This is a genomic window from Paraburkholderia graminis C4D1M (assembly GCF_000172415.1).
Classification (GTDB): domain Bacteria; phylum Pseudomonadota; class Gammaproteobacteria; order Burkholderiales; family Burkholderiaceae; genus Paraburkholderia; species Paraburkholderia graminis.
Genome location: NZ_ABLD01000002.1, coordinates 1 through 453,566, shown reverse-complemented (window position 1 = coordinate 453,566; position 453,566 = coordinate 1). Strand labels below are relative to the sequence as shown.

Sequence of the window (453,566 nt, the reverse complement as noted above, 5' to 3'; positions counted from 1 at the left end):
CGGCGCGCAGACGGTCGATGGAGATCCGCGTCGTCACGGCGACAAGCCACGCTTCCGCGTTCTCGATGGTCTCCCGTGTGGTCGAATGCCAGCGCAACCAAACGTCCTGCACCACGTCTTCCGCTTCTGCGACCGAACTCAGCATCCGATATGCAATGCCCTGCAAACGCGGGCGTAGCTTGTCAAAAACGCTGGTGTCGTCCATGGAGCGGTCCTTGTGCACAGTACATGGGATCTATTGCGTTTCCGTGGCAGAAACGCATGACCAAACCGCGCACATACGCCCGCGCGATCATTCGCGCCGATCAGTATACCGTCATGAAATCCGACACCTCCGCCAATCTTTACTGCGCACGGCGCTCGCTGCCGGCTGCTGGTACAGGGGCAACGTTGAAACCCGCGTCGCGCCATGCGTCGATGCCTCCGGTCAGCGGCAATGCAAGGCTGATTCCGGCACGCCGCAAACGGCCAGCCATCCATGCAGCGGACACTTCTCCCGGGCACGAGCAGTAAATGACGAATGTCCGGTTCGCGTCGTACGCCCGTACTATCTCGCTGCATTCGCGTTCGTCGGCGAATACGGCGCCCGGAATGACGAACGGATCGAGCGTCCGCCTCTCGGGAGAACGAATGTCGAAGATAACCGGCCGCGGTTCGTCGGTTAGCAAACCGTGCAACTCCACTGCATCGATCCGCGACGTTTCGAGCGCTTTGGACAGCATGAGATGCCGGCAATAGCGATAGCAGCAATACAGCGCGAGTGCACTTGCGACGATACCCAATGCCCGCCAGCCGAGATGCGAAATCACCGCGAATAACAGGTCGATCTGCGCGGCGAACGCTCCGCCGATAGCGAGCGCGATGGAAGCCCACAAGGCCACTCCGGCGCAATCGCAGGCGATGAAGTACCGCAACCTGACCGCCATTGCCCCGCACAACGGCACTGCAACGAGCGACAGGCCGGGGACGAAACGGGCGACGATCAGAACTCGCACGCCCCAGCGCCCAAAGAACCGCTCGGTTTTTCTCACACAACTATCACGCGACGACGATAAGAGACAAACCGTTCGAAGCGTGCGTTCGCCGAATCGTCTTCCGCCTTCATACCAGACGAGATCGCCAAGCACTCCGCCCAACGCGGCAGCCCCTAACGTCGACGCGAAATGCGACACTGCCGATTGCTGAGCACCGGTTGCAATCGTGATGCTGGCGCCAACGGTAATCAACGTGGGCATAGCGGGCACAGGCAGGCCGAGTGACGCGCCAAGCACACTCAGGAATACGACGAGCGCGCCGTATTGCGCGATGAGTTCATGGGAAAACACGTTGCCTCCTGACCCGGGAACGGCCGGGTGCTATTGGACGTGCCAGGGAACAGCGGAATTGACCGCGATACCGGCGGTGCAACAACGGATGACCTCGCCGGTCGACCACAATGCGCTGCTGCTCCAGTACCTGAACAGCTCTGAGATTTGCGTCTCGTTGAAGTACTTCCGCATGCGCGACCAGATTTCATCGGACGCCGATTGTTCGCTGACACCCGAAAGATGTTCGGTCCAGGCCAACGCGGCCTTCTCCGCATGACAGAAAACATCGGCGCGCCGCCAGCTTCCGATATGCTCGATCTTCGATGTGGCGACGGCAGCTTGCAGCGCGAGGCGCAGGCCGTGCTGAACGCACAGCAAACAGCCGTTGATTTGCGATGCGCGCAACTCGAGAAGCGCGATCAGGCTCGCGTCGAGCGAGCCGCAGTGGATTGGCCCCGTCACGATTTCGCACCCGGCCTGTATCGATGCACGTCGTGACTGATAAAGCCGACTTCACGGCTGGGAATATCGAACCACTCGGGATGACAGAAGGAATTGCGAATGTCGTCTAATCCACTCGCCCAGTGCTCCTTCATTGTGTCCTTGCTGAACTCGTAGTCCTTATAGTGGCCTTCGAACGACTTGTTCTTGTAGATCAGATGCACCACATTCACCGCGCTGCCATCCGCCGTCTTCTGCGCTTCCTGAATGACCGCATGATCGCGACGCGCGGAATCGGGGATATGTTCGAGCAGTGCCTTGATCAATTGAGCGTGCTTCTGGTTCTGCGCCATGAAGGCGGTGACGGCCCGCGTACGGCTTGAATACTGAATGTCCTTGACGCGTTCGTTGACGTCGAGAAAATCACCTGGCAACTTGCCGCGCGAACTCCACAGATCGACCTGCAGAACGAGCGTGTCTCTGTGCTGACTCTCCCTGATAATTTCCGTCAGCGGCGTATTGGAGACGAGCCCTCCGTCCCAGTAAAACTCTCCATCGATCTCGACGGCGGGAAACCCTGGCGGCAGCGAGCCGGACGCGATGAAGTGCTCCGGCTTCAGTCGCATCGTCGAGTTGTCGAAGTACACGAGATTGCCATTCCGTACGTTGACAGCGCCGACCGAAACGCGGATGCCTCCATCGTTGATCCGGTCGAAGTCGGCGTACTTCATCAGCGTTTCACGCAACGCAGTGGTGTCGTAATAGCTGACTTCGTCGGGACGCCTCTTCACGAGATCGGCCGCAAGCGTGCGCATACGCGGCGAGAAAAATCCCTGCTGTCCCTCCACCAGCGTGCGCGTTGCCGCCCACGCGCTCGACCACTTGCGCGCGATGTCTTCACAGCCCGGATAGACGGGCAGCAGGGAACGGACATGCGAGAAAAGATCCGCGGGTTGACTTATCGTGTTCCAGAATCCGCGTAGCGCCTCGACCCGGTCTTCCGGCGCGTTCCCCGCAATCACTGCGGTGTTCAACGCGCCGATCGATATGCCGGAGATCCGGGTCGGCTCAATACCCACTTCGGCAATCCCTTCGTATACGCCGGCCTGATACGAACCCAGGGCTCCGCCACCCTGGAGCACAAGTCCGATTTCATCGTACCGGGGCAGCCTGAAAGGAGACGGCTGCTGCAACTCTTTGCGCTGACTCGATCTCACGGTTATCCCCTTACTGCATGAACCAGCCGTGGCTCACCACGACGGACTGGCCGGTCAGCGCATTCGATTCGAAGCCGGCGAGAAACGCGACCGTATTGGCGACATCGGCGAGCGACGTAAACTCGCCGTCTACCGTGTCCTTCAGCATCACGTTTTTCACGACCTCCGCCTCTGAAATTCCGAGCACTTTCGCCTGCTCCGGAATCTGCTTGTCCACCAGCGGCGTTCTGACGAAACCAGGGCACACGACATTCGCGCGCACGCCGTGCGGGCCGCCTTCTTTCGCGACAACACGTGCAAGCCCAAGCAGCCCATGCTTGGCCGTCACATAAGCCGACTTCAGTTGCGATGCCTCGTGCGAATGCACGGAACCCATGTAGATCACTGCGCCGCCTTTACCCGATGCGTACATATGCTTCACCGCTGCCTTCGTCGTGAGGAATGCGCCATCGAGATGAATAGCCATCATCTTTTTCCAGTCGGAGAACGAGTAGTCCTCGATCCGGTTGACGATCTGAATACCGGCGTTCGACACCAATACGTCGATGCCGCCGAATCGGCTTACCGTATCGGCAATGCCCGCATTGACCGCCTCTTCGTTCGTCACGTCCATGGAGAGAGCAACCGCGCGGCCACCGCTGCGGACGATGTCTTCCGCCACTTTCGTTGCGCTCGGGAGATTCAGATCCGCTACGACGACCGTCGCTCCGTCCGCGGCCAGCTTGCGTGCGCATTGCTCGCCAATTCCGCTCGCCGCGCCCGTGACGAGCGCCACTTTGTCTTTCAATGCCATATATCCTCCGGGAGAGTTATTGGTTCACTACGAGTTTCATCGGATCGACGGAGGCAAGGTAGTCGTGCGCCACCTCGCCCACATCGAGTGTGAGATTGGCGACGACGTGACGCGCGCCGATTACCTTGCGAACGGGCAGGTCCGCGACCGAAGCCAGCGCGTGGGGATGAAGCTCGAGCGCGGCCGGCCCTTCCCAGGCGCCGGTTACCTGAACGTCGCGCAAAAAGAAGCGGACGAGTTCGCATATTCGAACCGAGCCGTCGACGTGCGGTATTACCTTGAGCAGATAGTTAGGTGTGTCGGCGAGCTTGTGTTGCTCGGCAGCGGCGTCGAGCGGACGATACTTATAGCCCATCGTGCCGGTGGCAATTCGCTGCGTGCCGTAGTCGAGCGTTCCGAGCAAGGTGTCTTTTCCATCAATCGAAAGCCGCGGCGAAGCGAGCTTCTTGGGAAATCCCCAGATTTCCCGGCCGCCGGCGATCGGACCTTCGTCGTCCAGATACATCGAGTGCGTGTAGTTCGCCTTTCTGCCCTGCTCGTCCAGAACCGAGATGACCTGACCGCTCTCCGTATAGTCGCCAAACCCCGACGAATCCGGCATGCGGATGAACTCGTAATGAACGATCGCGTTGTCGACCTTCAACGGCTCGGGAACGACGGCTCTTAGCGCCTCGATATCCGTCTCGTAGGAAATAATGAAGTACTCCCGGTCGACGAACCGGAACGGCGGACGCGGGTATGCCGGATTGTGCAGCGGCATCGAAAAAGCATGGTTGCGGATATCGTCTTTTGTCACGACTCACTCCTTGGTTGCTTTGAATCACGCTTTCCGCAAACTAGCTTCGCAGGAAAGACAACAGGTCCTGATTGAGCTGGTCCTTGTGGGTATCGGTCAATCCATGCGGCGCACCGGGATAAATCTTCAGGATCGCGTGAGGCACGAGTTTCTTGCTCGAACGGGCTCCAACATCCACAGGAACGACCTGGTCGTCGTCGCCGTGAATGATCAGCGTCGGTCGGTCGAACTTCAGCAGATCCGCCGTGAAATCAGTTTCGGAATAGGCTTTGACCGATTCGTAGACGTTCTTGAAACCACCGCTCATTCCCTGACGCCACCATGCGTCGATCAGACCTTGCGACACCTTGGCGCCCGGCCGGTTAAAGCCATAGAACGGACCGGCGGGAATGTCCTTGAACAATTGCGAGCGGTTGGCGATCATTGCGGCGCGAACGCTATCGAACGATTCAATAGGTACACCTGTCGGATTGCCGGGCGTTTTGACCATCAACGGCGGCACGGCTGAAATCAATCCGATCTTCGATACGCGTGACGTACCGTGCCGGCCCACATAACGCGCGACCTCGCCCCCGCCGGTCGAGAACCCGATAACGGCTATCTCGCGCAGGCCGAGGGTGTCGATGACTGTCGCGAGATCGTCCGCGTAGTGGTCCATGTCATTGCCGTCCCACGGTTGGCTCGAGCGGCCGTGACCGCGGCGATCATGTGTGATGACTCGAAACCCGTGCGACGCCAGAAAGAAGGCCTGGTTTTCCCAGCTATCCGAGTTGAGCGGCCAACCGTGACTCAGCGTGACGACGGGAGCGTCTTTCGCGCCCCAATCCTTGAAGTACAGGCTCACTCCGTCCCGGGTGCGGATAACGTCACCGGTATGGTTTGCGGACGACATGTGCGCGACCGTCGTGCCGGGTCCTGACTGCTTGCCGGCGGCCGATGCCACCGTTGTCGTCAACGTTGCGGCAACTCCGCCAATCAGCAGGTTGCGGCGTTTTGCGTCGGGGGAAACGTGTCCCAAGTCTTTAGTCATGGCTCAAGTCCAGGAATTATTCGACCGGGAGATAAGGGAATTGGCTTGCTTACCGGTCGAGTATTCAGAGTAACGACGACGCGTTTATCGGCCCAGTTAAGCGCTGCAAAACTCCGTTTATCTTTCTACGTACACCCAACTAAAAATCGCCGTTTTCTTTAACGACGCTTAACAATCAGAACTTCAGCGCATGCAGCCGATGAATCTTATCCAGAAGCCAATGGAAGCTGGCGTGCTCATCGTCTGCATGAGCGGCGTTCTTCATCGCCATCTTGTGCAACATGTCTTGCCGTTGGGAAAGCAGCCGGCACATTCGATGAGTCACTTCCTGACTATCCCTCAATAGAGGCGTCACAGCGTCTTTACTCAATCTGTAAATGACACTCCGGGTAAGCGTCACGATCTTCACCTGAACCGGCAAACCCGCGAGTAGTCCGGTCTCGCCCATCGTATCGCCGGGCCCGAGACGCACCACTTCGACCGCCCCGGTAGATTGCTCCGTTGAAACACTGAGCACGCCCGAGTCGACGATTGCGAGACTGTCGGGCACCACTTCCGGCGTGAAGATCACCTGCCCCGCGTCGTATTCATGCCGCACCATGCAACTGGAAAGCATCTTCAACTCGTCGTCGCTGATGGCGGCGAATAGTTCGATGCGTCTAAGCAGGCGCTCCTCGGCGTTTGCCACAATGGCCGTGACAGATGGCACGCCTGGTGGCCGGAGAGCGACTCCTGCGGCGGTGAGGTGTCGATAGCAGAGGTCGTACAGTTCGTTCGTCAATGGCGTCTTTTTCGCCGTGTCGTCCACGAAAGCCGTTGCTTCGTACTGAATGGAATGTATCGTGGATTTTCTCGCCTGCACGAAGGGAGCCGGTGTCGGCAGAATGGAACGCGCTGCAGCCAGTGCGCATTCAAGCGCTGCAATCACCGTTGCCGGCCGCTCGTCCGGCGAAATTTCCAGAGACACCGTCACGCCATGCAAAGCGTGCGGCCGGTTCGTATTGGTGATATTTGCCTTTGCCGCCGCAGCATTGGGAACGATGGTTACATTGCCGTGCGAATTGAGAAGATGCGTTGCTCTCCAGTTCATCTCGATCACCTTGCCTTCGGCGCCGTCAATCGAGATCCAGTCACCCACGCGGTACGGTTCCGTGGAATTGAGTACGATGCCCGCAAAGACATCGTGCAAAGTACTTTGAATAGCCAAACCAAGAATAACGGCCAATGTGCCCGACGTCGCAATCAGGCCGCGAACGGGTATTTCCAGAACGAATCCCGTCGCGGCTACTGCCGCGGCAAGAAACACCACGGCGCCGAATACGTCCTGAAACAGTCTCTGCTTGCGCCAGGTCTGCGGCAGCAGAAGTGCGTCGAGAGCAAGCGTGAACAGGCGGGCACCGGTCAGCCACCAGAATATCTTCAGGGCCTGCGCCGCTTCGTGAAGCAGCGACGCTTCAAGATGCGTAGCCTGTCGGAAGGGGCTGAGGCCCGCGGTGAAAATGCTCGCCGTGAACACGGCAAAGATCGCGAGCCGAAGCAATAGACGCGAAACGTCTTGCTTCGGCACTTTGAAACGCCACAGTGCCACGTCGATCAGAACGACGGCATAACCGAACACCAGCGAATCGCTCACGGACGCTCCGACGGGAAAAACGCGCCTGACGAGTACTCATGCCGCCCCCGCCCGGAGCCATGGTGAACGACTAACCGCGATGCCCGAACGCACTAACGTACTAACGCATTAGCCAAATGACGCGAGCGGGTCGCCTGCCGCGAACGCATCGGCGCGATTCGGCGCCGGTGGGTAGATCCACTGCGTATTGATCATCTGCTTGCGTGCTTTTCCTTCTGCATGCGTCAGCTTGATCTGGCGGTCCCAGCCTTCTGAATAGACCGCGCCCCACTCGCCCAGATCGAGACAAGTTGCATAAAACGGCTGGGTATACGCAAACGTCGATTCGCCGATCAGATCGGCCGCGACATTGTGGCCGCCGAATTTGCCCATCACCATTGCGTGCTGACAGGACATCAACGCGTAGTGCCCTTGATCGTCGCTACGCACTCGCGCCACATCGCCGGCGACGAACACGCCGGGCGCCTCTTCCACACGAAGATCAGGTGCGACTTCGACACGGCCAAGCGGGTCGAGTCGCGACGAAACCTGCGCTGCAAGCGTGCTCGCTCGCATGCCGCCCGCCCATACAACCGTGTGCGCTTCGATATGTTTACCTGAGGCGGTTCGGACGCCACTCGCGTCGACCGATACGACACTCGAACCCAATACCGCTTCGATGCCCAGCGAAGCGAATGCCTCGGCGACGAAAGGCCGCGGGTTAGGTCCGAGATCGGGACCGATGTCGGCCTGCGAACCGACGACGATCACTTTGATCGCCGCATCCGGGCCGAATAGCGCGCGCATTCGTTTAGGCAATTCGGTTGCGATCTCGATGCCGGTAAAGCCGCATCCCACCACGGCAACGGTATTTCGAGCGCTTGAATCGGGCAGCTTCGCGAGTTCCTTCAGATGGCCTTCAAGTGCCGATGCGTCCTCCATGCAATCGACCGAGAATGCATACTCGGCGAGCCCTGGAATCGACGGCCGGCTCAGCTTGCTGCCGCTCGTGAGCAGCAACCGGTCGTAACCGAGCGTGCGGGTTGCGCCGCTCGCGGCTATCACACGCACGGTCTTCTCGCCGACAGCGATTTCGTCGACACTGCCCTCGACGTAGTTCACACCGACGGCGTCAAGGAGAGGCAAAAGCGGCGCGGACATCAGATGCGGCTCGCTTTCGTACATCCGTGGCCGGATCTCCAACTCGGGTTTCGGCGAGATAAGCGTAATGTCGATGTCGCCAGCCGTTGCGTCCGCACGGTCGCGCACGCGAGCCGCGCCAAGCGCGCCCCACACTCCGGCGAAGCCGGCACCCACAATCAAGATCTTCTGCGACATGATTCTTGCCCTAAGTTTTTAAATTGCCAAGTTGACGATGTGCACCGGAACTCACGACAAACCGAGCTCTGCTGCGCTGCGCGACGATCGCTAATGATCGCGGCGGCCGACTCATCCGCCGCCCGCCGTCACGACAAATCGTAGACTTGGTGCTCGAATGGCAGTAGGCACGCAAAGGAGATCACCGTGTTGTCTCGGGGACAACAATCGACGGCTTCAATGTCGTCAATTCGTTCTGGCGAGCTCGGCTTCGAGCGTCGCATGGGGATGTTCGCCATCCTCCTTGGCAAGATTCACGATGGTGCGAATGCTCCACGGCACTTCGGATCTGGACGCGTGTTGTTCAGCGGCAGTCGCGTGTTCCTGCATTGCCTGCTTTACGCCATTGGGAAAGGCAACCCTCGTGTCTCCCACCGCCGTCTGCAATACATGCAATACGGCCTGGCCAAACTTCACGCATTCTTCGCGCGTCGGCATTTTTCCTTTCTGCATGACCGAGTCTTTCCAGTCGTTCTGTTGGTGGCTGAGTAGAACGGGACGCCGCGCGCAGAAGTTCCGGTAGTTCAGCAAGTAGGCTTCCTGGCGATTCTGCGGGCTAATGCCCAGCAGCTTCCACGCGGCATCGAAACGCTCTTTCTTTATTCCGTTCTCGTACGCCATCGCGCGCAGAAAGAATTCGTGAAAGGCTTCGAGACTCGCGGTGCAGGACGATACCGATTGTCGATAGTGTCCATCGCGTATCGCGTAAGCGGCGAGTTCAAAAAGAATCTCGAACTTCTGCTGCCGCAATGCCACGATCTGCTGATGACCGCGCGAGCACTCGGATCTATACCTTCCGTCGCCGTCGGGTCGAAGATCCAGCAAAACAGAAGAAAGAACGGAATTCCCTACGGAGCTTCCGTCCGGGTTGCATTCGAGGCAAATAATGGGAACCGATATCTTTGTCATGGCATGTCTCACAGTTGGATGTTGTTTCTCGCTTCTCGCCGCATCAACTCTTCTCTAATCTTCTCTACTCGCTTCACCAGCAGACCACACGCGGAGGCGCAAACCTCGTTCGAGACCAGGTCTCGCTGGCACTCTATGCCCAATCAACCGCTTCTGCAGATGAGGTACGGTGAATGGGCTAGTACGCTAATCATTCGATGGTCCGATGTTGTCCTGGCGGCAACACTGTGATATCCCGCTGGCGTCTTCCATGTTCTGGGCGGCGCAACTAGGATTGCTTGTGACGCAATGTTTCGCCGCGGAGAGACCGTGGTATGGGTCTATTCCAATGCACCTGAATCGCGCAATCCGGAGTCTGCTGAGAAGATGAATGCCAAGGAAGATTTTTTGCGTTCCGGCGTGATGACAAATACCGACCGGCACGACTACGGCGAGGCCATATCGTTTGGTCCGTTCACACTGTTTCCGGCCGAGAGGCGTCTCGAACGGTCAGGTTCATTCGTGCAAATAGGCAGCCGCGCGCTGGATATTCTTATTGCGCTTATTCAGAACGCCGGACAGGTCGTGGAGCGGCGCATGTTGATGTCGCATGCGTGGCGGAATATCGTCGTGGACGAAAGCAACCTGCGCGTGAACATTGCTGGATTGCGCAAAGCACTGGGCGACGGCGAGGACGGTGCGCGCTACATTAAAAACGTTCAGGGCATCGGCTACTGCTTTGTTGGTCAGCTTACGCGTGAACGCATCGTTGCCGAATCCAGTTCGTTGTTTGCTGAACCGTCTCCCCGCGTACATTCCGGCGACTTCGCACCAGGATCCGCCTGCCCACAAGGTCGCGACGAGGTCTTGCGAACGCTTGCGTCCGACTTGAGCAGACATCGGCTCATATCTATTGTGGGACCGGGAGGCATCGGCAAAACGACAGTCGCCATTGCTCTCGCAAAGAGACTATCCGGAGTGTTTCCTTCGGAGATCCACGTCGCCGACTTAAGCGAGCTCGCTCATGGCGATACGGTAGCGCTCACGCTCGCTCGTCTGCTTGGGTTAGACGATCTTCATCACATACCCGTCGCATGCATCGCCAATTATCTTTGCACCCGGCGCGCGCTGATCATTCTGGATAACTGCGAGCATGTCATCGACGAAGTGACGTCGCTCACGACGCAAATCCTCTCGGTCTCATCCGCGACCTATTTCGTGCTGACAAGTCGCGAGGCGCTACGAGTGAAATACGAACACGTCTGCCGCCTGCCTGCGCTCGAAGTCCCGCCGGGACCCGAGGTGATTTCGATCGAACATGCGCATACTTATCCCGCCGTGCAGGTATTCATTCAACGCGCTCTGGAAGCGGGCGCGAGATTCCCGCAGACCAGCAAGAGCTATGCAGCCATTTCGGAGATGTGCCGCGAACTGGAAGGCGTTGCGCTTGCAATCGAACTTGCTGCGGCGCGCGTCGCGACGTTTGGACTGGCCGGCACCATGACACTGCTCGGAACCCGCTCACGTCTTCAATGGCAGGGATGCCGCAATGCTCCTGCGAGGCATCGGAGTCTCGCCGCATCGATTGGATGGAGTTACGCGCTGCTGTCGGACGAGGAGAGGTGCGCTTTCCGCCGGTTGTCGTCGTTTGAACAGCCCGCAACGCTCGATGCCGTTCTCGCGGCGGTGGCGAACGGAACGAACGGAACGGGCGATCTTTCGAATGCGATAGACGTAGTTGAAGGTCTGGTTGCAAAGCATATGCTGCACATCCAGCCCGGACCGGACGACTTGCCTCGCTATCGGCTCGCGGCTTCGGAAAGAATCTATGCACGAGAACAACTCAATCAGCCTGCGCTCGATAAGCGAAGCATCGTCCAATTGAACGGCGTGCAGAGGATTTGTATTTGAAATACTGCAACCGTTCACCGGCAGCCGATCTGCCAGGAACGGTTGCCGATATCCTGGTTCTTGCACCCGTCAATCGTTAATCGTTAATCGTTAGTCGACGCGCGATGATATCTCGCGACATACTTCGCCTGAGCAATGACTTTCCCATGCATCTGATAGGCGACGACTGCGGGACTCGCCGCCGGGGCGACATCGATTTGCGCCACGTCGAGAGCAGACGCCGTCACGACATATCGATGCGATTCCCCTTTAGGCGGACACGGTCCGCCGTATCTGGATTCGCCGAAGTCCGTCAACGTCTCAATGGCGCCTGCCGGCAAGAGCTTCGGATTGCCGGAAGCGCCTTTTTCGAGCGACGACTCGGAAGGTGGAATATTGGCGATCTCCCAATGCGTCCAGCCGAGCCCGCCAGTCGGCGCATCAGGATCGAAGATGGTCACGACAATGCTCTTCGTGCCGCGCGGAACGTGAGCCCATGAAATGCGCGGCGAAACGTTGTTACCGTGACAGCCAAAACCTCCGTACACCTGCTCGTTCGAAAAGTGCCCGTCACGCAGGTCGTCGACCCTGATCGTGAACGGCTCGGCGCCGGCTATCGCGGGGATGACCGCCAGCGCCATCGACGTGCATAAAATTGCGGGCAACAAACTCTTCACTCTCATGATGCGCTCCGTTGAAGGATGAAAGATGCGTGCAACCGGTATCAACGGCACCGCATTGATCTGCCGCGGTCACACCAGGGCAAGTGACCGTTTGCAAAAAACCGCCGTGAGCCTTGTGCGCTCGTGGCGGTTTTCTGACAAACGTCAGTGCAATCTATACGGCGATGGTTGATCGTCGGGCACCGATCAGTAGTCCCACACCACCGGCACAAAATGGAAGCCGTTGTCCGTCTTCGCAACGTGACCGATGGATGGGAACGCGACGTGCGCTGCGGCCAGCAGAGCGCCGGTTTCAGCGGCTTCGTTGAGTAGCGCGATACGCACGTCCGCAGCCAATTCAGGATCGTGCTCGAAGCCGTTTTGCCAGTCGGGATGGTCGAAGTTGACCTCGAAAATCGCGTCGCCCACGAACGTCAGTTTTTCGCCGTTCGATGCGACGTCCACGACGCAATGCCCCGGCGTGTGTCCACCCGTCACGCGCGCCGACACGCCCTTGGCAACTTCCACGGTCTGATCGAACTGCACGATGTTTTCGCGGTAGAGTTCCGCGAACGTCGCAGCAGCCTTGCGTAGCGCCGGAGGAACAGTTTCCGGCATCACCGTCCTGCTGAAGTCCGGATTTTTCCAGAACTCTACTTCCTTCGCCGACACGTGAATGCGCACGTCCGGGCGCAGCTTGGCCCTGACGCCGGCAACGTTCAGGCCGCCGACGTGGTCCATGTGCATGTGCGTAATCACGATATCGGTAATCGCAGCCAGGTCGATACCCGCCGACTCCAGGCGCATTACCGAGCGGCCGGCGCGCGTGAAGTATTCGAAACCGTCGCCCACGCCCGAGTCGATCAGGATCAGGCGGTCGCCGCTGCGCACGAGCGCAATATTCAGCGCCCAGTCGAACATGTCGCGCTGCAGGAAGCGACCATCGAACCATTCGTTGCGGTCAGCTTCGCTCACGTTAGTCGACATGGTGGAGGTGGGCAGCGGCAGAACGCCATCGCTGATCAGCACGACGTCAACGTCGCCCACGCGCACGCCGTAGCGGGAAGACACGAGTTCGCCTGACCCTTCTTTGCCGACGTTGGCGATAACCGGCCGCACATTGCGAGTTGTTTCGCTCATGTTCAATAGTCCAATTGATTAAGTGGGGTGAGCCGCACTGCACCGCGCGACGCGGCTTACGAGCACGACTACGAGTGTCACGCGCTCCGTATTGCCTGCATTTCGAAGGAGCGTGTGACAGATAGTAGTCAGCGAGGACGAGCGCCAGTAGCATCGCGAATGCGTACACCATGTTGCCTGGAGGGCAACAATTTCAGGCAGGCACGCAGTGAAATGTGGTGCGGGTGGCGCAGCAGATTTGCCGGATACGTGGTAATTTACGCACCGTTCTTCAAGAACACGTTCTCGGGGCGGGGTGCGATTCCCCACCGGCGGTAATCGTCTTTTGCAGACGTAGCCCGCGAGCGCTCTGTTTCGATATTGCTGCGATAACAGAGGTCAGCAGACCCGGTTGGATTCCGGGGCCGACGGTATAGTCCGGATGAAAGAGAACAGAACAGCCACAATGCCCGCACTGGCGGGAAACGGCTGTTCTTCGCCCTGTTCACACAAAACAGGCTGAACTCCATGAACACATCTCACTCGATCGAAGCACAAGCAGCATTCGTTTCCGGCGGCAACCGCGGTCGCATCGCTTTTGTCCAGGCGTGCTGGCACCGCGATATCGTCGATCAATGCAAAACCTCTTTCCTTAAGGTCATCGAGGACTTTGGTTATGCGAGCGGCGACATCGATCTTTATGAAGTACCCGGAGCGTTCGAATCCCGCTGCACGCAAACGGCTGGCACAGAGCGGTCGATACGCTGGCATCGTTGCAGCCGGACTTGTTGTCGACGGGGGCATCTATCGCCATGAATTCGTCGCTCAAGCGGTCATTTCAGGCTTGATGCAGGTTCAACTCGAAACAGGTGTTCCTGTGTTCTCTGCCGTGCTGACGCCGCACCACTTTCACCACGGGGAAGAGCATGTGAAGTTCTTCACTGAGCACTTCGTCGTGAAGGGCGCAGAAGTGGCGCGCGCTTGCGGCGAGACAGTGAATAAGCTTTCGCTATTGCAGACCGCCTGACGCTCACGGACCGATTCCGATAGAAAGTCGCGAGGCAACGTGTCTCGCGACCTGCGAACGCGGCCTCAGGACATGAACATTCCGCCATCGACGTTCACGGTCTGCCCCGTGATGTACGACGCGTCATCGGACGCCAGGAACGCGACCAGACCTGCTACATCCTTGTCGCTACCCGCACGCTTCATGGGAATGTTCTCGACCCACTCGGCCATGAGTTCGCCAGGCTTGTAGTTGCCCAGCAGCTTGCCCCACGCTTCGTCGTTATACGACCACATGTCAGTCGCGATGATGCCGGGGCAGAACGCGTTCACTGTGATGCCCGTTGGCGCCAGTTCTTTCGCGAGGCTCTGCGTGATGCCCAGAACGCCAAACTTGCTGGCTGCATAGTGCGGGGTATAGACGAAACCTTGTCTGGCCTGTCCCGATGCCGTATTGATCAGACGGCCCGCTTTCCCGGCACGCAGCATCCGTCTCGCCGCTTCCTGGCAACACAGAAAAACGCCTTTGGTGTTCACCGCAAGTACGTTGTCCCATTCCTTCTCGGTCAGATCTTCCAGCTTCGCGATCGTAATGACGCCCGCGTTCTGGACTGAAACATCAACCTCACCTAGCGCGGCCGCCACTTCTTCGTAAAGCGCGACAACCTGTTCCTTGCTCGTGACATCGGTTTGCACGGCGATGGCCTCGAAGCCGGAATCGCGTAGCTGCGCGGCAGCGTCGTGCACGGCTTTTTCATTCGCCGACACGCACACTTTCGCGCCCTCCTGCGCAAAGCGCCTGGCAATGCCCAATCCGATACCCCGGCTGCCGCCAGTGACAACCACCACCTTGTTTTCGAAACGCTGCTGGAATGCCATATGCCGATCTCCACTAATCGACGGAGCTCAAAGCCGTCGTATCCATTGCAACCATTGCTCGTGATTTCTTGCAGCCGCTTCGACGCCCGGCCCTGGTTCGACGCGTCGTGCCACCACGCGAGTCTCGCGATAGGCGTCGAGTGAGTTGATTAACCCGAGCTTCAACGCGGCAAGCGCTGCTGCGCCCGCGGCCGATATCTCGCTCAGCGTCAGCGTGCTCACCGGCCGGTTCAATGTGTCCGCCAGGTATTGAAGAAGGAATGGCCGCTGAACCAGTCCTCCGTCGAGAAAGAGTTCGCGCAACGGGACGTCGGCAGCCCGCTCCATGACTGCGATCACGTCCCTGATCTGATAGACGATCGATTCATAAGCTGCGCGCACGACGTTTTGCCAGGACGTCGAGAAATTCAGCCCGACGATTTGCGCGCCGCCTGGATATTTCCAGTGCGGGCAACCGATTCCCGAAAAAGCCGGAATAAGAAACACGCCGCCGTTATCGTATTCCGTGAACGCCTCTTCTGCTTCCGCGAAATCCTTGACGATGCGCAGTTTTTCCTTGAGGAACGAAGGCGTTGACCCGGCACTAATGACGATGCCTTCCAGCGCGTAATCCACCCGCTGTTCGGCGGCAAAGCAAAGCGTCGACACGAGACCGTGGTCCGCGGGCAAGGGCTTGCCGCCCACGTTCATCATGATCGAGGAGCCCGTCCCCATTGTTGCCTTGGCAAAGCCGGGACTGAGGCAGCCTTCGCCAACAGCCGCAGCGTGGGAATCGCCGATCATCGATACGATCGGGATGGGTCGATCGAAAATGCCGTTGAAATCGCTCGCGCCGAAATCGGATGCTGACGGACGCAGTTCAGGCAGCCGCAGTTTCTGCAAACCGAAATCGGCGAGCAGTTCGCGATCCCATTCAAGTCCTGCAAGATTGAACAGCATGGTTCGCGACGCGTTCGTGTAATCGGTGCGATACACGTCGCCGTTTGTCAAACGGTACAGAAGCCAGCTATCGACCGTGCCGAAGCGAGCGGTGCCGGCGGCGATATGCGCGCGCACCCGCTCATCGTTTTCGTTAAGCCAGATGAGCTTCGTTCCCGAAAAGTACGGGTCGATCAATAGTCCCGTCTTCTCTGCAATGACCTGTGCCCTGCCTTCCTGCTTCAGACGCTCGCATATCGCGAGAGAACGTTGGCACTGCCACGACACTGCCGGAACGATCGGGCGACCTTCGTCATCCCACAGCACGACCGTCTCACGCTGATTCGAGATGCCGACACCTGCTATCTGTTTCCGGTCGCCTTTGAATTCACCGAGGCAAATGGAGACCGCTTGCAGTACCGACTCATAAATCAGCTGCGGGTCCTGCTCGACGAATCCGTTGCGAGGATGCGTACACGGTACGGCCACGAAACCGCGAGCGTGCACCTGCCCTTCCGCATCGAACACGAGTGCTTTTGTACCGCTCGTGCCCTGATCGATTGCCAGAACATATTGCATGTTGCTTTCCAGAAGACGGCTCAACTCGCGACGCTCACGCGGTGAGCGAAACCATGCGGCTCTGCAGGCGCTGCTGCAACTGATCGATGACCACAGCGAAGATGATCACGAGGCCCTTGATCACCATCTGCCAGAAATCGCTGATACCGCACATCACCATGCCGTCGCCGAGAATGCTGATCACACAGGCGCCGACGACCGAACCGAAGACCGTACCGCGGCCACCCATCAACGCAGTTCCTCCCAATACGACCGCGGCAATCGCGTTCAGCTCGAACGTCTGGCCGGTCAATGGGTGAGCGGTCTGCAACTGCGCAGTGATGACCAGTCCGACGATCGCCGCACAGAATCCCGAGAACATGTACACGAACAGCTTCACGCGGTTGGTGCGAATTCCCGAGAAGCGCGCCGCCTGCTCGTTGCCGCCGATTGCATAGATGCGCCGGCCAAGCGGCGTACGCTTCGCAACAAAAATGGTGATGGCAGCAAGAATCACGAGAATCCACACGGGCATGGAAAGGCCGAGAATTGTGCCGTTGCCGAGGAATTCGAAGCCCGTATTGCCCAGAGCCGGATTGCCTCCGAGATCGGCGAACGTGCTGCCGTTATTCACGAGCAGTGCTGCGCCGCGTACGACATACAGCATGCCGAGGGTTGCAATGAAGGGTGCGACATTGAGCGCCGTTATCAGGTAACCATTCACCGCACCGATGATCGCGCCGAGCGCGCATGCAATCAGCGTCACGCCCCACGGGTTGAAGAACACGACGTGATGACCGATCTTCACGCCTTCGAGCAGAAGATAGCCCGCCGCCATCCCGCTTATTCCGACAATGGAACCCACGGACAGGTCGATGCCGCCCGTCAGAATCACGAGCGTCATGCCGATCGACAGAATCGCGACGATAGTCACGTGTTTCGCCATGATCAGCATGTTGCTTGTCGACAGGAAGTTCTCGGTTGCAAGCGAGAACACGATAATGATCGCAAAGAGCGCAATGAAGATTCGCAGCTTGAGCAGGTTCACCGCCATGCGCGAAGCCATGTAAGCGGATTGCCGGTTGTGCTTGCCGTGAACCGGTTGAATCGAAGGAGTGCTGCTGTTCTGAGTAGTCATGGTTTCCACCTCAAGGTGCTTCACACTACGGCTGTCGCGGGCGTTGACGCGCGCACGATGCGCTCGCTGTCAAACTGTGCACGTTCCATGATCGCCGTCAGCTTGCCGCTGGCCATCACGAAGACCCGATTGGAAACAGCCATTGCCTCGTCCAGTTCCGAGGTCGCATACACGACTGCAATGCCTGACTGCGCGAGCACGCTGATCGTCTTGTACACGTCCTCTTTTGCACCTACGTCGATTCCCCGCGTCGGCTCGTCCATCAGCAGTACTTTCGGCGACGTCAGCAATGCCTTGCCGATCACCACCTTCTGCATGTTTCCGCCCGACAGCGACGTGATCGGCGCATCGACCGACGACGCCTTGATTGCGAGGCGCTTGACGATATCGTTGGACGCAGAGAGCTGCCGGTCGCGTCGCAGTGCACCGAACGCGAGACGGCGAGTGAATCTGGACAGACTGGACAGCGTCATGTTTTCGAGGATCGACATGAGCTGCACCATCCCCTGCTTCTGTCTGTCTTCGGGTACGAGCGCAATGCCCGCCTCGATCCGTTTCGGAATTGGCAGATCTTCGATTGCCTTGCCGGCGAGTTCTATTTCGCCGAGAGCCAGCGGCTGCGCGCCGAGTAAAGACTCGAGCAGTTCAGTGCGGCCGGCGCCCATCAAGCCGTAAATTCCAATGACTTCTCCGGCCCTGACGGAAAACGAAACATGGTCAACCGCGTAGATGCCATTCGAGCGCTTCAGCGCAAGATCCTTGACCTTCAGGACTTCCTCGCCGATTGCATGCTGCTCGAATGCGAAACGCTTCTTCGACGATCCGACCATCGCCTCGATGATCCAGGGAATGTCGATATTCGCAATGTCGTCTTCTGCGACGAGGCGCCCATTACGCAATACCGTAATGCAATCCCCGATCGCCATGATTTCCTCGAGACGATGCGAGATGTAAATGACCGTGACGCCCTCTTCCTTGAGCTGCGCAATGATCTTGAAGAGAATCTCGACTTCCGTCTTCGAGAGCGCGGAAGTCGGCTCGTCCATGATGAGCACCTTGATGTGCTTGGAGAGCGCCTTTGCAATTTCGACCAGTTGCTGTTGCCCGACGTAGAGATCGCCGAGTCGCATGCGCGGGTCGATTGGAATCTGCAGACGGTTAAGCAGTACTTTCGCCTGATGGTTCTCGTCCTTCGTGCGGATTACGCCGGAACTGGTCAACTCATTCCCGGCGAAGATGTTCTCCGCCACGGTCATATCGGGAAAGAGGTTCAATTCCTGAAAGATGATGCCGATGCCGTGCTTTTCGGCGCTACGCACGTCCGTGATGTGGGCAATCTTTTCATCGACCCATATCTCTCCCGATGTCGGCGTCTCGGCACCGGCGAGCAGCTTCATCAGCGTCGATTTGCCGGCGCCGTTTTCGCCGATCAACACATTGACCTTGCCGCGTCGCACCTTGTAGTCGACTTCGACCAACGCAGCGGTGCCCGGATAGACCTTGGACAGTCCGCGCGTCTCGATCACGTTGGCGGGATTCATGGTGTGCGGTTGGTTCATTTCCATGTCACCGGAATTGCGCGGATTTCGCCCGTCGGTTCGCTCCAACTGCTGAATACCGCGGCTACGTCGACCGTGTCGCCCACTTTAGGTTTGAGCGACTTTTGCGCTCGCGCGACCACCAGCTTGTTCAGGTCCTGTCCGAATACGGCGAAACGCGTCTGATCGTCGAAGTCGCTGTACTTGACGCCGGGGAATCCGTCGCGCACGCCAGTACCGATCACGACCGGCCCCGTCTCGAGTGCGACATGGACGGGCTCGCCGCCCGAAGCGGGCGTGACATCGACGAATACCTTTCCAACGCGCGATGAAGTATCGACCTTGATAACCTTGCCCTGCACGCGTATCCAGAAGTTGCATGGGAAAGCCGCGCTTTGGCGAAAGCCGTACTCCTTGCAGGCGTTATCGAAGTTCTGCCCGGCAGCGCCGATCACCTGTGCTGCGGGCCTGGCATTCTTGTCCGCATACGGAATCAGTTGTTCATTCAGGATCTTTTCCGGGTCCGGGCCTTGATGCTGACCCTGACTGCGAATCTGGGCCAGCTCGGTATCCGTCACGACGTGACACCCGGCAACTGAAACGAGAGCGACGACCACCAGCGCGAACCTGGCTGCAGATGGGGAAAAAACCATGACAACATCTCCTGACGACACGTCAACAGGTGCAGCGCCGGCCGCACCCGCCTACTTGAAAAGCTGGCGCGCTTACTTGTTGTAGTAGAAGTCTTTGACGTGCGACGCGTTGTCCTTCGTAATCAGGATGCCGCGAGTGAGCTGGCGCTCCGGTTCGCCGGTCTTGCCCGTCGTGATGTACTTGTTGAGCAGGTCGACGCCGTGAATCGCGAGGCCTTGCGCCTGCAACATGACGCTTGCCTTCAACTTGCCCTGCATGAGCGAATCGCGCTCGTCATTACTGCCGTCGATACCCATCACGACAACGTCTTTCTTGCCGGCGGATTCGAGCGACGCAATCGCGCCGAGGGCCACGGGCCCGTTGCCGCAGATCACGCCCTTGATGTTCGGATGTTCCTGCAGGATCGAGTCCATTGCCTGCTTGCCGGGCAGCAGCGCGCCCTTGGCATCCTGACGCGCAACCATCTTGAGGTCCGGATACTGGTCAAGCACCTGGTGGAAAGCCTGTGAACGGGTCACACAATTCTTGTCTGCCTGATTGCAGGTGAGCTCCACATATTCGCCCTTTTCGCCGATCGCTTCCACGAACTTCTGCGCGACTTCAGTACCCGCCTGCAGATTGTTGTGGCTCAGTTGTGCGATGGCAATGCCATCCTTCGGGATCTCGCGGTTGATCAGCACGACCGGCACCTTCTTTTCCTGCGCGGTGCGAACCGTGGCGACGCTACTGTTCGAATCCGCATTGTCGAGAATGATCCCCTTCACGCCTTTGCCGATCACCAGATTGACCAGTTCATTCTGCTTGTTCACATCCTCGCCGTGCGACAGCACGATGGTGTCGTAGCCAAGCTTCTTCGCCTCGGTGTCGGCGCCCCTGGCTTCGGCGGCGTAATACGGATTGTCGAGCGCGTTCACCAGAATGGCGATGGTTCCTTTAGAAGCGGCGAGTGCATCGACGGAATGAACCGCTGCGAACGAAGCAGCGACGGCAGCAACAAGTGCGATCTTCTTCAGCATTTTTTGTCTCCAGATTGATCTCTTTCTTAACGTGTTGCAGCCTCGGACCGGCTGCGCTCGAACTGCATCAGCAGATGGTGTATCCCCCATCGATCATGATGTCAGCGCCGGTGATCATGTCCGCTCCATTCGAGAGCAGAAACAGAATGGCCGCGGCAATCTCATCCGTGTACGCAAAGCGTCCGACGGGTATTAGCTTCTTCATCGCTTCGCCCTTTTCGCCCTCCCAGGCGGCTGCGCCCATCGGCGTCAGCACAACGGTCGGCGAAACGGTATTCACCGTTATTCCGCGCAACGCCCATTCTTTGGCCAGCACTTTCGTCATACCGATCAACCCGGCTTTGGCCGACGTGTACGCACAATGCTTGTCGATCGCCACGGTTGCAGCCTGCGAAGCAATATTGACGATCTTGCCTCCGTGGCCGCTCGCGAGAACATGCCGCGCGAAATGCTTCGCGCACAGGAACGGACCCGTGAGGTTCACGCCGATCTGCTGTTGCCACTCGTCCACACCGATGTCTTCCGCTGCCGTCAGCGTGATGCAGCCGGCCGCATTGACGAGCAGATGAAGATCGCCGAAGTGGCTGAGCGCAGCCTTCATTGCCTTTTCGACGTCGGCCTCGTTAGCGACGTCGCATGGAAACGCGCGGGCGTTAGTGGCCCCGAGTTCTTCGATCGCCGCCTGCACGCGCGGCTCTTCGAAGCTCGGATAGAAGATCGCAACGCGGGCACCCTTCGCGATAAGCGCTGCGTTCGTCGCCATCGCGATACCGCCCAGACCACCCGTGACGACGGCGACCTTGCCGTCGAGCCGGAAGTCGAAGTCGACGCCATGACGCAGCGACATGTCGTACTGAATTGCCATTCCAGTGTCTCCTTGAGGTCTTTGCTATACGTTCAATGCGCGCACTGGGTGCGAATTGCGTCGGCGATACCTGCCGCGTCGATTCCGTAATGGCGCCGGATGCCTTTGCGCGTACCGTAGTTTGCGAATTCGCCTTCGGTGATGCCGAGCATGGTCAGCGGTTTCGAGAGCTGACGCCGAGCCATCAGCACAGCGGTAAGCGCGCCGATGCCGCCATGAAGCGAATGTTCCTCAACGGTGACAATCGAGTCATGAGCCGCAATGATTTTTGCGAGCGCATCGGCATCGAGCGGCCTGATCGAAGAAAGGTTGACGAGCGTCGGCGTAATGCCATGCTCTGCCTTCAGCGACTCGCACGCTTCGAGCGCCTCGCCGACCACGGAGCCCAACGCAATCACCGCGACGCGGCTGCCCTCGATCACCACGTCCGGGCGACCAGGCTCGAAACGGTAGCTCGCCTCGTGAACGATCGGAAACTTCGCGTTATCGAGCCGGATATATACGGGACCTTCGACGGCCGCAGCGTATTCGATCATCTGCACGACTTCGATCCCGTCGCACGGCGCAAGAATCTGCACGTTGCCGAATCCGCTCATGATCGAAATGTCGTCGATGGCATGGTGCGTCGACGCCAGCGGGCCGTAGGCGACACCGGCGTTCAGGCCCAGCATCTTCACGTTTGTCGCGCTATAGCAGACGTCGTTCTTCACCTGCTCGTTAGCGCGAGCCACGAGGAACGGCGCCGCGTTGGCCGTGAAGACGACATGGCCGCCCAGGGCCAGGCCCGCGGCCATACCGACCATGTTCTGTTCCGCGATGCCGACATTGATGACCCGTTCGGGGTACGTCTCGAGAAACGGGCTGATCTTCGACGTGGACGTCGAGTCCGCGACCATCACGACAATGTCGCGGCCTTCGGCCGTCAACCGTCCGAGCGCGCTGACCGCACCGTCCCGCAAATCGGCGTACTCACGCATGGTCCAGTTCCTCCAATGCCTGCTTCAGTTGCGTTTCGTCCGGGACCTTGTGATGCCATGCCGGCACGTTCTCCATGAACGACACGCCGCGGCCCTTGATCGTATGAGCGATGAGGACTTTCGGCTTCCCGTTTTCGTAGTCCAGACTTTCGATCAGTTTCCAGATGGCGTCGGCCTGATTACCGTTGACGTCGTGCACTTCGAAGCCGAAGGCCCGGAATTTTTCGTCGAGCGGGTCCATGTCCATGATGTTGTGGGTGAAGTCCGCCAGTTGCAGCCGGTTGCGGTCGACGATCACCACGAGATTGGCCAGTTCGAAATGCGCCGCCGCCATTGCGGCTTCCCAGTTCGAACCCTCTTCCAGTTCGCCGTCGCCTGTGAGAACGAAAACGCGGCCGACCGAGCCTTCCGTGTTAGCGGCATGACGCCGCTTAGCCATCGCGAGCCCTGCCGCGATCGGGAAGCCGTGTCCGAGCCCGCCCGTGTTGACTGTCACCAGCGACGGCAGCTTTTGCCTGACCGGATGTCCCGGCAGACGCGAACCGTCCTTGAGATACGTGAGAAGTTCTTCGTCAGCCAGCCAGCCGAGTTCGGCAAAACAGGAATAGAGGCCGCCTACGCCGTGTCCTTTGCTGAGGATGAATTCGTCGTGCCATTTGACGGTGCGGTCCGACTGAACCTCGTAGCGGAGCACATGGAAGTACAGCGCCGCGAGCACATCGGCCTCGGACATGTCGCCGCCCGTATGGCCGCTCTTCGCAGCGGAATTCATCACGCAGATTTTTTTACGGATTTCCTGCGCCCGCCGATGTAGGGCGTCGCCAGACTGCTTGTAGGGGTTTTCCATTCCCAACTCCCGAACTTCCCGTTTGCTTGAGATTCAGTTTCTGTTACTTTCTTTAGAAAGTCAAAGAGAAATAGATGGAAAGCGGGAAAACCCCTGGCCGGGCCATACTGCTGCCGTTTAGGGCACAATATCGACGGGTGTTGTGAAGCCGCACCGACGCTTCGCGGGATGAGCAAATGGACCAACGGACAAGAACAGAGAAGATCTTTGAGAAAGTGCAGGCCGCCAGGCTGGTAAAGCTTTCCGAGCTTTCCAGCGAGTTTGGCGTTTCGATGCCAACTATTCGAAAAGACATTGATGAGTTGCAGAAGCAGGGACGCGTTGAACGCGTGCACGGCAACGTCCGCCTGGTCACGTCGGAGGCGGGTCCGAAGCGGCATTTTGTCGATCGGGCCAACATCCTTCCGACAAGTCCGGAAAAAGCGCTGATCGGACGGATGGCGGCGAGCCTCGTCAAAAACGGCGACTCGATTATTCTGGATTGCGGTGCGACGACGACCGAACTTGCGAAAAATCTTCTTGATCGTCAGAACCTGCGGATCGTAACGAATGCGCTCAACATCGCGATCATTCTCGGCGCGGAGCCTACCAACCGGATCATGCTGACGGGCGGCGAATTCAAGCCGGAAACCATTGCGGTCTCAGGAGAAAAGGCGTCGGCCTTTTTCCAGGGCATGTTCGTCGACAAGCTGTTTCTGGCTGCCGGTGGTGTGTCGAAAGAATCCGGTATTTCGTACCCCGACTTCATCGACCTGCACGTTAAGCGGGCGATGATCGATGCGGCAAAGACCGTCTACCTTCTCGCCGATTCGGGCAAGTTCGGAAAACGCGAGTTCGCCGCGTTCGGGGCGATGGACAGGATCGACTATCTGGTCACCGACGGGGGCCTGACCGAGGACTTCGCAAAGTGGCTCGGCGATAACGGCACGCAGATCATTTACGCTGCGGACGAGACGGACGAGTTGGCGCGCTGAGGGACAGTAGCGCTAAGTGCTTCGTCCGACGTTGCGGCGGCGGCTCCTGGTTCCGCGATGATTTCCACGCCGTCGGGCTCGAACGCAATTCGCCTATTGCGCGGCGAGGTCGAGCCGAGAATCGATACCCGCATCACCGACAGTCCAATGCAGTGCTCAACGGCAAGTGCGGGACATTCCCGAACGTCCTAGTCGCGCCTGGACCTGGGCGCGATTGTTGCGACGGCGCACGCGATGCACAAACCAATGCGCCTTTTTTGGTCCTATCCCGCGTCTCGCGTATGCTCCGAAAAGCGTCGCCGGGAAAGCGGCAGCTCGTAGTAAAGAAGACTGAAGTACTCACACTCTTTGGGAGGTCAGCATGTTTTCCTTCATTGGTACAGTGATCGTAGGGCTGGTCGTCGGATTGATTGCGCGCGCGCTGAAGCCAGGCGACGACCGCATGGGTCTCATCATGACCATCATCCTCGGTGTTGCCGGCTCGCTGATTGCGGGCTACGTCGGACGTGCGCTGGGCTGGTATCAGCCGGGGCAGCCGGCAGGCTGGGTGGCGTCGGTGATTGGGGCGATCGTGCTGCTGGTCATTTATGGAATCGTGCGGCGCCGGGCATGAGCGCCTGGCGGTGACGCGACGCGCCCGCCCGGAGTCGGCTCTGGTCTGCAAGCGAATAAACCGAGTCGTCGCCGGCGGGCATCCGATGCTTTAGCGCGAAAGATCGAAGCCGAGTTGCGCGCGGCCAAGCGGCGTCAAATCGCTTTCCTGAGCGCGGCCGGCGAAGTCCGTTTCGAAGTGGTCGGCGGGAAAATCGGGCGGGCTTTCGCCGCGCAAAAAGCTCGGCAACTGACGCTTCAGGTAGGCCTCGTTTTTCGCGCACCACGGCGCCGAAGCGATGTACATCACGTTGCTGTAGCCGCTGCCGCGATGCGCGTCCTCGACGGAATGCACGACGTCGCTGTGCCAGAACACCGCGTCGCCCGGCTGCATGTGCGGAATCGGCGTGACTGCTTCGAGCAGCAGGCCGTGCCATTCAGGTTTGATCGACAGCGCGCGGGCGGGTTGAGCGCCGCACAGTTCGTCGTCGGGAACGTCGTCCTGCAATGCTCGCAGAATCACGTAAGCCATCGCGTTGGCGATCGGGATCAATTGCAATGTGCCGTCGCCGGGGCCTTGCGGCGTTAGCGCAGTCCAGCCCTGGAAAGTGCGAAACATCGAACACACGGCCGGCGACGGAATTTCCTGCACGTCCGGCCGATACGCGGCGTCGAACGGGTCATACGCGCGCCAGTTGCCCGACAGCACATGCCGATAAACCTGCTGAAAATTCGTGTCGAGCCAGCGCTCGACCGAGCCGCCATCCACATGCGGCGACAAACCGAGCGACTCTGAACCCGGCGGCCGGCGACGAATCCGGTCCGCGTACACCGGCACGCGCTCGGGATCGAAGTGCCGCCGGCCTTCGCTCTCCGACGTCCACAGGCGGTTGAGGAACACGCGCGTATTCGTTAGCTGTGGCGACTGGCGCGCGGCCGTTTGCGGCTTCGACCAGTAGACGCCGTAAATCTGCGGCTTGCTCGACGCGAGGTTGCCGAAATACTTGTCTTCCGCGCGATGCGCCAGCTTGGCGTCGAGGTCGTTACGCTGCACGTATTCGGCGATTTCGTCGTTCCATTCGCTTGCTTGCTGCCGGTCGAAAACGCCGCGCACGACGCACGCGCCGCGCGTTTTGATGCTGGCGATCGTCGCCTGATCGACAGCGCCGGACACAATCGACGAATAATCGAACACGGGAATCGCATCGCGCCCCTGCGCCCGGTCGCGGTGAATCGCGTCGATCTGCTGGCGGATCGCGCCTTCCACCTGCTCGAACACTTGCTTGTGGTTCGGCAGCGCGGCCCGCAACGTGCGCTTGGTGCTGCGAATAGCCTCGGGAAGATTGTCGATGACGAGCGGCATGGGTTGTCTCCTTGAGATGATCTGTGTGCTTCGGCCTTCCTGCAGATTAAGGATGTTCGGCCATCGCCAAGCATGCTTTACGGCCACATACCGATACAATCCAGACATTCGCCGCCGTTTCCGGCTCCCCAGTGCGGCCAGGCTGCCTATCGTGAAACCTCAATACGAACGCGTCACCATTCCGGACGGCTGCTCGATCCGCGTCTACCATCGGCAGCTCGCGCAGATACCGTTCGAGTGGCACCACCACCCGGAATACGAACTCACGCTGACGATGAATAGCCGCGGCCGCCGTTTTATCGGCGATCACATCGCGGACTACAGCGGCGACGATCTCGTGCTCGTGCCGCCCGACATGCCGCATACGTGGGCGTCGACGGCACCGATCGACGCAAGCGCGCCTCAGGTGGCGATCGTCGTGTGGTTCAGCGGCGACTGGGCGCGGCGAATCGCGGACTGCTGCCCGGAGTTCGCGTCGCTGCGCACGCTGCTGCGGCGCGCCGCGCCGGGGCTGCGCTTTCCGAGCGAGGCCGCTGCGTCGATGCACGAACGAATGGAGGCGTTGCTGGACCCGTCGCCGCGCGTGCGGCTTGGCGCTGTGCTCGACGTGCTGGCGCGGCTCGCGGAAGGCACTTCGGAGCCGTTGGCGTCGCCGGCAGCGTATCGAAGTGCAACGAAGCCAGGCGGTGCGTCAATGCATAGCGCCGTGCGATTTGCCGGGGCGGGCCGACCGGCCGATTCCGTCGAGGCGGGAGCGGGAGCTGAAGCAGAAGCAAGAACGCGTCGCCCCGTCGGAGGCGTTACCGTCACGCCGGGCGCAAGCGCGTCCGAAGCCGAGCGGCTGAACCGCGTCCTCGATCTGCTCGACCGGCGCTTTCACGAGCCGCTGCGGATCACCGAACTGTGCGAGGTAGCGAACCTGTCCGAGCGCTCGTTGCACCGCTACTTCGTGCGGCATCTCGGCGAAAGCGTCGGGCGTTATCTGAACCGTCTGCGGATCGGCTATGCCACGCGTCAACTGACGGACACGACATGGCCCATCGCGCTGATCGCAGCGAAGGCCGGCTTTGCGAATCTGGCCAATTTCAATCGACAGTTTCTGTCGGCGCGCGGCATGACGCCGAGCGCGTATCGACGCTTCTTCGAGACGCATGGCCGGGCCGCGGAAGACGCGGCCGCGACGCCGCATAATTTGCAAATGCGTCCGCCTTCGCTCGAAAGGTCGGGAAGGCGGCAGCGGCGCGAATGAGCTTCCACGACGAACGGCTCGCCGCACGCAACACGCGTCGCAATACGCGTCGAAAACGGAAACGCCCCAACGGTGTACCCGTTGGGGCGTTTTCTATCTCAAGCGTTGAAGCCCACTCAAGCCCGTAGCGAACCAGCCACTACAGGCCAGGCAGACTCAACCCGCTCAGCGTTGCCCGATCGGCTTCGCCTCACGCGGCGTATCGCCGATGAACAGTTGACGCGGACGGCCAATCTTCTGCTCAGGATCGGCGATCATTTCGTTCCACTGCGCAATCCAGCCAACCGTACGCGCCATCGCGAAGATACACGTGAACATCGACGTCGGGATGCCCAGCGCGCGCTGCACGATACCCGAGTAGAAGTCGACGTTCGGGTACAGCTTGCGCGACACGAAGTATTCGTCTTCCAGCGCGATCTTTTCCAGTGCCATGGCGAGCTTGAACAGCGGGTCGTCGTGCAGGCCCAGTTCGTTCAGCACTTCGTGGCAGGTTTCGCGCATCAGCTTCGCGCGCGGATCGTAGTTCTTGTAGACGCGGTGACCGAAGCCCATCAGCTTCACGCCCGAGTTCTTGTCCTTCACCTGCTTGATGAACTCAGGAATGTTGTCGACGGAGCCGATTTCTTCCAGCATGTTCAGCGCCGCTTCGTTCGCGCCGCCGTGCGCCGGGCCCCACAAGCAGGCGATGCCCGCTGCGATACACGCGAACGGATTCGCGCCCGACGAACCGGCGAGACGCACGGTCGACGTCGACGCATTCTGCTCGTGATCCGCGTGCAGAATCAGGATACGGTCGAGCGCGCGCACCAGCACGTCGTTGACCTCGTACTCCTCGCACGGGTTCGAGAACATCATGTGCATGAAGTTCGCGCTGTACGACAGGTTGTTGCGCGGATACGCGAACGGCTGGCCGATGCTGTACTTGTACGCCATCGCGACCAGCGTCGGCAACTTTGCGATCATGCGAATGGCCGACACTTCACGGTGACGCGGATTGTTGATGTCCAGCGAGTCGTGATAGAACGCCGACAGCGCGCCGACTGCGGCAACCAGAATCGCCATCGGGTGCGCGTCGCGGCGGAAACCACGGAAGAAGAAGTGCATTTGCTCATGCACCATCGTGTGATTCGTGACGGTCTTCACGAACTCGGCCTTCTGCTCCGTGTTGGGCAGTTCGCCCTTCAGCAGCAGATAGCACGTTTCGAGGAAGTCGGCGTTTTGCGCGAGGTTGTCGATCGCGTAGCCGCGGTACAGCAGTTCGCCCTTATCGCCGTCGATGTAGGTGATCGCCGAATTGCACGCCGCCGTCGACATGAAGCCCGGGTCGTACGTGAACTTGCCGGTCTGGCCGTACAGCTTGCGGATGTCGATCACGTCCGGGCCGAGAGTGCCCTTGTAAATCGGCATTTCAACGCTCGGCGAATTGTCGCTGAACGATAGCGTGGCTTTAACATCTGACGGGGTCATAGCACATCCTCAATCGAAGTATGTAAACAGGGTTTCGATAATTGCACGCCTGGAACAACGCACTCGCGGCGCTCAAGCGTTGCGCAGCAGCTCCAGGACCCGAATCACATCGGGGTCGGCAAGCTCGCCTTCAGGTTCCTTGCGCGCGAGAAGCAAGTCCATCAGGTCGTTATCGCTCAGCTCGAGCAGGCGCGTAAGTGCGCCCACATCGGCATCGCTGAGGTCATGCTCATATCGGCTGAAAAAACGTTCAAAGATCAGATCGTTTTCCAGCAGGCCCCGCCGCGCGCGCCAGCGAAGACGCGCGCGGCGGAGAGGATCGGACTGATGCGATGCATCGTTCATGTCAATACTTGCCGGGTCGCTCCGCGGCGGTCCGACCGCTCTTTCGGGCAGCCAACGACACGAAGCGTGGGTTATTCACTTCACTCTAGACAGTGCGGCGAACCATCAATTCCTTGATCTTGCCAATCGCCTTGGTCGGGTTGAGCCCCTTCGGGCAGACGTCGACGCAGTTCATGATCGTGTGGCAACGGAACAGACGGTACGGATCTTCAAGGTTATCCAGCCGCTCGCCCGTCGCCTCATCACGGCTATCCGCGATAAACCGATAAGCCTGCAACAGACCCGCCGGACCCACGAACTTGTCCGGATTCCACCAGAAGCTCGGGCACGACGTCGAGCAGCTCGCGCACAGAATGCACTCGTACAGACCGTCGAGCTCGTCGCGTTCTTCCGGCGACTGCAGACGCTCCTTCTCCGGCGGCGGCGTGTCGTTGATCAGGTACGGCTTGATCGAGTGATACTGGTTGAAGAACTGCGTGAAGTCGCAGATCAGGTCGCGCACCACCGGCAGCCCCGGCAGCGGACGCAGCACGATCTTCTGCGGCAGATCGTTCAGGTTCGTCAGACACGCCAGACCGTTCTTGCCGTTGATGTTCATCGCGTCCGAGCCGCACACGCCTTCGCGGCACGAACGGCGGAACGACAGCGTTTCGTCGAGCGCCTTGAGCTTCACCAGCGCGTCGAGCAGCATGCGCTCGTGCGAGTCGATCTCGATCTCGTACGTCTGCATGCGCGGCGCCGCGTCCCTGTCCGGATCGTAGCGGTAGATTTCAAATGTACGCTTGGCCATATTGTGGGTCCTTTGACTTGTGCGTGTGCCTTAGAAGGTCCGCGCCTTGGGCGGCACCGATTCAACCGTCAGCGGCTGCATGTGCACCGGCTTGTAGTCGAGGCGGTCGCCCTCGCTGAACCACAACGTATGGCGCAGCCAGTTTTCGTCGTCGCGATGCTCGAAGTCGTTCTGCGCATGCGCGCCGCGGCTTTCCTTGCGTGCCTCGGCCGAGACCATCGTCGCGCGCGCGACTTCGATCAGGTTCGCCACTTCCAGCGCCTCGACGCGCGCGGTGTTGAACACCTTCGACTTGTCCTTCAGGTGGATATTCTCCACACGCGCCGCCACTTCGCGGATCGCCTCGACGCCTTCGGACAGCAGCGCCGACGTGCGGAACACGCCCGCATGTTTCTGCATCGTGCCGCGGATGTCGTTCGCCACCGACTGCGCATACTCGCCCGACGACGAGCTCTCCAGCTTCGCCAGACGCGACAGCGCGAAGTCAGCAGCGTCCGCCGGCAGCGGCTTGTGGTCCTTGATTTCCTTCACATGCTTGACGATGTGATTGCCCGCCGCGCGGCCAAACACCACCAGGTCGAGCAGCGAGTTCGTGCCCAGGCGGTTCGCGCCGTGCACCGACACGCACGAGCATTCGCCGACCGCGTAGAAGCCGTTCACCGGCTCCTCGTGACCGCGCGCCGTGCCGACCACCTGACCGTGGATGTTCGTCGGAATGCCGCCCATCTGGTAGTGAATGGTCGGCACAACGGGGATCGGTTCCTTGATGCAGTCGACGTTGGCGAACTTCAGCGCGATTTCGCGGATCGACGGCAGACGCTTCATGATCGTCTCCGCGCCGATGTGCGACAGGTCCAGCAGCACGTGGTCCTTGTTCGGACCGACGCCGCGGCCTTCCTTGATTTCCTGGTCCATCGAGCGCGAAACGAAGTCGCGCGGCGCGAGATCCTTCAGCGTCGGCGCGTAACGCTCCATGAAGCGCTCGCCGTCCGAGTTACGCAGAATGCCGCCTTCGCCGCGCACGCCTTCGGTGATCAGCACGCCCGCGCCCGCCACACCCGTCGGGTGGAACTGCCAGAACTCCATGTCCTGCAGCGCGATGCCCGAGCGCGCGGCCATGCCGAGGCCGTCGCCGGTATTGATGAACGCATTCGTCGATGCCGCGAAGATGCGGCCCGCGCCGCCCGTGGCGAACAGCGTGGTCTTGCCTTCGAGGATGTAGACGTCGCCCGTTTCCATTTCGAGCGCGGTCACGCCGAGCACGTCGCCGTCGGCGTCGCGGATCAGATCGAGCGCCATCCATTCGACGAAGAACTGCGTCTTCGCCGCAACGTTCTGCTGATAGAGCGTATGCAGCAGCGCGTGACCGGTGCGGTCAGCCGCCGCGCACGCGCGCTGCACGGGCTTCTCGCCGTAGTTTGCGGTGTGGCCGCCGAACGGGCGCTGGTAGATCGTGCCGTCGGCGTTACGGTCGAACGGCATGCCGAAGTGTTCGAGTTCGTAGACGGCGTTCGGCGCTTCGCGGCACATGAACTCGATCGCGTCCTGGTCGCCGAGCCAGTCGGAGCCCTTGATCGTGTCGTAGAAGTGGTAGTGCCAGTTGTCCTCGCTCATGTTGCCGAGCGACGCGCCGATGCCGCCTTGCGCGGCGACCGTATGCGAGCGCGTGGGGAACACTTTCGAGAGCACGCACACCGACAGACCCGCGCGCGCCAGTTGCAGCGACGCGCGCATTCCCGAGCCGCCCGCGCCGACGATAACCACGTCGAACTTGCGACGCGGCAGGGCATTCTTGATTGCAGCCATGCTTTTACACTCTCCAGAGAATCTGCGCGGCGTAGCCCGCACACGCGAGCAGCCAGACGATCGTCAGCGCCTGCAGCAGCAGACGCACGCCCACGGGCTTCACATAGTCCATCCAGATGTCGCGGATGCCGACCCACGCGTGATAGAAGAGCGAGAGCAGCGTGACGAAGGTGGCGAGCTTCATCCATTGCGTCGCGAAGATCGACGCCCAGCCCTCGTAGGAGAAGTCGCGCGCGCCGAAGAACCACGCGAGCAGGATCACCGTGTAAAGCGCCATCACGCAGGCGGTGATGCGCTGCGCGAGCCAGTCGCGCAGACCGTAGTGGGCGCCGACGACCAGACGCTTCGAGCCGATTCGGTTATTGGCTGCCATGTTTAGAATGCTCCGAAGAGTTTGAGCGCGAACACGATGGTCAGCAGCGACGACACCACGAACACCACGATCGAGGTCTGCTTGCCTTTCTCTTTGGTGACGGCTTCATGGTTGGTGTCCATCAGCAGGTGGCGAACGCCGGCGCAGAAATGGAACAGGTAGGCCCACGCGAGCACCAGCGTGATGAGCTTGACGATGAGGTTGGAGAGAAAGCCCTTGAAGACTTCGAAGCTCAGCTCGGAAGTCAGGCTCTGGTCGAAGAGGTACAGCAGGAACGGCAACGCGACGAACAGCAGGCCGCCGCTCAGCCGATGCAGAATCGACACGCGCCCCGCAAGAGGCAGGCGATACGCCGTCAATATCTGCCCGATACCGATGTTCCGGAACTCCGGCCTCGGTTTTTTTACCGCTTCAGCCATGCTAGACCCCCTGCTATGTAGTTCACACCAATCCGCAATTTTAGCGCCTTTTCATTTCGCGCTGCAGCGAAAACCCCGACAGGTCCATTGCAGCGCGCGCAATAAAGGCGCCGTCAAACGGCGCGCGCGTGGGACGCCGCGCCTTCAATCCAGCTCAGTCCAGCCCGATTTAGCTGAGATCGTTCTGATAGTAGTACCCGGTTGTGACATACCAACCTCGCCGGACTTCCACCGGCCGATCCCCATAGGTGTAGGACACGCGTTCGACGGACAGCAGCGGAAAACCCGGCGGCACCTGCAGCAGATCGGCCACCGACGGCTCGGCGGCGACCGCGCGGATTTTCTCCGTGGCGCGGATCATGCGCGTGCCGAACTCCGTCTCGAACATCGCGTAAAGAGGACCCTTGTACTCCGACAGCCGCTCCAGCGTCAGCCCGCGAAACACGGCGCCTGGCAGCCAGATTTCATCGAGCACGGTCACTTCGCCGTCGAACTGCAACAGACGCTTGATCAGCACAACGGGATCGGCGGGCTTCAGGTCAAGTTGCCGCGCGATGTCCGCCGATGCACGCAAGCGCCGGCACTCGAGCAGGCGGCTAACGTGCGGATGTTCGGCGCCGTCATCGGCGAGTAACCGCAAAAAGCGAAACTGCGCGCGATCTTCGTTGTGCGTCGCAACGAACGTGCCCTTGCCCTGGCGGCGCACGAGCAGGTTCTCGGCGGCGAGTTCGTCGATCGCTTTACGCACCGTGCCCTGGCTGACCTTGTATCTGGCCGCTAATTCGACTTCACTAGGAATGATCTCGCCGGGCTTCCATTCACCGCTTTCGAGACTCTGCGTGATCAGCCCTTTGATCTGCTGGTACAGCGGGCTGAAAGTGGGTGACGCAGCGGGGACGGCCGCGGATGCACCTTCGCCCGCGGCCGCCTGGCCGCCGGGATTCGTGGTGTTGGCCGGGTTCGAATTCATGCGCGCATTTCATCATAAAGCGCTGGCTCGCGTCCAGCGTTTCCCCGGCAATAGATGTGTCTTATATAAGACATAAGATAATGTTGACTTTGCCTCTGCCGACTCCTACACTCCTTGTCGAGCAAGGGTTTGCGGGCGTTTTGACGGCTCTGCGCTGCATCCGGTTTGGCAGCGCCGCCACGCACTGGCAGCCACTCTGCACCATGCTGTTCCCACGCAGTCCAGGGTTTCGATTCGCCGCCGTTCGTTGGTCCGACGCTTGCCGAAACGCGCTGTTTGCAGGAGCCCGCACCGTGCAGCGGCTGCCCCGGCGCCTCAATGACCGCTCCCGCTCTGAAGAAACGGCCGCTTCCCCGTTTGATATGTCGGCGGAAGAAGGGCGAAGCGCCGGCTCAAGAGAGCTCAGCAGTACCGGTTTCCGGCATGGCGGTCTTGCCGCAGCGCCGCTTTCGGCCCGCAATTAACGGGCCGGCAGCGAGCCTCCCGCGAACAGCGAATTCCGCCGTGTTTAACAACGCTTCGCTGAACGCGCATATAGAATGGCGTTTTCCCTAGCGTCTAACGCATCGTCCTGGAGATTTCTCAATGGCTAAGCCCGCAAAGCGCGTTGCCGTCACCGGCGCCGCAGGTCAAATTGCTTACTCCCTGCTGTTCCGCATCGCCAATGGTGATCTGCTCGGCAAGGATCAGCCGGTGATCCTGCAACTGCTCGACCTGCCGCAAGCGCAAGGCGCCGTCAAAGGCGTCGTGATGGAACTGGATGATTGCGCATTCCCGCTGCTGTCGGGCGTCGTGATCACGGACGACCCGAAGGTCGCATTCAAAGACGCCGACGTCGCCCTGCTGGTCGGCGCGCGTCCGCGTTCGAAGGGCATGGAGCGTAAAGACCTGCTGTCGGCAAACGCCGAAATCTTCACGGTTCAAGGCAAGGCGCTGAACGAAGTCGCCAGCCGCGACGTGAAGGTGCTGGTGGTCGGCAACCCGGCCAACACGAACGCCTACATCGCGATGAAGTCGGCACCGGACCTGCCGAAGAAGAACTTCACCGCCATGCTGCGTCTGGACCACAACCGCGCGCTGTCGCAACTGGCCGCGAAGTCGGGCAAGCCGGTCGCTTCGATCGAAAAGCTGGCTGTGTGGGGCAACCACTCGCCGACCATGTACCCGGACTTCCGCTTCGCGACCGCAGAAGGTCAAAACCTGACCAAGCTGATCAACGACGACGAATGGAACCGCAACACGTTTATCCCGACCGTCGGCAAGCGCGGCGCGGCGATCATCGAGGCACGCGGTTTGTCGTCGGCGGCGTCGGCGGCTAACGCTGCAATCGACCACGTGCGTGACTGGGTGCTCGGCACGAACGGCAAGTGGGTCACCATGGGTATTCCGTCGGACGGCTCGTACGGCATTCCCGAAGACATCGTCTACGGCGTGCCGGTGATCTGCGAAAACGGCGAATACAAGCGCGTGGAAGGCCTGGAAATCGACGCGTTCTCGCGCGAAAAGATGGACGGCACGCTGCAGGAACTGCTGGAAGAACGCGAAGGCGTTCAGCATCTGCTCGGCTAAGCACCTGATGCAGACCAACCGGAACTCCGTAGCGTCACCGCGGCGGGTTCCGGTTTTTTTCGTGCGAATCGAGCAGACCAGTCGATTCGCACCTGATCCGAGCGCGTTTTGCCTGTCTGCCTGTACGACCGGACAGAGCGCGCCCGAATCGGTTTTCCTCAACAAAACCCACGCCCCTGACGCCGAAGATGCGCGCCCTCACACCCGCCGAAGTGCTGTTTGACGGCGAAGTGCCGCCCGCTGTGCTGCCTGCCTGCGATCACTACGCCGGCAGCGAAAAGCTGATGCTGAAATCGCTCGCGGTGCAGCAGCAACTGGGCCCCGTGTTCGACATCACGCTCGACTGCGAAGACGGCGCGCAAGTCGGCCGCGAAGCGGAGCATGCGGAGTTGGTCGCGTCGCTCATCGGCAGCGAGCATGACCGCTTCGGACGCGTCGGCGTGCGGATTCACGACTACGATCACCCGTACTGGCGTGACGACGTGCGCCTGATTCTGCGCGCGGCGAAGCGAGCGCCTGCTTTCATCACGCTGCCGAAAATCCGCAACGTGCTGGACGCGGCGGAAATGGTCGCGTTCATCGAAGCCACGCGGCGTGAGCTTGGCATCGCAAAAGCCATCCCGGTGCAACTGCTCGTCGAAACGCATGGCGCGCTCACGCGTGTGTTCGATCTCGCCGCGTTGCCCGGCGTCGAGGCATTGAGCTTCGGCCTGATGGATTTCGTCTCCGCGCACAACGGCGCGATTCCCGACACGGCCATGCGCTCGCCCGGCCAGTTCGATCATCCGCTCGTGCGGCGCGCGAAGCTGGAGATTTCAGCGGCTTGCCATGCGCACGGCAAGGTGCCGTCGCACAACGTCAGCACCGAAGTGCGCGACATGAGCGTGGTCGCGAGCGACGCCGCGCGGGCTCGCAACGAATTCGGCTACACGCGCATGTGGAGCATTCATCCCGCGCAGATTGAGGCCATCGTGGGCGCGTTCGCGCCGCGCGACGAGGAAATCGCCACCGCCGCCGAAATTCTGCTGGCCGCGCAGTCCGCTCAATGGGGACCCACGCGCCATCGCGACACCTTGCACGACCGCGCGAGCTACCGCTATTACTGGTCGGTGCTGCGTCGCGCGCGATCCACCGGCCGCGCGATCCCGCAAGATGCCGCGCCGCTTTTCGGGGACGTGGAGCAATGAGCACGCAAACAGGAGACAGCGGCAGATGAGCGAGACAACGCAAACCGCCGGCGTACAAGGCGGCTTCAAACCGAAAAAATCCGTCGCGCTGTCCGGCGTGACCGCGGGCAACACGGCGCTGTGCACGGTCGGCAAGACCGGCAACGATCTGCATTACCGCGGCTACGACATTCTCGACATCGCGGGCAATTGCGAATTCGAAGAGATCGCGTATCTGCTCGTGCATGAAAAGCTGCCGACGCAGGCTGAACTCACCGCCTACAAGACGAAGCTGAAGGCGTTGCGCGGCCTGCCCGCGAACGTCAAGGCCGCACTCGAATGGATTCCCGCCGCCGCGCATCCGATGGATGTGATGCGCACCGGCGTGTCCGTGCTCGGCACCGTGCTGCCGGAAAAGGACGATCACAACCTGCCGGGCGCGCGCGACATCGCCGACAAGCTGATGGCGTCGCTCGGCTCGATGCTGCTCTACTGGTATCACTATTCGCACAACGGCAAGCGCATCGAAGTCGAAACCGACGACGATTCGATCGGCGGCCACTTCCTGCATCTGCTGCATGGTGTCGAGCCGCCGAAGTCGTGGGTCGATGCGATGCATGTGTCGCTCAATCTGTATGCCGAACACGAGTTCAACGCGTCGACGTTCACCGGCCGCGTGATCGCGGGCACGGGTTCGGACATTTACTCGGCAATTACCGGCGCAATCGGCGCGCTGCGTGGCCCGAAACACGGTGGCGCCAATGAAGTGGCGTTCGAAATCCAGTCGCGCTATCAGACGCCCGACGAAGCGGAAGCCGACATTCGTAGACGCGTCGAGAACAAGGAAGTGGTGATCGGCTTCGGTCATCCGGTGTATACGATCTCGGACCCGCGCAACAAGGTCATCAAGGAAGTCGCGAAGAAGCTGTCGAAAGAAGCGGGCAACAACAAGCTGTTCAATATCGCCGAGCGTCTTGAAACAGTTATGGCTGAAGTGAAAAAGATGTTTCCGAATCTCGACTGGTTCAGCGCGGTTTCGTACCACATGATGGGCGTGCCGACGGCCATGTTCACACCGCTCTTCGTGATCGCACGCACTGCAGGCTGGAGTGCGCACATCATCGAGCAGCGGATCGACAACAAGATCATCCGTCCGAGCGCTAATTACACCGGACCTGAGAATTTGAAGTACGTGCCGCTAAATAAGCGAAAATAGCGGTCGCTGTGCGCTTCAAGGCGCTGCAGTTCAACCCCGCGGCCGCCAGGACCGGTAGACCGCGTACCGTTTAACTGAAATTAGATAGAAAGGTTCTCCATGAACAAGTTGATGATCGCCGCCGTGATTGGCGCCCTGTCCACGACGATGCTGACCGTCGCGACTGACGCCGCCGCGCAAACGGCGACCACCACGAAGCCCGCCGCCAAGGCCGTGGCCAAGAAGCCGCAGCCGCGCCGTCTGATCAAGCGCAAGGCAAACCCGGTGAAGGAAGCGAAGCTCGATCCGATCCCGGAAGGCGCGGAAAAATGGTCGTGCAACGAAGGCCTGTCGTTCGATCTGAAAGGCGACATGAAGCGTGACCAGATCGTCACGGTTCACTGGGCGAACAAGAACTACAATCTGCCGCGTCAGTCCACGACCACGGGCGCAGACCGTTTCCACGACGCCGCCACCGGCATGGACCTCGTCGTGATCCCGACGAAGGCCATGCTGTTCTCGGACAAGGACAGCTCGCGTCTCGCCGACGAGTGCAAGACGGCAGCCATGGTGCAAGGCGCGCCGGCTCCGACGCAATCGAACGCGATCAACAAGACGAACTAACTGTCGTCATCAGGAAGAGCTCTCGATGTCCGCTCCGATTTCCAACGTGCGACCCGACCCGGACAAAGTCCTGGTCGATATCGTCGACTACGTTCTGGACTATCCGATCGACAGCGCGCTCGCGCTGGAAACCGCGCGTCATTGCCTGATCGATACGCTCGGCTGCGGACTCGAGGCGCTCACCTACCCTGCCTGCACCAAGCTGTTGGGACCCATCGTGCCGGGCACGATCGTCCCCAACGGCGCCAAGGTGCCGGGCACGTCGTTCCAGCTCGACCCGGTTCAGGCCGCCTTCAACATCGGCGCGATGATCCGCTGGCTCGACTTCAACGACACCTGGCTTGCCGCCGAATGGGGTCATCCATCGGATAACCTCGGCGGAATTCTCGCGACAGCCGACTGGCTCTCGCGTACGGCCATCGCAGCGGGCAAAGCGCCGCTGACGATGAAAGACGTGTTGATCGCGATGATCAAGGCGCACGAAATTCAAGGCTGTATCGCGCTCGAAAACTCCTTTAACAAGGTCGGGCTCGATCATGTATTGCTGGTGAAGCTCGCGTCCACGGCGGTCGTCGGTCAGTTGATCGGCCTCACGCGCGACGAGCTCATCAACGCGGTCTCGCAGGCGCTCGTCGACGGGCAAGCGCTGCGCACGTACCGCCATGCGCCGAACACCGGCTCGCGCAAATCATGGGCCGCCGGCGACGCGACCTCGCGCGCCGTACGTCTCGCGCTCATTTCGAAAACTGGCGAGATGGGCTATCCGTCGGTGCTGACGGCGAAGACGTGGGGCTTTTACGATGTGCTCTTCAAGAGCAACGCGTTCAAATTCCAGCGCCCGTACGGCTCCTATGTGATGGAAAACGTGCTCTTCAAGATCTCGTTTCCGGCCGAGTTCCACGCGCAGACCGCCGTCGAAGCGGCCATGACGTTGCAGGCGCAGCTCGTCGCGCACGGCAAGCATGTGGACGACATCCGCAAGATCACGATCCGCACGCACGAAGCCGCGATTCGCATCATCGATAAAAAAGGTCCGCTCAATAATCCGGCCGACCGCGATCATTGCATTCAGTACATGATCGCGGTGCCGCTGATCTTCGGCCGCGTGACGGCTGCCGATTACGAAGATTCGGTCGCGCAAGACGCGCGTATCGATGTGCTGCGCGCCAAAATGCAATGCGTCGAAGACGCGCAGTTCACGAAGGATTACCACGATCCCGAGAAGCGTTCGATCGCCAATGCACTGACGATCGAATTCAACGACGGATCGCGGTTCGACGAAGTCGTAGTCGAATACCCGATCGGTCATAAGCGTCGTCGCGAAGACGGAATTCCGTTGCTGGTCGAGAAGTTCAGGACCAACCTCGCGCGCCGCTTCCCGGTCAAGCAACAACTGGCGATCCTCGACGTGTCGCTGGATCAGGCGCGGCTCGAAGCCATGCCGGTCAATGAGTACGTCGATTTGTACGTCATCTAGTCAAGTTAAGTACTGTAGTTCCGCGATCAAACCAAGGAAAACACCATGGCCCACAACCTCCACAAAACGCTCAAGGAATTCGACAGCGGTTCCGGCAAAGGCAAGTTCTACTCCCTGCCGCAACTCGGCAAGGCACTGAACATCAAGATCGACCGCCTGCCGGTTTCGATCCGAATCGTGCTGGAATCGGTGCTGCGTAACTACGACGGCAAGAAAATCGCCGAAGAACACATCACGCAACTGGCGAACTGGAAGCCGACGGCGGCACGCGTCGACGAAATCCCGTTCGTCGTGTCGCGCGTGGTGCTGCAGGACTTCACCGGCGTGCCGCTGCTCGCCGACATCGCTGCAATGCGCGGCGTCGCGAAGCGCGTGGGCAAGAATCCGAAGTCGATCGAGCCGCTGGTGCCGGTCGATCTGGTCGTCGATCACTCGGTGCAGATTGACCACTTCCGCGAAAAGAACGCGCTCGACCTGAACATGAAACTGGAATTCCAGCGCAATAACGAGCGCTACCAGTTCATGAAGTGGGGCATGCAGGCATTCGACACGTTCAAGGTCGTGCCGCCGGGCGTCGGCATCGTTCACCAGGTGAACCTCGAGTACCTCGCACGCGGCGTGCACAAGAAGGCCGACGGCACGGACACCGTGTACTACCCGGATTCGCTGGTCGGCACGGACAGCCACACGACGATGATCAACGGCATCGGCGTGGTCGGCTGGGGCGTGGGCGGTATCGAAGCTGAAGCCGGCATGCTCGGCCAGCCGGTGTACTTCCTGACGCCGGACGTGGTCGGCGTGCACCTGAAGGGCAAGCTGCGCGAAGGCGTGACGGCAACCGACCTGGTGCTGACCATCACCGAACTGCTGCGTAAAGAGAAGGTTGTCGGCAAGTTCGTCGAGTTCTTCGGCGAAGGCACGCGCTCGCTGTCGCTGCCGGACCGCGCGACGATCGGCAACATGGCGCCGGAATACGGCGCGACCATGGGCTTTTTCCCGGTCGACGAAAAAACCATCGACTACTTCAAGGGCACGGGCCGCACGGACGCAGAAATCTCGGCGTTCCAGAACTACTTCAAGGCTCAGAACCTGTTCGGCATTCCGAAGGACGGCGACATCGACTACACGAAGGTCGTCACGCTGGATCTCGGCACCGTCGCGCCGTCGCTGGCAGGCCCGAAGCGTCCGCAAGACCGCATCGAAATCGGTCATGTGAAGTCGACGTTCAGCGACCTGTTCTCGAAGCCGGTTGCCGAAAACGGCTTTGCGAAGAAGCCCGACGATCTGAACGCGCAATACACGACGACCAACGGCGTCAACGTGAAGAACGGCGACGTGCTGATCGCCGCGATCACGTCGTGCACGAACACGTCGAACCCGAGCGTGCTGCTGGCTGCCGGCCTGCTCGCGAAGAAGGCGGTCGAAGCTGGCCTGACGGTCGCTCCGCACATCAAGACGTCGCTGGCTCCGGGATCGCGTATCGTCACCGAGTATCTGACGAAGACCGGCCTGCTGCCGTACCTCGACAAGCTCGGCTTCACGCTGGCCGCTTACGGTTGCACGACCTGTATCGGCAACGCGGGCGACCTGACGCCGGAACTGAACGAAGCGATCACGAAGAACGACATCGTCGCGGCTGCCGTGCTGTCGGGCAACCGTAATTTCGAAGCGCGTATTCACCCGAACATCCGCGCGAACTTCCTGGCTTCGCCGCCGCTGGTCGTGGCTTACGCGATCGCCGGCAACATCACGCGCGACCTGATGACCGAACCGGTCGGCAAGGGCAAGGGCGGCAAGGACGTCTACCTCGGCGACATCTGGCCGACCAGCGACGAAGTCAACGACCTGCTCAAGTTCGCGCTCGACGCCGAAGCGTTCCGCAAGAACTACTCGTCGCTGACCAAGAAGGGCGACCTGTGGAGCAAGATCGAAGGCGAGGAAGGTCAGGTCTACGACTGGCCGAAGTCGACGTACATTGCAGAGCCGCCGTTCTTCGGCGACGACTTCTCGATGACGCCGGCCGACAGCATCGCCGCCGTGAAGAACGCGCGCGCGCTGGGCATTTTCGGTGACTCGGTCACGACCGACCACATCAGCCCGGCTGGCTCGATCAAGGAAGACTCGCCGGCAGGCAAGTGGCTGAAGGCAAACGGCGTGCAGAAGGCCGACTTCAACAGCTACGGCTCGCGCCGCGGCAACCACGACGTGATGATGCGCGGCACGTTCGCGAACGTCCGGATCAAGAACCTGATGATCCCGGCGAAGGCAGACGGTTCGCGCGTGGAAGGCGGCCTGACGATTCACCAGCCGAGCGGCGAACAACTGTCCATCTATGATGCAGCGATGAAGTACATCGACGCCGGCACGCCGACCATCGTGTTCGCGGGCGAAGAGTACGGCACGGGCTCGTCGCGCGACTGGGCGGCAAAGGGCACGCAACTGCTGGGCGTGAAGGCTGTGGTCGCACGCAGCTTCGAGCGGATTCACCGTTCGAACCTGGTCGGCATGGGCGTTCTGCCGCTGCAATTCAAGGGCTCGGACAGCGTGCAATCGCTCGGCATTACCGGCGAAGAAACGTACGACATCGAAGGCCTGGGCGCGGACTTCAAGCCGCAACAGGAAGTGACGCTGGTGATTCGCGGCAAGGACGGCCAGGAGAAGCGCGTGCCGGTGCTGCTGCGTATCGACACGCCGATCGAAGTCGACTACTACAAGCACGGCGGTATTCTGCCGTTCGTGCTGCGTTCGCTGCTGGCTGCTTAAGGCTCGCGACGACGCAAACAGCTTGCTGTTTTGCAGGGGCTGCGTCCTGTGGAGGGCGCAGCCGACTTTTGAAGCCCGACCTTGGTCGGGCTTTTTTTTCGTCGATGGTTTTAGCGCTTATGGTTGCGCGCGGTCGGCCTGGAAAGCGGCGGGATTGTCGGTAATCCGGCGCTGCGTCATGTGAGCATTCCAGTCGGAGTCGGCTTGCGAAGATGCCGGCGACGTTGCACGTGTGTTGGCGTTTGCGCGCCGCTGTTGAGCGGCCCAATCGAACAGTGCCGCGTTCTCGGTTGAGTCGTTTGCGAGAGTTCGCGGTGTGGGCCGCTTGGGTTGCGCCTGTCCCCTCGATATCGAAGAGCTCGCCAGCGAATCAATCGAGTGGTTCGATCCGCGACGCTGTCTTTCGATTTCCACGCGATTCGCCAGCGCCGCTGTCGCTGTCGCAGTGCGATACGCTTTTGCCAAGCGGTTGTCCGCGGCGATATGGCGTTGCGTACCGGCGTTACGCTGCGAGTCGGCACGTTGTTGCGGCGAACTCGCTGTGTCGACGCGATGTGCGGCTTGCGGTGACCGAGCCGTCACTGACGATGACGCCTGCGCCTGCGCCTGCGCAGTACGTTGAGGCGCTTCTGCCACGCGTGGCATCGGCTTGAGTGCGTCCGGCTGGACATCTGCTAATGGCTGAACTGTCACGCGGCCAGTACGTGTCGACGTTGCAGACGGCTTTGCCGCTGTTGCGAATTGATCGGCGACGTCATGCGTGGAACAGGTCGCCAGCAGCCACGCGAGCGCAATGCTGCAGCCCACGAAGATCGCGGCACCAAGCATCCGATCCGAACGCGACGAATGCGGACGCACGTAGTCCGCCTGGAGATAATGGCGCGCTTCTGCCAATTGCTCGTCGAAACGGCTGTCCGAATTGGGCCGCTGCGGCAACTTGTAGAAGAATCGGAACCTGTTGTTCGGTGGATTCCGTCGGCGAGGTTGCGACCTTGGCGTGTATTGCGGCACGCCCGGCATTGCCGGTTGCGGGACGCGCTCCTGCGTGTACGACGCCGACCGTCGCCACGAGCCGAAAGGCGGCGGCAAACCGGACAGCGGACGCGAGCTGGGAAGCGCAAGCGCGCCCTCGATCAAGGCCAACGGCCTGTTCATGGTCGTGCGCTCCGGTGTTCGTCACGCCCGCCTTCGAGTTGCTCGATCAGCGCTCGCATGCGTGCGGCAAGCGCATCAATTGATTTGCAAGTGGGCTCGGATCGCGTGGTGGGTACGCGCCGCAATGCGTCCATCAAACTATGCGCGCCGACAAGCCCTAGCGCCCCGCTGAGTCTGTGCAACAAAGGCGGTAAATCGTCGAAATCGCCTTCGCTTTGCAGATTGCCGAGACGGTCGAGATCGTTGCGCATCGCTACGCACCATCCTTCGAGAAATGCGCCGAGATCGATCCCTTCGTGGATCAGTGCATCAAGATAGCGGCGATCGAATGGCTCGAAAGAAGGACTCACGCGTTTGCCGGAATCACGAGCCTGCTCGCACGAGTCGGACGGCCGCGCGTTAGCGTCAGCCCGCGACGTGCTTCTCCCAACAGCGGGGAGGGTGACCTGCTGCGTTGCGCGCGCGCCTTCCAGCTCAACAGCGCGCTGCGCCGGCTGGTGACAATCGGCGCCTTCGCCGCAATGCAGACTGGTCTTGTTCATAGCGCGTGGAACTAGCTGATCAGCTTGTGCAACGAAGCAAACTCGATCAACGCTGCGAGCGACGACACCCCGAGCTTCTCCTGGATGCGGCTCTTGTAAGTGCTCACGGTCTTGTCGCTCATGAAGAGCGCGTCGCCGATCGCCTTGTTCGACATGCCCCGCGAGAGCATCTGCAAAATGACGAGTTCCTTGTCGGACAGCAGCATGATCCGGCCTTCCTCGCCGCTCGGCGCCATGCCCGGCGCAATGCTCGCGCCGTTGGGTCCGACCGGAAAAACCGTATAGCCCGCGAGCACCGCTTCGACGCCGCGCAAGATTTCCTTCATGTCCTGCGACTTGCCGACGAAGCCGTGAACGCCCGAACGCATTGCGCGCGGCGCGAAGGTCGCCGCGTCGTGGCCCGACAGCACCATCAGGCGAATCGACGGATGCACGAGCTTCAGACGCGGAATCACATCGAGTCCGCTGATGCGCGGAATGTCCAGGTCGAGTATCGCGAGGTCGGGCTTGTATTGGCGAGCCATCTCGACAGCGGTCTGGCCGTTGTCCGCCTCGACCACTTGTTCGACGCTAAGCAGTTGCATGAGCTGCAACCGGACAATCATCCGGAACGCTGGGTGGTCATCGATAATCAGAATAGTCGACATGTGTTGCATTTCTCCTGAAAAACTTCCATTTCCGGTTGGGGCGATCATGGACTCCTGACGGCCCTCTCGTGACCTCCCGGCAGCCATAAGCCGTTGGCGTCCGCGGGGTACGACGTTCGTGTGCGCAACCTGAGCAGATCAGGAAGGCGCGACGACGAACTCGATCTCCACCCGCCGGTTCGGTGCGAGACATCGCACCAGTTCATCGCGCCTGGTTTGTCGGCATTGCGCCACGGGTTTCGCACTGCCAAGCCCGCGAATAGCGATTGGCACGGTGACGCCGCGAGCGCGCAGATAGGCTGCTACCGTTTGCGCGCGTTGCAGCGACAGGCTCTGGTTATGGGCGTTGTCGCCGAGACGGTCGGTGTAGCCGGTGATTCTGAGTTCGCGAAGCGTGGCCGTTGTCTTCATGCTTCGCGCCACTTTGTCGAGCTCGCGTCTGCCGGCGCTCAGCATCGCGGCATCGTTGCCGCCGTCGAAACGGAACAGCGAGTCGGCGCGCAGCGTGACCGTTCGCGGCATTGCCGGACTCTGCGCCGCAGCGCTCGCGGGCGCGGCCTGCTTGCATTGCAGCGCACTCTCGGCCGATTTACGCAAGTTATCCTGAATGTCCGGCAGACGCTTTTCGGCATGAGCGAAGTTGCGTACCCATGCATCATGGCCGGCTTGCATGAGCTCGACTTCAGCGCATGCGAGCGGCTGCTGCGCTTCGCGACAGGAGGCCGTGACCGGGTCCGACTTGATGGTATTGACGATCTTCCACAAATCGGGACGCACCACGGAGACGGTGCGCAGCGCCGGATTGGCAGCCGATAACGACGTGCCATTTTCAAGGCCCAGGGTGATGACCGCCGCCTGACCGATGGCCTCCTCGACGAAACCCCAATGGTCGCCCGCTTGCCGCGCCTCCTGGCCCGCGCTGATCCAGCATTGCGCCTTCGCGCGGAAATAGCCGTTCTGTTCAGGCGGCAAGCGGTTCAGCCGCGCTTGCAATGACGCGAGCGCCGTGCCGCCGCTGGCAGCGGGCGCGTATGCGTTGATCCATTGCGGGTTGGCGGCGCCTGCCGCCTCGTCTTGCGAGGCGCCAATGCCGGATTGAAGCAGGGTGGGGTCTTGAATGCCGAGCCGTGCGCGCGCGGCGTGATCCGCGCAAGCTGTCAGTGTGAGCGCACACACAAGCACGGTTAGCGGGGTTTTCATTGGTTATCTGCGCCTCGCGCATCTTTTTATCAAGGGATAAAAGTATGACGAGACGCAGAAGCCCGCGGAATGGGATGAATCTTAGAACGGTGTCAAGAGTTGTCGATTCTCATGTTGCATCAACGAAGTTACCGGATATTTGCTCGCGCCGCATTTACGCCCGAACCGCTCGCGCCGCATTGCGGCCACGAAGCCATTCCAGCGCCAGCAATAAGCACGTCGAAAAAATAATCAGAATGGTGGCGAGCGCTGCAATCGTCGGGCTGATATTTTCGCGGATGCCGGTGAACATCTGGCGCGGCAGCGTCGTCTGGTCCGCGCCTGCCAGGAAGAGTGTGACGACGACTTCATCGAACGACGTCGCGAACGCAAACAAGGCGCCGGAAATCACGCCTGGTGCAATCACGGGCAATGTGATGCGAAAAAACGTCTTCACCGGATTTGCGCCAAGCGACAAGCTCGCGCGCACGAGGTTGTAGTTGAAGCCCTGCAAGGTCGCGGCCACCGTCGTCACGACAAACGGCACGCCGAGCGACGCATGCGCGAGAATCAGCCCGACATACGTATTGGCGAGTCCGAGCGGCGCAAAAAACAGATACATGCCGACGCCGACAACAACCACCGGCACGATCATCGGCGAAATCAGGATTGCCATCAGCAAGCCCTTGCCGCGGAAGTTGGCTTTCGTGAGGCCGATTGCCGCCAGCGTGCCAAGCACAGTCGCGACCACCGTCGCGGACGGCGCGACAATAAAGCTATTCTTAGCCGCCATACGCCACTCATCAGACGCAATGAGATTCTGATACCAGCGCAGAGACCAACCAGGAATCGGATAGACGAGGAACGTACTCGATGAGAACGACAGCGGCACGATCGCGAGCACGGGCAAAATCAGATACAGCAGCGTGAGCACGGCAAGCGCACGCAACGCGAAATACCACGCGCGCTCCACCCAGGACGTGTGCGGCGCGAACAGGGGCTTGGCAAGTTTCATGTCGGTAGGCTCCGTTCAGCCAAGGCTCAGCGATGAACGCGTGAAGCGTCCGTAGATCACGTACAGCACCAGCGTCGCGGCAAGCAGCAGCGCGCCGAGCGCACACGCCATGCCCCAGTTGATCGTCACGTTGGTGAAGTAGGCCACGTAGTAGCTGACCATCTGGTCGTTCGGGCCGCCGAGCAGCGCCGGCGTGATGTAGTAGCCGATCGCCAGAATGAAGACCAGCAACGCGCCCGCGCCGATGCCGGGATAGGTCTGCGGCACATACACGCGCCAGAATGCGGCGAACGGATGGCTGCCGAGCGAAATGGCCGCGCGCTGATACGTCGGCGGAATCGACTTCATCACGCTGTAGAGCGGCAGGATCATGAACGGCAGCAGAATGTGCGTCATCGAAATATAGACGCCGGTGCGGTTGAACAGCAGCGCGAGCGGATCGTGCAGCAGGCCGCTGCCCACCAGCGCCTTGTTCACGAGACCTTCGCTCTGCAAGATGACGATCCATGCCGCCACGCGCACGAGGATCGACGTCCAGAAAGGAATCAGCACGAGGATCATCACGAGATTCGCGCGACGCTCCGACAGCGTCGAAATCCAGTAAGCGAGCGGATAGCCAAGCAGCAGCGCGAACAACGTAACGGCAGCGCCGATCACGAAGGTGCGGGTGAACACGGCGAGATAGATCTGCTGGTCGGGATCGGTCGGAATGATGTGACCGAACGCGTCCTGCTTGTGATCGAGCGAAGCGAGCACGTAGAACGGCGAATACGGACTGCCGTTCTTCGCGATGGCTTGCCAGTACGCGATGTTGTTCCAGCGTTCGTCGAGCTCGGCGAACTTCGCGTGAAATTGCGCGGGCGTCAGTTGCAACGGCTTGCTGTTGTCGTCGACGAAAGGCATCGCGCGCGCCGACTTGGCGACCAGCGAGCGATAACCGGGAATCTCCACATTGAGCCGGCGCGCGAGCGCGCCCATGCCGTCGCTGTCGGCAATGGCGGTCAGATCGGTCGCCAGTGCGGCGTATGCGGCATCGGGCGGCGGCGTCTTGCGGTCCCATGCATGCAGTGCGCTGAGCGTATGCGGCAACGCGTTCACGACTTCGGGATTCTGCGCGGCGCGGGTCAGCAACGCGCCGATCGGCACGACGAAGATCAGCAGCAGAAAAATGGCGAGCGGCGCGATGAGCAGCAGCGCCATCGCACGCTTTTTCGCTTCCGCGGCCTTCAGTTCGCGCTTGAGCCGGCCGGTTGATTCCGGCGTGGAATCGGCGGCGATCGTCATCGTAGTCACACCTGGTCTCCCTGCAAAGCTGCGGACCGGAGCAGCGTTAGTCCGGCTCCAGTCCATCCACCCGCGCGCGCAGCGGATCGCTCCAACGCGCGCGCGTCATCGCATCACTTCACGGCTTACTTCGAAGCCCACGACGAGAAACGCTGCTCCAGCTCGTCGCCGTGATCGGTCCAGAACGACAGGTTCTGCAGCACCGCGTTCTTGCCGTTAGCCGGCGAGTTCGGCAGATTCGAGAGCGTCTTCGCGTCGAGCCCCTTGATCGCCGCCACGTTCACCGGACCATAAGCGATGTGGTGCGCGTAGTCCTGCTGCGGCTTCGACGAAAGCGTGTACGCGATGTACTTCTCGGCCAGCGCCTTGTTCGGCGAGCCCTTCGGAATCGCCCAGTAGTCGAGGTCGTAAATGCTGCCGTTCCACACGACCTTGAGGTTCTTGCCTTCCTTCTGCGCGGCGTCGATGCGGCCGTTATACGCCGTCGACATCACCACGTCGCCCGCCACGAGGAATTGCGGCGGCTGCGCGCCCGCTTCCCACCACTGGATGTTCGGCTTCAGCTCGTCGAGCTTCTTGAACGCGCGGTCCTGGCCTTCCTTCGTCGCCAGCACCTTGTAGACGTCTTTCGGTGCGACGCCGTCGGCCATCAGCGCGAATTCGAGGTTGTAGCGCGCGCCCTTGCGCATCGCACGCTTGCCCGGAATCTTTTTCACGTCCCAGAAATCGGCCCAGCCGGACGGCGCGCTCTTCAGCTTGTCGGCGTTATACGCGAGCGCCGTCGACCACACGAAAAAGCCCACGCCACAAGTTTGCGGCGCTTCAGGAATCAGATCCGACTTCTTGCCGATCTTCGACCAGTCGAGCTTTTCATACAGACCTTCGTCGCAACCGCGGCCGATGTCGCCCGACTCCACTTCCACCACGTCCCAGTTGACATGCTTGGCTTCGACCATCGCCTTGACCTTGGCCTGCTCGCCGTTGTATTCGACGGCGGTCACCTTGCTGCTGGTCTGCGATTCGAACGGCTGGTTGAACGCTGCCTTTTGCGCGTCCCCGTTGGCGCCGCCGAAGTTGACGACCGTCAGTTCGGCCGCATTCACCTGCGCCGCGCCCAGCGCGAGCGCCACAGCACCGACAGCGATGGCGCAGCGCGATTTCCCGATCTTGCTCATGGTGTGTTGCTCTCCTTTGGTGGTGGTTTCAAGCATGAGTCCATGCGACGTTCTTATGTGCTGCTGACTGCCCCGCTGATGCAATCATGCTCGCGTTTGCCGCGCTTACGCCCCCGCGAATACCCGCAGATGCTCGGGCGCGAACTCGAGCGCGACGGGCGCGCCGGGTGCGAACGCGTTGAGCGCGTCGGTGCCGAGCGGCACCTTGACGAAGCACTCGTCCTGCTGCGGCAAACCGCAGCGCATCCGCACGTGATCGCCGAAATAGATGAGTCCGCGCGCTTCGCCGGCAAGCGCGTTGGCGCCCGGCCGCGCAGCGCCGTTGGCATGTCCATTGCCGCCCGCCGAGAGCTTCATGCGTTCCGGCCGGATGCACGCGATGGCCGGCGTGCCCGCCCGCGCGCCGCCGATATTGCGGCCCGTCACTCGTGTGCCGTCAGCCAGATGAAGCTCGCAATATTCGCCGTTCACGTTCGCGATCGTGCCGCGCAGCTTGTTGCTGTCGCCGATGAAGTTCGCGACGAATTCGTTGCACGGCGATTCGTACAGACGGTCCACCGTATCGAGTTGCTGCACGATGCCTTTATCGAAGACGGCGACGCGATCGGACATGGTCAACGCCTCGCCCTGATCGTGCGTGACGTAGACAAAGGTCACGCCGAGCTTCTCGTGCAGCGACTTCAGTTCGTACTGCATGTGTTCGCGCAATTGCTTGTCGAGCGCGCCGAGCGGCTCGTCCATCAGCACGAGTTTCGGCTCGAACACCAGCGCGCGTGCAAGCGCAATGCGCTGCTGCTGTCCGCCCGAAAGCTGCGCGGGATAGCGCTTGGCGAAGCTCTCCATGCGCACCATCTTCAATGCGTTATTCGTGCGATGCGCGCGCTCTTCGGCGGAAACCTTGCGCACGGTCAGCGGATACGCGACGTTCTGCTCGACCGTGAGATGCGGGAACAGCGCGTAGTTCTGAAACACCATGCCGATGTTGCGCTTGTGCGGCGGCACGGTATTGAGCAATGTGCCGTCGAGCCAGATCTCGCCGCCGGTGGGAAATTCGAAACCGGCGAGCATCATCAGACAGGTGGTTTTGCCGGAACCCGACGGCCCGAGCAGCGTCAGGAATTCGCCCTGATAGATGTCCAGATCCAGTTGCTTGACGACCAGCGTTTCGCCGTCGTACGTCTTGCGCACGCCTCGAAAGCTGACGATCACTTCATCCGTTTTCATCGCCGTAGTCTCCTCTGCGGTCGAGCCGGCTGCTCTTGCGTAACAGCGGGCTTGCATCAATTGCGTGGCCCACTATAGACCGTTACGGTTCTACAATATGGAACCATTTCATTATTCCGGATAGAACCACTTGGATACGATCATCTTGTCGGATTGGCTCGCCGCCAGGCTTGATCGCGCGGCCTCGGAACCGCTCTACCGGCAGACGTTGCGGCTGATGCAGCAGGCCATTCTCACCGGTCAGTTGCCGCCTGGCACCAAGCTGCCGAGTTCGCGCACGCTCGCCGAAGACCTGGGCATCGCGCGCAATACGGTGCTGCATGTGTACGACCAGTTGACCGCCGAAGGCTACGTGATCTCGACCACGGGCAGCGGCACTTATGTCGCCGACACGCAGCCGGACAGCGCCGCCGTCAACGCGCGCCGAAAGCCGGCGGTGGCGGCGGTTGGCGCTACGGCCGGTGCGGCAGTCGGCACGCAAACCAAACCGCCGAAGCGCGATCTGAACGATCTGTCCAATCGCGGGCGGCGTCTGATCGGCCAGGCCGGCGTCTCGGCGAAACAATGGGGCGCCTTCATGCCGGGCGTGCCGGACGTCGCGGAATTTCCGGCCCGAACGTGGAGCCGCCTGCAAGCGCGTTTGTGGAAAGAAGCGAATCCGGATCTGCTGACGTATGCGCCCGGCGGCGGCTATCGTCCGCTGCGCCGCGCGTTGTCGGACTATCTGCGCGTCGCGCGCTCGGTGAATTGCACGCCGGATCAGATCATCATCACTACGGGTATTCACCAATCCATCGATCTCGCCGTGCGTCTCTTAACCGACGTCGGCGATCGGGCCTGGGTGGAGGAGCCGTGCTATTGGGGCGCGCGCAGCGTGTTGCAGTCGTCGGGAATCACGCTGGTGCCGGTGCCCGTGGACGATGAAGGTCTCAATCCGCGTGAAGAGGATTTGCGGGAGCCGCCGCGCCTCGCGCTCGTGACGCCGTCGCATCAATACCCTCTCGGCATGGTGATGAGCCTCGCGCGCCGCCGCACGTTGCTCGAATACGCGCGTCAGCACAACGTGTGGATCATCGAGGACGATTACGACAGCGAGTTTCGCTACGGCAGCCGGCCTCTTGCGTCGCTGCAAGGTCTCGACGAAGCCGGTCAGGTCATTTACGTGGGCAGCCTCGGCAAGATGCTGTTTCCGGGTCTGCGCATGGGCTACATGATCGCGCCGGAGCATCTCGTCGATACGTTTCGCATGGGCGTCGCGGAGCTTTATCGCGAAGGACAGTTGATGCAGCAAGCCGTCATGACCGACTTCATCATGGACGGCCACCTCACGTCGCACGTTCGGCGCATGCGCGCGCTGTACGGAGAGCGCAGGCAAATTCTGATCGATGCGATCACCGCGCGTTTCGGCAGCGAATTGCCGGTGATGGGCGACGAAGCGGGCTTGCATCTGGTGCTGGGTCTGCCGGATCACGCGGACGACCGCGCGGTGACGGCGGCCGCATTCGACGCCGGCGTGATCGTGCGGCCGCTCGCGACCTATTACAGCAGCGATCCGCCCGCGCGGCGCGGGCTGTTGCTCGGCTACGCGTGCGTGCCGAACGAGAAGATCGGGCCCGCGTTCGACACGCTCGCGCGCGTCATCGAGCAGACCGCGTTGAAGACGCCGACGCGCGCCGCCTGAGCGACGCGCCTACGACCTTACTCACTTCAGTCCGAAATCAACACGCGTAGTCGCGCCTTTGTCCTTGATACCGTCCGCGTCGAGCTTCGGCGCGACGACAAACACGCGGCTGCTGTCGATCTTGCCATCCAGATACTGCTGCACGCTTTGCGCCCGCTGCTGCGCAAGCTGCCGCAGGCTGGCCTCGTCGATGGGCGCGTTCGCTGCGAGCGCGCTCTTCATGTCGTCGTCGGGCAAGGACTTCGTCAGGCCGACGAAATTGCGCGGCTTCTTGAAGTCCGCGGACTTGTAGGCCTTCGTCAGATACTTGTCGTATTCCTTCGGATCGACGGTGACGCTCGACAGGTCCACGCTCTCGCCGTTGCCCACCACGTCCTTGATTTTCTGCTGCTTGACGAGGCGGTCCACGTAGCGCATGCGCAACGCGGGCTCGTCGATCTTCGGGTCGACGCGGCCGATCAGATCCATCTTGATCGACGGCTTCGCGCCGAGCGCCTTCACGATCGTCTCGAGCTTCTTCGTGTCGGCGTCGGTGAGCTGCGCGGAACCCGGTTCGAATTCCACGTAGCCGAGTTCCTCGCCGCTGCCGCCGAACGCGTTCGCGATCAGCGAGAACGGCGCGGTCACCGCCTTTTGCAGCAGATTCAGCACCGCATGCCAGATCAGGCCGCCAATGCTGAACTCGGGGTTCGACAACGAGCCGGACACCGGCAGATTGACGTCGATCTCGCCGCGCGAATTTTTCAGGAGCGAGATGGCGAGCCGCACCGGCAGTTTGGTCGCCGTGTCGTTTTCGATGTGATCGCCGAACGTCAATTGGTCAATGAACAAATGGTTGTCCGCGTTCAACTGGTCGTTCTCGAGCTTGTAGTGAAGATCGACGTTCAGCTTGCCCTTGGTGATCGGATAGCCCGCGTATTTCGCGGAATACGGCGTGAGATTGGTCAGCTCGATGTCGTGCGCGCTCGCGGTCAGATCGAGCGCCGGTTTCGCGATCAGCGGATTGACGGTGCCGCGAATCGACAGCGGGCCATTGGCGGCCAGCTTCGCCGCGATGTCGACGGGCGCGGACGTGGTCGACTGCGTGCCGAATGCGCCGACGGTGCCCTGAATGCCAACCAGGTTCGCCGTGAAGTTCGGCTTGATGAAGTTGTCGGTGTAGGTCACGCGGCCTTGCTGTAAGACCAGTTGGCCGAAATGCAGCTTGACCGGACTTTGCGGCGGTGTTGCGGCAGTGACGGTGGCAGGCGTGGCGGTCGTAGCCGTCGCAGTGGACGACGCCGGCGCGGACGCGGACGCCACGATCGGTGCCGACGCGGCAACCACGGCCGAGGCCGTCGGCGGCGTCAACGGCACGGGCTCCGCGCCGTCCTTGGCGTTCTTGTCGCGCGTAAGCGACTGCGCCGCGCCGCTCTGATGCGCGACCACGTCGTTAAGGTTGAGCTTGCCTTGCGCATCGAGCAGCACGCGTCCATAGAACTTCGTGAAGGTGACGCGCTCCGCGTCCACGGACGTCCCGCGCTCGTCGTAATCCGCCTTCAGCCCGGTCAGCGCGAGCGAGCGCCACCCGGCGAACGGATCGGAGGTGGCCTTGTCGAGCATGCGCACGTCCACAAGCGCCACGTCGCCGCGATAAGTCGCCTTCAACGACTTCGCCTGAGTCAACGCAAGATCGCCGCTGCCGTTGAGCAGCGCGCTCGCAATGGTCGCATTCAACTGGCTGCCGAAGTACGGTTCGAACGCCGCCGCGTCGAGCCGGTTCGCGTTCACCTTGACCGCAACCTTGAGCGGTGTCGCGGTGACGTCGCCCTTCAGGCCGAGCGTGCCCTTCTTGTTCAGCGTGGCTTGCAGTTCCACGGGCAGCGGACGGCTCAGGTCGTCGCTGATCTGCTGCACTTTCAGTTGCAGCGGCGCTATGCCGAGTTTGACCGGCTGCGGCGTGGTGTTGTCGGTGAAATTGGCGGTGCCGTCCTTCACGTTCAGCTCGCCGATCTTGTAGTGCCATGCCGGACCTTCCGCCTGCGCCTTCTTCACAGCATGAATGGCCGTGCGTTTCGGCTCCGCCTCATGCGGACCGGCGAGCGACGCAAGGTTGATGCTGCCGTCTTTCAGCCGTTGCACGTCGACGGCGAGGCCGGTCGTGTCGACGCTCGTCACATCGGCGGTGCGCGCGTTCAGGTCCACCTGCTTGACCTTGACGCTGCCCTGCGCGAGCGAGATCACAGGCGCCTTCGCGCCGCGCGTCGCCAATTTCAGCGATTGCAGATCGAACTGCGAGTCCGCGACCATCACCGCGGCCGGCGACTTCGACCAGTTCGCGCCGATATTCGCGGTCGTCGAAAGCGTGCCGTCGGTGACTTGCGCCACGGTTGCCGCATCGAGATAAGGTTGCAGCAGCGGCAGATTCAGCGACTTGATATCGAGTTTGGCGCTCGCGGTTTTGGCGGCCAGGCTCAATGCGCCTGCGACGCCCAGTGAACCGCCGCTGCGTTTGAGGTTCGTGTTGAGCGTGTAGTGCGCGGGCGCGGTGGCGAGCGTCGAAAAATCGGTCAGCGTGACCGCGAGCTTTTCCATACCGACGTCGACGGGACGCGACGTAGCTTCGTCGCGTGCGTTGACGGTGCCGTCGTTCAGTACGAAGCGTTTGATCGAGAGGTCGAGGGGCGGTGCGGGTTTGTCCGCGCTTTTTTGCGCTTCGTGCTGAGCGTTGTTCTGCGCGCCGCTTGCCGCAGATGCAGCCGACGGTGCCGCCGCTGCGGAGCCAGGCGCCGGCGAACTGGCGGCTTGCGCCGCATTCTTCGCAGGCGCGGGCGCCGGCGCGGGGGCGAACATCTTCTCGACGCTCAGCGCTCCGTTCCGGTCGCGCGCGAGATTCGCGATCGGCGCGTCGATACGAATGTCGTCGAAGTGATAGACGCTCTTCAGCGGCTCGAGTGTGCGCACCGCGACATGCACCGCGCGCGCGGCGAAAAACGGCGCCTTGCTTGCGTCCCGCACGTCGACATCGTTCAGATCGACGGTGCCGGCCACGCGCAGTGTCGGCGCGTCGTTCGACATCACGAAGTTGAGCTTCAGATCCGTCGAGAGCTTGCCCGCGTGCACGATCACCGGCAATTTGGTCGGCACATACGAAATGAGGCGCGGCACGTCGATCCCTTCGAAGCGCAGCGACACTTCCGACTCGCGCGACGCGGCGAACGGTTTCGTCTTGCCGTCGATGGCGAGCGGACTGCCGTCGATGCGCGCGCGCAGCAACGGCTCGACGAAGATATCGGTTTTCGACGGCAACGTGGCGATAAACGGAATGCCGAGCTTCCATTGATCGATCACATGCGTCGCGCCGAGCAGTTTGTCGTCGAACGTAATCTGGCCGTTCTCGAGACGAATGTTCGACACGGAGAAGAGCGTCGGCTTGCTGTCGGGCGTGCTTGGCTGCTTCGAGAACTTCTCGATCAGATCGGTGAAATTAAAGCGCTGCGCGTCGTAGCGAACAATATGAAAACGCGGCGAATCGAGCTGTATTTCATCGACAATCGGCGCCGCGCGAAACAGCGAACTCCACGACGGCTGAACGATAAGCCTTTCGATGTCCACGAAATCGCCCGCGCCGCCGCGCTCGCCGATATGCACGCGGTCCGCTTCGAGTTTCAGCGTGTAGGGATTGAGCGCAATGCGGCCAATCGTAGCGGGCCGGTCGAGTTGCTTGCTGAGCTGTTGTTCGGCGATATGGCGGATCAGCGGCGGCGCCGCGAAAAAGCCCAGCAGTCCGAACACTACGATGAAGATCAGCAGACCGGTGATGACGCGACGTGTGCGGCGCGACTGCGCGACATCGCGCATGGTCTGCATGGAAGAGGCGAGTGATGCTTTATTGATGCTTGCCATGCTCGGTTTTGGGTAATGCGGCGGCAAGCCGGCCGCGACACGAAAATCCCGCAAGCGGCAGTATAAGTCGTGAATCTTTCGTCGGATAGAAATGTAAGCCGTGCTTACACAATCGCCCGCGCTCTACAACCGCGCGTCCGTCATTGACCGCGAAGTCGTGACGGACGCGCGCTGCCGGCCTTCGAATCTTGCCGACTATGCGAAGCGCAAGTTACTGACGCACGACGGCGGGCGGCTGCCAGGTGCCGTCGGTGGCTTGAGGCTTCGGCGCATAAAGGCGCAGCACGAGTTGCAGATCGGCGCGCGGCGCCGGCAGCCAGTTGCCGCTCTTGCCGCGCGTGGACGACACCGTCACATCGAGCGATCCATCGCGATTGCGGCGCGCGCCGTTGCGATCGCCGACTGCGATACGCGCCGGCGCGCTTTCGCCGAGCGCGCCGTCCTTCGTATAAGCGGTGATCGACCAGAAGCCGCGCACCGGCGGCAACTGATTCGGCGCGAAGTGAATCACATAGCGATTCGCGCCGTTGAGCGCGTGACCGTCGCTGTCCTGAGTGACGACCGCGCGCACTTCATCGTCTTTCGTGCCGATGCCCGGCTGCGCAAAAGCGGCGTAAGCGCGCAGCGCGTAGTCGGGGCCGTAGCTGCCCACGCCGTCGCCGAACCAGCTCCAGCCGTTGCCCGTCAGCAGGTTGGACGGCGGCGTGACCACGCGCTCGTGGCCGTCGGCAAGACCCGCTGCAATGGCGTCCGATGCACCTGGCAGCTTCACCGGCTGGCCCGGCGTCACGCCAAGGTCGGAGAGAAACTTGAGCGCGTGCGGATCGGCTGGCGTCGGCGGGTTGTCGGGCAGCGCCTGCGCGAGCCGGTTGAAGAAGCCGTTTGCGTCGAGCGCGGCGACCTGTGCGGCGGGCGTGCCGGATGCACCCGCGGCGCCAATGGCGCCGGTGGGCGCATCGGCATTACTGCGCGGTGGCGCAATCGACGCCGAGCGTGCGTTGCCCGCGTACACCGAAAGCGGCGCCACGCGAATCGCGCGCTGAAGTTTGCGAACCGCCGTCAGATCGCGCGTGCCGTTCGACTGGACACGCACGCTCACCCATGCGTTGCGGGTCGGCACGTCGACGCGCTTGACGTTTTTCGGCAGATCGCCCTGCCAACCGGGTCCGACGAACGCGATGGCCTGCGCCTTGATGCCGTTCGCGCGCGTCGCGAACTGGTCGGCCGTCGACCACACCACGTTGGTCCACATATCGAGCACGCGGGCGTCCACATAGCGGCCGCGCGAGTCGGGCAGCGCGAGGATCACCGGTTCGCTGCCGACGTCGAGCCAGCCGGTGGAGTCCAGCGTGTCGAGGCTCGGCTGCATCGGATTCGCCGCGCCGATGGGCGGCAGCGCCTGCGCATGGCGCAGTGTATTGAGCGGCGCCTGGCCGGGCTCGGTGCCGACGGCCGCGTCGCGCGCCACCCCCATCAGCACCAGTGGATAGCCGAATACATAGGAATCGGCGACTTCGTCCTTGATCCAGCCGGTGGATTTTTGCGTCGTGGACGGCGTCGACGCGCAACCAGCCAAAAATGCGAGGCCTGCGAGCGATGCGCAGGTCCAGTAATTCGTAAACACTGCTCGGCGATTTTTTATCATTCGTTCAGAGGGCGGAACGTGCTGTCCAAAGGGAGACGCCGGCGTGAGGGCAACAGTGCTCGCGCGGTCTCCCAAAACCAGCGCAGCCAGTCCGCGTTGCATCGCCGACAACATCGCGTTGTATCGTATCCGCGCTCACCAGGCAAGCGCAAAGGCGTGAATCGCTGACTGCCGCAAAGCCCGGCGCGTGGCGAGACTGCGCTTGACCTTCCCATCATGGGAAGGTCAATACTAGGCTTCATCATGCGGCCGATGCCGCCACGAGCCTTCATCACCATGACCGAACTTGCCGCTGCTGCCCGTCCTGCCGACGCCGATCCGATCCACACCGCCGAGCTGGAAATCGGCGGAATGACCTGCGCGTCGTGCGCGATGCGCGTCGAAAAAGCGCTGGCGAAGGTGCCGGGCGTCGCCGGGGCGTCCGTCAATCTGGCGACCGAGACCGCGAGCGTCAATCTGATGAGCGATGCGGCGACCGGCGCGGCGGTCACTGCCGACGCGCTCATCGCCGCCGTCAAGAAAGCCGGCTACGAAGCCGCGCTGGTCGCGCCGCCGGACACCGCGCCGGAATCAGTCGATGCCGGCCCGTCCAGCGCTTCCGGCGCTTCCGGCGCCGCCGCACCGTCCGCCGCCGAGCGCAAACGCAGCGAGGCACGCCGCGAACTCGCGGCCGTGCTCGTCTGCGCTCTGCTGACGCTGCCGCTCATCGTCCCGATGATCGCCGCATGGTTCGGCACAGAGGCGATGCTGCCGGTCTGGCTGCAGTTCGGCCTCGCGTCGGTCGCGCAGTTCGTGTTCGGCGCGCGCTTCTATCGCGCGGCCTACCGCGCGGTGCGCGCCGGCGCGGGCAACATGGATCTACTGGTAGCGCTCGGCACGTCGGCGGCGTATGGCATCAGCGTTTATCAACTCGCGCGTCATCCAGACGACGCGATGCATCTGTACTTCGAAGCGTCGGCGGTCGTCATCACGCTCGTGCGCTTTGGCAAATGGCTCGAAGCGCGCGCGAAGCGCCAAACCACCGACGCGATCCGCGCGCTCCAGGCGCTGCGGCCCGAGCGCGCGCGCATTCGCGTCGGCGCGGGCGAGCGCGAAGTGCCGCTCGCGCAAGTGACGGTGGGCAGCGTCGTGATCGTGCGGCCGGGCGAACGGGTTCCGGTCGACGGGGCGGTGCTCGAAGGCCGCACGCACATCGACGAATCGCTGATTACCGGCGAAAGCCTGCCCGTCGCCAAACAGACTGGCGACGCGGTGACCGCCGGCTCGATCAACGGCGAAGGCGCGATTGCCGTGACCACCACCGCGACCGGCGCGGAAACGACGCTCGCGCGGATCATTCGGCTCGTGGAAAGCGCGCAGGCCGAGAAGGCGCCGATCCAGCGGCTCGTCGACCGCGTCAGCGAAATCTTCGTGCCGGCGATTCTGGCGATTGCGGCGCTCACGCTGATCGGCTGGCTGCTGGCGGGCGCCGGCGGCGAAACGGCGATCCTGAACGCGGTCGCGGTGCTGGTGATCGCCTGCCCGTGCGCGCTCGGCCTGGCGACGCCGGCCGCGATCATGGCCGGAACCGGCGTCGCGGCGCGGCACGGCGTGCTGATCAAGGACGCCGAGGCGCTCGAAACCGCGCATCGCGTGAATCTCGTCGCGTTCGACAAAACCGGCACGCTGACCATCGGGCAGCCTTCGGTGACGGCGTTCGAACCGGTCGGCGAGATCGCTCGCGATGAAGCGCTCGCGCTCGCGGCAGCCGTGCAGCGCCAAAGCGATCATCCGCTCGCGCGGGCCGTCGTCAGCGCGTATGAGGCGGCGAAATCCAGCGCGCACGCGCTGACTGCGAGCGACGCGCGCGCCGTGGCCGGCCGCGGTGTCGAAGCCGAAGTCGGCGGCCGCAAGCTGGCGCTCGGCAGCACCCGTTGGCTGGAAGAACTGGGCGTTGAACTTCCGCCGCCAGTCGCCGCGCGCGCCCGCGAACTAGAAGCGGCCGGCAATACCGTGTCCTGGCTCATGCAGCTCGATCCGTCGACGCCGGTCGCGCTCGCGTTGATGGCATTCGGCGACACCGTCAAACCGACCGCGCGCGCGGCCGTCGCGCGGCTCGCGGCAATGGGCGTGAAAAGCGTGCTCGTGACCGGCGACAATCGCGGCAGCGCGGCGAGCGTCGCGCAAGCGCTCGGCATCGAGGAATTTCACGCGCATGTGCTGCCGGACGACAAGGCGCGCGTGATCCGCGATCTGAAGATCCGCAGCGCGGGCATCGTCGCGATGGCCGGCGACGGCATCAACGATGCGCCCGCGCTCGCCGCCGCCGACATCGGCATCGCGATGGCGACCGGCACCGACGTCGCGATGCACGCGGCCGGCATCACGCTCATGCGCGGCGACCCGGCGCTCGTGGCCGATGCAATCGACATTTCGCGCAAGACGTGGCGCAAGATCCAGCAAAACCTGTTCTGGGCATTCGTGTACAACCTGATCGGCATTCCGCTCGCCGCCTTCGGCTTGCTGAATCCGATGCTGGCCGGCGCGGCCATGGCGTTCTCGAGCGTGAGCGTGGTCACGAACGCGCTGTTGCTGCGCACCTGGACGACGAAGCGCTGACAGGCTGACGGGGTGTTCAGGCGCTGTCAGACGGTGCGTTGAGACGTGCAAACAGGCGCTTTGAAGCGCCGCAGTATTACGAAATGCTTCCAGTTCGCTAAAGGAAGCGTTATCGGCGGCCGTAAACCAGACACGATGCCGGCGGGTGCCTGCGCGCCCGCCGTGCATCGTTTGTCCTTCTTACTCCGCACACGTCCATGAAATCATTCTCTTTGCGCGGCGCCAGCGTCGGCGCGCGGCTCGCCGTACTTTCGTGCGTGCTGGTCGCGTTGATTTTCGCCTCGTTCACGTGGGCGCTCACGCGCAGCGCCGGCAAGCAGGTCAGCGACCAGGTGCTTGAACGCATCGCCGAAAAAGATCGCTCGATCGCCGCGATGATCAGCTTGTTCGACAAGGCGCTGTCCGCCGAAGTGGACCGCTCGACGTCGCTGTTCGCGAGCTTCCTGCCCAGCACCTACACGCTCGACGAAACGCAGAAGATCGACGTGAACGGCGTTGCCACGCCCACGTTCAAAGCGGGCGACAAGGTACTGAACATGGACTTCAGTATCCCCGACCAGTTTCTCGAACGCAGCGGCGCGGTCGCCACGATCTTCGCGCGCACGGGCGACGACTTCGTGCGCGTGACGACCTCGCTGAAAAAACAGGACGGCTCGCGCGCAATCGGCACGCTGCTCGACCGCAACGGACCGGCGTATGCGCTCGTCGTCGCCAACAAGACCTATACCGGGCTCGCCGCGCTGTTCGGCAAGCGCTGGATCACGCAATACCGGCCGGTGACGGACGCGAGCGGTCGCGTGATCGGCGCGCTGTTTGTCGGCGTGAACGTCGATCCGGAAATCCAGCAGGTCCAGGACGGCATCCGCAAGCTGAAGATCGGCGACAGCGGCTATTACTTCGTGGTCAACGCGTCGAAGGGCGCGGACCGCGGCAAGCTGGTCGTGCATCCGGCCGCCGCCGGCCAGAACGCGGACAACGCGAACGCGCCGTATCAGCAAATGCTCGACATGAAGGAAGGCCGGCTGGAATACCGTTCCGCCGACGCCACGCTCGGCGAGCAAGGCGCGCGCGACAAGTTCGTTTCGTTCATCACCGTGCCGGAATGGCAATGGCTCGTGGGCGGCGTCGCGCCGCGCGACGAAGTGATGGCCGAAGTCAACGCGACGCGCAATCACTTCCTGGTCGCCGGCTTCGTGCTGGTCGGCGTGTTCGCGGTCGTGTTCCTGTTCGCGGTGCGCCGCCTCGTCAGCCGGCCGCTCGACGAAGCCGTCAAGGCATCCGAGCGCTTTGCATCGGGCGATCTGAGCGTGCGCGTCGCCCAGGGCGCAAGCGGACGCGCCGACGAAATCGGCCGCCTGATGCGCTCGATCGACGGCATCGGCGAAGGTCTCGCGCGCATCGTTTCGCAGGTGCGCAGTGCGTCGACGGATATGTCGGAAGGCACCGAGAAGATCGCCACGGGCAGCGGCAACATCGCCTCGCGCATCGCGACGCAGGCCAGCAGCCTGGAAGAAACCGCGGCGAGCATGGAGCAGATCACGTCGACGGTGCAGCAGAACGCCGATCACGCGTCGCAAGCGAACACGCTGGTCACGCGCGCGGCGGACGCGGCGCTCGAAGGCGGACGCGCGGTCGAACGCGTGGTGTCGACGATGGGCGACATCAGCCGCTCGTCGCAGAAGATCGCCGAGATCACGAGCGTGATCGAAGGCATCGCTTTCCAGACCAACATTCTTGCGCTTAACGCGGCCGTCGAGGCGGCGCGCGCTGGCGAGCACGGCAAGGGCTTCGCGGTCGTCGCCTCGGAAGTGCGCGCGCTCGCGCAGCGCAGCGCGGCTTCGGTGAAGGAGATCGAAGGTCTGATCGCCGAATCGACCGCGACCGTGCAAAGCGGTTTCCAGATTGCCGAGCAGGCCAGCTCGACGATGCAAGGCATCGTTCAGCAGGTCGGCCAGGTGCGCGCGATCATGGGCGAGATCAGCGTGGCGTCGCGCGAGCAGTCGGGCGGCATCGAGCAGGTCAATCTCGCCGTCACGCAGATCGGCGAAGCGACGCAGCAGAACGCGACCATTGTCGGGGAAGCGGAAGAGGCGGCTGCGGAATTGCGCGACCATGCGGCGCGTTTGGCGCAAGTGGTTAGCGTGTTTAAGCTTGAGAGTGGGCGGGATTGAGTGGGTTCGAGGCGCGACTCAGCCGCGCTCGAAGGCGCGGTCCAAGCGTGCTCCCGCTGTGCATTGCTCGGGCTGTACGTTGCTCGGGCTGTACGTTGCTCGGGCTGCGGGCGCGCCACCTCTGCAGAGGCCGGCTGTTACGCGGTCGGCCTGAACATCTCGAACATATTGCCAATCTCCGCGTAATCCGCGCGATAACCGGCGCGCATGATGGGTTGCGCGGCGTGCGTATCGAACAATCCATCCTTCAGATAAGCCTCGTTGATGTGCACGCCGACCACCTGCCCGAGCGACAGGTAGTTGTCCATCGGCTTGCCGTCGAGCGTATGCAGCCGCACGACCTGGAGCAGCTTGCATTCGAGCGCGGCCGGCGATTCCGCGACGTGCGGCACCTGCACGTTACGCCCCGGCGCAGGCGTGAGCCCCGCGAGCTCGAATTCATCGACATGCGGCGCAACCGGCGCGGACGAACGGTTCATCTGCTCGGCGAGCGGTTTCGTCGCGAGATTCCAGACGAATTCGCCGGTGGCCTCGATGTTGGAAACGCTGTCTTTGCGCCCCTCGCTGCAAAAACCGATGATCGGCGGAAAAGTCGCGAACGCGCCGAAAAAGCTGTACGGCGCGAGATTCAGCGTGCCGTCGGTGTCGCGAGAAGAAATCCATCCGATCAGACGCGGCGCGACGATCGCCTTGAACGGATCGTGCGGAAGGTTGTGGCCGGCGGCAGGGTCGTAGAAGTAGTGGGACATGGGTGTGGCGCGTGTTGGAAGGATGATGGGTAGTTATAGCGCAGAGTCGGGCGGGCGGTGCGGCGCACGTTTAACAGGTTTTAGCTTGTAATTTGCGAATACAGGCTTAAGCCTGTATTTGCGATTTATATGCCTTAAGTCAGCGGCATCGCCGTAACCCTACCCCCGCCCAATCACCCGCTTGCGCCCTTCCTTCACCTGCGCGAGATGCGCTTCGTCCCAGTCATAAAACCCGGCGCCGCTGCGCACGCCGACGCGCCCCGCGTCCACCTGCTGACGCAGCAGATCGAGCACGTCTTCGTCTTTCGCGAGCTCGGGCATCAGATGCGTGGATATATCGAGGAAGGTGTCCAGCCCGCCCATGTCTGCCGCTTCGAGCGGACCGACGATTCCCCAGCGGCGCCCAAGCGACGCCTTCATGACGCGGTCGACCACATCCGGCGTTGCCGCGCCCGAGCGCACGATGTTCAGCGCCTCGCGCAATACCGCGAACTGCAGACGGTTGCCGACGAATCCGGGAATCGCCTTCGCCAGAACCACCGGCTCCATGCCGATCGCGCTCATCAATTCCGCGGTCTTTGCGGTGACGTCCGGCGCAGTCGCGCTTCCCGGCACCACTTCGACGAGCGGAATCATGTGCGGCGGATTCCAGAAATGCGCGATGACAAAGCGCTCTTTTGCGCGCAACGGCGTGACCAATTGATCCGGCGGGAAGCCGCTTGTGTTGCTGGCGAGAATGGCGTCGTCGGCGAGAAGCGTCGACAGCTTTTCGTATAGGCGGTGCTTCAGTTCCAGCACTTCTGGAATCGCTTCGATCACGAAATCGGCGGAACGCATTACGTCCAGCGCGGCATGCGTCTCGATATGCGCGAGCGCCGCCTGCTTCGCCTCCGGCCCGATGCGGCCCGCGTCGATCAGTTCGTCCAGCACCGCTTCGGCTTTCGGCACGACGCTCGCGAGACGAGCCGCGTCGACGTCATGGACGACCGTCCGGTGTCCGTGCAATGCGCTTTGCGTCGCGATGCCGACGCCCATCAACCCGGTGCCCACTACGCCTATCACTGCTTTCGCTGCCTTGCTCACGCCGCTACCTCGCTGACAATCCATAAAGCGTTAAAGCATAGCGCAGGCCGAGCATGCGTCATGCCGAACGCGACAAAGCCGGCCTTCCTCGCGGAAGAGCCGGCTTTGTCAGCTTCGCGCCGTTTCAGGCGGCACGAAGGTTCATGCGCGAATTAGTAGCGCGCAGGCGGACGGTGCTCGTCGCGGCCGTGGTGACGCGGATCATAGTCGTGCGGGTGATGACGCATCCACTCGTCATGCTGCCAATAGCGATGGCCGTCGTAATAACGATCGCCGTGCCAGCCGATGTCGATCGACACGCCGACCGGCATCATATGCGGCTGACCATAAACGACCGGCGCCGGGCCGTGTTCGACGATGACGCGTTCCTGAGCGGACGCGCCGCCGGCTGCGAGCATGGCGCCGCCGGCCAGCAATGCCGCGACGATAGTCCGCGATGTCTTGTTGAAGGCTTTCATGGTTCTCTCCCGTAAAGTTCGGATCAAGCCGGCGCCGCGCTGCATTTGGCCGGGTTTTGGGCCTGCACACGACGCCGTGCGCTTGAAAACCACTTTAACGACGCAAACCGCATGAAGACGTGAGCACTTGTAAGCGCACATTTCAAAGATAGGGACGGATGGCGTTAGCGCCTTCTCGGCTGAGACCTGCGGGCAATAAGGCTCTCGGGGCCGAGCGCGCGCTTTACGCGGCGCAATCACGTCAGCCGCCGTTACATTCATTTCGGCGGGGAAATATAAGACGGCAGCGAACCCGCTGAAGCGGCGCGCCAGGCGCCGAATAAACAAAAGCCACGGCACGCTTTCGCGGGCAGTGGCTTGAAATGATGCGCGCGCACTCGAGGTGCGCACCCGGCGCTTTAACGCGCGGGCCGAACAGTTTGCTCTTAGTCGGTCAGCTTGATGCCGAACAGCGTGGCTTGCGCCTTGCGCTGACGCTCGGCTTCGCGGGCGCGTGCCGCGTACGAGTAGTCCGCGTCCAGCGGCAGGTGGGGCGACGTAAAGAGGTCGCTGACCTTTTGAAACAGTGCAAAGATGAAGCTCATGGCGACTCCCGGTTGATTGCTGCATTTGCTAGGGTTTTCCCTTAAGAAGAATTATAGGGTTTTCCCTAGGCAAAAGCTAGTGCAGCGCAGCAATAAATCGGAGGTGCGACGCCGGGCCGCATCTGCGGGCATATTGCGTTGCAACATTACAACGTCCCTGTTTTTGCCCGCCTTCCGTTTGTCGGCGTCAGCGCTTATTGCAGCGTCGTCGGCCCTCCTTTCAGGCTGGCCGCTCGCCGCTTCGCCGGCCCGCTTTTGCGCGGGTTGACGGCGGCGGCGTCGACGGAGCCTTCCGCCGACGGGTCAGCCGCCACCAGCGTCGCGCCGTTGACGGACACGATCAGCCCCGGCAGCGTGCGGGTCGGCTGGTCTTGCGGCTTGACGGCGGCGCCGGTGGCCGAGAACTCGATGTTCAAGGCCCAGTGTCCGTCGTGTATGCCCTGATCGCGCAGAAGCGCGGCGATCAGATCGTCGATGGAATATTTGTGTTCGCTCGTCGGCATGTGGCTCGGGTCGAATGAGGCGCTGGCGTGTCCGATTCGGCTTCGCGGCAGCATGCAGAGTGTAGAGCGCGCGATTGCGCTTGCGGCGGACAGCGGGCGGCGTCCGCCTTACGGCGTCTATCCGGGCGAGGCTGTGGAAATCGCGGCGCGGCCGGCATTGCGCCGGCGCGGCGGGGACTCGCGGACGATCAGCGCGTGGCGGTCTTCGGCTTGTGCGCGTGTTGAGTACGGACGGCGCGCTTGCCGTTCGCTGTCGGCGTCGTGGTGGCTTGCTGCGGTGCTGCGCCCGCTGCAGCGCCCGCCGTCGGCATCACGGCCGGGGAAGCGGCCTTGGCGGCGGCGGCATTGGCCATCGCCAATTGGGTGTCGAGCAGACTGGCCATCGCGGCCTGCTGGTTTTGCATCATCTCTTCGACGCGATGCTGCTGCGCCGTCGTCTCGCGCGTCAGGCGCATGAGGAGCAGCGTTTGCGTGATGCCGATCGCGACCGTCATCAGCAGCGCGCCGACCACGATCGACAGCATCCATTTCATGCGGCGCGAATGGTCGGTCGCCGCGCGGCGCTGGTCGGCGATCACGCCGTACAGCGCATCGACGGTGTCCGCGAAGGCGGTTGCCCGCGCGCGGTCGAGTTCGGGCGCGGTGGGCGCGGCGGGGGCGGGTTCGGCGCGTTGGGCTTCTGTCACCGCTGTCGCGGTTGACGTTGCGCCGCGCGCCGACGTCGGGGCAGTGGCGGTGCGTTTAGTCTCTGGCGCTTCGGTGGCCACGGTCGCAGTCGGTGTCGTATCGCGCGCCGAGGTGGGCGCGGTGACTGTGCGTTTAGTGTCGAGTGCTTCTTTCGCTGCAGTTGCGGTTGACGTTGTATCGTGCGCCGACGCGGCCCCGGTGCCGATGCGTTTGGTTTCCGGCGCTTCTATGCCTGCGGTTGCAGTTGCCGTTGCGTCGCGCGCTGATCCAATCGCCGATGGCTTCGTCTCGTCCGCAAATGAGCTCGCAAATCTGTCCGTCGACGCGGCCGTCCGACGCGCTTGCGCGTCCGCCGCCCTGGACGACGCCACGCCTGCGGCCAACCCAAGCCCAGACTCCAGCGCTACAGCCGCTCCGCCGCGCGGGCTCGCTGCAGTCGCATCCGCCAAGCCAGGCAGCGCCGCTTCCGTTCGCTCGGTCGAAGCCAACCGCTGCCCGGATTTGGCGTTCCCCTGTCTTGCGCCGTCACCAGCCGCCGAGTCCACACTCGCGCCGCCAGGCTCCACGGCCTGACGCAGCGCGGTCACGCTGCGCGCGACGGTCGCGGCCGCCATGGCCGGCGTAAGCGCCGAAGTGGCCAGCTTATCGCCGTCAGCCGAATCCACAGCCGACGATTCGCGCGCCGCATCCGACGCAACGGCCGCCGACGGCTCGATCTCCAGCCCAGTCAATTGCGCGCTCACCACCTCAGATTCGTCACTCTTCCCGCCGCGACCTGTTCGCCGCGCCGCCTTACCACCATCCATCGACGCACCCTCAGCCGACGCATCCAAAGCGCCCACCGCCGCGAGCACCACATCTGGCAGCTCGAAGCCATGCAGCGTGCCCTGGCGGATGTCGATATTCATCGCTTCCAGCGTCGCGCGGGTGGGGTCGTCGGGGAACAGGTCGAGCGTGCTGTCGTCGCGCGCGACGTCGCTCAGTTGCGCGAGACGTTGCGCCGAGCGCGCGGCGCGCGCCAGCTTCTTTTCGGTTTCGGTTGGGACGGTGGCCTGGCGCCGCTTCTTCGAAGCGGCGCGCTCAGGCCGGGACTGCTTGGTTACTGCGGAATCTGCCATAGAGAAGAAAGCGGCCGTCGCCGGGGAGCGGGCGCCGGCACCGCTCGTCAAATGCCATTGGAATTTTTCGAGACCGCATTGTCGCATGGCGCCCACCGCCGCCGAAGCCATTCGCCGACGATTTTCGCTTAACCCGACGCGTCGTCCTGACGGAACTCCCTCACGCCCTGCAACTGACGCAAGCGCGTGCAAATCGCCTCGTATTCGACACTCGACACGCGATGCAGCGTGATCATCACCTCGTCGCATTCGGGCGTTTCGTCGCTCTGCTGCATCACGAATTGCTTCACGCGCGGACTCGCCGCGCCCAGCTCGTCGTGCAGCGAGTGAAACGTGAGAGTGCCGCGCTCGACGAGCATCGTCACCTGGCGCCGCTGCTTCACGGTGATGAAGCGCCGCTCAAGCGGCTTGATGCCCGCGAGGATGATCAGAATGATGACGGTCGCCGCAATCGACGCCGTATAGAGCCCGCCGCCGACCGCAAGTCCGATCGCGGCGACCGACCAGAGGCTGGCCGCCGTCGTCAGCCCGCGCACGATTTCGCCGCGCAGCAGAATCGAACCCGCGCCGAGAAAGCCGATTCCGGAGACGACCTGGGCCGCCATCCGAGAAGGGTCGAGCACGACGTGTTCGCCGGTGAGCACCTCGGCGAAACCGTAGGCCGACACGATCATGATCAGCGCCGAGCCCACGCACACGAGCATGTGCGTGCGCAAGCCCGCGGCCCACGACAGACGCTCCCGCTCGAAGCCTATGACGCTGCCGAGCGCCGCGGCCAGCACCAGACGGGAGATGAGATCAAAGTTGCCGAGCATCGTCTTCTCTCCTTCTTGAAGTTATTAAGCCTTTTCGCTGCCGATTTTGGGTGCCGGCTCGCATCCGTTTGCATTATGCTAAGCCGCGTGCCGTTGCTGGTTCCGCCGCTCCTGCTGCACCTGCCGCTCCTGTCGTACCCGCGAGGCAGGCCGCACGCCGCAGCCGCGCTGCCGCCGAACCCGGCCCGCTCTCACGGGCGCCTTGAAACCCGCGCTTGAATTTGACTATGCCCAGCACCCACTCTGACGCCGCCTCGACGATCGCGCTCGCCGCCGGCCTGCGCGACCACTTCAACGGCGTCATCCTGCCCATGTGGCGCGGGCCCGGTTTCAACCCCGCGCTCAGGTTGCCGTACGAGGCGCTCGTCGCGGAAGACCACCGCCCGGCGCCCGTCGAGCGTTACCGGGCAATGGCGTGCGCGCGTCAACTGTTCGTGTTCTCGCAGGCCGGCGATGCGGCCCACGCGCAGGTCCTGTTCGATTCGCTCACGCGCACTTTTCAGGACACGGAACACGGCGGTTGGTTCTACAGCGTGGACGCGCAGGGCGCCCCGCTCGACACCGTCAAAGACCTGTACACGCATGCGTTCGTCGTCTTTGCGTGCGCGGAATATGGCCGCCGCTCGGGCAATCGCGACGCGCTCGAGATCGTGCATTCAACGTCGGCGCTGATCCGATCGCGCTTTACCGCCGACGACGATCTCTTCAACGCCGCGCTCACCGCCGACTTCGCGAACGTGACCGGCACGCCGATCCAGAATCCGTTGATGCATTTGACCGAAGCGTGGCTCGCCGCCCGCGAGGCCACGCGCGACAACGCTTTCGACGCCGCGCTGCGGCGCCTCGCCGGCGCCGTCGCTCGTCACTTCGTGCATGCGCCGTCGGGCTGCATCGCCGAATTGCCGGTCGGCGCGCCGGACAATCGCCTGGAGCCAGGCCATCAGTTCGAATGGTTGTGGCTGGTCACGCAGGCACGCGAACTGTTCGACGGCTCCGGGCTTGCGGAAGCGTTGCCGCGCGCGTTCGCCTTCGCGCAACGTCATGGCGTGGATCAGGAAACCGGCGGCGTGTATGCGTCGCTGAATGAAGACGGACAAGTCAAAGACCCAATCCAGCGCATCTGGGCGCAGACGGAATATCTGCGTGCACTCGCGAGCCACGACGATGCGGCCGTACGCGCCGCGCTGCCGCGGCAAATCGAACTGTTCCAGCAGCGCTTCCTGCGGCCGCAAGGCTGGTTCGAATGCAAAACCTCGGCCGGTGAAGTGGCGCGCGCCGACATGCCGTCGACCACCCCTTATCACCTCGCCACCGCTTTCGACGCGTTACCGGCCTGAAGCGCCAAAATTCCGGGGCAGGCCAGTCCGGGGCAACCCTTAATACCAAGGGTTTACCCTGGTTCGAGTAATGCGTTTTTTGCGCCGTTGACACCGGAAAAACCCCCAAACCTGGGAATACCCGAATACTGGTTGATTGGCGTCCGTCATAAAGACGTGATACAACTCGTACTTCGCGCTCGATCTCGGGTTGAGAAGTAGCGGTCGCGAATGCAATACACAACATTTACTGGATTAAAAATGGCAACAGGTACTGTGAAGTGGTTTAACGATGCAAAGGGCTTTGGTTTCATTACGCCGGACGACGGCGGCGAAGACCTGTTCGCGCACTTTTCGGAAGTTCAAGGCAGCGGCTTTAAGTCCCTGCAAGAAAACCAAAAGGTGTCGTTCGAAGTGAAGCAAGGCCCGAAGGGCAAGCAAGCTGCGAACATCACGCCGGCCTAAGTACCCACGGTACTTTGAGCTTTGCGTAGGCGCTTGCGCCTGACAAAAAAATGGCCCGCTTTTGCGGGCCATTTTCTTTTTGCGGCTGCCTGATTTTTATGCGCAGACGATTTAAATCGCGCGCATTCGCGACAACGCAAATTGCGCAGATTGGACCGGCATTGCGTCGAACTGTTGTGTCCGCAACACAGCTTCAGAAATTTCGAAGACGGAAACCGCCTCCTTCAATTGCTGCGTCTGTTGATGCAGCGAAGCCGCCGCTGCCGCCGCCTCTTCCACGAGCGCCGCGTTCTGCTGCGTCATCTCGTCCATCTGAACCACGGCCTGATTCACCTGCTCGATGCCCGTGCTCTGTTCGAGCGACGACGCGCTGATTTCCGCCATCATCTGCGTGACGCGGGAAATGGACGCCGACACGTTGCTCATCGCCTCGCCGGCGTGCTCGACCAGCGCGGAACCGCCCTGGATTTCGGCAACCGACTCGCTGATCAGCGTCTTGATCTCCTTCGCCGATTGCGCGCTGCGCTGCGCGAGCCCGCGCACTTCGCCGGCCACGACCGCGAAGCCGCGGCCCTGCTCGCCCGCGCGCGCCGCCTCGACGGCCGCATTGAGCGCGAGGATATTGGTCTGGAACGCAATGCCGTCGATCACCGAAATGATCTCGGCAATCTTGTCCGAGCTTTGCGCGATGCCGCGCATCTTGTCGACGACCTTGTCGACCACTTCGCTACCGCGCGAGGTCGCTTCCAAAGCGGTCTCGGCGAGCGCATTGGCCTGACGCGCGTGGTCGGCATTCTGACGCACGGTGGCGGTCAATTCCTCCATGCTCGACGCCGTTTCTTCCAGCGATGCCGCCTGGTTCTCCGTCCGTGCGGACAAATCGGCGTTGCCGGTCGCGATTTCATCGGCGCCAAGGTGAATCGAATCGGCGGATTCGCGCACGGTCTGCACAGTGCGAGCGACGCTTGCTTGCATCTTCGCCAGGCCCGAGAACAGCCGGCCGATTTCATTCGTGCCGCGCGCGGCGATCGGCTGATCGAGGCGCCCTTGAGCGATGCGCTCGAAGTGACGGCCGGCTTCCTCGAGCGGCGCGACCACGCCACGGCGCAACGCCAGATGCACGGCGAACGTTCCGCCGACCAGCGCCAGCAAAATCACAATGCTGACGACGCGGAAAGTCGCCATGCGCGTGTCGATCGAATCCAGCGACGCGCGGCTCGCGGCGTTACCGAACTGCGTGAAGTTATGGAGCTCGGTCAGATAGGCGTCCTGGAACGACTGCGTCGGCTGATCGAGAAAAGCCTGAATGTTGTTCGCGTCGAGAAACTGCGCGAGCTCGCTGAGCGCGCCATGCAGCTTCTTGTAGCGCTCGGCAAGCGCCGCCGCGCGCGCGCCGTTTTCGTCGCTGGTTTTCGGCGCGCTCGAGAACGCGTTGAACGACTGCTCGGCGGCCGTGAGCTGCTCGCGGGCATGCTGGACGATGTCCGTCGGCTCCGCGCCGCCGCGCACCATCCGCGTACCGGCGCGCGACAGGTTGATACGCGCGTCCATCAGATGCTGCGTCGTTTCGTTGACGGCATCGACCTGCTTCAACGCGATATTCGCGAGGTCGCCAACGTCGTGATGGGTACGCGTCAACGACCAGAAACCCAACCCCACCGTGACAAGCTGGAAAACGCAGAACGCGGCCAGGACACATAACAGGCCGGATGCGACCTTGATCTTGCTGAACATCGTGAACACCTGAAGGCAAAGAATAACGGGAGCTACGTCAGGGTTAACGGCAGCATCAAAGCTGGCTGAAGATCAAATTCGTCAAAGTTCGCCTTACGGTGCGTTTACGTCGGCCATCGTCTGAATTTCTGTCGACCGACACAAGCATGCCGCGCAGATATTTCCGATTCACCTTGACGGCGTGCGTCGGCGCTTCCTAGAGTGGGTAGGGACCGACGAGCGCACCCTCGTGCGCGATGCCACCGCGGGCCTTCCTCGAAGGAATCACAATGACTGACCTACTCGACCGGGCGCGCGGCGCATTGCACGCCCAGCCGTTCAGCATGCTGTTAGGCGCCGAGCTGATGTACACGGGCACCGGCGAACTCGCGCTGAGCCTGCCGATCCGCGACGAACTGCGGCAGCAGCACGGCTTCGTGCACGGCGGCGTGATCAGCTATCTCGCGGACAACGCGCTGACCTTTGCCGGTGCGCTCTCCCTGGGGCCGAAGGTCGTGACGGGGGAATATAAGATCAACTATCTGCGTCCGGCCGTGAACGGGACGCTGATTGCGAGGGCGCAAGTGGTGTATGCAGGCCGCCATCAGGCGACCTGCCAGTGCAACATCTTCGTGATGGACGGCAACCGCGAGAAACTCGTGGCGGTTGCACAAGGCACGGTCAACCGGATCGGTGAGAACGGCGACCACGAACCGGCGAATTGAAGTCGACGACGTGAAGTTGACGACGTGAAGTTGACGCGAAGTTCACGTTGAAAGCGCGAGGCTCATGCGCCCCGCGCCCCGCGTCGGCCGCGAGCGTTTTACTCCGCCGCGTAGGTCTTCTGCGTTTGCTCGCCAAGACCTTCGATGCCGAGGCGAATCGTCTGCCCCGGCTTCAGATACACCGGGTTCGGCTTCACGCCCATGCCCACTCCAGGCGGCGTGCCAGTGGAAATCACGTCGCCCGGTTGCAGGCTCATGCACTGCGACACATACGAAACCAGCTTGGCGACGCCGAACACCATCGTCTTCGTGTTGCCGTTCTGATAGCGGTGACCGTCCACTTCGAGCCACAGGCCCAGGTTCTGCGGATCGGCGACTTCGTCGCGCGTGACCATCCACGGGCCGATCGGGCCAAACGTGTCGAAGCCCTTGCCCTTGTCCCACGTGCCGCCGCGTTCGATCTGCCATTCGCGTTCCGACACGTCGTTGATCACGCAATAGCCGGCGACGTAGTCGAGCGCATTCGCTTCGTCCACGTACTTCGCGGGCTTGCCGATCACCACGCCGAGTTCCACTTCCCAATCGGTTTTCTTCGAGCCGCGCGGAATTTCCACGTCGTCGTTGGGACCGGAAATCGCGCTCGTCCACTTGTTGAAGATCACCGGTTCGGCGGGCACGGGCAGATTCGATTCAGCCGCGTGATCCGCGTAATTCAAGCCGATGCAGATGAATTTGCCGATCTTGCCGACGCACGGACCAATGCGCGGATTGCCTTCGACCAAGGGCAGCGAGGCCGCGTCGACTGCACGCAGTTTGGCGAGGTTTGCGTCGGTCAACGCCGCGCCGTCGATGTCGGCAACCACGCCGGACAGATCGCGAATCTTGCCTTGCGCGTCGAGCAAGCCCGGCTTTTCCTGGCCTTTCGGCCCGTAACGAAGCAGTTTCATCGTTGCACTTTCCTCTGGGTTTCAGTGGTGTTCAGTTGGTACGTCAACGCGCGCCGGCTCAGGCAGGCGCGCATGAATCAGTTCGACCAGCCGCCGTCGATCACATGCGCATGGCCGGTCGTGAACGCCGATTCGTCCGACGCGAGATACAGCGCCAGTGCGGCGATCTCTTCCGGCTTGCCGATGCGGCCCATCGGCTGACGCGCGACGAACGCGGCCTGCACGGCTTCGAGCGTCGCGCCTTGCGCCGCGGCCTGCGCGGCGATTCGCTGTTCGAGCGACGGCGACGACACCGTGCCCGGGCAAATCGCGTTACAGCGTACACCACGCGTGATGAAGTCCGCGGCGACCGATTTGGTCAGCCCGACCACCGCCGCCTTCGACGCGCTGTACGCGAAGCGATTCGGCACGCCCTTCACGCTCGACGCCGCCGACGACATATTGATGATCGAGCCGCCGCCGCGCTCGAGCATGCCTGGCAGGAATGCGCGGATCATCCGGTACATCGCCTTCGCGTTCAGGTCGAACGCGAAGTCCCAATCTTCCTCGCTGCATTCGAGGATCGAGCCCGCATGCACGAAGCCCGCGCAGTTGAACAGCACGTCGATCGGACCGATTTCGGCGGCCAATGCCTTGATCGCCTCGCCGTCGAGCACGTCGAGCTTGCGCGCCTCGACCGGCTTGCCGGCGAGGCCGTCGATGCGAATGTCCGTGGCGATCACACGCGCGCCTTCGCGTGCGAACATTTCCGCGGTCGCGAGCCCGATGCCCTGTCCCGCTGCGGTAATCAATGCTGTCTTGCCGGCCAGTCTTTGCGTCATCTACGACTCCAGTTGAATGGGCTTAACCTGTGTTGGTCCGTTTGCTTGGGTCACATCACAGTCGATAAAACGCTGCGGCGTTGCCGCCGAAAATCGCTTCGCGCTCGCTGTCGGCAAGCGACGCAAGCAGCGTGTTCGCCACCGAATGCCACAGCAGATAATCGCCGTTGAGTTCGAGCACCGGCCAGTCGCTGCCCCACATCAGCCGCGCGGGACCGAACGTGGCCAGCAGATGCTCGACGTAGGGCCGCAGCGTGTCTTCGGTCCAGCCTGGCGACGCCTCGGTCGCGAGTCCGGACAGCTTGCAGTGCACGCCGGGCAACGCGGCGAGCCGCGTAATTGCATCCGCCCAGGTCTGCCAGCCCGCCTGACCGTAGCGGATCGGCGGCTTCGCGCCGTGGTCGACCACGATGCGCAGCGCCGGAAAGCGTCGCGCGAAGGTTTCAACGTGTTCGACGTGCCGCGCGTAGATCAGCGCGTCGAAAGCGAGGTCGTGTGCGATCAGCGCGTCGATGGCCGGCGCGAGATCGGGATTCGCGATCCAGGTATCGTCGGGCAGATCTTGCAGCATCGGGCGCACGCCCTTGAACTTGGGCTCGTCCGTGAGCGCGTCGATCAAAGCCGGCGCGGTGGGCAGCAGCAGCGGCACCCAGCCGACCACGCCGGCAATCGACGGCTCGTTGCGCGCGATGTCCAGCAAATAACGCGTTTCGTCGATGGTCGGCGCCGCCTGCACGACCACCGTTTTCTCGATGCCGGTTTGCTCCCGCAACGGCGCGAGATCCGCCGGGCCGAACGGCCTGTACAGAATCTCGAGTTCCGGCGTGAGCCATTCGTAATCGCCGCGGGCGGGGTCCCAATAGTGCTGGTGGGCATCGATACGCATGTTCGGATCAGTCCTCTGGCGCGGGCGCGCGGGCGTCGAGCAGGCCCTCGTCGCGCAAGGCGGACCACAAGGCCGCCGGGATGGGCAACTCGAACGACGCCGCGTTCTCGCGCAGTTCTTCGGCACTGCGCGCGCCGGTCAGCACGGTGGCGACCGCCGGATGCGCATACGGAAACTGCAAGGCCGCGGCGGCGAGCGGCACGCCGTGCGCGCGGCACACCGCTTCAAGCCGCGCAACACGCTCGATCACTTCGCGCGGCGCCTCGCCGTAGTTGAATTTCAGATCGCCTTCGACACCGCGCGCCAGAATGCCCGAGTTGAAAGCGCCGCCCAACAGGATGCTGACGCCGCGCTGTTCACACGCCGGCAGGAGGTCGTCGAGCGTCGTCTGTTCGAGGAGCGTATAACGGCCCGCAAGCAACGCGCAATCGATATCGAACTCGGCCATCGCGTCGAGAATCACGGCGCTTTCGTTCACGCCGAGTCCCACGGCCTTCACCGCGCCGGCCGAGCGCAGTTCGTCGAGCGCCCGAAAGCCGCCGCCTTCGGTCAGTTGCCGCCAGTAATGCGGATTGTTGTCGCCGTGCGTGACGCGGCCAATGTCGTGCACCAGCAAAATGTCGATGTCGACGATGCCGAGCCGCTGCTGGCTGTCTTCGAACGAACGCAGAATGCCGTCGTGCGTGTAGTCGTAAATCGCCTCGAAGGGCAGCGGATTTTGCCAGCCTTCCTTGCCGTCGTAGGGCGTCGTGCGCGGCACGAAGCGGCGGCCTACCTTGGTCGACATCGCATACTCGCCACGCGGATAGCGGCGCAATGCGTCGCCCAGACGATGCTCCGCCTTGGTGTGCCCGTAATGCGGCGCGGTGTCGAAATAGCGCACGCCGGCGTCCCACGCGGCCGCGATGGTCGCGTGCGCTTCTTCATCCGACAGATCGCGATAGAGGCCGCCAAGCGGCGCACTGCCGAGGCTCAAGCCGGTTAATTCCAGCGCGCTACGCCCGACGCGGCGGCGCTGCCGAACCTTCGAACCGATCGTTGCGGTCATGTACCCGTCTCCATCCTGGTCACACTCTGTCGAATGAGCTTTTTATCACACCGCGAGCCGACGCTCAGTGCGGTTCTTCACTGCGGTTCTTGCGCTGCCTTATTGCGTTGCGTTACTGCGGCTCGACCGCAACAACACGACGCGGCGCCGCCACGCTCGACGGCAGGCACGCGGGCCCGACCGGCTCGAACGTCTTGTACGTCAGAATGAATTCCTGGTGGCCCAGCATTTCCGATTTCGACGCCGCGCCTTGCGACACCGCCACGGTCTGCTCGAACACCTCGCGGCCCACTTCGTCGAGCGTGCCGCGCCCCTCCAGAATGCGGCCTGCGTCGACGTCCATGTCGCCGGACAGATTGCGATACGTGGCGGGATTCGCGCACACCTTGATGACCGGCGAGATCGCCGAGCCCACCACCGAACCGCGTCCGGTCGTGAACAGAATCACATGCGCGCCGCACGCAATCAGTTCGCCGATTTCCGCATTGTCGCTGATGTTCGGAAAGCCGAAACGCGGCTCGCCGTCCGGCACCACGTCGAGCAGATACAGGCCGCCGGTCGGCGGAATATCGCCCGGCTTGACGATGCCCGCGATTGGCGACGCCCCGCTTTTCGCATACGCGCCGAGCGACTTTTCTTCCTGCGTGGTGAGGCCGCCGTCCGCGTTGCCGACCGCGAAACTGCCGTGGCCGAGAATCGAGTAATAGCGCGCCGCCTTGGCCACACACTCGACGATCGCATCGCCGAGTTCGGGCCGCGCCGCGCGCGTCTTCATATGAAACTCGCAGCCCACGAGTTCGCCGGTTTCCTCGAAGATGCAGGTCGCGCCCGCGTCGATCAGATGATCGAACGCACGGCCCACGGCCGGATTCGCGGTGATGCCGCTGGTGCCGTCGGAGCCGCCGCAAATCGTGCCGACCACGAGTTCGCTCAGCGCCATCGGCACCTTCTGCTGCGCGGCGAGCTGCTCGCGCGCGCCGCGAACCCAGTCCACGCCATACTGAATCGTGCTGCGCGTGCCGCCTTTCTCCTGAATGGTCAGCACTTCGACGGGACGGCCGCTCGCGCGCACGACATCGACGAGGTAGTGCTTGTTCATGCTCTCGCATCCCAGCGACACGAACAGCACCGCGCCGACGTTCGGATGCGTGGTCAGCCGCTCGAGCATTTTCTCCGCGTAGCCGTTTGGATAGCAGCCGGGAAAGCCGATCAGATGAACCGGCGCTTCATGCGCCGCGCCGGCCTCGCCGAACGCGTCGAGCGGCTCGCGAAACTGCGTGACGATCTCGCGCGCCACGTGATGCGCGCACTCGACCAGATACGCGACGGCAACCACGTTGCGGATGCCCTTGCGGCCGTCGCTGCGCAGGTAGCCTTGCAGCGTCGGCTGTTGCGCAGAGGCGCTTGCTACGGATGTCTCAGTCATGTTCATTCCAGCGCGGCGCAAGGCCGCCTCGTGATGCGCAAATCAGTGGTGGACGAATTGATGACCCGCGTCGTGCGTGTACGTCGGCAGGTAATCGCTTTCGAGGTTGTGCGTATGCAGATGCTCGCCGCGCGGCACCGCTTCGGTGACGTGGCCGATCACGGCGCCGTAGCGCAGCACCTTGTCGTCTTTCGCCAGATCGCGGCGCGCCACCTTGTGCCCGAGTTCGATGGTCCGCGACAGCGTGACGCTCTCGCCTTCGATCTGCACCTGCGTGCCGGCGTCGAGACGCGCCGCCGCGATCAGGCAGTTGTCGTCCGGACTGAGCAGGATCAGTCGCGGATCGGTTTCTTGTTGGCGGCTCGTCAAATGAGTTCTCCGTCAGGCCGTTGAATGAGCGTTGTGTTAGTTCTGGCCTTCGCCGCTCGCGAGGCGCGCCACCATCAGCGAGCCGAGGATGATCGCGCCGTAGATCGCCTGAATCCAGAACGACGGCACTTGCGCCAGCGTCAGCAGGTTTTGCACGACGCCGAGCAGCAGCACGCCGGAGAGCGCGCCGATCATCGTGCCCTTGCCGCCGTCGAGCGAAATGCCGCCGATCACCGCTGCCGCGAACACCGTAAAGATCATGCCGTTGCCCTGGTTCGCATTGATCGCGCCGACATAGCCGGTCACGATCAGGCCGCCAAGCGAAGCGAGCATGCTGCCGAGAATGAACACGCCCCACGTGATGCGCTCGACGCGAATGCCCGCCGCGCGCGCCGCTTCCGGATTGCCGCCGATCGCATACAGCGCGCGGCCGAGCCGGTGATAGCGCAGCATGAAGGCGGCGATCGCGAACGCCACCGCGGCGAGCCACACCGACAACGGCAAGCCCAGCACGATGGTGGTCGCGAGCGAGAAGAACGACGGCGGCATGTCGAACAGCGTGCCGCCCTTGGTCGCGCCGACGAGCATGCCGCGCAGCACGATCAGCATGGCCAGCGTGACGATGAAGGCGTTCAGCCGCAAACGCACCACCAGAAAACCGTTGATCGCGCCGACTACTGCGCCGACCGCGAGAATCGCCAGCAAGCCGGCCGCGGCGGGCCATTGCGTGCCGAATCCGGCGGAGGCGGCCGGCATCACGAGCATCGCGCCCACGGCCGGCGCAATGCCGACCGTCGATTCGAGCGACAAATCGAATTTGCCCGTCAGCACGATCAGCGATTCGGCGAGCACGACAAGCGCGAGCGCCGCCGACGCGCCGAGCACGCTGATCAGATTCGCACGCGTGAGAAAGCTCGGGCTCACGAACGCGCCGATCACGATCAGCAGCACGAGCGCCGGCAACAACGCGAGCTCACGCAAGCGTGCAAGTTGCGAGCGTCCGCGTTTGCCGCGCGAAGCCGACGCAGATGCAGATGCGGATGCGGACGCTTGCGCGTGGACATGGGCCTGCGCCGCGCCGAACGCGGGACTGGGCACACTATTCTTCATGGAGACTTACTCCTTCAACGGATGCAATCAGATCCTGGTCCTGCCATCCCGCGGGAAATTCCGCGGCGATACGGCCTCGGAACATGACGAGAACACGGTCACAGGTGCGCAGATCGTCGAGTTCGCCGGACACGACCAGCACGGCCTTGCCTTCTTCGCGCACGCGATCCACGACGGAGAGCAGCGCTTCTTTCGATTTCACGTCGACGCCCGCCGTGGGGTCGATCAGCACCAGCACGTTGGGATTGGTGGCGAGTGCGCGCGCCATCACGACCTTCTGCTGATTGCCGCCCGATAGGCCGGATACGACGTGCTCCGGTCCCTGAGCGACGATGCCGAGCGCGTCGATCATCTTCTGGCCGAACGCGTTTTTCTTTGCGGGCGTCGCGATGCCGAACTTGCCGAAGAGCCGCGCGATCGTCATCGACGCGTTTTCCGCGATCGATTGCGTCAACACGAGCCCCTCGTGATGGCGGTCTTTCGGCACGCAGCCGATGCCGTGCGCGAGCGCTGCGGGCACATCGCCGGGCGGCAGGCTCACGCCGTCCACGCTGATCGTGCCGCGCTTCGCCGCGCGCAAGCCGGCAATCGCTTCCGCCACGCTTGTGCGGCCGCTGCTCGTCGCGCCGGTCAAGCCGACGACTTCGCCGCGCTTGACGGCGAACGACACGTCTTCGTAATCCGCGCCGCTGAGCCGGTCGACTTGCAGCGCAATCGCGGTGTCGGCGCGCAACGGTTCGCGCGCCGCCGCATCCGCGACCAGAAGGCCGCCGCGTTCGCCCGTCATCGCTTCGATCAACTGTTCGCGCGGCAACGCGGAAACCGGCGCGCTGACGATATGCCGCGCGTCGCGCAATACTGTGACCGCCTGGCAAATCTCGTACACCTCCTGCAGATGGTGCGAGATGAACAGAAAGGTCACGCCTTCGCGCTGCAATTCCTCGATGCGCCGAAAGAGCCGCTTGATTTCGTCGCCGTCGAGCTGCGCGGTGGGTTCGTCGAGGATGATGAAGCGCGCGCCGTACGACAACGCCCGCGCGATCTCGACGAGTTGCCGCGCCTCGACGCTCAGGTCGCCGGCGCGCGCGTCTTCACGCACGTCGATCTTCCAGTGGTCGAGCAAGGCGCGCGCGTCGCGGCGCATGGTTCGCCAGTCGATCACGCCGCCTCGCGACGGCTGCCGGTTGATGAACAGATTTTCCGCGACGGACAGGTCGCGAATGATCGTCGAATGCTGATACACGCAGGCCACGCGCTCGCGCCATGCATCGCGGTCGGCGAGGGGCGGCGCGGGCTCGCCGTTAAAGCGCACGTCGCCGGTATCGGGTTTGCGCAAGCCGGTCAGGATCGACACGAGCGTCGACTTGCCCGCGCCGTTGCGCCCGACGAGCGCATGCGACTCGCCGGGCATCACGCGAATGCTCACGTCGTTCAGCGCCGCCGTCGAGCCGTAGCGTTTGGTGACCGACAATGCTTCGACCACCGAAGCAATTCGCATGGATGAAGCGCGCTCGCTGATGTCGCCACTGATGTCGCCGCTCATGTCGCCGCTCATTTGACGGTGTTGCCCCACAGCGCCTTGTCGTCGACATTCGACTTCGTGACGAGCGGCGCGGGCAACTGGTCTTCGAGGATGCCCGGCGCGAGCTGGATGATCGTGCTGCCGTGATCGGTCGGGCCGGGCTTGAAGGTCTGCCCGGCCAACGCCGCCTTGATGTAGTAGAGGCCGTACTTTGCGTACGAATCGGCGGGCTGCGACACGGTGGCGTCGATGTCGCCGCGGCGGATCGCGTCGAATTCCTGCGGAATGCCGTCGTTGCTGACGATCACGACGTGCTTTGCGTCGCCGGCCGGAAACAGCATCTGCTTGCGACGCAGCGTTTGCAGCGTCGGCGACAGATACACGCCGCCCGCCTGCATGTAGATCGCCTTCACGTCGGGATTCGCGGTAAGCAGGCTGTCGAGTCCGGTAGCCGCGACGTCGCCCTTCCAGCTCGCCGGAATTTCCAGCAGCTTCAAACCGGGAAAGCCCTTCAGGCATGAGCGGAATGCCTCGGAGCGGTCGCGTCCGTTCACCGAACCGAGGTCGCCCATGATCTGCACGACCTTGCCCGACTTCACGTGTTCGCCGATGTACTTGCACGCCTTTTCGCCGTACGCGTGATTGTCGGCGCGCACGACCATCGCGATCTTGCCTTGCGTCGGCGCGACGTCGACGGCGACGACCGGCACGTTGCGCGCCGTCGCGGCGTCGAGCGCGCGGCTGATCGCGGCGGAGTCGAGCGGGCCGACCACGATGCCCTTCGCACCCAGGTTCAACAGGTTGTTCATGTCGGTGATCTGCTGCACCGGATCGCCGTTCGAATTCACCGGCGCGAGGATGTCGATGCCCATCTCCTTCGCGTACTTCGGCAGATAGTTGTTATACGACTGCCAGAACGGCGACGTCAGCAGCGGCAGGCCGAGGCCGACCTTGCCCGCCTCGGCGGCCTGCGCAGCGCCGCCCAGACTCAAACCGGCGATGCACGCGGACGCGGCCACGGTGAAGAGCGACTGACGGAACGAACGGGAAAACGATTGGCGAGCCGGCTTCGGCTCTTTCGCGAACGACATGACTGTGTCTCCTGATATGCGTTGTTGAACTGCGTGAACCGGTCGTGGATGCCGGCACTTCGTCCTGCGCTTTCTTATGTGCATTGGCGAGTCGGTGCGAATCTTGGCGTGCGCTCATTCACCAATGAACGTATTATTCATATACGGACTTTTCGAAGTCAAGCGAAGTGCACTGCACCAACCGTCCGTGTTTTCCCTGGACGCATCGGCGCGCACGGAGCGCGCTGCGGCACTTACACTCAAGCGCCACTTACTGAGAACAGCTCACGGAACTTGCTCACGATGGACGCAGAAGACAAGGACGATGCCGACCGTTATCGCGCGCCCGCGCTCGACAAGGGCCTCGACATCCTCGAGTTGCTGGCCGAGCAGAAGGAAGGGCTCACGCGCGCCGAGATCACGAAGCTGCTCGGGCGCAACGCGAGCGAGATGTATCGGATGCTTGAGCGTCTGGTCGCGCGGCAATACGTGGTGCGCTCCACGGGCGGCGACCGCTATTCGCTTAGCCTGAAGCTGTATGCGCTGGCGCATCGTCATCCGCCGATGAACCGGCTCATCTCCGAGGCGTTGCCGCTGATGCAACGTTTCGCCGATGCCGCCGAACAATCGTGCCATCTGGCCGTGTACGACCGCGGCAATCTGCTCGTCATCGCGCAAGTGGATGGACCGGGCACGTGGGGTATGTCGGTGCGGCTCGGTTCGCGCGTCGGCTTGATCGACACCGGCTCGGGCCGCGTGATGCTCGCGTTCCAGACCGTCGAACAGCGCGCGCAGATGCTTGCCGAGCACACCAAGGTCAAGGGCGAAGTGACGATAGACCGCGAGGCGCTCGAAGCCGCGTGCGAACGGATTCGAGCGGCCGGTTTTTCGCAGAAGGACAGCCAGCAGACGTTCGGCGTGACCGACGTCACATTCCCGGTTCTCGGCCCGTCCGGCCAGGCGATTGCGGCGCTCACCTGCCCATATCTGAAGCGTATCGACGAATATGTCGCGCCCACGCTCGCGGCCGCAACGACGCTGCTGCGCGAAACGGTGCAGGCGCTTTCGATGTTTCGCGAGCAGACGGTTTGAGGTGTGGTGGAAGTGCAGTTGCGGTGTCTGCGGCGTGTGGTCGATGGAATTCGCCGCGGCAAGTTTGATTAGAAGCGGGCCGCTTGCGCATATGGTTTAGAATGGCGGCCCTCTCAAAAAACGACGCCGCGTGAAGTCATTCGTGCGCATCCATCGATAAGCAATGGCGAAACTTCTGACCGACTCCGAATTCCAGCGTTTTTCCGAACTCCAGCAAAAGCAATCGAGCTTCACGATCACACCGGAAGAAGCCGACGAACTGCGCGACATCGTCGCTCATGCGCAGAAGCGCCGCGACGATCGCGCGGCGGCAATGCAGAGCATCGAGACTTTCATCCAGCAATTCGACATCAGCCCGGACGAGCTGTTTTCGCCGGAACAGATCGGCGAAGCGGCGCGTACCTATGGCCTGATTCCGGCCGCCAAGAAGGAGCGCGTGCTGCCGCCGTCGTTCACGTTCAACGGCAAGCCGTACCAATGGACGACGCGCGCGCTGCCGGACGACATTCGCGTACCGCTGTTCGATGCGTTCAAGGCGGGGCAGTCGGTGAAGTCGTTTATCGCGACGCCGAAAGATGCGAACCGTTGCGCGGCGACGATCGCGCGTCTGGAGCGTGAAACCGGTGCGGTGTACGCGGATGCGTGGCTCGAAGAGCTGGCGGTGACGCGGGCGCAGGTTGATGAGGCGGCGGGGAAGTTGCCTGCCTAAATAATTGTTGGCCGGGCACCAGCGCGGTGGTGCCGGCTTGCTGATCTTGTCTTGTACAGATCATTGTCCTAGAGCGAGCACCTGCGCGGCTTGCTCTGCAATTGCCTTCTCATCTCCGCCTTTGGTGCGCTTTCCGCAACGCGAAAGCAACCGCCGCGCTGCGTCTCCTGCGCCAGCGCAATCGCGCGCTATTCCCTAAAACGTTGTGGAAACCGTGACCCACGTCTGCTGACGAGCTGTGTGCGCCGGAGCATGCCCGGCGCGCATCGCGTAGCTCAGTTGCGCGGCCACGCGTTTGCCGCTGAAATTTGCGCCGATCCCGTAGCCTTGCAGTCTGACGCTGCCACCGGGTATGGGGCCGTCGCCGCGCGTTCTCCCTCGTGCATCGTCGTAGAAGATTTGCAGGGATGTACCGGGAATACTGCTGAAGGACTTGCTCGCGGCGACGGAAAACACGAACCCATCGTCCACCGAGGCCGCGTTCTGATCATAGGCGCGTACCGCCGATGGACCACCAAGCCCGAGCCGCTCTGAGCTATCGAGACTGCGGCTCGCCCATTGCCCGCGCATCTGAACGGACGCGCGAATGGTCGGCGTAATCGCCTGCACGTAGGCGAGCGCCGGCTCGGCCTTATAGAAGTCGAATCGTCGCCCGCTCAACGCAGCAACACTGCCCGAGTAGTCGGATTCTCTCTGCTTCGCCGTACCGCGACTGACAATCGCGCTGTATTGAATCGCGTTCCGGCGCTCGTCGAGCTGCCCGAGCATGGTGCCGTCGACGCGCACCGAAGCAAGAACGCTGCGCTCGTCGGTGCGAAGAATGTCGCCGAACTTTTCGTCGCTGGATCGTTTGAAGTTGAGACTGGCGCCCACGTCGAGACTCACGGTGCCTGAGCGAATCACGGGGTTCGTCCCGTAGCGACTGATTACATTGGCGGAACCCGTTCCCAGGCCCGCGAACGCTTCCCCGAGTTTGTAGTCGACGCGCGAGTATGCGATACCGGCTCGACTCGCACCTAAACCTGTGAGCAGGTCGTAGGAAACACGGCCCAGGCGGGTATGGCCATCTTCGCCCGCTTTGGTCTGCATGAAGCGAGGCGTCAGATAGGCTGTCGCCTGGAACTGATCGCCGAGTCCCAGCGGATTGTTGATGCCACCAGTTACGCCGAATCTGCGCCAACCCGCCTGTCTGGAACCGGCGTTGTCGATCGCAGCGGCGCCGTAGAAGCGGTCGCCCGGCTCGACATCGACCGTGACGATTGTGCCGCCCGGTTCACTTCCGGCCGACAAGGTGGGCGTTGCAGACGCGACTCCCGGGACTTCTTCAGTCAGCCGCACGTTACGCTCGATTTCACGCAACGAAGGTTGTCCATCGCGCGACGTATGGAGAATCTCTCTCAGCCGTTCAGTGACCACGTTAGAGGTATTCTCAACATCGAGCGACTCAATGTGGCCGCGCACGATCTCGAAGTGGACGACACCGTCCGTCACTGTTTGCGGCGGAAGAATCACACGAACAAGTGAGTCACCGCCGTTGTAGAGCACGGCAGTGAGCGCGTCGCGCAACGCATGTAGCTGTGAGATGGTTACATTGCGTCCACGCCAGGGTGTGGTGAACGCGTCGGCGCGTTGTTGCTCCTCCGGGGACAGCGCACTGCCGAAATCGAACGCCGTGACGGGGAACGACAGTTCGCCGTCGTCCCGCGCGGTTGCGACCGGAGCCGATGGCTCCGCTGGGATAGCTCGGTCTAGTCCGGGCTCCGCTCCGGCTCCTCGTATGAGTTCGGGATTTTGCCGAAGCAGCGAACCCGTGCTAGTCGGTTCATAGGCATGGGCAGACGCATGCCAGGCGGTCACGCCGATTAATGGTAGCCATGCTGGCCTAAACGCGCGGCGCAGAGGCCGGGATTGAACGGCGATTTTCAAAAGGCAGTGAGGTCAGAACGTATTGCTAAAACTGCGCGAAGGACAGACGTGACGCATCCGCATCGTCACGTCAACCGACCGTTACAGGCTCGCCGATTCCGGCAGAATGCGGACGTTACCTTTAACGTTCTCCGTGTTGTCCGGCAGGTTGATCTCCGGCGCAGTCAGCTTCCCACCCAGGCGCGCAATATAAGCGTTGACGTTGATCTGCTTGCCGGCGTCGATCTTGCCCGTGTCGACAGCGAAGCTATCTAACGTGACAACCTTGCCCGCCGAGGTGCGCGACTTCGATTGCCGTGAAATGGAGCTGCTCGCATCCAATGTCACGTTCCCGTCGCGGCTGATGACGTTACCCGCCTGAGCGAGATGGCCGCCCGTCAGCACCGCGATACAGGACATGCCCGAAGGACACGACGGGCTGTACGTTTTGGACTTGACCGAGATGTCGTTATCCGCGTTGAGGTTGCCGGCGAGTTTGATATCGCCACCTCGAATATTGATCGTTTCAGCCGCGATATTCGCTGCTCGAATTTCGTTCGACCGCAACCTGTACGACCAGTAATTCGAATCGGTGTCTAACGTAACCGCGTGGGCCGCAGAGGTTTTGACGCCATCGGCCTGCTTTATGTTGCCTCCAGCCAGTAAGTATATGGAGCCGTTCGTCGACGTTACATTGGCTCGCTGATTGACGTCGCCGCTGTAACTTTCCACATACACATTTTTCACTGTTTTGATGGGCGCATTGATGTTGATAACGTTGCTCATCAATTGCGCGGTCTGAGCGTTGATCCGGCCGTTGGTGGTAATCACGCCATCAGCCGTTTCGGGACCCATGTCGCCGTATTTCATAACGGTGGAATCGATGTTGACATCGCTGCCAGCATTGATAACACCGTTCATATCGACTTTGCCGCCATAAGAGCTAATGTTCACCGATCCTTTTGACGCCAGCTTTGCGCCAGACTCAACCGTCACGTCGTGTGTCGAAGGCGCCGAATAAACGCGTGCGCGGGCAACGGACGGGTCGAGAAACGTGCCGGCCGGAGTGATTATTCCGCCCTGGGCTTCGGAACTGACTTCAATTCGATTGTCAGCCGACACACGGCCGCCTACGCTGATCTTGCCGCCGTCCATTGAAGACAGCCTGATAGTGCCGCCTTCTCTCGCAGATGCACTCGTTGCCTCAATGCGACCTGTGTTCTGAATAACGGTACCAATAACGGCACCCGTGGCGGACGTGGATAACAGGACGTCGCCGCCGTTCGCGGTAATAGAACCGTGATTCGCTGCGAGCGCATTTTGTGCCTGTTTCCCAAGCACCACCCGCAGGCTTGAATCGTTCATCACCATTGCGGCGCCATTCGCCGCACCCAACGTGACATCCTTCGCCACGATCACGCCGGAATTGGTTACCTGTGGGCCAACGAGAATGACCGCTCCCTGCGCAACGAGCTTGCCGTTGTTCGTCACATGTCCGTCTGCCTGGCCGGGATACAGATTGAGGCTCCGATAGTTGCCTCCGTATGGCTGCCCGCCGTCCATGAACTCCTGATCATGCATGTCCAGCGTCGACGCCACCAGACTTCCAACATCCACTTTCGCGCTCTTGCCGAACACAACCCCGGCCGGATTCACCACGAACACGCGCCCGTTAGCCTTCAGCGTGCCGTCGATTTGGGTCGGATTCGCGGTAGTCACACGGTTGAGCACAGCCGATGTAGCGCCCGGTTGATTGACAATCACCGACTGATCTTTGCCGATGTTGAAGTTCTTCCAGTTGACGATCATCTTGTCGCTCGACTGCGAAATCGTCGTCGTTTTGCCTTGCGTCTTGATCGCGCCGGCGCCCGCCGCTACGACACCGCCGTCCACGGCCCACGCAGTCCCCACGACTGCCATCAACATGGCTGGCAGCAGCGCCAGACGATAATTCGGCGCCACCCCGCGCCCGATTGGCTCGCGGATACATTTCTTATTCATTCGTTGACCTTTTAAGAGAGCTAACTAAATTTCTCACGCGAACGCTGAGCGCCGCACGGCATACATTTCAGCATCGATGGCAGAACGTAACCGCGTCGTAAGATTGTAGGGATACTCTCAGCCGAAGAACTTGAAGAAACGTCCGAACCTATGTGTGCTTTCGTCATCGGATAGACGGCGTTTCGCTCTCGCCAGAGTCATCCAGCGCCATCCGAAACCCCACCACGCCCGGATCTTCCGTCGGCGTCATCGTGAAGCCGCTCGCCCTTGCGAGCGCGATCATCGCGGTGTTCTCGCGCAGCGCCTCGCCCACCAGCCAATGCGTGCCGCGTGCCCGCGCATACCGGATGATCCGGTCCGTCAGCAACCGCCCGAGCCGTCGCCCCTTCTGATCCGAGCGGATCGCCACCGCAAACTCGGCCGTTTCGTTATCGGGATCGGCAACCGCGCGCACCACGCCGAGCGTGCGCGAAACGCCGGCTTCGTCCCGCACGGTCGCGATCAGCGCCATTTCGCGGTCGTAGTCGATCTGCGTCATGCGCGCGAGCTGCGAATGATCGAAGCTGCCGACCGCGCCGAAGAACCGCAAGCGCAGATCCTCAGGCGTCATCGCTTCGACGAAATCGTGATGCGCGGCCTCGTCTTCCGGGCGAATCGGCCGCACGGTCACACGCAGACCTTCCCAGTCGAGCGTCTCTTGGAAACGGCGCGGATACGGCACGATCGCAAGCCGGCTGCGTTTCGCCGCAATGCTGACGATCGGCTCAAGCACCGCGACGTGGTCGTCGTACACATTGAGCGTCAACGACAATCCGACGATCTCCTTCACATCGCACACCGCGTGCGACAGCGCCGTGAGCGCAGCGAGCGCCGGCTCGGGCGCGACGAGCCGCGCATAAGGCGACCGCGTGACGATGTCGCGCGCGAGAACCGGGTTCAACGGCGGCAGGCCGTACACGCGCAACGGCTCGGAGACACCATCGTCGGATGGCGCCGTGAAGCGGAACACCGGGCCAAAGTTATCGTCGTCGTGAAGCGCGACCGCAATGCCGACTATCGGCTTGGCCTCATGCGCGCCGCCCGCTTCGTTTTCGACCCGAAGCCCGAACCGCTCCAATAGGCCCGCCGCGGCTTCGCCGGTTAGTTGGTGCTCACCTGCCGCGAGCGCCGCGCAAACCTGCGCTTGCGCGGCGTCGATTGCGTCGGGGACTTCGGCAGGCAAACCCTCGGGCGTCTGCATCAGCAATTCGCGCCCCATCCGATAATCGACGAGACGTGCGAACGCGCGGGCGAGCCGTTGCGGCGTCGTGTGAACCGGAATGCCTTGCGCGTGCAACGCATCGCGCGTAGCCGCGTCCACGCCGCCAAAGAAACACGCGAGCAGACCGCGATAGGCGAACCGCTGATTCGCGATCAACGCCTGCGCCACCTCGTCGACCGGCGCGCTATGCGTCGATGCATGCACGACGAAAGCCGTGCCGGTGCCGCGATGTTGCGCCAGCAGCTTTAGCGCCGTGCCGAAATGCTCGGGACGCGCGTCGTCGCCGAGTTGCAGCGGATTGCCGCCGATCACGTTCGGCAACGCTTGCTGCAATGCCTGCGATGCTTCGTCCGGCCACGGCGCGAGCGTATCGCCGGCGGCGGCGAAGGCGTCGCAGGCCAATGTTGCGAGGCCGCGGTCGCTCGTAATCAGCGTCGCCGTCGCGCCCGCCGCGACGCGGCCCACGCCGAGCGTCTCGATTTCGTCGAGCAAATCGTCGAGCGCGTCCACGCGCACCATGCCCGCGCGGCGGAACGCAGCGGTGTAAAGCGCGTCCGCGGGATCGGCGCGGCCCGAACGCAGCGCGAGCACCGGCTTGTTGCGCGCCGCGGCGCGAGCCGCCGACATGAACTTGCGCGCCGCCCGCACGCTGTCGAGTTCGAGCAGAATCGCGCGCGTGCCGGGATCGCTCGCCAGATAGTCGAGGACGTCGCCCGCGTCGACGTCGGCCTCGCCGCCCAGCGCGACCGCGTGCGAAAAACCGAGGCCGCGCGCGTGCGCCCAGCCGAGCACGGCATTGGTCAGCGCGTTCGATTGCGACACCCACGCGACGCCGCCCGCCTTCACCGTGCACGACGGCGCGCCGAAATGCGCGCGCAGCGCCGGCGACACGACGCCGAGACTACCCGGCCCGACGATCCGCAGCAGATGCGGCCGCGCCGCCGAAAGCGCATGCCGCAACGCGAGCCGGTCGTCATCGCAGCGTGCTTCGCCGACGATGATCGCCGCGCGCGTGCCCAAGCCGCCGAGCTTGTGAATGATCGAAGGCCAGGTCGCGGGCGGCGTGCAGATCAGCGCGACGGTCGGCGCTTGAGGCAAGTCGCCGGCATCGGCGATCACCGCGTGGCCGTTGAGCGTGTGGTACTTCGGATTGACGGGCCACAGCGGGCCGTCGAAGCCGCCTTCCAGGAGCCGCGCCCACACCATCGCGCCGGTGCTGCCCGGCCGCTCGGAAGCGCCGATCACGGCGACGGATTTCGGTCGGAACAACGCGTCGAGATTGCGAACGGTCACAGGCGCTCCGCAGATGAAAGGGCGCGCCGCTCGGGCGTCGACGCGCGCGTCTTCGTCAGGATAGGCGAAGTGGAGCGATCGCGCGGCGCTTCTCGAACGCAAGCCTTGGCCGCCGTCAATCGACGCTTGATTAACGCGACCGCGCGCCCGGATTTTTTTAGCGTGCGCAGGCAAAATACCGCGCTTCAGTGCGACAATCGCAGACGATCCGCGCGCCTTCCCATCGGCCGCACTGCCCCGGATGTCAAAGAATCAGAAGGTGATGTATGCGACGCTTGCCATCGCTCATCGCGTTGCGCTTTTTCGAGGAAACCGCGCGCCACATGAGCTTTAATCGCGCGGCGAGCGCACTGTGCGTGACGCAAGGCGCCGTCAGCCGGCAGATCAAGCTGCTCGAGGAATCGCTCGGCGCGAAGCTGTTCGAGCGCGACCACAAGGGCATCCGTCTGACGCCGGTGGGCGTGCAGTTTCTGCCTTGCCTGTCCGACGCATTCGATACGATCGAGCGCGGCTTCCGTCAGATCACCGCGGCCAAGGGCCGGCGCCGTCTCGTGGTTGCCGTGCCGCCCACGTTCGCGACGCAGTGGTTCTCGCCGCGGCTCGGTTCGCTGGCCGACGAAATGCCCGACGTCGAATTGTCGATCCGCACCGAGCCCACCACGGACTGTCATTGCAACATCCGCTTTGGCCGGCACGCGCTGGCCGATACGCATTCCGAACTGCTGATGACCGAGCGCCATGTGCTCGTGGGTGCGCCGAGGTTGCTCGGCGAGCCGCTCGACAGGCTGCTTGAACACATGCCCGCGCTGCATGTGCTGCACAACGACGCAAGGCTCGACCTATGGCCGAACTGGCTGGCCACGGCGGGGCTGCCCGCGCGTTACGCGGAAAACGGCATTGAATTCTCGACGCTCGAACAGGCGATTCGCGCGGCGCGCAAGGGCGCGGGACTGGCTATCGTCGACAGGAACATGATCGTCGAGGAACTCACGGACGGCAGTCTTGCACGCTTCTCGGACGTTGAAGTGGCCGGCCCGTTCGGCTACTGGCTCGACGTCGCGCCGCAGCACGCCGCGCTTGAATATGTGCAGGCGTTCGCGGCCTGGCTGCGGGAAGAAGTATTGAAGATGGGCTGATGAAGCGGTGGTGCGGCGGCAGTGCCCATGCAGGCAATGAGCCCGCAATAGAATGGAAAAAGCCGCGTGGGCATGACTGCTCCACGCGGCTTTTTGTTGTTGCGTAAGTTTGTTACGTAAGCCGCTGTGAGCTCGCGGCCCGCCTGCGTTACATCGCCTTCTTGAACGGCGCGCCCGAATGCTCGCGCAACTCGTTGAACACGATCTTCGGCCACGCCTTTTGCGCGACTTCGATTTCCGAGACATGCGAAGCGAGATACGTCGGTGCGTCGGATGCGTCGAGCGCGATTCGCGCCGCGTATGAATCGGTGAAGCGGCGCAGCTCGGCCGGATCGTCGCAAGTGACCCAGCGCGACATGCGATAGCGCGCGGGCGCCATGCGCACATCGACCTTGTACTCAGTCGACAGCCGATGCGACACCACTTCGAACTGCAGTTGACCAACCGCGCCCAGGATCATCAAGCCGCCCACTTCCGGACGGAACACCTGAATCGCGCCTTCCTCGCCGAGTTGCTTCAACGCTTCGCCAAGCTGCTTGGCGCGCATCGGATCGACCACTTCGACGGTCTGAAAAATTTCCGGCGCGAAGAACGGCAGCCCGACGAATTGCAGCGCTTCGCCTTCGGTCAACGTATCGCCGAGACTCAGCGTGCCGTGATTCGGAATACCGATGATGTCGCCCGGATACGCCTCGCTCACCGTCTCGCGCCGCTGCGACAGGAACGTCACCACGTTATTCGCGCGGAATGTCTTGTTGGAACGCGTCACCTTCACGGCCATGCCGCGCTCGAAACGCCCCGAACACACGCGGATGAACGCCACGCGGTCGCGGTGCGCCAGGTCCATGTTCGCCTGCACCTTGAACACGACGCCGGTGAACTTCGGCTCGTCGGGCATCACCGGACGCTGCACGGTCATGCGCATCGACGGCGGCGGCGCCAGGTCGACCAGCGCGTCGAGAATTTCCTTCACGCCGAAGTTGTTGATCGCGGAGCCGAACAGCACCGGCGACTGCTGACCGGCAAGAAACTGCTCGCGGTCGAAATCGGGCGTGGCGCCGGTAATCAGGTCGATCTCTTCCTTCGCCTTCACCCAGCTTTGGCCGAAGCGGCGTTCGCCTTCCTCGCTGCTCAGCGCCTGCAGCGTTTCGACGTCGCCGCCCGCCTTATCTTGCCCGGCGCGGAACACGCGAACCTGATCGCGCTGAATATCGTAGACGCCCTGGAATTCCTTGCCCATGCCGATCGGCCACGTGAACGGCACCGCCGCCACGCCCAGATGCTGTTCGATTTCGTCGAGCAGGTCGAGCGGCTCGCGCACTTCACGGTCGAGCTTGTTGATGAACGTGACGATGGGCGTCTTGCGGCTGCGGCAGACTTCGAGCAGCTTGAGCGTTTGCGCTTCGACGCCGTTCGCGCCGTCGATCACCATCACCGCGGCATCGACCGCGGTCAGCACGCGGTACGTGTCTTCGGAGAAGTCTTCGTGGCCCGGCGTGTCGAGCAGGTTGATCACCGCGTCGCCGTACTCGAACTGCATCACCGAGCTGGCCACGGAAATGCCGCGCTGCTTCTCGATCTCCATCCAGTCGGATGTCGCGTAGCGATTGCTCTTGCGGCCCTTCACGGTGCCGGCGATCTGAATCGCGCCCGAGAACAGCAGCAGCTTTTCGGTCAGCGTGGTTTTACCCGCGTCCGGGTGGGAAATGACCGCGAAGGTGCGGCGGCGTTTGAGTTCGGAGACTGACATCGGGTCTGGCGGTCACGGATAGGGGTTCGGCGGTCTTCGGAAGCGGCTGGCTTCCGGGCTGCCGCGCGTGGCGCGGCGGCGTCGAGCTGCGGGAGTCGGGTCGGGAACCCGCATCACTATGGCAACCGGGCCGCGTCGGAAAACAGGTCGGGAACGAGCGTTCGACAATACGGATAATCGCCAGCGCAGAACAGCGCAGGGAACGAATGATACACGCCGGGACGCCGGACGTGGGAAAGCCGCCCGCGAGGGGCGGCTGTCTGGGGAGGGGGATTGGGGAGGCGGAGAGTGCGTTAGGTCGTTGCAGTGGTCCGCGGGCGGTCGTGCCTTCGTGCCGTAGTGGTCGCCGTGGCGAGCGGAACTTGGCGGCGGGCGCCGGGCAGTTCGCGCGCGGTTCGAGGTTCGAGGTTCGAGGTTCGCGGTTCGCGGTTCGCGGTTCGCGGTTCGCGGTTCGCGGTTCGCGGTTCGCGGTTCGCGGTTCGCGGTTCGCGGTTCGCGGTTCGAGGTTCGAGGTTCGAGGTTCGCGGTTCGAGGTTCGAGGTTCGAGGTTCGAGGTTCGCGGTTCGCGGCGCCCGGCTTCCGGCTCCCGGCTCGCCGCGAATACGCCCTACCCGCCGCTCGCCTGGTTCAACGTCAAATGCTTCGTTTCAGGCGCCCACGCGATCGACACAACCATGCCGACGAGCAGCACCGCCGCCAGCACGATCATCGTGACGTGAAACCCGAAGCCGGCAATGCCGAGCGGCAGCAGGAACGTGCCCACCGCCGAGCCGAGACGGCTGCACGCAATCGCGAGACCGACGCCGCACGCGCGCACTTCGGTCGGAAAGCACTCCGGCGGGAACACGCCGACAAGATTCGAGAACGCCGACATGGTCAGCGTGAAAATGCCGAACGCGACGATCATCGCGAGCGTCGCCGACTCCGGCAGCACGCTCAACGCGATCAGCGAAACGCACGTCACCGCGAACGAGCCGATCAGGAAAACACGCCGCGACAGCTTGATGGTCAGCCAGATCCCAATCAGTGCGCCAAGCACGAGAAAGCCGTTCAGCAGCAGATCCGCGCCGGAATCGTTGTTCAGGTGAATCGCTTTCAGGATGGTCGGCAGGAACGTGTAAATCGCGAAGTACGGAATGACGAGACACACGAAAAACGCGCAGTTGAAAATCGTCCGGCGAATCAGGTCTTTTTCGAAGAGACGCATGAACCCGCTAGCCGTTTGCGCGTGTTCGTCGTGCACGCCGTCGAGCGTCACGTTTTCGCCAAAGTGCTTCAGCACGACCGACTTCGCCTCCGCAACGCGGCCCTTGCCGAGCAGCCAGCGCGGCGACTCCGGCGTGCCCATGCGCGCGACCAGCACGATCACCGCAGGAATACCCGCTGAAGCAAGCAACCAGCGCCACGCATCGGGCGACGCATCGGCGTAATGCATGCCCAGCACGTTTGCGACCACATAGCCGACGGTCCATATCACGCTGAACGACCCAAGCAATGTTCCGCGATGCTTGCGCGGCGAGAATTCCGCGAGAATCGCATGTCCGACGGCGAAGTCGCCGCCCATGCCGAAGCCGATCAGCACGCGCAGCAAGCACAGTTCGAAAGGCGAGTGCACGTAGAACTGCGCAAAAGCTGCCACGGTGATGATGACAAAGCTCATCAGGAAAATTTTCTGCCGGCCGAGCCGGTCCGACAGCCAGCCGAACACGAGGCTGCCGAGAAAAATGCCCATCAGCGCGGAGCTGCCGATCATGCCCATCCAGAAGGCGTCGATCGGCATCTGACGATTCATCGCGGCGAGCGCGTAGCCGATGGTGCCGAGCGCGAATCCCTCGGTGAAGTGCGCGCCGAACGTGAGGCCCGCAATCTTGACGTGAAAGGCGTTCAGCGGCACGTCGTCGATGGAAACGGCGCGCGTCGCGGACGACGCCGCAGCGGGGAACGCAGGCGCGAGGCCGAGCGCACTTGCCTGGATATCCTGATTATTCATCTTGTCTCCTGTGATTGTTCTGAGCGGCGGATGCCGCGTAACGACATCCGCCAACGGTCTAACGATCAGCGCCCCAAGCCGCCCATCATCATGTACTTAAGCTCGGTGTATTCATCGAGTCCGTACTTCGACCCTTCGCGGCCAAGGCCCGATTGCTTCACGCCGCCAAACGGCGCGACTTCGGTGGACACAATCCCTTCGTTAATGCCGACCATGCCGCTTTCGAGCGCCTCGCCGACACGCCACGCGCGCGCCAGATCGCGCGTGTACAGATACGCGGAGAGTCCGAACGGCGTTGCGTTGGCAGCGGTAACGGCTTCGTCTTCGGCCTTGAAGCGAAAGCACGCGGCGACCGGCCCGAAGGTTTCTTCTTGCGCGATCAGCATCGAACTCGATGCATCGACGAGAACCGTCGGCTCATAAAAGGTGCCGCCCAGCGCGTGCCGCTTGCCGCCGGTCAACACCTTGGCGCCCTTCTGCAATGCGTCGGCGACGTGCGCTTCGACCTTGCTCAACGCAGCCTGATTGATCAGCGGACCCTGTTCGACGTCGCCTCGCAACGCGTCGCCCACGCGCATCTTGCGCGCGGCCTGTGCGAGTGCCTGCGTGAACGCATCGTAGACGCCGTCCTGCACATAGAAGCGATTGACGCACACGCAGGTTTGCCCGGTGTTGCGAAACTTTGAAGCCATCGCGCCTTGCACGGCGGCGTCGATGTCGGCATCGTCGAAAACGATGAACGGCGCATTGCCGCCAAGCTCGAGCGAGAGCTTTTTCAACGTATCCGCCGACTGCTTCGCGAGCAATTTGCCCACGCGCGTCGAGCCCGTGAACGACAGCTTGCGCACCACGTCCGATTCGGTCAGCGCGCCGCCTATCGCGGCGGCATCGCCGGAAACGATGTTGAACACGCCCGGCGGAATGCCCGCTTTCGCGGCCAGCACGGCCAGTGCAAGCGCGGACAACGGCGTTTCTTCCGATGGCTTGAGCACCATCGTGCAACCGGCCGCGAGCGCGGGACCGGCCTTGCGCGTGATCATCGCGAGCGGGAAATTCCACGGCGTGATGGCCGCGACGACGCCCACGGGTTCGCGCGTCACGATGATCTTCGCGTTCGGATTCGGGCTCGGAATCACGTCGCCATAGGCGCGCTTCGCTTCCTCCGCGAACCATTCTAAAAAGCTCGCCGCATAGCCGACTTCGCCGCGCGCTTCCGCAAGCGGCTTGCCTTGTTCGCGCGTCAACAGCTCGGCCAGCGCATCGCGATGCTCGAGCATCAACTCGCCCCAACGCCTGACGCGCGCGCCACGCTCTTTCGCGGTCAACAGGCGCCACGCGGAAAGCGCGCGCTCGGCAGCAGCAATGGCTTGCGCCGTCTCCGCCGCGCCGCCCTTCGCGACTTGCGCGATCACTTCGCCTGTCGCGGGATTGCGGACCGCATAGGTCTCCGCGCTTTCATACCACTCGCCGCCGATGTAATGTCCGGTTCGAAGAAGTTCGCTCATGCCGCTTTCTCCAGGTTTTCGACGAACGCGCCTTGAGCAAGCCGCGGCTCGCGCGCAATGCGCTTGCCCGCGGTGTAATCGTTGATCAGATCGCACGGTGTGTAATTGCGTTCGAGTTCGAAGAACTCGTCGTCGGAGAGCGTCGTGCCGAGCGCGGCGAGCGCGCTGTCGAACTGCGCCGGCGTATCGGCGCCGACCAGCATGCTCGCTACGCCTTCGTGGTTGAGCACCCATGCCTGCGCGATCTGCGCCGCGGACACGCCGCGCCGCGCGGCGACGCGCGCGACCGACGCCGCGATTTCGCGCGACACGTTATCGCCGTACATTTGCGCGGTGAAGAAGTCGGTCTGATTGCGCGTCGAGTTGGCGTCGCTCGTCAACAGGCCGCGCGCGAGCGGACTGAACACCGACACGCCGACGCCCTGATCCTGGCAATACGGGATCATCTCGCGCTCTTCTTCGCGATACGCCAGATTCAACTGCAACTGCATGTTGATCGGCTTATGCCAGCCGTTGCGCTCGCAGACCTGCATGATCTTCGCGAACTGCCACGTGTACATGGTCGATACGCCGATATAGCGCGCCTTGCCCGCGCGAACGATATCGTTCAGCGCACTCATGGTTTCCTCGACCGGCGTGTTCACGTCGAAGAAATGCAGCATGTAGATGTCCACGTAGTCCATGCCGAGGCGCGCGAGCGAGCCGTCGATGCCGTCCATGATGTGCTTGCGCGAATGGCCGCCGGCGTTCTGATAGACGCCCATGTCGTAGCCGACCTTCGTCGTCACGACGATTTCCTCGCGGCGCGCGAGGCGCTTCAGAATGCGGCCCACGACTTCTTCGCCGACGCCCGTCGAATAGAAATCGGCGAGGTCGATGAAATTGACGCCGGCTTCGAGCGCGTGTCGAACGATGGGCTCGCTGCGCGCTTCGTCGAAAATCCACGGCTTCCAGTGCGGCGTGCCCATGTTCATCGTGCCGAGGCACAAGCGCGAAACCTTCAGACCGGATTGGCCGAGGCGAATGTATTCCATGAAACCTGTCTCCTTGTAGTTCGGATGCGGCGCGTGCGGTCGGCGCCGCGCTCCGCGTGTGGTCAGCGTTGTTTCGGCGTGTAGAAGGGATTCGAGACGTCGCGCGCGGCCGCGAACACTTCGTCGCGATGCGGCAGCCCTTTCATCGCCGCGACAATGGCGTTCCTGCACGCGCGGTAGTTGTTTTCGAAGACGGCGTCGAGGTCGTCGGTGGCCGGATTGACCCAGTTCGCCGACACGACCACCCAGTCGTTCTCCGCTTCGGCCGGGAGCGTGCCGTTCTCGAGCGACTCGGCCACTGCCTTCGCGATGCCCGCCTGCGACGCGCCCCACGTCGCGTTGCCGTGAAACTCGCTGCCGATCTGCGCCTTGTTCACGTAGAGCGTCAACGGCTTGGTCGGCACGCCCGGCCGCGCGATGACGACGAACGGCGCGTGACCCGCCGAAGGCGTCGCCAGCGCCGTCGCGAAGGCTTGCCCCGCGGGACCGTTGCGCGGGCCGACCAGCACGTTGATATGCGCGAGGTTCACGCCCGGCCCTTCGAATCCTTCGCCGATAAAGAGTTGTTTGTCCGCCGATACGCTCATGGTCTTTCCGTCGAGTTAAGTGGATGACCGATTGTGGCGTTCGGCGTCCGCGACCATGTATCGATGAGTTTTGATCCGGGGTATGAGGCGAACTCAACTCCGGGTTTGTCCCGACGAGTGCGGACGAACGTTACGACGCATCGCGTTGCCCGTGACGACGCGCGCAAAGGTGAGGGTTTTCGGGACTAGCAGCGACGAGGCGCGCAGGACAGCGAAAGGTGAGCATCCGCGAACTGCATATTGCACCGACATACCGCGCGAGGCGCCCGCCGACGCCTATCCGCGAGAGACCGATGGACGCAACCGGAGCTTCGCGCGATTCTTCGCACAGCCTGGGAATGCCCGCCAGCAAAGGCTGGCGCGGGTTTGCGGCGCGTCGGTGAGACCCGACGCTTGCGCCGGGCTCACCTCGCGGCCGGTGCGCGCCGCGGAGAAACCAGGCTCACCGAAGCAATGCCGCCAGGTGCAAGCCGCCGTTTCCTATTCACCAGTCGAATTGGGAATTTGAAGCAAAGGTGAGCGTTTTCGGGACTTGCGCAGCGGTGCGAAAAAAGCCGCGGGCATCGTCACCTGAGAGTGATGGGTCACGCAATGCGCGCTACGCGTCGATCAGATAACGATCGCGATTCTTGCCCGCAAGCCAGCCCGGCGAACGGCCACGCCCGCTCCACGTCTCGCCGGTTTTCGGGTTGCGATACTTGGCGACCGCAGCGCCTTTGCTCGCCGCCGTACGAGTTTTCGCGAAGCCGAGTTCCTCGGCCGTCAGGTCGTACTCGGCAATCTTCTGCTTGATGTCGGCGATAGCTTGCGCGATCTCCTTTTCGCGAGCCGCCGCGACTTCCTTGTGAAGCTTTTCGAGCTGAGCGGTCAACTGCTTGTAAGAGGCCATGACGAAATGCTCCCATTGATTGTGGCGGACCGACTTGCGGACGCTATCAGACCAAAAAACGCTGGAAAGAGAAAGCCCGTCATCGTGCGGCGCTTGAACGAGCGGCGGACCATCGGCGAGGCGCGCGCTCAATCATCAATTGCATCGTACACGCGACGTTCGAAGGCGACTGCCATGGGAAACGGATCGATTGAACGGCGCTGAATCAGCATGACGCCGATAAGATCTTCCACCGGATCGGCGAACCAGCTCGTGCCAAAAGCGCCGGGCCAACCGAAAGAGCCGATCGAACGATAGCCTTGCGGCAACTGCTGCGCGGGATCGTCGACGATCGACAAGCCGAGGCCGAAACCCTGACCCGCCCACATCGCATGACCGAACGCCGGCAGGCGGCGCTGCTCGCGCGTCAGAAAGTTCGAACGCATCAGGTCGACCGAGCGATGCGACAGCAAGCGCGTGTCGCCGACGCGTCCGCGCCGCAACAGCAACTGCGCGAATTGCAGATAGTCCTGCGCGGTGGAAACGAGCCCGCCGCCGCCGCTTTGAAAACGCGCCGGATTCGCCCAACGGCTCGCCGACGCGTGATCCTCGACCACGCGCCGCCGCGTGCCGGCATCGACGCCATAGGCAGTGGCCAGGCGGGCGAGCTGCGGCTCGGGCACCCAGAAAGCGGTGTCACGCATGCCGAGCGGCTCGAAAATCCGCGTGCGGAAAAACTCGCCCAGCGGCATGCCGGTCACTCGTGTGATCAATGCGCCGAGCACGTCGGTGGCGACGCTGTAGTGCCAGCGCGAGCCGGGCTGAAACATCAATGGCAATTCGGCGACGCGCGCGAGCCACGCGCTCACATCGCCGCGCGCGTCGAGACCGTTGAAGGCGGCCGCATAGGCTTCGGCTAGCGGCCCGGTCGCCGTGAAGTGATAAGCGAAGCCCGCGCGATGAGTCAGCAAGTCGAGCACGGTCAGCGGCGCGCGCGCCGGGTCGGTTTGATCGAGCGGGCCGCCGGGGTCGCGCAGCACGCGCGGCGCGGCGAATTCAGGCAGCCACTGCGCGATCGGCGCGTCGAGCGTGAGCCGGTCTTCTTCCACCAGCATGAGGATGGCGGCACTCGTCACCGGCTTGGTCATCGACGCGATGCGAAACAGCGTATCGCGCTCCATCGGCAATGACGCGGCTTCGTCGCGCAGGCCGAGCGGCTCGAAGTAAGCGGTTGCGCCGCGCCGCCAGACGAGCGCGACGACGCCGGCCACATCGCCTCGTTCGACGTAGCCCTGCAACGTACCCGTCAGCACCGCGAGCCGAGGCGATGAAAATCCCACTGCTTGCATATCGATGTTGTCCGGCCTGGCTTCGTCGATGGATCGTAATGAGGCGAAAAACCGCTGCCGACAGCAGAGGCTATCGCCTCAGGCTTTTTGGCGCTCCTCGAGTGCGGCGAGCGCGGCATTCAGCCGTTTGATGCGATTGACTTGCGTTGGCACGCGAACCGCGCCGGAAACCGAATCGATGCGATTGCGCCAATAAGACAGCGGTATTCGGTCTTCAGCGGAAATGTGTGAAATGACGTGTTCTAGATGTCGGATGTCTTTTTCGAGTTGATGGTGATTCATTCGTTTCCCCGGAATGCTCGTTGACTTAATTCGAAACGCAACGTTAAGCACAGATTGTGCCGCTCTCAAAGCCTGTTTTTTCTTGGTCGGCAAGTTCTTCCCGCCTTTTGCCGATTGGCCTCCCTATCCGGCAAAAGCTGCTGATCGCATGCGTTAGCGAACCTGTGAAAATAGAATACTGCCGCTTAATTCAGGGTTCCGTTACCTTCCGCACCGACTTCACTCCAGTGCGAAAAAATACAGTGACTTTTTATTGCTGTCGATCCGTTCGGAATAAATCTTGTCAAATCGAAATTCATTATGCGGCGCGCATAGTGGAACTTCCTTCGTCTGACCGCATTAGAAGCATATATTTATGACGCGGATGCACGTATCGAGAAACGCGCACGTGGAGTAATGAGGAGAGCGCAGACAACGGCGCGCGGATTAAGCCGCTTTTTAAAGGAAGGCGAGCGCAGCCCGTCGACGGGTTGCGAATCGCAGAAGATAGTGCAAGTCCGGCCGCGCGCCGCATGACGCGGCGCGCATCGCGTTACTTCGCGCGGCAGGCGTAGATCAGGCTAAGCGTGCCGTTACTCGTGGATTGGCGCACGGTGTCGAACGCGCCGCCGCTGCAGCTTGCGGCCGCCTGCTGCGCGCAGGAGTCGGAACCCGCGGGGCATTCGACCAGCGTCGTCGGGCGGCCGTCCGACAGAAACAGCGGCGCGCTGCTGCCGCAGCCGCCCAGCGCGGCGCCGGCTGACACCGCCAGCATCAGGCCGAGATAGCGCGCAAGGAAAGAGAAGCTCCGGTTCATATGAAACCCCGATCACGTCTTGTTTTTCGATCACGCGATTGTGCCACGCAGCCATGACGCTGCGTGACAGGATGCAGGCCCGCTCCGCTCAAACCTGGATGCCGTGTGCCGCGATCTTCTTGTACAGCGTCGCGCGCCCCATGCCGATTTGCGCAGCGGTCTCGATCACGCGCCCGCCGTTCGCGCGCAACGCATCGCTCAGGAAGCGCTTTTCGAACGCCGCCATCGCGTCGCTCCATGACGATGGCTCGCGCGCCGCATCCGCGCCGCTCGCAGCCGTCTGTGATGAGCCGTCCGGCGTCTGCGCCGTCGCGCCTTGCGCGCCGCTCTGTCCCGAACCGATGAACGGCGCAAGCGCGCGCGCGTCGATCCGCTCGCTGTCCGACAGCATCACCGCGCGCTCCAGCGTATTGCGCAACTCGCGCACGTTGCCTGGCCACGCATACGAGCACAAGAGGCGCAATGCGTCGTCCTGCAATTCGTAGTGGCTGCCGCCGCGTGCCTGCGTCGACAGGTCCTCGAGCATTGCGTACGCGAGCGCTTCAATGTCCGACGTGCGCTCGCGCAGCGGCGGCGCATGAATCGTCAGCACGTTCAGCCGATAGAACAGATCGGCACGGAAACGGCCCGCCGCGACCAGCGCCGGCAAATCCGCGGAGGTGGCCGCGATGATCCGCACGTCGGCGCGCACGATCCGGTTGGAGCCGAGCGGCTCGAACTCCTTGTCCTGCAGCACGCGCAGCAGTTTGCCCTGCAAAGGCAGCGGCATGTCGCCGATCTCATCGAGAAAAAGCGTGCCGCCGTTCGCCAGTTCGAACTTGCCGACCCGTCCCTTGCGATCCGCGCCCGTGTAGGCGCCAGGCGCCGCGCCGAAGAATTCGACTTCGAGCAGGGTGTCCGGGATCGCCGCCACGTTGACGGTCACGAGCGGCTGATTCGCGCGAGCCGAGCCGCCGTGGATCGCATGCGCGAGCAATTCCTTGCCGGTGCCGGTCTCACCCAGTAAAAGCACCGGCGATTCGAGCTGCGCCGCGCGGCGCGCCTGGCGCTTCACTTCGAGACTGGCCGCGCTGGTGCCGACGAAGCTGCCGAACGTGTACTTGGCTCGGCGTGCCTGCGCGAGCGACTGACGCGTCGCGATCAATTCTTCCTGCACGCGAGAGTAGTGGGAGAAAAGCGGCGTGAGCGCCTTCAACTCGTCGAACAGCGCGAAGCCGACAGCACCGACCGTCGCGCCGGCGTCGTCCTTCAGCGGAAGACGCGTGACCACGAGCGGCTCGCGGTCCGTTTCGAGAATGTCGAGCAGAATCGGCTTGCCGGTTTTGACGACCTCGCGCATCAGGCTGTTTGGAATCACCGCTTCGCAATCGCGGCCAATCGCCTGCTCGGGGTCGGCAAAGCCGAAGCGCGCCGCATAGCGCTTGTTGATCCACACGACGCGCGCGTCGGCGTCGACGATAAACGTGCCTTCGCTGAAGTTCTCGAATGTGCGGAAGAGGGAATCCATCGCGCGGCGCAGCACGTCGCCGTAGATGGCGGGAAGTCCCGCCCAGTCGTTCATCATGTTGTCGATGTCTCCGGCTATCGTTCTATTTGTCGCTTGTCTCTTTTCGTGGACAAGCTTATCTCAAGGTGGAGATCGCCGGCAAGCCCATCGCCATGCGGATTTCGTGTCAATACCGGACACACTTCGCACGATTGACGTCCCCGTTTGGAGACGTTTGGGTACAATCGGCGGCGCCACGTCTCCCGGTTTTGCCGGCTTTTGGCCCGCCGCGTCAGCGCGCGAGCCGATGCCGGCCGCATGGCATGGAACCTGCGTTCGCGGGCGCCATGCCGTCGTCAGCGGGAGACGGCGTACACGTAGAACAAACCAAGCTTCTGGAGACTCAATGTCCTTTGTCATCGTCCTTGCCGCGCTGGCGTTTCTGATGTTCGCCGCGTATCGCGGCTACAGCGTTATCCTTTTCGCGCCGATCGCCGCGCTCGGCGCCGTCCTTCTGGTCGATCCCGCCGCCGTCGCGCCCGTGTTCACGGGCATCTTCATGGAGAAGATGGTCGGCTTCGTCAAACTGTATTTCCCGGTCTTTCTGCTCGGCGCCGTGTTCGGTAAGGTCATCGAACTGTCCGGCTTCTCGGAGTCGATCGTGGCGGCCGCGATTCGCTATATCGGCCGCTCCCGCGCCAATGCGGTGATCGTCGCGGTGTGCGCGCTGCTCACCTACGGCGGCGTCTCGCTGTTCGTCGTGGTGTTCGCGGTGTACCCGTTCGCCGCGGAGCTGTATCGCCAGAGCAATATTCCGAAGCGCCTGATGCCCGGCGCCATCGCACTCGGCGCATTCTCGTTCACGATGGATTCGCTGCCGGGCACGCCGCAAATTCAGAACATCATCCCGACGACGTTCTTCAAGACGACGTCGTGGGCCGCGCCCGCGCTGGGCGTGATCGGCTCGCTGTTCATCATCGTGGTGGGTCTCACCTATCTCGAGTGGCGCCGCCGCTCGGCGATGGCAACCGGCGAAGGCTACGGCACGGAACTCGTCAACGAGCCGGAGCGCGTCGAGTCGAAGCAACTGCCGCATCCGTTGCTGGCCATTGCGCCGCTGGTTCTGGTGGGCGTCGCCAACTTCTTCCTGACTCGCTGGATCCCCGACGCGTACGGCACGTCGTACACCGTCGCGCCGGATATTTTGCCGGGCGTTCACACGCCGCTCACCACGACGATCAAGACCGTGCTGGGAATCTGGGCTGTCGAAGGCGCGCTGCTTCTCGGCATCGTCATGGTTGTGGTCACGGCGTTCGGCCGCGTGCGCGAGCGTTTTGCGATCGGCACGAAGGCCGCGGTGGCGGGCGCGCTGCTGGCGTCGCTGAATACGGCGTCGGAATATGGTTTCGGCGGCGTGATCGCCGCGTTGCCCGGCTTCGTCCTGGTCAGCGACGCGCTGAAGAGCATTCCGAATCCGCTCGTCAATGCGGCCGTGTCGGTCAGTTCGCTGGCGGGCATCACCGGTTCGGCGTCGGGCGGCATGAGCATCGCGCTGGCGGCCATGTCGGACGTGTTCATCAAGGGTGCGGAGGCGGCGCATATTCCCATGGAAGTGCTGCACCGCGTGGTCGCAATGGCGAGCGGCGGCATGGACACGCTGCCGCATAACGGCGCGGTGATCACGCTGCTGGCGGTGACCGGGTTGACGCACCGTCAGTCGTATCGCGACATTTTCGCGGTGACGGTCATCAAGACGCTGGCGGTGTTCTTCGTGATCGCCGTTTATTACACGACGGGGCTGGTTTAAGAAGGGCTTGGGGCGGGTTCAGGGACTGCTGGTCCTGAACCCGCCTATCAGCATCTGGCGCGCTAACTTCTCCTGCAAAATCGCGATCCACGCGGTGGCGAATCCCGGTAGCGGATTCTCGCGAAGCGTGGTTATCCGGTTGACGGACCGGACTTGCGTCCGATCCATCACGGCACTTACCACTGATACGAAGCACCCACGCCAAACGTCGTGTCACCCGCGCTGGTGCCCGCGCCGGCCTTCATCTTCAGGTTGTCATTGATACGCGCCGAGATGCCGAGCGCCACAGCCTGCGCACCCTTGTACGAACCGCCGCCGATACCGACCGCGATCCTTTTGTCCTCATCGACGTCCGGGATCATCGTCAGCGCGGTGGCTGCCGCAATACCCGAGTAAGCGCTCCTGGCGACCTGGTTGACGCTTTTCTGCACCGAGTTGATCTGCTGATCGACGTAGGTCTTTGCCGTCATGCCGGCCGGCAGATTGCCGATCGCGTCGTTCAACTGACCAAAGTTGACTGCGTCGTGCGTCGCCGTACCGGCTGCGACGTTGGCGACCTGGCGCTGGTTCGTTGCCGAGCCCACCGACACCGTGTTGTCGCGGTCTGCCACCGAGTCGGAACCCAGCGCAACCGAACCCTTGCCGGTCGCCTGAGTATTGGCGCCGATCGCAGTTGCACCTTCACTGCTTGCGTTGGCATTGTTGCCGGCTGCAATCGACTGCTTGCCGCCGGCATTGGCGCTGGCACCCATCGCAGTCGAATACGAGCCGGTTGCGCTAGCCATCTGCGTGTCCCGGTTGCCGTCTGCTGCGAACATCGGGTTGCTGCCTGCTTTGGCAATGTCCGTCGCCGTCGAGATCGCTGCGTTCATCTGGTCGACGTTGACTGCGTGGTTACCGGACGTACCTGCCGCCACGTTGCGGATTGTCGTGCCGCCCGCAGCACCGTTACCCATCGTCACGCTGCTGTAGTTGGTCGTACCATCGGCGTTGTGGTCGTACGTGACTGCCGCGTTGGTCGTGCCGTTCGGGTTGATGATGCCCGAGGCCTTCAACTGAGCGAGGTTCACTGCGTCCGTGTCGGCCGTGCCGGCTGCGACGTTGGTGATCTGGCGTTCGTTGCCCGCCGAGCCGACCGACACCGTGTTGGCACGATCAGCCGCCGAGTTCGAACCCAGTGCAACCGAGTTCGTCGCGAGAGATTGCGCGTTGCCGCCGATCGCCACCGATTCCGCGCCCGTCGCCTGTGAATCCGGCAACGTCGTGTTGGCGTGGAAGTACCTGGTAGAGACGCCGCCATTGGTGATGTTGTTCAGCGTGTTGTTGATGTTGGTGATGTCCGACGTGTTCTGCGTCGTACGGCCATCCAGATTGGTGAGCGCGTCGCCCACGTTGTTGACGGTCGTGCCGCCCACGGAGTACGTCGGGTTCGTGATCGTGCCCGTCGTCGTGTCGTAGGTCGAACCGCCGCCCAGCGACGAGGCCGTACTCGTGCCGATCTGGTTCACCTTCGCGTCTTCCGACTGCAACTGGCTCACGTTCACCGCATCGGTCGCATTCTGACCTGCTGCGACGTTCGTGATGCGACGCTCTGCACCTGAAGCGCCCACCGACACTTCGCCGCCTGCCGCCGTGGCTGCCGAGATTGCGCTGCCGCCAGGGTTGAAGCCAGCCGTCGTTAGCGTCGTCGAGTTGGCAACCGAGTTGGAGCCCAGTGCTATCGAGTTCGCCGTCGTCGCCCGAGCATTTCCGCCGATCGAAACTGCATCTATACCCGTTGCCGACGAATCCGCCAGCGTCGAGTTAGCGTTGAAGTACTTGATGCCACCGCCGCTGCTGATGTTGTTGACGACGTTCGTCAGGTTCGAGACGTTCAGGTTCGTCGCGTACAACTGCGAACCGTTCACTGCATCCATGCTCGTGGCGTTCACCGCGCCTGCTGCTACACCCTTCAACGTACGCGAACCCGCCGTACCCGTGAAGTCGACAACCGTACCGCCGGTAGCCTTCGCCACCGTGACGTTGCGCGAGGTCGGGTCCTGCTGCACGAGACCGACCGTACCGTTGTTGATGTTCTGCGTCAGGCTGCCGATGTTCGTCGTGTTCTGCGTCGTACGGCCATCCAGATTGGTGAGCGCGTCACCCACGTTGTTGACGGTCGTGCCGCCCACGGAGTACGCCGGGTTCGTGATCGTGCCCGTCGTCGTGTCGTAGGTCGAACCGCCGCCCAGTGATGACGCCGTGCTCGTACCGATCTGGTTCACCTTCGCATCTTCCGACTGCAACTGGCTTACGTTCACGGCATCGGTCGCATTCTGACCTGCTGCCACGTTTGTGATGCGACGCTCTGCACCTGAAGCGCCTACCGACACTTCGCCGCCGACTGCCGTGGCTGCCGAGATTGTGCCGCCGCCCGGGTTGAAGCCGCCCGTCGTCAACGTGGTCGAACTGGCCACCGAGTTGGAACCCAGTGCCACCGAGTTCGCCGTCGTCGCCTGTGCGTTGCCGCCGATCGCCACCGCATCCGTGCCCGTTGCCGACGAATCCGCCAGCGTTGAGTTCGTGTGGAAATACTTGATGCCGCCACCGTTCACGATGTTGTTCACCGTGTTGTTGATGTTGGTGACATTGCCGCTCAGGTTTGCGACGTTGTTATTGGTGTTTGCCAGGTTGTTCGCGACGTTGTTGACCTTTGCGTCTTCCGACTGCAACTGGCTGACGTTCACTGCATCGGTCGCGTTCAGACCTGCTGCGACGTTCGTGATACGACGCTCTGCACCTGCTGCACCCACCGACACTTCACCGCCGGCTGCCGTCGCCGCCGAAATCGCCGGGCCGCCGATCGGCGTGAAGCCTGCCGTCGCCAGCGTCGCCGAGTTGGCCACGGAGTTGGAGCCCAGTGCCACCGAGTTCATCGTCGCCGCCTGAGCGTTGCCGCCGATCGAAACTGCATCCGTACCCGTTGCCGACGAATCGGCCAGCGTCGAGTTAGCGTTGAAGTACTTGATGCCGCCGCCGCTGCTGATGTTGTTGACGACGTTCGTCACGTTCGAGAGGTTCTGGTTCGTCGCGTACAGCTGCGAACCGTTCACCACATCCACGCTCGTGGCGTTGAGCGCGCCCGCTGCTACACCGGTCAACGTGCGCGAACCTGCCGTACCCGTGAAGTTCACCACCGTACCGCCGGTATCCTTCGCCACCGTGACGTTGCGCGACGCCGGGTCCTGCTGCACCAGGCCGATCGTACCGTTGTTGATGTTCTGCGTCAGGCTGCCGATGTTCGTGGTGTTCTGCGTGGTACGGCCGTCCAGGTTGGTAAGCGCGTCACCCACGTTGTTGACGGTCGTGCCGCCCACGGAGTACGTCGGGTTCGTGATCGTGCCCGTCGTGGTGTCGTAGGTCGAACCGCCACCCAGCGACGACGCCGTGCTCGTGCCGATCTGGTTGACCTTCGCGTCTTCCGACTGCAACTGGCTCAGGTTCACCGCGTCCGTGGCGTTCAGACCTGCTGCGACGTTCGTGATGCGACGCTCTGCACCTGAAGCGCCTACCGACACTTCGCCGCCTGCCGCCGTGGCTGCCGAGATCGCGCTGCCGCCCGGGTTGAAGCCTGCCGTCGTCAGCGTGCTCGAGCTGGCCACCGAGTTGGAACCCAGTGCCACCGAGTTCGCCGTCGTCGCCTGAGCGTTGCCGCCGATCGCCACGGCATCCGTACCCGTTGCCGACGAATCCGCCAGCGTCGAGTTAGTGTTGAAGTACTTGATGCCGCCGCCGTTCACGATGTTGTTCACGGTGTTGCTCAGGTTGTTCACGTTGTTGTTGATCGTGTTGACCTTCGCGTCTTCCGACATCAGCTGGCTCAGGTTCACCGCGTCCGTGGCGTTCAGGCCTGCCGCGACGTTCGTGATGCGACGCTCTGCACCTGCCGAGCCCACGGACACTTCGCCGCCGGCTGCCGTCCCTGCCGAAATCGCCGTGCCGCCCGTCGGCGTGAAGCCTGCCGTCGCCAGCGTCGCCGAGTTCGCCACCGAGTTCGAGCCGAGCGCTACCGAGTTCGCCGTCGCTGCCGACGCTCCGGCACCCAGCGCGGTGCCGGAGCTACCTGTCACCACGCTACTGTGACCGACAGCGACTGCGAATGTGCTTGCCGACGTGTCGGCACTATTACCCAGCGAACTTGACTGACCACCCGATTTTGAGTCTCCGCCAATTGCAATCGAATTGTTGAGAGTCGCCGCATTGGCGGCGCGTTGACCGATCGCGATGTTAGCAATGCCAGTGGCGGTTGCATTCTGGCCGATTGCAACAGCAGCCGTACCGTTGGACATACTTAGCTGGCCCATCGCAATCGCACCACCGGAGGATGCGGTCGCGGCCCCACCGATCGCGATCGCCTCAGAGCCAATCGCCGACGAATCCGCCAGCGCCGAGTTCGCGTGGAAGTACTCGATGCCTGCGCCGAGCTTGTCGCTTAACTTGCCGAGGGCTGTATCGACCGTAGTGAACGCCGAACTCACGTTGTTAGCCGGGCCCGACGTCCCATCGATTGCATTGGCTTGCGGCAGCGCGTAGGCAGGCGCAACGATCGTGCCGTTCGCCGCCATCGTCGTGCCTAGCGCGGCCGCCGTGGTGCCCGCCGTACCGTAAAGCTGAGAACCGCTAATAGCATTCAGGCTTGACGCTGTGACTGCTCCTGGCGCCAGGCCGTCCAGCAACACGTTGGTGCCGGATGCGGTCATGGTGAGGGCGTTCTGGGTCGTCGTGCCGCCCAGGTAGTACGTGATGTTGCCAGCCTGGAGCAGGATGCCGGCAGTTCCAGACGGCGAGCCGGAGTCGAGGAGGGCATAGTAGCCGCTGGAGGGCATGTACTGGCTTGAACAGCCAGCAATAATTTGCGAATTAGTGGTCACCTGGTTTCTTCCAATACTGTCATACATACACAGAACGCTTGCAGATGCTGGCAAAGAAAAAATCGCAAACGCAATGCCCGCCGATCCGCCTAACGAGCAAGAAATAACGCCCAGCCTGCTCTTACAAGCGGGCTTCGAATTTTTGCTTTTTCCTTTTGCATCTTCCTGCGCAGCCACCCAAGTGCCGGTTGACTCGTTCCAAACCGAGCGAAATGCTTTATTCATTTAAAACCCCTTATTGAACAAATATCGTCACGCGTTCTGTCGCTGCTCAACTCAGGCTTGGGAGTGGACGTGACGATTACTGCGCGCGGCTCGTCACGATTAAATCGCACAAAATCAACTGAATCGCACATCGATTCACGATTTTTGCGACGACTGCTCGTCCACTATGGATTGGAATTCAGCTCGATAGCTAAGTCACACCCCGTCTCAAAATTGCCCGCAACAACCGAACTTTATGAGACTTGAACGATGGCTCAATAGGACTATTCCTAAATTCCACAGAAAATTCAGAAATCAACTGTGACGGAGATCAAGAAAATGCAAGACGCAAGAATGTGGCGCGGACGCTTTTAGGAATTGTCCTAACGAAAAACACAACAAGGTGTGATAGCGCCGAAATGCCTGAATAATTACCTCGATTTCAACAAAGCGAAAATCTCAGCGCCGGACATGTGCATTGAATGTCGGAAAATATTGGTCGTATTAGATTTAATAGAAACGCCGCCTTTCCCGCTGCATGGAATTACTAATGGTCACAACGGGACTTTTTACATCGCCCGTTTTAATCCATGCACATTTGATTCGGATAATTAGTCCGCTCTGAATAACCTGAACCAGTAAGTGATTCCACGATGCTCAGGCGGCGGAGCGGACCCGTGCATCGGGTGGACGACGCAGCGCGACTTTTGATCGGTTATCGTGTCAACCCACATTCGCAGCCGTGAGGTGCAATCTCCATGAGTTCAACGCCCGCTTTCTGGATGGTCCCCGGCGCGCCCACGCCGGTCGGCCCGTTTTCCCACGCCGTGGAAACCGACGGCTGGGTGTTCCTCACCGGCCAGATGCCGACCTCGCCCACCGACGACGCCGCGCCGCTTCCCGAAGGCGTGGTCGCGCAGACGAAGCGCGTGATGGACAACCTTATGCTCGTGCTGCAAGGTCTCGATCTCGGCTTGCAACATGTGGTTGCCGTGCGCATTTTCCTCACCGAGTTCAAGCGCGACTATGCGGCGATGAACGAGACTTATCGCGCGTACTTTCCCGCCGACGCGCTGCCTGCCCGGACGTGCATCGGCGTGACGGCATTGGCGCGTGACGCGCTGGTGGAAATCGACTTCATCGCGCGACGGCCAGGCTGAGCGTCGACGCCGCAGCACTCAATGCGCCGACGCTTCGTCGACGCCATAGCGATCGCACAACGCTTCGTGCAGCGACACGGCGCGCTCGTCCATCTCCGTCGTCCAGCTCTCGCTCTCGTTGCATAGCCGCTGCAACTGCCTGCATTCCTCGACGAATCCCGGCTCCTGCACGATCACGAACGCGCCGCTCGCGCTATGCGCCCAGCCGGCCAGCGCCTCCCGGTCTTCTTCATCGACGATGGCGAGAAGCCGCGGCAAGTCGTTCTTCAAATGCTCCTTGAGCATCGCGGTGTAGCGCGCTCTCTCATCGACGGTGAGTGTGCTTGCAGCCGAGGCAGCGGACGCCGGCTCTGTCGTGCGCGCCGCGCTGTCCTTCGCGACGGGCGCCACCGCGACCAGCGCAGCCTCGAGTTCGCTCAACGAAGCGGGCTTCGACACATGACCGCTGAAGCCGCGCTCGCGCCAGCTATGCGCCTCCTGATTCTCCGCGACCGCGCTGAAGGCAAGCACCGGCACCTGCTGATCACGCTCGCGCAGCGCGGCAAGCAGTCGATAGCCGTCCATCGCCGGCATGTGGATGTCGGTGAGCACGGCGTCAAAACGGTTCGCCTGAAACGTGGCGAGCGCCTGTTCGCCGTCTGGCGCGATGGTCGGCACGCAGCCGAGCGTCGCAAGCTGTTCGGCGATCAGGCTCTGGATCAGCGGATTGTCTTCGGCAACGAGAACCCTGAGTCCTTGCAACGCCGGATGCGTCGCCACGGAAGGCGCGGGAGCAGGCGCCGCGTCCAATGCGTTCGATGCGTCCATCTCCGATGCCGCCGCTGCCGCCGATGCGGACACCGCAGCAACAGGCACGCCGTCGACGGCCTGCTCGATGGCCCTGCGAATCGCCGTGGCGCTGAATTCGGTCACTTCGAGCACGCCTTCATCACGCGCGCGCGGTCGCGCCGGGCCCTCGCGAGTGATCCACACGGCGCTCAGCGGCTGCAACGCGCGCAAGCTCGCGATCGCCTCGAGATCGTATGCGTCGGAGACAATCAGCGCCATTGCGCAGTTCGTCCGCAGCCAGTTCTGCGCGTCAGCCAGCGTCGAGACGACGTGTGCGCTCCAGCCAAAGTGTTCGAGCCAGCGGTCGAGCAGATTGACGATCTCGCGATCGGGAAACAGCGCGAGCAGCGGTCCACGCGTTGCCGCCTGAGGCGCAGGTTTTTCGTCAGGCGACGCAACCAGCGGAATCGATACATTGAATACGCTGCCGACGCCCACCACGCTTTCCGCCGACACCGCGCCGCCCATCAACTCGCACAGCCGCGCGCAGATCGCGAGTCCAAGGCCGGTGCTTTCCGCGCCGCGCGAGGCGCCCGCCTCGCCTTGCACGAACGGCTTGAAAAGCCGCCCGACGAGTTCCTCGCTCATGCCCGGCCCCGAATCGGAGACGCGGCACTTCAGGACCGGGTGGCCTGGCGTATCGTCGGCGAGTTCGGCTTGCAGCGTGATCTTGCCGCTCGACGTGAACTTGAATGCATTGCTCAACAGATTGTTGATGACCTGCGCGATCCGCATTCTGTCGCCGATCACGGTGCGATCGATCGCGGGCGAAAGCAGCGAATAGAAACGCACGCGCCGATCGCCCGCCATCGACGCATACGACAGCGCGATGTTCTCGAATGCGTCGAGCAGCGCAAAGGGCGCGCGCACCAGAAGCATTTCGCCCGCATCGATCTTGGAGAAATCGAGAATGTCGTTGACGACGCGGCGCAGCGCATCGCCCGCCACGTTCAGACTGGCGAGCCGCTGCGCATGCGCGTCGAGCCCAGGCGTACGCGCGAACAGTTCGAGATTGCCGAGCAGCGCATTCAACGGCGTACGGATTTCGTGACTCATCGCGGCAAAAAAATTCGTGCGCGCGCGCATCATCGCTTCCGACGTCTGCTGCGCTTGCCGCAGTTGCTGTTCCAGCTCGTGCTGCGCGGTCACGTCGAGGATCGCGCAGAACAACACGTCCTCGCCGGCATAACGAGCGGGCGCATAGGTGAACTGCAGGAAGCGGGCGGGCGTGTTGTCCGTCTGAACCGGCGCCGAGGACGCTTGCGAAGGCGCCGGCTGAACTTCCTGCACGGGCCTCGCCGGTGCGACGAAAGCGGCAATCCGCGCCAACGCGGCCGCCGACACCTGCTCCGGCACCTTCGTCAGAAACTCGGCGGCAATATGCGGCGGCAGGCGGCTCGTGCCCGGCTCGATGCCCAGGAGTTCGGTGGCGAGTGCATTCGCCGTCAATATCGAACAGTCGCTTCGCCGGACGATGCACAGTCCGACCGGCGTCGCGCTCACCAGAATGTGATTGAGCGTCTCGCTTTCGAGCGCGCGCGAGGTCTCGGCGAACGCACTGCGCAGAAGCCGTAGTCCGAAGAAGCGCGCGGTCAGCGCGATAGCCAGCAGCACCAGCAACGCGAGCCCGCCGATCACGCCGAGCTGCCAGCCGAGCGCCACGGCGAGCGCACCCCACGGCACGTAGCCGACCAGCGAGCCGAAGCCCGGCATCAACGGCTCGTGAAAAATCGCGCCTTCGCGGCCGAAGTGGAAGGCGTGAGACGGGGTCGCGGCTATCGTCCGTTGCAGCCTCGCGCCGGTTTGCGCGCTGAGCGCGGCGGAAGATACGAGAATGCGCCGGTCAGGGCCCATCAGCAAAGTCGCGCCCGCGCCGCCGGGCGGCGCAAGGCGCGCGGCGAGCACGTCGAGCGAAACGCTTGTGGTGATCAGCGTAACAGGCTTGTCGCCTTCGTAGTAGGCACTCACCACCGAGATGACCGGCGTGTTGCGCAGCGGATCGCGATACGGTCCGATCCACACGTGCTCGCCTTTGCCGGGCACGCGCTTGCCTGTTTGCGCTTGCAGCTCATGCTCGATCGTGTCGCGCAACGTGCCGATTACCGCCTCTTGCGGCGGCGGCGCCCGGGTGGCCCCGGCTCCAACGTCGGTTGCCGAATCCGCGAGCGAAGGCAAAATCACGGCGTAATTTTCATCGAGGCCGATCAGCGTCGCGTGCTGCGCGAGTTCGAACGCCTGCTGCGTGACCAGCGTCGATTGTGCGGATTCATACAGCCGCCAGACTTTGTCGCCGAACTGCGCACCCCACGCCGCGCGTGTTGCCTGGCCGATGACGATATCGAATTCCGCGTCGACCCGGTCGACCTTGCCGCGCGCCGCGCCCGTCTGCGCGATGGATCGCTCCACCGCTTCGGGCGCGCGCCGCACCTGGGTCGCGCTGTAGTAATAGTCGAGAGTGAATTCGGTGCGCCGCAAGAACGACTCTTTGCGATGCAGGAGCAACGACAGGTCGGTGGCGCTTTGCGTCGCGAACGTGCGGCGGTATTCCAGTTGCTTCAGCCCCGCGACCACAGCCAGCAGGAGCGAAAAGATCACCACCATCAGCATCAATGAGCCGATTGTCGCGAGATAAACCCGCCGCTGGCGCTTCGCGTTTTTTGCGAGCGAGGCAAACGCCTGAGCGAGTGACTCTTGAGTACGATCAAGGATTTTCTGCATCGGCCCAAGTACGTTGCGGTTCGCGCAGGCAGACCGCTGCGATCTTTGGCGAACCACGTCTGCTGACCTATACCGGCGCAGTGTAGTCTTTTTGAAGATGATGCGCGATGCATCCGGCACCTTTTACGCATTGACCTTTCACGCATTGACCTTACGCATTGACCTTGCGCATTGATCGGATAGATCAGCATTACTCCCACCTCGACAGCGATGAATTGGCGACCCACGATGCATGCGTCAGTGCCCGATGAATGCATGGGGCGGACTGACCCAAGTAACAACGGCGTTTAGCGGCCCGTCGCAAGACGGGCCGTTTTTTTTGTGCGCGGTCTATGCTGTTCAGGCGCAGCGGTCGATGTGCGCACACCATCCACGGAGGCAGACATGATTCGTTCCGACTCGCGAGGCGCTGCGCCGCGCGATGCGCTGTCTGAGCATTTCAGCGACATGGCGCGCAACAACGCGTGGTCCAACCTGCGCCTTTACCGCGCGTGTCTGAGCTTGAGCGACGAAGCGTTCGCCGCGCACCGGGTGAGCTTCTTTCCGTCGTTGCAGCTCACGTTGAATCACATTCTGCTGGTGGACCGCTACTACTTCGACGCGCTGATCGGCGGCGGCCAGGGCCTCACGATTTTCGACGACGAAGTGCCCTATCCGCACGCGGCGCAACTATGGCAGGCTCAGGCGGCCAGCGACCACGCGCTGCTGAGCTTCTGCGAATCGCTGACGGCCGACGACTTGCAGCGCGAAGTGCAAATCGACCGGGGCCCGTCGATCGGCGTGCAACGCGAACGCATCGGCAACGTGCTGCCGCATGTGTTCGTGCATCAGATCCATCATCGCGGACAGGTTCACGCGATGTTGAGCGGCACCGCCATCGCGCCGCCGCAACTCGACGAGTTCTTTCTCGATGCCGACGCGCCGCTGCGCGCCTCGGAGATGCGGGAGTTGGAGCGCATGCGTGAAGGACGTGCAGAGCGTAATCGGCCGCTCTAGCGTCGCGGCGCTCATGGCATTGGTTGCCCACGCTGCGACACGCGCCTCATGATCTCTTCAGGTGCGCTTTGCATCGGGCGTTTTTGCCGATCGGCGCGCACGCGGTTGCGCATCGCGTCTAACCGTACCGCGCGTCACGCGCATGACAACGTCGAAGAACGATTGCACCGCGACGGGGCAGGAAAAATGCAGCCGTCGCCGCGACGACTCCGTTAAACTCATTGTCACTGCGAACGTCATCGCCTGCATGGACTCGCGGCCCGCAAGGCCACGCGCACGGCGGCGCTCGGGCTTGCAGGCGGAGGCGCCGGCAATCGCCAAAAGCGTCAACATTGCGCGACAGACGGCGCGTCATGCTGCCCGTACAATGATTCGATCAACAACGGAACAAGGACAACTTCGATGCGCACTACCGGGTCCTCCGGGTCAATGGCCCTGCTCACCGAATACGACGACGCAACCGGGCGTGAACTGCGCACGCTGCGCCTGGAATCGACAGAAGACGGCAAAGGCATCCTTCTGGTCGAAGTCGACGAGCGCAAGCCAGGCATCCATCGGGAAGTCCGCTACGAAATCACGCCGGCGGAACTGATTGCCGCGATTCGCGCGCACGGCGCAGAGTTGCCCGGCGAGCAGCATAATCATCGTCAATAACGCAAACGCGCGGCGCCTTGTGGTGGGCGTCGCGTAGGCAGCGGTTTTCGCCGGCGTTGCAGTCGGCGTTTGTTGCTCGCGGTTCTGATGCTCGCCGCTCTGTTGCTCGCCCTTTCCCGCAGTCTTCGCGCGCCGATTTTATTCAGAGCGCGCGAGCTTTAATCGTTTTTGATTATTAGAATCCGGGCCGCGCGGCGGTAGCGCTTCCAACGCCGCTTCCAACCCCGAATAACCGGGGCATTTCAAGGGCTTTGCACGTCTTGAAAATGGTCCATAATCGCTCCATTCTCCTTTGCTTCCCTACTGCGCGCCGTGCCTGAAAAGGCCGCGGATGTAAGTCGATGCTACATGACCTCGTCGAGCAATATGGCCCGGCGCTCATCTTTGTGAACGTGCTGGCCGCCTCCATCGGCCTGCCGGTGCCGGCCATGCCGTCGCTCGTGTTGTTCGGCGCGATGGCCGCAATGCATCCGGGGTCCGTCGGCACGGAATTGCTGCCGGTGCTCGTGCTGTCGATCTTCGCGACGCTGATCGGCGACAGCGCCTGGTATCTGGCGGGCCGCCTGTACGGCGGCAATACGCTGAAAACCATCTGCCGTCTGTCGCTGTCGCGTGACACGTGCGTCAAGAAAACCGAGCGCTTTTTCGGGCGTTGGGGCGTGCGCGTGCTGGCCGTCGCCAAGTTCGTCCCCGGCCTGTCGATCGTGTCGATTCCGATGGCGGGCGCAATGGGCACGCGCTACCGCACGTTCCTCACCTACGACAGCATTGGCGCCGCGTTGTGGTCGGGCACGGGGCTCATCGTCGGCGCGTTGTTCGCGCGTCAGATCGACATGGTGTTCGCAGCCGCCGGGCGTCTCGGGCGCACTGCCGGCGCGGTCGCCATCGCGTTGCTGCTGTTGTATGCGGTGTACCGCTGGATTCGCCGTCGTCAGTTGATCAACAAGCTCGCGTCCGCCCGTATCGAAGTGGACGAGCTCGCCGAGCTGGTCGCCGCGGGCAACACGCCGGTGCTGTTCGACATCCGCTCGCACGAGAAGCGCAAGCTCGATCCGTTCGTGATTCCCGGCTCGCAATTCGCCGATGAACGGCAACTCGATCAGATCGTCGCCACTTATCCGCGCGATCAGAAACTGGTGATCTACTGTTCGTGCCCGAATGAAATTTCGGCCGCATGGATGGCCAAGCAGTTGAACGAAGCGGGCTTCGACGATGTGCTGCCGTTGCGCGGCGGCATGGAAGCCTGGCGCGACTCCGGCCGGCCCGTCGAGGGCTTGCCCGGCATGCCGCCACCGGAAGCCGCCGTCGAGCATATCGCGCCGAAAGCGGTCTGACGCCGCGCGCGGCACCTTCGCTAGCGCGCGCGCTGGCGGATGCGCGCCGTCGCGCCTTCGTTCAGTCAATCAACGAACATCGAGGGAGCGGTTCGATGCTTTCCACTGCAGAACCCGAAGTACAGCCCGATGCGGTAGTCGCGGACGCACCGTTTTCCAATCTGTCCACGCGCATGCACCAGATGTTTCCCGAGCTCACCGCGGCGGAGATCGATCGCGTGCGCAAGTTCGGCGAAGTCGGCCAATGGCAGGCTGGCGAGCTGCTGTTCGAGACGGGCCACACCGGTCCGGGCATGTTCGTGCTGCTCGAAGGGCGCGTGAAGATTTCCCAGCGCGACGGCATCGGCCGTGAAGTGGTGATCGGCGAACACGGGCCGGGGCATTTCCTCGCCGAGGTCGGTCAACTGTCCGGGCGTCACGCGCTCGTCAACGGCATGGCGCTCACTCACGTCAAGGCGTTGCTGATTCCGCCGGAGAGGCTGCGCGCGCTGCTGGTGGCGGAAGCCGAGCTTGGCGAGCGCATCATGCGCGCGCTGATTCTGCGGCGCGTATCGCTGATCGAGAAAGGCGCGGGCGGGCCGATCCTGATCGGCAGCAGTACCGACGCACGGCTCGTGATGCTGCAAGGCTTCCTGTCGCGCAACGGCCATCCGCACTCCACGATCGACGAATGCGATGAGGACGCGTTGCGCCTCGTCGAGCAGTTCGGCGCGCAGGACGGAGACATGCCGCTGGTGATTTGCCCCGACGGCTCGGTGCTGCGCCATCCGAGCATGCCGGAACTGGCAACGGCGCTCGGCCTGCTGCCCGATCTGAACGACTGCATGGTCTACGACGTCGCGATCGTCGGCGCGGGGCCGGCCGGACTCGCCACCGCGGTCTATGCGGCGTCGGAAGGTCTCTCGGTGATCGTGCTCGACAGCCGCGCGCCCGGCGGCCAGGCGGGCGCGAGCTCGCGAATCGAAAACTATCTCGGCTTCCCGACCGGCATCTCCGGTCAGGCGTTGGCGGGCCGCGCATTCGTGCAGGCGCAGAAGTTCGGCGCACACGTCGCGATTCCTGTGCATGTGAAGGCGCTGCATTGCGGGGAGGCCCCGTACCGCCTCGAGCTCAAATGCGGCGGCCATATCAGCGCGCGGACAATCGTGATCGCGAGCGGCGCGGTGTACCGGCGCCCCGCGCTGGAAGGACTCGACCGTTTCGAGGGACGCGGCGTGTACTACTGGGCGTCGCCCGTCGAAGCAAAGCTGTGCAAGCGCCAGCAGGTCGTGCTGGTGGGCGGCGGCAATTCGGCCGGCCAGGCGATCGTCTATCTGGCGACGCACGCGGCCAAGGTCCACGTACTGATCCGGCGCAGCGGCTTCGAGGCGACCATGTCGCGCTATCTGATCGACCGTATCCGTTCGTTGCCGAACGTCGTCGTTCATCCGAATTCGGAGATCGGCCAGCTCATCGCGGACGAAAGCGGACTCGCGGCGGTCGCCCTGAAAAAGCCCCTGCCCGACGGCACGGAGCAGATCGACACGCGGCATCTGTTCCTCTTCACCGGCGCGGACCCGAACACCGACTGGCTGCGCACCTGCGGCGTGGAACTCGACGAGAAGGGCTTCGTGTTGACGGGCACGGGCGCGGACGGCGCGTCGGCTTGCGACCTCGCGACCACCGTCAAAGGCGTGTACGCGATCGGCGACGCCCGCGCGGGCTCGACCAAACGCGTGGCGGCGGCGGTCGGCGAAGGCGCGGCCGTGGTCGCGCAAATTCACCAACTGCTGGCCGTTTCCGCGGACGAGGCGGTCGCCTCGGTGGCCTGAACTGGCGCTCATGCAAGGGCCGTTGCCGCCGCCACACGTGGCGGCGGCGCCCCTGAAGTAATGGCTTCCGAAGTAATCCCCTGTTACACACGCCTGCAACTCGTTGCACCTGCTTTTCTTTCTGCCTCGTAAGATAGACGTCAGCCATTCGACAGTGAATGCCGACCGTCGAAACAGCCATTGTCTTGCTGGGACACAGGAGAAAAGCATGAACACACGCGCGATCGTCTTCGCCGCCTTCGGACTTGCCGCCGCCTGCGCATCGACTGCCGCTTCCGCTCGCGTCGACGTCGGCGTGTTCGTCAACACGCCGGGCCCCGTCTATGCCGCGCCGCCGGTCATGTACGCGCCGCCGCCGGTCGTCTATGCGCCTCAGCCGGTCTACGGTTACGGCTATCGCGACGACTACTACCGGGAGCGCCGCTGGCATCACGATCACGGCCGTCATCGCGGCTGGGACAAGCATCACGGCCGCGGCTGGTAATCGTCGGAGCGAGCAACGCGGCCGCGCGCATTGCACGGCACTTCGCTCGTCACTGCGGCGCTTCGCTCGTCACGCCGTCAACCACGGCGCCGACGCATTCACGCTACAGTAGCGTCTGCTGATTCAGGCGGGCTTTCTGCCCGCTTCATCGCAGTCACTTACTGAACGACGTCCGCGTGAAGACTCTTTCGCTTTCCGCCGCTCGCACACTCCACCTGGCCGCGCAAGGTCTACTGTCGCCGCCGCGCCGCAAGGCCACCAGGGCCGACGTGCTCGAAGCAATCCGCCGCATGGCGCAATTGCAGATCGACACGATTCATGTGGTCGCGCGCAGTCCTTATCTCGTGCTCTTTAGCCGGCTCGGCGCCTATCCGCAGCAATGGCTCGACGAACATCTCGCCGCAGGCAAGCTGTTCGAATACTGGTCGCATGAAGCCTGTTTTCTGCCGATCGAAGACTACGGGCTGCTGCGCCATCGCATGCTGGACCCGAGCGGCATGGGCTGGAAATACGCGGCCGACTGGCACCACAAACATCGCAAGGACATCGACGCACTGCTCGAACACATTCGCGCAACGGGCCCCGTGCGCTCGGCGGATTTCGCTCGCGAGTCGGGCAAAGGCAACGGCTGGTGGGACTGGAAGCCGGAGAAGCGTCATCTGGAAGTGCTGTTCGCCATCGGGCAATTGATGGTGGCCGAGCGGCGCAATTTTCAGCGCGTCTACGACGTCACGGAACGCGTGTTGCCGCACTGGGACGACGCTCGCGATCTGCCGCCGCAACAGGCCGTCGCCGACGAACTGCTGCGCCGCACGTGCCGCGCGCTCGGCGTCGCGCGGGCCGACTGGGTGGCGGACTACTACCGGCTGCCGCGCCGTCCGTATCGCGACGAACTTCATGCGCTTGCCGATCAAGGGGAATTGATTCCTGTGCAGGTGCCTGGCTGGAAGCAGGACACGTTCGTGCATCGCGACTTCGCGCCCATGCTCGACGACGCCGCGAGCGGCAAGCTCGCATCGACGGTGACGACGGTGCTATCGCCATTCGACCCGGTCGTGTGGGATCGCAAACGCGTGGCCGCGCTGTTCGACTTCGACTACGCGATCGAGTGCTATACGCCGGCAGCGAAGCGCAAATACGGCTACTTCGTGCTGCCGCTGCTGAGCCGCGGGCGTCTGGTCGGCCGCGTCGATGCGAAAGCGCACCGCGCAGAAGGCGTTTTCGAATTGAAATCGGTGCACATGGAAGCGGGCGTGCGGCCGAGCGCGCGGCTCGCGGGCGATCTGCGGCGCGCGTTGCAACGGTGCGCGGATTGGCACGGCACGCCGCATCTGCAGATCACGTCGGCCGCGCCGGAATGGCGCGAAGCGCTCAGCGCGGGCGAGGACGAAGCGGAAGCCGAAGCCGAAGACGTGAAACCGAAAGCGAAGGCGAAAGCGAGCGCATAGGCACGCCTTCAGCGCGTGCCGTCAATGCAACGCCGACCATGCAAGCGTCAGCGAAAACACGCCGAGCACGACCGACGCGCCGCGCTGGATCTTCGCCGGATCGAGCCAGCCGAGCTTGCCGCGGCCGAGTGCCGCGCCGAACGCAATCCACGCGAGCGCGATCGGCGCGAGAAGGCACGCGAATATCAGCATCGACAGCAGATACGCCGGCCAAAGCACGAAAGCAGCAGCCGGAAAGATGGTGCCCGCGAACAGCAGCGCCTTGGGATTGAGCAGCGTCGCGATGAACAGGCGCAGTGTGCCGCTCGCTTTTTGCGTCGAGTCCGGCAACGCGACGGCCGCGCGCCACATATCGACGGCGAGCCACGCGATGTACGTCCCCGCCGCCACGCGCAGCAACGCGGGCAGCCAGGGCAGCGCGTGCGCGGCCTGTGCGAGAAAACGTCCCCAAACGGAAATGGCGACGAGATAGCCGGCGAGTTCGGCGGCTATGAGCGGCAGCGAGCGCCGCACGCCCTGGCGCAGACCGGCCGACGCGAGCAACGTATTGGTGGGGCCCGGCGTGATGAGCACGACGACAATGCCGACGGCTAATAACGCGATAGCGGACACAGAGAACATGGAAAAGGCGCAATGTTGGAAACAGTGCGCCTTTTTATCACAGAAGCGGATTCGGCCCGCAAACAGGCTCTATCGCGATAACCGGCCGCAATCGTCAAGGGTCAAGCGGCGAGCCGCGAGAGTCCGCTCAGTGCTCCAGCTTCGCGCGCAGTTCGCGGGCGGCTTCGAGCAAGCCTTCGTAACCGGAACGCGCATGCTCGGGCAAGTCGGGATCGCCGACGAACGTGCCTAGCGTTTCGATCAGGCTGTACAGAATGCCCTTCGCGGCACCCGACGCAATGCTGCCGGATGACACCTGCTGATTCACGTGACTGAGCGCCGCGTCGAGGTTGTCGAGATCGGGCCGGTCGCCGGTGGGCGGCTTGGGCGTGGGCGTTACGTCTTGCGTCATGATGATGCATCTCCCCGTTGAAGCTTCGGTAAACGAGCGATCCTTTCACGTTTGTTATATACCGATCGCGCGTTGCCGTCTATTCGTGATCCGCGCGACGAGCCCGCAGCGATTCGCCGCACGGGCCTGCGCGCTGAGGTTCGCAGCGCTCCCGAAAGAGCTCACCGATGGCCTTGATGAACGCGGCGTCCGTGCGTCGTCGTCTTTATGTCGTTATGTCTTTACGCCTTCATGTTCGTGCAATGGCCGCGTCGCCCGAAGATGCGCCGCGTCATGTCGAAGGCGACGAGGTTGCCGGCCACCACGAGCAGCAATCCGACCACGGCCAACGCGGACCACTGGTAGCCATCGAATACCGTCGACACCGCGAGCGCCACGATCGGAAAAAGCACCGTCGAATAGGCCGCGCGCTCCGGGCCGATGCGCCCCACCAGCATCAGATAGGCGGTAAAGCCAATCACCGAGCCGAAGATCGCGAGATAGGCGAGCGCGCCGACGTAACGCGCGGAGGGCTCGATCGCGAACGGGAAACCGGCCACGACGCTGCCCACTGTCAGCACGCTCGCGCCGATCAGCATGGCCCAGCTATTCGTGGCGAACGGATGCAAGCCCATCGATTGCATGCGGCTCGACAGCAGATTGCCCGCCGAAAAACACAAGGTGCCGAGAAACGCGATGCCAAGCCCGAGCCACGCCGCGTGATCGCCGAGATGCCCGCTCATCTGCTGGACGAACAGACACACGATGCCGACGAGGCCGAGCATCGCGCCCGCAATCGCCGAAGGCTGCAACGGGCGCCCCATGAAAAGCCGTCCGTTGATCGAATTGAGAAGCGGCGCCGTCGAGAATACGACGGCGACGAGCCCGCTCGGCACCACCTGTTCGGCGTAGTAAAAGCACAGAAAGTTGACGCAGAAGAGCGCGAGCCCCTGCGCGAACAGAAAGCGCCATGCGGCGCGCGGCGGCCACATCGGCCGGCGCATGATGCGCAACAGCGCGAACAGCACCAACGCCGCGATCCAGAAGCGCCACGCGATCGACACCGGCGGCGGCACCGAGCCCAGTTGCCATTTGATCGCGATCCACGTGGTGCCCCAGATCAGGACGGTAATGGCATAAAGAAAGAGATTCATGGTCAAGCCTGCAAGCGGCGGATACGGGAGTTCGACTATGCGTCGGCGCGGCTCGCGGCACTTGTCCAGGATTGCGCATTTTTTGGCGCGCGTCGCCGGGGCGTGTGTCGTCATGCGCGGCGGGTCGTATACTTGCACTATTCCTCGCAAGAAAGACACCCGCCCATTCCGTGAACACGAGCCCGCCCGTCCCTGTGATCGACGCGACTGAAACGCCGTTCGGCATTCAGTCGGTATGTCACACGCTGGGCACCTCGAATGCGAATCTGGACCGCTTCGCGTGGCTCGGCGACGGTCTCGCGATTGCCGTCTGGACGCGCGACACCGAAGTCGCGGAAACCGTCTACGAGCGCCCAGGCCATCACACGCTGTCGTGCTATCTGGACGGCGGCTATCGCACGGAGCGGCAGAAAATGCCGGGGCGTTATGGTGCGCCGTCCCGGCTGTGCGCATTGCCCGGCGATCACGAATCGCGCTGGTGGGTGCGCGGCCATATGCACTTCATGCACCTGTATTTTCTGCCCGAGCACTTCACGCAGCGCGCCGTGCAGGAACTCGACCGCGAACCGCGCGAGCTGACGCTTGCCGATCGCACGTATTTCGAGGATGCGCGCATTGCCGGGTTATGTCAGTCGCTCGCCAACGAGCATTGGGACGATGCCGACGGCTTGCTGCGCACCAACGAAACCGCGCATGAAGTGCTGAGTCTGCTGCTGCAGGCGCAAGGCGTGCGGCGCAGCGGCGTCGCGCTGAAGGGCGGCTTGTCGGTCGGGACGCGGCGGCGTCTGCGCGATTACATCGAAAGCCATCTCGCCGAGCCGCTCACGCTCGGCGAACTCGCGAGTGTCGCCGCATTGTCGGAGTTTCACCTCGCGCGGATGTTCCGCACGTCGTTCGGATTGCCGCCCGCTGCATGGATCGCGCAGCAGCGGCTCGAGCGCGCCCGGACGCTGCTGCGCACCACCGCGCTGCCGCTCGCGCAAGTCGCCGGACTATGCGGCTATGCGAACGCCAGCCACCTGAGCCATCGTTTCCGCGAAGGCGTCGGTGTGTCGCCGGGCGCGTACCGGCAGGCTATGTCGGCGGTCTGATAGCAGCGGGCTCCAGCGCAGCGCGCGCGTCATGTCATTGCAGCGCCATCGCCAGCACGCGCGCGACGTGGATCGCCTCGACGCCCGCGCCGTCATGAATCTGATGACGGCAGCTCGTGCCGTCGGCGACCATGATCGTGCCGGCGTCCATTTTGCGCACTGCCGGCAGTAGCGACAACTCGGCCATCGCCTGCGAAGTCGCGTAGTGCTCCGCTTCGTAGCCGAAGCTGCCGGCCATTCCGCAGCACGACGATTCCACCGTCGATACCGTCAGTTCAGGAATCCATTTCAACACCGTTTGGACGGGCGTGAAGGCGTCGAACGCCTTCTGATGGCAATGGCCATGCACGAGCGCCTGCTGCGTCGCCAAAGGCTTCAGCGCAAGCTGCAAGCGCCCGGCCTGTTGCTCGTGCACGAGGAATTCTTCGAAGAGAAACGCCTGTTTGGCGAGCCGCTTCGCTTCGTCGCCGAAACCGTAGTGCAGGAATTCGTCGCGCAACGACAGCAGGCACGAGGGCTCGAGTCCGACAATCGGCACGCCGCGCTCCACGTAGGGCTTGAACAGATCGAGCATGCGCCGCGCTTCGTGCTTCGCTTCATCGACAAGCCCTGCGGCCAGGAACGTGCGCCCGCAGCAGACCGGCCGCTCGCCTTGCCGCGTGTTGAAATGCACCGTGTAGCCCGCGGCTTCCAACACCTTCTGCGCGGCCCGCGCGTTGTCGGGCTCCATGTTGTTATTGAACGTATCGACGAACAGCAGCACTTCCTTCAACGCCGCGCCGCGCGCGTTCACAGTCGGCTTCGCGCTCGACAGAAACGGTTTTGCGAAACGCGGCAAGCTCCGTTCGCTTGCAAAGCCGACCGAACGCTTGAACCACGTCGACAGCAGCGGCACGTTGTCGGCAAATGCGATGAGGCCCGGCACGCGGCTCGCCGTTGCCGCGTAACGCGGCATGAAGGCAACCAGCTTGTCGCGCAGCGTCAGTCCGTGCCGCTTCACGCGCGCCGCGCGCGCCTCGATCTTGAACTTCGCCATATCGACGCCGGTCGGGCAATCGCGCTTGCAGCCCTTGCACGATACGCAGAGATCGAGCGTGTCCTTGACGTCGTCGCTTGCAAGGCCGGCTTCGCCGAGTTGTCCCGAGATCGCGAGGCGCAACGTGTTCGCGCGTCCGCGCGTCACATGCTGCTCGTCTTTCGTCACGCGATAACTCGGGCACATGGTGCCCGCGTCGAACTTGCGGCAGTGGCCGTTGTTGTTGCACATTTCGACGGCCTTCGCGAGACCGCCCGACAGATCGTTGCCGCTGCCCGGCGCGCTCTCGCGGCCCGTCAGCGGATCGCGTTCCACATTCCACGCGGACCAGTCGAGCGCGGTGTCGATGCGCCGTTCGCGATAGCCTGGAGCGAAGCGGAAGTAGCGCGCGTCGTCCATTTTCGGCGGACGCACCATCTTGTCGGGATTGAAGCGGTTATCCGGATCAAACAGCGTTTTGATCTCGCTGAACGCCTGGTTCAGTTTCGGGCCGTATTGCCACGCGACCCATTCACCGCGGCACAGGCCATCGCCGTGTTCGCCCGAATAGGCGCCCTTGTATTCGTGCACCAGCGCCGCGGCTTCCTCGGCGATCGCGCGCATTTTGACGGCGCCGTCGCGGCGCATGTCGAGAATCGGCCGCACATGCAGCGTGCCGACGCTGGCGTGCGCGTACCACGTGCCTTCCGTGCCATGCCGATGAAAAACTTCCGTCAGCTTGCTCGTGTATTCGGCGAGATGTTCGAGCGGCACGGCGCAGTCTTCGATAAAGGACACGGGTTTGCCGTCGCCCTTCATGCTCATCATGATGTTGAGCCCGGCCTTGCGTACTTCCCACAGCGCCTTTTGCGCATTCATGTCCGGCATTTCGACGACAGAGCCAGGCAAGCCGAGATCGGCCATCAATTCGGTGAGCTGCCTGAGTGACTCGAGTTGTGCGTCGCGCGATTCGCCGGCGAACTCGACCAGCAACACCGCTTGCGGTTCGCCGACCAGCGCCTTCGCGACCACCGGACGAAACGCGGGGTTGCTCATCGCGAGATCGATCATCGTGCGATCGACCAGTTCAACCGCGACCGGCTTCAGCTTGACGATGTGCTGCGTGAAATCCATCGCCTGCCAGAAGGTCGGAAAGTTGACGACGCCGAGCGTTTTGTGCGCGGGCAGCGGCGCGAGCTTCAACGTCAACTGACGGCTGAACGCGAGCGTGCCCTCGGAACCGACCAGCAGATGCGCGAGGTTGGCGACGCCGTCGTCGGTATAAGCGCGCGGGTTCTGACAATCGAACAGGTCGATGTTGTAGCCGGCCACGCGGCGCAACACTTTCGGCACGCGCGCCGCGATTTCGTCGCGCTCGCGCTCCGCGATCCGCTTCACGCCTTCGAGTATCTGCTGCAGGCGCGCGCCTTGCGGCACTTGTCGCAACGATGCGAAACGCGCTTCGCTGCCGTCGGCGAGAATCGCGTCGATGGCCTCGACGTTGTGCACCATGTTGCCGTATTCGATCGAACGCGAGCCGCACGAATTGTTGCCCGCCATGCCGCCGATCGTGCATTGCGCTGCCGTCGACACATCCACGGGAAACCACAAGCCATGCGGCTTGAGCCACGCGTTCAGATGATCGAGCACGACGCCTGGCTCGACGGTAACCGTGCGTGCGTCCGCATCAAAATCGACGATGTTATTGAGCCACTTGCTCGTGTCGATCACGAGCGCTTCGCCGACAGTCTGTCCGCATTGGCTGGTGCCGGCGCCGCGCGCGAGCAGCGGCACTTTTTCACTGCGCGCGATGTCCAGCGCGATGCGCAAATCGTCCTGATCTCGCGGCACCACGACACCGACCGGCATGATCTGGTAGATGGACGCATCGGTCGCATAACGGCCGCGGCTCGCCGCATCGAACAGCACGTCGCCGCGCAACGCTTTGCGCAGATGCTGCGCGAGCGGACTCGTCAGACGCGCGGCGGACGGCACAAGATGAATCGGCTTGACCAGCAAAGCGGAAGTGGGATTCGTCATAACGTCGATGGTTATTGCGTTGCGTGCATTGCGTGCGTTGCGTGCATCGCGCGAAGGTTCAGTACAACGTGACGCTCACGGACGGCAGTCCTTCAATGCGTCCGTGCGCGAGGCCCGCGCTTCGCGGGAAGAACATGCCGGTGTATGAACCCGTGGTGACGACCATGTCCGGCGTCACCGCAATGCCGCGCGATGTCGCGTGATTGACGAGCCACGTGAGCAAGCGGCGCGGATCGCCGGCCGGGTTGGCGGGCGTCAGTTCGACGACATCGCGTCCGTTGAAATCGAAGCGCAGCGCAGGCGAGGCAAACGGAAAATCGTCGTGATACGGCATGAATTCGCCGACGATCAGCGCGCCGTGGTTCTGCAAGTCCGCGAGTTGCGCGAGCTTGTCGATGTCGGGCCACGCGGCGAAACGGCTCGCGACAATTTCAATCGTCGCGCCGAACGAACCGATTGCCGCGTGCACGTCGGCCTCGCTATAAGGCGTGGCCGAAGGCTCGAAGCGGCGGCCGAAGCGAAAGGCGATTTCGAGTTCCAGCCCCAACGGTGCAAAGGCCGCGCGCGGCAACGTGGAGCCGTCGGAATGCAAGTCGATGCGCGGCAGCGGCGCACCCTGGATCGGGCCCGTTGGCGACTTGGCGCCGATCTTCCAGCCGCCGATGCGCGCGCCGCCGATCGCCAGAATCTCGTGCTGGATCGCATAGGCCGCGTCGGCGTCGGCGGGCGTGAGGTTGGGCTGCGGCTTGCCGAGCGTCGCATGATCGCGGCGGGCATCGGCAAGCAGGCGGCTAAGGGGCGAGGCGCCCGGCTTCATTGCGTCGGCGTGAGGGGATTTGAGCATCGCTCACACGCCCATGCTGGTGGAAACCTGCCCCTTGTCCGCGGCATTGCCTGCGAACTTGCTTTCCGGCTGCATGCGAAACGCGAGCACGACACCGAGCGCCATCAACAGCATGCTGCCGACGAACGGCAATTCCCAACTGCCGAAATAGTCGATCAGGAAGCCGCCTACCACCGGCGAGATGATCGCCGCGAGCGCCGAGCCCGTGTTCATCATGCCGCTCGCGGTGCCCGAGGCGTCCGGCGCAATGTCCATCGGAATCGCCCACATCGGTCCAATCGTCATTTCGGCGAAGAAGAAGCCCGACGCGAGACACGCCATCGACAGATACAGGTGGTGCGTGAACATCAGCGGAATCAGCGACAGCAGGCAGAAGAACATGCACACCGACACCATCCAGCTACGCGCGCGCTTCAGGCTCCCCGTGCGCGTATAGATGAAGTCGGTCACGATGCCGCCGAGCGTGTCGCCGACCACACCCGCGAGAAACACGGCCGAAGCGAAGATCGCCGACTTCTTCAATTCCAGGTGATAGCTGTGCAGGAAGTACTGCGGAATCCAGCTCAGGAACAGCCACAGTGTCCAGCCGTAGCAGAAGTAGACGATCGTGACCGGCGCCATGCGGCGAAACAGCTTGCTCCAGGGCACGCCCGCCGACTTTGCTTTCGGCGCGGGCAGCACTTCGAGTTCTTCCTTCGTGATACGCGGATGGTCTTTCGGATGCTCGGTGAACGTCGAAGCCCACACGACGACCCACAACAGACTGAACGCACCGCAGATGTAGAACGATTCGCGCCATCCCCAGTTCGCCATCACGAGTACGACGATGCCGGGCGCGACCGCATTGCCGACGCGCGACGCCGCATGCGTGATGCCCTGCGCGAAACCGCGTTTTTCTTTCGCGACCCAGCGCGCCATCGCGGATGTCGCCGCCGGAAAGGTCGCGCCTTCACCGAAACCGAGCAGCACGCGCGCCGCCAGCAGCGAGATGAGGCCACCGGCAAAACCGGTCAGCAAGGTCGCGATGCCCCACACCGCGCCGCACGCAAGCAGCGTGCGTCGAGCGCCGAAACGGTCGCTGACCCATCCGCCGATGATCTGGAAAAGCAGATACGGATACGCGAAAGCCGAGAACACGAGGCCGACTTCCGTATGCGAAAGATGGAATTCCTTGCCGAAGCCCGCCGCCGCCGTACTGACGTTGACGCGGTCCAGGTAAGTGATGAAGTACATGATGCAGAGCATCAATAGAACGATACTGGTCGCACTGGTCACACGAAACCGCTTCATCGTCTCTCTCCATTTGCATGTATCGACGGCGTTCCTGAGATGGCGCGCTTCGTCGTCGCGAGACGGCACGCGCCGCCTCGCCATCGCATTGTTCGGGGCCGCGTTCTGTGCGCGGCTTCATGACGGAACTGACTTCGTTGATGCCTGCTTGTTGTTATTGATGCGGCCTCGCTTACGCTGCCGCCCTCAAACCCGAGGCTTGCGTCGGCTCGCTCAACCAGTCCATCGCGGCCGGCAAGCCGCTTTCGTCGAGCGGCACGCCGGCGAGCCGCATGCCCATTTCGCAGCCGGCCAACGTGGCGAGCAACATCAGATCGTTGCAATCGCCCAGATGGCCGATGCGGAACATGCGGCCTTTCATCTTGCCGAGGCCCGTGCCGAGCGACATGTCGAACCGTTCGTAGATGAGCTTGCGCACCGCGTCGGCGTCGATACCCTCGGGCATCATCACGCCGGTCAACACCGGGCTATACACGGCCGGATCGGCGCACTGAATGTCGAGCCCCCACGCACGCACCGCGCGACGCGTCGCCTCGGCAAGACGCTCATGACGCGCAAAGACGTTGTCGAGCCCTTCGCCGAGAATCATGTCGATTGCCTCGTGAAGGCCGTAGAGCAAATTCGTGTTCGGCGTGTATGGCCAGTAGCCGGTCTTGTTCATCTCGACGATGTCGCTCCAGTCCCAAAAGCTGCGCGGCAGTTTTGCCTGCTTGCTGGCGGCCAGAGCCTTCGGCGAAATTGCGTTGAAGCTGATGCCCGGCGGCAGCATCAAGCCCTTCTGCGAGCCTGACACCGTCACGTCGACGCCCCACTCATCGTGGCGATAATCGGCGCAGGCGAGACCCGAAATCGTGTCGACGAGCAACAGCGCGGGATGGCCCGCAGCGTCGATTGCGCGGCGCACGGCGGCAATGTCGGACGTGACACCTGTCGACGTTTCGTTGTGCACGACGCACACTGCCTTGATCGAATGCTGCGTGTCGGCGCGCAGGCGCTCTTCGATCAGGTTCGGTTGAACGCCGCGCCGCCATCCTTCGATACCCGGAAGGCCAAGAAACTCGGGCTTCAGGCCGAGACTCTCCGCCATCTTTTTCCAGAGCGTCGCGAAATGGCCGGTCTCGTACATCAGCACGTGATCGCCGGGACTCAATGTGTTCGAGAGCGCCGCTTCCCATGCGCCGGTGCCGGACGCCGGATAAATCACGACCGGATGCTGCGTCTTGAAGATCTTCTTGATTCCGTCGAGCACCTTCAAACCCAGTTCGCCGAATTCCGGCCCGCGATGGTCGATGGTGGGATAACTCATCGCCCGGAGGATGCGATCCGGCACCGGACTCGGCCCAGGGATCTGCAGGAAGTGACGGCCAGCGGGATGGAAATCTAACTTCAGCATTACGCTCCTCCGATTGAATTTTGCATGCAAAAAACTATATCAGACGAAGTCGCGCGAGCGAAAGGCGAAAATTGCGTGCGGGCACAGGTGTTTACCCGCGCTGTATCGTTGTCGGCGGTGATCCGATAAAATTGCGGCAGAGAGGCATCTGAGGACGTTTGTATGCAAAATTCTGAAATTGAAGCAGGTTCGGCGGGTTCGGCAGTGTTGCCGAAAGTAGAGCGTCAGCGTTTGCACGACACGGTGGTCGAGCACATTCGCCGGTTTATCGTCGAAGGCGTATTGGAGCCGGGCAAGAAGTTGAACGAGCGCGAGTTGTGCGAAACGCTCGGCATTTCACGCACGCCGTTGCGCGAAGCGCTCAAGGTGTTGGCCGCTGAAGGGCTAATCGAGATTTCGCCGAATCGCGGCGCGTCGGTGTCGAAGATGTCGGAAGCCGAACTGCGCGAGACCTTCGAACTGATGAGCGGTCTCGAGGCTTTCTCGGGCGAACTCGCGGCCGAGCGAATGACGGCGGCCGAGCTCGCCGAAATCAAGGCATTGCATTACGCAATGCTCGCTTGTCGCGCGCAGAACGATCTCGCCGGGTACTACAGCCGCAATCAGGCGATTCACGACAAGATCAACGAGGCCGCGCGCAATTCGGCGCTGCGCCAGACGTATGTGTCGGTGAACCGGCGTTTGCAGGCGCTGCGCTTTCGCTCGAATTTTCAGATTCCGAAGTGGGATCGCGCGATTCATGATCACGATGAAATGCTGAAGGCGCTCGAGGCGCGCGACGGCAAGAAGCTCAGCGCGATTCTTCGGCAGCATCTGCTTGATAAGCGCGATGCGGTGTTGCAGGTTCAGTCGCGGGAAGAGGCGGCGGGGGGAGCGGGGTTATCCACCTAAATTGTTCATAGGGCTGTGGATAACGTTCTTATAGTCGGCGCAAGTGGTTGATGCGATGGCTGAATTTGCAGGCGGGTGATGTATGGGCAGGGAGGGGTGGGTTTGAGTACTCTGCCCTTGGTACGCTTTCATCGCGGCCTGCGCGGAAAAATGTATTCCTCGCTGTCGTTCGAACATTTGTTCCCCTACGTTTCCCCGCACGCCCGCTGCGGTGCAGGGAAACGGCCATTCTCCCAATCGCTGTCTCGAATAGCCTACGGATGACATCTGCCATTCCGCGCCGGAAGGTGGCAAAACCCCAGGCGCAACGCAGTGGCAGCGATGCCACTTCATGGCCTCAGCAGTTTGTACACCGTCGCTGACTTCCGCCAACGGGAGAGCGCCCATGCATTCATCGCCAAACCCGCGAGAAGGCAAACGACGGTTCCGACCGTATTGACGCCTCCACTGAGAACTTCGCCTAACCACTTAATTGAAAAAGCGGCTGAGATAACGGCAATAACGACAAACGAACCCAAAGACTTTACGGGCGAATTGACGCCGCAGATCTGCCCAGTCGAGTGATCCAGCCAGCCGACCAGTGTCTGCCAGTTATCCGGGTCGCGCAGTACCGCGGTGACTACCGTGCCGCTTTCAAGCCTCGGCTTGCCGTCCATCTTCACGGAGTACTGACGTCGTCCAGCGATCGTTACGTTAAACATTGTGGCGACCGTGCCGCCACTCCTGTCTTTCTCAAAAACAACGCCTCCTATGTCGTCAAGGGTTACTGTAATGGCGCGGTAGGTCATGGGCAAATGGTGCGGTGATTGATTCGAGAAGTTCTACGGGCTCATTGTGCCAACTCGAGCGTATCGTTCTCGATTTTTTATCAACTGCGCAAGCATGAAGGAGCAGGACCTCTATGATTCAAGATCAAGCGATCGCGCGGCAAGTAAGCGACCGACTATTGCAAGTGAACGGCGCGCTGGACGAAGCAATCGTCTTCGTTCAGGACAACTGTTCTGCTATCGAGATTCAGGCGTTCAAACGGGCTATGGGCGAGATCATGTACAAGGTGTTCGAAGAAGCCCTCATCCCCATCTACAAGAAGCATCCGATTCTTGTCCCCGAAGGACTGCGCGTGAGTGGCATCACTGATTGAGGCACCGCAGGACAAAGCAGGGCGCGGGGCACCGCGCCCCACCTGCGCAAACGCGCACCAAAGTGCGCGTCTCCCCACATAGAAACGCACTACACCTCAAGCGCCCTACCGCACCCCATCCCTGGCCCGAAGCGACTCCGGCAACCCCCGCAACACAATCAACGCACAAATCACGCTCATCGTCCCAATCACATACAAAGCCGGCGTCGTACTCCCAGTCAGATCCCTGACGCGTCCCACCATGATCGGACTCACGATCCCGCCAAGCTGTCCGAGCGTGTTGATCAACGCGATGCCGCCCGCCGCGCCCGCCCCCGTCACCAGCTTCGGCGGCAATGCCCAGAATGCCGGGATCGACGCCACCACGCCCCCGCCCATCACCGCAAGCGCGACGATCAGGAAGCCCGTCTGTTTGTCGAAGAAACCGGCCGCAAAGAATCCGATCGCCGACATCACCAGCAAACCGAACACGAACTTGCGACGCTCGCCGCTTGCATCGGACAAGCGCCCCACAACCACCATGCAGATCGCGCCGCACACATAAGGCACGGCTGTCAGCAAACCGATCAGCGTCGGATTATGCGTACCTGCCACGCGGATCAAATGTGGCGCCCAGAAATTCAATCCATACGACGCCACCTGAATCAGAAAATAGACGAGCCCCAGCGTGAGAAATCCCGGCGTCTTTATCGCGCCGATGAACGAATGCCCAGTCTCAGGATGACGGCTCTGCTGCGAAATCTGCTCAGCCAGGAATGACTTCTCCGCGGGCGACAGCCAGTTCGCATCGTCGATGCGATCTTTCAGCAGCTTCAGCACGAGATAACCAAGCAGCACGCACGGCAGGCCGCCGAGCAGGAACAGCCAGTGCCATCCCGGCATGCCAAGCACGCCGTTCATATGGCCGATGACAAGCCCCGCCAGCGGCGCGCCGACCAGCCCCGAAAACGCCGACGCGAGAAACAGCATCGACGTAATGCGTCCGCGATAGCTCGGCGGAAACCACAGCGTGAGGTAGTACAGCACGCCCGGCGCGAAGCCGGCTTCCATCGCGCCGATCAGAAAGCGCAGGCCGTAAAACTGCCATTCGGTGTTGACGAACACCATCGCCGCGGTCGCGAGTCCCCACGAAATCATGATGCGCGCAATCCAGCGCCGCGCACCGACCTTGTAGAGGAACAGATTGCTCGGCACCTCGAACAACACATAGCCGATCACGAACAAACTCGCGCCGAGACCATATGCGGTGTCCGACAAGCCGAGATCGCTTTGCAACTGAAATTTCGCGAAGCTGATGTTGATGCGGTCGAAAAACGCAAACAGATAGCAGATCATGATGAGCGGCATCAGCCGCCATGCCACTTTGCGGATGATGGCCGCCGCGCCGTCCGCGCTCTGTTCACGGCCGCCGGTTGCGATTGCGCCGAGGTCACTCATGATTCGTCTCCAATGCCGGATTCGGCTGCGCCGTCCGGTCGTTTAGTGGATCAGGGAAAGTCAGATTTGCAGCACGTAGTCCGGCACGGGATGCAGGTCACGATTGCGCCCCGCCTTCGCCACTTGCCCGGGCACGTCGTGGCCCAGCAAAGCCGGCAACGCTCGCGACAGCGCGAGCAGTTTCTCGAGGTCGATTCCCGTGGGAATACCCATTTCGTCGCACAGATTCACGAGGTCCTCGGTGCAGATGTTGCCCGACGCACCGGGCGCAAACGGGCATCCGCCGAGACCGCCCAACGCGGCATCGAAGCGGCGCGCGCCGGCTTCGTAGGCGGCCAGTACATTGGCGAGCCCAAGTCCGCGTGTATTGTGAAAATGCAGCGTGAGCGCCGACGACGGCACGCGTTGCAGCACTCGCTCGACGAGCCGCGTCACCTGGCGCGGATTAGCCATGCCCGTCGTATCGGCGAGCGTGATGCCCTCAATGCCCATCTCGCGGTACGTATCGACAATGCTGACCACGCGGTCCTCGTCGATCGTGCCTTCGAACGGACAGCCGAACGCCGTCGCGACGGACGCATTCAACAGCACGCCCGCGCCCTTCACGTGACGCACGATGTCGCCAAACGCCGCCAGCGACGACTCGCAGCTCATGCGCATGTTGGCGCGGTTGTGCGTCTGACTCGCGGACATCACGAGATTCAGTTCGTCCGCCTTCGCGGCGAGCGCGCGCTCGGCGCCCTTGAGATTCGGCACGAGCGCGACGTAGATCACGCCCGCGCGCCGCTCGATCTGCTGGAACACGGCCTCGCCGTCGCGCAACGCAGGAATGGCTTTCGGCGAGACAAACGAGCCGGCCTCGATGCGCGTAAAGCCCGCCGTCGAGAGCGCGTTGATCAATTGAATTTTGTCGGCGGTGTCGACCCACGTCGGTTCGATCTGCAAGCCGTCGCGCGGCGCGACTTCCTGCACGATGAGCTTGTCGGCGACTCGTGCGTTCAATTCGCGGTTCGCTGCACCGTTCGTTGCATGTGTCGTTGCATGTGTCATTGCACGGCTCCTTCGCGGCGCAGCCGCTCGATCTCTTCACTCGCGAAGCCGAGTTCGCTCAGCACGCTTCCCGTATGTTCACCGAGCGCGGGACCTTGCCAGCGCACTTCGCCTGGCGTCTCCGACAGCTTCGGCACGATGCCCGGCATCTTCACCGAGGCGCCGCCCGGCAGTTGTGCCTGCAACAACATGTCGCGCGCCTGGTAGTGCGGATCGGCGACGATGTCCGCGACGGAATAGATGCGCCCCGCCGGCACTTCAGCGCGTTCGAGCGCGGCCAGCACGTCGTCGGTGGAATGATGCGAGGTCCATGCGGCGATCGCCTCGTCGAGCATCGCGCAGTGTTTGGCGCGGCCGTCGTTGTGCGCGAGCGCGGGATCGTCGGCGAGGTCGGCGCGGCCGATCACCTGCATGAGGCGCCGGAAAATCGGATCGCTGTTGCCGGCGATCACGACATAGCCATCGTCTTCAGTGGGATAGGTGTTGGACGGCGCGATGCCAGGCAGCGCCCCGCCGCTTCGCTCGCGAACGTGGCCGAGCAGATCGTATTCGGGGACGAGACTTTCCATCAGATTGAAAACGCTTTCGACGAGCGACACGTCGACCACTTGCCCGTCGCCCTGCCCTGTCTTCACACGCAGCAGCGACATCAACGCGCCGATCACCCCATGCAGCGACGCGAGTGAATCGCCGAGACTCACGCCGACGCGCGCCGGCGCGCCGTCCACCTCGCCCGTCGTGTAGCGAATGCCGCCCATCGCTTCGCCGATGGCGCCGAAGCCCGGACGGTCACGATATGGACCCGACTGGCCGTAACCGGAGATACGCACCATCGTCAGTTTGGGGTTGATCGCGTGCAGCACGTCCCAGCCGATGCCGAGCTTTTCGAGCGCACCAGGACGCAGGTTTTCGATGACGACATCGGCCTCGGCCGCGAGCCGCTTCACGATCTCGACACCCTCCGGCGACTTCAGATTCACGCACACCGACTTCTTGTTGCGCGACTGCAGATACCACCAGAGCGACGTGCCTTCGTGCAGCTTGCGCCATTTGCGCAGCGGGTCGCCGGTTTGCGGCGCTTCGATCTTGACGACGTCCGCGCCGAACTCGGCCATCAGGCGCGCGGCAAACGGCGCGGCGATCAGCGTTCCGATTTCAACGACGCGGATACCTTGAAGGGGTCCACCCATGTGCTGTCTCCGAAGTGGTTTTCTGTTGGGAGACAGCTTGCAGGCGTGCGGCGGCGGCGTCCAACCGCAATTCGCCAACGACCGTTCGCGAACGACGAACGCTCAAGCGCGGCGCAGATTCATGCCGCCGGCGTTTGCGTGGCTTCGGAGGCTTCTATCGAACGCAGATGATCGAACAGCAGACGGCTCACCGGCGAGAGCGCATCGACATCGCGCACGACCAGCACGAGGCTGCGCTCCGACCAGTCGTCTTCGAGCGGCGCGCCGACGAGCCCGAGCGGCCGTCCCATGAGTTCATAGACTTTGCGCGGCAACACGCCGACGCCCATGCCCGCCTGCACCATCCGGCAAACGGCGTCGAAGCCCGGCACGTGGATGCGCAATCGCAACGGCTTGCCGGCGACGCGCGCGGCGATATGCGTTCGCGCATTGATCGAACTCGCGGCGTGCAGGCCGACGTGATCGCCGTCGAGCGTTTCGGCAAACGCCACGCTCGTGCGCGCGGCGAGCGGATGATCGTCGCGCATCACGAGCACCAGCGAATCGCGGCGATAGTGCTCGACGTGCAGCTCGCGCGTGTCGGCATCGGCGGAACAGATGCCGAGATCGGCGAGGCTATCGTCCACCGCTTCGACGACGCCGCCGCTCGGCCGCTCTTCGAGGTCGAGCTTCACGCGCTCATGCAGCAACTGGAACGCGCGCAAATCTTCAGGCAAAAATTCGACGATGGCAGACAGGTTCGCCATCATCCGCACATAACCGCGTACGCCGCTCGCATGCCCAGCCAGTTCGATGCCGATGTTTTCGATGTCGCGCATCACGCGCCGCGCATGATGCAGCAGCGTTTCGCCGGCCGGCGTGAGCGTCATGCCGCGCGCGTTGCGCTGAAAGAGCGTCGCGCCCACGGCCTGTTCCAGTTCGAGCAGCCGCTTGCTCGCAGCGGAAACGGCAATGGCCTCGCGCTCCGCGGCACGCGTGAGCGTGCCTTCCTCGTAGACGGCGAGGAACAGTTGAAGCGTGGTCAGGTCGAGCTTGCGGAGAAGGTTTTTAATCACCATGGCGCGGCGCCGGAAGTTCGGTCAGTGGCTAATCATCCCATATGCGGCGCGTGCAATATTGCTTGCACGACGAGTATGCGAGACTGTTTGCGCTCGCCATGCAGCGTCAAAGCGCGTTTGGTATGCTGGGCCACCGCGTTTTCCCCGACAATCGCGCGAGGCCGTCGAACGCCGCCAATCGCACCGCGTTGACTGCCGCGGTTTGCTTATCGTGAAAGGAATCATTCGATGCCCACCGTCGCGATCGCGATCTTTGCTGGCGTGCAGGCGCTCGACGTCGCCGGTCCCGTCGACGTCTTCTCCGAAGCGAACCGCTTCATCGCGCCGGACGCGCGCTACGAAGTCACGCTGCTGAGCGCGCAACAAGCACCGCTGCGCGCGTCCAACGGCATGACGCTGATCGCCGACGCCGTCTTCGCGCGCGCTCGCAAACCGTTCGATCTCGCGTTAGTCGCAGGCGGCCCCGCGCTGCCCGAAGGCGCCCCGCCCGAGGCGTCCTTGCTCGACTGGTTGACCAACATCGCGCCGCAATGCGGCCGTTACGGCTCCATCTGCACGGGCGCTTTCGCGCTCGGCCATGCCGGTCTGCTCGACGCGCGCAACGTCACGACGCATTGGCAGCACGCGGCCCAGCTCGCCGCGCAGTTTCCGAAAGCGCGCGTCGACTACGACCGCATTTATCTGCGCGACGGGCAACTGGTCACTTCCGCGGGCGTGACTGCGGGTATCGATCTGTCGCTTGCGCTCGTCGCCGAAGATCACGGTGCGCATATCGCGCTCGCGGTGGCAAAGCGGCTCGTCGTGTTCGCACAGCGCCAGGGCGGACAGTCGCAATTCAGTCCGTATCTCACGGCGCCCGTCGACGAAACATCGCCGGTTGCAAAAGTCCAGGCGCATGTGATGGAGCGCATTCACGAGAGTTTTACAGTCAAGCAACTCGCCGATGTCGCCGGCATGAGCTCACGCAATTTCGCGCGCGTGTTCGTGCAGGAAACCGGCGTGACGCCGCATGAATTCGTCGAGCGCGCGCGTGTCGATGCCGCGCGCAAGCTGCTGGAAAGCAGCGGCGCCGCGCTGAAAGCGATTGCCTACGATTGCGGTTTCGGCACCGCGGATCGCATGCGGATCGTCTTCGTGAAGAGAGTCGGCGTCACGCCGATGCAATACCGCGAGCGCTTTCGCGCGGCCTGAAAGCGCGCGAGCGGCGCCGCTGCGCGTGCGAAACATGCGTGAGAAGATAACGGCCTGCATGAGCTATCTTCAAGGAACGACATGAATCCCTCTTCTCCCATTCGCGCGATCGTCACCGGCCATACGCGCGGCCTCGGTGCGGCGCTCGCCGCGCAACTGCTTGAGCGCGATGTCGCGGTGCTCGGTCTCTCACGCTCGCGTCATGCGTCGCTCAAACAGCGCTTTCCCGCGCTGCTCGATGAAGTTGAACTCGAACTCGCCGATACGTCGCGTGTTGCGCAATGGACGGCGACCGATGCACTGCGCGCGTTCGTCAGCGGCGCGAAGACTGTGCTGCTGATCAACAACGCGGGCATGGTGCAGCCGATCGGTCCGATCGACGCGCACGACGCAGCGGCCATTGCCAGCGCAGTGAGCCTGAACGTCGCCACGCCGTTGATGCTCGCAAGCGCGCTCGCCGCGGCAAGCCCCGATGTGAGCGACCGCCGCATCATGCATATTTCGAGCGGCGCGGCGCGCAACGCTTACGCCGGCTGGAGCATCTACTGCGCGACGAAGGCCGCGCTGGATCACCACGCGCGCGCCGTCGCACTCGACGCCACTCGCGCGCTGCGTATTTGCAGTCTCGCGCCGGGCGTCATCGATACGAACATGCAGGCGGAGATTCGCAACACCGGCGTCGAACAGTTTCCAATGCGTGAGAAGTTCGAGGACTTGAAGCGCAACGGTCAGCTTTCGACGCCCGAGCAAGCTGCGGCTCAATTGCTCGACTATGCGTTCAGCGATGCATTTGGTGAAACGCCGGTGGCTGATATTCGCGAGGTTGGGAAGCGGGCGTGATGCGCTGTTGATGCGCTGGGGTGCACAGTCACTATCGCGGCTCCTGAAAAGTCTCACCTTTGGGCGCGGGCGGCGATGGTTCGTGTGCTTTTTGCAGCGGCGCGTCGCGCGAATTGCGCTTGATATGCAGTGGTTTTACCGCGCTGCTGCTGCGGCTTGCATCGCCACCTGCGCCACAACGGCGGGCTCCCGAAAATCCTCACCCTTCGCACGCAGCGGCCGAAGGTGAGCGGGAGAGAGCAGTTTCACATCTCCCGAAAACTCTCACCTTAAGCGCTTGCGGACCGCCCGCAAAGCCATGCTGGGCGTGGGCCGACGACCCCGAAAGAGGCGAATCCCGAAAACTCTCACCTTTAGAAGCACGCGAATGATCGGGATACCCAGGTAAGACGTTGACGTGCGGTGCGGTGACAAAACGACTCGCAAACCGCGAACCGTCCGACTCCATATGGACGGTGAGGCACATGCGTTCCAGTCGCTCACGGATCGCCGCAGCGTCGAAGTGCTCCCGAATTCCCTCACCTTAGAGCGGATGAAGCCCCGGGACGACACAGCTTTGGCCCCCGCACCAGGCGGACATTTAGCGGATTTCGCCCATTTTCGCGACGATAACGCGTGCGAATCAAGCGCGGAACTCACGCGCCGAACCGCTCCCGAAAACCCTCACCTTTGAGGCGTGGCGCGCAAGCGTCAGTTCGCGAGCTTATGAAACGTCTCCAGCACCGCGTCGCCCTTGAACGGCTTCACGATCGAGCCCTTGACGCCGCAGCCTTGCCGCATTCTTTCATCGCCGGGCTGCTTTCGGTTGTCAGCATGATGACGTTGACAGTCTTGTTCGCGAGTCGCCGCGAATTTTCTTGACCATCGTGAGGCCGGCTATATTCGGCGTGTCTACGTCGCTGATCAACGACCTTGATGCTTTGCCATGCATCGCTCGTGTCGATGCCGAGACCGTTCCGGTTCAGAAAGAAAACCCGCCACTGCGTCGCGCACAGTACTGGACTCATCCACGATCTCACCTTTGCGGCGACCTCCTGGAACTCCTCACCTTTACGCACGCTGTCGGGTGAAATGCATCAAAGGTGCGGCGTGAATCCTGGGACGACTCACCATTGCAGGCGTCGCGTCATCTCCTGGAACATCTCACCTTTGGATTTGAAGACGTCGATGGTGATGCCGTCTCCTGGAATTCCTCACCATCCTGGAACGGCTCACCTTTGGCGATATCCGCAAGCAACGTGCGGACTCACGCGATACGTTATCGCGTCAGCTTGATGACATTCGACAGCCCCGCAGCCGGCGAACTGCCGAAGCTATACGTCGAACGGCCGCTGCGTTTGGCCGCATACATGGCGGCATCGGCGACGTCGAGCAAGCCTGCGATGCTCTGCACCCTGTCCGGAAACGTGGCGATGCCGATACTCACGCCAATCGCAAAACGGCCGCCGTACTCCTTGTCGCCGATCGCTCGCACACCTGAGACAAGGCGCTCGGCGAGTTCCCGCAATTGGGCGTCGTCGCCGCAATCGGTTGCGAGCAGCACGAACTCATCGCCGCCGACACGAGCGAGCGTGTCGCTCTGCCGCGTCGCGGCCCGCAGCGATTCTGCAAGCCGGCGCAGCAACACGTCGCCGGCGCTATGGCCCATCGCGTCGTTGACCTTCTTGAAGCCGTCTATGTCGAGGTACAGAAGCGCGATTCGGCGCGACTCGGCTTCGTTGCCCGAGAGCGCGTCGATGGCGGACAGCAGCCGGCGGCGGTTCGGAAGTCCCGTCAGCGTATCCTGCGCGGCCTGCTGATCGAGCATGTTCGAATACGCATGTACTCTCGCGAACGCACGACGCTGAACATACACCGTGTACCCCATCAGGCAGCACACGAGCACGGCAATGGCAACGAGCGCGGCGCTGCCGAACACGAGGCGCCGATGCGCATCCTGAGTGGCGACCTTGCGCCTTTCGCGCCACTCGTTCAGCAGTTCGCCGAGGTCCTGGCGCAGGCCATCCATATACGCCTTGCCTTCGTTGGTCTGCACGAGCTGGATGGCGGCCGCACGATTCCCGCTGCGAGCCAGTTCGATCGTGCGCGCGAGTTCGACCACCTTGTCGGTCTTCGCATGCTCGACACGGCGCACGAGTTCGAGCGATTTTTCGTCGCTGCCTGCTGCCTGCTGCAAACGCAAAACGGTGTCGTCGAGGTCGCGAATGCCCTGGCGATAGGGCACGAGGTAGGCTTCATCGCCGGTGAGCAGATAGCCGCGCTGGCCGGTCTCCGCGTTCTCGAGATCGTGCAGCACGCGATTCGCGGCGCCGAGCACGGCGAACGCTTCCTCGTCGCGCAGACCGTCGGCGACAATGATCTTCGCTTCGTACACGAACAGACCGGCTGCGACGAGCAAGCCAATGGCCATGCTGATGTAGAGCGCAATGAAACGGTTACGGTCGGCTTTCGCGGAGCGGAACAAACGCGCGGGCACGAGAGGCTCCAGGGCGGTGGGGATGGTGGAAGGGTGTAATGATACTGGAGAGCCGTGACAGACTCTCGCGAAGCGTGTTTGCGTCAGCTATTGCCGTGATGCCACCGCATAACAATTTTTTTGAAAAGCAGTGTCAGGTTTTTGCGGTAGCCCCGACTAAGCCCAACATCACCCGTGTTGGATAGCGCGACAACGTTCGAACTATCAAACGCAACACGGGAAGAATGATTTGGCCAAAGGAGCTTGACGGATGGACATGGACTTCGACTGCACGATGTGCGGCAAATGTTGTCACAACCTTCGGTTGCCGCTGACCGTATCCGAAGCAATCGCGTGGCTCAAGCGAGGCCACGACGTTCAGCTATTTGTTGAAGCGCTGCCGTGGCCGGAAGAGCCGCCGGAAGACAATCTGGTCGCGGCACATAAGCGCCGACGCTCGTTTGCGGCTACAAGCGGTTCTCTGCCCGTACGAGTGGTCGTTGTCATCGTTGCAGCATTCGATGGTCCATGTCCGAACCTGCAAGAAGACATGCGATGCGGCGCTTACGAAAGTCGACCTCTGGTATGCCGTATTTATCCTGCGGAAATTAACCCGTTCATTTCCATGGACCCAGCGCAGAAAGCGTGTCCGCCGGAGGCCTGGACGGGTGCGAGCTCGCCACTGTTGCGTCAAGGACAAATTGTCGACGCGCAGATCGCCGCGCTAGTCACTGAGTCGCGCAACACGGATGCTGCCGATGTCTGGGCGAAAGCCGCCCTCTGCACAACGCTCGGAATCGGCAGTGCGGCCTTGAGCAACGAAGGGTTCGTTGTTCACACGCCAGACCGATCCAGTCTCTTAAGCGCTCTTGAGTCGGCGCAAATGGTCAAGACGGCCACGGCAAGTTCGTGGCAATTTGTCTCGAACCGAAGTGAGACGGCGAACGCATTGGATTCAGTTGATGCGGTCGTATCGAGAACGTCGGCTTGGGAAGCAGAGGGCGCTACCTTCTTGGGCTTTTTCCCGGACGATGTCTCGGGGAGTGGGACTCACTGAAAGGCGAACTAAAACTTCACCTTCACCTGAAAGCCGATGGTGAATGGAAGATCGTCGGAAGGGATCGGCGGAATCACGATGAAGTTCGCGCCGACACGCTTGTATTCGACCATGATGAGCGGCGCGAGCACGGGTCCGATCGTGTGATCGCGGCCGAGTCCCCAGTTGCCATAGTTATAGCCGGAGATGATGCCGCCCATCGCCGCTATGCGGACAATGCCCCAGTGCAGAAAATCCGGCGACCAGACGCCGCCGCCGTAATACGACGGCCGGCGCAGTGAATTGCGAAAGCCGCCCGCCGTCAGCGCCCATTGATTGTTGAGCCAGCATTCGACGCCGAGGCCTGGGTTGAACTGCTCGAAGTGTTTGTCTGGGTCGGGATTGATGTGATAGGAACCCAGCATCGCGTCGACCCATACGCCGCCCTCACACCAGTTGCCCGCATGCGCCGCGGAGGTGCCGGCGACGCTCGCGGCAAACGCGAACAATACGCGGCAAAGGTGCGTTTTGAACTGGCCGGTATGCTGCCCGGTGTGCTGGCTTTTGTGCTGGCTGATTTGCCTGCCGATTTGCGTGGTCATCCGCCTGCTGATCTGCCGAAGATGCATGTCCTCTCCATCGCCAGTCGAACGCCGGCGCGATGCTGTTCTCATATCGGTGCGTGCCGCCCGTCGCGCACTGTACCGCAAGCCACTCGCGCGATGTTGAAGACGCACTCGGGCTTGCGGGCACAAGACGTGCCGGCAAGCGTCAACACAACTCTAATGGAGGACCGATGGCAAAGCGGTGAAGACGCGCGCCGCATTTTCACGCGTTTTCACGTTGCAGGCAGAGTGTTTATAGACCGAGGTCGGAAAGGCCAGGGTGATCGTCGGGACGGCGGCCGAGCGGCCAGTGATACAGACGGTCCGCTTCGCGGATCGGCAGATCGTTGATGCTGGCGTGACGGCGCGCCATCAATCCATGCTCGTCGAACTCCCAGTTCTCGTTGCCATACGAGCGGAACCAGTTGTTGGAATCGTCGTGCCATTCGTAGGCAAAGCGCACGGCGATGCGGTTATCGGTGAACGCCCACAGTTCCTTGATCAAGCGATAGTCGAGTTCCTTCGCCCATTTGCGGCGCAGTAAGCCGACGATTTCCGCGCGCCCATGCGTGAATTCCGCACGATTGCGCCACACGCTGTCCTGCGTATAGGCGAGCGACACACGTTCAGGGTCGCGCGTGTTCCAACCGTCTTCCGCGGCGCGAACTTTCTGGATGGCGGTTTCGCGCGTAAAGGGCGGCAGCGGCGGACGGGTTTCGATCGGATCGGTCATGAGATACCTCGCTTTTGGTCAGGTGGGCAGTCAGGATGCGGGTCGCCTCGTCGGCGGGGACTTGCGTGAAGGTCGGCTTGAAGTTTTGTTGCGTGCGGGCGTGTTCCCGTTGCCGGCTGATTGAGCGTCGAGCAAGGTGACAGCGACGGCCTGCGCGTCGAGCGCCGCATCGGGCTCGCCGCTGACAAGCGCAACCGCGATCGCACCGTCGAGCAACACCAGCCACTGCCGCGACAAACGCGCGGCGCGCCTCGCGTCCAGTTTGCTTTCGGCGATGAACTCGTCGAATTGCGTCCGCACGAAAGCCAGCAAGCGCTCCTTGTGCTCGCGCGCGACGATGCGAATCGGGTCTTCCGCCGAAGCGATCTCACCGGCCGCGTTCAGAAACGCACAACCGTGAAAGTCCTCCGACGCGAACCATTCGCGCAATACGTCGAACATGCCGAGCAGCCGTTTGCGCGCGCTCTTGCCGCGCCGCTGCGTGCCCTCGACAAACCAGTTCATCCAGCGTTCGTCGCGCCGCTCGAGCGCGGCCGCGACGAGCGCGTCTTTCGATTCGAAATGCGTGTAGAAGCTCTTACGCGCGGTGCCCGACTGCTTGACGATCGCGTCCACGCCGGTTGCATGAATGCCGCCCGCGTAGATCAACGCTTCGGCAGCGTCCAGCAGACGCTCACGCGCGCCAGCCGCCGATGCCTTTTCCATGAGAGTATCCGTAGCCATGTGCGAAGGGTAGAACGATCATTCTCCCTCGTCAAGTCTTGCCGCTTTTTGCACGACGTGCGCGGCACCTGTTATCCTGGTTGCCAGCAAACAACCGGAACTCACTTGATGAATGCGTTCACTGCCCGCAGCATTGCCGTACGCGCTTTACTCGCCGCAATGCTGCTTACATCAATGGCCTGCACGCCGCTGCAAGTGCTGACGCATTCGGTCAGCCAGAACGAAGCGCGCGTGCCGGTCGGGCGCTACGACCTCGACCTGGATCATTGCAGCATTACGTTCGACGTCGAACACTTCAAGTATTCGCGCTTCACCATGCGCTTCGATCGCAAGAAAGGGCAACTGAACTGGAACGAAGGCGGTCTCGAGCAAAGCAGCGTGTCGGTTTCAATCGACGCCGCGAGCATCGACACGAACGTGCCGCTGCTCGACAAGATGGTGAAAAGCGAAAGCCTGCTGGACGTGGAGCGCTATCCGGAGATTCGGTTCGTGAGTACGAAGTTCGAGCGCACCGGCGAATCTCGCGGCACGTTGACGGGCAATCTGACCATTCACGGCGTAACGCAACCCGTCACGCTGGACGTCACGTTCAACGGTTTCGCACGAGATCCGCTAACGAAAAAAGACACGCTTGGCTTTTCCGCGGAAGGACAGTTCAGCCGCGCGAAGTTTGGCCTCGCGACGTGGTATCCCGCAGTGGGCGACGACATTCACGTACGAATTCAGGCTGAATTCGGCAAAACGCCCGCGGGCGCGTGAGCGCATCGCGGGCGTGTGTGAGACGGCAAGCGTCGTGATGCTTACGCGGCCGTCCAGTCGAGAATGACCTTGCCGCTTTCGCCGGAAAGCATGGTCGCGAACGCTTGCTGGTAATCGTCGACCTTGAAGTGATGCGTGAGAATCGGCGACAAGTCGAGCCCGCTTTGCAGCATCGCCACCATCTTGTACCAGGTCTCGAACATCTCACGGCCGTAAATGCCCTTGATTTCGAGGCCCTTGAAAATCACCTGAGTCCAGTCGATCGCGGTCTGCGCCGGCGGAATACCGAGCAGCGCGATCTTGCCGCCGTGGTTCATCGCTTCGAGCATGCTCGTAAAAGCGCTCGGCACGCCGGACATTTCGAGGCCGACGTCGAAGCCTTCGGCCATGTGCAGGTCCGCCATCACGTCGCGCAGCGATTCGCGCGACACGTTCACCGCGCGCGTCGCGCCCATCTTGCGCGCGAGGTCGAGCCGGTAATCGTTGATGTCGGTAATCACGACGTTGCGCGCGCCGACGTGCTTCGCAATCGCCACGGCCATGATGCCGATCGGCCCCGCGCCCGTAATCAACACATCTTCGCCGACGAGGTTAAACGACAGCGCCGTGTGCGTCGCGTTGCCGAACGGATCGAAGATCGCGGCCAGATCGTCGGAGATTTCAGGCGGAATCTTGAACGCGTTGAACGCCGGAATCACGAGATATTCAGCGAACGCGCCCTCGCGATTCACGCCGACGCCCACCGTGTTGCGGCACAAATGCCGGCGTCCCGCGCGGCAGTTGCGACAGAAGCCGCAAGTGATGTGGCCTTCGCCCGACACGCGATCACCGATCGAAAAGCCGCGCACTTCCTCGCCCATTTGCACGATTTCGCCGACATATTCGTGGCCGACATGCATCGGCACCGGAATCGTTTTTTGCGCCCAGTCGTCCCACTTCCAGATGTGAATGTCCGTGCCGCAGATCGCCGTGCGCGTGATGCGGATCATCACGTCGTTATGGCCGACTTCGGGCAGCTTCACATCGGTCAGCGTGAGACCCGGCGCGCGTTCGAGTTTTGCGAGTGCCTTCATGCGCCCTCCGCCTGGATCACGCCAAGCTCACGGCCGACGCGCGCGAACGCATCGACGGCGCGGTCGATCTGTTCCGTCGTATGCGCCGCGCTCATTTGCGTGCGGATGCGCGCGCGGCCTCTCGGCACGACGGGGAATGAAAAGCCGATCACGTAGACGCCTTCGTTCAACAGCGCATCGGCCATTCTGGAAGCAAGCTGCGCGTCGCCGAGCATCACGGGAATGATCGGATGTTCGCCCGGCACGAGCGTGAAACCAAGCGCGCTCATCTTCTCGCGAAAGTGCGCGCCGTTTTCGCGCACGCGGGCGCGTAGTTGCGCGCCTTCGTCGCTGGCGAGCAGTTCGAGTACTTTCAGCGACGCCGCCGCGATGCTCGGCGTCAGCGTGTTCGAGAACAGATACGGCCGCGAGCGCTGACGCAGCAATTCGACGATCTCCTTACGCGCGGCGATATAGCCGCCCGATGCGCCGCCGAGTGCCTTGCCGAGCGTGCCCGTGATGATGTCGACGCGCGAGAGCACGCCGCAATGTTCCGGCGTGCCGCGTCCGTGTTCGCCGATAAAGCCGACGGCGTGCGAGTCGTCGACCATCACGAGCGCGCCGTAGCGGTCGGCCAGATCGCAGATGCCGGCGAGATTGGCGATGATGCCGTCCATCGAAAATACGCCGTCTGTGGCGATGAGCTTAAAGCGTGCGCCGGCCGCGTCGGCCTCTTTCAGTCTGGCTTCGAGGTCCTCGAGATCGTTGTTCTTGTAGCGAAAGCGCTTGGCCTTCGAAAGCCGCACGCCGTCGATGATGCTCGCATGATTCAACTCGTCGCTGATGATTGCGTCGTTCTCGTCGAGCAGCGTTTCGAACAGGCCACCGTTCGCGTCGAAACAGCTCGAGTAGAGAATGCAGTCGTCGGTTTGCAGAAACGCGGCGAGCGCCTGCTCGAGTTGCTTATGGACCGTCTGCGTGCCGCAAATAAAACGCACCGACGCCATGCCGAAGCCGTCGTTGTCGAGCCCTTGCTTCGCGGCCTCGATAAGGCGAGCGTCGTTGGCAAGACCGAGATAATTGTTCGCGCAGAAGTTCAGTACTTCGGCGCCGTCGGCGAGACGAATATCGGCCGATTGCGGGCTGTCGATAACGCGCTCGCTCTTGTAAAAGCCGTCGGCGCGAATCTGCTCGAGCGTGCCGCGCAGATGGGCGAGAAATGAGTCACGCATGAACCGGGCTCCTGAATGGGTGAGACCGACGTGGGCGAACAGGCGACGGCCTGCTATAGTCGGTTGTCAGTTTTATCGGATATTTTCGTTTTTTCGAACTAAAATCCGGTATATCGAACAACTCTAAACGATGGGTCAGGAAATGGCAAGTTCGGGTATTCGCCGTGCGGCGGCTGGCGCGGCACCCACTCCGAGTGCAATCGCGGCGCCGCCGCGCGTCGGCGAACAGATTCAGCGTCTGCGCGCCGAGCGGCGCATGACGCTCGACGATCTGTCGCGTGCGGCGGGCGTGTCGAAATCGATGCTCTCTGAAATCGAGCGTGACAAGGCGAATCCAACGATCGCAGTCGCCTGGCGGCTGACCAATGCGCTTGGCGTGAGCCTGGATTCGCTGTTCGCGCCGCAAAAGACGCCCGAGGCGATCGCCGTCGCCGGTCCGCACGAGATTCCTACGTTAAGCGGACACGACGCGAAATACCAGTTGCGCGTGTGGGGGCCGATCGAGCTGGCCGGCAAATTCGAGTGGTACGAGTTGACGCTTCAGGCGGGTGGTGCGCTCGTGTCCAACGCGCACGAACCGGGCACGCGCGAGCATCTCACGGTGCTACAGGGGTCGATTGAAATCGAGGCGGCCGGGACGACAAAACGGCTCAAGGCCGCGGACACGGCGCGCTACGTCGCCGATGAGCCGCACGCTATCCGCAATGCCGGCAAAGGCGAGGCGAAGGCGTTGCTGGTGGTGATTCACGGCTGAGGCATCGAGCAGCAAGAGGCGTCTACGCGGAATCGGGGCTTGCGCGAGGTTGCGCCGGATACTGTATGTTTGTACAGTACAGGCTATCGACTGGAGCCGATAATGAACGACCTGAAAACCGCCCCGACCGACCACGCTCTGGCTGCGCTGCGCTATCAAACTGCGGCGCGCGATCTCGAACGTATCGTCCGCAACATCGCCGGGCGCTACATCGTGCAGCAAGTGCCGCTCACCTGGCGCCTGCTTCACGCGATTGAAGCCGAGGCGCTCGCCGACCTCGGATTTGCCAGCCGGCATGACGCGCTCATGCTCGGTCTGTTTCAACGTCCGTCGGATTTGCCGTATCCCGAGACTGACGAGGCCGTGGACTTCGGCATGTCGACCGCGCTGCCCGCCGTGTTTGCGTTTGCTGTTCTGGCTTACGAGGAAGCCGCTCGCCGCGCCGCGCAACGTACCTCCGAAGGCGCTGCTGTCCACAAGCGAGTGCAAGCCTGGGGCGATTAAGCCGGCTGCGCTTGCACCACGTCTACAATATGCGCAACTAACCGATAGATAGCGCATGTCGCCTCCTCACTTGTCCGACCCGGTGCCGCGTCGCCAATCGTCCACCGATCTGTTCGATCAGCAACGCGAAGACTGGCGCCGCGATCCGCAAGTCGCGTTCGACGCATGGCTCGCCCGGCAGCATTTCAGGCGCTCGTCGGCGCAGGTGTACCAGGCGCAGTGGGGGCTTTTCCTCGAGTGGCTGAGGGCGCGCCAAAAGAGTCTCGTCACCGTCGATACGCAGACCATCGCCGATTTCGTCGCCGGGCTCGAGATACGCAAGCCGCAACGCGTGCGCTATCTGCGGCTTATCGAGCGGGTGCTGGATCATGTGCGCGAAGTCGAGGCATCGTCGACCAATCCTGCCCGCTTCATCGCTCAGGATGGCGAGGCTGCGTGGCGCAACGCGCGCGACAACGAGCCGACCGGGTTCCTTCATCACGCCGAACGCGCCGCGCTGATCGCGCATCTGTTTTCGCCGGTGCAGGCGCTGTCACGCGCGCAGCGCTGGAAAGAACGGCGCGACCGCGCGCTGATCGCGGTGTTTCTCGGCGGCGGACTGAAGACCGGCGAGGCCGCCGCGCTTACGGTTAGTTGCGCGACGCCAGGCTCGCCGTGGATCACGATCGACTCGGCTAATCCCATGCTGGTTCGGCGGACACGGCTCGCGCCGTTCGCTTCCGCGATTCTCGACGCCTGGCTGGCCGAGCGGCGTTTGGTCGGGCTCGCTGGCGATCTCGTTTTTACCGCTTCGCCTTCCGGCAGGCCGATGCATAAAGCCACGATGCTTCGCGCAGTGGATGCGCTCGTCGACGCGGCGGGCATCGCGGCGTCGCGTACCTCGCGCGCCAGTCCGCACACCTTGCGCAACACGTTTGCCGCGGATCTGTTCGAGAGCGGCGTGGAAGCGGAGTTGGTCGGACAATGGCTCGGATTTGTTCAGGCCGTGTCCGCGAATCGTCTGTATCGCGCGTGGCAAACGTGGATGGAACAGCAGAATTCACGCGTCACAGAGGAACCCGATCCGGCCGCGCCGCTCCTGCCCGAAGCTCGCACCGACAGGCGTTTTACGAGGAAAGCGGGCTCGGCGGAATCCTGAAACTTCTCACTTTTCAGGTCCCGAATTTCCTCACCTTTGCGGGCTCTCGGGCTCTCGGGCTCTCGGGCTCTCGGGCTCTCGGGCTCTCGGGCTCTCGGGCTCTCGGGCTCCTCGGCTCCTTGCTTCAGGCCGGAGCGGACAAAGAGCCGCGCGACAAAAACCGGCTCACGGCTTCCAGCCGTGAATCGCCCGGCCCGGACGAGTGATCGCATTCCGGACATTGCAATTCGAACTGGTGATCGACTTGCGACAGTTCCGGCTCACCTTCTTCGCATTTAGGACAACGCAACGGCAAGCTCACGTGGCCATCGGCTGCGGTGCCGATCGTGCGCAACTCGTCGCTGGTGAGACGGCCGGCTTGCACGAGCGAGTACAGCAAACCGCCGATCGCCGGATCGATGCCCTGCTGGCTGCGCAGGCTCGCCAGTTCTTTCGTCAGCGCGTCGATCTCGTCCGATTGTTCGCGCAGTTGCGCATCCAGCCGGTCGCCGCGCGCTTTCGCCGCGGCAAGTTGCTGAATGAACTCGAACTCCTTGCGGCTGGCGTCGCGCACACCCGACTGATAGGTCGCGGCCATGCTGCGCAACGAGTCCAGTTCGACCAGCATCGGCTTGACCCGGCGCTCGGCTTCCGCGACGGCGTCCTTGATCTGCTGGGCATAGTGCTCGGTGCTCTGGCGCAGCTCGACATGTAAGGCGTCGATGCGATCGCGCAGCGTCGCGTTTGTCGCCTGCTCGGTGTCGACGCGTTGCTGAAGTGTCTGATTTTCGTGTTCGAGCCGGCGCACCGCTGCCTGAAGTCCTTCCTGATGGGCTGTGCCGTGCGTGGCGACGGCGGAGAGCTCGGCTTCCAGCGCCCGGATGCGTTCCCACGCGGCTTCCGCCCGTTGCTCACTGCGCTTGATGGCTTCTTCGGAGGCGTCGCGGCGGATTTCCGCGTCGCGCGCACGCTGCTCGGCCGCGGCGATTTGGGCGCGTGCTTCGTCGCGCTCAGCATCCAATGAGGTGCGTGCTTGTGCGACCGCTTCTTCAAAGAGTGCGCCCAAGAGTTCTCCGGCACGCTCTTCCAAAGCTTTCGGGATTGCGCCGCCGCCGATCTTCACACGCGAGACGTTGCGGATGCGCTCCCAGAAGTGGTCGATGTCTTTCGGGATGTCGCTGGCGCTGCCGGTCTGGGTCAGATCGCGCACGGCTGCCATCGACGGACGTATGCCGAGATCGAAGAACAGCCGCTTGCAGGCGTGCAGTGAGAGTTCTTGCCGTCGAGCGCCTTTGGTTCGCATCGCGTCCAGCTCTTCGCGTAGGGCTCGACGTTCGTCGTCCAGGTTCATTTAGGCCTCTGCGAGTCGTGAAGTGTAGCGATCATAACAAGTTACGTATCATGCGCTACGATTTTTTGTCTACTGGCTGTGGCAGAGCCTTTTTATGCTGGGTAGCCTGCGCTTCCTGTTCGTTGCGTCGTGCGTGCTGGTTTTTTCCGTGAAACAAAACGAAGAACGTCATGTAAGTCTTTGTTCTGTCAGCTGATTATCCAGTTTTTCTTTCATTAGGCACTGTTTCACGATGCGCAAGCTTCGGAAGGTGGTCGGGGATGTGGCTCTTTCCGGAGGACTCGCGGGTTCGAGACTAGAGAGTAATAAAAGTAAACACCCTTGAACCTAGGTTAAAAACGTTAACGCCAAGGCAAAGCCTTACCTGGCGCGGGTTTCCCGGCGGCAAGGTGAAGCTTTCCGGGAAGCCAGGTGAGATCCTGCGGGACGCACGAGTGATGAGGTTCGGGGACAGTGGTGAGCCGGTGCGGGAAACATCGTGAGCGGGTTCGGGAAGCGTCCTTGCAGTGAGTGCGGGCACAAGGTGAGATTTTGCGGGAGCTTATCATTCGCAAGCGCCCGGCTGCGCTAGAAAGCGATCTCTCGCACCGGCGGAGCCAAGGTGAGTGTTTACAGGACGGTCGCACCACGCTGTTTTTGCCCCTGTTCGGGGGTCCAAAAACCTCGAGGTGAGCCAAGACAGGAGAAAACGCGGATGCAAGGTGAGGTTTTACGGGGATCGGTAGCCTGTTTTGCCTTGATTTTGTGCAGTCGACTACCGTAGGTGAGCTTTTTCGGGAGCGTTGGCGGTGTTGGTGATGCTTTTTGCCACGACATGGCGGTGAGCGGTGACTGCTCTATGCAAAAGGTGAGGAAATACGGGACCTGCAACTAGGGGCTTGCCACGGCTGGTCAAAATCCGGGCGCCGACAGGCAAAGGTGAGGCTTTTCGGGAGATTTTCGGCCGCGTTTTTCGCCCAAAGGTGAGCGAATGCAGGAAAGCAGCCGACTTCATGGTCCGCAAATGTCCTGTGGACGGGGCTTGATCTTCATCAGGCCTGAGCCAGCTGGATCCGAAAGGTGAGTGTTTCCGGGAACGTCTTGCGCTGCACCAAGGCTCCTGGACAGAGACAATTCGGCGTTAAGGTGAGGTTTTACGGGAGATGCAGAGCCGCGCGCGGTGCATGGTGGTTCTTTTATGTTCGAGGTAAGTAACGGATAACAAAGGGGAAATTACTGGGTTAGCCGAAAGGTGAGGCTTTTCGGGAGGAAGGTTTGGCAACTGCGCCAGCGCATCGCCGATGCCAAAGGTGAGGACTTCCGGGACTGTTTTGAAGCAGTACCGATAGCCTGGGTTGCTGGAACCCGCGTCATCCGGAGCGCTGAACGCACTTAATGGTGAGCTTTTGCGGGAAGCTACGCGCACTACTGATCGCATGCGTCGCCGGACAACTGGACTGAGCTGGCCGCGGCGCTCCGCGAACGTATAGGTAAAGGGTGCGCTTGCCCGCCGAGATCGCAGTATTCGCCTCGTCGATCTGTCTGCGTCCCGCTTGCCAGCGCCGCGACCGTGGACGACAAGCGTTGCGGTCCAAAACCCAAAAATTTTTTAAGGTGAGAAGATTCGGGATCAACGAGTTCCCCTTTCCGTCCGCACAAAAAGCGCGGGTTTTTTCCCAAGCCGCGACGCTAAAGGATCGCCGGAATCTCGCGTCAAATGGTCAGGTGAGGGTTTTCGGGAGTCGCCCGAGGTGAGCCGCATCGCGTAAACTGCCTTCACCCGCAACGGTGAGAGCCGCGCTATAGACGCGTATCACCACAGTCGGTATGCTCTCGCCAAATCCCTCCTTGACCAGACGCATGGCCACGAAGCGCGCCAAGAAAACCGATGTAGTCAGCCCGAGCTCGGCGGAGTTGCGCAAGGCCGTCGAGGCGATCGCCATTCAGCCCAAGAGCGGCAAGATCACGCTGCTGACGCGCAAGCTGTTCAACGTGCTGCTCGCCGTTGCACAACAGGCCGACGAATCGGGCGATACCTACCGCGCGTTGCTGTCCGACATCGTCGCCAATTCCGCGTTCGATTCCAACGACACCGCGCTCGTCAAGGAACACCTGCGCCGCATGGTGTCGGTTCAGGTCGAATGGAGCACCGGCACGTCCAGCCAGAAGCCCGGCCGCAAGTGGGGCATCTCCACGCTGATCGCCGACGCCGAAATTCTCGAAGATCCGACTACGCGGCGGGTCTGGGTGGAGTTCTCGTTCGCGCCGAAGATCAAGAAGAAGCTGCTCGATCCGGTCCAGTATGCGCGCCTGAGCCTGCAATTCCAGAGCCAGTTGCGCAGCAGCGCGGGTCTCGCGCTGTACGAAATCTGCGTGCGCTATCTGACTAATCCGAGCCATCTGACGATGCGCGAATCGTGGGAATGGTGGCGCCCGATCCTGTCGGGCACGCCCGACACGGAAGCCGGCGACGAAGCGAAGCGCGAGTACAAATACTTCAAGCGCGACTACTTGCGCCCGGCGATCGCCGAGGTTAATGCCGTCACGAACATCTTCGTCGAATTGATCGAGCACCGCGAAGGCCGGCGCGTCGCCGAAATCCAGTTCCGCGTGACCGAGCGCAAGCAGCCGATGCTCGCGCTCGATGAGCATCCGAACGTATTCGACAGCACGCTGGTGGATCGCATGGTCAAGATCGGCATCCCGCTCAAAGAGGCTCAGACGCTTTACGCGGACAGCGAGGAGAACCGTATCCGCGCGGCGCTGCAGATGACTGAGCAGCGCATGCGTAGTACGTCGTTGCCGCCGGTCCGCAGCGCGCCGGCGCTCTTCAAGGACGCGCTGAAGAAGGGCTACGCACCGCCGGTCGAATCCGTGCCGTCCGTCGGCAGTGCGAAGGCTGCAGTGGCGGCCCCCGCAGACGACCTGAAGGCGCGACTGTTGGGCGAGTATTCCGCGTATCGTCGCCGGGAAGCGCGCGAGCTCTATGACGAGCAGGGCGAGTCGGAGCGCGAGATTGCGCGGCAGTCTTTCGAGGAAGAAGAATTGCCGGGGCTCGGCGCTCACATGCGCGACGACTGGCGCCGCCGGGGACTGGACTCGAAGATTGTGGAAACCGCTTTCTTCGATTGGCTCGCTCGCAAGACCTGGGGCGAACCGACCGATGGCGATCTGCTCGCCTTTACGCTGAGTCAGTCGCGCGCGGCCTGATTGCGCCGCGCCTCGCCGCATCCCGCTCTGATTGCTGGCGGCGGCGGTTGGCTTGCGCCGTTGTGCCGCCGCTTCGTTCCGCGCCTAGTTCTGCGCCTGGTTCTGCGCCTTGTTCCGCGCTTTGTTCCGCGTCTATTACTTCAGCATCTTCTCGATCTGGCGAAGAATGTCGTCGCGCTTTTCACGCGTGAGACCCTTCAGGCGCAACTCGATCCGATCATCTCCGTATGACTTCAGGTCGCCCACCGATACGCCGTCCAGCTTGATTTCCAGCCGTTGCGCGTAGCGCTGGCGACCCGCAGGCTTGGTGCTTTCCTGCGTGGTTGCCCTGCCTTTGACGATGTCGGCGACCTGCCGCGTGCTCAGGTCGTCGGAGATGATTTTGTTGATGAGGCGCAGCGTCGCGTCGGCACCGCGCGCGGTGTGGTAGCGGCCCACTTGATAAGCCATGTTGGAGCCGAAACGATCCGGCCGCGCGACCATCTCGTGCATGACCGCTTCCGGCAATTTGGCGATCGACAAGGCGACTGCAACCGTCGACTCGTCGAGGCCAAGGTGCTCGGCAAGTTCCTTCTGGCTCTGGAAATGGCGATCCTCCAGAAAGCGTTTCCAAACGACTGCATTGTCGAATACGGTCTGTGAATCGCGTTGGACGTTGAGGTCGTAGCCGAGCTTGTAGCTCTGGATTCCGATTGGCAGGTCGATAACGATCGCCTTCACCGATTCCTTGTTTGCTTCCTTCAGCGCGCGCACACGTCGGCCACCGTCACTGACGAAGTAGGTGCCGGGATTGTCGTAGTCGGGAATGACGTGAATTGCCTGCTGCTGCCCTTGCTTCGCCAGATTGACGGCCAGTTCGGCTATCGACGATTTCAGATAAAAATGCCGCGGATTGAACGGGCTCGGCTTGATGGTCTTCAACGCGAGTTCGATGACCTGGCCGGGGCGATATCCGTGTTCCATTCTCCACGCGCGGTAGGCGGCGGACTCGTTCTCCGTATCGACGGTGTCGAGGTCGGTTTGCGCCTGCGGGATCACGGACGACAAGGTCCGCGCTGTCCCGTCCTGGGACTTCGAGACGTTGTTCTTGACCAGACCGTCGATGGCGTTCAGGCGGTCAAGTGCAGTTCGTTTCTCGCTGCTGGTCGTATCAGGACGTGCTTGAAAGCCTTTGGCGAATTGGGAGGGTTTCATTCAGGGTCCTTTATGCGCATAAACTTCACGGGAGCAAGGCGGCGATCTCATTCGCGCACGCCCGTACTTCGATCGCGGCGAGCTTCGCGCCTCGATCGCTCATCTGTAGCACTGTTTGACCCAACGCCATTGCCTGCTTGTAGGCCTCGCGCGTGGGGATCTGGGTCTTAAGGAGAGGAAATCCAAGCTCCTCCAACGCGCGCTTTAGTTCACGCGTGAGCATCCGTTTCTCTTCCGTCTTGTTCAGGAGGAATACTGCGCGCAGGTCTTCGTTCATGACCTGCGCCTGCTGAACGAGTTTGACGAGGCCGATGCTCGACCAATAATCGGCCGGCGATGACGACGTCGGTATGACGGCGACGCTTGCCGCCAGTAGCACGACGCCCGACACTTTTTCGGTGATGGAAGGCGGACAGTCGACGACGATGATGTCGTAGTCGGCCACGAACTTCTTGATCTCGCGGTGGATCTGGCTTCCGGCTTCGGAGAGGTTGACAACGGGGAACGGGATGCCGGTATCACCGTCGGATGAGGCGCTCGCCCAGTGGATCAGAGTGTTCTGGCCGTCGGCGTCGACGACGAGGACCCGTTTCCCCTTCTCATGAAAAGCTGCCCCGAGGTGCATCGCGATTGTGCTCTTCCCGACACCGCCCTTCTGTTGAGTTACCGCGATGATTTCCGCTGCCAATGTTCACCTCCTTTTTTAGACGCAAAAGGATTTTACCTGGATGATTTCGCATTTCAATCGTTTCTTGTGTAAAGAGATAGAAATGGCCGATCGGGTTAGGTTTATGCGCATAAAGAAGGCGGGTGAAAGTGGCGATTCGGAGGTTGGGGAGAAATGCTTCGCGGTTTGTGCTGTGCGGATGCGCCTCGTACCCTTCGACGTCGTGCTGGTCTCTAAAGATGGATTGGGCGTCCTGGCGATGAATGTGACGCGTGCCACGGTGGGCTCATGCGTCGGCTTGCCCGTGCGATCTCGTATTGCGGATAAGGCATGGGCACGAGGCATGAGACGCGAGACGCGAGACGCGAGACGCGAGACGCGAGACGCGAGACGCGAGACGCGAGACGCGAGACGCGAGACGCGAGACGCGAGACGCGAGACGCGAGACGCGAGACGCGAGACGCGAGACGCGAGACGCGAGACGCGAGACGCGAGACGCGAGACGCGAGACGCGAGACGCGAGACGCGAGACGCGAGACGCGAGACGCGAGACGCGAGACGCGAGACGCGAGACGCGAGACGCGTGCGTGGGATTGGCAGCGTGGGGCGTGGGCGCAAATGCAGCGGGTTCGTTCCGAAGCGCCCGGAGCGGTTTATGCGCATAAACTCGCGTCTATCACGGAGTGCTTGCGCGTGTCTTTGTGGGTCGACGCTATTAGTAGGTCCGTGGGCCCGCGAGGGGCGAGCGGCGACTTGACGATCACCATGCAGAACGCGGTGTCCCGTGCGAGGCGAAGCCTGACTACCAACCCTGCGAACTAGACGTAACAACTGTCTTGGGTGAGGCTAGAGCTAACGCCAGCGCGGGGCAGTTTATGCGCATAAACCGCAGTCCGCGCGAACGGCGCCTCTCTCACGTATCGCAAAAGCCGCAAGGACGAAAACTGACAGCGGCGTGCAGGCAAGGCACAAGCTTCGGGGACCCGCCAGCGAACGACCAAGAAACACCGCCTGCTCTATCGCACAAACGGACAGTCAATCGTTGCAAGACAGTCCTGCGCGCATTAGCCGCCTAGAAGAGGTGCTCAACGACGCATCTAGCGAAGCCCCGCCACCCATCGCCACGAAGCGTCCCGGATCCGCACAAATCTCCTGGCGCTCGCGTCGTTAGCAGTCCGCGCCTCGCACCACCGACACCCAACCCACGCTCATAAACCCCCAACCTCTCCGACCCGAGCGGCTAAAATCAGGCCAAGCCCCATCCCCGAAACGAAACGACTGACTGGCTCACCCACCTCCTTTACTGACCGCACGATGATCACCATCTACCACAACCCCCGCTGCTCAAAGTCCCGCTCGACGTGCGAGCTAGTCACCGCGCAATACAACCGCGATGAAGAACCCACAACAATCATCGAATACCTGAAGCAACCGCTCACAGTCGCCGAATTGCAGGAGCTGAACCGACAACTCGGCTCTCCCGTCCGCGACATGATCCGCGACTCGGAGGCCGAATATAAGGAACTGGGTCTTTCCGATGCGACGCTGTCGGACGCTCAGTTATACGAAGCATTGGCCGCGCATCCGATCCTTTTGCAGCGACCCATCGTGGTACGGAACGGACGAGCCGTGATAGGCCGACCGCCCGAAAACGTAGCGACGTTGTTCGTCTGACGCCGTTGCTGCCTGCTCCAGTCGCGAGGCAAAGCACGAACGCAACTTGCAAACGCAATCACACTGGCAGCAATTGACGCAGCGCTGTCAGTTGCGAAAACGCCATGCCACCTACACTGGCGCTGCGCTCAATGCCAGCCAGGTTCGTCAGCGCGCGAACCGAAACCAGAACTTGATGCGGAGTCCGAATGCTTGAACTACGACCGTCCTGTGAAGGATGCGGCAAGTCGCTGCCGCCGAACGCGTCCGACGCGATGATCTGCACCTACGAATGCACTTTTTGCGAAGTATGCGCACTCACCACGTTGCGCAACGTGTGCCCGAACTGCGGCGGCAATTTCCAGCATCGGCCGATACGCACGCGCGCGCAATTAGCGAAACATCCGGCGCGCGATGAACGAAGCCCCGTCTCAATCGACGAAGCCGCGCACGCACAATTCCTCGAGCACTATCACAACACGCCGCCCGGCGAACGGTAACGCTCCGAGTCGCAATGGGCATCACCCGGCACGGCGAGACAAGCCAAGGCAAGGCAAGCCAACGCGACGTCAATCGTCGCCGCTCGCCCCGCCGGACGTCGAAATGCCGCTGATCGTGTGGGCGGCTTCACGCAGCAGTCGGATCTGTTTGCGATAGTTGCGGCAGCCGCTGCACGTCGGCAAATGCAGCCGGATCGCGACCCACTCGCCGGTCGTCAAGGAACGGTCGAGTGCGTCGGACAACAGGCGAGTGATGTTCTTACACTTCCCCATTGGCGTCCTCGCTGGATAGACCCTTCTCGCTCAGGCACGTCCGCAAGCGCAGTCGCGCGCGATAAATCAGCACACTGCAATGGTTCGCGGTCATCTGCAATTCGGCGCAAATAGCGTCGGTGTCGAGGTCGAGAAATTCACGCATCATGAAAACGCGGCCGATGTGCTCAGGCAGATGCTCCAGGCACATCTCGAACAAAGTCCAGAACTGTTGCTGACGCAGCGCCGTTTCCGGTGTGGGCCACGGTCGGGGTTTGGTCTGCTGCGACCAATGGCCGTTGTCCTTGAACAACTCGCGATCCAGCAGCGCCTCGTCCTCCAGTTCGGACTTCAGCGCCGAGAGATTCACCGTGCGTTGCCGGGCCCGCAACGTATCCACGAGCTTGTGTCTCAGGATGCCGAATACCCACGTCTTATGCTCCGATTGCCCGGCAAACCGGTCGCTCTGCGTCCAGGCGGCCGCCAGCGCTTCCTGGACGGCGTCTTCGGCAGCGGCGGCATCGCGCAACTGAAGGCGGGCGAAACGCACCAGGTCCCGGCGAAGTCGCGTCAGGTAAGCGCGATCGTCGAGTGCGGCGCCGCTCACCTGCGCCACGAAAAGCTCCGCGGCACATTTCGCGGCACGCGCAGGGTGTCGTTTGAATAGTTGTCGCTCATAAGCCGGGCGTCTGTCTCGTACGAGGTTCGAAGATGTGCGCCATTCTGCCGTAGGTTGCGGCCCAAGCGAATGAGTAATGGACATGCGCGATTCCCCATCGAGTGATTCAAAGACTTCTGTCGCGTCGCGCCGCCGGTTTATGACGAACGGAAATTGATTATTGCGGAAATCGAAAACCGCACGCCGTGCTGATATCGAAAGCCATAAGGCCGCCGGCAAACGTAGGCAGGCAACGGCGCGGCCCCAAAGAACGCTCGGCACCCGCATCGATCATTTCAAAAAGCGAAAAGATGTCTTCCGGTCTTCCCCATTTTTACGCGAACACCGAATGGCTATTCTTCGTCCGTCGATCGAACGAGATCGCTGCCAACACCCTGAGGAGTAGCACCATGAAACGCATTCTGTCCGCCTTGATCGCTTCCATCGCACTGTTCGCCGCCGCTTCGGGCGCAGCCGAGGCAGCCGCTCCGTCGCAGTGCAACGGCCCGGCGTCCTACTGCAACGTGTTCTTCGGCAACTGATGGCCGGCGCCGGCTACACGAACCCCGAGCCGACGCAAACAAAAAAGGGCGCCCATTAAAAGGCGCCCTTGTCACATCCAACACCAGCGCGGCAACCCACGCCGCCCAGCACACAGCACACAGCACACAGCGCACAGCGCACAGCGCACAGCGCACAGCGCACAGCGCACAGCGCACAGCGCACAGCGCACAGCGCACAGCGCACAGCGCACAACAGACCGCTACGACTTCCCGCTGCCGTCCATGCCGGCGCCCGTGCGCCACACCTCTTTGCCGCGCTCCGACAGCTTCCCGCTGCTATGCGTCGCGTCCGCCTGCGTGCCGTCGACGGCCATCTCGCCGCCCGGTTGTTCCAGCGAGCGCGGCTTCTCCTTTTTGCGAGCCGCGACGGCTTCATCGTGCGATTTTCCTGCGTGATCCAGACTCATGGCTGATCCTCCGTGAATGCTTGCTGCCTCCAAATGGCATAGGCCGGAGGCAGGCTTGATTGACAAGGCAAAAGTACCAGTTATCCACAAGGTTATTCAGTAAATCTGTGGATAACTTTTGCTGGCCGTGGCTTATCCACCGGCCTAGCGCAAACCCGCCACACTTTTCCGCCGATTCACCGCTCTGGCGCTCGACCACGCACCGGCGTCGGGCTTTTTGCCTATGATGAGCAGTTCGTACCCTTCGCGCCTCGAGCGCCTAATCCAAGGAAGCGAATCATGGCCCTACATATCGCAGTCGTCGTCGGCAGCCTGCGCCGCGAGTCGTTCAACCGCCAGTTGGCGCAAGCCGTCGTTTCTCTCGCGCCGCCCGACTTCACCTTCGAATTCATCGACATCGGTTCATTGCCGCTTTACAGCCAGGAGTACGACGCCGACTTCCCCGAAGTCGCCAGGCAACTCAAGCAGCGCGTGGAAGCCGCCGATGGCCTGCTGTTCGTCACGCCCGAATACAACCGCTCGATTCCGGGCGTGCTCAAGAACGCGCTCGACTGGGGCTCGCGCCCGTGGGGCAATAATTCCTGGGGCAACAAGCCGGGCGCGGTGATCGGCACGTCGGTCGGCGCGACCGGTTCGGCTCTCGCGCAGCAACATCTGCGCAATGTGCTCGCCTATCTGGACGTCGCGACGCTCGGCCAACCCGAGGTGTTCATCAAGCACGACCCGGCGGTCATCAACGAGAAGGGCGAAATTCTCAACGACGGCACGCGCAAGTTCCTGCAAAGTTTCGTCGACCGCTACGTGACGTGGGTGAAGCGGCATACCGCCGCCTAACGCCGGCACCTACGCTTCGCAAGACAAGCTGCTCACATCAGCCGCTCCCAAATGCAGCGGCGTCGCCATCGCTTCACGGCCCGCCGCTGCAGTTTCATACGTGATGATGCCCGGTCACGCGCTCCCAGCCGTGACGCACGGCGAGCTTGAAGCGCTCCCATGTGCTGTTCTCGGCCGACGTCGATTCCCAATGACGCCGCGCTTCCGGCTCGACGTCATCCCACGCTCGATCGCGATAACGCACGTCCTTGCCGATCTCCGCACCGTAGCGGTAAGCCGGCACGTAATCCTCGTAACGCGAGTCGTCGGCGGCGTACTGCTCGTCGTAATGCGTGCGGAAGTCTTCTTCGTATTCCAGATATTCGTTCGGAATCTGGCCGCTCAGGCCTGCGGTCGGCTGAGCTGTGCCCGAGACGACTTCGGACGGCTGCATCACCGCGCCCGAACCCGGCGCCGAGCCCGCGGCAATGGCGCTGCGTCCGACATCGCCGGCCAGCGGATCGCGCACGGGTTCGCCGAGCGGATCGGCGGTCGGCCGCTCGCCAAGCGGCGGCGGCACGAAGGGTTCGGCGTCAGTGCTGCGCGGTGGCGTGGAATACAGCGGGTCGGCCGTTACATCCGACCGCGCGGCGGCGGCATTCGCAGCCGCGCTGCCGGGCGTTGTCACGCCAGCGGCCGGCGGCGTCGTCGTTCCGGTCCTCGGGGATGTCATCGTGTCCCGGCTCCCGACGCCCGTCGTTCCGACCTCGGAGCCGCGTGTGGCGCCGGGCGTAGGCGTGCCGATGCCCAGTTCGTCGAGCAGCGAATGTTCGCGCGCGGTTTCGGTGCCGGCTTGCGTGCCCCAATCCGGCGAGCGCTCGCCGATGTCCGTCGCGCCGAGCCGCGTCAGCGTGTTGCGAGCGAGTTCCGCGTGCGATTCGCTGGCGGCGTCGATGACGACCAGCACCGCCCCGCGACGCAGCGCTTCGCTGTAACGCGCCGTCTCCGGCGCGCGCGGCCCGCTCGCGAAGAGGCTCGCCAGAAACCGCTCAATGTTCGCGAGCACGCCCGACCCGGCGACCTCGTCGGTGGCCGAGCCGACCGACGGCTCGGCGTTTGCCTGCAATTCGATCGTCTCCCGCGCGAAACCGGTTTGCACCAAGGTGTCGCGGGCGGCTTCGGCCTCAGCGTAGGTGTTGAATAAACCAATCACGGTATGTCGCATGGCTGCCTCCCGTTTGGCTACGACGGACAGCGCAGCGCGCGCCATCCCCATTACCTGTCGGATGCCGCAACGTTCATGCCGGAACGCGGCCATGCGCCGCCCGCCCGCCGCCGTGGGCGTGAGCGAGACGCTTTGTTGAACCGCCGTGGCGGGCCTCAACCGCGCTTTTTACAATTCCGCGTAACGGGAGGAAGAGGCAAAAAGCCGCCGGCGAACCGCTTATTGGACGTGATGCGCCGCTGGATCGAGGCCGCTCTGAGCGAGTTCATGCTGGATTGTCTTCAGCAAGCTTTCGAGCAGCGCGATGTCGAACGGTTTGGAAAGCACCCGCACGTTGACGTGCCGCGCGCGATCGAGCTCTTCCGCGTAGCCGGTGACGAGGATGACCGGCAGCCTCGAGTCGAGCGCCCTGATCGCCTCGGCGAGATCGATGCCGTTCAGGCTTCCCGGCATATGGATGTCCGACAGCACGACGTCGAACGGCAGCGGCTCGCCGGTGCGCATTTGCCGCGTATGGGCGTCGTCCAGAAGGCCCAACGCCATGTCCGCATTCAATACGCAGGTGACGTGGTGGCCCATCATCTGCAGCAGCGCTTCGGTGCCGGCCGCCACTTCCTCGTTGTCCTCGACCAGCAGAATGCGCAGCGCGTGCTGTGCGCCAGGGTCGTCGGCGCCGGTTTCGATCGGGCCGTCGACGGTCGCTTCTTCCGTCGCCCGCGGCAAATAGAGCCGCACGGAGGTGCCCGCGCCGACCGCACTGTCGATCGCGGCCAGCCCGCCCGAGCGCTCGCAGAACGCAAACACCTGCGGCAAGCCCAGCCCCGTGCCCATGCCCTTCGCCTTGGTCGTGAAAAGCGGCTCGAAGGCGCGCGCGAGCACCTCGGGCGCCATGCCGGCGCCGGTGTCCTCCAGCGACAACTGCACGAAATCGCCCGTCAGCGGGAAGCCGTCTTCATGACGGAACGTGATGTTGGTCGCGCGCACGGTGAAGCGCCCGCCGTTGGGCATGGCGTCGCGCGCGTTCACGGCGATGTTGATGAGCGCGAGTTCCAGTTCGGCGACGTCCACGCGCATCGGCCAGATATCGACGCCGATATCCATCACCAGGGAAACCTTTGCGCCGAGCGACGCGCGCAGCAGATCGCGGCACGCCGGCAGCCACCGTTCGAGCGCGACGGTTTCGTTGCGAAGCGGCTGTTTGCGCGCGACGCCCAACAATTGCCGCGTGAGCGACTGGCCGCTTTTCAACGCCCGTTCCATCGCCGACAGTTCGCGGTCGAGCCCCGCCGCGCCGCGCCGCCGCGCGACCTGGACGTTGGCCGAGAGGATCATCAGCAGATTGTTGAAGTCGTGCGCGACGCTGCCGACCAGCGTGCCGAGCGCTTCCATCTTGCGCGACTGCCGGTATGCCGATTCGATCGAGCGGCGCATGGACGCTTCCGCCTGCCAGCGCGCCCACGCTTCTTCTTCGGCGCCGAGCCGCCGCAACGACAGCCAGATCACGCACCAGAGCGCGACGGACGGCGTGAATATCGTCAGGAACAGCACCGCGAGATGCCGATACCAGGCGGCCCACATCGCCGACGCGCGATAACCGCACATCACGTACACCGGATACGAGCCGACGTGCCGGAACGCGACGATCATGTTGTCGCCGTCGACGTTCGAATGCATGCGCGTGACGCCGGCGCGGCGTCCCTCTTTCATCGCCTGGGCGAACGGCGAATCCGCCGCGACGGCCGCCGGCTCGCGCGGGCGGCGCGGATAGTGCGCGAGAACCGCGCCGTCGGCGCGCACGAGCGTCATGGTCATCGGCAGGCCGTCGTTGCCGCCGAGCAGTTCGCGGTAGAACGCGTCGAAATAGCTCGGGCGCAGCGCGACCGACACGACGCCGGCAAACGTGCCGTCGGGCGCGCGCCGTTCCACGCCGGTGTTGAACACCTGCTCGCCGGCGACGTGCCCCGTCATCACCTTCGATACGTGTTCGAGGTCGCGGCCCTCGCGAAGGCCGACGAAATCGTCGCGCTCGCCGATCGACACCACCGGCGCGGGATAAAACCGGCTGCTGACGAGCAACGCGCCGTCGCGGCCGAAAATCGACACGGCGGCCACTTGCGGATAGCCGCCGCCCATCGTTCGCACTTTCTGGTGAATGACCGCCGCGCGCGCACGAATGCCGTCGTCGTCGAGGCCTTCCGTCAAATCGACGATGCGCGTGTCGAGCGTTTCGTTCATGTCGAACACTTTCAGCGCGTGTTCCTCGGCGACGCGCACGGTGCGCAGCGTCATGTCGGTGGCGTCGGCTTCGCGGGTGCGCAGGTCGCTGAACGCCATGGCCGCGACGTAAAGGCACGGCAGCACGACCGCGGCGACAAGCAGCGCGATCAAAGTCATGCGCCGAACCTGAAAATTCTGCTCCGGCACGGCGGGAAATACCGCCTCGCCCTGCCCGTCAGCGGAAAGGCGGCTCGCTCGATGCGGGTCGAACCGGTCTTGTGTCATTAATAAACGCTCGGTGTTTCAAGGCGGAAAAAGAAAGGATACGAGAAGCATAGTCGCAGAACGGCGGTAGAAGTTACCGTTATGAACTGAGCTTGCCGCTTTAATGCGTAATTCGTCGCCCTTTTAAAACAGTGACAAATCGAGAAGCGCAAACGTACACAAAAGTATAAACGGTATAAAAACGATTATTATGCGGCGCGTATGTTTTCGAAAAGCCTCGAACCAAGGAAGATATTGTTAGCGCGACGCGAATAGCGTGTATTGCTTTTCGACTGCTTTACTTCGAGAATCGACGCACGATAAAAAGTGCGTCCGCCATGTTCGAACGCATACGCCGCGAGGGCACCGGATCATGCGTACGCGCGTGAGTGCCGGCGTTCGCGGAAACCACGCGCGCGCGGCACGGAATCAGCCAGGTTCAGCGAGCCGCGCCGATTCATATACGGGGTAGGCTCAGCACATGCCGGTCATAGCCGTCGTCCGCCGCACACGCGCGCATTCCTGCGCGAGCAATGGTTACGCCAGGCGCGCGTCGCCGCGCCTTCTCCACGTCTTGCCGTTCTCCGCTTTCCCGCCAGCATCGGCGCGGTTCGCCGCGCGCCGTCAGACTTCTCCCTAAAGAGATCCCGCTATCCGCCGTTAACACGCACGAGCTCATTCCGTCTTTCGTCCGCCATGCCTTTGCCTATCGTGATCGCCGATGATTCATTGCTTGCCCGCAAGGTGCTCACCAAGGCATTGCCGCCGGATTGGGACGTCGACGTGTCCTACGCCACGAACGGACGCGAAGCGCTCGCTTTGTATCGTCAAGGGAAAGCCTCGGTGATGTTCCTCGACCTGACCATGCCGGACATGAACGGCTATCAGGTGCTCGAGGCGTTGCAGCATGAGGATCTGAATACCTTCGTCATCGTCGTCTCAGCCGATATTCAGCCGATGGCCCAGGCGCGCGTGCGCGCGCTCGGCGCCGCGGCGTTCATCGCCAAGCCCGTGACGCCCGAGGCGGTACTGCCCATCCTCAAGGAGTACGGGTTGTATGTCTGAGCCAGTCCTCACCGAAGATCAGCGCGACGCGCTGCAAGAGGTCGCCAATCTGGCGATGGGTCAAGCCGCGACGCGTCTCGCCCGGCTGCTCGATTCGTTCATCGAGTTGTCGGTGCCGCGCGTGAGGGTAGTGGCGGTCAGCGAGGCGGCGCAGGCGCTGCGCGAGATGACCGGGATCGAAGACCCGGTGAGCGCGGTGCGCCAGGGTTTCCGCTCGGACATCAAGGGCGAGGCGCTGGTGATTTGCCGCAGCGACAGCGTCGACGATCTGTGTGCGCTCGTGAGCGATCCGTACTCGCGCTCGGCCTACGAATCGGTGAGCCAGAAAGAGTTGATGTTCGACGTCGCCAACGTGCTGACCGGCGCGTGCGTGTCATGCATCCTCGACCAGCTCGGCCGCACGCCGGTGTTCTCCGCGCCCGGTCTTCTCGGCGACGCCATGACGCTCGACGAAGTGTTCCAGCCGGGCGTGCTGCAATGGGAAGTCGCGCTGCTCGTCGAGGTCAATTTCACGCTCGAAGATCAGAGCTTCCGCGCGCATCTCGTGATGCTGATGGCGGAAGAATCGATCCGCCACATGAACGACGCGCTCGACGCGTTGCTGTCCAGCCTATGAGCTCGCCCGCGCAATCGTTGAGCGACCTGGTCGTGGAGCGTGTCGGCTTCGGCATTTTCGTGCTGGATCGCGACATGAACGTGCTGATGTGGAATCGGTTCATGCAGGATCACAGCGGTTTGTCGGCGGAACAGGTGGTCGGCAAATCGCTGTTCGTCCATTTTCCCGAACTGCCGCGCGTGTGGTTGTCGCGCAAGATCGAAAGCGTGTTTCAGTTGGGCAGTTTCGCGTTCAGTTCGTGGGAGCAGCGCCCGTATCTCTTCAAGTTCGATCACGACCGGCCGATCACGGGCGGTGTCGATTACATGCAGCAGGACTGCACGTTCATGCCGCTCACTCGCGAGCGTGAAGTGGTGGCCGTGTGCGTGACGATCTCGGATGTGACGCACGTGAGCATCGTGCAGCGCGAGCGCGAAGAGGCCGTCGCGAAGTTGCAGGAGTATGCGGATCGCGACGGGCTCACCGGCATTGCCAACCGCCGCTATTTCGAGGCGCGTCTGCTCGACGAATACACGCGCTGGCAGCGCTACGGCGGCGACATGTCGGTGCTGCTGTTCGATCTCGATCACTTCAAGAAGATCAACGACCAGTTCGGTCACGGCGTCGGCGATACGGTGCTGCGCGTGATGGCGCAGCGCGTCGCCGGAGTCGTGCGGGCGCAGGACACGTTTGGGCGTTTCGGTGGCGAGGAGTTCGCGTTGCTGCTGCCGTGCACGCCGCTCGAGGACGCAATGCGCGTCGCCGAAAAAATCCGCTGCACGATTGCGGATACGCCTGTCGAAGTGCAGGGCACCAGCGTGCCCGTGACGGCGAGCGTGGGCGGCGCGGCTGCGCGCCCAGGCTTGCCCGCCTACGAGGTGCTGATCAACGAGGCCGACGCGGCGCTTTACAGCGCCAAGCGGCAAGGACGCAACCGCTCGGTGGCGTTGACGTGACATCGTCTGTCGCCGGGCGATCTGGCGGCTCGCCCCCGTATACAGCAGCGGAAACTGCGTCGTCCGACAAACGTTGATATACTTTTCGCCGTTTCCGGCATCCCAGCCGTCTGTTTCGCGCGTGTCCGCGCGCGCGGACCGCCCGCCCTGCGGCGAGGCATAAAAAATTCCTGAACGCCTTTCAGCGGGCGCCCTCCTGCGGAGATCGTCTTGGCTGTTTCCAATCTTGTCGTGGACGATACTGAAATCGACGCCGCTGCCGCCACATCCGGCAGCTCGTTTTATCTCGCAATGCGCATCCTGCCGGCCGCGCAGCGCGACGCGATGTATCAGGTCTACGCTTTTTGCCGCGCCGTCGACGACATCGCCGACAGCGATCTGCCGCGCGCCGACCGCGCAGCCGCGCTCGAGCGCTGGCGCGCCGACATCGACGCCTGCTATGCGGGTGCGCCGCGCGCTTCGTTGCGCGCGCTGACGCGGCACATTCACACGTTCCATCTGCAGCGCGAGGATTTTCACGCGATGATCGACGGCATGGCGATGGACGCCGCCGGCGACATCTGCGCGCCCGACGAAGCCACGCTCGACCTGTATTGCGACCGCGTCGCGAGTGCGGCGGGCCGTCTATCGGTGAGAATATTCGGGATGCAGGAGGAGCCGGGTCGTTTGCTGGCGCACCATCTGGGCCGTGCGCTGCAGCTCACGAACATTCTTCGCGACATCGACGAAGACGCCGGCATCAACCGTTGCTATCTGCCGCGCGAGTTGCTGGCGCGCGAAGGCATCGCCGTCGAAAACCCAACGCAGATCGCCGACGACCCGTCGCTGCCGCGCGTCTGCGCGACGCTTGCCGAGCGGGCCAAGGCACACTTCGCCGCGTCCGACGCGATCATGGACCACGAGCCGCGCAGCCACGTGCGCGCGCCGCGCATCATGTCCGGCGTGTATCGCGTGCTGCTCGAGCGGACCCTCGAGCGCGGTTTCGACATTCCGCGCACGAAAGTCAGCAAGCCGAAGCTGCGCCTGCTGTGGATCGTCGCGCGTTACGCGCTTTTCTGAGCCGATGCCGAGGCTCGTACATGTGGTCGGCGCGGGTCTCGCCGGCCTCGCCGCCGCCGTGCAGTTGCAGCGGCGCGGGGCGCGGGTCGTGTTGCACGAAGCGGCCGCGCAGGCCGGCGGCCGGTGCCGTTCGTATTACGACGCGAAGCTCGGCGCGACGATCGACAGCGGCAATCACCTGATCATGTCGGGCAACGCGGCCACGCTGAACTACCTTCGGGCGATCGGCTCGGCGGACGAACTCACGGGGCCGGCGCTGCCGGAATTGCCCTTCGTCGACCTCGCCACGCGGGCGCGCTGGACGGTGCGCATGTCGCCGGGGCGACTGCCGTGGTGGATCTTCGACCCGAACGCGCGCGTGCCGAACACCGGCCCCGGCGATTACCTGAGCGTGGTGCCGCTGTTGTTCGCGAAGCCCGGCCGCAGTGTCGCGCAGACCATGCGCAGCAACGGCCCGCTGTGGGACCGTCTGCTGGCGCCGCTGTTTCGCGCGATGCTCGGCGTCGAGCCGCGCGAGGCGTCGGCGGAACTCACCGCGGCGATGGTGCGCGAGACGCTGATTGCCGGCGGTCTGGCGTGCCGTCCGCTGGTTGCGCGCAACGGCCTGAGCCATGCTTTCGTCGACCCGGCGTTGCGCCTGCTGCAGCATGGCGGCGCGACCATCGAACTCGGCTCGCGGCTCGAAAACCTCGTGTTCGCCGAAAGCGCCAACGTGAGCGCGAGCGCAACGTCGAATTCGAACCGCGTAAAGGCACTGAATTTCGTCGATGAAACCATCGCGCTCGACGCGAACCATGCCGCGATCCTCGCCGTGCCGCCGGACGTCGCGCAGACGCTGGTTCCCGGTTTGCGCGCGCCGACTCGCTTTACCGCGACCGTCAGCGTGTATTTCGCGGTGGAGCCGCCGTTCGGCTTGCCGTCCGTGACCGGCCTCGTCAACGGAACGGCGCAGTGGCTGTTCGCGTTCGACGGGCGTCTGTCGGCGACGATCCACGGCGCGGAATCGCTCATCGACACGCCCGCCGAAGAGCTTGCGGCGCGCGTGTGGGCCGATGTCGCGCAGGCGGCCAATCTGCCCGCCGCGCCGATGCCGGACTGGCAAGTCGTCGTCGACAGGAATGCGACATTCGCCGCGCTGCCGGACCAGGAAACGCTGCGTCCCGGCACGCGCACTCGCTGGAATAATCTGATGCTCGCGGGAGACTGGACGGCTACCGGCCTGCCCGCGACGATTGAAGGCGCGATCCGCTCCGGCCAGAAGGCCGCGGATACGCTGCTGAATCAACCGATGGAACGCTGATGAACGACTTATCTCAAGCCCATGTGCTGGGCGCCGCCATGCCCGAAACCGCCGGCGAGGCGCAGAACGCGCAGGCCGCGGCGAACAGTGCAGCCGCCGCAGCCGAAGCATCCGCCGTGTTGGCTCCTTCGCTCGACGCCGCCATCACGCGCGCGACCGATGCCATTCTCGCCGCGCAGAAACCGGACGGCCACTGGGTCTACGAACTCGAGGCGGACGCAACCATCCCCGCCGAATACGTGTTGCTGGTCCACTACCTCGGCGAGACGCCGAACGTGGAGCTGGAGCAGAAGATCGCGCGCTATCTGCGCCGCATCCAGTTGCCGAACGGCGGCTGGCCGCTTTTCACCGACGGCGCCATCGACATCAGCGCAAGCGTGAAGGCGTACTTCGCGCTGAAGATGATCGGCGATCCCGTGGATGCCGAGCACATGGTCCGCGCGCGCGAAGCGATTCTCGCGCACGGCGGCGCGGAAACCGTGAACGTGTTCACGCGCATCCTGCTCGCGCTCTTCGGCGTGGTGTCATGGCGCGCGGTGCCGATGATGCCCGTCGAAATCACGCTGCTGCCGATGTGGTTCCCGTTCCATCTGTCGAAGGTGTCGTACTGGGCGCGCACGGTCATCGTGCCGCTGCTCGTGCTCAACGCCAAGCGGCCGCTCGCGCGCAATCCGCGCCGCGTGCGCATCGACGAACTGTTCCGCGGCGCACCGGTGAACACCGGCATGCCGGCGCGCGCGCCGCATCAGCACGTCGGCTGGTTCGGCTTTTTCCGTGTCGTGGATACCGTGCTGCGAGCGGTCGACGGCCTGTTCCCGAAAGCCACGCGCGAGCGCGCGGTGCGCGAGGCGGTGGCGTTCGTCGATCAGCGTCTGAACGGGGAAGACGGCCTCGGCGCGATTTTCCCGGCGATGGCCAACTCGGTGATGATGTACGACGTGCTCGGCTATCCGGCCGATCATCCGAATCGAGCGATCGCGCGCCGGTCGATTGAAAAGCTGCTCGTCATCAAGGACGACGAAGCGTATTGCCAGCCGTGTCTGTCGCCGGTATGGGACACGTCGCTCGCCGCGCATGCGCTGCTCGAAACGGGCGACGCGCGCGCCGAGCAGGCGGCCGAGCGCGGCCTTGCGTGGCTGCGTCCGCTGCAAATTCTGGATGTGCGCGGCGACTGGATTTCGCGCAGGCCCAATGTGCGTCCCGGCGGCTGGGCGTTCCAGTACAACAACGCGTATTACCCCGACGTCGACGATACGGCAGTGGTCGCGATGGCGATGCATCGCTCGGAGGCGCTCACGCACTCGGGCGCCGACCGCGAAGCGATTGCGCGGGCGCGCGAATGGGTCGTCGGTATGCAGAGCAGCGACGGCGGCTGGGGCGCATTCGAGCCCGAAAACACGCAGTACTACCTGAACAACATTCCGTTCTCGGATCACGGCGCATTGCTCGATCCGCCGACCGCGGACGTGTCGGGCCGTTGCCTGTCGATGCTCGCGCAGCTTGGCGAATTCCCGCAGAACAGCGAACCGGCGCAACGCGCGCTCGACTACATGCTGAAGGAGCAGGAAGCCGACGGTAGCTGGTACGGCCGCTGGGGCCTGAACTACATCTACGGGACGTGGACTGCGCTGTGTTCGCTGAACGCGGCCGGCCTGCCGCACGACGATCCGCGCATCCGGCGCGCCGCGCAATGGCTTCTGTCGATTCAAAACGAAGACGGCGGCTGGGGCGAGGGCGGCGAGAGCTACAAGCTCGACTATCGCGGCTACGAGCGCGCGCCGAGCACGGCGTCGCAAACGGCATGGGCGCTGATGGGTTTGATGGCGGCGGGCGAGGTCGATCACGAGGCTGTGGCGCGCGGCATCGAGTACTTGCAGCGCGAACAGCGTGAGCATGGTCTGTGGGACGAGACGCGCTTTACGGCGACGGGCTTCCCGCGCGTGTTTTATCTGCGTTACCACGGTTATCGCAAGTTCTTCCCGCTGTGGGCGCTGGCGCGGTACCGTCATCTGAAGCGCAACGGGCTCACGCGCGTCGCGGTCGGGATGTAACGGATGGTTCGTTCAACAGGGCGGTCCGCCGATGCGGATGCCGGCTCACGCTCGGGCTCTGGCGATCTGCCGGTGATCGTCGTGACGGGCATGGCCTTCGAGGCGCGGATTGCGCGCGGCGAGGGCGTCGAAGTCGTGTACGCGGCACGCGCCGATCTGCTCGAGCGCGCGCTGAGCGCGGCGGTGGCGCGCGGTTGCTCGGGCATCGTCAGCTTCGGGACGGCGGGCGGTCTCGCGCCGGATCTGAAGCCGGGCGCGCTGGTTATCGCGGATGCAGTCGTGGGCCCGTTCGGCCGCGTTCCGACCGACGCCGCCTGGGCCAACCGGCTCGCCGCCGCGCTCGGAACCGCGCCGCTCGCGTCGCGCTTGCGGCGCGGTCCAATGGCCGCGGTCGCCGCACCGCTCATGTCCGCCGATGACAAGCGCGCGCTCCATCGCTCGACGGGCGCGTTGGCTGTGGATATGGAGTCGCATCTGGCGGGCGCGGTGGCCGCGGCGCGCGGCTTGCCGTTCGCCGTATGCCGCGCGATTGTCGATCCGGCGTGGCGCACGTTGCCGTCGGCGGCGACTGCGGGACTGCGCGACGACGGCAGTACCGCGCTTGCGCCGATTTTGCGTGAACTGCTGCGGCAGCCGTCGCAGATTGGCGCGCTGATTCAGGTGGCTGTCGATGCTCGCGCCGCGCGGGTTTCGTTGGTGCAGGCGCGGCATGCGCTTGGCGCGGCTCGTGCGTTGGATATGCGCGTGGCTTGACTGCGCGCGGTGAGGGCGGCTGGGCCAGTAGTTTTGCCCCGGTCGCCCGCGCCGCATCCGCACAGTTCTGGCACGGCCAGCCGCTGCTCGCCCATCCGCGCAGTGCTTATCTGCGACGTTCAGCTATGACGCCTACTTGCCGAAAACGCACCTGCGGCGAACCCACCTGCGGCGAACCCACCTGCGGCAAACCCACCTGCGGCAAACCCACCTGCGGCGAACCCACCTGCGGCAAACCCACCTGCGGCGGCGCACCCACCTGCCGCCACTTCGATCCGACTGCTCTGCTATCCTCGCCCGCCTGAGCACACCCATCTGCCGCCCGACTGCCTGCGGCACTTTATAAGCGGACTGCTTGCCTATCCCCGCCCACCTCGGACCATGACTCGCCGATGGCTCTTATTGCGCGGCGGGCGCCGAAGCCGGCTGTTTATTATCAGCAGGCGCAGACTGCGGAGCCGGCGTGGTTGTGCCCGGCGCGGAAGCCGCAGGCGGTGCAGTTGCTCCAGCATTCGCTCCCGCATTCGCACCACCCGCCGCACCACCCGCCGCACCACCCGCCGCACCACCCGCCGCACCACCCGCCGCACCACCCGCCGCACCACCCGCCGCACCACCCGCCGGCGCCTCCCCCGGGTCCGTGTAATCCGGCACTGCCGCCGGCACCCCCGCCGGCGCGCCCGTAGCCGCACCAGACGCCGCATCGGGCGTCCCCGCCGTATCGCCCGGGTCCGCGTAGTTCGGCAGCGCGGCCGGCGCGCCTGCCGCAGCGCCTTTCGCCGGAACCGTCGCGGCGCCCGAGTCGCCCTCATCGTCGTATTCCGGCAGCGGCGCCGCGTTATCGCTCGTGCCGCGCAGACGCGCCCGCCGTTGCTGCGTGTACGCGTCGCGCACGAACGAGTATTTGTCCAACGCCGCCTGTTGCAGCAGATCCGTCGCGCCGAGCAGGTCCGAGCGCACGCTCACGAACTGCAGCACATACAGCGGATTACGCACCGCCGGCTCCATGTAGTTCAACGGATTGAACTTCACGTCCACCACCAGCCCCATGCTGTCGCGCACCGTGCTCGGGCCGAACAGCGGCAAGACCAGATACGGTCCCGACGGAATGCCCCAATGCCCAAGCGTCAGTCCAAAATCCTGGTGATGCTTCGGCAAGCCGGCGGGCGTCGCCCAATCGAGCAGGCCGCCAAGACCGAACGTCGAGTTGAACGCGAAACGGATGATGTCCTCGGTCGCGTCGGTGATCTTCAATTGCAGCAGCGCGTTCGCGGCGTTGCTGAGGTCGCCGAGGTTCGAGAAGAAGTTGCTCACGGCCGTGCGCAGCGGTTGCGGCGTCACCTTCTGATAGCCCTTCGCGACGGGCACCGCGACGTAGCGGTCGAGGCCGTCGTTGAAGTTGAACACCGCCCGGTTCATCGGCTCGAACGGATCGCCTGGCTTGCGCTCAGGACCGGTCGCGCAGCCCGATATGAGGCCGGTGGCGGCGAACGCCAGCACAGTGGTACGCAGTTTCATGCTTATATTCCTTGGTGCTTCGCGCGACGTGGGCGCGGCTTGCCCATCAGCACAGGTTGAAAAACCACGGCGCCGATGAGTGTGCAAAAGAGCGAAAGCGCCAGCAGGCGACCCATGCTGGACGTCCCCGGATGATGCGATAGCCAGAGGCTGCCGAACGCCGTCGCCGTGGTCGCGGCGCTGAACAGCACGGCATGCGTCAGGCTCGACTGCAACAGGCCGGTCTGGCCATTGCGCCACGCCATCACGAAGTAAATCTTGAAGGCCACGCCGACGCCGAGCATCAGCGGCAATGCGATGATATTCGCGAAGTTCAGCGGCATGCCGAACACCACGCACAATTCGAGCGTGACGAGCGCCGACACGAGCAACGGAACCAGCGTGCGCAACATGTCGCCGAGGCGCCGCAGCGCGACCCACAACAGGATCGCGATGGACAGCAGCGCCCAGCCGGCAGCCTGCAGGAACGCCTTGATGATCGTGTCCGCGGAATGCAGGATCGAGATCGGCCCGCCAATCGCGCCCGGCTCGGCCTTCTTCACCGCATGCGCGAAGCGGGCGAGCGCGACGTCGTCATTCGGATCGGCGCCCGGTTTTACTTTCGGCGCGATGTCGACGAGCGCCCGGCCATCTTTCGAGACCCAGCCCTTCGAAATTTCCTTCGGCAGATTGTCGCGCGTGATTTCAGTCGGCTGCAGCAGGTTTTCGAGTTGCTTGAGCGCAATGCGGAGCGGCTCGGACATCGCGTTTTCGGCGCGGTCGCGCGTGGCGGCATCGGCGGCGGCGAGCTTTTGCAGCGTGTCCGACAAGTGTTTGGCTTCGGCCGCGCCGGGGCCGGGGTGATCGTCGGCGGCGAGCGAGAGCTGGTTCGACGCGCGCTTGAGCGCCGCGACGCGCACGGCGTCCGTGGCTTGCGGCGCGGGCTGCTGTTGAAGCGCGGGCAGCAGTTGCTGCGCGGCGCTTGCGATCAGCATCATCTTTTGTTGCTGCTGCGCCGGAACGAACGTGTCGAGCGTCGTCACGCGGCCGACTTCGGGCAACGCGCGCAAGCGCTCGGCCATGCGGTCCGCGTCGACAAGCGAGGGCGCGAGCGCATGCACGTTGTTCACCGCGGCCTCGGGCGAATCCTTCAGCGACAACAGCGTGGCCATCGACTCCGTATGCGGATCTTTCAGATGCAGCGGATTGAAGTCGAAGTGCAGACGCGTGAGCAACGGCGTCGCGCCGATCACGACGATCAACGTGCCGATCAGCACGGGCTTGCGGTGACGAGCAAGGAAGTCGTCGACGGGAGCAAGCTGTTTGAAGCCAGGCGATGCGGGCTCGCCCGGCGGATTGAAGATCTTCAGCAATGCCGGCAGCAACGTCATGTTGGTCAGATACGCGACGAACATGCCGACGCCGGCAATCTCGCCGAGCTCGGACACGCCGCGATACGCCGTCGGCAGAAACGAGAAGAAGCTGAGCGCGACGGCGACCGCCGCGAGCGTGAGCGGCACGCCGATACTGTGCGCGGTATGGGCGAGGGCGGCGGACAGCCGGTCGTCGCGATTGCGCTCCTCACGATACTTGACGCCGAACTGCACGCCGAAGTCCACGCCGAGTCCGACGAACAGCACCATGAACGCAACCGAGATCATGTTCAGCGCGCCGACCATCATGAGGCCGAGCGCCGCGGTGATCGCCAGCCCGACGAAGAGCGTGATGAAGACCGCGGCGATCATGCGGCCCGAGCGCAGCGCGAGCCACAAGATCACCAGCACGACGACGAACGTGCCGATGCCGTTGAGCACTGCACCGTCCTTGACCGACGCGAATTCCTCGTCGGCGAGCGGCTGTTCGCCGGTCAGGCGCACGCTCGCGCCATAGCGCGAGTCAAGGTGCAGCGAAGCGGCTGTATCGCGGATCGCCTTCGACGCGCTTGCGCCGGGCTCGAGCGCATCGTAGTTCACGACCGGCTGCACGACCACGAATGCGCGCGCCGGATTGGTGGCCGCACTCTTATCGACGAACGCGCGCCACGAGAAGGCAGCGGGCTTGCCCGCCAGCACGAGATCGAGCGTGTTGGCGCTTTGCGACAACAGGCGGCTCATGTCCGAAAGCTTCACCTGGCCGATTTGCAGCGGCAGTAAGAGGCTCGTGGTGAGCGTGCCGGCGAGTCCCGTGAGACTCGGGTCGTGCGCGAGCGTGTTCACGAGCGGGCGCGACTGCACCAGTTGCGAGGTGGTCGACATGACTTCTTCCGTCGACGGGAACAGCAGGCCGTTGTGTTCGAAGAACGGCCCGCCGGCGGGCTGCGAGACCGCGACGAACTCCTTCGTCTCGGCCCTCAGCGCGGCCGTGAGCGCGTTCGCGGCAGCGTCGGCGAATTCGGGCGCGCGCGCCTCCACGACGACCAGCACCGTTTCGCCGCGATCGGGGAAGGCCTGGTCCATCGCATGCTCGAGCGTGGACCATTGCTTGTCCGTTTCGATGAGACGGCTGATGTCCGTGTTGATCTTGAAGTGATGCGCGACATAGATCCCGCTCAGGACGGCGAGCACGATCGACAGTGCGATGATCCGCAGCGGATGGCGCACCGAGTAGGCGACGAGGCGAACGATAGATGACTTCAGCATGTAGGCGGAGCTGGCCTTATCACGGGTGGCATTTTCAGGAAAGTGCACAAGTATACAGAGCCGGAGCAAACCGGACCGCATTCGACGGCAATGCGCGTCGGCGGCGCGTAGTCGCGTCGGCATCGCCGGCGTGCGCGGCATGGCCGGCAGCAAGGGCGGTAGCAAATGCGGCTCCCGGACGCGCCGTTGGATGGCACTGCTCGCCGGCATCGCTCGATGGGGCGGGAACGCAATCTCGGTATACTGGTCTATCCAGCTTTCGCCGCCAGCTTGCTTATCCGTTGTGCTTGCTGGTTCGCTGCTTCGCGGCTAGCGGGCGGCGCACACTTTTTCCAGGTTGCCTGAGCGTATGAAACGTTATCTATCTGCTTTTCTGGCTGCGGCCGTTGTGTCGACGGCTGCCTATGCGCAAACTGCGCCCGACGCCGTGGTAAAAAGTGCCGTCGAAGGCACGGTCTCGGCAATGAAGGCCGATCCGCAGGCACGCGGCGGCGATATGTCGAAGATCACGCAACTGGTCGAGACGCGCTTCGTGCCGGCAACCGACTTTCAGCGCACCACGCGTATCGCGGTGGGTAAGGCCTGGAGCACCGCGACGCCCGAACAGCAGAAGCAACTGTACGAGCAGTTCACGCTGTTGCTCGTGCGCACTTATGCTTCGTCGCTTTCGCAGTTGCGCGATCAGGACGTGAAGTTCAAGTTTCTGCCGGTCAACGCGCCGGGCGGCGCAAAAGACATCGTCGTGCAATCGCACGTGCTCAGCAATGGCGGCGATGACGCAATCGACTACCGGCTGACCAAGGGACCGTCCGGCTGGAAGATCTACGACATCAACATGATGGGCGCGTGGCTGATCCAGGTGTATCAGACGCAGTTCGCCGATCAACTGGCCAAAGGCGGCGTCGACGGATTGATCAAGTTCCTGACCGCGCATAACGCGCGCAGCGCGGGATAACTGCACTGCAAAGAAAGCTGCAAAGAAAAAGCGCGGTGGCCTCTAAAGCCACCGCGCTTTTTTATTCGATCCAACGCTCAGTGCGCAGCCGTAGCCGTCTGCACCTTCTTGCCCTTGCCCGCCACCTTGATCTCTTCCAGCTTGATCTCGACGTGGCGCGAGAACACGTACTCGGCCGGGCGCTGCTTGTCCAAAGGAATGTCTTTGGTGAAAGCACCGCTCGTCTTCGGGCCGCGCAAGCTCACCTTGAGCGCCTTCAGCGGATGCGCAACCGTATCCATCACGGCCGTCGCTTCGAAACCGCAGTGGACCATGCAGTCGGCGCACTTTTCGTAGTTGCCCGTGCCGTACTTGTCCCAGTCCGTGGTTTCCATCAATTCCTTGAAGGTCTTCACGTAGCCTTCGCCGACCAGGTAGCACGGCTTCTGCCAGCCGAACACCGTGCGCGCCGGGTTGCCCCACGGCGTGCATTCGTACGTCTGGTTGCCGGCGAGGAAGTCGAGGAACATGGCCGACTGGCTGAACGACCAGTTCTTGCCGTTGTTGCCGCGCTTGAAAATCTCGCGGAACAGATGCTTGGTCTTGTCGCGGTTCAGGAAGTGCTGCTGATCCGGCGCGCGCTCATACGCATAGCCCGGCGACACGGTGATGCCGTCCACGCCCATCGGCCCGACCGTGTCGAAGAACGCGGCCACGCGCTCCGGCACGGCGTCGTTGAACAGCGTGCAGTTGATGTTGACGCGGAAACCGCGGCGCTTCGCTTCCTTGATGGCCGCGACCGCCTTGTCGTACACGCCGTCTTGCGACACCGAATGGTCATGCATCTGCTGATCGCCATCCAGGTGAACCGACCAGACGAAGTACGGATTCGGCTCGTAGTCGTCCATCTTCTTTTCCATCAGCAGCGCGTTCGTGCACAGGTACACGAACTTCTTGCGCGCGATGATGCCCTTGACGATCTGCGGCATTTCCTTGTGCAGGAGCGGCTCGCCGCCTGCAATCGACACCACCGGCGCGCCGCATTCGTCGACTGCGCCAAGACATTCTTCCAGCGACAGACGCTGATTCAGGATGGGGTCCGGATAATCGATCTTGCCGCAGCCATTGCAGGCGAGATTGCAGCGGAACAGCGGCTCCAGCATCAGTGCGAGCGGGTAGCGTTTGTTGCCGGAAAGGTGCTGACGCATGATGTATGCGCCGACCCGGACTTTCTGTAGCAGCGGAATAGACAAGACGTCCTCCTTAAACTTCGCGTGCCGCGAGTGGTTGCATCAGCTTCGATGGCAACTTGAATTCGACTTTCTCTTCACGGCCCGCCATTGTCGTGACGTCGACGGGCCCCATTGCGCTCAGCGCATCAATTACGTTCTTGACCATTTCTTCCGGCGCCGAAGCGCCGGCCGTGATGCCGATGGTCTGCGCATTCGCAAACCATTCCTGCTTCACCTCCGAACCGTCGGCGACGAGATAGCTCGCCACGCCGCTTTCGCTGCCGATTTCGCGCAGCCGGTTCGAGTTCGAGCTATTGGTTGCGCCCACCACCAGCAATACGTCGACCTGCTTGCTCAACTCGCGCACCGCGGCCTGGCGGTTTTGCGTCGCGTAGCAGATGTCGCGCGTGTCCGGTCCGACGATGTCGTTAAACCGGCGCAGCAGCGCGTCGATAATGCCGCGCGTGTCGTCCACCGACAGCGTGGTTTGCGTGACATAGGCGAGCGGCGTATCGACCGGCAGGTTCAGATGCTCGACCTCCGCTTCGCTCTGCACCAGCAGGACCTTGCCCGGAATCTGGCCGATCGTGCCTTCCACTTCCGGATGCCCGGCATGGCCGATCAGGATCAGCGTGCGCCCGGCGGCCACATATTGGCGCCCCTGCACGTGAACCTTGGTGACGAGCGGGCAGGTCGCGTCCAGCACGTCGAGGCCGCGCGCTTCCGCGTCGCGTTCGACCGTTTGGGCGACGCCATGCGCGCTGAAAATCGCCACGGCGCCTTGGGGCACTTCATCGAGTTCTTCGACGAAACGCGCGCCTTTCTGACGCAGATTGTCGACCACGTGGCGATTGTGGACAATTTCGTGGCGCACGTACACGGGCGCGCCGTGCTGCTGCAGCGCCCGATCGACAATCTCGATTGCACGAACAACGCCCGCGCAAAAGCCGCGGGGTTGGGCAAGGATGACTCGCATATGTTGGCGGACTCCGACTGACGCGGGTTTCGAAGAAGCCGGAAATTCTGACTTTATCGCCGCGACCATCTAATTAGTTAGCGTCTTGAGCTCCGGCGACGTGCCGGGTACAGCAAAACCAAACGCGCATTCTAACGCTATCAGGCCAGCTTTGCTTTGGCGGCCCCGCCACAGTGTTGGGCGCACGCGGCACTTTCAATCGGCGCGCCGATAATTCGGGCGGCAATAATTGCACGCTGCATCGCTTTGGCGGAACCCTTAAACTACGTCGTCCCGTGGAGCGCTTCGCGCCCACATTAAAAATGATTGCGACGCTTGCTGGAAATCGAGGGTAACGCTTAATGGGCCTGGTGGCGGTAATTCTGTTTTTTCTCTCCTGTTTGTCCCTGCTAATTTGGGCCGTGCTGCTGTTCGCTCGGGGCGGCTTCTGGCGCGCGCGGCCGGCCGCGCCGCTCACGCCCGCGCCGCGCGACGCGTGGCCCGCGGTGGCCGCCGTGGTGCCCGCCCGCAATGAAGTCGACGTCATTGCCGAAGCCGTCACGACGCTGCTGGAGCAGGACTACCCCGGCGAGTTTCACGTGATCGTCGTCGACGATCACAGCACCGACGGCACCGCCGACGCCGCCCGCGCGGCGGCATTGCAGCTGCAATGCCCGGACCGCCTGACCGTGCTGAGCGCGAAGCCGTTGCCGCCGGGCTGGTCGGGCAAGGTGTGGGCGCAGTCGCAAGGCATCGAGGCGGTGCGCACGCTCGGCTTGCCCGCGGATTTTCTGCTGCTGACCGACGCTGATATCGGTCATCCGCCCGACGCCGTCACGCAACTCGTGACCCGCGCCGACGTCGAAAGCCGCGACCTGGTCTCGCTGATGGTCCGCCTGCGCTGCGATTCGTTCTGGGAGAAGGCGCTGATTCCGGCCTTCGTGTTCTTCTTCGCGAAGCTGTACCCGTTCGCGTGGGTCAATAACCCGCGTAATCGCACGGCGGCCGCGGCGGGCGGCTGCATGCTCGTGCGCCGCAGCGCGCTCGAGGAAGCGGGCGGCATCGAATCGATCCGCGCTGAATTGATCGACGATTGCAGTCTGGCCGCGCGCATCAAACATCGCGGCGCCGGGCGTCACGCAATCCGGCTCGACGTGGCGGCGCGCAGCGTGTCGCTGCGTCCTTACGACAGTTGGCGCGACATCTGGAATATGATTGCGCGCACAGCGTTCACGCAACTGCATTATTCGCCGGTGCTGCTCGCGGGCACGCTCGCCGGCATGACGGTCATCTACCTCGTGCCACCCGTCGCCGCGCTGGTGCTCGGGCCGACCGGCTGGCCCGCATGGCTCGCCTGGGCGGCCATGTGCTGCGCGTATGCGCCGATGCTCAGCTATTACCGTCGCTCGCCGCTGTGGGCGCCGTTTCTGCCGCTCATCGCGCTGTTTTATGTCGGCGCGACGTTCGCGTCGGCGGTGCGCTACTGGCGCGGGAAAGGCGGGCAATGGAAGGCGCGGGTTCAGGCGCCGGTGCAGGAACGTTGAGATGGGTGCGGCCCGCATCGGGCCGCACGAAGCAGTGCAGGGCGGTAACGAAAAAGCGGCGCACACGCGCCGCTTCGTCATTTAGCCCTTGGTCAGCAGCATATAAAGCTGAATCACCATATCCGGCGAAAAAGTGAACGGCACCCAACCGTGACCGGTATGGCGCATGACCAGCAGACGGTCGCCGTTCGACTGCTTCTGCACGGCCATGACCGGATTCTTCGTCGACACGAAACGCCAGCCCGGCGGAATGCCTGGCGGCGGCTCCGGCGTCATCGACGCGCGCGCGTTCGACAGTTCCTCGATCAGTTGTCCGATCTGCTCGGCACGCAGCGCGACGGTCTGACCGCCGATCGTCATGGTGATTTCGTTCTGCGCCGGACGATTGATTTCGAGCGTGGGCGGAACCGGCTCTGCGGCGGCTTCGTTCACCGCAACATCAACTTCCGCGTCAACCGCTTCTGCTTGCGCTTCGTCCGCTACGGACGCAGCCTGCTCCGCCACCTCATGCGCGGCGTTCTCGTTGCGTGTCTCGGGGATATTCTCGGCCGGCGGGGCCACGACAGCCTGAATGAGCTGATCGACGCCCACTTCCAGCGCGCCGAGCTGTTCGTGAAGATTCATGCGAGGTTTCTCTGATAAGACCCACGATTTTAACTGCTGCGCGCAGGCTTTTACCTTTCGCAACCACAGCGACGTTGTAACAAAATGCTTGTGCTACGGCTTCAGATAGCCGGCCTGCCGGAACCATTCGAGCGCATCGCTCAAACCCTCGCGATACGGCCGGGCTCGATAACCGAGTTCGCGCTCGGCCTTCGCGGAACTGAAATACATTTTGTTCTTCGACATCTTCAGTCCGTCGACGGTCACGAACGGTTCGCGCTTCGTGAACCTGGCGACGGCTTCCGCGCCCACGGCAAGCGGATAAAGCGGCCAGCGCGGCAAGCTGATGGTGGGCGCCTTGCGGCCGGTCAGCGCCGCGATGTCCGCGAGCATCTGCTGAAGCGGCAGATTTTCGCCGCCGAGAATATAGCGTTCGCCGATCTTGCCGCGTTCGAGCGCGAGAAAGTGGCCTGCGGCGACATCGTCGACGTGCACGAGATTCAGGCCGGTGTCCACGAAAGCGGGAATCTTGCCGAGCGCCGCCTCGACGATGATGCGTCCGGTCGGCGTCGGCTTCACGTCGCGCGGACCGATCGGCGTGGACGGATTGACGATCACAGCCGGCAGCCCGTCTTGGGCGATCATGCGCTCGACCGCGCGCTCGGCCAGCACCTTGCTGCGCTTATACACGCCGATGGCCTGATCGGCTTTGAGCGGCGAGGTTTCGTCCGCGGAATTGCCGGAGTTGGTCACCTTGAGCGTCGCCACGCTGCTCGTGTACACGATGCGTTCGACGCCTTCCTTCAACGCCGCGCGCATGGTGGCCTCGGTGCCTTCCAGATTCGAGCGCTCGATCTCGCTCGGGTCAGGCGCCCACAGCCGGTAATCCGCGGCGACGTGCAGCAGGTAGCGCACGCCGCGCAGCGCGTTGCGCATCGACGCTTCGTCTCGCATATCGCCGACGACGATTTCCGCGTCGAGCGATTCGACGTTTTGCCGTGGACTGGTGGCGCGCACCAGCACGCGCACTTTGAAGCCCTTCTGTTGCGCGATGCGCGCCACCGACGACCCGACGAAGCCGGATGCGCCGGTCACGAGCACGAAATCGCGATTCTGTTCGGTCATTCTGTTTCCGTTTCCTGCGTGACAGTCGGGGGATTGTACGTGGCGCGCGCGGCCGCTGTCGCCCAAGCAGGGTCGCCGCGACCCGACTAGAATGCCGGCTTGAAAGATTGTGAGGAGAGAACGGCATGGCCCCGGATCTGGATGAGCGGATCGAAACGTATTACGTGCGCGTGCGCGGCACCGTGCAGGGCGTCGGCTTTCGTCACGCGACGGTGCGCCAGGCGCACGCGCTCGGCATCAAGGGATGGGTGGCGAATCTCGAGGACGGCTCCGTCGAAGCCATGTTGCAGGGCGCGGCGAATCAGGTCGACCGGATGCTGTCGTGGCTGCGGCACGGGCCGCCGGCCGCGCGCGTGACCGAAGTGAGCGGCGAAGAACGCGCGACGGAAAAACGCTACGAGCGTTTCGAGCAGCACTGAGCGGTAAGAGGCTCAACCGCGGCGCCGTCTGACGCAAAAAAACGGCGCGCGATTTTTAGCATCGCGCGCCGCTTCGACTAGCTGCGTTGAAAAATCCGCAGCGTTATGAAAAGCCTTAAGCGCCCAGCCTGGCCTAGCGCGCCACCAACAGGCTCTCCGCGAATCCCCACTCGTTTTCCACCCACTGATGGCTGCACGCAAAGCCCGCGTCGTCGGCGATCGCGGGCATTTCATCGGCGCGATATTTGTGGCTGCTTTCGGTCCAGATCGTCTCGCCTGCCTTTAGCGTGACGGTGAGCTTCGCGGCCGCGATATGCGCGCTCACGTCGCGTTTCGCGCGCAAATGCATTTCGATGCTGCGCGCGTCCGGATTGAAACGCGCGACGTGCTCGAACGCGTCGAGCGGAAAATCGCCGCCCAGTTCGCGATTGATGCGCGCAAGCAGATTCAGATTGAACGACGCGGTGACGCCGATTGCGTCGTCGTAAGCGGCAATCAATGTGGGCGTCGGCTTGATGAGATCGGTGCCGAGCAGAAGGGCATCGCCGGGCGCAAGCATGTTGCGGATGTCGCGCAGAAAACGCGTCGCCGCAAGCCGGCCGAAATTGCCGATCGTACTGCCGAGGAACAGCACGAGTAGCCGCTCGTCGGCCGCGCGCTTCTTGCTGACTTCCGCGAGACCGGCCAGATAATCGCGTTCGTAACCGACAATCGAAATACGCTCGATGTCGCCCAGTTCGCGCCTGCACAACTGCAACGCGCTGCGCGAAATTTCAATCGGGCAGTAAGAAGTGGGGCGCTTTTTACACAGCGCTTCAAGAATGCGCCGCGTTTTGCGGCCGCTGCCGCTGCCCAGTTCCGCGACCGTCACATCATGAGGCAGATGCTCGACGATGTCCGCGGCGTGCTTCGCGAGCAGCCGTTCTTCAGCGCGCGTCACGCCGTATTCGGGCAACACGGTGATCACTTCGAACAACGCGGAGCCGACTTCGTCGTACAGATACTTGGAGGGCAACTCTTTCTGCGGCGAATGGGTGAGGCCGGCGCGGACGTCGGCGGCGAAAGCTGAGCGTAGATCTGGCGATGCGTCGTGCGAGATGGCTGGCTGGGTCATGCTGGCTCCAGTAGTCACATTCGGTTTGCGGGATTCGTGCGGGACGCCGGCACGCGTGCGAGTGTGCGATGCGTGCTGCGAAGGAAGCAGGTCCGGAAAAGCCGGCCCGGCTCGTGGATGTTGCAAACGCTGCAGGATGATCCCGAAGCAAGTTTCGCGCTTGAGCGACGGCGTGCTGCGTTGCGGATGCAGACGCGCGGGCGTTACCGCCCGCGCGCGTGAAGTTATGTTCTAGTTCATCGACGCGAGATGTGCACGGATTAATTTGCCGCTGCAACGCGAAAAAGCGCAGAACGCGCGCAACGATGCCGCGAATGCCACGTCGATAATCCGGCTAGAATGCCCGGCTTGCATCGTCAGATAAAAGCAGAAACAGCGGCACGTAAGCGCTGCCGCTCACCGACTTTCACATCGAATGACAACAACTATAGCGATGCGCCACCATGCCGCGCGACGGGCCGCGCAATGAACGCCTATTCGCCGAAGCGCGGCATTGCCTTATCGATTAGCGCCTGTGCGATGTTCGCGTTGCTGTCGGCTTACGCGACGCTGCTCGCGCCGCTTAGCGGCCTCGACATTTTCGCGTGGCGTATCGTGTGGACCGTGCCTGGCGCGCTGTTGCTCGTCGCGTTGCGCAAACGCATGCCGATTCTGCGGCAGCTTCTTTACCGGATGGTGACGCAACCCACGCTCGGCCTCGCGATGATCGCGGCCGCCGCGCTGCTCGGCGCGCAGCTATGGGTCTTTCTGTGGGCGCCGCTGCATGGGCGCATGCTCGAAGTGTCGCTCGGCTATTTCCTCTTGCCGCTCGTAATGGTGCTGGTCGGGCGCTTCTACTATCGCGAGCGCCTCGACGGCTTGCAGTGGGCCGCTGTCGTCAGCGCGGCCGTCGGCGTCGGTCATGAATTGTGGGTGACGGGCGCATTCTCGTGGCCGACGTTGCTGGTTGCGCTCGGCTATCCGCCGTACTTCGTGTTGCGCCGCAAAATCCAATACGATTCGCTTGCGGTGTTCACCGTCGAAATGATCTTGTTGCTGCCGGCCGCGGTCGCGTTTGTCGTCAGCGGAGGATCGTTGCCGCTTATCTCCGGGCGCATCGACATGTGGTTGCTGCTGCTGCCGGGGCTTGGCCTGCTGAGCACGCTCGCGTTGGCTTCGTATCTGACGGCAAGCCGTCTGTTGCCGGTCGCGTTGTTTGGGATTCTCGGCTACGTGGAGCCGGTGTTGCTGGTGCTGGTGTCGATCACGCTGCTCGGCGAAACGTTGAGCGCCGCGCAACTGGCCACGTATGTGCCGATATGGATCGCCGTCGCGCTGACGGCGCTGCATAGCATGCGGTTCTTGCGCTTCGGCTGAAAGATTAAAAGACTGAAGCCGCACGGTCCATGAGGCAAGGCGGCGCGTGTTATCGGTGTGCCGCGGCGCGGTCTTCGTTGATGCGCGTCGGCCCTACCTCGCGTTCTATCGCCTCACGCAATGCAGGCCGCCAGCCGATGCCGAACAGCGCTTCGGCCAACACAAACAGCGGTCCGATGAGAAGCCCAATTACATCGTCGATAAAAGCCGGCTTGCGATGCTCGTAGGCAACGTGCCCGATAAACTGAAACACCCAGCCGATCACGAAGAGCCCAACACCCGTTGCGAGCCAGGCCAACGTGGACTGCGCGGCGATCCACTCGCCGAATGCGATGCACAGCGCGGACACCACGGCCATCATCAAACCGAGCGGCACGTCGAGCACGAGGTAATAGAGCGTGGCCGCGACGAACAACAGCCACGCCGGCGATAACGCGAACGGCCACCCGCCCGGCACAAACGACGGACGGCTCAGCAGCACCGCCAACGCCAGCACGATCAGCGGAATGCCGATGAAATGCGTGGCGATGTTGCGCCGGTCGCGATGGTAAGCCGCATACTGCGTAAGCTGTTGCGTCAGCGTTCTCATGGATGCCGCTCCTCGGTCAAAGTCAGCATAATCGCGGCGATCGAAATTTGAAACCATCGGGTAGCCGACAATCGACAATCGGCAGTCCGCACTGGCGCGATTCATATTCAATGACCGAAGCTCTTTCTCCCACTCAGCTTGCCACGCGGCTCGCACGCAGCGCATGGTTTCGCTCGGCGCCGGCCGCGTTGCAGACGCAATTGATCGACGGCGGGCGAATTGAGCGCCTCGCTGCCGGCGAGCGTCTTTTCACGCGCGGCGATTCCGACGACGGCCTCTATTGCGTGCTAAGCGGTCTGATGCGGATCGGCGCCGCGAGTGTGAGCGGCAAGGAAGCGCTGCTTGCTGTCATCGAGCCAGTGAACTGGTTCGGCGAGATCGCGCTGTTCGATGATCGTCCGCGAACGCACGACGCGTATGCCGAGCGCGAAACCGAACTGTTTCATGTGCCGCGCGCCGCACTCGCCGCGCTGCTCGAACGCACGCCGGCCTATTGGCACACCTTCGGCTTGCTGCTCACGCAAAAGCTGCGTCTCGCCTTCGATGCAATAGAAGAAGCCGCGTTGCTGCCGGCCGCGCAACGCGTCGCGCGGCGCTTGCTGCTGATGGCGGGCGGCTATGGCGACGCGGGCGTCATGCGGCGTGTTATCGGCGTGCCGCAGGAAGATCTCGCGATGATGCTCGCGCTGTCGCGGCAAACCATCAATCAGGTGCTGAAGCAGTTTGAAACGCAGGGCGCGTTGAAGCTCGGCTATGCGGAAATAGAAATTGTCGATGCACGCAGGCTTGCCGAGTTTGCGCAGTCGAACGCGAAACAGGATTAATGGCGTGCGCGCATGTGCAGGCATAGCGCGATTGCCATCACAACCATTGCCCCGCTGAAAAACCCCATGAAAAAAGGGCGAATCATACGATTCGCCCCTCCCTGAACGGCTCCGCCCGGCTTCGATTATCTGCTTCTAGCTTTTAATACATGCGTGGCCGGTGCGCGCCGAAACCGTACACGTGTTATTGCGTTTTGGTCGTGCCGGTCTTTGTGCCGTCGGCGTTCACCGGCGCGGTGCTGGTCTGCTGCGTGCCGTCCGTTTTCGTTTTCGCAGCGCTCGAATCGGCCGGCGTCTTCTTCACGGCTTTATGCTTCTTCGTGACGTGCTTCGAGGACGTCTTCACATGCGACTTCGCGGTCGTTGCAGTCGTTGCCGAAGGCGCTTTGGCCGTGGCCGCGCTGTCGTCCGACGCGCCGGTTTGCACGGCGGTGCTTGCCTTCAGATTCGCCTGGCCGGCGGGCTGCGTTTGCGCGGGCTGCGCGGATTGAGACGCTGCGGGTGCCGCCGTTTGAGCGAAAGCGGTCGACACGAGCAGAGCGGAAGCGAGAGCGGCGAAAAGCGTCTTCATGGTTTTGACTCCTTGTTGAACCGGTGGATTCCTGTTTGGATTCCTGATCGCGGCTGAATTGTTCAGCGCTGCCGGTTTAACGCAGTCCGGAAGACAGCAGTTGACGATGCTCTGGTGACAAAAAGTAACTGGGGCGCAGTCGCGGAAACATATCGGCATGCGACTACGCTGCGCTTTAGACGTTACTGAAACGGGTTATCGACGACGCCCGGCTTCGCGTCTGGTTCCTCTTTCACTTTCGCGGGCAGCGCCGGCTGCGCCTGCAACGCCGCCACGATCGCATCCACCGCCTGCTTCAATGCAAGCGCGGCCTTCAGCCCGCGCTGATCCTGCGTGAGTTCGAGCGTGCCGTTGAGTACGACGCGCGTCGTGCCGTTGCTCACGGTCATGGCGTCGCCCTGGATGTTGAGCACGTCGTCGTCGTTCGAATAGGGTTTAAACACCTTTGAGTCCTCCCGGTCGCTGATCTTTGAGGTTTACTCATAAGTAGACAGCATATTGCCCCCATCTACAAGTAACGGCAGAATGGACCGCATGAATCCAATTCGCGATAAGCATGAGTGCGAGGCGGTTCAGGCACCTCCGTTTGGTAAGTCGTGTAGTGGCGGATCAGAGGCTTTACGGGCGAAGATTCGTGGGAGAAAGAAGCGGGCGGCGGGCCAGCGACCAAAGTAAAGGCTGCCCATAGTCTTTGATGCGGCCGACTGTGTTGTACGGGCGGGGGAAACGTCGACAGGATTCGCTTTCCTCCCTACACTGTTGATTTGCACTGAATCCTGACCCACGATTTGCATTGAATTCTGACCCACCCGTTGGACCAGCTTTGCGGGTTATTCGGTGGGTATCTGGGTCTTCTTTCTCTCCTTTTTGGGCTGTGTCGTGCTGTTTCTGAAACGATAGCTATCGTTGCCTGTTTCTACAATGTGGCAGTGGTGCGTAAGCCGGTCGAGCAGCGCGGTCGTCATCTTGGCATCGCCAAACACACTGGCCCACTCGGCGAAGCTCAGATTGGTGGTGATGATGATGCTGGTTCGTTCGTAGAGCTTGCTAAGCAGGTGGAACAGCAACGCACCGCCGGTCTGGCTGAAGGGCAGATAGCCGAGCTCGTCCAGCACCACAAGATCGGCATACATAAGTCGTGTGGCGAGCTGTCCGGGCTTGCCCACGAGCTTCTCCTGTTCGAGTGCGTTGACCAGCTCGATGGTGGAGAAGAAGCGCACCCGGCGGCGATGATGTTCGAGAGCCTGCACACCGATCGCGGTTGCCAGATGCGTCTTTCCCGTACCGGGTCCGCCCACCAGGACGATGTTGTGCGCCGAGTCGATAAACTCGCACTCGTACAACTGCCGCACCAGCGCCTCGTTGGCATCGCTGCAGCTGAAGTCGAAGCCGCCGATATCGCGATACGCCGGGAAGCGCGCCACCTTCATCTGGTAAGCGAGTGAGCGCACTTCCCGTTCTGCAATTTCTGCCTTGAGCAATCCGGCAAGCACCAGTGAAGCCGCCTTGTAGGCCGGCGAGTCCTGAGCGGCGAGCTCGCCCAGTGCCTGAGCCATACCGTGCAGCTTGAGTGACTTGAGCATCTGCATCATCACGTCAGGCTGCATGATTGTCCTCGCGGTCTCTTAGCCGATCATACCGGCCGACATTGGCCTGCGGCTCGACGGTCAGCGTGAACGCCTGTGGCGTCTGCAGCGGTGGCACAGGCGGGCTGTCAAGCAGGCGGCTCAGGATGTTCAGCACCGTCGGCTTGTTCGGCGCGCCAGCCTCGAATGCCAGCTCGACGGCAGCGAGCACCATCTGTTCGTCGTGCAGCAGCACGAGCGCCAGAATCTCGACCATCTCCCGGTCGCCCCCCGGGCGCTTGAGCAGCACGCCCTGCAGCTTGCGGAAGCCAGCTGGAAACTCGGTGAAGGGTGCACCGTTGCGAAGCGCTCCCGGTTTGCGCTGCAGGACTGCCAGGTAGTGACGCCAGTCGTAGATGGTCTCGCCGTGGTTGTGGCTGCGGTTGATACGCCGTTCGTGCTCGGCGATCACCTGACCTCCGGCGACGAAGACAAGCTTTGCGGCATACACGCGCAGGCTGATGGGCCGGTTGGCAAACGACGCCGGTACGCTATAGCGGTTGCGCTCGAAGTTCACCAGGCAGGTGGGCGAAACGCGCTTGGTATGTTCGACGAAACCATCGAATGGCTGGCCCACCGGCATCAGGTGTGGACGCTCGGCCGCCCACGCATCCCAAATGGTCGTGTCGTGCTCCGGGTGCCGCGTCTGTTGCCACAGCAGCACGCACTGGTCGGCCAGCCAGTCGTTAAGCGCGGCGAGCGAGCCGAACGCCGGCGCTTTCTGCCAAAGCCGGTGACGGCTGTCCTGGACGTTCTTCTCTATCTGCCCCTTCTCCCAGCCCGAGGCGACATTGCAGAACTCGGCGTCAAACAGGTAGTGACTAACCATCGCGCTGAAGCGCGCGTTGACCTCGCGCACCTTGCCGGGTCGCACTCTGTCAACGGCGGTCTTCATGTTGTCATAGATGCCGCGGCGTGGAATGCCGCCCCAGGCGACGAACGCGTGATAGTGCGCGTCGAACAGCATCTCGTGAGTCTGAAGCAGGTAGGCGCGCAGGAAGAAGGCGCGGCTATGGCTGAGCTTGAGCTGTGCGACCTGCAGCTTGGTGCGCTCGCCATTGATAACGGCCCAGTCCTCGCTCCAGTCAAACTGGAACGCTTCGCCAGCGGCAAACCGCAGCGGCACGAACGTTCCCCGTCCCGTTGTCTTTGCCTGCTCGTGCTGCTCCTGCCGCCAGCGCCGAGCGAACGCCGCCACCCGGTCGTAAGAGCCGGTGAAGCCGAGCGCGCACAGATCTGCGTGGATCTGCTTCAGGGTTCTTCGCTGCTTGCGGGGCCGGTTCGCTTCGGTCTTCAGCCAGCTCGAGAGCTTCGCAGCGAACCCGTCGAGCTTGCTGGGACTGTGTCGTTCCGGATAGGCGGGCAGGACCGTACCGGCCCGAATGTAACGCCGGACCGTGTTTCTCGACACGCCCAGTCGTTTGGCAATCTCGCGCAACGAGACATGATCGCGAAAGTGCCAGCGTCGGATGATGCTCAATATAGCCACGTCGATCACTCCGTTCCCCTGCCCGTTCCCGAGCAGGTCAGTGTTCTACGTGGGTCAATATTCGATGCAAATTACTGCGTAGGGTGGGTCAGGATTCAGTGCAAATCAACAATCCAGCGTCAGTTTCGATGGAGTTTGGCCGCGGGTGCCGCGATAGTGGGAGCGGATGGATTTTGATCCAATGCGGCTTTTCTTTACAACACTCGGAAGGCGAAATCATCGGCAGCGCGAATTCCCCGCAGTCCAGTAGCTGTCTGCAGCGCTGCTTGAATCAACTTGTTGTCGATGCAACGTTCGACGAACAGAAAGTACTGACGTTGGCCATGGAGAGTGACTTGATCGTTCGAGTCGTTCCCGACCTAGACGGTCTCGAATCGTATGTCCTTCATACCTCACAAGGAATTGTGGCGGTTATTGCCGTTTGATTTATACCCAACGAAGGCCGGTTGAGCGTCCGCTCTGGAGAGTTGCGACAGACTGCTTCGGGTCGAGAAGACTCATTCGTCAATATCGAAAGCTGACATTCGCGGACATGTAGTCGCGAATGTCGGCAGAGCGACCTGTAGCGGCCGCACCTTCCTGATCGGCCACCGTCGGTTTAGGCCGATGAACCGCCGACCAACATGATCGCCCGAATGGTCGTCGTAGCCTGAAAGCTGCGGTTGAGTGCGCGCGGTCCCGCGGGATCGTTGTAGGTTAAAGAACGGAACTGCTCGCGCGGTAGGGGCTCCGGCTAAGCGCGGTGGTTCGTGGAGGGGCGGCTGCGCGGTTCTGTATGTTGGAGAATGAGGCGATTCGCCTCGTTCCCCAGCAGGAGCCGAATCATGACCTGCCAACCGAACGGCAGCCCGCTGCGTCAGCGCATGATCGACGACCAGCGCATGCGCCAGCTTTCCCCTAAGACGCAGGCCAACTATCAGCGCACCGTGCGCGAGTTCTGCCGATACCTTGGACGCTCGCCTGATACTTCCACCGTCGGGACCTGCGGGGTTACCAGCTGCATCGATCACGGCACGTCACCGGCGTCGTTGAACTCCGCGATCACCGGGCTGAAGTTTTTCTTCGAGACCACGCTCCACGAAGCGGAATTGATGGCCCGGATGCAACCCGTGCGCGTGCCCCGCACACTGCCCGTTGTGCTCCGTCCCCAGGGAGTGGGCGGCTGATCGCCGCAACAGGCAACTTCGAGCACCAGACGGCCCTCTCGGTCGCCTATGGCACCGGGCTACGCGTCAGCGAAATGGCGGCTGAAGGTCGGAGACGTCGACAGCCAACGTATGACTCTGCGCATCGAGCAGGGCAGGGGCCGGAAGGCCCGCTATGACATCAGCAACTGCGGTTGAATAGATGCGTTAGGATTCCTCCGGGAGTGCGCAACCAGCTCGGACTTGCCACTGGCGATCGAATCGAATTCGTCGCGAACCATGAAACCGGGCGTTATCTAGCACTCCTGCCAACCGGTGCATCAAAGGGCTCAGAGGCATCATTGCGGTGCCAGCCAGGCCGATGTCCGTCCAGGATATGAATGCGGCGAACGCCGAGCGCGGGTCGGCGTCGCGATGATCCCGTTCCGCGACGCTGTGACAAGCCACTTCTTCCCGATCACGGGAAAGCGAATTACATCCCGTGCCGTGAATCCCGTTTATGGATCCCCGGCTCTAGAGTCGGTTTACGCTAAATCGTCGACGATATTCGCCCGGTGTGAGCCCTGTAACCCTGTTGAAAATCTTGCGGAACGCCCCCGCGTCGCCGTAACCGACCTCCCAGGCAATTGTCTCCGCAGGCAAATTACTGAACTGGAGCATCTCGCGCGCCTTTCCAACGCGTAGCCTCTGACAGTAGTCGATGGCTGTCAGGCCGGTCGCCTTTCGAAATCGCCGCAGGAAGGTCCGTTCTTCCAATCCGGCTCGCGAGACGAGCGATGCGAGAGCCATATCTTTCGCCCCGGTGGCCTGAAGCCAATGTTGGACTTTCAGCACGGCGGCATCGCCATGGGTCAGGTTGGGAGAAAAAACGCTGTAGTAGCGTTGCTCGCGGCCGGGAGGATCCACCAGCAAAAAGCGCGCAGTCTCGGCCATGATGGTCGGCCCTAAAAAACGGTCGACCAGTTTTAAACCAAGGTCAATCCACGCCATCATTCCCCCGGCGCAGATGATATCGCCGTCATCGATGACGAGCTTGTCGGTATCCAGACGTGCATCGGGAAACCGCTGCCGGAATATCTCTGCATGAGCCCAATGCGTCGTCGCCGATCGTCCGGCCAGAAGGCCAGTTTCACCCAGCAGAAACGCGCCTCCGCAGATGGAGGCGAGCGTTGCCCCCGCACGATGATGGCTCAGCAGCCAGTCAACGAATGGCACTGCGTCTTCCCGTGACAGCGGTCCGCCAAGGCGCGGCGGCAATATGAGCACTGCGGGTGATCTGTTAGCGTCCCTGGCAATGTTGTGGCTTCTGACTGGAGCTTTGCCCGGCGCATCAGGACGCCATTGGCTCACCCTAAGGAAGGCCGTTTGCTCTTTGTGATGCTGCGCGGCGAACCGCTCTGCAACCTCAAATAAATCAATCAAGCCATGTATGGCTGCAAGCTGCGCGCCTGGAAATTCGACGATGCCGATTTCGATTGGAGGATGTGACGCCATATGTCGATATTGCCTTGGTTAATGTCGATTTCGCCACTGATGATGATCAGGCGTCAGGCTCATGATGTCCAGACAATTTCTTGGATCAGCCAGAAGGGCAGGCAATGACAGACCAGATATCTGAAAACATCGATGTGATTCCAGAATGGCAGATCGCCGGTGAGTGGTTCGACGTGTGCTCGTGCAATTCGCCGTGTCCTTGCACCTTCGCCCAGCCTCCAACCAATAATCATTGCGAGGTGCTTTGGGCCTACAGGATCAATGAGGGGCACTACGGCGCGACGCAGATGGCGGGCCTTAAGGTTGTCCTGATTGCCGGATTTACCGGGAATCTCTGGGACGGCGCGATGCTGAACCCCGGCGTGTTCTTCGACGCCGCAGCCGACGAGGACCAGCGGCAGGCGCTGGTGGCGATCTTCACCGGCCAGGCCGGGGGGTGGATGAAGCAGTTCGTGCCGACACATGTGAGCGGAATCAAGGGCGTCGAGTTTGCCAACATTTCAGTCGAGGTCGACAGTGCGCTCGAACGGTGGAGCGTGGCGGTCGAAGACAAGGTCGAGGCGAGCGGCAGGGCCATGAGCGGCCCGACCTCCGATCCGACGAAACGTCTCCAGAGCTACAACCCGCCGGGGAGCGAGGTCGGTCCGACCGACGCCCCGGTGACCTGGGGCAAGAGCGTGGCGGGCCGCTGGAAGGCGTTCGGCTTTGATCAGAACATCCCGGCCGGTCAGGCCAGCAAGCATATCCCGTTCAACTGGCATGGACCGGACGCGCCATGAGAGCCGTACTGTCCGCTTCGCGATCTGCAGCGTCCGCTCTGGGACGGGGACAGCCGGCCCTCGGCTGGACGATGGCCGTCCTGGCACTCAGCCTTTCGGCCTGGCTCTGCGCGCTAGTGCTCATGGGCGGCATGGACGAAGGGCCGGGAACGCCGCTGCACAATCTGCCGGTCTTTCTCGCAGGCTGGGTGGTGATGCTGACCGCAATGATGCTACCGTCCGAACTCAACTACATTGCAGCGTTCGCTGCGGTGCTCAGGTCGCGCGACAGGGCATCCGCCGCGCGTCCGAGCGTCATGACCAGCTTTGTCGCCGGCTACGGCATAGCCTGGGTCGCCTACGGCCTTGGGGCCTATCTTCTGGACCTGGCCATTCGGGCAGTCAGCCCGGAGATGATCGCGTGGAATCGCGCAGGACCGTCGCTGGCCGGCTCGGTGCTGATCATTGCGGGTCTCTTTCAGGTCTCGTCCCTCAAGCAGGTTTGCCTGACGGGATGCCGCACGCCTCTCTCGTTTTTCGCGCGCTACTGGCGGGAAGGCAATTTCGGTGCTGTCACGATGGGCTTCCGGCATGGACTGGTTTGTGTCGGTTGTTGCTGGGCGCTCATGGCAGTGATGTTCGCTGTCGGCGCAATGAGCCTGACCTGGATGGCGTTGCTGACGCTGTTCATGTTCGCCGAAAAAGTCCTGCCGAAGGGCCAGAAGCTGGCAACTCCGATTGCTTCCTTCTTGTGCGTCATGGGGATCTGGATCGCCGTGTCCCCCGGGACGGCGCCTCTTCTCAAGGATCCCATGATGTTCGCCAGCATCTGTCGTGGGCTATGACGAAGTGGCGAAAAATTGCAGAAATCTGTTGAGCGAAGAAGGCCGCGGTGTAGACAAGACGCCGGGAGCAGTAGGCAGGAACTGACGCGAAATTGTCATTTCAGCCAATGCCGTTAATGCGACGATTGGGGCCTCAGCAGCCCTATCAATACGATCCGATGCCACCACGCTCGATCGCTGGGCGCGGACAGATGCTGGCGCGCTTCGGCTGGTCGGTAGTGAACGCAACGATTTTGCCGTTTCTTGCGCTTGCCGCGGTAGCGACCTTGACGTTTGCACGGTCGCAAAGGCGCGCGTCGGCTGCGTTGTGCGTGCGATCGAATTGCAGCAAACGCGGAGCATGGAGATTATCGATACACAAGAGGGTACGACTGCCTTCACCACACACTGAGAAGCAGGTAACTGGAGCAAATATATGCCGAACTTCAATGATTTCCAATTCAGGAAGCAGCCTTGGTACGACGCATCCACTATCCGCGACCTGATACCCACGTTCATCCCGATGAAGACGATCGTGGTCTACTGCTTCGATCCTCGGGCAAGCGAAATTCCGAAGAAGGTTGCCGAGCATTTTGGGGAGATTTACCCCGGCGAGAACATCATCGACGAACATGGCAGCCGGGTCGGACATACGGCGACCTTGTTTACCGTATCTAACGCGGGTGGCCGGGCTGTCGCCGCGCTGCAATCGGTTTCGACAATGGAGTTTCTCTTCCGGATGCAGAATGTCGTCGTGGTGCACCACTCTTTCTGCGGCGCGACGGCCTTCACCGCGGATGGCATTATCGACGCGTTCCATCACGATCATGGCGCGGATATCTCGAAGTCGTACGATCACGATAGCCTCTGCATCGAGGATTACGAGAAATCGCTCAAATACGACGTTGAGCTACTTCGCGCTAGCCCAGGTGTGCCGAAACATTTCAATCTCTATGGCTTGTTCTACAACATTGATACCGGCGAGTTGACTGAAGTAGTGCGAGACATTCCAGCCCGGAAGCCAGCATAAACAAGCGGGCGTGACGGTCCGGCAAAGCGCTGCCTGCCGGGCCCATCTATCTTCTCAGGGGTCTGATTCTGGTCACTCAGCGGTTGTCCCGATGGCCGCGAGGCCGGCATTGACGGTGGCATATTTCGCGCCGTGCCCCTAAAACCGTCATTCACTTTCAGCCAAACGAGGCCGAATTGGAGTGAGAGGTACTCGGGCGACTGCGGAAAGCTACTGGCGGGGCTGCATCCGGCTCGTTCTGAGGGCTGGTGACATGTTCGGACGTTGATTCAGAAAGGAAAGATCGATCGAGCTACTGAAGGTGCCAGGCGTTGAGTCATCGTGTGAGGCCTCTTTGAGATCGACCGAGCGGCCGACGCCCTTCAGCGTTCTACTCTGGAGCGCGCCGCTGCCTTTGAGCGGATGCAAGCCGTATCAAAGATACCGACCGAATCAAAAAAATCACCAAACCTCAAGAGTACGCCATGGAGCCACCTAAAACTGACGTAGTCGGAGCAGCAGATATCGAATCCGATGAGTATCTCGCCAACGTAGTCTGGGCGTCTTTGTCGGAAGCGCCGCAGGAGTGTGTCGAACGTTTTAAAGGCGGCGCGAGATACCGGCGAGAATTTGCGCCCTTTGGCGCTGCGCGTGAATATAGTGCAGAGAGCGTCGCCCAAATCGCAGCCATGTTGCCGCCCGGTCAGAGCCTTATCCTCTTTACTGCGATGAAACCAGAGATACCTTCTGGCTACGCTGTGACGCTCGACGCCAACGGCCACCAGATGATTGCAGAAAAAAAATTTCGGCAGTCTTCCGACGCCCGAGTTGTCCGCCTTGGACCCGACGACGTTTCGGATATGTTGCAGCTGGTCGAGATTACTCGACCGGGTCCTTTCAATTCGCGCACGAATGAGTTGGGCAACTTCTTCGGTATTCGCGAGAAAGGGCGACTTGTGGCCATGGCGGGAGAGCGCATGGCCGCGGGCAGGCACGTGGAGGTCAGCGCCGTATGTACGCATCCGGATTGGCGTGGCAAGGGGTTGGGACGACTGCTGGTGGAGCATGTATCGGCGTCGATCCAGCAACACGACCGCATCCCGTTCTTGCACGTGTTCACGACGAATACTCCTGCTATTCGCCTGTACAGAGAGCTTGGCTTCCGGATTGCCCGAACTCTCCACGTGACAGCGATCGTACACTCGCCGGCTGGCGAAACCTGAACGACGAATTTCTAGAGCATGACCAGATAGCCAAGCGTCGGTGGGTCGGGTGTAGCGGCCCAGATAGTCGAGTACGTGTCGGGTGTCGCATAAGGGAGGCTTCGCATAGGCTATCCACTCGGCTTATGCGGCCGACGTGAGAAAGGCGACGAACGCCTGCACGTTGGCGACCGGTTGATCCTCCTGGAAGAAGCTCGGGTAGCTATCAGATCGGGCCATACAGCAGGCTACGAGCGCCGATTCCGCAGTATGCTCTGCGCAGAACTAAGCACCTTCGTGCTCAACCGGCCAATGCTAGCCGACCTGAGATAGCTCGCTGCTTGTCGCGAACCGCCGCGCGTAATCTTTTGGGCTTACCCCGAAGCGGCGTGCAAATGCCTTCCTTAGGACGTCGACGCTGTGATATCCGCTCCGACGACAGATCTCTTCCATCGATCGCTCCCCGAGTTCAAGCGAACGACAGACCGATTCGAGCCGGACGCCTTCGACGTATCTCGAGGGAGTGGTCTGCAATTCCCGCTGGAAGATGCGCATCAGCGTTCTGACGCTGGTTGACAGGCGGGTTGCCAGTATCTCGACCGTAAGGTCCATATGCAGATGCTCGCCGATCCAGAGGCACAATTCGTCCAGACTTGAATTATGCGTACGCTGTGACTGAAGTGCGACGCTAAACTGCGCCTGTCCTCCGGGACGGCGTAAAAACAGGACCAGATTTTTGGCAATCTCCAAAGCGAAGTCATTTCCCAGGTCTTCGCTCACAAGGGAAAGCGCGAGGTCTATTCCCGACGATATGCCCGCCGACGTGTACACATTGCCGTCTTTCACCCAGATCGGATCCGGATCAACCTGTACCTTGGGATAGTGCTCCGCCAGGCGCCGTGCCATGCCCCAATGAGTCGTCGCCCTGCGTCCATCCAGAACGCCTGCAGCAGCCAGGGCAAACGCTCCGACACATATCGAGCACACGCGCCGTACTGTCTGCGAACGCATTCGGATCCACTCTATGGCTGTCTGATCAAGCTGATCGAATGTCCTGGAGCCCGCAGTCACGAGCAGCGTGTCGATCGGTTTGTTCGCACTACGCTCCTGTTCGAGAGTGCGATGCCCCATGAGCCCAATACCTGTTTCGCTCTCCAGATGCACATCGGCAGCCGCGCAGACCAGTTCGAGTGCATAGGGGGCAGTTTTGCCGCCGTGCAACTGATTCGCCCACGCGAATACTTCCGCTGGGCCGATCACATCGAGCGCGTCCACCGGAGGCAAGCCCAATATCACAACCCGCTTGGCCGTTGCGCCTGCAGGCGGGTCGAGCGGCTTCGTCCGTTTGCTCATAGAGGCGCATTCGCATGTTCATGCATAGGCAGCAATTGTGGCACGAATCGCCCAGAAACTGTCATTTCCGCCGTCCTCCAACTATCTAGACTGGACCTGCTATGCAACTTCACATGTCCGGAGGGCATGCCATGCGTGAACCTGTGATTGTCGGAGGAGTTAGTGCTCCGGACTCGGACATCGCCGCCAAAGCCGCTTCGCTCGTCGAAAGGGTCCATTCCACACCGATGATGCATCACGTGCATCGGACATGGTGGTTCGCCGAATTCCTCGGCAGGAGGCGAGGTCTGAAATACGATCGCGAAGCGGTGTACCTCGCGTCCCTGCTTCACGATCTGGGCCTTACGGATGAATTTGCCGCAGACCAACGCTTTGAAGTGGACGGCGCCGATGCGGCCAGCCGCCTTTTGCTGGCCCATGGCTACCCGGAATCGAAAACCGAACTCGTATGGGACGCAATCGCGCTTCACTCTGCTGGCGGCCTCGCCGACCGCAAGCAGCCAGAAATCGCTCTCGTCTATATGGGCGCCCATCTCGACGTCTTTGGACTCTTTCTGGACGAAGTCACGCCCTCACTCATCGATGACACGCTCGCGCTTTACCCCCGTCTCGGATTTAAAGCGGCGTTTACCGAAGCGTTGGCTGAAGTTGCGAGAAAGAAACCCCATACGACTGTGGGCACTGGCATCGCCGATATCGGGCGTCGCCACGTACATGGTTTCGACATTCCGAACGTGTGCGATCTGATCAATCATGCTCCGTTTGAAAGCTGACATCACGCGTCGCTAGCGCGCACTCTGCCTGGGACACGACAGATGTGGCGCGCGAAGCGCGTTTCTGCGCTCCTCTCTTTCGCGCTCGACCACGGTGTCAGTTGATGTTGGAAGGGCGCGCTTATGAACTAAGGCGCTGGCCCTGAACGTTATGGGAGATCCGCTCGTGGCAGCAGTCCGTCTTCACGGAGCGCAAACAGGCAACAGCCGAAGAGCGGCCATTGCCCTGGCGCAGGCGGATTTCATCCTCGCCCAGTCAAACGCGATCATGCTGTATGCAGCGAGTCGATCTCGCAAAAGGCTAATACCTGATTCGGGCCCGGCAGCAGGCCTGTTTTTCGAGCGCCTGTTCTATTTCGTCACTGAAGTTATCGCACGCAACCGCAGCGCTTTTTCCCTGACACGGGAAGGTGACGAACACAGCGCCGGATTTTTAGCCGGCCGCTCGCTCGAGGCTCTCGTTCAGGCCGAACGATTCCTCAGTGACGCCCCATACATGGCGGGCGACGGCTTCACACTCGTCGACATCGGGGCCTACACGAGCGCCTTTGCAGTGCGGTATGACATCGACTGGCCTGGATTGCCGTTGCTCAATGCCTGGTTCACGAGGATCAACGCGCGGCCCGGCGTCGTTCGTGGCAGGGCAGCGTCCTAGCGCGGCTCTCATTCAAGAACGGCAAGGTCTTACGATTCCACCCGAAAATTGCCTGCCCAGCCATCAGCGTCAAAAAGAACTTGCAACTAGGAGCATATGCTTCTATATTGACTGCAAGGAGCATATGCTCTTAATTTCAAAGGATCAAGATCATGAACGAAACGACCATTCTTGTAAGCGGAGCAACCGGCCGTACCGGCGGTGCGGCCATCGACGAACTGCTCCACATGGGCAGGCGTGTACGCGCTTACGTGCGCTCGGACGACGAGCGGGCAGCGGCGCTGAGGGCACGCGGCGTTGAAATCGCCGTCGGCGATTTCTCCGACATCGATGACATCCGTGCGGCTATGGAGGGCGTCAGTTCCGCCTACTTCCTTCACCCGATCGCGCCTGGGATTCTTGGCGCTGCAGCCTATTTCGCGCAGGCAGCGAAGGAAGCTGGCGTCACTGCGATCGTTAACATGTCGCAGATTTCGGCGCGGCGAGAGTCGACCAGCCATGCGGCACAGGACCACTGGATTTCGGAGCAGGTCTTCGACTGGTCGGGTGTGCCTACGACGCATCTGCGGCCCACCTTCTTTGCGGATTGGCTCGTCTACCCGCATTTCGCGAAGGAAATCTGGGCCAGAAAGAAGATTGATTTTCCCTTTGCGAACGGCCGCCATGCCCCAATCAGCACCGACGACCAGGGACGGGTTATTGCCCACATTCTGGCGAATCCCGCAGGCCATGGCGGCAAGACTTACACTCTCCACGGCCCGGTGGAGATGAACCATACGGAAATCGCTGCAGCGATGAGCGAGGTGCTCGGCGTGGCGATCGAATACGTTCCGACATCGATAGAAGATTTCAAGCGACAGATGGAGCAGGTGTACAAGTTCCCTCCGTTCCTTGTGCAGCACCTTGTCGAAGTCGCGCAGCACTATCGGGAAGGGGTGTTTCAGGGTACTAACGATGCCGTCGAGAAGATCACCGGCACGCCGGCGCTTTCCGTCCCAGCTTTCATTGAGAAGTATCGCAGCGCTTTCGCCTGACGAACGCGCAAAGAGCGTGGGCAATTTAACTAACGTTGAGGAGGAAACGAGATGCCGCCGGAAAACCAACCCATCGGGGTCGATCAATGCAACTGCTTTGCGGTGAGGAAGGCGGCACGTCAGATCTCGCGTCTTTACGACGCCTGTCTCCAGCCATCCGGCCTTCGCATCACGCAATTTCTTATCCTGGCGACCTTGAATGAACAGCGGAGCGCCTCGGTCAATGCCCTGGCCGAACGCCTCGACATCGAACGGACCGCGATGGGAAAGATGATCGGTTTTCTGGAGCGCGATGGTTTTGTGACGATGCGGCCGTCTCCCACGGACGGTCGCATTCGAATCGTCGAACTCACCCCGGAGGGAGCGGGTCTTTTTGAACGGGCGGCGCCGCTCTGGCGCGAGGCGCAGCATCAGTTCAGCGTCTTGAACGGGCCGAAAAATGTGGCCGTGCTGCGTCGCAGTCTTGCGCAGATGAAGGTCGACAATGGGACGGCATCTTCGCTTGAATGATCGCTTTTCTGGCTGTTTCGTCGACTGTGCGGTTCGAATCGACAGTACCTGCGTTGCGATCTCAAACGTAGCCCTGCGGCAGGTCAGCTTTGCAAGCGGCAGACTGACGGCGGGAACGACTTAACCATACAGAGGACAATCTAATGTCGAAGACATGGTTCATCACAGGTGCAAGTAGCGGTTTTGGACGCGAGCTTGCAGAGCTCCTTCTCCAGCGCGGCGACCGCGTCGCGGCGACGGTTCGCAAACCCAATGCTCTCGAGGACCTTGCCGCGCAATATGGCGAACGTCTTTGGGTCGGCATCCTTGATGTCACGGACAGCTCAGCGGTGCGTAGGGTCATCGACCGCGCGTTTTCGGAGCTGGCGCGTATCGACGTCGTCGTAAGCAACGCGGGCTATGCCTTGTTCGGCGCCGCCGAAGAAGTCGGAGACGCGCAGATCGAGCGGCAGCTCGATACGAATCTGCTTGGTTCGATTCAGGTTGCGCGTGCGGCGATCCCCAACCTGCGGCGGCAAGGTGGCGGTCGAATCATCCAGATTTCGTCGTCAGTTGGCCAGGCGGCGTACCCGACCATGGGCGTCTACGCCGCCACCAAGTGGGGCATTGAGGGCTTTTTCGAAGGTACGATGCCGGAGATCGCCCCGTTTGGCATCGAAGTGACGCTGGTCGAACCTGGCGCATCGCGCACCAGTTTCGCCTCATCGAGCGCGGACATGGCGCAGGCATTGGACGTGTATGACAAGACGCCTGCAGGAGAATTTCGCCGCATGACGGCGACAGCCGGCCTCGCCATGTTTCCGGGCGATCCACGCAAGGTTGCTTCGGCGATTATCGCATCGGCGGACCAGCAGCCGGCGCCGAAGCGGCTGACGTTGGGGAGTGACGCGTATGCACTCGTTCATAAAGCCCTGACTGAGCGTCTCACCATGCTCGAGGCCCAAAAGGAACTGGCGCATTCGACCGATGTAGACGGTTTGCGGCATGGGTAGCCGCTGGGCTCAGGCACTGCATACCAGCGGCTGATATGCAGTGCGGAGCGGCCGGTTCGGAAGCTGAGGTCATCGTAGATGGACTGTGGCGCAGCCATCGAAGTCGCCGACGTTCTGTGCACCGTCGATAGCTGCGATCCGCTCATGAAGCGCGTTCACAGGCATGACGACGAAAGTGTTCTGCTCAAGTCGTGCCGCTGACGGAATATGCGGACTGGGTGACGTGCAGTAAGCGGTCGACGAAGGACACCCTTCCATCGAGCGGCTGATTCACAGATTGACATCAGCACCCGGTGTAAAGACAAATCAGGATGGCTAACTCATCAACTTCTTAACGATGGAACTCCGCCCTCGCTTCCAGTGACCTAAGAGCGGCGTTCTTAAAGACTGCATACGACGTGCAATGCAAATCTACACAGTCGAAGCGATGCACGCTGAGGTCTGTCCGCTGCCGTTGCGGGAAACCGTCCAGCCAAAGCCACCGTCAGTGTTGAGAGAGCATCAATCGCGGAAACAGCCGGCAGTGATCGGCCACTTTCGGACGTTCGAAGTTTCAACCAGAATCGTCGACAATTGGCGATTTAATCCGGCGGACGAACAAAAATGAAATTTGATCCGATTCGAGTGAGGGAAGTCTCCGATAATGCTGTGAGGCGGGCTCTAAGCACGGAATTCGACGAATCGCGACCAATGGGAAACGTGGCCGCAAGCACGCTTGGAGAGGTCGTACGCGCGTGGCTCGTCGGTTATGCACAACAGATCGCGCCAGTGATCCCACGTGCCAATCATTGGCTTGATGCAGCGATTAGCCGCGATGAGAAATTCGGAGTTGACGCGAACTTTCATCGCATGGAGCTTCATTGGGCGCGCGCGACAGGTGAGTGGCTTGAAACCGGCTGGAATGCAGAGGGGCACTGGGATGCTGCGCGCGTATTCGAGGAGGCCGCGTGGCGATTCGAACAGAGACCGTGGCCAACGAACGAAATTATCAACCTGGGCCTCGACGACTACATGGCGTTTGCTTACCAGGGAGGGGAGCACAACGACGGCTTCGAGGCTGGGGTTGACATGTTCGAACGCTGGTTGGGGCCACAGAAAATACTGCTGACGAAAACCCTAAAGCCGCGAGAGTTCGGTTACGCGCTTTGTCTTCACCGTGCGAGGCATGAATTCGATGCCGAAGATCTTTTTGAAGCTGGAAAGAAAATGCTACGGGCAAATCTTGAATCAAACTGGCTGGGGGCTGGACAATATCTAAGGGCGGCCACGTGGCTCAAGTCTGTGTACGACCTCAATGACGCGACATTGACTGCCATCGACGTCGTGCTGAGGGCCTATGACCACATGCCGAACGTGCCAAAACCCGATTTCATCGATAGTTGAGTTCCGAACAAGGGCCATTCCGACTAGCGAGATCAGGCTAGACCAAGGACGTGTTCGAAGTCCGGTTCATTAAGCTAGAACAAGGTGGGTAAATGTAGTTAGCACCGGGGGACATGGCACCTCGAAGGGCCGCTTTCGAGAGACACAAGCGGCTGTAACGGGTCGGGCATCGCCCATCGGGATTTGGCGCAGACTGACTCTCCCTTCATCTGAAAGGAGTTTGTCATGGAAACGATCATCAGCACGAGCTTGCCTCATGTCCCGTGGAACAAGGGCAAGCTGACCGGGCAAAAATCACCGCTGAAGCTCAAGGAAATTTGGGCCATTCGAATCCGTCTTCAGCTGGGCGGAAAGACCCGTGATCTGGCGATGTTCAATCTGGCAATAGACAGCAAGCTGCGAGCGTGCGACCTGACGAAGCTGCGGGTACGCGATGTTTGCATGGGCACTCGTGTAGCGCCCCGCGCGACTGTCATGCAGCAGAAGACGCAGCGGCCGGTGCAATTCGAGATCACCGAGCAAACGCGGGAAAGCGTGGAAAGCTGGATCAGGGTAGCTGGGCTGTCTCCCTCAGATTTTCTGTTCCCTGGCCGGATTCACGCGTCACCTCATCTTTCAACTCGTCAGTACGCGAGGATCGTGCATCGTTGGATAAAAGCGATCGGGCTCGATGACACGGCCTACGGCACGCATACGATGCGCCGAACGAAAGCATCGCTGATTTACCGCCGCACAAAGAATCTTCGGGCGGTACAGCTCCTGCTCGGCCATACTAAGCTGGAAAGTACAGTCCGGTATCTCGGCATTGAGGTCGACGATGCGCTTGAGATGGCTGAACAAACCGAAGTGTGAGCATCCCAGCCGGGCCGCAATCGGATGCTGTCCGGCCAAGAGCCGCCGGTAGAGGTCGACGTCCAGTTTGATCAGCCAAGGTCTCGTTTGCCCTCGCTCAATGGCCGGTTTCCGGCGAGCGAATTGCTGGGGGCACCGCCTCAACCCGGGCCAATTTGGGACGCTCGACTTCGCTCTCCAAATTGCTGCGAGATTTGCACGCGTTGTTGATCGCGCGTTCCACGTCCGGCGATTGAACTACTAGTCGTGCATCGGCCGGAAGCGTCGCGTGCAGCGTGTGGATCACTCAAGAATTTCGACTGTTTGCCGATATTAAAGTCGAGCGTCCCTTCATTGAAACTCATGACCCAGCGATTCAAATCATGGCTGCTGGCGTTCGCCTTGAGCGCACCGTGTGCCGGTATCGTGGCATGCCTGAACCTGGTACTCAACAGTCCGGAATATCCGCAGCCGTCCTGGTTGATCTATTTGCATGTGGCTTGCGCATTCGTCGGTGCGCTTGCCATCACTCGTTTCATCCAGGGCATTCCCGCTGCTCTGGAGGGGCCGAGTTCACGATCCACCGTCGCACAAGGCGTCGTCGCCCACAACAGGGTAGCCGTTGTGAACATCGTCGTGCCAGGGAAGAGTGCATTCTTCTCGACGGTCCGGTGCGTCATGATTCTCTGCTTTGTGCTGTGCCTCATGGCACAGTTTGTTCAAGTCGGCAAGCGTACGGATGACACGAGCGGTTCCCCTATCAGTCGCGGCCCGCAGTTGCGGAAGCTAAGTATATGAGGCCGGTTTGCAAGCCGCGTCACGAGCCATCTGCGACAGCAAAGGCTCCAGAGGAGGTAAATGATGTGAGTCGTCGGTCAGCGCCCGAGATGCTTGTCGTCTTCCTGCTCGCGCTGGGCATCGCGTCGATCTGTTTTGGACTTTATAGCCTGATTCAAGCATTCGACGTATTCGATCTGCCGACCCCGTTTAGGATCTGGTTCTCGCGCGCCCTTGTCGCCATGGCGGTCGGCGTGATCGCCCTGCATGTCGGCGGAAAGCGCGCAGAGGCGCTCTAGGGCTCGTTCGTAGGACGCAGTGCGGCCAGGAACGGCCGTTCGACAACAGGGCTGAATCGCTGACGATGCAGACTGAATGTCGGCTATCTGGACGCTAGAGGGGTGCTCGTATCTGTCACGTTCTTACTAAAGTATTCGAAAGCATTGACGATAAGCAGATGATGGCGCTGTCCAGAGCTGAGCGCCACGCTCCCTCGCGAACAACAAGAACGCATTGAGCCATGACCACGCTATCGTCCCTGAACCTTGCCGCGCCCCTTGTCCCCACCCCCCGCTCCGATTCCGTGAATCCCGCGGTGGCGGTTGACGGCGATGCGCGACGCATGGTGGCGCTCTCGCCGTCGGCCATCGTCACGATCCCTTCCGCGAGCAGCATCACGGTGCTCGAAACCTATACGCCGGAAGGCACGCTGAGCGCCGCCATGCCGACGGTGAGCTGGGCCAGCGACAACCGCGACGCGGTAACGCTCAGGATGGCAGGGAACTACGCCGCGCAGACGATGGCGGGACGCTTCGCCGGGCTCGGCAGCGCGCTGCTCGATCGCTTCAGGACCACGGGCAGCGATTATTCGCAAACCGTCAGCGTTGGGTCCGCAGGCGTGGGCGGCATTGGACGGTCTTCTCAACAACCCGCCGGCCAGATCGGTTTGACGGTGCGAACGGCGAGCGGCGTGACGGTCGAAATCGCGCTGGGCAGCGAGGACGGCGGCCTTTCGGTCAGCATCAAGAGCAGCGGCGCGCTCAGCGAGAGCGAACGCAATGCGCTGGCAAAGCTTTCAGAGGGTTTCCAACAGGCCATCGACGGTCTGGGCGCCGTGCCACCGAAACTCGACCTGAGCGGCCTGACGCAGTCCGACACTTCGGTGCTCGCTTCCGTGAGCTTTGAATACAGCATAACGGGCGCCGGCAATGCGGACGTCTCGGCAAGCTATTCGCAGGACAGCGCGGCGCGCAGCCTGAGCGTCACGAGCGCGGCGGGAACCATGAGCGTGAAGGTCGATACGAGCCATTCGGCACTTTGGGGAACGAACGCGCAACGCGCTGCTTCGGTGGCGAGCTATCTTCAGCAGTTCGACCACGCCAATTCACGCGGGCACGGCAACGCAACGTTGATGTCGATGTTCGAGGACGGATTCGCGCAGATGAACGAGAGCTACGGGACGCCTTCGGCCGAGGTGCTGCCGGGAACGGGCTACGGCCCGGGGCTGCAGCAGTCGGCTCAGGCGATGTTGACGGGACTCGCTGACTTTAGCGCATCGATCACGGACGCGTCGGCGTCGCCCAATCCGATGCGTCCGGGCGAAATCGACGCATTTTCGTATCAGGTCTCGCAAACGACGCAGCTCGAAGGCTCGCGCTTCGAAGGCAAGATTTCGCAAAGCCAGCGATCGCATCTGGTCGCCAGCTACCATCAGGCGCTTAAGGGCGGCGCCAAACCGGCTCTTACGTCGCTAAGATCCTCGCAGAACTACGATTATGTGCGGATAGACGACTCCGGCGAAAGCGCCGTCCAGCTGGCGATGGAACGTGGCGCGCTGGCACACGCCTCGCTGCGTCAGACTTCAGACCGGAGCACACGTCATTTGAAGTACGAGCGAGGCGTGCTGACTTCCGACCTCGCCACACCGGAAGAGACATCCCGTTCAACGGAGCTGCTCTCGTTGCTCGAGCCGCTCATTGACAAGGGCGACGCCGCGCGCAATAGCGCCGAATGGCAGCAGGCGCTTTCCCGCGTTCATCGAATGATCTTGCTGAACGCGTCGAAGTAAGGCGGCTCATTCGCGCGCCGGGAAATATGCATGCCGCATTAGCCGGTCATCGGCGATGAACAGCCACTCGACGCCTCGCGTAAAATCGTCAACAATTCGCGAACCGAAAGAAATGGCCGGAAGGACGGTATTGGATGACGAGGGCGTTAGGCTACCTTCATGAAGTTTGGTATTGCCCGGACGATGCTACGTCGTGATTGGGGCGTACTGGCTGCAACACCATTATTCGGGTCGCATTTACGCCAAGAGTGATCACTGGTTCGGCGTGATCAACCTCCTGTTCCTGCTGGCGATCGTCGTCATTCCTTATCCAATCCGCGTCTGGTGCTTCCACCTCGGCACGGGTTTCGAGTCCGCCGCGTCAGTGACCCTTGTTGCCGGCCTTGCCCTGACCGCCTGCACGTGGATGGCGAAGTGGTTCTACGCAATGCCAGGCCGCCGGCTGATGGACGAACGGCTCGCGCCCGATTTCCTCCAGCAGATGACACGTCGCTACGGCGTCGCGACGCTGCTCCAGATCGCTGCAATTCCCGTCGTCATCGCGGCGTCGCGCATCGGAGTGGCCATTGCACTGCTGTGCGTCGCCTTCTTTCTGCTGCCACAGCCCACGCCGCGCTACAAGCCCAGAGAGGAGCCGAGCGAGGCTGAGAAATTGAACAAGTAGCTATTGCGCGAGGTGAGTCCAAAAACATTGACGCTGCGATGCCGCTCAGAACGCCATGAACAGACTGCGCAACACGACTTGCGCGTCGGTGAAGTTCTTCACATCGTCCATGACTTGCTGTGTTTTAGGGCTCGCCAGCGCGTCATGGACGCCTTGTTCCGAGGAAAAGGTGTAGACGCCAATGGATTTCCAGCCATCGGCTTCAGCGTAAGGAAAAAACGCCTCCGCAGATTGCATCCCGTACTCTTCCCAGCATGAGCGCGCCAGGTTGAAGTGATCATTCGCGTAGTAATCCCGATCGAACTTCGTGTTGGCGTCGCCGGTGCAGACCACGATCATCTTTGTCATATGCCTTTCTCTCTCCATTACCGTCATAAGGGCAACGTCGCCCGGCCCGCCATCGTTGTAGGGGGAGGGCTTTTCTGGACGCTCTGATAGATTTTGCCGTGGGTGCAACGCCCAGGGAGGTCAGTTGTCCTCTCAGGACATCCACTCAGGCGCTGATGCCGCCATCGACGAGAATGCCGGAACCGGTCACATAAGCGGCACCAGGTCCGGCAAGGAAGGCGACTGCCTCGGCAACCTCCCAGGTCTTGCCATAGCGGGCAATTCCCAGGTTCGGAAGAATGGAAGGCGCGAGCGGGCCGTCGGCGGGATTCATGTCGGTGTCGATCGGGCCGGGGCGCACCAGATTGACGGTGATGTCACGAGGGCCCACTTCACGCGCAAGACCGCGGGTGAAGCTCTCCATCGCCGATTTGGTGGCCGAATAGACGGCTATGCCAGGAAACGGGACAGACAGGCCTGCGTTGCTGCCGATAGTGATGATGCGGCCGCCGTTTGGGAGGTGCTTCAGCGCAGCCTGGGTCGCCACGAAGACGCCGCGCACATTGACGTTCAACTGCAGATTCATCTCCTCCAGCGACTGCTCGGAGAAGGGGCCGGCGATGAGGACACCAGCGTTGTTCACCAGGATGTCCAACCCGCCAAGATCGGCGACGGCCTGTTCGACCGCGGTCTGCGTGGCGTCCGGGCTGCCGGCATCGGCCTGGATGGCGACGGCCGTGCGGCCCAGGGCGCGGATTTCAGCGGCGAGCGCCTCGGCCTTTGCGGCCGATTTCTCATAGGTGATCGCGACGTCGGCGCCGTCTTCGGCCAGCTTCAGTGCGATGGCCGCGCCGATGCCACGTGCTGCACCGGTCACAAGCGCGCGCTTGCCGGCGAGAGGAAAGGTGGAACTGTTCATGGCAAGAATTTCTATGTTTGGATAATTTCGTATCGATCTTGATTCTTCATGATTCCCGGAGTCTCCAACTTAGTCCGGCTGCCAGTGCCAGTGACGCGCCTATGGCCAATGAAGCCACCGCAAAGCCCAGCTGCACGTCCTGAGCGCTTGCACCATCAGGCGCGATCGCGATGAATAGACCGCCGAACAAGGCGACGCTTACTGCAGCGCTGATCTGCAACGTAGCGCTTACCAGGCCCGAGGCCAGCCCCGCCCAACGTGTTTCCACATGGTCTACGTTCAGGCGCACTAGCGCAGGAAGGGCGATACCTTGCCCGGCGCCAATCAAAAACAACGGCAACGCAAGCCACGACGACGCACCGGCGAACGCCAGCGCTGCGACCATGATCAGACCGAGCACCTCCAGACCCATGCCAAACGCGGCAGTGCGTGTGCCTATACGCCGGGCGATGTACGGGCTGCACAGTGGACCGAGGAAGAACCCGATGCCGAGCGGCACGATGGCCAAGCCGGCCGTCAACGCGTCGTGACGCAGGCTGGCCTGTTCATACACGGCAAACACCAGGAAGAACGCAGCGAGCGCGTAGAAGAAGAACGTTGACGCCAAGCTTTGTCGCAACTTGCGCACGGCTAGAAGCGAGGGCAGAACGAGAGGAGTTCTGCCGGCGCGCTCCTGTGCCTTTTCATACTGCCAGAAGGCCCATAGCAATGGCATGCTCAGGATCAGCGGCGCTATGCACCACCACGGCCAGCGGTGTTCTTGCCCTTCGATGAGCGGAACCACGAGCGCCAGCAAGCCAACCGCGAGCATCAACGCCCCTGGCACGTCCAGGCGAGGCGAACGCTCGGCTCGGCTTTCACGCAGCAGCATCGTTGCAGCTGGAACGGCAACGATGATGATCGGCAGGTTGATCAAAAATACGCTGCGCCACCCCAGTCCCCACGGACTGGCGGAAACCAGCATTCCCCCCAGCAGCTGACCGCCCACAGAGGCCAGGCCGAATGTCGCGCCGTATAGACTCAACGCGCGATTCTTTTCTCTTTCCGGGAAGATGGCGTGTATCGAGGCCAATGATTGCGGTGCCATGATCGCTGCGGAGATCCCTTGCAGCAGCCGGCCGACGACAAGCATGTCCGACGACGGTGCCAGGCCACACCACGCCGAAGCGACCCCAAAGCCGAGCATGCCAGCGATGAATACGCGCTTCCGGCCATAAAGATCGCCGAGGCGACCGCCCAGGATCAGGGTGACGGCATAGGCCGCGGCGTACACCGAGATCACCAACTGCGAGACATCTGAAGATGCTTGCAGGCCCGTACGTATGGTAGGTAGCGCCACGTTGACGATGAAGAAGTCCAAAGGTGGCAGCAGCGTGCCGGTCAACAGCACTGCCAGGGCGAGCCAGCGCCGGGAGTCGGAGGCTGCTGTCCCAGTGATAACAACCTGCCGGGCTTCGGTATTCATATCTTGAGGTTCCAGATCAGACTGGCTTGGGATTGGCGCGCAGTCGGTTCGCGGGGACATCCGTTTATCGAGCCGTATAGTGCTCCGAACAACATTGTTCGAATACTGACGTCCATGTATATTTGCCGTGCAATTTTGTACGGAGATCGGGCATGGAATGGAACGACGTTCGCATCTTCCTGGCAGTAGCTCGCAGCGGGTCCTTCGGCGAGTCCGCCCGGATGCTGGATGTGAGCCATCCGACAGTGGGTCGGCGAATCAAGGTGCTTGAGGACGAAGCGAAGCAGCCGCTTTTTCGTCGGACAAAGGACGGACTCGTGCTCACGGACGCCGGGGACACCGTGCTCGCGCTGGCGGAATCCATGGAGGATGCCGCGCTGTCCATGGAAAGGCGTCTGAGCGGCAACAACCAACGCCTCGAAGGCATCCTGCGGATCTCATCGGCGGACTGGTTTGCCGGCTATGTACTGGCTCCCGTCCTGGCCGAGTTGACGCGCCGTCATCCCGCTGTCGTGCCGGAAGTGATTGCAAGCTATCGACTACTCGATCTCTCACGTCGTGAGGCGGACGTCGCCTTTCGCATCGTGCCGTTCAGCGAGCCGGATATTGTTCAGCGCCGTCTAACGCGAATTCAATATGGCCTCTATGCGTCGGCGGCAACCGCACAGGCGTTGCAGGACGATCCGGCATCCGTAGGGCTCATTCTCATGAATACCGCGCAGTCGCACTTTCCCGACGTCAGTTGGGTGCTGGAAAGGTTCCCGCTTTCACGACGAGCCTTCACAAGCACAAATCGAACGGTCCAGGCACAGATGTGCCTGAGAGGGGTAGGTATTGCGGTGCTGCCAAGGCCACTTGGCGATGCAATCTCCGGATTGCATCGCATCGACACGCCCGATCAACCTCCCATGCGGGATTTGTGGGTTGGCTATCATCAGGACCTGCGACACATGGATCGCTTGCGCGCGATGCTGGATATCGCCGAGACGATGCTGTCGGATTCGATGACTGCAGCCCAGTGAGTAAACCGATCACGATGCTGCACTGATAGGTGGCTCAAGCCCGCCGATTATTTGTTGCCGAGTCGGCTGAACGCGTCGACGCGCGAGTACGCCCGCATTTGGGCCAATGAGCTCGTAGGTGAATAACTACGGGTACTGCAGGATGTTGATGATCGTACCGTCGGGGTCTCGAACCATCGTCGACCGTAAGCCGTCTGCAGAGAGAGGCTTGAGTTTCCATTCGAAGACCGCGCCTTCATTCTCGAGGTGAGATGTGACGGCTTCGAGGCTCGATGTGCGAAAAACGATCGCCTTCGCCCCGGTCCGGTCGATGTGCGGCCCCGGCACAATATCCGCGTCCGGATTGCGAACGGTCGTTGCACGCGAAAGAAGTTCGATCCGTATGTCGTCTCTTTCGAGAATCTGGAAATCGGCCTCGAGTGGTTCGATGTAGGTCGAGTATCCTCGACGAAACCCGAAGAGGCGCCCGTACCAGTCTGCGGATCGATTGATGTCAGTCACCGAGACAGCGACGTTATCGAATTCAATCAACTGCTGCGTCGGCAAGCCTGATTTGCTTAGATCAGTCATTCATATTTCTCCACAGGTGGTGCGTCGCGTCACTCGCGACCGCGCACGCTACGAGTCGGTGTGTTTGCGACGGTGCCGGCTTGCGATTTCTTCGTTCGACCACTCGAGAGCTTTGCGACGCGGCCTTCGGGCTCCTTCGATCGTGCGTTCGTGCCGGTTTCGTTCCGCACCAACTCACGTATGCCCGCCGCCGCGAAGCGCACGAGGTCGGAATAGTGCGCCGTCGACTTCCTGGCGCGGTCCCGTGCACCCAGTCGCATCGCCCGGCCATTGAGTGCATGGGCCTGCTGCCGCGCTCCCACCGAAAACAGATACGCCCACACCGCCTGCTCGCGTGCAATGCCAGGCAAGACCGTATGCAGGGCGTCGATGAATCGCTCCGCGATCGGGTCATAGTAGGTTTCGCGAATGCGCCGTGAACGCTCGTCGCTGCCGAGACTGACGGACGCGACGAGTTGCACGTAAAGCGCGAGATTCACCGCATCCTCGCCATGAAAAATTTCCGACAGCGGGGTGAAGGCGATCGTCAGCACGTCTTCGACGGTCGCGGTGCTTTCGCTCGCGAACAGGGCGTCGAGCAGCTTGCCACGGTGCTGATTGATCGCCGACGACCGTCGCTCGAACACGGCCTCGTAGAGCTTGTCCTTGGTCGCGTAGTGATAATGCACGAGCGCCTGCGCGACGCCCGCTTCCTCTGCGATGTTCCGCATGCTCGCGCCGGCGTAGCCGTGCTCACCGAACACCCGTTCGGCCGCATTCAGGATCGCGGAGAGGCGGGTGCCCGGCGCGTGCTCTGGTTCCTGAACACTGTTGCCCGTGCGTGCCGACACCTTCTTTTCGCGTTCTGTCTTCATCCAGGCGACTCCCTCACCGTACTATTCGATCGATCAGTCAGTATATCGCGATCCTCATACGACGCGATATACCAGGCAGCCCACACCGTTATCCGAGAAATTCCGGCTCAGGCAGTCCTTTCACGCCGGGACGTACCGCGAGCACATTGCCCGCGAGCGGTTGCTGCGCGAGTTCCTTCTCGCTCATGCGCCGGCGCGCCGTAGTGATAAAGAGGGTGTCGAGATCGGGACCGCCGAAGCACAGGCTGCTCACGCGTCGCACCGGGAGATTGATGACCATGTCGATTCGTCCGCGCGGGTCGTAGCGCGTGACGCACCAGCCGTCCATGTTCGCGCTCCAGAAGCACCCGTCGGCATCGACGGTCGAGCCGTCGCAGATACCACGTCCGAGCGGAACTTCGGCGAACTTGCGGCGGTTATAGATGGCGCCGTCGACGGAGTCGTAGTCGAACACGTCGATCTGGCAACTGAACGAGTCGGTCATGAACATCAGGCGGTTATCCGGGCTAAAGCTCAGCCCGTTGATGCACGTGATGCCTTCCATGATGAGTTTCGGCTTCAGATCGGGATCCAGCCGGAACAAACGTCCGCGTGGGGTGTAGGCGGCCGCTTCCACGGTGCCCGACCAGTAGCGGCCGTGCCTGTCGCATTTGCCGTCATTGAAGCGGTTCTTCGGACGCTCGGCATCGGGACGCGCAACTTCGGTCAGCTCACCGGTTTCGGGCGAGAAGAAGTAGAAGCCCGAGCGCATGCCTACGATCAGGCCGCCTTTGGCGCGCAGGCCGATGCTGCCGATCTCTTCCTGCATCAGCCAGCTCTTCTTGGCGCCGCTTGAAATGTCGAGGCGATGGATCGATTGACCGATCCCGTCCACCCACCAGAGAAGTTGCGTTTTCTCATCCCAGATGATCGACTCGCCGAGCACATCGGGCGTGGAATCGACCACATCGATGACCGAACCTACCATATCGATCGGTCTGGTAATACTGCTGACAGTCATGCTGCCTCCTTGATTTGTGAAGTGATGCAGATAGGAAGAATCGGGTCCCGCTCAGGCGGCCACTTCTCTCATGCGGGCGATGCCTTCCAGCGCGAGTCCGTATCCGAGCACGTCGTGCAGTCGTGCTTTCAGTTCCTGGTTCAGGCAGGTGCGTGTATAGCGTCGCACGAGACGCGGCTGCTTGAGCATCAGCCTGGCGAGTTCGCGGGCGCGCGGCAAAAGTTCGGCCGACGGCAGCACTTCGTTCACTAATCCCATTTCGAGCGCCGCGCTGGCGGGAATGCTCTGACCTGTCAGAAGAAAGTAATGGCCGCGCGCGCGACCCATCAGCAGCGGCATGATCAGATGCATGCCGTCGCCCGGCACCATGCCTCCCTGGAAGTGTGCGGTGTCCTGGATCGTCGCGGTGTCGGATGCGAGCACGATGTCTCCGAGCAGCGGGATCTCTGCATGCCGCACGGCCGGGCCGTTGATGACGCTGATCACCGGCGCCTCGATGTTGAGCAGGTTGATGAGCAGATGCTTCGCTTCCCAGTAGATCGGATCGTAGACCGTGGGCGTCATCGAATTGCGGTTCTGATGCATGCCGGGCGCAATGGCCGGTCCGCTGAAGGCATCGCCCGTGCCGGTCATGATCACGACCTCGTTGTCCCGATCGCGTCCTACATCGAGAAAAGCCTGCTCGAACTCGCGATGGGCTGTCAGATTCCATACCAGTGGCTCGCCGTGCGTGTGGAAGTGCATCTCCAGTACGCCATCGGTACGTGTCATGCGGATGGTCTCGAATTTGTCTGAGTACTCGTTGAAGGTGCTCACGGCTCTTTCCTCTGATGAAGGTTGAAAAGTCCCTCTGACGCCTGTCGCAAACGTGTCGCTGTTCGCGAGGCGAGGTGTTCAGCTGCCGAGACTACGCCTGACTGATCGATCAGTCAACAAGGGAAAGTCCCCGGCGAAATCGACCATGTTTCGGGTTGACCGGAAGTTGGCTCGTCGGCTACTGTGCTGACTGTTCGATCGATCAGTTTTCGGCGCGAACGTTCCGCCGCCTTCGGGCGCGCCCCCCAAAAAGAGCAGACGCCGCCGGACCATCTGCGCGCCGACAGGCTCAAGGAGACAGCCTCATGAAACGCTTTCCGTCATTCACGTGCCGTTCCATTCCACTTCATTGAGAGGGTCATCATGTCGCGCAAAATCGCTCTCGATGTACACGCCCCCGCTCAGGTAACGGCCCCGGAAGACGCGCAGCGCGCGCTTTACCTCAAGGTCGCGATGCGGCTCGTGCCGCTTCTGATCGTCTGCTATGTGATCGCGTATCTGGACCGCATCAACGTCGGCTTCGCGAAGCTGCAGATGCAGGACGCGCTCGGCTTCAGCGATGCCGTGTACGGACTAGGCGCGGGAATATTTTTCATCGGCTACTTTCTGTTCGAAGTGCCGAGCAATCTGCTTCTGCAACGCATCGGCGCACGTAAGACCATCACGCGCATCATGGTCCTATGGGGTCTCACCGGCTGCGCAATGGCGACCGTATCGAGCCCGACCGCGTTCTACGTACTGCGCTTTCTGCTCGGCGTGTTCGAGGCGGGCTTTTTTCCCGGCGTCGTCTACTTCCTGAGTCAATGGTTCCCGCGCAACCGTCGCGGGCAGATTCTCGGTCTCTTCATGACCGGATTTCCGATCGCGGGGATGATCGGCGGCCCGGTGTCTGGTTGGGCGATGTCGCGGCTCGCGGGCGTTGCGGGTCTGGCGGGCTGGCAGTGGCTCTATATCGTGGAAGCGGCGCCGGCGGTGCTGCTTGGCATCGTGACCTGGTTCACCCTTTCGGACGACATCGAGCGAGCGAAATGGCTCACCGAACCGGAGCGCGACACCTTGCGCCACGCACTGCGCGACGACGGCCGCGAAGCCGACGCGGAACACGCCGCGCAGTTGCGGCAGGTCATCGCCGACCCGAAGGTGTACGTGATCAGCTTCGCCTATTTCACCTTTATTTGCGGCACTTATGCGCTGAGCTTCTGGGTGCCGACGGTACTGAAGAGCGCAGGCGCGACGAGCGTGGAGCGCATTGGCTGGCTCTCGGCCATTCCGTACGGCATCGCCACGATCGGCATGGTGCTGATCTGCCGCAACTCGGACAGGCTTCTCGAACGTCGCTGGCACGGCGCACTGGCGGCCCTGGCGGGCGCGACCGCACTTTCACTGCTGCCGCTTCTGGCGCATGATCTGACTGCGACCATCGTGCTCCTGACGATCGCATCGACCACGGTGTTCGTCACGATTCCGCTGTTGTGGTCGCTCGCGTCCGACTATTTCGCCGGGTCGCCCGCCGCTGCTCCGGCGATCGCATTCGTCAACAGCCTTGGTCTGCTCGGCGGTTTCGCCAGTCCGTTCGCGATGGGCTGGCTCAAGACGCTGAGCGGCACACTCAACAGCGGACTTTTTCTGATGACGACACTGCTGGCGCTCGGCGCATGCGCGATGCTCTGCGTGCGCGTGGGACGCCAGGCGAGCCGATGAGCAACCAACGAACGGCGAGGTCCGGGCAATCGGGCCGTCGCGCGACAAACATGGAACAGACTTTCAAGGACGCGTCGCCGGGCAGCCTGCTCGGGGAGAACGTGGCGCGTCTGGACGCAGCGCGCTTCGTTTCGGGGCGCGTCGATTACGGTGCCGATCTCATTCCCGCAGGCGCGCTCCATCTAGCCATCCTGCGCAGCGCTCACGCGTGTGCGACGATCGTCTCGATCGACCTCTCGGGTGCGCTCGCCATGCCGGGTGTCGTCGCGGGCCTCACGGGAGAAGACGCAGCGCGCATGAGCGATGCAATGCCGCCGGCCATGGATCTTCCCGCACAAGGCGCACGCGGGCCTTTACAAAGTCGTTGCCTTGCACTCGAGCACGCGACGTACTTCGGCCAACCGGTCGCGGCGCTCGTGGCGACGTCGGTGCACGACGCGCAAGCCGCGCTCGCGAAGATTCGCGTCGAATACGAAGTGCAACCGGCAACCGCGAACGCGCGCGACGCCCTGCGCGAAGGTGCGCCGGTGGTTCAGCCCGGCTGGGATACGAACCTGTTCGTGCGCGACCGCATTCGTTCGGGGGACGCCGATGCTGCATTCGAGCGCGCGGCGCACATCGCACGAGGGGAACTGACGGTCGGCCCGTCGACCAGTGCACCAATGGAAACGCTGTGCTACGTCGCCCAGTGGGACGCGCACGGCGAACGCTACACGTTGACCGGCACGTTCCAGAACCCTCATACGAGCCGCTGGCTGATTGCAGCGGCCTTGCGTGTGAAGGAGTCGCAGGTCCGCGTGATCGCGCCGCGCATCGGCGGTACGTTCGGGCTGAAGATGGCTGGGCATCCCGAAGAAGTGCTGGTCGCGCTGTTCAGCCGGATCACGAAACGCCCGGTCGCCTGGGTCGAGGAACGGCGCGAAACACTGCTCGCCGGTGCGCGTTCGCAGCATCACAGCTATGAGATCGCGGCGGATGAGCAAGGCAGGCTCATCGGCTGGCGTGACCGCATCATGGTGGATGTCGGCATCATCGGCGCCGGTCATAGCTGGGCGATGGCGCTCGTCACGCCGGCCGTGTTTCCGACCGTCTATACGATTGAGCACTGCGACGTCGAGTGCTCTCTCGCGATCACCAATCGACCGCCCTGGCAAGCCATACGCGGTTACGGCAAAGAGATCGGCAACCTCGTGCTGGAACATGCAATCGATCGGCTGGCCCGGCAAACTGGCATGGATGCAGTCGAATTGCGGCGTCGCAATCTGGTCGCACGGGACGCCTTGCCGCGTTTGCTGCCGTCCGGGCTGAACGTGGATAGCGGCGACTATCCGGGCGGCCTTGAGCAGTTGCTGACGATGTTCGATTACGAGCAATGGCAGGAGCGCGCAAGCGCAGCGCGTACCAGCGAGCGTCGCATCGGTATTGGCATTGCGTTCGAACTAACGCCGGAAGGCGGGGCGCGGCCCGGTAACTTTCCCAATGGATACGAGACATCCACCGTTCGCATGATGCCGTCGGGCGACGTGCAGGTGCTGACGGGCGTGACGTCTCCGGGCAGCGGCAGCGATACCGGCATTGCGCAGATGGTCGCCGGTGAACTCGGCCTGCGCGCGGACCAGGTCAGCGTGATCGAGGGGGACACAGACGTGACGCCGCTCGGCACCGGCAACGCGAGCAGCCGTGCGCTGATGTACGGCGGGACCGCCGCGTATCTCGCCGCGCAGGAGTTGCGCGCACGGCTCTGTCAGTGCGCCGCCAACCTGCTCGGCGGTGCGCCCGAAGACATTTCACTGCGCGACGGTCATGCGTGGCGCGAGTCGAACGGCACGAGGATCGCAGTGGCCGAACTCGCGCTCGGGGCGCATCTACGGCCATTCACCGTGGCAGCCGGCGTGACGCTGCCGCTCGAAGTGACGCGCAGCTTCGCGCCGCAGAATGTGCGCGTGGAGCCGGATGCGCAAGGCCGTATCGCCACATACCCGACGTTCTCATATTCCGTGCATGCCGCGGCGCTCGAACTCGACACGGCGACTGGCAATAGCAGGCTGCTCGACTATGCCGTGGTGCACGACTGCGGCGCAATGGTCAATCCGGCGCTCGTCGAAGCGCAACTTAGAGGGGCGGTCGTGATGGGCATCGGCGTCGCGCTGTGGGAACTGATCAAGTTCGATGAACATCAACGCATGATCACCGATCGCTTCAAGAGTTATCTATTGCCTCGAGCTAACGATCTTCCGCCATTCGCGTCGACATCGCGTGACGCTGATCCGTTTCATCGCTCGGCATGAGGCGCCGGGCGAATCGGGGCTAGGCGGTGCGCTCTCAGCGGTGACCAATGCCGTGGCGAATGCACTCGGTGACGACGCGCGCTGACGCACGTGCGGCGACGCCGGGCGCGCGTGATGGCGTCCCTCGAGGAGCGACGCGCGTGATCGGCCATTACTTCGATTTTCACCAACCGAGGGACCTCGACGAAGCGGCTGCCTTGCTAGCCGCCTTTCGCGAGGATGCCTCGGTGCTCGGCGGCGGCACGATGCTGGTGCCGTCGATGTCGGCGAATCTCGTGTGTCCCGGACATGTCATCAGTCTCGGTGCGCTCCGTCTGGATGAAATCGCGCTCGACGATATGCATCTGCACATCGGCGCGATGACGACCTATGCGCAATTGCTCGCTTCACCGCTCGTGGCACGCCAGGCGCCGCTGCTTGCGGCGATGGCCGCGCAGGTCACGGGCGGTGCATCGATCGTCAATCAGGGCACGCTCGGTGGGGCAGCAAGCTACGCGAATCCTTCGTCCGACGCACCGGGATGTCTCGCGGCGCTCGAGGCAGAGTTCGAATTGCGCTCGTCACAGGGCGTGCGTCATGTCGCTGCGCGAGAGTTTTTTATCGACGCCTTTTGCACCGCGCGCCGCGCAGACGAGTTTCTCATTGGCGTACGCGTGCCGCGCGACACGACGCTCGTCGCCTGTGAGTATCAGAAGTACAAGGCGAGTGCGAGTTCGTGGCCCATCGTGACCGTTGCGTGCTCCCTGCATCGGGGCGAGCAGATCAGTGTGCGGCTTGCAGTCGGCGCGGCCGGCCGACGGCCGGCGTATCGCCGCTTCGCGATCGACGAACAGGTTTTGCTCGCGCCCGATGCGTTTATCGAGCATGCGGCAACGAGTGCGCAAGATCTTGTCGGCGAAGGCTGGAGCGATGAACTCGCGGACGCGGACTATCGGCGCGCCGTTGTGCCTGGCGTCGTGAAACGGCATTTACGCGTCCTGCTCACGGGAACGAAGACATGAAAGGAACGATCGAGGTGCGGCTCACGCTCAATGGCGAGCCGCGGTCTGAACGAGTGGACTCGCGACTGTTGCTCGTCGAACTCATCCGCGATGCACTCGATGCGAAAGGCACGCGCATCGGATGCCTGACCGGCGATTGCGGCGCGTGCACGGTCTTGATCGACGGCGAGGTAAGGAAGTCCTGTCTTGTGCTTGCGGCGTCGATATCTGGAAACGACGTGCGGACGATCGAAGGCCTCAGCGGAATCGAGGCGCTGCAGGAGGCGTTCATTGCGGAGAACGGGTTCCAATGCGGATTCTGCACGAGCGGCATGCTGATCGCGGCGGCGGACCTCCTGAGGCACAACTCGTCGCCGAGTCACGAAGAGATACGTCACGCGATCAGCGGCAATCTGTGCCGGTGCACCGGCTACGAGAGCATCGTCAATGCGATCCATCGTGCGGCGCATGGCGAGAGTATGCGCGCGCCGGCCGACGACCCAGGCTAGCAGCGTTCTCGCGGTCTACATCACTGTACCGATCGGTCCGCCGCGATAAACGGTGAAGCCGCGAGACCCGCCTGAATCTGGTTTCGGCGCCCGCGACATCACCGGTGCGATGCATCCGATCGACGCCGCCTTTCACGCCTTAGTCACTGGAGAACAGCATGTCGAGAGATGCCACCGTCACGATCTATGTCACCTACGAAGGCAAGGCCGGTGCGCGCTTCGATCGCGCGTATTACGTCGACCGTCATTTGCCCCTTGTGATGCATCACTGGTCGCGCTACGGCCTTGTCGAGGTCGCGGCCTTTTTCCCCGCCGAGCAGCAGGCCGGAACGCTTGCGATCTGCGAATGCAGGTTTCGTGACGAAGCATCGGTCGATGCGGCTTTTACGTCGCCTGAAGCGCCCGCCGTGATGGCCGACGTGACACGCTTCACGGATATTGCACCGCGCCGCGTGCGTGCGACAGCGCTATAACGAGGCACCTGCGAAGCGAACTCGGACGCAGCGCTCACTTCTTTCCTCGGATGGTTCATCGGGCAGTCCAGGCGACGCCCGACACGCGCGTTGGCTGACACGGTTCGTCTGAAACGCAGGCTGAAGCAGCGTCGTCTCATGTTAGGATCGACAAGCTCAATCGTGTGCAACCTTTGTGAACCGCCCCCCGAAACCGAACTGATCCGCATGCCCATCAATTATCTTCGCGGTTTCACGGCGCCTGAGCGCAGCGACGTCGCGAATCGTCGCCTCGGGCGATCGCTCGCGTTCGTCGCTGGAGCAGCCAACGCTGGCGGATTCCTCGCTGTGGGTCAGTACACCTCACACATGTCCGGCATTGTTTCGTCGCTTGCCGATAACGTCGCGCTTGGCGACATTGATGTGGCTGTGGCGGGATTGAGTTCCTTGTTGTCCTTTCTGGTCGGCGCGGCCACGTCAGCGATCCTGATCAACTGGGGACGACGCAGGCGCTTGCAGAGCCAATACGCGATGCCGTTGATGCTCGAGGCGTCGCTGCTTCTGATCTTCGGTGTCCTCGGCTCGAATCTCGAATCGCACCACGTGCTCTTCGTGCCGGCTACCGTCTGCCTTCTCTGCTACGTGATGGGACTGCAGAACGCTATGATCACAAAGGTTTCAAAGGCGGAAATCCGGACGACACACGTTACTGGTCTCGTGACCGATATTGGCATCCAGCTTGGTAAGCTGTTCTATTGGAATGTCGGGGCAATGCCCGGCAACCTGGTCTGCGGAGATCGACAGAAACTAAAGCTTCTCGGATCGCTGTTACTGTCGTTCCTGGTAGGTGGACTTACTGGCGCAGTAGGCTTTAGACACCTGGGATTTGCGTCGACCGTTCCCCTTGCGATCGTCCTTGTTACTCTCGCCGTTGTCCCCATCGTCGACGATGTGCGTGGTTATCGAGGTTAGGCGAAACGCGAGGCTGCATCGCTTGACAGGTTTCTGCATTCGCACGCGAAGCGGACGCACATCAGCGGTAATTGATCGACGAATCAGGTCGGAGAGCGCCTATCGCCTCGGTTGTCAGCGGACATAATTACTATGCGAAGTCCGATCGGATGTGAATCAGCGGCGGCAGAGAATCCAGGTGGAGGGAGCTGCAGGAGATTTACAGGGACTTCGCCCAGCTGTTGGAGGTGGGCGCTCTTGCCAGGAAGCTGGAATGAGCTTGCAGACTTTTCACGCCAACTTCCGTGCTTTCATGCGGACTTCGCCAATCGACCAATCCGCCGCCACGCCATCACGACGAAAGCCAGCCGCGCCCGATAGGCCATGCCAGCAGCTTCCTATACACCGCTATGAGACCGCGAGTCAGTGCAGCGCCAGACATCTTCCATAGCGGAGCGACCAGCGCATAGGCTATGCACGCAACGGCGACGGCGCCTGCCATATCCAACGGAAAATGCACTCCGACAAATACGCGCGCCCATGCCACGGCAAGACCCGCGAGCAACATCGACAAACCGTAGCGGCGCTCGCCGGCGAGCAGCAAGGTCAGGGTCCCGCTTGCCAACACGGTCACGTGGTCGCTCGGAAACGATGAATCTGGCGCGTGCTCGATAAAGGTATGGCCCAAGCCGATCATGAAGGGCCGCGGATGCATCCACCCAAGACCGATCAGCTGATTGATGCCGAGCGCCAGCAGAACCGCGCAACACACTCGCACTGCGGCGGCGCGTCGACGTTCGCCGCCCGAGAGCCACAACGCGGCGAGAAAAAGCGGCACGAGATAGATCACGTCATCGGCGATAAAGCGGGCTACGTCGATAAGCCAGACGGGCGTCGCCGGTGTCGCGTTGATCGACAGAAAGAGTGCGCGGTTCAGCGCTTCCAGTGCATTCATCGGTCTAGATCGCAGTGAAAATTAGTCGATGTTAGCCGCCAAATCTTATGGGAAGCTTAGGGCTCCACCGGTACAGTTTCGTGGTCCGGCGAGCCCTCGGTGTCCGGCCGCGTGCTTCATCACATTAAACGAGTTTATGATTCGGTCTCCTACGGGAAAAGCGCGATCTCGAGTCGTTTGGAATTTTGGTACTGAACCAACTGCGTCGAACACGGTATCGACAGGTCGCCAACGGTCGATCAGAGACATCCTTAAGAAAACCTTAAGCAAACCTAACGCTCGCACGCAATTAATTCTTGTGCAACCGGGCAAAATACAGCTAGTTGTAAGTCAACGTTCACGGACTCGACGCAAACACGTTGCACATTGATGGTCCGGCAGGTTGTTCTGTTACCAGACTGTGTTGCCAGATGAAGGGGCGATTGTGCAGGAACTCGAGCGCACGACTGCGGAACTCGACCGCTGTACCGGCGGGTCGTAAGACCTGGCTGTCCCGAGGACCGACAGCATTTCTAATTCTTCCGGAGGGCGAAGCTATGAGTCTGTACGGCATCGTAATCTGGCAAGCGTGAGAGGTTTCCAATCTTCAAGCGTATGGAGAAAACCGACGGAGGCCTTCTTGAACGGCGGCGCTATACGCCCGTACGACCCCCCGCGGATATTTGCACGAACGCCTCTTGTCGCCACCCGGTCACGAGCTTGGCATATTGGGTGACGACACGATGTATACCGAACCGTGTCATCGGCTGATTTGTCCGTCCACGGAACACGGTGTCGTCTGCACTACGCCCGGCTACGAGTTGAGTCAAGATGGAGGACGTCGTCGGCCACAGGGGACACACACGCATCTTGTTTCCTTTGCCAAGTATGCGAACGGTGGACGGCTCGGTGAGCTGCAAGCGTCCGATGGTCAACTTCGCAGCTTCATCGGCGCGAGCTCCGCTGTTGTACAGGAACAGAAGCAATGCATAGTCGCGTGCCTCGATTGCCGTGCGGCGGTCTGGCGCTGCCAGCAAAGCATCCATCTCTGACTTCTCGAGATAACCGATCAATGTCCTGGCCGTTTTTTTGAATGGAATTGACCGTACCTCGCTACACCAAGACAGATGAACTGGTGAATGCATGCCGATGAAGCGGGCCAGAGAATGGAGCGCGCTCAGCCGCAGATTCCGGGTGGCGCCACCGCAATGCCGATCGCATTCGACGTGATCCAGGAACTGGCGCACGATGGTTGGCGAAAGATCCTTAACAGTCATCCGGTCGATCGCAAAGCCGCCGAGTTTGGCCGCGAACGGTAACAACAAAGTCAATGTGTCGCGGTAACTGGCCTGCGTGTTGGGCGAGAAGTTCCGTTCCGCCACCATATGCTCAAGCATGAAGCGCCGGATCCAGGGGCCAAGCAGGTTCCTGTCATTCATGATCGTCTCCACACTGCGCGTACTGTGCGAAACGCCGGCTTGCTTCCGCGAGCAACTCCGGTGTCATGCGCAGATATCGCTGCGTCGATTTGATATCGACGTGCCCCAGGTAGGTCGCTAGTTGCGGGAGCAGGCGTTGTACATCCTTGCCATCCCGATACCATGCAAGAACCCGATGTACTGTCGCGGTATGTCTCAAATCGTGCAGGCGCGGTGGGTGCAGCTCTCCCTCGGGGCACTCGATTTTAGCCATCTGGCGCAGGCGCTGAAACAGGGTAATGACTTGCGAATACGGCCACCCGTGCCCAGTGCGCGAAGTGAACAGGCGCGAGTTATTGCCCTCAGGCATCGGCAGGCCCCGACGGCGCTCGATATGCGTGGCCAATTCCGTCGACAACCGTTGCCCAATCGGTACCAGACGAGTCTTGAAGAATTTCGTGTCGTGCACGGTGATGACACGGTCGATCAGGTCCGCATCCAGAATGGTCAACCGCAGCGCTTCGCCGATGCGCAACCCGCTGCCATACAGCAGGAGAATCAATGTCCTGTACATGGATGCCTGCTGTGGACTACGGTAGTTGTACAGCAGAGGCGTCGCGTCGATCAAACGGCGGAGCTCTGCGGTCGAGTACACATAGGGGGTCTGGGGCGGCGGCAGCTTCGGCACGTTTGCGGGAAGCGGACATGTCTCGCTGTATCCCCTGCTGATGGCAAACCGGTACAGGCCTGCAAGCACGTTGTATTTGAGCCGCCATGTAGCTGTAAGTGGCCCCGTTCCTTGTAGAAATTCCACGACGGCATCCGGCCGGACGTCGGCAATGCCGACATTCCCCATCTGATGGGCAAACTGCCGCAAGAGTCGGTCGGCAGCTTCAAATCGCAGGCTTAACGACCGTTGCATTGCGACGTATGCTGTCACCACATCGATCAGCTCCATGACAGATCTCCCAGATCGAAGTCGCCGACTTCGCGTAGCGCGCGCATATCGACCTTGGCATAAGTCATTGTGGCAGATGCACTATGGTGGCCGAGGTGGTCGCCAATCTCCTTGAGACTTAAACCCTGATCGACCAAGCGTGCAGCACAGGCGTGGCGCAATGCGTGCGGGCCCCGATGCTTCACCTCAATTCCCAGCGCTTTGAACCTGTCATTGACCAGGTCGAATACCGCCTGCGGAGTCAGTGGACGATGTGGCGCGTGCAGTCCAAGAAATATCTGCGGTGCAGAAGCCGGCGGACGCACGGTGTCGATATAACTGGCCAATGCTTCGGCGACCGTTGGCAACAACGGATAGACCTGCGGCTGCCGGCGTTTCAGGCGAAACACATGCAGTGTGCGTCCAGCCCAGTTCACCTGATCAAGGCGCAAAGCCACTACCTCCCCGCGGCGCATGCCATAGATCGATAGGAGCATCAAAATCGCGCGGTTTCTGATGTCAGCTGGCTTGTCGGTCGCGGTGGTTGCCAGGATCTGTTGCACGTCGGTCCATCGTGGCGCATATGGTAGGGATTCCTGCGTGTAGACACGCGGCGTGCGTAGTGCCGCGGCAAGTCGTGAGTCGCATAAACCTTGCGTTGCCGAGTAACGCAAATATATCCGGAGGGCACCCATTACACCCTTCATCGATATCCGCCCCCACCGCGACGCATTCTGAATGAAGTAGGCGTCGATATCATCAGGCTGCAGATCCTCCAGGCGGCGATCGGTGTCTACGCACCACTGAAGAAACTGCGTGGTCCTGCTTTGCCACTGAGCGACCGTGGAAGGAGTGAACCCTCGCTCATCGCGCATCCATTTGACGTACCTGTCGAGATGGCCCTGAAACGGGAGAACGATAATTGGCTCACGCCACCACCCGAGGAACCGTAACCACGGTAGGGCGGCTGCGATCATCCGGTATTCCATCGTGACGCCCGTATGCATCGATGCGCGCTTGCGCGCGATCTCCTGCAGCAAACTGACATCGACGCCTTGCGATGCAGTCGCAGGCAGCAGGCGAGCGACCCAAATGAGCTCATTTCTTTTTATACACAGCGAGCCAGGCGTTGCACCCAACTCGGCGCAGTGGCGTAAATATCGCTCCCGCTCCTGCAAAAACGGCGCTTCGCGATGGCGACTCCCTTCGACCTTTGCAAGGGCTGGTTTCTTGGACATGACAGACCTCCGAACGACGATTGGAAGGTCACAAAGCGCCGAAATTTATGTCACGTCAATAGCCAGGGCATGCCCCATGTTTCCTCGGCGCCTATCGGTTGCCGCCACATAAATTTGGCCGCAACATAGCCGGCGAAATGTTATGCATAACATTTCGCCGGGTTCGATCAACTGTACGCGAGCGGCGAGATCCACGAACCGGCATGCTGGGATCACGCGAGGAGGTACATCTACGATGTCAGGCGCGCACACCGACTCCAGATACCCAGCAACTGCTCGAGATGATTGGCGAGCTCTAAAGCATCGAGGCCGATATCCGCGGCAAGGCGCCTGACTAGCGTCGGCGCGTGAGGCAGGAAAAGCCCAAGCCGTTGCTCGCGAAGCTAGAGGCGACGATCGGGGCGCAATTAGCGACGCTGTCGATGAAATTCGCGCTCGCCGCAGCAATCAGCTACTCGCTGAAACACGGGGTGGTGCTCGTGTTTTACTGCGAGGACGGTCGAGTTGAGACCAGCAATGTGCTTGCCGAGAACGCTCTGCGCTGTGTCGCGCCCGGCCGCAAAAACTATCTACTTTGGGAGGCGTGAATTAGAGACCGGATGCAAACCAGCGATCCTTTATGAGCCCCGGCTTACAAGACTCGCGAGTCACGCCTTGCGCCATAAGCGGCGAGGCTGTCCATTTTTCTGGAAAACGACGGACAACAGGGAAAATTTCTAAAGCTTTGATTTTCCGACGTAAAAGTCGTGTCCATTAAACGTTACTTGTGGATAGCGATGCTCCGGAATGCCCGGAAAGCGGATGCCCGATACTGCCTCGAGTTCGTGAATCGTCCTGATGTCATAGCGGTTCGTGGATACATTGTCGACCACGACCGCGAACGCGAGTTGCCGCGAAGGCACATAGACCACCTTGAACAACTGCGTCGGCACGAACACGCGCGAGGAGCCGATAGTCTGCAACTGCTGTCCGCTGAACATCGGGCCCGTCACGACGTAAGTGTCGTCATACGCCATGGCGATTTTACGCACCGACGTTTCGATGCGCGCCCACAAGCGCTGATTGTTCTCGCGATTTTGCGGCACCACGTTGGCAAGCGAAAACGATTGTGCCATCGCGTCCCGATTCCAGCGATTGCCCGCGGGGCTCATATGCCCGCGGTCGAAGCCGCTGCGCTTGTAGTCGGCGAGCGTCGCGCCTTCGCCGTCGGGCAAGCGCGCGTCTTCGAAGAACTTGTTGGTGCGCACCATGTCTTTCGCGGCTTCGATATGGTCGCGCGTCAGATGTTCCGCGGACCACAACGGACCATGCGTGATACCGGAATGCATGACGGCGAAATCGCTATAGCAAAGCATGCGCGCTTTGGGCGCCATCTTCTGATTCGTCAGAACGGGCCATTGCGCATTCGGTGTGAACTGGGTACAGGAAGGCGCTGCATTCGCGTGAGCGGCAAACGCGACGAGCAGACAGGCGAACCACTTCTTCATGTGTCGAACGGTGGAGAGGGAAGGGGCGCAAAGTATAGCGTCGCGCGCACGCATGAAGCGATGCAATGCGATTCGCGCGGGCAAAAAAAAATGGGCCGCCTTGCAGCGACCCGAATGCGTGGATTTCCAACTCTACGCACGCAAACTTAAGGCCGGCTTAAGGGCATGCGTCGCGGAAACGCGTTTGGTGCGCTCGCACTCATATCGCGCTCACATCATGCTCACTTCGCGCCAGCGCGCGGACAAAAAAATTCCACGCGCGAGCCTCAACGACCCGCGCGTGGAATTTCGACCGAGCAGAAGAACGACGCGAGAATTAATTGCCGAACACGCTATTTTCAGCGTGCACGTCTTGACGATCGACCGCTTGCAAACGCCAGAAGCCGCTCGTCGGCGCGCGATTGTGCATTGCGGTCCAGGCCGCGTCGCCTTGCGCGGCGCTCACACGCTGCTTTCGGTCGACATGCAAGCCGCGTAGCGTGCAAAGCGGCGCGTCGTTACTCGGCGCGCACAGTGTCGTCACGCCGTCTTCGTCGTGCAGTTCGCCCCACGGGGGCAGATCGATCCCTTGATGCGCTTCCCTCGACCACCGGTGCTGGTCGGTGTCGAGCCATAGAACAGCGTAGTCGTGACTGACGGTGGGATCGGAACCGTTGATAAGGATAGTCAGGCGCATATCAGTTCCGTGCAAAGTGCCAAGAATTGCTTTAACAGTCTATGTCGCGGCACCGGTTATTCAAGGCGAAGCTATGAGTTTCGGCGTTAAAAAGCGACGCCGAAGCCCGTGCGGAAGCACGCCTGGATAGACGCGCAAACGCCCGCCTGCGACACGAACGCGCAGCTCGCGCGCGCGTCCTTCGACGAGCTCACGCGAGATCCAGCGGCGCCGTCAAATCGCCAGGCGGCACAAGGCCGTTACGGGCGAACGCGCGATCGCGCGCAACGACGCCATCGAGCGGCGCGAGTCCGTGCACGCGGCTGATCAGCCGAAGAATCGAGTTCGTGTCGTACACGGTGTGATCGACGTAGCCCTTTCTGGCAAGCGGCGAAATCACCAGCGCGGGAATCCGCGAGCCCGGCCCCCACCGGTCTCCCTTCGGCGGCGCGACCGGGTCCCACCAGCCGCCGTTTTCATCGACGGTGACGATTACGACCGTATTGGCCCATTGCGGACCGCGCTGAATATGCTCGATGACGCGCGCGATGTGCCGGTCGCCCGACTCGACGTCCGCGTAACCGGCGTGCATATTCAGATCGCCTTGCGGCTTGTAGAACGTGACGGCGGGCAGACGGCCAGCGTCGATGTCGGCGATCAGACGGTTCGTCGACGGCTCGCTGCCGAGGCCCGCATCGCGGAGATATTTGCGCCGCGCCGCCGTGCCCGGCGCGTAGTTGGCAAAGTAGTTGAACGGCTGATGGTGATACTGGAAGTCGGGCACCGCGCCCGTGTCCTGATGCTCCAGCGCGTATTGCCACGCACCGCTGTACCACGCCCAATCCACGCCTTTGTCCGAGAGACGGTCGCCGATCGTCGCGTAATGCTGCGGCGGCAGCACGCGCGGATTCGACGCGTCCGCGAACGCCGGGTCGCCGCCTTCCGCCGGGCGCACGTTGCTCGGCTGATACGGCGGTGCCATGGTGTTGACCGCGTAGCCGTCGGCGGTGAAGGCGCCGTCGTTGACGTATTTCGGCGGACCGTCCAATGCCGATGCCGGCGAGTCGGGCGCGGGCTTCAGCCGCACGCCGGTCGGATCGTCGCCTTCGACCACCGACACCATTTTCTTCGCCGGGCTGTTATGGATGTCCGGATAGAACGGCGCCTGCGCCGAAATCAGAAAGATGTGGTTCAGCCACGAGCCGCCGAACGCGGCCATGAAGAAGTTATCGCACAGCGTGTATTGCTGCGCGAGACTCCAGAGCTTGAGGGTATCGGCGGAATTGCGGTAATGGCCCATGACGAGGCCGCCCGAATCGCCCCACGCGGCGAACTGGTTGTTGCGGCCCGCGTTGATCTGCATCTGGTTCTGATAGAAGCGATGCACGAGGTCGCGCGTGATCACACCTGTGGGCAGCGGCGCGCCTTGCGCGTCGGTGAGATGAAAAGGCCCGTTGCGCAGATTGCCGAGGTCCTTCTGGCCGATCATGTAGCGTTTGCCGTCCACTTCCTGGGCTTGCGGAACGAGGCCGCCCCAGATGGCCGGCAGGCGCGGCAACGGCGTCTTGCCGTCGCGGTCCAGTTGCAGATAGCGCTCGGCGGTGACGGCGTCGAGTGGATGCTGGATGCCTGGAAAATTGCCGTAGAGGTTCGCGAAACTGCGGTTCTCCGCGTAGATCACCACGATCTGTTTGACCTGGTCGCGCAGTGCGGCATCGAGCCGTATATCCGCCGCGCTGCGCGGGCCGGCGGCGCTCGCCATCTCTTCGGTCTTGCAGCCGCTAAGCGCGAGCCCGATGCCGACGGCGGCAAGGCCCGTCAGTACACGGCGGCGCTCGGGATTGAGAGGGTCGTCCGCGGCGTTGGCGGGGTGATCGGCGTTGCCGGCGCTATTGGAGTTCGGCGGCGAGGAGTCGTGGTCTGTCATCGGTCGGTTCCCAGGTGGGCGTGACGAGCGTCAAATGCGGCTCGGGGCGGCGCGCGAGACGCCGGCGAAAGCTACGATCGTGCTGATGGTGCGGCGGGGGTTTGCAGCTAAGGCGCAGCTAAGCGGCAACTGAGCGGCAACTAAGGCAAGCGGCGCTTCACGCGCCAACTGTTGTGCGTTGCATCGACGGCAAACAGCAGCCAATGCCTTGAATTGACCGGATGGCGCTGTTGGGTCGCGTAACCGTCGACGGTCAGTTCGAGTTCGTCGTGCGCCCGCAGATGACAGGTGGCATGAGCGCCCGAGCCATCCGCGAATTCGACGATCGCGGCGGCCGCTCGCGCCGGCTCCGGCAAGTGCGCGATGTGCACCGCGCAGCCAGGATAGAGATGCGAATCGGCAACCTGAATCTGCACGGAATTAGGCATGAGCGTAGTCTCCGGACGCTTGAGCGGAACGAAGGCGCGGCTACGAGGCCTCGCGCAGCGAACCGCATCAAAGCATAGCACCGCAAAGACGCTATCATGCTGATCTGACCTCGATGAACAGCAGAAAAACGGCAGCCAAGATGGCAAAAGAAGAGCAGACAGGAGCGGCACGCAAGCAGACCAGGCCCCGCGCTGCGGCAGCGCCGGTTTCGCAGGACGATGTCATGCCTTCGGCGCAGGAAAGCGGCGCGGACGAAGACAGCGCCGGTGGCTCGACTTATCTCGTGCCGGGCCTCGAGCGCGGCCTGCGTATCCTCGCCGAATTCAGCGCGCGCGAACCTGTGCTCGGCGCTCCCGAATTGTCCAGGCGCATCGGCATTCCGCGCACCACAACCTTCCGTCTGTTGCAGACGCTCGAAGCGCTCGGCTTTCTCGAACGCGTCAACGGCGACCGTTATTTCCGGCTGAGCGTCGCGGTGCTGCGGCTCGGTTTCGAATATCTCAACTCGCTGGAATTGACCGACGTCGGCACGCCGATTCTCGAACGTCTGCGCGACGTCACCGGTTTGAGTTCGCATCTGCTGATTCGCGATCAGCGCGACGTGGTGTTCGTCGGCAAAGCGCAAACTCATGAGCCCATGTTCAGTTCGGTGAAGGTGCACGTCGGCACGCGTCTGCCCGCGCATGCGACGGTGCATGGCCAGGTGCTGATGGGCGATCTCACTTTCGACGAACTGCGTCAGCTATATCCCGAGCCGCAGCTCGAACGATTCACCGAACGCACGCCCGCGACTGTCGAAGAACTGTACGGACGAGTGCGCGAAAGCGCGGCGCTCGGCTATGCGCTGAGCGAGGCGTCGTTCGAGCGGGGCATTTCAGTAGTGAGCGCGCCGGTGCGCGACCAGAGCGGCAAGATCGCCGCCGCGTTGACGGTAACGATTCCGCGTTCCGATCTCGGCGAGAGCGAGGAGCGCGAGCCGCTCATTAGCGCCGTGTGCCAGGCCGCGCTCGAATTGTCGGAGCGGCTGGGCTATCGTCCGCGCGCGGACGACCCTACCGCGTCGCAGGCTCGCCGCAAACCGGTGACGGCGAGCTAGTTCGGAGGTTCCGAGATTCCGATCTTCCGCTCAGAACGAGTGGTGGATGCCCGTCAGAATGATCGTCTGGTTGCGGCCACTCGACACGCCCGCAGTGAAGAACGCAGCGTCGGTATTCGAACCCGCACGCTCGTAGAGCGCATTCACATACAGTTGCGTCGATTTCGACAACGCGTAGATGTCGCCGATCTCGAACTGCGTCCAGCGGTGCCCGGCGAGCGTGGTAGTCGCGGCGCCGCCCGACACGCTGTTAAACGGCGTGAACTGATAATTCGCGCCGACGTCGTAGCTCTGATAGGTGTCCGAGTGCCCGGCCGACTCCAGTTTCACTCGCGTATAGAGACCGTGCACGAGCAGCTTGCCGAACTGGTATGACGCGCCCGCGCCCATGTTTTGCACCTTGTCCGCGCTGTAGCTGGCGGCGGGCACGCCCTGGAAACTGGTGATGCCCGTGGTGACGATCGACGGCGTGCGGTTGTGCTCGTTCGCATACGCCGCGCCGGCCTTGAACGGACCGTTCGCATAGCTAAGCGCAAAGCTCAGCGTCTTGCCGGTCGAGAAGTTCGTCGTGTTGCCCAGACCCATCATCGCGCCGACGCTGAAGCCGTTAAATGTGGCCGAGCGAAACTTCACCGAGTTGTCGAACGGCACGACGCCTGTGTCCGCGAGTTCGTCGATATTGCCCGGATGGAACGCATACCAGCTCGCCGCGAGATAGGCGGTGCTGAGCGGACCGAGCACGTCGAAGCTGAACGGCGTCTGATGGCCGAAAGTCAGCGTGCCGATCTTGTCCGAACTCAAACCCACGAACGCCTGCCGATTGAACAGCGTGCCCGCCTTCGCGAACGCGCCGGTGTTCGTGTAAAAGCCGTTCTCCAGCTGAAAGATCGTCTTGAGCCCACCGCCGAGATCTTCGACGCCTTTCAGGCCCCAGCGGTCCGGCTGCATGTTGCCCTGTTCCTCGATCCACTTCGCGTGGCCGCCCACGTTGCTGATGTACGCGATGCCGGCATCCAGGCTGCCGTACAGCGTCACGCTGCTCTGCGCCCATGCGCCTGTCGTTACGCAGATTGCCGTCAAACCGGCTGCAATGATGTGCTTCACCGTTGGTTCTCCTGATCACACGACGCGTGGCTCGGGCCAGTTTCGTCGTCCCTGATCGCTTGCTTTTTGGGTTGATGCAGCTTTGGTCGAGCCGCCAAATCTGCCGCGCTTTGTGTTCCACCTATGGGCGTGTGTATCGCCTATGGAAAGTATAGTGACTTCGAAAGTGGTCAAAATAAATTTTCGGTGTCCGTAGAAACCCGAGTCTGGGCTTCGTCGGACGCGCTGGTTTTACGGCCGAAACCGCGCCGGCAAAGCGTTGCGGCGGTGTGTGCCGACCGGAGCAATGCCGGGCGTGGTTAGTGACCGTCAGTGTTTTCCCCTAACGCTTGAGATTTTTATTTGTCGCGGCTAGAGTCACTCCTATAATTATCCATACACGAACTGATGTTCCTTAGATGGAACATAGAGCTTCAGGAGAAGGCGAGAAATGACTGAACAATGGCGCTGCGCCGGCCATGCCGGCGACCTGTCCGACGACGCGCCGCTCGAGTTCAAGCTCGACGGCACGGAAATCGGCATCTACAAGGTGGGCGATGCGCTCTATGCGCTCGAAAACGTCTGTCCTCATGCATACGCGCTGCTGACGCAGGGCTTTATCGACGGCGACACGGTCGAATGCCCGCTGCACGAAGCCGTGTTTCACATTCCGACGGGCAAGTGCCTGAAAGAGCCCGGCGGCCGCGACCTGAAGACGTATTCGGTGCGCCTCGCCGGTGAAGAAATCCAGATCAAGGTGGAATGACATGCGAGAAGTAGCCGTGAACTTCAATCCCTTTCTGAAGCCGTGGCTCGCGCCGCAGCCGAACAACGTCGCCGGCAAGGGCGTGATCGAGAAGCCGGGCGAGACGGAAAACTTCATCTGGCAAACGCGCAAGGCCGAGCCGACGCAATACGAAAACGACTTCGGCGATGCGCTTGAAAAAGTTTTCGAAGCCGGCGCGGTGGAGTTGCAGGAAGTCGTCGACGGTTTGAATGGCATTGGCTTTCGCACGCCGGAAGGCAATGCGTGGAACGCCGAACGCCTCGCCGCCGAATTTCGTCTGCTCGCCGAATAAGCGCGCTTTTTCGACCACGCTCACTGCGTCCGCATTCGCATCCGGAGTCTCTTCATGACGTCCCCCGCTACAAGTCAACCCGCAGCCGATCCCATCCAGTCGTACCTGGATCGCGGCCTGCGCAACTACTGGTATCCCGTCGCGCCGAGCTGGCAAGTCGGCGATGCGCCCATCGGCATCACGCGCCTTGGCGATCAGATCGTGCTGTGGCGCGACAAGGAAGGCAAAGTCCACGCGCTCGAAGACCGCTGCCCGCATCGCGGCGCGCGTCTGTCGCTCGGCTGGAATCTCGGCGGCAGCGTCGCGTGCTGGTATCACGGCATTGAAATCAACGGCGGCGGCACCGTCACTAAAGTGCCGGCCGTGTCGAACTGTCCGCTTGAAGGCCAGAAGTGCGTGAAGTCGTATCCGGCCGAAGAACACGCGGGCGCGATCTTCCTCTGGTTCGGCGACGACGCTCATAAGGAACCCGCGCCGCTCAAGTTGCCGGAAGAACTGGTCGGCGACGAATACGCGAGCTTCCTCTGCATGTCGAACTGGAAGTGCAATTACCAGTACGCGATCGACAACGTGATGGACCCGATGCACGGCGCCTATTTGCACGCGACTTCGCATTCGATGGCCGAAGGCGACAAGCAGGCCGACATGCGCGTGCGCAAAACCGAAACCGGTTTGATGTTCGAAAAGGTCGGCCAGCGCGACGTGAACTTCGACTGGGTCGAACTCGGCGAAACCGGTTGCCTGTGGATGCGCCTCGCGATTCCGTACAAGAAGAAGTTCGGCCCCGGCGGCAACTTCGGGATCATCGGCTTCGCGGTTCCCGTCGACGAAAACAATTGCCAGGTTTATTTCTGGCGTACCCGCAAGGTGCAGGGCTGGCAGCGCGACGCGTGGCGCTTCATGTATCGCAATCGCCTGGAAGGTCTGCATTGGGCCGTGCTGGAGCAAGACCGCTATGTGCTCGAAAGCATGGCGCCGAATGCGCGCGAGCATGAGTTTCTCTATCAGCACGATGTGGGCATGACGCGTGTGCGGCGCATGCTGCGTCAGCGCGCGCAACAGGATTTTGCTACCCTGGAAGCGCATCAGGCGCAAGCCGCGCAAACCGAAGCAGCGGGCCAGAACCATGCATAACGACGCGCCCGCGATGCTCAGCGGCCGGCGCGTCCTCGTGACGGGCGGCGCGCGCGGTCTCGGCGCGGCGTTCGTGCGGGCCTTGGTGCAAGCCGGCGCTCAAGTCGTATTCGGCGATGTGCTGCACGACGAAGGACGCGCGCTGGCGGCATCGCTTGCTGGCGAAGGCCATGCGGCGACGTACCTTCCGCTCGATCTGGCCAACCCCGAAAGCATCGCGCAATTCGCGCAGCAAGCGGCGACGCAACTCGGTGGCATCAACGCGCTGATCAACAACGCGGCCATCACGAACTCGGGCGGCAAGTTTGCCGACGAGCTTTCCGTCGATACCTGGGACGCCGTAATGAATGTGAACGTGCGCGGCACCTGGTTGATGAGCACCGCCGCGTTGCCTTATCTGCGCGACTCGGGCCGCGGCAGCATCGTGAACATTGCATCGGACACGGCGATGTGGGGCGCGCCCAAGTTGCTCGCGTACGTGGCGAGCAAGGGCGCCGTGATCTCGATGACGCGCTCGCTCGCACGCGAATTCGGCGCGCATCAGGTGACCGTCAACGCGATTGCGCCCGGCCTCACCGAAGTCGAGGCGACCGCGTATGTGCCCGCCGAGCGTCATCAGTATTACCTGCAAGGCCGTGCGCTGACGCGTGCGCAAGTGCCCGACGACGTGACCGGGCCGGTGCTGTTCCTCTTGTCCGATGCCGCGCGCTTCGTGACCGGCCAGTTGCTGCCGGTGAACGGCGGCTTCGTGATGAATTGATCTTGTCGAATCGAAAGGAGAAAGAGATGGCGGACGCCGATATCGAACGCAAATCGTGGGACCAACCCACGGACGCGAGCTTTGCGCAGTGGCTCGACAGCCGCGTCGCGCGCTTTGAAACGCGTCGCTACGACTGGGACGCGCTGAAATTCCAGGCTGACTACGACCCGAAGTATCGCCGCGCGCAAATGCGCTACGTCGGCACGGGCGGCACAGGTGTCGCCAAAGATTCGAACACAGTGCCCGCAGGCGGCTTCACGTTTTCGACGATGGTGATTCCGGCCGGCAACATCGGCCCGAGCCATATTCATATGGATGTCGAAGAAATTTTCTTCGTGCTGCGCGGCAAGATGAAAGTGATCTGCGAGAAAGACGGCGAAACGTGGGAAGCCGTGCTCGGCGAGCGCGATCTCATTTCGGTGCCGCCGGGCGTGTATCGCACGGAGATCAACATCGGCGAAGAAGACGCGCTGATGTGCGTGATGCTCGGTTCGCCGAAGCCGATTACGCCGACGTATCCGCCGGATTCGCCGCTCGCCGCGCTCAAGCGCTAAGCGCTTTTCGTCAAAACGTCCACGAAGGAAATCATGTCCGCAGTCCCGTCCGCTACCGCCGCAGCTTCACACGCCACGCTCGAAGCACGCGTTGCGCGCTTTCCTGCGCGGCAGGTCGAACTGGCATCGCAGCGCGTGCTGAGTTATCGCGAAGCATGCGAGACGAGCGATGCATTGCCGCTCGTGTTGCTGCACGGTATCGGCTCGGGCGCGGCTTCGTGGGTGCAGCAGTTCGAGGCATTGAGCGCGAGCCGTCGCGTGCTGGCGTGGGACGCGCCGGGTTATGGCGAATCGACGGCGGTTCCCGCCGCTTCTCCCGCAGCCACCGACTACGCAAACGTGCTTTATGAATGGCTGGAAAAGCTCGGCATCGAACGTTGCGTGCTGGTTGGTCATTCGCTCGGCGCGATCATCGCCGGTTCGTTTGCCGCGATGCATCCGCAGCGTGTGGCGGGTCTGTTGCTGTTGTCGCCGGCCGGCGGCTACGGCGCGGCTTCCGCGGAAGTGCGCGAGACGAAGCGCGATCAACGGCTCGCGATGCTCAACGAGCTCGGCCCGCAAGGTCTCGCGGAAAAGCGCAGCGCCAATATGTTGTCCGCGCATGCAAGCGACGAAGCGCGCGCATGGGTGCGCTGGAATATGTCGCGTGTGATTCCGCACGGCTACGCGCGGGCCACGCATCTGCTCGCCAACGCGGACCTCGCCAGCGACCTCGCGCGGTTGAAGGGCCGCTATAACGGCCGCCTGCATATCGCGGTCGGCGCGGACGACACCATTACGACACCCGCGGCCTGCGAGCGACTCGCGCTCGCCGCGGACACCCAACTGCAAGTCGTGCCACGCGCGGGGCACGCCGGCTATATCGAAGCAAGCGCCGCGTACACCGCGATCATCGACACGTTCTGCCGCGCAAGCGCCGGACAACGGAGCCAATGAATGACGCCCGACACCCTCAACGAGCGCGACGCGGACGAAGACCGCAACGACAGCAGCGATAGCAACAGCGATAGCAGTTACCGCGTGCCCGGTCTGGAACGCGGTTTGAAGATCCTCACCGAATTCTCACCGCGCGAGCCGGTTCTCGGCGCGCCGGAATTGTCGCGACGCCTGAAGATTCCTCGCACGACAGTTTTCCGCTTGCTGCAAACGCTGGAATCGCTCGGCTTTCTCGAACGCGCGGATAAAGACCGTAACTATCGACTCGGCGTCGCCGTGTTGCGCCTCGGCTTCGAATATCTGAGCTCGCTTGAATTGACCGACCTCGGCTTGCCGATCATCGAAGCCTTGCGCGACGAAACGGGTCTCACCGCGCACATTGTGATTCGCGATGGACGCGATGTCGTTTTCGTCGCAAAGGCGCAGAGCCACGCGCCGATTTTCAGTTCGGTGAAGGTCAACGTCGGCACGCGCCTGCCCGCATATGCAACGACGCACGGTCAGGTCCTGATGGGCGACATGACGCTGGACGAACTGAAAAAGCTTTATCCCGAGCCGGAACTTGAACGTTTCACCCGACAGACGCCCGCGACGATAGACGACCTCTACGAACGGATTCGCGACGACGCGCGGCGCGGTTTCGCGATCAGCGAGTCGTCGTTCGAGCGCGGCATTTCGGTTGTCAGCGCGCCGGTGCGCAATGACACGGGGCGCATCGTCGCGGTCATTACGACGACGATTCCGCGCCAGGAAATCGACGCATCGCTGCTGGACAGCGGCCTCGTGGACAAGGTGCGCCGCGCGGCCGACGAGCTTTCGCAGCGGCTCAATTACCGGCCGGGCAACGGTTCGAATGCGGGCAGCAAATACATGAAGGCATTGGGACTCAAATGATTCAAATCGATCTCAGCGGGCAAGTAGCGGTGGTGACGGGCGGCTCGTCCGGCATCGGCCTCGCGTGCGCCGAACTGTTTTTGAAAGCGGGCGCATCGGTTGCAATCTGCGGCCGCGATACCGAACGTCTCGCGCAAGCCGAGGCCGCATTGAACGCGCAGTTTCCCGCCGCGCGATTGCTCGCTCGCCGCTGCGACGTGCTGAACGCCGACGACGTCAACGCGTTTGCACAAGCGGTGCAAGCACGCTTCGGCCGCACGGACATGCTGATCAACAACGCGGGCCAGGGCCGCGTGTCGACCTTCGCCGATACGAGCGACGAAGCATGGCGCGAAGAACTCGACCTCAAATACTTCAGCGTGATTCGCCCCACGCGCGCCTTTCTGCCGATGCTGCGCGATGCAGCCAACGGCGGCGCGGGCAACGCGGCCGTGGTCTGCGTGAATTCGCTGCTCGCGCTGCAGCCGGAGCCGCATATGGTCGCGACTTCGTCGGCGCGTGCGGGGGTGCAGAACCTCATCAAGTCGCTCGCGGTGGAACTCGCGCCGCAGCGTGTGCGCGTCAATTCGATTCTGATCGGCATCGTCGAATCGGGGCAATGGCGCCGACGCTATGCGAAAGAAGCGCAGCCGGGCCAGAGCTGGGACGACTGGACCGCCGAACTCGCGCGCAAGAAAAACATTCCGCTAGGCCGCTTCGGCAAACCCGAAGAAGCCGCTCAAGCGCTCTTTTATCTGGCTACGACGCTGTCGTCCTATACGACGGGCAGTCACATCGATGTTTCTGGAGGCGTTGCACGACATGTCTAACACAACCACCGTTGGCGAACTGATCGCCGCTTTTCTCGAGCAGTGCGGCGTAAAAACCGCGTTCGGCGTGATCTCGATCCACAACATGCCGATCCTCGACGCGATCCACAACCGCGGCAAGATTCGTTATGTCGGCGCACGCGGCGAAGCGGGCGCTGTGAATATGGCCGACGGTCTTGCGCGCGTATCGGGCGGACTCGGTGTGGCCTTCACGAGCACCGGCACGGCGGCAGGCAATGCAGCGGGCGCGATGGTCGAAGCACTGACCGCAGGCACCGCGCTGCTGCATGTGACCGGCCAGATCGAAACCGAATATCTCGACCGCGATCTTGCGTACATCCACGAAGCGCCGGATCAACTGTCGATGCTCCAGTCCATTTCGAAGGCCGCGTATCGCGTGCGTTCGGTGGAGACCGCGCTGCCGACCATCCGCGAAGCCGTGCGCGTTGCGCAAACCGCGCCGAGCGGTCCGGTGAGCGTCGAGATTCCCATCGACATTCAGGCCGCCGCAATCGAATGGCCCGCCGACATGGCCGCGCCGCATATCACCACGCTCACGCATTGCAGCGAGCGCGTCGCGCAACTCGCCGAGCAGCTCGCGAAGGCGAAGCGTCCGCTGTTGTGGCTCGGTGGCGGCGCGCGTCATGCGACGCATGCCGTCGAGCGTCTGGTCACGCTTGGTTTCGGCGTCGTGACGAGCGTGCAGGGCCGCGGCGTGTTGCCCGAAGATCATCCCGCGACGCTGGGCGCGTTTAACGTGCATCCGGCCGTCGAAAGTTTCTATAAGACTTGCGATGCGTTGGTCGTCGTCGGTTCGCGTCTGCGCGGCAATGAAACGCTCAAGTACAAGCTCGCATTGCCGCAACCGCTGTATCGCATCGACGCCGACGCGCTCGCCGATAACCGCGGCTATCGCAACGAGATGTTCGTTCACGGCGATGCATCGGCGGTGCTCGAAGAACTCGCGACGCTGCTCGAAGGACGCGTGAAGGTCGATCCTTCATTCGGACCGGATCTGGCCGCGGCGCGCGAAAGCGCAGTCGCCGATGTAGGCAAGGGTCTCGGTCCGTACAAGCGTCTCGTCGACGCGTTGCAGTCAGCGGTGGGCCGCGACTACAACTGGGTGCGCGACGTCACGATCTCGAACAGCACGTGGGGCAACCGCATGCTGAAGATTTTCTCGCCGCGCGCGGGCGTGCATGCGCTCGGCGGCGGCATCGGCCAGGGGATGCAGATGGGCATCGGCGCGGCGCTTGCAGGTAGCGCTGCAAAAACCGTGTGCCTCGTCGGCGATGGCGGTCTGATGGTCAACGTCGGCGAACTCGCGACGGCCGTGCAGGAAAACGCCAACGTGATGATCGTGTTGATGAACGATCAATGCTACGGCGTGATCCGCAACATTCAGGACGCGCAATACGGCGGCCGCCGCTGCTATGTCGATCTGCATCAGCCGGACTTCGCGCAGTTCTGCGAAAGCCTGAAGCTCACGCACTACCGCATCAAATCGCTCGATGAAGCCGACGCGATCATTCGCGAAGGCATGGCGAAGACCGGTCCGGTATTGGTCGAGGTGGACATGCTGTCGGTCGGCTCGTTCGCCACCGCGTTCGCCGGGCCGCCGGTCAAGAAAGAGGAGCCGGAACATGCGTGATGCGGGCTACGCGGGGCACCACGCTCCCGTCGACGTCGCGATGATCGGCTTCGGCGCGATCGGCCAGGCGGTGTACCGCTCGGTCGCCGCCGATCCGGCGGTGCGCGTGTCGCACGTGATCGTGCCGGAGCGTCATATGGCTTCGGTGCGCGAAGTGGTCGGCTCGACGGTGGACGTGGTGGCTTCAGTGTCCGCATTGAGCAGCCGCCCGCATTTCGCGTTGGAATGCGCGGGACACAGCGCACTGGTCGATCACGTTGTGCCGCTGCTGAAGGCCGGCACGGATTGCGCGGTCGCGTCGATCGGTGCGTTATCCGATATGACGTTGCTCGACGCGTTGTCCGCAGCAGCCGACGAAGGCGACGCAACGCTGACGTTGCTCTCGGGCGCAATCGGCGGCGTGGATGCATTGGCCGCGGCGAAGCTCGGCGGCCTCGACGAAGTGTTGTACACGGGCCGCAAGCCGCCGACCGGCTGGCTCGGCACGCCCGCGGAACAGGTCTGCGATCTGAACGCGTTGAAAGTCGAGCAGGTGATCTTCGAAGGCAGCGCGCGCGAAGCGGCGCGTCTCTATCCGAAGAACGCCAACGTTGCCGCGACGATTGCGCTCGCTGGTCTCGGTCTCGATCACACGACCGTTCGCCTGATTGCCGATCCGAATGTGACGCGCAACGTGCATCGGATTCTCGCGCGTGGCGCGTTCGGCGAGATGTCGCTGGAAATGTGCGGCAAGCCGTTGCCCGACAACCCGAAAACATCTGCGTTGACCGCGTACAGCGCGATTCGCGCGTTACGCAATCGCGCGGCGCGCTGCGTGATTTGAGACCTTGGCCGAATAGTTGAATAGCCGAAGCAAACCGGAATGACCGACATGACTCACTTCGATACCAGCCTTGTGCCGACCGGCGATATTTTTATCGGCGGCGAATGGCGGCAAGGGCGCGGCAACCCGTATAAAAGCCTGTATCCGGCGGACCAGTCGGTCAACATGGAAATCTCCACGGCGAACGCCGACGACGCCCGCGAAGCCGTGGAAGCCGCGGACTTCGCATGGCGTCGCGCGGACTGGTCCGGTTTGAAGCCGCATCAACGCGCGCTGATCCTGTATCGCATCGCCGATCTGATCATGGCGCGTCACGAAGCGCTCGCGCAGTTGCAGCGTCGCGACAACGGCAAGCCGATTGGCGAAACGCGCGTGCTCGTGGCAAGCGCGGCCAACACCTTCCGCTATTTCGCGGCGTGCCTCGAAACGCTCGACGAAGAAGTCACGCCTTCGCGCGGCGATTATCTGACGATGAGCGTGTATGAACCCATCGGCGTGATCGCTGCAATTACGCCGTGGAATTCGCCGATTGCGTCCGACGCGCAAAAGCTCGCGCCCGCATTGGCAGGCGGCAACGCCGTCGTGTTGAAGCCCGCGGAAGTGACGCCGTTGACGTCGCTGGCGCTCGCGCGCATCTGCGAGGAAGCGGGCGTGCCGAAGGGCGTGATCAGCGTGTTGCCGGGCAAGGGCTCGGTGATCGGCGACGTGCTCGTGCGTCATCCGCTCGTGAAGAAAGTGTCGTTCACCGGCGGCACCGAAGTAGGCCGAGGCATCGCGCGCATTGCAGCGGACAAGCTGATGCCGGTCTCGCTTGAACTCGGCGGCAAATCGCCGACCATCGTTTTCGACGACGCCGATCTCGATCACGCGGTGAACGGCGTGCTGTACGGCATTTTCAGTTCGTCGGGCGAAGCGTGCATCGCGGGCTCGCGTCTGTTCGTGCAGCGCTCTATCTACGATGCGTTCATGAAGCGTCTGGTAGAAGGCGCGCGCAAGTTGCGCGTCGGCGATCCGTCGCGCGTGGAAACGCAGATGGGTCCGCTGATCACGCAGGCGCATCGCGAAACGGTCGAGCGTTATGTCGCGCTCGGTCTTGAAGAAGGTGGACGCCTGCTGTGCGGCGGCGAGCGTCCGGTCGGCGATGGTCGCGAACAAGGCACCTATTTTCAGCCGACGATTCTCGAAGGTCTCACCAACGACGCACGCATCTGCCAGGAAGAAATCTTCGGCCCCGTGCTGGTCGCGATGCCGTTCGACGACGAAGCGTCGTTGCTCAAAGAAGCGAACAACAGTGTGTTCGGCCTCGCCGCCGGCATCTGGACGCGCGATTACAAGCGCGCTTACCGGATCGCCCGCGCGCTGGAAGCCGGCACGATCTGGATCAACACCTACAAGCTGTTCTCGATCTCGACGCCATTTAGCGGCTGGAAAGAGAGCGGCATGGGACGCGAGAAAGGCCGGCTCGGCATCCGCGAATACATGCAGCAGAAGAGCCTCTACTGGGGCTTGAACGACGCGCCGCTGGCGTGGGCTGACTGAAGACACACGATACGCAAGAGGCACGTTATGACGATTCTCGGCATTGAACAGATTATCTACGGCGTGACGGATCTCGCTACCTGTCGGCGCTTTTTCGCGGACTGGGGCTTGAAGGAAGTCGCGCACGACGAAACCCATGCGCGCTTCGAAACGCTCAACGGCTGCACGGTTCTTGCCGTCGATGCAAACGATCCGTCGCTGCCGCCCGCATTCGAAGAAGGTCCGACGCTGCGCGAAGTCACGTGGGGCGTTGCGACTAAAGCGGAACTCGACGAATTGCGCGGACGCTTTGCGGGTCAGCCGGGCCATTTCGAAACCGAAGATGCAGTCGGCTGCATTGATCCCAACGGCATGGCGATTCGCGTTGAAGTGACGCGCAAACGTGCGCTCGATATTCACGGCTCGCCTTCGAACGTGTGGGGCCAAACGCTGCGCGTGGATCAGCCGTCGCCGATTTACGAGCGCGCCGAACCCGTCGAAGTGGGTCATGTCGTGTTTTTCACGAACAGACTGGCCGAACAGGAAAAGTTTTACCAGGAACTGCTCGGCTTCGAAATGTCGGACCGTTATCCGGGCCGCGGCGCATTTATGCGCTGCGCGCCGCACGGCGGCCATCACGACATTTTTCTGCTCGCGTTGCCGAACGGCAAGCGCGGTCTGAATCACGTCGCGTTCACCGTTCGCGACATCCATGAAGTGTTCGGCGGCGGCATGCACATCAGCCGCTGCGGTTGGGATACGCAACTTGGGCCGGGACGTCATCCGGTTTCGTCGGCGTACTTCTGGTACTTCCAGAATCCCGCGGGCGGCCTGATCGAGTACTACGCCGACGAAGACCAGCTCACGCCCGAATGGCAGCCGCGCGATTTCGAACCGGGCCCGACCGTGTTCGCCGAATGGGCGATCGACGGCGGCATCGACGGCAATACGCGTCGGCAGAAAAACGCGAAGGCGCCGGAAGGCAAGTTCATGACGGAGCGCAAAAATGACTGACGCTGCTACTGAAAAAGCGCGAGCCGCGCACGCCGAGCTTGAAGTGCCGCGCACGATTGTCGTGATCGGCGGCGGCCAGGCGGCAGGCTGGGTCGTGAAGACGCTGCGCAAGGAAGGCTACGACGGCCGCCTCGTGATGATCGCCGACGAAGTGCATTTGCCGTACGAACGTCCGCCGCTTTCGAAAGCCGTGCTTTCCGGCGAAGCAACTATCGACACCGTGCGTCTCGTCAAGCCCGACGATTTCGACGCGCTGAAGATCGAAGCGTGGCAGCCGGATTGCGCGACGTCGATTGATCGCGAGAAGCGTGTTGTTCGCACGCAAGCGGGACGTGAAGTGCAATACGACCGCCTCGTGATCGCGACGGGCGGCGCGGCGCGTCGCTTGCCTGATGCGCTGGTGAAGACCTCGCACGTGACTTATCTGCGCACGCTCGACGAAGCCGTTGCGCTCGGCGAACGGCTGCGTGCGAGCAAGCGTGTGCTCGTGGTGGGCGGCGGCTGGATCGGTCTCGAAGTGGCCGCGACCGCGCGCAAGCTCGGCGTTGATGCAACCGTGGTGGAAGGCGCACCGCGTCTATGCGCCCGTTCATTGCCGCCGATGGTCTCCGACTTCCTGCTCGACCTGCATCGTGCAAATGGCGTGGACGTGCGCCTCAAAGCCGCGCTCACGAAGCTCGAAGATCATCCGAACGACGCCAATCGCATTCGTGCAACCTTCGCCGACGGCTCGACTTTGGACGCCGATTTCGCGGTCGCCGGCATCGGTCTCGCGCCGCACACGGCGTTGGCCGAAGCGGCGGGCGTGAAGGTGGAAGACGGCATCGTGGTCGATCATTTCGGCGCGACCGACGACCCGCGCATCTTCGCTTGCGGCGACGTGGCGAATCATCCGAGCGCGTGGCTGAAGCGGCGCGTGCGCCTCGAATCATGGGCCAATGCGCAGAACCAGGCGATTGGCGCGGCGAAGGCGCTGCTCGGCAAGTTCGAACCATACGCGGACATTCCGTGGTTCTGGTCCGATCAGTACGACGTCAATCTGCAGATTCTCGGCGACATTCCCGCCGATGCGCAGCTCGCGATACGCGGCGATTTGCCGGGCAAGCGCGCAACGCTTTTTCATCTGGAAGACGGCGCGATTCGCGGCGTGATCGCCATCAACACTCCGCGCGAACTGAAGCTCTCGCGCAAGTGGATGAATCAAGGCCGGACCATCGACCTTGCCACACTGACCGACGCCTCAACGGCGCTTGCCTAACCACATCTACGGACGGCACCACGGCATGAGAACCATCGACAACACCATTGGAGACCGCAGCGCCGCAGGCGTTTCGGGCCCTGTCACGAGAGGCTCGATCATCGCGCGGCTCGAGCGACTGCCGAAGAACGCGATGCAGGTGCGTGCGCGGATTCTGATCGGGCTCGCCACGTTCTTCGACGGCTTCGACGTGATCGCGATTGCGGCCACGCTGCCGGTGCTGATCGCGAAGTGGCATCTGACGCCGTGGGAAATCGGCTTTCTGATCGGCTCGGGGTCGGTCGGGCAACTGATCGGTGCGTTTGTGTTCCCGTGGTATGCCGAGCGTCATGGGCGCGTTCGAGCGATTGCGCTGAGCTCGGGGATTATCGGTGTCACGAGCATTGCGTGCGGATTTGCGCCGACGTTCGCGGCATTTGTCGTGTTGCGCGTGATTCAGGGCTTGGGACTCGGCGGCGAATTGCCGGTTGCCGCGACTTACATCAACGAGATTAGCCGTGCGCATGGGCGTGGTCGTTTCGTGCTGTTGTATGAAATTGTTTTTCCGGTTGGGCTGCTGGCTTCAAATGCGCTCGGCGCGTGGATCGTGCCGCGTTTCGGCTGGCAGGCGATGTATTTTATCGGCGGCATGCCGTTGATTCTGTTCTTCGTGCTGCGCAAGCTCGTGCCTGAGTCGCCGCGCTGGCTCGCTGAACGCGAACGCATGGCCGATGCCGATGCAGCAGTCCATGCGTTTGAACGCGCCGCGAAGGGTCCGTTGCCGCCGGTCGTGCATTCGGCCGAATTCGAAGCGATGGCGAATCGTCATCCGAAGCGCCGCATGGGCGATCTGTTCGGTCCGGCGTATTTGAAGCGCACGTTGGCCGTTGCGATGCTGTGGATCACCTGCGGCTTCATTCAGTATGGTCTGTCGACGTGGCTGCCGACCATCTATCGCACGATCTATCACGCGCCGTTGCAACTGGCGTTGAACCTTGCGGTGGCGGCTTCGGTGCTGGGCGTGGTGGGGTCGCTGACTTGCGCGCTGCTGGTGGACAAGGTGGGGCGTAAGCCGATCATTAATCTGTCGTTTCTGGCGTGCGCAGTTTCGCTGCTGATGGCGGGCGTGTTGCACGATTCGTCGGTGTATGTGGTGGCGACGTGCTGTGCGTTGTCGCTCGGCTTTCTCGCGTGCGGCTTCATCACCGCTTATGTGTACACGCCGGAACTGTACCCGACGAGCATCCGCGCGATGGGTTGCGGCGTCGGCGGCGCATGGCTGAAAGTCGCGGCGATTTTCGCGCCGGCGATTGTGTCGAAGACGATGATCGGCGGTAATTTGCAGATCGCGTTTTATATTCTCGCGGCCGTGCCGTTTCTTGCGGCGGTGGCGGTGCATTTTCTCGGGATTGAAACCAAGGGCAAGGTGCTCGAGCAGTTGGAGGCTTGAGGGCGGGTTAGGTGGGCGGTGATGTGAGGCCGTAATTGCGGGGATGAAAAGCGCACTGGGTGGTGCGCTTTTTGTTTTGGGGCGAGCCGCGTGAATGTCTAAAGCAGCGGGGCGTTGCTCACACCTGCTTCCGATAAACCACAAACCCCGACTTATCCGCCACCGCGTCGTACAACTTCATCGCCGTGTGATTCGTCTCGTGCGTTTGCCAATACACGCGCTGCGAACCGTCTGCTTTCGCGCGCGCATACACTGCCTCGATCAACGCGCGCCCCACGCCTTTGCCGCGCTCGGATTCCAACGTATACAGGTCCTGCAAATAACAAATCGGTCCCGCGAGCGTCGTGTGCCGGTGATACAGAAAGTGCACGATGCCGACCAACTGCCCATTGCGTTCCGCAACCATCGCATGCATCGGCTCGTATGCATCGAAAAAGCGGCCCCACGTAAGTTGCGTGATTTCACGCGGCAATGCGGTCTCGCCGGAGCGGCCGTAAAACGCGTTATACGCGTCCCATAGCGGCAGCCATGCATTGAAATCGTCCTGTTTGACGGGGCGGATCTGAATCGTGTCGGACATGCGCGGCTCCTTTGTTATATCGACGCAAACCGTCAGCATAAGAAAATCGGGCCGCGATTGTTAGCTCCAGCGCATGCGCAGAATTTGGAACCATGCACTCACTCAGCGCAAGATCAAGCGCCGTCGCTCACAACGTCCTCACACCGTTTCCGCTCTGAGCCACTGAACGAGCGTGGTGTCGTCATCGGTTTCGAGCGCATGCGCGACTCGCTGTCCCACGGCCGCGCCGAATTTGTAGCCGTGCCCCGAGCACGCCGACACCACGAGCGTCTTGCCGATGCGCTTCGAAAAGAACCGCTCATCCGCGGTGAACGTGTACGCGCAGGTCTTCACCTCCGTGACCGTGTATTCATCGATGCGGCTAAACGGCGGCGCAAAGAGCCGTCGCAAACGGTCGCCTTCGTCGGGCCCGGCGATGCGGTCGGTTTCTGCATCCGGCACCGACCGTTTGAATGCACGCGCACCGAACTTCAGACCAATACCGTCGCTCGGCGGCAATACATAGCCGTCGCTCGAACCGCCGATGTCGACGATTGCCGGCGCGTTCGACCACGCATCGTCGAGATCGGCGGGCGGCGTCAGATAAGCAACGGCGTTGCGATAGATAGAGAGGTTTTCCGCGAGCGACGGAAAGAGCCGCAGCGTCCACGCACCGGCCGTCACGACGAGCCGGTCCGCGTGAACCGTCGCGCCGCTTTCGATGCGCACGCTCGCGTTCTGCGGATCGATCGCCACGGCCTTCGTGTGCATGCGAACGTCGACGCCGCGCATGCGGAGCCATGCTTTCAGATCATGCGCAATGCGCTCGCTGAAAAGCGTGCCGCCGTCGCGATCAAAGTAGGCGTAGCGAAACGTAGCGGCATCGAGAAACGGGTAACGCTGGGCGGCCTCGCGCGAATCAAGCCGTTCGTACTCGAAGCCCATGCGGTCAAGACCGATGCGGAACCGCTCGGCGCCATCGCCGGCAAACTGCGAAATACCGAGCACGCCGCAATTTGCATAGTGCGAAACGCCGAGATCGTCCCATAGCATGTCCCAACTATCGAACGCTTCGGCGATGGCCTGCGCATAGCCGTCGGCTTCGCCATATGCCCGGCGAATCATGCGATGCCGGTCGCCCGATGCGGCGAGCGGATTCGGGATCGAGCCCTGCTCGATCAGCGTGACATCATGCCCCAGTTTGGTGAGCGACCATGCCGTGCTCAGCCCGGCGATTCCCGCGCCAACGATTGCCACACGCATGCCAATCCCCCGGTCGTTGAACGGAGTTCAGTCTAGCAGCGGGAAAAAATAAGCGGTGTTTTACGTGCAATGGCGCGGGTATCGCGGCGTATATCGCCGCATGTATCAGGCTAAATCAACCGACGAATCGCATGACACACGCGCCGCGATATTCAATGCTTGCGATGTGACGCGTCGCGAAGCTTGTCGCGCACTTTCCTCGCCGCGAAGAGCGGCACGTAGTCCTGCACTTTGGCTTGATGGCGATAGTCGGCCAACGTGTCCGCGTACATCTTCGAGACCGTCTCGGTCGGCGTATCGGTCTCTTCCGCGATGCTTCTCACCACTTCTTCCACATTTGGCTCGGGTTGCGACATTGATGTCTCCGGTTAAGCGACGGTCGATAGGCGAATGCAGCCAAACACAGGGCTTTTATTAGAGGATGCGATTTCCGCCGATGCCAATTGAATTGGGCTATCGCGGGTTGCACGCCACAGAGATATTTTTCTTGCGCCACGAAGTTCTCGGGTCTAGCGCAAACTCGCCGACGCCTGCCGACGTGAAATAAACCGAAACACATCATTAAGCACGTCATGGAATAAAACGGCACACTCAGCAGTTCTTGTCCGTGAATAGTGCGTCGCTTAAGCCGCTGAACACGCTGAACACGCTGAACGCGCCATTACAAAGACATTGCAACGATTCTCTCGCCGATCACATCACTCATGAATACGCACACTCAACGTCTGGCCAACCAGACCCACGCTTTGGCGGCCCCGCGATACACGCGCACGGCGATCGCGCTGCACTGGCTCATCGCGTTGCTGATCATCGGCAACGTGGTGCTAGCCTTGAGCGCGGACTCGTTGCCCGACGACTGGGTGCGTCCCGTGATCAATACGCACAAGTCCATCGGCATCACGGTACTGGGCCTCGCGCTAATGCGGATCTTGTGGCGCGTATCGCACAAGCCGCCGCCGCTGCCGCGCGAATTTCCGTCGTGGGAAAAAGTGGCCGCGCATGTCGCGCACTTCGTTCTCTATTTCCTGATGATCGCGCTGCCGCTCTCGGGCTGGCTGCACGACTCGGCATGGAAGGACGCGGCCACGCATCCCATGCGGCTCTTCGATCTGTTTCCCTGGCCGCGCATCGGCTACGTGATGAACCTCGAGCCCGCGTTGAAGGAGACGCTGCATGACCGCTTCGGCGCATTGCATACGTGGCTCGGCTATGCGCTGTACGCGTTGCTCGCCATGCATATCGGCGGCGCGCTGAAGCATGAGTGGATCGATCGCAAATCGGTTCTGAAGCGCATGGTGCCGTGACAGCCGCATCGCTCATTTTCTGAAACGGTAGCAACCATCGACGCTTAGCAATTTTGAAAAAGACCCTGGAACAGGCGTTCGCGCTTGCATCGCCCCGCATCGTGCCGCGCGGCACGACGTGGTTGAGCACGCTGATTCATACGGCCGTCGTCGCTGCATGGCTGCTGTTGTTTGCGCGTGCATTCTTTCTGCACGGCGTGGTTGCGTGGTCGACGGGTATCGCCTACGTGATCTACGACACGTTGCTGCTCGCGTTCGTCACCTGGAAAAGCTTGCCGTTGATGCGCCGTGTGCCGCCGCTCGAGCCCGATTACGATCGGCGCACTCTGCCGGACATGGGCGTGATCGTCGCATCGCATAACGAGGCGGCCGTGCTGCCGGTCACGATCGCGGCGCTGCTGCGGCAGGTGCACGGCCCGGCTCAAATCGTCATTGCCGACGACGGCTCGACCGATCAAACGCACTCGCTCCTCACCGAACGCTTCGGTCTCACCGCGCCTGCCGAGGGCACGCTGAGCGCACCGAGCGCGCTGCATCCGAACCTCTTCTGGCTGCGCATGCCGCACGGCGGCAAGGCGCGCGCGCTGAACGCCGCCATCACGTTGATGACAACGAAAACCGTGATGACCGTCGACGCCGACACGCTGCTCGATGACGACGCCACCTACGCGATGCGCGCCGCTTTTGCGAGCGACGCGAAGCTCGTCGCCGCGGCCGGCATTCTGGTGCCGGTGTGCGGCAAATCGGCGTCGGGCCGCGTGCTGCAATGGTTCCAGACCTACGAATACATGCGCAATTTCATCGCGCGTTTTGCGTGGATGCGCGCCGACAGTCTGCTGCTCGTGTCGGGCGCGTTCGCATCGTTCAAACGCGAGGCGCTGCTGGACGTCGGCGGTTTCGATCCGCAGTGTCTGGTCGAAGACTACGAGCTGATTCACCGGCTGCGCCGTCATTCCGTCGATCACGGCCTCGGCTGGGACGTGCGCGTGATCGGCAACGCGCATGCGCACACGGATGCGCCCGACAACCTCGCCAGTTTCCTGCGCCAGCGCCGCCGCTGGTTCGCGGGCTTCCTGCAAACGCAGTACTGGAATCGCGACATGACCGGCAATCCGCGCTATGGAATGCTCGGCATGCTGATGCTGCCCGTCAAGGCGCTCGACACGATGCAGCCGATCTACGGCCTGACGGCGTTCGGATTGCTGCTCGCTTTTTTGCTGGGCGGTCACGGCGCGATCGTCGCGTCGATCTTCGGCGTGATCGGCGTCAAAACGGCGATCGATCTCGCCTTTTACCTGTGGAGCATCCATCTTTACCGACGCTGGACCGGCACGCGCAGCCGTGCCGGCATGGGGATGGCGATGCTCGCGGCAATCGCGGAGCCGTTCACTTTCCAGTTGCTGCGGCACCTGGGCGCGGCGCTCGGCTGGCTGCATTTTTTGCGCGGCGGACGCTCGTGGGGCGTGCAGCGCCGCACCGGCCTGATAGCCCGCGACGACGCGTAGCGACACCCCCGAGCACCCGGCCGCCGGGCGCGGCGCGATGTCCCGCCCGCCCCAGGCTCCGCCCGGTTCGAGTAGACTGACGGCGATAACGGCCGCCACACGCGGCCTCCTACTCTATCCGCACGTGCACGGAGGCTCCACACTATGCATGCTGTTCCCCCGCTCGAACAAAACACCGTCGAGGCGTCGCCAACGCATGCGGCATCGCCAAAAGCCGCTCCCACACAGGGCCAGGCCGCCAACGACGCGCCGGTTCGCGACCTGCGCCGCGTCGGGATTCACCCGGACTACTGGTATCCGCTCGCGTGGTCACATGAGGTGAAGCGCGGCAAGACGCATGGGGTGACGTTCGCGGGCGATCCGATCGTGCTCGCGCGCACCGAGTCCGGCAAAGTGTTCGCGCTCGAAGACCGCTGCGCGCATCGGCAGGTGCCGTTGCACCAGGGCGTGGTCGATGGCGAATCGATTCGTTGCGGTTACCACGGCTGGACTTACGACTGCTCGGGCAAATGCATCGACGTGCCCTATCTCGGGCGCGAGCGTTTGCCGAACGGCGTGCGCTCGTATCCGTGCCGCGAAGTGGAAGGACTGATCTTCGTATTCCCCGGCGACCCGGCAATGGCCGAGGTTCGGCCGCTGCCCACGCTCGGCTCCGTGTCGGACAAGAAGTACAAGACGCGGCGCTTCGGCCGTCCGGTGAATTGCCACTACTCGTTCATGCACGAGAATCTGATGGACATGAACCATCAGTTTTTGCATCGCCGGCAAATGGGACAGATGCGCGCGCGTTCGCTCGGGCGGCGGCGCGGCGAAGGCTGGGTCGAGGTCGACTATACGTTTGCGCGCATGGCCGGCCAGCAGCCGATCGGCGAGGCTATCGTGTTCGGCCAGAGCCGCAAAACGGGCGGCGACAACGACAAGGACGTGATGACGATCCGCACCGAGTATCCGTATCAGACGCTGCAGATTCGCACGTCGGAGAAGACACTCGTGATGGATCTGTGGATCGTCTATGTGCCGCTCGATCGCGAGCAGCGCACCAATCGCACATTCGGGCTGCTGTCGATTCGCAAGCCCGGAATTCCTGGCGCACTGAACCTCGCGTGGCCGCTGCTGGTGTGGTTCACCGAGCGCATCTTCAAGGAAGACCGCGAAATCGTCGAAGCAGAGCAGCGCGCGCACGATTCGCAGGGCGCGGACTGGAATCACGAGGTGTTTCCCGTTATCAACGATCTGCGCGCGCTGCTGCGCGAATGCGGCTCGCCGGATCAGGTGGTCGGCGCGGGCACCGGGGATACCGAAGTGATCCGCTTCTGGGACTCGCGTCACGGCAGCCCGCTGGCGAAAAGCTGAGCGGAAGCGCGGGGTGGCCTACCGCGGGCGGCTTTGCGCCTGCCCGCGAATGAGTTCATCTCCGCGCCGTAAATAATCCGGCGCGTTCGCGCTGCGATAATGGCAAGTGCTCGCCAATCAGGCGAGCCACCGCTTGCCCAACATCACACACGGGTTTGCGCAAATCGGCATGCGCCGCCGCGCGACCCGTGTACCATTTCGCTTTTTCCGATTTCCGAAGACCGTCTCGTGACCACGCAACAACTCCCCACCGCATCGCGCAAATCCCTCACTCTGCTTCAATTGCTTGGCCTGATCGGCGGCACTGCGCTTATCGCGGCCATCGTGCTCAATCTGGTCGTGTAACGCCGTCATGTACAAGAAGGGCGTAGCGTTGGAGATCCAGTTTTCCCCCGAACGGCTCAACGACGGCGCAGGCGATCCCTACTGGATCGACCTCACGCAAGACGAAGCGCAACGCCTGCTCGACAGCCTGCAGGCGCGCCTCGCAGCGAGCAGCGCAAGCGGCGCGAGCACGGAGGCGCCGCTCGTCGTCAGCCTGGACGAGACGCCGGCTTCACAGCAGCAAAGCGCGCCGGATTCGCCGTCGGCGAATGCCACCAACGCCGCCAACGCCGCCAACCCCGCTTCCGCCGACGACTTCAAGCAGTGGGTCTGCGTGATCTGCGGCTGGATTTACGACGAAGCCGCCGGCTTGCCCGAAGAAGCCATCGCGCCGGGCACACGCTGGGCCGACGTTCCCGCCGACTGGCGTTGCCCGCTGTGCGACGTGGGCAAGGAAGACTTCGCGCTCGTCGAGTTCTAGGCGTCCGGGTAATCGGCGCCCACGGTGGTCGCTTCCCACGCATCGAAATCGCCGCGCATGAAGTCGAGCTTCTTGCGCGCGAGTTCGAGCGCGGTCTTGCCGAGCAGCAAACGCAGAGGCGGCTTGTCCGATAGCGCGGCGTCGATAATCGCTTGCGCCGCGCGCACCGGATCGCCCGCCTGGTTGCCGCTGCGCGCTTCCGTCTGCTTGCGGCGCTCGCCGGCGGTGGCCGCGTAGTCGTCGATGACGGTGGCCGACTGCTTCATCGACGCACCGGCCCAATTCGTGCGGAACGGACCGGGCTCCACGATCAGCACGTCGATGCCGAGCGGCTTGACCTCGGCGGCGAGCGTTTCCGACAGACCCTCCACCGCATATTTCGTCGCGTGGTAATAGCCGGTCGCCGCGAAACTCGCGAGCCCGCCAATCGACGATACGTTGACGATCAGACCGCTACGCTGCTCGCGCATGACCGGCAACACGGCTTTCGTGATGTCGACGAGACCGAACACGTTGGTCTCGAACATCGCCCGCACTTCCGCGTCTTCGCCTTCTTCGATTGCCGCCAGATAGCCGTAGCCGGCGTTATTCACGAGCGCGTCGATGCGGCCAAAACGCTGCTTTGCCTGTGCGACGACCTCCGCGATCTGCGCGCGGTTCGTCACGTCGAGCGGCAGAACGAGCGCGCGCTCGCCGTGCGGCTCGGCAATGTCTTTTACTTTCGATGCATCGCGTGCCGTGACCACGGCGCGCCAGCCGCGCTCGAGCACCAGCTTCGCGAGTTCGCGGCCAAAGCCGGTCGAACAGCCGGTGATCAGCCAGACGGGATTGTCTCGATTCATCATGTGGGAAAACTCCTGTTGATGGTCTGCGACATAGCCTCGCGCCTTTCTTTTTACTGACGCCTCGAAAGTTGTTCGCGCGAAGAAGGGGGCTTTGATTCTAGTCGCAGCGCGGCAAGCCTGCTTGCAGCGCCGCCATCAACGCGCCCGCACGGTGCGCGTGTACGACGCGATCATCGTGGCGAGTTCCTGCGCGGCGGGCGTGAGCGGAATCGCGGCGCGTTGCAACAGGCAGACGGTTTGCTCGATAGCGCGCTCGCGGACGTCGATCGTGGTCAGCGCGCCGGCAAACGCGCCCTGTGTTGCGACAATCGACGACTCCAGCGACAGGCAATCCGTTGCGCCGACGAGATGCAGCGTCTCGTACAAACCTTCGACGGTCGCGACGATTTTCGGCGGCGGCAAACCGTGGCTTTCGAACAGATGATTCAGTCGATTGACTTGCGGATCGTCGGTGAGATTCGGCGAGCGCGTGGCGATCCATGTGCAATCGGCGAGATCGGCAAGCGAGCGAGCCCGCGCCTTCGGATGACCCTTGCGGCAGACGATCACTGGATCGGAGCGATACAGCGGCGCGACGGAAAGATCAGCGGTATCCGTGTGCTTCGACACTAGCGCGACTGCGAAGTCGAGCGTGCCTTCGCGAATCCACGAAATCATCATGCGCGATGTGCCGGTGCGCAGATGCAGCGCCACTCGCTCGAAGCGCGTGCGGAACTGCATCAGCACGGGCGCCAATGCATCGACTAACGGTTCGGTCGTCATGCCGAACGTGACCTCGCCCGCGTAGTCGCCGCGCAATTGCTGCACCTCCTGCTCGGCGCGCTCGCACTCGCCGATAATCGCGCCCGCTCGCTGCAAGAGCCGCTGGCCGAGCGCGGTCAGCGCGATGCCGCGATTCGTTCGGATGAAAAGCGTCGCGCCCAACATCGATTCCAGGTTCTGCAACTGCTGCGTGATGCCGCTTTGCGCGACGCCGAGTGCACGCGAGGCCGCGCGCAAGCTGCCATGTTCGGCGACGGCCTTGAAGGCCCGCAGTTGGGAGATCGTCAACGCCATTGGAGCGTCCGTGGTTCACTGCCGGTGATCGGCAAAAGTGATCATGATAGTCCGAAGCTGACTTCTATGAAGCGGCGCAGCGGCATACGATGGGCTCGCCGTGTTCCGTCCACTTCGACAACTTCCGCTCCCATGAAACTGCCTCTGATGATGATCGTAAGCGCCGCGCTGGCCCTCAGCAGCGGCGCGTTTGCCGCCGGGTCCGACACGCTGCGCCTCGGCATCGACCCGAGCTATCCGCCGATGGATTCGAAGTCGCCCGACGGCAGCCTCAAAGGCTTCGACGTCGACCTCGGCAATGAAATTTGCCGCCGCATTAAAGCGCGTTGCCAATGGGTCGAGCTCGAATTTTCGGGGATGATTCCCGCGCTGCAGGCACGCAAGATCGACGCGATTCTTTCGTCGATGGCGATCACGCAGAAACGCGAGCAGCAGATTCTATTTACGTCGAAGCTCTTTCAATTCAAATCGCGGCTGATCGCGCGGCAAGGCTCGCCGCTCGCCGCGGGCTTGCAGGCGCTCTCGGGCAAACAGATCGGCGTGCAATCGGGCACGCAGTTCGAAGGTTATGCGCTGAAGAACTGGACGCCGCTCGGCGCGCATGTCGTCGCGTACAAGAGCCAGGACGAGGTGTTCGCCGACTTGCAGAATGGACGACTCGACGGCGCGCTGCTCGGCTCGGTGGAAGCGGACTTCGGCTTTTTGCGCACGCCGTCCGGCAAGGGCTTTGCGTTTGTCGGCGAACCGCTTTCGATGGGCGATCGCGGCACGGGCATCGGCTTGCGCAAGGACGAGACGGCAGTGCAGGCGTCGATGAACGCCGCGATTGCCGCGATGCTGAAAGACGGCACCTATGCGCAGATCGCGAAAAAGTACTTCGACTTCGACCCGTACGGCAATTGATGCCCGCGCGTTCCGCTCTTTAACTCCACGCTCGTCTCTCATGAACAAGCAATCGCATCCGCTCATTTCGCCGGCAATCGGCACGCAGCGCGAACTCGTATCGTTTCACTTCGGCGCGCCAGGCAGCGGCGAGAAGATTTATATCCAGTCGTCGCTGCATGCCGACGAAACGCCAGCGATGCTGACCACGCTTCTATTGAAGCGTCGTTTGATCGAACTTGAAAAGCAGGGCGCGCTGAATGCCGAGATCGTGCTCGTGCCCGTGGCTAATCCCGTCGGACTCGGGCAGTACGTACTCGGACAATTTATCGGGCGCTTCGACCTTGCAAGCGGCAAGAACTTCAACCGGCATTTTCTGCGGCTGACGAAACTTGTCGCGCAAGCGCGCGCAGCGCTAGGTTCGGACGCCGCCGAAAACGTGCGGATCGTTCGTCGTCTGATTGCTGACGAACTGGCCGCGCAAAAGCCGTTGACCGAGTTCGAGTCATTGCAATTGGCGATGCTAAAGCTCTCGTTCGATGCAGACGTCGTGATCGATCTGCATTGTTCGCTCGAGGCCGCGATGCATCTCTACACGAGCGAGGCGGCGTGGCCTCAAGTCGAACCGTTCGCGCGCTATCTTGGCGCAGAGGCGTCGCTGCTGGCGACGAACTCGGGCGGCGAGGCGTTCGACGAAACGCATAGCCTGCTGTGGTGGGAATTGCAGCAACATATGCCCGCCGACAAGCCGGTGCCTACCGGCACGATTGCAGTGACTGTCGAATGCCGCGGCCAGCGCGACGTTTCATACGAAGCGGCACAGCACGACGCCGATGCGATCGTCGACTATCTCGTGTGGCGCAAGGCGATTCGGCTGGAAGCGAAGCCGCTGCCGCCGTTGCTGACTCCTGCGACGCCGCTTGCCGGAAGCGAGCAGTTCTATGCGCCCGTGAGCGGCATTCTCGTGCATCGCGCGAAGATCGGCGAGACGATTCGCGTCGGTCAACCGTTGTTCGATATTGTCGATCCGCTGACGGACGAAACCACTACGTTGACGAGCAATACGGAAGGCGTGTTTTACATGCGTCGCGCGATTCGCTTTGTGACGGCGGGCGCGCCGCTGGGGCGTGTGACGGGGACGCGGGCGTTTAGAACGGGGGTGTTGTTGGGGGCGTGATGACAGCAGCTTCGTGCGAACTCTGCTTGCAATCAACAGAGGCTGCGGCCAGACGCGCCAACACCGCGCACGCGCAACCGCAGCCGAAGCCTCAACCTAACCCGCCTTAACTTGCCACCAACACCGGCGCAATCGCAGCCGGATCGCTAATACTCGGCCGCCCATTTCCACGTGACCCGCAACGCGGCGCGAGAAGCTGTCGTCATCGTTGCTGGTTATCGTCAAGTCATACCAGTGATGGCTCGCTGCCAGCACCCAAGCCTCTTCGATATGCGCGCCCGGCGGCACGATCACCGGACGCGGACGTGCGCCATACGCGTTATCCGTCACCGTCAAACGCGCGAAGCTGCCGCCCTTGTTGCTGAACTTGAGGAACACGTTGCCGTTCGCGACATCGTATTGCACCTTCACTTCGGGCTCCGCCGGTTTGCCATTGTGATGACCGCCGGCAAGCTGCTCCGCCTGCGCATTGCTCCCGACATTGCCCGCGAACTTGCGCACGAAACCATTCGGACCGAACACCTGAAAAGCGTAGACGCCGTTCGTCGATGTCAGATCGAACGACTCGCTGAGCGACTTGCCCGCTTCAACGGTGTAACGCCAGGGACCGTCCGTGCGATTCGTCGAGTACACATAGAAATGCGCGCCCTGGTCGCCGGTATTGCCGAATGAAATTTCGAACGCGTTCTGCTTCCCGTCCGCGTGGCCGTTCACATGCAATTCATACGGCAAGGCGCGCGCGAAACGAATGCCGCTTTCCTGCGGATCGATTGAGCCGGGCGTCGCGGGCACGGTCGGTTTCGGCTGCGTCGCGCACTGGTTGTCGGCAATGGTCTTGTAGTTGCTCGTGTCGGGCAGCGGCGGAATGCGCGAGTCGGGCGTGCGGAAATCGAACGCTGTCGTCAGGTCGCCGCACACCGCGCGACGCCATGCGGTGATGTTCGGCTCATACACGCCAAAGCGCGTTTCGATGAAGCGAATCACCGACGTGTGATCGAACACCTGCGAGCACACAAAGCCGCCCTTGCTCCACGGCGAGACGATCGTCATCGGCACGCGCGGGCCGAGGCCGTACGGCAGTCCGTCGGCCGTATAGCTGCCGCCGCGTCCCGGATTGACCACGTTGTGAATTTCGCCTTCCGTGCTGACCGTCGACTTGCCTTGCGCGGCCGTGGTTGCCGGTTGCGGCGGCACGAGGTGATCGAAGAAGCCGTCGTTCTCGTCGTACATGATGAAGAGCACGGTCTTGCTCCACACCTCGGGGTTCGACGTCAACGCATCCAGAATCTGCGACGTATATTCGGCGCCATACGCCGGCGTGTATTTCGGATGCTCCGAGTACGCGGCGGGCGGGCACAGCCACGACACTTGCGGCAGCTTGTTCGCGAGCACGTCGGCCTTCAGATCGTCGATGGTGCGTACGGTTTGGGCGCGCTCATACAACGGCGAGCCAGGCTGCGCGTTGATGAAGTTGCTGAAGTTTTGCAGGATGTTGGTGCCGTAGTTGCCGTTCAGCGGATCGGCGCCGGTCAGACCCTGCTGATAGATCTGCCACGAAATGCCGGCGGCTTGCAGGCGCTCGGGGTACGTGGTCCACGAAAGCAACTGATAGTTCGGTGGGCCGTCGCCGTCCACCCAGTCGTTGTTGTCGAGCAGCGGTCCGCCGAACTTGGCCGTCGGGTCGACCGTGCCGCTCATCAGATACGAGCGGTTCGGATGCGTCGGCCCGGGCATCGAGCAGAAATACGCGTCGCAGATCGTGAACGCATCGGCGAGCGCATAGTGGAACGGAATGTCGCTGCGCAGGTGATAGCCCATCGTCATGTCGGTCTTGGTCGCGGGCCACTGGTCGTAGCGGCCGCCGTCTATCGCGGCATGCGTCTTGTACCAGCTATGATCGAGGTCGCCCACGCATTGCGCGCTTGTGGTCGACGTATCCAGATGGAAGGGCAGCACAGGCTTCGTGGGGTCCGCCTTCGACGGCTGATACCAGACCGGCTTGCCGTTCGGCAGCGGAATCGGGAAGCGGTCGTTGTAGCCGCGCACGCCGCGCATATGGCCGAAGTAGTGGTCGAACGAACGGTTTTCCTGCATGAACACGACGATGTGCTCGACATCGTGAATCGTGCCCGTGCGCGAAAACGCGGGAACGGCCAACGCATTGCGAATCGACTCGGGCAGCGCGGTAAGCGCAGCGGCAGCGCCGGCGGACGAAGCCACGGTCTGCAGGAAACGGCGACGGCTATTTGATGTCATGGAATATCACCTTCTGCGGGGGGAAGAATAGCGCGCCACGCGCGCCAAGGGAATCGGTCAGTTGCTGTTCGCGCTGTCGCCCGGTGCATAACGCATGACGGGCGCGACCTGCTGGCTGTCGGCGGCGAGGCTGGCTTGCACGTTCTGCGTGATGGCGTCGGATGCGAGAGCGGGATTCGCGGCGAGCGACGACGATGCATTCGGAATAGCGGCTGCGGACAATGCCGCGGAAGATGGCGCATCGGGCGAAGCATCAACATTCGATGAAGAAGACGCATTGGCCGATGCGGAGTCATCCGCGCCGCAGCCGCTTAATGCACACGTTAATGCGCACGTTGCGAGCGCAACGAAAAAGGCACTCACGAGGCGTTTGTCTCTTCTCATGTCGGCATCCGGTTTTGTGAAAGCGGATGCAGTCTCCAACCCTTTCAAGAAATAATTGTGAAACGTTTGCGAGTGGGAAAAATGACTCGCGTTTGTGAGTTCTTCGAAAGGAACCGGAAAGTGATAAGTAGGAGAATGGACACGCTAATGCCTTCCATCGCAAGATCACTCACGCCATGACACGCATTGAACGACCTTTCGACATGCCGCGGCTCGAAGACGAATGGCTCGAGGCAGACGGCTTCGGCGGCTTCGCGTCGGGGACCGTGGGCACCGAGCGCACGCGCCGCTATCACGCATTGCTGCTGGCGGCCACGCGCGCGCCAGGCGGGCGCGTCGTGCTGGTCAACGGCGTGGAAGCCTGGCTCGAAGCGGACGGCGAGCGCTATCCGCTCAGCATGCAGCGCTACATGCCCGACCTGCTGTATCCCGATGCGAGCGCGAATCTGCTGGCGTTCAGCACGGAGCCGTGGCCGACGTGGCGCTTTCAGTTCAATGCGCAGATCGTCATCACGGCCGAAGTGTTCGTCAGCAAGGCGACCTGCGAAACGGTATTGCGCTGGCAATGGGAACGTCCGCAGGCGGCGACGCCAACAGACGCGCTTACGCTGAAGGTCAGGCCGTTGCTGTCCGGCCGCGACTATCACGCGCTGCATCACGAGAACGCGGCGTTCAACTTCGGCGCGCAAATCAGCGACGACGCGCGCAACGTAAGCTGGCAACCCTACGGCGATCTGCCGCGCATTCATGCCGCGACGAATGGCAGCTACGCGCACGCGCCGGACTGGTATCGCAACTTCTGCTACGTTCGCGAGCGCGAGCGCGGGCTGGATTTCAGCGAAGACCTCGCGACGCCCGGCGTATTCAGCTTCAATCTCGCGAATGAGCAAGCGGTCATGATTCTCAGCGCATCGGATGCGACACAAACACACGTAACCGCATCGCGCCACGCAGAAACCCTCGCCGAAACCGAACAACAACGCCGCGATGCATTAGGCTCGCGCCTGCAACGTTCCGCCGACGCCTACGTCGTGCAGCGTAACGAGGGCCGCACGATACTCGCGGGCTTCCCCTGGTTCACCGATTGGGGCCGCGACACGTTCATCGCCATGCGCGGCTTGCTGATCGCATCGGGCCGTCTGGATGCTGCCGAGGCGATCCTGCTCGAATGGGCGGGCACGTTGTCCGAGGGCATGCTGCCCAATCGTTTCCCCGATTACGGCGACACGCCCGAATACAACTCCGTCGATGCGTCGCTGTGGTTCATCGTCGCCGTGCACGACTATCTGTCGACGGATCACGCGGGCGCGGCAACCAGGGCGCGTCTCCAGGCCGCCGCTGACGCGATCCTCGCCGGCTATACGCAAGGCACGCGCTTTAACATCAAGGCATCGGCGGAGGACGGTTTGTTGTGCGCGGGCGTCGCAGGCATGCAGCTCACGTGGATGGACGCGAAGGTCGGCGATTGGGTCGTGACACCGCGCATCGGCAAGCCGGTCGAAGTGCAGGCGCTGTGGATCAACGCATTGCGCATTGCAGCAACGTGGAATGCGCAATGGCAACAACCGGCCGACCGCGCATGGCAGGCGTTCCGCGAGCGTTTCGTCGACCCGTCGACACAGGCGCTTTTCGATAACATCGACGTCGATCATGTCAGCGGCACAGCGGACCGCGCGATTCGTCCGAATCAGATTTTCGCGGTCGGCGGGCTGCCGTTCGCGTTGCTCGAAGGCGCGGCGGCGCGCGCCGTGGTCGATCAGGTCGAAGCGCAATTGCTGACACCGCTCGGCTTGCGCACGCTCGCGCCGTCGGACCCGGCTTATCGCGGCCGCTACAGCGGCTCCCCTTACGAACGCGACGGCGCCTATCATCAGGGCACGGCGTGGCCGTGGCTGCTCGGTCCATTCGTCGAAGCGTGGCTGCGCGTGCGCGGCAACACCGACGAAACGCGCCGCGAAGCTCGAACGCGTTTTCTCGATCCGCTGTACGCGCATCTCGATCACGCGGGGCTCGATCACCTTTCCGAAATCGCCGACGGCGATTTGCCGCACGCGCCCGCCGGCACGCCGTGGCAGGCGTGGTCGCTCGGCGAATTGCTGCGCGTCGAGCATTTGCTTGCCGGGTTGGATCGCCACATCGCGTAAACCGCGCTACGATGTGTGTCCCACCGCCAAGCCCGACGCAAGGAAGCTGTCATGCCACCGCTGCGCGCTGCGAATCTGTTCGCCACTGTTGAAGGTTCACGTCTGCATTCGGTGGATTGTGCCCACTGGCAGCGCTGGGGCCCGTACCTCAGCGAGCGTCAATGGGGCACCGTGCGCGAGGATTACAGCGCGGACGGTACTGCGTGGGACTACTTTCCGCACGACCATGCGCGCAGCCGCGCATACCGTTGGGGCGAGGACGGCATTGCCGGTTTCGGCGACGACACGCTGAGCTGGTGCGTGTCGCTTGCGCTGTGGAATCGCAAAGACCCGATCCTGAAAGAGCGGCTCTTCGGTGTCACGAACGCGCAGGGCAATCACGGCGAGGACGTGAAGGAGCTGTACTTCTATCTCGACGGCACGCCGACGCATTCGTACATGCGCATGCTGTACAAGTACCCGCACGCGGCTTATCCGTATCAGGATCTGATCGAGGAAAACGCGCGGCGCGGCGGCGACATGCCGGAGTACGAAGTTCTCGATACGGGCGTGTTCGACGACTTGTGTTACTTCGACGTGCAGGTCGAATACGCGAAGCACGCGCCCGACGACATCGTGATGCGCGTTACAATCGAGAATCGCGCGGACGAACCCGCATCGCTCGATGTGCTCCCGCAAATCTGGGCGCGCAATTCGTGGTCGTGGAAACCGAACACGGACAAGCCGTCGCTTGCAGCAGGCACGGACCACGAAGGCCGCGCGCAGTTGATCGGCCATCAGCATGGGCATGAACCGATTGTCGTCACCGCGTGGTCGAAGGACGCGCCGCACATCGCGTGGCTATTCTGCGAGAACGACACGAACGTAAAGCGCCTCTTCAATATGGAAGGCGAGGGTCCGTTCAAGGACGGCTTCAACGATTACCTCGTGCATGGCGATCAGCACGCGGTGCGCCGCGACCGCGGCACGAAGGCGGGCGCGCATGCGCCAATCGAACTCGGTCCGCATGGGCGCGCGGTCGTGTATATGCGCTGGCGTCCGGAGGCGACGCCCGACGAAGTGCCGTTCGACGCCGACGCGCTCTTTGCAAAGCGTATCGCCGAAGCCGACGAGTTCTACGGCGCGCTGCAACGCGACATGAACGATCCGGACGCGCGTCTCGTGCAGCGCCAGGCGCTCGCGGGCATGCTGTGGTCGAAGCAGTACTACCGGTACGACGTGCATCGCTGGATCGAAGGCGATCCGTTGCAGCCTCAACCGGCGGCCGCGCGCAAACGTGGACGCAACGCGGACTGGATGCACCTGTGCAATGCGGACATTGTGTCGATGCCGGACAAGTGGGAGTACCCGTGGTACGCGTCGTGGGATCTCGCGTTTCATGCGGCGGCGTTTGCGTTAATCGACCCCGCCTTCGCGAAACGTCAATTGCTGCTGCTGGTGAAAGACCGCTATCAGCATCCGAATGGACAACTGCCCGCTTACGAGTGGGCGCTAGGCGACGCGAATCCGCCGGTTCACGCGTGGGCCGCGTGGCGCGTGTACGAGATCGACCGCGCGCTCACCGGCAAGCCCGATCGCGATTTTCTCGAGCTCATTTTTCATAAACTGCTGCTCAACTTTTCGTGGTGGGTGAACCGCAAGGACGCCGACGGTCACAACATTTTTCAGGGCGGTTTTCTTGGGCTCGACAACGTGGGCATCTTCGATCGTTCGTCGCCGCTGCCCACGGGCGGCCACATCGATCAGGCGGACGGCACCGCGTGGATGGCCGCGTACGCACTCGACCTCATGCGTATCGCGCTGGAACTTGCGTATGCGAACCATGTGTTTGTCGACATCGGCGTAAAGTTCTTCGAGCACTTCCTGTATATCGCGCAAGCCGTGAGTTGCGACGACGGCTGCGATACCGGACTATGGGACAGCGAGGACGAGTTCTTCTACGACAAGCTGCGCCTGCCTGACGGCACCAGTGTTCCAATGCGCGTGCGCTCGATCGTCGGGCTCATTCCGCTTTTCGCGGTGCATGTACTCGAAGAGCGCCTGCATGGCGAATTGCCCGGATTGCGCGAGCGGCTCGTGTGGTTCCTCAAGCATCGGCCGGATCTCGCGAAGCTCGTCTCGCGCTGGAACGAGCCGGGTAAGGGCAATGCGCTGCTGCTGTCGGTGTTGCGCGGACATCGGATGAAAGCGCTGTTGCGGCGCGCACTCGACGAAAGCGAATTTCTCTCCGATCACGGCGTGCGCGCACTGTCGCGATACCACCGCGATCATCCGTTCGTGTTCGATCACAACGGCAACAGCTTCACGGTCAAATATCTGCCGGCTGAATCGGATACGCGCGTGTTCGGCGGCAATTCGAACTGGCGCGGTCCGGTGTGGATGCCCGTCAATTATCTGTTGATCGAATCGCTCTACGAATTTCACCGCTATTACGGCGACGAATTCCGCGTCGAATATCCGACGGGCTCGGGAAAGACCTTGTCGCTGTCCGAAATCGCCGATGAACTCGCGCGCCGCGCGACCACGCTGTTCCTCAAGAACCGTGACGGCGAGCGTCCGGTCATGGGCGCCTACCCGTTGCTGCAAGCGGACCCGCGTTCGAGCGATCTGATTCTGTTCCACGAATACTTCCACGGCGACAACGGGCGCGGCGTCGGCGCTTCGCATCAAACCGGTTGGACCGGGCTTGTCGCATTGCTGCTGCAACCGCGTGAGATGGCCGCATCGGGCAGCGTGCCGCTTGCGGGCGAGCCTGGGCGCGCGCCGATTCCGGCAGCGCCGTCGGCTCCGGCGCGGCCCACGGAGCCCGCGGTCGAACCTGAAACGGTTTCCGCGCTGGCGAGCAGTGCGGTCAAATAGCGCGTGACCGTTGTTGAACTGTGTGGGGGCGGGCGCGGTCTTCTCTCTATTGCCACGTCCGTTTCATTGGCTTACTCGAGTGAATCCCATGTCGACTCCATCGAATCCCCAAGCCGCTAATTCTCCGAACGCGGATGCCAACGGCAACCTTGCCGCGCCGCGCAGTTGCAAAGTGAGTGCAAGCGCGCACGGCGAGCCGCCGTCGCCCGCCGGCAAGCGTCCGGCGCCGCCATGCACGCTGGTCATCTTCGGCGCGGGCGGCGACCTCACCAAGCGCCTCCTGATGCCCGCGCTCTACAACCTCGCCGTGGATGGCCTGCTCGACGGCGGCATGCAGATTGTCGGCGTGAATCACGGCGAGCGCGAAACGAGCGCATGGTGCGAGGAGCTGCACCAGTCGCTGCAAAAATTCGCCGCCGACAAAGCCAGCACTTTCCACGCCGGTAAGCTCGACGACAGCGCATGGGATTGGGTCGCGCAGCGCCTCACCTACATGGCCGGCGATTTCGACACGCCCGACACCTTCGCGCGTCTGAAGCAAAAGCTCGCTCAGGCGCCCGGCGGCAATGTGATTTTTTATCTGGCCGTGGGCTCGCGCTTCTTCAAACCGATCGTCGAACATCTGGGCGAGACCGGTTTGCTGAAAGAGGACGGCGGCTTTCGTCGTATCGTGATCGAGAAGCCGTTCGGCACCGACCTCGCATCGGCGCGCGATCTGAACGCGCACATTCTTTCGCAGGCGAAGGAATCGCAGATCTATCGCATCGATCATTTTCTCGGCAAGGACACGGTGCAAAGCATTCTTGCCGTGCGCTTTGCTAACGCGCTGTTCGAGCCTGTGTGGCGGCGCGAATATATCGACAGCGTGCAGATCACGGCGGCTGAAACGATCGGCGTGGAAGGGCGCGGCAAGTTCTACGAGCAGACCGGCGCGTTTCGCGACATGGTGCCGAACCACCTGTTCCAGTTGCTCGGCATGGTGGCGATGGAGCCGCCCAATTCTTTCGACGCAGAAGCCGTGCGCAATAAAAAAGCCGAGATCTTCGACGCGATCTTGCCGCTCACACCGAACGACGTCGTATTCGGTCAATACGAAAAAAGCGCTACGGGTGTGGGTTATCGCGAGGAACCGGACGTCGCGCCGGACAGCAAGACGGAAACGTATGCGGCCGCGCGCGTGTTCGTCGAAAACTGGCGCTGGGCCGGCGTGCCTTTCTATTTGCGCACGGGCAAGCGGCTTGCGGTGCGGCGCACTGAAATCTCCGTGCAACTGAAGCCGGTGCCGTTCCGTCTGTTTCGCGACACGCCCGTCGACGCGCTCACGCCGAACGTGCTGACGCTGCGTATCGATCCCGCGCACGGCACGAGCTTCGACTTCAACGTCAAGACGCCGGGCCCGGTGATGCAGATCGGCCCGGTGCAGTCTTCGTTCAACTATGGAGACTTCTTCGCGGAGCGTGCGAACGTCGGCTATGAAACGCTGCTGTACGACTGCATGCTCGGCGACGAGACGCTGTTTCAGCGCGCCGACAGCATCGAGACGAGCTGGTGCGCGGTGGACGATGTGCTGCATCCGAAAACGGGCGGCGCGATGCCCGTGCACGGCTATGCGGCCGGCAGTGAAGGGCCCGCCGAAGCCGATGCGCTGCTCGCACGCGACGGCCGCGCGTGGCGGCCATTAAAGACCAATGCAATCGAAAAGAAGTGAACGCGCTCGGTAAAACCACATCAACGGGGGGCAACATGGCGGCATCGAAAGACAAGGCAGCAACGCGTAACGAACGGATTCTTGCAATCGACGTCGGCGGCACTGGATTGAAAGCGGCGATCATCGACGCAAACGGTCAGATGCAAACCGAGCGCTTGCGCGTGGCGACGCCGCATCCGTGCACGCCGCAGCAACTCGTCGATGCGTTGGCAAAACTCGTCGAGCCATTGATCGCGAAGGCGCCGGCGCAGTTGATGTCGATCGGCTTTCCCGGCGTGGTCCGCAACAACCGCATTCTGACCGCGCCGCATTTCGGCGTGGAAGGATGGCGCGACTTTGCGCTTGCCGATCTGCTCGCGCAAAAACTGGGCGGCTTGCCCGCGCGCATGATCAACGACGCCGAAATGCAGGGCTTCGCCGCGATAGAAGGCAAGGGCATCGAATTCGTGTTGACGCTCGGCACCGGCGCGGGAACCGCGCTCTTTCGCGACGGCGAGTTGATGCCTCATCTCGAACTCGCGCATCATCCGGTCAGCAAGAAAGGCGTGGCTTACGACGAGTACATCGGCGACGCGGCGCGCGAAAAAGCCGGGAATAAACGCTGGAATAAGCGTGTTCACAAAGTGATCGGCATTCTCGAATCGCTCGTGAATTACGACAAGCTATGGATTGGCGGCGGCAACGCGGCGCGGCTGACATTCGATTTGCCCGCGAACGTTGCAACCGTTTCGAACGATGCGGGTATTGAAGGCGGCGCGCGCTTATGGCATCCGCGGTCGGTGCGCGAAACGCGGCAATTGCCTGAAGCGAATGCACGCACGGGTAAGTTCAAATAGATCTCAACTGGCGCGAATGGCCGGGAGCAAACAACAATGATTCGACGGGCTTACGTTGGCGCTGCGCGGCGCATGATTTCGTTGAGCGTCGGCGCGATGCTGACGTTCGCCGTTGCTCACGCCTATGCCGCCGAGGCTTTCACATTGAGCTCCCCCGGTTTGGCCGATGGCGGCACGCTCGAATCGACGCATGCGGCCAGCGCGAATAACTGCGGCGGCGGCAACGTGTCGCCCGCGCTGCAATGGCGCAACGTGCCGGCCGGCACAAAGAGTTATGCAGTGACGATCTTCGATCCCGATGGCGCCAAAGGTCTCGGCATCGTGCATTGGGTGCTATACGGCATTGCGTCTTCGGTGACCGCGCTTGGCGAGGGAGCCGCGCCGTTGCCTGGAAGCGTCGCCGGAACGAACCGCACGGGCGGCCCTGGCTATTACGGCCCGTGTCCGCCGGTCGGCGAGGTGCCGCATCACTATGTCGTGCAGATCTACGCGCTCGATCTCGCGCCGGATGCGTTGCCGGCCGGTCTGACGAGAGACGCGCTGCTCGCCGCCATGAAGGACCATGTGATTGCGGCCACCAGCACGGTGCTCAGATACGGGCGATGATCGCAGCGCGCGTGTTGCGGCTCGCGATCACTCGCCATACTGACTGCCACGTTTAACGCGCCGCATCGCCCCAACGATATTCGACGCTGGCTTCGTCGAGTTGCTTCTTGATGTCGTCGTCGAGCACGAGTTCGGATGCGGCGAGCGTGTCGCTCAGTTGCTCGGCGCGGCTCGCACCGATAATCGCGGACGTGATGAGCGGATTCGCCAGAACCCACGCGAGCGAAACGCGTGTGAGCGATTCGCCGGTCGGCTCGACAATGCTCTTGAGCCGCTCGATCGTTTCGAATTCGCGGTGATGCCAGTAGCGCTCCTGATACATCGCGCCCGCCTTGCCGACGCTTTCGGTGAAGCGGCCCGACGCAGGCGCTGCATCGAGCTTGTGCTTGCCGGTCAGCAAGCCGCCCGCGAGCGGGTTGTATGGCATCACGGCGAGTTCCTCTTCGGCGGCGAGCGGCAGCAGTTCGCGTTCGATCTGGCGGAACAGCAGGTTATAACGCGGCTGCACGGAGACGAAGCGCGCGACGCGCAGCACGTCCGCGCGGCCGAGTGCGCGCGCGAGCCGATACGCGAGAAAGTTCGACACGCCGATGTAGCGCGCCTTGCCCGAACGCACGATCACGTCGAGCGCTTCTAGCGTTTCGTCGAGCGGCGTGTTGGCGTCGTCGGAATGCAGTTGATAGAGGTCCACGTAGTCGGTGCCGAGACGCTTTAGCGAGGCGTCGATGGCATCGAGCAGATGCTTGCGCGACGCGCCCTGATCCCACGCGGAAGGGCCCATTTTGCCGACTGCCTTGGTGGCCAGAATGAAGCGATCGCGCTTGCCCTTCAGCCAGCGCCCGACGATTTCCTCCGTGCGTCCCGCGTTGTCCTCGCCGCCGCCGAGCGGATAAACATTGGCGGTGTCGATGAAGTTCACGCCGGCATCGGCGGCTGTGTCGAGAATGCGGCGCGAAGCGTCTTCCTCGGTTTGCAGGCCGAACGTCATGGTGCCGAGACACAGGCGGGAAACAGTCAGCCCTGTGCGGCCGAATTTGCGGTATTGCATGCTCAACTCCGAATGGGACCAAACGATTGCGATGGAGAACACTGCGAGAAACGAGCAAAGAGGATAAACGCAAAACGAGAGTCGCGTTCGCGAGCGCTCCGCGTGCATTCAAATCGTAAGCATGCGTGGTTGCGTGCGCGCGAATGGCCGCTCACGCTAGAATCGTTGCAGTTGATTCATCCCCGCGATGACACGCGCCATGACCACCATCGGAGCACAACAATGAAAACGTCGCGCCGCCATTTTTTATTGATGAGTGTGAGCGCCGGCTCTTCGCTCATGATGTCGCGCGTGGGCTTCGCCGCCAGCGCAAACGCAAATGTACTCAGCGAGACCGACCCGCAAGCGCAAGCGCTCGGCTATAAGGAAGACGCGTCGAAGGTCGACAAAGCGAAGTATCCGCAATACGCAGCGGACCAGAAATGCAGCACATGTTCGCTGTTTCAGGGCAAGGCTGCGGATGCCTACGGCGGCTGTACCTTGTTCGGCGATAAGCAGGTCGCCGCGCCAGGATGGTGCAGTTCGTATACGAACATGTGACGCGTGCGGGCCAATATTCGTCAGATCAGCTTGGGATCAGCTTCACATCAACGCATCGGTCTGCACGCGCGGTTCTGAATGGTCATGTCAGCTCGTGCGGTGTCAGTTCTTATCCGCCATTCATTCTGCTTCAGTTTCCGCCGACGCCCGTGGCGCGCGCCTCATGTGAAACTCTCTTTCATCTTCGCTCACGACTTCGAAGCCGAGCCGTTCGTAAAGACGCCGCGCCGGATTGCCCTTGAGCACCTTGAGCGTGACGGGCAAGGTCGCGGCGTCGGCGTCGCGCAGCACCGTGCGCAGCGCTCGTTCGCCGATGCCGCGCCCTTGCAGTGCCGGCGCGATCTGCAATTGAACGACTCGCCATTCGGTATCGGAACGATGCGCCTTGAGCAAACCGGCAGGCGTGCCGTCGACGCAAATCACGCGCGCCGCGTCGTAACGATGCAGCAAACGAGCGCGATGCTCGGCGTCGTCCGCGGGTTCGCCGACGCGCGCGAGATGCTCGGTCATCGTCGCCTTGCGCAGTTCGAAGAGAAAAGTTTCGTCGTCGGCGGAAGCGGGGCGCAGGGTTATCGCAGGTTGGTGGTCGGACATGTCGAGGCGTGCGGGCGCGCGGGCCGTTAGTAAGAATGGGCGCGAATTGTCATGCTGCCTGCGCGTTTTTACCATGCATCGGCGTGTGAACGTGCTCGCTTGCGCAGTTGATCGACGTGTATCGCAGCTCACGCGACTGTCGACAACACGATGCACCACCGCGGCTTTACCCGCGACGCATCAAGCGCCGCCGATGCTTCGCCGTTCGCAGACCGCGCTACGTTTGCACTTTATGGTGCTCGACGGAAGCCGTGCGCGGTGCGTTCGACACAGATTGGCATGTGCCTTGCTTTTGCCCTTACCCGCGGATTGATACGCGCGCAGGTCGAGACCTCGCGGCGCGACACGCCGAAACGCCGACAGACGGCGCCACCTGGCATACGACGAACAATGCTGAACCCGAGAACCGAAGTTCTGACGCGCGCAATCGAGGGCGACGTGACGACGCTCGTCTTCTATCCCGACACGGGTTGCCTCCGTTTCCGCGATTCGCGTGGTGTGACGTCCTACGAATTGCGGCCGCCGCATTCCTGGTTCGCGATTGCGTCCGCGTCGCGCGGAGTGCGCGGCGGGACACACGCGATGTCCGAAGGTTTGAGTACGCTATTGCATGACTTCTGTGTGAAACGCTCGCGGTGGATGAGTGCGACGCCACGTATGCCCGAGCTGACGCACGCGCGTGCAGTTTCGCCTGCGCTTCGGTTGGGGCACGCTGACATGCACGCGTTTTCACGTTCGCTTACGATTGAGGTAGCGGCGGCGCAGTAGCGGATTCATCAGCCGAAAGACCGATGCGGGCTTGCGTGTCTATTCAGTTTTGTTCGGCGTCGCTCGTTGAATACGACGGGCGGCATAAGCAACTTTGCGAGGTGGGCCATGGAGATTATCGAGCTTGAACCAAGCGTCTCCCCAGACGGGCGCGCGGTGATTTTCCAGCTTTCGGCGCGAGGACGGGAACTCGAATGCGCCGTCACGCGTGAAGCACTGGAGCAGTATTTCTGGCTGCAACGCGGCGCCGCGGAAGACCGCATGCTGAAAACTTTCGCCGATGGCCGCAAGCGCATCACCGCTGTGGCCGAAAGAAAGATGCTGGCGCGTCCGGGCGAAAAAGTCCTGCTGACGATCAGCGACTTTGCCGCGCGCTGATGTCGATTGATCGTTGCGCACGCAGCGTCTACGTGATGCTGCGTGCGCATTCGTTGTGCTGTGTCTGCTTGCGCTGAGTTGCTCTGATTCGCGCCGAGTTGCTCTGACTTGCGCGCGGCGGTGTCCGGTCGCGTCGTTCCCCGCAGTGCTCTTCCACATGCGTCCCCGATTGTTACGTCCATTCGTCAAACAGGCGTGGCAATGCCCTTCCTTTTGCCCAATTGCCCGAGCGCTCGCTCGCATAAACTGTTTTCCATGGAGCGACAAATCACCGAGCCCATCGACGCGGTCTTCCCCCGCGTTGTTTTGAACCGTACCGTTGATGGCAGTTTGCCGTGGCAGTCGACACGGCAGGGCAGTAAAGCAGTAGGAAGTAGAAGCAAGTGGCGCAGTGGCAGGTGAAGTAGCAGATCGTTTTTTTTCAAGTTGCAGTTTGCAGTTTGCAGTTTTTGCAGCACCGGTAATAGCTTGAGCAGCAATAACACAAGCAGTTGACGTCGCAACAAAAGTCTTCGCAGTAGCGGTAAAGCAGGCAGCAAACGTTTTGCTTTTCGCAGTAGCAGCACAAGCAGCAACAGCTTGGTTAGTTTCGATGGTTAAAGGTCGGCGAGCATCCACGCGCAAGCACGACTTCCATCCTGTCCGGCCCTGTTCTCTCGCGGGAACAGGGTTTTTTTTTGTACTTGCGGCGCACGACCGGGAATTTCGCCGTTTAAGCGGGTCTTAATAAAGGCTTGCCATCATGCTTACACAGACTCACATTAGAGGCTGTCGAGCCGCCGGCGCATCGGCGGCATTCGTCGCCGGAAAATCGTACCGATGTGGCGACGAAGCCGAGAGTTAGCGAAGGAGGTTGAATCTATGTCCAGTAAAGCGCGAGTCCGCAAACACAATGTGCCGGCCATGTCGCCGCTATTGCGTGCGCTCACTCACAGCCGCAGCGCACACGAGCCCGTTACCGCCGCGATGATCCTGCAGTGCTATGCGTCGCTCGACGCGTTCCAGCACGGCCACGGTTCGCGCGATCTACACATGATGTTGAGCCGGCATTTATTGGTGTCGCAGGAACTGGCGCGCCTCGGCCTCGGCGAAGACACGCTCGACGATATTCAGAGCGGACACGCGGCGATGGTTCACCTCGACGAGCGCGAGCAGCGAACCGGCGCATGGAAGTTGAATGACGACGAATACGCGCGACTCCGCACGGCGCTGGCGATTCTCGATGCGCAACTTTCGGTGGCGTCGTTGAGCGAGATCGCGAACGCGCAGGCGCGCATGATCGAAGGCTTGATGCGGTCCGCGCGGACGAGAGCGATCGCGGAAGCGGTGCTTTAAGTCGGTAAGTTGAAGACGATAGGACGCCCCATGTGGGGCGTTTTTTTTGCGCCTGTTTTGCGTCTGTTGATCGTTGTGCTGCGTCACATTGAAGTGCTCAATCTTCTTCCGACTGCCGCTTAGTTTGAAGCAGACGTTAGCGCGTTCGCAACCGCTTCAAATCGGCGCAATGCCACGCGCACAGCGAAACTCAATTCGCCTGCCGTCCATCTATTACGAGTCTTCGTAAAACTCAACGGCCGACGGCCGATTACCCATCGAGGCAGGTTTACCGGAACGATCCGCGCTTGTTAGACTGGCTTTCCGCGCTCGCATGAGCGCGTCCATTTGTGTCATACGACTGCCGGGCTGACGGTCCGCAGCGTCATTCATTGGAGACGCCATGTCTTATATGCTGCTGATCGTCGAACCCCCGGAACAACGCGCGCAACGCGGCGAGGCCAAGGGCCGCGAAGTCTACGACGAGATGGTGCGCTTCGGCGCGGATCTCAAGGAGCGCGGCAAACTGCTGGCGGCCGAAGCGCTCACATCCTCCAGCGACGCCGTGCGCGTGCAGGTGCGCGGCGGCCAGCCGAAACTGGTCGACGGCCCGTTCGCCGAAGCGAAGGAAATGATCGGCGGCTTCTACCTGCTCAATTGCGAATCGCGCGAAGAAGCCGTGGCGATTGCGCAAGCCTGCCCGGCGGCGACATGGTGCACCGTCGAGGTACGCAAGCTCGGCCCGTGCTTCATGTAAGCGAGCGACGGTTTTCGCTCGGGGTTTTCCCCAGGCGACGCATCATAGCTGTCGAATCGTTCGTGCATTGCTCGTCGTGTGAGTAAGAGCGGCCAAGGCGCCGCACGCTCTCTACAACGTCACGACAAAAGGAGTAACCGCGATGCGATTCATGATCCTGGTGAAGGCAACCGCCGCAAGCGAAGCCGGCGAAATGCCCGAAGCGTCCCTCATGGCCGCGATGGGCGCGTATCACGAAGAACTCGCGAAGGCCGGCGTGCTGCTCGACGCCACCGGCTTGCAGCCGACTTCGAAAGGGTGGCGCATTCGCTACAGCGGCGGGCAGCGTTCGGTGATCGACGGTCCGTTTGCGGATACCCAAGAAGTGATTGCCGGCTACACGCTGATCCAGGTGCGTTCGCGCGAGGAAGCGATGGAATGGGCGCGGCGTTTTCCCGCGCCGTTCGGCGAAAACGCCGATGGCGAAATCGAAGTGCGGCAACTCTTCGAACTCGAGGACTTCGAGCCGGGTCCGGAGCTCGACCGTTTCCGCGAACTTGAAGCGGGCCGCCGCTAAATTGCCGCTGAGCGCCGCGAACCGATTATTGGATTCCATCATGCACAAGCAAATTTTCGTGAATCTCGCCGTCGGTAATCTCGAACGGTCGAAGGCATTTTTCAGCGCGCTCGGTTTCGGCTTCGATCCGCAATTCACCAACGATCAGGCCGCATGTTTGATCCTCGGTGAAAACCTTTACGCGATGCTGCTCGTGAAAGACCTCTTCAAGTCGTTCACGCGCAAATCGCTTTGCGATCCGAAGGAAAGTACGGAAACACTCGTCGGCCTGTCGTGCGAAAGCCGGGGCGAAGTCGACGCGCTGGTCGCCAAAGCAGTCGAAGCGGGCGGCAGCGTGCCGCGCGCGCCGCAGGACTACGGCTTCATGTACGGCCACGGATTTGAGGACATCGACGGACATATCTGGGAGCTGATCTACATGGACCCGAACGCCAAGGCGGCGGGCTGAGCCTGTGACGAAACTGGCCACTCATCGTGCCATCGAGGCCGTCTGGCGGATCGAGTCCGCCAAGGTCATCGCCCACGTCGCGCGGATGGTGCGCGACGTCGGGCTCGCCGAAGAACTGGCGCAGGACGCGCTCGTGTCCGCGCTCGAACATTGGCCGGACGCGGGCGTGCCTGACAATCCCGGAGCGTGGCTGATGGCGACTGCAAAAAATCGCGCGCTCGACCGCTTGCGGCAGGAAGCGCTGCACGCGCGCAAGCGCCAGGAACTGGGCCACGACATGGACGCACTCGAGGCGCATCTGGTGCCCGATTTCGTCGATGCGCTGGATGCGGCGCGTGCCGACGACATCGGCGACGACTTGCTGCGGCTCGTGTTCACCGCGTGTCATCCGGTGTTGTCGACGGACGCGCGCGTCGCACTCACACTGCGCCTGCTCGGCGGTCTGACGACGGATGAAATCGCGCGCGCGTTTCTCGTACCCGAGCCGACTATCGCGCAACGGATCGTGCGGGCGAAGCGCACGCTGTCGGCGGCGAAAGTGCCGTTCGAGGTGCCGCAGGCCGACGCGCGCGCGCCGAGGCTCGCGTCGGTGCTGCAAGTGATCTATCTGATTTTCAACGAAGGTTATTCGGCCACGGCCGGCGACGACTGGATGCGCCCGGCGCTCAGCGAAGAAGCGCTGCGGCTCGGGCGCGTGCTGAGCGGTCTCGTGCCCGATGAAAGCGAAGTGCATGGCCTTGTGGCGCTCATGGAGATTCAGGCCTCACGCACGCATGCGCGGACCGATGCGCAGGGCCGCCCGGTTCTGCTGCTGGACCAGGATCGCAGCCGTTGGGACCCGCTTCTGATTCGTCGCGGATTGGCTGCGCTCAACACGGCGCATGCGCTTGGCGGCGCGAGCGGGCCGTATGCGCTGCAAGCCGCGCTGGCCGCGTGTCACGCACGCGCGCATCGCGCGGAAGAAACCGACTGGGCGCAGATCGTCGCGCTATATGACGCGCTTGCGCAGGTGGCGCCTTCGCCGGTTGTGGAATTGAATCGCGCGGTCGCGGTGGGCATGGCGTTCGGGCCGGCGGCCGGCCTCGATATAGTCGATGCACTTGCCGCCGATGCCACGCTCGCGAACTATCACTGGCTGCCGAGTGTGCGCGGCGATCTGCTCGCGAAACTCGGCCGCCTGGACGAAGCGCGCGCGGAGTTCGAACGCGCCGCGGCGATGACGCGCAATGTGCGAGAGCGCGAGTTGCTGCTGGAGCGCGCCCGCTCGGCGATGCAGTAGGGCGCCGTAGTTTGTGCGCATAAACTGGGGTGGACGCGGCGCGGCGTCATGCGGCGACGTCCGCGAACATACGCCCCCACCAACCCCCTACCGTATCAACTGCCGCACACCCAACGCGATAATCACGCCGCCGCACACGCGATCGACCCACGCCTTGCTGCGCCGATACGCCGATGCAATTCGCGCATGCGACAACGTCAGCGCGACAAAGCCATACCAGCTGCTTGCCACGACGAACACCATGCCGAGCATCGCGAGGAACGTGCCGACGCTCTCGTGCGGCGGCGCCGCCGACGAAAACACCGCGGCAAAAAACGCGACCGACTTCGGATTGGCGATATTGGTCGCGAAGCCTTGCGCGAACGCCTGACGAAGGCTGCCGCCAGGCGCTTGCGCGATCTCTTGCGAGTTGCCCGCCGAGGCTTTGAAGATCAGCCGTCCGCCGAACCAGATCAGATAAGCCGCGCCGGCTATCTTCACGGCAAACGCCAGCCACGGAAACGCCGCAAACACTATACCGACGCCGAGAATCGCGCAGCTTGCCCAGAACAGATTGACGAGGACGATGCCCGCCACGACCGCGAGCGCTTCGGTGCGCGTGGTCGAGGCTGCCTTATGCGCGACGGCCACGAAGTTCGGTCCTGGAATCACGACGCCGGCCACATACACGGATAACACGCCGAGAACGGCTGAACTATCGATCACACGAAGCTCCCGTCAAGCCGAGAAAAATGCGAGCGCGCCAGTGGCGACACCCACGGCCGCGACCACGAAAGACAGATTGCGCAGCCACTTCTTGCGCGTCAGCAACGTGATCGCACACAGCGCGATGGCTACCTGAATCAGCGTAGTGGCTTGCGCCCAGCGATGGTGACCGTGCAGCAGCACTTCGCTCTTCGCATTGTTATCGAGGACTTCTTTTTCGATCTCTTCGGCTTTGGCGCGGATCGGTTCTTTCTGCTGCTTATATTTGTCGACGTCCGCGAGAAACTTTGCGTGTTCGTCCGACTGACCCGCGGACAGCGCCGCGCCCAGCTCCGCAAGGTTCTGCTTCTCGCCCTTCGCCTGATAGTAATTCCATTGATTCGACGCTTCCGTCTTTTTGATCGCGGCTTCGTTCTTGTAGTACAGCGCGAGGTTTTCGCTGTTGCCGCTTTGATAGGCGCACAGCGCGCCGATCGTCGCGAGCACTGCCGTGATCACGGCCATGCGGCTCCCGAAAGAGTCCGCGTCGTGGTGACCGGCGTGCTGCACCGCATGGTCGTGCGGACCATGCACTTCATACTCTTCAGGCATCAGATTCTCCGAGGCAAACTGTCTTGTCGCGCCGGGCGTCGCGCGGGCCCGGCGTCCTCAATCTTAGCGTGTGATGCGGCGTGGCTGGAAAAGCGCGCGTTTTGCGGTATGGGTGCGCGCGTTTCGATTCAGGCGCGATGACCCATCCATAGCAACAGCAGCGAGAGCGTCACGACGGAGCCTACCGTCGACAACAGAATGGTGCGCGATGTGATGTGCGCCTCGCGTTCATAGAACTCGGCCAGCATGAACGGGCCGGTGCCGGTGGGCAGCGCGGCGAGCACGACCGCCATTTCGACGAGCGCGGGTGAGAGGCGAAAGACGCGCGCCGCGAGCCACCATGTGAGCGCCGGTTGCACGATCAGCTTGACGAGCGTGAGCAGCCACGCAATGCCGCGCGTGCCCGATTCGGAAGGACGCTTTTCCGCGAGAAACAAGCCGAGGCTCACCAGCGCGCACGGACTGGCCGCGCCGCTCAACAGCTTGAGAAAGGTCTCCGCGCTCGGCGGCAACGGCACATGAAGACTGGCGAACAGCGCGCCGGCAATCGGCGACACGATCAGCGGATTGCGCGCCAGCGAGCCCAGCACTTTCAGGCCGAGTTTGTGCGGCGTGCGCTCCGTCTGCAAGCCGACTTCGATCAGCACGATGGCGCCCGCAAACAGTACGCACGCGACCAGGATCGTCGCGATGGTGGTGGGCGTGAGGCTCGCCTGGCCGAACGCGATCATGCCGAGCGGAAAGCCGATATAGCCTGTGTTCGGATACGAGGCGGCGATCGCATCGACACTCGCGTCCGCGAGATGCCGTCCGTTTAGCAGGCGCACGACGAGTATCAGCGCGAAGATGCCCGCGCATGCAACAGAAAACGTGACGACGAACGCCGGCTGATACAACTGTTCCCAGGTCGCGCGCGCCATCGTGTCGAAGAGGAGCGCCGGCAACGCCAGCCAGACCACGAAGCGATTCAGTTCCGATGCCGAGTTCGGCCCGAGCACGCCGCGACGGCGGCACGCAAAGCCCGCGAATATGAGGCCGAAGACCGGAAGCAGAATCTCGAGAGTGGCTAACATCGGTGTGGAACGCGCGGGCAATAAACGCGGATAGAAGGGCGAGCCGTCAGCGTAGTGATTTGCGTTGATACAATCAAATACCGTTTTTTGCCTTCGACGATACCTTTTATGCATCGTCGAAAAAAGGGGATGCCAACGTGATCGACATCAAGCCGCTGCGCTACTTCGTGACACTTGCCGAGACGCGCCATTTTGGGCGTGCGGCGGCGCGCCTGAACTTGTCGCAGCCTCCGTTGAGCCGCCAACTTGCGGCGCTGGAAGCGAGCCTCGGTGTGACGCTCATTGAGCGCAGCCCGCGCAGCGTCACGCTGACCGCCGCGGGCGAGCGTTTCTACGCCGATGCGAAGGCGATCCTCGCGTCGGTCGAGCAGGCGGTGAGCAATGCGCAGGCAGCGGCGTCCGGCGAAGCGGGCAAGCTCGCCATCGGCTTCACGATGTGCGCGGCCTATAACGTGGTGCCCGGTTATGCGCGCGCATTCGGCGCCGCGTATCCCGAGGTCGCTTTGAGTCTGCGCGAGGTCGTTTCGAACGATCTCGCCGCGCAGGTGGTGGCCGGGCATATCGACGCGGCCATCATGTTTCCACATGCGCCGGGCAAGGGACTCGCGACGCGCACGATTCTGCGCGAGCCGTTGTGCGTGGCGCTATCGCGTGGTCATCCGCGAGCCCGCGCGCGGCGGCTCAGGATCGCGCAACTGGCCGGCGAACCGTTCGTGCTGGCATCCGAGGAAGTGGCGCCCACGTTGCGCGCGACGATCCTCGAGCATTGCCGCTCGGGCGGCTTCGAGCCCGACATCCGCTTCGAAGTGCAATTGCAGCAGACGGTGCTGAGTCTCGTCGATGAAGGCGTGGGTGTCGCACTCGTGCCGGCTTCAATGCGCAAGGCGCAGTTGGCTGGCGTGGTGTTCAAGCCGCTCGTGGATGCGCCTTTGGTCGAGCAGGTGCTGGCGTGGTCGCCGGCGAATCGTAATCCTTGTTTGGGGCGGTTTTTGGAGTTGGCGTGAGCCGCGGGCGGCAACTAACCGCCGCGATAATTTGGCGACGCGAGGAATCTGCGATGATGCGAGCGCAACGTCTTTGAGCGTCAACGTTCAACTTCTCAATCTTCAAGCTCACTCGCCGACCCGCCGCTCAGTCAAATGCCCACGCCTCCTTCCACCCTCACCACCCCCCACCTCACCCTCCGCCCACACACGCGCGACGACTTCCTCGACAGCTTCTCTATGTGGTCCGATCCCGAGGTCGTCCGGTACATCGGCGGCAAGCCTTTTACGCGTGAAGAAGTGTGGGCGCGTCTGCTGCGCTATGCCGGTCACTGGGCGCTGCTCGATTACGGCTATTGGGTAGTCCGTGAAACGGACACCGGGCGCTTTGTCGGCGAGGTTGGTTTCGCCGATTTTCAGCGCGAGATCGAGCCGTCATTGGCGGGCACGCCGGAAATGGGCTGGGCTTTGAGTCCGGCGATGCACGGCAAAGGCTACGCGACGCAAGCCGTGCGCGCCGCGTTGGAATGGGCCGATAAAAAATGGCCGGGCGCTGCAACGGCATGCATCGTCGCGCCGGAGAATGAAGCGTCGCTGCGAGTCGCGCACAAGGCCGGCTATCGCGAGCAGCTTCGCACGACGTATAAAGGTCAGCCGACCATCATGTTCAAGCGCGAGCCAGGCGCGGCGATGTAAAAGCAAAGCCGGCGCGAAAGCCGGCTTATAAGATTCATCGTTCGAACTGATACCAGCGGGACTCAATCAGACGCCGCTCTTCCCCGCGCAATCAAGTCCGCCAGCCTTTCCACTTGTCCGCCTTCAGCATCGAAATTAGCATCACTCAGCCAACGCGTATAACTCGGCCGCAACACCGGCCATTCGCTGTCGATAATCGAAAACCACGCCGTATCGCGATTGCGCTGACGATAGACAATCGCCTGACGGAAGATGCCTTCGAACGTGAAGCCGTAACGCAGCGCCGCCGCGCGCGACGGTCCGTTCAACGAATCGCACTTCCATTCGAAGCGCCGATAGCCGAGCTCGTCGAATACGTATTGCATCAGCAGAAACATGGCCTCGGTCGCGATGCGCGTTCGCTTCAGACGCGGCGAATAAACGACGTGCCCCACTTCGATCACGCCGTTGGCCGGGTCGATGCGCATCAGCGCGAACGTGCCGACCGCCTTGCCGCTCGCGCTGTCGATCACCGCGTAGTGCAGCGGATCGGCCGATGCGGCAAGCCGCGCCAAATGTTCGCGATACGCCTCTGCACTCTCGAACGGACCGACGCCGAGATAGGTCCAGTCGCGGCCATCGGCGGCCGAATCGTAGGCGTCGAACAGATCCGCCGCATGGGCGTCGACGTCGACCGGTTCGATCCGGCAATAGCGGCCCGCCAACTGCGCGCGCCCTGGCGGCTTCGCGCCGCGCCACTCCGGCAGCGGCGCGCCGATCGGCTGGTCGAAGGCGTTACGTTGCGGTTCCATGTGTGCACTCCTCGCGTCGTGGTTGTCGTTGATCGTGGAAATCATGGAAGAACGATACGGCAATCGTGGTATGTTAAAAAGATCCAGCTCAATCGAATTCGATAGGTCCAGCCGTCATGATCGAGATTATTGGTCCGCTTGCTCATACGGCCGCGAACCGTGGCAACAGCGACCGCAGCGCCACTGGCAACGCTGCCGGGAAAACCGCGCCGCTGCAAAAGCAGCTAATCGAGCGCCTGCAGCAGGCCATTCTCGGCGGACGCCTGCCGGCCGGATCGCTGCTGCCGTCGTCGCGGCTGTTGGCGGCGGAAATGGGCGTGTCGCGCAACACCGTCGTCATTGCGTATGAGCACCTCGCCGCGGTCGGCTATGTGGTCGCCGACAAAAAGGGCACGCGCGTGACAGCGCTCTCGAGCCGCGCGGCGCGCGCCGAGCCGCCCGCGCGACCGGCCGCGCCAAAAGTGGCCTACGCGGCTCGCGTCGGCGAATTCAAGGCGACGCGCACCTACATGGATGGCGCGTTGCCGCTGACGCCCGGCACGCCTGCTTTGGACCGCTTTCCGCTGGCCGCATGGCGGCGCGCACTCGAACGTTCGATGGAGCGCGCGTTGCCGCTCGCGCTCGGCTACGGCACGCCGGCCGGCGAACCGGCATTGCGCGACGCGATTGCCGCGCATTTGCGGATGGCCCGCGGCGTGCGCTGCGAGGGCTCGCAGGTGATCATCACCGAGGGCGCGCAGGAGGCGCTGAACCTGTGCGTGCGGCTTTTCACCAATCCCGGCGACGTCGCGTGGATCGAGGACCCCGGCTATCGCGGCGCGAAGGCCGCGTTCAGACAGGGCGACGTGCGCGTTCAGCCGATTCCCGTCGACGAAGAAGGCATGTGCGTGCCGCCCGGCGCATGGGCCGCGCATCCGCCGAAGCTGATTTACACGTCGCCCGCGCATCAGTATCCGACGGGCGCGGTGTTGTCCGTGGCGCGGCGGCTCGAGCTGATCGCCGAGGCGCGGCGCTGCGGCGCGTGGGTGATCGAGGACGATTACGACGGCGACTTCCGCTACTCCGGCGAGCCGATCGCGAGCATGCAAGGGCTCGTGGACGACGCGCCGGTTCTCTACGTCGGCTCGTTCAGCAAGACGATGTTTCCGGCGCTGCGCATCGGCTTCGTGGTGTTGCCGCCCGCCATCGCCGCGCATGCCGAAGTCGCGCTGTACGAGATGCTGCGCGGCGGGCATCGTCTGGAACAGCTTGCGCTCGCGCATTTCATGGAAGGCGGCGAATTCGGGCGGCACCTTGGGCGCATGCGGCGGCTTTATCGCGAGCGGCAGCAGGCATTGCGCGAAGCGCTTACGGAGCACTTCGCCGCATCTGAAATTCTCGGCGGCGATTGTGGGATGCATTTGACGCTGCGCTTGCCGGCCGGCATCGACGACGACACGCTGACCGAACGCGCGTTCGCCAAAGGCCTCGCCCCGCGGCCGCTGTCCAGCTTCGCGCTGGAGCAGCGAGCGGGCACCAACGGCCTTGTGATCGGCTACGGCAACACCGCCGCGGAGCAGCTCACGCCGGCCGTCCGCGTGCTCGCGGAACTGGCTGCGGGCATCGAAAAACCGCGTCGGCGGCGCGCATAAGTTTTTGGGTTTGTCCGCGCGGCCCATGTCGCGCTATCGTGTCGTTTATGCGCGGCGACACCGGACACGCGATGTCGACCGATCGCCCGCATCATGTTCCGCGCGCCGTCTGGTGCGCGTCGCCGGATGGCTGTGCAGTCCGGGCATGAAGCTTCCCTTTGGTGTGTTTTCTATGACGATTTATCCGAGTGGAGATGACATGAAGGAAATCGAACCGACCCCGTGGTTTGAACTGGCCGCTCACTCGCCCGCGCGCGACGGCTGGTACGAGGTGCAATTGACGAGCGGGGACACGGCCTTTGCGAAATTCGGCGAGGGCGAGTGGACCGACAAGCCGGACGACGCGTTCACGCACTGGCGCGGGCTGTCCGCCGATCCATCGCAGGCGGCTGACGGCAAGGCGCAAGCCGACGCCGAGGCCACCGCCGACGGCGCCGAAGCCGCACCCGCAGCCGAGGCCAAAGGCGCCGATGAACCTATCGACGCCGAGGCCACTGCGGCGAACGGCGTGCGAGCCGCATGGAACGCGTTTTTCCCCGGCCTTGGGGAAGAGCAGCATAAGCCGGTGGACGCCGTCCCCAACGGCAAAGCGCCGCATTGACGCATGAAGGGCGGCGGCTTGCTGGCTGCCGCCCTGACAAAACCAGACCTTCGGGCAAAAACCAAGTATGCAAGCTACCCGGGAACCCGTGGCATTGCCGCGGGCCACGCAGTTACTCAATCATGGACCTGTGACGATCATCACCAGCGCGCATGGCGGGCGCTCGAACGTGATGGCGGCTTCGTGGGCCATGCCGCTCGACTTCGACCCGCCGAAGGTGATCGTGGTGGTGGACAGCCGCACGCTCACGCGTCAATTGATCGAAGCGAGCGGCGTGTTCGGGCTGCAATTGCCGAGCCGCAAGTTCGCCGCGCAGACGCTGGCCGTGGGCACGAACGCGGGGCTCGAAGTCGACAAGTTCTCAGCGTTTGAACTCGGAACTTTCGCCGCCGAAAAAATCGATGTGCCGATGCTGGCCGGTTGCATCGCGTGGATGGAGTGCAGGGTGATTCCCGACGACAGCCAGCGTCACGATCTGATTATCGGCGAAGTGGTGGCGGCGTACGCGGACAGCCGCGTCTACTCGAACAACCGCTGGCATTTCGGCGACGACCCCGAGCTTCGCACCTGCCATTACGTCGCGGGCGGGACGTTTTTTGCCACGGGCGAAGCGTTCGACGTGTCGCCTGCGGCAAATGCCTTGAGCGCTTCGCCGGCGAGCCGGTAGCGCACCCATTCGCTTTGCGCGCTCGCGCCGATGGATTCATAGAAACCGATGGCGGGCGCATTCCAGTCGAGCACGCTCCATTCGAAGCGGCCGCAGCCGGTCTCGCATGCGATGGCCGCGAGGTGGCGCAGCATCAGTTTGCCCGCGCCGCTGCCGCGGGCTTTCGGCGACACGTACAGGTCTTCGAGATACAGGCCTTTTTTGCCGAGCCATGTCGAGTAAGAAAAGAAGTAGACGCAAAAGCCGATGGGCTCGCCGTTCATTTCGCAGATGAGCGCGCTTGCTGTCGATGCGTCGGAGAACAGGCTTGCTTCGATGTCTGCGACGGTGGCGACGACTTCATGCTCGGCCTTTTCGTACACCGCGAGTTCGGTGATGAAGTGAAGGATGAGCGGGGCGTCGGAGGTGGTGGCGGGGCGGAGGTGGGTGGTCAAGGTTTGGTGGATTGGATTGGTGCGGTGGGGGCTGGCGCTCTGTGGTGAGCGTGTAGCGCTTTGGTTTGGCTGGCGCGCTAATTGACTTGAACGGTAAGCATAGCAGGGACGGGTGCGGTTGTTGGGCGTCGGATTTGTCGTAGACGCTTGGCGAGCTTCCAGGTTGCTACCAGGATACCCGTTTGCGATGAGTTTCCGCGTTCGGGCCAGTAGCCGCCGGTCGAGGTGTCGATCCAATTTGCATGGCCGAGCTCTCGTCCGCCCCCGCGCAATGGCCGGTTTCGGGCGAGCGAATTGACAGCGGTATTGCCTCAAGGCGGCCATCATGGGACGGTCGCGGGAAACCTCTCTCGGTCGTTCTGGCGACGGCAGTAGCCTGAAAGCGGCCGCTCGCCTGATATCATCAATGCACCGAATCCACTCTCCCGGTGAAGGATTTCTGTGGCATGCGATCGATGTGCGGACCTGTGCGTTCGCTATGCAATCAGATCCCCTCGTGAATTGCGCAAGGCGATACAGATCGCGGCAGAGAATATTGCCGATAGAACGCTCGTTGAGGTGGTCCCGGACGACCATTGCGTCTTCGTTCCGTTTGTCGAGCTAGCGAAAAGCGCAGCGTGGGACGACTATGTCGAATACCATTTTCGCTGCATGCATTGCAATGAAGCTTTTTGGCTGCACGCGGAAACGTATCACGGCAGCGGTGGTAACTGGGAGCCTAGAGACTCCGCATCGGTCCGCAAGAATATCAACAATTGATACCTTGAACACTCATGGGGCGTTGTTCGGCCAGCATGAGCGACTCGCCGGAATCTCGGCCGCGACATTCAAGCGTCATCGGCCAAATCTTCAACGATTTTCGCAATCATGGGGCGCGCAAAGGCCTCAACCGCATCCGTGCCAGGTTGACCGACCTCACCTGCGTCAAAGGCTAGATAGACTTCATTAAAGAACGAGGGCCACGATTCCTCGCCCAGTGAGATGAAATCGTCGTACACAAAGCCGACTACGGCGATCGCGAGCGCGTCGCAAAACCCGAAGGAGAATTGACCTTTGTGAAAGCCGATCGCGAGATGCCGAGCTAGCACGTCATATGCGTCACGCCTTGTCGCTCCGACGATCTCGGTCCAGCGCTCCATGTCAGCTTCCGAAACAAGTCGACCCGGGCCGGTCTCAGCATAGCGAGATTGCAGCTCCGCGATAAACGTGGCTTGTGATTCCGGTGGAGCGGGGTGACGGTCGCCGCTCATTGCTGAAGGAAGGCCGCGATGGCGCGAATCAGGTCTTCAACGTGGACCAGTTCGGCTTCCGAAATGTCCTCTCGACAGTTTGCTCGGAGTCCGCGTAAGGCTTCGTACAGGTTACCCCAGTCGTCCGTCAACCCGTTGGTTAGCGGCCATGCGCTCAGTAGATGCCGTAAAGGGCGTGCAGAGCGGCGTTCGCACCAAATATCGAACAGTTGCGCGCATCCAGCGTTGATGTCGTCAGCGGTCATCGGTTAGTCTTCGGCCGGTATAGTCGATGAAGCATCAATGATGCCCCATCTCGAATGACCGTTTGCAAGTATGCAGAATCGCGGGCGGTTCGTGATGTTAGCCAGTCGCCAGGATCAGCCAACGGATGACCGCTCAGCGGTCGATAGCCGCCGTCCCGTCCGCCAGGCTGCGGAGGACCGGTTTGGGTCGGAAATACGCGTTGACGACCGGCCGCTTTCGGGATGCGAAACACCAATGACCGCTTCGCGGCGATGAACTCGAAGCGCCGATGGACTCAGCCCGACCCACAGCCGACCGTCGGGTCGATCGATAGCGGCCATTCGACGTGATATCGTTCCACTCCACAATTCGAATCCATCAGGATCATCAGCATCATGGCCAAGCCGGACCTCATTGCGGTTGCGATTAAGTTCACGGATTGGGAACAGCCATGGACGTTCTATCCGACTGCATTGGACCAGATTTGTCACGATTCCGACGACCGAGCCATCTTCGAGCAAATCTGGGCCGAAGCGTGTCGTCTGGAACACTGGGAACACGTCGAACTAGCTGAATGCTGCGATTCGTGCGATCGCGAGCTCAAAAATCGATTTTCATGGCTCCCCGAGAAGGCACGCGCGCAGTTTGTGCGGGCAGCATCGTTCGAATGGAAATAACGCCGTCCATACCGCATAGGTCGAGACAATTGTTGGCAGTTCGCGTATCGACCTCGAACGGCCGAAACTGGCTGACGCCGGTCCGGACTGTCTATCGTCATTTTGTCGAGAGATTTGGTTGCGCTCGTGCGGATCCAATTCCAGCAGTTGGCGTGCTAGCCGACTGGTGATCACCGGACCGCATTTGGCGCAGACTCCGTTGTTGGTTGCCTTCCCGCAGCAAGGACAAAACCATCTACCCAGATTGAACCGTGTCAACTCGCAAGGTAAAACGGGGACCTCCAACCTGAGCTTCTCGAATTGCTCTCGAACGGAGATGCTAAATAATGAGCCCGCCGATGAGCATTGGAGCTCTCCCCCAGTGGCTTCAACGAGCGGTGCGGAACAGTAAGGACTGTGCATGCGCTGGAGTGTCGGTTCGATTGATTGTTGACGATCTTGAAGGAGATGTCGAGCGTCCGGAACTGGCCGATCGGGTGAGCTCGTCAACGTCCGCTTCATAGTGCTCCGGTCTGCAAAACGCTGGCTAGACTGACTGACCGTTTTAGAGAGAATCGTCTGACCGGAGTGGGTCGTACCGAGCCGATCGCGGTCAGGTGCAGACCGGGCCCGAATCGGCCGCTGGCGCACGCTCGTCAACGGCCGCTTTGAACTGCATGCGACATCGCCGTAGCATCGGAGCTACCAACAGCCGGTTCAAGTTTCCGGGACAACAACCTCCACCGGCAAGCGGCCCAAGCAGTGATCTCCTGAGTGGATTAGGACCGAGCAAATGCCGGGCTCACCCACTTCACAGTCGATTAACAGGGCGAAAATTGGCCTTGCAATTCGGCGAGGCACCCCGCTATATACCTTCATCGCCTGCGACCAAAGCGTATTCCCTCCCGATGACTCGAATGATGCCGTTAGCTCGTATTCGACGCCCAATTGGGCGTTTCCAATGGACAGGATACCGAATAGAACAAACGTAAGCCTTTCCGGTAATTTTGCGAAGGTGACGTGCTCTATTCCGGCCGCTAAGCAATAGGCGAGGCTATCTCGGAAGTGGCAGCATTCAGCAAGCATCAAAGTGCTGATGTGCAGTCCGGCCTTTAGGTCAGCCTCGGACACTTTCCTGCTCACAATCACACTGAATCCGGCCTTTCCACCTTTCCCTCCCTTGGCAACGATATCACCGAAGGAAGTATCGCCTCCGTCCCCGCCATCACCACCGTTCAGATCGGCTTTGCCGCCTTGTCCTATCTTTACGGGGATTTTCATCCCTGGAGTTACCTTGAGGATAGCCGTGACGAGTTCGCCACCTTGGCCGCCCGCACCACCTTGGGATCCAGGACCAAAAGCGGCAGCGCCTCCACCTCCCGCCCCTGGAGCAGTCGCGGGTGTACCAGCGAAGTTGTGCACGTTACCGCCCGCGCCGCCGTCGCCACCGCGGGCTTCACCGATTGCACTGCCACCTCCGCCGCCCCCGCCTGGTGCATTCCCCCCCGCGCCACCAAGGTTGTATATATTCAGTTCGGGATCTTCGCCAATAGACAGGAACTGTCGTCTAACAGCCTGCATGGCCGGGCGGTCTAGAATCGTAGCGATGCGCTCCAGATGAAACAGTTCGACCTTCAAGTCACCTGCATAGTCTTCCAGTTCCCGACGCTCATTTCGCTTTAGTTCTTGATTGGTCACAAATACGATGCCTGCAGCGCGGTTCGCTTTGACCTTCTCGGCGTCCGCAATGAATTTATCCTTGATTTCACGGAAGTCCTTTTGACCACGAGGAAAATAGACTGCCATGATCCAACGTTCACCGGCGTATGTGCATCGAGCATCCTGGCCGCCATCCTTTCCTCCGAGCGGGTGGCTCGGATCAATGGATTCGAATCTTTCGTGATCGAGAATTAGAGCAGCCAGTCGCTCCGATGGCGTCGAGCCGTACGTCCACTCGCGCAAGCGGTGCCAAGTTTCATCAATACGATTTGCCATGCGAGCCTCGCCTATGACGTTTCCACGACTGTAGCATCATAGGTATCCCGCGATAGCGGCGCTACGGCCACCTCGAATCTAGACGTGCTCGGATGTCGTGTGGATTCACTATCCGTGTCGTTGGCTACGGTGAGACAACCGTGATTGCCTCCAGACAGTTCGCGATTACATCGGCATGAGCATGGCAGAAGAACCGTTTTCGCCGGCCTTCGAGCAAGGTTTGCGTAGCACAAGGCCTTTCTCTTTTGACCACCGAGTCCGCTGTCCTACCCGTCCTATCCCCCTCGGCTAAATCAACAAACATCAGCCGCGGGGCTTGCAGCAACCTCAATCGCGTCCCTTATAATCATCGAGTCGCCGGGAGACATCCGCGACCAGGTTTGACAGCCTGATTGTTACGTCCGCACCCCGCTCACGCGGGAGTGCGTCTGCTGCTGCGCGTCTATATTCAATGGGCGGGCTGTGGTGGGGGAGCCGCAAGGCTCGCCGGCTTGACGTAACACCGGTCTGTCAACCCTGCCATATGCCCGCTCACCCAGCTTCAACCGAGTGCCCGGGCGACCCACCGAAACACGGGGAGATCGCACCATGACCAAAAAGTCACTCAAGCCGCAACCCACGACGCCCACCCGTCCCCCCGTCGACGCCCTCCAATACGAAAAGCTCGCCCTCTCAGCCTTCGACCTCTGCGACCGGAGCCTGACACAATTGGACACACTGATCACACTCGCGTCGTCGATACATAGGAATCCTGCGCTCACGCGGGACGAGCGTCAGCGTCGCCAGAAGCTGATCGAATTGCTGGTGGACACGGCAGAGCAATATCAGCAGGAACTCGAGTGCGACCGCGAGCTCTTCCAGGTCATCGCGTTGGATGCAAAGGGCGTCGCGCACAGCCGCATCACCGCGCGCCATGCGGCGAAGCTGCTGGCGGAGGCATCGCAGAAAGGCGGCGCGTCGCAGAAGGCCACGACAGACGGAAAACGCGGCAAAACGTCGTCCGCGAAAAACGCCGCTGCATTGGGAGTGGACTCGACGCCGCAGCCGCCCGCCGCGCCTCACTGAGTCACAAAGACAAAGGCAAAAGCAAACGGCAAAGACCACGGCGGGCAGCATAAAAACGCCCGCCAAACGCGCCCATCCACAAACCAACCCGCATCACGCCTTCAAAGGCAACCAGATCTCCAACCCGCCCATTCCGCTAACCGGATCGAACTTCGCGTCGTAGCGCTCGAAGTTGGGCGCATCGGCGGGAAGGTGTCCCGATGCCGGCAGCCACGTGTTCCAGATCGTGTTCCACGTGCGCCGTATCGTCGACACATGCTCGCGATGGCTGAACACCGCATAGCGCTGCGCGGCAATCCGCAAGCGGCTGAATTCGGCGGGCAAGGTTGAGAAGTCGCTGACTTCGACGCCGCACAGGTAGTCGATGTTGCCGGCATCGTCCGCGTTGTAGCAGACGCCATACGCGACGTTGCCCACCTGGCCCGGCACTTTGCCGAAGTACTCGTTAAAGCGCTGCCACTGCGATGGAATCGCGGCGGCGCTCTCGCACGTATAGCGCTCGCTCAGACCCGCGACGAGAAACGGCCTGCCGTCTTCAAAGCGCGGCGGCGCCAGATGCGTGAGAAGAGTTTCGTCCATTTTGATCGGCTCCACGATGACAAGATTGTCGAGATGACCACGCGCGCGCAGCGCTTCGGGCGTGAGCCCGAATTGCTCGCGAAACGCGCGCGTGAATGCTTCGTGAGAGCCGTAACCGGCGTCGATGGCAACCGTCAGTATGTCCGGCGCGCCGTCCGCGAGCCGACGCGCAGCCTCGCTCAAGCGACGCCCGCGCACGTAGCGCATGACCGGCACGCCCGTCGCCGCTTCGAAAGCACGCGCGAGGTGAAAGCGCGACACGCATCCACAGTGGGCGATGTCGTCGAGCGTGAGTTCTTCGGCAAAGTGGCTTTCGATAAACCACAGCGCTTTTCCAACCGGATTCATAGCGGCTCTCATGTCAGCATGAAGCCAGCATAGCTAGTTGCGAACGCGTGCGTTTGATCGGGCTTGCGGTTTTGCTGTTCATGCACGCGATGCAAGCGGCGCGAGCGTTGTGACCATTGCGACCAGCGTGAGCGCGACAGCCAGCCCACGCTCAGCAGCCAGCGAGCCGCGTGCCGCGTGCCGCGCATCACGTCGCGCACCACGCACCGCGTCCGATCAAACGTTCTCCGTCGCCGCCGTATTCCCCGCCGACCGCGGACGTTCGGCAGCGGACACGCCATGTCCATCACCCGCATCCGCATGAGCGGCAGCATCCGCAGCGCCCGGCCGTCCTGCGCGCAGCATCACACCGCCGATCACGCCCGCCGCCGCCGCGAAGATCGCGCCGACCGCAAACGCGACGTGATAGCCGCTGTTGAGCGCGGCGAGCGCGTTTTGCGTCGACAGCATCTCGCCGCTGCGCGCGGCCGCGAGACTCGCGAGCACCGCGAGGCCGAGTGCGCCGCCCATCATGAACGACGTATTGACGATGCCCGACGCGAGCCCCGAATCGGCCGGATCGACGTCGCTCATCGCCGCAAGCAACATGGGATTGAACGCGATGCCCGCGCCGAAGCCGAGCAGCATCATGCCGGGCAACACGTCGACGATGAAGCTGCCGCCCACCGGCGCGCGCGCGAACAGCGCAAGACCGCACGCGGCAACCAGCAGACCCACCGCGAGCGGAATCCGCAGACCGAAGCGCATCACGACGCGCGCCGACAGTCCCAGCGAAAAGAATCCCATGATGAGGTTCGCCGGCAAAAACGCGAGCCCGACTTGCAGCGGCCGATACCCGAGCACGCGCTGCAAATACAGCGCGGAAATGAAGAACCACGCGAACATCGCCGCGGCCCACAGCACGCCGACGACATTCGCGGTCGCCACGTTACGCAAGCGGAACAGGCCGAGCGGCATCAACGGATGCTGCACGCGCGACTCGATGATCAGGAACGCGGCGAGCAACGCAAGCGCGACGAGCAGCAAGCCGAGCGTTTGCGCCGACGTCCAGCCGGCTTCGTTGCCGTTGACCACGGCATAGACGGCGAGCATCAACGACACGGTGACCGACACGGCGCCGGCGACGTCGAGTCGTTCGCCGTGCGCGTGACCGCGCGCGGACGGCAGGAGCGCGACGCACAGCGCGTACACGGCAATGCCGATAGGCAGATTGACGAGGAAGATCCAGTGCCAGCTCAGCAGGTTCGTCAGCAATCCACCGAGCAGCACGCCGATGCTGCCGCCGCCCGCGCAGACGAAGCCATAGACGCCCATCGCTTTCGCGCGCTCGCCGGGCTCGGTGAACAGATTCATGATGAGCGACAGCGACACGGCCGATACGATAGCGCCGCCCAGGCCCTGCACGGCGCGCGCGCAGATCAGCAGGATCTGCGAATTGGCGAGGCCGCACGCGAGCGATGCCACGGTGAAGAGCGTAATGCCGCCGAGAAACAATCTGCGATGACCGTACAGATCGCCGAGCCGTCCACCGAGCAGCAGACAGCCGCCGAACGTCAGCATGTACGCGTTGACGACCCATACGAGCGATGTTTCCGTGAAGCCGAGATCCGCGGCGATAGAAGGCAATGCGACGTTCACGATGGTCGTATCGAGCACGATCATCAGCACACCGAGGCACAGCACCATGAGCGCGAGCCAGCGTTTATTGCCGTGGATGGAATGGGTCATGCGAAGGCTCCTGTGCCGCGATCGTTTGAAATTGCCGGCGGCTTCGAGCAAACGTGGGCTGTTTCAATGCGATGCCGGACGGGCCCGCCGCCCGGCGCGATGTTGATCAACCCGAGGTTGATCAAGCTAGTGGCAAGTTGTTGAGGGCGAGGGGTTTTTCAGTCTAGCACCCGCGAGTTTTGCGTCACAACTACGAATTCCTGGGCGGGCGAGGCATTCACCCCCCACCCAAAACCCCATACTCCCCACCCCTCTCCAAAGCCCGCCGATACGCCGCGCGCGCATGAATCCTCTGCAAAAACGCAGTCACAGCAGGCAACTCCATCCCACCGCGCGCCGTCGCCGCCTCAAGCGGAAAACTCATCTGCACATCAGCGGCAGAAAACTCATCACCAGCAAACCACGCGCTCTTACTCAACTGCTCCTCGATATACCCAAGATGCAGCTTCAACTGCGGATCGACGAAACTTGATTGCAGCGTCCCGGCAATTTTCCGCGCGATCGGCTTCGCAAAGAAGGGCATCGGCGCACTCGCGATACGCAGCGCGATCAGCTTGAGCAGCAACGGCGGCATCGCCGACCCTTCAGCGTAATGCAGCCAGTACGTGTAACGCAAACGCTCGGGCGTGCCGGCCGCCGGCGCAAAGCGCCCCTGCCCATACTTGTCGACCAGATATTCGATAATCGCGCCCGACTCGGCGATGGTCAGCCCATCATCAGTAATGACCGGCGACTTGCCGAGCGGATGCACCGCGCGCAACTCGGGCGGCGCGAGCATGGTTTTTGGATCGCGCTCATAGCGCTTGATCTCGTACGGAACGCCGAGTTCTTCGAGCAGCCACAAGACGCGTTGCGAGCGCGAGTTATTCAAATGATGGACAGTCAGCATGGATCGATAAACGGTGGCCAATGGAACGTCACATCATAGGGCTATTGTGCAGAGGCGGGCCTCTAGCCACACGCTTGCACGATGCAAACGTTCAAACACGCGACTTCGCTCCCATCAACTCATTAGAAGGCAAGCTCTCATCGAGCAACTTACGCGCGCTTTCAATACCCGCCACCGGCAATCCCTCGGGATCGAGCAAACCCACCTGCACGAGCACACTCGCCTGATCCCAGTAGATATGCTCGTTATAAAGCTTGTCGCCGCGGAAGCACACCACGGCCAGCATCGGCACTTCGAAGTACTTTCCCGTCGGCGCGACACCCGGCAATAGCCAGTCGATTTCGCAGCTATGCGTGCAACTGAAAATGAATTCATCGACGATACGATCTGCGCCGATAGTCCGCGAAATCGGAATCAGCTTCGTGTCGGGCGGATTCGAGTTAACGAAGTGATGCGTGTAAAAGCGCTTGCGATTGTCATGACCGACACCGCCGGTCATCGTCGGAACGTGATTGACGTAAGGCTCGGCGACCATCGTCGGCATGACCGCTTCCACGTCGCGCGTCGCGAACTCGTGATAGCAATGCGCTTCCCACAGGGCGTTGAGATCGTAGACAGGCCCGAGTACTTTGCGCAGCAGCGCAAGCGTGCGCGAATACGCCATCATTGCAGCCGGCTTATCGTATTGCGGACGCGCAGGCGCGGCAAACGCATGATCGCAACCGGGGTACACGTACTGCTCGATTTGCGGACGCGTGCGCAATGCAGCGCTGATCCGCTCGCGCGTTTCGGGCGGACACATCGCATCGTTCGCGGGGAAGTGAAACACCATCGGACAACGCACGGCCGGTACTTCGTCCAGATACGCGTCGAGGCCCACGCCGTAGTAACTCACCGCGCAATCCACATCGGTACGCGCGGCGCTCAGGAACGCGAGCTTGCCGCCGAGGCAGTAGCCGACCGCGCCAACCTTGCCGGCCTGATCGGGCATCGCGCGCAACGCGGCAACGGTGGCCGCGATATCGTCGACGGCAAGGTCGGTGTCGAATTGCGCCAGATAGTCGAGCGCCTGCTTCATGTCGGCGTCGCCATAACCGAGTTCGATGCCTGGCTTGATGCGCCAGAACAGATCGGGCACCAGCACCACATAGCCTTCTTCGGCGAAGCGCTCGGCCGTCGCCTTCATGGTCTCGTTGATGCCGAAAATTTCCTGCAGCAGAACGAGCCCAGGTCCCGAGCCTTGCGCCGGACGCGCAACGTAGGCATTGAAACGGCCGCCGTCCTGGGCGACAACTTCGATGAAAGAGCCGGCCATGCGTGTGTCTCCTGAGGTCTCTCGAGATTGGCGAGGAAGAGGGCTACGCCATCGTACGCAATTCGAAGCGCTTGAGCTTGCCTGTTTCGGTGCGCGGCAGTGAATCGACGAACACGATAACGCGCGGATACTTATACGGCGCCACCGTATTCTTCACGAATTCCTGCAACTGTGCGACGAGTTTGTCGTCGGCTGTATAGCCGGGATTGACGACGATGAACGCCTTCACGATCTGCCCGCGCGTGTCGTCCGGCACGCCGATCACGCCGCATTCGGCCACGGCTTCATGTTGCAGCAACACGCTTTCCACTTCCGGACCGGAGATGTTATAGCCGGCTGAAACGATCATGTCGTCGGCGCGCGCCTGGTAGAACACGTAGCCGTCTGCGTCGATATAAACCGAATCGCCCGGCAGATTCCAGCCGTCGCGCACGAATTTCAATTGCCGTTCATCGGCGAGATAACGGCAGCCGGTCGGCCCGCGCACCGCGAGCTTGCCGATGGTGCCTGGCGCGACCGGTTGCATCGCGTCGTCCACGGCTTGCACGACGTAGCCCGGCACCGCGCGGCCAATGGCATGCGGGCGTATCTCGCTGCCCTGCGCCGAAATAAAAATGTGGATTAACTCGGTGCCGCCAATTCCGTCGATCATGTCGATGCCCGTTGCGTCGTGCCATAAACGCCTCGTCGAATCAGGCAACGCCTCGCCGGCCGACACGGTTTTCTGCAAGCTCGACACGTCGTGATGCGCGACGAGCGGCGCCATCTGCCGATAAAAAGTCGGCGCTGTAAACATGATGGTCGCGTGAAAGCGCTCGACGGTCTGCAACAACGTCTCGGGCGTGAGTTTCTCAATCAGTACCGTCGACGCCCCCACGCGCAGCGGAAAACACAGCAAGCCGCCAAGCCCGAATGTGAAAGCGAGCGGGGGCGTGCCGCAGAAAATATCGCTGGCCGAAGGGCGCAACACATGACGCGGAAACAGATCGCACATCGCCAACACGTCGCGATGAAAATGCATGCAGCCTTTTGGCGCGCCTGTCGTGCCGCTCGTGAACGCGATCAGACAGACGTCGTCGGCTGCGGTATCGCATGCGGTAAAGTCGTCGGGCTTATTGACGGCGAGCGTATCGAGCGAATCGGCTGCATCGTCATGAAACAGCAGTGTTTGCTTTAACTCCGCGCAATAGAACTCGTCTTGTGGATTTGTGCAGCGCGCGAGTTCTTCAGTCAGGCGGGCATCGCAAAGCGCGGCGCTCGCCTGCGCCTTCACGATGATCTGCTTCAATTCCTTTGCGCGCAGCAGCGGCATGGTCGGCACGACAACAAGCCCGGCCTTCAGCGACGCAAGCATGGCGACCGCCATCTGCAACGTATTAGGCCCGCGCAACAGAATGCGATTGCCAGGGTGCAAACCCATTTCATCGACGAGTACATGCGCGCTGCGATTCACCATCGCGAGCAACTCGTTATACGTGGTGGCGCGCGGCTCGCCGTCCACCAGCGACCACACAGCGGGACGCGCGCCGTGACCCGCTTCGATCGTGCTATCGAGCAACTCCGTTGCGCAATTGAAACGCGCCGGATAAGCGACGTCGGGGTTGTCCAGCAGAAAAACAGGCCATTGATCCTGCGGCGGAAGATTGTCGCGCGCGAAAGTATCGACGTGTGCTGACGGTTCCATCGTGGTCTCCCCGGTATCGAGCCGGCTCCATGCGCTTCAGTTGACGAGAGCTTGCGTGTCCTTACTGCGGAATGACGGCGGTGGCTTCGATCTCGACCTTGGCTTCGTCCTCGATCAACGCGACGACTTGCACCGCGCTCATCGCGATGTCGTAGTCGCCGATCAACTCGCGAAACGCGCGGCCGATTTCCTTCAATGAGTCCAGGTACTCGCGTTTGTCGGTGACGTACCACGTCATTCGCACGAGATGCTCGGGTTTGCCGCCGGCTTCGTGCAGCACGGCGAGTACATTTCTGAGCGCCTGAATCGCCTGGCCGGCGAAGTCGTCGGTCTGAAATTGCGCCTGTTCGTCCCAGCCGATCTGGCCTGCAATGAACACTTGCGTGCCGGTTGCCGCGACGCCGTTTGCGTAGCCGCGTGGCTTGATCCAGCCGGCGGGAAGAAGTGCTTTTTTCATGAGCGTTGCGCCTCGCTGAATTCGGGCTGGGGAGCAAACATCGCGAGTGCGTTGGCGATGTCGGTGGGAATGTCGATCGAGCGGCCGCTTTCAAGCGATGTCGTCACGAGTACCTGTTTCGCGCGGAAACGTGTCTCGCCGTTGCAATGACCGAGAATGTCGATGCTGATCGAGCGTCGGCCGATCGCGCTCACGCTCAGCGTCAACATGATCGTTTCGCCCATCTGGCTCGGCCGCGAGAACTCGCAGTCGAGCTTGACGATAGGCAACCCGATGCGGCGCTGGGCGATCATCTGCGCATAGTCGATTTGCAAGCCCTCGTTGAACCAGTCTTCGACGAGCGCATTTGTCATCACCAGATACTGCGGAAAGAACACGATGCCCGCAGGATCGCAGTGCGAAAAGCGGATACGTACGGGCATTTGGAAGTGCGTGGTCATTTCGCGCTCTCTCCAGCGGCGGCGCTTGCGGCTGCGTGCGCCTTCAACAGATCGCGGCCGACGATCAATTGCTGCACCTCCGTCGCGCCTTCGTAAATGCGCAGCGCGCGAATCTCGCGATACAGCATTTCGACCGGCACGCCGCTTTGCACGCCCATACCGCCATGAAGCTGCACGGCGGCGTCGATGACCTGTTGCGCGCCTTCGCTCGCATGCCACTTCGCCATTGCGGCTTCGCGTGTCACGCTTTCGCCCTGATCGCGCAACCAGGCCGCGCGATAGACGAGGAGCGCGCTGCTGTCGAGGGTCAACGCCATCTGCGCGAGCTTCGCTTGCGTCAGTTGAAAATCGGCGAGCGTCTGGCCGAACATCTTGCGCGACGCGGCGCGCGCGAGTCCTTCGGCCATCGCATGCCGCGCGAATCCGAGCGACGCGGCCGCAACCGACGTGCGGAAAATATCGAGCGTGCGCATGGCGAGTTTGAAGCCTTCGCCAGGCGCGCCGAGCATCTGGCTGCGCGGTACGCGTGCGCCCGCGAAATGCAGACGCGCGAGCGGATGCGGCGCAATCACGTCGATGCGTTCGGCGATTTCGAGTCCCGGCGTATCCGCGTCGACAATGAACGCGCTGATGCCGCGCGCGCCCGGCGCTTCGCCGGTGCGTGCGAACACGACATAGAAATCGGCGATGCCGCCGTTCGAAATCCACGTCTTGTCGCCGTCGAGTATGTAGGCGTCGCCGTCTTCGCGCGCAGCCAGCGACATGGCGGCGACGTCCGAGCCTGCCTCCGGTTCCGACAACGCAAAGGCCGCAATCGCGGTGCCGTTCGCCACGCGCGGCAAGTAGCGAGTTTTCTGTTCATGCGTGCCGCCGAGCGAGATCGCGCCTGAGCCGAGGCCTTGCATCGCGAGTGCGAAATCTGCGAGGCCCGAATGTTTGGCCAGCGTTTCGCGCAGCAGGCAGACCGCGCGCGTGTCGATGGTGTCGCCGTGGCCGCCGTAAGCGACGCCGCCGACGCCATACTTAAGCCATCCGCTTGCGCCGAGTTCGCGCACGAGCCGGCGGCAGGTCGCATCGACATCATCGCGCTCGACGTTTGCAGCGTGTTCTTCATGCGATAGATTCTCGCGGCACCAGGCCTCGATGCCCGCAGCCAGTTCCCGATGACGCGGCTCGAAGAAAGGCCACGCAAGCGCGCTATGCAAATCGATGTGCTATCGGCGCTCACGTCAATCTCCCTCGAACACAGGGCGCGATTTCGCGGCGAACGCCTGATATGCGCGCTCGAAATCGCGAGTGCTCATGCAGATGGCCTGTGCCTGCGCTTCGGATTCGATCGCTTCGTCAATGCTCATGCTCCATTCCTGGTGCAGCATCTTCTTCGTGATGCCGTGCGCGAATGTCGGACCGGCGACGAGATCGGCGGCGAGTTTCTGTGCTTCTTCAAGAAGCTCGGCGGGCTCGCAAAGCCGGTTATAGAAACCCCATGCATAGCCTTCGTCGCCGCTCGCCGAGCGTCCCGTGAAAAGCAGTTCGGCGGCGCGTCCTTGACCGATGATGCGCGGCAAAATCGCGCAAGCGCCCATGTCGCAACCCGCGAGACCGACGCGCGAAAACAGGAAGGCGAGCTTGCTGCGCGCGGTGCTAAGGCGCATGTCGGACGCCATCGCGAGAATCGCGCCTGCGCCGGCGCACACGCCGTCGACGGCGGCAATCACCGGTTGCGGACAATGGCGCATCGCTTTGACGAGGTCGCCCGTCATGCGCGTGAAAAGCAGCAGTTCGGGCATCGGCAGGTCGATCAGCGGCGCGATGATGTCGTGCACGTCGCCGCCCGAGCAGAAGTTCTCTCCTGCGCCGTGGATCACGACGGCCTTCACGTCGGTCGCATACGCTAGCTGGCGGAACAGGTCGCGCAACTCCGCATACGATTCGAAGGTAAGCGGGTTTTTGCGCTCGGGGCGATTGAGCGTGATGGTCGCGACTTTGTTCGCGACCGACCAGCCGAAGTGCCGCGCTTCGTAATTCGCGAGTGTGACGCGGTTGCCTGCTAATAGCGCGTCGGCGTTTGCTTTTGACATGTTGGTGTCTACTCCTTCGGTGCGCGAGGCCTTAGTCCTTGAGACTATCCAGCAAATGCTTCTTCAACTTACCAAGCCGCTGATGTGTGCGCGACTTCTCCTCGAGACTCAAGCCGCCGAACAGCTCGACAACCCATTGCTCATGCGCGGCCGCCATCCTGTCGAACGCTTTGCGGCCCGCAGGCGTGAGGCACACGCTAATCGAACGGCGATCGTTTGGATCGTTATCGCGCGAGACGAGGCCTTCTTTTTCGAGTTGATCGGTAATGCCAGTGACGTTGCCGCCCGTCACCATCAGCCGACGCGAAAGTTCGGTCATCTTCAACCCTTCAGGATGACGCTCGAGTTGCGCCATCAAGTCGAATCGCGGCAACGTGGTGTCGAATTCGTTACGCAGACGCTTGCGCAATTCGGCCTGCACGAGGTTCGTCGTGGTCAGCATGCGCAGCCACAAACGCAAGCCCATGTGACTGTCGGCGCCAGTGCTCATTTCCAGATCCACGACGTTCTCCGCGGGTTTCGCGACGCCTTTGCGCGGCGCTTTGGCTTCTGCAGCCTTCGCGTGGCCGGTGGCAATCTTCTTGATGTTGGATGATTTGCTCACATCACTTCTCCACCGGCGATGGAAATGGACTGCCCCGTGATCGCGTCCGAGCCCGGCTGACACAGCCACAGCACCGCATTCGCAACCTGCTCGGGACTCACGAAGCGATGCTGCGGATTCGAGCGAAGCAGACTCTCGCGCGCCTGTTCTTCCGTGCGCGAAGTCTTGCTGGTGATTTGTTCGAGCGACGCATGCAGCAGTTCCGTTTCGGTGTAACCGGGACAAACCGCATTGACGGTGATGCCTTTGGTCGCGACTTCGAGTGCAAGCGAGCGCGTAAGACCGATCACGCCGTGTTTCGCCGCGCAATACGCGGCCACATACGCATAGCCGATTTGCCCCGCCGTACTCGCGACATTGACGATGCGTCCGTTCTTGCGTTCGAGCATGCCCGGCAACACCGTGCGGGTACCGAGAAAGACGCCGGTGAGATTCACGTCGAGCATGCGCTGCCATAGCGTCATGTCGGTATGCGTGAACGGCGCGGCCTGGGCCTGGCCCGCGTTGTTGATCAGTATGTCCACCGCGCCCGCTTTACTGAAAGCCTTCGCGACGGACTCTTCTTGCGTGACATCGACGGTGATGCTCGCGACGTCGCCCAATGTGTGGCATTTTTCGCGCTGCATTTCGAGCCGCTCTGCATTGCGGCCCATCAAGGTGACGCGCGCGCCGGCGCGCAGCAGTGCTTCCGCAATAGCGGCGCCGATACCGCTGCCGCCGCCAGTGACGACGGCATGTTGTCCCGCGAGTGACGAATGGTTTGAATTCACGTGGTTCCTTCCGCGCGCTGTGCGCGCTCTTGCGCCGACAAACCCGCATTGGCCACAGCCTGTGCGCGTTCACGTTCCAGGTTGCGTTCGAGTTGCGACTTCGCGGCGATGTATTGATTGGGCCACGTTACGTCGAAATAGCCTATCTTTGCGGCCTCATTCAACGTCCACGATGGATTGGCGAGATGCGGGCGCGCGATCGCGCACAGGTCGGCGCGGCCCGCGGCGATGATGCTGTTCACGTGGTCCGCTTCCGAAATCGCGCCGACGGCGATGGTCGCGATGCCCGCTTCGTTGCGCACGCGATCGGCGAACGGCGTCTGAAACATGCGGCCATAGACGGGCTTTTCTTCCTTGCTCACCTGACCCGACGACACGTCGATCATGTCGGCGCCCGCGGCTCTGAATGCGCGCGCGATCTGCACGGCGTCGTCGGGCGTCGTGCCGCCTTCGACCCAATCGTTCGCGGAAATGCGCACGGAAATGGGCTTGTCTTGCGGCCACACCGCGCGAATGGCCCTGAAGATTTGCAGCGGATAACGCAGACGATTTTCGAGCGAGCCGCCGTATTCGTCGGTGCGACGGTTGGTGAGCGGCGACAGAAAGCTCGACAGAAAATAGCCGTGCGCGCAGTGCAATTCGAGCCAGTCGAAGCCGGCTTCCGCGGACATTTGCGTTGCGCGCACGAACTGCGCTTCGATTTCGCGCAGGTCGTCGTGTGTTGCTTCGCGCGAATGCTGGCTGACGCCGCGCAGATACTGCTGCGGCGATGCGGAAATGAGCGGCCAGTTGCCTTCGTCGAGCGGCTGATCGATGCCTTCCCATGCGACGCGCGTCGAGCCTTTTGCGCCCGAGTGGCCGAGTTGAATGCCGATTTTCGCATCGGACTGACGATGCACGAAATCGACAATGCGCTTCCACGCGATGAGATGCTCGGGCGCGTACATGCCGGGGCAGGCGGGCGTGATGCGCGCCTCGGGAGATACGCAGGTCATTTCCGTCATGACGAGCGCGGCGCCGCCCATTGCGCGCGCGCCGAGATGCATCAGGTGATAGTCGCCGGCAATTCCGTCGACGGCCGAGTATTGCGCCATCGGCGACACCACCACGCGGTTTTTCAGCGTGACGCCGCGCAACGTGAACGGCGTAAACATGGGCGGGACCGAATGCTTTTGCGGCGCGCGCTCGAAGCCCGAACGCCGCGCGAGCCAGTCTTCGAAACTGGACACATAACGCGCGTCGCGCTCGCGCAGGTTCTCGTGCGAGATGCGCTGCGAGCGCGTGAGCAGCGAGTACGCGAACTGTTCGGGCTCGAACGATGTGTAGCGTTCGACGTGCTCGAACCATTCCGTCGAATTGCGCGCGGCGTTCTGAATGCGCAATACGTCGACACTGCGCACTTGCGTGTAGTGCTCCAACGCCGCGTGCAAATCGTCGCGATGCGCGCCGATGCTGTTGGCGAGTTCGATCGAATCTTCGAGTGCGAGCTTGGTGCCCGAGCCGATCGAGAAATGCGCGGTGTGCGCGGCGTCGCCCATGAGCACGACCGGCGTTTGCGTGCCGTCTGCGTTGCCGCGCCAGTGCACCCATTCCTCGTTGACCACGCGCGGAAAGCGGATCCATTGCGATGAGCCGCGCAAATGTGCGGCGTTCGAGAGCAGCGGATTGCCGTCCAGGTACTTTGCGAAGAGCTTCTCGCAGAATGCGATGCTTTCTTCCTTGCTCATTTCGTCGAGTCCGGCGGCACGCCATACGCGCTCCGGCGTTTCGACAATGAACGTGGATGTCTCGTCGTCGAAACGATAGGCGTGTGCCTGAAACCAGCCGAATTGCGTCTTTTCGAATGCGAAGGTAAACGCGTCGAATAACTTCCGCGTGCCGAGCCACACGAAGCGGCAATCGCGCATGTCTACGTTCGGCTTATAGGCCGACGCGTACTTCTGACGAATAGCGCTGTTCGCTCCATCGCACGCGACGATCAGGTCGGCTTCGTACTGGGTGTCGTCTGTGACCTGCGTTTCGAAGACGAGCTTCACGCCCAGTTCCTCGCAACGCGCCTGCAAGATATTCAGCAGACGTTTGCGGCCGATGCCGCAAAAGCCGTGACCGGACGAGCGCACTTTGCGTCCGCCGAAATGGATTTCGATGTCGTCCCAGTGATTGAACGCGTTCAGTATTGCGTCGGCGCTTGGCGCATCGGCGGCGCGCAGATTGCCGAGCGTCTGATCCGAAAAGACGACGCCCCAGCCGAAAGTGTCGTATGGACGGTTGCGTTCCACGACGGTGACATCGTGCGCCGGGTTGCGGCTCTTCATCAACAGGGCGAAATACAACCCCGCCGGGCCGCCGCCGATACAGACGATGCGCATGCTGTTCCCCACTGTGGACTTTGCTGTGGGGTTAATTTAGGTCTAGATAGTTTAGATGTCAAGTAAAAGACGTTGCGCGACCAGGCGGCCAGCCCATGATCCACTTAACGTTCTACGCTTAACGCATGAAAAGCCCGCCGTTGATGTCCCAGCAAGCACCGTTGGTGAAATAGGCATCTGGCGATGCCAGCAGCACGGCGACGTCCGCGATATGAGTTGCAGAGCCGAGGCGCCCCACCGGAATGCCTGCGATGATCTTCTCCAGCTTCTCTGCCGGCACCGTTTCGTGAACGATGGCTAAATCGAGCGGACCCGGCGAGATAGCATTGACAGTCACGCCAAGCGGGCCTAGGTCGCGAGCGAAAACTTTCGTGAGCGTGAGAGCGCCGCCTTTTGCCGCGGCGTAATGCGCGCCGGTCGCCGAGCCGCCGTTTTGTCCCGCGAGCGAAGCGATATTGACGATGCGCCCTGCGCCCTTTGTCGCGAAGTGCTGTCCGAAAACCTGGCAGCCGAACAGCACGCTGCGCAGATTCACGTCGATGACCTGATCGAACTGCTCGGCCGTAATGTCCATGACCGGAACGATTTTCGATGCGCCCGCGTTGTTCACGAGCGCATCGATCGCGCCCCAGCGCTCGAGCATCGCATCGCGTGCGGCCTCGAAATCCGCCTTCGATGTGACGTCGAGCCTGATCGCAAACGCACGCGATCCATCGCTGCTCAGTTCGCGCGCGAGCGCTTGAGCGGCGTCGACGGCAATGTCGCCTAGTGCGACCCGATACCCGGCATCGAGAAAGCGGCGCGCGACCGCTGCGCCCAATCCTCTCGCAGCGCCTGTAACGAGTACGACTCTATTGGACATAAGCGCGGTTCCTGAATGTGCGTTCGACGCGCTCAGCGCATCAACATGGCTTCGATGTGTGCCGCAACCGCGCACACCGTTTCATCTTCGCCTGTGCGACCCACGATCTGCAATCCCGCTTTAAGCGACGACCCGACGATCGGAACCGGCAACGTGAGCGCCGGATGTCCGCTGAGATTGAAAGGCCGGATAAGCGACGACATGCCGATCACCGACGTGCCGGCACGCGCCGCTTCGACCGTGATCGGCAGCGAGGGCATTGTCGGGAGGATAAGCACGTCGGCGTGCTCGAGCGCGCGGTCGACCTCGTCGGTGAAGATGTGGCGGATACGTTCGGCCGAATCCAGATCAGCCGCTTTGGTGTTCGCCGCGGCACGCAGACGGGCTTCGATATCCGCGCCGAGCTTGCCGCCGTCGACGAGATGGCCGAACGCGCGCCATGTCTCCGCGTTGATGACCGCGAGACCCGCCGCGAACGCATCGCGCATGGATGGCAGCCGCACGTCATGCGAGCCAAGTTCGCTGCGTGTCACGGCAGCCGCGATAGCGCGCCTGATTTCTTCATCGGCTTCGACATCGAGCATCGCGACGCGCGTAGTTCTTGCGTCCCGGCGCGCACGGTCGACTTCAAACGATGGGTCGATGGCGAGCATCACGTCGATAATCGTCTTCATGTCGCGCGCGAAGGGACCGACGCAGTCGAGTGTTGTAACCCGCGGCGACACGCCTTCGCGCGACACGCGCCCGAACGTCGGCTTGAGTCCGATCACGCCGCAGCATGCAGCGGGACCGCGCACCGAGCCGCCGGTATCTGTTCCGAGCGCAGCATCGACGAGCCCGAGTCCAACGGCCGATGCCGAACCGCTCGACGAGCCGCCCGGAATGCGCGCCATGTCTTGCGGATTGCGCGGCGTGCCGCTGAAGTCGTTAATGCCGGTCATGCCGAACGCCAGCTCGTGCATGTTCGTTTTGCCCGTGATGCGCCAGCCTGCATCGAGCAGGCGCTGCACAACTTCCGCGTGACGCGAGGCGGGCGGCGTATCGGCGAGCGCGCGGCTTGCAGCGGTCGTTGGATAGCCGGCAATATCGATGCTGTCCTTGATCGCGATCGTGGGCGCATTCGCGCGCGGTTGCGCGACGAGATCGAACTGTTGCAGGAAAGCGCTCATGCGCACGCTCCTTGAACGGGGTTGACGTGCCAGGGCGCACTGAACAGACGCTCGGTGCGGAAGTGGCGAATCAGCCAGTTATCGTTGTCGCGCGGCGACGGCGTGAAATCCACTTCGAGGCGTGCCGAGATGAGCTCGGCGTTGGCACCGACATAGCCGGAAGCCTGCAACATGACCCAGCGGCCTTTGGCTGTATCGCTGTCTACTTCGATATGCTCGCTCGTCAGAAAATGAACGTTGGTCGCGAAGTGCGGCGTGGGCGGCAGGTAGCGTTGCAACATCGCGACGATGTCCGCCGGTCCCTGCAAGCGGCCGAACTTGTTCGCATACTGCGGGCCGATGCCTTCCCACACGGCGTCATCGGTGAATAGTGCCGCGAGCGATTCGTGTTCGAGCGCGCGCGCCGGTACATCGCACAGTGCCATATACCGCGCGATGGTGTTGCGCACGGCGTTTTGCGCTTCGAGTGCGTGCAGGCGCGCCTGCAGTCGTTCGAGAGTTGTGTCGATCATCGCGTCATATGTCGTTGTTGGCTGGGACAGACGGCGGCGCGGTCAATGGTCGGCCTACACGCGCTTCGATCTTGCCGTAGCGCCAGAGGTTGTATCGGCCGACAGGCGTCGTGCGATACAGATTGCAGACCGCAACGGCGGTGTCGAAGTCGGCAACATCGGCCATGATGTAGAAGGTCCACGGCGCGCCGTCAGCGTTGCCGACGACCAGCCTGTCGTCGTCCATCACGCCGAGCACGCGTACATTTTCCATTGCTTCAATCGCGGCGAGCATGGTGCTGTAGGCTTGCCATACTTCACCGATCTCGTCGCGCGGCAGGTCGAAAAATTTCTGCGTGACGCCGCAGCAAAACAGCACGCGCAACGGTAGTTCTCGAGTGTCGGTCATCATGTTCTTTGAAGTGACAGCGGGTTGGTCGGGCGCGCGCGTGCATCGCGTCGCTATCGGCCCAAAGCGCGAGCGGTTTTACCGCCAAGACCAAAATCCGTATTCGGAATGTCTTTGATCATCACGCGTGTGGATTGCAACGGCACGTCAAGCACGGCGGCGCTGGTTTCACAAAGCTGTGCGATCAGCGCTTCTTTCTGCGCGTCGGTGCGGCCCGCGATCAGTATCGCGACGATCACCGGCAACGCGGCTGGCGTGAGCTTGCCGCCCAGCCCGATATTGGATGCCGGCAACTCCGACAATAGAATGCGCACCGATTCGGCGGGCGCGCCGATGGCATCGACGGTAGCCTGCGTGAGGCCATGAATGAGCGATGCCTTGCGGTCGTCGCTGTGACCTTGCGGCAAATAAACTTCGAGTGTCGGCATGATGAAAAGGCGAAAGCGCATCGGCGCATGCATGTGCCGATGCGCGATTGAACATCAAAGCAGGAAGCCGATCGCGTTCAGCGCTTCCGTCGAATTGATCAGGCGGATGACTTTCTCGACGAGACGCGGCTCGCCGTCGGCCATGCTGATCTTGTGCGTGAGATCGGCCGCGAAGATCGTCGACACGCCACGCTTGTACGCGATGATGATCTGCGAAGACTTCACTTCGATAAGATCCGCGCTCTCCGACGACCGCGTGAAGCGCGACACCGTGCGCACCGTGCGGGCCGCATCGGATGCGGATGCCGAGTAGCCCGACGTCATGCGTTGCACGCGCAATTCGCGCATGTGCTGATCGTCGAATGCATAGTTGAGCGTGGATGCGTAGTCGGTCGTATCGGGATCGATCGGCACGACATAAACGCCTTTCGGGTCCCACATCTGCAACCACGCGTGATAGTCGCGCCGATCCAGAAGCTCGGCTTCGCGCCAGATAAACTCGATCGCGCGTGCAAAGGTCTGGTGCGAGAAAAGTGCGTTGCGCTCGTCCATCATGCTTGCTCCATCATTGCGCGCCATTGGCGGTACGCTTCGCGCATGCCGGTTTCGTCGGTTGCGTGCGCAGTCTTCTCGCCGTTCGGCGCGGTCGTTTCGCGGTTGAGGCCACGGTTCACGAGAATGGGTACGTCAGGGCCCGCGTACGAGCCGCGCTGCACGCGTTCCCATGCTTCCGCGTCGTCGGGACTGCCGAAGCCAAACGGGCCCTGGAAGTGCTCGTGTATGCGCAGGCGCACGCGGTTCGCTTCTTCGGGGCCGCCGTCCATCGCGAGCGCGACGTGACGAATCTCCGTTTCTTCCGCGGAGATCGGGCGCAGCACGCGGAAGAAAGCCATCGACAACGCGAGGTTCGGGAACAGATTCAGATTGAAGCCGACGCCCATCAGCGATCGCACAATGCGGCGCACTTCTTCGGGCGTGTGCTTGTGCGCGAGTTGCGCGGCGAGTTCGTTAAAGCGCTCGGGCAACGGCGCGCCGTCGTCCTTATCCAGATCGACGATCTCGGGCACCAGCACCGCGAGGCTATGGCCATTGCCGAGCGAGCGGCAAAACGCGTCTTCGCTCGTCATGAAGCTGGTGATGGCGGCGGCGGTTTCATCGTCAATAGACTCCATCCACGACTTGTGCACGACGGGGAAGTGATAGAGGTCAGTCGTGTTCTCGAGCTGAATCTTCCAGTTGCCCTTGAACTTGAACTTGTGCTCGCCGTTGGCCTTGATCGGATAGCCGGCGCCTTGCTTCATGAAAAGGTCGATCCACGGTTTTGCACCGCCGAGGAAGTCTTCCAGCGATTCGATGTTTTCGTTGAAGCTCGCGAAAATCAAACCCTGGTACACGCCGACGCGCAGCTTCTTGAGCGGCAGATCGCCTTTCTCGCAAACGCCTTCGTAGCCGTCGCCATAGGGCAGCGCGCGCAGTGTGCCGTCGAGTGCATACGACCAGCTGTGATACGGACACGTAAAGCCTTTTGCATTGCCCTTGTGCTCTTCGCACACGGTCGCGCCGCGATGACGGCAACGGTTCTGCAGCACGTTCACCGCGCCCGTCTTGTCGCGTACGACGATGACCGGCTGCCGGCCGATCGTCGTCGTCACGAAGTCGCCTGGCTTTGGCAACTCGCTGTCATGCGCGACCCACACCCATGTCTTGTAGAAAATGCGCTCAAGTTCTTCTTCGAACAGTTGCGGATCGTAGTAAAGCGAAGGCGCGATGCGGTCGGCTTCCGCGCGCTTCGCGAGCGCGCTGGTGTCGATGGTTTGATAGGTCGGCGTACTCATCGTGATCGTGGGGAAGTTGAGTGGCTGAGAAGGGAGAGGCACTGCGACGTGAGCGCATCGTCTCGTTGACATCAGTCTCGCTTTGCGAAGATCATGCGTCAAATCGATTAAAAACAGGTCGCCCGATAAACGCGGCCGATTTAACGCGAGTCCCCATGACCTCCATCGACCACATCGATTTGAATCTGCTGCGCGTGTTCCAGGCCATCGTGGAGGAACGCAGTCTGACGAAAGCAGGCGAGCGGCTTGCGCTGTCGCAGCCCGCAGTCAGCTACTCGCTCGGACGACTGCGCACGCTTTTCGACGACCCGCTTTTCATTCGCACGAGAGCCGGGATGCAACCGACGCCCGTTGCGCTGGAACTCGCGGACATCGTGGGACGTGCGCTGGATACCGTGCGGCAGGCGCTGCGATACGCCGAGCGTTTCGATCCGGCGACGAGCACGCGCACGTTTCGTCTGTCACTATCGGATGCAGGTGAAATGGCTTATCTTCCGGCGCTATGTGCCGCGCTCCAGAAAGCCGCGCCGCGCGTCAAGCTGGTGGTCGAGCCGATGCGCGTGGAAGAGATGGAAGAGGCGTTGCGTTCCAGCCGCCTCGACTTCGCGATTGGCAACCTGCCGTTGTTGTTGCCACGCACGAAGCATGGTTTGCTGTTCGAGGAATCGTATGTCTGCATGACGCGCAACCGGCCGGATTTGCCGCGCGGAAATGAGTTGAAGCTCGAGCAGTTCCTGACCGCATCGCATGTGCAGATCAATTCGCTCGAGCACAGTCATCATGCGCTCGACGACGCGCTGCGTTCGCAAGGCGTCGGGCGCAATGTCGCGCTGGTGTTGCCGCATTTCGTCGCGGTGCCTGGCGTGCTCGCTGCAACGGATTTGCTGGCGACGTTGCCGGAGCGGCTCGCGCATATCCTGAATCGCGGCGACGCTTTCCGTATTTACGCGTTGCCGGTGCATGTGCCGAAAGCGGCCGTCACGATGCACTGGCACGAGCATTTCAACGACGACGAAGGCATTGTCTGGATGCGAGGTCTCATCACCGACATCCTCGCCGGCTTCACGAAGATGTGAGAATCGTCGTCGCGGGCTTACAGGTCGAGCACCAGCACCGGCGTACGCGAGCGCGATACACAGCAGCAGATCACGCTGTTGCTGGCGCGTTCCGCCTTGCTCAGGCAATGATCTCGATGCTCCGGTTCGCCGCTTATTACGTCGACCATGCAAGTGCCGCACACGCCCTCGCCGCATGATGTGTCTACTTCAATGCCGATCGTCGCGAGGGCATCGACGATGGATGTTTTTTCGTCCACCTTCACGGTCTGACCCGTGCTCGCCAGTTGTACCTGGAAGCTCGCGAGCGAGGTTCCCGTTTCGTTTGCGGGCTCGGCCTTGAACCGTTCGAGATGAATGGCATCGGCGGGCAAGCGCTTTTGCGCGGTGTCGACCACGAGGTCCATGAACGGCGCGGGACCGCATGTGTAGACATGCGCGTCGGCGCCCGCTTCGCTCAGGCAAATGTCGAGTTCAGCGGCAAGCGCATCGCGCCGCACACCGAAGTGCAATCTCACATGGGAGTCGAACGGCGCGCGCGTGAGCAGCGTCATGAAGGCGGCATGTGCCTCGCTACGCGCGAAGTAGTGCAGCGTGAAGCGCGCGCCGCGTGCAGCGAGGCGATAGGCCATCGAGAGCAACGGCGTAATGCCGATGCCCGCGCCGATCAGGATATGCTCGCTGGCGCCGTCGTTCAGTTGGAACAGATTGCGCGGCGCACCGACTTGCAGTTCTGTGCCGATACTCACTTCCTCATGCAGCGAGCGCGATCCGCCGCGCGACTGCTCTTCTTTTTTAACCGCGAAAACTTGAGACGATACGCATTCGGGATCGCCGCATAACGAATATTGCCGCGTGATTCCCGAGGGACTCGTGACGTCGATATGCGCGCCCGGTTCAAAGCGTTCGAAGTCCATGCCGTCGAGACGCGAGATCTTGAACGAGCGCACGCCGTGCGCTTCTTCAGACAGGGCGTCGACGCGGACCTTGAGGGCTTGAGCTTGCATGATGCTTTCCGATGACAATTTCAAAAACGATGAGTCGAGGTTAGCGCCGCGTCTCATGCGTGAACCTGAGCGTCACGACGGTGACGAGACCCAGACCGATGAGGAATAACGCGACGGGCCAGTAAGCGTGATACCGCACGAGCAGCGCCGTCGCGATGAGCGGCGACAGGCCGCCCGCGAAAATCGACGCGACCTCATGTCCGAGTGCAACGCCTGAATAGCGCACTTCCGTGCTGAACAATTCGCCGACCAGCGCGGGCAGCGTGCCGATCATCGCGCCGTGGCAGACGGCCGTTCCGAGCACCAGCGCGAGCCAGATCAGCGGTGTCGAATGCGTGTCGAGCAGCCAGAAGAACGGGAACGCCATGACCACGAGCGACACCGCGCCGATCATGTAGACGGGCTTGCGTCCAATGCGGTCGGAGAGTTTGCCCCACAGAAGCATCGCAAACATCTCGATGATCATCGCGAGCATCACACCGGTGAGCATGATCGAGTTGGAGATACCGGCAAACTTTCCGTAGACCAATGAGAACGCGAGAAAAATATAAGCACCGCCGTTCTCCGCGACGCGCAGGCCCATCGCCATGAGAATCTCTTTCGGGTGACGCTTGATGACCTCGATCACCGGCATATGCGCGGTCTTGCCCGCCTTGTTCGCTTCCTCGAAATCGTGGCTCTCGGGCAGGTTGTGGCGGATGTAGACGCCAATCGCGAAGATGGCGATGCTCGCGAGAAACGGCAGACGCCAGCCCCACGAAATGAACTGATCGTGCGGCAACGCTTGCGCGCCGAGAAACGCCGCCGACGAGAGTACGAAGCCGCCGCCCACGCCGAGTTGGCTCCACGCCGCGTAGTAGCCGCGTTTTTCGGGCGGTGCGCTTTCGCTGATCATCAGCACGCCGCCGCCCCACTCGCCGCCGGAGGCAATGCCTTGCAGCAGACGCAGGCCGACCAGCGCGGCGGGCGCCCATAGGCCGACGTGATCGTAGGTCGGCAACAGGCCGATTCCGAACGTCGCGACACCCATGATGAGCAGCGTCCAGACCAGCGACGCGCGGCGTCCGTAGCGGTCGCCGATATGTCCGAACACGACGCCGCCTAGCGGCCGCGCGACAAAGCCCATCGCAAACGCCGCGAAAGCGCCGAGCGTTCCGACCAGCGGGTCCGCGTTGGCCGGAAAGAACAGTTGCCCGAACACGAGCGCCGCGGCCGTGCCGTAGACGAAAAAGTCATACCACTCCATTGCATTGCCCGCGACGGACGCGACGACGATACGTCTGAGTGCGCGATCCGGCGTCGCTGGAATACGTTCGGCTGCCGAGGAGGATTGAACCGTGGACATGTCTGCTCGCTGGGTAGGTAGGTGGCGCGCGCCTCTCGGGCTTCGCATAGCGGACAGTTTCAAAGCGCCGGATAACTGCGTCAAATCGGCCGAAAAGGGCGGGGCATATCAGCGCGGCAAATAGTCCGGGCGGGCCCCGGGCGTCAGGCTTGCGGCTGATGGAACATCGCGAACAGCGCGTCCCGCAGCCAGGCAATGCCGGGGTCCGACGCGGACTGCGTATGCGAATGCACCTTGATTTCGATCGGCGGCAGCGAGAACGGCAACGGCAGCACGCGGAACGCCTTGCCGCGATTGAACCGGCGCGCGATGCTCTTCGGAAAGATCACGGCGAGGTCGGTGTTCATCACGATCTCCGGCGCGACGACGAAATGCGGCAGTCGCACGACGACCTCGCGCTTGACGTCGAGTTCGTCGAGCCACTGCTCGACCATGCGGTGCCCGGTCGCGTTGGTGGTCGCATAGACGTAGCGCAGCGCGGCGAGGTCTTCGCGTGTCGGCTTCGCCTTACGCAGTGGATGACCCGCGCGCACCACGCACACATGTTCGTCGACGAACAGCGTCTGGCTCACGCAGCCTGCGTCGAGTCCGGGCACATAGCCGAGCGCCAGGTCGATCTCGCCGGCGCGCATCGCGGCGCTAACCGATTGAACAGGGATATTCGCCACTTCGATGCGAATGCCGCGCGCCTCGCGATCCAGCATCGAAACGAGCGGCGGCAGAAAATAAAACTCCGACATGTCGGACATCGACACGCGAAACACGCGCTGCGCCGTGGCGGGGTCGAACTTCGCGAGCTGCTGCACCGCGTCGTTGATGATCGCGAACGCCTGGGCGAGCGGCGGATAAAGGCGGTAGGCGGCATCGGTGGGCACCATGCCGCCGGGCGTGCGCAGAAACAGCGGGTCTTCGAAAAGATTTCGCAGACGACGCAGCGCATGGCTCACGGCCGGCTGCGTCAAACCCAGGCGATCACCGGCGGCAGTGAGGCTGCGCAGATCCCAGATCGCAAGGAAAACGCGCAGCAGGTTCAGATCGGCGATGCCGACATGCGGCTTGGTCATGCGCTTCGCTCGCGGACAAAGGGGGCAACGCGCATCTCGCGACGCCGGTCAGTGTGTCCCGAGATTACCGTAGTTGCTGCGCATTGCAAAATGCGGCGTCGCGCCCGTGAAAGGCGGCAGCGCGTGGAAGTCGCGGCGCATCGCGTCGCGAACCGGAGAGGCAAGCGCGGTCGCGAGTGCGGAGGCATCGTCGAATACGACCTTGTTGCGCTGCATCGCATTGGCTTGGGCAAAAGGCAAGCCGCTTCTGCTGTCGAGGCGCGTGTAGATTTCCAGCTCACGCAGCGCCGGCAGTTGCAGCATCAATGGCGGATGATGTTCCAGGTAATGCGAAAGCCACGCGTTGTAGTTCTCGGCGATGCCTTCGTAGGCGACCAGATAGGTGCAGCGCTCGGCGTCGAGTCGCGCGGTGCGTTTGTGCGTGCGAACCGCCATGACCTGCTGCGCGAACGATTGCCGGCTCAATGCGTGATGTGCCGCAGCCTGCAACGCGCGATGAATCGCGCCGTCTTCCGCGCAGGCGGCTTCGAGCGGCGCAAGATCGTCGAAGTACCACTGCAGTACGGTCGACGGCGCATCGCTCGAGGCCGCGATGCGCGGGTCGACGCGCTGTTCGAGCGGTTCGTGAACGATGAGCCTGCTCAGACCTTCGATGCCTTCCGCCGCCCGTTGCAGCGCGGCGCCGTCAAGCAGCGGCTGCATGCGCGGCGCGCCGATCAGGAAAAGGCAAACTTGCATCGTCATGCCGCCTCGCCTGTGAGCTGGTGGAATCGTCTGCCGAAGTAGACGAGGCCGTTGCTTTCGCCGCACAGATCGATATGCTCGATCCGCACGAAGATCACGGAGTGCGAGCCCATCGTTTTGCTGTCGATGATCGTGCCTTCCAGCGTGGCGATTGCATCGTCGAGCACGGGGACCGCAAGGCGGCCCGCGTGCCACGCGCATTGATCGAAGCGCGCTTGCATCGAGCAACCGGTCATGCCCGCGAACACGCGCGCCGGCTCCTGGCCTTGCGCGCCCAGCACGTTGATGCCTACGCGGCCGTTGCCGTGCAGCACGTCGTGCACATAACTTGACTGATTGATGCAGATCAGCATGGTCGGCGGCGAGTCCGTCACCGAACACACGGCGCTCGCGGTGATGCCGCATCTGCCGTGCGGACCGTCGGTGGTGATCACGTTGACCGCCGCCGCGAGGCTCGCCATCGCGTTGCGGAACTGCGTGCGTTGTTCGTCGTGCGTCATGGCCATCGCTCCTCTCACGGCTCAGGGATACGGCGTCACAGGCGGAATGCCGACGAAGACGGCTCCCGATGCGTCGTAAGTCCCTTCGCCGAGGAACGCGTGCTGCGTCACGACGATCGAATCGCGCACGAGCCGTTGCATGCGGCTCTCCCGGTAGATCGCGCCAACGCCCGCCATCTTGTACGCCTGCATCACGATGTCGGCACACGTATGCGCCGCGTGCGTCGCTGACAGGCGTAGCAGGTTCGCTTCTGCGGGCAGCACGGGGTCGCCTGCGAGCACGGTGCGCCACGATGCTTCCGCGGCGTCGAGGAAAAACGCGCGGGCGCTGCGCCACTGCGCTTCCGCTTGCGCGAGGCCGGAGCGATAGTAGGCGCGGTCGGCGAGACGCGGCGCGCCCGTGGTGGTCTTCGTCACGCCGGACATGCCTGCCAGCAGATCGAGCGCCGCGCGCGCGAGGCCGACGTTGACGGCGGCATGCACCTGCGCCTGATAGCTGACGGCAGGGTAGCGATACAACGGCTCGTCGATCAGCGCGACGCCGCCGCGAACGAAGGTCCATCGCTCGTCGACGTACTTGTCCTTCAGGCGCAAGTCGTGACTGCCGGTGCCCTGCATGCCGACCACGTTCCAGTTCTCGACGATTTCGACTTCGCTCGCAGGAAACACCGCGGTGAACGGCTTACCCGCGTTTTTATCGTCTGCGCCGGCGGGAGCGCCGCCGATGCCGACGCCGATCCAGTCCGCGCCCTTGCAACCGCTCGCGAAGCGCCATTGCCCGGACACGCGGTAACCGCCTTCCAGGCGCTCGGCTTTTTGCAGCGGATAAAGCCCGCCGGCAAAAACCTGATCGGGACCGGACGCATAGATTTCCGCCTGCGTTTCAACGGGCAATGACGCGAGATAGGTGTTGGCCGAGCCGAACGCGGCGACCCACGCGGTAGATCCATCGGCAATGGCGATGCGTTCGAGCATTTCGAGGAAGCGCGGCGGCGGCAGTGCGTCGCCGCCGAAACGCTTCGGCGTACTCGCGCGAAAAATGCCTGCGCGTTTCATCTTGGCGACCATATCGCGCGGCACATGCGAGAGTGCATCGAATTCATCGCGGCGGAGCTCGACCTCGTCGATCAGCGCGTCGAGCGAAAGGGGCGCGGCGTATTCGGGGTAGTCGTTCTGCGAGTCGATAATCGATTCGCTAATCGATCGGCTAATCGATCCGCTATGAAGGGCTTGCATGCGAAGTACCTCTTGGTCAATGAAGTGATGCGTCATTCGGATCGCTGATGCGCGGCGCGGCGCATCGCTTTGGGATAGGTCTCGCGCGCGAGCAGCGTCGCAATCACGGTGACGATGCCCAGGCCGCCGAGATAGATCGCAACCGGCACGGCGCTGCGATAGTGAGCCAGCATCGCGGTCGCGATCATCGGCGAGAGACCGCCGCCGAGTACCGAGGACAACTCGCGGCCAATGCCAAGTCCCGAGAAGCGCAAATGCACCGGCAGCATTTCGCTGATGAAGGCAGGCTGTGCGCCTTCCAGAATGCCCAGCGTGAGGCTGTTCGCCAGCAGCAGCGCGGCGATGACCTTCCAGTATTCGCCCGAGCCCAACAGCGAGAAGTAAGGCCATGCGACCAGCACCATCGCGATGGCGCCCACGAGGTAGACCGGCTTGCGCCCGACCTTATCGGTGATGTGGCCGGACAGCAGCGAGACCGGAATCATCAGCAGCATGGAGATCGTGAGACCAGCCAGAATCCAGCTCGACTTGATGCCGAGGAACTGTCCGTACGCTATAGAGAACGCGAAGAAGATGTACGACGCGCCGCCTTCGCCGAAACGCAGGCCGAACACGGTGAGCACTTCACGCGGACATTGCTTGAGGACTTCGATCACCGGCATCCGGCTTGCGTGGCGCGTCGCCTTGACTTCCGCGAAGGCGGCGCTTTCGCCGACCGACCGGCGCATCCACAAGCCGAGTGCGACGAGTGCCGCGCTCGCGACGAACGGTATGCGCCAGCCCCAGCTCTGGAAGTCGCCGGACGGAAGATTCTGGACGAGCAGGAACGCAGCGGTCGACAGCACAAAACCAAGCGCGGCGCCGCATGGGCTCCACGCGGCGAGCGCGCCGCGCCTCGATTGCGGCGCGTTCTCGTGGATGAGCAGAATGCTGCCGCTCCATTCGCCGCCCGCCGCGAGCCCCTGCAAGATGCGCAACAGCACGAGCAGCACCGGCGCTGCGATACCGATCTGGTGATATGTGGGTAACAGTCCCATGAGCATCGTGGCCGAGCCCATCGTGAGAAGCGTGAGCATCATCACGACCTTGCGGCCGTAGCGGTCGCCGATATGGCCGCACAGTACGCCGCCTATCGGCCGTGCGATGAAGCCCACGGTAAAGCCGCCAAATGCAGCAATGGTGCCGGTCAACGGATCGGTGCCGACAGGAAAGAACAGCTTGCCGAAGACGAGCGCCGCAGCGGTGCCGTAAAGGAAAAAGTCGTACCACTCGAGGATCTGCCCAAGCACGGCAGTCGTGACGGCGCGCTGCACGTTGCTCACGCCGCGAGGTGCGGGCCTCGCGGCGAGCGTCGGCGCGCTCAGATCGGGATTCACGGCGTCAGGGTTCATAGTCATTCGGATAACGAAGGTTTTTAACCCGCTTCAAATTGCTCGAAGACGGCGCGGCGCTTTCAATCGACACGGAAACGGCATGCGTCGAACGATATAAGCCGCCATGACACCGGTCAAATTCGAGCCAAAAATGCGCGATATGAATTCGGTGCATGAGCTGTCCGTGAAAACCCTCGGCATTAATAGGCAAATCAGCGATATGGATGCGGCGCGCGATATTGATTTATTTGACCGGCGTTGCGGGCGACCTTACCTTGTGACGCAGCTATCAGTTCACTTCATTGGCCATGACTCAACCGACAATCGAACGTATCGAAACGCGCCTCGTCGACTTGCCGACGATCCGGCCGCACAAGCTGTCAGTCGGCACCATGCACGGCCAGACGCTGATGCTCGTGACGATCTATTGCAGCGACGGCAATGTCGGTACTGGCGAAGGGACGACGATTGCCGGCATGGCGTATGGACCTGAAAGCCCGGAGTCGATGAAGCTAGCAATCGACGCATACCTGGGCCCCGCGATGATCGGCAAAGACGCCTCGCGTGTTCAGGCATTAATGGTTCACTTGAGTAAGCTCGTCAAAGTGAATCACTTCGCGAAGAGCGCCGTCGAAACAGCGTTGCTCGATGCGCATGGACGGCGTCTTGGCGTGCCGGTCAGCGAACTGCTCGGCGGGCGTTGCCGCGATCGTCTGCCGGTTGCATGGACGCTCGCTTCGGGAAGCACCGAAAAGGACATCGCGGAAGCGGAGAAGATGCTCGAATTACGTCGGCATAAGACGTTCAAGTTAAAGATCGGCGCAAGAGATCCCAGGGTGGATATCGGACACGTAGCGCGCATCAAGAAAGCATTGGGGGATCGCGGCGCAGTGCGCGTCGACGTCAATATGGCGTGGAGCGAAACGCAGGCGGCGTGGGCTATTCCTGCACTCGCCGATGCCGGATGCGAACTGGTCGAGCAACCGGTGAACTCCGCGGCAGCGCTGAAGCGGCTAATGCGTCGCTTTCCTGTTGCATTGATGGCCGACGAAGTACTCCAAGGCCCGCAGAGCGCTTTCGACATTGCGAAGAACGAGGGCGCCGATGTATTCGCGATCAAGATAGAACAGAGCGGCGGACTATTCGCGGCGCAGCGTGTCGCCGCCATTGCGGACGCAGCCGGTATCGAGCTTTATGGCGGCACGATGCTCGAAGGCGCGGTCGGCACGATTGCATCGGCGCATCTGTTTGCGAGCATTCCGAATCTGCAATGGGGAACCGAGCTCTTCGGTCCGTTGCTGATTACCGAGGAAATTCTCGTAAAGCCGCTCGATTACAGCGATTTCGAATTGACCGTGCCGGATGGTCCCGGCCTCGGCATCGAACTGGACAAAGACAGGATAAAGCGCTTTACGCGCGATGGCTCCGAGAAGGTCACACAGTAATTCCCTAAAGAGTGAGAGAGAACAATGCTCTACCACGTACGCATGGATGTCAGCATTCCGCCCGACATGCCGGCCGATAAGGCAAATGAACTGAAAGCACGCGAGAAGAGTTATTCGCAGGAATTGCAGCGTAGTGGCAAGTGGCGCCATATCTGGCGCATTGCAGGCGAGTACGCCAACTACAGCGTGTTCGACGTGGAAGGCAACGCTGAGCTTCACGACATTCTGATGGCTTTGCCGTTGTATCCGTATATGAAGATTTCCGTCACGCCGTTGTGCCGTCATCCTTCTTCCGTTCGTACCGGCGACGCGTGAGGCCGACAAAGCGCGCGATGTACTGACGCGCGCCCACGCCGCTTTCCCAATACAACATGGAGGCAGAATCATGAGTATCAAAGTATTTGCAACACAGGAAGTGCAAGACCTGCTGACGGCGGCCGCGAATCTCAATAGCGATAGCGGCGATAAGCGCGCGAGACAGATCACACATCGCCTGCTAAGCGACCTGTTCAAGGCTATCGACGATCTCGACATGACGCCGGATGAAATCTGGACTGGCGTGAACTACTTCAACAAGCTGGGACGAGACGGCGAAGCGGCCTTGCTTGCTGCTGGTCTCGGCCTCGAAAAGTACCTGGACATCCGCATGGATGCTGCCGACAGGCAAGCCAGACTCGACGGCGGCACGCCCCGTACTATCGAAGGCCCGCTGTATGTGGCCGGTGCGCCTGTGCGCGATAGCGTGTCGAAAATCGACCTCGATCCAGACAACGAAGCGGGCCCGCTAGTCATTCGCGGCACTGTCACTGGGCCCGATGGCGAACCTGTCGCGGGTGCGGTGGTCGAGTGCTGGCACGCGAATTCGAAAGGCTTCTATTCGCACTTCGATCCGACCGGGACGCAGAGCGACTTCAATTTGCGCGGTGCAGTAAAGACCGGTACGGACGGAACCTATGAGTTCCGCACCTTGATGCCGGTCGGTTATGGCTGCCCGCCGCATGGCGCAACGCAGCAACTATTGGACGCGCTCGGCCGTCACGGCAATCGTCCGGCGCATGTGCACTTCTTCGTCACTAGCGATCAACACCGCAAGCTCACTACGCAGATCAATATCGCAGGCGATCCGCTGATGTGGGACGACTTCGCCTATGCGACTCGCGAAGAACTTATTCCCCATGTGGTGGAGAAGACCGGCGGCGAGGCGTTGGGTCTCAAGACTGACGCGTACAAGGAAATCGTGTTCGATGTGCGCTTGACGCCGCGCGTAGAGGGCAAGGACAACCAGTTGGTCAATCGGCTGCGTGCATCGGCGGCGGCGTGAGAACCCGATAGTCATTCGACGGCGAACTCGCCGCCGCGACGCAGCACACGCAAGCAGGCAAGCAAGCACGCGAAGCCGGAACCTCCCCCCGCGCAACATGTCAATACAGCAATGTCGCGCATTCAATCGGGGGTGCGAAATGACTGCCACGCAACCAGGGGCGGTGCCCCTCTCCGACGAAGACGCACGGCGCCACTGCGCCGCGCCGTTATCGCCAGCACGATCGGCACGACGATCGAATGGTATGACTTCTTTCTCTACAGCACGGTAACAGGTCTGGTATTTGCGAAGCTGTACTTTCCGCAATCGGACCCGCTCGTCGGCACACTCCAGGCGTTTCTCATCTACGCGGTCGGCTTTATCGCGAGGCCGGTGGGCGCGGCTATTTTCGGGCATTACGGCGATCGTATCGGCCGCAAAGCCACGCTTATCGTCACGCTGCTGCTGATGGGGCTGGCGACTTTCGCCGTCGCGTTTGTTCCGACGTATGCGTCCATTGGAATCTGGGGCGCGGTGATACTCACGGTGCTGCGCTTCATTCAGGGCGTGGGCGTCGGCGGCGAGTGGGGCGGGTCGGTGCTGATGTCGATGGAATGGGCGCGCACCAACGCGCACCGCGGCTTCGTCGCGTCGTGGCCGCAGTTCGGTGTGCCCGCCGGGCTATTCATCGCGAACCTCGCGGTATTGGCAATGAGCGCCATTTCCGGCGACGCGTTCCTGACCTGGGGCTGGCGCGTGCCGTTCTTCCTGAGCATTGTTCTGGTCGCAATCGGCCTCTACATTCGACTGAACATTCTCGAGACGCCGATCTTCGCGAAGCTTCTCGCGGAACGCAAAATCGAAAAGACGCCGATGCTCGAAGTCATTCGCCGTCAGCCGAAAGACATTCTTCTTTCGGCGATTGCGCGCATGGCGGAACAGGCGCCGTTCTACATCTTCACGGCATTTGTTTTCACGTATGGCGTAACGACGCTTGGCGCGTCTCGCGATCTGCTGTTGACGGCGGTGCTGGTCGCTTCCGTGCTCGAATTCGGCACTATTCCGCTGTTCGGCCATGTGTCCGATCTGATCGGGCGGCGTCGCATGTACATGATCGGCGCGGCCGCGGCGGGCCTGTTCGGCTTTGTTTATTTCGCCATGGTCGACACGCGCGATCCGACGTGGATTTTCGTGGCCATCGTGCTCTCGCTCGTACCGCACTCGATGATGTACGGACCGCAAGCCGCATTGATCGCCGAGTCGTTCACAGGGCGGCTGCGCTATAGCGGCGCGTCGCTCGGGTATCAATTGGCGTCGGTGATCGCGGGCGGTCCCGCGCCGCTGATCGCGACGGCGCTGTTCGCTTACTATCACTCGGGCTACGCCATTGCCATCTATGTGTTCGTTTGCGGGCTGCTGAGCCTCATTGCTGCATCGCGTCTGGGCGACTACACGAACAAGGACATCTCGCAGGAATACGACGAACCGCAGTCGATGAGCAGCGGCGATCATGGTCATCGGCATGCGTGAACATGCGGTGCGGCGCAGCATGCCGCGCGCCGCAACTGCTGCTATCTGACTTCGCCAGTCTCGCGTTCGGGGCGGCGCACGGCGCGCACTGTTGCGCTATTGCCGCCGCCGCAAAAGAATTGCTCGCCGCCGTCCGACTCGAGACCGGACACGCCGACGCCCGCCGGCATCTCGAGGCTTTCCAGAACTTCGCCGGTACCCGGATCGATGTGACGCAGCTCGCTCGCGTCGTCTTCCCAGGTGCCGTGCCAAAGCTCGCCGTCGACCCACGTGACGCCCGTCACGAAGCGATTCGATTGAATGGTGGACAGCACCGCGCCGGTCTCGGGATCGACCTGATGAATCTTGCGCTCGCGATATTCGCCGACCCACAGCGACCCTTCAGCCCACGCAAGTCCTGAAGCGCCGTTGCCGCCAGGCGCGGGAATCGTCGAGAGTATGCGGCCGCTGGCCGGGTCGATCTTGTGGATGCGGCCTTCGGCGATCTGGTACAGATGCTGGCCGTCGAAGGCCGTGCCCGCGTCGGCGGCGATCTCTATGCTGCGCAGCGTGTCACCGCTCGCGGGATCGAATGCGTTCAGCGTCTTCCCGGCCGCGATCCAGACATGCTGGCCGTCATAAGTGACGCCGCCCACTTGCTCGACGTCCGGAAAGGGACCGTATTCACGGATGATGGTGGCGTTTGATCGATTCATGCTGTCATCCTAATTGAGCGCGAGCGGCGCGGAGAGTAACAACGTTGTCGCGAATCCGGATGCGGGCGGCGCCATCCAGCGGCGCGCGCGTCCGCGGCCAAAAGACTGCGCCTTGCCTGCGGCCGCGAGCGAATCGAGTGTGCGCTGAACGGTGCGCTGGCTTGCGCCGAGTGCGAGCGCAAGCGCGGAACTCGACCACGACTCGCCATCGGCGAGCAGTGCGAGCATGGCCGCGTGAGTTTCTTCGACGGGACGCGCGAGCAGCACAACGCGATGCCCGTGACGCGGCATCAACGCAAAGCCGCGCCGCGTTGCACTCACTTCGGCGAGCGCGCCGAGCATCGTGCGCAAGCGGCCCATTTCTACACGCAGGCGCGCGCGATGCGAGTCGTCGGCGTGGCTCGTCCTGAAGGCGCGCGCGATCAACATGTCGCGCGGGACATCGGCGGGCCACGCTTCGGCGAGTTGATACGCGAGATCGAACAGCACGGGCCGCCGCGTCAGCGAGACGATCGCGCCGGTCTTCTGCACGACGTGACGGCATGCGTCGACCACGAGAGCCTCTGACGCGAGCAACGCTTCCACTTCGTCGAGCAGCAAAAGCCGCTCTTCGCCGCTTGCGATCAGACGCGCGGCGGGCAGCTTCAGCGTGTGCGAAGCGCTTTCCACTTCGGCGATCAGCGCGGGAATACGCGCTTCATAGGCGGCCTGTTTCGCGCGTGCGAATGCGACGCGAGCCGCGGCAGTCTGCAAGCGCCGCAGCGCGACGCCTGCGACGACCAGCTCATGCGCGGCCCGCAACGCAGGCGGCAAAGGCGTGGGATCGAGCGCGGCAAGCAGGCGCTCAGCGTCGTCGATATGACCGATCAGCACGCGCCGCCGCACCTCCAGATACGCTGCATGCGCGGCATTGGCGCGGTCGCCGTGGGCTTCGAGAATCGCGCGCGCGTCGCGGAGCGCTTTGGCTGGCCACGCAAGATCGCGCGAGGCGAGGGCGATCTCCGCTTCCGCCACCACGCATCGCGCACGCGCGACGGCTTGCCGGGCGCCGAACGCGCGCGCGGCACTTCGCACCAGCGCCTTCGCCCGAATCAGATCGCCGAGTTGCGCCATGGCGATGCCGCGAAGCGCGAGCGCCGGCGCGTCGTCGCGCAAGGCGACGCGCTTCAATGCGCCGAGCGGATCACCGGCCGCGAGTGCCTGCGCCGCGGCTTGAATGAGCGGATCGGTCTTCATTGAAATCGCGCCACACTTGTCACTCCCACGGTCAGGAATCCCGGTACTAATCTAGCACGACCGCTAACCAGTACGTCGTATCGAAAGCGATCGAACGACGAAGGAAACCGAACGGAGAGAGCCATGACCACGACACATAAGACCGGGACACGCGAAGAATGGCTGGCCGCGCGCCTTGATCTGCTCAACGCGGAAAAAGAATTGACGCGGCGCAGCGACGAGATCGCGCGGCAACGCCAGGAATTGCCCTGGGTTCGCGTCGACAAGACGTATCGATTTGAAACCGAGCAAGGCAGTGCAACGCTTGCCGATCTGTTTGCAGGACGCTCGCAGCTTCTCGTTTATCACTTCATGTTCGGGCCGGACTACAAGGCGGGCTGCCCGTCGTGCTCGTCGATTGCGGACGGCTTCGACGGCTTCGAGGTTCATCTCGCGAATCACGACGTGAGGCTGATGGCGATTTCGCGCGCCCCGCTTGCGAAGCTTCAGGAATATAAACGGCGCATGGGCTGGACGTTTCCGTGGGCGTCGTCGGCGGGCAGCGACTTCAACTTCGACTTCAATATCTCGTTCACCGAGCAGCAGCAGCGCGAGGGCACCGTCGAATATAACTATCAGCGCGGGCGTCACGCAATGGACGCCGTGCCGGCGCCCGAACCCGTCGCTCAATTTGCGGAGACTTGCGGAACCGACCCGTCGACGTATGCGCGCGACCGGCCAGGACTGAGCGCGTTCGTGCTCGAAGACGGCGACGTGTACCACACGTACTCGACTTATGCGCGCGGACTCGACGGACTGTGGGGCATGTACCAATGGCTCGACCGCGCGCCGAAAGGGCGCAACGAGACGGGCATCTGGTGGCGCCGTCACGACGAATACGAGAAGCGCTGAGGCGCGTGATGGACCTCGTTAGTGTCGGCGAAAGCGGCGCGCGATGCTCTGCGCGCGCTGCTTTCTACAGCGTCTGCGGCTTGCTGTTCGCGATCAGTGCGGGCGCGACCATCGCGGCTTGCCTGTCGATGTCGGCAATGGGCGAGTTGCCGATGCCCGGCGGCTGGAGCATGTCGATGATGTGGATGCCCATGTGCGGACAGACGTGGCCGCGCGTCGCGGCATCGTTCGTCGGCATGTGGATCGCGATGATGACCGCGATGATGCTGCCTTCCGTCGCGCCTGTGTTGTGGCGTTATCGCGAAGCGCTCTGTAGTGTGACGCACGCGCGGGCAGCGATGCTCACATGGTTGACCTGGCTCGCAGGCATCGGCTATTTCGCCGTATGGGCTGCATTGGGCGCGGTGGTGTTCGCGCTCGGCGCGGCCTTCGCCACGCTTCAAATGCGAGTGCCGGCGCTCTCGCATGCTGTGCCCGTTATAGCCGGTGTGATGGTGCTGCTCGCAGGCGCGTTGCAATCCTCCGCATGGAAGGCGCATTATCTCGACTGCTGCCAACAGCCACAGGAATGCGGCCACGCTGCATTGCCGCTGCGTTCCGATGCCGCGTTACGATACGGCCTGCGTCTCGGGCTTCATTGCTGCTATTGCTGCGCGAGCTTCACGGCGGTACTCGTCGCGATCGGCGTGATGGATCTTCTGGCGATGGCCGCGCTTACTGTGGCGATCACGCTCGAGCGTCTCGCGCCGCGTGGTCCGCTTGTCGTGCGAGGCATTGGGTTCACAATCGTCGGCACGGGTTTGCTGATGATCGTGAGAGCCGCTTCGTTCATGTAAAAGCATTCGTTGCAACGCTCAATAAAACAGAAACGAACTGATGACCCGATATATCGCTCTTCTGCGCGCCGTGAATGTCGGCGGCACCGGCAAACTGCCAATGGCTGAGTTGCGAAGTATGTGCGAATCCGTTGGCTTCACGAATGTCCGCACGTATATTGCGAGCGGCAATGTCGTGTTCGACAGCAAGCTTGCCGAAGCGTCGGTGAAGAGCCGGCTCGAGCGTTGTCTCAAAGCGTATGCGGGCAAGCCGGTCGGCGTCGCGGTGCGCACGAGCGCGGAACTTGCGCAAATACTCGCGGCGAATCCGTTCAAGTCGGCCCCAGCGAATCGTACGGTCGCGATCTTTCTCGACGCACCGCCGCCCGCCGATGCACTCGCTCACGCAAGCGGCCAGCGCGACGAAGAAATGGCGCTCGGCACGCGCGAGATTTACGTGCACTACAACAACGGAATGGCCGACACGAAGCTCAAAATTCCCGCAGCCAAAACGGGAACCGCGCGCAACATGAACACGGTTGCAAAGCTAGTCGAGATGGCGAACGAGTAGCTTAAAGTCTTCAATCGGCGCTAATAAGAAAGGAAAGGGCGGCACAATCAATCGTGCCGCCCTTTCACAAACTGACTGCGGATTGCCGATCGCAACGTTAGCCGCTTACCGCACCTTGCCCGCCTTCCACGCCGACAGCAACTGATCGTACTTGACCGTCTCGCCCTTCGGCTTTTCGTTGGCGAGCTTTTTCCACGGCGCGTGCTGATCGGACAACCACTTCGACGGATCGCTTGCCGCATTCATCTCCGGCGCGCATGCCTTCATGCCGGCGCGTTGCAAGCGCGACAACACCTGGTCCATCTCCTTGGCGAGGTTATCCATTGCGGCCTGTGGCGTCTTTTCTCCAGCGACTGCGGTGCCCACGTTCTTCCACCAGAGCTGCGCCATCTTCGGATAGTCCGGCACATTGTTGCCGGTCGGCGTCCATGCGACGCGTGCCGGGCTACGATAGAACTCGATCAAACCGCCGTACTTGTCCGCGTTCTTCGTGAAGTAGTCGCTATGAATATCGGAGTCGCGAATGAACGTGAGACCGACAATCGACTTCTTCAGCGACACGCTCTTCGACGTCACGAACTGCGCATACAGCCATGCGGCGGCGCGCTGATTGGCCGGCGTCGACTTGAAGAAGGTCCACGAGCCGACGTCCTGATAGCCGTTCTGCATGCCGTCCTTCCAGTACGCGCCGTGCGGCGACGGCGCCATGCGCCACTTCGGCGTGCCGTCGGGGTTCGTCACGTTGCCGGGTTTCAGCATCGACGCGGTGAACGCGGTGTACCAGAACACCTGCTGCGCGATCTTCCCTTGCGCGGGCACAGGGCCGGCCTCGCTGAAGGTCATGCCGGACGCTTCGGGCGGCGCGTATTTCTTGAGCCAGTCGATGTATTTGGTCGTCGCATAGACGGCCGCCGGGCTGTTGGTGCCGCCGCCGCGCGACACCGATGCGCCAACCGGATGGCAACCGTCCGGCGTCACGCGAATGCCCCATTCGTCGACGGGCATGCCGTTCGGAATGCCCTTATCGGCTTCGCCCGCCATTGAAAGCCATGCGTCGGTAAAGCGCCATCCGAGCGACGGGTCTTTCTTGCCGTAGTCCATATGGCCGTAGACTTTTTCGCCGTCGATGTTCTTCACGTCATTCGTAAAGAACTCGGCGATGTCTTCATACGCGGACCAGTTCACCGGCACGCCCAACTCATAGCCGTACTTCGCCTTGAACTTGTCCTGCAAGTCCTTGCGGGCGAACCAGTCCGCGCGGAACCAGTAAAGATTGGCGAACTGCTGATCGGGCAGTTGATAGAGCTTCTTGTCCGGCGCCGTCGTGAAGCTGGTGCCGATAAAGTCTTTGATATCGAGCCCAGGATTCGTGTATTGCTTGCCTTCACCCTCCATGTAATCGGACAGCGGGATGATGACGCCATAGCGATAGTGCGTGCCGATCAGATCGGAGTCCGAGATCCAGCCATCGTAAATGCTTTGCCCGGATTGCATCGACGTCTGCAATTTTTCGACGACATCGCCTTCCTGAATGATGTCGTGCTTCACCTGAATGCCGGTGATTTCAGTGAAGGCTTTCGCGAGCGTTTTGGATTCGTAGATATGCGTGTCGATCGTTTCCGACACGACGTGAATTTCCTTGACCCCTTGCGACTTCAGTTTGTTCGCGGTGTCGACGAACCATTTCATTTCGTCCATCTGCTGCTGTTTCGAGAGCGTGCTAGGTTGAAACTCGCTATCGACCCACTTCTGCGCTTCAGGTATGCCCGCCATAGCCTGGTTCCCAAAGGCACCCGACACGATGCTTGCCACTGCGAGCGCGACGATCCGTCTCCTCTGTTGCATGGTCTTCTCCTGTGTCCTTCGTGCCCCTTCGATCTTTCCGGCGCCCGCTTGGGGCATCAGCGGAACCGGCAATTGCGAGTGCTCATTGCGTGCGTTTCGTTTCTATTCAACCTTTCCACATGATCGCGAGCAGAACCAGTAGCGAAGCCAGCGAGCCCGGCCACGAAGTCGAGCCTTCGGCGCTAATGCCGATCCACGCGAGATTCACATACGCGGCCGCGAGCAGGCCGATAAAAAGGCGATCGCCGCGCGTGGTCGCGATAGGCAGAAAGCCCTTGCGTTCATGCGTCGGCGAGCGCAGTTCCCACACGGTCATGCCGGCCAGCATCACGACGATGCAGACGAAGAAGATCGCCACCTCGGGCGTCCAGTACATCCACGTGAACATCAGACTCTCCCCATCGCAAAGCCCTTCGCGATGTAGTTGCGCACGAAGTAGATCACCAGCGCGCCGGGCACGATGGTCAGCACGCCCGCCGCCGACAGCACGCCCCAATCCATGCCGGCCGCCGATACGGTGCGCGTCATCACGGCCGCAATCGGCTTCGCATTGACGGACGTCAGCGTGCGCGCGAGCAGCAGTTCGACCCAACTGAACATGAAGCAGAAAAACGCCGTGACGCCGACGCCCGATTTGATCAGCGGCAGAAAGATCTTCACGAAGAAAGCGGGGAACGTATAGCCGTCGATGTACGCGGTCTCGTCGATTTCCCGCGACACGCCCGACATGAAGCCTTCGAGAATCCACACGGCGAGCGGCACGTTGAACAGCATGTGCGCGAGCGCGACGGCGATATACGTGTCGGTTAGACCGACGCTCGAATAGAGCTGGAAAAACGGTAGTAAAAACACGGCGGGCGGCGTCATCCGGTTGGTGAGCAGCCAGAAGAACATGTGCTTGTCGCCGAGAAAGCGGTAACGCGAGAACGCGTAAGCGGCGGGCAGCGCGACGAGCACGGACATCACCGTGTTCATCAGCACGTAGATGATCGAGTTGATGTAGCCCCAGTACCAGGAGGGATCGGTGAAGATGATCTTGTAGTTGTCGAACGTGATGTGCTGCGGCAGCGTGGCGAACGTCGACATGGTTTCTTCGTTCGTGCGCAGCGAGATCGACAACATCCAGTAAAGCGGAATCAGTGCGAACAGCATATAGACGACGAGCACCAACGTGCGCATCCAGCGGCGCTTATCCTGCATGTTCGTCTCCTCCCGCAGCGGGGCCGCCTTTGCCTACGCGGCTCATCCAGTTATAGAGAATGAAGCACAGCAGCAGAATGATGAGGAAATAGATCAGCGAGAAAGCCGCGGCGGGGCCGAGGTCGAACTGGCCGACCGCTTTTTGCGTCAGGTACTGGCTGAGAAAAGTTGTCGAGTCGCCGGGGCCGCCGCCCGTCAGCACGAACGGTTCGGTGTAGATCATGAAGCTGTCCATGAACCGCAGCAGCACGGCGATCATCAGCACGCCGCGCATTTTCGGCAGTTCGATGTAGCGGAAAACCGCGAAGCGGCTCGCGCCGTCAATTTCGGCGGCCTGATAGAACGCATCGGGAATGGCGCGCAAGCCCGCGTAGCAAAGCAGCGCGACGAGCGGCGTCCAGTGCCAGATGTCCATCACCAGCACGGTGATCCATGCGGCCGTGGGGCTTGCCGTGTAGTTGTAATCGAAGCCGAGGCTATTGAGCCAGTAACCGAGCAGGCCGATATCCGGGCGCCCAAAAATCTGCCAGATCGTGCCGACCACGTTCCATGGAATCAGCAACGGCATGGCGAGCACGACGAGCGCCGCCGATGCGCGCCATCCGGAAGCGGGCATCGAAAGCGCGAGGCCCACGCCCAACGGAATCTCGAACAGCAACACGCAAGCGGAAAAGATGATCTGTCTGCCGAGCGCGTCGCGCAGATCGGGATCGGTCATGATGTTGCGAAACCACTCGGTGCCGACAAACACATGCTGCGTCGGACTAATGATGTCCTGCACCGAATAGTTGACGACCGTCATCAGCGGCAAGATCGCGGAGAAGGCCACGCAGATGAACACGGGTATCACAAGAAGCCACGCTTTCTGATTGACGGGCTTGTTCATTGCGTGGCTCCTTCTGCGTTACGTGCATCGATTCTTTCGTCATTGCAGAAGAACACTGTTTCTGGCGCGGCTACGCGCAGCCACGCGGGCCCGTTCACCACGCGCACATGCGGCTCGAGTTTCGCGTTGAAGAGATGGCCGTCGCATTGCGCGGTCACGAGTTGATAGTTGCCGAGTTGCTGCGCGCGCAGCACCTCGACTTTGACGGCGCCGGCTTCGCCTTCGTGGGCGAGCCGCACGAACTCGGGGCGAATGCCCAATGTAAGCGGGCTCTTTGCCTGCTGATGCGCGTCGCCCAGCGCCGCGAGCGTGGCGGCGCCGAGCGTGAGACGCTGTGAGCCGATTCGCGCGCCGTCGGCGTCCAGTTCGATCGGACAAAGATTCATACCCGGACTGCCGATGAAGTAGCCGACAAACGCATGATCCGGCCGCAGAAACAGCGCATCGGCGCCGCCTTTCTGCACGACGCGGCCGTTCGTCATGACGACGACTTCATCGGCGAAAGTGAGCGCCTCGACCTGATCGTGCGTGACGTAGATCAGCGTGAGCTTCAGTTGCTGATGGATCTTTTTCAACTGCCGGCGCAGCATCCATTTCATCGCCGGATCGATCACGGTCAGCGGTTCGTCGAACAGAATCGCCGCGACGTCCTGGCGAACGAGGCCGCGTCCAAGCGATATTTTCTGCTTCGCGTCGGCCGCCAGATTGCTGGCCTTGTGCGGGAGATCGCGCGTCATGTCGAGAATTTCCGCGACTTCGTGCACGCGCTTTTTTACTTCGGCGGCCGGCATCCTGCGATTGCGCAGCGGAAACGCGAGGTTGTCGAACACGGTCATCGTGTCGTAGATCACCGGGAACTGGAACACCTGCGCGATGTTGCGCTCCCGTGCGCCGAGCGCGGTCACGTCGCGTCCGTCGAACAGTACCTTGCCCTCGGACGGCTTGACGAGGCCCGACACGATATTGAGCAGCGTGGTCTTGCCGCAGCCCGACGGCCCGAGCAGCGCATAAGCGCCGCCGTCTTCCCACACCATGCTCATGGGCTGCAGCGCGTAGTCGTCGAGTGTCGCGGGCTTCGGACGATATGCGTGCGCGAGATTCTGGAACTCAATGCGCGCCATGAGCGGCCTCCGGGCTCGATACCAGTTTCGTATCCGCGCCGAACACGAACAGTTCGTCAGGGTCGATGAAAACGTTGAGTTCGGTGCCGAGCTCGATCTGATGCACGCCCTGCAACTGCGCGACGAGGTCGATGCCGCCCGTGAGCGTGCGCAAATGCAGATAGGTTTCCGAGCCGCTCAACTCGGCCAGTTCGAGCCGGCAGGGAACGGCGACTGCATGCGGCGCTTTCGCGTGAAGGCGCAAGTGCCCTGGCCGTATGCCGATGCGGCATGCGCCGTTCGCAGCGGTGCCTTGCCGGAGCGGAACGTCGACGCCGATCGGCAGATGCGCGCGGCCGTTGCCGTTAAGTTCGCTCGTCAGCATGTTCATCGGCGGATCGTTGAAGACGGCTGCTGCATCGACGTTGACGGGCGCGTTGTAGACGTCGAGCGTCGGACCGAATTGCAGCACGCGGCCTTTATCGATGATCGCGGTATAGCCGCCGAGCAGCAGCGCTTCGAGCGGTTCGGTGGTGGCATAGACCACGGTCGTCTTGCCGTCCGCGAAAAGCGTGGTCAACTCCATGCGCAATTCCTCGCGCAGCTTGTAGTCGAGATTCACGAGAGGTTCGTCGAGCAGCACGAGCGACGTGCGCTTCACGAGCGCACGCGCGAGCGCGCAGCGCTGCTGTTGACCACCCGACAGTTCGCTCGGCCGCCGCTCGAGCAGATGCTCGATATGCAGTTTCCCCGCGACCTCGAGCACGCGCCGGCGAATTTCCGCCGAATCGGTCTTCTGCAACTGGAGCGGCGACGCGATGTTCTGGAACACGGTCATCGCCGGATAATTGATGAACTGCTGATAGACCATCGCCAGATTGCGCTGGCGCACGCTGACGCCTGTCACGTCCTGGCCGTCCACCAGCACGCGGCCCGCGTTCGGCCTGTCCAGTCCCGCCATCACGCGCATCAGCGTGGTCTTTCCCGCCTGGGTCGGACCCAGCAGCACATTGATAGCGCCTGGCACAAGACGCAAATCCACGCCGTACAGATACGGTTGCCCGCCAGAAACGACACTGACTTGCTCCAGTTCCAGGACCAAATTGTTCTCCTTTCAGGCGCGCGCGATGCGACCGTCAAACCGCAGCTTGACGATGGCATCGATTGGGTTGCACTTTTATTACACGCAGCAGACAGAATTTCCCTTTTGTTGGTTTGCGTTTAAATCGGGGTTAACCTTACGAAAGGCGGAAATAGAGAACCTCGTCGATACGGGTCTCCGTAAAGGGCCTACCAAGCCGTTTTCTGTCGGGCATATACCCAGCAAGTGGGAAAGCGGATTCGCGCCACTATTTGGCGGAATTAACCTTTTGCCGAACGTTTACGTGATAATCGATACGCACGCTGCCGGTTTCGAACCACTAACCACTAAAAATGCGCGGGTCATGGCTTTTAGCGAACCAAGGTCTCCATTTTTCAGGTGGCTCGTGTCTTCGGCTCAGAATCTGAGCGCGGAGAACCGCCAGATACTTCTCGCCAATCTTTTCACACGCACCGCGTCCATCGTCTTCGCATCCATTTGCGAAATCAGCGTCTGCGCGACCGCTTACTATCTGCACCCGAGCTTGCTGTATGCGACGTGGACGGGCGCCGTTGTCGCGCTGCTGATCGTGCGGCTCGCGCTCATCTGGTCGTGCCGCCGCCGCAGCGCGCTGGGTTTGCCCACACCTACCGCGGCCTTTCTGTTTGCGAGCGTTCTGTGGAGCGCGTTGTTCGGCCTGGGCGCTTTGCTGTGCAACATCAGCGGAGACGCAACGCTCTTTCTGCTTGGCAATGTTTGCGCGGTCGGCGTTGTCGGCGGACTCGCGGGACGCAATGCGGCCACGCCGCGGCTCGTGATGCTGCAGATCGTCTTCATCATCGGTTTGCTGGGCGTCGGCGCGGCGCTGTCGCCGGGCTCCGGAAAACTCGTGCTTCTCTTTCAGGCGCCGTTTTGCGCCGCCGGTTTTCTCACGGTTGCGCTGCGCAGTAATCGCGATACGGTGGCGCTGCTGCTCGCGCGCGAAAGCAGTCAGCGGCTCGCGCATCACGACAGCCTCACCGGCTTGCCGAATCGTGCGCGCATCAACGAATTGCTGTTCGAGCGCACGGCGGTCAGCGCGCCGCAACGCGACGGATTGTTCGCTGTTCTATTGATCGACCTCGACGGCTTCAAGGCGATCAACGACAGTCTCGGCCATGCCGCGGGCGATCAGATTCTTCAGGAAGCCGCGGTTCGCCTGCGTGAAGTGATGCCGGCCACCGACATCGTCGGACGCCTGGCCGGCGACGAGTTCGTGGTGATCTCGGAAGCGCCCGAGCCGTCCCGCGATGTGCGGCTCATCGCGGACAGCATCGTCAAGACGCTGGCGCGCCCCTTCGTGCTGACGGAAGCGCTCGTGCATATCGGCGCGAGCGTGGGCGTGGCGCTGTACCCCGAGCACGCGTGCACGGGTCCGCAATTGCTGATTTGCGCCGACCGCGCGTTGTACGCGGTCAAGCGCAGCGGCAAGAGCGCTTATCTGATTTTCGACGCACACGAACATGTCTCCGACGAAAGCCTGAGCCTGTTGCGCAGCGACCTGGAAGGCGCGTTGCGCACGTTCATCGGACTGCGCATGGAGTATCAGCCGATCCTGGACCTCGCGAGCGGCGAAGTGACGGGCCGCGAAGCGCTGATTCGCTGGACGCATCCGACGCGCGGCGAGCTCTCGCCGTCCGCTTTCATTCCGACTGCCGAACGTACCGGGCTGATACTCGCGCTCGGCGAGTGGGCTTTGCTGCAGTCGTGCAAGGAAGCGGTCATGTGGTGCGACAAGGTGCCGGTCGCGGTCAACGTGTCGCCGGTGCAATTGCGTGAGGAGGCATTTGCGTCGATCGTGGCGGGCGTGCTTCGCAAGACGCGGCTTCCGCCCGAGCGCCTGAACATCGAGGTGACGGAGACCGTGCTGCTGAACGACGACGTGGTGACCCGGCGCAACATCTCGCGGCTGCGTGCATTGGGCATCGGTCTTGCGCTCGACGATTTTGGCACTGGCTTCTCGACCATGTCGACACTCGTGCGCTTCACGTTCGACAAGCTTAAGATCGACAGCTCGTTCGTGAAGGAGTCAGTGCATCGGCGCGAATCCGCGGCAGTGGTGCGAGGGATCGTCGCATTGGCGCGCGAGATTGGCATGCCGACCACGGCCGAAGGCATCGAAACGCAGGAGCAGCTAGATTTCGTGCGGCGCTCCGGCTGCACGCATGCGCAAGGCTTCCTGCTCGGCAGACCGGTGCAAGGCTGTGAGATCGCGCGTATCGACGACAAGCTGCCCGTGCAGTCCGTGCGCTCCGTGAACCAGTCCTGAGCCACGGCCTGTATTGCAAACGCGAGGGTTCTTATCCAACAGCGAACGGCGAGGCAAATGTGGATTCGACCTTGAAATTCCAGCTACGGCTTACCGTATCGCCGGAACTTGCCGATGCGCTGCGCACCGACCGTTCGGGCGCGGCGCACGCGGAACTGCAGCGTATCTTGCGTCGGCATGATGCGACGCTGAAATGCCAGTACGACGCATTCGCGGACTACGTGAGCGAGGCCGAGCGGCTCGGCACCGAGAAGTACTCGCTCTATCAGTGGACGCGCGAAACGATCCGGAATCCGGAGAAGAAAGCAAAGTACCTGCGATCGTTCACGGTCTATGTGAAGGGCGAGCAGATCTACGACAAGCAGATCGCCGATGCGATGGAGAACGAACTATTGAAGCTCGCCGGCGTAGACAGCCCGGGCGGCATTGAAAGCGTTTCGAAGTTCGACACCAATCCCGCGAATAGTCCGCAGCCGCCAAAGCGTTAGCCGCTTGCGCGTCATTTGCCCGTCGCTTGCCCATTAGCGGTTAGCCCTTTTCATTCAACTGTCACCGTTTCGCGACTAGGATCACTGGTCAAAGCCGCCAGTCCTTCCTACCCACAAACACAGACATGTCGAATACAAAGAACGCTAATGCCTCGCCAGCCGATCAGGGCGCATCCATCGTTTCGCGTCGCGGGTTTCTGAAGTTCGCCGGCGCATCGGGTCTTGCCGGCGCGGCCAACGCGCTGTCGACGGCACGCGCCGCGAGCAGCACGCCGGACGGCACGCCCGAGCAGATCCATCTGACGTGGGGCAACGATCCTTCGAGCGACGTGACCGTGTCGTGGGCGTCGCTCGCGGCCGCCGTGAAGCCGCATCTGCGCATTGGCCGCATCGGCGACGCGAAGCACATCGTGCATGGCGTGCAGACCACCTACACCGACGGCCTGAACGGCGAGGTCGTGTTCAGCTATCACGCGCGCCTGCGCGACCTGAAGCCCGACACGAGCTATGAATACGAGGTCACGGCCGAGAACGACAGCAATGCCGCGCAGCCTTTCACCGGCAGCTTCCGCACCGCGCCGCGCGGCCGCGCGCCGTTCCGCTTCACGAGCTATGGCGATCTCGCGACGCCGAACACCGGCTGGGTGCTGTCGTCGCCGCAAAGCCGCTTCGCGGTGCAGGCCGTCGAGCGCTTTCAGCCGCTGTTCCATCTGCTCAACGGCGACCTGTGCTATGCGAATCTGAACCCCACGCAGCAGCCGCAAGTGTGGCGCGACTTCGGCAACAACTGCCAGAACTCGGCGGCGAATCGTCCGTGGATGCCGTGCCCCGGCAACCATGAAATCGAGTTCCATAACGGCGAGCAAGGCTTCGCGTCGTATCTCGCGCGTTATGCGCTGCCCGACAATCACACGCGTTTTCAGGGCCGCTGGTACAGCTTCCGCGTGAGCTCGGTGCTGTTCATTTCGCTCGATGCCGACGACGTCGTCTATCAGGACGCCGCCGCCTTCGTCGCCGGACCGGCCCCGCTCGTGCCGGCCGCAAGCACCGGCAATCCGCCGATCCAGCCAGGCACCTCGTTCTATGTGCGAGGCTACAGCGATGGCGAACAGACGCGCTGGCTCGAAAAGACACTGCGCCACGCGGCCGACGATCACGACATCGACTGGATCGTCGTGCAGATGCACCAGGACGCGCTGAGTTCGTCGAAGACAGGCAACGGTTCCGACAAAGGCATTCGCGAGGCGTGGCTGCCGCTGTTCGACCGCTACGGCGTGGACCTCGTGCTGTGCGGCCACGATCACGACTACGAGCGCAGCTACCCCGTGCGCGGCTGCAATCACCACAAGGGCACCGACATCGCCACGGGCCATCCGGTCGATACCTTGCAGCCAAAGCCGGTGATGTCGGCGATCTCGGCGGGCGCGTCCACGTTCGATACGAGCCAGGGCACGATCCACCTCATTCTCGGCGGCGGCGGCACGAGCGCGCCGCTCGATGTCTATGGCGTCGATGCAGGCACCGGACTGCCGCAAGCGCGCATCTTCACGCGGCCGAATCGTCCGATGCCGGGCACGACCGCGGGCACCTTCGTTCGTGCGAGCGCCGATGCCGTCGAAGACGCGATCTGGTCCGCGCAACGCGATACGGGCACGGGCTACGGCATCGCCGTGTTCGATCACGATCCGGGTCACGCGGGCGGCGAGACGACGATCACGATGAACTACTACCATGCGCCCGGCGCCGATCAGACGCCGACCGCGAACTACGAATTGTTCGAAACGATCGAGCTAAAAAAGAAGCGCAAGCGCTGAGGCCAGCGGACAGTAAAAAGGTAAAAATGACGGCGCTACATCATTTGTTACACGTCTTACCGGTAAGCCGTGCAGTGGTTACAGAGGGCTTTCATGTCACCGGTTATACTCGGCGCCGTCTCATAAAAACCAAAGACCTTTTATGTCCAGAAAAATCCTCCAGATTGTGGCTGTCGCGGCGCTCGCGAGCGCGGCTTCCTTGTCGGCTGTGGCCGGCGACATGAACAATGCGCTGGGCGGCGCGCTCGGTGGCGTTGCGGGTGCGGCACTGGGCGGCGCGGTCGGCGGCAGCACGGGTGCCGTGATCGGCGGCGCCGTGGGCGGCGGCGCGGGCGGCGCGGTGACGTCGAACCGCCGCGAGCGCACGGGTGCGATCGTCGGCGGCGCGCTGGGCGGCGGCGCCGGCACGGCGGCCGGCAATGCAATGGGCGGCCGTGGCGGCGGCCTCGTCGGCGCAGCCCTGGGTGGCGGCGCGGGCGCGGCGCTCGGCGGCAACATCTCGCGCTCGAACTCGTATTCCGACGACTACTCGCGTGGTTATCGTTCGGGCAAGAAGCGTCATAAGCATCGCCACTACGATTAAGCAGCACGCGGTAACGTAGTGCGGTGAAGGCCGCGAAAGCCTGGTGCGCCGCGCGAGCGGCGCTTGCTTCGGTGAATCGAGGCCGGGCTTTTTCAGCCGACGTGCTTCAAAAAGTCCTTCAAGCGCGGCGTGGGCGGGTTGTCGATCAGCTCGCCCGGCGCGCCATCTTCCGCGATGCCGCCGTTGTCCATGAACAACAGGCGCGTACCGACACGCTTCGCGAAGCCGATCTCGTGCGTGACGACAATCATCGTCATGCCCTCCGTCGCGAGATCCTGCATGACCTTCAGCACTTCATGACGAAGCTCGGGATCGAGTGCCGAAGTCGGCTCGTCGAACAGCATTAGTTTCGGCCTGATCGCCAGCGCGCGCGCAATTGCGACGCGCTGCTGCTGCCCGCCGGACAACTCGGACGGATAGTGATTCGCGCGCGATTCGAGCCCGACCTTGTCGAGCAGCGCCATTGCCTGATCGCGCGCTTCGGCTCGCGATGCGCCGCGTACCTGAATCGGGCCGAACATCACGTTTTCGAGCGCGGTCATTTGCGGGAACAGGTTGAACTGCTGAAACACCATGCCCGCTTCCAGACGGATCGCGCGGATGTCCGACGCATTGCCTTTCACGCTCAGGCCGTCCACGAGCAGTTCGCCGCCGCTGATTTTTTCGAGTGCGTTAATGCAGCGGAGCATGGTCGACTTGCCCGAGCCCGACGGCCCGACGACCACCACGACTTCCGAACTCTCGATGCGAAGATCGATGTTGTTGAGCACCGGCAGATGGCCGAAGCTCTTTGAGACGCGCTGAAATTCGATCATGCTCATAGAATTCGCATCCTTCTTTCGACGACGCGCAGCGACAGCGTCATGACACCGGTCAGGACCAGATAAATGACCGCGACGGCGGACCAGATTTCCACCGCGCGAAAGTTGCTGGCGATGATCTCCTGACCCTTGCGCGTCAGTTCCCCGACGCCGATCACGATAAACAGCGACGTGTCCTTCAAGCTGACGATGCACTGATTGCCCAATGGCGGAATCAGGCGTCGAAATGCGAGCGGCCCGATGATCTTCATCAGCACGCGCGGCGTCGAGAGTCCCATCGCGAGGCCTGCTTCCATCAAGCCCTTCGGGATCGACAGCAAGGCTCCGCGCACCACCTCGGCAAGATAGGCGCCCGAATTCACCGTAATGGCGATGATGGCGGCGGTCAGCCCGTCGATTCGCAAATGCGCAAGCAACGGCAGCGCGAAGTAGAGAAACATCACCTGAACCACAATCGGTGTGCCGCGTATCAGTTCGACGTAAACCTGCGCAATCACGTTTAGCGCAAGCGGGCCGTAGGCGCGGCATGTGCCCGCCACGACACCGACGATAAAGCCGCCGATCAAGCCCACGAAGGCGATGAATACAGTCAGTTCCACGCCGTCTATCAGATCTGGAAGCGCACTCCAGATAACTGTCCAATCGAATTCCACGAACCGCTCCTTAGGTGTGCGTCTGCCGCGCGGCGGGAACTGCCGCACGGGACGTCGCAACGATTACGATTTGGGCGGCTCGGAGCCGAACCACTTCTTGTAGAGCGTCGCATAGCGGCCGTCGGCCTTCATCTTCGCGAGTTCCGCGTTGACGCTCGCCACGAGCGGACTGCCCTTCGGAAAGCCGATGCCGTACTTGTCGCCGCTCACCGGCGTGCCGGCGACCTTGACCTTGCCTTTACCGGCCGTGCTCGCGAAATACAGCACGTTGGGCGTGTCGTGCATCGCGGCGTCGACGCGGCCCGCTTCGAGCGCGAGGTACGCCTGGTCGATGTTCGGGAACTGGCGGATTTCCTTCGGCTTCAGATGCGCCTTGATCCAGTCGATGGTGGCCGTGCCTGTTTTCGCCGCGATCACCTTGCCGTTCAGATCGTCGATGGACCGGATGCTCGTGTTGCCGCTTTGGACCATCGCGGCGAGGCCGCTGTCGTAGTACGGGTCGGAGAAGTCGATGGCTTTCCTGCGCTCCTCCTTGATCGTCATGCCCGACAGCGCGACGTCGATATTTTGCGTCTGCAACGCGGGAATGAGGCCGCTGAAATCCATCGGCTGGACCTTGTATTTCCAGCCCAGGTCTTTCGCGATTTCGGCCCACAGGTCGAGGTCGAAGCCGACGTACTTGTCGCCCTGCTTGAATTCGAACGGCATGAACGACGTGTCCGTGCCGACCACGAGTTCTTTGGTGTCTGCGCGGGCGAGCGCGCTGCCGAATAGCGCGGCCGCAACGACGGACATGAGGAAGACGCGACGTACCATGATTTTCTCCGCATTGATTGACGATGAACACGCGTTGTGTCTACAACATGCGGTGTTCCGTCGGCATAAGCGACAACATATGTTGTCAATGCGGATACTACGACATCAAAAAGTTTGGCAACAGGAATTTTTGTCGATGAAAACCCTGGCGTGACGCCACGTGCCCGCCGCGGTGGACGCTCGTGCGAAACAAAGGCATAAAAAAAGCGCCGCTGTTGCGGCGCCTCGAGCGAGTCTCTTATGCGAAGGTATCGCGACTGCGGCTACGCCGTCATGACTTCGACGTGAACGCCGCGACCGCTTCCCTGAAACGGCTGCTGCCGTAGACGCTTTCGATCAGATCCTCGTCGTCGAGCCGCTGATCGATCACGATGCGGCGCAAGCTTTCTTTCACCGCGTGCTGCGTGACGGGCGAAAGCGCAATCAAACGTTGCGCGAGCGAGTGCGCCGCTTCCTGCAATGCGTCTCGCCCGCAGATTTCGTGCACGTATCCGCACGCGAGCGCTTCGTCGGCGCTCAGATAGTCGGCGAGCATCAGCATCTTCTTCACGCGCGGTGTGCCGAAGGCTGCCTGAAGCCGCGCGATATTGCGCGACGACAGCGTGTTCGACAACGTCTTCGCAATCGGCGCGCCGAAGCGCGAAGCGTCGGTGCAGACGCGAAAATCGCAGGCCGTCGCGAGCGCGAGACCGCCGCCCACCGCCCAGCCGTCTATCACCGCAATGGTCGGCATGGTAATTCGCTCGATAGTGTCGATCACGCGCTCGACGAACGCTTCGTATGCGAGCCCATCGCGGCCATCGCGGAAGTCCTTGAAATAGCCGATGTCCGTGCCGGAAATGAACGACTTGCCGCCTGCGCCGCGCAGCAGAATGCAGTGCACGTCGTCGTTCGCTTCGCATTGCGCGATGAGCGCAAGCAGCGACTCGTACATGTCGAGCGTCATCGCGTTGTGCCGCTCGGGTCTGTCTATGAGGATTTCCGCCGCGCCCGAAGCGTGAACGGTCAGACGAACCGGTTCGCTCATGACGCGGCTCCGTTGATTTCGGCGAAGATCTCGTCGTTGTGCTCGCCGAGCAGCGGCGGATGGCGGCGCACGGTCGGCGGCGTGCCGAGCAGTTTGACCGGAAAGCCGATGTTCTTGACCTTGCCCTCGTTCGGGTGGTCGATCTCCATGCACATGTTGCGATGCCGCGCGTGCTCGCTGGCAAATGCTTCGGGATACGAAAGAATCGGTCCCGCTGGAATGCCGGCCGCCAGCAGCAGATCGACCCACTCGGCGCTGTCCCGTTTGCCGAACTCCTGTTCCAGCACTTCGATCATCGCCTCGCGATTTTTCAGTCGCAGCGACACGCTCGCGTAATCCGCGTGATTGATCAGATCGCGACGATCCAGCGTTTCGCACAGCCGGGTCCATAGCTTCTGGTTGGTTGCGCCCATCACGAAGTAACCGTCGCGCGCCTTCACGGCCTGGTACGGTGCACTCATCTTGTTGCTCGTGCCGAGCGGTGTCGGCGGGACGCCGGTGCCCCAATAGTCGGACATGTCCCAGATCGAGAAGGCCATGATCGAATCGAACAGCGACGCGTCGATATGCTGGCCTTCACCGCTTCGCTGCGCGCCGATATACGCCGACAGCAGACCGAACACCGCGAACATCGCACAGCCTATATCCGCGACCGGAACGCCGGCTTTCACGGGCTTGCCGCCTTTGTAGCCCGTCACGCTCATCACGCCCGACATGGCCTGCGCCATCAGATCGAAGCCGGGCCGCGACGCCCACGGCCCGCTTTGCCCAAAGCCGGAAATGCTCACATAGACGATCTTTGGATTGATCGCCTTGATGGACTCGTAATCGATCCGCAAACGCTGCACGACGCCGGGCCGATAGTTCTCGACGATGACGTCCGCGGTTTTCGCGAGCTTGTAGAACATCTCGCGCCCTTCGTCGCTTTTCAGATCGAGCGTGACGGAGCGCTTATTGCGGTTGAGGTTGAGAAAACCCATGCTGTCGGGGCCTTTCATCTTGAAGCCCATCGAACTGCGCGTCTGGTCGCCCTCGGGCGGCTCGACCTTGATGACGTCCGCGCCGAGGTCGGCCAGCATCATGCAGGCGAACGGCCCCGCCATGACCTGGCTCACGTCGAGCACGCGTATGCCTTGCAGCGGTAGATGCGTAGATTGCGTCATGTCGGGCTTCCTCCTCGGTCGGTGAGTCATGTTGTGACTCCACTGTCGCCGGGCAGAAGCGTTGCCGCAAGAATCGCTACGTCATGGCTGGTTTCGCGGATCGCGAAACCGTCGCGCGTGTGTGCTCCAGCTAGACCGCTAGACTGCTAGGCACCCGCCAGCAACTCCGCGACGACGTTGCGCAGCGTTTGCTCCTGCGCGTGCCCTTCGACGCAGGACAGCACGTAACTGCGCCGCGACCAGTCTCCGTCGAGTTCGACCGATGCGAGCGATGCCTCGGGATGAAAGCTCTGCAACACATCGGGCGGCATGAAGCCGACGCCTAAGCCGTGGCGCACCATCGCGAGCATGGTGTCGAAGCCGTTGACGGTCAGGTTGTCCGGAAACAGCCGGCCGCGGCTGCGATACGCGCGCTCCACGGCGGACAGCACGGCCGAGCCCTTGCCGAGGCTCACAATGGGAAGATCGAGAACATCGTCGATGCCCACTGGTCCATTGCCGAATTCAAAATGCGCGCGGCTATAAACCAGCACGAGGCGATCTTCTCGATACGCGCATTTGTCCAGATCGAGAAAGCCGCTTTTCTTCTCGTAGATGCCGACATCGATCACTTTGTCGCGCAGCAGTTGCTGCACGATCTTGCTGTTTTCCTCGACGATTTTCAGCGCGATGCGCGGATACTTGCGCTGAATCCCGGCGATTTCACGCGCCAGAAACTGAATGACGACTGCCTTCGGCGCACCGATGATGATGCGCCCTTCGAGCCCATGATTGAGCGCCTGTGCATCGCCTTCCATGCGATCAATCAGGTTGTCGATCTGCCGAACGTACTCGATCAGCTTCGCGCCCGACTCGGTGATTTCCGCGCCGTGCGGCACGCGTTGGAAGAGCTTCGCGCCGAGTTGCTCTTCGAGATCCGACACGCGCCGCGATGCCGCCGCGACTGCCAGGTTCAGCTTGTCCGCGGCGCGCGAGATGCTGCCTTCTTCCGCAATGGCAAGGATCAGCCGGACAGTTGTCGTGTCGAATTTCACTTGGTCTCCAATGGGTATTCAACGATGAATCGGCGCATGCGCCGCCCGCTAGTTTAGTGCGCCGCGAACCGCGGCAATAACGAAAACGCTATCACGGCATGCGGTTTCGACATTGGAGCTCTCGCGCCTGCATCCGTACACTTGTCCTTCAGCACCTGCATACAAGTGCCGCGCTCTGCGGCACGATGCATATCGACAACGACGAATGGCCTTTATCAACGTTCATGGCCATCTGGACGGAGACACGATTTTGGACAAGCCCACTGGTTCGCTCACGGCCGCCGCAGTGCGGCCCGCTCGCCTCAATTTCCGCTGGCATGTGCTTATCTGGCTGCTGATCGGCGGGATTATCAACTACATGGACCGCGCGAGTCTTTCGATTGCGGCGCCGGGCATGATTGCCGAACTCGGACTGACTCGCACGCAAATCGGCCTGCTCGGCAGTGTGTTTGCGTGGACCTATGCGGTCATGCAATTGCCGGCCGGCTGGGTGATCGACCGCTTCGGCGCAAAGCGCGCTTATGCACTCGCGATGATCTGGTGGAGCGTCGCCACATGGCTCACTGGCGTGGTCGGTTCCATTTCGGGGCTACTGGTGATGCGCGCGTTGCTCGCGGTCGGCGAGGCGCCGTGCTGGCCGACATCCGCGAAAATTACCGCTGCATGGTTTCCCGCGAAGGAGCGCGGATTCGCGACGGGCGTGTGGGACTCGTCTTCGAAATGGGGACCGGCCATTGCACCGGCTGTACTCGTCGCGTTGATGGTCGCATTCGGCTGGCGCTCGCTCTTTCATGTGACAGGCGCGGTTGGTGTTGCCTTCGCGTTGCTGTTCCTGATGCTGTATCGCAACCCCGTGGACAGCAAGCGTCTTTCGAAAGATGAACGGGAGTACATCGAGGCGGGCGGCGGCGGGCATGAACGCTCGCTCGCCAATTCGTCGCTACGGTGGCGTTCGCTATTCGCGCGACGCAGCGTGTGGGGCATGATTCTCGGCTACTTCTGCACGATCTGGCTGTGGAATATTTTCCTCGTGTTCTTGCCGCTCTATCTACTCGACCGCTTTCATATTTCGTTCGCACAGCTTGGCGTGTATGCGGGTATTCCGTGGGCAGGCGGCGCGCTGGGCGAGATTGCCATCGGCTATCTGGCGAAGAAGATGGTCGACCGCGAGATCGCTTCGCCGATCGCTGCAAAGCGTCTGTTGATTGCATGCTGCGCGGTGGGCGCCGCTGTATGCGCGATTGCGTTGCCGTTTAGCCATACATTGAACGTGACGCTTGCACTCTTCACCGTCGGACTTGCGTTCATTGCGGCCGTGGTGGGTTCCGCCTGGGCGCTCGCGGCGGACATCGCGCCTTCGTCGATGATCGCCTCCGTCAGCGCGATCCAGAACTTCGGCGGTTATTTCGGCGGTGCGTTTTCGCCGGTCGTCGCGGGATTTATTGTCGACCGCACCGGCTCGTATGCGCTGGCGTTTATTTCAGGCGGCGCGATTGCGGGGTGCGCGGCGCTCTTCTACTGGTTCATGGCTCGCGAACCGATTGTCGATGATGCGGCTGCGTAAGCGGTAGCGCGGCGACAACCACTGGCATGTGGGCAGTTCGCCGTTGCGGTATTGCGGAGTTGTGGTGGCGCTCGATGCGTGTGGGCGCGAGTGGATGGAATCGGGAGAACGCATATCTGCCGATTCCATCCAGACGCGCGAGCGCACAACGCGCTCCGCGTCTACTGCGTGCCCGGCTGCTTTTGCGCGCCGGACGCGGGCGCAACTCGTGCCGACTCCTTGACCAGTTGATCGGTCATCGCGTCCGCGACCGGGTTCGAACTGCGGCGATTGAGTTCGACCGGAGCGGTCGGCGGCGGCGGGGGCAATGACGGATCGAGTTTCGCCGACTCGCGCACGAGCAGTTCCGTCATCAACGCACCAACGTCGCTTGAACCGCGGCGGCGCAGGTCATCATGACCACGCGAATCTTCGGCACCGCGCTGCGCGGTTTTCGATCTGGTGTTGTTTGCGTGTTGCGGTTGTTGCGGCTGTGGTGGTTGCATCTGCTGCTGCGCTTGCACGGGTTGCTGCGCTTGCACCGGTTGCTGCTGTATCGGCTGCGTCGGTTGCTGAACCTGCGGGAGCTGCGCCTGCGTTTGCATGTCCGCCGCGGGCACGTTCGCGACGCTGGTGTTTGGAACGCCCTGCAACGCCGGTGCCGCCGGCAGCGCAGGCTGCGGCGCAACGGTCGGGGTCGGAGCCGGCGACGGCCGCACGTCCATGCGGCTCACCTTCGTGCCGCCAGGCGTGTTGCTGTTAGCCTTCGCCGATGTCTCCGGCGACGCCGGGCGAGCAATGCTGCCCGCAATCACGTGGGTCTCGGCAGGTCGCGAATCGGTAATCTCGGGCGCGGTCAGCGCGGCCTCGGGCGCGGCAGCCGACTTCTTTTCCTCGCGCGGATAGAGCAAATAGGCGCAGATCACCAGGTCAGCCAGCACAAGGCCGATGATCAACGTCTTTCCGGTATTGGTCATATCTAAAACTGAATCTTCATCGAAAGGCACAGGTTCATGATAAACGACGACTCGTTGCCTTACCGCGAACAGCGGTCGCTGCGTTTCAAACACGAGCGGCCAGCCATCGACGCGTCGCGTGGATCGCAGGAAAGAGTTTCCATACAAGTTGGCCGTTTGTCATGCGCCGTGGTTCAACTTTTTGGGCCATCTTTTTCGGACATGTGGCGCGATTCGCAGGGCAAACATTCGGATCGGCCCGCCGCGCCGATAGTCGTTTGCGCAATAGGGCCATGACTGGCCGCCGCGTATTCTCCGGGGCGTTCTCTGTTACGCTCCTGCATTCATGACCGTCACTAACGAGGAGCGTCAAATGAGCAAGGGGTATTGGGTCACCACGTATCGCAAGATCAACGATCCGTCGAAGCTGGCCGCCTACGGTCAGTTGGCCGGGCCGGCAGTAGCGGCTGCGGGCGGCAAGTTCCTCGTGCGCGGCGTCGCGGACGAAGTTCATGAACAGGGCTTGAAGGAGCGGACGGTGGTGATCGAGTTTCCGTCGTATGAAGATGCAGTCGCAGCGTATTCACGCGACGACTACAAGAAAGCGCTCGACGCTTTGGGCGACGCAGTAGAACGCGATCTGCGCATTGTGCGCGGCGCGGAATAAGCACAAGGAATAACGGCAAGCGGGCTCAGCGAAACACGCGCTGACCGCCATGGCCACCAGCATCACCATGACCGCGCCGAAGATTGCAAACCTCGGCGCGGTCCGCAAAAACGTACTACTTCACCGCCCCCAAAGCCAGGCCCTTCACCAGATACCGCTGCAACCACGCAAACACGACCGAAACCGGTAGCGTTGCGCACAGCGTCGCGGCCATCACGAGATGCCACTGGACCACATACTTGCCGGCGACCATGTCGGTGACCTGCACGGTGAGCGTTTTGTTTTCCGGCGAGCGGATTAGCGTATACACAACGGCGAATTCATTCCACGCGTTGATGAACGTGAAGATCGCGGTGACGACAATCGCCGGCACGGCAAGCGGCAGGAACACTTTGAAAACGGCACGCGTTCGTCCACATCCTTCCAGCCACGCCGCTTCCTCGAGATCGCGCGGCACCGTTTGAAAATACGAAGAGAGCATCCATACGGCGAACGCGATATTGAACGCCGCATACGAAACGATCACGCCGATTTTCGAATCGACAAGATTGCCGTCGCCATAAGGGATCATCGCGGCAAGCCGGAACAGCCCGACGACCAGCAGGATAGGCGACAGCATCTGCGTGACGAGCAGGAACTGGCGATACGGTCCGCGTCCACGGAAGGGGAAGCGCGCTAATGCGTAAGCGGCGGGCAAGCTCACCGCGAGTGCGAGCAATGTCGACAGCAAGCTGATAACCGCACTGTTGCGCAGCGCCACGCCGAAATTGGCCGCTTGCCACATATCGGCGAAGTTGCTCCACTGCCAATGCACCGGCAACCAGCGCGCGGGATAAACGAAAATCTCCGATGCCGGTTTGAGTGCGGTGAAAAGCATCACCGCAAACGGGAACAGCACCACGATCACCAGCGGCGACAACGCGAGCCAGCACCACAGCGAGCGTTTCGTTTTCGTGCTGAGCGTCATGACGGTTCTCCTTCTTTCGCCGGCTGCATGCGCAAATACGCCATCGAGAAAACGAACAGCATGACGAGCATGATCAGCGACACGGCCGCGGCCTCGCCGGGTCGTCCGAGCCTGAAGCCGAGTTCGTACAGATACGTGACGAGAATATGCGTGCTGTTATCCGGGCCGCCTTGCGTCATGACCCAGATGATCGGGAACGAGTTGAACACGTAGATCACGTTCAACAGAATGGCCATGTTGATGAACGGCCGCATCAACGGCAGCGTGAGCTTGCGAAACTGCTGCCACGCGCTCGCGCCGTCGATGCGCGCCGCTTCGTAAATGTCGCCGGGCACAGAGGACAATCCGCCAAGCAGAATCGTCACCGTGAATGGGATCGACACGAGAATGCCCACCGCGATTTCCACGGGAAACGCGAGTTCCGGGGTCGCGAGCCAATGAATCGGGCCGCCGATCAAGCCGAGGCGTTGCAGCGTGACGTTGACCATGCCGTAGTCGTCGTTAAACGCCCAGCGCCAGACAACCGCGGTCATGGTGAGGGAAACCGACCACGGCAGCATGACGATGGTTCGCGCGACGCCGCGCCCATAGAAGTCCTGATTCAGCACCAGTGCAACAGGCACCGAAATGGCGACTGTGCCGCCGACCACGAACACGGTCCACACGATCGTACGGCGCGCGGCCGCGAGAAACGTCGGGTCGCTGAAGATCGAATAGAAGTTCTGCAAGCCCGTGAAGTCGCGAATCGCCCCGAAACGCGATACCTCATGCAGCGATTGCCACACGATGTTGAAGATCGGATAGCTGATGATAAAAAGCGCCAGCACCAGGCTCGGTGCAATCAGTAACCACGGCGCTTGCAGACGCGAAGAGGCGGAACGGCTCATACATGCTCGATCGTGAGACGCGCCCGCATGAAGCATGCGGGCGCGTCGGAATGGGCCGGATAGTGACGGCTTACCGCGACGTCAGAGCGTCGCCCCGATCAATGGCCGAGCGACTTGTTGGCTTGCGTAGCCGCCGCGTTCAGCGCATCGGCGGGCTTGGCCTTGCCCAGGTAGATGGACTGCATCGCGTCGGTCACGGCCTTCGCGGTGTCTTCCCAACCGGTCACGGTCGGTGCAAAACGCGCAGTGGGCAGCAAGGCGACAAATGCTTTGGTATCCGGATCATTGAACGCCGGGTCCGACGATTCGGCCTTGGTGGTCGGCAGGAAACCTTCAGTCGTCGTGAACTCGACGCGCGGTTCTTTCGTGAACAGATAGTCGAGGAACTTCCACGCGGACTTCTTCACCTTCGAGTTCTTGAACATCACGATCGAGTCCGTGACTGCGTAAGTGGCGTGCGTGGTGCCCATCGGAATCGGATCGATGCCGTACTTCAGGTTAGGCGCTTCCTTCTTGATCTGCTTCGCGAGGAACGGCGCCGAAATCATCATCGCCACGCGGCCTTGCTTGAAAAGGTTCTGTACGTCTTCGCGGCTGTAGCCGGTGACGCCCGGTTGCGTCAGACCCTGATCGATCAGCGATTTATACAGCGTGGCCGCCTTGACGCCCGCCGCCGAGTTGAACGCCGCCTTGTTGTCCTTGCCGACTACTTCGCCGCCGTTCGTCCACAGCGCATAGTAAAAATAGACGTCCGTTTCGATTTCCTTGCCTTGCAGACCGAAGCCGGCAATGCCTTGCGCCTTCAGTTTCTTCGACGCTTCAATCACGTCGTTCCATGTTTTCGGGCCGTCAGGATAGCCGGCTTTCGCGAGCAGATCCTTGTTGTAGTACAGCGCGCGTGCGGACGCGGCGATCGGCAAACCGTACACCTTGCCGTTGATTTCGCCAGGTGCCAGGAACGGACCGATAAAACGTCCCTTGAAGTTGGCGTCCATATAGCCGTCGAGCGGTTCGGCCACGTCGTCCTTCACGAAGTCGAGCAGCCAGCGCGTGCCGACAATCGCGAGGTCGGCGTTCGCGTTGCCGGAGATGTCCGTTTGCAGTTTCTGTTGCAACGTATCCCAGTTCACGTCTTCGATCTTGATGGTGGTGCCGGGATTGGCCTTTTCGAAATTGCGAGCCATCTTTTCGAAGTACGGCGCGGTTGCGTCGCTGTAATGCGCGACGGTCACGCGAACCGTGTCGGCCTGAGCCGATACGGCGATACCTGCAAACGCGAGCGCCACGGCGACTTTGCCAAGCGCGAGGGAAGCACGGGCATGCAACGACATCTCTCTCTCCTCATAGGTCCGCTGCCGTCGCCGGCTGCTGTGGGTTGAATTGTTTGAAAAAATCCTACACGGCTAAAAATGCGTTGTCACGTAGGGTCTGCGATATTTTTTCTCGCCGGCGTTTGTGCATAAGATGCCTGTAAAACAGGGATATTCTGGATGCGGGCTGCGCGCCATTACCCAATATCCGGGACGAAGCGGCTTGTGCGGTGCGTCGCGCTGTAAGAAATTTACACGGCCTGCGAAGTGCCGGGCGTGTGGAAAAGCGAGGGCAAAATGAATCGAGTCGTATTAGTGACGGGCGCTTGCGGCGGCATCGGCAGCGTGTTGTGCAAGCGTTTCGTCGAAGAAGGCGATACGGTGCTGGCGCTCGACATCGACGGGGCCGCGCTCGATCGCCTGGCGAAGCAACTCGGTGAAACGCAGGTCACGCCGCTTGCCGTCGATCTCGGCGACGCCGCCGCGGTGCAACAAGCCGTCGCCGCGGCGGTGGCGAAGCGCGGACCCGTTGACGTGCTGGTCGCCAACGCGGGCGCAGCCGAGGGCCTCACGCTCGCCACCACCGACGCCGCAAGCTGGCAGCGCGACATTCATCTGAACCTGAACGGCACATACAACACGGTGGAAGCCGTGCGCGCGTCGATGATCGAGCGCGAGCAGGGCGCGTTGGTGTTGATCGGCTCGGTGAACGGCATGGCGGCGCTCGGACATCCCGCGTATAGCGCGGCCAAGGCGGGCTTGATCAGTTACACGAAGGCGCTCGCGCTCGAATTGGGCCGCTATGGCATTCGCGCGAACATCGTGTGTCCGGGCACGGTGAAGACGCAGGCATGGCAGGCGCGCGTCGACAAGAACCCGCAGGTCTTCGAAGATTTGAAAAAGTGGTATCCGTTGCGCGATTTCGCGACGCCTGACGACATCGCCGATGCCGTGCTGTTTCTCGCGTCGCCTATGGCGCGCGTGATTACCGGCGTCGCGCTGCCCGTCGACGGTGGCTTGATGGCAGGCAACCGGCTGATGGCGCAAGAACTGACGCTCGAATCGCTTTGAGCGAAACCTGCAGACGACGAGGAAAGCATGGCAGCAGTGCAACTGAGCGGCATCTTCAAACGCTACGGCGACACGCAGGTGGTGCACGGCATCGACCTTCATATCGACGACGGCGAGTTTGTCGTGCTCGTCGGCCCGTCGGGCTGCGGCAAGAGCACGCTGATGCGGATGGTGGCCGGGCTCGAGGAAATCAGCGGCGGCGATCTGATGATCGGCGGAACGCGTGCGAACCATCTCGCGCCGCAGCAGCGCAATATCTCGATGGTGTTTCAAAGCTACGCGCTGTATCCGCATCTTTCGGTCTACGAGAACATCGCGTTCGGGCCGCGCATTCGTAAAGAGTCGCCGGCGAATTTCAAGCCGCGCATCGAGGCTGCGGCGAAGATGCTCAATCTCGGCGGTTACCTCGACCGCTTGCCGCGCGCGTTATCGGGCGGTCAACGTCAGCGTGTCGCGATGGGCCGCGCGGTGGTGCGCGAGCCGTCGCTGTTTTTGTTCGACGAGCCGCTGTCCAATCTCGACGCGAAGCTGCGCGTCCAAATGCGCACGGAGATCAAGGCACTGCATCAGCGCCTGAAAAACACGGTGATTTACGTCACGCACGATCAGATCGAAGCCATGACGATGGCCGACCGCATCGTCGTGATGAACGCGGGGCGGATCGAACAGATCGGGCGTCCGCTCGAACTCTATGACCGTCCGTCGAATCTTTTCGTCGCGAGCTTTCTTGGCTCGCCGTCGATGAATTTCGCCGAAGGCATCGTAGTGGATCACTCGCAGGGACTTGCGCTGAAACTCGCGGACGGTGGCGAGATCGTGCTCGAAGGCGCGCCGCTGTCGGCGAACGTGGGCGCGAGAGTCACGTTGGGCGTGCGGCCCGAACACATCGAGACGGTCACGCAGACGCCCGACGCAATCATGGAAGTCGAGGTGGTCGAACCGACTGGCGCCGAGACGCATTTGTACGGGAAAATAGGCGGCAACACGTGGTGCGTGACGACGCGTCAACGCTCGAAGGTTGAGCCCGGCGAGCGCGTCGCGTTGCGCTTGCCGGCTGCTCATATTCATCTGTTCGATACGGAGAGTGGACGCAGACTGGTCTGAACCGCGTGTTGCCGATTGAAGCTGCGAGCGACGCGGATTCATTTAACCCTTAAGGAACACCGGGTGTCCGCACCGAACTTGATTCCCCATATCCGCAGCGCACTCGCCAGTTTGCGGCCCGCAGAACGCAAGGTCGCGGACATGGTGCTGAACGACGTGGACTTCGCGATGCGCGCGAGCATCACCGAACTCGCGCAGCGCGCCGATGTCTCCGAGCCTTCGGTCACGCGTTTTTGCCGCGCGATCGGCGCGCATGGTCTGCGCGACTTCAAGATGCAACTCGCGCAGAGCGTGGCGGGCGGAATGCCGTATTCGTCGGCGGCCATTGCGCGCAGCGACGACGTGCAGACGCTGATGGACAAGGTAGGCGAAGCCGCCGTCGACGGCATCACGCACGCGCGCGGCGCGCTCGATCCGGCGGTGGTCGAAAGCGCGATTGCAGCGCTGTCCAGCGCGCGGCGCGTGTTCTTCTTCGGCGTCGGCTCAGGGTCCGGTCTCGTCGCGCAAGATGCGGCGTTGCGGTTTCTGCGGCTCGACATCGCGTCCACTGCGTTTACCGACGCGCACTTGCAGCGCCTCTACGCCGGGATGATGGAGCCAGGCGACGTCGCCTTTGCCATCTCGCATTCGGGCCGCAGCGTCGAGGTGAACGAGAGCATTCAGATTGCCAAGGAACGCGGCGCGACGACGATCGCGCTGACCAATGTCGGCTCGCGGCTTGCATGGCTCGTGGATATTGCGCTGCTGCTGCGCGTGCCGAGTCCCATCGATCCGAATACGCCTGGCGTATCGCGCCTCGTGCATCTTTGCATCATGGACGCGCTCGCGATCGGCGTCGCACTCAAAGCGGGTCCGAAGACGCTGGAGAAGATGCGGCATGCGAAGGCGAGGTTGTCGTCGCATGAACCGCAAACGGGCGATTAGGGAATGTTCTATTCGGAGAAAGCTTCGGTGATCGCATTGACGATTTGCGCGGCCAGATTCGGCCGCTCATCGAGAAGCGGATAGCGTTCGCGCAAGCTGTTGGAAATGCTGTTGCCGTTTTGCCGGACGCTGTGAATGATGCTGTCGAGGTCATTGTCCGGCGCTTCCAGGAAGTTCTTGATTGCGCGCCGCGCCGTGTCGTTGGCATGCAGAAAGCGCGCTTCGTTGCGCATCTCGTGGTGGAGCGTCGCGTCGATGACATTCGCGAGATAGCTGACGTGCGCGGTGAGATCGGGGTAGCGCCACGCGGGCAACGCGTCGTCGTAGGCGCGAAAGTGCAGGTTGAACTCGACTCCGTCGTCGGCCGTTTCCGTTTTCCCGAACGTGTACTGATCCGCGTAGTGCTTCATCAGCGGGCGCGAAAACCGTTCGAGCACCTTGTCGTAAGCGGCGCGATCGCGCGTGCTTTGTGTGATCGTCGCGGACACAGGCAGGATGATCGGCGCGGGCACGGCTCCATCGCGGCGCAATACGTCGTTGATCAGAAAGCGCGAGATGCGGCCGTTGCCGTCGGCCATCGGATGCACATAGACAAAGCCGAACGATGCCGCCGCCGCGCGAACAATCGGCGCACCGCCTTGCGTGCGTTGAAGGAACTGGCTCAAGCCCGCGAGCATTGCTTCGACCTGCTGCCAATGCGGAGCAATGTAATCGACCACCGGCTCATAGCGCGCGACGTGTCCCACATAGACCGGCGAGCGGCGAATGCCATAGCGCAACGCCGACTCCCCGAGGATGCCGCGTTGCAGGGCAACGAGCGTTTCGGCATCGAACGGATTGGCATGCCGGCCGCACTCGCTTTCCATGACCGCGGCAAAGCGGCGGATGCGATCCTCCTTGTCCTGTTCGTGCTCGATGAGAAAACTCGCGCGGCTCTCCTTCACCGTCAGCCAGACGGCACTGCGCATGATGAGGTCCACGCCGTAATCGGCTTCGAGTTCGGCCAGTGGCGACGCAAGGTCGTACGTTTCTGCGCGCCGCACCGACTCCGCGCGCCGGATCACCGGGCAGAAGTCGCGATTGCCCGGCAGATTGTCCCGCACGCGCCAGCGCGAGCATCAGTTTCGATTATTCCACGTGCAAAACGATTACAAACAGGGCTTTTTCCAAAAAAACGCTTATTCGGACCCCGGCCGCTCGCATCGTTTCGATTATTTCTCCGCCGAAACGATTACAAACCGCCGTTTTTCAAAAAAAACGATTACCGGACCGAGGCCGCCGACGACGCGGCCGACGCCGCGCAGGAACCCTTGATTCAGCCCATCCAGCCAAACCGCCGCGACAACCGCAGCGTCGCCGCCCGCAGCGTCTGCGCCGGGCCGGCCGCCGCGGCGCTGTCGAAGCTGCCGCTCGGTCCCATCAGCGCGAGCACGAGGCAAATGCTGCCCGTGTGGTCGAACACGGGCGCCGCGAGCGTGTCGATGCCCGGCACGGGCCGGCTCAGCGCGGTATCGATTCCGTCGGCGCGAATCTGCGCGAGACGCTGCGCATAGCTTGCGTTCAGCGTGGGCGGCGCGCTTTTGCCGGCGAAAGCATCGGCCTCGTTCGCTCCTGCGAGCCGCAAGTGATCCTGCGCGAGCAGCCCGGCACGCACGTCGTCGGCGACATGGGCGGCGAAAACGCGCCCGATCGCCGTATTCACCAGCGACATCACCGTGCCCACCCGCAAGCTCACATGCAAGGGCCGCGGCGATTCCTCCAGCCGCACGACCGTCGGTCCGAGCGGACCGAGCACCGCCATGGCGACGCTCATTCCCGTCGATGCCGCCAGTTCGACCACTTCGGGCTCGGCCTCGCGCGTCGGCGAAAGACGCTGCAGGCCGATCAAGCCAAGCTCCAGCGCAAGCGGCCCGGCTTCGAAACAGCCGGACGCGCCGCGGCTCAGCAAGCCGGTCTTGAGCAGACTCACCAGATGCGGAAACGCTTTCGCCGGCGGCATGCCGGCTGCGGCGGCGAGGTCGCGCAGGGTCAGCGGCCGCGCCGCCGCGACGAGCGCGGCCAGCAGTTCGCCGGTGCTGTCGAGCGACTGGATGCCGCGCTGCGGCTTTGTATCCGTGGAAACAGCCATGGAAGCAGGCGCGGAAAGCGGCGTGGAAGAAGCGTTGTCGGTACGAGCGGTCACGATGCGGACGATGCAAGCAGTGAGGGTTGGGCGGCAAGCTCGGCGCCGATCTCGCGAGCCGCGCCGAGCAACGCGCGGGCGATGCGGCCATCGGCGGCCACGTCGATCGAGCCGGTCGAGCCGATCACCGTCAATGCCAGCGCCAGGCGCCCGTCCGGATCGAACACGGGCGCGCTCAGGCTGCTGATGCCAGGACTCGGCGCATCGACACTGCTTTCGAGGCCGCGCGCGCGAATCTTCTCGAGCGACGTCTGGAACGCGGCGTCGCGCGGCGCGGCCGTCGCGCTTTGGTCGGCGCCCGACTGATTCGCCCACATCGCGTCAAGCGTTTCGCTCGGCAGGTATGCGCAGAACACGCGTCCCGTCGACGTCGCCGGCAGCGACATGACCGTGCCCACATGCAGATTCACGTGCAGCGGAAAACCCCCATGTTCATAGCGAACGATGGTCGGCCCCTGCGGCCCGGCGATACAGATCGCGACGCTAAAGCCGATTGCTTCGGCGAGCGCCGCCACGCGCGGCACGGCGGCGCGAAACGCCGGCTGATTTTCCAGATGCAACAGACCGAGCCGCAGCGACAGCGGGCCGGGCTCATAACGGCCCGACAACTCGTCGCGCTTGACGAGACCAAGCCGGCTTAGGCTCACGAGATAAGCATGGGCCTGTCCGGGCGCCAGATCGGCGGCGATGGCGAGGTCCGACAGCGCGAGCGGCATGCGCGCCTGCGCGAGCGCGAGCAGCAGCCGGCCGCCGACTTCCACGCTCTGAATGCCGCGCTGCGTCTTGCCGCCTTCCGCTATTTCAGTACCGCTCGCGCCTTTGCCGGGGGCCGCTTTCGCTGCTTTGCTCACGCCTGCGCTCGTCCGTAAAAAGGGTCCATGTTAACCGAACCGTGACTGCGAACTGTCACCGTCCACGCTTCAATGTTAGGCGTTTGGTGATTTGCGTATAGCGATACATTTCGCTATTGACAAATAAACAGGCGCGGCCATAAGATGCAATCACCCCGACACACCGGCGCAGTCACAGAGTCAAAAACCGGGCGAGACAACCTTCAATACCGCCAGCCCGCGCCGCAGCGCGCAGCCGGCCGTCTCGCCTCACATCCAACTTTTGAGGGAGACGAGCATGGCAAAGGCATTTGCATCGCAGGCCGATCTGGAAGTCAAGAAAGTCACGTGGACGAAGTTGTCCGAGAACGCCTACGCCTACACGGCCGAAGGCGATCCGAACTCGGGCGTGATCATCGGCGACGACGGCGTGCTGATCGTCGACACGACCGCCACGCCGGCCATGGCGCAAGACCTCATCGCGAAGATTCGCAGCGTCACCGACAAGCCGATCAAATACGTCGTCCTCTCGCACTATCACGCGGTGCGCGTGCTCGGCGCGTCGGCGTATTTCGAGGAAGGCGCGCAGGAAATCATTGCGAGCCGCGGCACGTACGAGATGATCGTCGAGCGCGGCGAAGCGGACATGAAGTCGGAGATCGAACGCTTTCCGCGTCTTTTTGCCGGCGTCGAAACGGTGCCGGGCCTCACGTGGCCGACGCTCGTCTTCGAAAAGGAAATGACGCTGTTCCTCGGCAAGCTCGAAGTGCGCATCGCGCATCTCGGCGCGGGTCATACGAAGGGCGATACGGTCGTGTGGCTGCCGTCGCAAAAGGTGCTGTTTTCCGGCGATCTCGTCGAATACGACGCGGCGTGCTATTGCGGCGACGCGCAACTCGAGCAATGGCCGGCGACACTCGAAGCACTGCGCGCGCTCAATGCCGAGAAGCTCGTGCCGGGCCGCGGCCCCGCGCTGACCACGCCGGAAGACGTCAACAAAGGTCTCGATTACACGAAGGATTTCGTGACAACGTTGCTGCAGCAAGGCCGTGAAGCGGTCGAGCAGAAGCTCGATCTGAAGGCCGCGATGGCGCACACGCGCAAGGCGATGGACCCGAAATTCGGCCACGTGTTCATCTACGAACATTGCTTGCCGTTCGACGTTTCGCGCGCTTTCGACGAAGCAAGCGGCATCACGCATCCGCGCATCTGGACCGCGCAGCGCGACAAGGAAATGTGGGACGCGCTGCAAGCCTGACGGCATCGCATACAAAAGAACAGGCAAGCGCAGCAAAGCAAAGCAAAGCGGAGCAGGACGGAGACACAACATGAGCATCAACTACCAGACGCTGTCGTTCGAATATCAGCCGTGCCGCGAACAGGACGCGCGCCACGGCGGGGAACAGACGGTCTATCCGGTGATCGTGGTCGGTGCGGGGCCGGTGGGTCTCGCCACCGCAATCGACATCGCGCAGCAGGGCGTGCCCGTCGTACTCGTGGACGACGACTGTTCGTTGTCCACGGGTTCGCGCGCGATCTGCTTCTCGAAGCGCTCACTCGATATTTTCGATCGCCTCGGATGCGGCCAGCGGATGGTGGACAAGGGCATTAGCTGGAATGTCGGCAAAGTGTTCCTCAAGGATGAGCTCGTCTACTCGTTCAATTTGCAGCCCGAAGCAGGTCATCATCGTCCGGCGTTTATCAATTTGCAGCAGTACTACGTCGAAGGCTTTCTGCTCGAACGCGCGCAGCAAATGCCAAACATCGAGATTCGCTGGAAAAGCAAGGTGGTCGGTATCGAGCAGTGCGGAACGCCAGGCGCGCGCGACGCGTCGGTGACGCTGACGGTGGAAACGCCCGACGGGCAATATGCGTTGCGTGGCCGGTATGTGGTCGCCGCCGACGGTTCGCGCAGTCCGATCCGCAATCTGATGGGACTCGATAGTAAAGGCGTTACGTTCAAGGACCGCTTCCTGATCGCCGACGTGAAGATGGAAGCGGACTTTCCGACCGAGCGCTGGTTCTGGTTCGATCCGCCATTCCATCCGAATCAATCGGTGTTGCTGCATCGTCAGCCGGATAACGTGTGGCGAATCGACTTTCAGCTTGGATGGGACGCCGATCCGGTACTCGAGAAAACGCCCGAGCGCGTGATTCCGCGTGTGCGTGCCTTGCTCGGACCGGATGCAAAGTTCGAACTGGAATGGGTCAGCGTCTATACGTTTTCGTGTTTGCGCATGGAACGCTTCCGGCACGGCAACGTGCTGTTCGCGGGCGATTCCGCGCATGGCGTATCGCCATTCGGCGCGCGCGGTGCGAACAGCGGCGTGCAGGATGCGGAGAACCTCGCATGGAAACTGGCAATGGTCCTGGAAGGCAACGCATCGGATGCGTTGCTCGACACCTATGCCAGCGAGCGCGAGTTTGCCGCCGACGAAAACATCCGCAACTCCACGCGTTCTACTGACTTCATCACGCCGAAGAGCCCGGTTAGCCGCGTGTTTCGCGATGCCGTGCTGAAGCTCGCGCGTCACCATCCGTTTGCGCGGCAACTGACGAATAGCGGTCGGCTGTCGGTGCCGGCGGTGTTGAGCGATTCGCCGCTGAATACGCCGGATAGCGACAGCTTCGAGGGCCTCATGGTGCCGGGCGCCTCGTGTGTCGATGCACCCGTGCAGGCGGCCGGCGAATCGGCGTGGCTGCTTCAGCATCTCGGTCAGCAATTCACAGGCGTGCTTTTTTCCGGCGATGAAGGCATCGACGCCGCAGCCGAAACTGCGCTGAAAGCGCTTCGTACAAGCACTATTCCGTTGAAGCTCGTGGTGATCGCGCGCAGCGAAACGCCGCCGGCAGCAATCGCAGATGCAAAGATTCTGCGCGACACCGAGGGTCTCGCGAGTGCGCGCTACGACGCGCGACCCGGCACGTTCTATCTGATCCGCCCGGACCAGCATGTGTGCGCGCGCTGGCGGCAACTCGAACCGCTTGCTGTCGAGCATGCGTTAAAGCGCGCGTTATGCGTGCAAGGCACGGCCTGAAAGAACGCCCCGCGTTCGCAGCAAAAAATAGAATCCGGAGACACATCATGGCACTGATCACGCAACCGAATCTCGCGCGTCCCGATGACTTTTACGAGGCGTTGATCGACATGCATCGCGGCCTCGACGATGCGCGCAGTCAGTCGGCGAATGCGCAACTCATTCTGCTGCTCGCGAACCATATCGGCGATCACGCGACGCTGCTCGAAGCAATCCGGCACGCGCGCGAAGGCGTGGCGGACGTGTCGCCGGAAGGCGGCGAAGTTCATCCGCTGGCGGCCTGAGCCGCCGCACGCGCACCTCAGCGACAACCACAACGCGGCGCATCAAGACGCCGGACCCACGGGTCCGTTGGACCCATCACGCCTCATGTCTGGAGATAACCGATGAGTCAGTCCCTCTCGCCAGCGCTCGAGCCTGGTTCAAGCGCCGCTGCGCACGACGATCTGCTATACCGCAAGGTATCGCTGCGCATCATTCCATTTTTGTTTCTTTGCTACGTCGTGTCGTTTCTGGACCGCATCAACATCGGCTTCGCGCAGTTGCAGATGAAGCACGACCTCGGGTTCAGCGACGCAATGTACGGACTCGGCGCCGCTGTGTTTTACATCGGCTATGTACTGTGCGAAGTGCCAAGCAACCTGCTGCTTGCGAAGTTCGGCGCGCGCCGCACGTTCACGCGAATCATGTTGCTGTGGGGCGTGGCGTCGGTCGGCATGATGATGGTGTCGACGCCCGCGCATTTCTATGTGCTTCGCTTCATGCTCGGCGTGTTCGAGGCGGGCTTCTTTCCCGGCATCGTGCTGTATCTGACGTACTGGTATCCGGCGCGGCGGCGTGCGGCGGTGCTGTCGATATTTTTCGCCGGCGTGGCAGTCGCGGGCGTGCTCGGCGGGCTCGTGTCCGGCTGGATCATGCGCGATATGGGCGGCGTGCTCGGCCTGTTCGGCTGGCAGTGGATGTTCATCATCGAAGGGGCGCCCGCGCTTATCCTCGGTCTCATCGCCGCGGTTTATCTCGTCGACGGTCCGCAGCACGCGCAATGGCTCACCGCTAATGAGAAAGCGCAATTGATCGCGCAACGCGACGAGGACCGCGCGGCTTTATCGCAGCCGTCGCACGCATCGCATTCATCGCGCTCGTTCACGCAGGCGCTGCGTAATCCGCGCGTCTATCTGTTCGCGTTCATCTATTTCTCGCTGACGTGCGCATCGTTGACGCTCAATTTCTGGATGCCGTTGATGATCCGCGACTTCGGCATTCGCGATGTTCTCGCAATCAGTCTGTACAGCGTCATTCCGAATGCAGTCGGCGCGGTCGGGCTGATTCTGATTGCTCGCCATTCCGATCGGCGCGGAGAACGGCGCCGGCACTTCGCGGTATGCACGATCGGCGGCGGCATCGCGCTTTCGCTTTTGACCCTGCATTTAAGCAGTTTTCCTGCGATGCTCGCGATTCTCTCGCTCGCCGCCGTGCTCATTTTCGCCGCGTTGCCGATCTTCTGGACGGTGCCGGCGAGCTATCTGTCGGGCACCGCGGCGGCGGGCGGCATTGCGCTGATCAGCAGCATCGGCATTACGAGCGGCATTGTGAGCCCGTGGGTGATCGGGCAGATCAAGACGCATACCGGCAGCATGGACAACGCGCTTTATCTGCTGACCGTGTTGCTGTTCACAAGCGGGATTGCATTGCTGCTCGGCGTGCCGAAGGAAACCAGGCGGGTTTAACGGCGCGGTGCTTTATAAAAGGACCATCGTGTAGAGTCGCGGTAATTCCATTGCGCCTCGACTCTTGCGATGTCCGCCCTTATCGCCCCCGTTCCGCTGCAGCATGAAGGCCCGCATGACCTGTCGTTGTGGCGTGTCGATCTGTCATTCGACACGTCGCTCGACGCCGCGTCCTTTGCATCGCTTTCCGACGACGAGCGCGCGCGAGCACGCAGCTTCCGCCGCGCCGAAGACGCGCTGCGCTTCGCCACAACGCGCGCTGCGTTGCGCGAGTTGCTTGCAGAACGTATTGACGCCGATGCGCACGCTCTGCGCTTTACGGTCGATGCAAACGGGCGGCCGCGTCTCGCAGATTCGACGGCATTCGACTTCAACGTGTCGCACGCGGGCGCGTGTGGCTTGATCGCGATGTCGTCGGCGCGGCGCGTGGGTGTCGATATAGAGCAGTGCAGCGATACGTTCGATTGGCGCTCCATCGTCACGTTGACGCTTGATCCGCACGAGGCGGCGTGGATCGAGCGCCTTGATCGTTCCGCGCAAATGGCCGCGTTCTACGATGCATGGACCGCCAAGGAAGCGCTCGTCAAAACGACAGGCGTGGGCATTGCGCGCGGGTTGCAGCATTTGAGCGTGCTGCCGCGCGAAGGCCAGCGCGTGACGCTGCGCGGCCCGATTCCCGATGATATGCGTGCGATCGCCGCGCAATGGATAGCCGCGCCGCGCGGCTACGCGGCGTGTGTTGCGTGGTCTTTGACGCCGCTTGCTTCATAGCAAACCCACTGTTGGGCTCTTTTTGCAGCGCTTGTTATTGCGCCCATGACGCAACTAACGGTCAGCCCCGACCGGCGCCTCCGGGCAACGGCAGGAAGCGCTCGCAACGACTCCTCAGCGCGCATTAAACCTGCACAGACGGAATGCTCTTCATGCAGCGCAGCGCGAACATCGAGCGGCTATGACGAATGCCGGCGATCTTGTACAGCTTCTCGCGCAGGAAGCGCTCATAACCCGCCGTGCCGTCCACAGCCACCTTGACCAGATAGTCGTAATCGCCGGAGACGAGATACGCCTCGAGTACTTCGGTGAGTGTCGCGAGTTCGGCGCCGAAACGCGCGAGCGCATCGTCGTCATGACGATCGAGCGTGACTTCAAGCAGAACGATATCCGCCAAGCCGAGCTTCTGCTGATCGAGCAGCGCAACGTAGCCGCGAATGTAGCCTTCGGTTTCGAGTTGGCGTGTGCGGTTCCAGCATGCCGTGGTCGACATGCCGACGAGTTCGGCGAGTTCCGCATTGCTCACGCGTGCGTTCTTTTGCAATGCGCGGAGGATTCTGCGGTCCTGATTGTCCAGCTCGCGGGTCCGGGTGTTCATGGGCTGACTCGGAAGATTGTTCGTTCAGACGTGATTCTATCGGAAGAACGTTCCGTTAGTCGCCGCGTGGCGCACCGCTTTAGGAAGCCTATCCAGCGAGCGTCCCGGTATATTTTTAGGGTGCATTCGCGCCCGGAGAACCGTCCGGATCGCCGATCTTATGGCGTCCACGCGCGGCCACAAGCCGCTATCGGTATGACGCTGCTTTTACCGAAGCAGCCTGAGCGGAAACCGCGGCGCTACCCCGTCGCAACGAACGCCCGCTCGGGCCCGAACGCATGTATGGCATTACGTGAAAGAGACGCGCGGCCACAGAAGGGCCGCGCCACGGAGCGTGTTTCGAATGATCAATGGAAGATGAGGTACAGAATGACCAGCACGATCACCGGAACACCGAGAAGCCAGCCGAGTAGGTAAGGCATGATGTATCTCCTTTCGTATCGAGTTGGAATACGGAGAGCATTCAGCATGGGCCGTGCCTGAGGTGTCCGCGATATTCGTGTGATCAGTCTGTCAAAGCCGCATCACCGTCTAGCCGTTGTCGATGAACCCAGGATAGAGCGTCATGCCGCCGTCGACAAATAAGGTTGTGCCCACAACGTAGTCGCTTTCATCCGATGCGAGCCACACGGCCGCCTTGCCGATGTCTTCGACTTCACCCACGCGGCCATAAGGAATCAATTGCAGTAGCTTTTGCTCTGCCGTGTGAGTCTCCCACGCGTCGCGATTGATCTTCGTGCGAATCGCGCCGGGCGCAATCGAGTTGACGCGAATGCGCTCGGGCGCGACTTCCTGTGCGAGCGATTTCATGAACATCTGAATCCCGCCTTTCGACGCGGCGTAGTTCACATGCCCGGCCCACGGAATGACTTCGTGCACCGAGCTCATGCAAATGATCTTGCCGAGTGCTTTGGATGCGGATGTCGGCCCGCGTCGCCGGAACTCTTTGACAGCGGCTTGCGCAGTGAGAAACTGTCCCGTCAAATTGGTGCCCAGCACTGTTTGCCATTCTTCCATCGACATATCGGCAATAGCGCTGTCCCTCTGCAAACCCGAATTCGCGACGACGATGTCCAGTGTGCCGAAGCGCGCGCGGCACGCGTCGAACATTGCATCGACATCGGCCGGATTCGATACGTCGGCTTTAACTGGGAACGCGGTGCCACCCGACTGGTTGATCTCGTCAGCGAGCTTCTCCGCCGATTCCGCATGCGAGTGATAGTTCAGCGCGACCGACGCGCCCGCATCCGCAAGCGCTCGCGCAACGCCATAGCCAATGCCTGAGCTCGCGCCCGTGACCAAAGCAAACTGATTGGCGAGTAACTTTTCCATCGCAATTCCTCGGCGCTGAAAAGCGCATTCGTCTAGCTTCAGATGTAGCGAGGCCGCCGGATCTGCGAGCAGTTCACTGCATCGCAATCCGGCGGCCGGGCCTGCGTTTGACTTACTGATGTGAACGTGTCACCGCAATCGCTATATCACGCCGGCGACAAGCAGCACGATCACGACGATCAGCACGACGCCAAGACCACCCGTTGGCCCATAGCCCCACGAACGGCTATGCGGCCAGGTCGGCAACGCGCCAAGGAGAAGAAGAATCAGCACAACCAGAAGAATAGTTCCCAACATGTATGACCTCCGCTTGGTTGATGAAGCTCTCCTGTCCGCGGCTTTGCGCACTTACATAGTGAGCGCGCAAAGAGAAGACGGACCGGACAGCATCGTCACCTTTGAGGAGCAAGGCATGTGCCCAACGCGGAACATACGCAGTGTCACGCCGCTAAAGAACCCGCGGTTCTGATGCGCGAAACAATCAGATCAGCGATGAACGCGACGCCAAGCGCCGCGGCGCCACACATGAAGATCAACGCATAGTTGTTGTGTGAATGCGAGAACAGATACGAGTAGCCATACCCGCCGAGCGCCTGGAAGAGAGCGAACGCTGTCGTCGCGCGGCTCCATGAGGCGCGCTGTTCCGTGTGATCGTGCGGCACGAGTTCATGAATGCGACCGAGCGCGAGCGGCACGATGCCGGGCGTGAAGACTCCGAGAATAACGGTCGACAGTGCCAGCACCCACGCATTGCCGGAAAGCGCGATCATCGCGACGGCCACTGCCTGCAGCAACAAAGCCACGCGATAAGCCTTGCCGTAACCGATACGATGCGCAACGTTGCCCGCGATCAGCGGCCCCGCGATGGCGGCGAGCCCGTACAACACCCAATAGTTCGCGCCGATTGCCGCGCCTCGGCCTAGACCGCGCGCCACGTAATCGACGAGAAAAATCATCGCCGGCACGAGTCCGAGTGCGTTCGCGGCGTATTGCGCGTACAGCACGCGAAGCGCGAGCGTGCTGGTTTGCGCGCCATGATGATGAGCGGGCGCCGCGGCGGCAGCAGGCGGATTCGTCGACGGCCAGCCGAACGAGCTCACTACTGTCAATACGAGTGCAACAGCGCCGAGCCCGAGCCATGTGGTTTGCAGGCCGAAGTGCAACAGCTCGGGAATCAGCGTGCCTGACGCAGCAATGCCGAGCCCGAGTCCGAGAAAGATCATGCCGCTGACAAAGCCACGGCGCGCTGCGGGAATATGCGGAAGAATCGAGGTCGCCACCAAAACCATGATCGCGCCGCCGGAGATCCCCGACAGCAAACGCCACACGAAGAACCAGCTTATCGACAGCGGATACGCACACGCGAAGAACGCCGCGGTCACCACGGCCATCAGCATGCGCAACGCGGTCCGGTTCGATAACGCGGACGCAAGCGGACGGCCGATCAGCGCGCCGATCAGATAGCCCGCGAAATTCGCGGCGCCCAATGTGACTGCTTGCGACGACGTGAACCAGTGCGCCTGGATCAGAGACGGAATCAGCGGCGTGTACGCAAAGCGCGCGAGGCCGATGGCAACGAGACTGCCGGAAAGCCCGGCGAAAGTGGCAAAGAGCGCGCGGGCGTCGAGCGATGTCGAGCTCGACGAGGACAAGGAGGGCGCTGTGGACATGACGGTTCCTTTACCGGCCAACGTGCATGACGCCGCGCCGGATGTCGGTGAAAGTGCGAAGGGATCGCTCGTTAGGTTAGACGCGTGTCTTTGACGCGCCGTGTTTGGCCGGCAGCGCCGGCAAGCCGAGCAGCTTCAGTGCGCCGGCAACCGCGCTCGTCAGCACCGCACGCTGCGGATCGACGCGTGCCAGCACACGCATGCCTAGCACGGTGGCGAGTAGATGAGTGGCGGTTTCGTCGGCGGAAACGGTTTTGGCAATCGCGCCGCTCTTTTGCGCCGCGACCAGGCAGCGATAAAAGAACTCGCGGATCTCGGCGATTTCGGTTGCGACGAGCTGACGAAATGCTTCGTCCTCCGATGAAATTTCGAGCGCCGAATTAACCAGCATGCAGCCGCGCTTGTGCGGATCGGACACCGACCGCTCGATGGTTTCCTCGAAGAAACCGGTAATGGCCTCGGCAGGCGGCATGGTGCTCTCGAAGCGCTTGATGCGCTCGCGCAGCGAATGATCCAGGTAGTGCTCCAGCGCGCGCAGATACAGCCCGCGTTTGTCGCCAAAGGCGTTGTAAAGGCTCGGCTGCGTGAGACCCGTGCATTTGACGAGATCGCGCGTGGACGTCGCCTCGTAGCCTTTCAGCCAGAACGTTGCGCTTGCTGCTTCGAGCACCTCTTGCTCGTCGAATCCGCGGGGTCGCGCCATGATGAATGTCCTTTACCGCCTGCGTCGGTGGTTTTGTATCAATCGATATAGAACCGCATTATATATCGATCGACACAGAATGCAAGGGACGATGTGCGGCGGCGCGCATGGACGCCGCCGCGTCACGAGCGCAATGACGTGGCGCGGCGGTTTCCAATTGAGGACATCTCGAGCGTCCTACAGATAAGTGCCTTTGATGCGGCCTTCGAAGATGGCGGTGTTGATCGAGAAGTCGTCGACATGGCCGAGCGCGCCACCGTCGACGGTGACGACGACGGAACGGCCGCCGCGCACCAGCTTCAACTGCTCGGCGCTGAGCGTGACTTCTTCGTGGGCGGCGTCGGCGCCGCGAGGCAGGTCCTTGATGATGACGGTGGATTTCATGGCGATACTCCTTGGGGTGGGTGGGCGAGCACGGCGGAGTGCCCGCTCAAGTTTCTGCAAGGGATATGCCAATCTCCTCGCGATAAAGAGCCGATCCGCAACGCGTCCGCCGATGCCAGGCCAGGCAAGGATGTGCATTGCGCGGCCTTTAATCGCAAAGCGCGACGATGCAAAACCAGCGGCCAGATGTATGGATACAGCAGACAGAGCGCACCCGAACTGTTGGGCCGCGTGCACGCCGAACGACGCACGAGATGCACGCGTCGCGAAACGCGGCGCGGCAACAACAAAAGCGGCACGCGTCGATGACGCGTGCCGCTGTACTGCCTTGATAAACGCGAATCTAGCTGCGCCGTGTATTGCGCGTCGCCGCCACTTTCACGATGGTTTGATGCGCCGCCGGAAAGCCGGGCGGATATTCGACGACGCGAGTCGCGGTCGGCACGAGCGGCGCGGCGCTCGAGAGCCGCGCCCCAATGCGTGCGCCGCCGACAATGGCGGCCATCGCCTCACGGTCGAGTTCGACGTTGTCTGCGAGATCGTTGATGAGAAGCTTGGCCATGATGTGTTCGCCGCGAAAGTCGAGCGATTGGCCGGTGCGATGATCCGGCGTGCGCTCGCGGGTGTCGTCAGATGTGCTGAGGTCTCGTCGCACTATGAGTATAGGAAATCTGTTTTTAGTCTGCCTGCCCGATTCACTAATGCACGGCTTGTGCCAGATTTATTCAAGGTTCCTAATAAAAGTTATGGTGCCTTTATGGATAAGGCTTGCAGCGCTAAGCCGCGCGTCTTTTCCTATCCGTCGAAGCTGCGACGAGCAAGGCGAGTGGTGGCATTCACCCGACAACGCGCCGCATTATGTTGGACGGCACGCGACAAGCGTGAGCCGCGCATCGCGCGGGGCAATCCTGGTTTGCGAAAGAACAGGCCGGGAGCTAGTATCGAAGCGGCACATGTAACTGGTTACGACAGCTTTCCTAACGGCCGGCAGAGCCTTGGTCGAACGCGATCGGGGCTCACGGCAACGGCGGCAATTCGCACAACATGGCTAGCCTTGCGCGTGTGATTCACGACTTCCAGAACGGCGAGCTGTCGCGTGACGAGTTCGTCGCTCAACTCGACAGCACGTTGGTGACCGAAGGCCTCGGTCCGACGCAGCTGCTGGAGACGCTTGGCGCCGCGCATCGTAAAGCCCCGCTGCCGGAGGACCTTTATATCGAAGTGCGGCGGCGCATCGAGCAACTGCGCGTGTCGAATGTGGCGGCCGGCGGCGAGGAAACCGGCATACAGACCACGGTGGAGATGCCCTCGGTGGTGCCGGCCGGCGCGGGACGCACAGGCGCGTCCGCAAGTAGCGCGAACGTGCCCAACGGCGCAGGCTTCGACCAGATCAAAGGCATCGGCGATACGCTGAATAACCGCTTCGTTCTCGAAGAGTGCCTCGGCGTCGGCGGAATGGGGACGGTTTATAAGGCGCTCGATCTGCGCAAGCTCGAGGCGTCCGACAGAAAACCGTACCTCGCGGTCAAGGTCCTCAACGTTCAGTTCCGCGGCAATCCGAATTCGCTCGTCGCGTTGCAGCGCGAGGCGCGCAAGGCGCAGGTGCTCGCGCATCGCAACATCATCACGGTGTACGACTTCGATCGCGACGGCCCGATCGTTTATCTGACGATGGAGTACCTGTCGGGCAAGCCGCTCAGCCAGTTGCTGCGCACGCCGGGCTATCAGGGCATGCCGGTTCGCGCCGCGCTGCCGATCGTGCGCGGCATGTGCAGCGCGCTCGCGTATGCACACGAACGCGGCTTCGTGCATTGCGATTTCAAACCCGCCAATGTTTTTCTCACGACGAATGCCGAAGTGAAGGTCATCGACTTCGGCATTGCGCGCGTGTTTCAGCGACCCGAAGAAGAAAGCGATGCAACCGTATTCGATCCAGGCAGCCTCGGCGCGTTGACGCCTGCGTATGCGAGCCCGGAGATGATCGAGCATCGCGAGCCCGATCCGCGCGACGATATTTATGCGCTCGGCTGTATCACGTATGAATTGCTGACGGGGCATCATCCGTTCGACCGCTTGTCCGCGACGCAGGCGCGCAATGCCGAATTCAAGCTGCAGCGTCCGCCGAATCTCGATGCGACGCAATGGCGCGCATTGCGGGCCGCGCTTTCCTTCGACCGCGCGACGCGCATGCCGAGCGTCACGCGCTTCATCGCCGAGTTCGACAACGAGGCGCGCGCGGAAAAGTCGGGGACATTGGCGAAGGCGGGACTCGCCGGCTTCGCGGTGATTTGCGCAGCGGCCGTGGCCGTGTATGCGTGGCGCTCGGCGCCGAATCGTCATAGCGAAATGCAACAGGCTACGGGCACGTCGCAGGGGCGGGTGGAGGAAGCCGCGTCGTCGGCGACACAAGCGAGCGAGGCAGCGGCGACAGCGGCGACCAGCACCGCAAGCGCAGCAACAACGAATCCGACCACAGCAACGTCCGCATCGGCGACTGCTTCAGCGGCAGTAGCAGCCCCCACCCCGCCTGCTGCACCCAAACCCAAGCCCGCACTGACACTCGCAGCGGTCGCTCCGACGCTCGCACAAGTGCCGTGCTCGGCGTTATCCGCGTCGACGCAGGATCACACGTTGACGGTGCGCGGCTATCTTTCGCAACGCTATGGCGTCGCGCGACTAAAAGACGGCCTCACAGCGCTACCCGGCGTGGACACGCTGAAGCTCGACGTCGATCCGGTCGCGGACGACAAATGCGACACCGTGAAGGCGCTTGCACCGTACTGGACGCAGAACTGGCAAGCCGGGCACATCGCGGGCTTGCAGGTGCGGCCGCCGAGCGGCCAATTGAACGAGGGCGATCCACTGGTTGTCGACGTGAGCACGCCCGGCTACGACTCGTATGTGAATCTCGACTACTACCAGCTCGACGGCAATGTCGTTCATATGGTGCCGAGCCCGCGCGCGAAGGACAACCAGGCGCCGCCGCACTATTCGGCGACGGTCGGCAGCGGGGGCGACTGGGTCATTTCAAAGCCGTTCGGTTCGGAGATGGTCGTGCTGCTGATCACGCCCGCGCCGCTCTTCGACAAGCCGCGCCCGGAAGCCGAATCGCGCGCCGACTATCTGCGCGCACTGGACACACGGCTCGCGCAAATAGCCGCGAAGTATGGCCGCGAGCGGATCGTGGCGGACTTCGCGCCGATCACCACGAAGCCGCATGCGCCATGATGTTTTCGTCCAGCGAGCCGAGCGCTGCGGAGCTTGATGCAATGAGTTAATTCCCGGCGCAGCAGATCACTTGAGATCTTTGACTACGCGGAAACCATCCTGCGATTGACGCACGCCCGCGCTGTATTTGAAGCGCGTCGCGCTCAGCATGTAGCCGCCGCCTTCGCGCCAGGAACCGCCGCGAATCACGCGCATGTCGCAACCGGGGTTTTCCCACGCGCGGCCGTCGACGGGCGCTGACTGATACGAGTTATGCCAGCAGTCGGCGGTCCATTCCCATACGCTTCCGTTCATGTCATAGAGGCCGTACGGATTCGGCGCAAAAGAACCTGCGGCTTCGGGGCCTTCCTTGTGCCACGGCTCGCCGCAGTCCTTGCAATTGGCGTTGCCCTTGCGCATCTGATCGCCCCACCAGTACGCGCTCGTCGTGCCGCCGCGCACCGCGTATTCCCACTCGGCCTCAGTGGGCAGACGGTACGGTTTGCCCGTCGTTCGCGTGAGCCACTTCACGTACTGCTGCGCGTCGTCCCAACTCACGTCGCGCGCGGGAGCTGACTTATTGGCATTCGTTTCCGGCGAGAGTTTCGGGCATGCATTCGCCGCGACGCAGGCATTCCACTGCTCGACTGTCACTTCGTATTTGCCGATAGCGAACGGCGCACCAATCGTCACGTGATGAACCGGCTTCTCGGACGGATCGTCGCTGTTGCTGCCCATCGAGAACGAGCCTGCGGGCAACGCGATCATGATCGGACACGTGGCACAGTCGCGGCTTTCGCCTGCTACTGGCGCACGCGTTGCAGGCTTTTGCGCGGTGGCTGCAGCGGGCGGTGCTGGCGGTGGAGTGGTGCTCGCGGCTGGCGGTGCGGAAGCGGCACGCGGGCGCTCTTGCGCGGCCGATGCAGTGGGCGCAGCAGGTGTCGCCGGCCGCGCTGTCGGCGGCGGTGCAACTGACGGCGCAACCTGCTGTGTCGACGGGTTCGGCGCAGGCGCAGGCGCATTCGCCGACGCCGCCCGCAACCGATCGATTCGCGCATGCGCGAGCGTGGCGAAGCGCCCATTCGGATAGGCCTTCAAATACGCTTCGTAATCCGCGGGGTAATTGCTGTCCTTGATCGAATTCCAGAAGGTGATTTCGTATTGCTCGGTGCTGTCTTTCGGCAGAATGCCTCGGCTGTGCAGTGTGACGACATGCTCGTTACTGGCGATGAGTCGCGTATCCCTAACCTTTACGTTGCTCGTCGTTAAGGTTGAATCGGGCAACGACGACTCAACCCACGGTTGCTGTTCCCCTCCGGTTGCGTGTTTGACTTGCGCAGCGACGCTCGCGAGCAGGCTCATCAAAGGCTGCGTGGGCTTCTCGTCGAGTGCGCGCAGTAACGCTTGCGTATAGATGCCGTGGCTGGAGCCGTCGGCCGCAAAGCCGCCTTGCGCCGTTGCATAGGCAACGACCGTGTTCGGCGGCAGTGCTGGCGCCGCCTGCGCGACATCGCGCGTGAATGGATTGTCGAGACAGGTGTCGAGAATCGCAATGTTCAATGGTGCATTGCGCGACGTGTGCATTGCCTGCAACACGTCATTCAGATCGATGCCCTCGCGAATTGGCGAGGCCGGCGAGCGCACGTCGAGACCGGCAGGAATCAATAGCGTTTGTCCGCCGAGCCGCATGCCATGACCGGCGAAATAGAACAGACCGACATCGCCCGCACGCAGACGCTCGCGGAATTCGCCAATCGCTCGCCGCATTTGCAGCGGCGTTGCATTGGCAAGCACGACGACGTCGAAGCCGAGCGCGCGCAATTGCTTGCCCAGCGCTTGAGCATCACGCGGCGCGTTTCGCTCGATGAGCTTCGACGCATCGGCAGCATAGGCGCCATTGCCGATAACGAGCGCGATGCGTGAAGCGCCAACAACGTCGTGCTGCGGAGCGAACGGCGCGATCACGCTATTAGCCGGTGCGGCCAGATTAGTCGCGCTTGTACTCTCACGCGGCGTTGCGGCAAATGCATCGCCGCAATCCACCAGAATGGCCCCGGCCATCCACATCAGCAGGAATATTCGCCACATCTTCGCATCCTGTTTGTTCCGGACAGAACATAGGTATTCGCGCACCGCATTGCCGCTGGAATACGTTGCGATTCGCCGATACCCCCGCCCCGAAAAGCGAAGCGTCGGCGCGCTTTCGATCATCCGCGTTGCAACGTATCAACAACCATAGCACGCGCATGGCGGGCAACAACCAACACTTTTACCGAGTGCGCTATACGGTTAACGAGTGTGGCGTATCTTTTTGGCAAGTTACGTCCTAAGCTAATTCACAAAGCAACGTGGCACGGTCGTTTTAACTACGCGGCTGGCGCATCGCGCGAGCCCGCGATCAAGCACAATCACCCATCGCTGCCTTGCGCAGTCGAGATGGTCACGACCGCTCTTCGGGAGAGTGCGCCATGCGAAGAACCGACGTCCCCGCTGTTTCCAACCCGAGTCCCAGAAGCACGATGCGCCTATGTGCATTGCGCGCGGTTTCGCGGACGGTGCTCGCCGTGTCGATTGTCGGCATGGTTTTGCCGGTGGCGGCATTCGCGGATTCCACGGCATCGCCTGCCGGTGCGGAGGAGTACATCATCTGGCCGCCCGACGGCGCCGTGATTCACGGCGGCAAGCTGTGGGTGCGCATGGGGCTGCGCAATATGGGCGTGTGCCCGAAAGGCGTCGCGTTTCCCAACACCGGGCATCATCATCTGCTGATCGATACGGACCTGCCCGCGCTCGATCAGGAGATTCCGTCGGACCGTAATCACCTGCACTTCGGCGCGGGCGAGACCGACGCGCGTATCGAGTTGCCGCCAGGCAAGCACACGTTGCAGCTTATTCTCGGCGACCACAATCACCTGCCGCATGCGCCGCCCGTGTACTCGAAAAAGATCACCATCACCGTGCAGAAAGACTAGCGCGTTCATCGCGGCCTGCTCAGGACGGAGAAACCTTCATGTATAAGTTCATTGCAGTCGCGGCGCTGGTGGCGTCGGCGACATGGGGCGCGGCGGATTTCGCCGTGGCGGCCGGGGCGGCGTCGCCTTCCGGCGCACATGCCTATATCGGCTATCCGAACGACGGCCAGGTGGTTACGGCCAACAAGCCGTTTCGCGTGTGGTTCGGTTTGCGCTATATGGGCGTCGCGCCGAAAGGCGTGAAGTATCCGAACACGGGACATCATCATCTTCTGATCGACACCGACTTGCCGCCGATGGACCAGGAGATACCCTCGGATCGCAATCACCTGCATTTCGGCGCGGGCGAAACCGAGACGATGATTCAACTGCCGCCCGGCAAACATACATTGCAATTGCTGATGGGCGACGACATGCACGTTCCGCACAACCCGCCGGTGTACTCGAAGAAGATCACGGTCATTGCGCGTTGACGTTAGTTAGCGCCGATGTCATGCCGCAGCCAACCATTTCACACCCGCTGTTGGCCGCGATCCATCACATCGACGCTGATGCTTTCTGGTCACACGCTGTATTGCCCGATCGATGTATCGTCGAAAGCCTCCATTCACGGCACTTCCACAAATTTCTTCGGATAGACAAACGAAACTGGCACAGCCCATGCGTTAGTTACGTTCGAGTAGACAAGTTGCTCGAAACCAACCGCAAGACTGTGACCTTCCGTTCCGGAGATTTGCCATGAACACGCTGACGATCAAAGACCTGTCCATCACCGAACAACTCGACAGCAAGGCGATGAGCGCCGTGCGCGGCGGCACCGGCCACCTGTTACCGCCGTCGTATCTGAATTTCGCGCCGATCTATGCGCCGAACTTCAGCAGGAACGTCGACGCCACTCAACTGATCAGCACGACGATGAACATCCAGAGCGTCAATGGCAGCAACGGCGCGTTCATTGAGGGCGCGACGACCAACCTCAACCCGCATGTGACCGCGAGCAACAACATCTACATGCCGTAAGCGGCGCGTCCGCTAGCTGCGGTCCTCAAAAAGTTCGCGCACCCAATCGTTCTTTTCACGCGACACTTCCTCACCGCACATCTCCCGAGCTTTTGTCATGCGCCGCTTCGATGGTGAAGCGGCGTCGGAGATGCTTTACTTAAATGGTGCGCGCGGATTGTGCAGTGAAGTCGGCGTCATCGGAGAAAATCGTGTCAGCGTTGCCTGATTCAAAGATGGTTCAGCGCTTCTTCAACCACTCGACAACGGCGGCGTTGCGCGGGTTGTGCGCGGCAACGATCTGCGCCGCCTCACTGTGTGCATGCGTCGACGTCGGCATGCCCGACTACAAGCGGCCCGATACGCCTGGCAAGACGTCCTGGACGGGACAAAGCGGCGCGCCGGTTTCCGCGGCGGCCACCATTGAACCGGATTGGTGGAAAGGCTTTAACGATCCGGCTCTCGACTCGCTGATTGCCAAAGCCATAGGCGGCAACTTCGACATCAAGATACTGGCTGCGCGTATTGACGTCGCGCGCACGCAGATCGGCGAAGCCAAGGCCGGCGCGTTGCCGACCATGGACCTCGGTGCCGGCGCGAGTTTCCAGAAAACAACCGGACAGACCTTCGCGAAGCAATACAACGTCGCGGCGCAGGTGAACTGGGATATCGACATTTGGGGCAAAGTGGAAAAGGGCGTGCAGGCACAGAAAGCCGAATTCCACGCGAGCGAAGCCGACTGGCGCGCCGGTTATCTCGAACTGGTGTCGAACGTGTCGAGTACCTATTTCCAGATTCTTCAATTCGACGACCAGATCGAACAGCAGCAAAAGACACTCGTCACCAATCGCCAGATTCTCTCGATCTACGAGGGCCAGCGCCGCAGCGGACTTGTTCCGCAGACGCAGGTGCTGCGGCAGCAGGCGGAAATCAATCGACTGACGAATCAGTTGCTTGAACTGCGTCGCTCGCGTGACCTCGCGAATAACGCGCTGTGCACGCTGACCGGTGTACCTGCCGGTGAGTTTCAATTGCCCAAAGGCCATCTGCAACAGCGCGTGCAATCGCCGGGAGTGCCCGACGGTCTGCCCGCACAACTGCTCGCGCGGCGCCCAGACCTGGTCGCCGCGGAATTCAGAGTACTCGAGGCCTATGACCTCGTCGGTCAGGCCAAACTCGCGCAATTGCCGACTATCAGCCTGACCGGGCACGGCGGCACGGCGAGTTTCGCGCTGACTGACTTGCTGAAGTCGTTCACCTACGGCTTCATGCCGAGCATCAATATTCCGCTGCTCGATCCCGGTGTGCGCGCACACGTCAAGGTGACGCAGGCGCAATCGACGGTGGCGGAACAGCAGTACCGTGCGACTGTAATGGGCGCGTTCGAGGAAGTGGAAAACGCGCTGGTGAATCTGAACGCGCATAAGGCGCAGCGCGTTGAATTGCAGCAACAGGTGGATCGTCTGCAAATTGTGGCCGATCAGATTCAGTCGCAACTGCGGCTCGGCGTGGTGTCGCAACTCGAAGTATTCGAAACCGAGCGCACGCTGCTCGAGGCGCAGTTGTCGTTGCTGGCGAATCATCAACTGATTTTGTCCGATACGGTGCTGCTTTATAAGGCGCTCGGCGGCGGCTGGCCGAATGTCGATGTGCAGGCGCAAGTGAAAGAGAAGTAGAAAAGAGGTAGAGCAGAAGTAAAGGAGCATTGAGCTAATCCGCTCAGGCGCGCATGTGAAACCCGTTGCGGTTTCTCATATCGTGTGCAGCGGCTTATCACCGACGACCGGGAATTGACACTCGCAATGCGTGACTTACAATCGTTGAGGAACCGTGTTTCCGCCGGTTCTTTCAAACAAGATTCTCTCGCCGTCGTCCTTCGTGCTGACTCCGTTGCGCTCTCGCAGCAGCGGGTAAACGATTAGTGATCCGGATAAAATGGCCGACGGCGAAATATCCATTGCCGAGAAGCGCGCGACAGTCGAAACCGCTTTCGACGTGCTGCTGTCTCCGCTTGCGTCCGCGCAACGCCCGGCACTGGACGCGATCCGCATTGTCGATAGCCTGTTCGCCATTGGGCGCAGCGAAGCGCCGTTTAACGACTACCCCGCCGAGTGGATCGCGCGTCTGTCGCGCCGTCATGCACGCGTGTTCATCGAGCACGGCGCGGTTTATGTGGCGGATCTCGGCAGCAAGAACGGCACCACGGTCAACGGCGTTGCCGTGCGCGAGACGCCCGCGCGCGTGCGAGCAGGGGACGAACTGTGCTTTGGCGGCGATCTCTGTTATCGCGTGAGTATCGAGCCGCGCGCCCGCATCGTCGCGAAAAGCAGCGCGGTGGTCGCGCCGCGCCTGCTACTTGTGCCGCAGCGCGGCGATCTCGGGCTTCAGCCGGTTGAAGTGCAGGCGTTTCCGTTTCTCGTCAGTAAAGCGGACGAAGTCTTTTCTCGCTACAAGGACCGCTATCCGCATCAGGTCAATTACATCTCGCGTCGGCATGCGCACATCTTTCTGAAGGGCGCGGAGCTTTACGTCGAAGATCTCGGCAGCACGAACGGCACATTCGTCGGCGGAATACGCGTCGGCGAATCCGCGCTGCCGCTTGCCGATGGCGACGTCGTTGCATTTGGCGGCGACCACTTCGTCTACAGGGTGACGCTGCAAAAACCGCCCGAAGTCGAGCCGACCGTGACTCAGCTGCTCCTCAATCCCTCAGTCGCCAAACTCTCGGATGTCGCCGATGTCGACGCCGACAAAACGACCTTCGTGGGCGCGGCGCATTCGTTTCTCGACATCTTCTGCGTCGACCCAGCGAGGCAACGCGAGGACGAAATCAACGAGGCGGCGCACGTTGCATCTGGACATGCGGGACGCACGCCGCCGGCTAGTGGTGGAGCGGCGGGTGCATCGGCAAAAAGTGCGAACGGATCGCATAGTGCGGACAGCGCCACGAATGAATCGAATGGCGGCCGCATCGCCGGCGTTTCCAGGCGCAAGCAGCGGCGCTGGCGCCTCATCGCAAGCGAGTTGAGCAAGGCTTTCGCAGGCGACGATCGCGCGAGCATGCGACGCTTCGCCATGTGGGGCGGCGCGGGCGTCGTGTTGCTCGGCGCCGTCGCCTTCACACTTTATATGCGCGGTTCCTCCGAACGTGAACTGAAGAACCTGCTGGCGAGCGGCGACTATACGAGTGCTGTGCAATCCGCGAAGAACTACCTGGTGACTCATCCGGCGGACACGAAGGTGAGCGCGCTTGCAAGCGAAGCGCTGCTGAAGGCAAAGCTTCCCGATTGGCTCAACGTGCTGCAAAAGTCGCAATTCGATCAGGCCGATGCGCAACTCGCCGAGATGAAGTCGTTGACCGCGAATAACGCCGACGCACTTTCGCTTCTCGGCGAATTGCAATGGGTGGGCGATCTCGAACGCTTCGTCGCGGGGCGCGGCGGTGTTGAGGCACCGATCCGCATGTATCAGGATGAAGCGGCTATCGGCGGTTTGCTGCAACGCTGGGACGACGATCCGAAGAGTCATCAGCGCGCGCTCGACAGAATCGCGTCATATGTACCGGTCTTCACAGAACCGTACGCGCAGGCCATGAGTCATTTGCGCAAGCTCGAGAGCGACGACTCGGTTTATCTCGCGGCAATCGGACGTCTGGACGGCGCGATTCGCACCGAGTTGGCGCGCGACAAACCGGCGGCATTGCCATCGGTACTCGACGATTATGCGCAGCGCTATCCGCGTCTCGCGGGACTCGACCGCGTGCGCGACGACTTGCGCCAATACACGGCTTTGCTGGAAGCCGCGCTTGGCCGTCAATTGAGTACTCTGCTCGCGCTGATGAAAACCGCGCGCTTCAGTACGCCGCCGTTTCAGGAGCAATATCGGCAACTGGCCGCGACGCGTTTGCCGTCCGCCGATGTCGTTCAGCGGCACGACGCAATCGCCGCTGCGTGGCGGCGCGGTGACGCGCAACAGGCATTGACCGGATTGCAGTCGATGCCGGCGGGGCCGTGGTCCGATGTACTGGCCGCCGAGTTTGCTCACAAGAAAGCACTCCTCGATCAGTACAACGACTTGCAGAAAACGCGCAACGGAAAAGATTACGACCAGCGTCTGCTGTCTTTCTATGCGAGCCTCGATCCGTCAACGGATGTGTGGTTCGCCCAATCCATTCAGAATGACGTCGCCGCGTTGCACGATAAAGCGCTGTCACGCGCGCAAGATCTGATGCTGCGCGCACAGAGCCTGTGGAAGCAGTATCGCGCGAGCGGTCCGATTGGCGGCACGCAGCGCCTTGAAGCAGGCATCTCGCCGGGCTTTCGCAACGAGGCGCGCTTGCTGTCCGATGCGCAAACGGCCGCGCAGCAGGGTATGCGCATCTATTCGCAGTTGAAGGCGGAATATCCCGCGGATTTCGACCGTTTGCTCGCCGATATAGAAGCGGAAACAACATTGCAGCGCCGCTCGCTGACCGAGTTGCGCATGGTGCTGGATCCCGCGCTGCTAAAAGCGAAGCTGGCGTTAATTGGAGGCGAGCAGAGTGAAGCGCGACAGTTACCCTAGGTCGCTGGCGCAAGCGCTGGAAGACCACAGTGTCGAAGGCATTGCGATACTCACTGCGGAGCCCGTGCGGATCGCGCGTGCGCTGATCTGGGCGATGGTCGCGCTGGTGGTCGCAGGCTTGCTGTGGTCGTTCGTGGGACGTGCCGACGTAATCGTCAGCGCACAGGGCACGCTATCGCCGGAATCGGAAGTGCGCCGCATTTATGCGCCTATCGACGGCGAACTGGCCGACCTCTATATCGCGGAAGGCCAGCCCGTGTCGAAAGGCGATGTACTCGCGCGATTGAACGCGCGCGGCGCGATCGAGGCCGCAAGCAATGCGTTGCAGGCGCAATTAAAACTCGAAGACGCCGAGCGCGACTGGAAGCAGTTCCCGCAGAAGAAAGCGCTGATGGAGAGAAAAGCCGCGGCATTAAAGGCGCAAATGGAAGTGGAAGCACGTCTGCACGAAAACCGTGTTTCGGAAGGAACCACCAAGCTCGCCGAAGGACAGAAGGCTGAACTCGACGAAGCGCGCAGTGCGCTCGACAACGCGCGGCGGGTACGCGAGGCCGCACACCAGGAACTCGACCGCTATTCGCGGCTATTCGCGCAGCCGGGCGGCGGCGGTATTGCGGAATTGCAGGTGGAGCAAAAGAGAACCGCGTCGATGGAAGCGGATAACGCGTACCGTGTCGCGCAATCGAAGCTCGCCGAACTCGATTTCCGCTTGAGTCACGAGTACGCAAAGGCGAATGCGGAACTCGAAACGAGCGGCCAGCAGGCTACGGATCTTCAGCTTCAATACGACGCAGCAGTGCGCGACGTCGCCGACGCGGAAGGCAAGGTGCGGCTGCAACTACAAAGCGCACGGCTCGTCTCGGAAGCCGCCGCGCGAATCCGCTTCGAGAACATCGACAAGGACAACTTTCTGCTGATTCTCGCGCCCGTTTCCGGCGTGATTACCGATGTCACGTCGACGCAGCGAGGCGACAAGATTCAGGCCAATTCGCCGCTCGGAGGCATCGCGCCAAAAGACGCGAAGCCGGTGTTGAAGATCGAAATCGCCGAACACGATCGCGCGTTTCTTCACGAAGGATTGCCGGTCAAACTGAAGTTCAACGCATTTCCGTATCAGCGTTATGGATTGATCAACGGCACGCTCGCCTATATTTCGCCGGCCACCAAGCCGTCTTTGACGGACAAGCAGCCGGTTTATGAAGGCCGCGTCACGCTCGACAAAAACTACTACGAGATCGCCGGTACGCACTATCCGTTGCGTTACGGCATGACCGCGAGCGCGGAAATCGTCGTGCGCGAGCGGCGCCTGATCGACCTCGGCCTCGATCCGTTCAGACAGGTGGCGGGTTGACCGCGCGGATCACACATCAACCAAAGGAGCGGACAACATGACCGCAATAGTGCGAATTGACGATGAAGTCGTGGATGTGGGCGAGTTCATCCGGCTTCTCAAACTGACTGGCCAGTTCGAAAGCCTGATCGAGCAGATAGTGCGCGACAAGCTGACGGTGCACGCGGCGAAGAAGCAGGGCATCGTCGTTACGGCCGACGACATTCAGGAGCGCGCCGATCAGTTTCGCCGCGTGCGAGGGCTGCATCGCGCGACGGATATGAACCAGTATCTCGACGTGCTGAACGTGAGTCTCGACGAATTCGAGGCGTTCATCACGGACGGCCTGTATCAGGAGAAGATGCTCGACCAAGTCGGCAACGATGCGGCCGTCAAAGACTACTTCGCGCTCAATTCGCCGAAGTTCGATGCAATCGAAGTGAGCCATATCGTGCTCGACAGCGAAGGCAAAGCGAAGGAAATGATCTCGTATCTGCGCGACGATCCCGATAGTTTCGCCGACATGGCGCGCGAGCATTCGATTGCCGATACGCGAGAAGCGGGTGGTGTGATCGGCAAAGTACTGCGTGGCTCGTTAAAGCCGGACATCGAGGCGAAGATCTTTAACGCGGCGGTGGGCGATCTGCTTGGGCCGTTCCCGTCGGCGGATCGCTCGTGCTTCGAGATCTTCGCGGTGACCGCGAAATACCCAGCGACGCTCGACGCCGACGTGGCCGCTGAAGTCAGGCGCCTTTTGCGCGAAAGCTGGCTGATCGCGCGTGCGCAGGAGCATGTGATCGAAGCGCGCTAACCGGGCGCCACCGTCAGAAGTAGAACCGAGGTCCGCACGCTTATGGATGCACCCCAGACCGCGCCGTCCGCCGCCGAATTTCTTGCCTCGGTGGAGATACTGTCGCCTTTCTCGCGCGACGAGATCGAACGTCTAGCCGAATATGCGCAAGCGCGCTTCTATTCGTTTGGCGAAACCGTGTGCTCGACAGGCGAGACAGCCGACGGTTTATACATAGTCCGCTCGGGCTCGGTACGCATCTTCGTCGAGGAGCATGGCAAGGAAACGAGCATGGGCGTGCGCAAGTCGGGCGAGATCTTCGCCGACATTGCAATGCTGCGTACCTATGTGCATGAGGCGTCGGTGCGGGCGTCCGCGAAAACGGAATTGCTGTTTATTCCGCGCGCGGCAATCGAGCCCGTGATGGCCGGCAATCAGGCGGCGCTCGCGTTTGTCGCGAGCTATGTGGCGATCAATTCGGCGGGTGGCTTTGTCGCGCAGCTATTCGATTTGCGCGGCAAACTGAACAAGGCTGAACTCGAAGAATATGTGCGTAGCGTCGGCGTTAAACGCGTGGCGGCGGGCAAGGAAATCCTGCGGCAGGACGCACGCGACGACCGGCGCTTATACGTCGTGCGCCAAGGCGAGGTGCGCATTGTCCGCCACGAAGAAGGGCGCGACTATACGCTCGCCACGCTCGGCGAAGGCGAGATATTCGGTGAAAAGGCGTGCTTGATGCGCCAGGAGCAAATGGCTTCGGTCATTGCGTCCACAGACGCGCGGCTGCTGGTGATTCCCGAGCGCACCGTGCACTTCATCCTCGAACGCAATCCCAAGCTGCGCGAAGTACTGGACGAGCGCATTCGTTATGGCGATCGCGAATTACAGCGGCAAAAGCGGCTCGAGCAACGCCGCAAGCTGCCGCTCATGCTCGATTTGCAGAGCAAGCCCGCGTTGGGCGAGAAGATAATCAAGCGCTTCGCGTTGGTCGAGCAAGCGGAAGAAATGGATTGCGGCGCCGCGTGTCTCGCGATGATCTGCCGCCACTACAGCATTCCGATGACGCTCGGCAAATTGCGCGAGCTCGCGAATGTGACGACGCAAGGCGCGACGCTCGACAGTCTCGCGCGCGCGGGCGAATCGCTTGGCTTCACCGCGCGTGGCGTGCAGTGCACGTTCGATTCGCTGCGTGGTTTCGATTTGCCGTTCATCGTGCATTGGGAAGGCTATCACTATGTCGTGGTGTACGGCCTCTCTACCGAATATGTATGGGTCGCCGATCCGGCGCTCGGCTTTCGCAAATTGACGGTCGAAGACTTCGAGCGCGGCTGGAGCGGCACATGTCTGCTGTTTACGGGCGGCCCGCAACTCGTGCAAATGTCGGCGGCGCGTTCGCCGTGGATACGCTTTGTCGGCTACCTGAAGCCGTACAGAAAGATTCTCGGGCACCTGTTTCTGGCCACATTCGTGATTCAGGTGCTGGGTGTGATTCCGCCGCTCATCATCCAGAACATTCTTGACGGTGTGATCGTGCATCAGAACGTGAGCCTGCTGCATCTGCTGATTGGCGGGCTCATCATTGCCAATGTGTTCTCGCAGCTCATGTCGTCGATTCGCGCGTACCTCGCGAATTTCATGGTGCGCAATATGGACTTTGCGATGATGTCGCAGTTCTTCAAGCACACGTTGTCGCTGCCGTTCTCGTTCTTTGCCAAGCGCAAAACCGGCGACATCTTTGCGCGCTTTCAGGAGAACCAGACCATTCGCGCATTTCTCACCGAATCGACGGTGACGACCGCACTGAACCTGCTGATGGTGTTCATCTACTTCACGATCATGTTCGTCTACAACGTGAAGATGACGCTCGTGTTGATCGGATTCGTTATTCCTATCATGGCGCTGACCGCGTTGGCCACGCCGAAGATCAAGAACTATGCGCGCGAGGTGTTCACGGCGTCGACGGAATCGAAGTCGTTTCTCATGGAGGCGCTGGCCGGCGTGGAGACGGTCAAGGGCATGGGCATCGAACGGCCCGTGCGTTTGCGCTGGGAAAAGAAATACGCAAAAGCACTGGAAGTGCAGTACCGTGCGCACGCTTTCAATATTCTTGTCGGGCTCGGCAGCCAATTGCTGAACGCCGCCACCACGATTGCAATTCTATGGGTCGGCGCGAATCTCGTGCTTGCGCGCGAAATGACAATCGGGCAATTGATTGCATTCAACGCATTCATGGGCAGCGTGTTAGGCCCGTTGATGGGACTCGTCGGCTTATGGAGCATGCTGAACGATGCGGGCGTCGCGATGGAACGGCTCGGCGACGTGCTCGACATCGAGCCGGAACAAAAGCCGGAAGATCTGCCCTCACGCGTGATGTTGCCCGAGCTGCAAGGCGAAATAAGCCTGAGCGGTGTGTACTTCCGTTATGGCGAGAACGACTCCGCCTATGTGCTGGAGAACATCAGTTTCGACATCAAGCCCGGCGAACTGGTCGCGATTGTCGGGCGCAGCGGGTCAGGCAAGACCACGCTCGCGAAGTTGCTGGTGGGCTTTTATGCACCGAGCGAAGGCAAGATGTCGATCGACGGTTATGACCTTAGCGTGGTCGACAAAGCCTATTTTCGCGCGCAGATTGGCTATGTGATGCAAAGCAACCTGCTTTTTTCCGGCACGATTGCCGAGAACATCGCAAGCGGCGACGATGCACCGGACCGCCGCCGTATAGAGGAAGTCGCGAGAATGGCCGACGCGCACGCGTTCATCAGCAAGATGCCGCTGGGCTATGAGCAGATTGTCGGCGAACGCGGAATTGGTTTGTCGGGCGGTCAGATTCAGCGGCTGTGCATTGCGCGCGCGCTGTATCACGATCCGCGTCTGCTCGTATTCGACGAGGCGACGTCCGCGCTCGATTCGCAGTCGGAAAGCAACATTCTCGGCAATATGCATGACATTCTGAAAGGCCGCACGGCGGTGATCATCGCGCATCGGCTGAGTACGATCATGCGTGCCGACAAGATCCTTGTTCTTTATGAAGGGGCGATTGTCGAACAGGGCCGTCACGAAGAACTGCTGCAACGCGGTGGCATGTACTACCAACTCGTGCAGAAACAACTGAGTGCGTGATGATGAAGATACTCGACCAGATTGAAGACATCAGTCCGGCGATTTCGTATGCGGGTTTGATCGAGCGGATTGAGATTCTGCGCTCGACGCTGCGATGGTCGTCGCGACTCGAACGCACCGACATCGACAAGCTGTTGAGGCAGGCCACGTCGCTGCGCGATGAAGTCATGCAACTTTCGCACAAGGAGCGCTTCGTGCAGGCCGCGACGTCGGCGGAGCCGGAGCAGCGCGCCGAGCAGTCGCGCGGGGCGCGCAGGCAGGCACTGCTCGCGCGCAGCTTCATTTTCGAAGGGACGTTCGGCGACAATGCGCGGCTCCTGGAATCGCTGGAAATTGCCGAGAAGGCCGCGCCGACAGACTTGCCGGTTCTGATCGACGGCGAAAGCGGCACCGGCAAGGAACTGATGGCGAAGGTCATTCATGCGAACGGCTCGCGTGCGGATAAGCCATTTATTTCCGTGAACTGCGGTGCGATTCCGGACAATCTATTGGAGTCGGAACTGTTCGGTCACCGCAAGGGTGCGTTTACCGGCGCTTCGAATGACCGCAAGGGTAAATTCGAAAGTGCCCATACGGGTACTATTTTTCTCGACGAGATCGGCGAGTTGCCGCTCGCCGGACAGGTGAAACTGTTGCGCGTGCTCGAAGCGCACGAGATTCAACGCGTCGGCTCCGACGAAACCATTGCGGTGGATACGCGCATTGTCGCGGCAACGAATCGCAACTTGCGCAAGCTGAGCGAGGAAGGCAGGTTCCGCGAAGATCTGTTCTACCGGCTCAGTGTGATTCACGTCACGCTGCCGCCGCTGCGTGAACGGCGCGACGAAATTCCGCTGCTGATTGCCTGGTTCGGCGACGAAGCTGCCGGCACGCTCAAGCGCAGACCAGTGAGATTAACCCCTCGTTTACGGGACTTTCTGCTCAACTACGCTTATCCCGGCAATATCCGCGAATTGCGTAACGTGATGTACCGCATCTCGTGTCTCGCCGGCGATATGGCGGATGTCGACCACTTGCCGACCGACATGCGGCCCGCAGCGCCAGGTTCGGCGGCGGCCTTGCAAGGCGTCGCGAATGGCTCGGGACAGCAGCCGATCAGCGTGGCGAATCTCATGTCGCTCAGCGACGCAAAGCGCGCGGCGAGTGACGACGCGGAAAAAGCCTTTCTCGAACGCGGACTGCGCGAAGTGAACGGCACCGTCGCGGAATTGGCGCGCCGTATCGACATGAACCGCTCGCATCTGCAAATGCTGCTGAAAAAACACGGGCTTCATTCGAAGGAGTTTCGCAATCGCAATGTCGTGCCTTTGGACCGGAACGGCGCGGACGAGCGCGAAGAAGACGATGGCGAGACATAAAGCGACGATGTCCGCTTTGTCATGGCGCGGGATTCAGCAGCGTTTTGTCGGCGGCATAAGGATCTTCCGCGCGCACGACGACTGCCGTGATGTTGTCCCGGCCGCCGCGCTCGAGCGCGAGGCTCACGAGTAGATCCGGCGCGTCGGCGTGGGCGGCTGTGTTGAGCACCGCCAGCATGTCGGCTTCGTCGACCTCGTTGCTCAGGCCGTCGCTGCACAGCAGGAAGATGTCGCCGTCCGCGACTTCGATTGCATCGTCGTCGAGTTCGAGCAGATCGGTCGCGCCCACGGCACGCGTAATCATATGCTGCGCGGGATGATGCCGCGCTTCTTCATCGGTAATCACGCCGAGCGACTTGAGCGCTTCAACCTGACTGTGATCGCGCGTGAGTTGGCGCAGTTGTCCGTCGCGCACGAGATAGAGGCGGCTGTCGCCGGCCCACACATAGCCGCAAAAGCGATCGCACGCGAGAAGCACGACGACAGTGCTGCCGATGCGCTGCACCTGGCGGCGCGCGGCCTCTTCTCTCAACTGACGATTCGCGACCTGCAAATGCGCGCGTGCGTCCGCGATAAACGCCTTCATGCTGACGGGCGGCGCGAGCCGCTTTAGCGCGTCGATCACGAGGCGGCTCGCGAGGTCGCCGACCGCGTGCCCGCCCATGCCGTCCGCGACGGCCCAGCGTCCCAGTTCGGCGTCGTCGAGGCAGGCATCTTCATTGACTTCACGCACGCATCCCGCGTCGGAACGCGCGCACGACGTCCAGCGGAATTGGCTCGCGCAAGTCACAACGGCTACACCATATCGTTTCTGCTGCGTGCGTCGGGAGCGACGCTAATGTTCGAGTTCGCACCGGTATTGCGCACGTCGACCGACTGGAACTGGTTGATCATCTGGTTAGCATAGAAGTTGTTGGACACCTCGTACAGGTTCACGACCGGCCCAATGCTCGGCGTTTCCCGCACATAAGGCTGAATCCATCCATAGACCCACGGCGCACCGCCTCCGCCGCGAATCGCCGCCATTGCTTTGCGGTCGAGTGCGAGGTTCAGCGAAAGATCGTTGACAGAAATAGAAGCCATGTCGTTCTCCGGTTGACCGCGTGCGCGACGCGCGCGGTTTTTGTGGATCTGGGCGAGATAGTGCAAGCGCTATGCCAATTTGTACGCGACGTCCTGCGTTTCTTCGGTAATGCGTTGACTGGCGTGGGGCTGCGGGCCGCTCGGAGCGTGTCGAGCGAGTCGCATGCAAAGCGATAGGTCGGGCAGTAGCCAACATTCACGCGTCACGACCGGTGTGGGGCCCAACACTTTCTCAATGCATCGCGAGGCTTCCAAAAAGCTCTCCAAAGCACAGCTCGTGACGTGACAAAAGATCGCCAATCGCCAACACATCGACCCGATTTCTGTCGGTTCAAGGCCCACACTCGCGTCGTTAAAAGCCGCGCATTTTCGCGCAAAGCCCTATAAACAAGGGCTTCCGAGCGCATGGCCCGGATGATGCAAAAGACCTCGCAACAGTGTTGGAAACAAACGAGGCAAGCCATGAACACGAACTCTCTTCAGACGACAAGCGATGCGGCCGATGAACCGTCGTCCACCATCGACTTGCCGATCGGTTCGCATCTGGTCTCCACCCGCTGCGGTTACGAACATCACGGCATTTATGTGGGCAATGGCCGTGTGGTTCATTACGCGGGCTTTGCCGGTTCGGCGCATCGCGGCCCGGTTGAAGAAGTCGAACTCGACCGCTTCGCTGCCGGGCATCCGCTGACGATCAGAGCGACGCTCGGCGCGCGCTACCTCGGCGAAGAAGCAGTGCGCCGCGCGCGCTCACGTCTCGGTGAGAACCGCTACCGCCTCTTGACCAACAACTGCGAACACTTCTGCGCGTGGGTGCTGCTTGGCGAAAGCCGCAGCGAACAGGTGCATTGCAGCTTGCGCCATCCGCGCACCGGCATGCACGTGCTGATGTGCCTCGTGAAGGCATTCGTCGAGGCCGGCGCGAAGAACAGGCAGTTTGCCGCGCAAGTGGCGTGAGTTATCGAAAGAGATGAGTGAAGAAACCGAGGAGAACATCATGGCTGCTGCTGAAAAGACCTTGCACTGGGCCGTCGACAAATGGCTTGCACCTACGCCGTCGATGCCGGCACGAGTGGTCGAGTTCTGCCACCGCGCGTCACTGCATCAGCGTTTCGTGCGCGTCGAGGCGCTGCGTCCGGGCGGCCTGCTGTCCATCTTCTTCTTCCGTCACGACGACGGTTCGTGGAATGTATTTCCGCCGCAAGCCGAACGCCCCGCGATGAACGGCTATCGTCGCACGGGCCTGTGCTAATCCGGCGTGTGTGTGGCCGCTTCCTTGATGAGCCACTGACTGAACAGCAGCATCGCGGGCGTCATCGGCTTGCCCTTTAGCCATGTGAGCCAGTAACTGCCGGCATGGACTTCGACATCGAACGGACGCACGAGGCGGCCCGTATTGATCTCTCGATCGAACATCAGCGCGGGCGCGAGTGCGATGCCCGCGCCCTGCATCGCCGCTTCGACCATCAATCGCGAAGAATCGAACACGGGTCCGCGAATGGGCCGCGGTGGAATGCCCGCAGCGGCGAACCAGTTGCTCCAGTCATCCGCGCGATAGGAACGCAGCAGCGTCTGGTCGGCGAGATCCGCGGGCGTCGACAGACGCGCTGCAATTTCCGGCGTGCATAAGAGCGCGAGCGGTGCATCGAGCAGGCGTGTCGCGAGTGAACCCGGCCACGTGCCGTCGCCGAAACGGATTGCGAAGTCGAGGCCTTCGGTCGCGAGATCCACGAGATTGTTGTTCGTCAACAGCCGCAATTCGACGAAGGGATGAGCCTCTCGAAACGATTTGAGCCGCGGCATGAGCCAGCCGACCGCGAACGTACCCACCACGCCGACTGTCAGCACTTCATGAAAGTGGCCGCCTTCGAATTGCTTGAGCACGGCTTCGATGCGATCGAATGCGTCAGTCAGGACGGGACGCAATGCAAGACCCTCGTCGGTCATCGCGAGACCGCGCGGCAAGCGCTTGAATAGCGTGGTGCCGAGACGTTCTTCGAGCGATCTGACCTGCTGGCTGACAGCGGCCTGGGTGACATTCAGTTCGAGTGCCGCGCGAGTAAAGCTCAAGTGCCGGGCGGACGATTCAAAAGCGCGCAGCGCGTTAAGCGGAAGATAAGGTCTCATGGCCGAGGCATAAGTTTTTCTTGTGAGCGCATTAACTTATCATCGTTTGTCAGCGGCGGCGGGAAAACCGATAGTTGCGGCTTCACACAAAGGAGCGGCAATGATCACGAGAAGAAAATTCGCGGGTACGATGCTGGGCGTTTCGATAGCTGGGGTTGCGTTCGGCAACGGCGGCGCGTGGGCCAAGAACGCGGAATCGGGCAAGGCAATCAATGGAGCGCGGCAGCGGCAACAGTTCGCGAAAGCCGATGCGATTCGCGCGCGGCTCGAAGAGATCGAAGCACAAAGCGGTGGACGGCTCGGCGTGTCGATCGTCGACACGACCTCGGGACTGCACGCCGGCTTGCATGCGGACGAGCGCTTCCCGATGTGCAGCACGTTCAAGCTGCTCGCCGCGGGTGCGATCCTCGCGCGTGTCGATCGCGGCGAAGAAGATCTGCAGCGGCGCATCGTCTATCCGGAAAGCGAACTGGTGCCGTACTCGCCGGCAACCTCGAAGCACACTCGCGAGCGCACCGGCAACGCGGGCATGAGTATCGCGGAGTTGTGCAAGGCGGCGATCACGCTTAGCGACAACACCGCGGCTAATCTGCTGCTGCAAAGCTTCGGCGGTCCTGCTGCACTGACTGCATTCGCGCGTAGTCTCGGCGACGGCATCACGCGGCTGGACCGCAATGAGCCGACGTTGAACGAGGCGACGCCTGGCGATCCGCGCGATACGACGACACCGAATGCAATGCTCGGCAATATGCGCGAACTCCTGCTTGGCGAGCGTTTGAAGTCGTCATCGAGAGTGCAATTGCTCGCGTGGCTCGCGGCCAATGAGACCGGCGGCGCGCGTCTGCGCGCAAAGCTGCCGAAAGATTGGGGCGTGGGCGACAAGACCGGCACGGGCGATCACGGCACCGCGAACGACGTGGCGATTTTCTGGCCGCCGGGACGCGGCCCGATTCTTGTGGCGGTCTATTTGACCGGCACTGCGGGCGACGCCGCGCGCAACAACGCGGCGATTGCAAACGTCGGCGCGCTGGTCGTGGAGTCGGTTTGACGCTGCAAGGCGGTGGTGAGCCGCAGTAGGAGAAGCGCTACACCGACATCCGCTTGAGCATTGCGAGCAACGCGTCGAACGCGATCGGCTTGCGCGCGTATTCGATAGACGGATTGGGTTGCACTGGAATATCCGCGGCCGCGCTGCATAGAATGATCGGAATGTCGCGCAGTTCGGGATCGGCGTAAAGCGCCGCGCACAGTTGCAGCCCCGACATGACCGGCATCATGCAGTCCGATACGATGATGTCGGGCCTCGTTCTGCGTATCTGCTCGAGCGCGACGGCGCCATTCGATGCGGTCAATACCGTATAGCCGTGGCGCTCGAGCAGCAGCCGCCATACCGTGAGGATGTCGAATTCGTCATCCACGACCAGAATGGTTTTCATGGGTGCTACGCCGGTCGCCGCGGCTGCAACGTCGCGGACAGACCTGATGCCGAAGAAACCGTGGCGCTGAGCGGGCTTTCGATAACATCGAGCCCTTGCGACGAAATCACCAGCTCATGCGTGGACGGATCATGTGCGCTTTCGCGCTGCTTGACGATGGAGATCGCGCGCCGCAGTCCCGCGTCTGTCTCAGCGTAACGCAGCAGCACGAGGTTCTCGGTGAGTGCCGAAACGCGCGTGGTTCTCGAATGGCCGTGATCGGAATGGAGCGGCATTTCTTCTATGACCAGCGTCGTAATGCCGGCCTCGCGCAATTGATGCAGCAACGCGTTAAGGAACAGCCCGAAGCGCTCCACGCGCAACGCGGAATCGCGGAAGCCTTCCACTCCGTCGATCACCATGCGCGTCGCCCCCATGTTCTTCGCGGTGGCGAGCGCCTTCGCGGCGATTTCGTCGACGGCGAGTTCAATGGCGGGCTGCCATTGAATCAGGAGACGGCCGTCTTCATACGCTTCGTTCAGCGGGATTGAAACGGCCTCGGCTTTGCCGAGGAGCCGTTGCGGTCCTTCGTAAAAGCCGAGATACAGACAACGTTCGCCGCGCGCGACGCCCGCTGCGAGAAACTGCAAACTCAGCATCGTCTTGCCGACGCCCGACGGTCCGATCAACGTCGCGGTCGAGCCTTGCGACAGACCGCCGCCGAACATGACATCGAGATGCGGCAAGTCGAAACCGACCCGTGCTTTAAGATCGACCGGTCCACTCGGCGCGGCGCATTGCGCTTCGAGACGCGGGAACATCAGAAGCCCGCTTTCGGCGATGCGAAAGTAGTGCTTGCCCATCAGATGATTGCGCGCACGCATCTTGTGCACTTCGATTTCGCGCGCGCGGCGCATGCCGTCGCTATAACGGTTGAGTTCGATCAGACCGTCGACAAGCGTATGTTCCGGATGCGGCTCGTTGCCGGACAGCGGCGCGAGCAACAGCGTCGTGCAGTCCATTGCCGCGACGAGAGCGTTCAGCTCATGAATGAACTTGGACAACGACAGCTCCGTCTCGCTGAACTCGCGGGCGCTACGAAAGCCGTCGATGATCATCAAGCTCGGGCGGTAATCGTAAATGCTCGACGCAATGAGTTTCAGAAAGCCGTCCAGGCCGTCCTGCATCAGTTCGTGATAGCCAGAGACAAAAAGCATTTGCTGCGCGACGGCTTTTTCGTCGAAGAAAGTCAGGCCTTTCAGGTGCGCGAGCAACTTGTCATGCGATTCGGCGATGAGCGTCATGTACAGCACTTTCTCGCCGCGGCTTACGCGATGAAAGCCGATCTGGCTCGACAGGATCGTCTTGCCGGCGCCCGCCATGCCTTCGAGAAGATAAACGCCGCCGCGCACGAGACCGCCGCCCAGGATCTCGTCAAGGCCGGGCACGCCCGTTTCGACGTTAGTGCGAGAGAGGGGCGGCGATTCGTGAATGTTCATTATCGTGTGTGGTTGGACTGCGACTAGCGGCGCTCGCTGACGTCAGTGCGTTGCTTAAGCTAACTACGTCAGCAAAGTGCGTTCCCGCTGTTTACCCGCAGTGGCGTGAATACGAAGCAGCGAAGATTGAAAAGTTGTGTTCGGCAAGCGCCCGAAAGTACAAAAGAAGTACGTGCGACGTGGCATATCGGGCGCGGCGGCATGAAGTCATCGCCATTATCAGACGCCAGTGCTCGCCGACGCTACCCGCGCAAATTGCGTACGAAACTTTCGAGGTGGCGCTGCACCGTGCCGGCTGTTTCCAGTTCGATGCCTTCGAGCATCTGCTTTTCAATGGCTTTCACCGCCTGCTCGCATTGGCGCAGTACGGTACGGCCCTCGTCGGTCAGTTGCAGCAGCACGATGCGGCCATGCGTGGGATCGGGCTCGCGGCTCACCCAGTTGCGGCTCGCCATCGCGTTCATCACTTCGTTGGCTGATTGCGGTGTGATGAACGAGCGCTCGGCAAGCTGCGCGTTCGACGCTTGCCCTTTCGCTTCAAGCACGGAGAGCGCGGTAAATTGCGCGAGGGTCAAGCCGAGCGGCGCGAGGGCTTCGCTCATACGACGCCGCAAGATACGGTCGAGACTGCCGATCACATAAGTGAGCCGCAGGCTGGGTCGGCGAGTACGCGTGGCGCTGGGTTCAAGAGTCGAATTCTGGTTTTTGCTCATTGTCGGCACGAGATTCAGGCTATCCCGCATCTTAGCGCGGCTTGCCGTATACAATTGCCCACCGTCTGAATTTTGCCAATACTGACATCGCACCCATGCCGACTCCGACCCGGGCCTTTCTTCTCGGTCCGCTCCTGAAAGGCGTATCACGCTCGTTCTACCTTACGCTTCGCGTGTTGCCGGTGGGCATGCGCGATCCAATCGGCCTCGCCTATCTGCTCGCGCGTGCCGCCGATACCATCGCGGATACGTCACTGATCGCGCCGGAACAGCGGCTCCAATTGCTGCTGTCATTGCGCGATCAGATCAACGGCGCGGCAAACGACGGCGCGCTGTTTCAGCGCATGGCCGCTGAAGTGGCGGGTCAGCAGAGCCAGTCGGACGAGAAGCTGCTGCTCGAATCGCTCGGTCCCGCGCTAGACGTGCTGACGCAATTGAGCGAGCCGGACCGCAACGCCGTGCGCGCGATTGTGTCGACGTTGACCGAAGGCATGGAATTCGATCTGCGCACGTTCCCCGACGAACGCTCCGGTCGTATAGCCGCGCTGCGCGAATATGGCGAGCTCGACCGTTATACGTATCTGGTGGCGGGTTGCGTCGGCGAATTCTGGACCACGATGACCTACGCGCATATGCCCGGCACGCTGAAGGAGCGGCCCGACATCATGGCCGCCCGCGGTGTGCGCTTCGGCAAGGCGCTGCAAATGACCAACGTATTGCGCGATTGCGGCAAAGACCTGCGCATTGGTCGCAGCTATCTTCCGCAAACGATGCTGGAACAGCACGGCCTGAGTCCGCAAGATCTTTTGCTGCCAGCCAATTCGCTGCGCGCGCGTCCGCTGATGGTCGAGTTGTTGCGCAAGACGCTCGATCATTTCCGTGAGGCGCTCGATTACACACTCGCGATTCCCGCTTTTTCCGTGCGCCTGCGGCTCGCATGTTTGTGGCCGATTCTGATCGGCCTCGAAACGCTGCTGCTACTCGTGGACAACAAGGCGTGGCTCGATCCGCAGCAGGTCTCCAAGGTGCGGCGAAACAAGGTGTATGGGATCATCGCGTCGTCGCTGCTGCTGGTGCCGTCCAATGCATTGGTGCGTCGATCAATCGAGCAGCGCATTCGGGACATCGAAGCGCGCTTCTGACGCGGCCTCCCTGTGATCGCGCGATTTAACCTGCATCAGAAGACACCCGAGAATCGGGAAACCCCTAACACCGCGCGCAGAGGGTTCGCGTTAGTCTCCTCGAAGGAGGAGACGATCCATGAGACAGGCGTTCAATATTGCGGTGCTGCTGTTGCTTGGCTATCTGCTGGCCGACCGCGCGCTCATGCGCGCGCAGGCCGGTGAAGTAGGGACGATCACGTGCCATCAGGGCGCGGAACTCGTCAAGGCGAACGCGTTCAAGAAGGGTTTCGGAGAAGCCGGCGCAAGCAGCCAGGGTGAAAATTTCCTGTCGAGCTGCCTCGTCACGGGCCGCGGCCAGGTGGGCGATCTGATCGCTCGCGACTGATTCGCCAGTCGGCTCGTTGCACGCACAACTGTCGGCATTGGCAAAAAAACACCTGGACCGGTGCGATCCAGGCGAAGTCATCGGTAGCCGATGACGGAGGTAACACATAGCGAACTGGCCCGCGATCGGAACAACCGGTCGCGGGCCAGTTCGTTTGGAACGGATCAAACGGGATGCGCCCTGGCGGCGCGATAAACCGCGAACCGTTCCTTCTTAGTTGCCGAAGTAAATGGACTTCGCGCCATTAGCAGACCCCGTGCGGCCCGATTGCGATGAGCCGGTGGCCGCGCCGCCGTAGCTCGATATCGCCGGCTGGGCGGTGCCGTTCTGTTCGGCAACGCGGTTTTGTGCAGCCTGTAGATCGGCAGGATAGTAACGGTCGGCACGGCTCGGCTCGTAGCCTGCCTTTTCCAGTTGGACCAGTTCGGCGCGCACTTGAGCGCGAGTCACGGGCTCATTGGACTGCGCGAACGAAGCGACAGGAGCGGCCAGCACAGTGGCGACAACAACGGCTTGAATGAGCGATTTCATGATTAACTACCTCCAGTTCGGTCTTTATTGCGCTACGAACCTTGTTGTTCGCAGCCAGTGATTACATTGTAGGTTCGCAAACTGGAGAGAGTAATGGCGCATTTCGGTAAACTTCGTTGCTGGAAATGAGATAAACGTCCTGAGCTATCGAGGCTATATGCGCTCTCAATCGCCGCGTGTATCGGGAGCCTGATGAGGCGCATGCGCGACTTCCGACAGCCGTGTGAATGCATGGCTCGTGCGCGCGTCGCGTTGATCGCGCGCCTGATAGAAGTCTTTGCTAAGCCACTGTCCGACGCCGATCATCGCCGAACCTAACGCGCTTTTCATGCGCACCCAACCGTTCTGCGCACGCGCGACATTCGCCGCCGACACGACCGCCTCCGTCGTCAATCGATCCAGTTCCGCGTGAAGAAAGTCCGCGAAATGGTGCAGCCCCTGCTGATTGTTATTCGACGACTTCTTTTCCAGTTCGACGTGCTCGGGAATGAGCGATTGATTGCTCACGCGAATGAACTGCGGTGTATCGGCACGCGCCGCGCCGGTAGTGCGGATTGCGAGTCCGACGCTTGCCGAAGCTTCAGTGCGCTTGCCGAGCGGCGCCATCTTCCACTTGTCGCAGAGATACTTCAGCAGGCTGCAATGATCGAATTGCGCATGACAGACGCCGCTATCGCACCACGGCGAAACGAGAATGGCGGGCACGCGCACGCCGAGGCGCTTGAAGTCGAACGCGTTTGTATGTTCGTCCGGCGCCACTGCATCTGGCGGCGGCACGACGTGGTCATAAAAGCCACCATGCTCGTCGTAAAGGATCACTAACAAAGTGCTTTCCCACAACGGCTGGTTCGAGCGCAGGGCATTGTAGGTATCCGCGATCAGCTTTTCCGCTTTCATGATGTTGTGCGGCGGATGATCGTCGTTCTGTGCCTCGCCGAAGTACTTCGGCTCTATCAGTGCAAACTCGGGAAATGCGTCTTCGGCCCCGGCGGCATCGCGGAAGAACGTATCGAAGTAGCGGTAATTCGCGAGGTTCTCGGGCTTGCGCTGATTCTTCAACAGCAACGACGCGGGAAAGTCGTAGAAATAAACTCGCCAGCGTTTTTGCGCCTCGTTCAGGCGGTCGAAAATCGTGTCCTGGTCCTGTTCGGTGTACCACTTCGGATTAAGTGCATCGAGGCCGGACGGCATGCCGACCCGGCCTTTCGAAGTGCCGCTAAGCGCGAAGTAGCGGTTAGGCCAGGTCGGGCCGGGCATCGACGAAAACCATCGGTCGCAAACGGTGAAGTGCTCGCCAAGCGTATGCAACGCCGGCAGGAAGCCGCGTGGATAGTAGCCCATGATGTCTTGCCGCGCGCCAAGACTGCTCTTGGGATAATCGTCCGTGAAGGAGCGCACGAAGCCGCTGTTGTCCCCGTCGATCTGCCTTAACACCGCCGAATGCCGGTGATCCGGATCGAGCTTCATTTGTCGCGCGTACGTGGGGCGAGGTGAGAAGACGTGACCTTTGCCGTCGTCATTTGTTTTCGCCGCAGCGTTGCGTACGCCGTCCAGATCCTTGTGGACTTCGTCGAGGCAGCCGAGCATCTGATCGAAGGAATGGTTTTCCATGAGCAGAACGACTACGTGGCGAATCGGGTCGTTCTGCGCAGGGGTTTGCTGTTGTGCCGCTTTGCCGAATTGGACGTCGTCCATGTGCATCGCTCCAGCAGGAAGTACGCAAGACTGAACTTGTCATGCGTGAGCTTGCAAACGTAGCGCAAAACGCGCGCTAGTGAAAGCGTCGCATGGAAAGGCCCGCACGCGCGCGGCGCTTGCAACAACTCAACGATGCAAAGAAAAAATGCCGCTCGGTCGGCGACCGAACGGCATTTCTTTTACTGCCAAGCCGTGCTTTTACACCACGGCAACGCGACTGAAGTTCAAACCGCGGCGGGGCGCCATTTCAACAAGCGTTGTTCGACGGCCGTCAACAGATAGTCCGCGGCGAGTGCGACGACGGCGAGCACGATCATCGCCGCGAACACGCCGCTTGCGTTGAATGCGCCTTGCGCAGTGGAAATCAAAAGGCCAATACCTTGCTTCGAGCCCAGGAATTCGCCGACCACTGCGCCGACGAGCGCAAAGCCGAAGCTCACATGCAAGCTCGCGAGAATCCAGCTCAATGCCGAGGGAATCACAACCGACGTCGTCACCTGGCGACGAGACGCGCCAAGAATCTGCGCATTCGCAATCATGTAGCGATCCGCTTCGCGCACGCCCTGAAAGGCATTCGCGAACACAACGAAGAACACCATCACCACCGCGAGCGCGACTTTGGAAGCCATGCCGAGGCCCAACGCGATCACGAACACGGAACCCAGCACTACACGCGGAATCGAGTTCGCGATCTTGATGTACAGGCTGAATACGTCCGACAGCAGCTTGTTACGTCCGAGCACGATGCCGCAGAATATGCCGGCAACCGAACCGATAATGAAGCCGAGTCCGGTCTCTTCCAGCGTGACCCAGACCTGCGTGAGAAGCGGCCCTTGCGAGGTGCCGTTCACGAACCAGTCGACGATCTGATCGAAAATCGCGCTCGGCATCGAAAAGAAGAACGGGTCGATCCACTTCAGGCGAGCGGACAGTTCCCAACCGCCGAGCACGACCACGAGCACCGCGATACGCAGAGAAATCACCAGTAGTTGACGTTGGCGAATACGTTTTTGCGCGACCCGTTCGACGTGTTCGAGCGAAGCAGTGTCGATGCCCGTGGGCATGGTCTGTTGAGGAGTTGTCGACATGTTTGCCTTTCCTTGATTAACCGATCTGCACTTCTTCGCGCAGGTCGTGCCAGATGTCTCGCGAGATTTCGATGAAACGCGGGTCGTAGCGAACTTCCGATGTGACGCGCGGACGCGGCAGGTCGATTTCGTAAACCTTCTTCAGCGTGGCGGGCCGCGCGGTCAGCACGAACACGCGATCGGCGAGTGCAATCGCTTCCTCGAGATCGTGCGTGACGAACACCACCGACCCCGCGCCGCCCCACAATTGCAGCAGTTCATCCTGCATCAACGTGCGCGTTTGCATGTCGAGCGCCGAGAACGGCTCGTCCATCAACAGAATCTCGGGGCGGTTGATGAAGGTCTGCGCAAGCGCCACGCGTTTGCGCATGCCACCCGAAAGTTGATGCGGATAATGCTTGCTGAACTTGTCGAGGCCCACGCGGCGCAGCCATTCGTTCGCTTCGTCGTAGGCGGCGGATTTCGAGCGGCCGCGATACAGCGGACCGGCCGCGACGTTGTCGATGACCGAGCGCCACGGGAACACCGCGTCCGCCTGGAACACGAAGCCGATGCGCGGATCGATGCCGTCAACGGGCGCACCCATCACGCGAACTTCGCCGGTAGTGGGCTTCAGCAAGCCGGTTATCATGCTGAGCGTCGTGGATTTGCCGCAACCCGTCGGGCCGACGATAGCGACAAACTCGCCGCGCGCCACCGACATGCTGAAGTCGCGCAACGCAACGGTGGCCTTGCCGTCCGGAGAAATGAAACGGCAAGACACGTTGCGCAACTCAATCGCAGGCGTCTCGCGTGACATGGGTTGATTCATCGGCTGATGCCTCGCAGTTCTCTTGTTGTTGATCGGCGTTACTTCGCCGCGGTCTTGACCGGCGCCGCCACGAAGTCGTTCGTGTAGGTCTTGGCGAGGTCGATATGCTTGCCCTTCACCGAAGGATTGAATGCGGAAAGTACTCGCAGCACGGTCTCTGGGCCGTCGGCGGGCATCTTGCCGTCCTTCGTGAACATCGGCAGCGAGGCCTTCAATGCGCCGATATACAGATCCTTGTTGCTGCCGTAGTAGTCCTTCGGCATCTTCGCGGCGATGTCTTCGGCGCTATGCGTGGCGATGAAGTTCAGCGTCTTTGCGAAAGCGTGCGAGAGTTTGGCGGCGTCGCTCTTGTGCGATTCGGCCCACGCGCGTTGCACGTAGAAGCTGGAAGCCGGATAGGTGCCGCCAAGCGCGGCACGCGTGCCTTCGAGCGTGCGCATGTCGATCAGTACTTTTGCATCGCCGGTCTTCAGCAATTGCGAGACTGTCGGCTCCGTGGTCATGCCGGCGTCGATCCGGTTTTGCTTGATGGCCGCGATGAAGCTGTTGTCCGCGCCCACCGGCAGCAGCGTGTATTGCGTGGACGGCACGCCCGCGCGTTGTGCGAGGTACTGCGTGAGGAAACTCGTGGACGAGCCCAGGCCCGTTACGCCCAGCGTCTTGCCCTTTGCGTCGGCCATGCTTTTGAAGGTGTCCGCGGCTTTCGTGGAAACCATCTCCACTTCACCGGGCACCTGGCCGAAGATCACCAGCGCCTCGACTTCCTTGCCTTTGCTCTGCAGGTCGATGGTGTGATCGTAGAAGCCCACCACGCCTTGCACCGCGCCTGCGAGCAGTTCGTTTTCCGCGTCCACGCCGGCCGGTTGCGAAAGAATTTCGACGTCGAGGCCTTCGTCCTTGAAGTACCCGAGTTGCTCGGTGAGTCGCGCCGGCAGGTAGATGATCTTGGCGGCGCCGCCGACCATGATCGTGATTTTCTCCGCATGAGCGGCGGTCGAAGCAGCGGCGAGGGCAAACGCAACACTGGACACGGCGGCAATCTGGCGCAAGGTACGCATGAGGCAGTCTCCTGGGTTTAGTCGCCGCCCGATGTTGCGCGCGGCGCTTTTTGGATGAATGACGGCGATTATAGAAATTGAAAACCTTCTGCGAGCTTTCGGCGCTGTAGGGAAACCATGAGTGTTAACCCCGAAGTGCCGCGGGGCGTGCGTCGCGCGCTGCGCGGCACATCGGCTCGCAATACGCGCAAAGCCCTTTTTTTACGGCACAATCGACGCCCTGACTTTTGCCGTTCCCGCCATGAAGCTGCTGCTCATCGAAGACAATCCCACGCTCGCGCACTGGCTCGCGAAGATGCTCGAGCAGGAGGCATTCGCGCTCGACGCCGTGCAGGACGGCGACGCGGCGGACCGTTTGCTGCAGTCGAATCACTACGACGTCATTCTGCTCGACCTGAATCTGCCGAAGCTGTCGGGCAAGAACGTGCTGCGCCGGCTGCGTCAACGAGGAGACGCTACGCCCGTTCTGATTCTGACGGCGAGCGGTTCCATCGACGAAAAAGTGGAATTGCTCGGCGCCGGTGCGGACGACTACCTCGTGAAGCCATTCGAAGTGCGGGAACTGATCGCGCGAATCAAGGTGGCGATCCGGCGGCAGTCGCCCTCCAAGGCGAGCGAAGTGGTGTGCGGCGATCTCACGTTCGACATCGACACGCGCCAGTTCACGCTGAAAGGTGCGCCGCTCAATGTGACGCCGCGCGAGCGCTCGGTGCTCGAAACGCTCATCTTGAGGCTCGGCAAAACGGTGACGAAGCCCGCGCTCGTCGACGCCATTTTCACGCTCGCCGATGAGCCGAGCGAAGACGCGGTGGAGATCTACATCTCGCGATTGCGCAAGAAGCTCGACGGCAGTTCGGCGGCTATCGTCACGCTGCGCGGACTCGGTTATCTGCTGCGCAAGAAAGAAGATGACCAATAGTTTGCGGGTCCGCTTGTTATGGTGGTTGCTGGTGCCGCTTGCACTGTACGTGTTCGTGACCGGCAAGGCGGCCTACGACAATGCGAGGCAAACCGCCGATCTCGTGCAGGACAATCAGCTCATTTCTTCCGCGCGGATGATTGCCGGCGAAGTGGAATGGGTAGACGGCTTTTTGCGCGTGGATGTACCGCCTGCGGCACTCGAAATTTTTGCGTCGCCCTACCGCGATCAGGTGTTCTACAGCGTCAATGTCGACGGCCGGCATTTGCTTGCGGGCACGCCGGACTTTCCGCCGCGCCCCACGCAAGCGGCCGATACGCCCGACCACTACGACACCACGCTCTACGGCCAGGACGTGCGTGCTGTGGGAATCGTGCGGCTCATGTACGACAACGGCGCGACACGCCGCGTGCGCGTCACCGTCGGCAAGACCGTGCGTTCGCGCGACGCGATGGCCGAGCAGTTATGGCAACCGCAACTCGTGCGGCAGATCGAAATGATCGCACTGGCCGTTGCGCTCGTGTGCATCGGCTTGACGTTCGAACTGCGTCCGCTGATGAAGGTGAAAGAAGAGGTTGCCGATCGCGATCCGATGCAACTCGAACCGATTCGCGTGGACCGTTTGCATACTGAACTGCGGCCCATTGTCGAGGCGATTAACCAATGCATTGCGCGCCTCGGCGTGCAGGTTGCCGCGCAACGCCGTTTTATCGCCGACGCCGCACATCAGTTGCGCACGCCGCTTACGTTGCTCGGCACGCAATTGCAGTTTGCGCGGCAACAGGGCGGCGTCAATCCCGCGCTCGACGAAGCGCTCGCCGCCATGCATCGCAGTAACCGGTCGATGGTCGGGCTCACCAACAAGTTGCTGTTGCTTGCGCAAGCAGAAGCGGCGGACAACAGTCAGGTCGTTGTCGAGACAGTCGACCTCGTGCCGTTAGCCCTTGAAGTAGTCGAAGATCTCGCGCTGCTCGCACAAGGCCGCGAGATTGACCTGGGCGCGGAGCTTTGCGATAGCGCGCCAGTGGCAGGACACCGCGGCCTGTTGCAAGCGCTAATTGCGAACCTTGTGGAGAACGCGATTCGCTATACGGGCAGCGGCGGGCATGTCACCGTGTCAGTGAAAGCCGATGCCGATAGCGTCACTGTTAGCGTGCTCGACGACGGTCCGGGCATTCCCGCCGAGTCCCGTAGCCGCATATTCGAACCGTTCTTTCGCGCGTCGACGGATACGGAGGGCACCGGTCTCGGACTCGCCATCGTGCGCGAAATAGCGGACGCACATGCGGGCAATATCACGCTCGACACGGGCGAGGGCGGCAAGGGTGTGCATATGCGCGTGTCTTTTCCGCGTGCGGCGGCGGCAGTGCATTCACGCGCCGCCTGATAATGCGTTACGTATCGCAGCCGTCAGCGTATTCCGCATTGCACTCAGGCAAGCGCTCGTTCACCTGATCGAGCACGCCCGACTTCTTCCACGCCATATACCGGAGATAACAGGTTTGCTGTGGCGGAAATGTTGCGGGCAGCCGGTGCCATTTTTCATTTCTCTGCTGCAACCAGAGTATTGCATTGAGAATCTCGCGGTCGCTGCGGCGCGGGCGCCCGCGAGTGGCAACAGGCTCCGGAAATAGACTCTGGACTCGCGCCCAATCGGCGTCGGAGAGGGGAATTTCTAGCATCGGCCAGCTTGATTGACTGTGTGCAGGACGCAGTCGTTGAGTTGCGTGGCTGACGATGCTAGTAAAAGTTCTGTGTCCGGTCAAATTGCCTCCTGCGTCTTCTATCGGCACGCGCGCGTTATCTTTGCAAAGAGGCCGTTTCTCGCGATCCATTCGGCGTATGCACGATAGTCGGGGTCGTTCATCAGATGCTTTTCTTCTGTTTTCGCCCGCACGAAATAGAGAAGATTGACTGCAACGAGTGCTGCGCAATGCATGAGTGCGACTTGCCAACCCAAAGGCTCGATGAACGGCACGCTCACCATCCAGTACGACAGGTTCTTGGCAATATAGGCAGGATGCTTCGTCAAGCGATCAGGTCCGGAGGTGATGATTCCCCGGTTGGTCAGATTGGAGAAGCGCAAGCCAAAAGACATCGTGGCACAGGCATAGCACAGCAATAGCGCCACGATCACAGAGCCCCAGACTATCCGTAATACCGGCATCGAAATAAGCCAGTTGTCCCAGAACATCGAGCCTTCGTAGCGAATGTACTGACTGGAAATCAGCGACCAGAACGGCTGATAGCAGATGAGCGCAACGAGCCAGCCGAGCGTGGTCGGCTCCGCGCTGCGCACATGACTGTCCAGAATGCGAAGCGTGCACAGATAGCCGACGGTGCCGAACATCAGATCCATTGCAAACGAGAGGTCGTACATGAAGCGAAACGTTGCAAGAGAGAACGGCGCGTTCAATGCGGCGGAAAGCGAAGCGTTGAGTTGGGCTGCGTTGGCCGAGAGATAGACGGTCATCAGCGGCAGGAAGAACGCTTTCACCATCCAGCCGGCCAGCATTTCGCGTAGGGGCCGCCAGTTCGACGGACGTTCGCCGCGTAACAGCAGACGCGCGAGCAGCAGATAGGCGTCGCCGGTTTCGCGCTGATGCGTGTCCATCCACGCAAAGTAAAACGGCGCGGCCACTGCCACGTAAGGTGCGAGCGTTCCAATCAGCGACCAGAAGGGGCGATAGAACAAACCGTGGTATTCGGGCAATAGCCAGTAAAGCGCGCCGATGCCTGCATAGATACAGGCCAGGGACGCAAGACGCATTGCGACACGCGCGATGTTGAGCGACCGTAGCGCGCGACGCGTGAGCCCCGCGCTCGGACGCAAATAGACGCGCGCGACAAGCAGCTCGTAAGCACCCACGGTAGCGATGATCGCGAGGCAGGCCACGGTGCTGCGCGTGGCGCCGTCCAGCGCGGTGCTATCGCGCACGAGCCACAGCGTCAGCAGGCCGGCGAGCATGCCCAATAAGCCCACGGAAAACGGCGTTGCCGAGCGCGGAGCCGGATCGTCGGCACGCGCAAAGGTCTCGATGCTGGAGGTCATGTCATCCTCGTCGTCATGACATAAGCGGCGGCCGGGCGTTATTTTGTTTTGGGTCCCGGCCGCTTCGGGCTAGTGGTTATTTCTTCGCAGGGGTGACGCCGCCGAGCAATCCGCCGACGAGGTTTGTCACTGGCGCAAGCGGGTTGGTGCTGGACGACGTGCCGCCGCTCGAACCGCCTGTCAATCCGGTGATGAGGCCGGTGACCGGATTCGCGGCCGTGCCGGCTTGCGAACCGCCGGCCGCACCCGGGGCACCCGTTGCACCGGTCGCGCCGGCCGCGCCGACTGCCGATGTCAGCGATCCCAGAAGCGTCGTGACGGGGGCAAGCGGGCCGCTTGCGCTGCCGCCCGTGCTACCCGTCCCACCGCCCGCGCCGCCGAGCGAGCCCGCAGTGGCGAGAAGCGCGGTTACGGGCGCGAGCAGACCCGCAGCGCTGCCCGGCGTGTTCGCGCCAGCATTGCCGCCGAGCGAGCCGAGGTTGCCGATGAGGCCCGTCAACGGCGGGATGGATACGCTGCCGCTTGCGGTCGCGCCGCCTAGCGGGCCGAGCACGCCGGTCAGTGGCGCAAGCGGATTTGTCGTCGCTCCCGTGAGCAGTCCGCCCGTGGTCGTGACTGTCTTGCCCAATTGACTCACGACTCCGCCGACGTCTTTGCCGACCTGATCGCCGGTCGCGGCCGACACGCTGAGTCCCGCGGAGTTGAGTCCATTGCCGACCGTGTTCAGCAGCGCGTTGAGCGGCGAGCCGAGGCCGGTTGCATTGCCGACGGTCTGCGTCGTGTTCGACACGGCGACCGTTATCGGGTTGATGACCGAGCTGAGTTGAGTCTCGACCTGTTGCACGGGCGCGCCGGCCAGCGTGGTGCCGAGCCCCGAGCCGACTGCGTTCAGACCGCTTCCGACACCGCCGACGACGCTGCCGAGCGTCGACGTCAGCGGCGCAGCCGGCGCGAGCGGTCCGCTGCCGAGACTCGTGACCGCGCTGCCAAGCGACGTCACCGCGGCGGCCGCGTTGGACACGACGCCTGACGTCGAACCGAGTGTCGGGTTGAGCGGATTGGCCGAGCTGCCCAACGTGCCCAGGCCGGCGGCGCTGCCGTCCCCGAGAGCTTTGACGGCATTGCCGAGATCGGTCACGGCGTTGCCGAGGCCCGCGGTGGTTGCGTTGTTGACGCCGGGCACGGTTGTGCCGGTGACTTTACTGCCGGTATCGGCGACGGTTGTGCCGACAGCGGTGATGAGGTTGCTGGCGTTGATGACAACCTGGCCTATCGGCGTCGAGGAGGTGCCGGAAGTACCTGAAGTGCCTGAAGTGCCAGTGCCTGAGGTTGTGCCGGACGAAGTGCCGGAAGTGCCCGAAGTACCGGAAGTACCCGAAGTACCCGAAGTACCCGAAGTGCCTGAAGTACCCGAAGTACCCGAAGTACCGGAAGTACCCGAAGTACCCGAAGTACCTGAAGTACCCGAAGTACCCGAAGTACCCGAAGTACCGGAAGTGCCGGAAGTGCCGGAAGTGCCGGAAGTGCCCGAAGTACCTGAAGTGCCTGAAGTGCCTGAAGTGCCTGAAGTGCCTGAAGTACCCGAAGTACCCGAAGTACCCGAAGTACCCGAAGTACCCGAAGTACCCGAAGTACCCGAAGTACCCGAAGTACCCGAAGTACCCGAAGTACCCGAAGTACCCGAAGTACCCGAACTACCCGAACTACCCGAACTACCCGAACTACCCGAACTACCCGAAGTACCGGAAGTCCCCGAAGTCCCCGAAGTCCCCGAACTACCCGAACTACCCGAACTACCCGAACTACCCGAACTACCCGAACTACCCGAACTACCCGAACTACCCGACGTGCCCGAACTTCCAGACGTCCCCGACCCGCCCGAACTCCCCGAAGTCCCACCCAGTCCTCCGCCGCCGAGTCCACTGGTGTTGGGCGTAAGCGGACTCTTGGTCGGCGTATTAAGCGTCGAACCGCAGCCGTAGAGCGCGAGTAATGTCGATGCCGCGACGGCGATAGCAGTGCGGCTGGCAAATTTGATCATGATGTCCCCGTTGAACGACTATTGACGGGGACATATCTGCAAGCTCCGCGCCATAGGCTGAGCCTGGCGCGAAATCGCACAAACGAGGCATCAAAACAATGTTTCGGCGCCACGCATAGAATTAAATGCCAAAAACGATCTGAAAACCAAAGGTCCACGCGCCGATGTTCCCGCGCACGCTACGTAACGCCCAGCTCCGTCGTAACGGCGCGCGCACGCACTTACAGCGCTAAGCGCGCGAGCCCACAGCCAAACCGCGAAGCCCAACGCAACCTCAAAACGCAGCGGTATAAATCGCCAGCGCGTCTTCTTCAGCGACCGGCCGCGGATTATTCACGAGCAGGCGCGTTTGCAACATCGCGTCGCTGGCCATCCGCGGAAGGCCTTCGCGCTCGATGCCGACATCGCGCAATCGGGCCGGAATCGCCGTGGCGGCGATCATCTGCTCGAGCTTTCCGATCAGCGCATTCGTCTTGCTTTCAGCGCTGCCCGTTACGCCCGGCACCACGACATCCGCGAGTTCCGCATAAAGCGTCGCCGCCGATTCAGCGTTGAAGCGCAAAACATGCGGCAACACGAGCGCGTTGGAAAGCCCGTGCGGCACGTGATAAATGCCGCCGATCGGATACGCGAGCGCATGCACGGCCGCCACCGGCGAGTTCGCAAACGCCTGTCCGGCGAAGGTCGCGCCGAGCAGCATCGCCTCGCGCGCGCCGCGATTGCTGCCGTCTTCGCAGGCGGGCAGCAGGTTGCGCGACAGCAGGTCCAGCGCTTTGATCGCGAGCATGTCCGAGATGGGGTTCTTCAAATGCGCGGACGTGTAGGCCTCGATCGCGTGAACCATCGCGTCGATGCCCGTCGCGGCCGTTGCCGCCACCGGAAGCCCGAGCGTGAGTTCGGCGTCGAGAATGGCGAGGTCCGCGATCAACTGCGGGGCAACCACGCCCATCTTCTTCGCCTCGCCGATGGTCACGATCGACACAGCCGTGACTTCCGAGCCGGTCCCCGCGGTCGTCGGCATCTGCACGAGCGGCAAGCGCGACACGGTGACCTTGTTCACGCCATACATGTCGCTGAGCGGCTGCTCCTGCTGTGGCGCGAGCACGGCGATGAGCTTGGCGACGTCCATCGACGAGCCGCCGCCCAGCCCCAGCACGATCTCGGCACCGGCGCTGCGCGCCCGCGCTGTCGCTTCGAGCACGATATGTTCGGGCGGATCGGCGATGACGTCGTCGATCACGGTCGCATTCCAGCCATGCGCCGCGAGGTCCGCGAGTGCGGGCTTCAGCAGGCCGCTCTTGTGCAGAAAGCCGTCGGTCACCACGCACACAGTGTGAAGCGTGGGAAATTGCGCGCGCAACAAAGCGCCCAGCCGTCGCGCCGCGCCGAATTCGACGACGAGCGTCGGCACCGTTTGAAAACGGAATGCGTTCGTCATGCTGCGTCTCCCGGCACCATGTGGCTCGACACCTCGCGCCGCTCGAGCAACGGAATGATCGTGCCGAAGCCAAGACGCTGAAAATGTTCGGTCTCGCGATGCTCGGCGAGGCCGTTCGCGTCGCTGTACTGCTCGAGGATCACAAAATGATCGGGCTCGAGCGGCGAGCGGAAAAATTCGTAGTAGAGATTCTTCGGCTCGGCGCGGGTCGCCTCGGCGAGTTCGGCGAGATGCTTGACGATCGCATCGCCGTGGCCGGGCTTGGCGAAGAAATGCGCGATCACCTGCAGGTAGGCATTAGCCATGACTTACTCCAGCAAGAACGTAGTGGGTCTTTTTGTCGGCAGCGCGCGGCATCCGCTCGCTACGGTAGTTTGGGCAGGCGGCGAAAGCGCCGCGCAGTTCTCAGTTGTACCAGATTCGAATCCGCCGCTAGGCAGCTCGGCCGCGAAGTCGACGCTGTTCGGCATTCTCTTCAGCCGAGAGTGTTGGAGTTTAAGTTTATTTCACATGTTTATTGAGAATGATTCGCGTTTGCGTTAGATTGTCATCGTATCGTCGGCGCAGTTGCTCGTCTGCGGCTCTGGATGCAGCCGGCGCGCCGCTTCTGCAAGAGGACTCGTATGACCATGCTTTCGATGCCGCGGCCCTCGCTCGCGGATCTCTCCATCGAGCCGGGGCTGCCGGCCGTCGTTTCGCCGCGCGCGGGCGCCGCCACTATGTCGCTGCACGAGGCGGCGCCGCTGCTGCATGCAATCGTCGATGAACACCTCGAGCGCGCGGGCGGCGTGCTCTTCACCGGCTTCCGGGTCGAATCGATCGACGCGTTTCAGGCTTTCGCGGCGTCGTTCGGGCATCCGCTGATCGGTTATGAATTTGCGTCCACGCCGCGCAGCCAGGTTGAGGGGGCGGTGTACACGTCGACGGAATATCCGCCGCATCGTTCGATTCCTTTGCATAACGAACAATCGTACACGTGCGAATGGCCGTTGCGCATCTGGTTTCACTGCGCGCTCGCCGCCCGTTCCGGCGGCGCGACGCCGATCGCGGATAGCCGCGCGATCTACCGCGCACTCGATCCGGCGCTCGTCGCGCGCTTTGCGAGCCGCGAACTGCTTTACGTGCGCAACTTCGGACAAGGGCTCGACTTGCCGTGGCAGCAAGCGTTCGGCTCGGACGATCCGCGCGTGGTGGAGCGCGTGTGCCGCGCTCGCGGCATTGAATGCGAATGGCGCAACAGCGAAGACGGCGAACTGCTTCTGCGCACGCGCGAGCGCTGCCAGGCGGTCGCGCGGCATCCGCGCACGGGCGAGCGCGTCTGGTTCAATCAGGCAAACCTGTTCCACCTTTCGTCGCTCGATGAAGACATGCAGGAGGCGCTGATCGATTCCGTCGGCATCGAGAACGTGCCGCGCAATGTCTATTACGGCGACGGCGCGCCGCTCGAAGCGGACGCCCTCGCGCAGATTCGCGGCGTGCTGGACGAACAGCGCATCGTGTTTCCGTGGCGGACCGGCGACGTGCTGATGCTCGACAACATGCTGACGGCGCACGCGCGCGATCCGTTCGAAGGACCGCGCAAAGTGGTGGTCGCGATGGCGCAGAGCTACCGCGAGCGCGATGCGGTCGAAGGTGCGATTGAAGGTGCGGTCGGACATTCCGCCGACTGTTAAGCGGCCGATTACATCATCGAGGCGAGGTGGGCGGCGATAGTTGAGAGCGATTCTCATTAATCGCGAGTGGGTGGGTGCTGAGTCATCTATAAGACATATGTCTTTCGGCCTAGGGCAAATCGTTGAAACCCTTGTCTGGCGGGCATCCGGCTAGTTTGACCCGGTTCTTCGGCCTGTTTGTTTAGCAGCGGACGGACGAAAACACGCATATACTCACGGTCGGGCCGTAAAAAGTAGTGCCGCGGGTCGCGCTGCGTTTTGCTGCTTCGTCGCAACTCGCTGGCTCAGCGCTTCCCACGCTCTGTCTCTCACTTCACCTAGCAAAGCATCAAACATGTCCACACCGCCGAAGATCATCTACACCCTCACCGACGAAGCGCCTGCTCTGGCGACTTATTCGCTGCTGCCGATCGTCAAGGCGTTCACGCGCTCGTCCGACGTGATCGTTGAAACGCGCGATATTTCGCTTGCTGGCCGGATCATCGCTGCATTTCCGGACTACCTGACCGCGGAACAAAAGGGTTCCGACGATCTGGCGGAGCTGGGTGGACTCACCACGCGTCCTGAAGCGAACATCGTCAAGCTGCCGAACATCAGCGCTTCGGTGCCGCAACTGAAGGCCGCGATCACCGAATTGCGCGACCAGGGCTACAAGCTGCCGCCGTATCCGGACGTCGCCACGACGGACACTGAAAAAGACGTCAAGGCACGCTACGACAAGATCAAGGGCAGCGCGGTGAACCCGGTGCTGCGCGAGGGCAACTCGGACCGCCGCGCGCCGCTGTCGGTCAAGAACTACGCCCGCAAGCATCCGCACAAGATGGGCGTATGGTCCGCGGACTCGAAGTCGCATGTGGCGCACATGAGCGGCGGCGACTTCTACGGCAGCGAAAAGTCGGCGCTGATCGCAGCGGCCGGCACGGTGAAGATCGAACTGACGGCCGCCGACGGCACGAAGACGGTCCTGAAGGAAAAGACGCCGGTGCAGGCGGGCGAGATCATCGACGCTTCGGTGCTCAGCAAGAACGCGCTGCGCAGCTTCATCGAGGCGGAAATCAACGACGCCAAGGCGAAGGGCGTGCTGTTCTCCGTCCACCTGAAGGCCACCATGATGAAGGTGTCCGATCCGATCATCTTCGGTCAGGTCGTGTCGGTGTTCTATAAAGACGTGCTGGCCAAGCATGCCGACGCGCTGGCGCAAGCCGGCTTCAACCCGAACAACGGTATCGGCGACCTGTACGCGCGCCTGAAGGATCTGCCGGCTGAGACCGCCGCGCAGATCGAAGCCGACATCAAGGCTCAGTACGAACAGCGTCCGCAACTGGCCATGGTCAATTCGGACAAGGGCATCACGAGCCTGCACGTGCCGAGCGACGTGATCGTCGACGCATCCATGCCGGCCATGATTCGCGAGTCGGGCAAGATGTGGGGCGCCGACGGCGCGCTGCACGACGCCAAGGCCGTGATTCCGGACCGCTGCTATGCGGGGGTGTATCAGGCAGTGATCGAAGACTGTAAGAAGAACGGCGCATTCGATCCGGTCACGATGGGCACGGTGCCGAACGTCGGCCTGATGGCGCAAGCCGCCGAAGAATACGGCTCGCACGACAAGACGTTCCAGATTCCGGCGAACGGCGTGGTCCGCGTGACCGACGCGAGCGGCGCGGTGCTGATCGAGCAGGCGGTGGAAGCCGGCGACATCTGGCGTATGTGCCAGACCAAGGACGCCCCGGTGCAGGACTGGGTCAAGCTCGCCGTGAACCGCGCGCGCGCTACCAGCACGCCGGCTGTGTTCTGGCTCGACGCGGCTCGTGCTCACGACGCGCAGATCATCAAGAAGGTCGAGCAGTATCTGAAAGACCACGACACTAACGGTCTCGACATTCGCATCATGACGCCGGTCGACGCAACGAAGTTCTCGCTCGAACGCATCCGCGCCGGCAAGGACACTATCTCGGTCACCGGCAACGTGCTGCGCGACTACCTGACCGACCTGTTCCCGATCATGGAACTGGGCACGAGCGCGAAGATGCTGTCCATCGTCCCGCTGATGGCTGGCGGCGGCATGTTCGAAACGGGCGCGGGCGGTTCGGCGCCGAAGCACGTTCAGCAACTGGTCGAAGAAGGCTTCCTGCGTTGGGACTCGCTGGGTGAATTCCTGGCGCTGGCGGCGTCGCTCGAACATCTGAGCAACGCGTATCACAACCCGAAGGCGCAGGTTCTGGCCAAGACGCTGGATCAGGCAACCGGCAAGTTCCTCGATAACGACAAGTCGCCGGCGCGCAAGGTTGGCGGTCTCGACAATCGCGGCAGCCACTTCTACCTCGCGATGTACTGGGCCGAAGCATTGGCCGCGCAAACCGAAGACGCCGCGTTGCAGGCTCAGTTCGCCGGCGTGGCGAAGGCAATGGCCGACAACGAAGCGAAGATTCTCGACGAACTGCGCGCAGCGCAAGGCAAGCCGGTGGACATCGGCGGTTACTACCGTCCGAACGTCGACCTGACGAGCAAGGCGATGCGTCCGAGCGCGACGCTGAACCAGATCGTCGACTCGATCGCGTGATGTGTTGGGCGATGTGCGGCGAGTGCATGTAGTTAACGACGCACCTAATGACGCACCTACGCACGCCCAAAAGTAAGCGGTAAGCAAGACGATGGCGCTCTCGAGCGCCATCGTCGTTTCTGGCTCCACCAAGCGGACGCGCGTCATGCGGTCCCTCAAACGTGAACGATTTCCCAGTCGCTCAGTTTCTCGGGAATTTCCAGCGTCGACGTATCGACTTCCGACAGATGCGGGCAGGTCAAGCCGCGCGCGAGATCGTCGGCCGCCTGTTGCGGGCTCGAGAACTCGCCGAGCTTGTCGTTGCCGTAGGTTGCTTCCCAACCGTCGTGGCCGGGCAGAATATAGAACGCTCCCTGAGCCGATCCAAAGCGAAAGCCTTTCATTTTTCGTCTCCCAATTGCCAATAAAAAACCGTGGTGCGTTGGCGGCGTCATGGGTGGGAGTGCGAGGGGTCGTCAGATTGCGTTTCGTCCCATCCAACTCACTGCACCGCATGAACCGCGTGCTCTTGTAAAAGAGTCTACGTCAGCAGTCGGGGCCGCAAGCCGGAGTTAGATGGTTGGTTCGAAGGAAAAATGTAGCGTAAAAACAGCCACTTACGCGCTTTGTTTCGCGATGTGCAACGCGGGGCGGCATTGCGAAATGGCGGATTTGTGCCACGCACCACGGTTTTTTACGAAGCAAGGGCGCGTGTCACATCGTGAAATTTGGGGCCTGCGCGATACGGACAGGTATGTGTCGTGAACGCGGCCTTCGCGAAAACTTCACGAACACACGCGCGCAACGAACCCGAGCATCACTTCATTAAACAGCACGGGCCGTTGCAGCGGCGCGAAGTGACTCACGCCTGGCAGCACGCGCAATTGCGCGCCGGGAATGCTGCGCGCGAGATATTCGGCGTGCTCCGGCTTGATGAACTCGTCGTGTTCGCTCTGCACGATAAGCACCGGCACGCGGATACGAGCGAGATCAGGCGCGGCGTGGTTCGGCTCGGTCCTCATCATTTCGCTGACGGCCGCGACGAACGCATCGAAGTTGTCGGGCGTAGCGGATAGCCGCGCATAGTCCTGGCGATGACGGCTAAAACACCGATCGATCACCGGCGTCGCCACAAATTCCTTCGTGCCGCTCGGATCCATATTGCAGCCGAAGAAGAACACGCCCGCGACGCGCTCGGGCGCCGCCATGCCCAGCACCATCGCCACGCAAGCGCCGTCGCTCCAGCCGACGATTGCCGCTCGCTCGACCGACAGCGCGTCCATGACCGCGAGCACGTCGGAAGCCATCAGCTCATATTTGTATGGCCGCGCATCGCGCGTGCTGCGGCCATGACCGCGGCTGTCGATCACGATCACGCGGTGTCCTGCATCGAGCAGGGCCGGCACCTGATAACCCCAGTTGCCGCTATGGCCCAGGCCGCCGTGCAGCAGAATCACCGGCGCGCCTTTGCCATGAGACGCGTACCAGATGCGCGCGCCCTGGTGCTCGATCCAGCCCGACTCGTTCGACGCCGGCAGCGGCGGCGCGCCGTGCGCCTCGAAATGTTCGAGAGCGTCGTCGTGTGGGTCGGCGGACGAGGTCATCGCGGCTGTCTCCGGTTTTTTGCACTGGGTTGGCGGCTGGATACGCCAGCGTGCCAGCATCGCGGCACGCAAAGCAACAAGCCTACGAGATTTAGCTAGCCGGACCGCGCTTCACTTCGCGTCAAGCTTCGCAATCAGCATCGCAACGAAGGCTTCCGTCACAGGCGGCAACGTTCGGCCACGCTTCTTGATGAGCGCAATGGGCCGCGTGAACGCGGGATCGTCGACGGGACGCGCCACCAGTTCCGGCTCGGCTCGCACTTCACGCGCCGACGCCGGCAGTATCGTCACGCCGAGACCCGCGCGAACCATCGCGACCGCGCTCATCATGTAAGTCGGCTCGCAGGCAATCTCCGGCACGCAACGCGCATTGGCAAACGCGCTATCGACAACCGCCCGCACGCTCGTGCCTTGCGCGGTCAGCACGAGCGGCGTCGCGGCAAGGTCGGCGAGCGTGATCTTGCGCCGCTGTTTAGCGAGCGCGTGCCGCTTCGGGCAAACAACCACGAGCCTGTCGATGCCCGCATGCAGCACTTCGAGATTCGCGTCGTCGAGTTCGCCGCCCGTCAGTCCAATGTCAGCCTCCTCATTGCGCACCAGCGTATTGACCATGCTCGCGACGACATCGCGCACCTGAAACCTCACACGCGGCACGGCTTCCTTCAGCGCCTGCACCAGCTCGGGCAGCGAGCTCGCCGCGAACGTCGGCAGGCACGCGATACGCACGGTGCCGCTCGCGCCGTCGCCGAGCGCCCGCGCGTCGATCAGCACATGCTCCATGTCGTGCAGCGACTTCTGCAGAAGCGGCAGCACGTCCCGGCCGGTGGGCGTCAGCGCCACCTTGCGGCTGTTGCGGTCGAAAAGCCGCAAGCCCAGCGTTTCCTCGAGCCGCCGGATTTGCACCGTCAGCGCCGGCTGCGAAAGATGCAGGCGCGTGGCCGCCTGCGTGAAGCTGCCCGTTTGCGCGACGGCGATAAAGGCGCGAATGTCCCGGAGGTTCAGATCCATATCAACCCGTAATTGCTGCGATCAATTCATTTCAATTGATTTATCGCTGCATGGAAATTACGCTGGATTGCAGTAAAAAACAACATCGGAGACAAGCACATGCTGCCATTCCTGGGGCTGGCCACCATCGTCGTGCTGCTCGGCGCCATTCTGTCGAAACGCATGTCGCCGCTGGTGGCGCTCATCATCGTGCCGATCGCCGCGTCGCTGATCGGCGGATTCGGTTTTCAAACGAGCAAGTTCGTGATCGACGGACTGAAGGGCCTTGCGCCCGTCGTCGGCATGTTCGTGTTCGCGATTCTCTATTTCGGCACCATCACCGACGCGGGCACGCTCGACCCGATCATCGACCGCATTCTGCGCGCGGTCGGCACGCGGCCCACGCGCATTGTGATGGGCACGACGCTGCTCGCGCTGCTGATTCATCTCGACGGCTCCGGCGCGGTCTGTTTTCTCGTCACCATTCCGGCGATGCTGCCGCTTTACGATCGTCTGAAGATGGACCGGCGCGTGCTGGCCGCGGCGGTGTCGATGGCCGCGGGCATCAACTTTCTGCCGTGGACCGGCCCGATGATCCGCGCGTCCGCTTCATTGCATCTGCCCATCTCATCGCTGTTCAATCCGCTGATTCCGGTGCAGGCGATCGGCCTCGTGTTCGTATTCGGCGTCGCATTCTGGCTCGGACGCCGCGAGGAAAAGCGGCTCGGTCTCACCGCCGCAAGCGGTTCGGTGCCGATGCCAAAGCGCGAATTGACAGCCGACGAGCAGGCCTTGCGTCGTCCGAAAAACTTCTGGTTCAACATTGTGTTGACGCTCATCGTGTTGGGCACGATGGTCGTGATGGGCGAAAAAATTCCGCCCGCCATCATGTTCATGGTCGGCCTGTGCGTCGCGTTGATGGTCAACTACCCGAACGTCGACATGCAGCGCAAACGGATCGACGCACACGCGCGCGCCGCGTTGATGATGGCCGGCATTCTGCTCGCGGCCGGCGTGTTCACCGGCGTCATGCAGGGCAGCGGCATGTTGAAGGCAATGGCGCAAGCCGCGGTCGGCTTTGTTCCGCCCGCGATGGCAAGCCACATCCCGGTCGCGCTCGGCCTTCTGTCGATGCCGCTTAGCATGCTGTTCGATCCCGACTCGTTTTACTTCGGGGTGCTGCCGGTCATCGCCGAAGTGGCGGGGCAGCTCGGCGTGCCCGCCGTTCAGGTCGGCCAGGCCGCGCTGCTCGGACAGATGACGACGGGCTTTCCGGTGAGCCCGTTGACGCCCGCGACGTTTCTCGTTGTCGGCTTGTGCGGCATCGATCTCGCCGACCATCAGCGATTCACGTTCCCCTTGTTGTTCGGCGCGAGCATCGTGATGACGATTGCGTGCGTTGCGCTGGGGATATTCTCATTGTGAGCTTGACGCAAACAGGTGTGAGCAGCATGACAGTCACTCAGCATGAACGCGTTGTCCGGATCGGCGCGGGCGCCGGTTATTCGGGCGATCGCATCGAGCCCGCAGTCGAACTCGCGGAGCATGGCGCGCTCGATTACCTCGTGTTCGAATGTCTCGCCGAACGGACCATCGCTATCGCGCAACAGGCGCGCAGCAAAGATCCCGAACTCGGCTACGACCCATTGCTCGAAACGCGCATGCACGCGGTGTTGCCCGCGGCGTCGCGCAATGGCGTGCGCATCGTCTCGAACATGGGCGCGGCCAATCCGCTCGCGGCGGCGCGCAAGACGGCCGAAATCGCGCGCTCGCTCGGCCTCGGCGGCATCCGTATTGCAGCGATCACGGGCGACGATGTGCTCGACGCCGTGCGCAGCGGCGACTACCGCTTCGAGGAATCCGGCGAGCGCGTCGCGGACTACGACACGCGGCTTGTCTCGGCGAACGCCTATCTCGGCGCTGGCGCGATCGTCGACGCGCTGGCGGCCGGCGCGCAGATCGTTCTGACCGGACGCGTGGCCGATCCATCGCTATTCGTCGCACCGCTGATCCACGAATTCGGCTGGCGCATGGACGACTGGCCGACGCTCGGGCAGGCGACGGTGATCGGCCATCTGCTCGAGTGCGCGGGCCAGATCACCGGCGGCTACTTCGCTGACCCAGGCTTCAAGGACGTGCCTGCGCTCGCGAGACTCGGCTTTCCCATCGCCGAAGTCGGGGCGGACGGCGCCGTGGTCATCACGAAGCTCACGCGAGCGGGCGGACGCGTGAACGAGGCGACCTGCAAGGAGCAGTTGCTATACGAGATTCACGACCCGCAGCGCTATTTGCAACCGGACGTGGTCGCGGACTTTTCGGCCGTGCATATCGAACAGGAAGGCCCAGACCGCGTGCGAGTGAGCGGCGGCAACGGCGCGCCGCGCACCGATACGTTGAAAGTGTCGGTGGCTTATTTCGACGGTTTCATCGGCGAGGGGCAGATTTCGTATGCGGGTCCGGGTGCGCTCGCGCGTGCTCGCCTCGCGCTCGACATCGTGCGCGAGCGGCTTGCGTTGACCGGCGTGCAGACGCATGAATTGCGCTTCGATCTGATCGGCGTGAATGCGTTGCACGGTGAAACGCTCGCGGCTGGTTCCGGCGAGCCGTACGAAGTGCGGGCGCGCGTGACCGGACGCACTGCATCGCTCGCGCAGGCCGTGCGGATCGGCAATGAAGTCGAGACGCTGTACACGAATGGTCCGGCCGGCGGCGGCGGCGTGACGAAGTCGGCGCGTGAAGTGGTTGCCGTTCAGTCGGTGCTGTTGCCGCGCGAGCAGGTGAAGCCGGCGTTCACGATGGTGGAGGCGTGAGATGAAACTACGTGAGCTTGCTCATTCCCGAACCGGCGATAAGGGCAACACGCTGAACATTTCGGTCATCTGTTACGACGCACGGCACTACGAGCATTTGCGCGCCGTGCTGACGCCGGAGCGCGTGAAAGCGCATCTCGGCGACGTCGTGCGTGGCAATGTGATGCGCTATGAACTGCCCGCCATTGCCGCATTCAATTTTGTGCTCGGCGATGCGCTCGGCGGCGGCGTGACGCGTTCGCTGGCGCTCGACGCGCACGGCAAATCGCTGAGTTCCGCGTTGATGGGGCTGGAGGTGGAGGCGCCGGTTGCGACATGAAACCACGGCAAGTTTGTGCAGCAGCTTGCTGCACAAACTTGCCGTAAGTCGAAACGGTCGGCCCTCGCCGCATCACCGCCCCCTACTCTCCGCCTCACTCGACTCATGCGCGCGGCGCAGCCGTTCGCGGCTGTTGCTCAGATGCATGCGCATGGCGGCGCGCGCGTCGTCGGGGTCCTGACGCTCGATCGCGCGATAAATCAGTTGATGCTCGTTGAGCACGTTGCGCAGGGTTTCGATCTGATCGAGCTTCGCGATCTCCGCTGACCCGAGGCGCGTGCGCGGACTGACTCCGCTTCCTAACTGGCTCAACACGTCGAAAAAATAACGATTGCCGCTTGCGCGCGCAATCTGCAAATGAAACTCGACGTCATGCGCGAGCGTATCGGTACTGCCGCGCTCGAGTTCCGACTCGAAGCGCAGAAGCGCCGCGCGCATCTGCTTCAGGCTCTGCTCCGTGCGCCGCGCTGCGGCGAGCGCGGCCGACGCCGCTTCCACATCGATACGGAATTCGATGATCGCCATCACGTCGAGCATGCTCGACAGATCGGCGGCGGGCAGTTCCATGGTTTTCTCGGCGGCGGGCGCGAGCACAAACGTGCCGATGCCGTGGCGCGTTTCGACCACCCGTGCCGCCTGCAGGCGCGAGATCGCTTCGCGGACGACGGAGCGGCTCACCGACAACTGCTTCATCATCGCGACTTCTGTGGGTATGCGGTCGCCGGGTCTCAGGACGCCGCGACGGATTTCATCGGAAAGGGTGGCCACCACTTTCTCAGTCAGGCTGCTCATTTCTGTGTTGTGGCTGGTCGATATCGGCTGAAAACGCGCGCCTCGCGTGCGCGCGCGACGTCTGGTGACGTCTGGACATTAGCCATCATAGCGTCTGTCGCGAAAATCCATGACGCGTTGGATGAAGCGCGGGAATTAACCGGGCCAATTCTTGACGGTTGATACGCGACGAGACATCAGACGTCTTATTTTGCCGAGGAGCCATCATTTCCGCTGGGACCAAACCCTAGCCGACGCTGCAGCCAAGCGCACTCACGGCGAAACGCAGGGTAAACACCACATTGGAAACCCACGCCGAACGGCTGTAGACTGTCATCAGACAACATATCTCGCGCGGCCTGACTGGGCCTCAGCAGACCCGTCAAACCGCACGCGACGTCAGACCACGGCCGCCCGACGGCCGACACCGGAGACTCCCTTGAACTCTGCTCTCACCACGGCACTCGATCCTCTCGCGTCCGCTGTCTCGAAGGTCAAGCGGCACGTGTTGCCGCTTTTCCTGATCATGTTCATCGCGAACTATATCGACCGCGTGAACATCGGCTTCGTCAACGCTCACATGAAGACCGACCTCGGCATCGGCGCGGCGGCATACGGCCTCGGCAGCGGCCTTTTCTTCATCGGCTATGCGCTGTTCGAAGTGCCGTCGAACGTGTTGATGCAGAAGTACGGCGCGCGCGCGTGGCTCACTCGCATCATGGGCACGTGGGGCGTCGTCGCGGCGTGCATGGCCTTCGTCTCCAACGAAACCTCGTTCTATGTCTTGCGCTTCCTGCTCGGCGTGGCCGAGGCAGGTTTCTTCCCCGGCGTGGTGTTCTATTTCACGCAGTGGCTGCCGCAGAAAGAGCGCGGCAAGGCCGTGGCGATTTTCCTGTCGGGCTCGGCGATCGCGTCGGTCGTCTCGGGTCCGATCACCGGCAGCCTGCTGTCGATCCGCGGACTCGGCCTGCACGGCTGGCAGTGGATGTTCCTGATCGAAGGCGGCTTCTCAATCGCGCTGTGCGCGGTGAGCTGGATCTTCCTGAAGTCGCGCATTCGCGACGCGTCGTGGCTCACGGCCGACGAGCAACGCGTGCTCGAAGGCGCGATCGCCGCTGAACAGGCCGAGCGCGTCGCGCACGGCGGCGCGCATCTGCCGGCCGTCAAGCTGTTGAAGGACCCGCAGATCGTTCTGTTCTGCCTGCTCTACTTCGCGATCCAGTTGACGATTTACGCGGCCACGTTCTGGCTGCCGACCATCATCCGCAAGATCGGCGGTCTGTCCGATTTCGAAGTCGGCATGCTCAACGCGATTCCCTGGCTCATCGCGATGGTCGCGATGTACTGCTTCGCGTTGCTCTCGGCGAAGTGGCGTTTCCAGCAGGCATGGCTGGCCGTCGCGCTCGTGATCGCTGCGTGCGGCCTGTTCGCGTCGACGTCGGGCAATCCGGTTCTGTCGTTCGTCGCAATCTGCTTTTCGGCGATCGGCTTCAAGGCGGCCGCCTCGCTGTTCTGGCCGATTCCGCAAGGCTATCTGGATGCACGCGTCGCCGCGGCGGTGATCGCGTTGATCAATTCCATCGGCAATCTGGGCGGCTTCTTCGCGCCCGCCACCTTCGGCTATTTGCAGCAGCACACCGGTTCGATTACCGGCGGTCTTTATGGCCTCGGCGTGGCGTCGCTGATCGCAGCCGCGGCGGCCTTCCTCGCGCGCAACCGGCGCGGCGACGGCAACGCCCTGCGCGATCCGCTGCAAGGCAACGCACACTGACCGCTCGTCACCGTCAGGCCCATTCACTTACCAGGTCCAGTTGATATGTCCACGAAACCTTCGAATTCAAACGATACGCCCACCGTCACCGAACTTCGCGTCGTGCCCGTTGCGGGCCGCGACAGCATGCTGATGAATCTGAGCGGCGCGCACGGTCCGTTCTTCACGCGCAACGTCGTGATTCTGCGCGACAGCGCCGGTCGTGTCGGCGTGGGTGAAGTGCCGGGCGGCGAGAATATCCGCAAGACGATCGACGATGCGCGTCCGTTCGTCGTCGGCCAGTCGATCGGTAATTTGCAAGCTATCCTGAACAAAGTGCGCACGCAGTTCGCCGACCGCGATGCCGGCGGCCGCGGCTTGCAGACGTTCGATCTGCGCACGACGATTCACGCGGTGACCGCGCTCGAAGCAGCGTTGCTCGATCTGCTCGGTCAGCATCTCGGCGTGCCGGTTGCGGCGCTTCTCGGCGAAGGCCAGCAACGCGACGAAGTGGAAATGCTCGGCTATCTGTTCTATATCGGCGATCGCAAGAAGACCGACTTGCCGTACGCAAGCGGCGCCGACGGCCGCGACGACTGGGAGCGCCTGCGCACTGAAGAAGCGCTGACGCCGGAAGCGGTGGTGCGCCTCGCCGAAGCCGCGCAAGCGCGCTATGGCTTTAACGACTTTAAGTTGAAAGGCGGCGTGTTGTCGGGCGACGCCGAAATCGAAGCGGTGACCGCCCTCGCCGAACGCTTCCCGAACGCGCGCGTGACGTTGGACCCGAACGGCGCGTGGTCGCTCGCCGAGGCCGTGCGCCTGTGCCGCGACAAACACGACGTGCTCGCGTATGCAGAAGACCCATGCGGCGCGGAGAACGGCTATTCCGGCCGCGAGGTGATGGCCGAATTCCGCCGCGCGACGGGCTTGCCGACGGCGACCAACATGATCGCAACCGACTGGCGCCAGATGGGTCACGCGATCCAGTTGCAGTCCGTCGATATTCCGCTTGCCGATCCGCATTTCTGGACCATGCAAGGCTCGGTGCGCGTCGCGCAGATGTGCAACGACTGGGGCCTCACGTGGGGCTCGCATTCGAACAACCACTTCGACATCTCGCTCGCGATGTTCACGCAGGTCGCGGCCGCCGCGCCCGGCAAGATCACGGCGATCGACACGCACTGGATCTGGCAAGACGGCCAGCGTTTGACGCGCGAGCCGTTGCAGATTGTCGACGGCAAGGTGAAGGTGCCGCAGAAGCCGGGCCTCGGCGTCGAAGTGGATATGGACGAACTCGAGAAAGCGCACGCGCTTTATCAGCAGCACGGCCTGGGCGCGCGTGATGACGGCGTTGCGATGCAGTACCTGATTCCTAATTGGACATTCGACAACAAGCGTCCGTGCCTCGTGCGCTGATGCGTGCCTGCGCGCCACGCGAACGAGCGGCGCGCTCATTCCACTATTGACGATCTTCACGCAACCCAATCATGACTTCACCGCAAGAACTCAAAGCGATCGTATCCGAAGGCCTGTTGTCTTTTCCCGTCACTGACTTCGACGCGCAAGGCGACTTCCGCGCCGACACGTACGCCGAGCGGCTCGAATGGCTCGCGCCGTATGGCGCGACCGCGCTGTTCGCGGCCGGTGGCACGGGCGAATTCTTTTCGCTCACCAAAACCGACTACACGAACGTGATCCGCACGGCTACCGAGACCTGCAAAGGCAAGGTGCCGATTCTCGCGGGCGCAGGCGGCCCGACGCGCGTGGCGATCGAATATGCGAAGGAAGCGGAACGCCTCGGCGCGAGCGGCGTGCTGCTGATGCCGCATTATCTGACCGAGGCTTCGCAGGAAGGCATTGCCGCGCACGTCGAACAGGTGTGCAACGCGGTGAAGAACATGGGCGTGATCGTGTACAACCGCGCGAATTCGAAGCTGAACGCGGACATGCTTGAACGGCTCGCGGATCGCTGCCCGAACCTGATCGGCTTCAAGGACGGCGTCGGCGAGATCGAAGCGATGGTGACGATTCGCCGTCGTCTTGGCGACCGCTTCTCGTATCTCGGCGGCCTGCCGACCGCGGAAGTTTATGCCGCTGCGTATAAGGCGCTCGGCGTGCCGGTGTATTCGTCGGCGGTGTTCAACTTCATTCCGAAGACCGCGATGCAGTTCTATCGCGCGATTGCCGCGGACGATCACGCGACCACGTCGCGCCTGATCGATGAATTCTTCCTGCCGTATCTGGCGATTCGCAATCGTCGCGCGGGTTATGCGGTGAGTATCGTGAAGGCGGGCGCGAAACTCGTCGGGCGCGACGCCGGTCCTGTGCGCGCCCCGCTGACCGATCTCACCGAAGAAGAACTCGCGCAGCTCGACGCGCTGATCAGGAAGCTCGGCCCACAGTAACAAGGCCGACCACGTGTTCCGCTAGCTCGAGGCACAAAGCTCGAGGCGCAAAGCGCGATGCTTATGCTTCGAGCTAACGTTCAACCGCGGCGGAACACGACATGCGAAATCCGCTGCACGAGCAACGCGGCGGCAAGCGCCGCGACGGCCGTCAGCCATACGCCGATGTGAATCGACTGCACGAGCGCATCGCGCGCCGTGTCGATCAATGCGAGCGTGTTGAGTCCCGACGGCTTCATGTCCGCGATCAGCTTCAGGCGCGAAGCGTCGTCGATCAGAATCCGCAGATCGACGAAACGCGGCCGCCATTGCGAGGCCGCCGGCTCACCGAGCACGCTCATCGTGCGCGTGACCACATCGCGATAGTGATGCTGCACGACAGTCGCCACGATGCTCGTGCCCAGCATGCCGCCGACCATTCGCGTGGACTGCAACAGCGCGGTCGTGATGCCGAAGCGCTCGCGGCCCGCAATCTCCTGGCCGAACACATTCAGATTGTTGAGGATGAAGCCGAGGCCGACGCCGACCGCGGCCATCGGCAATTCAAGCCATAGATGCGGCGTGTCCGCGTTCGCGAACGCAATGCCGACGGACGCGAACAACAGTAGCCCGAAGCCAATGGAAAGAATGCGCGTCGGCTTCTTCATGTGAATGACGATGCGTGTATTCAGCACGCTGCCAAGCGCGATACACGCGGCAATTGGCGTGGCAAGCAGCCCGGCCTGTTGCGGAGAAAGACCGAACCCGCCTTGCAGAAGCAGCGGCGCGAAAAAGATCAGCGAGAACATCACGAAGCCCGATAGCATGCCGAGCGTGAACAGCGTGACGAGCTGCGAGTCCTTGAAGAGATCGAGCGGAATGATGGGATGCGTGGCGCGCTTCTCGCACACGAACAACGCGATCGCGCCGACGACCACGCACACGGCGAGCGTCACGTTGCCCGCGGTCAGACCGTCTTTCGGCACGGCTTCGATAAACGCCTGAAGGCCGCCCAACACAGCCGCCACCAGTCCGGCGCCGAGCCAGTCGATCTTGACTTCGCCTTCATGCGGACGCTGAAAGCTCGGCAGATGCGCCCAGATGAAGTACAGCGCCGCGGCGCCCACCGGCAGATTGATCAGGAACGTGGAGCGCCAGCCGAGATGCTCGCTCATCCAGCCGCCAAGCGACGGCCCCGCGGCGGTGCCGATGCCGTAGGCCGCGGCCATGACCACTTGCCAGCGCACGCGGGCGCGCGGATCGGGGAACAGATCGGGTATCGACGCGAACGCCGTGCCGACCATCATGCCGCCGCCCACGCCTTGCAGGCCGCGCGCGATCACGAGAAACAGCATGTCGTTCGCGACGCCGCAGAGCACGGACGCCACCGTGAACGTGATGACCGCGGCGATCACGAAGCGCTTGCGGCCGAAGTAATCGCCGAGGCGCCCGAACACCGGCACGGTCACGACCGACGCCAGCAGATACGCGCTCGCAATCCACGCGTAGTACTCGAAGCCGTGCAGTTCCGCGACGATCGACGGCAGCGCGGTACTGACGACCGTTTGATCGAGCGCGACCAGCATGTTGACGAGACCGATGCCGAGCATCGCGAAGAGGGCGTTCCGGAAGGGCAGCGCGGCAGCAGCGGCAGTGGTAGTCACGGATCTGGGCAGGAGAACGATTGACGATGGAGCGCGGGACGGCGCGAGATCGAGACAACCGTGAGCCGAGTTGTCTGACCACTTCGTCATTATACGGGTTAGCCCTTAATTGAAACTATTGGTGGTGGGTTTTTGTGCGGATGAAAGCGTGCGAGCGCATCAAACCAGCAGCGCGCTCGCACGCGGTTCATCGATCAGGCAAAGGCTTTAGTGATTGGCCCACCATTCGGTCGCTTTCTGCTTGTCCCACGCGGGGAGAACTTCGCGCTCGATCGAAGCGTTCGTCAGCGCCGGGAAATCCTTTTTGAATTCCGCCACGTCCTGATCGAACTCGTCGCTGACGCGAATATCCCAGGTGCCGCCGCTAAAGCCGGTTGCTGCCTGATCGATTAGTGGAATAACCGGCCCCGCGCGCAACTCACCGTCCTTGCGTTCGACCACGGTGGCGTCGACGTGGCCAAGGTACACAATCGAATTGGGTTTGATTTCCACGGTTTCGTGAAGCGGCGTAAAGAACATGCCGTGAAATGGGAATATGCCGCTTTGTCCGGTGATGCCGCGCATCACATATTTTCCGGGCGCGAGCGGAATTCGGACGAAATAGTGATTACCGTTGTCGCTCGTCGTGGTCGCCTGATCGTCGAACTTGAAATTGAGGCGGTCGGCGCGGCTATCCGCGGCGCCGCGCTCCATGTGCACGACGATGGGACTCGGCTGATAGCTCGTGTGATAAGCGTTTTTAAGCGTCACCGTCATCAACGCGTAGGAGTTTTTGCTCGTATCGACGGAGCTCATGGCCGTGGTCGGCGACATTGGCGCAACAGTTGCACAACCCGTAGTCAGCAAAGTGCCGGCAATAGCGAAACTGGCGAAGAGTTTTTTCATTTCGAGTAGGGACTATTTTTTAATGTTCTTATCCGGTAAAGAAACTGCCGGATGAGCGAACTGTTGACGTTTCCATATGCGACGCGAATATCGAATAACGGCCGCATGCCATGTAAACGACAGCGCTTGATGGAACTTAAGGGTTTGCTTCATGCGAAAACGTCGAGCGGCTTGCGTCGCGTCCGCGGCAATGCGCGCTTTCAACTGAGGGCGCGCACCGAAAGGGTTTGTCTCTACACATGCCGCCCTTGTCGCTGCCGATAAACAGGTCGAGTGGTCGTGTGATGCGGCATGGCGGCCGGAATCATCGGCGGTTCGTGCAGCCGGTCATCGACCTTCCTGAACCGGACGAAACAGGGACGTGAGCATGCACCGATTGAATTTCAAGCAGAAGCTCTGGTTGCCGCTCGTCGTCAGCCTGCTCGCGCTGCTCGCCGTGTCGGTGTCGGCGGCGTGGTTGTCGCGCGAGACGCGCATCGAAGAGCGCAAGCACGACCTCGTGAACGTGGGCCACGTCGGGCTCAGCATCGTGAAGGAGTACGCGTCGCTCGCGCAAAGCGGGGCGCTGAGCGAGGCCGACGCGCGCAAGCAGGCGCTCGAGCGTCTGCGCAACGTGCGTTACGGCGAGGACGGCTACTTCCTCGTGCTCGATTCGAAGCCGCGCATGATCATGCACGCGATGAAACCCGCGACGAACGGCAAGGACCTTGCAGGCGTCGAGGATGCCGACGGCCGTCATCACTACGTGACCTTCGCCTCGGTGGCGCAGGCGCCAGAGGGCGGCTTCGTCGATTATGTGTTTCCGCATCCAGGCAATCCGCCGTCCGCCGCGGTCGGCAAGATCGGTTACGTCGTGCGTTACGCGCCGTGGGACTGGATCATCGCGACCGGCGCTTATGTCGACGATATCGACGCCGCGTTCATGCAGTCGCTCTATGTGCTCGGCGGCATGTTCGCCGCGGTGGCGCTGCTGCTGTCCGCGCTCGTCGCGTTCACGAATCGCAGCATTCAACGCACGATTGGCGGCGACCCGGCCTACGTCGCGCATGTCGCCGGTGAGATCGCCCAAGGCAATCTCGTCATTCCGATCGACATTCGCACCGGCGACGATTCGAGCCTTTTGCACACCATGCGGCAGATGCGCGATGCGCTTGCCAACACCATCGTGCAGATCAGCGGCGCGGCCGACAAGGTCGCGACGGGCGCGCGCGAAATTGCCGCCGGTAATACGGATCTGTCCGCGCGGACGGAGAGCCAGGCCGCTTCGCTCGAAGAGACCGCGGCCAGCATGGAGCAGATGACCGCGATGGTCCGGCAGACGTCGGAGAACGCGCAGACGGCGAGCGAACTGACGGCGAGCGCCGAGCAGATCGTCACGCATGGCGGACAGATGGCGGCCGAAGCGGTGTCGACGATGCAGGAAATATCGACGGAATCGCACAAGATGGTGGAGATCATCTCGGTGATCGAAGGCATTGCCTTTCAGACCAATATTCTCGCGCTGAACGCAGCCGTCGAAGCGGCTCGCGCGGGCGACGAAGGGCGCGGCTTCGCGGTGGTGGCGGGCGAGGTGCGCACGCTGGCGCAGCGCAGCGCGGCCGCCGCGAAGGAAATTCGCACGCTGATCAGCCGCGCGGTGGGACGCGTCGAGAATGGCGTCGAACTGGTCGACAAAACCGGGACCACGATTCAGGCGGCGAGCGAGGCGATTGGAAGGCTCTCGGGCGTGATGCGCGACATCGCCGCGGCTGCGTCGGAGCAGAGCGCGGGCATCGATCAGGTCGGCGACGCGGTCTCGCAGATGGACAGCGTGACGCAACAGAACGCCGCGCTCGTCGAGCAGGCCGCCGCGGTCGCGCAGACGTTGACCGAGCAGGCGAGGCTGCTGGAAGCGTCGATTCATACGTTCCAGGTTCAGTCTGATGGGCGTGGGGAGGCGGCGGGTTTGGCGGTGGGGCGTGCGGGGAAAAGCAAGTGGGCGGGTGCGGGACTTCGGGCGTTGTGATTGGGGAAGGTGGTGTTGCGAATTGGGTTAGGGCGATCGGATGAAGCGAGCGGTATTGTCCCATCTACAGCAACCGGGCATATTGACGCGTGTGAAGCCAATCCTTCCCGGAGCAACCCCGCATGCCACAACCCACCCGCATCGCAGCCCTCGCACTGCTGTCATGTATTGCGTTGACCGCGGGCGGCCCAGCGCAAGCCGACTCGTCGTGCGATAAAGCATGCCGCGCGCGCGGCCAACTGCTCGATCATCGGGTCACCTCGCGGTTGAATGCTGCAGCGTTGTCGAAGCTGCTTTCATCAAGTCCCTCCGGGCAGCAACTCATGCAAATGGCGGGCGCGCCTGCTTGCGGCGTGCAGATCGTCTATTACCGTTATCGCACCATCGGTGCCGCCGGCGAACCGGCAACAGCGAGCGGCGCACTGATGATCCCGCACGGCGAGTCCGCGACGTGCAGCGGGCCGCGTCCCATGATGTTGTATGCGCACGGCACCACCGCGTATCGCAAGTACAACCTCGCCGACGTGACGCAAAGCGACCCGGAGAACGGCGGCGCGGGCGAAGGCCTCAGCGTCGCCGCGATGTACGCCGCTCACGGCTACATCGTCGCGGCCAGCAACTATGCGGGCTATGCCGGTTCCGATCTTCCGTACCATCCTTATCTGAACGCCGACCAGCAGTCCGCCGATATGATCGACTCGCTGCGGGCGGCGCGCGTCGTGCTCAACGACGAAGGCAAACGGGCAGCAATTCGCGAGAACGGCAAGCTGTTCATCACCGGCTATTCGCAAGGCGGTTTCGTTGCGCTCGCAACGCATCGCGCGCTGCAGGCAGCGGGCGTCAGCGTGACAGCCTCCGCGCCAGGTTCGGGCCCGTATGCGCTTGCCGCTACTGCCGACGCCATCAGCGCGGGCCAGGTCAGTCTCGGCTCGACGCTCTTCACGACATTGGTCGTGACCGGTTATCAGCATGCCTATAAGAACCTGTACCGCAAGCCGGACGACTTCTTCGAAGCCGCCTACGCACCCGACATCGAACAACTGCTGCCGAGCGCGCAATCGCTCGATACCATTTTCTCGCAGCGAAAGTTGCCGCCGTCGCATCTTTTCAGCAGCACGCCACCTGCCGCGCAGTTTCAGTCGATGACGCCGCCCGCATCGTCGGCACTCACGCCACCTCCGTTGACACGGCTATTCGCAGCCGGTTTCGGCGACGCCAATCTCGTGCGCAACAGCTATCGCCGCGCGCTTCTCGAAGACGCCGAGGCGAATCCTGATGGCGCGTTCCCCAACGCAATGCCGAACCTTGAGCCCGCGGCAAATCCGCTGCATCCGCTGCGACAGGCGTTCAAGCGTAATGATTTGCGCAACTGGGTGCCAAAGGCGCCAGTGCTACTGTGCGGAGGCGGCGCCGATCCGATGGTGTACTTCTTCAACGCACGCATCGAGCAGGCGTATTGGCTCAACGCGAAAGTGCCGGCGGGACTCACTTCGGTGCTGGATGTCGACTCGCCCGTCACCGGAGCCGACGATTCGTTCGCGGCGCTTAAGCGCGGTTTTGCGAACGCGAAGGCCGACGTTTCGAAACAAGCGGTGGCCGCAGGCGCAACGGACGGCGGCGCGTCAGCGGTATTGCGTTCCTATCATGGAGAACTGGTTGCGGGCTCTTGCATGCTCGCGGCACGGGCGTTCTTCTCGAACTTCTGAACGTGCCTGTCTCTAGCTTCTGCCACGCATTCCGCCGATGCCGTCAATTGCCGAACAACGAACCCTGCATGCCGCGAGGCGGCGCAGCGCGTGAGCGTTTTGCGGCGGCTTTGGTAGTCGCTGCGGTGACTTGCGTTTGCACATCGGCGCCGGCATCAAGCGACGTTTGCCCTGCTTCCAGCGCGAGTAACAGCATCTTGTTCGCCAACCCGCCGGCAAAGCCCGTGAGGTTGCCGGATGCGCCTATCACGCGGTGGCACGGCGCCACAATCGAAACAGGATTCCGACCGTTGGCGGCACCCACTGCACGCACGGCGTTGACATTGCCGATCTGCGCGGCGATCTGCGCATACGTACGTGTCTGGCCAAATGGGATCGTCAACAACGCGGCCCACACTTTCTTCTGAAACTCGGTGCCCTGAAAGTCGAGTGCGAGATCGAACGCGTCTCTGTTGCCCGCGAAGTACTCGTGCAACTGACGCTCGGTTTCGAGCAGGATCGGCCGATCGTCGGCGAGCACCAACTCACCGAGCCGCACGCGGTTCGGCTTGTCGTTCTCCCACAGAATGGCGGTCAACCGATCGCCGCGGGCGACGAGCTTCAATTGGCCGACCGGAGAATCCATCAGCTTGTAGGCGTAAGTCACTTGTCTGCTCCTGCGTATTTTCGTCGTCAAGTATGAAGGATTTGTGCAGCAGACGGTGAGCGATCGCCATCACGACGCAAGCCGCGCCGCACGTCACCCAGTAAAATCGACCCTACCAGCACGACGGACCGCAGCACCGGATATTTCTACCACTGTGACCACGACACTTGAACAACTGAGAGCGGGACAACTCGCGGGCACGCGCCACTTGAAACTTCCGTGCGGGCTCAGCGAATTTCCACGTGAGATTTTCGATCTCGCCGACACGCTCGAAGTTCTCGATCTTTCCGGCAACGCGCTCACCGCCTTGCCCGACGATTTCGCGCGACTACGCAAACTGCGCATCCTGTTTGCGTCGAACAACCCGTTCACCGAGTTGCCGCCGGTGCTCGGACAATGCCCGCAATTGAGCATGATCGGCTTCAAGGCGAATCGCATTCGCACCGTCGCGGGGAACGCGTTGCCGCCGCGTCTGCGCTGGCTGATTCTCACAGACAACGAGATCGACGCATTGCCGCCGGAAATCGGTCACTGTACGCATTTGCAGAAATTGATGCTGGCAGGCAATCGTCTGCGCTTTCTTCCCGAACAACTGGCCGCGTGTTCGCGACTCGAGTTGCTGCGGCTTGCCGCCAATCGACTCGATGAATTGCCGGCATGGTTATTTCATATGCCGCGGCTCGCATGGCTCGCTTATGCGGGCAATCCATTTGGCGAAGCACTCGAAGCGGCGGCTTTGGACGATACGCCCATCGCTGAAATTGGCTGGAACGATCTGCGTTTGCATGAGCAACTGGGCGAGGGCGCTTCGGGCGTGATCTATCGCGCCGAACTGCGCACGCACGAGAACACCGCGCGGCGCGTCGCGGTCAAGCTGTTCAAGGGCGCCGTTACGAGCGATGGTTTGCCCGACTGCGAAATGGCCGCTTGCATTCGATCCGGCGATCATCCCAACCTGATTGCAGTAGCCGGAAAAGTGAAGGACCATCCGGACAACGCGCACGGACTCGTGATGGAACTGATCGACCCGCAATACCGCAATCTGGCAGGGCCGCCGAGCTTCGAATCGTGCACGCGCGACATCTACGCGGCCGACGTGCGTTTCAACCCAGTAGACGTGGTCGACATGGCGCACGGCGTTGCATCGGCGGCCAGTCATTTGCATCGGCGAGGCGTCATGCACGGCGACCTGTACGCGCATAACATTCTGCATGACGGCCAGGCACGTGTATTGTTAGGAGACTTCGGCGCGGCTTCTTTCTATTCGACGGAGAACCGCGAAGCAGGCGTGGCGCTGGAGCGTCTCGAAGTGAGAGCATATGGTTGCCTGCTCGAGGAATTGATGACCCGCTGCCACTGGAGCGATTCGCGTGTGCAAGCAGACGTCGCCGTGAAGCTCGCGAGCTTGCGCGACGGTTGCCTGAGCGAAGACGTCGACAAGCGGCCGTTATTCGAGCAGATCGCATCCGAGCTGCTCGTGCTGAAAGCTCGTTGATGTCGAACAGGCAAGCCGTTTGCGGTCCTATCGGTCCGCGTTCATCCGTTGGCGTTCATGCACTTGACGGGCGCCGCCACGAAGGAGAGAAACGATGACGCAGAGAATGCGCCGCCGCGTGCTGATCGCCGGTGCACTGGCTGCGGCCGGTCTCACGCGTGCGGCCGGCGCGGCAACCGTGGAAGGCGGCATGCCGAAGATCGCGCTCGTGCTGAAGTCGCTCAGCGACCCCTTCACCGCTGCGATGGCGAACGCGGCCAAAAATTATCAACAACACTACGCGTCGCAATTCGCGTTGACGGTGCGCGGAACCGCGACGGAGCCCGACACGGCGGGACAGATTCGCATTGTCGAGGACCTGATCCGCGCGAAGATGAACGCGATCGTGATTGCGCCGTCGGGCTCGAAAGGATTGACGTCGGTGGTCGCGCGCGCGATCAAGGCGGGCATCATCGTGGTCAGCATCGACAATCCGCTCGACGACGCCTTGCAGGACGCAGCGAAAATCTCTGTGCCGTTTGTCGGCCCCGACAATCGCAAGGGCGCGATGCTGGTGGCGAACTATCTCGTCGAGCGGCTGAAGCCCGGCGATCAGGTCGCGATCATCGAAGGCATCGCAGCCGATCGCAACGCGCAGCAACGCACGGCCGGCTACAAGGAAGCGATGAACGCGGCGGGCATGCAGCTCGTCGCGACCGAGGCCGGCGACTGGGAATATGGCAAAGGCCGCGACATTGCGTCGAAAATACTCGGCCAGCATCCGCAGATTCGCGGCTTGCTATGTGCGAACGACAACATGGCAATGGGCGCGGCGGACGCCGTTCGCGACGCGGGCCGGACCGGCGGCGTGTACATCACCGGCTATAACGCGATTGAAGCGATCAAGCCGTTGATCGCGGACGGTCACGTACTCGCCACCGTCAATCAGTTCGCCGACCGGCAAGCGGTGTTCGGCATGGACGTCGCGCTAAAGGCGGTGACGGAGCAGAGAAAGCAGGGCGAATTATCGCGAACGATAGAGACGCCACTGCAACTCGTCACCGCCGCGAAGCGGTAGTTCGGCAGCCGCCTTTATACGCCTTCGAGACGGAAGAACGACACCGACTGATTCAATTGCCGGCCCTGATCTTCGAGCGACTTTGATGCAGCCGCGGCTTCTTCCACCAGCGCGGCGTTCTGTTGCGTGACCTCGTCCATCTGCGTGATCGGCTGATTGACCTGTTCGATACCGCGGCTCTGTTCCGCAGAGGCCGCCGCGATTTCGCCCATGATGTCGGTCACGCGAGCGACTGCCTGAGTGACTTCGGCCATCGTCATGCCGGCCTTGTCCGCGAGCGACGAACCGTCGCGGATCTTCTGCACGGATGTGCTGATCAGATCTTTGATCTCCTTTGCCGCGCTCGACGAACGCTGCGCAAGATTGCGCACTTCGCTTGCCACCACGGCGAAGCCGCGGCCCTGTTCGCCGGCAACGCGCCGCTTCGACGGCGGCATTGAGCGCGAGGATATTCGTCTGAAACGCAATGCCTTCGATCATGCCGGTGATCTCGGCGATGCGCGTTGAGTTATAAATGATCTCGCCCATGGTGCCCACCATTTCCCCGACGACGCCATTGCCCTTCGACGCCACGTCGGACGCATTGGCCGACAAGGTACTCGCCTGCTGCGCGTTTTCCGCGTTCTGCTTCACCGTGGTCGTCAGTTCTTCCATGCTCGATGCGGTCTCCTGGAGGGAGGAGGCCTGTTGCTCGGTGCGCGACGACAGGTCCACGTTGCCCGACGCAATCTGGCTTGAACCGGTCGCGATGCTGTCGGCGGCATGGCGAACGTTGCCGATCAGACGAACGAGGCTCGACTGCATCTCGCCCATCGATGCGAGCACGCTGCCCGCCGGCGCATTGCTGGCGCCAGGCACCGCGCGCAGATCGCCTTCCGCGACGCGCCGCGTGACTTCGGCGAGCGCGACCGGTTCGGCGCCAAGCGCACGCATCAAACCGCGCGTGATGACGATGCCGGCGCCGATTGCAAGCGCCATCGCGGCAACGCAGAAGGCAATCAGCAGATTGCGCTCATGCGCCAGGCGCTCGGCCGACTCCTTCGCCATTTCTACCGCGCGTTCATGCGTGGCGTCCAGGTACGCGTTCGCCGCTTTCGTCAATGCGGTCAACAGCGGACGGCATTTGCTGGCGATGTCGGCGATGGCGGCATCGCGCTGTCCGCTCGCCGCGAGCCGGTCGATCTCGAGCGCGACGGGCCGATAAAGCTGTTCGATACGCGATATTTCCGCGGCGAGCGTGCGCGCGTTTTCGCTGATGTCTTTCGCGCTGGCCACCATCGCGTTGAATTTGTCGAGGCGGCTCTCGACGCGCTTCTCCGCGTCGAGCACCGCGGCCTTCTCGACATCGATATCCGCCGGCGATGAAACAAGCACGAGATTACGCACTGCAATCGCGCGGTCGCTGACCGCGTTTCGCACCGACTCGGCCATCTGCGCACGCGCATTGATGCCGCTGATGAACCCGGCGAAGCGCTCGTTCGCGTCGTTAAGCGCGATCAGCGATATGCCGGAGACGATCATCACGACGACCGCAAGCGAACCGAACGCGGCAGTCAGCTTCGCCTTTTCCGACAGATTATGAAAGTTCATGATTCGGGACTCCAGTCGCCCACATGTTTGGCCGAAAACTATTTGAAGACTTCGGATGCCCGGACAATCCGGGGTCAGCAGCAGACGGTTGGAAATCGGTTTTCGCTGGCGCCACACGCAATAACGGCGCGCTTCTTCTTGACCGTAGGGCGGTTACTCCCAGGTAAGAGGCCGCAAAGGTTTGCGGATGATTGATATTCGCTATGAAGCAATCGCTCAATGTTGCGAGCGTCGTGGCGACGCTCGAGTTGAGGCAATATGACGGCCATTGCGGCTTCATGTTGGACTGGTAAATTGCGAGTGTCATCACAAACCGCAAGCGGAAAGCAAGGTCTGAAAGACTTATGAAATCTGAACTTCTGCTGCAAACCTATGGCTCCGATTCGTCCGGCATTGTGTGCGGCTTCGTCTTTTCGCCCACGCAAGCGGGCCGGCCCATTTCCGCCGACGAAGCGCTCGAATGGCTGCGTGCGCAGCAAAACAGCGCTTCGCATGCGGACGAATTTCTGTGGCTGCATTTCAATCTCGCGCACAGCGCGGCCGAGCGTTGGATGCACGCGCAACTCGATCTGCCCGAGACGTTTTTCGACGCGTTGCGTGAAGGCTCGCATTCCACGCGTATCGAGCAGGCCGACGGTGCATTGCGCGCCGTGGTTAACGACGTGATGTTCAACCTCGAGTTCACGCCGTCCGAGATTGCGACACTCTGGATTTACGCACATCAGCGGATCATCGTGACGGCGCGGCTCAAGCCGCTGCGTTCGGTGGACCGCTTGCGCGCGTCGGTGAAAGAAGGCGAAATCTTCCGCTCGCCAGTCGAGCTGCTGGTTCATCTGATGCGCGATCAGGCGGATCTGCTCGTGCAGATCGTTCGACGCACGAGCGCCGATATCGACCGTATCGAAGACCGTTTTCTCTCGCAGCGGCCCACGCAAAACCGGCTCGATCTGGGCGCCATGCGACGCATGCTGACGCGCTTGCAACGGATGCTCGCGCCGGAGCCGGGCGCGATCTTCCGCCTGCTCGCGAGACCGCCGCGCTGGCTTCATCCGGAAGACGTACAGGATTTGCGCGAGTCGACGGAAGAGTTCTCCGTGGTGCTCTCCGACATGGCCGGGCTGATCGAACGCGTCAGGCTATTGCAAGAAGAGATTATTTCGCGGCTCGAAGAACAGAATAACCGCACGCTGTTTACGCTGACGCTGGTCACGGTTCTCGCGATGCCGATCAAATCGTCGCGGGCTTCTTCGGTATGAACGTGGGCGGCATTCCGTTTGCCGAGAACCATCACGGCTTCTGGGTGTTGGTCGTGCTCGTCGCCTGCTTCACGGGACTGGCGGCATGGTGGGCGTTTCGTCGAAGGAAGGAACGATAGCCGCACACACAGGCCCGCGCCGTTCAATGCGGTTGCTCGATCATCAGATAGCGGATCACCAGCGCGGGATCGGCGATGTCGAGTATGAGGCGGCGCATGATGCGCTTGCGCATGTGATTTTCGTCGAGCATCCACGGCCCGCCGGCATCGCTCAGATAGCGCGCGAGCGCCGCGCGCGTGTCGGTGTTCGAGGGCAGGTTCAGGCGAGCGGCAAGCAGGCCCGCCACCACGTCGTCCAGTTCGAGCGCCAGTGGACGCGAGTCGATAATGAGCGTCAGTTCCATACGTATTCGATCGTTTCGAATCTCACGCAAACCGGCTGCGGCTCATGCAAAAAGCGGCTCCGCCAGCCGCGAACGGACAGCGGAGCCGAACTGGAGCCGTGCCGGACGTGAGCCCGGCAATGGCAGCCGAACCTTCTCCTTTGTACTCTGCTCAGTACTTTGCTTGGTACTCGGCTAGTACTCGAGTTCGGGCGCGTTCGCCGCGGCGGGCTTCTCTTCCTTCGGTGCTTCGGCGACGGTTGCATCCGTCGTGAGAATGAGGCCGGCGACCGACGCCGCGTTTTGCAGCGCCGTGCGCGTCACCTTCGTCGGATCGACGACACCGGCTTCCACGAGGTCGCCGTACTGACCCGTGGCCGCGTCATAACCGAAATTGCCCTTGCCTTCGAGCACCTTCGCGATGACCACCGACGGTTCGTCGCCCGCGTTCGAAGCGATTACGCGCAGCGGCGCTTCGAGCGCGCGCAGCACGATGCGAATACCGGCATCCTGATCGGCGTTGGCGCCCTTCAGGTCCGCGATGGCCGCACGCGCACGCAACAGCGCCACGCCGCCGCCCGGCACGATGCCTTCTTCCACGGCCGCGCGCGTCGCGTGCAACGCATCGTCGACGCGGTCTTTCTTTTCCTTCATCTCGACTTCGGTCGCCGCGCCCACCTTGATGACCGCGACGCCGCCCGCGAGCTTCGCCACGCGTTCCTGCAGTTTCTCGCGGTCGTAGTCGCTGGTGGTCCCGGCGATCTGCGCGCGAATCGCCTTCACGCGCGCCTCGATTTGCTGCTGGTCACCGGCGCCGTCGATGACGATCGTGTCGTCCTTGCGCACTTCCACACGCTTTGCGCTGCCGAGATCTTCGAGCGTCGCTTTCTCGAGCTGCTTGCCGGTTTCTTCGGAGATGACGGTGGCGCCCGTGAGCACCGCGATGTCCTCGAGCATCGCCTTGCGGCGGTCGCCGAATCCAGGCGCCTTGACGGCCGCGACCTTCAGCACCCCGCGCATCGAATTGACGACGAGCGTGGCGAGCGCCTCGCCTTCGACGTCTTCCGCGATGATGAAAAGCGGCTTGCTTGCCTTCGCGGAGGCTTCGAGTATCGGCAGCAAATCGCGGATCGCCGAGATCTTCTTGTCGTACACGAGGATCAGCGGATCGTCGAGATACGCGGCCTGCCTGTCAGGATTGTTGATGAAGTAGGGACTCAGATAGCCGCGATCGAACTGCATGCCCTCGACCACGTCGAGTTCATTGTCGAGCGACTTGCCGTCTTCGACCGTGATCACGCCTTCCTTGCCGACCTTGTCCATTGCATCGGCGATGATCTTGCCGATCGCTTCGTCGGCGTTCGCGGAGATCGACGCCACCTGCGCGATTTCCTTGCTCGTCGAAATACGCTTGGACGTCTTCAGCAATTCGTCCAGCACGGCCGCAACCGCCTTGTCGATGCCGCGCTTCAGGTCCATTGGATTCATGCCTGCGGCGACGTGCTTCATGCCTTCCTGCACGATGGATTGCGCGAGCACGGTCGCGGTCGTGGTGCCGTCGCCGGCCACGTCGGCGGTTTTAGACGCGACCTGCTTCACGACTTGCGCGCCCATGTTCTCGAAGCGGTCCTTCAGTTCGATTTCTTTCGCCACCGACACGCCGTCTTTCGTGATGACCGGCGCGCCGAAGCTGCGCTCGATCACGACGTTGCGGCCTTTGGGGCCGAGCGTCACTTTCACCGCATCGGCCAGCACGTTCACGCCCTTGACGATCCGGTTACGGGCGCTGTCGTGAAACCTGACATCTTTCGCACTCATCTTGTTGCTCCGGGAAAAGTCTTTGAACGTTTATCACGCGGCTTTGCGCTGCGCGGCCGCGTCGGCTTCGAGTACGCCAATCACGTCTTCTTCGCGCATGACGAGCAGTTCCTCGCCGTCGATCTTGACGGTCTGGCCTGCATATTTGCCGAAGAGTACGTGGTCGCCGACCTTGAGTTCGGGAGGACGCCGGGTGCCGTCCTTCAGCAGACGCCCGTCACCGACCGCGATCACCTCGCCCTGTTCGGGCTTTTCGGCGGCGGAGTCCGGAATCACGATGCCGGATGCCGTCGTGCGTTGCCGCTCGATTCGCTTGACGACAACCCGGTCGTAGAGGGGACGAATGTTCATTTCCATCTCCTGTGCGATAACAGATCACCAAAAAGGAATCCGGCTGCGCGCGAACAGCGAGATGGATGACGCCCGCGTTGGGGCGCAGCCGTTGCCAGTGTCCTGGCGGAAAGCGAAATAGGGGTTCGTTGCGGGACTTCAAGAGCGTGTCGAGCGGGCTCTTTGTAACAAAATTTTTCAGCGCGAGTCGCGCGTTTTCGCGCCGGTTTTTCGTCAGGCAACTGTGCAAAAACCGTACTTGAAATTCGTTCGGCGCCGACCTATTTTATTGTCGGCTCAGCAGTCGCGTTGCACGCGCTGCGTGTTTCGATTTGTTTGTCAGTGGATGAATGTCCCTGACGGGCGAACTGGAGCGCGTGGTCCGGTTCGCCCCAGGGCGAAGGAGCAACACCATGAGCGATCTCTTCTCAAGCGCCGGGTTGGCCGGCGATATCGAACGCCTGCAACGGCAGGTCGCGAGTCTCTTCGACGGCTTTCCCACGAGCATTCGCGCCGCGGGTTCAGGCACGTTTCCGGGGATCAATATCGGCAGCACGGACGAGTCCATCGAGATCGTCGCGTTCGCGCCGGGCATCGACCCGGCGAAACTCGATGTATCGATCGACAAGCGTCTGCTGACGATCAGCGGCGAGCGCGAATTCCCGCAGACGGAAGCCGCCGGCGACGACACGCGCACTTATGCGCAGGAGCGTTTTGCCGGCCGGTTCCGGCGCGCGATCGAATTGCCGCAGCATGCGGACCCGGACAAGGCCAGCGCACGTTATGCCGACGGCTGTCTGGTCGTGAGCGTGGCGAAGCGCGAGTCGTCGAAGCCGCGCGCCATTACCGTTCAATGATGTTTTGGGTGAGAACCGAATCGTGAGAACGAATCACAAAGATCGTGAAGTAAGGAGGCAATCATGAGCGACACAACCGAACTTGCGAGAAAAGATGAAGCCACGAGCGAAACGGCGAGCGAAACCGCGGTGACGCGCCGCGACGACGAGCGCGCGCAAAGCCGCGTCACGCTGACGCCGCCCGTCGACGTTTCCGAGGACAGCCAGGGCATTACACTGTGGGCCGATTTGCCGGGTGTGACGAAGGAGCGGTTGAGTGTGAAAGTCCACGATGGCAATCTGTATATCGAGGCCGAGGCGATGGTGCCGACACCGGCCGGGCTGCGTCTGCAGCACGCGGAAATTCGCGAACCGCGTTTTGCGCGGGCGTTTTCGCTCGGCGCCGACTTCGACACGTCGAAGATCGACGCGAATCTGAAGGACGGCGTGTTGAAGTTGACGATTCCGCGTCACGACGAAGCGCGTCCGCGCCGCATCGAAGTGCGGATGAACTGACCCGGCGCATTCGCAACGACGACAGGAGAAACGGGTGGCGGCGTTATGCCGCCACTTCCGCCACTTCCGCCGCTTCCGCCACGTCCGCGATGTTTGCGATGGCATGGCGTCGGCGCTATGGTGAATATGCGGTTCTCGTACCAGACGTAAAGGAGGATGCGATGAACACCGATCCGAAAAAGTGGAACCCTTTCAAGTTTCTTCGCGGCTCGGCGCGCAAGCAGCAAGCGGACAGTGCGCCGGATACGCCGGCGAGCGAGCAGTGGCGTGCCGCGTGGCCCGATATTTCGCGGCTTTTTCCGCGCGATCCGTGGCGTGCGGTCGAGGAGTTTTTCCATGATCCGTTCGCGGGTCGCGGCGCGCTCGAACGATGGTTCGGCGACTTCAGTTCGTCGCGTTTCCAGCCGCGCATCGACGTGGTCGACGAAGGCAAGGTCTTGCGCGTGACCGCCGAGTTGCCAGGCATGGCGCGCGAGGATCTGACCGTGAGTGTCGAGGATGGCGCGCTCGTGTTGCGCGGCGAGAAAAAGCAGGACGTACACAGCGAGGAAGACGGTTGCTACCGGCTCGAGCGTGCATACGGCGCTTTCGTGCGCACGATCCCGATGCCTGAGGAGGCGGATCCGGACCGCGCACTGGCCAAATTCGACAAAGGCGTGCTAACTTTAACTGTGCCGAAGCAGGAGCGGCCGCGAACCGCTAGCCGGACAATCGAGATTGGCTAGCGCGGGCGGCATCGGCTATCGGCTGTTGGCTGTTGGCTGTCTGTTCGCCTTGGCCTGAAAAACGCTCGCGGCGAACGGGCGTGTGGAGAGTGGGTCGTTAGCTCAGCTGGTAGAGCAGCGGACTTTTAATCCGTTGGTCGGCGGTTCGAATCCGCCACGGCCTACCAATCTTTTTTCATGGCGTCCAAAGAAGCCGCGCGCCGCTCCCTATTCCGAGCAACTAGCAACACGATTACGTCCGGTCGCCTTCGCGTTATAGAGCGCCTCATCGGCGGCCTTGATGACCGTTGTCACATCGGCGTCGTGGTCGGGCGACCAGCTTGCGGACCCGATACTGGCGGTCACGCGTCGTATTCGCTGCCTGCATGCTCGATCGCGAGTTCGTTGATCGCGGACCGGATTTTCTCCGCGATAACGGACGCCCCTTGCGGCGGCGTATCCGGCAGAACGACAATGAACTCCTCACCGCCATAGCGGGCCGCAGTGTCGGCCGGTCGCCGGATGTTATCGCCGATGCAGCGCGCGACCGCGGCCAGCGCATCGTCGCCGGCCTGATGGCCGTACGTGTCGTTGTAGGCCTTGAAGCGGTCGATATCCACAAAGAGCAGCGAGAACACGCTATGCGTGCGCCTCGCGCGGCGCCACTCCTGTTCGAGAATCTCCCCAAGCGTGCGCCGGTTATGCAAACCGGTGAGACTGTCCGTTCGCGCGAGCAATTGCAGTTCCGATTCAGCGCGCAGCCGACGCTGCAGTTGTGTGCCCAACACGAACGACAGCGCGACGAATCCCACAGCGAATGCGCTCATCAGCGAGCCGATTGTGAGTGCCCGCCGATGCCACGCCGCGTAGATGTCCGGCTCCGCTTCGGCCACCATGATGATCAACGGCAGGTGCGGGAAGTTGCGGAAGTAGTAGAGCCGACGCACGCCGTCTATCGACGACGTGTCGGAAAAGCTGCCCTCCTCGGCGGTCATGAACTGCCTGAAAGTGCTGGCCTTGCTGATGTCGCGTCCGATCACCTTCGGATCGTAAGGGTGCCGCATGATCATCAGGCCATTGCGGGCGATCAGCGAAATGGCGCCGTGCTGTCCGAGCGACAATCCGCCGAACAGGTCGTGAAAATATTGGAGGTTGATCGCCATCAGCGCGATGCCGGCGAACGAACCGTCCGGGTTCGATATGCGGCGGCTCAATGCGATGCTGGGCGCACCATTGCGCAGACGCGAATGAAACGGTGTGCTGACATACAGGCCGGCGTTGGGGTTGTCGCGCTGCACGACGAAGTAATCGCGGTCGGCAAAGTTGCCGGTGCGCGGCGCGTCGTTCCCCGCGTCGATGATGATCTTGCCCGACGCATCGAACACGAGCATCGAGCCGAGATTTTTTGCGGCGGTGGCGCCGTCGAACAGGATCTGGTTTCGCAGACGGGGCGGCAAGGCCATCACGTCCCGGTTGCCGAGTCCGTCAACCACCGACTGAAGCGAAAGCCCGTACAACTCGAAATTGCGCTCGATGTCACGCTCCGCGATCAGTGCGACGTTGCGCGACGTCTCGCGCGCCCGATCGAGCGCGTCCTGCCGGCTCTGGTACAGCGAAGCGGCGCATAGCGACACCATCACGATGGCGATGAAGAAGCCGCCATAAAAAACGGCACGCGGTCCCAGGTGCCATGCAGCGATGTTTTTGTTGTTACGCAGCGACAGCATGTTCACCTCGTTATTGTTGGGCTCTGGCGCTGACCCGGGAGACGAAAAACAGTGGACCGGTGAATGCCGAACATCGATGCGATTTCCTTGATGCCGGGTTTGCCCTGGTCGGTGAGCCGATCTATTGACTCGGGTCGCGCAGGGGAGAGCGCCGGTTTTACATGTGGGTTCCCCCGCATTCTAGCGGAGCGGTGTGCGACACCCATGCAATGCCGATATCGCCGAAAAAACGCGCCCGGCTAGTTAGCCGTTAAAGTCGGCCGTTGGAATGTCGTTAATGCGGGCATGGATTCCGAACTCCCCTTCATAACCGATGACCTGCTGCACGAACTGTGCGTAGCGATGGCCGCTTTCGACGCGATCGGAAGAGCGAACCCCGCTGACGACGCGGTGCGGCAGTGTGCGGAGCTTCGCGAGGAGGCCGCGATGCTTCTCGCGGCGTTCGGTGACAGGAGTCTTTAGCCGTGGTCCGCGTTGGGGCCACAGTGTGGTGTTGGCAGGAACCCTTGCCATGTGGAATACCGCAGCCGCGCCTCGGTCATTGAAGCGCGGCTGCGTTGACGAAACGCTGAGCGACTTGGAACGTAACGAACCGCTATCGGGAGAACTCGTCCTTAAGCGCCGCATAGATCCTGCGATACCGCGCAAGCCGCTCTTCGATTAAGCCTCGTTGCGCCGCGTCAGGCGCGCATACCTCGATCGTCGCCGGCGATGTACACACCTGCGCGACGCTCTCCTTCGTCACGGCCAGACGCGCAAGCCGCGCGGCGCCCAACGCTCCGCCGACATCGCCGCCCTGGTGACGGCGCATGGCAACGCCCGTCGCGGTTGCACAAAGCTGGGCCCAGAAGCGGCTACGCGAGCCGCCGCCGATGAACGACGCGGTGTCCAGCGTGGTCCCCGCGCCCTGTAGCGCCGCATAACCGTCGGCCATCGCGAAGGCCACGCCTTCCATCACGCTGTACGCGAGGTCGGCGTTCGTGTGAGCGCCGGTGAGTCCCCAGAACACGCCCTTCGCGTTCGCGTCGTTGTGCGGCGTGCGCTCGCCGCTCAGATACGGCAGAAACAGCGGTGCGCCGCGTGCATCGGCGGTTTCGGCCGAGGCCGCAAGCTCGGCGACGTCGGTCTTCAGCACGCCGGACAACCATGAGAGACTCGAAGCCGCCGACAAGATCACGCTCATCTGATGCCAGCGGTCCGGCAAGCAATGGCAGAACGCATGTACCGCCTGCGCGGGATTCGGCGCAAAGCGGTCGGTGCCTGCAAACAGAACGCCCGATGTACCCAACGACAAAAACGCGCTACCGGCTTCGGCGACGCCCATGCCGATCGCACTCGCCGCGTTGTCGCCCGCACCGCCGCACAGCAGCACCGGGTTCGCAATGCCCCATTCGCGCCGCAACGTATCGTTCAACTGTGCCGCTGCGTCGCTGCCCTCGACGAGCCTCGGCATGTGTTCACGCGAAAGCCCGGTGGCGTGAAGCATTCTGTCCGACCAGTCGCGCTTCGCCACGTCGAGCCATAGCGTGCCCGACGCATCCGACATGTCCGAGACGAATTCTCCCGTGAGCCGCCACGCGAGATAGTCTTTCGGCAACAGCACCTTGTGCGCTGCGCGGAACACGGCCGGCTCGTACTTGGACAGCCACAGAAGTTTCGGCGCGGTAAAGCCCGGCATGGCGAGGTTGCCGGTGATCGAACGCGATTCGGGCACCAGCGCTTCGAGTTCCACGCATTCGGCAGCCGCGCGCGTGTCGTTCCAGAGAATCGCTGGACGCAGCACCTGGCCCGCGCGATCGAGCAGCGTCGCGCCATGCATCTGGCCCGACAAGCCAATGCTGCGCAGCGCCGCAAAGCCTGCCGGATTCGACGCACGCACCTGCGCGATGGCATCGAGCGTGGCATGCCACCACGACTGCGGGCTCTGTTCGGACCAGTGAGGATGGAGTTTTTCGACTTCAAGCCGTGCGCTGCCGGTGGCAAGCGTTTGCGATTCGTCGTCGGTGAGCAGTACCTTGACCTCGGATGTCCCAAGGTCGATTCCAAGGAAAGTCAAGAGTGTCGTCCCGGTTGTGGCGGCCGTCGTGTGTTGCCGAGGCAAGACGTCAGGCCGCGATCATGTGTTCGTTGATGTGTTCGTTCACGTGTTCGTTCAGTTGATGCAGCGCGCGAAACTTCGACGGCGGCATCCCCTTCGTCGAAAGAAACTGGCGATTGAAATTCGACAGGTTGTTAAAGCCGACGCGATAGCAGATGTCCGTCACGCTAAGCGTCGAACACATCAGCAGTTCGCACGCCTCGTTGATGCGCAAACGGTTCAGGTACTGCACGAACGTACATCCCGTATGACGGCGGAAAAAGCGAGTGAATGTGCTCACGCTCATGCCGGCGAGTTCCGCAACATCGGCCTCGCGCAAAGTGCCCGGAAGATTCTGCTGAATGTACGACAGCACCTGGTTGATCGTGGACTGCATGTAGCGATGCGCGTTGACGTCGTAGGCGGGCCCTGCGAGCAGGGTGCGCTCGTTGCACGACGACAACCTGTCGAAGATCGACATCAATAGTTCGACGCGGCGGCAGCCGTGCGACGCGGCAAGCTCCATCATCATCGGCGCGATGGCGAGACCCACGGCATCGGGAAACTGGATGCCGCGCGCGGCGTCGTCGACGAGACTGACAATGGGGTGCAATTCATTGAACGCGGCCGCCATGCGTTCGATCGCATCGCGCGAAAATTGCAGCACCACGTCACGCGAGGGCACCGTTTCGCGTTCGCCGATTTCGCTAATCCAGTTGTGCGGCAGATTCGGCCCGGTGATCACGAGATTGCCTGGCGCAAAGTCGCCGATAAAGTCGCCAACAAAGAACTTGCCCGACGACGCGCGTATGACGTGAATCTCGTACTCCGGATGAAAGTGCCACTTCGCCACCGTGTGCGGATAGTCATGCACCCAGGCGCGGAACGACTCGTCGCGCCGCGTGTGCACCAGTTCGAGGTCCGGATTCATCGCGCTTCTCCTTGGCGGCTGTCTCGGGGCCGCGTCTTATTGCGTCAATGTACAGCCGCTCCTTGCACGCCCGTGGTCCGATGCAGCGGATCAACCGGCGATGTCGCTCTCATGTGAGCAACGGGCAAGGACACATTCTGCTCCGTCTGCGCGTCGAAAACGTGCAGGTCGGCTAGTTTGAACTGGAACGTTACCACGCTATCCAGCGCCGGCAATTCACTTGCCGGCACAAGAGCGGCGAGGCGTTCGCCGGCGAATTCAAGCGTGACGAGCGCCTCCGCGCCCAGCAGTTCGATCAGTTCCACTTTGCCGCGCAGCTTGAGCATCGCGATGTCGTCGTCCGCGGAGGCGACCTTCAGATAGTTCGGCCTGATCGCGAGCTTGACCGCCTGGCCCGACTGCAACTTCGCAAAGCGCGGCCCGGCAAGCGTCCAGCGCTGACCTTGCACCTGAACGAAACAGGTGTCGCCGGTGCGTTCAATGGTCCCGGACATGAAGTTCATCGCGGGTGTGCCGATGAAGCCCGCAGCGAACAGCGTATGCGGAAAGTGGTAGAGATCGGACGGTGTGCCGGCCTGCTCGATACGTCCGCCTCGCATCAGGATCACGCGGTCGGCGAGCGTCATCGCTTCGAGCTGGTCGTGCGTCACATACACCGTTGTGGTCTTCAGCCGCTGATGCAAGCGCTTGATGTCGCCGCGCAACTGCGCACGTAGTTTCGCGTCGAGATTGGACAGCGGCTCGTCGAATAAAAACACTTCAGGCGTCTTGATCATGGCCCGTGCGATGGCGGCGCGCTGCTGCTGACCGCCCGACATCGCGCGTGGCTTGCGATCGAGCAAGGCGTCGAGATTCAGCATCGCGGCGACTTCGCGCACGCGGCGGTCGATCTCCGCCGCCGGCACCTTCAGCCGCCGCAAGCCGAACGCGACGTTCTCATACACCGTCATGTGCGGATACAGCGCGTAGTTCTGGAACACCATCGCGACGTTGCGCTCGCGCGCCGGCAGATCGTTCACGACCTTGTCGCCGATCGCCAGGTCGCCGCCGCTGATGCCTTCGAGACCCGCGATCATGCGCAGCATCGTGGACTTGCCGCAACCGGATGGCCCGAGCAGCACGACGAACTCGCCGTCGTCGATTTCCATGTCGAGCGGATGCAGCACCGGCGGTCCGCCGTCATAACGCTTGGTGAGGCCCTTGCAAACGATCTTCGCCATGACTCAGTCCATCTCTATCTGGATCTTCACATCGTGCGGGCGCGCTGCCGCCGCTTCCTCGAATGCCTTCAGGCCGTCGGCGAAAGCGAACTTGCGCGAGATGAACGGCTTCACGTCGATCATGCCCGAGCTGATCAATGCAAGCGCACGCGGAAACACATTCGCGTAACGGAACACCGATTCAAGGCGCGCCTCCTTCGCCTGCATCGCGACGACATCGAGCGGCACGCGGTCCACCGGCATGCCGACGAGCACCGCACAGCCGCCAGGGCACAGCAGATCGAACAGGTCGTCGTAGACGCGCGCGTTGCCGCTCGCCTCGAATACCACATCGGCGCCCCAGTTCGTCGTGACTTCGCGAACCACATCGGAGAGCCGCTGCTCGCGTGCATCGACGGTCGTCACCGCGGGATTGCCGGCGAACAGCGCGAGCTTTTCCTTGATGACGTCGGCGAGAATCACGCGCGACGCGCCGCCTGCGAGCGCGGCGAGCGCGGTCATCGCGCCGATCGTCCCCGCGCCGATGACCACGGCGACATCGCCCGGTTTCATCGAAGCCTTCTTCGCGGCCTGCAGGCCGATCGAGAGCGGCTCGACAATCGCGCCTTCCGCGAAAGACACATTGTCTGGAAGCCGGAACGTGAAAGCGGCAGGATGCACGACATACGGCGTCAAGCAGCCATGAATGGGCGGCGTGGCCCAGAAGCGCACGGCGGGGTCGAGGTTGTACAGGCCGCGCATGGTGGCGGGCGAGTCGAATTGCGGAACGCCCGGTTCCATGCAGACGCGGTCGCCGACATGCAGATGCGTCACCTCGCTGCCGGTTTCGACCACCGTGCCGGATGCTTCGTGGCCGAGGACCATCGGTGCGTCGACCTTGAACGGACCGATACGTCCGTGCGTGTAGTAATGCACGTCGCTTCCGCACACGCCCACCGTATGAATCTTGATCTTGACATCGCGCGGACCGACTTCGAGCGGCAGGTCGATATCGCGCAGCGCGAGTTGCCGTGCTTCTTCGAGTACGAGGGCTTTCAAAAGAGTCTCCTTACTTGCCTTTGAGCATTGAGTTCAACAGCCGGCCGAGTACGCCGACAAAAATAATCGGAGGCAGCGCGAGCAGCACCGTCGACGCGTTGATCACGCCCCACGGCACTTCCTGTCCGAGCGATGTGAACGCGGATGCGACGACCGGCAGCGTCGCGCTTCTCGACGACGTGAGGGCGAGCGCGATCATCAGTTCGTTCCACACCAGCACGAAGCTGAACACGATGCCGCCCATCAGCGTGGTCGCGCTGATCGGCAAGGCGATCCGCCAGAACACCGCGTAGGGGCCGTAGCCGTCGAGCGTGGCGGCCTCTTCCACTTCGCTCGGCAGACGCTGGAAGACCGGAATGGACAGCCATGTGATGGTCGATAGCGTGACGAGCAGATACGTGACCACCATCGACAACTTCGTGTCGTACAGACCGAGGTCGACCCAGATAGCGATCAGCGGAATTGCGACGGCCACAGGCGGCAGGAATCGCAGCGACAGCAGAAAGAACTGGACGTCGCGCTTTCCCGGTACGTGATAGCGAGCGATGACATACGCAGCCGGTACGCCGAGCAGCGCGCCGAGCATGACGGCAAAGCCCACGATAGACAGGCTATTGCCGAGTCCGATCAGCACCTCGGGGCTCGACACGACTTGCCGGTAGTTCTCGAGCGTCGGGGAGAAGATAAAGCGCGGCGTCGGCGTGACGATATCGAGCAGGCTCTTCAACGAATTGAGGAAAGCCCACAACACCGGAAAGACGGCAACGAGCGCGAGCGCCACGCCGAACGACCACGCCGCGCTGCGCGAAATCAGTCTTCCCATTTGTTCACCCGCTTCCAGATGAAAGTGAAGATGAGCGTGGTCGCGACCATCATCAGGACGGCCATACTCGACGCATACGAGACTTTGCCCGACAAGCCGATGCCTTGCGAATACGCATACATGTCCAGCGTTTCCGTGGTGATGCCGGGTCCGCCCTTGGTCATCACATAGACGAGATCGAACGAGCGCAGCGATTCGACCATCTTGATGAACACGAGGCTCATGATCGGCACCTTCAGCATCGGCAGCGCGATGTACGCATAGACCTGCCAGGTGCGCGCATAGTCGAGCCGCGCAGCTTCTAGCGGCTCGGGCGGCAACGTCTCGAGCAGTTTCAATACGACCACCGCGAAAAACAGTCCCCATTGCCAGATATCGACAAGCGCCACCGCATACAACGCAAGATGCGGATCGGACAGAAACGCGGTGTTCTCGACGCCCAGCAAACCGAGAAACCAGCTAAGAATGCCGGTCAGCGGCGAATACATGAACTTCCAGATGAAGGCCGCCGACACGCGCGGCAGCAGTACCGGCACGATCAGCAATAACGAAATCACGGCGCGCATGCGGCCATGCACCTGCTCGAACAGATAGATGGCGATGACCACGCCCACCACGACCGCGCCGAGCACGGTGACGATTTCCCAGATCGCCGACACTTCGATGGCGTTGACAAAGCGCCTGTCCGAAAACAGGCGCGCGAAATTGCGCAGCCACACGTAGTCGCTATCGGCGTAGCGCAGCACGCGGTTCTTCAACGCGAGATTGATGGCCGCGATGGTAGGAACGAGACCGAGGACCGCCATCACGGCAAGAGGCGGTCCAAGGAACACGAACGGAAGGCTGGTTTTGCCCCGATTGAACATTGACGTCTCCAACAGCGTGGCGTCGGCGTTACTTCTTCGCGCCGTGTTGCATCGCGTCCTCGGCATACTGAACGGCGTCGTTGAGGCTTGCCTGAGCGTCCGGTTGCGTGCCCGTGAATACTTCTTCGAGCGCGATGCCCAGGTTGTCGCCGATGTCCGGCCATTGCGGACTCGACCAGATCGTGACCTTCGTCACCGGATTCGTGTCGTTCAGTCCGGCGAGGATCTGCGGCTTCACATGCTTCTGGAAGTAATCGCTTTTGATCGTGCTCGTGCGGTTGTAGTCGCTAAAGACGTTCTCGCGCAGGCGCGCCTGCTCCTGGTCCTTGCCCGTCGCCCATGCAATGAACTTGCCGGCGGCCTGGCGCGTGCATTCGTCTTTCGCGCCGACAGACGAAATCGCGAGACCGTGACCATAGGCAGCGGAGGGCAACGGTGCGGGCGGCCTGACGTAGCCGACTTTATCGGCCACGCTGGATTTCGTGGGGTCTTCCATCCAGTCGGCGAACGGCGTCGATTCGATCATGAAGGCGACCTTGCCGGAACGGAACGCTTCGAGCGCATTGCTCCAGTCGTAGGTCGCCGCGCCGGGAGGCGCATATTTGAAGAGATCGCGATAGAGCAGCGTGGCTTTCACCGCGGCCGGCGAATTGAAGTCCGGCGCCTGGTTCTTGCCGGTCCATGTGCCGCCCTCGGCGAGCATGAAGGGCGCCCAGCGCCACACGTTCATGCCCGAGCCGCGTTGACCGCGTGCGACCCAGCCGTACATGTTCGGCGGTGCATTGAGCTTCTTGATGGCCGCGACGAGTTCGTCGAGCGTCTTCGGCACGGGTATATGCGCTTTCTCGAGAATGTCGCGCCGATAAAACAGAAAGTCGCCGCCGCCGATGAGCGGAGCGAAATACGCGACGTTCTTATAGCTTGCCACCGCGCGGCGGCCGGGCAGAAAGTCGTCGTAGTCGGCGTCTTTCGGGTAGTACTTGAGAAGCGGCACGACCCAGCCCGCCGATGCGAACTCGGCGACGTTCGCCTCGTCGATGTAGTAGATCTGATAGGAACCGGCACCCGTCGACGCGTCGAGCCGCGATTTCGAACGACGGTCGTTCTCGCCGAAGTAATTGATTTCAATCCGGGTGCCGCTGCGCTTCTGATAATCGGGCAGCGACTTTTCCATGACCGTGAGGCCCAGGCTCTTTTGCGCGAGCACCTTGAGCACGGGAACGTTGCAGGTCTGGGCCGCCGCCAGCAGGGGAAAGCCTGCGCCCAGCACGGTGCAGGCCGTCAAGAATCGAATCGGTTTCATGCTCGTCTCCGCATTTTGGAATGTTCTTGTCATCGCCATACGGGCGCTGCGGTTGGCAGCAGAGCAGACGTACGGTGACGAGAACTGTAGTAGTCGCGGTCGAGTGCGGGCCACTGCAAAAGGTCGAAGGCGCTGATACTTTTTGCTCGCGCGTTGGATGCGGCGCACAAAATGTGTCAGTGATGGCGGCGCGCGCGTGCCAGTATCTGGGCGATACGTTCCGATACGTCGCCGACACACACCAGATACATTCCGCGCTTCTAATGTCTATACGGCGCAAGCGTAGCCAGTTGCAGTGATCGTTCTAAAAAACCAAAACGTTGTTCTCTCCAACCTCAAAAGGATCAATCATGAAACTTCGACATCTCGTTGTGAGCAGCGGCCTCGCGTTAGCTGCGGCAGCATTCGCATACACGCCGGCATTCGCCGCAGACGCCGTGGCTGCGGCATCGGGCAGCAGCGTGTCCGCCAGCAGCGTGTCACCCAGCAACCCGGCGCCGAGCAAGAAATCAGTTCGGGCAGCTAATCGTACATTTTCGAAGACAGTCCAGAAAGCCCTGTTCCGGACCAAGGGTCTTGAAGACACAACCATCGCCGTGTTCGGCAATGCAAAGACGGGTCATGTGACGCTGGCCGGACAGATCGAGAGCGACGATCAGGAGGGTCTGGCAGTGGACGCCGCGAAGAAAGTACAAGGCGTGACCTCGGTCAGCAGCAAACTGACGCTGCGCGAGCAAGGCGGAGGCTGAACGAACACAGCCTTTGGATTCAGCGTATGGGTTTCCGGCGCGCCGGCCGTTTCACCGGCGCGAACATCGGCATGCGTTCCTCGATCCATTTCAATAGTTCCAGCGGCCCGGCGGCAAGCGGCCGGTCCGCTTTGACCAGCACTCTCGCCTGCGCGCTCTCGAATAGCGGATGAGCGACCGCAACCGTGGTGAGTTCCTCACTTCCGAGTTCGCGGTACGCGGCAAATTCTCCGACCAGCGTCATGAAATTCTCCGCGGTGACGAAGCGCTTTAGCGCGCTCAACGAGTTCGTGACGAGCGTTGGGCGGATCGACACGTTCGCGGCCACCTGCGCCATCGAAACGACATGGCCGATGCCGAACGTGGACGGCATCAGCGCAAGCGGATACGCCTGCAAGTCATCGAGACTCGCCGGGCCGCCCCGTTTCGCTAATGGATGGTCCTTTCTGAGTAACAGCACGACCGGCTGCGCCGAACTCGCGCGATACGCGATGCGCGCGTGCGGCGGCGGGTTATAGGCGAGCCCGATATGAGCGCGATTCTCCGCGACCTCGTCGAGCAACGCGTCCACCGCCAGCATCGTCATGCTGACTTCGAGACCGGGATAGCGCGTGCAGAACGGCGCCAGCACATCGTCCACAAAGATATCGACAAAGCCTTCGCTGACGGCCAGTTGAATTTGCCCGGTGCGCAGACCTTTTAGCGCGTGCAACTGGTCTTCGAGCTTCTCCTGTTGCGAGCGATAGCCGCGCCAGAATTCGAGCAGATGCATCGCGGCTTCGGTCGGCTTCACGCCGCGCGCCTGTCGCTCGAACAGCACGGCGCCAAGTTCGTCTTCGAGCAATTTGATCTGCCGCGTAATGACCGACGGCGACGTGTTGATGTGCTCGGCCGCGCCGCGAACGGTGCCATGAGTCAGCACTTCATGGAAATAGCGCAGACGCTGCTGGTTGATTTCTCGCATTTCACCGCTCCTCACGCCGCATTGGCGTTTTCATGGCGATCGCCGTTGCGTTGCTTAAAAGGCAACGATACGTGAACTTAGTTGCTCTTGCTAGCCGACTTTTGCGCTGCCACCATCGACTCAACCCCTGCGACGGGCCAGTGAGACATTCGGAGACAACCATGTCAGCAATTCATCCATCGGCCGCCGGCGATCCCGCCGCCGCGCTGTACAGCAAGCTCAACTGGCGGCTCCTGCCGTTTCTGATGACCTGCTACATGTTTGCGTATCTGGATCGCGTGAACGTCGGTTTTGCGAAGTTGCAGATGCAGACCGACCTCGGTTTCTCCGACGCCGCGTATGGCGTGGGCGCGGGCATCTTCTTCATCGGCTACGTGCTGTTCGAACTGCCGAGCAACCTGATGCTGCCGAAGGTCGGCGCGCGCAAGACCTTCAGCCGCATTCTGGTGCTGTGGGGCATCACATCCGCGTGCATGCTGTTCGTGCGCAGCGTGCCGGCGTTTTACGCGATGCGCTTTCTGCTCGGCGTATTCGAAGCGGGCTTTGCGCCGGGCATGATCTATTACCTGTCGTGCTGGTATGGACCGGCGCGTATGGCGCGAGCCATTGCGCTCGTGTTCGTCGCGGGACCGCTGGGCGGCATTGTCGGCGGCCCGGTGTCGGCGTGGCTGATGACGAATCTCGCCGGCGTCGGCGGCCTCGCGGGCTGGCAGTGGATGTTTCTCGTCGAAGGCTTGCCGTGCATCGTGCTCGGCCTGCTGACGCTGCGCGTGATCTCCGATCGACCCGCCGAAGCACGCTGGCTCAACGAACGTGAAAGAGCCTTGCTCGACGGCGAAACCGCGCCGACCCAGCATCGCGCGGATTCGTTCAAGGCGGTGCTGAAAAGCCCGCGCGTGTATGTGCTTGCGCTGGCTTACTTCAGCGTCATTTTTCCGATCTACGCGATCAGCTTCTGGCTGCCGACGTTGCTCAAGGAGCAGGGCGTGAAAGACACGCTACGGCTAGGCTGGTACACGGCAATTCCTTATGTGGCCGCGGCCGTCTGCATGTATCTCGCCGGCCGCAGTTCCGACCGGCTCGGCGAGCGACGCTATCACTTCGCGATTCCCGCACTGGGCGCCGCGGTCTTCCTGATCGCAGCGATCCTTGCCGACGGCAATCTGCCGCTTACGCTTGTCGCGCTGACGCTCGGCACCGCTTGCCTGTGGATGGCCTACACGGTGTTCTGGGCGATCCCGTCGCAACTCGTCGAAGGAACGGCGGCGGCGGGCGGAATCGCGCTCATCAATACGGTCGGATTGTCGGGTGGTTTCTGGGGCCCGGCAGTTGTCGGCTGGACGAAGGCGGGGACCGGAAGCATGCATGCGGGACTCTTCGTCATGGCTTGCGCGGCCGCGCTGGCCGCCGTTCTCATCCTCAAGGGCAAGCTGACGCTCAAGCAGGAATAGCTGCTTCGAAGCTGTATTTGCTCAGATCTCTAACGACATGACAAATAGGCATCCGAATTAATTCGTGGATGCACCCGAGTGCGTTCGCGCACGAGTCAAACATAGCAAGGTGACTTCAATGAAAATCCTGATCGCCGGTTTCCAGCACGAAACCAATACCTTTGCGCCGACCAAGGCATCGTACGAGAGTTTCGTTCAAGGCGAGGGATTCCCGCCGATGGTGCGCGGCGCCAGCGTGCTCAATCTGCGCGACGTCAACGTGCCGATCGGCGGTTTCATCAAGGTCATGGAAGCGAATGGCCGCGAGTTGAAGCCGGTGATCTGGGCCGGCGCGAGCGCGTCGGCGCATGTCACCACCGACGCCTTCGAGCGGATCGGCGGCGAGATTATCGCGGCGGTCGAACAAGGCGGCTTCGATGCGATCTATCTCGACCTGCACGGCGCGATGGTGACCGAGCAACACGACGATGGCGAGGGCGAGTTGCTCGAGCGCGTGCGGCGGATCGTCGGCGAGCGGATGCCGGTGGTCGTGTCGCTCGATCTGCATGCGAACGTCACCGCGCGCATGTTCGCTCACGCGAGCGCGCTCGTCGCGTATCGCACGTATCCGCACGTCGACATGGCGGAAACCGGCGAGCGCGCCGCGCGCATTCTCGAAGACCTGATGCGCGAGCGGCGGCCGTTGCATCGCGCGGTGCGCCGCGTTCCTTTCCTGATTCCGGTGAACGGCATGTGCACGCTCGTCGAGCCCGCGAACGACATGTATCGCATGCTCGCCGACCTGGAAAAACGGCCGGTAGTCTCGGTGTCGTTCGCGCCGGGTTTCCCGGCGGCGGATTTCCCCGAGTGCGGCCCGACGATCTGGGCCTATTCGTTCGACGAAGAAGCAGCCGCGCAAGCCGCCGATGCGTTGTTCGCGAAGATCGTCGGCGAGGAAGCGCGCTGGGACGTGCCCTTTCTCTCGCCCGACGAAGCCGCGCTCGAGGCGATCCGCCTGAGCGCGTCCGCAACGCGCCCGGTCATCATCGCGGATACGCAGGACAACCCCGGCGTGGGCGGCGATTCGAACACCATGGGCATGGTGCGTGCGCTGTTGCGCCACGGTGCGACCGATGCGGCCGTGGGCGTGATCTGGGACGCGCAAGCCGCGGCGGCGGCGCATCGTGCGGGTGTCGGCGCGAAGATTGCGCTGCGGCTCGGCGGCGGTTCCGGTGTGGAAGGCGACTCGCCGCTCGAAGCCGAATTCGAAGTCGAGCACTTGTCGGACGGGCGCTTCCGCTTCGACGGCCCGATGCTGAACGGCATGGAAGGGGAATTGGGACCGGTCGCCTGCTTGCGGATAGAAGGCGTGCGCATTGCCGTGAGCTCCGTGAAGATGCAGATCTTCGATCGCAATCTGTTCCGCGTGGCGGGCATCGAGCCGGAGCAAATGAAGATTCTCGTCAACAAGAGTTCGGTGCATTTTCGCGCGGATTTCGAAGCGATCGCCGAGGCGATTCTCGTCGCCAAAGCGCCTGGCCCGATGGCCGCCGATCCGGCCGATCTGCCGTGGGAACATCTCGCCCCGGACATGCGCGTGCGGCCGCTCGGACCGTCGTTCAGCGAGTTGAATACGGTAGCCGGCTGATTCGATTCGCAGAGGTTTTTGTATCGCAGTGTATCCACGCCGTGTCGAGATAAACGCCGTTGCATTAAACGGCTTTGCGAAAACATTGCAGATACGTCGGCGGGGTTAAATGTCTACACGCAAGGTTGATTCGCAACACTGCGCCGGATTCGGGTGACACGCTAGCTCGCAGCTTCCTGCTGCCGCGTGTTTCAACCGAACCTCGACCTTTATATGCCGTCTTTATCTGGAGAAAGCTCATGAAACTCGTTCAATCCCTTCTCGTTGCAGCACTCGTTGCCGTTCCTGCCGTCTCGTTCGCTCAATCGACTCACGCATTGACGCGTGCCGATGTGCGCGCGGAACTCGTCCAGTTGCAGAAGGCCGGCTACAACCCGGCCAGCGACAACACGCAATATCCGAGCAACATCGAAGCGGCCGAAGCACGCATTGCCGCGCAGAACGGCTCGGCATCCGCCGCATATGGCGGCGTCGAGCAAAGCCGTTCGGCGGCGGGTTCGCACTCGTCGGTGAACCACGTGTCGACTTCGCAGCAAGACGTGGTCGGTCTCGGCCCGATCTACGCGCATTCGTGATTCACGCGACGGCGCGCTTAACCGGGCGTAAAGCGCGCGTCGTCAACTCTCTCGTCGGAAGAAAAACAAATGACAAGACTTCTCAAGAAATTCGCCGGTGCCGCGCTGTTGCTCGGCGGCCTGTTTGCGCTGCAGGCTGCGCACGCCGCGCCGCCGCAGGATCTGAAGGGCAAGAACGTCGTGCTCGTGCACGGTGCGTTCGCCGACGGTTCCAGTTGGGACAAAGTGATTCCGCTACTCGAAGCGCGAGGGGCGCACGTGGTCGCGGTGCAAAATCCGCTGAGCTCGTTGGCCGACGATGTAGCGGCGACCAAACGCGTGATCGAGCAGCAGGACGGACCTGTGGTGCTGGTCGGCCATTCGTGGGCAGGCGTGGTAATCAGTGAAGCAGGCAACGAAGAGAAGGTCAAAAACCTCGTCTATGTCGCCGCGTTCGCGCCGGACAGCGGTCAGTCCATCGACGACATCACCAAAGGAAAGCCGGCGCCCGTGTGGGCCGGCGAGTTGCAGAAAGACTCGGCCGGCTATCTGACTCTGTCGACGAAAGCCGTTCTCGAGGATTTCGCGCAGGACGTGCCTTTGCCGCAACGCCGTGTGATCGCGGCGACGCAAGGTCCGTGGGCCTCGGCCTGTATCGGCGAGAAGGTCACGAAAGCGGCGTGGCACGACAAGCCGTCGTATTTCGTCGTGACCGGGCAGGACCGCATGATTGACCCGCATCTGCAACAGGCGATGGCGAAGAACATCGGCGCGCACGTCACGATGGCTAATGCAAGCCACGTCGTAATGGTCAGTCAGCCGAAGCTGGTCGCCGACACGATCATCGCGGCAGCGAAAGCGGCGCAATAGCGGCAGGCAGGCTTGCAAGCCGTGTACATACAAACGTCAGCTTAATGGAGTTGTTCGGGCGCCCGCATGTCGGGG

411 protein-coding genes, 1 tRNA gene, 11 pseudogenes and 1 riboswitch (1 of these 424 running past the window's edge) are annotated in these 453,566 nt (G+C 62.0%); of the genes and pseudogenes, 185 read left to right on the top strand and 238 right to left on the bottom strand.

What is annotated here, in order from left to right:
* The 10 genes from BGRAMDRAFT_RS05055 to BGRAMDRAFT_RS05010 form a co-directional block, all read right to left on the bottom strand.
* On the bottom strand, positions 1–205 hold the start of the coding sequence (locus BGRAMDRAFT_RS05055) for an RNA polymerase sigma-70 factor (protein ID WP_006047589.1). 674 nt of this gene lie to the left of the window's left edge; the window shows 205 of its 879 coding nt (coding positions 1–205); the start codon lies at positions 203–205; its stop codon lies off the left edge, out of view.
* Between the two features lie 139 nt (positions 206–344).
* Positions 345–1,325, bottom strand: a complete 981-nt coding sequence (locus BGRAMDRAFT_RS05050) for a DedA family protein/thiosulfate sulfurtransferase GlpE (RefSeq protein WP_006047588.1) — start codon at positions 1,323–1,325, stop codon at positions 345–347.
* Between the two features lie 30 nt (positions 1,326–1,355).
* Positions 1,356–1,769 carry a carboxymuconolactone decarboxylase family protein gene (locus BGRAMDRAFT_RS05045; protein ID WP_006047587.1) on the bottom strand — a complete coding sequence of 138 codons (414 nt, stop codon included), beginning with the start codon at positions 1,767–1,769 and terminating at the stop codon, positions 1,356–1,358.
* Positions 1,766–2,965, bottom strand: coding sequence for a DUF3734 domain-containing protein (locus BGRAMDRAFT_RS05040; RefSeq protein WP_006047586.1), 1,200 nt, complete (start codon positions 2,963–2,965; stop codon positions 1,766–1,768). The genes BGRAMDRAFT_RS05045 and BGRAMDRAFT_RS05040 overlap by 4 nt, the downstream gene beginning before the upstream one ends.
* Before the next feature lie 10 nt (positions 2,966–2,975).
* Entirely contained in the window at positions 2,976–3,758 is a 783-nt protein-coding gene (locus BGRAMDRAFT_RS05035) for a 3-hydroxybutyrate dehydrogenase (RefSeq protein ID WP_006047585.1), read from the bottom strand.
* A 16-nt stretch (positions 3,759–3,774) separates the two neighbouring features.
* Positions 3,775–4,554, bottom strand: a complete 780-nt coding sequence (locus tag BGRAMDRAFT_RS05030) for an acetoacetate decarboxylase (RefSeq protein WP_006047584.1) — start codon at positions 4,552–4,554, stop codon at positions 3,775–3,777.
* 40 nt (positions 4,555–4,594) lie between these two features.
* A complete protein-coding gene (locus tag BGRAMDRAFT_RS05025; protein WP_006047583.1) occupies positions 4,595–5,584 on the bottom strand; it encodes an alpha/beta fold hydrolase in 990 nt (329 codons plus the stop codon).
* Between the two features lie 175 nt (positions 5,585–5,759).
* Positions 5,760–7,217, bottom strand: coding sequence for a mechanosensitive ion channel domain-containing protein (locus tag BGRAMDRAFT_RS05020; protein ID WP_006047582.1), 1,458 nt, complete (start codon positions 7,215–7,217; stop codon positions 5,760–5,762).
* Positions 7,218–7,325: 108 nt separating this feature from the next.
* On the bottom strand, positions 7,326–8,534 hold the full coding sequence (locus tag BGRAMDRAFT_RS05015; protein ID WP_006047581.1) for an NAD(P)/FAD-dependent oxidoreductase: 1,209 nt from the start codon (positions 8,532–8,534) through the stop codon (positions 7,326–7,328).
* 225 nt (positions 8,535–8,759) lie between these two features.
* Positions 8,760–9,482 carry a hypothetical protein gene (locus BGRAMDRAFT_RS05010; protein WP_006047580.1) on the bottom strand — a complete coding sequence of 241 codons (723 nt, stop codon included), beginning with the start codon at positions 9,480–9,482 and terminating at the stop codon, positions 8,760–8,762.
* A gap of 309 nt (positions 9,483–9,791) precedes the next feature.
* Here BGRAMDRAFT_RS05010 and BGRAMDRAFT_RS05005 point away from each other — a divergent pair, with 309 nt between their 5' ends.
* The gene (locus BGRAMDRAFT_RS05005) at positions 9,792–11,372 is read left to right on the top strand and encodes an ATP-binding protein (RefSeq protein ID WP_006047579.1); all 1,581 of its coding nucleotides are present in this window, start codon (positions 9,792–9,794) and stop codon (positions 11,370–11,372) included.
* 83 nt (positions 11,373–11,455) lie between these two features.
* Here the strand turns inward: BGRAMDRAFT_RS05005 and BGRAMDRAFT_RS05000 are convergent, their stop codons facing one another.
* Together BGRAMDRAFT_RS05000 and BGRAMDRAFT_RS04995 are read right to left on the bottom strand one after the other, a co-directional pair.
* Positions 11,456–12,034 carry a YbhB/YbcL family Raf kinase inhibitor-like protein gene (locus BGRAMDRAFT_RS05000; protein WP_006047578.1) on the bottom strand — a complete coding sequence of 193 codons (579 nt, stop codon included), beginning with the start codon at positions 12,032–12,034 and terminating at the stop codon, positions 11,456–11,458.
* 186 nt (positions 12,035–12,220) lie between these two features.
* Positions 12,221–13,153, bottom strand: a complete 933-nt coding sequence (locus tag BGRAMDRAFT_RS04995) for an MBL fold metallo-hydrolase (protein WP_006047577.1) — start codon at positions 13,151–13,153, stop codon at positions 12,221–12,223.
* A 277-nt stretch (positions 13,154–13,430) separates the two neighbouring features.
* Positions 13,431–13,590, top strand: a riboswitch (FMN riboswitch).
* Between the two features lie 70 nt (positions 13,591–13,660).
* Here BGRAMDRAFT_RS04995 and BGRAMDRAFT_RS04990 point away from each other — a divergent pair.
* A pseudogene (locus BGRAMDRAFT_RS04990) lies at positions 13,661–14,159 on the top strand (6,7-dimethyl-8-ribityllumazine synthase).
* Between the two features lie 65 nt (positions 14,160–14,224).
* On the opposite strand, the gene BGRAMDRAFT_RS04985 reads toward BGRAMDRAFT_RS04990, so the two are convergent.
* The 9 genes from BGRAMDRAFT_RS04985 to BGRAMDRAFT_RS04945 all read right to left on the bottom strand — a co-directional run bounded on the left by BGRAMDRAFT_RS04985 (position 14,225) and on the right by BGRAMDRAFT_RS04945 (position 23,527).
* Complete coding sequence (locus tag BGRAMDRAFT_RS04985) at positions 14,225–15,016, bottom strand: glucose 1-dehydrogenase (RefSeq protein ID WP_006047575.1); 792 nt, start codon at positions 15,014–15,016, stop codon at positions 14,225–14,227.
* 27 nt (positions 15,017–15,043) lie between these two features.
* Positions 15,044–16,513 carry an FGGY-family carbohydrate kinase gene (locus BGRAMDRAFT_RS04980; RefSeq protein WP_006047574.1) on the bottom strand — a complete coding sequence of 490 codons (1,470 nt, stop codon included), beginning with the start codon at positions 16,511–16,513 and terminating at the stop codon, positions 15,044–15,046.
* A 34-nt stretch (positions 16,514–16,547) separates the two neighbouring features.
* Entirely contained in the window at positions 16,548–17,630 is a 1,083-nt protein-coding gene (locus tag BGRAMDRAFT_RS04975; protein ID WP_006047573.1) for an ABC transporter permease, read from the bottom strand.
* Between the two features lie 20 nt (positions 17,631–17,650).
* On the bottom strand, positions 17,651–19,189 hold the full coding sequence (locus BGRAMDRAFT_RS04970; RefSeq protein WP_006047572.1) for a sugar ABC transporter ATP-binding protein: 1,539 nt from the start codon (positions 19,187–19,189) through the stop codon (positions 17,651–17,653).
* Positions 19,186–19,821, bottom strand: coding sequence for a DUF2291 family protein (locus tag BGRAMDRAFT_RS04965; RefSeq protein WP_006047571.1), 636 nt, complete (start codon positions 19,819–19,821; stop codon positions 19,186–19,188). Before BGRAMDRAFT_RS04965 ends, BGRAMDRAFT_RS04970 begins: the two co-directional genes overlap by 4 nt.
* Before the next feature lie 72 nt (positions 19,822–19,893).
* Entirely contained in the window at positions 19,894–20,838 is a 945-nt protein-coding gene (locus tag BGRAMDRAFT_RS04960; protein WP_006047570.1) for a D-ribose ABC transporter substrate-binding protein, read from the bottom strand.
* 67 nt (positions 20,839–20,905) lie between these two features.
* Positions 20,906–21,703, bottom strand: coding sequence for a GolD/DthD family dehydrogenase (locus tag BGRAMDRAFT_RS04955; RefSeq protein ID WP_006047569.1), 798 nt, complete (start codon positions 21,701–21,703; stop codon positions 20,906–20,908).
* A gap of 32 nt (positions 21,704–21,735) precedes the next feature.
* Positions 21,736–22,680, bottom strand: a complete 945-nt coding sequence (locus BGRAMDRAFT_RS04950; protein WP_006047568.1) for a transketolase family protein — start codon at positions 22,678–22,680, stop codon at positions 21,736–21,738.
* Positions 22,673–23,527, bottom strand: a complete 855-nt coding sequence (locus BGRAMDRAFT_RS04945; RefSeq protein WP_006047567.1) for a transketolase — start codon at positions 23,525–23,527, stop codon at positions 22,673–22,675. The genes BGRAMDRAFT_RS04950 and BGRAMDRAFT_RS04945 overlap by 8 nt, the downstream gene beginning before the upstream one ends.
* Positions 23,528–23,703: 176 nt before the next feature.
* Between BGRAMDRAFT_RS04945 and BGRAMDRAFT_RS04940 the strand changes: the two genes are divergently transcribed.
* Positions 23,704–24,501: a DeoR/GlpR family DNA-binding transcription regulator gene (locus BGRAMDRAFT_RS04940; protein WP_006047566.1), complete on the top strand. Its 798-nt coding sequence runs from the start codon at positions 23,704–23,706 to the stop codon at positions 24,499–24,501.
* A 361-nt stretch (positions 24,502–24,862) separates the two neighbouring features.
* The gene (locus BGRAMDRAFT_RS04935; RefSeq protein ID WP_006047565.1) at positions 24,863–25,114 is read left to right on the top strand and encodes a GlsB/YeaQ/YmgE family stress response membrane protein; all 252 of its coding nucleotides are present in this window, start codon (positions 24,863–24,865) and stop codon (positions 25,112–25,114) included.
* Positions 25,115–25,204: 90 nt separating this feature from the next.
* Here the strand turns inward: BGRAMDRAFT_RS04935 and BGRAMDRAFT_RS04930 are convergent, their stop codons facing one another.
* Entirely contained in the window at positions 25,205–26,455 is a 1,251-nt protein-coding gene (locus BGRAMDRAFT_RS04930) for a DUF1479 domain-containing protein (protein WP_006047564.1), read from the bottom strand.
* Positions 26,456–26,606: 151 nt separating this feature from the next.
* On the opposite strand from BGRAMDRAFT_RS04930, the gene BGRAMDRAFT_RS04925 reads away from it, so the two are divergent.
* Positions 26,607–27,704, top strand: coding sequence for an AraC family transcriptional regulator (locus BGRAMDRAFT_RS04925; protein ID WP_044020321.1), 1,098 nt, complete (start codon positions 26,607–26,609; stop codon positions 27,702–27,704).
* 165 nt (positions 27,705–27,869) lie between these two features.
* Here BGRAMDRAFT_RS04925 and gltA read toward each other — a convergent pair whose 3' ends face one another.
* From gltA to BGRAMDRAFT_RS04890, 7 genes are all read right to left on the bottom strand, one after another.
* Positions 27,870–29,171: a citrate synthase gene (gene gltA, locus BGRAMDRAFT_RS04920; RefSeq protein ID WP_006047562.1), complete on the bottom strand. Its 1,302-nt coding sequence runs from the start codon at positions 29,169–29,171 to the stop codon at positions 27,870–27,872.
* A gap of 72 nt (positions 29,172–29,243) precedes the next feature.
* On the bottom strand, positions 29,244–29,516 hold the full coding sequence (locus tag BGRAMDRAFT_RS04915; protein ID WP_006047561.1) for an FAD assembly factor SdhE: 273 nt from the start codon (positions 29,514–29,516) through the stop codon (positions 29,244–29,246).
* A gap of 85 nt (positions 29,517–29,601) precedes the next feature.
* On the bottom strand, positions 29,602–30,306 hold the full coding sequence (locus BGRAMDRAFT_RS04910; protein ID WP_006047560.1) for a succinate dehydrogenase iron-sulfur subunit: 705 nt from the start codon (positions 30,304–30,306) through the stop codon (positions 29,602–29,604).
* Positions 30,307–30,336: 30 nt separating this feature from the next.
* Complete coding sequence (sdhA, locus tag BGRAMDRAFT_RS04905; RefSeq protein ID WP_006047559.1) at positions 30,337–32,112, bottom strand: succinate dehydrogenase flavoprotein subunit; 1,776 nt, start codon at positions 32,110–32,112, stop codon at positions 30,337–30,339.
* A gap of 4 nt (positions 32,113–32,116) precedes the next feature.
* Complete coding sequence (sdhD, locus tag BGRAMDRAFT_RS04900; protein WP_006047558.1) at positions 32,117–32,485, bottom strand: succinate dehydrogenase, hydrophobic membrane anchor protein; 369 nt, start codon at positions 32,483–32,485, stop codon at positions 32,117–32,119.
* A gap of 2 nt (positions 32,486–32,487) precedes the next feature.
* Positions 32,488–32,904 carry a succinate dehydrogenase, cytochrome b556 subunit gene (gene sdhC / locus BGRAMDRAFT_RS04895; RefSeq protein WP_006047557.1) on the bottom strand — a complete coding sequence of 139 codons (417 nt, stop codon included), beginning with the start codon at positions 32,902–32,904 and terminating at the stop codon, positions 32,488–32,490.
* A gap of 169 nt (positions 32,905–33,073) precedes the next feature.
* Positions 33,074–33,874: a GntR family transcriptional regulator gene (locus tag BGRAMDRAFT_RS04890; protein WP_006047556.1), complete on the bottom strand. Its 801-nt coding sequence runs from the start codon at positions 33,872–33,874 to the stop codon at positions 33,074–33,076.
* 585 nt (positions 33,875–34,459) lie between these two features.
* On the opposite strand from BGRAMDRAFT_RS04890, the gene BGRAMDRAFT_RS04885 reads away from it, so the two are divergent.
* From BGRAMDRAFT_RS04885 to acnA, 6 genes are all read left to right on the top strand, one after another.
* Positions 34,460–35,443, top strand: coding sequence for a malate dehydrogenase (locus BGRAMDRAFT_RS04885; protein ID WP_006047555.1), 984 nt, complete (start codon positions 34,460–34,462; stop codon positions 35,441–35,443).
* A 188-nt stretch (positions 35,444–35,631) separates the two neighbouring features.
* Entirely contained in the window at positions 35,632–36,630 is a 999-nt protein-coding gene (locus BGRAMDRAFT_RS04880; protein WP_006047554.1) for an HpcH/HpaI aldolase/citrate lyase family protein, read from the top strand.
* Between the two features lie 25 nt (positions 36,631–36,655).
* Positions 36,656–37,825: a bifunctional 2-methylcitrate synthase/citrate synthase gene (gene prpC / locus BGRAMDRAFT_RS04875; RefSeq protein WP_006047553.1), complete on the top strand. Its 1,170-nt coding sequence runs from the start codon at positions 36,656–36,658 to the stop codon at positions 37,823–37,825.
* A gap of 99 nt (positions 37,826–37,924) precedes the next feature.
* Positions 37,925–38,428, top strand: a complete 504-nt coding sequence (locus BGRAMDRAFT_RS04870) for a hypothetical protein (protein ID WP_006047552.1) — start codon at positions 37,925–37,927, stop codon at positions 38,426–38,428.
* 25 nt (positions 38,429–38,453) lie between these two features.
* Positions 38,454–39,905, top strand: coding sequence for a bifunctional 2-methylcitrate dehydratase/aconitate hydratase (locus BGRAMDRAFT_RS04865; RefSeq protein ID WP_006047551.1), 1,452 nt, complete (start codon positions 38,454–38,456; stop codon positions 39,903–39,905).
* 45 nt (positions 39,906–39,950) lie between these two features.
* Positions 39,951–42,668, top strand: coding sequence for an aconitate hydratase AcnA (gene acnA, locus BGRAMDRAFT_RS04860; protein ID WP_006047550.1), 2,718 nt, complete (start codon positions 39,951–39,953; stop codon positions 42,666–42,668).
* A 1,151-nt stretch (positions 42,669–43,819) separates the two neighbouring features.
* Here the strand turns inward: acnA and BGRAMDRAFT_RS36070 are convergent.
* Positions 43,820–44,074 (bottom strand): Hpt domain-containing protein, encoded by a 255-nt coding sequence (locus BGRAMDRAFT_RS36070; protein WP_409372904.1) that lies wholly within the window; start codon positions 44,072–44,074, stop codon positions 43,820–43,822.
* On the opposite strand from BGRAMDRAFT_RS36070, the gene BGRAMDRAFT_RS35260 reads away from it, so the two are divergent.
* Entirely contained in the window at positions 44,039–44,380 is a 342-nt protein-coding gene (locus BGRAMDRAFT_RS35260; protein WP_232292229.1) for a hypothetical protein, read from the top strand. The genes BGRAMDRAFT_RS36070 and BGRAMDRAFT_RS35260 overlap by 36 nt on opposite strands.
* Here the strand turns inward: BGRAMDRAFT_RS35260 and BGRAMDRAFT_RS04845 are convergent.
* The 6 genes from BGRAMDRAFT_RS04845 to BGRAMDRAFT_RS04820 form a co-directional block, all read right to left on the bottom strand.
* Complete coding sequence (locus tag BGRAMDRAFT_RS04845) at positions 44,377–45,012, bottom strand: response regulator transcription factor (RefSeq protein ID WP_006047547.1); 636 nt, start codon at positions 45,010–45,012, stop codon at positions 44,377–44,379. The two genes, BGRAMDRAFT_RS35260 and BGRAMDRAFT_RS04845, sit on opposite strands and share 4 nt — an antisense overlap.
* Before the next feature lie 138 nt (positions 45,013–45,150).
* The gene (locus BGRAMDRAFT_RS04840) at positions 45,151–46,212 is read right to left on the bottom strand and encodes an OmpA family protein (protein ID WP_006047546.1); all 1,062 of its coding nucleotides are present in this window, start codon (positions 46,210–46,212) and stop codon (positions 45,151–45,153) included.
* A 154-nt stretch (positions 46,213–46,366) separates the two neighbouring features.
* The gene (locus BGRAMDRAFT_RS04835) at positions 46,367–47,206 is read right to left on the bottom strand and encodes an ABC transporter permease (RefSeq protein WP_006047545.1); all 840 of its coding nucleotides are present in this window, start codon (positions 47,204–47,206) and stop codon (positions 46,367–46,369) included.
* 15 nt (positions 47,207–47,221) lie between these two features.
* Entirely contained in the window at positions 47,222–48,499 is a 1,278-nt protein-coding gene (locus tag BGRAMDRAFT_RS04830; protein WP_044020317.1) for an ABC transporter permease, read from the bottom strand.
* A gap of 116 nt (positions 48,500–48,615) precedes the next feature.
* Positions 48,616–49,665: an ABC transporter substrate-binding protein gene (locus tag BGRAMDRAFT_RS04825; RefSeq protein WP_006047543.1), complete on the bottom strand. Its 1,050-nt coding sequence runs from the start codon at positions 49,663–49,665 to the stop codon at positions 48,616–48,618.
* Positions 49,666–49,770: 105 nt separating this feature from the next.
* The gene (locus tag BGRAMDRAFT_RS04820) at positions 49,771–50,889 is read right to left on the bottom strand and encodes an ABC transporter ATP-binding protein (protein WP_006047542.1); all 1,119 of its coding nucleotides are present in this window, start codon (positions 50,887–50,889) and stop codon (positions 49,771–49,773) included.
* A gap of 130 nt (positions 50,890–51,019) precedes the next feature.
* Here BGRAMDRAFT_RS04820 and pdxR (BGRAMDRAFT_RS04815) point away from each other — a divergent pair, with 130 nt between their 5' ends.
* Positions 51,020–52,570: a MocR-like pyridoxine biosynthesis transcription factor PdxR gene (gene pdxR, locus BGRAMDRAFT_RS04815; RefSeq protein WP_006047541.1), complete on the top strand. Its 1,551-nt coding sequence runs from the start codon at positions 51,020–51,022 to the stop codon at positions 52,568–52,570.
* A 21-nt stretch (positions 52,571–52,591) separates the two neighbouring features.
* Here pdxR (BGRAMDRAFT_RS04815) and BGRAMDRAFT_RS04810 read toward each other — a convergent pair whose 3' ends face one another.
* On the bottom strand, positions 52,592–56,455 hold the full coding sequence (locus tag BGRAMDRAFT_RS04810; RefSeq protein ID WP_044020315.1) for a DUF748 domain-containing protein: 3,864 nt from the start codon (positions 56,453–56,455) through the stop codon (positions 52,592–52,594).
* A 211-nt stretch (positions 56,456–56,666) separates the two neighbouring features.
* Positions 56,667–58,100 carry a DUF1254 domain-containing protein gene (locus BGRAMDRAFT_RS04805; RefSeq protein ID WP_006047539.1) on the bottom strand — a complete coding sequence of 478 codons (1,434 nt, stop codon included), beginning with the start codon at positions 58,098–58,100 and terminating at the stop codon, positions 56,667–56,669.
* A gap of 276 nt (positions 58,101–58,376) precedes the next feature.
* On the opposite strand from BGRAMDRAFT_RS04805, the gene BGRAMDRAFT_RS04800 reads away from it, so the two are divergent.
* Both BGRAMDRAFT_RS04800 and BGRAMDRAFT_RS04795 read left to right on the top strand, forming a co-directional pair.
* Positions 58,377–60,698, top strand: coding sequence for a heavy metal translocating P-type ATPase (locus tag BGRAMDRAFT_RS04800; protein ID WP_232292228.1), 2,322 nt, complete (start codon positions 58,377–58,379; stop codon positions 60,696–60,698).
* Between the two features lie 197 nt (positions 60,699–60,895).
* Positions 60,896–62,869: a methyl-accepting chemotaxis protein gene (locus BGRAMDRAFT_RS04795; RefSeq protein WP_006047537.1), complete on the top strand. Its 1,974-nt coding sequence runs from the start codon at positions 60,896–60,898 to the stop codon at positions 62,867–62,869.
* Positions 62,870–63,006: 137 nt separating this feature from the next.
* On the opposite strand, the gene BGRAMDRAFT_RS04790 is transcribed toward BGRAMDRAFT_RS04795, so the two are convergent.
* From BGRAMDRAFT_RS04790 to BGRAMDRAFT_RS04765, 7 genes are all read right to left on the bottom strand, one after another.
* Complete coding sequence (locus tag BGRAMDRAFT_RS04790) at positions 63,007–63,618, bottom strand: flavin reductase family protein (RefSeq protein ID WP_006047536.1); 612 nt, start codon at positions 63,616–63,618, stop codon at positions 63,007–63,009.
* A 159-nt stretch (positions 63,619–63,777) separates the two neighbouring features.
* Positions 63,778–64,725, bottom strand: a complete 948-nt coding sequence (locus BGRAMDRAFT_RS04785; protein ID WP_083803796.1) for a 3-hydroxyacyl-CoA dehydrogenase family protein — start codon at positions 64,723–64,725, stop codon at positions 63,778–63,780.
* 128 nt (positions 64,726–64,853) lie between these two features.
* Positions 64,854–65,159, bottom strand: coding sequence for a hypothetical protein (locus BGRAMDRAFT_RS04780; RefSeq protein WP_006047534.1), 306 nt, complete (start codon positions 65,157–65,159; stop codon positions 64,854–64,856).
* Between the two features lie 425 nt (positions 65,160–65,584).
* Complete coding sequence (locus BGRAMDRAFT_RS34890) at positions 65,585–65,743, bottom strand: hypothetical protein (RefSeq protein ID WP_006047533.1); 159 nt, start codon at positions 65,741–65,743, stop codon at positions 65,585–65,587.
* 194 nt (positions 65,744–65,937) lie between these two features.
* The gene (locus tag BGRAMDRAFT_RS04775) at positions 65,938–66,246 is read right to left on the bottom strand and encodes a hypothetical protein (RefSeq protein ID WP_006047532.1); all 309 of its coding nucleotides are present in this window, start codon (positions 66,244–66,246) and stop codon (positions 65,938–65,940) included.
* A 188-nt stretch (positions 66,247–66,434) separates the two neighbouring features.
* Positions 66,435–68,051, bottom strand: a complete 1,617-nt coding sequence (locus BGRAMDRAFT_RS04770) for a TrbL/VirB6 family protein (protein ID WP_044020402.1) — start codon at positions 68,049–68,051, stop codon at positions 66,435–66,437.
* A 128-nt stretch (positions 68,052–68,179) separates the two neighbouring features.
* The gene (locus BGRAMDRAFT_RS04765; RefSeq protein ID WP_006047530.1) at positions 68,180–68,866 is read right to left on the bottom strand and encodes an MgtC/SapB family protein; all 687 of its coding nucleotides are present in this window, start codon (positions 68,864–68,866) and stop codon (positions 68,180–68,182) included.
* 227 nt (positions 68,867–69,093) lie between these two features.
* Here BGRAMDRAFT_RS04765 and BGRAMDRAFT_RS04760 point away from each other — a divergent pair, with 227 nt between their 5' ends.
* Positions 69,094–70,203 carry an AGE family epimerase/isomerase gene (locus tag BGRAMDRAFT_RS04760; RefSeq protein WP_006047529.1) on the top strand — a complete coding sequence of 370 codons (1,110 nt, stop codon included), beginning with the start codon at positions 69,094–69,096 and terminating at the stop codon, positions 70,201–70,203.
* 240 nt (positions 70,204–70,443) lie between these two features.
* A complete protein-coding gene (locus BGRAMDRAFT_RS04755; RefSeq protein ID WP_006047528.1) occupies positions 70,444–70,647 on the top strand; it encodes a cold-shock protein in 204 nt (67 codons plus the stop codon).
* 111 nt (positions 70,648–70,758) lie between these two features.
* On the opposite strand, the gene BGRAMDRAFT_RS04750 is transcribed toward BGRAMDRAFT_RS04755, so the two are convergent.
* Positions 70,759–72,381 carry a methyl-accepting chemotaxis protein gene (locus tag BGRAMDRAFT_RS04750; protein ID WP_006047527.1) on the bottom strand — a complete coding sequence of 541 codons (1,623 nt, stop codon included), beginning with the start codon at positions 72,379–72,381 and terminating at the stop codon, positions 70,759–70,761.
* A 269-nt stretch (positions 72,382–72,650) separates the two neighbouring features.
* On the opposite strand from BGRAMDRAFT_RS04750, the gene BGRAMDRAFT_RS04745 reads away from it, so the two are divergent.
* Entirely contained in the window at positions 72,651–73,085 is a 435-nt protein-coding gene (locus BGRAMDRAFT_RS04745; RefSeq protein ID WP_006047526.1) for a PaaI family thioesterase, read from the top strand.
* A 98-nt stretch (positions 73,086–73,183) separates the two neighbouring features.
* On the opposite strand, the gene BGRAMDRAFT_RS04740 is transcribed toward BGRAMDRAFT_RS04745, so the two are convergent.
* The 9 genes from BGRAMDRAFT_RS04740 to BGRAMDRAFT_RS04700 form a co-directional block, all read right to left on the bottom strand.
* Complete coding sequence (locus BGRAMDRAFT_RS04740; RefSeq protein WP_006047525.1) at positions 73,184–74,032, bottom strand: ureidoglycolate lyase; 849 nt, start codon at positions 74,030–74,032, stop codon at positions 73,184–73,186.
* A gap of 77 nt (positions 74,033–74,109) precedes the next feature.
* Positions 74,110–74,853, bottom strand: a complete 744-nt coding sequence (locus BGRAMDRAFT_RS04735) for an SDR family oxidoreductase (protein ID WP_006047524.1) — start codon at positions 74,851–74,853, stop codon at positions 74,110–74,112.
* Between the two features lie 55 nt (positions 74,854–74,908).
* On the bottom strand, positions 74,909–75,739 hold the full coding sequence (locus BGRAMDRAFT_RS04730; protein ID WP_006047523.1) for an amidohydrolase family protein: 831 nt from the start codon (positions 75,737–75,739) through the stop codon (positions 74,909–74,911).
* A gap of 7 nt (positions 75,740–75,746) precedes the next feature.
* Positions 75,747–76,787, bottom strand: a complete 1,041-nt coding sequence (locus BGRAMDRAFT_RS04725) for an aldo/keto reductase (protein WP_006047522.1) — start codon at positions 76,785–76,787, stop codon at positions 75,747–75,749.
* Between the two features lie 112 nt (positions 76,788–76,899).
* Positions 76,900–78,213, bottom strand: coding sequence for a UxaA family hydrolase (locus tag BGRAMDRAFT_RS04720; protein WP_006047521.1), 1,314 nt, complete (start codon positions 78,211–78,213; stop codon positions 76,900–76,902).
* A 42-nt stretch (positions 78,214–78,255) separates the two neighbouring features.
* Positions 78,256–78,582 carry a UxaA family hydrolase gene (locus BGRAMDRAFT_RS04715; RefSeq protein ID WP_006047520.1) on the bottom strand — a complete coding sequence of 109 codons (327 nt, stop codon included), beginning with the start codon at positions 78,580–78,582 and terminating at the stop codon, positions 78,256–78,258.
* A gap of 36 nt (positions 78,583–78,618) precedes the next feature.
* Complete coding sequence (locus tag BGRAMDRAFT_RS04710) at positions 78,619–79,692, bottom strand: ABC transporter permease (protein ID WP_006047519.1); 1,074 nt, start codon at positions 79,690–79,692, stop codon at positions 78,619–78,621.
* Positions 79,682–81,235, bottom strand: a complete 1,554-nt coding sequence (locus tag BGRAMDRAFT_RS04705; RefSeq protein ID WP_006047518.1) for a sugar ABC transporter ATP-binding protein — start codon at positions 81,233–81,235, stop codon at positions 79,682–79,684. The genes BGRAMDRAFT_RS04710 and BGRAMDRAFT_RS04705 overlap by 11 nt, the downstream gene beginning before the upstream one ends.
* 8 nt (positions 81,236–81,243) lie before the next feature.
* Complete coding sequence (locus BGRAMDRAFT_RS04700; protein WP_006047517.1) at positions 81,244–82,305, bottom strand: sugar ABC transporter substrate-binding protein; 1,062 nt, start codon at positions 82,303–82,305, stop codon at positions 81,244–81,246.
* A 282-nt stretch (positions 82,306–82,587) separates the two neighbouring features.
* On the opposite strand from BGRAMDRAFT_RS04700, the gene BGRAMDRAFT_RS04695 reads away from it, so the two are divergent.
* Together BGRAMDRAFT_RS04695 and BGRAMDRAFT_RS04690 are read left to right on the top strand one after the other, a co-directional pair.
* A complete protein-coding gene (locus BGRAMDRAFT_RS04695) occupies positions 82,588–83,376 on the top strand; it encodes an IclR family transcriptional regulator (protein WP_006047516.1) in 789 nt (262 codons plus the stop codon).
* Between the two features lie 163 nt (positions 83,377–83,539).
* Positions 83,540–84,085 (top strand): hypothetical protein, encoded by a 546-nt coding sequence (locus BGRAMDRAFT_RS04690; RefSeq protein ID WP_006047515.1) that lies wholly within the window; start codon positions 83,540–83,542, stop codon positions 84,083–84,085.
* 195 nt (positions 84,086–84,280) lie between these two features.
* On the opposite strand, the gene BGRAMDRAFT_RS04685 is transcribed toward BGRAMDRAFT_RS04690, so the two are convergent.
* The 3 genes from BGRAMDRAFT_RS04685 to BGRAMDRAFT_RS04675 all read right to left on the bottom strand — a co-directional run bounded on the left by BGRAMDRAFT_RS04685 (position 84,281) and on the right by BGRAMDRAFT_RS04675 (position 90,545).
* Entirely contained in the window at positions 84,281–85,942 is a 1,662-nt protein-coding gene (locus tag BGRAMDRAFT_RS04685; RefSeq protein ID WP_006047514.1) for a ShlB/FhaC/HecB family hemolysin secretion/activation protein, read from the bottom strand.
* 150 nt (positions 85,943–86,092) lie between these two features.
* A complete protein-coding gene (locus tag BGRAMDRAFT_RS04680; protein WP_006047513.1) occupies positions 86,093–87,991 on the bottom strand; it encodes a filamentous hemagglutinin N-terminal domain-containing protein in 1,899 nt (632 codons plus the stop codon).
* Between the two features lie 163 nt (positions 87,992–88,154).
* On the bottom strand, positions 88,155–90,545 hold the full coding sequence (locus BGRAMDRAFT_RS04675; RefSeq protein WP_006047512.1) for a bifunctional acetate--CoA ligase family protein/GNAT family N-acetyltransferase: 2,391 nt from the start codon (positions 90,543–90,545) through the stop codon (positions 88,155–88,157).
* Between the two features lie 266 nt (positions 90,546–90,811).
* Between BGRAMDRAFT_RS04675 and BGRAMDRAFT_RS04670 the strand changes: the two genes are divergently transcribed.
* Positions 90,812–91,681 carry a LysR substrate-binding domain-containing protein gene (locus tag BGRAMDRAFT_RS04670; protein ID WP_006047511.1) on the top strand — a complete coding sequence of 290 codons (870 nt, stop codon included), beginning with the start codon at positions 90,812–90,814 and terminating at the stop codon, positions 91,679–91,681.
* Positions 91,682–91,829: 148 nt separating this feature from the next.
* Here the strand turns inward: BGRAMDRAFT_RS04670 and BGRAMDRAFT_RS04665 are convergent, their stop codons facing one another.
* The 10 genes from BGRAMDRAFT_RS04665 to BGRAMDRAFT_RS04620 all read right to left on the bottom strand — a co-directional run bounded on the left by BGRAMDRAFT_RS04665 (position 91,830) and on the right by BGRAMDRAFT_RS04620 (position 103,406).
* A complete protein-coding gene (locus BGRAMDRAFT_RS04665) occupies positions 91,830–93,431 on the bottom strand; it encodes a peptide chain release factor 3 (protein ID WP_006047510.1) in 1,602 nt (533 codons plus the stop codon).
* Positions 93,432–94,038: 607 nt separating this feature from the next.
* The gene (locus tag BGRAMDRAFT_RS04660; RefSeq protein ID WP_006047509.1) at positions 94,039–95,421 is read right to left on the bottom strand and encodes an MFS transporter; all 1,383 of its coding nucleotides are present in this window, start codon (positions 95,419–95,421) and stop codon (positions 94,039–94,041) included.
* 65 nt (positions 95,422–95,486) lie between these two features.
* A complete protein-coding gene (locus BGRAMDRAFT_RS04655) occupies positions 95,487–96,926 on the bottom strand; it encodes an NAD-dependent succinate-semialdehyde dehydrogenase (RefSeq protein ID WP_006047508.1) in 1,440 nt (479 codons plus the stop codon).
* On the bottom strand, positions 96,923–97,960 hold the full coding sequence (locus BGRAMDRAFT_RS04650; RefSeq protein WP_006047507.1) for an aldo/keto reductase: 1,038 nt from the start codon (positions 97,958–97,960) through the stop codon (positions 96,923–96,925). Before BGRAMDRAFT_RS04650 ends, BGRAMDRAFT_RS04655 begins: the two co-directional genes overlap by 4 nt.
* 62 nt (positions 97,961–98,022) lie before the next feature.
* Positions 98,023–98,547 (bottom strand): formaldehyde-activating enzyme, encoded by a 525-nt coding sequence (gene fae, locus BGRAMDRAFT_RS04645; RefSeq protein ID WP_006047506.1) that lies wholly within the window; start codon positions 98,545–98,547, stop codon positions 98,023–98,025.
* A gap of 598 nt (positions 98,548–99,145) precedes the next feature.
* Positions 99,146–99,436 carry an H-NS histone family protein gene (locus BGRAMDRAFT_RS04640; protein WP_006047505.1) on the bottom strand — a complete coding sequence of 97 codons (291 nt, stop codon included), beginning with the start codon at positions 99,434–99,436 and terminating at the stop codon, positions 99,146–99,148.
* A gap of 128 nt (positions 99,437–99,564) precedes the next feature.
* Positions 99,565–100,764, bottom strand: a complete 1,200-nt coding sequence (locus tag BGRAMDRAFT_RS04635; RefSeq protein ID WP_006047504.1) for a serine hydrolase domain-containing protein — start codon at positions 100,762–100,764, stop codon at positions 99,565–99,567.
* A 78-nt stretch (positions 100,765–100,842) separates the two neighbouring features.
* A complete protein-coding gene (locus tag BGRAMDRAFT_RS04630) occupies positions 100,843–101,046 on the bottom strand; it encodes a hypothetical protein (protein WP_006047503.1) in 204 nt (67 codons plus the stop codon).
* A gap of 532 nt (positions 101,047–101,578) precedes the next feature.
* Positions 101,579–101,842, bottom strand: coding sequence for a hypothetical protein (locus BGRAMDRAFT_RS04625; RefSeq protein ID WP_006047502.1), 264 nt, complete (start codon positions 101,840–101,842; stop codon positions 101,579–101,581).
* A gap of 88 nt (positions 101,843–101,930) precedes the next feature.
* Entirely contained in the window at positions 101,931–103,406 is a 1,476-nt protein-coding gene (locus BGRAMDRAFT_RS04620; protein WP_006047501.1) for a sigma-54 interaction domain-containing protein, read from the bottom strand.
* 328 nt (positions 103,407–103,734) lie between these two features.
* Between BGRAMDRAFT_RS04620 and BGRAMDRAFT_RS04615 the strand changes: the two genes are divergently transcribed.
* The gene (locus BGRAMDRAFT_RS04615) at positions 103,735–105,135 is read left to right on the top strand and encodes a GntP family permease (protein ID WP_006047500.1); all 1,401 of its coding nucleotides are present in this window, start codon (positions 103,735–103,737) and stop codon (positions 105,133–105,135) included.
* Between the two features lie 176 nt (positions 105,136–105,311).
* Here the strand turns inward: BGRAMDRAFT_RS04615 and BGRAMDRAFT_RS33200 are convergent, their stop codons facing one another.
* Both BGRAMDRAFT_RS33200 and BGRAMDRAFT_RS36065 read right to left on the bottom strand, forming a co-directional pair.
* On the bottom strand, positions 105,312–109,739 hold the full coding sequence (locus BGRAMDRAFT_RS33200) for a beta strand repeat-containing protein (RefSeq protein ID WP_462982168.1): 4,428 nt from the start codon (positions 109,737–109,739) through the stop codon (positions 105,312–105,314).
* Positions 109,740–110,201: 462 nt separating this feature from the next.
* A pseudogene (locus BGRAMDRAFT_RS36065) lies at positions 110,202–110,270 on the bottom strand (ESPR-type extended signal peptide-containing protein); the annotation flags it as partial.
* Positions 110,271–111,007: 737 nt separating this feature from the next.
* Between BGRAMDRAFT_RS36065 and BGRAMDRAFT_RS04605 the strand changes: the two are divergent.
* Positions 111,008–111,409, top strand: a complete 402-nt coding sequence (locus BGRAMDRAFT_RS04605) for a RidA family protein (protein ID WP_006047498.1) — start codon at positions 111,008–111,010, stop codon at positions 111,407–111,409.
* Between the two features lie 18 nt (positions 111,410–111,427).
* Here BGRAMDRAFT_RS04605 and BGRAMDRAFT_RS04600 read toward each other — a convergent pair whose 3' ends face one another.
* Positions 111,428–114,955, bottom strand: a complete 3,528-nt coding sequence (locus tag BGRAMDRAFT_RS04600) for a response regulator (RefSeq protein ID WP_006047497.1) — start codon at positions 114,953–114,955, stop codon at positions 111,428–111,430.
* Between the two features lie 384 nt (positions 114,956–115,339).
* Between BGRAMDRAFT_RS04600 and BGRAMDRAFT_RS04595 the strand changes: the two genes are divergently transcribed.
* From BGRAMDRAFT_RS04595 to BGRAMDRAFT_RS04565, 6 genes are all read left to right on the top strand, one after another.
* Entirely contained in the window at positions 115,340–115,951 is a 612-nt protein-coding gene (locus BGRAMDRAFT_RS04595; RefSeq protein ID WP_006047496.1) for a DinB family protein, read from the top strand.
* 402 nt (positions 115,952–116,353) lie between these two features.
* Complete coding sequence (locus BGRAMDRAFT_RS04585) at positions 116,354–116,605, top strand: hypothetical protein (protein WP_006047495.1); 252 nt, start codon at positions 116,354–116,356, stop codon at positions 116,603–116,605.
* Positions 116,606–116,946: 341 nt separating this feature from the next.
* Positions 116,947–117,939 (top strand): DedA family protein/thiosulfate sulfurtransferase GlpE, encoded by a 993-nt coding sequence (locus tag BGRAMDRAFT_RS04580; protein WP_006047494.1) that lies wholly within the window; start codon positions 116,947–116,949, stop codon positions 117,937–117,939.
* A gap of 95 nt (positions 117,940–118,034) precedes the next feature.
* Entirely contained in the window at positions 118,035–119,750 is a 1,716-nt protein-coding gene (locus tag BGRAMDRAFT_RS04575) for an FAD-dependent oxidoreductase (protein WP_006047493.1), read from the top strand.
* Between the two features lie 208 nt (positions 119,751–119,958).
* The gene (locus tag BGRAMDRAFT_RS04570; protein ID WP_006047492.1) at positions 119,959–120,234 is read left to right on the top strand and encodes a hypothetical protein; all 276 of its coding nucleotides are present in this window, start codon (positions 119,959–119,961) and stop codon (positions 120,232–120,234) included.
* 176 nt (positions 120,235–120,410) lie between these two features.
* Entirely contained in the window at positions 120,411–121,682 is a 1,272-nt protein-coding gene (locus BGRAMDRAFT_RS04565) for a winged helix-turn-helix domain-containing protein (protein ID WP_044020302.1), read from the top strand.
* A 21-nt stretch (positions 121,683–121,703) separates the two neighbouring features.
* On the opposite strand, the gene BGRAMDRAFT_RS04560 is transcribed toward BGRAMDRAFT_RS04565, so the two are convergent.
* The 3 genes from BGRAMDRAFT_RS04560 to BGRAMDRAFT_RS04550 form a co-directional block, all read right to left on the bottom strand.
* Positions 121,704–122,303 (bottom strand): LysE family translocator, encoded by a 600-nt coding sequence (locus tag BGRAMDRAFT_RS04560; RefSeq protein WP_006047490.1) that lies wholly within the window; start codon positions 122,301–122,303, stop codon positions 121,704–121,706.
* 127 nt (positions 122,304–122,430) lie between these two features.
* Positions 122,431–122,694, bottom strand: coding sequence for a hypothetical protein (locus BGRAMDRAFT_RS04555; protein ID WP_006047489.1), 264 nt, complete (start codon positions 122,692–122,694; stop codon positions 122,431–122,433).
* 221 nt (positions 122,695–122,915) lie between these two features.
* Positions 122,916–123,827, bottom strand: coding sequence for a DMT family transporter (locus tag BGRAMDRAFT_RS04550; protein ID WP_006047488.1), 912 nt, complete (start codon positions 123,825–123,827; stop codon positions 122,916–122,918).
* Between the two features lie 170 nt (positions 123,828–123,997).
* Between BGRAMDRAFT_RS04550 and BGRAMDRAFT_RS04545 the strand changes: the two genes are divergently transcribed.
* Positions 123,998–124,918, top strand: coding sequence for a helix-turn-helix domain-containing protein (locus tag BGRAMDRAFT_RS04545; protein WP_006047487.1), 921 nt, complete (start codon positions 123,998–124,000; stop codon positions 124,916–124,918).
* A 34-nt stretch (positions 124,919–124,952) separates the two neighbouring features.
* Here BGRAMDRAFT_RS04545 and BGRAMDRAFT_RS04540 read toward each other — a convergent pair whose 3' ends face one another.
* The 4 genes from BGRAMDRAFT_RS04540 to BGRAMDRAFT_RS04525 form a co-directional block, all read right to left on the bottom strand.
* Positions 124,953–127,973: an FAD-binding and (Fe-S)-binding domain-containing protein gene (locus tag BGRAMDRAFT_RS04540; protein ID WP_006047486.1), complete on the bottom strand. Its 3,021-nt coding sequence runs from the start codon at positions 127,971–127,973 to the stop codon at positions 124,953–124,955.
* Between the two features lie 58 nt (positions 127,974–128,031).
* Positions 128,032–128,817, bottom strand: a complete 786-nt coding sequence (locus BGRAMDRAFT_RS04535) for a 2-keto-4-pentenoate hydratase (protein ID WP_006047485.1) — start codon at positions 128,815–128,817, stop codon at positions 128,032–128,034.
* Positions 128,818–128,820: 3 nt separating this feature from the next.
* Positions 128,821–130,107, bottom strand: coding sequence for an MFS transporter (locus BGRAMDRAFT_RS04530; RefSeq protein WP_006047484.1), 1,287 nt, complete (start codon positions 130,105–130,107; stop codon positions 128,821–128,823).
* A 172-nt stretch (positions 130,108–130,279) separates the two neighbouring features.
* Positions 130,280–131,500 carry a pyridoxal-phosphate-dependent aminotransferase family protein gene (locus BGRAMDRAFT_RS04525; protein WP_006047483.1) on the bottom strand — a complete coding sequence of 407 codons (1,221 nt, stop codon included), beginning with the start codon at positions 131,498–131,500 and terminating at the stop codon, positions 130,280–130,282.
* Positions 131,501–131,662: 162 nt separating this feature from the next.
* Here BGRAMDRAFT_RS04525 and BGRAMDRAFT_RS04520 point away from each other — a divergent pair, with 162 nt between their 5' ends.
* On the top strand, positions 131,663–132,391 hold the full coding sequence (locus tag BGRAMDRAFT_RS04520) for a GntR family transcriptional regulator (protein WP_006047482.1): 729 nt from the start codon (positions 131,663–131,665) through the stop codon (positions 132,389–132,391).
* Between the two features lie 329 nt (positions 132,392–132,720).
* On the opposite strand, the gene BGRAMDRAFT_RS33195 is transcribed toward BGRAMDRAFT_RS04520, so the two are convergent.
* Complete coding sequence (locus BGRAMDRAFT_RS33195; protein ID WP_006047481.1) at positions 132,721–133,179, bottom strand: hypothetical protein; 459 nt, start codon at positions 133,177–133,179, stop codon at positions 132,721–132,723.
* 113 nt (positions 133,180–133,292) lie between these two features.
* Between BGRAMDRAFT_RS33195 and BGRAMDRAFT_RS04510 the strand changes: the two genes are divergently transcribed.
* The gene (locus BGRAMDRAFT_RS04510; protein ID WP_006047480.1) at positions 133,293–133,532 is read left to right on the top strand and encodes a hypothetical protein; all 240 of its coding nucleotides are present in this window, start codon (positions 133,293–133,295) and stop codon (positions 133,530–133,532) included.
* A 105-nt stretch (positions 133,533–133,637) separates the two neighbouring features.
* On the opposite strand, the gene BGRAMDRAFT_RS04505 is transcribed toward BGRAMDRAFT_RS04510, so the two are convergent.
* The 4 genes from BGRAMDRAFT_RS04505 to BGRAMDRAFT_RS04490 form a co-directional block, all read right to left on the bottom strand.
* Positions 133,638–134,969, bottom strand: coding sequence for an MFS transporter (locus tag BGRAMDRAFT_RS04505; protein ID WP_006047479.1), 1,332 nt, complete (start codon positions 134,967–134,969; stop codon positions 133,638–133,640).
* 60 nt (positions 134,970–135,029) lie between these two features.
* Positions 135,030–136,019: a hydroxymethylglutaryl-CoA lyase gene (locus tag BGRAMDRAFT_RS04500; protein WP_006047478.1), complete on the bottom strand. Its 990-nt coding sequence runs from the start codon at positions 136,017–136,019 to the stop codon at positions 135,030–135,032.
* The gene (locus BGRAMDRAFT_RS04495) at positions 136,016–137,209 is read right to left on the bottom strand and encodes a CaiB/BaiF CoA transferase family protein (RefSeq protein WP_006047477.1); all 1,194 of its coding nucleotides are present in this window, start codon (positions 137,207–137,209) and stop codon (positions 136,016–136,018) included. The genes BGRAMDRAFT_RS04500 and BGRAMDRAFT_RS04495 overlap by 4 nt, the downstream gene beginning before the upstream one ends.
* A gap of 119 nt (positions 137,210–137,328) precedes the next feature.
* Positions 137,329–138,267 carry a LysR family transcriptional regulator gene (locus tag BGRAMDRAFT_RS04490; RefSeq protein WP_006047476.1) on the bottom strand — a complete coding sequence of 313 codons (939 nt, stop codon included), beginning with the start codon at positions 138,265–138,267 and terminating at the stop codon, positions 137,329–137,331.
* Positions 138,268–138,495: 228 nt separating this feature from the next.
* On the opposite strand from BGRAMDRAFT_RS04490, the gene BGRAMDRAFT_RS04485 reads away from it, so the two are divergent.
* The gene (locus BGRAMDRAFT_RS04485; protein ID WP_006047475.1) at positions 138,496–139,458 is read left to right on the top strand and encodes a GlxA family transcriptional regulator; all 963 of its coding nucleotides are present in this window, start codon (positions 138,496–138,498) and stop codon (positions 139,456–139,458) included.
* Between the two features lie 81 nt (positions 139,459–139,539).
* Positions 139,540–140,298: an SDR family oxidoreductase gene (locus BGRAMDRAFT_RS04480; protein WP_006047474.1), complete on the top strand. Its 759-nt coding sequence runs from the start codon at positions 139,540–139,542 to the stop codon at positions 140,296–140,298.
* A 690-nt stretch (positions 140,299–140,988) separates the two neighbouring features.
* On the opposite strand, the pseudogene BGRAMDRAFT_RS04475 reads toward BGRAMDRAFT_RS04480, so the two are convergent.
* Both BGRAMDRAFT_RS04475 and BGRAMDRAFT_RS04470 read right to left on the bottom strand, forming a co-directional pair.
* Positions 140,989–141,312, bottom strand: a pseudogene (locus BGRAMDRAFT_RS04475) (response regulator).
* A 244-nt stretch (positions 141,313–141,556) separates the two neighbouring features.
* Positions 141,557–142,774 (bottom strand): diguanylate cyclase domain-containing protein, encoded by a 1,218-nt coding sequence (locus tag BGRAMDRAFT_RS04470; protein ID WP_006047473.1) that lies wholly within the window; start codon positions 142,772–142,774, stop codon positions 141,557–141,559.
* Between the two features lie 250 nt (positions 142,775–143,024).
* On the opposite strand from BGRAMDRAFT_RS04470, the gene BGRAMDRAFT_RS04465 reads away from it, so the two are divergent.
* Positions 143,025–143,810 (top strand): YkgJ family cysteine cluster protein, encoded by a 786-nt coding sequence (locus BGRAMDRAFT_RS04465; RefSeq protein WP_006047472.1) that lies wholly within the window; start codon positions 143,025–143,027, stop codon positions 143,808–143,810.
* Positions 143,811–143,818: 8 nt separating this feature from the next.
* Here BGRAMDRAFT_RS04465 and BGRAMDRAFT_RS04460 read toward each other — a convergent pair whose 3' ends face one another.
* From BGRAMDRAFT_RS04460 to BGRAMDRAFT_RS04450, 3 genes are all read right to left on the bottom strand, one after another.
* The gene (locus BGRAMDRAFT_RS04460) at positions 143,819–144,418 is read right to left on the bottom strand and encodes a hypothetical protein (protein WP_006047471.1); all 600 of its coding nucleotides are present in this window, start codon (positions 144,416–144,418) and stop codon (positions 143,819–143,821) included.
* 229 nt (positions 144,419–144,647) lie between these two features.
* Entirely contained in the window at positions 144,648–145,127 is a 480-nt protein-coding gene (locus tag BGRAMDRAFT_RS04455; protein ID WP_006047470.1) for a nuclear transport factor 2 family protein, read from the bottom strand.
* Positions 145,128–145,157: 30 nt separating this feature from the next.
* On the bottom strand, positions 145,158–145,850 hold the full coding sequence (locus BGRAMDRAFT_RS04450) for a TetR/AcrR family transcriptional regulator (RefSeq protein ID WP_044020298.1): 693 nt from the start codon (positions 145,848–145,850) through the stop codon (positions 145,158–145,160).
* A gap of 108 nt (positions 145,851–145,958) precedes the next feature.
* Between BGRAMDRAFT_RS04450 and BGRAMDRAFT_RS04445 the strand changes: the two genes are divergently transcribed.
* On the top strand, positions 145,959–146,609 hold the full coding sequence (locus tag BGRAMDRAFT_RS04445; protein ID WP_006047468.1) for a YceI family protein: 651 nt from the start codon (positions 145,959–145,961) through the stop codon (positions 146,607–146,609).
* Positions 146,610–146,650: 41 nt separating this feature from the next.
* Here BGRAMDRAFT_RS04445 and tdh read toward each other — a convergent pair whose 3' ends face one another.
* The gene (tdh, locus tag BGRAMDRAFT_RS04440) at positions 146,651–147,682 is read right to left on the bottom strand and encodes an L-threonine 3-dehydrogenase (protein WP_006047467.1); all 1,032 of its coding nucleotides are present in this window, start codon (positions 147,680–147,682) and stop codon (positions 146,651–146,653) included.
* Entirely contained in the window at positions 147,679–148,893 is a 1,215-nt protein-coding gene (locus BGRAMDRAFT_RS04435) for a glycine C-acetyltransferase (protein WP_006047466.1), read from the bottom strand. Before BGRAMDRAFT_RS04435 ends, tdh begins: the two co-directional genes overlap by 4 nt.
* A 130-nt stretch (positions 148,894–149,023) precedes the next feature.
* Here BGRAMDRAFT_RS04435 and BGRAMDRAFT_RS04430 point away from each other — a divergent pair, with 130 nt between their 5' ends.
* From BGRAMDRAFT_RS04430 to BGRAMDRAFT_RS04420, 3 genes are all read left to right on the top strand, one after another.
* A complete protein-coding gene (locus BGRAMDRAFT_RS04430) occupies positions 149,024–149,647 on the top strand; it encodes a helix-turn-helix domain-containing protein (RefSeq protein WP_006047465.1) in 624 nt (207 codons plus the stop codon).
* A gap of 102 nt (positions 149,648–149,749) precedes the next feature.
* Complete coding sequence (locus tag BGRAMDRAFT_RS04425; RefSeq protein ID WP_006047464.1) at positions 149,750–150,151, top strand: DUF2471 family protein; 402 nt, start codon at positions 149,750–149,752, stop codon at positions 150,149–150,151.
* Between the two features lie 55 nt (positions 150,152–150,206).
* Entirely contained in the window at positions 150,207–151,289 is a 1,083-nt protein-coding gene (locus tag BGRAMDRAFT_RS04420; protein WP_006047463.1) for a tyrosine-type recombinase/integrase, read from the top strand.
* Between the two features lie 124 nt (positions 151,290–151,413).
* Here the strand turns inward: BGRAMDRAFT_RS04420 and BGRAMDRAFT_RS04415 are convergent, their stop codons facing one another.
* Positions 151,414–152,619 (bottom strand): DNA-binding protein, encoded by a 1,206-nt coding sequence (locus BGRAMDRAFT_RS04415; RefSeq protein WP_006047462.1) that lies wholly within the window; start codon positions 152,617–152,619, stop codon positions 151,414–151,416.
* Between the two features lie 1,839 nt (positions 152,620–154,458).
* Between BGRAMDRAFT_RS04415 and BGRAMDRAFT_RS04410 the strand changes: the two genes are divergently transcribed.
* Positions 154,459–155,808 (top strand): replication initiation protein, encoded by a 1,350-nt coding sequence (locus BGRAMDRAFT_RS04410; protein ID WP_006047461.1) that lies wholly within the window; start codon positions 154,459–154,461, stop codon positions 155,806–155,808.
* A 135-nt stretch (positions 155,809–155,943) separates the two neighbouring features.
* On the opposite strand, the gene BGRAMDRAFT_RS04405 is transcribed toward BGRAMDRAFT_RS04410, so the two are convergent.
* A complete protein-coding gene (locus BGRAMDRAFT_RS04405) occupies positions 155,944–157,002 on the bottom strand; it encodes a ParB/RepB/Spo0J family partition protein (RefSeq protein ID WP_006047460.1) in 1,059 nt (352 codons plus the stop codon).
* 25 nt (positions 157,003–157,027) lie between these two features.
* Positions 157,028–157,690, bottom strand: a complete 663-nt coding sequence (gene parA, locus BGRAMDRAFT_RS04400) for a ParA family partition ATPase (protein ID WP_006047459.1) — start codon at positions 157,688–157,690, stop codon at positions 157,028–157,030.
* 1,293 nt (positions 157,691–158,983) lie between these two features.
* On the opposite strand from parA, the gene arsC reads away from it, so the two are divergent.
* Both arsC and BGRAMDRAFT_RS04390 read left to right on the top strand, forming a co-directional pair.
* Positions 158,984–159,343, top strand: a complete 360-nt coding sequence (gene arsC / locus BGRAMDRAFT_RS04395) for an arsenate reductase (glutaredoxin) (protein WP_006047457.1) — start codon at positions 158,984–158,986, stop codon at positions 159,341–159,343.
* Between the two features lie 188 nt (positions 159,344–159,531).
* Complete coding sequence (locus tag BGRAMDRAFT_RS04390; protein WP_006047456.1) at positions 159,532–159,822, top strand: DUF1272 domain-containing protein; 291 nt, start codon at positions 159,532–159,534, stop codon at positions 159,820–159,822.
* 69 nt (positions 159,823–159,891) lie between these two features.
* On the opposite strand, the gene BGRAMDRAFT_RS04385 is transcribed toward BGRAMDRAFT_RS04390, so the two are convergent.
* A complete protein-coding gene (locus BGRAMDRAFT_RS04385; RefSeq protein ID WP_006047455.1) occupies positions 159,892–160,095 on the bottom strand; it encodes a zf-HC2 domain-containing protein in 204 nt (67 codons plus the stop codon).
* Positions 160,082–160,690, bottom strand: coding sequence for an RNA polymerase factor sigma-70 (locus tag BGRAMDRAFT_RS04380; protein WP_006047454.1), 609 nt, complete (start codon positions 160,688–160,690; stop codon positions 160,082–160,084). The genes BGRAMDRAFT_RS04385 and BGRAMDRAFT_RS04380 overlap by 14 nt, the downstream gene beginning before the upstream one ends.
* 452 nt (positions 160,691–161,142) lie before the next feature.
* On the opposite strand from BGRAMDRAFT_RS04380, the gene BGRAMDRAFT_RS35830 reads away from it, so the two are divergent.
* The gene (locus tag BGRAMDRAFT_RS35830; protein ID WP_006047453.1) at positions 161,143–161,274 is read left to right on the top strand and encodes a hypothetical protein; all 132 of its coding nucleotides are present in this window, start codon (positions 161,143–161,145) and stop codon (positions 161,272–161,274) included.
* 54 nt (positions 161,275–161,328) lie between these two features.
* Positions 161,329–161,484 (top strand): annotated as a pseudogene (locus BGRAMDRAFT_RS36060) (alanine-zipper protein); the annotation flags it as partial.
* Positions 161,485–161,495: 11 nt separating this feature from the next.
* On the opposite strand, the gene BGRAMDRAFT_RS04375 reads toward BGRAMDRAFT_RS36060, so the two are convergent.
* Positions 161,496–161,702 carry a hypothetical protein gene (locus tag BGRAMDRAFT_RS04375; RefSeq protein WP_006047452.1) on the bottom strand — a complete coding sequence of 69 codons (207 nt, stop codon included), beginning with the start codon at positions 161,700–161,702 and terminating at the stop codon, positions 161,496–161,498.
* 279 nt (positions 161,703–161,981) lie between these two features.
* Between BGRAMDRAFT_RS04375 and BGRAMDRAFT_RS04370 the strand changes: the two genes are divergently transcribed.
* On the top strand, positions 161,982–162,536 hold the full coding sequence (locus BGRAMDRAFT_RS04370; RefSeq protein WP_006047451.1) for an NADPH-dependent FMN reductase: 555 nt from the start codon (positions 161,982–161,984) through the stop codon (positions 162,534–162,536).
* A 94-nt stretch (positions 162,537–162,630) separates the two neighbouring features.
* Here the strand turns inward: BGRAMDRAFT_RS04370 and BGRAMDRAFT_RS04365 are convergent, their stop codons facing one another.
* Together BGRAMDRAFT_RS04365 and BGRAMDRAFT_RS04360 are read right to left on the bottom strand one after the other, a co-directional pair.
* Positions 162,631–163,740, bottom strand: coding sequence for a hypothetical protein (locus tag BGRAMDRAFT_RS04365; protein ID WP_006047450.1), 1,110 nt, complete (start codon positions 163,738–163,740; stop codon positions 162,631–162,633).
* Between the two features lie 219 nt (positions 163,741–163,959).
* On the bottom strand, positions 163,960–166,242 hold the full coding sequence (locus BGRAMDRAFT_RS04360) for a hybrid sensor histidine kinase/response regulator (protein ID WP_006047449.1): 2,283 nt from the start codon (positions 166,240–166,242) through the stop codon (positions 163,960–163,962).
* Between the two features lie 675 nt (positions 166,243–166,917).
* Here BGRAMDRAFT_RS04360 and BGRAMDRAFT_RS04355 point away from each other — a divergent pair.
* The 8 genes from BGRAMDRAFT_RS04355 to BGRAMDRAFT_RS36055 all read left to right on the top strand — a co-directional run bounded on the left by BGRAMDRAFT_RS04355 (position 166,918) and on the right by BGRAMDRAFT_RS36055 (position 174,346).
* Positions 166,918–167,286, top strand: a complete 369-nt coding sequence (locus BGRAMDRAFT_RS04355) for a response regulator (RefSeq protein WP_006047448.1) — start codon at positions 166,918–166,920, stop codon at positions 167,284–167,286.
* Positions 167,279–167,902 (top strand): chemotaxis protein CheC, encoded by a 624-nt coding sequence (locus tag BGRAMDRAFT_RS04350; protein WP_006047447.1) that lies wholly within the window; start codon positions 167,279–167,281, stop codon positions 167,900–167,902. Before BGRAMDRAFT_RS04355 ends, BGRAMDRAFT_RS04350 begins: the two co-directional genes overlap by 8 nt.
* A complete protein-coding gene (locus tag BGRAMDRAFT_RS04345; RefSeq protein ID WP_006047446.1) occupies positions 167,899–168,837 on the top strand; it encodes a sensor domain-containing diguanylate cyclase in 939 nt (312 codons plus the stop codon). The genes BGRAMDRAFT_RS04350 and BGRAMDRAFT_RS04345 overlap by 4 nt, the downstream gene beginning before the upstream one ends.
* A gap of 210 nt (positions 168,838–169,047) precedes the next feature.
* The gene (gene hpnD / locus BGRAMDRAFT_RS04340) at positions 169,048–169,896 is read left to right on the top strand and encodes a presqualene diphosphate synthase HpnD (protein ID WP_006047445.1); all 849 of its coding nucleotides are present in this window, start codon (positions 169,048–169,050) and stop codon (positions 169,894–169,896) included.
* Positions 169,897–169,900: 4 nt separating this feature from the next.
* Complete coding sequence (hpnE, locus tag BGRAMDRAFT_RS04335; RefSeq protein ID WP_044020292.1) at positions 169,901–171,196, top strand: hydroxysqualene dehydroxylase HpnE; 1,296 nt, start codon at positions 169,901–169,903, stop codon at positions 171,194–171,196.
* Positions 171,196–173,247, top strand: coding sequence for a squalene--hopene cyclase (gene shc / locus BGRAMDRAFT_RS04330; protein WP_006047443.1), 2,052 nt, complete (start codon positions 171,196–171,198; stop codon positions 173,245–173,247). Before hpnE ends, shc begins: the two co-directional genes overlap by 1 nt.
* Before the next feature lie 3 nt (positions 173,248–173,250).
* The gene (locus BGRAMDRAFT_RS04325) at positions 173,251–174,000 is read left to right on the top strand and encodes a phosphorylase (protein ID WP_006047442.1); all 750 of its coding nucleotides are present in this window, start codon (positions 173,251–173,253) and stop codon (positions 173,998–174,000) included.
* Between the two features lie 136 nt (positions 174,001–174,136).
* Positions 174,137–174,346: a pentapeptide repeat-containing protein gene (locus BGRAMDRAFT_RS36055; RefSeq protein WP_157140582.1), complete on the top strand. Its 210-nt coding sequence runs from the start codon at positions 174,137–174,139 to the stop codon at positions 174,344–174,346.
* 53 nt (positions 174,347–174,399) lie between these two features.
* Here the strand turns inward: BGRAMDRAFT_RS36055 and BGRAMDRAFT_RS04320 are convergent, their stop codons facing one another.
* On the bottom strand, positions 174,400–175,518 hold the full coding sequence (locus BGRAMDRAFT_RS04320; RefSeq protein ID WP_006047441.1) for an MlaA family lipoprotein: 1,119 nt from the start codon (positions 175,516–175,518) through the stop codon (positions 174,400–174,402).
* 2 nt (positions 175,519–175,520) lie between these two features.
* Positions 175,521–178,136 carry a hopanoid transporter HpnN gene (gene hpnN / locus BGRAMDRAFT_RS04315; protein ID WP_044020290.1) on the bottom strand — a complete coding sequence of 872 codons (2,616 nt, stop codon included), beginning with the start codon at positions 178,134–178,136 and terminating at the stop codon, positions 175,521–175,523.
* A 349-nt stretch (positions 178,137–178,485) separates the two neighbouring features.
* Between hpnN and BGRAMDRAFT_RS04310 the strand changes: the two genes are divergently transcribed.
* On the top strand, positions 178,486–179,091 hold the full coding sequence (locus BGRAMDRAFT_RS04310) for an MlaC/ttg2D family ABC transporter substrate-binding protein (protein ID WP_006047439.1): 606 nt from the start codon (positions 178,486–178,488) through the stop codon (positions 179,089–179,091).
* A gap of 77 nt (positions 179,092–179,168) precedes the next feature.
* Here BGRAMDRAFT_RS04310 and hpnH read toward each other — a convergent pair whose 3' ends face one another.
* A complete protein-coding gene (gene hpnH, locus BGRAMDRAFT_RS04305) occupies positions 179,169–180,323 on the bottom strand; it encodes an adenosyl-hopene transferase HpnH (RefSeq protein WP_006047438.1) in 1,155 nt (384 codons plus the stop codon).
* Between the two features lie 10 nt (positions 180,324–180,333).
* Positions 180,334–181,278, bottom strand: coding sequence for a 4-hydroxy-3-methylbut-2-enyl diphosphate reductase (gene ispH / locus BGRAMDRAFT_RS04300; protein ID WP_006047437.1), 945 nt, complete (start codon positions 181,276–181,278; stop codon positions 180,334–180,336).
* A 341-nt stretch (positions 181,279–181,619) separates the two neighbouring features.
* On the opposite strand from ispH, the gene BGRAMDRAFT_RS04295 reads away from it, so the two are divergent.
* Positions 181,620–182,801, top strand: coding sequence for a glycosyltransferase (locus BGRAMDRAFT_RS04295; protein ID WP_006047436.1), 1,182 nt, complete (start codon positions 181,620–181,622; stop codon positions 182,799–182,801).
* 81 nt (positions 182,802–182,882) lie between these two features.
* Here BGRAMDRAFT_RS04295 and BGRAMDRAFT_RS04290 read toward each other — a convergent pair whose 3' ends face one another.
* A complete protein-coding gene (locus BGRAMDRAFT_RS04290) occupies positions 182,883–183,425 on the bottom strand; it encodes a hypothetical protein (RefSeq protein ID WP_006047435.1) in 543 nt (180 codons plus the stop codon).
* 93 nt (positions 183,426–183,518) lie between these two features.
* Entirely contained in the window at positions 183,519–184,529 is a 1,011-nt protein-coding gene (gene hpnA / locus BGRAMDRAFT_RS04285) for a hopanoid-associated sugar epimerase (protein ID WP_006047434.1), read from the bottom strand.
* A 125-nt stretch (positions 184,530–184,654) separates the two neighbouring features.
* Between hpnA and BGRAMDRAFT_RS04280 the strand changes: the two genes are divergently transcribed.
* Positions 184,655–184,948 (top strand): acylphosphatase, encoded by a 294-nt coding sequence (locus BGRAMDRAFT_RS04280; RefSeq protein ID WP_006047433.1) that lies wholly within the window; start codon positions 184,655–184,657, stop codon positions 184,946–184,948.
* 133 nt (positions 184,949–185,081) lie between these two features.
* Here BGRAMDRAFT_RS04280 and egtD read toward each other — a convergent pair whose 3' ends face one another.
* Entirely contained in the window at positions 185,082–186,062 is a 981-nt protein-coding gene (gene egtD, locus BGRAMDRAFT_RS04275; RefSeq protein ID WP_006047432.1) for an L-histidine N(alpha)-methyltransferase, read from the bottom strand.
* Between the two features lie 465 nt (positions 186,063–186,527).
* Here egtD and rarD point away from each other — a divergent pair, with 465 nt between their 5' ends.
* Positions 186,528–187,418, top strand: a complete 891-nt coding sequence (gene rarD / locus BGRAMDRAFT_RS04270) for an EamA family transporter RarD (RefSeq protein WP_006047431.1) — start codon at positions 186,528–186,530, stop codon at positions 187,416–187,418.
* A gap of 49 nt (positions 187,419–187,467) precedes the next feature.
* Here rarD and BGRAMDRAFT_RS04265 read toward each other — a convergent pair whose 3' ends face one another.
* The gene (locus BGRAMDRAFT_RS04265) at positions 187,468–188,007 is read right to left on the bottom strand and encodes an Mpo1 family 2-hydroxy fatty acid dioxygenase (RefSeq protein ID WP_006047430.1); all 540 of its coding nucleotides are present in this window, start codon (positions 188,005–188,007) and stop codon (positions 187,468–187,470) included.
* 110 nt (positions 188,008–188,117) lie between these two features.
* Between BGRAMDRAFT_RS04265 and BGRAMDRAFT_RS04260 the strand changes: the two genes are divergently transcribed.
* Positions 188,118–188,831, top strand: a complete 714-nt coding sequence (locus tag BGRAMDRAFT_RS04260) for a Crp/Fnr family transcriptional regulator (protein WP_006047429.1) — start codon at positions 188,118–188,120, stop codon at positions 188,829–188,831.
* Positions 188,832–189,015: 184 nt separating this feature from the next.
* Here the strand turns inward: BGRAMDRAFT_RS04260 and BGRAMDRAFT_RS04255 are convergent, their stop codons facing one another.
* The 4 genes from BGRAMDRAFT_RS04255 to istA form a co-directional block, all read right to left on the bottom strand.
* On the bottom strand, positions 189,016–189,402 hold the full coding sequence (locus BGRAMDRAFT_RS04255) for a hypothetical protein (protein WP_006047428.1): 387 nt from the start codon (positions 189,400–189,402) through the stop codon (positions 189,016–189,018).
* Positions 189,403–189,584: 182 nt separating this feature from the next.
* A complete protein-coding gene (locus BGRAMDRAFT_RS04250) occupies positions 189,585–189,845 on the bottom strand; it encodes a hypothetical protein (protein ID WP_006047427.1) in 261 nt (86 codons plus the stop codon).
* A gap of 387 nt (positions 189,846–190,232) precedes the next feature.
* Positions 190,233–191,009 (bottom strand): IS21-like element helper ATPase IstB, encoded by a 777-nt coding sequence (gene istB, locus BGRAMDRAFT_RS04245; RefSeq protein ID WP_006046815.1) that lies wholly within the window; start codon positions 191,007–191,009, stop codon positions 190,233–190,235.
* On the bottom strand, positions 190,999–192,525 hold the full coding sequence (gene istA / locus BGRAMDRAFT_RS04240) for an IS21 family transposase (protein ID WP_044020281.1): 1,527 nt from the start codon (positions 192,523–192,525) through the stop codon (positions 190,999–191,001). Before istA ends, istB begins: the two co-directional genes overlap by 11 nt.
* Positions 192,526–192,614: 89 nt before the next feature.
* Here istA and BGRAMDRAFT_RS04235 point away from each other — a divergent pair, with 89 nt between their 5' ends.
* On the top strand, positions 192,615–192,941 hold the full coding sequence (locus BGRAMDRAFT_RS04235; RefSeq protein ID WP_157140581.1) for a hypothetical protein: 327 nt from the start codon (positions 192,615–192,617) through the stop codon (positions 192,939–192,941).
* A gap of 399 nt (positions 192,942–193,340) precedes the next feature.
* Positions 193,341–193,838 (top strand): annotated as a pseudogene (locus BGRAMDRAFT_RS04230) (tyrosine-type recombinase/integrase); the annotation flags it as partial.
* A 336-nt stretch (positions 193,839–194,174) separates the two neighbouring features.
* Here the strand turns inward: BGRAMDRAFT_RS04230 and BGRAMDRAFT_RS04225 are convergent.
* Positions 194,175–195,155 carry a GlxA family transcriptional regulator gene (locus BGRAMDRAFT_RS04225; RefSeq protein WP_006047424.1) on the bottom strand — a complete coding sequence of 327 codons (981 nt, stop codon included), beginning with the start codon at positions 195,153–195,155 and terminating at the stop codon, positions 194,175–194,177.
* 104 nt (positions 195,156–195,259) lie between these two features.
* Here BGRAMDRAFT_RS04225 and BGRAMDRAFT_RS04220 point away from each other — a divergent pair, with 104 nt between their 5' ends.
* The 4 genes from BGRAMDRAFT_RS04220 to BGRAMDRAFT_RS04200 all read left to right on the top strand — a co-directional run bounded on the left by BGRAMDRAFT_RS04220 (position 195,260) and on the right by BGRAMDRAFT_RS04200 (position 198,969).
* Entirely contained in the window at positions 195,260–195,934 is a 675-nt protein-coding gene (locus BGRAMDRAFT_RS04220) for a DUF1326 domain-containing protein (RefSeq protein WP_006047423.1), read from the top strand.
* A 71-nt stretch (positions 195,935–196,005) separates the two neighbouring features.
* The gene (locus BGRAMDRAFT_RS04215) at positions 196,006–196,758 is read left to right on the top strand and encodes a DUF2182 domain-containing protein (RefSeq protein ID WP_232292226.1); all 753 of its coding nucleotides are present in this window, start codon (positions 196,006–196,008) and stop codon (positions 196,756–196,758) included.
* 415 nt (positions 196,759–197,173) lie between these two features.
* Positions 197,174–197,767, top strand: coding sequence for a carbonic anhydrase (locus BGRAMDRAFT_RS04205; RefSeq protein WP_006047421.1), 594 nt, complete (start codon positions 197,174–197,176; stop codon positions 197,765–197,767).
* A gap of 464 nt (positions 197,768–198,231) precedes the next feature.
* On the top strand, positions 198,232–198,969 hold the full coding sequence (locus tag BGRAMDRAFT_RS04200; RefSeq protein WP_006047420.1) for a GNAT family N-acetyltransferase: 738 nt from the start codon (positions 198,232–198,234) through the stop codon (positions 198,967–198,969).
* A 294-nt stretch (positions 198,970–199,263) separates the two neighbouring features.
* On the opposite strand, the gene BGRAMDRAFT_RS04195 is transcribed toward BGRAMDRAFT_RS04200, so the two are convergent.
* Positions 199,264–200,301, bottom strand: coding sequence for a GlxA family transcriptional regulator (locus BGRAMDRAFT_RS04195; protein WP_006047419.1), 1,038 nt, complete (start codon positions 200,299–200,301; stop codon positions 199,264–199,266).
* A gap of 131 nt (positions 200,302–200,432) precedes the next feature.
* Here BGRAMDRAFT_RS04195 and BGRAMDRAFT_RS04190 point away from each other — a divergent pair, with 131 nt between their 5' ends.
* From BGRAMDRAFT_RS04190 to BGRAMDRAFT_RS04140, 11 genes are all read left to right on the top strand, one after another.
* On the top strand, positions 200,433–201,074 hold the full coding sequence (locus tag BGRAMDRAFT_RS04190) for an HD domain-containing protein (protein WP_006047418.1): 642 nt from the start codon (positions 200,433–200,435) through the stop codon (positions 201,072–201,074).
* A 166-nt stretch (positions 201,075–201,240) separates the two neighbouring features.
* Complete coding sequence (locus BGRAMDRAFT_RS04185; protein WP_006047417.1) at positions 201,241–201,729, top strand: glutathione S-transferase family protein; 489 nt, start codon at positions 201,241–201,243, stop codon at positions 201,727–201,729.
* Positions 201,730–201,881: 152 nt separating this feature from the next.
* The gene (locus tag BGRAMDRAFT_RS04180; RefSeq protein WP_006047416.1) at positions 201,882–202,763 is read left to right on the top strand and encodes an NmrA family NAD(P)-binding protein; all 882 of its coding nucleotides are present in this window, start codon (positions 201,882–201,884) and stop codon (positions 202,761–202,763) included.
* 51 nt (positions 202,764–202,814) lie between these two features.
* Positions 202,815–203,273 (top strand): MarR family winged helix-turn-helix transcriptional regulator, encoded by a 459-nt coding sequence (locus BGRAMDRAFT_RS04175; protein ID WP_006047415.1) that lies wholly within the window; start codon positions 202,815–202,817, stop codon positions 203,271–203,273.
* A gap of 143 nt (positions 203,274–203,416) precedes the next feature.
* On the top strand, positions 203,417–204,265 hold the full coding sequence (locus BGRAMDRAFT_RS04170; protein WP_006047414.1) for an SDR family oxidoreductase: 849 nt from the start codon (positions 203,417–203,419) through the stop codon (positions 204,263–204,265).
* 603 nt (positions 204,266–204,868) lie between these two features.
* The gene (locus BGRAMDRAFT_RS04165; protein WP_006047412.1) at positions 204,869–205,648 is read left to right on the top strand and encodes a hypothetical protein; all 780 of its coding nucleotides are present in this window, start codon (positions 204,869–204,871) and stop codon (positions 205,646–205,648) included.
* A 225-nt stretch (positions 205,649–205,873) separates the two neighbouring features.
* Complete coding sequence (locus BGRAMDRAFT_RS04160; protein ID WP_006047411.1) at positions 205,874–206,500, top strand: tyrosine-type recombinase/integrase; 627 nt, start codon at positions 205,874–205,876, stop codon at positions 206,498–206,500.
* Positions 206,501–206,842: 342 nt separating this feature from the next.
* Positions 206,843–207,277 (top strand): hypothetical protein, encoded by a 435-nt coding sequence (locus BGRAMDRAFT_RS04155; RefSeq protein WP_006047410.1) that lies wholly within the window; start codon positions 206,843–206,845, stop codon positions 207,275–207,277.
* Between the two features lie 65 nt (positions 207,278–207,342).
* The gene (locus BGRAMDRAFT_RS04150; RefSeq protein ID WP_006047409.1) at positions 207,343–207,555 is read left to right on the top strand and encodes a hypothetical protein; all 213 of its coding nucleotides are present in this window, start codon (positions 207,343–207,345) and stop codon (positions 207,553–207,555) included.
* A 221-nt stretch (positions 207,556–207,776) separates the two neighbouring features.
* Entirely contained in the window at positions 207,777–209,324 is a 1,548-nt protein-coding gene (locus tag BGRAMDRAFT_RS04145) for a hypothetical protein (RefSeq protein WP_006047408.1), read from the top strand.
* A gap of 193 nt (positions 209,325–209,517) precedes the next feature.
* Positions 209,518–209,988, top strand: a complete 471-nt coding sequence (locus BGRAMDRAFT_RS04140; protein WP_006047407.1) for a TMEM175 family protein — start codon at positions 209,518–209,520, stop codon at positions 209,986–209,988.
* A 45-nt stretch (positions 209,989–210,033) separates the two neighbouring features.
* On the opposite strand, the gene BGRAMDRAFT_RS04135 is transcribed toward BGRAMDRAFT_RS04140, so the two are convergent.
* From BGRAMDRAFT_RS04135 to BGRAMDRAFT_RS04125, 3 genes are all read right to left on the bottom strand, one after another.
* Complete coding sequence (locus BGRAMDRAFT_RS04135) at positions 210,034–210,336, bottom strand: EthD family reductase (RefSeq protein ID WP_006047406.1); 303 nt, start codon at positions 210,334–210,336, stop codon at positions 210,034–210,036.
* Between the two features lie 145 nt (positions 210,337–210,481).
* On the bottom strand, positions 210,482–211,234 hold the full coding sequence (locus BGRAMDRAFT_RS04130) for an SDR family oxidoreductase (protein ID WP_006047405.1): 753 nt from the start codon (positions 211,232–211,234) through the stop codon (positions 210,482–210,484).
* Between the two features lie 46 nt (positions 211,235–211,280).
* Positions 211,281–212,699 (bottom strand): MFS transporter, encoded by a 1,419-nt coding sequence (locus BGRAMDRAFT_RS04125; protein ID WP_006047404.1) that lies wholly within the window; start codon positions 212,697–212,699, stop codon positions 211,281–211,283.
* Positions 212,700–212,851: 152 nt separating this feature from the next.
* On the opposite strand from BGRAMDRAFT_RS04125, the gene BGRAMDRAFT_RS04120 reads away from it, so the two are divergent.
* Positions 212,852–213,721, top strand: a complete 870-nt coding sequence (locus tag BGRAMDRAFT_RS04120) for a LysR family transcriptional regulator (protein ID WP_006047403.1) — start codon at positions 212,852–212,854, stop codon at positions 213,719–213,721.
* 126 nt (positions 213,722–213,847) lie between these two features.
* Here BGRAMDRAFT_RS04120 and BGRAMDRAFT_RS04115 read toward each other — a convergent pair whose 3' ends face one another.
* The 4 genes from BGRAMDRAFT_RS04115 to BGRAMDRAFT_RS04100 all read right to left on the bottom strand — a co-directional run bounded on the left by BGRAMDRAFT_RS04115 (position 213,848) and on the right by BGRAMDRAFT_RS04100 (position 216,961).
* A complete protein-coding gene (locus BGRAMDRAFT_RS04115) occupies positions 213,848–214,291 on the bottom strand; it encodes a VOC family protein (RefSeq protein ID WP_006047402.1) in 444 nt (147 codons plus the stop codon).
* Between the two features lie 29 nt (positions 214,292–214,320).
* Positions 214,321–215,145: a TetR/AcrR family transcriptional regulator gene (locus tag BGRAMDRAFT_RS04110; RefSeq protein ID WP_006047401.1), complete on the bottom strand. Its 825-nt coding sequence runs from the start codon at positions 215,143–215,145 to the stop codon at positions 214,321–214,323.
* Positions 215,146–215,233: 88 nt separating this feature from the next.
* Entirely contained in the window at positions 215,234–216,145 is a 912-nt protein-coding gene (locus BGRAMDRAFT_RS04105; protein WP_006047400.1) for an SMP-30/gluconolactonase/LRE family protein, read from the bottom strand.
* Positions 216,146–216,196: 51 nt separating this feature from the next.
* Positions 216,197–216,961: an enoyl-CoA hydratase/isomerase family protein gene (locus BGRAMDRAFT_RS04100; RefSeq protein ID WP_006047399.1), complete on the bottom strand. Its 765-nt coding sequence runs from the start codon at positions 216,959–216,961 to the stop codon at positions 216,197–216,199.
* A gap of 363 nt (positions 216,962–217,324) precedes the next feature.
* Between BGRAMDRAFT_RS04100 and BGRAMDRAFT_RS04095 the strand changes: the two genes are divergently transcribed.
* From BGRAMDRAFT_RS04095 to BGRAMDRAFT_RS04070, 6 genes are all read left to right on the top strand, one after another.
* The gene (locus BGRAMDRAFT_RS04095; protein WP_006047398.1) at positions 217,325–218,662 is read left to right on the top strand and encodes an MFS transporter; all 1,338 of its coding nucleotides are present in this window, start codon (positions 217,325–217,327) and stop codon (positions 218,660–218,662) included.
* 50 nt (positions 218,663–218,712) lie between these two features.
* A complete protein-coding gene (locus BGRAMDRAFT_RS04090) occupies positions 218,713–220,950 on the top strand; it encodes a xanthine dehydrogenase family protein molybdopterin-binding subunit (protein ID WP_157140580.1) in 2,238 nt (745 codons plus the stop codon).
* 140 nt (positions 220,951–221,090) lie between these two features.
* Positions 221,091–221,951, top strand: coding sequence for an FAD binding domain-containing protein (locus tag BGRAMDRAFT_RS04085; RefSeq protein ID WP_006047396.1), 861 nt, complete (start codon positions 221,091–221,093; stop codon positions 221,949–221,951).
* Entirely contained in the window at positions 221,948–222,439 is a 492-nt protein-coding gene (locus BGRAMDRAFT_RS04080; RefSeq protein ID WP_006047395.1) for a (2Fe-2S)-binding protein, read from the top strand. The genes BGRAMDRAFT_RS04085 and BGRAMDRAFT_RS04080 overlap by 4 nt, the downstream gene beginning before the upstream one ends.
* Positions 222,440–222,597: 158 nt before the next feature.
* Positions 222,598–222,912, top strand: coding sequence for an EthD family reductase (locus BGRAMDRAFT_RS04075; protein ID WP_006047394.1), 315 nt, complete (start codon positions 222,598–222,600; stop codon positions 222,910–222,912).
* A 207-nt stretch (positions 222,913–223,119) separates the two neighbouring features.
* Positions 223,120–223,863 carry a YoaK family protein gene (locus BGRAMDRAFT_RS04070; RefSeq protein ID WP_044020275.1) on the top strand — a complete coding sequence of 248 codons (744 nt, stop codon included), beginning with the start codon at positions 223,120–223,122 and terminating at the stop codon, positions 223,861–223,863.
* 331 nt (positions 223,864–224,194) lie between these two features.
* Here the strand turns inward: BGRAMDRAFT_RS04070 and BGRAMDRAFT_RS04065 are convergent, their stop codons facing one another.
* The 4 genes from BGRAMDRAFT_RS04065 to BGRAMDRAFT_RS04050 all read right to left on the bottom strand — a co-directional run bounded on the left by BGRAMDRAFT_RS04065 (position 224,195) and on the right by BGRAMDRAFT_RS04050 (position 228,369).
* The gene (locus BGRAMDRAFT_RS04065) at positions 224,195–224,797 is read right to left on the bottom strand and encodes a phosphatase PAP2 family protein (RefSeq protein ID WP_006047392.1); all 603 of its coding nucleotides are present in this window, start codon (positions 224,795–224,797) and stop codon (positions 224,195–224,197) included.
* A 632-nt stretch (positions 224,798–225,429) separates the two neighbouring features.
* Entirely contained in the window at positions 225,430–226,215 is a 786-nt protein-coding gene (locus BGRAMDRAFT_RS04060; RefSeq protein ID WP_006047391.1) for a tyrosine-type recombinase/integrase, read from the bottom strand.
* Positions 226,208–227,152: a tyrosine-type recombinase/integrase gene (locus tag BGRAMDRAFT_RS04055; RefSeq protein ID WP_006047390.1), complete on the bottom strand. Its 945-nt coding sequence runs from the start codon at positions 227,150–227,152 to the stop codon at positions 226,208–226,210. Before BGRAMDRAFT_RS04055 ends, BGRAMDRAFT_RS04060 begins: the two co-directional genes overlap by 8 nt.
* The gene (locus BGRAMDRAFT_RS04050) at positions 227,143–228,369 is read right to left on the bottom strand and encodes a tyrosine-type recombinase/integrase (RefSeq protein ID WP_006047389.1); all 1,227 of its coding nucleotides are present in this window, start codon (positions 228,367–228,369) and stop codon (positions 227,143–227,145) included. Before BGRAMDRAFT_RS04050 ends, BGRAMDRAFT_RS04055 begins: the two co-directional genes overlap by 10 nt.
* 153 nt (positions 228,370–228,522) lie before the next feature.
* Between BGRAMDRAFT_RS04050 and BGRAMDRAFT_RS33515 the strand changes: the two are divergent.
* Positions 228,523–228,941 (top strand): annotated as a pseudogene (locus tag BGRAMDRAFT_RS33515) (IS66 family transposase); the annotation flags it as partial.
* Positions 228,942–229,085: 144 nt separating this feature from the next.
* On the opposite strand, the gene BGRAMDRAFT_RS04040 reads toward BGRAMDRAFT_RS33515, so the two are convergent.
* From BGRAMDRAFT_RS04040 to BGRAMDRAFT_RS04025, 4 genes are all read right to left on the bottom strand, one after another.
* Entirely contained in the window at positions 229,086–229,856 is a 771-nt protein-coding gene (locus BGRAMDRAFT_RS04040) for a DNA/RNA non-specific endonuclease (protein WP_006047387.1), read from the bottom strand.
* 316 nt (positions 229,857–230,172) lie between these two features.
* Positions 230,173–230,532 (bottom strand): DUF3564 domain-containing protein, encoded by a 360-nt coding sequence (locus tag BGRAMDRAFT_RS04035; RefSeq protein ID WP_006047386.1) that lies wholly within the window; start codon positions 230,530–230,532, stop codon positions 230,173–230,175.
* 190 nt (positions 230,533–230,722) lie between these two features.
* Positions 230,723–232,438 (bottom strand): acid phosphatase, encoded by a 1,716-nt coding sequence (locus BGRAMDRAFT_RS04030; protein WP_006047385.1) that lies wholly within the window; start codon positions 232,436–232,438, stop codon positions 230,723–230,725.
* A gap of 140 nt (positions 232,439–232,578) precedes the next feature.
* Positions 232,579–232,866, bottom strand: a complete 288-nt coding sequence (locus BGRAMDRAFT_RS04025) for a hypothetical protein (RefSeq protein WP_006047384.1) — start codon at positions 232,864–232,866, stop codon at positions 232,579–232,581.
* A gap of 140 nt (positions 232,867–233,006) precedes the next feature.
* Here BGRAMDRAFT_RS04025 and BGRAMDRAFT_RS04020 point away from each other — a divergent pair, with 140 nt between their 5' ends.
* Positions 233,007–233,963, top strand: a complete 957-nt coding sequence (locus BGRAMDRAFT_RS04020) for an IclR family transcriptional regulator (RefSeq protein WP_029967239.1) — start codon at positions 233,007–233,009, stop codon at positions 233,961–233,963.
* A 30-nt stretch (positions 233,964–233,993) separates the two neighbouring features.
* On the opposite strand, the gene BGRAMDRAFT_RS04015 is transcribed toward BGRAMDRAFT_RS04020, so the two are convergent.
* Positions 233,994–235,067 carry a porin gene (locus tag BGRAMDRAFT_RS04015; RefSeq protein WP_006047382.1) on the bottom strand — a complete coding sequence of 358 codons (1,074 nt, stop codon included), beginning with the start codon at positions 235,065–235,067 and terminating at the stop codon, positions 233,994–233,996.
* Positions 235,068–235,497: 430 nt separating this feature from the next.
* On the opposite strand from BGRAMDRAFT_RS04015, the gene BGRAMDRAFT_RS04010 reads away from it, so the two are divergent.
* From BGRAMDRAFT_RS04010 to BGRAMDRAFT_RS03945, 14 genes are read left to right on the top strand one after another with little or no spacing between them, the layout of a single operon-like run.
* On the top strand, positions 235,498–235,812 hold the full coding sequence (locus tag BGRAMDRAFT_RS04010; protein WP_006047381.1) for a non-heme iron oxygenase ferredoxin subunit: 315 nt from the start codon (positions 235,498–235,500) through the stop codon (positions 235,810–235,812).
* 1 nt (position 235,813) lies between these two features.
* Positions 235,814–236,125, top strand: coding sequence for a recombinase-like helix-turn-helix domain-containing protein (locus tag BGRAMDRAFT_RS04005; RefSeq protein WP_006047380.1), 312 nt, complete (start codon positions 235,814–235,816; stop codon positions 236,123–236,125).
* Between the two features lie 54 nt (positions 236,126–236,179).
* A complete protein-coding gene (locus tag BGRAMDRAFT_RS04000) occupies positions 236,180–237,259 on the top strand; it encodes an aromatic ring-hydroxylating dioxygenase subunit alpha (protein WP_006047379.1) in 1,080 nt (359 codons plus the stop codon).
* Positions 237,252–238,019 carry an SDR family oxidoreductase gene (locus BGRAMDRAFT_RS03995; RefSeq protein ID WP_006047378.1) on the top strand — a complete coding sequence of 256 codons (768 nt, stop codon included), beginning with the start codon at positions 237,252–237,254 and terminating at the stop codon, positions 238,017–238,019. The genes BGRAMDRAFT_RS04000 and BGRAMDRAFT_RS03995 overlap by 8 nt, the downstream gene beginning before the upstream one ends.
* A 26-nt stretch (positions 238,020–238,045) precedes the next feature.
* Complete coding sequence (locus BGRAMDRAFT_RS03990) at positions 238,046–238,573, top strand: cupin domain-containing protein (protein ID WP_006047377.1); 528 nt, start codon at positions 238,046–238,048, stop codon at positions 238,571–238,573.
* Positions 238,574–238,606: 33 nt separating this feature from the next.
* Positions 238,607–239,509 carry an alpha/beta fold hydrolase gene (locus BGRAMDRAFT_RS03985; protein WP_006047376.1) on the top strand — a complete coding sequence of 301 codons (903 nt, stop codon included), beginning with the start codon at positions 238,607–238,609 and terminating at the stop codon, positions 239,507–239,509.
* A complete protein-coding gene (locus BGRAMDRAFT_RS03980; protein WP_006047375.1) occupies positions 239,510–240,403 on the top strand; it encodes an IclR family transcriptional regulator in 894 nt (297 codons plus the stop codon). It abuts the gene before it with no gap.
* A complete protein-coding gene (locus BGRAMDRAFT_RS03975; protein ID WP_006047374.1) occupies positions 240,400–241,212 on the top strand; it encodes an SDR family oxidoreductase in 813 nt (270 codons plus the stop codon). Before BGRAMDRAFT_RS03980 ends, BGRAMDRAFT_RS03975 begins: the two co-directional genes overlap by 4 nt.
* The gene (locus BGRAMDRAFT_RS03970; protein ID WP_044020272.1) at positions 241,205–242,863 is read left to right on the top strand and encodes a thiamine pyrophosphate-binding protein; all 1,659 of its coding nucleotides are present in this window, start codon (positions 241,205–241,207) and stop codon (positions 242,861–242,863) included. Before BGRAMDRAFT_RS03975 ends, BGRAMDRAFT_RS03970 begins: the two co-directional genes overlap by 8 nt.
* Complete coding sequence (locus tag BGRAMDRAFT_RS03965; RefSeq protein ID WP_006047372.1) at positions 242,856–243,686, top strand: aspartate dehydrogenase; 831 nt, start codon at positions 242,856–242,858, stop codon at positions 243,684–243,686. The genes BGRAMDRAFT_RS03970 and BGRAMDRAFT_RS03965 overlap by 8 nt, the downstream gene beginning before the upstream one ends.
* Positions 243,687–243,734: 48 nt before the next feature.
* Positions 243,735–245,225, top strand: coding sequence for an aldehyde dehydrogenase (locus BGRAMDRAFT_RS03960; RefSeq protein ID WP_006047371.1), 1,491 nt, complete (start codon positions 243,735–243,737; stop codon positions 245,223–245,225).
* A 27-nt stretch (positions 245,226–245,252) separates the two neighbouring features.
* Entirely contained in the window at positions 245,253–246,218 is a 966-nt protein-coding gene (locus BGRAMDRAFT_RS03955; protein WP_006047370.1) for a VOC family protein, read from the top strand.
* Entirely contained in the window at positions 246,211–247,476 is a 1,266-nt protein-coding gene (locus BGRAMDRAFT_RS03950; RefSeq protein ID WP_006047369.1) for an NAD(P)/FAD-dependent oxidoreductase, read from the top strand. Before BGRAMDRAFT_RS03955 ends, BGRAMDRAFT_RS03950 begins: the two co-directional genes overlap by 8 nt.
* Before the next feature lie 25 nt (positions 247,477–247,501).
* On the top strand, positions 247,502–248,905 hold the full coding sequence (locus BGRAMDRAFT_RS03945; protein ID WP_006047368.1) for an MFS transporter: 1,404 nt from the start codon (positions 247,502–247,504) through the stop codon (positions 248,903–248,905).
* 118 nt (positions 248,906–249,023) lie between these two features.
* Here BGRAMDRAFT_RS03945 and BGRAMDRAFT_RS03940 read toward each other — a convergent pair whose 3' ends face one another.
* The 3 genes from BGRAMDRAFT_RS03940 to BGRAMDRAFT_RS03930 all read right to left on the bottom strand — a co-directional run bounded on the left by BGRAMDRAFT_RS03940 (position 249,024) and on the right by BGRAMDRAFT_RS03930 (position 251,083).
* A complete protein-coding gene (locus tag BGRAMDRAFT_RS03940; protein WP_006047367.1) occupies positions 249,024–249,485 on the bottom strand; it encodes a GNAT family N-acetyltransferase in 462 nt (153 codons plus the stop codon).
* Positions 249,486–249,623: 138 nt separating this feature from the next.
* On the bottom strand, positions 249,624–250,727 hold the full coding sequence (locus tag BGRAMDRAFT_RS03935) for an NAD(P)/FAD-dependent oxidoreductase (protein WP_006047366.1): 1,104 nt from the start codon (positions 250,725–250,727) through the stop codon (positions 249,624–249,626).
* Between the two features lie 152 nt (positions 250,728–250,879).
* Entirely contained in the window at positions 250,880–251,083 is a 204-nt protein-coding gene (locus tag BGRAMDRAFT_RS03930) for a DUF3562 domain-containing protein (protein ID WP_006047365.1), read from the bottom strand.
* A 348-nt stretch (positions 251,084–251,431) separates the two neighbouring features.
* On the opposite strand from BGRAMDRAFT_RS03930, the gene BGRAMDRAFT_RS03925 reads away from it, so the two are divergent.
* From BGRAMDRAFT_RS03925 to BGRAMDRAFT_RS35245, 4 genes are all read left to right on the top strand, one after another.
* The gene (locus tag BGRAMDRAFT_RS03925; RefSeq protein WP_006047364.1) at positions 251,432–252,031 is read left to right on the top strand and encodes a cytochrome b; all 600 of its coding nucleotides are present in this window, start codon (positions 251,432–251,434) and stop codon (positions 252,029–252,031) included.
* 53 nt (positions 252,032–252,084) lie between these two features.
* Complete coding sequence (locus BGRAMDRAFT_RS03920; protein ID WP_006047363.1) at positions 252,085–253,536, top strand: glycosyltransferase family 2 protein; 1,452 nt, start codon at positions 252,085–252,087, stop codon at positions 253,534–253,536.
* A gap of 144 nt (positions 253,537–253,680) precedes the next feature.
* Positions 253,681–254,889, top strand: a complete 1,209-nt coding sequence (locus tag BGRAMDRAFT_RS03915) for an aromatic ring-hydroxylating oxygenase subunit alpha (protein WP_006047362.1) — start codon at positions 253,681–253,683, stop codon at positions 254,887–254,889.
* Between the two features lie 352 nt (positions 254,890–255,241).
* Positions 255,242–255,694, top strand: a complete 453-nt coding sequence (locus tag BGRAMDRAFT_RS35245; RefSeq protein WP_006047361.1) for a rubredoxin — start codon at positions 255,242–255,244, stop codon at positions 255,692–255,694.
* On the opposite strand, the gene BGRAMDRAFT_RS03900 is transcribed toward BGRAMDRAFT_RS35245, so the two are convergent.
* Positions 255,691–256,539 carry an oxidoreductase gene (locus BGRAMDRAFT_RS03900; RefSeq protein ID WP_006047360.1) on the bottom strand — a complete coding sequence of 283 codons (849 nt, stop codon included), beginning with the start codon at positions 256,537–256,539 and terminating at the stop codon, positions 255,691–255,693. The genes BGRAMDRAFT_RS35245 and BGRAMDRAFT_RS03900 overlap by 4 nt on opposite strands.
* Positions 256,540–256,674: 135 nt before the next feature.
* On the bottom strand, positions 256,675–257,595 hold the full coding sequence (locus tag BGRAMDRAFT_RS03895) for a LysR substrate-binding domain-containing protein (RefSeq protein ID WP_006047359.1): 921 nt from the start codon (positions 257,593–257,595) through the stop codon (positions 256,675–256,677).
* Between the two features lie 132 nt (positions 257,596–257,727).
* Here BGRAMDRAFT_RS03895 and BGRAMDRAFT_RS03890 point away from each other — a divergent pair, with 132 nt between their 5' ends.
* A complete protein-coding gene (locus tag BGRAMDRAFT_RS03890) occupies positions 257,728–258,498 on the top strand; it encodes a transporter substrate-binding domain-containing protein (RefSeq protein WP_006047358.1) in 771 nt (256 codons plus the stop codon).
* Positions 258,499–258,538: 40 nt separating this feature from the next.
* On the top strand, positions 258,539–259,654 hold the full coding sequence (locus tag BGRAMDRAFT_RS03885) for a succinylglutamate desuccinylase/aspartoacylase family protein (protein ID WP_006047357.1): 1,116 nt from the start codon (positions 258,539–258,541) through the stop codon (positions 259,652–259,654).
* A gap of 106 nt (positions 259,655–259,760) precedes the next feature.
* Here BGRAMDRAFT_RS03885 and BGRAMDRAFT_RS03880 read toward each other — a convergent pair.
* Positions 259,761–261,910, bottom strand: a pseudogene (locus BGRAMDRAFT_RS03880) (phosphocholine-specific phospholipase C).
* A gap of 57 nt (positions 261,911–261,967) precedes the next feature.
* Entirely contained in the window at positions 261,968–262,294 is a 327-nt protein-coding gene (locus BGRAMDRAFT_RS03875) for a hypothetical protein (protein ID WP_006047355.1), read from the bottom strand.
* Positions 262,295–262,470: 176 nt separating this feature from the next.
* Here BGRAMDRAFT_RS03875 and BGRAMDRAFT_RS03870 point away from each other — a divergent pair, with 176 nt between their 5' ends.
* The 5 genes from BGRAMDRAFT_RS03870 to BGRAMDRAFT_RS03850 all read left to right on the top strand — a co-directional run bounded on the left by BGRAMDRAFT_RS03870 (position 262,471) and on the right by BGRAMDRAFT_RS03850 (position 270,447).
* Positions 262,471–264,438, top strand: coding sequence for an amylo-alpha-1,6-glucosidase (locus BGRAMDRAFT_RS03870; protein ID WP_044020271.1), 1,968 nt, complete (start codon positions 262,471–262,473; stop codon positions 264,436–264,438).
* Between the two features lie 51 nt (positions 264,439–264,489).
* Complete coding sequence (locus BGRAMDRAFT_RS03865; protein ID WP_006047353.1) at positions 264,490–267,297, top strand: MGH1-like glycoside hydrolase domain-containing protein; 2,808 nt, start codon at positions 264,490–264,492, stop codon at positions 267,295–267,297.
* Positions 267,298–267,385: 88 nt separating this feature from the next.
* The gene (gene zwf / locus BGRAMDRAFT_RS03860) at positions 267,386–269,005 is read left to right on the top strand and encodes a glucose-6-phosphate dehydrogenase (protein ID WP_006047352.1); all 1,620 of its coding nucleotides are present in this window, start codon (positions 267,386–267,388) and stop codon (positions 269,003–269,005) included.
* 35 nt (positions 269,006–269,040) lie between these two features.
* Positions 269,041–269,841 carry an ROK family protein gene (locus tag BGRAMDRAFT_RS03855; RefSeq protein WP_006047351.1) on the top strand — a complete coding sequence of 267 codons (801 nt, stop codon included), beginning with the start codon at positions 269,041–269,043 and terminating at the stop codon, positions 269,839–269,841.
* Positions 269,842–269,913: 72 nt separating this feature from the next.
* Complete coding sequence (locus tag BGRAMDRAFT_RS03850; RefSeq protein ID WP_409372902.1) at positions 269,914–270,447, top strand: YbhB/YbcL family Raf kinase inhibitor-like protein; 534 nt, start codon at positions 269,914–269,916, stop codon at positions 270,445–270,447.
* A gap of 52 nt (positions 270,448–270,499) precedes the next feature.
* On the opposite strand, the gene BGRAMDRAFT_RS03845 is transcribed toward BGRAMDRAFT_RS03850, so the two are convergent.
* Positions 270,500–271,495 (bottom strand): aldo/keto reductase, encoded by a 996-nt coding sequence (locus BGRAMDRAFT_RS03845; RefSeq protein ID WP_006047349.1) that lies wholly within the window; start codon positions 271,493–271,495, stop codon positions 270,500–270,502.
* A gap of 222 nt (positions 271,496–271,717) precedes the next feature.
* Here BGRAMDRAFT_RS03845 and BGRAMDRAFT_RS03840 point away from each other — a divergent pair, with 222 nt between their 5' ends.
* Positions 271,718–272,035: a high-potential iron-sulfur protein gene (locus tag BGRAMDRAFT_RS03840; protein WP_006047348.1), complete on the top strand. Its 318-nt coding sequence runs from the start codon at positions 271,718–271,720 to the stop codon at positions 272,033–272,035.
* A 120-nt stretch (positions 272,036–272,155) separates the two neighbouring features.
* Here BGRAMDRAFT_RS03840 and BGRAMDRAFT_RS03835 read toward each other — a convergent pair whose 3' ends face one another.
* Positions 272,156–272,629, bottom strand: coding sequence for a GNAT family N-acetyltransferase (locus BGRAMDRAFT_RS03835; RefSeq protein ID WP_006047347.1), 474 nt, complete (start codon positions 272,627–272,629; stop codon positions 272,156–272,158).
* Between the two features lie 876 nt (positions 272,630–273,505).
* Between BGRAMDRAFT_RS03835 and BGRAMDRAFT_RS03825 the strand changes: the two genes are divergently transcribed.
* A complete protein-coding gene (locus tag BGRAMDRAFT_RS03825) occupies positions 273,506–273,775 on the top strand; it encodes a DUF1488 family protein (RefSeq protein ID WP_006047345.1) in 270 nt (89 codons plus the stop codon).
* Between the two features lie 185 nt (positions 273,776–273,960).
* Here BGRAMDRAFT_RS03825 and BGRAMDRAFT_RS34875 read toward each other — a convergent pair whose 3' ends face one another.
* On the bottom strand, positions 273,961–274,278 hold the full coding sequence (locus BGRAMDRAFT_RS34875; RefSeq protein WP_232292225.1) for a hypothetical protein: 318 nt from the start codon (positions 274,276–274,278) through the stop codon (positions 273,961–273,963).
* A gap of 358 nt (positions 274,279–274,636) precedes the next feature.
* Between BGRAMDRAFT_RS34875 and BGRAMDRAFT_RS03820 the strand changes: the two genes are divergently transcribed.
* From BGRAMDRAFT_RS03820 to BGRAMDRAFT_RS03800, 5 genes are all read left to right on the top strand, one after another.
* On the top strand, positions 274,637–275,110 hold the full coding sequence (locus tag BGRAMDRAFT_RS03820) for a hypothetical protein (protein WP_006047344.1): 474 nt from the start codon (positions 274,637–274,639) through the stop codon (positions 275,108–275,110).
* A gap of 382 nt (positions 275,111–275,492) precedes the next feature.
* Entirely contained in the window at positions 275,493–275,846 is a 354-nt protein-coding gene (locus BGRAMDRAFT_RS03815) for a YciI family protein (RefSeq protein WP_006047342.1), read from the top strand.
* Positions 275,847–275,988: 142 nt separating this feature from the next.
* Positions 275,989–276,402: a YciI family protein gene (locus tag BGRAMDRAFT_RS03810; RefSeq protein WP_006047341.1), complete on the top strand. Its 414-nt coding sequence runs from the start codon at positions 275,989–275,991 to the stop codon at positions 276,400–276,402.
* A 40-nt stretch (positions 276,403–276,442) separates the two neighbouring features.
* Positions 276,443–276,850, top strand: coding sequence for a VOC family protein (locus BGRAMDRAFT_RS03805; protein WP_006047340.1), 408 nt, complete (start codon positions 276,443–276,445; stop codon positions 276,848–276,850).
* A gap of 4 nt (positions 276,851–276,854) precedes the next feature.
* Positions 276,855–278,129 (top strand): RNA polymerase sigma factor, encoded by a 1,275-nt coding sequence (locus BGRAMDRAFT_RS03800; protein ID WP_006047339.1) that lies wholly within the window; start codon positions 276,855–276,857, stop codon positions 278,127–278,129.
* Between the two features lie 87 nt (positions 278,130–278,216).
* Here the strand turns inward: BGRAMDRAFT_RS03800 and BGRAMDRAFT_RS03795 are convergent, their stop codons facing one another.
* The 3 genes from BGRAMDRAFT_RS03795 to BGRAMDRAFT_RS03785 all read right to left on the bottom strand — a co-directional run bounded on the left by BGRAMDRAFT_RS03795 (position 278,217) and on the right by BGRAMDRAFT_RS03785 (position 280,498).
* A complete protein-coding gene (locus BGRAMDRAFT_RS03795; protein ID WP_006047338.1) occupies positions 278,217–278,834 on the bottom strand; it encodes a LysE family translocator in 618 nt (205 codons plus the stop codon).
* 12 nt (positions 278,835–278,846) lie between these two features.
* Positions 278,847–279,425: a DUF4337 domain-containing protein gene (locus tag BGRAMDRAFT_RS03790; RefSeq protein WP_006047337.1), complete on the bottom strand. Its 579-nt coding sequence runs from the start codon at positions 279,423–279,425 to the stop codon at positions 278,847–278,849.
* Positions 279,426–279,553: 128 nt separating this feature from the next.
* Positions 279,554–280,498: an AEC family transporter gene (locus BGRAMDRAFT_RS03785; protein WP_006047336.1), complete on the bottom strand. Its 945-nt coding sequence runs from the start codon at positions 280,496–280,498 to the stop codon at positions 279,554–279,556.
* A 137-nt stretch (positions 280,499–280,635) separates the two neighbouring features.
* On the opposite strand from BGRAMDRAFT_RS03785, the gene BGRAMDRAFT_RS03780 reads away from it, so the two are divergent.
* Positions 280,636–281,502 (top strand): LysR family transcriptional regulator, encoded by an 867-nt coding sequence (locus BGRAMDRAFT_RS03780; protein ID WP_006047335.1) that lies wholly within the window; start codon positions 280,636–280,638, stop codon positions 281,500–281,502.
* 135 nt (positions 281,503–281,637) lie between these two features.
* Positions 281,638–282,177, top strand: a complete 540-nt coding sequence (locus tag BGRAMDRAFT_RS03775) for a GNAT family N-acetyltransferase (RefSeq protein WP_006047334.1) — start codon at positions 281,638–281,640, stop codon at positions 282,175–282,177.
* Between the two features lie 62 nt (positions 282,178–282,239).
* Here BGRAMDRAFT_RS03775 and BGRAMDRAFT_RS03770 read toward each other — a convergent pair whose 3' ends face one another.
* Positions 282,240–282,968 (bottom strand): GNAT family N-acetyltransferase, encoded by a 729-nt coding sequence (locus BGRAMDRAFT_RS03770; protein WP_006047333.1) that lies wholly within the window; start codon positions 282,966–282,968, stop codon positions 282,240–282,242.
* A gap of 116 nt (positions 282,969–283,084) precedes the next feature.
* Between BGRAMDRAFT_RS03770 and pdxR (BGRAMDRAFT_RS03765) the strand changes: the two genes are divergently transcribed.
* The 3 genes from pdxR (BGRAMDRAFT_RS03765) to BGRAMDRAFT_RS03755 all read left to right on the top strand — a co-directional run bounded on the left by pdxR (BGRAMDRAFT_RS03765) (position 283,085) and on the right by BGRAMDRAFT_RS03755 (position 285,867).
* Entirely contained in the window at positions 283,085–284,599 is a 1,515-nt protein-coding gene (pdxR, locus tag BGRAMDRAFT_RS03765) for a MocR-like pyridoxine biosynthesis transcription factor PdxR (RefSeq protein ID WP_006047332.1), read from the top strand.
* Between the two features lie 199 nt (positions 284,600–284,798).
* Complete coding sequence (locus BGRAMDRAFT_RS03760; RefSeq protein ID WP_006047331.1) at positions 284,799–285,200, top strand: hypothetical protein; 402 nt, start codon at positions 284,799–284,801, stop codon at positions 285,198–285,200.
* 67 nt (positions 285,201–285,267) lie between these two features.
* Positions 285,268–285,867 carry a flavin reductase family protein gene (locus BGRAMDRAFT_RS03755; protein ID WP_006047330.1) on the top strand — a complete coding sequence of 200 codons (600 nt, stop codon included), beginning with the start codon at positions 285,268–285,270 and terminating at the stop codon, positions 285,865–285,867.
* Here the strand turns inward: BGRAMDRAFT_RS03755 and BGRAMDRAFT_RS03750 are convergent.
* The 3 genes from BGRAMDRAFT_RS03750 to BGRAMDRAFT_RS03735 all read right to left on the bottom strand — a co-directional run bounded on the left by BGRAMDRAFT_RS03750 (position 285,774) and on the right by BGRAMDRAFT_RS03735 (position 287,796).
* Positions 285,774–286,301 carry a GNAT family N-acetyltransferase gene (locus tag BGRAMDRAFT_RS03750; protein WP_006047329.1) on the bottom strand — a complete coding sequence of 176 codons (528 nt, stop codon included), beginning with the start codon at positions 286,299–286,301 and terminating at the stop codon, positions 285,774–285,776. The genes BGRAMDRAFT_RS03755 and BGRAMDRAFT_RS03750 overlap by 94 nt on opposite strands.
* An 827-nt stretch (positions 286,302–287,128) precedes the next feature.
* Positions 287,129–287,440, bottom strand: coding sequence for a hypothetical protein (locus tag BGRAMDRAFT_RS03740; protein WP_006047327.1), 312 nt, complete (start codon positions 287,438–287,440; stop codon positions 287,129–287,131).
* Between the two features lie 107 nt (positions 287,441–287,547).
* Positions 287,548–287,796 (bottom strand): hypothetical protein, encoded by a 249-nt coding sequence (locus tag BGRAMDRAFT_RS03735; protein ID WP_044020269.1) that lies wholly within the window; start codon positions 287,794–287,796, stop codon positions 287,548–287,550.
* A 375-nt stretch (positions 287,797–288,171) separates the two neighbouring features.
* Between BGRAMDRAFT_RS03735 and BGRAMDRAFT_RS03730 the strand changes: the two genes are divergently transcribed.
* Positions 288,172–288,453: a hypothetical protein gene (locus BGRAMDRAFT_RS03730; RefSeq protein ID WP_006047326.1), complete on the top strand. Its 282-nt coding sequence runs from the start codon at positions 288,172–288,174 to the stop codon at positions 288,451–288,453.
* Positions 288,454–289,149: 696 nt separating this feature from the next.
* Here BGRAMDRAFT_RS03730 and BGRAMDRAFT_RS33190 read toward each other — a convergent pair.
* Positions 289,150–290,427: a glycine-rich domain-containing protein gene (locus tag BGRAMDRAFT_RS33190; protein ID WP_006047325.1), complete on the bottom strand. Its 1,278-nt coding sequence runs from the start codon at positions 290,425–290,427 to the stop codon at positions 289,150–289,152.
* A 588-nt stretch (positions 290,428–291,015) separates the two neighbouring features.
* Here BGRAMDRAFT_RS33190 and BGRAMDRAFT_RS03720 point away from each other — a divergent pair.
* Positions 291,016–291,492: a hypothetical protein gene (locus BGRAMDRAFT_RS03720; protein WP_006047324.1), complete on the top strand. Its 477-nt coding sequence runs from the start codon at positions 291,016–291,018 to the stop codon at positions 291,490–291,492.
* Positions 291,493–291,585: 93 nt separating this feature from the next.
* On the opposite strand, the gene BGRAMDRAFT_RS03715 is transcribed toward BGRAMDRAFT_RS03720, so the two are convergent.
* The 19 genes from BGRAMDRAFT_RS03715 to BGRAMDRAFT_RS03620 all read right to left on the bottom strand — a co-directional run bounded on the left by BGRAMDRAFT_RS03715 (position 291,586) and on the right by BGRAMDRAFT_RS03620 (position 309,950).
* The gene (locus BGRAMDRAFT_RS03715) at positions 291,586–292,419 is read right to left on the bottom strand and encodes an AraC family transcriptional regulator (RefSeq protein WP_006047323.1); all 834 of its coding nucleotides are present in this window, start codon (positions 292,417–292,419) and stop codon (positions 291,586–291,588) included.
* A 216-nt stretch (positions 292,420–292,635) separates the two neighbouring features.
* Entirely contained in the window at positions 292,636–294,147 is a 1,512-nt protein-coding gene (locus tag BGRAMDRAFT_RS03705) for a DHA2 family efflux MFS transporter permease subunit (RefSeq protein ID WP_006047322.1), read from the bottom strand.
* Between the two features lie 217 nt (positions 294,148–294,364).
* The gene (locus BGRAMDRAFT_RS03700; protein WP_006047321.1) at positions 294,365–295,036 is read right to left on the bottom strand and encodes a glutathione S-transferase; all 672 of its coding nucleotides are present in this window, start codon (positions 295,034–295,036) and stop codon (positions 294,365–294,367) included.
* Between the two features lie 91 nt (positions 295,037–295,127).
* On the bottom strand, positions 295,128–296,351 hold the full coding sequence (locus tag BGRAMDRAFT_RS03695) for a dienelactone hydrolase family protein (RefSeq protein ID WP_006047320.1): 1,224 nt from the start codon (positions 296,349–296,351) through the stop codon (positions 295,128–295,130).
* Positions 296,352–296,394: 43 nt separating this feature from the next.
* Positions 296,395–298,035 (bottom strand): AMP-binding protein, encoded by a 1,641-nt coding sequence (locus BGRAMDRAFT_RS03690; protein WP_006047319.1) that lies wholly within the window; start codon positions 298,033–298,035, stop codon positions 296,395–296,397.
* 61 nt (positions 298,036–298,096) lie between these two features.
* A complete protein-coding gene (locus BGRAMDRAFT_RS03685; RefSeq protein ID WP_006047318.1) occupies positions 298,097–298,492 on the bottom strand; it encodes a RidA family protein in 396 nt (131 codons plus the stop codon).
* A complete protein-coding gene (locus tag BGRAMDRAFT_RS03680) occupies positions 298,489–298,932 on the bottom strand; it encodes an acyl-CoA thioesterase (protein ID WP_006047317.1) in 444 nt (147 codons plus the stop codon). Before BGRAMDRAFT_RS03680 ends, BGRAMDRAFT_RS03685 begins: the two co-directional genes overlap by 4 nt.
* On the bottom strand, positions 298,929–300,143 hold the full coding sequence (locus tag BGRAMDRAFT_RS03675; protein ID WP_044020264.1) for an acyl-CoA dehydrogenase family protein: 1,215 nt from the start codon (positions 300,141–300,143) through the stop codon (positions 298,929–298,931). The genes BGRAMDRAFT_RS03680 and BGRAMDRAFT_RS03675 overlap by 4 nt, the downstream gene beginning before the upstream one ends.
* 18 nt (positions 300,144–300,161) lie before the next feature.
* Positions 300,162–301,013 carry an enoyl-CoA hydratase family protein gene (locus BGRAMDRAFT_RS03670; RefSeq protein ID WP_006047315.1) on the bottom strand — a complete coding sequence of 284 codons (852 nt, stop codon included), beginning with the start codon at positions 301,011–301,013 and terminating at the stop codon, positions 300,162–300,164.
* Between the two features lie 31 nt (positions 301,014–301,044).
* A complete protein-coding gene (locus BGRAMDRAFT_RS03665) occupies positions 301,045–301,617 on the bottom strand; it encodes a MarR family winged helix-turn-helix transcriptional regulator (RefSeq protein WP_006047314.1) in 573 nt (190 codons plus the stop codon).
* Entirely contained in the window at positions 301,614–302,387 is a 774-nt protein-coding gene (locus BGRAMDRAFT_RS03660) for an SDR family NAD(P)-dependent oxidoreductase (RefSeq protein WP_006047313.1), read from the bottom strand. The genes BGRAMDRAFT_RS03665 and BGRAMDRAFT_RS03660 overlap by 4 nt, the downstream gene beginning before the upstream one ends.
* Positions 302,384–304,756 carry a bifunctional salicylyl-CoA 5-hydroxylase/oxidoreductase gene (locus tag BGRAMDRAFT_RS03655; RefSeq protein WP_006047312.1) on the bottom strand — a complete coding sequence of 791 codons (2,373 nt, stop codon included), beginning with the start codon at positions 304,754–304,756 and terminating at the stop codon, positions 302,384–302,386. The genes BGRAMDRAFT_RS03660 and BGRAMDRAFT_RS03655 overlap by 4 nt, the downstream gene beginning before the upstream one ends.
* A gap of 118 nt (positions 304,757–304,874) precedes the next feature.
* Positions 304,875–305,618: an SDR family NAD(P)-dependent oxidoreductase gene (locus BGRAMDRAFT_RS03650; protein WP_006047311.1), complete on the bottom strand. Its 744-nt coding sequence runs from the start codon at positions 305,616–305,618 to the stop codon at positions 304,875–304,877.
* 32 nt (positions 305,619–305,650) lie between these two features.
* Positions 305,651–306,787, bottom strand: a complete 1,137-nt coding sequence (locus BGRAMDRAFT_RS03645) for an amidase (protein ID WP_006047310.1) — start codon at positions 306,785–306,787, stop codon at positions 305,651–305,653.
* On the bottom strand, positions 306,784–307,299 hold the full coding sequence (locus BGRAMDRAFT_RS03640) for a nuclear transport factor 2 family protein (RefSeq protein WP_006047309.1): 516 nt from the start codon (positions 307,297–307,299) through the stop codon (positions 306,784–306,786). Before BGRAMDRAFT_RS03640 ends, BGRAMDRAFT_RS03645 begins: the two co-directional genes overlap by 4 nt.
* Positions 307,300–307,303: 4 nt before the next feature.
* Positions 307,304–307,687, bottom strand: coding sequence for a hypothetical protein (locus tag BGRAMDRAFT_RS03635; protein WP_044020379.1), 384 nt, complete (start codon positions 307,685–307,687; stop codon positions 307,304–307,306).
* A gap of 53 nt (positions 307,688–307,740) precedes the next feature.
* Positions 307,741–308,115, bottom strand: a complete 375-nt coding sequence (locus tag BGRAMDRAFT_RS03630; protein ID WP_044020373.1) for a tautomerase family protein — start codon at positions 308,113–308,115, stop codon at positions 307,741–307,743.
* A 54-nt stretch (positions 308,116–308,169) separates the two neighbouring features.
* The gene (locus tag BGRAMDRAFT_RS03625) at positions 308,170–308,670 is read right to left on the bottom strand and encodes an aromatic-ring-hydroxylating dioxygenase subunit beta (RefSeq protein ID WP_006047306.1); all 501 of its coding nucleotides are present in this window, start codon (positions 308,668–308,670) and stop codon (positions 308,170–308,172) included.
* Positions 308,667–309,950 (bottom strand): aromatic ring-hydroxylating oxygenase subunit alpha, encoded by a 1,284-nt coding sequence (locus tag BGRAMDRAFT_RS03620; RefSeq protein ID WP_006047305.1) that lies wholly within the window; start codon positions 309,948–309,950, stop codon positions 308,667–308,669. The genes BGRAMDRAFT_RS03625 and BGRAMDRAFT_RS03620 overlap by 4 nt, the downstream gene beginning before the upstream one ends.
* 155 nt (positions 309,951–310,105) lie before the next feature.
* Here BGRAMDRAFT_RS03620 and BGRAMDRAFT_RS03615 point away from each other — a divergent pair, with 155 nt between their 5' ends.
* On the top strand, positions 310,106–311,026 hold the full coding sequence (locus tag BGRAMDRAFT_RS03615; RefSeq protein WP_006047304.1) for a LysR family transcriptional regulator: 921 nt from the start codon (positions 310,106–310,108) through the stop codon (positions 311,024–311,026).
* A gap of 17 nt (positions 311,027–311,043) precedes the next feature.
* On the opposite strand, the gene BGRAMDRAFT_RS03610 is transcribed toward BGRAMDRAFT_RS03615, so the two are convergent.
* The 7 genes from BGRAMDRAFT_RS03610 to BGRAMDRAFT_RS03580 form a co-directional block, all read right to left on the bottom strand.
* Positions 311,044–312,012: a PDR/VanB family oxidoreductase gene (locus BGRAMDRAFT_RS03610; RefSeq protein ID WP_044020372.1), complete on the bottom strand. Its 969-nt coding sequence runs from the start codon at positions 312,010–312,012 to the stop codon at positions 311,044–311,046.
* 40 nt (positions 312,013–312,052) lie between these two features.
* Positions 312,053–313,357, bottom strand: a complete 1,305-nt coding sequence (locus BGRAMDRAFT_RS03605; RefSeq protein WP_006047302.1) for an MFS transporter — start codon at positions 313,355–313,357, stop codon at positions 312,053–312,055.
* A gap of 143 nt (positions 313,358–313,500) precedes the next feature.
* Entirely contained in the window at positions 313,501–314,421 is a 921-nt protein-coding gene (locus tag BGRAMDRAFT_RS03600; protein WP_006047301.1) for a LysR family transcriptional regulator, read from the bottom strand.
* A 48-nt stretch (positions 314,422–314,469) separates the two neighbouring features.
* Entirely contained in the window at positions 314,470–315,159 is a 690-nt protein-coding gene (locus BGRAMDRAFT_RS03595; protein ID WP_006047300.1) for a hypothetical protein, read from the bottom strand.
* A 2-nt stretch (positions 315,160–315,161) separates the two neighbouring features.
* On the bottom strand, positions 315,162–315,665 hold the full coding sequence (gene hpaC / locus BGRAMDRAFT_RS03590; protein ID WP_006047299.1) for a 4-hydroxyphenylacetate 3-monooxygenase, reductase component: 504 nt from the start codon (positions 315,663–315,665) through the stop codon (positions 315,162–315,164).
* A gap of 21 nt (positions 315,666–315,686) precedes the next feature.
* Positions 315,687–316,901, bottom strand: a complete 1,215-nt coding sequence (locus BGRAMDRAFT_RS03585) for an acyl-CoA dehydrogenase family protein (RefSeq protein WP_006047298.1) — start codon at positions 316,899–316,901, stop codon at positions 315,687–315,689.
* A 32-nt stretch (positions 316,902–316,933) separates the two neighbouring features.
* Entirely contained in the window at positions 316,934–318,292 is a 1,359-nt protein-coding gene (locus tag BGRAMDRAFT_RS03580; RefSeq protein WP_006047297.1) for an MFS transporter, read from the bottom strand.
* A gap of 290 nt (positions 318,293–318,582) precedes the next feature.
* Between BGRAMDRAFT_RS03580 and BGRAMDRAFT_RS03575 the strand changes: the two genes are divergently transcribed.
* From BGRAMDRAFT_RS03575 to BGRAMDRAFT_RS03560, 4 genes and pseudogenes are all read left to right on the top strand, one after another.
* A complete protein-coding gene (locus tag BGRAMDRAFT_RS03575) occupies positions 318,583–319,719 on the top strand; it encodes a muconate/chloromuconate family cycloisomerase (protein ID WP_006047296.1) in 1,137 nt (378 codons plus the stop codon).
* 24 nt (positions 319,720–319,743) lie between these two features.
* Positions 319,744–320,034 carry a muconolactone Delta-isomerase gene (gene catC / locus BGRAMDRAFT_RS03570; RefSeq protein WP_006047295.1) on the top strand — a complete coding sequence of 97 codons (291 nt, stop codon included), beginning with the start codon at positions 319,744–319,746 and terminating at the stop codon, positions 320,032–320,034.
* Positions 320,035–320,104: 70 nt separating this feature from the next.
* The gene (catA, locus tag BGRAMDRAFT_RS03565; RefSeq protein WP_006047293.1) at positions 320,105–321,040 is read left to right on the top strand and encodes a catechol 1,2-dioxygenase; all 936 of its coding nucleotides are present in this window, start codon (positions 320,105–320,107) and stop codon (positions 321,038–321,040) included.
* A 139-nt stretch (positions 321,041–321,179) separates the two neighbouring features.
* Positions 321,180–322,549, top strand: a pseudogene (locus tag BGRAMDRAFT_RS03560) (MFS transporter).
* Between the two features lie 41 nt (positions 322,550–322,590).
* Here BGRAMDRAFT_RS03560 and BGRAMDRAFT_RS03555 read toward each other — a convergent pair.
* On the bottom strand, positions 322,591–323,244 hold the full coding sequence (locus BGRAMDRAFT_RS03555; RefSeq protein WP_006047291.1) for a Vgb family protein: 654 nt from the start codon (positions 323,242–323,244) through the stop codon (positions 322,591–322,593).
* A 9-nt stretch (positions 323,245–323,253) separates the two neighbouring features.
* A complete protein-coding gene (locus BGRAMDRAFT_RS03550; protein ID WP_006047290.1) occupies positions 323,254–324,480 on the bottom strand; it encodes a hypothetical protein in 1,227 nt (408 codons plus the stop codon).
* Between the two features lie 123 nt (positions 324,481–324,603).
* Here BGRAMDRAFT_RS03550 and BGRAMDRAFT_RS03545 point away from each other — a divergent pair, with 123 nt between their 5' ends.
* From BGRAMDRAFT_RS03545 to BGRAMDRAFT_RS03535, 3 genes are read left to right on the top strand one after another with little or no spacing between them, the layout of a single operon-like run.
* Positions 324,604–325,371 (top strand): DUF899 domain-containing protein, encoded by a 768-nt coding sequence (locus BGRAMDRAFT_RS03545; RefSeq protein ID WP_006047289.1) that lies wholly within the window; start codon positions 324,604–324,606, stop codon positions 325,369–325,371.
* Between the two features lie 8 nt (positions 325,372–325,379).
* Positions 325,380–326,207, top strand: a complete 828-nt coding sequence (locus tag BGRAMDRAFT_RS03540; RefSeq protein ID WP_006047288.1) for a DUF2182 domain-containing protein — start codon at positions 325,380–325,382, stop codon at positions 326,205–326,207.
* A gap of 40 nt (positions 326,208–326,247) precedes the next feature.
* Positions 326,248–326,757 (top strand): DUF1697 domain-containing protein, encoded by a 510-nt coding sequence (locus tag BGRAMDRAFT_RS03535; RefSeq protein ID WP_044020260.1) that lies wholly within the window; start codon positions 326,248–326,250, stop codon positions 326,755–326,757.
* A gap of 105 nt (positions 326,758–326,862) precedes the next feature.
* On the opposite strand, the gene BGRAMDRAFT_RS03530 is transcribed toward BGRAMDRAFT_RS03535, so the two are convergent.
* The 6 genes from BGRAMDRAFT_RS03530 to BGRAMDRAFT_RS03505 form a co-directional block, all read right to left on the bottom strand.
* Positions 326,863–328,602 (bottom strand): ABC transporter substrate-binding protein, encoded by a 1,740-nt coding sequence (locus BGRAMDRAFT_RS03530; RefSeq protein ID WP_006047286.1) that lies wholly within the window; start codon positions 328,600–328,602, stop codon positions 326,863–326,865.
* A 106-nt stretch (positions 328,603–328,708) separates the two neighbouring features.
* Complete coding sequence (locus tag BGRAMDRAFT_RS03525; protein WP_006047285.1) at positions 328,709–328,990, bottom strand: DUF2160 domain-containing protein; 282 nt, start codon at positions 328,988–328,990, stop codon at positions 328,709–328,711.
* Positions 328,990–329,802 carry a carbohydrate ABC transporter permease gene (locus BGRAMDRAFT_RS03520; protein WP_006047284.1) on the bottom strand — a complete coding sequence of 271 codons (813 nt, stop codon included), beginning with the start codon at positions 329,800–329,802 and terminating at the stop codon, positions 328,990–328,992. The genes BGRAMDRAFT_RS03525 and BGRAMDRAFT_RS03520 overlap by 1 nt, the downstream gene beginning before the upstream one ends.
* Positions 329,792–330,688, bottom strand: a complete 897-nt coding sequence (locus BGRAMDRAFT_RS03515) for a carbohydrate ABC transporter permease (RefSeq protein WP_006047283.1) — start codon at positions 330,686–330,688, stop codon at positions 329,792–329,794. Before BGRAMDRAFT_RS03515 ends, BGRAMDRAFT_RS03520 begins: the two co-directional genes overlap by 11 nt.
* Positions 330,685–331,809, bottom strand: coding sequence for an ABC transporter ATP-binding protein (locus BGRAMDRAFT_RS03510; RefSeq protein WP_006047282.1), 1,125 nt, complete (start codon positions 331,807–331,809; stop codon positions 330,685–330,687). The genes BGRAMDRAFT_RS03515 and BGRAMDRAFT_RS03510 overlap by 4 nt, the downstream gene beginning before the upstream one ends.
* Positions 331,796–332,890, bottom strand: coding sequence for an ABC transporter ATP-binding protein (locus BGRAMDRAFT_RS03505; RefSeq protein WP_006047281.1), 1,095 nt, complete (start codon positions 332,888–332,890; stop codon positions 331,796–331,798). Before BGRAMDRAFT_RS03505 ends, BGRAMDRAFT_RS03510 begins: the two co-directional genes overlap by 14 nt.
* A gap of 343 nt (positions 332,891–333,233) precedes the next feature.
* Between BGRAMDRAFT_RS03505 and BGRAMDRAFT_RS03500 the strand changes: the two genes are divergently transcribed.
* The 4 genes from BGRAMDRAFT_RS03500 (at position 333,234) to BGRAMDRAFT_RS03485 (ending at position 338,062) form a co-directional block, all read left to right on the top strand.
* Positions 333,234–335,177 (top strand): putative bifunctional diguanylate cyclase/phosphodiesterase, encoded by a 1,944-nt coding sequence (locus BGRAMDRAFT_RS03500; RefSeq protein ID WP_044020258.1) that lies wholly within the window; start codon positions 333,234–333,236, stop codon positions 335,175–335,177.
* Between the two features lie 59 nt (positions 335,178–335,236).
* The gene (locus BGRAMDRAFT_RS03495) at positions 335,237–335,665 is read left to right on the top strand and encodes a hypothetical protein (RefSeq protein ID WP_006047279.1); all 429 of its coding nucleotides are present in this window, start codon (positions 335,237–335,239) and stop codon (positions 335,663–335,665) included.
* Positions 335,666–335,790: 125 nt separating this feature from the next.
* Positions 335,791–337,479, top strand: coding sequence for a purple acid phosphatase family protein (locus BGRAMDRAFT_RS03490; protein ID WP_006047278.1), 1,689 nt, complete (start codon positions 335,791–335,793; stop codon positions 337,477–337,479).
* Positions 337,480–337,621: 142 nt separating this feature from the next.
* Entirely contained in the window at positions 337,622–338,062 is a 441-nt protein-coding gene (locus tag BGRAMDRAFT_RS03485; RefSeq protein ID WP_006047277.1) for a hypothetical protein, read from the top strand.
* Positions 338,063–338,154: 92 nt separating this feature from the next.
* Here BGRAMDRAFT_RS03485 and glnQ read toward each other — a convergent pair whose 3' ends face one another.
* The 6 genes from glnQ to BGRAMDRAFT_RS03455 all read right to left on the bottom strand — a co-directional run bounded on the left by glnQ (position 338,155) and on the right by BGRAMDRAFT_RS03455 (position 343,576).
* Positions 338,155–338,883, bottom strand: coding sequence for a glutamine ABC transporter ATP-binding protein GlnQ (glnQ, locus tag BGRAMDRAFT_RS03480; RefSeq protein ID WP_006047276.1), 729 nt, complete (start codon positions 338,881–338,883; stop codon positions 338,155–338,157).
* Entirely contained in the window at positions 338,880–339,536 is a 657-nt protein-coding gene (gene glnP / locus BGRAMDRAFT_RS03475; protein WP_006047275.1) for a glutamine ABC transporter permease GlnP, read from the bottom strand. Before glnP ends, glnQ begins: the two co-directional genes overlap by 4 nt.
* 63 nt (positions 339,537–339,599) lie before the next feature.
* Positions 339,600–340,352, bottom strand: coding sequence for a glutamine ABC transporter substrate-binding protein GlnH (gene glnH / locus BGRAMDRAFT_RS03470; protein WP_006047274.1), 753 nt, complete (start codon positions 340,350–340,352; stop codon positions 339,600–339,602).
* 271 nt (positions 340,353–340,623) lie between these two features.
* Positions 340,624–341,379 carry an enoyl-CoA hydratase gene (locus tag BGRAMDRAFT_RS03465; protein ID WP_006047273.1) on the bottom strand — a complete coding sequence of 252 codons (756 nt, stop codon included), beginning with the start codon at positions 341,377–341,379 and terminating at the stop codon, positions 340,624–340,626.
* Positions 341,376–342,542 (bottom strand): CaiB/BaiF CoA transferase family protein, encoded by a 1,167-nt coding sequence (locus BGRAMDRAFT_RS03460; protein ID WP_006047272.1) that lies wholly within the window; start codon positions 342,540–342,542, stop codon positions 341,376–341,378. The genes BGRAMDRAFT_RS03465 and BGRAMDRAFT_RS03460 overlap by 4 nt, the downstream gene beginning before the upstream one ends.
* Positions 342,543–342,688: 146 nt before the next feature.
* A complete protein-coding gene (locus BGRAMDRAFT_RS03455; protein ID WP_006047271.1) occupies positions 342,689–343,576 on the bottom strand; it encodes a LysR family transcriptional regulator in 888 nt (295 codons plus the stop codon).
* 250 nt (positions 343,577–343,826) lie between these two features.
* Between BGRAMDRAFT_RS03455 and BGRAMDRAFT_RS03450 the strand changes: the two genes are divergently transcribed.
* Positions 343,827–345,140, top strand: coding sequence for an MFS transporter (locus BGRAMDRAFT_RS03450; protein WP_029967070.1), 1,314 nt, complete (start codon positions 343,827–343,829; stop codon positions 345,138–345,140).
* A gap of 161 nt (positions 345,141–345,301) precedes the next feature.
* Here BGRAMDRAFT_RS03450 and BGRAMDRAFT_RS03445 read toward each other — a convergent pair whose 3' ends face one another.
* The gene (locus BGRAMDRAFT_RS03445) at positions 345,302–346,096 is read right to left on the bottom strand and encodes a hypothetical protein (protein ID WP_006047269.1); all 795 of its coding nucleotides are present in this window, start codon (positions 346,094–346,096) and stop codon (positions 345,302–345,304) included.
* 352 nt (positions 346,097–346,448) lie between these two features.
* Here BGRAMDRAFT_RS03445 and BGRAMDRAFT_RS03440 point away from each other — a divergent pair, with 352 nt between their 5' ends.
* Entirely contained in the window at positions 346,449–346,742 is a 294-nt protein-coding gene (locus BGRAMDRAFT_RS03440) for a DUF1330 domain-containing protein (protein WP_006047268.1), read from the top strand.
* 115 nt (positions 346,743–346,857) lie between these two features.
* On the opposite strand, the gene BGRAMDRAFT_RS03435 is transcribed toward BGRAMDRAFT_RS03440, so the two are convergent.
* The 3 genes from BGRAMDRAFT_RS03435 to BGRAMDRAFT_RS03425 form a co-directional block, all read right to left on the bottom strand.
* Positions 346,858–347,709 (bottom strand): carbohydrate ABC transporter permease, encoded by an 852-nt coding sequence (locus BGRAMDRAFT_RS03435; protein WP_006047266.1) that lies wholly within the window; start codon positions 347,707–347,709, stop codon positions 346,858–346,860.
* On the bottom strand, positions 347,706–348,596 hold the full coding sequence (locus BGRAMDRAFT_RS03430) for a carbohydrate ABC transporter permease (RefSeq protein WP_006047265.1): 891 nt from the start codon (positions 348,594–348,596) through the stop codon (positions 347,706–347,708). The genes BGRAMDRAFT_RS03435 and BGRAMDRAFT_RS03430 overlap by 4 nt, the downstream gene beginning before the upstream one ends.
* A gap of 98 nt (positions 348,597–348,694) precedes the next feature.
* Positions 348,695–349,927, bottom strand: a complete 1,233-nt coding sequence (locus tag BGRAMDRAFT_RS03425; RefSeq protein ID WP_006047264.1) for an ABC transporter substrate-binding protein — start codon at positions 349,925–349,927, stop codon at positions 348,695–348,697.
* Between the two features lie 276 nt (positions 349,928–350,203).
* On the opposite strand from BGRAMDRAFT_RS03425, the gene BGRAMDRAFT_RS03420 reads away from it, so the two are divergent.
* The 3 genes from BGRAMDRAFT_RS03420 (at position 350,204) to BGRAMDRAFT_RS03410 (ending at position 353,005) form a co-directional block, all read left to right on the top strand.
* Complete coding sequence (locus BGRAMDRAFT_RS03420; protein WP_006047263.1) at positions 350,204–350,977, top strand: SDR family oxidoreductase; 774 nt, start codon at positions 350,204–350,206, stop codon at positions 350,975–350,977.
* 27 nt (positions 350,978–351,004) lie between these two features.
* The gene (locus BGRAMDRAFT_RS03415) at positions 351,005–352,081 is read left to right on the top strand and encodes an ABC transporter ATP-binding protein (protein ID WP_006047262.1); all 1,077 of its coding nucleotides are present in this window, start codon (positions 351,005–351,007) and stop codon (positions 352,079–352,081) included.
* A 63-nt stretch (positions 352,082–352,144) separates the two neighbouring features.
* A complete protein-coding gene (locus tag BGRAMDRAFT_RS03410) occupies positions 352,145–353,005 on the top strand; it encodes a MurR/RpiR family transcriptional regulator (RefSeq protein WP_006047261.1) in 861 nt (286 codons plus the stop codon).
* 8 nt (positions 353,006–353,013) lie between these two features.
* Here the strand turns inward: BGRAMDRAFT_RS03410 and BGRAMDRAFT_RS03405 are convergent, their stop codons facing one another.
* From BGRAMDRAFT_RS03405 to BGRAMDRAFT_RS03395, 3 genes are all read right to left on the bottom strand, one after another.
* A complete protein-coding gene (locus tag BGRAMDRAFT_RS03405; RefSeq protein WP_006047260.1) occupies positions 353,014–354,108 on the bottom strand; it encodes a Fic family protein in 1,095 nt (364 codons plus the stop codon).
* Between the two features lie 212 nt (positions 354,109–354,320).
* The gene (locus tag BGRAMDRAFT_RS03400) at positions 354,321–355,133 is read right to left on the bottom strand and encodes an IclR family transcriptional regulator (protein WP_006047259.1); all 813 of its coding nucleotides are present in this window, start codon (positions 355,131–355,133) and stop codon (positions 354,321–354,323) included.
* 50 nt (positions 355,134–355,183) lie between these two features.
* On the bottom strand, positions 355,184–356,038 hold the full coding sequence (locus tag BGRAMDRAFT_RS03395; protein WP_006047258.1) for an IclR family transcriptional regulator: 855 nt from the start codon (positions 356,036–356,038) through the stop codon (positions 355,184–355,186).
* A 277-nt stretch (positions 356,039–356,315) separates the two neighbouring features.
* Here BGRAMDRAFT_RS03395 and BGRAMDRAFT_RS03390 point away from each other — a divergent pair, with 277 nt between their 5' ends.
* From BGRAMDRAFT_RS03390 to BGRAMDRAFT_RS03370, 5 genes are all read left to right on the top strand, one after another.
* Complete coding sequence (locus tag BGRAMDRAFT_RS03390) at positions 356,316–357,275, top strand: MBL fold metallo-hydrolase (protein ID WP_006047257.1); 960 nt, start codon at positions 356,316–356,318, stop codon at positions 357,273–357,275.
* A 70-nt stretch (positions 357,276–357,345) separates the two neighbouring features.
* Entirely contained in the window at positions 357,346–359,055 is a 1,710-nt protein-coding gene (locus BGRAMDRAFT_RS03385) for an FAD-dependent oxidoreductase (RefSeq protein ID WP_006047256.1), read from the top strand.
* Between the two features lie 47 nt (positions 359,056–359,102).
* Entirely contained in the window at positions 359,103–359,339 is a 237-nt protein-coding gene (locus BGRAMDRAFT_RS03380; protein WP_006047255.1) for a DUF2783 domain-containing protein, read from the top strand.
* Positions 359,340–359,441: 102 nt separating this feature from the next.
* Positions 359,442–360,782, top strand: coding sequence for an MFS transporter (locus BGRAMDRAFT_RS03375; RefSeq protein WP_006047254.1), 1,341 nt, complete (start codon positions 359,442–359,444; stop codon positions 360,780–360,782).
* Between the two features lie 69 nt (positions 360,783–360,851).
* A complete protein-coding gene (locus BGRAMDRAFT_RS03370) occupies positions 360,852–361,553 on the top strand; it encodes a 4'-phosphopantetheinyl transferase family protein (RefSeq protein ID WP_006047253.1) in 702 nt (233 codons plus the stop codon).
* Positions 361,554–361,677: 124 nt separating this feature from the next.
* Here the strand turns inward: BGRAMDRAFT_RS03370 and BGRAMDRAFT_RS03365 are convergent, their stop codons facing one another.
* From BGRAMDRAFT_RS03365 to BGRAMDRAFT_RS03335, 7 genes are all read right to left on the bottom strand, one after another.
* Positions 361,678–362,151: an Lrp/AsnC family transcriptional regulator gene (locus tag BGRAMDRAFT_RS03365; protein ID WP_006047252.1), complete on the bottom strand. Its 474-nt coding sequence runs from the start codon at positions 362,149–362,151 to the stop codon at positions 361,678–361,680.
* A 531-nt stretch (positions 362,152–362,682) separates the two neighbouring features.
* Positions 362,683–363,483 (bottom strand): SDR family oxidoreductase, encoded by an 801-nt coding sequence (locus BGRAMDRAFT_RS03360; protein ID WP_006047250.1) that lies wholly within the window; start codon positions 363,481–363,483, stop codon positions 362,683–362,685.
* A gap of 141 nt (positions 363,484–363,624) precedes the next feature.
* Positions 363,625–363,780, bottom strand: a complete 156-nt coding sequence (locus tag BGRAMDRAFT_RS33505; RefSeq protein ID WP_006047249.1) for a DUF3309 family protein — start codon at positions 363,778–363,780, stop codon at positions 363,625–363,627.
* A gap of 143 nt (positions 363,781–363,923) precedes the next feature.
* Positions 363,924–365,153, bottom strand: coding sequence for a YbfB/YjiJ family MFS transporter (locus BGRAMDRAFT_RS03350; RefSeq protein WP_006047248.1), 1,230 nt, complete (start codon positions 365,151–365,153; stop codon positions 363,924–363,926).
* 76 nt (positions 365,154–365,229) lie between these two features.
* A complete protein-coding gene (locus BGRAMDRAFT_RS03345; RefSeq protein WP_006047247.1) occupies positions 365,230–365,856 on the bottom strand; it encodes a TetR/AcrR family transcriptional regulator in 627 nt (208 codons plus the stop codon).
* Positions 365,857–366,033: 177 nt separating this feature from the next.
* On the bottom strand, positions 366,034–366,240 hold the full coding sequence (locus BGRAMDRAFT_RS03340) for a hypothetical protein (RefSeq protein ID WP_006047246.1): 207 nt from the start codon (positions 366,238–366,240) through the stop codon (positions 366,034–366,036).
* A gap of 343 nt (positions 366,241–366,583) precedes the next feature.
* On the bottom strand, positions 366,584–366,802 hold the full coding sequence (locus tag BGRAMDRAFT_RS03335) for a hypothetical protein (protein ID WP_006047245.1): 219 nt from the start codon (positions 366,800–366,802) through the stop codon (positions 366,584–366,586).
* A 482-nt stretch (positions 366,803–367,284) separates the two neighbouring features.
* On the opposite strand from BGRAMDRAFT_RS03335, the gene BGRAMDRAFT_RS03330 reads away from it, so the two are divergent.
* Positions 367,285–369,468, top strand: coding sequence for a serine/threonine protein kinase (locus tag BGRAMDRAFT_RS03330; RefSeq protein WP_006047244.1), 2,184 nt, complete (start codon positions 367,285–367,287; stop codon positions 369,466–369,468).
* Between the two features lie 66 nt (positions 369,469–369,534).
* On the opposite strand, the gene BGRAMDRAFT_RS03325 is transcribed toward BGRAMDRAFT_RS03330, so the two are convergent.
* Positions 369,535–371,535, bottom strand: a complete 2,001-nt coding sequence (locus tag BGRAMDRAFT_RS03325; protein ID WP_006047243.1) for an SUMF1/EgtB/PvdO family nonheme iron enzyme — start codon at positions 371,533–371,535, stop codon at positions 369,535–369,537.
* Positions 371,536–371,915: 380 nt separating this feature from the next.
* Here BGRAMDRAFT_RS03325 and BGRAMDRAFT_RS03320 point away from each other — a divergent pair, with 380 nt between their 5' ends.
* The 9 genes from BGRAMDRAFT_RS03320 to BGRAMDRAFT_RS03280 all read left to right on the top strand — a co-directional run bounded on the left by BGRAMDRAFT_RS03320 (position 371,916) and on the right by BGRAMDRAFT_RS03280 (position 384,579).
* Positions 371,916–372,419, top strand: a complete 504-nt coding sequence (locus tag BGRAMDRAFT_RS03320) for a DUF4399 domain-containing protein (RefSeq protein ID WP_006047242.1) — start codon at positions 371,916–371,918, stop codon at positions 372,417–372,419.
* A 38-nt stretch (positions 372,420–372,457) separates the two neighbouring features.
* A complete protein-coding gene (locus BGRAMDRAFT_RS03315; protein WP_006047241.1) occupies positions 372,458–372,892 on the top strand; it encodes a DUF4399 domain-containing protein in 435 nt (144 codons plus the stop codon).
* A gap of 265 nt (positions 372,893–373,157) precedes the next feature.
* Positions 373,158–373,439 (top strand): hypothetical protein, encoded by a 282-nt coding sequence (locus tag BGRAMDRAFT_RS03310; protein ID WP_006047240.1) that lies wholly within the window; start codon positions 373,158–373,160, stop codon positions 373,437–373,439.
* 215 nt (positions 373,440–373,654) lie between these two features.
* On the top strand, positions 373,655–375,094 hold the full coding sequence (locus BGRAMDRAFT_RS03305) for an efflux transporter outer membrane subunit (protein WP_044020371.1): 1,440 nt from the start codon (positions 373,655–373,657) through the stop codon (positions 375,092–375,094).
* Between the two features lie 259 nt (positions 375,095–375,353).
* Complete coding sequence (locus tag BGRAMDRAFT_RS03300) at positions 375,354–377,981, top strand: FHA domain-containing protein (RefSeq protein ID WP_006047238.1); 2,628 nt, start codon at positions 375,354–375,356, stop codon at positions 377,979–377,981.
* Complete coding sequence (locus tag BGRAMDRAFT_RS03295) at positions 377,959–379,332, top strand: HlyD family efflux transporter periplasmic adaptor subunit (protein ID WP_006047237.1); 1,374 nt, start codon at positions 377,959–377,961, stop codon at positions 379,330–379,332. The genes BGRAMDRAFT_RS03300 and BGRAMDRAFT_RS03295 overlap by 23 nt, the downstream gene beginning before the upstream one ends.
* Before the next feature lie 37 nt (positions 379,333–379,369).
* Complete coding sequence (locus tag BGRAMDRAFT_RS03290; protein WP_006047236.1) at positions 379,370–380,122, top strand: peptidylprolyl isomerase; 753 nt, start codon at positions 379,370–379,372, stop codon at positions 380,120–380,122.
* A 42-nt stretch (positions 380,123–380,164) separates the two neighbouring features.
* Positions 380,165–383,221, top strand: a complete 3,057-nt coding sequence (locus BGRAMDRAFT_RS03285; RefSeq protein ID WP_006047235.1) for a peptidase domain-containing ABC transporter — start codon at positions 380,165–380,167, stop codon at positions 383,219–383,221.
* Entirely contained in the window at positions 383,221–384,579 is a 1,359-nt protein-coding gene (locus BGRAMDRAFT_RS03280) for a sigma-54 interaction domain-containing protein (protein WP_006047234.1), read from the top strand. Before BGRAMDRAFT_RS03285 ends, BGRAMDRAFT_RS03280 begins: the two co-directional genes overlap by 1 nt.
* Positions 384,580–384,598: 19 nt before the next feature.
* Here the strand turns inward: BGRAMDRAFT_RS03280 and BGRAMDRAFT_RS03275 are convergent, their stop codons facing one another.
* Together BGRAMDRAFT_RS03275 and BGRAMDRAFT_RS03270 are read right to left on the bottom strand one after the other, a co-directional pair.
* Entirely contained in the window at positions 384,599–385,369 is a 771-nt protein-coding gene (locus tag BGRAMDRAFT_RS03275; protein WP_029967036.1) for a PP2C family protein-serine/threonine phosphatase, read from the bottom strand.
* A gap of 5 nt (positions 385,370–385,374) precedes the next feature.
* Positions 385,375–385,662: a hypothetical protein gene (locus tag BGRAMDRAFT_RS03270; protein ID WP_006047232.1), complete on the bottom strand. Its 288-nt coding sequence runs from the start codon at positions 385,660–385,662 to the stop codon at positions 385,375–385,377.
* A gap of 462 nt (positions 385,663–386,124) precedes the next feature.
* On the opposite strand from BGRAMDRAFT_RS03270, the gene BGRAMDRAFT_RS03265 reads away from it, so the two are divergent.
* Both BGRAMDRAFT_RS03265 and BGRAMDRAFT_RS03260 read left to right on the top strand, forming a co-directional pair.
* Positions 386,125–386,619: a lecithin retinol acyltransferase family protein gene (locus tag BGRAMDRAFT_RS03265; protein WP_006047231.1), complete on the top strand. Its 495-nt coding sequence runs from the start codon at positions 386,125–386,127 to the stop codon at positions 386,617–386,619.
* A 40-nt stretch (positions 386,620–386,659) separates the two neighbouring features.
* Entirely contained in the window at positions 386,660–386,914 is a 255-nt protein-coding gene (locus BGRAMDRAFT_RS03260; protein WP_006047230.1) for a hypothetical protein, read from the top strand.
* Here the strand turns inward: BGRAMDRAFT_RS03260 and BGRAMDRAFT_RS03255 are convergent.
* Positions 386,911–387,789 carry a LysR family transcriptional regulator gene (locus BGRAMDRAFT_RS03255; protein WP_006047229.1) on the bottom strand — a complete coding sequence of 293 codons (879 nt, stop codon included), beginning with the start codon at positions 387,787–387,789 and terminating at the stop codon, positions 386,911–386,913. The two genes, BGRAMDRAFT_RS03260 and BGRAMDRAFT_RS03255, sit on opposite strands and share 4 nt — an antisense overlap.
* A gap of 100 nt (positions 387,790–387,889) precedes the next feature.
* Here BGRAMDRAFT_RS03255 and bla point away from each other — a divergent pair, with 100 nt between their 5' ends.
* Entirely contained in the window at positions 387,890–388,837 is a 948-nt protein-coding gene (gene bla / locus BGRAMDRAFT_RS03250; protein ID WP_006047228.1) for a class A beta-lactamase, read from the top strand.
* A 37-nt stretch (positions 388,838–388,874) separates the two neighbouring features.
* On the opposite strand, the gene BGRAMDRAFT_RS03245 is transcribed toward bla, so the two are convergent.
* The 3 genes from BGRAMDRAFT_RS03245 to BGRAMDRAFT_RS03235 all read right to left on the bottom strand — a co-directional run bounded on the left by BGRAMDRAFT_RS03245 (position 388,875) and on the right by BGRAMDRAFT_RS03235 (position 391,416).
* The gene (locus BGRAMDRAFT_RS03245; RefSeq protein WP_006047227.1) at positions 388,875–389,225 is read right to left on the bottom strand and encodes a response regulator; all 351 of its coding nucleotides are present in this window, start codon (positions 389,223–389,225) and stop codon (positions 388,875–388,877) included.
* Between the two features lie 5 nt (positions 389,226–389,230).
* The gene (locus BGRAMDRAFT_RS03240; protein WP_006047226.1) at positions 389,231–390,703 is read right to left on the bottom strand and encodes an ATPase domain-containing protein; all 1,473 of its coding nucleotides are present in this window, start codon (positions 390,701–390,703) and stop codon (positions 389,231–389,233) included.
* A gap of 242 nt (positions 390,704–390,945) precedes the next feature.
* Complete coding sequence (locus BGRAMDRAFT_RS03235; RefSeq protein WP_044020370.1) at positions 390,946–391,416, bottom strand: MarR family winged helix-turn-helix transcriptional regulator; 471 nt, start codon at positions 391,414–391,416, stop codon at positions 390,946–390,948.
* Positions 391,417–391,511: 95 nt separating this feature from the next.
* Between BGRAMDRAFT_RS03235 and BGRAMDRAFT_RS03230 the strand changes: the two genes are divergently transcribed.
* Complete coding sequence (locus BGRAMDRAFT_RS03230; protein ID WP_006047224.1) at positions 391,512–392,558, top strand: squalene/phytoene synthase family protein; 1,047 nt, start codon at positions 391,512–391,514, stop codon at positions 392,556–392,558.
* A gap of 118 nt (positions 392,559–392,676) precedes the next feature.
* Positions 392,677–392,925, top strand: a complete 249-nt coding sequence (locus tag BGRAMDRAFT_RS03225) for a hypothetical protein (RefSeq protein WP_006047223.1) — start codon at positions 392,677–392,679, stop codon at positions 392,923–392,925.
* A gap of 213 nt (positions 392,926–393,138) precedes the next feature.
* On the opposite strand, the gene BGRAMDRAFT_RS03220 is transcribed toward BGRAMDRAFT_RS03225, so the two are convergent.
* The 5 genes from BGRAMDRAFT_RS03220 to BGRAMDRAFT_RS03200 all read right to left on the bottom strand — a co-directional run bounded on the left by BGRAMDRAFT_RS03220 (position 393,139) and on the right by BGRAMDRAFT_RS03200 (position 398,111).
* Complete coding sequence (locus BGRAMDRAFT_RS03220) at positions 393,139–393,456, bottom strand: DUF4148 domain-containing protein (protein ID WP_006047222.1); 318 nt, start codon at positions 393,454–393,456, stop codon at positions 393,139–393,141.
* Between the two features lie 165 nt (positions 393,457–393,621).
* Complete coding sequence (locus BGRAMDRAFT_RS03215; protein WP_006047221.1) at positions 393,622–395,151, bottom strand: alkaline phosphatase family protein; 1,530 nt, start codon at positions 395,149–395,151, stop codon at positions 393,622–393,624.
* Between the two features lie 227 nt (positions 395,152–395,378).
* The gene (locus BGRAMDRAFT_RS03210) at positions 395,379–396,242 is read right to left on the bottom strand and encodes an ABC transporter permease (protein WP_006047220.1); all 864 of its coding nucleotides are present in this window, start codon (positions 396,240–396,242) and stop codon (positions 395,379–395,381) included.
* Positions 396,243–396,258: 16 nt separating this feature from the next.
* Positions 396,259–397,053: an ABC transporter ATP-binding protein gene (locus BGRAMDRAFT_RS03205; protein WP_006047219.1), complete on the bottom strand. Its 795-nt coding sequence runs from the start codon at positions 397,051–397,053 to the stop codon at positions 396,259–396,261.
* 38 nt (positions 397,054–397,091) lie between these two features.
* Positions 397,092–398,111 carry an ABC transporter substrate-binding protein gene (locus BGRAMDRAFT_RS03200; protein ID WP_006047218.1) on the bottom strand — a complete coding sequence of 340 codons (1,020 nt, stop codon included), beginning with the start codon at positions 398,109–398,111 and terminating at the stop codon, positions 397,092–397,094.
* A 241-nt stretch (positions 398,112–398,352) separates the two neighbouring features.
* On the opposite strand from BGRAMDRAFT_RS03200, the gene BGRAMDRAFT_RS03195 reads away from it, so the two are divergent.
* Together BGRAMDRAFT_RS03195 and BGRAMDRAFT_RS03190 are read left to right on the top strand one after the other, a co-directional pair.
* On the top strand, positions 398,353–399,030 hold the full coding sequence (locus tag BGRAMDRAFT_RS03195) for a response regulator (RefSeq protein ID WP_006047217.1): 678 nt from the start codon (positions 398,353–398,355) through the stop codon (positions 399,028–399,030).
* On the top strand, positions 399,020–400,417 hold the full coding sequence (locus BGRAMDRAFT_RS03190; RefSeq protein WP_006047216.1) for a sensor histidine kinase: 1,398 nt from the start codon (positions 399,020–399,022) through the stop codon (positions 400,415–400,417). The genes BGRAMDRAFT_RS03195 and BGRAMDRAFT_RS03190 overlap by 11 nt, the downstream gene beginning before the upstream one ends.
* Positions 400,418–400,424: 7 nt before the next feature.
* Here the strand turns inward: BGRAMDRAFT_RS03190 and BGRAMDRAFT_RS36050 are convergent, their stop codons facing one another.
* From BGRAMDRAFT_RS36050 to BGRAMDRAFT_RS03160, 5 genes are all read right to left on the bottom strand, one after another.
* Positions 400,425–400,712: a transposase gene (locus BGRAMDRAFT_RS36050; protein ID WP_006047215.1), complete on the bottom strand. Its 288-nt coding sequence runs from the start codon at positions 400,710–400,712 to the stop codon at positions 400,425–400,427.
* 101 nt (positions 400,713–400,813) lie between these two features.
* Positions 400,814–402,082: an isoprenylcysteine carboxylmethyltransferase family protein gene (locus tag BGRAMDRAFT_RS03180; RefSeq protein ID WP_006047213.1), complete on the bottom strand. Its 1,269-nt coding sequence runs from the start codon at positions 402,080–402,082 to the stop codon at positions 400,814–400,816.
* 76 nt (positions 402,083–402,158) lie between these two features.
* Entirely contained in the window at positions 402,159–404,123 is a 1,965-nt protein-coding gene (locus tag BGRAMDRAFT_RS36045) for a collagen-like triple helix repeat-containing protein (protein ID WP_083803795.1), read from the bottom strand.
* Positions 404,124–404,397: 274 nt separating this feature from the next.
* Positions 404,398–405,561, bottom strand: a complete 1,164-nt coding sequence (locus BGRAMDRAFT_RS03165; RefSeq protein ID WP_006047210.1) for an iron-containing alcohol dehydrogenase — start codon at positions 405,559–405,561, stop codon at positions 404,398–404,400.
* The gene (locus BGRAMDRAFT_RS03160) at positions 405,558–405,866 is read right to left on the bottom strand and encodes a putative quinol monooxygenase (protein ID WP_006047209.1); all 309 of its coding nucleotides are present in this window, start codon (positions 405,864–405,866) and stop codon (positions 405,558–405,560) included. The genes BGRAMDRAFT_RS03165 and BGRAMDRAFT_RS03160 overlap by 4 nt, the downstream gene beginning before the upstream one ends.
* Here BGRAMDRAFT_RS03160 and BGRAMDRAFT_RS34380 point away from each other — a divergent pair.
* The 3 genes from BGRAMDRAFT_RS34380 (at position 405,865) to BGRAMDRAFT_RS03150 (ending at position 409,797) form a co-directional block, all read left to right on the top strand.
* Entirely contained in the window at positions 405,865–406,104 is a 240-nt protein-coding gene (locus BGRAMDRAFT_RS34380) for a hypothetical protein (protein WP_157140579.1), read from the top strand. The genes BGRAMDRAFT_RS03160 and BGRAMDRAFT_RS34380 overlap by 2 nt on opposite strands.
* An 80-nt stretch (positions 406,105–406,184) precedes the next feature.
* A complete protein-coding gene (locus tag BGRAMDRAFT_RS03155; RefSeq protein ID WP_006047208.1) occupies positions 406,185–407,234 on the top strand; it encodes a TauD/TfdA family dioxygenase in 1,050 nt (349 codons plus the stop codon).
* A gap of 334 nt (positions 407,235–407,568) precedes the next feature.
* The gene (locus tag BGRAMDRAFT_RS03150; protein WP_006047207.1) at positions 407,569–409,797 is read left to right on the top strand and encodes an NADP-dependent isocitrate dehydrogenase; all 2,229 of its coding nucleotides are present in this window, start codon (positions 407,569–407,571) and stop codon (positions 409,795–409,797) included.
* 155 nt (positions 409,798–409,952) lie between these two features.
* Here BGRAMDRAFT_RS03150 and BGRAMDRAFT_RS03145 read toward each other — a convergent pair whose 3' ends face one another.
* The 3 genes from BGRAMDRAFT_RS03145 to BGRAMDRAFT_RS03135 all read right to left on the bottom strand — a co-directional run bounded on the left by BGRAMDRAFT_RS03145 (position 409,953) and on the right by BGRAMDRAFT_RS03135 (position 412,388).
* Entirely contained in the window at positions 409,953–410,180 is a 228-nt protein-coding gene (locus BGRAMDRAFT_RS03145; RefSeq protein ID WP_006047206.1) for a hypothetical protein, read from the bottom strand.
* 381 nt (positions 410,181–410,561) lie between these two features.
* On the bottom strand, positions 410,562–411,380 hold the full coding sequence (locus BGRAMDRAFT_RS03140; protein ID WP_006047205.1) for an alpha/beta fold hydrolase: 819 nt from the start codon (positions 411,378–411,380) through the stop codon (positions 410,562–410,564).
* Positions 411,381–411,491: 111 nt separating this feature from the next.
* Positions 411,492–412,388: a LysR family transcriptional regulator gene (locus BGRAMDRAFT_RS03135; protein WP_006047204.1), complete on the bottom strand. Its 897-nt coding sequence runs from the start codon at positions 412,386–412,388 to the stop codon at positions 411,492–411,494.
* A gap of 99 nt (positions 412,389–412,487) precedes the next feature.
* Between BGRAMDRAFT_RS03135 and BGRAMDRAFT_RS03130 the strand changes: the two genes are divergently transcribed.
* From BGRAMDRAFT_RS03130 to BGRAMDRAFT_RS03120, 3 genes are read left to right on the top strand one after another with little or no spacing between them, the layout of a single operon-like run.
* Positions 412,488–413,792, top strand: a complete 1,305-nt coding sequence (locus tag BGRAMDRAFT_RS03130) for a CitMHS family transporter (protein WP_006047203.1) — start codon at positions 412,488–412,490, stop codon at positions 413,790–413,792.
* 26 nt (positions 413,793–413,818) lie between these two features.
* Positions 413,819–415,177, top strand: coding sequence for an acyclic terpene utilization AtuA family protein (locus BGRAMDRAFT_RS03125; RefSeq protein WP_006047201.1), 1,359 nt, complete (start codon positions 413,819–413,821; stop codon positions 415,175–415,177).
* A gap of 1 nt (position 415,178) precedes the next feature.
* Entirely contained in the window at positions 415,179–415,496 is a 318-nt protein-coding gene (locus BGRAMDRAFT_RS03120; RefSeq protein WP_006047200.1) for an AtuA-related protein, read from the top strand.
* A gap of 72 nt (positions 415,497–415,568) precedes the next feature.
* Here BGRAMDRAFT_RS03120 and BGRAMDRAFT_RS03115 read toward each other — a convergent pair whose 3' ends face one another.
* Entirely contained in the window at positions 415,569–416,288 is a 720-nt protein-coding gene (locus BGRAMDRAFT_RS03115; RefSeq protein ID WP_006047199.1) for a FadR/GntR family transcriptional regulator, read from the bottom strand.
* Between the two features lie 418 nt (positions 416,289–416,706).
* Between BGRAMDRAFT_RS03115 and BGRAMDRAFT_RS03110 the strand changes: the two genes are divergently transcribed.
* The 3 genes from BGRAMDRAFT_RS03110 (at position 416,707) to kdgD (ending at position 420,422) form a co-directional block, all read left to right on the top strand.
* On the top strand, positions 416,707–418,038 hold the full coding sequence (locus BGRAMDRAFT_RS03110) for an MFS transporter (protein ID WP_006047198.1): 1,332 nt from the start codon (positions 416,707–416,709) through the stop codon (positions 418,036–418,038).
* Positions 418,039–418,083: 45 nt separating this feature from the next.
* Positions 418,084–419,433, top strand: a complete 1,350-nt coding sequence (gene gudD, locus BGRAMDRAFT_RS03105; RefSeq protein ID WP_006047197.1) for a glucarate dehydratase — start codon at positions 418,084–418,086, stop codon at positions 419,431–419,433.
* A 71-nt stretch (positions 419,434–419,504) separates the two neighbouring features.
* Entirely contained in the window at positions 419,505–420,422 is a 918-nt protein-coding gene (gene kdgD, locus BGRAMDRAFT_RS03100) for a 5-dehydro-4-deoxyglucarate dehydratase (protein WP_006047196.1), read from the top strand.
* 80 nt (positions 420,423–420,502) lie between these two features.
* Here the strand turns inward: kdgD and BGRAMDRAFT_RS03095 are convergent, their stop codons facing one another.
* Complete coding sequence (locus BGRAMDRAFT_RS03095) at positions 420,503–422,011, bottom strand: MFS transporter (protein ID WP_006047195.1); 1,509 nt, start codon at positions 422,009–422,011, stop codon at positions 420,503–420,505.
* Between the two features lie 261 nt (positions 422,012–422,272).
* Positions 422,273–422,860 carry a hypothetical protein gene (locus tag BGRAMDRAFT_RS03090; RefSeq protein ID WP_232292224.1) on the bottom strand — a complete coding sequence of 196 codons (588 nt, stop codon included), beginning with the start codon at positions 422,858–422,860 and terminating at the stop codon, positions 422,273–422,275.
* A 457-nt stretch (positions 422,861–423,317) separates the two neighbouring features.
* Between BGRAMDRAFT_RS03090 and BGRAMDRAFT_RS03085 the strand changes: the two genes are divergently transcribed.
* Positions 423,318–424,955 (top strand): methyl-accepting chemotaxis protein, encoded by a 1,638-nt coding sequence (locus BGRAMDRAFT_RS03085; RefSeq protein ID WP_006047193.1) that lies wholly within the window; start codon positions 423,318–423,320, stop codon positions 424,953–424,955.
* A 122-nt stretch (positions 424,956–425,077) separates the two neighbouring features.
* Positions 425,078–426,661 (top strand): alpha/beta hydrolase family protein, encoded by a 1,584-nt coding sequence (locus tag BGRAMDRAFT_RS03080; RefSeq protein ID WP_006047192.1) that lies wholly within the window; start codon positions 425,078–425,080, stop codon positions 426,659–426,661.
* A gap of 43 nt (positions 426,662–426,704) precedes the next feature.
* Here the strand turns inward: BGRAMDRAFT_RS03080 and BGRAMDRAFT_RS03075 are convergent, their stop codons facing one another.
* Positions 426,705–427,307, bottom strand: coding sequence for a methylated-DNA--[protein]-cysteine S-methyltransferase (locus tag BGRAMDRAFT_RS03075; protein WP_006047191.1), 603 nt, complete (start codon positions 427,305–427,307; stop codon positions 426,705–426,707).
* 154 nt (positions 427,308–427,461) lie between these two features.
* On the opposite strand from BGRAMDRAFT_RS03075, the gene BGRAMDRAFT_RS03070 reads away from it, so the two are divergent.
* The gene (locus BGRAMDRAFT_RS03070; RefSeq protein WP_006047190.1) at positions 427,462–428,802 is read left to right on the top strand and encodes a leucine-rich repeat-containing protein kinase family protein; all 1,341 of its coding nucleotides are present in this window, start codon (positions 427,462–427,464) and stop codon (positions 428,800–428,802) included.
* A gap of 94 nt (positions 428,803–428,896) precedes the next feature.
* Positions 428,897–429,859 carry a substrate-binding domain-containing protein gene (locus BGRAMDRAFT_RS03065; protein ID WP_006047189.1) on the top strand — a complete coding sequence of 321 codons (963 nt, stop codon included), beginning with the start codon at positions 428,897–428,899 and terminating at the stop codon, positions 429,857–429,859.
* Positions 429,860–429,873: 14 nt separating this feature from the next.
* On the opposite strand, the pseudogene BGRAMDRAFT_RS03060 reads toward BGRAMDRAFT_RS03065, so the two are convergent.
* A pseudogene (locus BGRAMDRAFT_RS03060) lies at positions 429,874–431,449 on the bottom strand (methyl-accepting chemotaxis protein).
* 344 nt (positions 431,450–431,793) lie between these two features.
* Here BGRAMDRAFT_RS03060 and BGRAMDRAFT_RS03055 point away from each other — a divergent pair.
* Positions 431,794–432,824, top strand: a pseudogene (locus BGRAMDRAFT_RS03055) (transporter).
* A gap of 23 nt (positions 432,825–432,847) precedes the next feature.
* Here the strand turns inward: BGRAMDRAFT_RS03055 and BGRAMDRAFT_RS03050 are convergent.
* The 3 genes from BGRAMDRAFT_RS03050 to BGRAMDRAFT_RS03040 form a co-directional block, all read right to left on the bottom strand.
* Positions 432,848–433,108: a hypothetical protein gene (locus BGRAMDRAFT_RS03050; protein WP_006047185.1), complete on the bottom strand. Its 261-nt coding sequence runs from the start codon at positions 433,106–433,108 to the stop codon at positions 432,848–432,850.
* Positions 433,109–433,282: 174 nt separating this feature from the next.
* A complete protein-coding gene (gene groL / locus BGRAMDRAFT_RS03045; RefSeq protein ID WP_006047184.1) occupies positions 433,283–434,905 on the bottom strand; it encodes a chaperonin GroEL in 1,623 nt (540 codons plus the stop codon).
* A gap of 33 nt (positions 434,906–434,938) precedes the next feature.
* Positions 434,939–435,256, bottom strand: a complete 318-nt coding sequence (locus BGRAMDRAFT_RS03040) for a co-chaperone GroES (RefSeq protein ID WP_006047183.1) — start codon at positions 435,254–435,256, stop codon at positions 434,939–434,941.
* Between the two features lie 392 nt (positions 435,257–435,648).
* On the opposite strand from BGRAMDRAFT_RS03040, the gene BGRAMDRAFT_RS03035 reads away from it, so the two are divergent.
* The 4 genes from BGRAMDRAFT_RS03035 to BGRAMDRAFT_RS03020 all read left to right on the top strand — a co-directional run bounded on the left by BGRAMDRAFT_RS03035 (position 435,649) and on the right by BGRAMDRAFT_RS03020 (position 437,479).
* The gene (locus BGRAMDRAFT_RS03035) at positions 435,649–436,092 is read left to right on the top strand and encodes an Hsp20/alpha crystallin family protein (protein WP_006047182.1); all 444 of its coding nucleotides are present in this window, start codon (positions 435,649–435,651) and stop codon (positions 436,090–436,092) included.
* Between the two features lie 63 nt (positions 436,093–436,155).
* Positions 436,156–436,587: an Hsp20/alpha crystallin family protein gene (locus tag BGRAMDRAFT_RS03030; RefSeq protein ID WP_006047181.1), complete on the top strand. Its 432-nt coding sequence runs from the start codon at positions 436,156–436,158 to the stop codon at positions 436,585–436,587.
* Positions 436,588–436,748: 161 nt separating this feature from the next.
* Positions 436,749–437,312, top strand: a complete 564-nt coding sequence (locus BGRAMDRAFT_RS03025; RefSeq protein ID WP_006047180.1) for an Hsp20/alpha crystallin family protein — start codon at positions 436,749–436,751, stop codon at positions 437,310–437,312.
* A 91-nt stretch (positions 437,313–437,403) separates the two neighbouring features.
* Positions 437,404–437,479: transfer RNA gene (locus BGRAMDRAFT_RS03020), tRNA-Lys, on the top strand.
* Positions 437,480–437,519: 40 nt separating this feature from the next.
* Here the strand turns inward: BGRAMDRAFT_RS03020 and BGRAMDRAFT_RS03015 are convergent.
* The 9 genes and pseudogenes from BGRAMDRAFT_RS03015 to BGRAMDRAFT_RS02980 form a co-directional block, all read right to left on the bottom strand.
* Positions 437,520–439,018 (bottom strand): annotated as a pseudogene (locus BGRAMDRAFT_RS03015) (sensor domain-containing diguanylate cyclase).
* A 243-nt stretch (positions 439,019–439,261) separates the two neighbouring features.
* A complete protein-coding gene (locus BGRAMDRAFT_RS34375; protein WP_006047178.1) occupies positions 439,262–439,531 on the bottom strand; it encodes a hypothetical protein in 270 nt (89 codons plus the stop codon).
* Positions 439,532–439,613: 82 nt separating this feature from the next.
* Positions 439,614–441,074, bottom strand: a complete 1,461-nt coding sequence (xylB, locus tag BGRAMDRAFT_RS03010; RefSeq protein ID WP_006047177.1) for a xylulokinase — start codon at positions 441,072–441,074, stop codon at positions 439,614–439,616.
* Between the two features lie 49 nt (positions 441,075–441,123).
* Complete coding sequence (locus BGRAMDRAFT_RS03005) at positions 441,124–442,026, bottom strand: AraC family transcriptional regulator (RefSeq protein WP_006047176.1); 903 nt, start codon at positions 442,024–442,026, stop codon at positions 441,124–441,126.
* Between the two features lie 44 nt (positions 442,027–442,070).
* Positions 442,071–443,246, bottom strand: a complete 1,176-nt coding sequence (locus BGRAMDRAFT_RS03000; RefSeq protein ID WP_006047175.1) for an ABC transporter ATP-binding protein — start codon at positions 443,244–443,246, stop codon at positions 442,071–442,073.
* Positions 443,247–443,249: 3 nt separating this feature from the next.
* On the bottom strand, positions 443,250–444,284 hold the full coding sequence (locus BGRAMDRAFT_RS02995) for an NAD(P)-dependent alcohol dehydrogenase (RefSeq protein ID WP_006047174.1): 1,035 nt from the start codon (positions 444,282–444,284) through the stop codon (positions 443,250–443,252).
* 10 nt (positions 444,285–444,294) lie between these two features.
* Positions 444,295–445,107, bottom strand: coding sequence for a carbohydrate ABC transporter permease (locus BGRAMDRAFT_RS02990; RefSeq protein WP_006047173.1), 813 nt, complete (start codon positions 445,105–445,107; stop codon positions 444,295–444,297).
* Complete coding sequence (locus BGRAMDRAFT_RS02985) at positions 445,095–445,973, bottom strand: carbohydrate ABC transporter permease (RefSeq protein WP_006047172.1); 879 nt, start codon at positions 445,971–445,973, stop codon at positions 445,095–445,097. The genes BGRAMDRAFT_RS02990 and BGRAMDRAFT_RS02985 overlap by 13 nt, the downstream gene beginning before the upstream one ends.
* A gap of 28 nt (positions 445,974–446,001) precedes the next feature.
* On the bottom strand, positions 446,002–447,276 hold the full coding sequence (locus BGRAMDRAFT_RS02980) for an ABC transporter substrate-binding protein (protein WP_006047171.1): 1,275 nt from the start codon (positions 447,274–447,276) through the stop codon (positions 446,002–446,004).
* Positions 447,277–447,626: 350 nt separating this feature from the next.
* Between BGRAMDRAFT_RS02980 and BGRAMDRAFT_RS02975 the strand changes: the two genes are divergently transcribed.
* Positions 447,627–448,025: a BON domain-containing protein gene (locus BGRAMDRAFT_RS02975; protein WP_006047170.1), complete on the top strand. Its 399-nt coding sequence runs from the start codon at positions 447,627–447,629 to the stop codon at positions 448,023–448,025.
* Between the two features lie 19 nt (positions 448,026–448,044).
* Here the strand turns inward: BGRAMDRAFT_RS02975 and BGRAMDRAFT_RS02970 are convergent, their stop codons facing one another.
* Positions 448,045–448,989 (bottom strand): LysR family transcriptional regulator, encoded by a 945-nt coding sequence (locus BGRAMDRAFT_RS02970; protein ID WP_006047169.1) that lies wholly within the window; start codon positions 448,987–448,989, stop codon positions 448,045–448,047.
* Positions 448,990–449,150: 161 nt separating this feature from the next.
* On the opposite strand from BGRAMDRAFT_RS02970, the gene BGRAMDRAFT_RS02965 reads away from it, so the two are divergent.
* The 4 genes from BGRAMDRAFT_RS02965 to BGRAMDRAFT_RS02950 all read left to right on the top strand — a co-directional run bounded on the left by BGRAMDRAFT_RS02965 (position 449,151) and on the right by BGRAMDRAFT_RS02950 (position 453,491).
* Positions 449,151–450,440: an MFS transporter gene (locus tag BGRAMDRAFT_RS02965; RefSeq protein ID WP_006047168.1), complete on the top strand. Its 1,290-nt coding sequence runs from the start codon at positions 449,151–449,153 to the stop codon at positions 450,438–450,440.
* A gap of 118 nt (positions 450,441–450,558) precedes the next feature.
* Positions 450,559–452,067, top strand: a complete 1,509-nt coding sequence (locus BGRAMDRAFT_RS02960; protein WP_006047167.1) for a M81 family metallopeptidase — start codon at positions 450,559–450,561, stop codon at positions 452,065–452,067.
* Positions 452,068–452,306: 239 nt separating this feature from the next.
* On the top strand, positions 452,307–452,642 hold the full coding sequence (locus BGRAMDRAFT_RS02955) for a DUF4148 domain-containing protein (RefSeq protein ID WP_006047166.1): 336 nt from the start codon (positions 452,307–452,309) through the stop codon (positions 452,640–452,642).
* A gap of 69 nt (positions 452,643–452,711) precedes the next feature.
* Positions 452,712–453,491, top strand: a complete 780-nt coding sequence (locus BGRAMDRAFT_RS02950) for an alpha/beta fold hydrolase (protein WP_006047165.1) — start codon at positions 452,712–452,714, stop codon at positions 453,489–453,491.
* Positions 453,492–453,566: the final 75 nt, after the last annotated feature.

Coding starts and splice junctions, on each gene's coding strand:
- BGRAMDRAFT_RS05035 (WP_006047585.1), bottom strand. CDS start 3,758: ATGGCATTGAAAGACAAAGTGGCGCTCGTCACGGGCGCGGCGAGCGGA.
- BGRAMDRAFT_RS05025 (WP_006047583.1), bottom strand. CDS start 5,584: ATGACTAAAGACTTGGGACACGTTTCCCCCGACGCAAAACGCCGCAAC.
- BGRAMDRAFT_RS05015 (WP_006047581.1), bottom strand. CDS start 8,534: ATGTCGCAGAAGATCTTGATTGTGGGTGCCGGCTTCGCCGGAGTGTGG.
- BGRAMDRAFT_RS05010 (WP_006047580.1), bottom strand. CDS start 9,482: ATGACAAAGATATCGGTTCCCATTATTTGCCTCGAATGCAACCCGGAC.
- BGRAMDRAFT_RS05000 (WP_006047578.1), bottom strand. CDS start 12,034: ATGAGAGTGAAGAGTTTGTTGCCCGCAATTTTATGCACGTCGATGGCG.
- BGRAMDRAFT_RS04995 (WP_006047577.1), bottom strand. CDS start 13,153: ATGAGCGAAACAACTCGCAATGTGCGGCCGGTTATCGCCAACGTCGGC.
- BGRAMDRAFT_RS04985 (WP_006047575.1), bottom strand. CDS start 15,016: ATGGCATTCCAGCAGCGTTTCGAAAACAAGGTGGTGGTTGTCACTGGC.
- BGRAMDRAFT_RS04980 (WP_006047574.1), bottom strand. CDS start 16,513: ATGCAATATGTTCTGGCAATCGATCAGGGCACGAGCGGTACAAAAGCA.
- BGRAMDRAFT_RS04975 (WP_006047573.1), bottom strand. CDS start 17,630: ATGACTACTCAGAACAGCAGCACTCCTTCGATTCAACCGGTTCACGGC.
- BGRAMDRAFT_RS04970 (WP_006047572.1), bottom strand. CDS start 19,189: ATGAACCAACCGCACACCATGAATCCCGCCAACGTGATCGAGACGCGC.
- BGRAMDRAFT_RS04965 (WP_006047571.1), bottom strand. CDS start 19,821: ATGGTTTTTTCCCCATCTGCAGCCAGGTTCGCGCTGGTGGTCGTCGCT.
- BGRAMDRAFT_RS04960 (WP_006047570.1), bottom strand. CDS start 20,838: ATGCTGAAGAAGATCGCACTTGTTGCTGCCGTCGCTGCTTCGTTCGCA.
- BGRAMDRAFT_RS04955 (WP_006047569.1), bottom strand. CDS start 21,703: ATGGCAATTCAGTACGACATGTCGCTGCGTCATGGCGTCGACTTCGAC.
- BGRAMDRAFT_RS04950 (WP_006047568.1), bottom strand. CDS start 22,680: ATGCGTGAGTACGCCGATTTGCGGGACGGTGCGGTCAGCGCGCTCGGA.
- BGRAMDRAFT_RS04945 (WP_006047567.1), bottom strand. CDS start 23,527: ATGGAAAACCCCTACAAGCAGTCTGGCGACGCCCTACATCGGCGGGCG.
- BGRAMDRAFT_RS04940 (WP_006047566.1), top strand. CDS start 23,704: ATGGACCAACGGACAAGAACAGAGAAGATCTTTGAGAAAGTGCAGGCC.
- BGRAMDRAFT_RS04935 (WP_006047565.1), top strand. CDS start 24,863: ATGTTTTCCTTCATTGGTACAGTGATCGTAGGGCTGGTCGTCGGATTG.
- BGRAMDRAFT_RS04930 (WP_006047564.1), bottom strand. CDS start 26,455: ATGCCGCTCGTCATCGACAATCTTCCCGAGGCTATTCGCAGCACCAAG.
- gltA (WP_006047562.1), bottom strand. CDS start 29,171: ATGACCCCGTCAGATGTTAAAGCCACGCTATCGTTCAGCGACAATTCG.
- BGRAMDRAFT_RS04915 (WP_006047561.1), bottom strand. CDS start 29,516: ATGAACGATGCATCGCATCAGTCCGATCCTCTCCGCCGCGCGCGTCTT.
- BGRAMDRAFT_RS04910 (WP_006047560.1), bottom strand. CDS start 30,306: ATGGCCAAGCGTACATTTGAAATCTACCGCTACGATCCGGACAGGGAC.
- sdhA (WP_006047559.1), bottom strand. CDS start 32,112: ATGGCTGCAATCAAGAATGCCCTGCCGCGTCGCAAGTTCGACGTGGTT.
- sdhD (WP_006047558.1), bottom strand. CDS start 32,485: ATGGCAGCCAATAACCGAATCGGCTCGAAGCGTCTGGTCGTCGGCGCC.
- sdhC (WP_006047557.1), bottom strand. CDS start 32,904: ATGGCTGAAGCGGTAAAAAAACCGAGGCCGGAGTTCCGGAACATCGGT.
- BGRAMDRAFT_RS04890 (WP_006047556.1), bottom strand. CDS start 33,874: ATGAATTCGAACCCGGCCAACACCACGAATCCCGGCGGCCAGGCGGCC.
- BGRAMDRAFT_RS04885 (WP_006047555.1), top strand. CDS start 34,460: ATGGCTAAGCCCGCAAAGCGCGTTGCCGTCACCGGCGCCGCAGGTCAA.
- BGRAMDRAFT_RS04880 (WP_006047554.1), top strand. CDS start 35,632: ATGCGCGCCCTCACACCCGCCGAAGTGCTGTTTGACGGCGAAGTGCCG.
- prpC (WP_006047553.1), top strand. CDS start 36,656: ATGAGCGAGACAACGCAAACCGCCGGCGTACAAGGCGGCTTCAAACCG.
- BGRAMDRAFT_RS04870 (WP_006047552.1), top strand. CDS start 37,925: ATGAACAAGTTGATGATCGCCGCCGTGATTGGCGCCCTGTCCACGACG.
- BGRAMDRAFT_RS04865 (WP_006047551.1), top strand. CDS start 38,454: ATGTCCGCTCCGATTTCCAACGTGCGACCCGACCCGGACAAAGTCCTG.
- acnA (WP_006047550.1), top strand. CDS start 39,951: ATGGCCCACAACCTCCACAAAACGCTCAAGGAATTCGACAGCGGTTCC.
- BGRAMDRAFT_RS36070 (WP_409372904.1), bottom strand. CDS start 44,074: ATGCGCAACGATCTCGACCGTCTCGGCAATCTGCAAAGCGAAGGCGAT.
- BGRAMDRAFT_RS04845 (WP_006047547.1), bottom strand. CDS start 45,012: ATGTCGACTATTCTGATTATCGATGACCACCCAGCGTTCCGGATGATT.
- BGRAMDRAFT_RS04840 (WP_006047546.1), bottom strand. CDS start 46,212: ATGAAAACCCCGCTAACCGTGCTTGTGTGTGCGCTCACACTGACAGCT.
- BGRAMDRAFT_RS04835 (WP_006047545.1), bottom strand. CDS start 47,206: ATGAAACTTGCCAAGCCCCTGTTCGCGCCGCACACGTCCTGGGTGGAG.
- BGRAMDRAFT_RS04825 (WP_006047543.1), bottom strand. CDS start 49,665: ATGAGCAAGATCGGGAAATCGCGCTGCGCCATCGCTGTCGGTGCTGTG.
- BGRAMDRAFT_RS04820 (WP_006047542.1), bottom strand. CDS start 50,889: ATGAAAACGGATGAAGTGATCGTCAGCTTTCGAGGCGTGCGCAAGACG.
- BGRAMDRAFT_RS04810 (WP_044020315.1), bottom strand. CDS start 56,455: ATGGCAAGCATCAATAAAGCATCACTCGCCTCTTCCATGCAGACCATG.
- BGRAMDRAFT_RS04805 (WP_006047539.1), bottom strand. CDS start 58,100: ATGATAAAAAATCGCCGAGCAGTGTTTACGAATTACTGGACCTGCGCA.
- BGRAMDRAFT_RS04800 (WP_232292228.1), top strand. CDS start 58,377: ATGACCGAACTTGCCGCTGCTGCCCGTCCTGCCGACGCCGATCCGATC.
- BGRAMDRAFT_RS04795 (WP_006047537.1), top strand. CDS start 60,896: ATGAAATCATTCTCTTTGCGCGGCGCCAGCGTCGGCGCGCGGCTCGCC.
- BGRAMDRAFT_RS04790 (WP_006047536.1), bottom strand. CDS start 63,618: ATGTCCCACTACTTCTACGACCCTGCCGCCGGCCACAACCTTCCGCAC.
- BGRAMDRAFT_RS04785 (WP_083803796.1), bottom strand. CDS start 64,725: ATGGATTGTCAGCGAGGTAGCGGCGTGAGCAAGGCAGCGAAAGCAGTG.
- BGRAMDRAFT_RS04780 (WP_006047534.1), bottom strand. CDS start 65,159: ATGAAAGCCTTCAACAAGACATCGCGGACTATCGTCGCGGCATTGCTG.
- BGRAMDRAFT_RS34890 (WP_006047533.1), bottom strand. CDS start 65,743: ATGAGCTTCATCTTTGCACTGTTTCAAAAGGTCAGCGACCTCTTTACG.
- BGRAMDRAFT_RS04775 (WP_006047532.1), bottom strand. CDS start 66,246: ATGCCGACGAGCGAACACAAATATTCCATCGACGATCTGATCGCCGCG.
- BGRAMDRAFT_RS04770 (WP_044020402.1), bottom strand. CDS start 68,051: ATGGCAGATTCCGCAGTAACCAAGCAGTCCCGGCCTGAGCGCGCCGCT.
- BGRAMDRAFT_RS04765 (WP_006047530.1), bottom strand. CDS start 68,866: ATGCTCGGCAACTTTGATCTCATCTCCCGTCTGGTGCTGGCCGCGGCG.
- BGRAMDRAFT_RS04760 (WP_006047529.1), top strand. CDS start 69,094: ATGCCCAGCACCCACTCTGACGCCGCCTCGACGATCGCGCTCGCCGCC.
- BGRAMDRAFT_RS04755 (WP_006047528.1), top strand. CDS start 70,444: ATGGCAACAGGTACTGTGAAGTGGTTTAACGATGCAAAGGGCTTTGGT.
- BGRAMDRAFT_RS04750 (WP_006047527.1), bottom strand. CDS start 72,381: ATGTTCAGCAAGATCAAGGTCGCATCCGGCCTGTTATGTGTCCTGGCC.
- BGRAMDRAFT_RS04745 (WP_006047526.1), top strand. CDS start 72,651: ATGACTGACCTACTCGACCGGGCGCGCGGCGCATTGCACGCCCAGCCG.
- BGRAMDRAFT_RS04740 (WP_006047525.1), bottom strand. CDS start 74,032: ATGAAACTGCTTCGTTACGGGCCGAAAGGCCAGGAAAAGCCGGGCTTG.
- BGRAMDRAFT_RS04735 (WP_006047524.1), bottom strand. CDS start 74,853: ATGACGCAAAGACTGGCCGGCAAGACAGCATTGATTACCGCAGCGGGA.
- BGRAMDRAFT_RS04730 (WP_006047523.1), bottom strand. CDS start 75,739: ATGCGTATCGATGCCCACCAGCACTATTGGGACCCCGCCCGCGGCGAT.
- BGRAMDRAFT_RS04725 (WP_006047522.1), bottom strand. CDS start 76,787: ATGACCGCAACGATCGGTTCGAAGGTTCGGCAGCGCCGCCGCGTCGGG.
- BGRAMDRAFT_RS04720 (WP_006047521.1), bottom strand. CDS start 78,213: ATGACTGAGACATCCGTAGCAAGCGCCTCTGCGCAACAGCCGACGCTG.
- BGRAMDRAFT_RS04710 (WP_006047519.1), bottom strand. CDS start 79,692: ATGAAGAATAGTGTGCCCAGTCCCGCGTTCGGCGCGGCGCAGGCCCAT.
- BGRAMDRAFT_RS04705 (WP_006047518.1), bottom strand. CDS start 81,235: ATGAGCGGCGACATCAGTGGCGACATCAGCGAGCGCGCTTCATCCATG.
- BGRAMDRAFT_RS04700 (WP_006047517.1), bottom strand. CDS start 82,305: ATGTCGTTCGCGAAAGAGCCGAAGCCGGCTCGCCAATCGTTTTCCCGT.
- BGRAMDRAFT_RS04695 (WP_006047516.1), top strand. CDS start 82,588: ATGGACGCAGAAGACAAGGACGATGCCGACCGTTATCGCGCGCCCGCG.
- BGRAMDRAFT_RS04690 (WP_006047515.1), top strand. CDS start 83,540: ATGGCGAAACTTCTGACCGACTCCGAATTCCAGCGTTTTTCCGAACTC.
- BGRAMDRAFT_RS04680 (WP_006047513.1), bottom strand. CDS start 87,991: ATGAATAAGAAATGTATCCGCGAGCCAATCGGGCGCGGGGTGGCGCCG.
- BGRAMDRAFT_RS04670 (WP_006047511.1), top strand. CDS start 90,812: ATGCGACGCTTGCCATCGCTCATCGCGTTGCGCTTTTTCGAGGAAACC.
- BGRAMDRAFT_RS04665 (WP_006047510.1), bottom strand. CDS start 93,431: ATGTCAGTCTCCGAACTCAAACGCCGCCGCACCTTCGCGGTCATTTCC.
- BGRAMDRAFT_RS04660 (WP_006047509.1), bottom strand. CDS start 95,421: ATGAATAATCAGGATATCCAGGCAAGTGCGCTCGGCCTCGCGCCTGCG.
- BGRAMDRAFT_RS04655 (WP_006047508.1), bottom strand. CDS start 96,926: ATGAGCGAACTTCTTCGAACCGGACATTACATCGGCGGCGAGTGGTAT.
- BGRAMDRAFT_RS04650 (WP_006047507.1), bottom strand. CDS start 97,960: ATGGAATACATTCGCCTCGGCCAATCCGGTCTGAAGGTTTCGCGCTTG.
- fae (WP_006047506.1), bottom strand. CDS start 98,547: ATGAGCGTATCGGCGGACAAACAACTCTTTATCGGCGAAGGATTCGAA.
- BGRAMDRAFT_RS04640 (WP_006047505.1), bottom strand. CDS start 99,436: ATGGCCTCTTACAAGCAGTTGACCGCTCAGCTCGAAAAGCTTCACAAG.
- BGRAMDRAFT_RS04635 (WP_006047504.1), bottom strand. CDS start 100,764: ATGCAAGCAGTGGGATTTTCATCGCCTCGGCTCGCGGTGCTGACGGGT.
- BGRAMDRAFT_RS04630 (WP_006047503.1), bottom strand. CDS start 101,046: ATGAATCACCATCAACTCGAAAAAGACATCCGACATCTAGAACACGTC.
- BGRAMDRAFT_RS04625 (WP_006047502.1), bottom strand. CDS start 101,842: ATGAACCGGAGCTTCTCTTTCCTTGCGCGCTATCTCGGCCTGATGCTG.
- BGRAMDRAFT_RS04620 (WP_006047501.1), bottom strand. CDS start 103,406: ATGATGAACGACTGGGCGGGACTTCCCGCCATCTACGGCGACGTGCTG.
- BGRAMDRAFT_RS04615 (WP_006047500.1), top strand. CDS start 103,735: ATGTCCTTTGTCATCGTCCTTGCCGCGCTGGCGTTTCTGATGTTCGCC.
- BGRAMDRAFT_RS33200 (WP_462982168.1), bottom strand. CDS start 109,739: ATGGCGGCGAACGGCACGATCGTTGCGCCTGCCTACGCGCTGCCGCAA.
- BGRAMDRAFT_RS04605 (WP_006047498.1), top strand. CDS start 111,008: ATGAGTTCAACGCCCGCTTTCTGGATGGTCCCCGGCGCGCCCACGCCG.
- BGRAMDRAFT_RS04600 (WP_006047497.1), bottom strand. CDS start 114,955: ATGCAGAAAATCCTTGATCGTACTCAAGAGTCACTCGCTCAGGCGTTT.
- BGRAMDRAFT_RS04595 (WP_006047496.1), top strand. CDS start 115,340: ATGATTCGTTCCGACTCGCGAGGCGCTGCGCCGCGCGATGCGCTGTCT.
- BGRAMDRAFT_RS04585 (WP_006047495.1), top strand. CDS start 116,354: ATGCGCACTACCGGGTCCTCCGGGTCAATGGCCCTGCTCACCGAATAC.
- BGRAMDRAFT_RS04580 (WP_006047494.1), top strand. CDS start 116,947: ATGCTACATGACCTCGTCGAGCAATATGGCCCGGCGCTCATCTTTGTG.
- BGRAMDRAFT_RS04575 (WP_006047493.1), top strand. CDS start 118,035: ATGCTTTCCACTGCAGAACCCGAAGTACAGCCCGATGCGGTAGTCGCG.
- BGRAMDRAFT_RS04570 (WP_006047492.1), top strand. CDS start 119,959: ATGAACACACGCGCGATCGTCTTCGCCGCCTTCGGACTTGCCGCCGCC.
- BGRAMDRAFT_RS04560 (WP_006047490.1), bottom strand. CDS start 122,303: ATGTTCTCTGTGTCCGCTATCGCGTTATTAGCCGTCGGCATTGTCGTC.
- BGRAMDRAFT_RS04555 (WP_006047489.1), bottom strand. CDS start 122,694: ATGACGCAAGACGTAACGCCCACGCCCAAGCCGCCCACCGGCGACCGG.
- BGRAMDRAFT_RS04550 (WP_006047488.1), bottom strand. CDS start 123,827: ATGAATCTCTTTCTTTATGCCATTACCGTCCTGATCTGGGGCACCACG.
- BGRAMDRAFT_RS04540 (WP_006047486.1), bottom strand. CDS start 127,973: ATGACGAATCCCACTTCCGCTTTGCTGGTCAAGCCGATTCATCTTGTG.
- BGRAMDRAFT_RS04535 (WP_006047485.1), bottom strand. CDS start 128,817: ATGCTCAAATCCCCTCACGCCGACGCAATGAAGCCGGGCGCCTCGCCC.
- BGRAMDRAFT_RS04530 (WP_006047484.1), bottom strand. CDS start 130,107: ATGAAGCGGTTTCGTGTGACCAGTGCGACCAGTATCGTTCTATTGATG.
- BGRAMDRAFT_RS04525 (WP_006047483.1), bottom strand. CDS start 131,500: ATGCTGAAGTTAGATTTCCATCCCGCTGGCCGTCACTTCCTGCAGATC.
- BGRAMDRAFT_RS04520 (WP_006047482.1), top strand. CDS start 131,663: ATGCAAAATTCTGAAATTGAAGCAGGTTCGGCGGGTTCGGCAGTGTTG.
- BGRAMDRAFT_RS33195 (WP_006047481.1), bottom strand. CDS start 133,179: ATGACCTACCGCGCCATTACAGTAACCCTTGACGACATAGGAGGCGTT.
- BGRAMDRAFT_RS04510 (WP_006047480.1), top strand. CDS start 133,293: ATGATTCAAGATCAAGCGATCGCGCGGCAAGTAAGCGACCGACTATTG.
- BGRAMDRAFT_RS04505 (WP_006047479.1), bottom strand. CDS start 134,969: ATGAGTGACCTCGGCGCAATCGCAACCGGCGGCCGTGAACAGAGCGCG.
- BGRAMDRAFT_RS04500 (WP_006047478.1), bottom strand. CDS start 136,019: ATGACACATGCAACGACACATGCAACGAACGGTGCAGCGAACCGCGAA.
- BGRAMDRAFT_RS04495 (WP_006047477.1), bottom strand. CDS start 137,209: ATGGGTGGACCCCTTCAAGGTATCCGCGTCGTTGAAATCGGAACGCTG.
- BGRAMDRAFT_RS04490 (WP_006047476.1), bottom strand. CDS start 138,267: ATGGTGATTAAAAACCTTCTCCGCAAGCTCGACCTGACCACGCTTCAA.
- BGRAMDRAFT_RS04485 (WP_006047475.1), top strand. CDS start 138,496: ATGCCCACCGTCGCGATCGCGATCTTTGCTGGCGTGCAGGCGCTCGAC.
- BGRAMDRAFT_RS04480 (WP_006047474.1), top strand. CDS start 139,540: ATGAATCCCTCTTCTCCCATTCGCGCGATCGTCACCGGCCATACGCGC.
- BGRAMDRAFT_RS04465 (WP_006047472.1), top strand. CDS start 143,025: ATGGACATGGACTTCGACTGCACGATGTGCGGCAAATGTTGTCACAAC.
- BGRAMDRAFT_RS04460 (WP_006047471.1), bottom strand. CDS start 144,418: ATGCATCTTCGGCAGATCAGCAGGCGGATGACCACGCAAATCGGCAGG.
- BGRAMDRAFT_RS04455 (WP_006047470.1), bottom strand. CDS start 145,127: ATGACCGATCCGATCGAAACCCGTCCGCCGCTGCCGCCCTTTACGCGC.
- BGRAMDRAFT_RS04450 (WP_044020298.1), bottom strand. CDS start 145,850: ATGGCTACGGATACTCTCATGGAAAAGGCATCGGCGGCTGGCGCGCGT.
- BGRAMDRAFT_RS04445 (WP_006047468.1), top strand. CDS start 145,959: ATGAATGCGTTCACTGCCCGCAGCATTGCCGTACGCGCTTTACTCGCC.
- tdh (WP_006047467.1), bottom strand. CDS start 147,682: ATGAAGGCACTCGCAAAACTCGAACGCGCGCCGGGTCTCACGCTGACC.
- BGRAMDRAFT_RS04435 (WP_006047466.1), bottom strand. CDS start 148,893: ATGCGTGACTCATTTCTCGCCCATCTGCGCGGCACGCTCGAGCAGATT.
- BGRAMDRAFT_RS04430 (WP_006047465.1), top strand. CDS start 149,024: ATGGGTCAGGAAATGGCAAGTTCGGGTATTCGCCGTGCGGCGGCTGGC.
- BGRAMDRAFT_RS04425 (WP_006047464.1), top strand. CDS start 149,750: ATGAACGACCTGAAAACCGCCCCGACCGACCACGCTCTGGCTGCGCTG.
- BGRAMDRAFT_RS04420 (WP_006047463.1), top strand. CDS start 150,207: ATGTCGCCTCCTCACTTGTCCGACCCGGTGCCGCGTCGCCAATCGTCC.
- BGRAMDRAFT_RS04415 (WP_006047462.1), bottom strand. CDS start 152,619: ATGAACCTGGACGACGAACGTCGAGCCCTACGCGAAGAGCTGGACGCG.
- BGRAMDRAFT_RS04410 (WP_006047461.1), top strand. CDS start 154,459: ATGGCCACGAAGCGCGCCAAGAAAACCGATGTAGTCAGCCCGAGCTCG.
- BGRAMDRAFT_RS04405 (WP_006047460.1), bottom strand. CDS start 157,002: ATGAAACCCTCCCAATTCGCCAAAGGCTTTCAAGCACGTCCTGATACG.
- arsC (WP_006047457.1), top strand. CDS start 158,984: ATGATCACCATCTACCACAACCCCCGCTGCTCAAAGTCCCGCTCGACG.
- BGRAMDRAFT_RS04390 (WP_006047456.1), top strand. CDS start 159,532: ATGCTTGAACTACGACCGTCCTGTGAAGGATGCGGCAAGTCGCTGCCG.
- BGRAMDRAFT_RS04385 (WP_006047455.1), bottom strand. CDS start 160,095: ATGGGGAAGTGTAAGAACATCACTCGCCTGTTGTCCGACGCACTCGAC.
- BGRAMDRAFT_RS35830 (WP_006047453.1), top strand. CDS start 161,143: ATGAAACGCATTCTGTCCGCCTTGATCGCTTCCATCGCACTGTTCGCC.
- BGRAMDRAFT_RS04375 (WP_006047452.1), bottom strand. CDS start 161,702: ATGAGTCTGGATCACGCAGGAAAATCGCACGATGAAGCCGTCGCGGCT.
- BGRAMDRAFT_RS04370 (WP_006047451.1), top strand. CDS start 161,982: ATGGCCCTACATATCGCAGTCGTCGTCGGCAGCCTGCGCCGCGAGTCG.
- BGRAMDRAFT_RS04365 (WP_006047450.1), bottom strand. CDS start 163,740: ATGCGACATACCGTGATTGGTTTATTCAACACCTACGCTGAGGCCGAA.
- BGRAMDRAFT_RS04360 (WP_006047449.1), bottom strand. CDS start 166,242: ATGACACAAGACCGGTTCGACCCGCATCGAGCGAGCCGCCTTTCCGCT.
- BGRAMDRAFT_RS04355 (WP_006047448.1), top strand. CDS start 166,918: ATGCCTTTGCCTATCGTGATCGCCGATGATTCATTGCTTGCCCGCAAG.
- BGRAMDRAFT_RS04350 (WP_006047447.1), top strand. CDS start 167,279: ATGTCTGAGCCAGTCCTCACCGAAGATCAGCGCGACGCGCTGCAAGAG.
- BGRAMDRAFT_RS04345 (WP_006047446.1), top strand. CDS start 167,899: ATGAGCTCGCCCGCGCAATCGTTGAGCGACCTGGTCGTGGAGCGTGTC.
- hpnE (WP_044020292.1), top strand. CDS start 169,901: ATGCCGAGGCTCGTACATGTGGTCGGCGCGGGTCTCGCCGGCCTCGCC.
- shc (WP_006047443.1), top strand. CDS start 171,196: ATGAACGACTTATCTCAAGCCCATGTGCTGGGCGCCGCCATGCCCGAA.
- BGRAMDRAFT_RS04325 (WP_006047442.1), top strand. CDS start 173,251: ATGGTTCGTTCAACAGGGCGGTCCGCCGATGCGGATGCCGGCTCACGC.
- BGRAMDRAFT_RS04320 (WP_006047441.1), bottom strand. CDS start 175,518: ATGAAACTGCGTACCACTGTGCTGGCGTTCGCCGCCACCGGCCTCATA.
- hpnN (WP_044020290.1), bottom strand. CDS start 178,136: ATGCTGAAGTCATCTATCGTTCGCCTCGTCGCCTACTCGGTGCGCCAT.
- BGRAMDRAFT_RS04310 (WP_006047439.1), top strand. CDS start 178,486: ATGAAACGTTATCTATCTGCTTTTCTGGCTGCGGCCGTTGTGTCGACG.
- ispH (WP_006047437.1), bottom strand. CDS start 181,278: ATGCGAGTCATCCTTGCCCAACCCCGCGGCTTTTGCGCGGGCGTTGTT.
- BGRAMDRAFT_RS04295 (WP_006047436.1), top strand. CDS start 181,620: ATGGGCCTGGTGGCGGTAATTCTGTTTTTTCTCTCCTGTTTGTCCCTG.
- BGRAMDRAFT_RS04290 (WP_006047435.1), bottom strand. CDS start 183,425: ATGAATCTTCACGAACAGCTCGGCGCGCTGGAAGTGGGCGTCGATCAG.
- hpnA (WP_006047434.1), bottom strand. CDS start 184,529: ATGACCGAACAGAATCGCGATTTCGTGCTCGTGACCGGCGCATCCGGC.
- BGRAMDRAFT_RS04280 (WP_006047433.1), top strand. CDS start 184,655: ATGGCCCCGGATCTGGATGAGCGGATCGAAACGTATTACGTGCGCGTG.
- egtD (WP_006047432.1), bottom strand. CDS start 186,062: ATGACCCAGCCAGCCATCTCGCACGACGCATCGCCAGATCTACGCTCA.
- rarD (WP_006047431.1), top strand. CDS start 186,528: ATGAACGCCTATTCGCCGAAGCGCGGCATTGCCTTATCGATTAGCGCC.
- BGRAMDRAFT_RS04265 (WP_006047430.1), bottom strand. CDS start 188,007: ATGAGAACGCTGACGCAACAGCTTACGCAGTATGCGGCTTACCATCGC.
- BGRAMDRAFT_RS04260 (WP_006047429.1), top strand. CDS start 188,118: ATGACCGAAGCTCTTTCTCCCACTCAGCTTGCCACGCGGCTCGCACGC.
- BGRAMDRAFT_RS04255 (WP_006047428.1), bottom strand. CDS start 189,402: ATGAAGACGCTTTTCGCCGCTCTCGCTTCCGCTCTGCTCGTGTCGACC.
- istB (WP_006046815.1), bottom strand. CDS start 191,009: ATGCAGCCTGACGTGATGATGCAGATGCTCAAGTCACTCAAGCTGCAC.
- BGRAMDRAFT_RS04225 (WP_006047424.1), bottom strand. CDS start 195,155: ATGGCGTCACATCCTCCAATCGAAATCGGCATCGTCGAATTTCCAGGC.
- BGRAMDRAFT_RS04220 (WP_006047423.1), top strand. CDS start 195,260: ATGACAGACCAGATATCTGAAAACATCGATGTGATTCCAGAATGGCAG.
- BGRAMDRAFT_RS04215 (WP_232292226.1), top strand. CDS start 196,006: ATGGCCGTCCTGGCACTCAGCCTTTCGGCCTGGCTCTGCGCGCTAGTG.
- BGRAMDRAFT_RS04205 (WP_006047421.1), top strand. CDS start 197,174: ATGCCGAACTTCAATGATTTCCAATTCAGGAAGCAGCCTTGGTACGAC.
- BGRAMDRAFT_RS04200 (WP_006047420.1), top strand. CDS start 198,232: ATGGAGCCACCTAAAACTGACGTAGTCGGAGCAGCAGATATCGAATCC.
- BGRAMDRAFT_RS04195 (WP_006047419.1), bottom strand. CDS start 200,301: ATGAGCAAACGGACGAAGCCGCTCGACCCGCCTGCAGGCGCAACGGCC.
- BGRAMDRAFT_RS04190 (WP_006047418.1), top strand. CDS start 200,433: ATGCGTGAACCTGTGATTGTCGGAGGAGTTAGTGCTCCGGACTCGGAC.
- BGRAMDRAFT_RS04180 (WP_006047416.1), top strand. CDS start 201,882: ATGAACGAAACGACCATTCTTGTAAGCGGAGCAACCGGCCGTACCGGC.
- BGRAMDRAFT_RS04175 (WP_006047415.1), top strand. CDS start 202,815: ATGCCGCCGGAAAACCAACCCATCGGGGTCGATCAATGCAACTGCTTT.
- BGRAMDRAFT_RS04170 (WP_006047414.1), top strand. CDS start 203,417: ATGTCGAAGACATGGTTCATCACAGGTGCAAGTAGCGGTTTTGGACGC.
- BGRAMDRAFT_RS04165 (WP_006047412.1), top strand. CDS start 204,869: ATGAAATTTGATCCGATTCGAGTGAGGGAAGTCTCCGATAATGCTGTG.
- BGRAMDRAFT_RS04160 (WP_006047411.1), top strand. CDS start 205,874: ATGGAAACGATCATCAGCACGAGCTTGCCTCATGTCCCGTGGAACAAG.
- BGRAMDRAFT_RS04155 (WP_006047410.1), top strand. CDS start 206,843: ATGACCCAGCGATTCAAATCATGGCTGCTGGCGTTCGCCTTGAGCGCA.
- BGRAMDRAFT_RS04145 (WP_006047408.1), top strand. CDS start 207,777: ATGACCACGCTATCGTCCCTGAACCTTGCCGCGCCCCTTGTCCCCACC.
- BGRAMDRAFT_RS04135 (WP_006047406.1), bottom strand. CDS start 210,336: ATGACAAAGATGATCGTGGTCTGCACCGGCGACGCCAACACGAAGTTC.
- BGRAMDRAFT_RS04130 (WP_006047405.1), bottom strand. CDS start 211,234: ATGAACAGTTCCACCTTTCCTCTCGCCGGCAAGCGCGCGCTTGTGACC.
- BGRAMDRAFT_RS04125 (WP_006047404.1), bottom strand. CDS start 212,699: ATGAATACCGAAGCCCGGCAGGTTGTTATCACTGGGACAGCAGCCTCC.
- BGRAMDRAFT_RS04120 (WP_006047403.1), top strand. CDS start 212,852: ATGGAATGGAACGACGTTCGCATCTTCCTGGCAGTAGCTCGCAGCGGG.
- BGRAMDRAFT_RS04115 (WP_006047402.1), bottom strand. CDS start 214,291: ATGACTGATCTAAGCAAATCAGGCTTGCCGACGCAGCAGTTGATTGAA.
- BGRAMDRAFT_RS04110 (WP_006047401.1), bottom strand. CDS start 215,145: ATGAAGACAGAACGCGAAAAGAAGGTGTCGGCACGCACGGGCAACAGT.
- BGRAMDRAFT_RS04105 (WP_006047400.1), bottom strand. CDS start 216,145: ATGACTGTCAGCAGTATTACCAGACCGATCGATATGGTAGGTTCGGTC.
- BGRAMDRAFT_RS04095 (WP_006047398.1), top strand. CDS start 217,325: ATGTCGCGCAAAATCGCTCTCGATGTACACGCCCCCGCTCAGGTAACG.
- BGRAMDRAFT_RS04090 (WP_157140580.1), top strand. CDS start 218,713: ATGGAACAGACTTTCAAGGACGCGTCGCCGGGCAGCCTGCTCGGGGAG.
- BGRAMDRAFT_RS04080 (WP_006047395.1), top strand. CDS start 221,948: ATGAAAGGAACGATCGAGGTGCGGCTCACGCTCAATGGCGAGCCGCGG.
- BGRAMDRAFT_RS04075 (WP_006047394.1), top strand. CDS start 222,598: ATGTCGAGAGATGCCACCGTCACGATCTATGTCACCTACGAAGGCAAG.
- BGRAMDRAFT_RS04070 (WP_044020275.1), top strand. CDS start 223,120: ATGCCCATCAATTATCTTCGCGGTTTCACGGCGCCTGAGCGCAGCGAC.
- BGRAMDRAFT_RS04065 (WP_006047392.1), bottom strand. CDS start 224,797: ATGAATGCACTGGAAGCGCTGAACCGCGCACTCTTTCTGTCGATCAAC.
- BGRAMDRAFT_RS04060 (WP_006047391.1), bottom strand. CDS start 226,215: ATGAATGACAGGAACCTGCTTGGCCCCTGGATCCGGCGCTTCATGCTT.
- BGRAMDRAFT_RS04055 (WP_006047390.1), bottom strand. CDS start 227,152: ATGGAGCTGATCGATGTGGTGACAGCATACGTCGCAATGCAACGGTCG.
- BGRAMDRAFT_RS04050 (WP_006047389.1), bottom strand. CDS start 228,369: ATGTCCAAGAAACCAGCCCTTGCAAAGGTCGAAGGGAGTCGCCATCGC.
- BGRAMDRAFT_RS04040 (WP_006047387.1), bottom strand. CDS start 229,856: ATGAAGAAGTGGTTCGCCTGTCTGCTCGTCGCGTTTGCCGCTCACGCG.
- BGRAMDRAFT_RS04035 (WP_006047386.1), bottom strand. CDS start 230,532: ATGCGCCTGACTATCCTTATCAACGGTTCCGATCCCACCGTCAGTCAC.
- BGRAMDRAFT_RS04030 (WP_006047385.1), bottom strand. CDS start 232,438: ATGACAGACCACGACTCCTCGCCGCCGAACTCCAATAGCGCCGGCAAC.
- BGRAMDRAFT_RS04025 (WP_006047384.1), bottom strand. CDS start 232,866: ATGCCTAATTCCGTGCAGATTCAGGTTGCCGATTCGCATCTCTATCCT.
- BGRAMDRAFT_RS04020 (WP_029967239.1), top strand. CDS start 233,007: ATGGCAAAAGAAGAGCAGACAGGAGCGGCACGCAAGCAGACCAGGCCC.
- BGRAMDRAFT_RS04010 (WP_006047381.1), top strand. CDS start 235,498: ATGACTGAACAATGGCGCTGCGCCGGCCATGCCGGCGACCTGTCCGAC.
- BGRAMDRAFT_RS04005 (WP_006047380.1), top strand. CDS start 235,814: ATGCGAGAAGTAGCCGTGAACTTCAATCCCTTTCTGAAGCCGTGGCTC.
- BGRAMDRAFT_RS04000 (WP_006047379.1), top strand. CDS start 236,180: ATGACGTCCCCCGCTACAAGTCAACCCGCAGCCGATCCCATCCAGTCG.
- BGRAMDRAFT_RS03995 (WP_006047378.1), top strand. CDS start 237,252: ATGCATAACGACGCGCCCGCGATGCTCAGCGGCCGGCGCGTCCTCGTG.
- BGRAMDRAFT_RS03990 (WP_006047377.1), top strand. CDS start 238,046: ATGGCGGACGCCGATATCGAACGCAAATCGTGGGACCAACCCACGGAC.
- BGRAMDRAFT_RS03985 (WP_006047376.1), top strand. CDS start 238,607: ATGTCCGCAGTCCCGTCCGCTACCGCCGCAGCTTCACACGCCACGCTC.
- BGRAMDRAFT_RS03980 (WP_006047375.1), top strand. CDS start 239,510: ATGACGCCCGACACCCTCAACGAGCGCGACGCGGACGAAGACCGCAAC.
- BGRAMDRAFT_RS03975 (WP_006047374.1), top strand. CDS start 240,400: ATGATTCAAATCGATCTCAGCGGGCAAGTAGCGGTGGTGACGGGCGGC.
- BGRAMDRAFT_RS03970 (WP_044020272.1), top strand. CDS start 241,205: ATGTCTAACACAACCACCGTTGGCGAACTGATCGCCGCTTTTCTCGAG.
- BGRAMDRAFT_RS03965 (WP_006047372.1), top strand. CDS start 242,856: ATGCGTGATGCGGGCTACGCGGGGCACCACGCTCCCGTCGACGTCGCG.
- BGRAMDRAFT_RS03960 (WP_006047371.1), top strand. CDS start 243,735: ATGACTCACTTCGATACCAGCCTTGTGCCGACCGGCGATATTTTTATC.
- BGRAMDRAFT_RS03955 (WP_006047370.1), top strand. CDS start 245,253: ATGACGATTCTCGGCATTGAACAGATTATCTACGGCGTGACGGATCTC.
- BGRAMDRAFT_RS03950 (WP_006047369.1), top strand. CDS start 246,211: ATGACTGACGCTGCTACTGAAAAAGCGCGAGCCGCGCACGCCGAGCTT.
- BGRAMDRAFT_RS03945 (WP_006047368.1), top strand. CDS start 247,502: ATGAGAACCATCGACAACACCATTGGAGACCGCAGCGCCGCAGGCGTT.
- BGRAMDRAFT_RS03940 (WP_006047367.1), bottom strand. CDS start 249,485: ATGTCCGACACGATTCAGATCCGCCCCGTCAAACAGGACGATTTCAAT.
- BGRAMDRAFT_RS03935 (WP_006047366.1), bottom strand. CDS start 250,727: ATGCGTGTGGCAATCGTTGGCGCGGGAATCGCCGGGCTGAGCACGGCA.
- BGRAMDRAFT_RS03930 (WP_006047365.1), bottom strand. CDS start 251,083: ATGTCGCAACCCGAGCCAAATGTGGAAGAAGTGGTGAGAAGCATCGCG.
- BGRAMDRAFT_RS03925 (WP_006047364.1), top strand. CDS start 251,432: ATGAATACGCACACTCAACGTCTGGCCAACCAGACCCACGCTTTGGCG.
- BGRAMDRAFT_RS03915 (WP_006047362.1), top strand. CDS start 253,681: ATGCATGCTGTTCCCCCGCTCGAACAAAACACCGTCGAGGCGTCGCCA.
- BGRAMDRAFT_RS35245 (WP_006047361.1), top strand. CDS start 255,242: ATGTACAAGAAGGGCGTAGCGTTGGAGATCCAGTTTTCCCCCGAACGG.
- BGRAMDRAFT_RS03900 (WP_006047360.1), bottom strand. CDS start 256,539: ATGATGAATCGAGACAATCCCGTCTGGCTGATCACCGGCTGTTCGACC.
- BGRAMDRAFT_RS03895 (WP_006047359.1), bottom strand. CDS start 257,595: ATGGCGTTGACGATCTCCCAACTGCGGGCCTTCAAGGCCGTCGCCGAA.
- BGRAMDRAFT_RS03890 (WP_006047358.1), top strand. CDS start 257,728: ATGAAACTGCCTCTGATGATGATCGTAAGCGCCGCGCTGGCCCTCAGC.
- BGRAMDRAFT_RS03885 (WP_006047357.1), top strand. CDS start 258,539: ATGAACAAGCAATCGCATCCGCTCATTTCGCCGGCAATCGGCACGCAG.
- BGRAMDRAFT_RS03875 (WP_006047355.1), bottom strand. CDS start 262,294: ATGAGAAGAGACAAACGCCTCGTGAGTGCCTTTTTCGTTGCGCTCGCA.
- BGRAMDRAFT_RS03870 (WP_044020271.1), top strand. CDS start 262,471: ATGACACGCATTGAACGACCTTTCGACATGCCGCGGCTCGAAGACGAA.
- BGRAMDRAFT_RS03865 (WP_006047353.1), top strand. CDS start 264,490: ATGCCACCGCTGCGCGCTGCGAATCTGTTCGCCACTGTTGAAGGTTCA.
- zwf (WP_006047352.1), top strand. CDS start 267,386: ATGTCGACTCCATCGAATCCCCAAGCCGCTAATTCTCCGAACGCGGAT.
- BGRAMDRAFT_RS03855 (WP_006047351.1), top strand. CDS start 269,041: ATGGCGGCATCGAAAGACAAGGCAGCAACGCGTAACGAACGGATTCTT.
- BGRAMDRAFT_RS03850 (WP_409372902.1), top strand. CDS start 269,914: ATGATTTCGTTGAGCGTCGGCGCGATGCTGACGTTCGCCGTTGCTCAC.
- BGRAMDRAFT_RS03845 (WP_006047349.1), bottom strand. CDS start 271,495: ATGCAATACCGCAAATTCGGCCGCACAGGGCTGACTGTTTCCCGCCTG.
- BGRAMDRAFT_RS03840 (WP_006047348.1), top strand. CDS start 271,718: ATGAAAACGTCGCGCCGCCATTTTTTATTGATGAGTGTGAGCGCCGGC.
- BGRAMDRAFT_RS03835 (WP_006047347.1), bottom strand. CDS start 272,629: ATGTCCGACCACCAACCTGCGATAACCCTGCGCCCCGCTTCCGCCGAC.
- BGRAMDRAFT_RS03825 (WP_006047345.1), top strand. CDS start 273,506: ATGGAGATTATCGAGCTTGAACCAAGCGTCTCCCCAGACGGGCGCGCG.
- BGRAMDRAFT_RS03820 (WP_006047344.1), top strand. CDS start 274,637: ATGTCCAGTAAAGCGCGAGTCCGCAAACACAATGTGCCGGCCATGTCG.
- BGRAMDRAFT_RS03815 (WP_006047342.1), top strand. CDS start 275,493: ATGTCTTATATGCTGCTGATCGTCGAACCCCCGGAACAACGCGCGCAA.
- BGRAMDRAFT_RS03810 (WP_006047341.1), top strand. CDS start 275,989: ATGCGATTCATGATCCTGGTGAAGGCAACCGCCGCAAGCGAAGCCGGC.
- BGRAMDRAFT_RS03805 (WP_006047340.1), top strand. CDS start 276,443: ATGCACAAGCAAATTTTCGTGAATCTCGCCGTCGGTAATCTCGAACGG.
- BGRAMDRAFT_RS03790 (WP_006047337.1), bottom strand. CDS start 279,425: ATGCCTGAAGAGTATGAAGTGCATGGTCCGCACGACCATGCGGTGCAG.
- BGRAMDRAFT_RS03785 (WP_006047336.1), bottom strand. CDS start 280,498: ATGTTAGCCACTCTCGAGATTCTGCTTCCGGTCTTCGGCCTCATATTC.
- BGRAMDRAFT_RS03775 (WP_006047334.1), top strand. CDS start 281,638: ATGCCCACGCCTCCTTCCACCCTCACCACCCCCCACCTCACCCTCCGC.
- BGRAMDRAFT_RS03770 (WP_006047333.1), bottom strand. CDS start 282,968: ATGGAACCGCAACGTAACGCCTTCGACCAGCCGATCGGCGCGCCGCTG.
- pdxR (WP_006047332.1), top strand. CDS start 283,085: ATGATCGAGATTATTGGTCCGCTTGCTCATACGGCCGCGAACCGTGGC.
- BGRAMDRAFT_RS03760 (WP_006047331.1), top strand. CDS start 284,799: ATGAAGGAAATCGAACCGACCCCGTGGTTTGAACTGGCCGCTCACTCG.
- BGRAMDRAFT_RS03755 (WP_006047330.1), top strand. CDS start 285,268: ATGCAAGCTACCCGGGAACCCGTGGCATTGCCGCGGGCCACGCAGTTA.
- BGRAMDRAFT_RS03740 (WP_006047327.1), bottom strand. CDS start 287,440: ATGGAGCGCTGGACCGAGATCGTCGGAGCGACAAGGCGTGACGCATAT.
- BGRAMDRAFT_RS03735 (WP_044020269.1), bottom strand. CDS start 287,796: ATGACCGCTGACGACATCAACGCTGGATGCGCGCAACTGTTCGATATT.
- BGRAMDRAFT_RS03730 (WP_006047326.1), top strand. CDS start 288,172: ATGGCCAAGCCGGACCTCATTGCGGTTGCGATTAAGTTCACGGATTGG.
- BGRAMDRAFT_RS33190 (WP_006047325.1), bottom strand. CDS start 290,427: ATGGCAAATCGTATTGATGAAACTTGGCACCGCTTGCGCGAGTGGACG.
- BGRAMDRAFT_RS03720 (WP_006047324.1), top strand. CDS start 291,016: ATGACCAAAAAGTCACTCAAGCCGCAACCCACGACGCCCACCCGTCCC.
- BGRAMDRAFT_RS03715 (WP_006047323.1), bottom strand. CDS start 292,419: ATGAATCCGGTTGGAAAAGCGCTGTGGTTTATCGAAAGCCACTTTGCC.
- BGRAMDRAFT_RS03705 (WP_006047322.1), bottom strand. CDS start 294,147: ATGACCCATTCCATCCACGGCAATAAACGCTGGCTCGCGCTCATGGTG.
- BGRAMDRAFT_RS03700 (WP_006047321.1), bottom strand. CDS start 295,036: ATGCTGACTGTCCATCATTTGAATAACTCGCGCTCGCAACGCGTCTTG.
- BGRAMDRAFT_RS03695 (WP_006047320.1), bottom strand. CDS start 296,351: ATGGCCGGCTCTTTCATCGAAGTTGTCGCCCAGGACGGCGGCCGTTTC.
- BGRAMDRAFT_RS03690 (WP_006047319.1), bottom strand. CDS start 298,035: ATGGAACCGTCAGCACACGTCGATACTTTCGCGCGCGACAATCTTCCG.
- BGRAMDRAFT_RS03685 (WP_006047318.1), bottom strand. CDS start 298,492: ATGAAAAAAGCACTTCTTCCCGCCGGCTGGATCAAGCCACGCGGCTAC.
- BGRAMDRAFT_RS03680 (WP_006047317.1), bottom strand. CDS start 298,932: ATGACCACGCACTTCCAAATGCCCGTACGTATCCGCTTTTCGCACTGC.
- BGRAMDRAFT_RS03670 (WP_006047315.1), bottom strand. CDS start 301,013: ATGTCAAAAGCAAACGCCGACGCGCTATTAGCAGGCAACCGCGTCACA.
- BGRAMDRAFT_RS03655 (WP_006047312.1), bottom strand. CDS start 304,756: ATGCGCATCGTCTGTATCGGCGGCGGCCCGGCGGGGTTGTATTTCGCC.
- BGRAMDRAFT_RS03650 (WP_006047311.1), bottom strand. CDS start 305,618: ATGTCCAATAGAGTCGTACTCGTTACAGGCGCTGCGAGAGGATTGGGC.
- BGRAMDRAFT_RS03645 (WP_006047310.1), bottom strand. CDS start 306,787: ATGAGCGCTTTCCTGCAACAGTTCGATCTCGTCGCGCAACCGCGCGCG.
- BGRAMDRAFT_RS03640 (WP_006047309.1), bottom strand. CDS start 307,299: ATGATCGACACAACTCTCGAACGACTGCAGGCGCGCCTGCACGCACTC.
- BGRAMDRAFT_RS03635 (WP_044020379.1), bottom strand. CDS start 307,687: ATGACCGACACTCGAGAACTACCGTTGCGCGTGCTGTTTTGCTGCGGC.
- BGRAMDRAFT_RS03630 (WP_044020373.1), bottom strand. CDS start 308,115: ATGCCGACACTCGAAGTTTATTTGCCGCAAGGTCACAGCGACGACCGC.
- BGRAMDRAFT_RS03625 (WP_006047306.1), bottom strand. CDS start 308,670: ATGATGGACGAGCGCAACGCACTTTTCTCGCACCAGACCTTTGCACGC.
- BGRAMDRAFT_RS03620 (WP_006047305.1), bottom strand. CDS start 309,950: ATGAGTACGCCGACCTATCAAACCATCGACACCAGCGCGCTCGCGAAG.
- BGRAMDRAFT_RS03615 (WP_006047304.1), top strand. CDS start 310,106: ATGACCTCCATCGACCACATCGATTTGAATCTGCTGCGCGTGTTCCAG.
- BGRAMDRAFT_RS03610 (WP_044020372.1), bottom strand. CDS start 312,012: ATGCAAGCTCAAGCCCTCAAGGTCCGCGTCGACGCCCTGTCTGAAGAA.
- BGRAMDRAFT_RS03605 (WP_006047302.1), bottom strand. CDS start 313,357: ATGTCCACGGTTCAATCCTCCTCGGCAGCCGAACGTATTCCAGCGACG.
- BGRAMDRAFT_RS03600 (WP_006047301.1), bottom strand. CDS start 314,421: ATGACCAAGCCGCATGTCGGCATCGCCGATCTGAACCTGCTGCGCGTT.
- BGRAMDRAFT_RS03595 (WP_006047300.1), bottom strand. CDS start 315,159: ATGCAAGTTTGCCTTTTCCTGATCGGCGCGCCGCGCATGCAGCCGCTG.
- hpaC (WP_006047299.1), bottom strand. CDS start 315,665: ATGACGCACGACGAACAACGCACGCAGTTCCGCAACGCGATGGCGAGC.
- BGRAMDRAFT_RS03585 (WP_006047298.1), bottom strand. CDS start 316,901: ATGCAAGCCCTTCATAGCGGATCGATTAGCCGATCGATTAGCGAATCG.
- BGRAMDRAFT_RS03580 (WP_006047297.1), bottom strand. CDS start 318,292: ATGAACCCTGACGCCGTGAATCCCGATCTGAGCGCGCCGACGCTCGCC.
- BGRAMDRAFT_RS03575 (WP_006047296.1), top strand. CDS start 318,583: ATGACTCAACCGACAATCGAACGTATCGAAACGCGCCTCGTCGACTTG.
- catC (WP_006047295.1), top strand. CDS start 319,744: ATGCTCTACCACGTACGCATGGATGTCAGCATTCCGCCCGACATGCCG.
- catA (WP_006047293.1), top strand. CDS start 320,105: ATGAGTATCAAAGTATTTGCAACACAGGAAGTGCAAGACCTGCTGACG.
- BGRAMDRAFT_RS03555 (WP_006047291.1), bottom strand. CDS start 323,244: ATGAATCGATCAAACGCCACCATCATCCGTGAATACGGTCCCTTTCCG.
- BGRAMDRAFT_RS03550 (WP_006047290.1), bottom strand. CDS start 324,480: ATGAAGACCGATCCGCTCATTCAAGCCGCGGCGCAGGCACTCGCGGCC.
- BGRAMDRAFT_RS03545 (WP_006047289.1), top strand. CDS start 324,604: ATGACCACGACACATAAGACCGGGACACGCGAAGAATGGCTGGCCGCG.
- BGRAMDRAFT_RS03540 (WP_006047288.1), top strand. CDS start 325,380: ATGGACCTCGTTAGTGTCGGCGAAAGCGGCGCGCGATGCTCTGCGCGC.
- BGRAMDRAFT_RS03535 (WP_044020260.1), top strand. CDS start 326,248: ATGACCCGATATATCGCTCTTCTGCGCGCCGTGAATGTCGGCGGCACC.
- BGRAMDRAFT_RS03530 (WP_006047286.1), bottom strand. CDS start 328,602: ATGCAACAGAGGAGACGGATCGTCGCGCTCGCAGTGGCAAGCATCGTG.
- BGRAMDRAFT_RS03525 (WP_006047285.1), bottom strand. CDS start 328,990: ATGTTCACGTGGATGTACTGGACGCCCGAGGTGGCGATCTTCTTCGTC.
- BGRAMDRAFT_RS03520 (WP_006047284.1), bottom strand. CDS start 329,802: ATGCAGGATAAGCGCCGCTGGATGCGCACGTTGGTGCTCGTCGTCTAT.
- BGRAMDRAFT_RS03515 (WP_006047283.1), bottom strand. CDS start 330,688: ATGAACAAGCCCGTCAATCAGAAAGCGTGGCTTCTTGTGATACCCGTG.
- BGRAMDRAFT_RS03510 (WP_006047282.1), bottom strand. CDS start 331,809: ATGGCGCGCATTGAGTTCCAGAATCTCGCGCACGCATATCGTCCGAAG.
- BGRAMDRAFT_RS03500 (WP_044020258.1), top strand. CDS start 333,234: ATGGCTTTTAGCGAACCAAGGTCTCCATTTTTCAGGTGGCTCGTGTCT.
- BGRAMDRAFT_RS03490 (WP_006047278.1), top strand. CDS start 335,791: ATGTCGAATACAAAGAACGCTAATGCCTCGCCAGCCGATCAGGGCGCA.
- BGRAMDRAFT_RS03485 (WP_006047277.1), top strand. CDS start 337,622: ATGTCCAGAAAAATCCTCCAGATTGTGGCTGTCGCGGCGCTCGCGAGC.
- glnQ (WP_006047276.1), bottom strand. CDS start 338,883: ATGAGCATGATCGAATTTCAGCGCGTCTCAAAGAGCTTCGGCCATCTG.
- glnH (WP_006047274.1), bottom strand. CDS start 340,352: ATGGTACGTCGCGTCTTCCTCATGTCCGTCGTTGCGGCCGCGCTATTC.
- BGRAMDRAFT_RS03465 (WP_006047273.1), bottom strand. CDS start 341,379: ATGAGCGAACCGGTTCGTCTGACCGTTCACGCTTCGGGCGCGGCGGAA.
- BGRAMDRAFT_RS03460 (WP_006047272.1), bottom strand. CDS start 342,542: ATGACGCAATCTACGCATCTACCGCTGCAAGGCATACGCGTGCTCGAC.
- BGRAMDRAFT_RS03445 (WP_006047269.1), bottom strand. CDS start 346,096: ATGACCAATACCGGAAAGACGTTGATCATCGGCCTTGTGCTGGCTGAC.
- BGRAMDRAFT_RS03440 (WP_006047268.1), top strand. CDS start 346,449: ATGAGCAAGGGGTATTGGGTCACCACGTATCGCAAGATCAACGATCCG.
- BGRAMDRAFT_RS03435 (WP_006047266.1), bottom strand. CDS start 347,709: ATGACGCTCAGCACGAAAACGAAACGCTCGCTGTGGTGCTGGCTCGCG.
- BGRAMDRAFT_RS03430 (WP_006047265.1), bottom strand. CDS start 348,596: ATGAGCCGTTCCGCCTCTTCGCGTCTGCAAGCGCCGTGGTTACTGATT.
- BGRAMDRAFT_RS03425 (WP_006047264.1), bottom strand. CDS start 349,927: ATGTCGTTGCATGCCCGTGCTTCCCTCGCGCTTGGCAAAGTCGCCGTG.
- BGRAMDRAFT_RS03420 (WP_006047263.1), top strand. CDS start 350,204: ATGAATCGAGTCGTATTAGTGACGGGCGCTTGCGGCGGCATCGGCAGC.
- BGRAMDRAFT_RS03415 (WP_006047262.1), top strand. CDS start 351,005: ATGGCAGCAGTGCAACTGAGCGGCATCTTCAAACGCTACGGCGACACG.
- BGRAMDRAFT_RS03400 (WP_006047259.1), bottom strand. CDS start 355,133: ATGGCTGTTTCCACGGATACAAAGCCGCAGCGCGGCATCCAGTCGCTC.
- BGRAMDRAFT_RS03390 (WP_006047257.1), top strand. CDS start 356,316: ATGGCAAAGGCATTTGCATCGCAGGCCGATCTGGAAGTCAAGAAAGTC.
- BGRAMDRAFT_RS03385 (WP_006047256.1), top strand. CDS start 357,346: ATGAGCATCAACTACCAGACGCTGTCGTTCGAATATCAGCCGTGCCGC.
- BGRAMDRAFT_RS03380 (WP_006047255.1), top strand. CDS start 359,103: ATGGCACTGATCACGCAACCGAATCTCGCGCGTCCCGATGACTTTTAC.
- BGRAMDRAFT_RS03375 (WP_006047254.1), top strand. CDS start 359,442: ATGAGTCAGTCCCTCTCGCCAGCGCTCGAGCCTGGTTCAAGCGCCGCT.
- BGRAMDRAFT_RS03370 (WP_006047253.1), top strand. CDS start 360,852: ATGTCCGCCCTTATCGCCCCCGTTCCGCTGCAGCATGAAGGCCCGCAT.
- BGRAMDRAFT_RS03365 (WP_006047252.1), bottom strand. CDS start 362,151: ATGAACACCCGGACCCGCGAGCTGGACAATCAGGACCGCAGAATCCTC.
- BGRAMDRAFT_RS03360 (WP_006047250.1), bottom strand. CDS start 363,483: ATGGAAAAGTTACTCGCCAATCAGTTTGCTTTGGTCACGGGCGCGAGC.
- BGRAMDRAFT_RS33505 (WP_006047249.1), bottom strand. CDS start 363,780: ATGTTGGGAACTATTCTTCTGGTTGTGCTGATTCTTCTTCTCCTTGGC.
- BGRAMDRAFT_RS03350 (WP_006047248.1), bottom strand. CDS start 365,153: ATGTCCACAGCGCCCTCCTTGTCCTCGTCGAGCTCGACATCGCTCGAC.
- BGRAMDRAFT_RS03345 (WP_006047247.1), bottom strand. CDS start 365,856: ATGGCGCGACCCCGCGGATTCGACGAGCAAGAGGTGCTCGAAGCAGCA.
- BGRAMDRAFT_RS03340 (WP_006047246.1), bottom strand. CDS start 366,240: ATGAAATCCACCGTCATCATCAAGGACCTGCCTCGCGGCGCCGACGCC.
- BGRAMDRAFT_RS03335 (WP_006047245.1), bottom strand. CDS start 366,802: ATGGCCAAGCTTCTCATCAACGATCTCGCAGACAACGTCGAACTCGAC.
- BGRAMDRAFT_RS03330 (WP_006047244.1), top strand. CDS start 367,285: ATGGCTAGCCTTGCGCGTGTGATTCACGACTTCCAGAACGGCGAGCTG.
- BGRAMDRAFT_RS03325 (WP_006047243.1), bottom strand. CDS start 371,535: ATGTGGCGAATATTCCTGCTGATGTGGATGGCCGGGGCCATTCTGGTG.
- BGRAMDRAFT_RS03320 (WP_006047242.1), top strand. CDS start 371,916: ATGCGAAGAACCGACGTCCCCGCTGTTTCCAACCCGAGTCCCAGAAGC.
- BGRAMDRAFT_RS03315 (WP_006047241.1), top strand. CDS start 372,458: ATGTATAAGTTCATTGCAGTCGCGGCGCTGGTGGCGTCGGCGACATGG.
- BGRAMDRAFT_RS03310 (WP_006047240.1), top strand. CDS start 373,158: ATGAACACGCTGACGATCAAAGACCTGTCCATCACCGAACAACTCGAC.
- BGRAMDRAFT_RS03305 (WP_044020371.1), top strand. CDS start 373,655: ATGGTTCAGCGCTTCTTCAACCACTCGACAACGGCGGCGTTGCGCGGG.
- BGRAMDRAFT_RS03300 (WP_006047238.1), top strand. CDS start 375,354: ATGGCCGACGGCGAAATATCCATTGCCGAGAAGCGCGCGACAGTCGAA.
- BGRAMDRAFT_RS03290 (WP_006047236.1), top strand. CDS start 379,370: ATGACCGCAATAGTGCGAATTGACGATGAAGTCGTGGATGTGGGCGAG.
- BGRAMDRAFT_RS03285 (WP_006047235.1), top strand. CDS start 380,165: ATGGATGCACCCCAGACCGCGCCGTCCGCCGCCGAATTTCTTGCCTCG.
- BGRAMDRAFT_RS03280 (WP_006047234.1), top strand. CDS start 383,221: ATGATGAAGATACTCGACCAGATTGAAGACATCAGTCCGGCGATTTCG.
- BGRAMDRAFT_RS03270 (WP_006047232.1), bottom strand. CDS start 385,662: ATGGCTTCTATTTCTGTCAACGATCTTTCGCTGAACCTCGCACTCGAC.
- BGRAMDRAFT_RS03265 (WP_006047231.1), top strand. CDS start 386,125: ATGAACACGAACTCTCTTCAGACGACAAGCGATGCGGCCGATGAACCG.
- BGRAMDRAFT_RS03260 (WP_006047230.1), top strand. CDS start 386,660: ATGGCTGCTGCTGAAAAGACCTTGCACTGGGCCGTCGACAAATGGCTT.
- BGRAMDRAFT_RS03255 (WP_006047229.1), bottom strand. CDS start 387,789: ATGAGACCTTATCTTCCGCTTAACGCGCTGCGCGCTTTTGAATCGTCC.
- bla (WP_006047228.1), top strand. CDS start 387,890: ATGATCACGAGAAGAAAATTCGCGGGTACGATGCTGGGCGTTTCGATA.
- BGRAMDRAFT_RS03245 (WP_006047227.1), bottom strand. CDS start 389,225: ATGAAAACCATTCTGGTCGTGGATGACGAATTCGACATCCTCACGGTA.
- BGRAMDRAFT_RS03240 (WP_006047226.1), bottom strand. CDS start 390,703: ATGAACATTCACGAATCGCCGCCCCTCTCTCGCACTAACGTCGAAACG.
- BGRAMDRAFT_RS03235 (WP_044020370.1), bottom strand. CDS start 391,416: ATGAGCAAAAACCAGAATTCGACTCTTGAACCCAGCGCCACGCGTACT.
- BGRAMDRAFT_RS03230 (WP_006047224.1), top strand. CDS start 391,512: ATGCCGACTCCGACCCGGGCCTTTCTTCTCGGTCCGCTCCTGAAAGGC.
- BGRAMDRAFT_RS03225 (WP_006047223.1), top strand. CDS start 392,677: ATGAGACAGGCGTTCAATATTGCGGTGCTGCTGTTGCTTGGCTATCTG.
- BGRAMDRAFT_RS03220 (WP_006047222.1), bottom strand. CDS start 393,456: ATGAAATCGCTCATTCAAGCCGTTGTTGTCGCCACTGTGCTGGCCGCT.
- BGRAMDRAFT_RS03215 (WP_006047221.1), bottom strand. CDS start 395,151: ATGGACGACGTCCAATTCGGCAAAGCGGCACAACAGCAAACCCCTGCG.
- BGRAMDRAFT_RS03210 (WP_006047220.1), bottom strand. CDS start 396,242: ATGTCGACAACTCCTCAACAGACCATGCCCACGGGCATCGACACTGCT.
- BGRAMDRAFT_RS03205 (WP_006047219.1), bottom strand. CDS start 397,053: ATGAATCAACCCATGTCACGCGAGACGCCTGCGATTGAGTTGCGCAAC.
- BGRAMDRAFT_RS03200 (WP_006047218.1), bottom strand. CDS start 398,111: ATGCGTACCTTGCGCCAGATTGCCGCCGTGTCCAGTGTTGCGTTTGCC.
- BGRAMDRAFT_RS03195 (WP_006047217.1), top strand. CDS start 398,353: ATGAAGCTGCTGCTCATCGAAGACAATCCCACGCTCGCGCACTGGCTC.
- BGRAMDRAFT_RS03190 (WP_006047216.1), top strand. CDS start 399,020: ATGACCAATAGTTTGCGGGTCCGCTTGTTATGGTGGTTGCTGGTGCCG.
- BGRAMDRAFT_RS36050 (WP_006047215.1), bottom strand. CDS start 400,712: ATGCTAGAAATTCCCCTCTCCGACGCCGATTGGGCGCGAGTCCAGAGT.
- BGRAMDRAFT_RS03180 (WP_006047213.1), bottom strand. CDS start 402,082: ATGACCTCCAGCATCGAGACCTTTGCGCGTGCCGACGATCCGGCTCCG.
- BGRAMDRAFT_RS36045 (WP_083803795.1), bottom strand. CDS start 404,123: ATGATCAAATTTGCCAGCCGCACTGCTATCGCCGTCGCGGCATCGACA.
- BGRAMDRAFT_RS03165 (WP_006047210.1), bottom strand. CDS start 405,561: ATGACGAACGCATTCCGTTTTCAAACGGTGCCGACGCTCGTCGTCGAA.
- BGRAMDRAFT_RS34380 (WP_157140579.1), top strand. CDS start 405,865: ATGACTTACTCCAGCAAGAACGTAGTGGGTCTTTTTGTCGGCAGCGCG.
- BGRAMDRAFT_RS03160 (WP_006047209.1), bottom strand. CDS start 405,866: ATGGCTAATGCCTACCTGCAGGTGATCGCGCATTTCTTCGCCAAGCCC.
- BGRAMDRAFT_RS03155 (WP_006047208.1), top strand. CDS start 406,185: ATGACCATGCTTTCGATGCCGCGGCCCTCGCTCGCGGATCTCTCCATC.
- BGRAMDRAFT_RS03150 (WP_006047207.1), top strand. CDS start 407,569: ATGTCCACACCGCCGAAGATCATCTACACCCTCACCGACGAAGCGCCT.
- BGRAMDRAFT_RS03145 (WP_006047206.1), bottom strand. CDS start 410,180: ATGAAAGGCTTTCGCTTTGGATCGGCTCAGGGAGCGTTCTATATTCTG.
- BGRAMDRAFT_RS03140 (WP_006047205.1), bottom strand. CDS start 411,380: ATGACCTCGTCCGCCGACCCACACGACGACGCTCTCGAACATTTCGAG.
- BGRAMDRAFT_RS03135 (WP_006047204.1), bottom strand. CDS start 412,388: ATGGATCTGAACCTCCGGGACATTCGCGCCTTTATCGCCGTCGCGCAA.
- BGRAMDRAFT_RS03130 (WP_006047203.1), top strand. CDS start 412,488: ATGCTGCCATTCCTGGGGCTGGCCACCATCGTCGTGCTGCTCGGCGCC.
- BGRAMDRAFT_RS03125 (WP_006047201.1), top strand. CDS start 413,819: ATGACAGTCACTCAGCATGAACGCGTTGTCCGGATCGGCGCGGGCGCC.
- BGRAMDRAFT_RS03120 (WP_006047200.1), top strand. CDS start 415,179: ATGAAACTACGTGAGCTTGCTCATTCCCGAACCGGCGATAAGGGCAAC.
- BGRAMDRAFT_RS03115 (WP_006047199.1), bottom strand. CDS start 416,288: ATGAGCAGCCTGACTGAGAAAGTGGTGGCCACCCTTTCCGATGAAATC.
- gudD (WP_006047197.1), top strand. CDS start 418,084: ATGTCCACGAAACCTTCGAATTCAAACGATACGCCCACCGTCACCGAA.
- kdgD (WP_006047196.1), top strand. CDS start 419,505: ATGACTTCACCGCAAGAACTCAAAGCGATCGTATCCGAAGGCCTGTTG.
- BGRAMDRAFT_RS03095 (WP_006047195.1), bottom strand. CDS start 422,011: ATGCTCGGCATCGGTCTCGTCAACATGCTGGTCGCGCTCGATCAAACG.
- BGRAMDRAFT_RS03090 (WP_232292224.1), bottom strand. CDS start 422,860: ATGAGCTCCGTCGATACGAGCAAAAACTCCTACGCGTTGATGACGGTG.
- BGRAMDRAFT_RS03085 (WP_006047193.1), top strand. CDS start 423,318: ATGCACCGATTGAATTTCAAGCAGAAGCTCTGGTTGCCGCTCGTCGTC.
- BGRAMDRAFT_RS03080 (WP_006047192.1), top strand. CDS start 425,078: ATGCCACAACCCACCCGCATCGCAGCCCTCGCACTGCTGTCATGTATT.
- BGRAMDRAFT_RS03065 (WP_006047189.1), top strand. CDS start 428,897: ATGACGCAGAGAATGCGCCGCCGCGTGCTGATCGCCGGTGCACTGGCT.
- BGRAMDRAFT_RS03050 (WP_006047185.1), bottom strand. CDS start 433,108: ATGGAACTGACGCTCATTATCGACTCGCGTCCACTGGCGCTCGAACTG.
- groL (WP_006047184.1), bottom strand. CDS start 434,905: ATGAGTGCGAAAGATGTCAGGTTTCACGACAGCGCCCGTAACCGGATC.
- BGRAMDRAFT_RS03040 (WP_006047183.1), bottom strand. CDS start 435,256: ATGAACATTCGTCCCCTCTACGACCGGGTTGTCGTCAAGCGAATCGAG.
- BGRAMDRAFT_RS03035 (WP_006047182.1), top strand. CDS start 435,649: ATGAGCGATCTCTTCTCAAGCGCCGGGTTGGCCGGCGATATCGAACGC.
- BGRAMDRAFT_RS03030 (WP_006047181.1), top strand. CDS start 436,156: ATGAGCGACACAACCGAACTTGCGAGAAAAGATGAAGCCACGAGCGAA.
- BGRAMDRAFT_RS03025 (WP_006047180.1), top strand. CDS start 436,749: ATGAACACCGATCCGAAAAAGTGGAACCCTTTCAAGTTTCTTCGCGGC.
- BGRAMDRAFT_RS34375 (WP_006047178.1), bottom strand. CDS start 439,531: ATGGCAAGGGTTCCTGCCAACACCACACTGTGGCCCCAACGCGGACCA.
- BGRAMDRAFT_RS03005 (WP_006047176.1), bottom strand. CDS start 442,026: ATGAATCCGGACCTCGAACTGGTGCACACGCGGCGCGACGAGTCGTTC.
- BGRAMDRAFT_RS03000 (WP_006047175.1), bottom strand. CDS start 443,246: ATGGCGAAGATCGTTTGCAAGGGCCTCACCAAGCGTTATGACGGCGGA.
- BGRAMDRAFT_RS02990 (WP_006047173.1), bottom strand. CDS start 445,107: ATGGGAAGACTGATTTCGCGCAGCGCGGCGTGGTCGTTCGGCGTGGCG.
- BGRAMDRAFT_RS02985 (WP_006047172.1), bottom strand. CDS start 445,973: ATGTTCAATCGGGGCAAAACCAGCCTTCCGTTCGTGTTCCTTGGACCG.
- BGRAMDRAFT_RS02980 (WP_006047171.1), bottom strand. CDS start 447,276: ATGAAACCGATTCGATTCTTGACGGCCTGCACCGTGCTGGGCGCAGGC.
- BGRAMDRAFT_RS02975 (WP_006047170.1), top strand. CDS start 447,627: ATGAAACTTCGACATCTCGTTGTGAGCAGCGGCCTCGCGTTAGCTGCG.
- BGRAMDRAFT_RS02970 (WP_006047169.1), bottom strand. CDS start 448,989: ATGCGAGAAATCAACCAGCAGCGTCTGCGCTATTTCCATGAAGTGCTG.
- BGRAMDRAFT_RS02965 (WP_006047168.1), top strand. CDS start 449,151: ATGTCAGCAATTCATCCATCGGCCGCCGGCGATCCCGCCGCCGCGCTG.
- BGRAMDRAFT_RS02960 (WP_006047167.1), top strand. CDS start 450,559: ATGAAAATCCTGATCGCCGGTTTCCAGCACGAAACCAATACCTTTGCG.
- BGRAMDRAFT_RS02955 (WP_006047166.1), top strand. CDS start 452,307: ATGAAACTCGTTCAATCCCTTCTCGTTGCAGCACTCGTTGCCGTTCCT.
- BGRAMDRAFT_RS02950 (WP_006047165.1), top strand. CDS start 452,712: ATGACAAGACTTCTCAAGAAATTCGCCGGTGCCGCGCTGTTGCTCGGC.